Source organism: Gordonia sp. 11cp (genome assembly GCF_057767225.1).
The window spans coordinates 458,762-920,134 of the sequence record NZ_CM173437.1 but is presented as its reverse complement, the minus strand read 5'-3'; the positions used below and the strand labels follow the sequence as shown (position 1 = coordinate 920,134).

The 461,373-nt window shown below is 67.1% G+C and carries 409 protein-coding genes, 4 pseudogenes and 1 riboswitch (2 of these 414 only partly in view); of the genes and pseudogenes, 238 read left to right on the top strand and 175 right to left on the bottom strand.

The features are described 5' to 3' along the window. Positions 1 to 400, bottom strand: partial view of an ABC transporter permease gene (locus AC3B6C_RS03865; RefSeq protein WP_488375039.1) — the 5' portion only. Its footprint begins 359 nt before the window's first position; only the first 400 of its 759 coding nucleotides appear in the window; the start codon lies at positions 398 to 400; the stop codon falls past the left edge of the window. Beyond that, positions 397 to 1,218: an ABC transporter ATP-binding protein gene (locus AC3B6C_RS03860; protein WP_488375037.1), complete on the bottom strand. Its 822-nt coding sequence runs from the start codon at positions 1,216 to 1,218 to the stop codon at positions 397 to 399. The genes AC3B6C_RS03865 and AC3B6C_RS03860 overlap by 4 nt, the downstream gene beginning before the upstream one ends. A 284-nt stretch (positions 1,219 to 1,502) precedes the next feature. Here AC3B6C_RS03860 and AC3B6C_RS03855 point away from each other — a divergent pair, with 284 nt between their 5' ends. From AC3B6C_RS03855 to catC, 4 genes are all read left to right on the top strand, one after another. Beyond that, positions 1,503 to 2,459: a LysR family transcriptional regulator gene (locus AC3B6C_RS03855; protein ID WP_488375034.1), complete on the top strand. Its 957-nt coding sequence runs from the start codon at positions 1,503 to 1,505 to the stop codon at positions 2,457 to 2,459. Continuing rightward, on the top strand, positions 2,456 to 3,559 hold the full coding sequence (locus AC3B6C_RS03850; protein WP_488375033.1) for a mandelate racemase/muconate lactonizing enzyme family protein: 1,104 nt from the start codon (positions 2,456 to 2,458) through the stop codon (positions 3,557 to 3,559). Before AC3B6C_RS03855 ends, AC3B6C_RS03850 begins: the two co-directional genes overlap by 4 nt. 63 nt (positions 3,560 to 3,622) lie before the next feature. Beyond that, positions 3,623 to 4,489: a catechol 1,2-dioxygenase gene (catA, locus tag AC3B6C_RS03845; RefSeq protein WP_488375029.1), complete on the top strand. Its 867-nt coding sequence runs from the start codon at positions 3,623 to 3,625 to the stop codon at positions 4,487 to 4,489. Further along, positions 4,489 to 4,770, top strand: a complete 282-nt coding sequence (gene catC / locus AC3B6C_RS03840; protein WP_488375027.1) for a muconolactone Delta-isomerase — start codon at positions 4,489 to 4,491, stop codon at positions 4,768 to 4,770. Before catA ends, catC begins: the two co-directional genes overlap by 1 nt. A 227-nt stretch (positions 4,771 to 4,997) precedes the next feature. On the opposite strand, the gene AC3B6C_RS03835 is transcribed toward catC, so the two are convergent. Together AC3B6C_RS03835 and AC3B6C_RS03830 are read right to left on the bottom strand one after the other, a co-directional pair. Beyond that, positions 4,998 to 6,074, bottom strand: a complete 1,077-nt coding sequence (locus tag AC3B6C_RS03835) for an IS110 family RNA-guided transposase (protein ID WP_488375024.1) — start codon at positions 6,072 to 6,074, stop codon at positions 4,998 to 5,000. Positions 6,075 to 6,469: 395 nt separating this feature from the next. After that, a complete protein-coding gene (locus tag AC3B6C_RS03830; RefSeq protein WP_488375023.1) occupies positions 6,470 to 7,639 on the bottom strand; it encodes a metallophosphoesterase in 1,170 nt (389 codons plus the stop codon). Between the two features lie 116 nt (positions 7,640 to 7,755). Here AC3B6C_RS03830 and AC3B6C_RS03825 point away from each other — a divergent pair. Continuing rightward, positions 7,756 to 8,595, top strand: a pseudogene (locus AC3B6C_RS03825) (sulfurtransferase); the annotation flags it as partial. Here the strand turns inward: AC3B6C_RS03825 and AC3B6C_RS03820 are convergent. From AC3B6C_RS03820 to AC3B6C_RS03810, 3 genes are all read right to left on the bottom strand, one after another. Further along, complete coding sequence (locus AC3B6C_RS03820) at positions 8,507 to 9,811, bottom strand: fatty acid desaturase family protein (RefSeq protein WP_010842746.1); 1,305 nt, start codon at positions 9,809 to 9,811, stop codon at positions 8,507 to 8,509. The pseudogene AC3B6C_RS03825 and the gene AC3B6C_RS03820 sit on opposite strands and share 89 nt — an antisense overlap. Positions 9,812 to 10,069: 258 nt before the next feature. Next, positions 10,070 to 11,053: a TauD/TfdA dioxygenase family protein gene (locus tag AC3B6C_RS03815; RefSeq protein ID WP_055474468.1), complete on the bottom strand. Its 984-nt coding sequence runs from the start codon at positions 11,051 to 11,053 to the stop codon at positions 10,070 to 10,072. A gap of 99 nt (positions 11,054 to 11,152) precedes the next feature. Next, a complete protein-coding gene (locus AC3B6C_RS03810) occupies positions 11,153 to 13,498 on the bottom strand; it encodes an arylsulfatase (RefSeq protein ID WP_488375021.1) in 2,346 nt (781 codons plus the stop codon). A gap of 232 nt (positions 13,499 to 13,730) precedes the next feature. Here AC3B6C_RS03810 and AC3B6C_RS03805 point away from each other — a divergent pair, with 232 nt between their 5' ends. From AC3B6C_RS03805 to AC3B6C_RS03785, 5 genes are all read left to right on the top strand, one after another. Then, positions 13,731 to 15,326: an ABC transporter substrate-binding protein gene (locus AC3B6C_RS03805; protein ID WP_488375020.1), complete on the top strand. Its 1,596-nt coding sequence runs from the start codon at positions 13,731 to 13,733 to the stop codon at positions 15,324 to 15,326. Between the two features lie 2 nt (positions 15,327 to 15,328). Further along, positions 15,329 to 16,285 carry an ABC transporter permease gene (locus AC3B6C_RS03800; protein WP_014928132.1) on the top strand — a complete coding sequence of 319 codons (957 nt, stop codon included), beginning with the start codon at positions 15,329 to 15,331 and terminating at the stop codon, positions 16,283 to 16,285. 2 nt (positions 16,286 to 16,287) lie between these two features. Further along, entirely contained in the window at positions 16,288 to 17,223 is a 936-nt protein-coding gene (locus AC3B6C_RS03795) for an ABC transporter permease (protein ID WP_488375019.1), read from the top strand. Beyond that, positions 17,220 to 18,920: a dipeptide ABC transporter ATP-binding protein gene (locus tag AC3B6C_RS03790; protein WP_488375018.1), complete on the top strand. Its 1,701-nt coding sequence runs from the start codon at positions 17,220 to 17,222 to the stop codon at positions 18,918 to 18,920. Before AC3B6C_RS03795 ends, AC3B6C_RS03790 begins: the two co-directional genes overlap by 4 nt. 73 nt (positions 18,921 to 18,993) lie before the next feature. Further along, positions 18,994 to 21,150, top strand: a complete 2,157-nt coding sequence (locus AC3B6C_RS03785) for an acyl-CoA dehydrogenase family protein (RefSeq protein ID WP_488375017.1) — start codon at positions 18,994 to 18,996, stop codon at positions 21,148 to 21,150. Between the two features lie 22 nt (positions 21,151 to 21,172). On the opposite strand, the gene AC3B6C_RS03780 is transcribed toward AC3B6C_RS03785, so the two are convergent. Continuing rightward, complete coding sequence (locus AC3B6C_RS03780) at positions 21,173 to 21,490, bottom strand: hypothetical protein (protein ID WP_010842754.1); 318 nt, start codon at positions 21,488 to 21,490, stop codon at positions 21,173 to 21,175. Between the two features lie 38 nt (positions 21,491 to 21,528). Further along, positions 21,529 to 22,212: a winged helix-turn-helix transcriptional regulator gene (locus AC3B6C_RS03775; RefSeq protein ID WP_488375016.1), complete on the bottom strand. Its 684-nt coding sequence runs from the start codon at positions 22,210 to 22,212 to the stop codon at positions 21,529 to 21,531. Positions 22,213 to 22,294: 82 nt separating this feature from the next. On the opposite strand from AC3B6C_RS03775, the gene AC3B6C_RS03770 reads away from it, so the two are divergent. Continuing rightward, positions 22,295 to 23,857: an MFS transporter gene (locus AC3B6C_RS03770; RefSeq protein ID WP_488376215.1), complete on the top strand. Its 1,563-nt coding sequence runs from the start codon at positions 22,295 to 22,297 to the stop codon at positions 23,855 to 23,857. Positions 23,858 to 23,881: 24 nt separating this feature from the next. Here AC3B6C_RS03770 and AC3B6C_RS03765 read toward each other — a convergent pair whose 3' ends face one another. Together AC3B6C_RS03765 and AC3B6C_RS03760 are read right to left on the bottom strand one after the other, a co-directional pair. Continuing rightward, positions 23,882 to 26,344: a bifunctional acetate--CoA ligase family protein/GNAT family N-acetyltransferase gene (locus tag AC3B6C_RS03765; protein ID WP_488375015.1), complete on the bottom strand. Its 2,463-nt coding sequence runs from the start codon at positions 26,342 to 26,344 to the stop codon at positions 23,882 to 23,884. Between the two features lie 63 nt (positions 26,345 to 26,407). Next, a complete protein-coding gene (locus AC3B6C_RS03760) occupies positions 26,408 to 27,034 on the bottom strand; it encodes a TetR/AcrR family transcriptional regulator (RefSeq protein WP_488375013.1) in 627 nt (208 codons plus the stop codon). A 169-nt stretch (positions 27,035 to 27,203) separates the two neighbouring features. Here AC3B6C_RS03760 and AC3B6C_RS03755 point away from each other — a divergent pair, with 169 nt between their 5' ends. The 20 genes from AC3B6C_RS03755 (at position 27,204) to AC3B6C_RS03660 (ending at position 48,102) form a co-directional block, all read left to right on the top strand. Next, complete coding sequence (locus AC3B6C_RS03755) at positions 27,204 to 28,676, top strand: aldehyde dehydrogenase family protein (RefSeq protein WP_488375010.1); 1,473 nt, start codon at positions 27,204 to 27,206, stop codon at positions 28,674 to 28,676. Between the two features lie 21 nt (positions 28,677 to 28,697). After that, entirely contained in the window at positions 28,698 to 29,582 is an 885-nt protein-coding gene (locus AC3B6C_RS03750; protein ID WP_488375009.1) for an SDR family NAD(P)-dependent oxidoreductase, read from the top strand. 89 nt (positions 29,583 to 29,671) lie between these two features. Beyond that, positions 29,672 to 30,859 (top strand): cytochrome P450, encoded by a 1,188-nt coding sequence (locus AC3B6C_RS03745; protein ID WP_488375007.1) that lies wholly within the window; start codon positions 29,672 to 29,674, stop codon positions 30,857 to 30,859. A 30-nt stretch (positions 30,860 to 30,889) separates the two neighbouring features. After that, entirely contained in the window at positions 30,890 to 31,081 is a 192-nt protein-coding gene (locus tag AC3B6C_RS03740; RefSeq protein ID WP_488375005.1) for a ferredoxin, read from the top strand. A gap of 118 nt (positions 31,082 to 31,199) precedes the next feature. Beyond that, complete coding sequence (locus tag AC3B6C_RS03735) at positions 31,200 to 31,961, top strand: MlaE family ABC transporter permease (protein WP_488375004.1); 762 nt, start codon at positions 31,200 to 31,202, stop codon at positions 31,959 to 31,961. 37 nt (positions 31,962 to 31,998) lie between these two features. Continuing rightward, positions 31,999 to 32,856, top strand: coding sequence for an ABC transporter permease (locus AC3B6C_RS03730; protein ID WP_488375003.1), 858 nt, complete (start codon positions 31,999 to 32,001; stop codon positions 32,854 to 32,856). Between the two features lie 5 nt (positions 32,857 to 32,861). Further along, a complete protein-coding gene (locus AC3B6C_RS03725) occupies positions 32,862 to 34,061 on the top strand; it encodes an MCE family protein (RefSeq protein ID WP_488375002.1) in 1,200 nt (399 codons plus the stop codon). Next, the gene (locus AC3B6C_RS03720; protein ID WP_488375001.1) at positions 34,058 to 35,080 is read left to right on the top strand and encodes an MCE family protein; all 1,023 of its coding nucleotides are present in this window, start codon (positions 34,058 to 34,060) and stop codon (positions 35,078 to 35,080) included. Before AC3B6C_RS03725 ends, AC3B6C_RS03720 begins: the two co-directional genes overlap by 4 nt. Positions 35,081 to 35,118: 38 nt before the next feature. Then, complete coding sequence (locus AC3B6C_RS03715; protein WP_488374999.1) at positions 35,119 to 36,213, top strand: MCE family protein; 1,095 nt, start codon at positions 35,119 to 35,121, stop codon at positions 36,211 to 36,213. Between the two features lies 1 nt (position 36,214). Next, positions 36,215 to 37,552, top strand: a complete 1,338-nt coding sequence (locus tag AC3B6C_RS03710) for an MCE family protein (RefSeq protein ID WP_488374998.1) — start codon at positions 36,215 to 36,217, stop codon at positions 37,550 to 37,552. Then, the gene (locus tag AC3B6C_RS03705; protein WP_488374997.1) at positions 37,549 to 38,721 is read left to right on the top strand and encodes an MCE family protein; all 1,173 of its coding nucleotides are present in this window, start codon (positions 37,549 to 37,551) and stop codon (positions 38,719 to 38,721) included. Before AC3B6C_RS03710 ends, AC3B6C_RS03705 begins: the two co-directional genes overlap by 4 nt. Further along, a complete protein-coding gene (locus AC3B6C_RS03700) occupies positions 38,718 to 40,139 on the top strand; it encodes an MCE family protein (protein WP_488374996.1) in 1,422 nt (473 codons plus the stop codon). The genes AC3B6C_RS03705 and AC3B6C_RS03700 overlap by 4 nt, the downstream gene beginning before the upstream one ends. After that, a complete protein-coding gene (locus AC3B6C_RS03695; protein ID WP_488374995.1) occupies positions 40,109 to 41,005 on the top strand; it encodes a hypothetical protein in 897 nt (298 codons plus the stop codon). Before AC3B6C_RS03700 ends, AC3B6C_RS03695 begins: the two co-directional genes overlap by 31 nt. After that, positions 41,002 to 41,664, top strand: coding sequence for a twin-arginine translocation pathway signal (locus AC3B6C_RS03690; RefSeq protein WP_488374993.1), 663 nt, complete (start codon positions 41,002 to 41,004; stop codon positions 41,662 to 41,664). Before AC3B6C_RS03695 ends, AC3B6C_RS03690 begins: the two co-directional genes overlap by 4 nt. 98 nt (positions 41,665 to 41,762) lie before the next feature. Continuing rightward, complete coding sequence (locus tag AC3B6C_RS03685) at positions 41,763 to 42,761, top strand: alpha/beta hydrolase (protein WP_488374992.1); 999 nt, start codon at positions 41,763 to 41,765, stop codon at positions 42,759 to 42,761. Between the two features lie 74 nt (positions 42,762 to 42,835). After that, entirely contained in the window at positions 42,836 to 44,434 is a 1,599-nt protein-coding gene (locus AC3B6C_RS03680; protein WP_488374991.1) for a class I adenylate-forming enzyme family protein, read from the top strand. A gap of 86 nt (positions 44,435 to 44,520) precedes the next feature. Then, positions 44,521 to 45,693 (top strand): thiolase family protein, encoded by a 1,173-nt coding sequence (locus AC3B6C_RS03675; protein WP_488374990.1) that lies wholly within the window; start codon positions 44,521 to 44,523, stop codon positions 45,691 to 45,693. A gap of 49 nt (positions 45,694 to 45,742) precedes the next feature. Further along, complete coding sequence (locus AC3B6C_RS03670; protein ID WP_488374989.1) at positions 45,743 to 46,744, top strand: LLM class flavin-dependent oxidoreductase; 1,002 nt, start codon at positions 45,743 to 45,745, stop codon at positions 46,742 to 46,744. Next, positions 46,737 to 47,486, top strand: a complete 750-nt coding sequence (locus AC3B6C_RS03665; RefSeq protein ID WP_488374987.1) for an SDR family NAD(P)-dependent oxidoreductase — start codon at positions 46,737 to 46,739, stop codon at positions 47,484 to 47,486. The genes AC3B6C_RS03670 and AC3B6C_RS03665 overlap by 8 nt, the downstream gene beginning before the upstream one ends. 1 nt (position 47,487) lies before the next feature. After that, positions 47,488 to 48,102 carry a nuclear transport factor 2 family protein gene (locus tag AC3B6C_RS03660; protein WP_488374986.1) on the top strand — a complete coding sequence of 205 codons (615 nt, stop codon included), beginning with the start codon at positions 47,488 to 47,490 and terminating at the stop codon, positions 48,100 to 48,102. An 83-nt stretch (positions 48,103 to 48,185) separates the two neighbouring features. Here the strand turns inward: AC3B6C_RS03660 and AC3B6C_RS03655 are convergent, their stop codons facing one another. From AC3B6C_RS03655 to AC3B6C_RS03640, 4 genes and pseudogenes are all read right to left on the bottom strand, one after another. After that, a complete protein-coding gene (locus AC3B6C_RS03655) occupies positions 48,186 to 49,736 on the bottom strand; it encodes an AMP-binding protein (protein ID WP_488374985.1) in 1,551 nt (516 codons plus the stop codon). A gap of 1 nt (position 49,737) precedes the next feature. Continuing rightward, on the bottom strand, positions 49,738 to 49,983 hold the full coding sequence (locus AC3B6C_RS03650) for a Zn-ribbon domain-containing OB-fold protein (protein ID WP_488376214.1): 246 nt from the start codon (positions 49,981 to 49,983) through the stop codon (positions 49,738 to 49,740). Positions 49,984 to 50,031: 48 nt separating this feature from the next. After that, positions 50,032 to 50,142: pseudogene (locus AC3B6C_RS03645) on the bottom strand (zinc ribbon domain-containing protein); the annotation flags it as partial. Next, on the bottom strand, positions 50,139 to 51,299 hold the full coding sequence (locus AC3B6C_RS03640) for a thiolase family protein (protein ID WP_488374984.1): 1,161 nt from the start codon (positions 51,297 to 51,299) through the stop codon (positions 50,139 to 50,141). The pseudogene AC3B6C_RS03645 and the gene AC3B6C_RS03640, both read right to left, overlap by 4 nt. A gap of 288 nt (positions 51,300 to 51,587) precedes the next feature. On the opposite strand from AC3B6C_RS03640, the gene AC3B6C_RS03635 reads away from it, so the two are divergent. Then, the gene (locus AC3B6C_RS03635) at positions 51,588 to 52,931 is read left to right on the top strand and encodes a phenylacetate--CoA ligase family protein (protein ID WP_488374982.1); all 1,344 of its coding nucleotides are present in this window, start codon (positions 51,588 to 51,590) and stop codon (positions 52,929 to 52,931) included. After that, complete coding sequence (locus tag AC3B6C_RS03630) at positions 52,928 to 53,617, top strand: hypothetical protein (RefSeq protein WP_488374981.1); 690 nt, start codon at positions 52,928 to 52,930, stop codon at positions 53,615 to 53,617. The genes AC3B6C_RS03635 and AC3B6C_RS03630 overlap by 4 nt, the downstream gene beginning before the upstream one ends. Here the strand turns inward: AC3B6C_RS03630 and AC3B6C_RS03625 are convergent. Together AC3B6C_RS03625 and AC3B6C_RS03620 are read right to left on the bottom strand one after the other, a co-directional pair. After that, entirely contained in the window at positions 53,608 to 54,300 is a 693-nt protein-coding gene (locus AC3B6C_RS03625; protein WP_488374980.1) for a TetR/AcrR family transcriptional regulator C-terminal domain-containing protein, read from the bottom strand. The genes AC3B6C_RS03630 and AC3B6C_RS03625 overlap by 10 nt on opposite strands. A gap of 81 nt (positions 54,301 to 54,381) precedes the next feature. Further along, complete coding sequence (locus tag AC3B6C_RS03620; protein ID WP_488374978.1) at positions 54,382 to 55,728, bottom strand: acyl-CoA dehydrogenase family protein; 1,347 nt, start codon at positions 55,726 to 55,728, stop codon at positions 54,382 to 54,384. Between the two features lie 169 nt (positions 55,729 to 55,897). Here AC3B6C_RS03620 and AC3B6C_RS03615 point away from each other — a divergent pair, with 169 nt between their 5' ends. The 13 genes from AC3B6C_RS03615 (at position 55,898) to AC3B6C_RS03555 (ending at position 70,214) form a co-directional block, all read left to right on the top strand. Next, entirely contained in the window at positions 55,898 to 56,995 is a 1,098-nt protein-coding gene (locus AC3B6C_RS03615) for an amidohydrolase family protein (protein WP_488374977.1), read from the top strand. Positions 56,996 to 57,129: 134 nt separating this feature from the next. Then, on the top strand, positions 57,130 to 57,669 hold the full coding sequence (locus tag AC3B6C_RS03610; protein WP_488374976.1) for a PaaI family thioesterase: 540 nt from the start codon (positions 57,130 to 57,132) through the stop codon (positions 57,667 to 57,669). A gap of 20 nt (positions 57,670 to 57,689) precedes the next feature. Continuing rightward, on the top strand, positions 57,690 to 58,082 hold the full coding sequence (locus AC3B6C_RS03605; RefSeq protein WP_488374975.1) for a Zn-ribbon domain-containing OB-fold protein: 393 nt from the start codon (positions 57,690 to 57,692) through the stop codon (positions 58,080 to 58,082). Next, complete coding sequence (locus tag AC3B6C_RS03600) at positions 58,079 to 59,224, top strand: thiolase family protein (RefSeq protein ID WP_488374974.1); 1,146 nt, start codon at positions 58,079 to 58,081, stop codon at positions 59,222 to 59,224. Before AC3B6C_RS03605 ends, AC3B6C_RS03600 begins: the two co-directional genes overlap by 4 nt. After that, the gene (locus tag AC3B6C_RS03595; protein ID WP_488374973.1) at positions 59,221 to 60,720 is read left to right on the top strand and encodes an AMP-binding protein; all 1,500 of its coding nucleotides are present in this window, start codon (positions 59,221 to 59,223) and stop codon (positions 60,718 to 60,720) included. The genes AC3B6C_RS03600 and AC3B6C_RS03595 overlap by 4 nt, the downstream gene beginning before the upstream one ends. Positions 60,721 to 60,790: 70 nt before the next feature. Beyond that, positions 60,791 to 61,918: an acyl-CoA dehydrogenase family protein gene (locus AC3B6C_RS03590; protein ID WP_488374971.1), complete on the top strand. Its 1,128-nt coding sequence runs from the start codon at positions 60,791 to 60,793 to the stop codon at positions 61,916 to 61,918. 13 nt (positions 61,919 to 61,931) lie between these two features. Then, positions 61,932 to 62,390, top strand: a complete 459-nt coding sequence (locus AC3B6C_RS03585; protein WP_488374970.1) for a MaoC family dehydratase — start codon at positions 61,932 to 61,934, stop codon at positions 62,388 to 62,390. 63 nt (positions 62,391 to 62,453) lie between these two features. Further along, the gene (locus AC3B6C_RS03580) at positions 62,454 to 63,275 is read left to right on the top strand and encodes an SDR family NAD(P)-dependent oxidoreductase (protein WP_488374969.1); all 822 of its coding nucleotides are present in this window, start codon (positions 62,454 to 62,456) and stop codon (positions 63,273 to 63,275) included. An 86-nt stretch (positions 63,276 to 63,361) separates the two neighbouring features. Beyond that, positions 63,362 to 64,132: a FadR/GntR family transcriptional regulator gene (locus tag AC3B6C_RS03575; protein ID WP_488374968.1), complete on the top strand. Its 771-nt coding sequence runs from the start codon at positions 63,362 to 63,364 to the stop codon at positions 64,130 to 64,132. A 174-nt stretch (positions 64,133 to 64,306) separates the two neighbouring features. Further along, on the top strand, positions 64,307 to 67,060 hold the full coding sequence (locus AC3B6C_RS03570) for an ABC transporter permease subunit (RefSeq protein WP_488374967.1): 2,754 nt from the start codon (positions 64,307 to 64,309) through the stop codon (positions 67,058 to 67,060). After that, a complete protein-coding gene (locus AC3B6C_RS03565; protein ID WP_488374966.1) occupies positions 67,053 to 67,808 on the top strand; it encodes an ABC transporter ATP-binding protein in 756 nt (251 codons plus the stop codon). The genes AC3B6C_RS03570 and AC3B6C_RS03565 overlap by 8 nt, the downstream gene beginning before the upstream one ends. Before the next feature lie 91 nt (positions 67,809 to 67,899). Further along, on the top strand, positions 67,900 to 69,168 hold the full coding sequence (locus AC3B6C_RS03560) for an ABC transporter substrate-binding protein (protein ID WP_488374965.1): 1,269 nt from the start codon (positions 67,900 to 67,902) through the stop codon (positions 69,166 to 69,168). A gap of 173 nt (positions 69,169 to 69,341) precedes the next feature. Next, the gene (locus tag AC3B6C_RS03555; RefSeq protein ID WP_488374963.1) at positions 69,342 to 70,214 is read left to right on the top strand and encodes an acyl-CoA thioesterase; all 873 of its coding nucleotides are present in this window, start codon (positions 69,342 to 69,344) and stop codon (positions 70,212 to 70,214) included. Positions 70,215 to 70,295: 81 nt separating this feature from the next. On the opposite strand, the gene AC3B6C_RS03550 is transcribed toward AC3B6C_RS03555, so the two are convergent. After that, positions 70,296 to 72,380: a hypothetical protein gene (locus AC3B6C_RS03550; protein ID WP_488374962.1), complete on the bottom strand. Its 2,085-nt coding sequence runs from the start codon at positions 72,378 to 72,380 to the stop codon at positions 70,296 to 70,298. Between the two features lie 160 nt (positions 72,381 to 72,540). Here AC3B6C_RS03550 and AC3B6C_RS03545 point away from each other — a divergent pair, with 160 nt between their 5' ends. Beyond that, positions 72,541 to 73,113 (top strand): TetR/AcrR family transcriptional regulator, encoded by a 573-nt coding sequence (locus AC3B6C_RS03545; RefSeq protein WP_488374961.1) that lies wholly within the window; start codon positions 72,541 to 72,543, stop codon positions 73,111 to 73,113. Between the two features lie 125 nt (positions 73,114 to 73,238). Here AC3B6C_RS03545 and AC3B6C_RS03540 read toward each other — a convergent pair whose 3' ends face one another. The 4 genes from AC3B6C_RS03540 to AC3B6C_RS03525 all read right to left on the bottom strand — a co-directional run bounded on the left by AC3B6C_RS03540 (position 73,239) and on the right by AC3B6C_RS03525 (position 78,064). Beyond that, a complete protein-coding gene (locus AC3B6C_RS03540) occupies positions 73,239 to 74,387 on the bottom strand; it encodes an acyl-CoA dehydrogenase family protein (protein ID WP_488374960.1) in 1,149 nt (382 codons plus the stop codon). A 52-nt stretch (positions 74,388 to 74,439) separates the two neighbouring features. Further along, entirely contained in the window at positions 74,440 to 75,510 is a 1,071-nt protein-coding gene (locus AC3B6C_RS03535; protein WP_488374959.1) for an acyl-CoA dehydrogenase family protein, read from the bottom strand. Next, the gene (locus AC3B6C_RS03530) at positions 75,507 to 76,673 is read right to left on the bottom strand and encodes an acyl-CoA dehydrogenase family protein (RefSeq protein ID WP_488374958.1); all 1,167 of its coding nucleotides are present in this window, start codon (positions 76,671 to 76,673) and stop codon (positions 75,507 to 75,509) included. Before AC3B6C_RS03530 ends, AC3B6C_RS03535 begins: the two co-directional genes overlap by 4 nt. Before the next feature lie 182 nt (positions 76,674 to 76,855). Beyond that, a complete protein-coding gene (locus AC3B6C_RS03525; protein ID WP_488374957.1) occupies positions 76,856 to 78,064 on the bottom strand; it encodes an amidohydrolase family protein in 1,209 nt (402 codons plus the stop codon). Between the two features lie 201 nt (positions 78,065 to 78,265). Here AC3B6C_RS03525 and AC3B6C_RS03520 point away from each other — a divergent pair, with 201 nt between their 5' ends. Continuing rightward, entirely contained in the window at positions 78,266 to 78,853 is a 588-nt protein-coding gene (locus AC3B6C_RS03520) for a TetR family transcriptional regulator (RefSeq protein ID WP_488374954.1), read from the top strand. Between the two features lie 22 nt (positions 78,854 to 78,875). Here AC3B6C_RS03520 and AC3B6C_RS03515 read toward each other — a convergent pair whose 3' ends face one another. The 6 genes from AC3B6C_RS03515 to AC3B6C_RS03490 are packed head-to-tail and all read right to left on the bottom strand — an operon-like array spanning position 78,876 to position 85,782. Then, positions 78,876 to 79,814: an NmrA/HSCARG family protein gene (locus AC3B6C_RS03515; RefSeq protein WP_488374953.1), complete on the bottom strand. Its 939-nt coding sequence runs from the start codon at positions 79,812 to 79,814 to the stop codon at positions 78,876 to 78,878. 23 nt (positions 79,815 to 79,837) lie between these two features. Beyond that, on the bottom strand, positions 79,838 to 81,310 hold the full coding sequence (locus AC3B6C_RS03510; protein ID WP_488374952.1) for a class I adenylate-forming enzyme family protein: 1,473 nt from the start codon (positions 81,308 to 81,310) through the stop codon (positions 79,838 to 79,840). Continuing rightward, positions 81,307 to 82,200 carry an enoyl-CoA hydratase gene (locus tag AC3B6C_RS03505; protein WP_488374951.1) on the bottom strand — a complete coding sequence of 298 codons (894 nt, stop codon included), beginning with the start codon at positions 82,198 to 82,200 and terminating at the stop codon, positions 81,307 to 81,309. Before AC3B6C_RS03505 ends, AC3B6C_RS03510 begins: the two co-directional genes overlap by 4 nt. A gap of 27 nt (positions 82,201 to 82,227) precedes the next feature. Then, positions 82,228 to 83,262: a hypothetical protein gene (locus AC3B6C_RS03500; protein ID WP_488374950.1), complete on the bottom strand. Its 1,035-nt coding sequence runs from the start codon at positions 83,260 to 83,262 to the stop codon at positions 82,228 to 82,230. A gap of 43 nt (positions 83,263 to 83,305) precedes the next feature. Further along, positions 83,306 to 84,547, bottom strand: coding sequence for a CaiB/BaiF CoA transferase family protein (locus tag AC3B6C_RS03495; RefSeq protein ID WP_488374949.1), 1,242 nt, complete (start codon positions 84,545 to 84,547; stop codon positions 83,306 to 83,308). Continuing rightward, positions 84,544 to 85,782: an acyl-CoA dehydrogenase family protein gene (locus tag AC3B6C_RS03490; RefSeq protein WP_488374948.1), complete on the bottom strand. Its 1,239-nt coding sequence runs from the start codon at positions 85,780 to 85,782 to the stop codon at positions 84,544 to 84,546. The genes AC3B6C_RS03495 and AC3B6C_RS03490 overlap by 4 nt, the downstream gene beginning before the upstream one ends. 92 nt (positions 85,783 to 85,874) lie before the next feature. On the opposite strand from AC3B6C_RS03490, the gene AC3B6C_RS03485 reads away from it, so the two are divergent. From AC3B6C_RS03485 to AC3B6C_RS03465, 5 genes are all read left to right on the top strand, one after another. Then, a complete protein-coding gene (locus AC3B6C_RS03485; protein WP_488374947.1) occupies positions 85,875 to 86,666 on the top strand; it encodes an enoyl-CoA hydratase/isomerase family protein in 792 nt (263 codons plus the stop codon). 21 nt (positions 86,667 to 86,687) lie between these two features. Next, positions 86,688 to 87,572 (top strand): amidohydrolase family protein, encoded by an 885-nt coding sequence (locus AC3B6C_RS03480; protein WP_488374946.1) that lies wholly within the window; start codon positions 86,688 to 86,690, stop codon positions 87,570 to 87,572. A 38-nt stretch (positions 87,573 to 87,610) separates the two neighbouring features. Further along, positions 87,611 to 88,807: an acyl-CoA dehydrogenase family protein gene (locus AC3B6C_RS03475; protein ID WP_488374944.1), complete on the top strand. Its 1,197-nt coding sequence runs from the start codon at positions 87,611 to 87,613 to the stop codon at positions 88,805 to 88,807. 379 nt (positions 88,808 to 89,186) lie between these two features. Then, positions 89,187 to 90,233, top strand: coding sequence for a phosphotransferase family protein (locus AC3B6C_RS03470; protein ID WP_488374943.1), 1,047 nt, complete (start codon positions 89,187 to 89,189; stop codon positions 90,231 to 90,233). A 166-nt stretch (positions 90,234 to 90,399) separates the two neighbouring features. After that, entirely contained in the window at positions 90,400 to 91,530 is a 1,131-nt protein-coding gene (locus tag AC3B6C_RS03465) for an Rv3169 family protein (protein WP_488374942.1), read from the top strand. Between the two features lie 171 nt (positions 91,531 to 91,701). Here AC3B6C_RS03465 and AC3B6C_RS03460 read toward each other — a convergent pair whose 3' ends face one another. Further along, positions 91,702 to 92,469 (bottom strand): crotonase/enoyl-CoA hydratase family protein, encoded by a 768-nt coding sequence (locus AC3B6C_RS03460; protein WP_488374941.1) that lies wholly within the window; start codon positions 92,467 to 92,469, stop codon positions 91,702 to 91,704. A 170-nt stretch (positions 92,470 to 92,639) separates the two neighbouring features. Between AC3B6C_RS03460 and AC3B6C_RS03455 the strand changes: the two genes are divergently transcribed. The 3 genes from AC3B6C_RS03455 to AC3B6C_RS03445 all read left to right on the top strand — a co-directional run bounded on the left by AC3B6C_RS03455 (position 92,640) and on the right by AC3B6C_RS03445 (position 95,570). Then, complete coding sequence (locus tag AC3B6C_RS03455) at positions 92,640 to 93,434, top strand: enoyl-CoA hydratase/isomerase family protein (protein WP_488374940.1); 795 nt, start codon at positions 92,640 to 92,642, stop codon at positions 93,432 to 93,434. A gap of 46 nt (positions 93,435 to 93,480) precedes the next feature. Continuing rightward, positions 93,481 to 94,245, top strand: coding sequence for an SDR family NAD(P)-dependent oxidoreductase (locus tag AC3B6C_RS03450; RefSeq protein ID WP_488374939.1), 765 nt, complete (start codon positions 93,481 to 93,483; stop codon positions 94,243 to 94,245). A 65-nt stretch (positions 94,246 to 94,310) separates the two neighbouring features. Then, the gene (locus tag AC3B6C_RS03445; protein WP_488374938.1) at positions 94,311 to 95,570 is read left to right on the top strand and encodes an acetyl-CoA C-acetyltransferase; all 1,260 of its coding nucleotides are present in this window, start codon (positions 94,311 to 94,313) and stop codon (positions 95,568 to 95,570) included. Between the two features lie 78 nt (positions 95,571 to 95,648). Here the strand turns inward: AC3B6C_RS03445 and AC3B6C_RS03440 are convergent, their stop codons facing one another. Next, the gene (locus tag AC3B6C_RS03440) at positions 95,649 to 96,761 is read right to left on the bottom strand and encodes an acyl-CoA dehydrogenase family protein (RefSeq protein ID WP_488374936.1); all 1,113 of its coding nucleotides are present in this window, start codon (positions 96,759 to 96,761) and stop codon (positions 95,649 to 95,651) included. Between the two features lie 201 nt (positions 96,762 to 96,962). Here AC3B6C_RS03440 and AC3B6C_RS03435 point away from each other — a divergent pair, with 201 nt between their 5' ends. The 5 genes from AC3B6C_RS03435 (at position 96,963) to folE (AC3B6C_RS03415) (ending at position 101,110) form a co-directional block, all read left to right on the top strand. Beyond that, positions 96,963 to 97,712, top strand: a complete 750-nt coding sequence (locus tag AC3B6C_RS03435; protein WP_488374935.1) for a FadR/GntR family transcriptional regulator — start codon at positions 96,963 to 96,965, stop codon at positions 97,710 to 97,712. A gap of 172 nt (positions 97,713 to 97,884) precedes the next feature. Further along, positions 97,885 to 98,784 carry an SDR family oxidoreductase gene (locus AC3B6C_RS03430; protein WP_488374934.1) on the top strand — a complete coding sequence of 300 codons (900 nt, stop codon included), beginning with the start codon at positions 97,885 to 97,887 and terminating at the stop codon, positions 98,782 to 98,784. After that, positions 98,784 to 99,632: an enoyl-CoA hydratase-related protein gene (locus tag AC3B6C_RS03425; RefSeq protein WP_488374933.1), complete on the top strand. Its 849-nt coding sequence runs from the start codon at positions 98,784 to 98,786 to the stop codon at positions 99,630 to 99,632. Before AC3B6C_RS03430 ends, AC3B6C_RS03425 begins: the two co-directional genes overlap by 1 nt. After that, the gene (locus AC3B6C_RS03420) at positions 99,625 to 100,419 is read left to right on the top strand and encodes an enoyl-CoA hydratase-related protein (RefSeq protein WP_488374932.1); all 795 of its coding nucleotides are present in this window, start codon (positions 99,625 to 99,627) and stop codon (positions 100,417 to 100,419) included. Before AC3B6C_RS03425 ends, AC3B6C_RS03420 begins: the two co-directional genes overlap by 8 nt. Positions 100,420 to 100,498: 79 nt before the next feature. After that, entirely contained in the window at positions 100,499 to 101,110 is a 612-nt protein-coding gene (folE, locus tag AC3B6C_RS03415; protein ID WP_488374931.1) for a GTP cyclohydrolase I FolE, read from the top strand. A gap of 133 nt (positions 101,111 to 101,243) precedes the next feature. Here the strand turns inward: folE (AC3B6C_RS03415) and AC3B6C_RS03410 are convergent, their stop codons facing one another. Both AC3B6C_RS03410 and AC3B6C_RS03405 read right to left on the bottom strand, forming a co-directional pair. Then, positions 101,244 to 102,023, bottom strand: a complete 780-nt coding sequence (locus AC3B6C_RS03410; protein WP_488374930.1) for an SDR family oxidoreductase — start codon at positions 102,021 to 102,023, stop codon at positions 101,244 to 101,246. A gap of 124 nt (positions 102,024 to 102,147) precedes the next feature. Continuing rightward, on the bottom strand, positions 102,148 to 103,371 hold the full coding sequence (locus tag AC3B6C_RS03405; protein WP_488374929.1) for a cytochrome P450: 1,224 nt from the start codon (positions 103,369 to 103,371) through the stop codon (positions 102,148 to 102,150). Positions 103,372 to 103,455: 84 nt separating this feature from the next. On the opposite strand from AC3B6C_RS03405, the gene AC3B6C_RS03400 reads away from it, so the two are divergent. Continuing rightward, positions 103,456 to 104,040, top strand: a complete 585-nt coding sequence (locus tag AC3B6C_RS03400) for a TetR/AcrR family transcriptional regulator (protein WP_488374928.1) — start codon at positions 103,456 to 103,458, stop codon at positions 104,038 to 104,040. An 80-nt stretch (positions 104,041 to 104,120) separates the two neighbouring features. On the opposite strand, the gene AC3B6C_RS03395 is transcribed toward AC3B6C_RS03400, so the two are convergent. Then, positions 104,121 to 104,990: a helix-turn-helix transcriptional regulator gene (locus tag AC3B6C_RS03395; RefSeq protein WP_488374927.1), complete on the bottom strand. Its 870-nt coding sequence runs from the start codon at positions 104,988 to 104,990 to the stop codon at positions 104,121 to 104,123. A 258-nt stretch (positions 104,991 to 105,248) separates the two neighbouring features. Between AC3B6C_RS03395 and AC3B6C_RS03390 the strand changes: the two genes are divergently transcribed. The 6 genes from AC3B6C_RS03390 (at position 105,249) to AC3B6C_RS03365 (ending at position 110,381) form a co-directional block, all read left to right on the top strand. Beyond that, positions 105,249 to 106,340, top strand: coding sequence for a phosphotransferase family protein (locus AC3B6C_RS03390; protein ID WP_488374926.1), 1,092 nt, complete (start codon positions 105,249 to 105,251; stop codon positions 106,338 to 106,340). Between the two features lie 61 nt (positions 106,341 to 106,401). Next, complete coding sequence (locus AC3B6C_RS03385) at positions 106,402 to 107,514, top strand: Rv3169 family protein (RefSeq protein WP_488374925.1); 1,113 nt, start codon at positions 106,402 to 106,404, stop codon at positions 107,512 to 107,514. A 216-nt stretch (positions 107,515 to 107,730) separates the two neighbouring features. Beyond that, complete coding sequence (locus tag AC3B6C_RS03380) at positions 107,731 to 108,849, top strand: ADP-ribosylglycohydrolase family protein (RefSeq protein WP_488374924.1); 1,119 nt, start codon at positions 107,731 to 107,733, stop codon at positions 108,847 to 108,849. 229 nt (positions 108,850 to 109,078) lie between these two features. After that, on the top strand, positions 109,079 to 109,690 hold the full coding sequence (locus AC3B6C_RS03375) for an MFS transporter (RefSeq protein WP_488374923.1): 612 nt from the start codon (positions 109,079 to 109,081) through the stop codon (positions 109,688 to 109,690). Positions 109,691 to 109,726: 36 nt separating this feature from the next. After that, the gene (locus AC3B6C_RS03370; protein ID WP_488374922.1) at positions 109,727 to 109,861 is read left to right on the top strand and encodes a hypothetical protein; all 135 of its coding nucleotides are present in this window, start codon (positions 109,727 to 109,729) and stop codon (positions 109,859 to 109,861) included. Positions 109,862 to 109,889: 28 nt separating this feature from the next. After that, positions 109,890 to 110,381, top strand: coding sequence for an NADPH-dependent FMN reductase (locus AC3B6C_RS03365; protein ID WP_014928123.1), 492 nt, complete (start codon positions 109,890 to 109,892; stop codon positions 110,379 to 110,381). On the opposite strand, the gene AC3B6C_RS03360 is transcribed toward AC3B6C_RS03365, so the two are convergent. The 8 genes from AC3B6C_RS03360 to AC3B6C_RS03325 form a co-directional block, all read right to left on the bottom strand. Then, on the bottom strand, positions 110,336 to 111,751 hold the full coding sequence (locus AC3B6C_RS03360) for an amidohydrolase family protein (RefSeq protein ID WP_488374921.1): 1,416 nt from the start codon (positions 111,749 to 111,751) through the stop codon (positions 110,336 to 110,338). The two genes, AC3B6C_RS03365 and AC3B6C_RS03360, sit on opposite strands and share 46 nt — an antisense overlap. Next, positions 111,748 to 112,359, bottom strand: coding sequence for a pyridoxine/pyridoxamine 5'-phosphate oxidase (locus AC3B6C_RS03355; protein WP_488374920.1), 612 nt, complete (start codon positions 112,357 to 112,359; stop codon positions 111,748 to 111,750). The genes AC3B6C_RS03360 and AC3B6C_RS03355 overlap by 4 nt, the downstream gene beginning before the upstream one ends. Beyond that, positions 112,356 to 113,156, bottom strand: a complete 801-nt coding sequence (locus AC3B6C_RS03350; RefSeq protein ID WP_488374919.1) for a creatininase family protein — start codon at positions 113,154 to 113,156, stop codon at positions 112,356 to 112,358. Before AC3B6C_RS03350 ends, AC3B6C_RS03355 begins: the two co-directional genes overlap by 4 nt. Continuing rightward, the gene (locus AC3B6C_RS03345; RefSeq protein WP_488374918.1) at positions 113,153 to 114,484 is read right to left on the bottom strand and encodes an FAD-binding oxidoreductase; all 1,332 of its coding nucleotides are present in this window, start codon (positions 114,482 to 114,484) and stop codon (positions 113,153 to 113,155) included. Before AC3B6C_RS03345 ends, AC3B6C_RS03350 begins: the two co-directional genes overlap by 4 nt. Further along, positions 114,481 to 115,659, bottom strand: a complete 1,179-nt coding sequence (locus AC3B6C_RS03340) for a hypothetical protein (RefSeq protein WP_010842766.1) — start codon at positions 115,657 to 115,659, stop codon at positions 114,481 to 114,483. The genes AC3B6C_RS03345 and AC3B6C_RS03340 overlap by 4 nt, the downstream gene beginning before the upstream one ends. Positions 115,660 to 115,758: 99 nt before the next feature. Further along, positions 115,759 to 116,664, bottom strand: coding sequence for an ABC transporter permease (locus AC3B6C_RS03335; protein WP_488374917.1), 906 nt, complete (start codon positions 116,662 to 116,664; stop codon positions 115,759 to 115,761). Then, complete coding sequence (locus AC3B6C_RS03330; RefSeq protein ID WP_014928117.1) at positions 116,661 to 117,431, bottom strand: ABC transporter ATP-binding protein; 771 nt, start codon at positions 117,429 to 117,431, stop codon at positions 116,661 to 116,663. The genes AC3B6C_RS03335 and AC3B6C_RS03330 overlap by 4 nt, the downstream gene beginning before the upstream one ends. Next, the gene (locus AC3B6C_RS03325) at positions 117,431 to 118,765 is read right to left on the bottom strand and encodes an amidohydrolase family protein (RefSeq protein ID WP_488374916.1); all 1,335 of its coding nucleotides are present in this window, start codon (positions 118,763 to 118,765) and stop codon (positions 117,431 to 117,433) included. The genes AC3B6C_RS03330 and AC3B6C_RS03325 overlap by 1 nt, the downstream gene beginning before the upstream one ends. A 216-nt stretch (positions 118,766 to 118,981) precedes the next feature. Here AC3B6C_RS03325 and AC3B6C_RS03320 point away from each other — a divergent pair, with 216 nt between their 5' ends. From AC3B6C_RS03320 to AC3B6C_RS03310, 3 genes are all read left to right on the top strand, one after another. Continuing rightward, positions 118,982 to 119,587 (top strand): helix-turn-helix domain-containing protein, encoded by a 606-nt coding sequence (locus tag AC3B6C_RS03320; RefSeq protein WP_488374915.1) that lies wholly within the window; start codon positions 118,982 to 118,984, stop codon positions 119,585 to 119,587. Positions 119,588 to 119,657: 70 nt separating this feature from the next. Further along, entirely contained in the window at positions 119,658 to 120,623 is a 966-nt protein-coding gene (locus tag AC3B6C_RS03315) for a PDR/VanB family oxidoreductase (protein WP_488374914.1), read from the top strand. Further along, positions 120,620 to 121,930 carry an amidohydrolase family protein gene (locus AC3B6C_RS03310; protein ID WP_488374913.1) on the top strand — a complete coding sequence of 437 codons (1,311 nt, stop codon included), beginning with the start codon at positions 120,620 to 120,622 and terminating at the stop codon, positions 121,928 to 121,930. Before AC3B6C_RS03315 ends, AC3B6C_RS03310 begins: the two co-directional genes overlap by 4 nt. A gap of 279 nt (positions 121,931 to 122,209) precedes the next feature. Here the strand turns inward: AC3B6C_RS03310 and AC3B6C_RS03305 are convergent, their stop codons facing one another. Next, entirely contained in the window at positions 122,210 to 122,686 is a 477-nt protein-coding gene (locus AC3B6C_RS03305) for a cupin domain-containing protein (RefSeq protein ID WP_488374912.1), read from the bottom strand. A gap of 162 nt (positions 122,687 to 122,848) precedes the next feature. Here AC3B6C_RS03305 and AC3B6C_RS03300 point away from each other — a divergent pair, with 162 nt between their 5' ends. Together AC3B6C_RS03300 and AC3B6C_RS03295 are read left to right on the top strand one after the other, a co-directional pair. Next, positions 122,849 to 123,940 (top strand): alpha/beta hydrolase, encoded by a 1,092-nt coding sequence (locus tag AC3B6C_RS03300; RefSeq protein ID WP_488374911.1) that lies wholly within the window; start codon positions 122,849 to 122,851, stop codon positions 123,938 to 123,940. A 37-nt stretch (positions 123,941 to 123,977) separates the two neighbouring features. Beyond that, positions 123,978 to 128,237, top strand: a complete 4,260-nt coding sequence (locus AC3B6C_RS03295) for a non-ribosomal peptide synthetase (RefSeq protein ID WP_488374910.1) — start codon at positions 123,978 to 123,980, stop codon at positions 128,235 to 128,237. Positions 128,238 to 128,388: 151 nt separating this feature from the next. On the opposite strand, the gene katG is transcribed toward AC3B6C_RS03295, so the two are convergent. The 3 genes from katG to AC3B6C_RS03280 form a co-directional block, all read right to left on the bottom strand. Further along, positions 128,389 to 130,614: a catalase/peroxidase HPI gene (katG, locus tag AC3B6C_RS03290; protein ID WP_488374909.1), complete on the bottom strand. Its 2,226-nt coding sequence runs from the start codon at positions 130,612 to 130,614 to the stop codon at positions 128,389 to 128,391. Between the two features lie 52 nt (positions 130,615 to 130,666). Continuing rightward, a complete protein-coding gene (locus AC3B6C_RS03285) occupies positions 130,667 to 131,110 on the bottom strand; it encodes a Fur family transcriptional regulator (RefSeq protein WP_010844737.1) in 444 nt (147 codons plus the stop codon). A 122-nt stretch (positions 131,111 to 131,232) separates the two neighbouring features. Then, positions 131,233 to 132,249, bottom strand: coding sequence for a ferritin-like domain-containing protein (locus AC3B6C_RS03280; protein WP_488374908.1), 1,017 nt, complete (start codon positions 132,247 to 132,249; stop codon positions 131,233 to 131,235). Positions 132,250 to 132,542: 293 nt separating this feature from the next. On the opposite strand from AC3B6C_RS03280, the gene AC3B6C_RS03275 reads away from it, so the two are divergent. Then, positions 132,543 to 134,060: a UDP-N-acetylmuramoyl-L-alanyl-D-glutamate--2,6-diaminopimelate ligase gene (locus AC3B6C_RS03275; protein WP_488374907.1), complete on the top strand. Its 1,518-nt coding sequence runs from the start codon at positions 132,543 to 132,545 to the stop codon at positions 134,058 to 134,060. An 11-nt stretch (positions 134,061 to 134,071) separates the two neighbouring features. Here AC3B6C_RS03275 and AC3B6C_RS03270 read toward each other — a convergent pair whose 3' ends face one another. The 9 genes from AC3B6C_RS03270 to AC3B6C_RS03230 all read right to left on the bottom strand — a co-directional run bounded on the left by AC3B6C_RS03270 (position 134,072) and on the right by AC3B6C_RS03230 (position 143,608). Then, on the bottom strand, positions 134,072 to 135,526 hold the full coding sequence (locus AC3B6C_RS03270; RefSeq protein ID WP_488374906.1) for a CYTH and CHAD domain-containing protein: 1,455 nt from the start codon (positions 135,524 to 135,526) through the stop codon (positions 134,072 to 134,074). Between the two features lie 91 nt (positions 135,527 to 135,617). After that, a complete protein-coding gene (locus AC3B6C_RS03265) occupies positions 135,618 to 136,514 on the bottom strand; it encodes an MBL fold metallo-hydrolase (RefSeq protein ID WP_488374905.1) in 897 nt (298 codons plus the stop codon). A gap of 31 nt (positions 136,515 to 136,545) precedes the next feature. Further along, positions 136,546 to 137,094 carry a DUF6328 family protein gene (locus AC3B6C_RS03260; protein WP_488374904.1) on the bottom strand — a complete coding sequence of 183 codons (549 nt, stop codon included), beginning with the start codon at positions 137,092 to 137,094 and terminating at the stop codon, positions 136,546 to 136,548. Beyond that, entirely contained in the window at positions 137,091 to 138,398 is a 1,308-nt protein-coding gene (locus tag AC3B6C_RS03255) for an MFS transporter (protein WP_488374903.1), read from the bottom strand. The genes AC3B6C_RS03260 and AC3B6C_RS03255 overlap by 4 nt, the downstream gene beginning before the upstream one ends. Continuing rightward, complete coding sequence (locus AC3B6C_RS03250; protein ID WP_488374902.1) at positions 138,395 to 139,753, bottom strand: LLM class flavin-dependent oxidoreductase; 1,359 nt, start codon at positions 139,751 to 139,753, stop codon at positions 138,395 to 138,397. Before AC3B6C_RS03250 ends, AC3B6C_RS03255 begins: the two co-directional genes overlap by 4 nt. Positions 139,754 to 139,803: 50 nt before the next feature. Then, positions 139,804 to 140,706 carry an ABC transporter permease gene (locus AC3B6C_RS03245; protein WP_488374901.1) on the bottom strand — a complete coding sequence of 301 codons (903 nt, stop codon included), beginning with the start codon at positions 140,704 to 140,706 and terminating at the stop codon, positions 139,804 to 139,806. Continuing rightward, positions 140,699 to 141,616 (bottom strand): ABC transporter ATP-binding protein, encoded by a 918-nt coding sequence (locus AC3B6C_RS03240; protein ID WP_488374900.1) that lies wholly within the window; start codon positions 141,614 to 141,616, stop codon positions 140,699 to 140,701. Before AC3B6C_RS03240 ends, AC3B6C_RS03245 begins: the two co-directional genes overlap by 8 nt. Further along, on the bottom strand, positions 141,613 to 142,692 hold the full coding sequence (locus AC3B6C_RS03235; RefSeq protein WP_488374899.1) for an ABC transporter substrate-binding protein: 1,080 nt from the start codon (positions 142,690 to 142,692) through the stop codon (positions 141,613 to 141,615). The genes AC3B6C_RS03240 and AC3B6C_RS03235 overlap by 4 nt, the downstream gene beginning before the upstream one ends. Positions 142,693 to 142,855: 163 nt before the next feature. Next, positions 142,856 to 143,608: an IclR family transcriptional regulator gene (locus tag AC3B6C_RS03230; RefSeq protein ID WP_488374898.1), complete on the bottom strand. Its 753-nt coding sequence runs from the start codon at positions 143,606 to 143,608 to the stop codon at positions 142,856 to 142,858. Positions 143,609 to 143,875: 267 nt separating this feature from the next. Here AC3B6C_RS03230 and AC3B6C_RS03225 point away from each other — a divergent pair, with 267 nt between their 5' ends. From AC3B6C_RS03225 to AC3B6C_RS03210, 4 genes are all read left to right on the top strand, one after another. Further along, positions 143,876 to 144,820, top strand: coding sequence for a TauD/TfdA dioxygenase family protein (locus AC3B6C_RS03225; protein WP_488374897.1), 945 nt, complete (start codon positions 143,876 to 143,878; stop codon positions 144,818 to 144,820). Between the two features lie 47 nt (positions 144,821 to 144,867). After that, entirely contained in the window at positions 144,868 to 145,809 is a 942-nt protein-coding gene (locus tag AC3B6C_RS03220) for a TauD/TfdA dioxygenase family protein (protein WP_488374896.1), read from the top strand. Between the two features lie 31 nt (positions 145,810 to 145,840). Further along, complete coding sequence (locus AC3B6C_RS03215) at positions 145,841 to 146,905, top strand: ABC transporter substrate-binding protein (protein ID WP_488374895.1); 1,065 nt, start codon at positions 145,841 to 145,843, stop codon at positions 146,903 to 146,905. A gap of 108 nt (positions 146,906 to 147,013) precedes the next feature. Further along, the gene (locus AC3B6C_RS03210; RefSeq protein ID WP_488374894.1) at positions 147,014 to 147,790 is read left to right on the top strand and encodes a DUF427 domain-containing protein; all 777 of its coding nucleotides are present in this window, start codon (positions 147,014 to 147,016) and stop codon (positions 147,788 to 147,790) included. Positions 147,791 to 147,824: 34 nt separating this feature from the next. Here the strand turns inward: AC3B6C_RS03210 and AC3B6C_RS03205 are convergent, their stop codons facing one another. Both AC3B6C_RS03205 and AC3B6C_RS03200 read right to left on the bottom strand, forming a co-directional pair. Beyond that, positions 147,825 to 149,120, bottom strand: a complete 1,296-nt coding sequence (locus AC3B6C_RS03205) for a TerD family protein (RefSeq protein WP_488374893.1) — start codon at positions 149,118 to 149,120, stop codon at positions 147,825 to 147,827. Positions 149,121 to 149,275: 155 nt separating this feature from the next. Further along, positions 149,276 to 150,514, bottom strand: coding sequence for a cytochrome P450 (locus AC3B6C_RS03200; protein ID WP_488376213.1), 1,239 nt, complete (start codon positions 150,512 to 150,514; stop codon positions 149,276 to 149,278). 151 nt (positions 150,515 to 150,665) lie between these two features. On the opposite strand from AC3B6C_RS03200, the gene AC3B6C_RS03195 reads away from it, so the two are divergent. After that, entirely contained in the window at positions 150,666 to 152,561 is a 1,896-nt protein-coding gene (locus AC3B6C_RS03195) for a glycoside hydrolase family 15 protein (RefSeq protein WP_488374892.1), read from the top strand. A gap of 74 nt (positions 152,562 to 152,635) precedes the next feature. Here AC3B6C_RS03195 and AC3B6C_RS03190 read toward each other — a convergent pair whose 3' ends face one another. Continuing rightward, positions 152,636 to 154,078: a glucose-6-phosphate dehydrogenase gene (locus AC3B6C_RS03190; RefSeq protein WP_488374891.1), complete on the bottom strand. Its 1,443-nt coding sequence runs from the start codon at positions 154,076 to 154,078 to the stop codon at positions 152,636 to 152,638. Between the two features lie 157 nt (positions 154,079 to 154,235). Here AC3B6C_RS03190 and clpB point away from each other — a divergent pair, with 157 nt between their 5' ends. Further along, on the top strand, positions 154,236 to 156,788 hold the full coding sequence (gene clpB / locus AC3B6C_RS03185) for an ATP-dependent chaperone ClpB (RefSeq protein WP_010844726.1): 2,553 nt from the start codon (positions 154,236 to 154,238) through the stop codon (positions 156,786 to 156,788). Positions 156,789 to 156,884: 96 nt separating this feature from the next. On the opposite strand, the gene AC3B6C_RS03180 is transcribed toward clpB, so the two are convergent. The 4 genes from AC3B6C_RS03180 to AC3B6C_RS03165 all read right to left on the bottom strand — a co-directional run bounded on the left by AC3B6C_RS03180 (position 156,885) and on the right by AC3B6C_RS03165 (position 161,539). Beyond that, positions 156,885 to 158,522, bottom strand: coding sequence for an HNH endonuclease signature motif containing protein (locus tag AC3B6C_RS03180; protein ID WP_488374890.1), 1,638 nt, complete (start codon positions 158,520 to 158,522; stop codon positions 156,885 to 156,887). A 197-nt stretch (positions 158,523 to 158,719) separates the two neighbouring features. Beyond that, the gene (locus AC3B6C_RS03175; RefSeq protein WP_010840818.1) at positions 158,720 to 159,595 is read right to left on the bottom strand and encodes a vWA domain-containing protein; all 876 of its coding nucleotides are present in this window, start codon (positions 159,593 to 159,595) and stop codon (positions 158,720 to 158,722) included. 105 nt (positions 159,596 to 159,700) lie between these two features. Continuing rightward, a complete protein-coding gene (locus AC3B6C_RS03170; protein WP_055474447.1) occupies positions 159,701 to 160,651 on the bottom strand; it encodes an AAA family ATPase in 951 nt (316 codons plus the stop codon). Between the two features lie 60 nt (positions 160,652 to 160,711). Next, a complete protein-coding gene (locus AC3B6C_RS03165) occupies positions 160,712 to 161,539 on the bottom strand; it encodes a mycofactocin-coupled SDR family oxidoreductase (RefSeq protein WP_488374889.1) in 828 nt (275 codons plus the stop codon). Positions 161,540 to 161,670: 131 nt separating this feature from the next. Here AC3B6C_RS03165 and AC3B6C_RS03160 point away from each other — a divergent pair, with 131 nt between their 5' ends. Beyond that, the gene (locus AC3B6C_RS03160; RefSeq protein ID WP_488374888.1) at positions 161,671 to 162,294 is read left to right on the top strand and encodes an acyl-CoA-like ligand-binding transcription factor; all 624 of its coding nucleotides are present in this window, start codon (positions 161,671 to 161,673) and stop codon (positions 162,292 to 162,294) included. Positions 162,295 to 162,317: 23 nt separating this feature from the next. Here AC3B6C_RS03160 and AC3B6C_RS03155 read toward each other — a convergent pair whose 3' ends face one another. After that, positions 162,318 to 163,067 carry an IclR family transcriptional regulator gene (locus AC3B6C_RS03155; protein WP_035716947.1) on the bottom strand — a complete coding sequence of 250 codons (750 nt, stop codon included), beginning with the start codon at positions 163,065 to 163,067 and terminating at the stop codon, positions 162,318 to 162,320. Positions 163,068 to 163,266: 199 nt separating this feature from the next. Here AC3B6C_RS03155 and AC3B6C_RS03150 point away from each other — a divergent pair, with 199 nt between their 5' ends. From AC3B6C_RS03150 to AC3B6C_RS03110, 9 genes are all read left to right on the top strand, one after another. Further along, positions 163,267 to 167,043, top strand: a complete 3,777-nt coding sequence (locus AC3B6C_RS03150) for an ABC transporter ATP-binding protein (protein WP_488374887.1) — start codon at positions 163,267 to 163,269, stop codon at positions 167,041 to 167,043. A gap of 107 nt (positions 167,044 to 167,150) precedes the next feature. Then, positions 167,151 to 168,194, top strand: a complete 1,044-nt coding sequence (locus AC3B6C_RS03145; protein WP_488374886.1) for an NrtA/SsuA/CpmA family ABC transporter substrate-binding protein — start codon at positions 167,151 to 167,153, stop codon at positions 168,192 to 168,194. Continuing rightward, positions 168,191 to 169,060 carry an ABC transporter permease gene (locus AC3B6C_RS03140; protein ID WP_488374885.1) on the top strand — a complete coding sequence of 290 codons (870 nt, stop codon included), beginning with the start codon at positions 168,191 to 168,193 and terminating at the stop codon, positions 169,058 to 169,060. Before AC3B6C_RS03145 ends, AC3B6C_RS03140 begins: the two co-directional genes overlap by 4 nt. Then, the gene (locus AC3B6C_RS03135; RefSeq protein ID WP_035716946.1) at positions 169,057 to 169,854 is read left to right on the top strand and encodes an ABC transporter ATP-binding protein; all 798 of its coding nucleotides are present in this window, start codon (positions 169,057 to 169,059) and stop codon (positions 169,852 to 169,854) included. Before AC3B6C_RS03140 ends, AC3B6C_RS03135 begins: the two co-directional genes overlap by 4 nt. Positions 169,855 to 169,867: 13 nt before the next feature. Then, the gene (locus AC3B6C_RS03130) at positions 169,868 to 170,968 is read left to right on the top strand and encodes an ABC transporter substrate-binding protein (RefSeq protein WP_488374884.1); all 1,101 of its coding nucleotides are present in this window, start codon (positions 169,868 to 169,870) and stop codon (positions 170,966 to 170,968) included. Beyond that, positions 170,968 to 172,059 carry an LLM class oxidoreductase gene (locus AC3B6C_RS03125; protein ID WP_488374883.1) on the top strand — a complete coding sequence of 364 codons (1,092 nt, stop codon included), beginning with the start codon at positions 170,968 to 170,970 and terminating at the stop codon, positions 172,057 to 172,059. Before AC3B6C_RS03130 ends, AC3B6C_RS03125 begins: the two co-directional genes overlap by 1 nt. A gap of 18 nt (positions 172,060 to 172,077) precedes the next feature. Next, the gene (locus tag AC3B6C_RS03120; RefSeq protein ID WP_488374882.1) at positions 172,078 to 173,250 is read left to right on the top strand and encodes an LLM class flavin-dependent oxidoreductase; all 1,173 of its coding nucleotides are present in this window, start codon (positions 172,078 to 172,080) and stop codon (positions 173,248 to 173,250) included. 89 nt (positions 173,251 to 173,339) lie between these two features. Beyond that, the gene (locus AC3B6C_RS03115) at positions 173,340 to 174,056 is read left to right on the top strand and encodes a class II aldolase/adducin family protein (protein WP_488374881.1); all 717 of its coding nucleotides are present in this window, start codon (positions 173,340 to 173,342) and stop codon (positions 174,054 to 174,056) included. A gap of 38 nt (positions 174,057 to 174,094) precedes the next feature. Beyond that, on the top strand, positions 174,095 to 175,018 hold the full coding sequence (locus tag AC3B6C_RS03110) for an ABC transporter substrate-binding protein (RefSeq protein ID WP_488374880.1): 924 nt from the start codon (positions 174,095 to 174,097) through the stop codon (positions 175,016 to 175,018). Between the two features lie 11 nt (positions 175,019 to 175,029). On the opposite strand, the gene AC3B6C_RS03105 is transcribed toward AC3B6C_RS03110, so the two are convergent. Next, positions 175,030 to 176,586 (bottom strand): MFS transporter, encoded by a 1,557-nt coding sequence (locus AC3B6C_RS03105; protein WP_488376212.1) that lies wholly within the window; start codon positions 176,584 to 176,586, stop codon positions 175,030 to 175,032. After that, positions 176,586 to 177,167: a TetR/AcrR family transcriptional regulator gene (locus AC3B6C_RS03100; RefSeq protein WP_488374879.1), complete on the bottom strand. Its 582-nt coding sequence runs from the start codon at positions 177,165 to 177,167 to the stop codon at positions 176,586 to 176,588. Before AC3B6C_RS03100 ends, AC3B6C_RS03105 begins: the two co-directional genes overlap by 1 nt. A gap of 109 nt (positions 177,168 to 177,276) precedes the next feature. On the opposite strand from AC3B6C_RS03100, the gene AC3B6C_RS03095 reads away from it, so the two are divergent. Beyond that, a complete protein-coding gene (locus tag AC3B6C_RS03095; RefSeq protein WP_035716944.1) occupies positions 177,277 to 178,374 on the top strand; it encodes a GIY-YIG nuclease family protein in 1,098 nt (365 codons plus the stop codon). A gap of 104 nt (positions 178,375 to 178,478) precedes the next feature. Continuing rightward, positions 178,479 to 179,294 carry an SDR family NAD(P)-dependent oxidoreductase gene (locus tag AC3B6C_RS03090; protein WP_010840801.1) on the top strand — a complete coding sequence of 272 codons (816 nt, stop codon included), beginning with the start codon at positions 178,479 to 178,481 and terminating at the stop codon, positions 179,292 to 179,294. 10 nt (positions 179,295 to 179,304) lie between these two features. On the opposite strand, the gene AC3B6C_RS03085 is transcribed toward AC3B6C_RS03090, so the two are convergent. The 3 genes from AC3B6C_RS03085 to sigK form a co-directional block, all read right to left on the bottom strand. Beyond that, positions 179,305 to 180,033: a mycothiol-dependent nitroreductase Rv2466c family protein gene (locus AC3B6C_RS03085; protein ID WP_488374878.1), complete on the bottom strand. Its 729-nt coding sequence runs from the start codon at positions 180,031 to 180,033 to the stop codon at positions 179,305 to 179,307. Positions 180,034 to 180,118: 85 nt separating this feature from the next. Then, positions 180,119 to 182,356: an NADP-dependent isocitrate dehydrogenase gene (locus tag AC3B6C_RS03080; protein ID WP_010840799.1), complete on the bottom strand. Its 2,238-nt coding sequence runs from the start codon at positions 182,354 to 182,356 to the stop codon at positions 180,119 to 180,121. A gap of 317 nt (positions 182,357 to 182,673) precedes the next feature. After that, entirely contained in the window at positions 182,674 to 183,228 is a 555-nt protein-coding gene (sigK, locus tag AC3B6C_RS03075) for an ECF RNA polymerase sigma factor SigK (protein WP_010840798.1), read from the bottom strand. A gap of 254 nt (positions 183,229 to 183,482) precedes the next feature. On the opposite strand from sigK, the gene AC3B6C_RS03070 reads away from it, so the two are divergent. From AC3B6C_RS03070 to AC3B6C_RS03045, 6 genes are all read left to right on the top strand, one after another. Continuing rightward, positions 183,483 to 184,088 (top strand): DNA-3-methyladenine glycosylase I, encoded by a 606-nt coding sequence (locus tag AC3B6C_RS03070; RefSeq protein ID WP_014928085.1) that lies wholly within the window; start codon positions 183,483 to 183,485, stop codon positions 184,086 to 184,088. Between the two features lie 29 nt (positions 184,089 to 184,117). Beyond that, a complete protein-coding gene (locus tag AC3B6C_RS03065) occupies positions 184,118 to 184,864 on the top strand; it encodes a maleate cis-trans isomerase family protein (protein WP_488374877.1) in 747 nt (248 codons plus the stop codon). Beyond that, a complete protein-coding gene (locus tag AC3B6C_RS03060; protein ID WP_488374876.1) occupies positions 184,861 to 185,256 on the top strand; it encodes a PPOX class F420-dependent oxidoreductase in 396 nt (131 codons plus the stop codon). The genes AC3B6C_RS03065 and AC3B6C_RS03060 overlap by 4 nt, the downstream gene beginning before the upstream one ends. A gap of 104 nt (positions 185,257 to 185,360) precedes the next feature. Continuing rightward, positions 185,361 to 185,813 carry a MaoC family dehydratase gene (locus AC3B6C_RS03055; RefSeq protein ID WP_488374875.1) on the top strand — a complete coding sequence of 151 codons (453 nt, stop codon included), beginning with the start codon at positions 185,361 to 185,363 and terminating at the stop codon, positions 185,811 to 185,813. Then, positions 185,810 to 186,697, top strand: coding sequence for an HpcH/HpaI aldolase/citrate lyase family protein (locus AC3B6C_RS03050; protein WP_488374874.1), 888 nt, complete (start codon positions 185,810 to 185,812; stop codon positions 186,695 to 186,697). Before AC3B6C_RS03055 ends, AC3B6C_RS03050 begins: the two co-directional genes overlap by 4 nt. Before the next feature lie 57 nt (positions 186,698 to 186,754). Next, positions 186,755 to 187,732 carry a quinone oxidoreductase family protein gene (locus AC3B6C_RS03045; protein WP_488376211.1) on the top strand — a complete coding sequence of 326 codons (978 nt, stop codon included), beginning with the start codon at positions 186,755 to 186,757 and terminating at the stop codon, positions 187,730 to 187,732. A gap of 24 nt (positions 187,733 to 187,756) precedes the next feature. Here AC3B6C_RS03045 and AC3B6C_RS03040 read toward each other — a convergent pair whose 3' ends face one another. Genes AC3B6C_RS03040 through AC3B6C_RS03015 form a run of 6 tightly spaced genes read right to left on the bottom strand, consistent with a single transcriptional unit; the run spans position 187,757 to position 194,827 of the window. Then, a complete protein-coding gene (locus AC3B6C_RS03040) occupies positions 187,757 to 188,350 on the bottom strand; it encodes a MarR family transcriptional regulator (RefSeq protein ID WP_488374873.1) in 594 nt (197 codons plus the stop codon). 40 nt (positions 188,351 to 188,390) lie between these two features. Beyond that, positions 188,391 to 189,368: a DUF7064 domain-containing protein gene (locus AC3B6C_RS03035; RefSeq protein ID WP_488374872.1), complete on the bottom strand. Its 978-nt coding sequence runs from the start codon at positions 189,366 to 189,368 to the stop codon at positions 188,391 to 188,393. A gap of 58 nt (positions 189,369 to 189,426) precedes the next feature. Next, on the bottom strand, positions 189,427 to 190,509 hold the full coding sequence (locus AC3B6C_RS03030; protein WP_488374871.1) for a Zn-dependent alcohol dehydrogenase: 1,083 nt from the start codon (positions 190,507 to 190,509) through the stop codon (positions 189,427 to 189,429). 24 nt (positions 190,510 to 190,533) lie between these two features. Continuing rightward, the gene (locus AC3B6C_RS03025) at positions 190,534 to 191,967 is read right to left on the bottom strand and encodes an aldehyde dehydrogenase (RefSeq protein ID WP_488374870.1); all 1,434 of its coding nucleotides are present in this window, start codon (positions 191,965 to 191,967) and stop codon (positions 190,534 to 190,536) included. Positions 191,968 to 191,990: 23 nt separating this feature from the next. Then, positions 191,991 to 193,220: an NAD(P)/FAD-dependent oxidoreductase gene (locus tag AC3B6C_RS03020; protein WP_488374869.1), complete on the bottom strand. Its 1,230-nt coding sequence runs from the start codon at positions 193,218 to 193,220 to the stop codon at positions 191,991 to 191,993. Continuing rightward, positions 193,217 to 194,827, bottom strand: a complete 1,611-nt coding sequence (locus tag AC3B6C_RS03015) for a pyruvate, phosphate dikinase (protein WP_488374868.1) — start codon at positions 194,825 to 194,827, stop codon at positions 193,217 to 193,219. The genes AC3B6C_RS03020 and AC3B6C_RS03015 overlap by 4 nt, the downstream gene beginning before the upstream one ends. Positions 194,828 to 195,016: 189 nt before the next feature. Here AC3B6C_RS03015 and AC3B6C_RS03010 point away from each other — a divergent pair, with 189 nt between their 5' ends. From AC3B6C_RS03010 to AC3B6C_RS03000, 3 genes are read left to right on the top strand one after another with little or no spacing between them, the layout of a single operon-like run. Continuing rightward, on the top strand, positions 195,017 to 196,333 hold the full coding sequence (locus AC3B6C_RS03010; protein WP_488374867.1) for a hypothetical protein: 1,317 nt from the start codon (positions 195,017 to 195,019) through the stop codon (positions 196,331 to 196,333). 51 nt (positions 196,334 to 196,384) lie between these two features. Next, complete coding sequence (locus AC3B6C_RS03005) at positions 196,385 to 197,386, top strand: DUF7064 domain-containing protein (protein WP_488374866.1); 1,002 nt, start codon at positions 196,385 to 196,387, stop codon at positions 197,384 to 197,386. A gap of 42 nt (positions 197,387 to 197,428) precedes the next feature. Then, the gene (locus tag AC3B6C_RS03000; protein ID WP_488374865.1) at positions 197,429 to 199,180 is read left to right on the top strand and encodes a PEP-utilizing enzyme; all 1,752 of its coding nucleotides are present in this window, start codon (positions 197,429 to 197,431) and stop codon (positions 199,178 to 199,180) included. Between the two features lie 49 nt (positions 199,181 to 199,229). Here the strand turns inward: AC3B6C_RS03000 and AC3B6C_RS02995 are convergent, their stop codons facing one another. After that, positions 199,230 to 200,228 (bottom strand): helix-turn-helix transcriptional regulator, encoded by a 999-nt coding sequence (locus AC3B6C_RS02995; RefSeq protein WP_488374864.1) that lies wholly within the window; start codon positions 200,226 to 200,228, stop codon positions 199,230 to 199,232. 166 nt (positions 200,229 to 200,394) lie between these two features. On the opposite strand from AC3B6C_RS02995, the gene AC3B6C_RS02990 reads away from it, so the two are divergent. From AC3B6C_RS02990 to AC3B6C_RS02960, 7 genes are all read left to right on the top strand, one after another. After that, entirely contained in the window at positions 200,395 to 200,811 is a 417-nt protein-coding gene (locus AC3B6C_RS02990; RefSeq protein WP_488374863.1) for a PEP-utilizing enzyme, read from the top strand. Between the two features lie 13 nt (positions 200,812 to 200,824). Next, complete coding sequence (locus AC3B6C_RS02985) at positions 200,825 to 202,147, top strand: hypothetical protein (protein WP_488374862.1); 1,323 nt, start codon at positions 200,825 to 200,827, stop codon at positions 202,145 to 202,147. 13 nt (positions 202,148 to 202,160) lie between these two features. Then, positions 202,161 to 203,357, top strand: coding sequence for a cytochrome P450 (locus AC3B6C_RS02980; RefSeq protein WP_488374861.1), 1,197 nt, complete (start codon positions 202,161 to 202,163; stop codon positions 203,355 to 203,357). Positions 203,358 to 203,360: 3 nt separating this feature from the next. After that, a complete protein-coding gene (locus tag AC3B6C_RS02975; protein ID WP_488374860.1) occupies positions 203,361 to 203,552 on the top strand; it encodes a ferredoxin in 192 nt (63 codons plus the stop codon). 89 nt (positions 203,553 to 203,641) lie between these two features. Next, complete coding sequence (locus tag AC3B6C_RS02970; protein WP_488374859.1) at positions 203,642 to 203,896, top strand: hypothetical protein; 255 nt, start codon at positions 203,642 to 203,644, stop codon at positions 203,894 to 203,896. Continuing rightward, on the top strand, positions 203,893 to 204,696 hold the full coding sequence (locus tag AC3B6C_RS02965) for a tyrosine-protein phosphatase (RefSeq protein WP_488374858.1): 804 nt from the start codon (positions 203,893 to 203,895) through the stop codon (positions 204,694 to 204,696). Before AC3B6C_RS02970 ends, AC3B6C_RS02965 begins: the two co-directional genes overlap by 4 nt. Positions 204,697 to 204,737: 41 nt before the next feature. Continuing rightward, positions 204,738 to 206,102 (top strand): PucR family transcriptional regulator, encoded by a 1,365-nt coding sequence (locus AC3B6C_RS02960; protein ID WP_488374857.1) that lies wholly within the window; start codon positions 204,738 to 204,740, stop codon positions 206,100 to 206,102. On the opposite strand, the gene AC3B6C_RS02955 is transcribed toward AC3B6C_RS02960, so the two are convergent. After that, positions 206,055 to 206,603 carry a hypothetical protein gene (locus AC3B6C_RS02955; RefSeq protein ID WP_488374856.1) on the bottom strand — a complete coding sequence of 183 codons (549 nt, stop codon included), beginning with the start codon at positions 206,601 to 206,603 and terminating at the stop codon, positions 206,055 to 206,057. The genes AC3B6C_RS02960 and AC3B6C_RS02955 overlap by 48 nt on opposite strands. Continuing rightward, on the bottom strand, positions 206,600 to 207,811 hold the full coding sequence (locus AC3B6C_RS02950; RefSeq protein ID WP_488374855.1) for a phosphotransferase family protein: 1,212 nt from the start codon (positions 207,809 to 207,811) through the stop codon (positions 206,600 to 206,602). The genes AC3B6C_RS02955 and AC3B6C_RS02950 overlap by 4 nt, the downstream gene beginning before the upstream one ends. 320 nt (positions 207,812 to 208,131) lie before the next feature. Here AC3B6C_RS02950 and AC3B6C_RS02945 point away from each other — a divergent pair, with 320 nt between their 5' ends. The 3 genes from AC3B6C_RS02945 to AC3B6C_RS02935 are packed head-to-tail and all read left to right on the top strand — an operon-like array spanning position 208,132 to position 211,402. Continuing rightward, a complete protein-coding gene (locus tag AC3B6C_RS02945) occupies positions 208,132 to 209,445 on the top strand; it encodes a hypothetical protein (protein WP_488374854.1) in 1,314 nt (437 codons plus the stop codon). 51 nt (positions 209,446 to 209,496) lie between these two features. Further along, positions 209,497 to 210,435: a DUF7064 domain-containing protein gene (locus AC3B6C_RS02940; protein WP_488374853.1), complete on the top strand. Its 939-nt coding sequence runs from the start codon at positions 209,497 to 209,499 to the stop codon at positions 210,433 to 210,435. Next, positions 210,323 to 211,402 carry a DUF7064 domain-containing protein gene (locus AC3B6C_RS02935; RefSeq protein ID WP_488374852.1) on the top strand — a complete coding sequence of 360 codons (1,080 nt, stop codon included), beginning with the start codon at positions 210,323 to 210,325 and terminating at the stop codon, positions 211,400 to 211,402. Before AC3B6C_RS02940 ends, AC3B6C_RS02935 begins: the two co-directional genes overlap by 113 nt. 8 nt (positions 211,403 to 211,410) lie before the next feature. On the opposite strand, the gene AC3B6C_RS02930 is transcribed toward AC3B6C_RS02935, so the two are convergent. Next, positions 211,411 to 212,376, bottom strand: coding sequence for a DUF7064 domain-containing protein (locus AC3B6C_RS02930; protein ID WP_488374851.1), 966 nt, complete (start codon positions 212,374 to 212,376; stop codon positions 211,411 to 211,413). A gap of 144 nt (positions 212,377 to 212,520) precedes the next feature. Here AC3B6C_RS02930 and AC3B6C_RS02925 point away from each other — a divergent pair, with 144 nt between their 5' ends. After that, complete coding sequence (locus tag AC3B6C_RS02925; RefSeq protein WP_488374850.1) at positions 212,521 to 214,245, top strand: PEP-utilizing enzyme; 1,725 nt, start codon at positions 212,521 to 212,523, stop codon at positions 214,243 to 214,245. Positions 214,246 to 214,355: 110 nt separating this feature from the next. On the opposite strand, the gene AC3B6C_RS02920 is transcribed toward AC3B6C_RS02925, so the two are convergent. The 9 genes from AC3B6C_RS02920 to AC3B6C_RS02880 all read right to left on the bottom strand — a co-directional run bounded on the left by AC3B6C_RS02920 (position 214,356) and on the right by AC3B6C_RS02880 (position 224,676). Continuing rightward, positions 214,356 to 214,973 carry a histidine phosphatase family protein gene (locus AC3B6C_RS02920; protein ID WP_488374849.1) on the bottom strand — a complete coding sequence of 206 codons (618 nt, stop codon included), beginning with the start codon at positions 214,971 to 214,973 and terminating at the stop codon, positions 214,356 to 214,358. Between the two features lie 13 nt (positions 214,974 to 214,986). Continuing rightward, the gene (locus tag AC3B6C_RS02915; RefSeq protein ID WP_488374848.1) at positions 214,987 to 216,159 is read right to left on the bottom strand and encodes a LuxR C-terminal-related transcriptional regulator; all 1,173 of its coding nucleotides are present in this window, start codon (positions 216,157 to 216,159) and stop codon (positions 214,987 to 214,989) included. 186 nt (positions 216,160 to 216,345) lie between these two features. Further along, positions 216,346 to 217,251 carry a DUF7064 domain-containing protein gene (locus AC3B6C_RS02910; RefSeq protein ID WP_488374847.1) on the bottom strand — a complete coding sequence of 302 codons (906 nt, stop codon included), beginning with the start codon at positions 217,249 to 217,251 and terminating at the stop codon, positions 216,346 to 216,348. Positions 217,252 to 217,282: 31 nt separating this feature from the next. Continuing rightward, complete coding sequence (locus AC3B6C_RS02905) at positions 217,283 to 218,053, bottom strand: FadR/GntR family transcriptional regulator (RefSeq protein WP_488374846.1); 771 nt, start codon at positions 218,051 to 218,053, stop codon at positions 217,283 to 217,285. 4 nt (positions 218,054 to 218,057) lie between these two features. After that, positions 218,058 to 219,782, bottom strand: coding sequence for a PEP-utilizing enzyme (locus AC3B6C_RS02900; protein ID WP_488374845.1), 1,725 nt, complete (start codon positions 219,780 to 219,782; stop codon positions 218,058 to 218,060). Positions 219,783 to 219,912: 130 nt separating this feature from the next. Further along, positions 219,913 to 220,788, bottom strand: coding sequence for an alpha/beta fold hydrolase (locus AC3B6C_RS02895; RefSeq protein ID WP_488374844.1), 876 nt, complete (start codon positions 220,786 to 220,788; stop codon positions 219,913 to 219,915). Positions 220,789 to 220,965: 177 nt separating this feature from the next. Then, positions 220,966 to 222,075, bottom strand: coding sequence for an NAD(P)-dependent alcohol dehydrogenase (locus AC3B6C_RS02890; RefSeq protein WP_488374843.1), 1,110 nt, complete (start codon positions 222,073 to 222,075; stop codon positions 220,966 to 220,968). 31 nt (positions 222,076 to 222,106) lie between these two features. Continuing rightward, entirely contained in the window at positions 222,107 to 223,348 is a 1,242-nt protein-coding gene (locus tag AC3B6C_RS02885) for an NAD(P)/FAD-dependent oxidoreductase (protein WP_488374842.1), read from the bottom strand. Beyond that, positions 223,345 to 224,676, bottom strand: a complete 1,332-nt coding sequence (locus AC3B6C_RS02880; RefSeq protein WP_488374841.1) for a cytochrome P450 — start codon at positions 224,674 to 224,676, stop codon at positions 223,345 to 223,347. Before AC3B6C_RS02880 ends, AC3B6C_RS02885 begins: the two co-directional genes overlap by 4 nt. 262 nt (positions 224,677 to 224,938) lie before the next feature. Between AC3B6C_RS02880 and AC3B6C_RS02875 the strand changes: the two genes are divergently transcribed. Then, positions 224,939 to 225,256 carry a 2Fe-2S iron-sulfur cluster-binding protein gene (locus tag AC3B6C_RS02875; protein WP_488374840.1) on the top strand — a complete coding sequence of 106 codons (318 nt, stop codon included), beginning with the start codon at positions 224,939 to 224,941 and terminating at the stop codon, positions 225,254 to 225,256. A 6-nt stretch (positions 225,257 to 225,262) separates the two neighbouring features. Here AC3B6C_RS02875 and AC3B6C_RS02870 read toward each other — a convergent pair whose 3' ends face one another. The 3 genes from AC3B6C_RS02870 to AC3B6C_RS02860 form a co-directional block, all read right to left on the bottom strand. Then, the gene (locus tag AC3B6C_RS02870) at positions 225,263 to 225,937 is read right to left on the bottom strand and encodes a response regulator transcription factor (RefSeq protein ID WP_488374839.1); all 675 of its coding nucleotides are present in this window, start codon (positions 225,935 to 225,937) and stop codon (positions 225,263 to 225,265) included. Beyond that, positions 225,934 to 226,806, bottom strand: a complete 873-nt coding sequence (locus tag AC3B6C_RS02865) for a helix-turn-helix transcriptional regulator (RefSeq protein WP_488374838.1) — start codon at positions 226,804 to 226,806, stop codon at positions 225,934 to 225,936. Before AC3B6C_RS02865 ends, AC3B6C_RS02870 begins: the two co-directional genes overlap by 4 nt. Positions 226,807 to 226,887: 81 nt before the next feature. Next, positions 226,888 to 228,342, bottom strand: coding sequence for an aldehyde dehydrogenase (locus AC3B6C_RS02860; protein WP_488374837.1), 1,455 nt, complete (start codon positions 228,340 to 228,342; stop codon positions 226,888 to 226,890). 277 nt (positions 228,343 to 228,619) lie between these two features. Here AC3B6C_RS02860 and AC3B6C_RS02855 point away from each other — a divergent pair, with 277 nt between their 5' ends. Next, complete coding sequence (locus tag AC3B6C_RS02855; protein WP_488374836.1) at positions 228,620 to 230,314, top strand: AMP-binding protein; 1,695 nt, start codon at positions 228,620 to 228,622, stop codon at positions 230,312 to 230,314. 5 nt (positions 230,315 to 230,319) lie between these two features. Then, positions 230,320 to 231,111, top strand: a complete 792-nt coding sequence (locus AC3B6C_RS02850; RefSeq protein ID WP_488374835.1) for a PaaI family thioesterase — start codon at positions 230,320 to 230,322, stop codon at positions 231,109 to 231,111. Positions 231,112 to 231,125: 14 nt separating this feature from the next. Here AC3B6C_RS02850 and AC3B6C_RS02845 read toward each other — a convergent pair whose 3' ends face one another. Continuing rightward, a complete protein-coding gene (locus AC3B6C_RS02845) occupies positions 231,126 to 231,542 on the bottom strand; it encodes a MaoC/PaaZ C-terminal domain-containing protein (RefSeq protein ID WP_488374834.1) in 417 nt (138 codons plus the stop codon). Positions 231,543 to 231,545: 3 nt separating this feature from the next. After that, a complete protein-coding gene (locus AC3B6C_RS02840) occupies positions 231,546 to 231,995 on the bottom strand; it encodes an FAS1-like dehydratase domain-containing protein (protein ID WP_488374833.1) in 450 nt (149 codons plus the stop codon). Positions 231,996 to 232,062: 67 nt separating this feature from the next. Here AC3B6C_RS02840 and AC3B6C_RS02835 point away from each other — a divergent pair, with 67 nt between their 5' ends. The 10 genes from AC3B6C_RS02835 to AC3B6C_RS02790 all read left to right on the top strand — a co-directional run bounded on the left by AC3B6C_RS02835 (position 232,063) and on the right by AC3B6C_RS02790 (position 243,472). Then, positions 232,063 to 233,244 (top strand): acyl-CoA dehydrogenase family protein, encoded by a 1,182-nt coding sequence (locus AC3B6C_RS02835; RefSeq protein ID WP_488374832.1) that lies wholly within the window; start codon positions 232,063 to 232,065, stop codon positions 233,242 to 233,244. Positions 233,245 to 233,257: 13 nt separating this feature from the next. Next, a complete protein-coding gene (locus AC3B6C_RS02830; protein ID WP_488374831.1) occupies positions 233,258 to 235,216 on the top strand; it encodes an AMP-binding protein in 1,959 nt (652 codons plus the stop codon). Between the two features lie 11 nt (positions 235,217 to 235,227). Next, entirely contained in the window at positions 235,228 to 236,289 is a 1,062-nt protein-coding gene (locus AC3B6C_RS02825; RefSeq protein WP_488374830.1) for an acyl-CoA dehydrogenase family protein, read from the top strand. A 67-nt stretch (positions 236,290 to 236,356) separates the two neighbouring features. Continuing rightward, entirely contained in the window at positions 236,357 to 237,523 is a 1,167-nt protein-coding gene (locus AC3B6C_RS02820) for an acyl-CoA dehydrogenase family protein (RefSeq protein ID WP_488374829.1), read from the top strand. After that, positions 237,523 to 238,326: an SDR family NAD(P)-dependent oxidoreductase gene (locus AC3B6C_RS02815; RefSeq protein ID WP_488374828.1), complete on the top strand. Its 804-nt coding sequence runs from the start codon at positions 237,523 to 237,525 to the stop codon at positions 238,324 to 238,326. The genes AC3B6C_RS02820 and AC3B6C_RS02815 overlap by 1 nt, the downstream gene beginning before the upstream one ends. A 1-nt stretch (position 238,327) precedes the next feature. Next, the gene (locus AC3B6C_RS02810) at positions 238,328 to 239,524 is read left to right on the top strand and encodes a thiolase family protein (protein WP_488374827.1); all 1,197 of its coding nucleotides are present in this window, start codon (positions 238,328 to 238,330) and stop codon (positions 239,522 to 239,524) included. Then, positions 239,524 to 240,756, top strand: coding sequence for an acetyl-CoA hydrolase/transferase family protein (locus AC3B6C_RS02805; RefSeq protein ID WP_488374826.1), 1,233 nt, complete (start codon positions 239,524 to 239,526; stop codon positions 240,754 to 240,756). The genes AC3B6C_RS02810 and AC3B6C_RS02805 overlap by 1 nt, the downstream gene beginning before the upstream one ends. A 39-nt stretch (positions 240,757 to 240,795) precedes the next feature. Next, positions 240,796 to 241,554 (top strand): SDR family NAD(P)-dependent oxidoreductase, encoded by a 759-nt coding sequence (locus AC3B6C_RS02800; RefSeq protein WP_488374825.1) that lies wholly within the window; start codon positions 240,796 to 240,798, stop codon positions 241,552 to 241,554. Positions 241,555 to 241,569: 15 nt separating this feature from the next. After that, entirely contained in the window at positions 241,570 to 242,403 is an 834-nt protein-coding gene (gene menB, locus AC3B6C_RS02795) for a 1,4-dihydroxy-2-naphthoyl-CoA synthase (RefSeq protein ID WP_488376209.1), read from the top strand. Between the two features lie 22 nt (positions 242,404 to 242,425). Next, positions 242,426 to 243,472: an LLM class flavin-dependent oxidoreductase gene (locus AC3B6C_RS02790; RefSeq protein ID WP_488374824.1), complete on the top strand. Its 1,047-nt coding sequence runs from the start codon at positions 242,426 to 242,428 to the stop codon at positions 243,470 to 243,472. Positions 243,473 to 243,488: 16 nt separating this feature from the next. Here AC3B6C_RS02790 and AC3B6C_RS02785 read toward each other — a convergent pair whose 3' ends face one another. Next, positions 243,489 to 244,262 (bottom strand): FadR/GntR family transcriptional regulator, encoded by a 774-nt coding sequence (locus AC3B6C_RS02785; protein WP_488374823.1) that lies wholly within the window; start codon positions 244,260 to 244,262, stop codon positions 243,489 to 243,491. A gap of 198 nt (positions 244,263 to 244,460) precedes the next feature. Here AC3B6C_RS02785 and AC3B6C_RS02780 point away from each other — a divergent pair, with 198 nt between their 5' ends. The 5 genes from AC3B6C_RS02780 to AC3B6C_RS02760 all read left to right on the top strand — a co-directional run bounded on the left by AC3B6C_RS02780 (position 244,461) and on the right by AC3B6C_RS02760 (position 249,072). Then, on the top strand, positions 244,461 to 245,243 hold the full coding sequence (locus AC3B6C_RS02780) for an enoyl-CoA hydratase/isomerase family protein (RefSeq protein WP_488374822.1): 783 nt from the start codon (positions 244,461 to 244,463) through the stop codon (positions 245,241 to 245,243). 50 nt (positions 245,244 to 245,293) lie between these two features. Beyond that, entirely contained in the window at positions 245,294 to 246,103 is an 810-nt protein-coding gene (locus tag AC3B6C_RS02775) for an enoyl-CoA hydratase/isomerase family protein (RefSeq protein ID WP_488374821.1), read from the top strand. A 37-nt stretch (positions 246,104 to 246,140) separates the two neighbouring features. Continuing rightward, entirely contained in the window at positions 246,141 to 246,953 is an 813-nt protein-coding gene (locus AC3B6C_RS02770; RefSeq protein WP_488374820.1) for an enoyl-CoA hydratase/isomerase family protein, read from the top strand. A 5-nt stretch (positions 246,954 to 246,958) separates the two neighbouring features. Further along, the gene (locus AC3B6C_RS02765; protein ID WP_488374819.1) at positions 246,959 to 247,981 is read left to right on the top strand and encodes a phosphotransferase family protein; all 1,023 of its coding nucleotides are present in this window, start codon (positions 246,959 to 246,961) and stop codon (positions 247,979 to 247,981) included. A 65-nt stretch (positions 247,982 to 248,046) separates the two neighbouring features. Beyond that, the gene (locus tag AC3B6C_RS02760; protein WP_488374818.1) at positions 248,047 to 249,072 is read left to right on the top strand and encodes an Rv3169 family protein; all 1,026 of its coding nucleotides are present in this window, start codon (positions 248,047 to 248,049) and stop codon (positions 249,070 to 249,072) included. Positions 249,073 to 249,160: 88 nt separating this feature from the next. On the opposite strand, the gene AC3B6C_RS02755 is transcribed toward AC3B6C_RS02760, so the two are convergent. From AC3B6C_RS02755 to AC3B6C_RS02745, 3 genes are read right to left on the bottom strand one after another with little or no spacing between them, the layout of a single operon-like run. Further along, a complete protein-coding gene (locus tag AC3B6C_RS02755; RefSeq protein ID WP_488374817.1) occupies positions 249,161 to 250,063 on the bottom strand; it encodes an SDR family oxidoreductase in 903 nt (300 codons plus the stop codon). A gap of 42 nt (positions 250,064 to 250,105) precedes the next feature. Next, complete coding sequence (locus AC3B6C_RS02750; RefSeq protein ID WP_488374816.1) at positions 250,106 to 251,242, bottom strand: acyl-CoA dehydrogenase family protein; 1,137 nt, start codon at positions 251,240 to 251,242, stop codon at positions 250,106 to 250,108. Beyond that, the gene (locus tag AC3B6C_RS02745; RefSeq protein ID WP_488374815.1) at positions 251,243 to 252,037 is read right to left on the bottom strand and encodes an enoyl-CoA hydratase-related protein; all 795 of its coding nucleotides are present in this window, start codon (positions 252,035 to 252,037) and stop codon (positions 251,243 to 251,245) included. A gap of 220 nt (positions 252,038 to 252,257) precedes the next feature. Here AC3B6C_RS02745 and AC3B6C_RS02740 point away from each other — a divergent pair, with 220 nt between their 5' ends. From AC3B6C_RS02740 to AC3B6C_RS02730, 3 genes are all read left to right on the top strand, one after another. Then, positions 252,258 to 253,586 carry an MFS transporter gene (locus AC3B6C_RS02740; RefSeq protein ID WP_488374814.1) on the top strand — a complete coding sequence of 443 codons (1,329 nt, stop codon included), beginning with the start codon at positions 252,258 to 252,260 and terminating at the stop codon, positions 253,584 to 253,586. Next, on the top strand, positions 253,583 to 253,711 hold the full coding sequence (locus AC3B6C_RS02735) for a hypothetical protein (protein ID WP_488374813.1): 129 nt from the start codon (positions 253,583 to 253,585) through the stop codon (positions 253,709 to 253,711). The genes AC3B6C_RS02740 and AC3B6C_RS02735 overlap by 4 nt, the downstream gene beginning before the upstream one ends. A 194-nt stretch (positions 253,712 to 253,905) precedes the next feature. Then, positions 253,906 to 255,279, top strand: coding sequence for an aminotransferase-like domain-containing protein (locus tag AC3B6C_RS02730; protein ID WP_488374812.1), 1,374 nt, complete (start codon positions 253,906 to 253,908; stop codon positions 255,277 to 255,279). Between the two features lie 16 nt (positions 255,280 to 255,295). Here AC3B6C_RS02730 and AC3B6C_RS02725 read toward each other — a convergent pair whose 3' ends face one another. From AC3B6C_RS02725 to AC3B6C_RS02695, 7 genes are all read right to left on the bottom strand, one after another. Beyond that, positions 255,296 to 255,826 carry a hypothetical protein gene (locus AC3B6C_RS02725; protein ID WP_488374811.1) on the bottom strand — a complete coding sequence of 177 codons (531 nt, stop codon included), beginning with the start codon at positions 255,824 to 255,826 and terminating at the stop codon, positions 255,296 to 255,298. A 2-nt stretch (positions 255,827 to 255,828) separates the two neighbouring features. Continuing rightward, entirely contained in the window at positions 255,829 to 257,034 is a 1,206-nt protein-coding gene (locus tag AC3B6C_RS02720; protein WP_488374810.1) for a phosphotransferase family protein, read from the bottom strand. 23 nt (positions 257,035 to 257,057) lie between these two features. After that, entirely contained in the window at positions 257,058 to 258,071 is a 1,014-nt protein-coding gene (locus tag AC3B6C_RS02715; protein WP_488374809.1) for a DUF7064 domain-containing protein, read from the bottom strand. A gap of 58 nt (positions 258,072 to 258,129) precedes the next feature. Then, positions 258,130 to 259,236, bottom strand: a complete 1,107-nt coding sequence (locus AC3B6C_RS02710; protein WP_488374808.1) for an NAD(P)-dependent alcohol dehydrogenase — start codon at positions 259,234 to 259,236, stop codon at positions 258,130 to 258,132. Positions 259,237 to 259,448: 212 nt separating this feature from the next. Beyond that, positions 259,449 to 260,372, bottom strand: coding sequence for an acyl-CoA dehydratase activase (locus AC3B6C_RS02705; RefSeq protein ID WP_488374807.1), 924 nt, complete (start codon positions 260,370 to 260,372; stop codon positions 259,449 to 259,451). Then, positions 260,350 to 261,675 carry a 2-hydroxyacyl-CoA dehydratase subunit D gene (locus AC3B6C_RS02700; RefSeq protein ID WP_488374806.1) on the bottom strand — a complete coding sequence of 442 codons (1,326 nt, stop codon included), beginning with the start codon at positions 261,673 to 261,675 and terminating at the stop codon, positions 260,350 to 260,352. The genes AC3B6C_RS02705 and AC3B6C_RS02700 overlap by 23 nt, the downstream gene beginning before the upstream one ends. 35 nt (positions 261,676 to 261,710) lie before the next feature. Continuing rightward, on the bottom strand, positions 261,711 to 262,874 hold the full coding sequence (locus AC3B6C_RS02695) for a 2-hydroxyacyl-CoA dehydratase subunit D (protein WP_488374805.1): 1,164 nt from the start codon (positions 262,872 to 262,874) through the stop codon (positions 261,711 to 261,713). Between the two features lie 414 nt (positions 262,875 to 263,288). Between AC3B6C_RS02695 and AC3B6C_RS02690 the strand changes: the two genes are divergently transcribed. From AC3B6C_RS02690 to AC3B6C_RS02675, 4 genes are all read left to right on the top strand, one after another. After that, positions 263,289 to 264,659, top strand: a complete 1,371-nt coding sequence (locus tag AC3B6C_RS02690) for an MFS transporter (protein WP_488374804.1) — start codon at positions 263,289 to 263,291, stop codon at positions 264,657 to 264,659. After that, positions 264,659 to 265,474, top strand: a complete 816-nt coding sequence (locus AC3B6C_RS02685) for an SDR family NAD(P)-dependent oxidoreductase (RefSeq protein ID WP_488374803.1) — start codon at positions 264,659 to 264,661, stop codon at positions 265,472 to 265,474. The genes AC3B6C_RS02690 and AC3B6C_RS02685 overlap by 1 nt, the downstream gene beginning before the upstream one ends. Next, a complete protein-coding gene (locus tag AC3B6C_RS02680) occupies positions 265,467 to 267,362 on the top strand; it encodes an AMP-binding protein (protein ID WP_488374802.1) in 1,896 nt (631 codons plus the stop codon). The genes AC3B6C_RS02685 and AC3B6C_RS02680 overlap by 8 nt, the downstream gene beginning before the upstream one ends. Before the next feature lie 68 nt (positions 267,363 to 267,430). Beyond that, entirely contained in the window at positions 267,431 to 268,219 is a 789-nt protein-coding gene (locus AC3B6C_RS02675) for a PaaX family transcriptional regulator C-terminal domain-containing protein (RefSeq protein WP_488374801.1), read from the top strand. Between the two features lie 23 nt (positions 268,220 to 268,242). Here AC3B6C_RS02675 and AC3B6C_RS02670 read toward each other — a convergent pair whose 3' ends face one another. From AC3B6C_RS02670 to AC3B6C_RS02645, 6 genes are all read right to left on the bottom strand, one after another. Next, positions 268,243 to 268,734: a hypothetical protein gene (locus AC3B6C_RS02670; RefSeq protein WP_488374800.1), complete on the bottom strand. Its 492-nt coding sequence runs from the start codon at positions 268,732 to 268,734 to the stop codon at positions 268,243 to 268,245. Next, positions 268,731 to 269,669, bottom strand: coding sequence for an acyl-CoA dehydratase activase (locus AC3B6C_RS02665; protein ID WP_488374799.1), 939 nt, complete (start codon positions 269,667 to 269,669; stop codon positions 268,731 to 268,733). The genes AC3B6C_RS02670 and AC3B6C_RS02665 overlap by 4 nt, the downstream gene beginning before the upstream one ends. After that, positions 269,669 to 271,009 (bottom strand): 2-hydroxyacyl-CoA dehydratase subunit D, encoded by a 1,341-nt coding sequence (locus tag AC3B6C_RS02660; protein WP_488374798.1) that lies wholly within the window; start codon positions 271,007 to 271,009, stop codon positions 269,669 to 269,671. Before AC3B6C_RS02660 ends, AC3B6C_RS02665 begins: the two co-directional genes overlap by 1 nt. Before the next feature lie 54 nt (positions 271,010 to 271,063). Next, positions 271,064 to 272,230, bottom strand: coding sequence for a 2-hydroxyacyl-CoA dehydratase subunit D (locus AC3B6C_RS02655; protein ID WP_488374797.1), 1,167 nt, complete (start codon positions 272,228 to 272,230; stop codon positions 271,064 to 271,066). A gap of 156 nt (positions 272,231 to 272,386) precedes the next feature. Continuing rightward, entirely contained in the window at positions 272,387 to 273,235 is an 849-nt protein-coding gene (locus tag AC3B6C_RS02650) for a PaaX family transcriptional regulator (RefSeq protein WP_488374796.1), read from the bottom strand. 35 nt (positions 273,236 to 273,270) lie between these two features. After that, entirely contained in the window at positions 273,271 to 274,320 is a 1,050-nt protein-coding gene (locus AC3B6C_RS02645) for an NAD(P)H-dependent flavin oxidoreductase (protein ID WP_488374795.1), read from the bottom strand. Positions 274,321 to 274,508: 188 nt separating this feature from the next. Between AC3B6C_RS02645 and AC3B6C_RS02640 the strand changes: the two genes are divergently transcribed. The 3 genes from AC3B6C_RS02640 to AC3B6C_RS02630 all read left to right on the top strand — a co-directional run bounded on the left by AC3B6C_RS02640 (position 274,509) and on the right by AC3B6C_RS02630 (position 277,589). Further along, entirely contained in the window at positions 274,509 to 275,300 is a 792-nt protein-coding gene (locus AC3B6C_RS02640; protein ID WP_488374794.1) for an SDR family NAD(P)-dependent oxidoreductase, read from the top strand. Positions 275,301 to 275,636: 336 nt separating this feature from the next. Further along, positions 275,637 to 277,277, top strand: a complete 1,641-nt coding sequence (locus AC3B6C_RS02635) for an AMP-binding protein (protein WP_488374793.1) — start codon at positions 275,637 to 275,639, stop codon at positions 277,275 to 277,277. Positions 277,278 to 277,346: 69 nt separating this feature from the next. After that, positions 277,347 to 277,589 (top strand): hypothetical protein, encoded by a 243-nt coding sequence (locus tag AC3B6C_RS02630; protein WP_488374792.1) that lies wholly within the window; start codon positions 277,347 to 277,349, stop codon positions 277,587 to 277,589. A 1,795-nt stretch (positions 277,590 to 279,384) separates the two neighbouring features. On the opposite strand, the gene AC3B6C_RS02625 is transcribed toward AC3B6C_RS02630, so the two are convergent. From AC3B6C_RS02625 to AC3B6C_RS02605, 5 genes are all read right to left on the bottom strand, one after another. Then, positions 279,385 to 281,757, bottom strand: coding sequence for an acetyl-CoA acetyltransferase (locus AC3B6C_RS02625; RefSeq protein WP_488374791.1), 2,373 nt, complete (start codon positions 281,755 to 281,757; stop codon positions 279,385 to 279,387). A gap of 25 nt (positions 281,758 to 281,782) precedes the next feature. Next, complete coding sequence (locus tag AC3B6C_RS02620) at positions 281,783 to 283,897, bottom strand: acetate--CoA ligase family protein (protein ID WP_488374790.1); 2,115 nt, start codon at positions 283,895 to 283,897, stop codon at positions 281,783 to 281,785. A gap of 82 nt (positions 283,898 to 283,979) precedes the next feature. Then, entirely contained in the window at positions 283,980 to 285,068 is a 1,089-nt protein-coding gene (locus tag AC3B6C_RS02615) for an NAD(P)-dependent alcohol dehydrogenase (protein WP_488374789.1), read from the bottom strand. Between the two features lie 65 nt (positions 285,069 to 285,133). Beyond that, positions 285,134 to 286,003 carry a cytochrome c oxidase assembly protein gene (locus AC3B6C_RS02610; RefSeq protein ID WP_488374788.1) on the bottom strand — a complete coding sequence of 290 codons (870 nt, stop codon included), beginning with the start codon at positions 286,001 to 286,003 and terminating at the stop codon, positions 285,134 to 285,136. 203 nt (positions 286,004 to 286,206) lie between these two features. Continuing rightward, a complete protein-coding gene (locus tag AC3B6C_RS02605; protein WP_488374787.1) occupies positions 286,207 to 287,703 on the bottom strand; it encodes an aldehyde dehydrogenase family protein in 1,497 nt (498 codons plus the stop codon). A gap of 207 nt (positions 287,704 to 287,910) precedes the next feature. On the opposite strand from AC3B6C_RS02605, the gene AC3B6C_RS02600 reads away from it, so the two are divergent. Then, positions 287,911 to 288,621 carry a TetR/AcrR family transcriptional regulator gene (locus AC3B6C_RS02600; protein ID WP_488374786.1) on the top strand — a complete coding sequence of 237 codons (711 nt, stop codon included), beginning with the start codon at positions 287,911 to 287,913 and terminating at the stop codon, positions 288,619 to 288,621. A gap of 490 nt (positions 288,622 to 289,111) precedes the next feature. Here the strand turns inward: AC3B6C_RS02600 and AC3B6C_RS02595 are convergent, their stop codons facing one another. The 4 genes and pseudogenes from AC3B6C_RS02595 to AC3B6C_RS02580 all read right to left on the bottom strand — a co-directional run bounded on the left by AC3B6C_RS02595 (position 289,112) and on the right by AC3B6C_RS02580 (position 294,611). Beyond that, positions 289,112 to 289,306, bottom strand: coding sequence for a hypothetical protein (locus AC3B6C_RS02595; RefSeq protein WP_488374785.1), 195 nt, complete (start codon positions 289,304 to 289,306; stop codon positions 289,112 to 289,114). Between the two features lie 32 nt (positions 289,307 to 289,338). Beyond that, positions 289,339 to 291,456, bottom strand: a complete 2,118-nt coding sequence (locus AC3B6C_RS02590) for a linalool dehydratase/isomerase domain-containing protein (RefSeq protein WP_488374784.1) — start codon at positions 291,454 to 291,456, stop codon at positions 289,339 to 289,341. A 780-nt stretch (positions 291,457 to 292,236) separates the two neighbouring features. Next, positions 292,237 to 292,570: pseudogene (locus AC3B6C_RS02585) on the bottom strand (acetyl-coenzyme A synthetase N-terminal domain-containing protein); the annotation flags it as partial. A 430-nt stretch (positions 292,571 to 293,000) separates the two neighbouring features. After that, positions 293,001 to 294,611, bottom strand: coding sequence for a sigma-54-dependent Fis family transcriptional regulator (locus tag AC3B6C_RS02580; RefSeq protein WP_488374783.1), 1,611 nt, complete (start codon positions 294,609 to 294,611; stop codon positions 293,001 to 293,003). Positions 294,612 to 294,796: 185 nt separating this feature from the next. Here AC3B6C_RS02580 and AC3B6C_RS02575 point away from each other — a divergent pair, with 185 nt between their 5' ends. From AC3B6C_RS02575 to AC3B6C_RS02530, 10 genes and pseudogenes are all read left to right on the top strand, one after another. After that, the gene (locus tag AC3B6C_RS02575) at positions 294,797 to 295,930 is read left to right on the top strand and encodes an NAD(P)-dependent alcohol dehydrogenase (protein ID WP_488376208.1); all 1,134 of its coding nucleotides are present in this window, start codon (positions 294,797 to 294,799) and stop codon (positions 295,928 to 295,930) included. Beyond that, positions 295,927 to 297,408, top strand: coding sequence for an aldehyde dehydrogenase family protein (locus tag AC3B6C_RS02570; RefSeq protein ID WP_488374782.1), 1,482 nt, complete (start codon positions 295,927 to 295,929; stop codon positions 297,406 to 297,408). The genes AC3B6C_RS02575 and AC3B6C_RS02570 overlap by 4 nt, the downstream gene beginning before the upstream one ends. Before the next feature lie 295 nt (positions 297,409 to 297,703). Continuing rightward, positions 297,704 to 297,802 carry a potassium-transporting ATPase subunit F gene (locus AC3B6C_RS02565; RefSeq protein WP_488374781.1) on the top strand — a complete coding sequence of 33 codons (99 nt, stop codon included), beginning with the start codon at positions 297,704 to 297,706 and terminating at the stop codon, positions 297,800 to 297,802. Positions 297,803 to 297,805: 3 nt separating this feature from the next. Beyond that, positions 297,806 to 299,638, top strand: coding sequence for a potassium-transporting ATPase subunit KdpA (gene kdpA, locus AC3B6C_RS02560; protein WP_488374780.1), 1,833 nt, complete (start codon positions 297,806 to 297,808; stop codon positions 299,636 to 299,638). 11 nt (positions 299,639 to 299,649) lie between these two features. Further along, entirely contained in the window at positions 299,650 to 301,779 is a 2,130-nt protein-coding gene (gene kdpB, locus AC3B6C_RS02555) for a potassium-transporting ATPase subunit KdpB (protein ID WP_488376207.1), read from the top strand. Between the two features lie 4 nt (positions 301,780 to 301,783). Continuing rightward, the gene (locus tag AC3B6C_RS02550) at positions 301,784 to 302,419 is read left to right on the top strand and encodes a potassium-transporting ATPase subunit C (RefSeq protein ID WP_488374779.1); all 636 of its coding nucleotides are present in this window, start codon (positions 301,784 to 301,786) and stop codon (positions 302,417 to 302,419) included. A 19-nt stretch (positions 302,420 to 302,438) separates the two neighbouring features. Then, the gene (locus AC3B6C_RS02545; protein ID WP_488374778.1) at positions 302,439 to 304,988 is read left to right on the top strand and encodes a DUF4118 domain-containing protein; all 2,550 of its coding nucleotides are present in this window, start codon (positions 302,439 to 302,441) and stop codon (positions 304,986 to 304,988) included. Then, positions 304,985 to 305,689 carry a response regulator gene (locus tag AC3B6C_RS02540; RefSeq protein WP_488374777.1) on the top strand — a complete coding sequence of 235 codons (705 nt, stop codon included), beginning with the start codon at positions 304,985 to 304,987 and terminating at the stop codon, positions 305,687 to 305,689. Before AC3B6C_RS02545 ends, AC3B6C_RS02540 begins: the two co-directional genes overlap by 4 nt. Before the next feature lie 22 nt (positions 305,690 to 305,711). After that, positions 305,712 to 306,641, top strand: a complete 930-nt coding sequence (locus AC3B6C_RS02535; RefSeq protein WP_488374776.1) for an aminoglycoside phosphotransferase family protein — start codon at positions 305,712 to 305,714, stop codon at positions 306,639 to 306,641. Positions 306,642 to 307,018: 377 nt separating this feature from the next. Next, positions 307,019 to 308,670: pseudogene (locus tag AC3B6C_RS02530) on the top strand (HNH endonuclease signature motif containing protein). Positions 308,671 to 308,685: 15 nt separating this feature from the next. On the opposite strand, the gene AC3B6C_RS02525 reads toward AC3B6C_RS02530, so the two are convergent. After that, a complete protein-coding gene (locus AC3B6C_RS02525) occupies positions 308,686 to 309,426 on the bottom strand; it encodes a maleate cis-trans isomerase family protein (protein ID WP_488374774.1) in 741 nt (246 codons plus the stop codon). A gap of 56 nt (positions 309,427 to 309,482) precedes the next feature. Here AC3B6C_RS02525 and AC3B6C_RS02520 point away from each other — a divergent pair, with 56 nt between their 5' ends. The 4 genes from AC3B6C_RS02520 (at position 309,483) to AC3B6C_RS02505 (ending at position 313,725) form a co-directional block, all read left to right on the top strand. Beyond that, positions 309,483 to 310,889, top strand: coding sequence for an amidase (locus tag AC3B6C_RS02520; RefSeq protein WP_488374771.1), 1,407 nt, complete (start codon positions 309,483 to 309,485; stop codon positions 310,887 to 310,889). Beyond that, positions 310,886 to 311,422 carry a DUF3830 family protein gene (locus AC3B6C_RS02515; RefSeq protein ID WP_010840784.1) on the top strand — a complete coding sequence of 179 codons (537 nt, stop codon included), beginning with the start codon at positions 310,886 to 310,888 and terminating at the stop codon, positions 311,420 to 311,422. The genes AC3B6C_RS02520 and AC3B6C_RS02515 overlap by 4 nt, the downstream gene beginning before the upstream one ends. A gap of 10 nt (positions 311,423 to 311,432) precedes the next feature. Continuing rightward, positions 311,433 to 312,221 (top strand): GntR family transcriptional regulator, encoded by a 789-nt coding sequence (locus tag AC3B6C_RS02510; RefSeq protein WP_488374770.1) that lies wholly within the window; start codon positions 311,433 to 311,435, stop codon positions 312,219 to 312,221. Between the two features lie 118 nt (positions 312,222 to 312,339). After that, positions 312,340 to 313,725 carry an MFS transporter gene (locus AC3B6C_RS02505; RefSeq protein ID WP_488374769.1) on the top strand — a complete coding sequence of 462 codons (1,386 nt, stop codon included), beginning with the start codon at positions 312,340 to 312,342 and terminating at the stop codon, positions 313,723 to 313,725. On the opposite strand, the gene AC3B6C_RS02500 is transcribed toward AC3B6C_RS02505, so the two are convergent. From AC3B6C_RS02500 to AC3B6C_RS02450, 11 genes are all read right to left on the bottom strand, one after another. Then, positions 313,722 to 314,930, bottom strand: a complete 1,209-nt coding sequence (locus AC3B6C_RS02500) for a M20 family metallopeptidase (RefSeq protein ID WP_488374768.1) — start codon at positions 314,928 to 314,930, stop codon at positions 313,722 to 313,724. The two genes, AC3B6C_RS02505 and AC3B6C_RS02500, sit on opposite strands and share 4 nt — an antisense overlap. After that, positions 314,927 to 316,165, bottom strand: coding sequence for an aminotransferase-like domain-containing protein (locus tag AC3B6C_RS02495; protein ID WP_014928069.1), 1,239 nt, complete (start codon positions 316,163 to 316,165; stop codon positions 314,927 to 314,929). Before AC3B6C_RS02495 ends, AC3B6C_RS02500 begins: the two co-directional genes overlap by 4 nt. Before the next feature lie 24 nt (positions 316,166 to 316,189). After that, on the bottom strand, positions 316,190 to 317,383 hold the full coding sequence (locus tag AC3B6C_RS02490; protein ID WP_014928068.1) for a M24 family metallopeptidase: 1,194 nt from the start codon (positions 317,381 to 317,383) through the stop codon (positions 316,190 to 316,192). Positions 317,384 to 317,433: 50 nt separating this feature from the next. Next, complete coding sequence (locus AC3B6C_RS02485) at positions 317,434 to 318,951, bottom strand: NAD-dependent succinate-semialdehyde dehydrogenase (RefSeq protein ID WP_488374765.1); 1,518 nt, start codon at positions 318,949 to 318,951, stop codon at positions 317,434 to 317,436. Next, positions 318,948 to 321,953, bottom strand: a complete 3,006-nt coding sequence (locus AC3B6C_RS02480) for an FAD-binding and (Fe-S)-binding domain-containing protein (protein ID WP_488374764.1) — start codon at positions 321,951 to 321,953, stop codon at positions 318,948 to 318,950. Before AC3B6C_RS02480 ends, AC3B6C_RS02485 begins: the two co-directional genes overlap by 4 nt. Positions 321,954 to 321,963: 10 nt before the next feature. Then, the gene (locus AC3B6C_RS02475; protein ID WP_055474437.1) at positions 321,964 to 323,271 is read right to left on the bottom strand and encodes an aspartate aminotransferase family protein; all 1,308 of its coding nucleotides are present in this window, start codon (positions 323,269 to 323,271) and stop codon (positions 321,964 to 321,966) included. Positions 323,272 to 323,316: 45 nt separating this feature from the next. After that, on the bottom strand, positions 323,317 to 323,763 hold the full coding sequence (locus AC3B6C_RS02470) for a MarR family winged helix-turn-helix transcriptional regulator (RefSeq protein WP_010840775.1): 447 nt from the start codon (positions 323,761 to 323,763) through the stop codon (positions 323,317 to 323,319). Further along, the gene (locus AC3B6C_RS02465) at positions 323,760 to 324,365 is read right to left on the bottom strand and encodes a DJ-1/PfpI family protein (protein WP_055474436.1); all 606 of its coding nucleotides are present in this window, start codon (positions 324,363 to 324,365) and stop codon (positions 323,760 to 323,762) included. The genes AC3B6C_RS02470 and AC3B6C_RS02465 overlap by 4 nt, the downstream gene beginning before the upstream one ends. 69 nt (positions 324,366 to 324,434) lie before the next feature. Further along, the gene (locus AC3B6C_RS02460; RefSeq protein ID WP_488374763.1) at positions 324,435 to 325,796 is read right to left on the bottom strand and encodes an MFS transporter; all 1,362 of its coding nucleotides are present in this window, start codon (positions 325,794 to 325,796) and stop codon (positions 324,435 to 324,437) included. A 202-nt stretch (positions 325,797 to 325,998) separates the two neighbouring features. After that, positions 325,999 to 326,988, bottom strand: a complete 990-nt coding sequence (locus AC3B6C_RS02455; RefSeq protein WP_488374762.1) for a 3-hydroxybutyryl-CoA dehydrogenase — start codon at positions 326,986 to 326,988, stop codon at positions 325,999 to 326,001. Next, complete coding sequence (locus tag AC3B6C_RS02450) at positions 326,985 to 328,124, bottom strand: NAD/NADP octopine/nopaline dehydrogenase family protein (RefSeq protein WP_488374761.1); 1,140 nt, start codon at positions 328,122 to 328,124, stop codon at positions 326,985 to 326,987. The genes AC3B6C_RS02455 and AC3B6C_RS02450 overlap by 4 nt, the downstream gene beginning before the upstream one ends. Before the next feature lie 133 nt (positions 328,125 to 328,257). On the opposite strand from AC3B6C_RS02450, the gene AC3B6C_RS02445 reads away from it, so the two are divergent. Continuing rightward, a complete protein-coding gene (locus tag AC3B6C_RS02445; protein WP_055474433.1) occupies positions 328,258 to 329,244 on the top strand; it encodes an Lrp/AsnC family transcriptional regulator in 987 nt (328 codons plus the stop codon). Between the two features lie 7 nt (positions 329,245 to 329,251). On the opposite strand, the gene AC3B6C_RS02440 is transcribed toward AC3B6C_RS02445, so the two are convergent. From AC3B6C_RS02440 to AC3B6C_RS02430, 3 genes are read right to left on the bottom strand one after another with little or no spacing between them, the layout of a single operon-like run. After that, positions 329,252 to 330,010 (bottom strand): SDR family NAD(P)-dependent oxidoreductase, encoded by a 759-nt coding sequence (locus tag AC3B6C_RS02440; protein WP_488374760.1) that lies wholly within the window; start codon positions 330,008 to 330,010, stop codon positions 329,252 to 329,254. Further along, on the bottom strand, positions 330,007 to 330,855 hold the full coding sequence (locus AC3B6C_RS02435) for an enoyl-CoA hydratase/isomerase family protein (protein ID WP_488374759.1): 849 nt from the start codon (positions 330,853 to 330,855) through the stop codon (positions 330,007 to 330,009). Before AC3B6C_RS02435 ends, AC3B6C_RS02440 begins: the two co-directional genes overlap by 4 nt. After that, entirely contained in the window at positions 330,852 to 332,489 is a 1,638-nt protein-coding gene (locus AC3B6C_RS02430; RefSeq protein WP_488374758.1) for an AMP-binding protein, read from the bottom strand. The genes AC3B6C_RS02435 and AC3B6C_RS02430 overlap by 4 nt, the downstream gene beginning before the upstream one ends. 113 nt (positions 332,490 to 332,602) lie before the next feature. On the opposite strand from AC3B6C_RS02430, the gene AC3B6C_RS02425 reads away from it, so the two are divergent. From AC3B6C_RS02425 to AC3B6C_RS02405, 5 genes are all read left to right on the top strand, one after another. Further along, entirely contained in the window at positions 332,603 to 333,226 is a 624-nt protein-coding gene (locus tag AC3B6C_RS02425; RefSeq protein ID WP_488374757.1) for a TetR/AcrR family transcriptional regulator, read from the top strand. 97 nt (positions 333,227 to 333,323) lie between these two features. Beyond that, complete coding sequence (locus AC3B6C_RS02420) at positions 333,324 to 334,325, top strand: D-2-hydroxyacid dehydrogenase (RefSeq protein ID WP_488374756.1); 1,002 nt, start codon at positions 333,324 to 333,326, stop codon at positions 334,323 to 334,325. 37 nt (positions 334,326 to 334,362) lie between these two features. Beyond that, on the top strand, positions 334,363 to 335,295 hold the full coding sequence (locus AC3B6C_RS02415; protein ID WP_488374754.1) for a hypothetical protein: 933 nt from the start codon (positions 334,363 to 334,365) through the stop codon (positions 335,293 to 335,295). A 63-nt stretch (positions 335,296 to 335,358) separates the two neighbouring features. Continuing rightward, entirely contained in the window at positions 335,359 to 335,937 is a 579-nt protein-coding gene (gene pyrE / locus AC3B6C_RS02410; RefSeq protein WP_488374753.1) for an orotate phosphoribosyltransferase, read from the top strand. Between the two features lie 61 nt (positions 335,938 to 335,998). Further along, on the top strand, positions 335,999 to 336,655 hold the full coding sequence (locus AC3B6C_RS02405) for a TrmH family RNA methyltransferase (RefSeq protein WP_488374751.1): 657 nt from the start codon (positions 335,999 to 336,001) through the stop codon (positions 336,653 to 336,655). Positions 336,656 to 336,662: 7 nt separating this feature from the next. Here AC3B6C_RS02405 and AC3B6C_RS02400 read toward each other — a convergent pair whose 3' ends face one another. After that, positions 336,663 to 337,379 (bottom strand): VTT domain-containing protein, encoded by a 717-nt coding sequence (locus tag AC3B6C_RS02400; protein WP_010840760.1) that lies wholly within the window; start codon positions 337,377 to 337,379, stop codon positions 336,663 to 336,665. Positions 337,380 to 337,606: 227 nt separating this feature from the next. Between AC3B6C_RS02400 and fbaA the strand changes: the two genes are divergently transcribed. Further along, complete coding sequence (gene fbaA, locus AC3B6C_RS02395; RefSeq protein ID WP_055474546.1) at positions 337,607 to 338,644, top strand: class II fructose-bisphosphate aldolase; 1,038 nt, start codon at positions 337,607 to 337,609, stop codon at positions 338,642 to 338,644. A 61-nt stretch (positions 338,645 to 338,705) separates the two neighbouring features. On the opposite strand, the gene AC3B6C_RS02390 is transcribed toward fbaA, so the two are convergent. From AC3B6C_RS02390 to AC3B6C_RS02380, 3 genes are all read right to left on the bottom strand, one after another. Next, the gene (locus AC3B6C_RS02390) at positions 338,706 to 338,996 is read right to left on the bottom strand and encodes a hypothetical protein (RefSeq protein ID WP_488374750.1); all 291 of its coding nucleotides are present in this window, start codon (positions 338,994 to 338,996) and stop codon (positions 338,706 to 338,708) included. 148 nt (positions 338,997 to 339,144) lie between these two features. Beyond that, positions 339,145 to 339,441, bottom strand: a complete 297-nt coding sequence (locus tag AC3B6C_RS02385) for a hypothetical protein (RefSeq protein WP_488358217.1) — start codon at positions 339,439 to 339,441, stop codon at positions 339,145 to 339,147. Then, positions 339,438 to 341,171, bottom strand: a complete 1,734-nt coding sequence (locus AC3B6C_RS02380) for an Rv0361 family membrane protein (protein ID WP_488374749.1) — start codon at positions 341,169 to 341,171, stop codon at positions 339,438 to 339,440. The genes AC3B6C_RS02385 and AC3B6C_RS02380 overlap by 4 nt, the downstream gene beginning before the upstream one ends. Before the next feature lie 353 nt (positions 341,172 to 341,524). Here AC3B6C_RS02380 and AC3B6C_RS02375 point away from each other — a divergent pair, with 353 nt between their 5' ends. The 4 genes from AC3B6C_RS02375 (at position 341,525) to AC3B6C_RS02360 (ending at position 345,576) form a co-directional block, all read left to right on the top strand. Next, positions 341,525 to 341,977 carry a DUF3151 domain-containing protein gene (locus tag AC3B6C_RS02375; RefSeq protein ID WP_010840755.1) on the top strand — a complete coding sequence of 151 codons (453 nt, stop codon included), beginning with the start codon at positions 341,525 to 341,527 and terminating at the stop codon, positions 341,975 to 341,977. 33 nt (positions 341,978 to 342,010) lie between these two features. Next, a complete protein-coding gene (locus tag AC3B6C_RS02370; RefSeq protein ID WP_035716911.1) occupies positions 342,011 to 343,135 on the top strand; it encodes an FUSC family protein in 1,125 nt (374 codons plus the stop codon). Between the two features lie 48 nt (positions 343,136 to 343,183). Further along, positions 343,184 to 344,092 carry a cation diffusion facilitator family transporter gene (locus AC3B6C_RS02365; RefSeq protein ID WP_044508171.1) on the top strand — a complete coding sequence of 303 codons (909 nt, stop codon included), beginning with the start codon at positions 343,184 to 343,186 and terminating at the stop codon, positions 344,090 to 344,092. Positions 344,093 to 344,223: 131 nt separating this feature from the next. After that, positions 344,224 to 345,576, top strand: coding sequence for an MFS transporter (locus AC3B6C_RS02360; RefSeq protein WP_488374747.1), 1,353 nt, complete (start codon positions 344,224 to 344,226; stop codon positions 345,574 to 345,576). 60 nt (positions 345,577 to 345,636) lie between these two features. On the opposite strand, the gene AC3B6C_RS02355 is transcribed toward AC3B6C_RS02360, so the two are convergent. Then, on the bottom strand, positions 345,637 to 346,293 hold the full coding sequence (locus AC3B6C_RS02355; protein ID WP_488374746.1) for a hypothetical protein: 657 nt from the start codon (positions 346,291 to 346,293) through the stop codon (positions 345,637 to 345,639). Between the two features lie 81 nt (positions 346,294 to 346,374). Here AC3B6C_RS02355 and AC3B6C_RS02350 point away from each other — a divergent pair, with 81 nt between their 5' ends. Together AC3B6C_RS02350 and AC3B6C_RS02345 are read left to right on the top strand one after the other, a co-directional pair. Continuing rightward, positions 346,375 to 347,661 carry an adenylosuccinate synthase gene (locus tag AC3B6C_RS02350; protein ID WP_010840750.1) on the top strand — a complete coding sequence of 429 codons (1,287 nt, stop codon included), beginning with the start codon at positions 346,375 to 346,377 and terminating at the stop codon, positions 347,659 to 347,661. Positions 347,662 to 347,734: 73 nt separating this feature from the next. Next, positions 347,735 to 349,288 (top strand): adenylate/guanylate cyclase domain-containing protein, encoded by a 1,554-nt coding sequence (locus tag AC3B6C_RS02345; protein WP_488374745.1) that lies wholly within the window; start codon positions 347,735 to 347,737, stop codon positions 349,286 to 349,288. A gap of 9 nt (positions 349,289 to 349,297) precedes the next feature. Here the strand turns inward: AC3B6C_RS02345 and AC3B6C_RS02340 are convergent, their stop codons facing one another. Together AC3B6C_RS02340 and AC3B6C_RS02335 are read right to left on the bottom strand one after the other, a co-directional pair. Further along, positions 349,298 to 349,696, bottom strand: a complete 399-nt coding sequence (locus AC3B6C_RS02340; RefSeq protein ID WP_488374744.1) for a hypothetical protein — start codon at positions 349,694 to 349,696, stop codon at positions 349,298 to 349,300. 114 nt (positions 349,697 to 349,810) lie between these two features. Continuing rightward, positions 349,811 to 351,403, bottom strand: coding sequence for a Na+/H+ antiporter (locus AC3B6C_RS02335; RefSeq protein WP_488374743.1), 1,593 nt, complete (start codon positions 351,401 to 351,403; stop codon positions 349,811 to 349,813). Between the two features lie 44 nt (positions 351,404 to 351,447). Between AC3B6C_RS02335 and AC3B6C_RS02330 the strand changes: the two genes are divergently transcribed. From AC3B6C_RS02330 to AC3B6C_RS02300, 7 genes are all read left to right on the top strand, one after another. Next, positions 351,448 to 351,807, top strand: coding sequence for a UBP-type zinc finger domain-containing protein (locus AC3B6C_RS02330; RefSeq protein ID WP_488374742.1), 360 nt, complete (start codon positions 351,448 to 351,450; stop codon positions 351,805 to 351,807). A gap of 106 nt (positions 351,808 to 351,913) precedes the next feature. Continuing rightward, positions 351,914 to 353,656 (top strand): formate-dependent phosphoribosylglycinamide formyltransferase, encoded by a 1,743-nt coding sequence (gene purT / locus AC3B6C_RS02325; protein ID WP_488374741.1) that lies wholly within the window; start codon positions 351,914 to 351,916, stop codon positions 353,654 to 353,656. Positions 353,657 to 353,670: 14 nt separating this feature from the next. Then, complete coding sequence (locus AC3B6C_RS02320) at positions 353,671 to 354,150, top strand: DUF456 domain-containing protein (protein WP_010840744.1); 480 nt, start codon at positions 353,671 to 353,673, stop codon at positions 354,148 to 354,150. Between the two features lie 144 nt (positions 354,151 to 354,294). Continuing rightward, positions 354,295 to 355,407 (top strand): ferredoxin reductase, encoded by a 1,113-nt coding sequence (locus tag AC3B6C_RS02315; protein ID WP_488374740.1) that lies wholly within the window; start codon positions 354,295 to 354,297, stop codon positions 355,405 to 355,407. 8 nt (positions 355,408 to 355,415) lie between these two features. Then, entirely contained in the window at positions 355,416 to 356,699 is a 1,284-nt protein-coding gene (locus tag AC3B6C_RS02310) for a fatty acid desaturase family protein (RefSeq protein ID WP_014928042.1), read from the top strand. Between the two features lie 88 nt (positions 356,700 to 356,787). Then, positions 356,788 to 357,690, top strand: a complete 903-nt coding sequence (locus AC3B6C_RS02305) for an LLM class flavin-dependent oxidoreductase (protein WP_238556645.1) — start codon at positions 356,788 to 356,790, stop codon at positions 357,688 to 357,690. A gap of 32 nt (positions 357,691 to 357,722) precedes the next feature. Beyond that, complete coding sequence (locus AC3B6C_RS02300) at positions 357,723 to 358,202, top strand: hypothetical protein (protein WP_488374739.1); 480 nt, start codon at positions 357,723 to 357,725, stop codon at positions 358,200 to 358,202. Here the strand turns inward: AC3B6C_RS02300 and AC3B6C_RS02295 are convergent. Next, the gene (locus AC3B6C_RS02295; RefSeq protein WP_488374738.1) at positions 358,176 to 359,765 is read right to left on the bottom strand and encodes an MFS transporter; all 1,590 of its coding nucleotides are present in this window, start codon (positions 359,763 to 359,765) and stop codon (positions 358,176 to 358,178) included. The two genes, AC3B6C_RS02300 and AC3B6C_RS02295, sit on opposite strands and share 27 nt — an antisense overlap. A gap of 146 nt (positions 359,766 to 359,911) precedes the next feature. On the opposite strand from AC3B6C_RS02295, the gene AC3B6C_RS02290 reads away from it, so the two are divergent. Next, positions 359,912 to 360,949 (top strand): Lrp/AsnC family transcriptional regulator, encoded by a 1,038-nt coding sequence (locus tag AC3B6C_RS02290; protein WP_010840734.1) that lies wholly within the window; start codon positions 359,912 to 359,914, stop codon positions 360,947 to 360,949. 76 nt (positions 360,950 to 361,025) lie between these two features. Beyond that, entirely contained in the window at positions 361,026 to 362,363 is a 1,338-nt protein-coding gene (locus tag AC3B6C_RS02285) for a ClC family H(+)/Cl(-) exchange transporter (protein WP_488374737.1), read from the top strand. 79 nt (positions 362,364 to 362,442) lie between these two features. Here the strand turns inward: AC3B6C_RS02285 and AC3B6C_RS02280 are convergent, their stop codons facing one another. Genes AC3B6C_RS02280 through AC3B6C_RS02270 form a run of 3 tightly spaced genes read right to left on the bottom strand, consistent with a single transcriptional unit; the run spans position 362,443 to position 365,455 of the window. Next, positions 362,443 to 363,273: an ABC transporter ATP-binding protein gene (locus tag AC3B6C_RS02280; RefSeq protein WP_010840732.1), complete on the bottom strand. Its 831-nt coding sequence runs from the start codon at positions 363,271 to 363,273 to the stop codon at positions 362,443 to 362,445. Continuing rightward, the gene (locus AC3B6C_RS02275) at positions 363,270 to 364,415 is read right to left on the bottom strand and encodes a FecCD family ABC transporter permease (protein ID WP_488374736.1); all 1,146 of its coding nucleotides are present in this window, start codon (positions 364,413 to 364,415) and stop codon (positions 363,270 to 363,272) included. The genes AC3B6C_RS02280 and AC3B6C_RS02275 overlap by 4 nt, the downstream gene beginning before the upstream one ends. Next, complete coding sequence (locus tag AC3B6C_RS02270; protein ID WP_044507228.1) at positions 364,412 to 365,455, bottom strand: FecCD family ABC transporter permease; 1,044 nt, start codon at positions 365,453 to 365,455, stop codon at positions 364,412 to 364,414. The genes AC3B6C_RS02275 and AC3B6C_RS02270 overlap by 4 nt, the downstream gene beginning before the upstream one ends. A 273-nt stretch (positions 365,456 to 365,728) precedes the next feature. Here AC3B6C_RS02270 and AC3B6C_RS02265 point away from each other — a divergent pair, with 273 nt between their 5' ends. Further along, positions 365,729 to 366,238 (top strand): hypothetical protein, encoded by a 510-nt coding sequence (locus tag AC3B6C_RS02265; protein WP_010840729.1) that lies wholly within the window; start codon positions 365,729 to 365,731, stop codon positions 366,236 to 366,238. A 167-nt stretch (positions 366,239 to 366,405) separates the two neighbouring features. Here the strand turns inward: AC3B6C_RS02265 and AC3B6C_RS02260 are convergent, their stop codons facing one another. Then, the gene (locus AC3B6C_RS02260) at positions 366,406 to 367,803 is read right to left on the bottom strand and encodes an FAD-dependent oxidoreductase (RefSeq protein WP_010840728.1); all 1,398 of its coding nucleotides are present in this window, start codon (positions 367,801 to 367,803) and stop codon (positions 366,406 to 366,408) included. Positions 367,804 to 367,981: 178 nt separating this feature from the next. Beyond that, complete coding sequence (locus AC3B6C_RS02255; RefSeq protein WP_035716936.1) at positions 367,982 to 369,007, bottom strand: ABC transporter substrate-binding protein; 1,026 nt, start codon at positions 369,005 to 369,007, stop codon at positions 367,982 to 367,984. Between the two features lie 170 nt (positions 369,008 to 369,177). Between AC3B6C_RS02255 and AC3B6C_RS02250 the strand changes: the two genes are divergently transcribed. Genes AC3B6C_RS02250 through AC3B6C_RS02240 form a run of 3 tightly spaced genes read left to right on the top strand, consistent with a single transcriptional unit; the run spans position 369,178 to position 371,272 of the window. Further along, positions 369,178 to 369,648: an Rv0361 family membrane protein gene (locus tag AC3B6C_RS02250; RefSeq protein WP_010840726.1), complete on the top strand. Its 471-nt coding sequence runs from the start codon at positions 369,178 to 369,180 to the stop codon at positions 369,646 to 369,648. Continuing rightward, entirely contained in the window at positions 369,645 to 370,058 is a 414-nt protein-coding gene (locus AC3B6C_RS02245) for a rhodanese-like domain-containing protein (protein WP_014928026.1), read from the top strand. Before AC3B6C_RS02250 ends, AC3B6C_RS02245 begins: the two co-directional genes overlap by 4 nt. Further along, positions 370,055 to 371,272 (top strand): O-succinylhomoserine sulfhydrylase, encoded by a 1,218-nt coding sequence (locus tag AC3B6C_RS02240; protein WP_488374735.1) that lies wholly within the window; start codon positions 370,055 to 370,057, stop codon positions 371,270 to 371,272. The genes AC3B6C_RS02245 and AC3B6C_RS02240 overlap by 4 nt, the downstream gene beginning before the upstream one ends. Before the next feature lie 28 nt (positions 371,273 to 371,300). Here AC3B6C_RS02240 and AC3B6C_RS02235 read toward each other — a convergent pair whose 3' ends face one another. Continuing rightward, entirely contained in the window at positions 371,301 to 372,377 is a 1,077-nt protein-coding gene (locus AC3B6C_RS02235) for an isochorismate synthase (protein WP_488376206.1), read from the bottom strand. Between the two features lie 107 nt (positions 372,378 to 372,484). Further along, positions 372,485 to 372,598, top strand: a riboswitch (SAM riboswitch). An 18-nt stretch (positions 372,599 to 372,616) separates the two neighbouring features. Between AC3B6C_RS02235 and AC3B6C_RS02230 the strand changes: the two genes are divergently transcribed. Both AC3B6C_RS02230 and AC3B6C_RS02225 read left to right on the top strand, forming a co-directional pair. Beyond that, entirely contained in the window at positions 372,617 to 373,996 is a 1,380-nt protein-coding gene (locus AC3B6C_RS02230) for an aminotransferase class V-fold PLP-dependent enzyme (protein WP_488374734.1), read from the top strand. 4 nt (positions 373,997 to 374,000) lie between these two features. Beyond that, the gene (locus AC3B6C_RS02225) at positions 374,001 to 374,501 is read left to right on the top strand and encodes a hypothetical protein (protein WP_488374733.1); all 501 of its coding nucleotides are present in this window, start codon (positions 374,001 to 374,003) and stop codon (positions 374,499 to 374,501) included. A 150-nt stretch (positions 374,502 to 374,651) separates the two neighbouring features. Here the strand turns inward: AC3B6C_RS02225 and AC3B6C_RS02220 are convergent, their stop codons facing one another. After that, the gene (locus AC3B6C_RS02220; RefSeq protein ID WP_010840705.1) at positions 374,652 to 375,164 is read right to left on the bottom strand and encodes an inorganic diphosphatase; all 513 of its coding nucleotides are present in this window, start codon (positions 375,162 to 375,164) and stop codon (positions 374,652 to 374,654) included. 163 nt (positions 375,165 to 375,327) lie between these two features. Between AC3B6C_RS02220 and dacB the strand changes: the two genes are divergently transcribed. The 3 genes from dacB to tilS are packed head-to-tail and all read left to right on the top strand — an operon-like array spanning position 375,328 to position 378,814. Beyond that, positions 375,328 to 376,731 (top strand): D-alanyl-D-alanine carboxypeptidase/D-alanyl-D-alanine endopeptidase, encoded by a 1,404-nt coding sequence (dacB, locus tag AC3B6C_RS02215; RefSeq protein WP_488374732.1) that lies wholly within the window; start codon positions 375,328 to 375,330, stop codon positions 376,729 to 376,731. After that, positions 376,728 to 377,882 carry a zinc-dependent metalloprotease gene (locus AC3B6C_RS02210; RefSeq protein WP_014928021.1) on the top strand — a complete coding sequence of 385 codons (1,155 nt, stop codon included), beginning with the start codon at positions 376,728 to 376,730 and terminating at the stop codon, positions 377,880 to 377,882. Before dacB ends, AC3B6C_RS02210 begins: the two co-directional genes overlap by 4 nt. Further along, entirely contained in the window at positions 377,861 to 378,814 is a 954-nt protein-coding gene (tilS, locus tag AC3B6C_RS02205) for a tRNA lysidine(34) synthetase TilS (protein ID WP_488374731.1), read from the top strand. The genes AC3B6C_RS02210 and tilS overlap by 22 nt, the downstream gene beginning before the upstream one ends. A gap of 33 nt (positions 378,815 to 378,847) precedes the next feature. Here tilS and AC3B6C_RS02200 read toward each other — a convergent pair whose 3' ends face one another. Next, a complete protein-coding gene (locus AC3B6C_RS02200; protein WP_010840701.1) occupies positions 378,848 to 379,552 on the bottom strand; it encodes a DUF8020 domain-containing protein in 705 nt (234 codons plus the stop codon). Positions 379,553 to 379,884: 332 nt separating this feature from the next. Between AC3B6C_RS02200 and hpt the strand changes: the two genes are divergently transcribed. The 9 genes from hpt to AC3B6C_RS02155 all read left to right on the top strand — a co-directional run bounded on the left by hpt (position 379,885) and on the right by AC3B6C_RS02155 (position 388,353). Then, positions 379,885 to 380,448, top strand: a complete 564-nt coding sequence (hpt, locus tag AC3B6C_RS02195; protein WP_010840700.1) for a hypoxanthine phosphoribosyltransferase — start codon at positions 379,885 to 379,887, stop codon at positions 380,446 to 380,448. A 159-nt stretch (positions 380,449 to 380,607) separates the two neighbouring features. Further along, on the top strand, positions 380,608 to 383,028 hold the full coding sequence (gene ftsH / locus AC3B6C_RS02190; RefSeq protein ID WP_488374730.1) for an ATP-dependent zinc metalloprotease FtsH: 2,421 nt from the start codon (positions 380,608 to 380,610) through the stop codon (positions 383,026 to 383,028). 9 nt (positions 383,029 to 383,037) lie between these two features. Continuing rightward, complete coding sequence (folE, locus tag AC3B6C_RS02185; protein ID WP_010840698.1) at positions 383,038 to 383,649, top strand: GTP cyclohydrolase I FolE; 612 nt, start codon at positions 383,038 to 383,040, stop codon at positions 383,647 to 383,649. Positions 383,650 to 383,699: 50 nt separating this feature from the next. Next, entirely contained in the window at positions 383,700 to 384,554 is an 855-nt protein-coding gene (folP, locus tag AC3B6C_RS02180) for a dihydropteroate synthase (protein ID WP_488376205.1), read from the top strand. Then, positions 384,547 to 384,918 carry a dihydroneopterin aldolase gene (folB, locus tag AC3B6C_RS02175; protein ID WP_010840696.1) on the top strand — a complete coding sequence of 124 codons (372 nt, stop codon included), beginning with the start codon at positions 384,547 to 384,549 and terminating at the stop codon, positions 384,916 to 384,918. The genes folP and folB overlap by 8 nt, the downstream gene beginning before the upstream one ends. Beyond that, positions 384,915 to 385,433: a 2-amino-4-hydroxy-6-hydroxymethyldihydropteridine diphosphokinase gene (gene folK / locus AC3B6C_RS02170; RefSeq protein ID WP_010840695.1), complete on the top strand. Its 519-nt coding sequence runs from the start codon at positions 384,915 to 384,917 to the stop codon at positions 385,431 to 385,433. Before folB ends, folK begins: the two co-directional genes overlap by 4 nt. Then, positions 385,430 to 385,945, top strand: a complete 516-nt coding sequence (locus AC3B6C_RS02165; RefSeq protein ID WP_014928015.1) for a DUF3180 domain-containing protein — start codon at positions 385,430 to 385,432, stop codon at positions 385,943 to 385,945. Before folK ends, AC3B6C_RS02165 begins: the two co-directional genes overlap by 4 nt. Positions 385,946 to 386,060: 115 nt before the next feature. Further along, positions 386,061 to 387,398: a DUF6779 domain-containing protein gene (locus tag AC3B6C_RS02160; protein ID WP_488374729.1), complete on the top strand. Its 1,338-nt coding sequence runs from the start codon at positions 386,061 to 386,063 to the stop codon at positions 387,396 to 387,398. Between the two features lie 139 nt (positions 387,399 to 387,537). Further along, on the top strand, positions 387,538 to 388,353 hold the full coding sequence (locus AC3B6C_RS02155; RefSeq protein ID WP_488374728.1) for a hypothetical protein: 816 nt from the start codon (positions 387,538 to 387,540) through the stop codon (positions 388,351 to 388,353). 30 nt (positions 388,354 to 388,383) lie between these two features. Here the strand turns inward: AC3B6C_RS02155 and AC3B6C_RS02150 are convergent, their stop codons facing one another. Further along, the gene (locus AC3B6C_RS02150; protein WP_488374727.1) at positions 388,384 to 389,781 is read right to left on the bottom strand and encodes a serine/threonine-protein kinase; all 1,398 of its coding nucleotides are present in this window, start codon (positions 389,779 to 389,781) and stop codon (positions 388,384 to 388,386) included. A gap of 286 nt (positions 389,782 to 390,067) precedes the next feature. Between AC3B6C_RS02150 and AC3B6C_RS02145 the strand changes: the two genes are divergently transcribed. From AC3B6C_RS02145 to AC3B6C_RS02130, 4 genes are read left to right on the top strand one after another with little or no spacing between them, the layout of a single operon-like run. Then, the gene (locus tag AC3B6C_RS02145; RefSeq protein ID WP_488374726.1) at positions 390,068 to 391,132 is read left to right on the top strand and encodes a Rossmann-like and DUF2520 domain-containing protein; all 1,065 of its coding nucleotides are present in this window, start codon (positions 390,068 to 390,070) and stop codon (positions 391,130 to 391,132) included. Positions 391,133 to 391,155: 23 nt separating this feature from the next. Continuing rightward, the gene (gene panC, locus AC3B6C_RS02140; RefSeq protein WP_014928010.1) at positions 391,156 to 392,103 is read left to right on the top strand and encodes a pantoate--beta-alanine ligase; all 948 of its coding nucleotides are present in this window, start codon (positions 391,156 to 391,158) and stop codon (positions 392,101 to 392,103) included. Between the two features lie 2 nt (positions 392,104 to 392,105). Continuing rightward, positions 392,106 to 392,546 carry an aspartate 1-decarboxylase gene (gene panD, locus AC3B6C_RS02135; protein WP_014928009.1) on the top strand — a complete coding sequence of 147 codons (441 nt, stop codon included), beginning with the start codon at positions 392,106 to 392,108 and terminating at the stop codon, positions 392,544 to 392,546. A 17-nt stretch (positions 392,547 to 392,563) separates the two neighbouring features. Beyond that, a complete protein-coding gene (locus AC3B6C_RS02130) occupies positions 392,564 to 393,367 on the top strand; it encodes a type III pantothenate kinase (RefSeq protein WP_014928008.1) in 804 nt (267 codons plus the stop codon). Positions 393,368 to 393,385: 18 nt separating this feature from the next. Here AC3B6C_RS02130 and AC3B6C_RS02125 read toward each other — a convergent pair whose 3' ends face one another. Then, entirely contained in the window at positions 393,386 to 393,973 is a 588-nt protein-coding gene (locus AC3B6C_RS02125; RefSeq protein ID WP_014928007.1) for a TetR/AcrR family transcriptional regulator, read from the bottom strand. A 60-nt stretch (positions 393,974 to 394,033) separates the two neighbouring features. On the opposite strand from AC3B6C_RS02125, the gene AC3B6C_RS02120 reads away from it, so the two are divergent. Then, positions 394,034 to 394,999 (top strand): alpha/beta fold hydrolase, encoded by a 966-nt coding sequence (locus tag AC3B6C_RS02120; RefSeq protein ID WP_488374725.1) that lies wholly within the window; start codon positions 394,034 to 394,036, stop codon positions 394,997 to 394,999. Positions 395,000 to 395,010: 11 nt separating this feature from the next. Here AC3B6C_RS02120 and AC3B6C_RS02115 read toward each other — a convergent pair whose 3' ends face one another. Beyond that, the gene (locus tag AC3B6C_RS02115) at positions 395,011 to 395,481 is read right to left on the bottom strand and encodes a TetR/AcrR family transcriptional regulator (RefSeq protein ID WP_488376203.1); all 471 of its coding nucleotides are present in this window, start codon (positions 395,479 to 395,481) and stop codon (positions 395,011 to 395,013) included. Positions 395,482 to 395,563: 82 nt separating this feature from the next. On the opposite strand from AC3B6C_RS02115, the gene AC3B6C_RS02110 reads away from it, so the two are divergent. The 3 genes from AC3B6C_RS02110 (at position 395,564) to lysS (ending at position 398,959) form a co-directional block, all read left to right on the top strand. Further along, positions 395,564 to 396,706, top strand: coding sequence for an FAD-dependent monooxygenase (locus tag AC3B6C_RS02110; RefSeq protein ID WP_488376202.1), 1,143 nt, complete (start codon positions 395,564 to 395,566; stop codon positions 396,704 to 396,706). Between the two features lie 159 nt (positions 396,707 to 396,865). Further along, positions 396,866 to 397,330, top strand: coding sequence for a rhodanese-like domain-containing protein (locus AC3B6C_RS02105; protein WP_488374724.1), 465 nt, complete (start codon positions 396,866 to 396,868; stop codon positions 397,328 to 397,330). A 60-nt stretch (positions 397,331 to 397,390) separates the two neighbouring features. Further along, on the top strand, positions 397,391 to 398,959 hold the full coding sequence (gene lysS / locus AC3B6C_RS02100) for a lysine--tRNA ligase (protein WP_488374723.1): 1,569 nt from the start codon (positions 397,391 to 397,393) through the stop codon (positions 398,957 to 398,959). A gap of 42 nt (positions 398,960 to 399,001) precedes the next feature. On the opposite strand, the gene AC3B6C_RS02095 is transcribed toward lysS, so the two are convergent. Together AC3B6C_RS02095 and AC3B6C_RS02090 are read right to left on the bottom strand one after the other, a co-directional pair. Then, complete coding sequence (locus AC3B6C_RS02095; RefSeq protein WP_488374722.1) at positions 399,002 to 399,877, bottom strand: DUF559 domain-containing protein; 876 nt, start codon at positions 399,875 to 399,877, stop codon at positions 399,002 to 399,004. A gap of 109 nt (positions 399,878 to 399,986) precedes the next feature. Next, positions 399,987 to 401,570: a FadD3 family acyl-CoA ligase gene (locus tag AC3B6C_RS02090; protein WP_488374721.1), complete on the bottom strand. Its 1,584-nt coding sequence runs from the start codon at positions 401,568 to 401,570 to the stop codon at positions 399,987 to 399,989. Between the two features lie 43 nt (positions 401,571 to 401,613). On the opposite strand from AC3B6C_RS02090, the gene AC3B6C_RS02085 reads away from it, so the two are divergent. From AC3B6C_RS02085 to AC3B6C_RS02055, 7 genes are all read left to right on the top strand, one after another. Beyond that, positions 401,614 to 402,885, top strand: coding sequence for an acyl-CoA dehydrogenase family protein (locus AC3B6C_RS02085; protein ID WP_488374720.1), 1,272 nt, complete (start codon positions 401,614 to 401,616; stop codon positions 402,883 to 402,885). Next, on the top strand, positions 402,885 to 403,724 hold the full coding sequence (locus tag AC3B6C_RS02080) for an SDR family oxidoreductase (protein WP_010840677.1): 840 nt from the start codon (positions 402,885 to 402,887) through the stop codon (positions 403,722 to 403,724). Before AC3B6C_RS02085 ends, AC3B6C_RS02080 begins: the two co-directional genes overlap by 1 nt. 37 nt (positions 403,725 to 403,761) lie before the next feature. Beyond that, positions 403,762 to 404,919, top strand: coding sequence for an acetyl-CoA C-acetyltransferase (locus tag AC3B6C_RS02075; RefSeq protein WP_488374719.1), 1,158 nt, complete (start codon positions 403,762 to 403,764; stop codon positions 404,917 to 404,919). Between the two features lie 163 nt (positions 404,920 to 405,082). After that, entirely contained in the window at positions 405,083 to 406,609 is a 1,527-nt protein-coding gene (locus tag AC3B6C_RS02070) for an aldehyde dehydrogenase family protein (protein ID WP_488374718.1), read from the top strand. 87 nt (positions 406,610 to 406,696) lie between these two features. Next, complete coding sequence (locus AC3B6C_RS02065; RefSeq protein ID WP_083889035.1) at positions 406,697 to 407,380, top strand: TetR/AcrR family transcriptional regulator; 684 nt, start codon at positions 406,697 to 406,699, stop codon at positions 407,378 to 407,380. A gap of 61 nt (positions 407,381 to 407,441) precedes the next feature. Beyond that, positions 407,442 to 409,346 (top strand): ABC transporter ATP-binding protein, encoded by a 1,905-nt coding sequence (locus AC3B6C_RS02060; RefSeq protein ID WP_044507212.1) that lies wholly within the window; start codon positions 407,442 to 407,444, stop codon positions 409,344 to 409,346. Further along, a complete protein-coding gene (locus AC3B6C_RS02055) occupies positions 409,343 to 411,079 on the top strand; it encodes an ABC transporter ATP-binding protein (RefSeq protein ID WP_488374717.1) in 1,737 nt (578 codons plus the stop codon). Before AC3B6C_RS02060 ends, AC3B6C_RS02055 begins: the two co-directional genes overlap by 4 nt. 237 nt (positions 411,080 to 411,316) lie before the next feature. Here AC3B6C_RS02055 and AC3B6C_RS02050 read toward each other — a convergent pair whose 3' ends face one another. The 5 genes from AC3B6C_RS02050 to echA20 all read right to left on the bottom strand — a co-directional run bounded on the left by AC3B6C_RS02050 (position 411,317) and on the right by echA20 (position 415,797). Further along, a complete protein-coding gene (locus AC3B6C_RS02050) occupies positions 411,317 to 412,108 on the bottom strand; it encodes an ABC transporter ATP-binding protein (protein WP_488374716.1) in 792 nt (263 codons plus the stop codon). Between the two features lie 111 nt (positions 412,109 to 412,219). Continuing rightward, positions 412,220 to 413,332: an NAD(P)H-dependent flavin oxidoreductase gene (locus tag AC3B6C_RS02045; RefSeq protein ID WP_010840670.1), complete on the bottom strand. Its 1,113-nt coding sequence runs from the start codon at positions 413,330 to 413,332 to the stop codon at positions 412,220 to 412,222. Continuing rightward, positions 413,329 to 414,120, bottom strand: a complete 792-nt coding sequence (locus tag AC3B6C_RS02040) for a CoA-transferase subunit beta (RefSeq protein ID WP_488374715.1) — start codon at positions 414,118 to 414,120, stop codon at positions 413,329 to 413,331. Before AC3B6C_RS02040 ends, AC3B6C_RS02045 begins: the two co-directional genes overlap by 4 nt. Further along, positions 414,117 to 415,010: a CoA transferase subunit A gene (locus AC3B6C_RS02035; protein ID WP_010840668.1), complete on the bottom strand. Its 894-nt coding sequence runs from the start codon at positions 415,008 to 415,010 to the stop codon at positions 414,117 to 414,119. Before AC3B6C_RS02035 ends, AC3B6C_RS02040 begins: the two co-directional genes overlap by 4 nt. 1 nt (position 415,011) lies before the next feature. After that, entirely contained in the window at positions 415,012 to 415,797 is a 786-nt protein-coding gene (gene echA20, locus AC3B6C_RS02030) for a (7aS)-7a-methyl-1,5-dioxo-2,3,5,6,7,7a-hexahydro-1H-indene-carboxyl-CoA hydrolase (protein WP_488374714.1), read from the bottom strand. Between the two features lie 90 nt (positions 415,798 to 415,887). Here echA20 and AC3B6C_RS02025 point away from each other — a divergent pair, with 90 nt between their 5' ends. From AC3B6C_RS02025 to AC3B6C_RS02015, 3 genes are read left to right on the top strand one after another with little or no spacing between them, the layout of a single operon-like run. Next, positions 415,888 to 416,676: an SDR family oxidoreductase gene (locus tag AC3B6C_RS02025; RefSeq protein ID WP_488374713.1), complete on the top strand. Its 789-nt coding sequence runs from the start codon at positions 415,888 to 415,890 to the stop codon at positions 416,674 to 416,676. A 60-nt stretch (positions 416,677 to 416,736) separates the two neighbouring features. Continuing rightward, entirely contained in the window at positions 416,737 to 417,621 is an 885-nt protein-coding gene (locus AC3B6C_RS02020) for an SDR family oxidoreductase (RefSeq protein ID WP_055474393.1), read from the top strand. Further along, complete coding sequence (locus AC3B6C_RS02015) at positions 417,618 to 417,998, top strand: DUF8021 domain-containing protein (protein WP_488374712.1); 381 nt, start codon at positions 417,618 to 417,620, stop codon at positions 417,996 to 417,998. The genes AC3B6C_RS02020 and AC3B6C_RS02015 overlap by 4 nt, the downstream gene beginning before the upstream one ends. Before the next feature lie 80 nt (positions 417,999 to 418,078). On the opposite strand, the gene AC3B6C_RS02010 is transcribed toward AC3B6C_RS02015, so the two are convergent. Further along, the gene (locus tag AC3B6C_RS02010; protein ID WP_010840663.1) at positions 418,079 to 418,735 is read right to left on the bottom strand and encodes an acetyltransferase; all 657 of its coding nucleotides are present in this window, start codon (positions 418,733 to 418,735) and stop codon (positions 418,079 to 418,081) included. A 170-nt stretch (positions 418,736 to 418,905) separates the two neighbouring features. Between AC3B6C_RS02010 and fadD8 the strand changes: the two genes are divergently transcribed. After that, positions 418,906 to 420,552, top strand: coding sequence for a fatty-acid--CoA ligase FadD8 (gene fadD8 / locus AC3B6C_RS02005; RefSeq protein ID WP_488374711.1), 1,647 nt, complete (start codon positions 418,906 to 418,908; stop codon positions 420,550 to 420,552). A gap of 50 nt (positions 420,553 to 420,602) precedes the next feature. On the opposite strand, the gene AC3B6C_RS02000 is transcribed toward fadD8, so the two are convergent. Together AC3B6C_RS02000 and AC3B6C_RS01995 are read right to left on the bottom strand one after the other, a co-directional pair. Then, positions 420,603 to 421,721 carry a DUF5685 family protein gene (locus AC3B6C_RS02000; protein ID WP_488358175.1) on the bottom strand — a complete coding sequence of 373 codons (1,119 nt, stop codon included), beginning with the start codon at positions 421,719 to 421,721 and terminating at the stop codon, positions 420,603 to 420,605. Between the two features lie 78 nt (positions 421,722 to 421,799). Beyond that, positions 421,800 to 422,750 (bottom strand): helix-turn-helix transcriptional regulator, encoded by a 951-nt coding sequence (locus tag AC3B6C_RS01995; RefSeq protein ID WP_488374710.1) that lies wholly within the window; start codon positions 422,748 to 422,750, stop codon positions 421,800 to 421,802. Between the two features lie 91 nt (positions 422,751 to 422,841). Between AC3B6C_RS01995 and AC3B6C_RS01990 the strand changes: the two genes are divergently transcribed. Beyond that, complete coding sequence (locus tag AC3B6C_RS01990; RefSeq protein WP_488374709.1) at positions 422,842 to 423,477, top strand: TIGR03086 family metal-binding protein; 636 nt, start codon at positions 422,842 to 422,844, stop codon at positions 423,475 to 423,477. Between the two features lie 28 nt (positions 423,478 to 423,505). On the opposite strand, the gene AC3B6C_RS01985 is transcribed toward AC3B6C_RS01990, so the two are convergent. Both AC3B6C_RS01985 and AC3B6C_RS01980 read right to left on the bottom strand, forming a co-directional pair. After that, the gene (locus AC3B6C_RS01985) at positions 423,506 to 423,997 is read right to left on the bottom strand and encodes a nitroreductase family deazaflavin-dependent oxidoreductase (RefSeq protein ID WP_488374708.1); all 492 of its coding nucleotides are present in this window, start codon (positions 423,995 to 423,997) and stop codon (positions 423,506 to 423,508) included. Further along, positions 423,997 to 425,160 (bottom strand): steroid 3-ketoacyl-CoA thiolase, encoded by a 1,164-nt coding sequence (locus AC3B6C_RS01980; protein ID WP_488374707.1) that lies wholly within the window; start codon positions 425,158 to 425,160, stop codon positions 423,997 to 423,999. Before AC3B6C_RS01980 ends, AC3B6C_RS01985 begins: the two co-directional genes overlap by 1 nt. A gap of 341 nt (positions 425,161 to 425,501) precedes the next feature. On the opposite strand from AC3B6C_RS01980, the gene AC3B6C_RS01975 reads away from it, so the two are divergent. The 5 genes from AC3B6C_RS01975 to AC3B6C_RS01955 all read left to right on the top strand — a co-directional run bounded on the left by AC3B6C_RS01975 (position 425,502) and on the right by AC3B6C_RS01955 (position 429,161). Next, positions 425,502 to 426,821, top strand: a complete 1,320-nt coding sequence (locus AC3B6C_RS01975; protein ID WP_035716895.1) for a cytochrome P450 — start codon at positions 425,502 to 425,504, stop codon at positions 426,819 to 426,821. Beyond that, on the top strand, positions 426,818 to 427,282 hold the full coding sequence (locus AC3B6C_RS01970; RefSeq protein WP_010840655.1) for a nuclear transport factor 2 family protein: 465 nt from the start codon (positions 426,818 to 426,820) through the stop codon (positions 427,280 to 427,282). The genes AC3B6C_RS01975 and AC3B6C_RS01970 overlap by 4 nt, the downstream gene beginning before the upstream one ends. A 237-nt stretch (positions 427,283 to 427,519) precedes the next feature. Continuing rightward, on the top strand, positions 427,520 to 427,999 hold the full coding sequence (locus tag AC3B6C_RS01965; protein WP_055474536.1) for an RNA polymerase sigma factor: 480 nt from the start codon (positions 427,520 to 427,522) through the stop codon (positions 427,997 to 427,999). Beyond that, positions 427,996 to 428,616, top strand: coding sequence for a hypothetical protein (locus AC3B6C_RS01960; protein WP_488374706.1), 621 nt, complete (start codon positions 427,996 to 427,998; stop codon positions 428,614 to 428,616). The genes AC3B6C_RS01965 and AC3B6C_RS01960 overlap by 4 nt, the downstream gene beginning before the upstream one ends. Next, complete coding sequence (locus tag AC3B6C_RS01955; protein ID WP_488374705.1) at positions 428,613 to 429,161, top strand: carboxymuconolactone decarboxylase family protein; 549 nt, start codon at positions 428,613 to 428,615, stop codon at positions 429,159 to 429,161. The genes AC3B6C_RS01960 and AC3B6C_RS01955 overlap by 4 nt, the downstream gene beginning before the upstream one ends. Positions 429,162 to 429,204: 43 nt before the next feature. On the opposite strand, the gene AC3B6C_RS01950 is transcribed toward AC3B6C_RS01955, so the two are convergent. Genes AC3B6C_RS01950 through AC3B6C_RS01940 form a run of 3 tightly spaced genes read right to left on the bottom strand, consistent with a single transcriptional unit; the run spans position 429,205 to position 432,495 of the window. After that, complete coding sequence (locus AC3B6C_RS01950) at positions 429,205 to 430,383, bottom strand: thiolase domain-containing protein (protein WP_010840651.1); 1,179 nt, start codon at positions 430,381 to 430,383, stop codon at positions 429,205 to 429,207. Beyond that, positions 430,383 to 431,432 (bottom strand): thiolase domain-containing protein, encoded by a 1,050-nt coding sequence (locus AC3B6C_RS01945; protein ID WP_010840650.1) that lies wholly within the window; start codon positions 431,430 to 431,432, stop codon positions 430,383 to 430,385. The genes AC3B6C_RS01950 and AC3B6C_RS01945 overlap by 1 nt, the downstream gene beginning before the upstream one ends. A gap of 16 nt (positions 431,433 to 431,448) precedes the next feature. Continuing rightward, positions 431,449 to 432,495, bottom strand: a complete 1,047-nt coding sequence (locus AC3B6C_RS01940) for an OB-fold nucleic acid binding domain-containing protein (RefSeq protein ID WP_488374704.1) — start codon at positions 432,493 to 432,495, stop codon at positions 431,449 to 431,451. Between the two features lie 91 nt (positions 432,496 to 432,586). On the opposite strand from AC3B6C_RS01940, the gene AC3B6C_RS01935 reads away from it, so the two are divergent. Together AC3B6C_RS01935 and AC3B6C_RS01930 are read left to right on the top strand one after the other, a co-directional pair. Continuing rightward, complete coding sequence (locus tag AC3B6C_RS01935) at positions 432,587 to 433,624, top strand: LLM class F420-dependent oxidoreductase (RefSeq protein ID WP_010840648.1); 1,038 nt, start codon at positions 432,587 to 432,589, stop codon at positions 433,622 to 433,624. A gap of 69 nt (positions 433,625 to 433,693) precedes the next feature. Further along, the gene (locus AC3B6C_RS01930) at positions 433,694 to 434,428 is read left to right on the top strand and encodes a PAS and ANTAR domain-containing protein (RefSeq protein ID WP_083888994.1); all 735 of its coding nucleotides are present in this window, start codon (positions 433,694 to 433,696) and stop codon (positions 434,426 to 434,428) included. A gap of 48 nt (positions 434,429 to 434,476) precedes the next feature. Here the strand turns inward: AC3B6C_RS01930 and AC3B6C_RS01925 are convergent, their stop codons facing one another. Then, positions 434,477 to 435,298 carry a crotonase/enoyl-CoA hydratase family protein gene (locus AC3B6C_RS01925; RefSeq protein ID WP_488374703.1) on the bottom strand — a complete coding sequence of 274 codons (822 nt, stop codon included), beginning with the start codon at positions 435,296 to 435,298 and terminating at the stop codon, positions 434,477 to 434,479. 110 nt (positions 435,299 to 435,408) lie between these two features. Between AC3B6C_RS01925 and AC3B6C_RS01920 the strand changes: the two genes are divergently transcribed. After that, the gene (locus AC3B6C_RS01920; RefSeq protein WP_488374702.1) at positions 435,409 to 437,034 is read left to right on the top strand and encodes an acyl-CoA synthetase; all 1,626 of its coding nucleotides are present in this window, start codon (positions 435,409 to 435,411) and stop codon (positions 437,032 to 437,034) included. Between the two features lie 23 nt (positions 437,035 to 437,057). Then, positions 437,058 to 438,197 carry an NAD(P)H-dependent flavin oxidoreductase gene (locus tag AC3B6C_RS01915; RefSeq protein ID WP_055474383.1) on the top strand — a complete coding sequence of 380 codons (1,140 nt, stop codon included), beginning with the start codon at positions 437,058 to 437,060 and terminating at the stop codon, positions 438,195 to 438,197. A 21-nt stretch (positions 438,198 to 438,218) separates the two neighbouring features. Here the strand turns inward: AC3B6C_RS01915 and AC3B6C_RS01910 are convergent, their stop codons facing one another. From AC3B6C_RS01910 to AC3B6C_RS01880, 7 genes are all read right to left on the bottom strand, one after another. Further along, positions 438,219 to 438,971, bottom strand: coding sequence for a YoaK family protein (locus AC3B6C_RS01910; RefSeq protein WP_488374701.1), 753 nt, complete (start codon positions 438,969 to 438,971; stop codon positions 438,219 to 438,221). Positions 438,972 to 439,245: 274 nt separating this feature from the next. Next, positions 439,246 to 439,842 carry a hypothetical protein gene (locus tag AC3B6C_RS01905; RefSeq protein ID WP_488374700.1) on the bottom strand — a complete coding sequence of 199 codons (597 nt, stop codon included), beginning with the start codon at positions 439,840 to 439,842 and terminating at the stop codon, positions 439,246 to 439,248. Positions 439,843 to 439,985: 143 nt separating this feature from the next. Beyond that, positions 439,986 to 440,255: a hypothetical protein gene (locus AC3B6C_RS01900; RefSeq protein WP_488374699.1), complete on the bottom strand. Its 270-nt coding sequence runs from the start codon at positions 440,253 to 440,255 to the stop codon at positions 439,986 to 439,988. A gap of 276 nt (positions 440,256 to 440,531) precedes the next feature. Continuing rightward, positions 440,532 to 440,864 carry a hypothetical protein gene (locus AC3B6C_RS01895; RefSeq protein WP_488374698.1) on the bottom strand — a complete coding sequence of 111 codons (333 nt, stop codon included), beginning with the start codon at positions 440,862 to 440,864 and terminating at the stop codon, positions 440,532 to 440,534. Positions 440,865 to 441,310: 446 nt separating this feature from the next. Further along, the gene (locus AC3B6C_RS01890; RefSeq protein WP_488374697.1) at positions 441,311 to 442,840 is read right to left on the bottom strand and encodes a long-chain-fatty-acid--CoA ligase; all 1,530 of its coding nucleotides are present in this window, start codon (positions 442,838 to 442,840) and stop codon (positions 441,311 to 441,313) included. Beyond that, positions 442,837 to 443,961, bottom strand: coding sequence for an acyl-CoA dehydrogenase family protein (locus tag AC3B6C_RS01885; RefSeq protein WP_488374696.1), 1,125 nt, complete (start codon positions 443,959 to 443,961; stop codon positions 442,837 to 442,839). The genes AC3B6C_RS01890 and AC3B6C_RS01885 overlap by 4 nt, the downstream gene beginning before the upstream one ends. A gap of 94 nt (positions 443,962 to 444,055) precedes the next feature. Continuing rightward, positions 444,056 to 445,258 (bottom strand): acyl-CoA dehydrogenase family protein, encoded by a 1,203-nt coding sequence (locus tag AC3B6C_RS01880; RefSeq protein ID WP_010840636.1) that lies wholly within the window; start codon positions 445,256 to 445,258, stop codon positions 444,056 to 444,058. A gap of 147 nt (positions 445,259 to 445,405) precedes the next feature. Here AC3B6C_RS01880 and AC3B6C_RS01875 point away from each other — a divergent pair, with 147 nt between their 5' ends. The 14 genes from AC3B6C_RS01875 (at position 445,406) to AC3B6C_RS01810 (ending at position 460,858) form a co-directional block, all read left to right on the top strand. Continuing rightward, positions 445,406 to 445,600, top strand: coding sequence for a ferredoxin (locus tag AC3B6C_RS01875; protein WP_010840635.1), 195 nt, complete (start codon positions 445,406 to 445,408; stop codon positions 445,598 to 445,600). An 82-nt stretch (positions 445,601 to 445,682) separates the two neighbouring features. Then, positions 445,683 to 446,573: a 3-oxoacyl-ACP reductase gene (locus AC3B6C_RS01870; RefSeq protein ID WP_488374695.1), complete on the top strand. Its 891-nt coding sequence runs from the start codon at positions 445,683 to 445,685 to the stop codon at positions 446,571 to 446,573. Between the two features lie 63 nt (positions 446,574 to 446,636). Then, positions 446,637 to 447,401: an MlaE family ABC transporter permease gene (locus tag AC3B6C_RS01865; RefSeq protein WP_010840633.1), complete on the top strand. Its 765-nt coding sequence runs from the start codon at positions 446,637 to 446,639 to the stop codon at positions 447,399 to 447,401. A gap of 3 nt (positions 447,402 to 447,404) precedes the next feature. After that, positions 447,405 to 448,256 carry an MlaE family ABC transporter permease gene (locus AC3B6C_RS01860; RefSeq protein ID WP_010840632.1) on the top strand — a complete coding sequence of 284 codons (852 nt, stop codon included), beginning with the start codon at positions 447,405 to 447,407 and terminating at the stop codon, positions 448,254 to 448,256. A gap of 57 nt (positions 448,257 to 448,313) precedes the next feature. Continuing rightward, positions 448,314 to 449,435, top strand: coding sequence for an MCE family protein (locus AC3B6C_RS01855; protein ID WP_044507199.1), 1,122 nt, complete (start codon positions 448,314 to 448,316; stop codon positions 449,433 to 449,435). Next, positions 449,428 to 450,486, top strand: a complete 1,059-nt coding sequence (locus tag AC3B6C_RS01850) for an MCE family protein (RefSeq protein WP_488374694.1) — start codon at positions 449,428 to 449,430, stop codon at positions 450,484 to 450,486. Before AC3B6C_RS01855 ends, AC3B6C_RS01850 begins: the two co-directional genes overlap by 8 nt. Continuing rightward, positions 450,483 to 451,703, top strand: coding sequence for an MCE family protein (locus AC3B6C_RS01845; protein WP_010840629.1), 1,221 nt, complete (start codon positions 450,483 to 450,485; stop codon positions 451,701 to 451,703). Before AC3B6C_RS01850 ends, AC3B6C_RS01845 begins: the two co-directional genes overlap by 4 nt. A gap of 1 nt (position 451,704) precedes the next feature. Next, positions 451,705 to 452,979: an MCE family protein gene (locus tag AC3B6C_RS01840; RefSeq protein WP_010840628.1), complete on the top strand. Its 1,275-nt coding sequence runs from the start codon at positions 451,705 to 451,707 to the stop codon at positions 452,977 to 452,979. Continuing rightward, positions 452,976 to 454,253 carry an MCE family protein gene (locus tag AC3B6C_RS01835; protein ID WP_488374693.1) on the top strand — a complete coding sequence of 426 codons (1,278 nt, stop codon included), beginning with the start codon at positions 452,976 to 452,978 and terminating at the stop codon, positions 454,251 to 454,253. The genes AC3B6C_RS01840 and AC3B6C_RS01835 overlap by 4 nt, the downstream gene beginning before the upstream one ends. Further along, positions 454,253 to 455,686 carry an MCE family protein gene (locus AC3B6C_RS01830; RefSeq protein WP_010840626.1) on the top strand — a complete coding sequence of 478 codons (1,434 nt, stop codon included), beginning with the start codon at positions 454,253 to 454,255 and terminating at the stop codon, positions 455,684 to 455,686. The genes AC3B6C_RS01835 and AC3B6C_RS01830 overlap by 1 nt, the downstream gene beginning before the upstream one ends. Continuing rightward, entirely contained in the window at positions 455,683 to 456,609 is a 927-nt protein-coding gene (locus AC3B6C_RS01825; RefSeq protein ID WP_488376200.1) for a hypothetical protein, read from the top strand. Before AC3B6C_RS01830 ends, AC3B6C_RS01825 begins: the two co-directional genes overlap by 4 nt. Continuing rightward, positions 456,609 to 457,295 carry a hypothetical protein gene (locus tag AC3B6C_RS01820; RefSeq protein WP_488374692.1) on the top strand — a complete coding sequence of 229 codons (687 nt, stop codon included), beginning with the start codon at positions 456,609 to 456,611 and terminating at the stop codon, positions 457,293 to 457,295. The genes AC3B6C_RS01825 and AC3B6C_RS01820 overlap by 1 nt, the downstream gene beginning before the upstream one ends. Positions 457,296 to 457,638: 343 nt before the next feature. Beyond that, positions 457,639 to 459,756 carry a heavy metal translocating P-type ATPase gene (locus AC3B6C_RS01815; RefSeq protein ID WP_488374691.1) on the top strand — a complete coding sequence of 706 codons (2,118 nt, stop codon included), beginning with the start codon at positions 457,639 to 457,641 and terminating at the stop codon, positions 459,754 to 459,756. A gap of 136 nt (positions 459,757 to 459,892) precedes the next feature. Continuing rightward, a complete protein-coding gene (locus AC3B6C_RS01810) occupies positions 459,893 to 460,858 on the top strand; it encodes a hypothetical protein (protein ID WP_488374690.1) in 966 nt (321 codons plus the stop codon). On the opposite strand, the gene AC3B6C_RS01805 is transcribed toward AC3B6C_RS01810, so the two are convergent. Further along, on the bottom strand, positions 460,815 to 461,373 hold the 3' portion of the coding sequence (locus tag AC3B6C_RS01805) for a heme-binding beta-barrel domain-containing protein (RefSeq protein ID WP_010840621.1). The gene runs 149 nt beyond the window's last position; 559 of the gene's 708 nt are visible here — the last part of the coding sequence; the start codon falls outside the window, past its right edge; the stop codon is at positions 460,815 to 460,817. The two genes, AC3B6C_RS01810 and AC3B6C_RS01805, sit on opposite strands and share 44 nt — an antisense overlap.

The window sequence follows — 461,373 nt, the reverse complement described above, 5'->3', positions numbered from 1 at the left end:
TCGCAACGAGAGTCATGAAGAACACCGAGATCGCCGCCATGATGATCGCCGCGGCGTCGCCGCTGAACAGTGACGCCATGATGGGCGCGATCGCGACCAGGGGGACACATGCGGAGGCGATCCCGATCTGCATGGCCACGGTCTCCAGCCGCGGGACGGCCACGACCAGGATCGACAACCCCACGGCCGCCAGGTTGCCTGCGGCATAACCCAGTCCGGCCGACTGCAAGGTCGCCCAGATGTGGATTCCGTAGAACTCGAAACCATCGCCGATCATGCGCTCGACGATGTCGGTGGGTGGCGCGATACCCGGACCGAGGACCCCCGTCATCCCGGTGATCTGCCACGCCGCGAGCAGGATCAGGGCACCGATGGTCGGCTTGACGGCGCCGTGGGTCACGACGCCCGCTCCACGACCAGCGGCTGGCCGGTCGCGCGGGTGCTTCGTTCCGACTCGAACACGAGCGCCGTGATGTGGTCGACGTAGTCGTGGAATTCCCTCGTGCGCATGAGTTCCGGAGTGCGGGGCCGAGGGAGATCGATCGACACGACCTCTTGCACCCGCCCGGGGCGAGCGCTCATGACGAAGACGGTGTCGGAGAGGAAGACGGACTCTGCGATCCCGTGAGTGACCATGAGCGTCGTGGCCGGACGCTCGGTCCAGATCCGGAGGAGCTCGATGTTCAGTCGCTGCCTGGTCATGTCGTCCAGAGCCCCGAAGGGCTCGTCGAGCAGCAGAACCCTGGGCCGTACCGACAGCGCACGGGCGATCGCGACCCGTTGCCGCATCCCTCCGCTCAACTGGTGAGGGCGCGAGTCGGCGAAATTGGACAACCCGACCAACTCGATCAGCTCGTCGATCAGCTCGTGATCGGGCTTCTTGCCCGCCACCTCGAACGGCAGGCGGATGTTGGTCCGGACCGACCTCCAGGGCAGCAAGGCGGCTTCCTGAAAGGCGATCCCCAGGTGATGATGCTTGCGCATGTCCGCAGGTGTCTCGCCGTGCACCAGTACCGTGCCTTCGTCCGCGGTCTCCAGGCCGGCGAGAATCCGGAGAATCGTGCTCTTGCCGCATCCGGAAGGTCCGAGGAGGGTCACGAATTCGCCCTCGCGGCTGGTGATGGTCACATCGTCGAGCGCGGTTGTGTGTGAGGTCCGCGTCCTGAACGTCTTGCTCAGGCCGCTGATGTGGATCCCTGGTGCGGTCGGTGCGGGCACGAGCCCTCCTCATGGACGTTGCTTGCTTCGTATCCAAACTTGTGTCCAAGTCTCTGGGGTGTTTGTTGCCGGTGTGTGACGCTGCGCGTCACGCAGGTAAACAGTTCAACCCGGCCGATGGCGGCCTCGCTTGCCGGCCTCGGTCCAGCCGTCGGCGTTGATTGATCGATGTCATCGATCAATCCACCCAATTTGTGTCTTTGTCATGTATGGATCGGCGATCTACCGTGAGACGTGTCCGCGGTCACAGCCGCGGTGGGTCGATCGGCGAGACGAGGCGGGTCATGGAACTACGGCACTTGCGGTATTTCGCCGCGGTGGCGGACACCTGCCATTTCGGCCAGGCGGCGGAGTCATTGCATGTGGCGCAACCCGCGCTGTCGTACGCCATCCGGCAGCTCGAAGCCGAACTCGATGTCACGCTCTTCACACGGACCACTCGGCAGGTGTCGCTGACCCCGGCCGGCCAGTACCTCAGAGTCCAGGCCGAACGGATCCTCGCCGGCGTGGACGAAGCCGTGGACGGCGTGCGTCGGATCGCCGCCGGCCGCAGCGGTCTCGTCCGGGTCGGCATCACCGGTATCGCCGCCTTCTCCCACCTTCCGCGTATCGCACGAGTCGTCAAGCGCGAGTTGCCCGACGTGGATCTCCGTATCCGGTCCGACATGCTCACGCCGGGGCAGTGCGATGCCCTGCGGGCAGGCAGCCTCGACCTCGGGGTGCTCCGCCCGCCGGCGATCGGTGAGGGCATTGCGACGAAGGTGATCGATGTCGAGCCGATGGTGCTCGCGGTGTCGGTCGATCACCGCCTCGCCGTCGAACCCGTGGTCTCGGTCGCCGACCTTCGCAACGAGCCGTTCGTGCTCTACGACAGCCGGGACTCGGCGGTCAACGATGCCGCGGTGCGTGCCTGTCGCGCAGCGGGTTTCGTTCCGCATCGGGCTCACCAGGCGCCGGGTACCGCTGTGCTGCTGGCGCTGGTCGCCGCCGGCCTGGGTGTCTCCCTGCTGCCGGCCTCGGTGCGTTCACTGCCTCTCGACGGCCTCGTGGTGCGCGACCTCGCCGACGCCGACACCGTCGAGGTCGCACTCGCGTGGAGGTCGGGCGCCGACGACCCGGTCGTCGCCGCGGTCGCCGAGGTCATCGCCGGCGCCTTCGCCCCCGATCCCGGCGAGACCCAGCTCGCCGACCATCGTTCCGTGAGCGCCCGTCCGGGTGCGCGATCTGGAGAGACATCGTGAAAATCACTGCTGTGGAGGCGATACCGTTCGCCATCCCCTACGGGAAGCCGCTGCGGTTCGCCTCCGGTGAGGTGCACGCCGCGACCCACGTGCTGGTCCGGGTGCACACCGACGCCGGGGTGGTCGGCGTCGCCGAGGCGCCGCCCCGGCCCTTCACCTACGGGGAGACCCAGGACGGCATCATCGCCGTGATCGAGGGCATCTTCGCGCCTGCCGTCGTCGGCCTCACCCTGCTCGAGCGTGAGGTCGTCGCCGCCCGGATGGCCCGGACGATCGGCAATCCGGCCGCGAAATCGGCTGTGGACATGGCGATCTGGGACGCGCTGGGCAAGGTTCTCGGACTCCCGGTCGGCGACATGCTCGGTGGCTACACCGACCGGATGCGGGTCAGCCACATGCTCGGTTTCGCCGAGCCGGCCGCGATGGTCGCCGAAGCCGAGAAAATGGTCGACACCTACGGGATCCGCACGTTCAAGGTGAAGGTCGGGCGTCACCCCGCCTCCCTCGACACCGCGGTCGTCCGCGCGCTCCGCGAGCGGTTCGGCGGCGACGTCGAACTGTACGTCGACGGCAACCGGGGCTGGTCGGCCGCCGAGTCCGCGCGAGCCATGCGGGAGATGGCCGACCTCGATCTGTTGTTCGCCGAAGAGCTCTGTGACGCAGCAGATGTGCTCGGCCGGCGCTGGCTCGTCGAACAGCTGGCGGTGCCGTTCATCGCCGACGAATCGGTGCCCACCCCCGCCGACGTCACCCGCGAGATCCTCGGCCGGTCGGCGACCGCCATCAGCATCAAGACCGCACGCTCGGGGTTCACCACGTCGCGCCGCATCCACCACCTCGCCGAGGGCCTGGGCGTGCCGGTCGTCATGGGCAACCAGATCGACGGCCAGGTCGGGACGGCCTGTGCGCTCGCGTTCGGCAGCGCCTTCGATCTGACCTCGCGTTACGCCGGTGAGCTGTCGAACTTCCTCGACATGAGTGACGACCTGCTGGCCGAACCGCTGCAGATCCGTGACGGCCACCTGCACCGCTCGGCCGCGCCGGGCATCGGTTTCGAGATCGATCCGGACAAGCTCGAGCAGTACCGCACCGACAACTGAAAGCACCGCCCCCCAACACCTCTCGTGGCAGCCCCACGAACCCGGAGCAACAAGGAGAAGGACATGACCACCACCGAGCATCCCCAGCAAGTCGCCACCGCCGCCGCGTCCGGCGCCTCGGCGACCGAGCGGTTCCACGCGGACAAGTCGCCGTTCGAGGCCGTCAAGGATACTCCGCCCGAGCGTGTCTCCACCCTCATCAACGAGGTCCTCGCCGGCGTGCACGAGACCATCCGCAAGCACAAGGTCACCTACGACGAGTACAACGCCCTGAAGGCGTGGCTCATCAACGTCGGTGAGGACGGGGAGTGGCCGCTGTTCCTCGACGTGTGGGTCGAGCACGTCGTCGAGGACGTGGCCACCGAGCACCGGCAGGGCAACAAGGGCAGCATCGAGGGCCCGTACTACGTCCCGGACGCACCGGAACTCGGCGCCAAGGGCACCCTCCCGATGCGCGACGACGAATCCGGCGATCCACTCCTGTGGACCGGTCAGGTCCGGTCGTGTGATGGCACCGCACTGGCCGGCGCCACGGTCGAACTCTGGCACGCCGACGACGACGGCTTCTACTCCCAGTTCGCCCCGGGGATCCCGGAATGGAACCTCCGCGGCACCTTCACCGTCGACGACGACGGCCGGTTCGAGATCACCACCATTCGGCCCGCGCCGTACATGATCCCGACCGACGGCTCGTGCGGGAAGATGATCTCCGCGGCCGGCTGGCATCCGTGGCGTCCCGCGCACCTGCACCTCAAGGTGTCGGCGCCGGGCCACGAGCAGCTCACCGCGCAGCTGTACTTCCCGGGCGACCCGCACAACGACGACGACGTCGCCAGCGCCGTCAAGCCCGAACTCGTGCTCGATCCGCAGGCCGACGGCAAGGGTGGCTACACGGTCTCCTACGACTTCGTGCTCGACCCGGAGAAGTGATGCTGTTCCACGTACGGATGGACGTCTCCATTCCCGACGATCTCGACCCCGACGTGCGGGCCGACACCGTCGCGAGGGAGAAGGCGTACTCCCAGGATCTGCAGCGGGCGGGCAAGTGGCCGCACATCTGGCGGATCGTCGGCGAGTACTCCAACTTCTCGATCTTCGACGTCGAGTCGAACGACGAACTGCACGCGCTGCTGTCGGGCCTGCCGCTGTTCCCGTACATGCAGATCAAGGTCACCCCGCTGGCGACCCATCCGTCGGACATCAACGGCTGACCCGCCCTGCTCCCTAATCCGAGAGAATCACACACCCACTGGTCCACCCGCTCCCTGAGGAGCGCCCGGAGCTTGCGGAGGGCGCGTCACGAAGGGTTCGGCGACCGAGGCTGCTAAAACCCTTCGTGACGCTCGCAAGCTCGCTCCTCAGGGATCGGGGGTTCTTTTCGTGGTCCACGTCGGCCGCCAGGCCGCAGACCCTGAGGTGCGAGCGAAGCGAGACGGTCCTATAGCTTGTCAAGGGTTCCGAGGTCGGTGGTGAGGTCGCGGAAGACTTCGCGCGCGATGTATCGCTTGAGGCAGCGGATGATGTCTTTCTTCGTTTTGTGTTCCGCGGAGCGACGTTCGACGTAGGCGAGGGTGGGTGGATGGGATTTCATGCGTCCGACCGCGATCATGTGCAACGCGCTGTTGGCTTGACGGTCTCCGCCCCGGTTGAGTCGGTGCCGGCTGGTTTTGCCTGAGGATGCCGGGAGCGGTGCAGCGCCGACGAGCTTGGCGAACCTGGCTTCGCTACCCATCCGCTCGACGTTGTCACCGGCGGTGAGCACCAGGCGGGCGGCGGTGACCGGACCGATCTGCGGGCGCGACAACAGCGTCGGCACCACGGTGGTCAGCAATCGTTGCAGTTCACGGGTCAACGAACGGACCTCGGTCTGGGCGAGTCGGTGACGGTCGAGCAACGACCGCGCCGCGCGCACGAACGCCGCGGCCGGCGTGGACAGATCGGCCTTCTCCGCCGGTACAGGCAGGCCCTTGATGAACGCTGCTCGCTTGGCGGTGGTGCGTGCGTGGCGGGCCTGATCGGCGAACTCGGCGGGTGCGGTGGTGCACAGATCACGGATCTGGTTACCGATCCGGGTGGCCTCGTCGACAGCCGAAGTCCTTGCCACGGTGAGCCTTCGGACCGATTCGACCGCGCCGCGGGTGTCTTTGGCGACCGCGGTGGCGCGGCCGGTGATGACCGCCATCGCCGCCGCGTAGGCATCGAGTTGATCGGTCTTGCCCTGGGCGTAACGGCGCGGCAGGTCTGGGGCGTTGACCTCGATCACCGCCACACCGTGATCGGTGAGCATGCGGGTCAACCCGGCCCCGTAGGAGGCGCTCGATTCCACCGCGGCGGTCTCGATCCGGCCGAAGCCACACGCCCACTGCCACAATTCGGTGCAGCCGGCGGTGGTGGTCGGGAACTCCCGATCAGCCAGCGGTCGGCCGTCAGTGGCGACGATCGCGGCGTGGTGGGTGCGTTGATGGGTGTCGACACCGAGTACGACCACTTGCGTCGTCACTGCTGTCTCGGTCATCGTGGTGATGTCTCCTTCACACTCGTGTGGTGGATGACCTCACCGGGGCGGGTGGACAGGACAGTGAAGAGTCACGGCCCACCAGCCAGACAGGGTCCTAATCAGGTCACACCCGCCCCGGCCCTCACAGGTCACATGGCGCGGGTAGCCGACCGAGGATTCCGGCCGACACATCTCGCTCATGACAGCACCGTCAGCCACGAAGGGTCGAATTCTCGTCCACCTCACCCTGATCGAAGGGCATATTGCCCTTCGACGATGCTCACGTGGACGAGAATTCCCGAATCGCGCGGCACCATGCCGTCATGGCTGGACCGATCGCCGTAGGCGATCCGATTCTCGGGACAGATGGCCTCGACGGACCCTTCGAGGCTCGTCGCTGTCGCTCCTCGCACTCAGGGAGCAGGCGACGCCGATCGCAGGGTGAGCATCGTGATCTCCGGCGGGGCGAGGACCCGTACCGGGGGACCCCACGCCCCGGCGCCGCGGGTGGTGTACACGGCGGTGTCACCGACCTCGTCCAGGCCGGTGACGGTCGGCTGCTGGGCGCGTACCAGATAGCGGATGGGCCACATCTGCCCGCCATGGGTGTGGCCCGACAGCTGCAGGTCGACACCCAGATCGGAGGCCTCGAAGGCCTGCCGCGGCTGGTGGGCGAGCAACAGGACGAAGTCCTCGGCTGACGAACCCGACAGGGCGGCAGGCAGATCCGGTTCATACGGTTCCGGGGCGGTGTAGTCGTGGACCCCGGCCAGCTGGATCGTCGCGCCGTCGACCTCGAGGGGCACCCGGGCGTTGCGCAGCGTCCGCACGCCGAATTCTTCCCAGACGTCGAGCCACCGACCGCCGTCGTCGGCGTAGTACTCGTGGTTTCCGCTGACACCGAAGACGCCCAGCGGAGCCCGGAGATCGGCGAGCGGTTCGAGGGTGTCGCGGACGTACGGGATGGTCCCGTCGGTGAGGTCGCCGACGAGGACGACGAGGTCGGGCTTTTCCGCATTGACCTGATCGACGACGCGTTGCGTGAACGATGCGTCGCGGGCCGGACCCACGTGCAGATCCGACACCACGGCGATGCGCGTGCCATCGAACTGCGCGGGCAGTCCCGGCAGGGTGGCGTCGACGTCGACGACCTGCGGCCGGGATGCCTCGAACACCCCGTAACCGGTGATGGCGAGAGCGAGGACCACCACCGTCGCGGTGGCACCGCGGAGTCGGCCGAGCCGGCGGGCCGCGAGCGCGGGGGTGTCCTGCACACCCGACCGGCGTCGGCGGATCGACCGGACGACGTGCGCCGCGAACGAGACGAGGCCGATCACCGCGAGGCCCAGGAACAGATAGAGGACCGCCGCCATCCACACGAGGCCGACGAAGGCGAACGGCCGTGACCACGACGGGTCCACCGAGCGTCCGGCGGCGAAGCCGACGAGGACGAGTGCCCACAGCATCACCAGCAGTATGTCGGCGATGATCGACCACGGTCGGGGAAGTGCGGTGGCCCGGACGATGCGCCGGTGCAGCCAGAAGGTGATGAGTCCGAAGACGACGGCGGAGAACAGCGCCACGAACGGGACCCCCTGTTGTTGACGATGCTGTCGATGTCGACAGCGTTGACGTGAGTGCCCGGACTCGGGCGGTTCGTCCCATTCTTCCATCGCGGCCCGTTGGTACCCTCGCCGCCATGAGCGACGTCGTCATCGATCCACTCGACCTGGCCGAGATGCTGCTGGCGACGCCGCCGGTGCTGCTGGACGTGCGCTGGCAGTTGGGCGACTTCGACGGCCGGCGTGCGTATCGCGAGGGTCACATCCCCGGCGCGGTCTACGTCGACCTCGACTCCGAACTGGCGGCCCCGCCGTCGGGCCCGGTCGGCGGACGACACCCGCTGCCCGCCGTCGCCGACCTCCAGGACGCGGCCCGGCGATGGGGGATCGACGACGGCGTGCCGGTGGTGGTGTACGACGACTCCGGAAATCTCGCGGCCGCCCGCGCCTGGTGGCTGCTGCGCTGGGCCGGGATCGCCGACGTGCGACTCCTCGACGGCGGTCTGGCGGCATGGCGTGCCGAGGGCCTGCGGACGACGACAGGCGACGGCGGTCGGCCGCGACCCGGCAGAGTGACGCTCGCCGCCGGGCACCTGCCGGTCGCGACGATCGACGACGTGGCGGCCGGGCCGGAACACCTGCTCGACGCCCGCGCCGCCGAACGTTATCGGGGCGAGTCCGAACCGGTCGACCCGCGCGCGGGTCACATCCCCGGGGCCATCAGTGTCCCGACGGCGGACAACGTCGACGCGTCCGGGCGCTTCCGTCCGGCCGATGAGCTGCGGCGGCGATTCGCGGGTGTCGGCCTCCACCCGGAGACCGCGTCCGGCGCGGTGGTCTACTGCGGTTCCGGGATCAACGCGGCGCACCAGATCGCGGCGCTCGCCATCACCGGTATCGACGCAGCGCTGTTCCCGGGCTCGTTCTCGCAGTGGGCGTCGGACCCGCAGCGACACGTTGTCGAGGGTGACCGGCCAGGGCACTCCGGAGACCGGTCCGTCGGCCGACTCCCGGACTGACGCTGTCCACCGTCGGGACCACGGAGCGGAATCGCTGTTCCGAACCGGTCTCCGGGGCGTCGTGTGACGAACGACGGAGGAATCGGTCGGGGAGAGCCAGTTTGTGAACGGTGCGGAGCGCGAGCAGGTACTGATGTGCCAGGGAGCCCGTGGTGTAGGGAAGGTCGTAGCGCTCGCACAGCGCCTGCACGCGACGGGAGATCTGACGATAGCGATTGCTGGGCAGGTCGGGAAACAGGTGGTGCTCGATCTGATAGCACAGGTTGCCGCTCATGAACGCCATGACCGGTCCGGCACGAAAGTTCGCGCTGCCCAGCATTTGTCGTAGATACCAGAGCGGCCGGGTCTCGGATGCGAAGTCGCTCATGGTGAACTTCTCGGCGCCGTCGGGAAAATGTCCGCAGAAGATCACCACGTACGCCCACAGGTTGCGGAGCACGTTCGCGGTGAGGTTCGCGGTCATGGTCGAACGGAACGCGGGTCCGGTCAACGCGGGGAAGACTACGAAGTCCTTGAGGAGTTGCCTGCCGATCTTGCGGGAGAACTCGCGGCGGCTTCGCGCCCGTGGGGCCGGCAGTCTCGCGGGTGCCGCTTCCGCCGCCGCGGCCTCTCTGGCCTTCTCCGCGTCGAGGTCGTGCCTGGCGATGCCCCACTCGAATGTCAGTGCCAGCACGATGTTGGCGAGCGGTTGCAGCGCGTTGATCGGTCGCCATGGGACGTCGCGGGTCATGCGGATGACGCCGAATCCGATGTCGTCGTCCATTCCGACGATGTTGGTGTAGACGTGATGGGAGTAGTTGTGTGCCTGCTTCCACTGGGCGGACGGCCCGACCTGGTCCCATTCCCACTTGGCGCTGTGCAGTTCGGGATCGTTCATCCAATCCCACTGCCCGTGCATGATGTTGTGGCCCAGTTCCATGTTCTCGATGATCTTCGCGCATGCGAGCAGGCCCGTTCCGACGATCCATGCCGGCCGGCGTCTGGAGAAGACCAACACCGCCCGTCCGGCGACCTCCAGCGATCGCTGCAGCGCGACGGCGCGGTGGATGTAGCGCGCATCGCTCGCGCCCCGATCGGCTTCGACGTCGGACCGTATCGAGTCCAGTTCGCAAGCGAGCGAATCGATGTCGGCGTCAGAGAGGTGTGCGTACCCCGCGATGTCGGTGATGGCCATGTCTGCTCCAGTCTGCACCCGGCACACTCATCACCCCGGCTGCTCGCCCCAGGGTGCCTGAGCGGTGTGCAGGTGGCGGGTTCTCCCCATCACCAGTGCGTAGCGGTGGGGTACCCAGCCGACGGGCGGATGAACCCGGATCACGACGGATCGTCGGGAGTTCTCCGTCACAATGCGGTCTCGCCGGTCTCGGGGTACCCGGCGGTCGGGCCGAGATCTGTGACCGCCGGGTACCCGGCCGGTGGTGGCCGGGGAGGTTCAGGCCGCGAACACCGACAGACGTGCGGGTTCCTCGACGACCGAGTAGTGCGTCGCGTCGCCCTGGAGAATCTGGCTGGACTGACCGTGGACGTCCACCGGTACATCGCCGGCCAGCGTGATGCGGTGCAGTTCGCGCTTCTGGTTGCCGAAGTCGGCGATGCCGTAGTGCTGCGTGGCGCGGTTGTCCCAGATCGCCACGTCGCCGAGCTTCCAATTCCACCGGAAGGTGTTCTCCAGCTTCACGATGCGAGCCTGGAGGAGTTGGTAGAGGTCGGCGAACTCCGAACTCTTGAGGCCGCGGAACTCCTTGGCGAAGTGCCCGAGCAGCAGGCTGCGTTCGCCGGTCTCGGGATGGACTCGGACGACGGGGTGCAGCGTCTGGTACTCCGAGCTGGTGAACTCCTTGTAGTGATCGGCCTTGCGGCTGACGTCGATTCCCCCCGAAGGTTCCGACTGGCTGACGTAGTCGTACAGGTTGGTGTGGGTGGCCCACAGTTCCTCCGCCAGTGCGCGCAGCGGTTTCGGCAGCTGTTCGTAGGCCGCCACCGTCGACGCCCAGGTGGTCGCGCCGCCGTAGGCGGGCAGCGTCACGGCGCGGAGAATGGACGCCTTCGGGATGCGATCGACGAACGTCACGTCCGAGTGCCAGCTGTTCGCCGCACCCTCGATGGTCAGCAACTGCTCACCGCGTGAGGTCACCGTGGGATGAGGTGCGGTGGGATCGCCCAGGAGCTCGGCGAAGGCGTACTGGCTGGCGTCGTCGAGCTGATCCTGGCCTTCGAAGACGATCGTCTTGTTGATCGCGAGCGCCAGCCGGATCGCCTCCACCTGTTCCGGGGCGATGTCCCCGCCGAGCCGCACCTGTCCGACGCGGGCCCCGATGTGCTCGCCGAGCTTGTCGACGGTGATCCCCGCGTCGCGGTAGATCCGATGAGCCGCCTGCTCGCGCTCGGTCCGGTCCTCGATCTGCGCCAAGGTCATCTCGTGTCCTCTTCTCGATGTCGTTTCGTGGCAATCGGATTCATGAGATCACCACGATGGCGATGCGATCGAGGTAATCGCTCACGGTGATCGGAAGCGTCAGTCCGCCGAGGACTCGGCGGCCTGGTCGATCTCGCGCCGGACATCGGCGGGGACCCGCACCGTTCCGGGGCGGTAGGTCACCGCGCGAAGCGCTGGGCCGAACCGGAACACGCCCCGGCGCCTCCGGAGATCGGGATCCACCGGCCCGCGGGCGTCCACGCCCACCGAGATGCCCGTCCACGGCGCCATGCCGACCAGCTGCACCTGATCGTCGAGCTTCGCGATGACCGACGAATGTTCGCCGGCCGCCGCCTCGATCGTGAATCCCCAGCGCACCGAGGGCGTCGCGACGGCATGGACGACGAGCCGGGTGGTACCCGACGGCATCGGACCCGACACCCGGTGCCGGCGACCGTAGGCGTTGAACACGAAATGCGCCGAGCCCGACTCGACATACAGCAGGTACCCGCCCTGGGGGTCTCCATGCGCGACCACGACGCCCTCGGCGTCGGGAGTCCATCCGTCGAGTTCGGCCTCGATGTCGAAGTCGCGGTAGGCGATCAATCGACTCGAGCGGTACCGCTCCAGGGCCGGCGTGCCGGCGAGGATCCGCACCGGGTCGCTCAGGCGCTCCTCCGCGGGCCGGCGGCGGGACTGTGCCGCGGGCGAGTCGAACAGCGGGAACACCGTGTTGTGCCACGCCGCCTCGTCCCAGGCACGGGCCAGCTCGGTGACCTTGTCGGGATGCGTCGCAGCCAGATCGCGGGTCTCGGCGGGATCGTTCGTGACGTCGTACAGTTCCCAGACCGGATCGTCCACCGCCGCCGGATCCTGATGCAAGGACACCAGTTTCCAGCCGTCGCGATAGAACCCGCGATGTCCGCCGAACTCGGCGTACTGCTCGATGTGGGGAGACTCCGCAGACGGATTCCGGAGGAAATCCACGACACTCACGCCGTCCCGCTCCTGGGCGGGCCGTCCGTGCCGGTGAGTGGGGGTGTCCACCCCGGCGAGTTCGAGGAGCGTCGGGACGACGTCGGTCACGTACGAGAACTGCCGTCGCACGCCATTGTCCCGGGGGTCTCGCGACAGGCCGGCGGGCCACGAGATGACGAACGGCACCCGGACGCCGCCGGCGAAGGTCTGGCCCTTGTAGAAGCGGAACGGTGTGTTCGACGCCTGGCCCCAGCCACGCGGATAGTGCACCCCCAGCTCGGGTGACCCGATGAGATCCTCGTCGTGCGGTACGTCGCGCTCCCAGTCCGGCGGCACCGATCCGTGGACGAATTGACTGAAATACGAACGGGTCCCGGACGGGCCGCCTTCGGCGGTCCCGCCGTTGTCCGAGGTGAAGACGACGATGGTGTTGTCGAGCTCGCCGAGTTCGTCCAGCGTGTCCAGGACCCGGCCGACGCTCTGGTCGACGCTGTCGACCATGGCGGCGTAGACCTCCTGGTAGCGCTGGAAACGTCGCTTCTCCTCGACCGTGAGGTCCGCCCACGGCGGGGCGTCGTATCCCGGTTCGGTGTTGCGCTCGGCCATGCGGGTACCGGCGTCGAACAACCCCTCCGCTTTCTGGCGCTCGAAGCGTTGTTGTCGCACGACATCCCAGCCGTCGGCATACCGGCCGCGGTATCTGGCGAGATCGGACTCCTTCACCTGGTGCGGACCGTGCATCGCGATGTGGGCGAAGTACAGGAAGAACGGCTTGGTGGGGTCCTGTGCGCGCAGACTCTTGATCTGCCCGATGGCGCGATCGGTGAGGTCGTCGGTGACGTAGTAGTCCTCGGGATACGTCTCGACGTCGACGACCGAGTTGTCGGCGATGAGCTGATTGGGGTAGAAGAACGAGTTGAGGCCCTCGAGCGAACCGTAGTAACTGTCGAAACCGCGCTGCAGCGGCCATGATCCCCGGTCGCGTCCCGGACCCATGTTCGCGTCGCGGACCAGATGCCATTTCCCGACGGCGTAGGTCGCATAACCGGATTCACGGAGGATCTCCGGCAGCGCCAGCACGTCGTCGGCCAATTCGAGACGGAGGCCGGGAAAACCCGGGTCCGAGTTCGCGACGCTCCCGTAGCCCGCGCGATGCGGGTTGAGGCCGGTGAGCAGAGCGGCTCGTGCCGGTGAACACACCGGGGTGGTGTGGTAGTTGCTCAACCGGATTCCGTTGCGCGCCAGCCGATCGAGATTGGGTGTGTCGATCTCGGCGCCGAACGGCCCGATGTCCGAGTAACCCATGTCGTCGATGAGGACGACCACGATGTTGGGCGCACCGGGCGGCGCGGACTTCTCCTCGGGCCACCAGGGTTCCGACTGCGAGGTGGTCCGCCCGACCACACCGCCGAAACCCTGGTAACCGCGGGCATTCTCGGGAATCGTGGGCGGGTTGCGGTCGGCCACGTGGCGGTCCTCCTGTCGTCGCGTCCGGGTCGTCGGGACACCGGGCACGACGCACGGTGCCGTACGGCCCCACGGGTGTCAAGGGTTCCATCCCGGTGAAATCGAAGGACGCATCTCCGAGTGGCCGACGGCCAGAATGGGCGTCGAACATTCGCTCGTGGATGTCGACGCCCCACATCCCGGTCCGCGCTGCGGCGCACTTGCGCAGCCATCACAGAAACGCCGAAACCATATGCTCCGACGTCGAAGCGTCCGTGTGTGCTGCACACTGGTCGTGGTCATCGCGACTCTGTTCGCGGTGGCCGGTTGCCAGTCCGCCGTGTCCCGGCAACAGAACTCCACGGTCCGATCGCTGCAGCCGGGTGAACCCGTACCGCGCGGCGGCGAGCTGCGGGTCGGCGTGCTCAACGACCTGAGTCCGAAAGCCTTTCTGCAGATCGGAACCGGTGCGCTCAACGGTCATGTCGTGGCGAACACCTACGACACACTGATCCGCTACGCACGGGACTCGCTCACCGTCGAGCCCTCGCTGGCGACCGGCTGGCAGCTGTCCCCGGACGGACGGTCGCTGGCCCTGGATCTGCGCCGGGACGTGACGTTCCACGACGGCCGGCCGTTCGTGGCCACGGACGTGGAGCATTCGATCAGGGCATACGTCGGTGGGCCGTGGACCCCGCAGTTCAAACGAACGGCCGCGGCCATCACCGGCTTCGACACCACCGACCCGCACCGCATCGTGCTCGAATTCGCCCATCCGCTGAGCAACATCTTCGACCTGCTCGACTCGGCTCCCGTCATCGACGGGAACACGTTGGCAGACCTCAAGGCGGGCAAGCGGTTCAACGGCACCGGCCCGTTCCGGTTCGAGTCATGGCAACCGAATTCCGCGGTCCGCCTGGTGCGTAACGAACGGTATTGGGGCGGCGCGCCTCCTCTGGACGCCGTCCGGTTCGTGGTGGTCAAGGACCAGCAATCGTTGTCCACCCGCCTGCGGACGGGGCAGCTCGACGTGGCGGAGGGACTCAGCCACCACGACCAGCAACTGGTCACCTCGCGGTACGGCTTCGAGGAGATCACCCTGACCGGTGCCGAGTCTCAGCAGTATGTCGGCATCAATGTCACCAATCCGGTGCTGTCCGACGTCCGGGTCCGCCGCGCCATCGCGTACGCGATCGACCGGGAACGGATCATCTCGGATGTCTATCGGGGGAGTGGATACCCGGTGAACCTGCCGTGGCCGGAATGGTCGCCCGCCTTCCGGCCCGACGACAACGCGACCTACACCCGCGATCTCCCTCGGGCACGGGCCCTGCTCGCCGAAGTCGGTCCCATTCCTCCGCTGTCGCTGGACTTCTCGACCCAGGGCGTCGACCGGATCATCGCCGAGATCGTCCAGTCCAACCTCAAGGACATCGGGATCACCGTGGAGCTGGTACCCAACGACCGGACCCGGCAGGCGTCGAAGCTCATCGGCGGCGAGTTCGCCGGATTGTGGTTGCTGCAACACGGTTTCGCTCAGTTCACGCCGTCGACACTCGCGGTGTCGGCGTATCCGTTCAATGCGGCCAAGAACTCGTCGAACTATGTGAACGCGGCGTACGCGGCCGCGGCCGAGGCGGCGTGGACCGTTCCGGACGGCTCATCGCCGGAAGCCCTCGCCGCCTACCGGCAACTCGACGACATCTGGCTGCGTGACCTGTTCCTCGTCGAGGTGGGTGTCGTGCTGATGAAGGTGGCGACCGCGGCCTCCGTGGGCAACGTCGACTGGGACCGGCGCAACCAACTCCATCTCGCCAACGCATTTCTCACCTCGGCAGGGAAGCAGTAGACATGTTCGGATACCTGGCCCGTCGGCTGCCGACCGCCATCATCGTGCTCGCGGTCGCGTCGTTGCTCATCTTCTCCATCGTCCGACTCATCCCGGGTGGCCCCGAGGCGGCTCTCGCCGGGCCCGACGCGTCGCCGGAGGCACTCGAGGCCATCCGGCACGACCTCGGTCTGGACCGCGGCTTCATCGCGCAGTACGCCACCTGGATCGGCAGTCTCCTGACCCTCGACTTCGGCCAGAGCTATCAGGTCGGCGGCAGCATCGGCGACCTCATCGCCTACGGCCTGACGAACACACTGATCCTCACCGGTGCCGCGCTCGTCGTCGCGCTGGTGTTGGCCTTCGGGCTGAGCCTGGCGGCGACGCTGTGGGACAACAGGATCGTCAACGCCGTGCTCACGAGCGTGAACGCGGCCGCGATCGCATTGCCGACGTTCGTCGTCGGGACCGTGCTGATCCTGGTGTTCGGGGTCCGCCTCCGATGGCTGCCGGCCGGCGGAACACCACCCGACGGATTCACCGACAGTCTGCAGATCAGCGCGCAGTATCTGCTGCTGCCCGCACTCACGCTCGGCCTCCCGGCGGGCGCCATGCTGGCACGGTTCCTCACCGAGTCGATCCGCACCGAGTTGCGGCAGCCCTACGTGCTGACCGCCCGCGCGCTGGGGGTGTCGCATTCCGACATCGTCGTGAGACACGCTCTGCGCAATGCTCTTCCACCCACTCTCACCGCTCTCGGACTGACGGTCGGTGCGCTGCTCGGCGGCGCTGTGCTGGTCGAGTCGATTTTCGGGTGGCCCGGCCTCGGTCTCCTCACCGAGGAGGGGATCTTCTCGCGCGACTACCCCCTCGTCCAGGTGCTCGTCCTGCTCTCGGTGGCCGTTTTCGTGATCATCCAGTTGCTGGCCGACATCGCGCATGCCTGGCTCGACCCCCGTATCCGTCTGGCAGGTGAATAGACATGTCCCACAGCCTCACCGGGTTCTCCGGTGCGTCGACGACCGGCGCCACGCCGGACCCCGACCTCGCGCCCGGGCTGCTGCCCGAGAGTCCGGATGACCGCGAGGCCCACGGTTCCCGATCCCCGTTGTGGCGCAGCCTGTTCCGTGGCACCGGACTGGTCGGCAGTGTGCTCGTCGGTGTCGTAGTGCTGCTGGCGGTGTTCGGCCCCTTCGTCACCTCTTTCGGACCCGATCAGCAGATCGACGGCGCGTATCTGTTGTCGCCGAACGCAGAACACTGGCTGGGTACCGACGAGGTCAACCGCGACCTGCTGACGCGCGTGATCCACGGGATCCGGATCGACCTGCTGATCATCTTCACCGCCGTCCCGGTGGGTGCCGCGATCGGCATCCTCGCCGGGCTGATCACCGTCTCGAGTCCCGTCAGCGATGTCGTCGCTCAGCGGGTGTTCGACGTGATCCTGGCGTTCCCCGCCCTGATCCTCGGCATCACGCTCACCGCGATCCTCGGCCCCGGTGCGTTGACGGTGGGGATCGTCATCGCCGTCGCCGAGATCCCGATCTTCGGTCGGCTCACCCGCACCTCGGTGTTGCGAATCCGGGAGATGCCCTACGTCGAGGCGGCGCGGGTCAGCGGCGCGTCGACTCCCCGGGTGCTTCTGCGACATGTCCTGCCCAACTCGGTCGAGTCGCTCGCGGTCCAGTTCGCGCTGTCGCTGTCGCTGGCGGTGTTCATCGAAGGCGCACTGAGCTACCTCGGGGTCGGCGTGGTCGCGCCGACACCCTCGCTGGGATCGATCCTGGCGACCGGGAACGGATACCTGGAGACCAATCCGTGGTTCTCGCTGGGCCCCTTGCTGGTCGTGTCCGTCCTCGTCCTGGGGTTCTACCTGATCGCCCAATCCATTTCGCACGATCGGAGGGTAGGACGATGACCGTCACCAGCTCGAACACGACGTCCCGGGACGGCGGGTCCCCGGAGACCGGATCCGCGGCCCTCGTCGTCGACGATCTGCACGTCGACTTCTCGTATCCACGGCCGGCCGTCGCGGGCATCGACCTGAGGGTCGATCGGGGCGAGATCGTGGCGCTGGTGGGAGAGTCCGGGTCCGGCAAGAGCATCACCGCCCGTGCCGCCATCGGGCTGCTCCCCGACACCGCCCGCGCCACGGGATCGGTGCGGGTCGACGGCGTGGAGGTCCTCAACCGGCCCGACCGCGTGCTCGACGGCATCCGCGGCGCCCGGGTGGCGATGGTCTTCCAGGAACCGCAGACGGCGCTCAATCCGTCGCAGACCATCGGATGGCAACTGCGCCAGGCCCTGCGCGCGCACGGACGTGTCCCCCGGCAGCGGGCACGCGCCCGCGCCGTGGAACTCCTTGCGCTCGTCGACATCCCCGATCCCCAGACGCGGGTCGACCACTATCCGCACCAGTTGTCCGGCGGACAGAAGCAGCGAGTGGTGATCGCACTCGCGCTCGCGAACGATCCCGTCCTCCTGCTCGCCGACGAACCCACCACCGCCCTCGACGTCTCGGTCCAGCGCGAGATCCTCGACCTGCTCGTCCGCCTACGCGATCGCACCGGGGCCGGAATCCTGCTGATCACCCACAACCTCGGCGTCGTGGCGGACATCGCGGACCGTGTCGTCGTCGTCCAGCTCGGCGAGGTCGTGGAGACCGGGGATGTGTACGAGATCTTCGCGAATCCGCGGGAGCCGTACACCCGGCAGCTGCTGGCCGCCGTCCCGCGATTACCCGACGCCGAGGTCGGAGGGGAGGTCGGCGGCGACGGAAACGGGGCCGACGACGAGTCGAGAACCGGCGAGACGGTCGTCGCGGTCGAGGGGATCACCGTGCGTCACACCGGCCGGTTCGGGGCCCGGCCGCACACCGCACTGGCGGACGTGTCGCTGACCGTGCGGCGTGGCGAAGTGCTCGGCGTGGTCGGTGAATCCGGTTCGGGCAAGACCACACTCGGGCGTGCCATCGGGGGACTGGTACCCGTGCAGGCGGGCCGCATCCTCGTCGAAGGCGACGACATCGCGACGGTGTCGAAGTCCCGGCTGCGGGCGCTCCGGCGCCGGGTCGCCTTCGTCCCGCAGGACCCGACGGCGTCGCTGGATCCCCGGTTCAGCGTCGCCGAATCCATCCGGGAGCCATTGGACATCCAGGGCATCGGATCGCGCGCCGACCGGGCGGCGCGCGTGGCCGAACTCCTCTCGGCGGTCCAGCTGCCCACGTCGTTCGCGCAGCGCCTGCCGCACGAGCTGTCCGGTGGACAGCGGCAACGGGTCGCGCTCGCACGGGCACTGTCGGCGGACCCTCATCTGCTGATCGCGGACGAGCCGACGAGTGCCCTGGACGTCTCCGTGCAGGCTCGGGTACTCGACCTCTTCCTGCATCTGCAAAGCGAATTCGGGTTCGCGGCGATCTTCATCAGCCACGACCTGGCCGTCGTCGAGCAGGTCGCGGATCGCGTCGTCGTCCTGCGCAACGGCGGGGTCGTCGAGAGCGGGACGGCGCGGGATGTGCTCACCAGGCCCGAGGACCGGTACACGAGGGACCTGGTCGATGCCGTGCCGTTCCCCGACCCGATCGTGCAGCGGGCGCGGCGGGAACGGATTCGATGATTTTGTCTCAAGCGTCCACAACGGAACGGGTGGAGATGGTGTGATCGGGTGACCGACGATCCCGGGAGCCGTCATGAGCATCGCCCTGACCGAAGACCACGTCGAACTCGCATCGGTGGTGCGCGAATTCACCGTCGACCGCAAGGTGCGGGCGCAGGCGCGAGACCGTCTCGACGCAGCCGAGGAGGCCAGACCCACATTCTGGCCGGAGATCGCCGATCTGGGCTGGCTGGGGCTGCACGTCGCCGAGGAATACGGCGGCTCCGGTTTCGGTGTGGCCGAGTTGGTGGTCGTGACAGAGGAATTCGGCCGCGCGGTGGCGCCGGGCCCGTTCCTGCCGACCGTGATCGCCTCGGCGATCCTGAACCATGCCGATGACGACACGCGAGCCCGCTGGCTGAGGTCACTCGTCGACGGCACGATCACGGCGGGTGTCGCACTCGCGCCGGGACTGATCGAGTCCGGTGGTGTGATCTCCGGTGACGTCGACGCGGTGCTCGGCGCCCCACTGGCGGATCTGCTGGTGCTCATCGCCGACGACGACGTGCTGGTGGTGGAGTCGTCGGACTCCGGTGTCGAGGTGGGCGCGCACGCCGACCTCGACCCGACCCGACTGTCGGCGAGGGCGTCGCTGTCGGACGCCGCCGTCGTCCGTCTGCCGAGACTCGCCGCCACCGCGCTGGCCCTCGCCCGGACGCTGGTCGCGGCCGAAGCCGTGGGAGGGGCGCGTGATGCGCTGGACACCGCGGTGGCCTACGCGAAGGTCCGCGAGCAGTTCGGCCGGACGATCGGCTCGTTCCAGGCGGTCAAACACCACTGCGCGAACATGCTGGTCGGCGCCGAGGCCGCGACCGCGGTGGTGTGGGACGCCGCACGGGCAGCCGACGAGGGAGCCGACGCCTTCGGGCTGGTGGCGGCGTCGGCCGCAGCGCTGGCGATGCCCACGTACACGAGGAACGCGGAGCTGAACATCCAGGTGCACGGCGGCATCGGATTCACCTGGGAGCACGACGCGCACCTGCACCTGCGCCGCGCCACCGTGGTCGAGGCGCTGTTCGGCGGGCAGCGACCCGCCCGGGACGTGTACGAGTACTCCGCCTCCGGGATCGTCCGTGCCAACAGCCTCGACCTTCCGCCGGAAGCCGAGGAACTGCGGACCCGTGTACGCGCCGACATCGCCGAGATCGCGGCGCTCGACGATCCCGCCGCGCAACGGGAGAGGCTGATCGACACCGGGTATGTGATGCCGCACTGGCCCACCCCGTGGGGACGTGCCGCGGACTCCGTCGAACAACTCGTCATCGAGGAGGAGATGGCCGCGGCGGGCGTGCAGCGGCCCGACTACAGCATCACCGGGTGGGTCATCCTCACCCTCATCCAGCAGGGCACGCCGGACCAGATCGACCGGTTCGTGCGGCCGGCGCTGCTCGGGGACGAGGTGTGGTGTCAGTTGTTCTCCGAGCCGGGCGCGGGATCGGACGCGGCGGCGGTCAGCACGCGGGCCACGCGCGTCGACGGGGGCTGGCGCATCAACGGCCAGAAGGTCTGGACCAGCGGCGCACACCTGTGCCGACGGGGTCTGGCGACGGTTCGGACCGACCCGGAGGCCCCCAAACACAAGGGCATCACCGCCGTTGTGATCGACATGTCGGCACCCGGGGTCGAGGTGCGTCCGCTGCGTCAGATCACCGGCGGATCCGAGTTCAACGAAGTGTTCTTCACCGACGTCTTCGTCCCCGACGCCGACGTCGTGGGCACGCCGAACGACGGCTGGGCCGTCGCCCGCGCGACCCTCGGCAACGAGCGGGTCAGCATCGGCGGCGGTGCACCGGGCAGCGACGGGGCGGTGCGGCAGATGGTGGCGCTCGTCGCGGGCTACGGGGACCGGGTCGACGGGGCGGCGACGAAGGTCGGTGAGTTCTTCGCCGTCGAGGATGCGCTGCGACTGTTGAACCTGCGTCGTGCGGCCCGATCGGTCGTCGGCGCGGCCCCCGGACCCGAGGGCAATGTCACGAAACTGCTTCTCGCCGAACACCTCGGTGATCGCGCCCATCTCGCCGCGGAACTGCTCGGACCCGACGTCGCGTTCTCGGCGGGCCCCGGCAAGCTGGCCGGTCTGCTGATACTCGGCGCACGCGGGATGTCGATCGCGGGTGGGACCTCGGAGATCACCCGCAACCAGATCGCCGAACGCATCCTCGGGCTGCCACGGGACCCGCTGATCCGGTGAGGGTCGCGCTGATCCCTGGCGTTCACCGTCGCCCGGGCGGGCGGTCACCGGCCGGGCGCAACGCCCACGACGGCACCCAGTGGGTGACCTTCTCCTGCCGGTCCTTGGAGGTGATCGTGTAGGTGACCTTCCCGTACCAGGCACCCCATTCGTCCCGCCCCCACTCGGTGAGAACCCCGAGGTGCACGGACCGGATCTGCAGCCCGTCGGGGTGATACTCGCCGCTGAAATGCGGTGCGTTGGGATACAGCGCACCCAGATCGATCAGCACCGCCTTGTGGCCGACGCGGACAAAGGCCGGTCGGTGTGGCTGGCCGTTGTCACCGCCGATCCACTTCATGCCCACACGTCCAGTTTCGCACGTGTGTTCGAGCGGTGTCACTCGTGGTCGGCGGGCGTCCGTGTCTGAGTGGCGGGTAGGGCCATCGAGGTCAGGCTGCGGACGCGTCGGAGGGCGTCCTCGTTGCCGGTGATCGACACTGCGGTCGGTGCGGTGTGCTGTCCGGCCAGGAGGGCGAAGACGGCTTCCGAATCACCGCTGATCACTGCGTCGACCTCGGGATCGTCCGTGGCCGGCGATGTGTGCACGCCCGAGTCGCCCGCGACCAGGAGCAGGGAGTCGCCGTCGGTGTCGATCCGGAGTCGCACTGCCGGGAAAGCGGCGTCGTCGGGCAGTTCCCGCGGCTCGGGATACAGGGCCATGATCGCGAAGACGAGCCACCGGCCGCGGGTGTGGTCATCGCCGGAGCCGTCCATCATCAGGGGTGCCCCCCAGCGCGCCATCTCGATCAGTGGGCCGCGTAGTGCGTGGCCCCAGGCGGTCAGCGAGTACACCTTCGCCGAGACCGGCGCGGATTCGGCGCGACTGGTGATCACTCCGTCGTCCTCGAGCGTGCGCAACCGCTGAGCCAGGAGATTCGACGCGATTCCCGGCAGGGCGCGTTGCAGGTCCGAGTATCTGCTGGGGCTGATGAGGAGCTCGCGGACGATCAGCAGGCTCCATCGGTCGCCGATCACGTCCAGTGCGCGGGACAACGCGCAGAACTGGCGGTAGGACTTCACGCCCACATCCTACACTTGACTTTATCTACTGAGTACTTGAAATAATAAAGCAGTGACTCTTCCATTCCTGTCCCGCCGGCAGATGCCGCCGGCCCTGGTGCTGCTGGTGCTGTGTACTGCGACCCTCGCCATCAGTCTGGCCACCACCGCGATCAACGTCGCCCTGCCGTCGCTCGCGGTGGAACTGGGCGCCGACAACCGGCAACTCCAGTGGATCGTCGACGCCTACAACCTGCTCTTCGCGACGTTCGTGCTCGCTTTCGGCAGCCTCAGTGACCGCTTCGGGCGCAAAGGGGCGTTGATCGGAGGGCTGGCCATCTTCGGTGGCGGCGCGGTGGGAGCGTCCTTCGCCGACAGCTCCGGCCAGCTGATCTTCTGGCAGGCGGTGATGGGCCTGGGTGCCGCATTCGTCTACCCCACCACGCTGTCGATCCTGTCGAACGTCTTCACCGAACGAGCCGAGAAGGCCAAGGCGATCGGTATCTGGGGCGCGACAACCGGTTTGGGGGTCGCCTGCGGGCCGATCCTCGGCGGATGGCTGCTCGAGTCGTTCTGGTGGGGGAGTGTGTTCCTCGCGCTCGCCGGGGCCGCGCTGATCTCCATCGTCGCCACGGTCGGGGTGGTCACCACGTCTCGGGATCCGGCCACGCCGCGTATCGACTACGGCGGGCTCGTGCTCTCGGTCCTGGCGGTCGGCACGCTGGTGTTCACCATCATCGAAGCCCCCGAACACGGATGGACCAGCCCGGCGTCACTGGTCGGCTTCGCCGTCACCGCGGCAGCGTTCATCGCTCTCGTGTTCTGGGAGCGCTCCCGGGCCGAGCCGATGATCGACGTCCGGCTGTTCACGAACATGAGGTTCACCGCTGCGAGCGCATCGGTCACCTTCGCCTACTTCGCACTGTTCGGCTTCATCTTCCTCATCACCCAGTACTTCCAGCTGGTGCGGGACTTCCCGCCGCTCGAGACCGGCCTGAAGTTCATCCCGGTCGCCGCGTCGATCGCCGTCGGTTCCGTGCTCGGCACGGCTCTGGCCGTCCGATACGGCAACAAAGTGGTGGTCAGCACCGGGCTGGTCTTGTTCACGGTGGCATTTCTGTGGATCTCGACGCTCAGTGCGTCGACCGGCTACCTCGAGATCGCCCTGCAGATGGTTCCGCTCGGACTCGGTCTGGGCCTCACGTCGGCCCCGGCGACGGAAGCCATCATGGGTGCGGTCCCGCGCGACAAGGCAGGCATCGGTTCGGCGATGAACGACGCGACGCGCGAAGTCGGCGGCACACTCGGCGTCGCCGTCATCGGCAGCGTGTACGCCTCCCTGTACGCATCGTCATTCGCCGAGTCCGACGTGGCCCGCGAGTTGCCGGCTCCGGTCGTCTCCGTCGCCGAGGAATCGGTGGGCTCGGCCACGGTCGCGGCCGACCGGCTCGCCGGCGCCGGTGCACCCGACCTCGGCCGATCCCTCTCCGCGGCCGCCGATTCCGCATTCCTGGATGGACTCACCGCCGGTTCCTATGTGGCCGCGGGCGTCACGTTGCTGGGCGCCGTCGTGGCAGCGCTGTTCCTTCCATCGAGGCCGAAAGACGAAGTGCGTCAACAGCATCCTGGAGCCGACGCGCTCACGCACCCCGCCCGGCCCCGGTGATTCCGGCCACCGGACGGACGCGCGTCACATCGGCTCGACAGTCGCTTCCCGTGCCAGACGGCCCGCGGAGGGAGACGCCAGGGTGATCTCGACATCGGACGCCGCCACTCCGGTTCCCGGGGCATACGCGCATGTCAGGCCGACGGACAGGCTGACCAACTCGGGTATGGAGTCGACCATCGCCGACACCCTCAGCAGAGCATCCACGAGTGCGTCGATGTCGATCGACGGCCGGTCGCCCATCCCCGCGAGAATCGCGTACCCGCGGAGGGAATGAACCATGTCCTCCGCGTCGCGATCGGTCAGCGGGGTGATCCGATACGAGATGTCGCCGTAGACCTGTGCGTAGCGGTCCGCCGGACCCAGCGCCATCACCGGACCGAAGATCGGGTCGTCGAGGACGCGCAACGTCATGTCCTGCCCCGACTCGAGTGTTCCGGTCTCGATCCCGAACGAAGCAAGCAGCGCGACCGCCTCCTCCTGTCGGACCTCGCCCGGACCCGAGGCCTCGACGTATTCGCGGGCCCTGTCCGGGAAGATGTCGGCGGGAACCCGGGACACGCCGCCGGGAAGCCGGAGCCAGTTGCCGTACCCGGCAGCGTTGCCCAGAGCCACCGCGGCGGCTTCGGGAAACCGGTAGGAGGGGATCGCCCGGTCGTTGCTCAGGCGCAGATCGTCGATGACTCCCTCGCGTGACAGGTAGCTCGCCAACACGGGCTTGTTCGGGAACGCCTGTGCGGCGTCGACGATTGCCCGAGCGATCTGGCGGGACTCCAGCACCAGCGGCGGTATGTACAGGACGATCACCGAATCGACGCCCGGGTCGCCCAGCAACGCAGTCAGAGCGGTGCGGTAGTCCTCTGCCGTCGCGTTGGGTGTCAGGTCGAGAGGATTGGTCATCGCGTCGCCACCGGCGCGCCCGACCGCATCGATCGTCGCGTCGCCGAGATCGGCGAGGACGAGACCGACGGCGCGACAGGCCCCGGCGGTCAGCGCGCCGGGACCTTCGGCGTTGGTGAGAATGGCGACCCGCGGACCAGGCGGCACCGGCTGATGAGCGACGGCCAGTGCGGTGTCGAACATCTCCTGCATCGAGCGTGTCCGGATGACACCGGTCTGCGCGAAGAGCGCGTTGAGCGTGGCGTCTGACGCCGTGGGACCTGCGTACGGCAGGGTGCCGACCGGTAGCGTGCGCAGACTTCCGGGGTGGACCGCGATCACCGGCTTGCGCACCGCCAGACGCCGTGCCACGCGTGCGAATCGACGAGGGTTGCCGAACGCGTCGAGGTGCAGGAGGACGACTCCGGTGGACCGGTCTGTCTCCCACCACTGCAGGAGATCGTTGGGCGAGACGTCCAGTGAGTCGCCGAGCGAGACGAAACCGCAGAAGCCCAGGCCGAGCTGGCGGGCGTGATCGAGAATCGCAAGACCCAGCGGACCGGACTGCGTGGCCATCGACACCCGCCCGGCTGCCGGGATGGCCGGAGAGAAGGTCGCCACGAGGTCGGTCTTGCCGCGTTTGCTGATGACGCCCATGCAGTTCGGCCCCACCATTCGCATCCCGTGCCCCCTGACCATGCGCAGGATCTCGTTGCGGTTCAGGGTTCCGCCAGATGTCATCTCCGTGCTCACGATGACCACTGCACCGACGTTCCGCTCGCCGCAGTCCCGCAGGACCTCGGGCACCGCCGCCGCCGGAACCGCGATGATGGCGAGGTCGAGTTCGGTCAGATCGCGCACCGATCCGACGGTCGCGACCCCGTCGATCTCGTCGGTGTGGGGATTGACCGCGTGGAGGACGCCGGTGAAACCCCCGTGGTGCAGATTCCGCAGGATCGAGTTCCCGACGTTCCGTTCCTCACGGCTCGCGCCGACGACCGCCACGGACCGCGGGGCGAAGATGGGATGCAGGGACGACTGAACCGCGGAACGCTCGCGCCGGTCGGACCGAGCGAGGACCTGGCGGCGGGGGTCGACCGCGAGTTCGATGTGCTGGGTGGAACCGGGCTCGCCGAATTCGACTCGGTATCCCGAACTCTGGAACGTCCGGATCATCGCCAGGTTCTCGTCGAGGACCTCGGCCTCGAACACCTCCACACCGCGTGCCCTCGCGGCGGCGGCCAGATGCTCGAGGAGCAGTCCGCCCAGGCCGAGCCCCTGGTAGGCGTCCTCGACGGTGAACGCGATCTCGGCCCGATCGGGTTCGGCCGCGGACCTCGCGTAGTCGGCGAGTCCGATCACGCTCTCGTCGAGGGTGGCCAAGAGGACCAGGCGGTCGTCGAAGTCGGTGTCGACGTACCGTTCGGCGGCCTCGCGCGTCATCGTGATGGTCGGGCCGAGTGACCGCATCGCCACGGTGCGGCGCGACAGCCGCCCGTTGAAGGCGAGGACGACTTCCGCGTCCTCCGTTGTCGCCGGGCGGATGTAGATCGATCGACCGTCGCGGAGCAGTCCGGGCCGCTCCAACTCCTCGGGATACTCGCCCATTCGGGAGACCCTACCGACCACGGTTGACCCCGACCAGTCGCCACGCTCTGCCGTTCAGACGAGTCACGCCGGCTGATCGGGTGATATGTACCCGGCACCGAGGAGGACGAAGTCCGCCAGCATGTGCTTGATGGTGTCGGGGTCGGTGTCCCGGGGAAAGAGATCGTTCCCGCTGAGGGTCGCGCCGAGGACCAGTGAGAGTGCCATCCGCACCGAGTCGGTGATCGCCCTGCTCGCCCGGGAGGTGCTGACCCCGATGTACTTGTTGACCCCGCGCACCAATGCGTTCAGACATTCCTCGAATGCCGGCTCGGTCCCCGCGGGTGATGAGCCGGCCGAGTGGACCGCCAGCGACAGCAGAATCCTGCGATTGTCCATGCACAGGTCGTAGAGCCCCGAGATGAACCGGAAGGTGACCGCCTCGGGTTGCTCATCAGCCCTGGTCGCCACGTTCGCCGCGAACTCGTACATGAACTGCACCAGAGGGCCGGCGGCGGTCGCCTGGAACAGCTCGTTCTTCGACGAGAAGTGCCGGAAGACCATCGATTCGGTGACGCCCGCACGTTCGGCCACGGAACGGATACTCGTCCCTTCCAGACCTGTCAGAGCGAACTCTTCGTAGGCCGCCGCGGTGATCAGCGCTCGGACCTGGGTCGACGAGCGGCGTTTGCGCGGCGGACTGGCGGTCATGCGCACATCGTCGCACAACCCGCACGACAAGGGAGCAACACTCCCTTGACGTGTGAGCCGCAGTACAGTTAACTGATTAATGAGATTCACTTCGCACCGGGGGCGGGGTCGCACCTGACGCCCCACAGCGGAGTCGCGATTCGCTCACAAACACATCCGAGGAGATCCCATGGCATTCGCACGGCCCGAGGGGCGGCTGTTCATCAACGGCGAATTCAGAGACGCCCGGTCCGGCAGGCGCTACCCGGTCATCAATCCCGCAGACGAGACGGTGATCGCCGAAGCCGCCGATGCCGGTGTCGAGGACGTCGACGATGCCATCGGCGCGGCGCGCGCCTTCGCCGACGAATCCGACTGGGCGGTCGATCACGAATTCCGCAAGCGCTGCATGATTCAGCTGCAGGACGGATTACGTTCTCGTATCGGCGATTTCGAGGACATACTGGTTGCGGAGGCCGGCGTGGCCCGAGCGAACATGACCACCCACGTCGGCTTCATGATCGAGGGGATGGACTTCTTCAACGACCTGATCACGTCGTTCACATGGGAAGAGGACCTCGGACCGTATGTGGTGTTGGGGAACAGCAGTGAGCGCCGCGTCCGTTACGAGCCGTACGGGGTCGTCGGCGCCATCACGCCGTGGAACGCGCCGTTCATGACCGCGCTCTGGAAGGTCCACCACGGTCTGGCGACCGGCAATGCGGTGGTGTTGAAGAGTGCTCCGGACACCCCGCTGACGGCTGCACTGTTGGCCGAGGTCGTCCGCGACGCGACCGACATCCCCGCCGGTGCGTTCCACACGCTGAGCGCCGCGGACAAGGCGATCGTGGGCGATGCCATGACCGCGGACCAGCGAATCGACCTCTACCACTTCACCGGATCGCCTGGTGTCGGCCAGCGGATCGCGGAACGGGCGGCGAACGGTATCCGGCACACCGTCCTCGAACTCGGCGGCAAGTCGGCGAACATCATCCTGCCCGACGCCGACCTCGACCTGGCGTGCGGTCTCGGGGTGGCGATGTGCATGTCCAACAGTGGTCAGGGGTGTGCTCTGGCGACCCGCATGGTGGTCCACGCCGACGTCTACGACGAGGTGCTCGCGCGGCTCGAGACCTATGTGGGGAACCTGCCGTGGGGTGACCCGAACGATCCGGGCAATCTGGTCGGGCCGATCATCCGCGAGGACCAACTCAAGCGGATGGAAGGTCTCGTCGAACGCGCTCGGACCGAGGGTGCCCGGGTGCTCGTCGGAGGCGAGCGCGCCAGCATCGACGGTCGCGGATTCTGGTATCTGCCAACGGTGGTCGCCGATGTCGACGAGAACTCGGAGATCGCACAAACGGAGGTCTTCGGGCCGGTGTTGTCGGTGATCCGGTACGACGGCGACGACGACGAGGCGGTACGGATCGCCAACAACTCGCGTTACGGACTCTCCGCATATGTCCAGTCCAGGGACGAGGAACGGGCCTGGGCGGTCGCCCGTCGCCTGCGTGCCGGGACGGTGAACATCAGCAACTCCTTCTACCTCTCACCGGACGCCCCCTTCGGCGGTTACGGCATCAGCGGTGACGGCGTCGAACACGGGGTTGCCGGATTCCGCGAATATCTCCGCATCAAATCCATCGCCAGCCCCTCGCACTGAAAGGCGAACTCGCACATGCGAATGAAGGACAAAGTAGTTGCCATCACCGGTAGTGGGTCCGGGCTCGGGCGAGAGGGCGCGCTCCTCTTCGCGTCCGAGGGCGCGACGGTCGTCGTCAGCGATCTCGTCCCCGGTCGCGCTCAGGCGGTGGCCACACAGATCGCCGACGCCGGCGGAACCGCGATCGGCATCGATGCCGATGTACGCGAGGCGAGCGACATGGAACGCCTCGTGGCGACCGCCGTCGACACCTACGGGCGAATCGACGTGATGTGGGGGAACGCCGGTATCCCCGAGCCCGGGTTCGGGATGCAGCCGCTGGCCCAATCGTCGCTCGACGACTGGAACAACATCTTCGCGGTCAACACGACGGGCGTCTACCTCGCGTGGAAGGCGGCCGCCGACTGGATGATCACCAACAAGCGACCGGGAGCCCTCCTCGCGACGTCGTCGGCGGCATCGTTCACGGCCTACCCGGGGTTCCCGATGTACACCGCATCCAAGGCCGCGGTCAACGGACTCGTCCGTGCGGCCGCGCTGGAATTCGGGAAGTTCGGGATCCGGGCGAATGCGCTGTGCCCGACCCACGGCATGTCGGTGAACTTCGCGCTTCCGTCCGAGGCGGAGGTGTTGGGCAAGTCGTACGAACAGATGCAGGAGTGGGACCCCGACAATCGGGCGATGCCGTTGCGTCTGGACGAACCACCGATCCTCCGGGACAACGCGAACCTCGCACTGTTCCTTGCATCCGACGAATCCCGCTACATGTCGGGGCAGTCGATAGCCTCCGGTGACGGCGGACAGTTCGCCCGCACCTCGATCATCTTCCCGACCGACCTCGGGGAGAGTGAGGACATCACCTCGGGCTCGATCCCGGACGATCTGCGCGACCAGATCGACCGCTGAATCCCCCAACTCCCCGGTCCACAATCCGATCCCACACCCCAAGGTGCGCAGAAGTTTTCGCGCGTTGACCTTGTCACTGGAAGGTGTCCATGAACTCCGTAACCCGATTCGACCCGCGGATCTCGGGCCTGTCACAACAGGTCAAGGATCTCGCCGAACCGCAGAGTGTCTACTCGGCGAAAGCCCGGGACGTCCGTGCCGAACGGATCGACGGGGCTCTGCACCTCTACCGCCACGAGGACATCCTCGCCATCAACAAACACCCCCAGGTGCTGGGCAACGGCGGCCGGGGCGGCAGTTTCGGGCATGACGGCAGACTGATCCCGCTCGAGATCGACGGCCCCGACCACAAGAAGTGGCGTCGACTCCTCGACCCGATGTTCGCGCCGAAGCGGATGGCGCGACTCGAAGACCAGATCCGTGCGCAGGCCCGCGGGATTCTGTTGCAGGCCAGTGCGGATGGTGGCTCCGAACTGTTCGGCAGCCTGTGCACTCCGTTGCCCTGCCAGACGTTTCTGGGTCTGGTCGGAGCGCCGGTCGAGGACCTCGAGTTCTTCCTCGAGTTCAAGGAGGGGGTCATCCATCCTCGTGGCGACACGACCGAGGAGATCGACGCCAACATGGCGATGGCCGGTGCGAAGTTGCTCGAGTACTTCGACGGATTCCTGAAGGAGAAGCGACATCGAGCCGATGACTCCGACGACGTCATCGCCCAGCTGATCCGCGCCGACGTCGACGGGGAACCGGTCGGCGAGTTCGACCTGATCAACGTCCTGTTCCTGCTCATGTTCGCCGGACTCGACACCGTGACCGCGTCGTTGTCCTGTCTGATCGCATGGCTGGGCAAGCATCCCGAAGCACGCGCCGAGCTGGCGGCGGACCCGGACGGACTCCGTTCGGCGATCGAAGAGCTTCTTCGTTTCGAGTCGCCGGTGCCGTCCGGGATGCGATACCCCGACGTCGACGTCGACCTCGGCGAGGGACTGGTCGTCTCCGCCGGCGAACAGGTGAACGCCTTCTGGGCCGCGGCGAACGTCGACCCCACGTACCACGACGACCCGCTGCGCGTGGATTTCAACCGCGACAAGGTCGCGCACATGACCTTCGCGAGTGGAATCCACCGTTGTCTGGGTTCGCATCTGGCCCGGCTCGAACTCCGGATCGTCCTCGAAGAGTTGCTGAGCATCGTGCCCGACTTCGTGATCGACCCGGACGCGCTTCGTTACGACAACGTGGCGGTCCGGACGGTCACCACGATTCCGGTGACTGTCCGCTGATCCGGGGACGAGCGCAGAGGGAGACACGTCATGAGGCTTCGGCTGGAGAAGGACCGATGTGTCGGTCACGCACAGTGTTTCAGCGTCGACGAAGAGCTGTTTCCCATCGACGATGACGGCTATTCGCTGGTCGAGGAGACCGAGGTGCCTGGTGCGCAGGCGGCGCGGGTGCGCAGGGGAGTGGGTGCGTGTCCCGAACAGGCACTGGTCATCGACGAGTAGCGCAAGGGCATGCAGGTGGTCGGGGGAGAGGAAGTGAATCGATGGTGATCGATCTGGTGGAGCCGATCGAGTACCTCGTCAGGGTGATCGCCTATGTCCTTCTGAGGCAACGACTGCCATGAAGGTCAAGATGATCTCCGTGGTCAGCGGGGTCGGGAACTTCTTCGAGTTGTGTTTCGAGACCTTCCGCGCCTGCGGACGGGCTCCGTTCCACTGGCGGGAGGCGCTGCGTCAGGCCTGGTTCATCGTGACGGTCGCGTTCGTCCCGACCGTACTCGTCGCCCTGCCGTTCACGGTGCTCGTGATCTTCACGCTCAACATCCTGCTCGTCGAGTTCGGCGCCGCCGATCTGGCCGGAGCAGGTGCCGCACTCGGCGCGGTCACGCAGATCGGACCGTTGGTGACGGTGCTGATCGTGGCCGGTGCGGGAGCCACGGCCATCTGTGCGGACCTGGGAGCCAGGACGATTCGGGAGGAGATCGACGCCATGCGGGTACTCGGCATCGATCCGATCCATCGTCTGGTGGTGCCCCGCGTGGTCGCGTCCTGCGTCGTCGCCCTTCTCCTGAACGGGATGGTCGTCGCCATCGGACTGGTCGGCGGGTTCTTCTTCTCGGTGTACGTCCAGAACGTGACGCCCGGATCGTACGTATCGAGCCTGACCCTGGTGACGGGGCTGTCGGAGGTCGTGCTCTCCGAGATCAAGGCGGGGGTCTTCGGACTCATCGCCGCCCTGGTCGCCTCGTATCGGGGTCTCACGGTCAGCGGAGGTCCGAAGGGAGTCGGCACGGCGGTGAACGAGACGGTCGTCTATGCCTTTGTCGCACTGTTCGCCGTCAACGTCGTACTCACCGCGGTCGGTGTGCGTGCGACCGGATGACCACATTCGCGGCGTCGAGAGGATTGGGGGTGATGGCATGACAACCATGAGTGTGTTGTCCGCGCGGTATCCGCGGGCCGTCGGCATGATCAGGCAACCGGTCGTCGGTTTGCGCACCGTGGGGCACCAGGCCGTCTTCTACCGGGATGTGCTGACGCAGATCCCGCATGCGGTGGTCCACTATCGACGGGACGCCCTCCGACTCATCGCCGAGATCGGCATGGGCACAGGCGCTCTGGCGGTTGTGGGTGGAACTGTCGTGATCGTCGGTTTCATGACGTTCTCGGCCGGGACCCTGTTGGCGATCCAGGGCTTCGCGTCCCTCGGAGACATCGGGGTCGAGGCCCTGACCGGATTCTTCGCCGCCTACATCAACGTTCGCATCGCCGCACCGGTCACCGCGGGAATCGCGCTCGCGGCGACGATCGGTGCGGGGTCCACCGCTCAACTGGGCGCCATGCGCATCGCCGAGGAGGTCGACGCGCTGGAGGTCATGGCGATCCGGTCCATGTCCTATCTGGTCTCCACCCGAGTGGTCGCCGGGATGATCGCGATCATCCCGCTCTACACCGTCGCGGTTCTCATGTCGTTCTTGGCGTCTCGCTTCTACACGATCGCCATCAACGGACAGTCCGCCGGCGTCTACGACCACTACTTCGCGACGTTCCTGCGTCCCACCGACCTCGTCTGGTCGTTCTTGCAGGCGATCGCCATGGGAATCGTGGTGATGGGTATTCACTGCTATCACGGCTATCACGCCTCCGGCGGACCTGCGGGTGTGGGTGAGGCGGTGGGCAAGGCGGTCCGGTCGTCGCTGATCGCTGTCGTGATGGTCTGCCTCCTCGTCTCGCTCGCGGTGTACGGGACGTCCGGCAACTTCAATCTGGCGGGTTGACGGAGATGACCCAGGTGCGATCCGGTCGTCGCGAACCCCACTACGCTCTTGCCGGAGCGGTACTGCTGACGGTGATCCTGGTGCTCGTGATCGTCGCGCTCGCTTCCTTCCGCGGCAGTTTCGACACCGCGCGCTCGCTGCGTGTCGTGTCGGATCGCGCGGGCCTTGTGATGCAATCGGGCGCGAAGGTGAAGATGAACGGCGTCACCATCGGGTCGGTCTCGACCGTCACGACGGACGGGCACCTGACCGCGCTGGACCTGCGCGTCGACCCGGCCGACTTCTCCCGGATTCCCGAGGGAACCGTTGCCGAGATCAGGTCGTCGACCGCGTTCGGCGCGAAGTACGTGGCACTCGTCGTCCCGGACGATCCCGGCGGACGGACCGTCGTCGACGGACAGACGATCGCGGCGACGAACGTGCCGACCGAGGTCAACACACTGTTCGAGAATCTCCAGGGCGTCATGGAGACCGTGGACCCCGCCAAGCTCAACGCCGCCCTGAGCGCCGTGGCGGGCGGGCTGCGGCAGCGAGGCGCGGTGCTCGCCGAGACCATCGACGACTCGGACGCGGTCCTGCGCGGAATCAATCCGATGTGGCCGCAGATCAGCCGGGACACACGACTGGCCGGCGCGGTGGCCGACACGTACGGAGACGCGGCGCAGTCGATCCTCGCCCTGCTCGACAACGCGACCGTCACAGCCGGGACAGTGGTGGACCGACAAGACGGTCTGGACGGGTTGCTCGCGTCCGCCGTGGGTCTGGGGAACACGGGCGCTCATGTTCTGCGCGTGAACGGTCCGGCGTTCGTGAACGCTTCGCGGTTGCTGGTACCGACCACGGCTTTGCTCGCCGAATACTCGCCGGAATACAAGTGCATCGCCGATCAGGCGACATACAACCTCAAATACGGGATGGGTCGCTTCGGGGGGAACACAACCGGGTACTCGATGGATCTGGATGTCGCATTGCTGCTCGGCGACAATGCTTATCGCTACCCTGACAATCTTCCCGAGATCGGCGCCGAGGGCGGCCCACGCGGTGCGCCGGGCTGTTATTCGCAGATCACCCGCACGAACTACCCCGCTCCGTATCTGGTCATGGACACCGGTGCGAGCAACGCCGACGCGACGTCGCTCGCACCCGGCACCCCGATCTTCATGCAGTACCTCGTCGCACAGATCACCGGGGGAGGTTCTCGATGAGCATCCGATCGGTCGGAGTCCGTTTCGGTGTCTTCGCCACGGTGATGGTGGTGGTCCTGGCGGCGATCGTGATCGTCTTCGGTCAGTTCCGATTCGGGGAATCCACCACCTACCGGGCGGAATTCACCTCCGCGTCGGGACTGGCCGTGGGGGACAAGGTACGTATCGCCGGAGTGGATGTCGGACGCGTCGCCGACGTCGCGGTGACGAACGACGAGTACGCGACCGTGTCCTTCTCGGTCGAGGCCTCGGTGGGGCTCACCGGTGGGACCCGGGCGTTGATCCGGTATCAGAACCTCATCGGAGACCGCTACCTCGAACTGGCGCAGGGCCCCGGCGACCCGCGGGAGATCACCGCGGGCACTGTGATCCCCCGCTCGCGCACGACGCCCGCGCTCGATCTCGATGCCCTCGTCGGTGGGTTCCGTCCGCTGCTGAAAGCGTTGGATCCCGAACAGGTGAACGGGATCTCGACGGCGTTGGTGAAGGTGTTCCAGGGTGAGGGCGGCACCGTGGCCGACATCCTGGAGCAGACCGGTGAGGCGACTGACGCACTTGCCGACCAAGACGCGCTCATCGGTGCGGTCATCGACAACCTGAACGGCGTCCTCGCGTCGGTGCAACGGCACAACGCGCAGTTCGATCTCGGAATCGACAAGCTGCAGCAGTTGGTCAGCGGTCTGGCGACCCGGTCGACCCAGATCGCCGACTCGGTCGCCGGCATGTCGAGGGCAAGTCGGTCCGTGGCGAGTCTCCTCGACCAGACGCGGCCGGACATCGCCGCGGATGTCGCCTTGACCAGAGAACTCGCCGCCAACATCAACGCCGACGAAGAGTACGTCGACAGACTGCTCGGCGAGCTACCCGAGAGCTATCGCACCCTGAGCAGGCTGGGGCTCTACGGGGCGTTCTTCACCTTCTACCTGTGCGACGCGACTCTCAAACTCAATGGGCCGAAGGGAGATCCGGTGTACATCGACATCATCGGACAACGAGCGGGCAGGTGCACGCCGCCATGAGGCGCCGCGGAGGGGGTTCCACGGCTTTTCGTACCGGTGTGATCGGAGTCGTGGTCATCACGATGGGGGTACTCACCGCTCAGTACTTCCAGCAGGTGCCACTGCTGGGCGCGCACCGAAGCTACGCGGGACTGTTCGCCGATACGGGTGGCCTGGCCGCCGGTGACGAGGTCCAGCTCGCCGGCGTGGGTGTCGGTGAGGTCGAGACCATCTCGATCGACGGTGACCGGGTCCGGATCTCGTTCTCCGCGGAGGGGGTCACGCTCGGGGACCGGACCGAGCTGGCGATCAAGACCAAGACCGCCCTGGGCACCAAATACCTCGACGTCAGGTCCCGCGGTCACACCTCGCTCGGATCCGCGGACGTGATCCCGCTGGAGAGGACCAGCACTCCCTACCTCCTGACCGATGCGCTCGGTGATCTCACGGAGACGTCGGCGGGACTCGAGAAACAGGATCTGACGGCAGCCATGGACACTCTGGCGCAGACGCTCGACAGGGCCGCACCCGATCTGGGCGTCGCGCTCGACGGCCTGAGCCGCTTCTCGGCGACGATCGGTTCCCGCGACGAACTCGTGCACGAGTTGTTGGGAAACGCCGAGGACGTGACGTCGGTGCTCGCCGACCGGAGCGCTCAGATCAACCAGATGATGTTGGACGGCGGCGCACTGTTCGCCGCGTTGTCGAGCCGGTCGCGTGCGGTGGACGAACTGCTGGTCGGCATCCGGACGGTGACCAATCAGGTCGGTGCCCTCGTCGACGAGAACCGGCAGCAGCTCCGTCCCGCCCTCGACGAGCTCAATCGTGTCGCGGCGATGCTGGACAGGCACCGTGATGACCTGCAGGCCTCGTTGAAGCCGTTGCAGCAGTACGCGACCTCGCTCGGGGAGTCCGTGGCCTCGGGCCCGTTCTTCAATGCCTACGTGATGAACATCCTTCCGGGACAGTTCCTCCAACCGTTCATCGACGCGGCCTTCGAGGATCAGGGCATCGACATCAGCAAGCTCGGCCAGACGACGTACCCGGTTCCGTGCGGTGCCAACACGCCGCCTGGAACGACACCGCCCGGCGGAGGGCCGCCCGCGGACACCGGCCGCTGTCCACAAGGGCTACCGGGAATCGGAGGTGGGTGACATGAGCGGTGTATTGCGCGGGTATCGCGACGACCTGGCCGCCGCCAGATCGTCGATGACACCGAAGCGAACGGTCGTCGCGGTCCTGACTCTCGTCGTGCTGGCGATGTCGATCGCCGGGTGGCAGGTGTACGAGAAGGTGACCACGGTCGCGGTCACCGCGCACTTCGCCAACACCAACGGTCTCTATCCCGGCGACGCGGTGAAGGTCATGGGTGTCACGATCGGGGAGATCAGCTCCATCGAGCCAGATGACCAGAGCATGCGTGTCCGCTTGGTCATCGACAGCCGCCACCAGGTCCCGGCGGGCGCCCAGGCGGTGATCATGTCCCCGACGCTCGTGTCCGCCAGGTTCGTTCAGCTGGCACCCGGATACACCGGTGGCCCGACTCTCGCCGACGGGTCGACGATTCCGATCGAACGGACGGCGGTTCCCGTTGAGTGGGATGACTTCCGCGACCAGCTCGAAGACCTCAGCAGCTCGTTGGGTAGTACGAAAGACGGGGAGCGAGGACCGATGTCGAAGTTCATATCGTCCGCTGCCGAGGCGATCGATGGTAAGGGCCGGGACATCAATCAGACACTCGAGCAGTTGTCCCGGGCGGCGACGACCCTCGGAGACGGACGGTCTGATCTGTTCGCGACGATCCGCAACCTCCAGGTGTTCTCCTCGGCGCTCAAGGGAAGCGGCGAGCAGATGGCACAGTTCAACCGTGACCTCGCAGAGGTCACGTCGGTCCTGACCGACACCGATGATGAACTGGCGCAGGCGATCGACGGCGTGGACGGGGTGCTCGAGCAGCTGACGACCTTTGTCGCCGACAACCGGGACGGAATCGCGACCGCGGTGTCCACACTCGCCCGCGTGACCTCGAGTCTCCGCGAGAGTGAACCCGACATCGAGCAACTCCTCCATGTCGGCCCGAACGCTTTCGCGAACTTCTACAACATCTATCAACCGGCGCAGGGAACCCTGACCGGTGCGCTGTCGGTCACGCAGTTCCAGAACCCCATCCAGTTCATCTGCGGAGCGATACAGGCGGCGTCGCAGGAGGGAGCGCAGGAGTCGGCGCGTAGATGCGCTCAGTATCTCGGGCCGGTCCTCAAGAACATCGCGTTCAACTACCCGCCGGTGGGCACCAACCCGATTCGGAGTGTGCAGATGCGGCCAGAGCAGATCGATTACAGCGAGACCGGACTTCGCCCGCCCGCGGGTATGACGAACACCTCTGTGCCAGGGGTCTTCTCGCCGAAGTCCGACTCGGGCAGGACAATGATCCGACAAGGCTCCGGCTTGTCCGGTCTGATGTCCGTTCCGGATGGAAGAGGGCGTCGATGACTCGCAGGATCAGCAGCGACCGGTGGCGGCAGTCGGTTGCCGAAACCTTCCGATCGTGTCGTGCCGTGCTCGTCGGTGCCGTGGTGATGGTCGTGCTGGCGTCGTGTTCGTCCTGGACCGGACCGAACTCGCTCCCACTTCCCGGCACACCGGGCAGGCAGGACGATGCGATCGTCGTGACCATCCAGATGGCCAATGTCAACGGCGTCGAGCAGAACTCAGAGGTTCTCGTCGACGACGTGAGCGTCGGCACGGTGACCGGGATCGCCCGGCAGGGGTGGCACGCACTGGTGACGGTGAGTCTCCTACCGTCGGTGGATCTTCCCGCCAATGCAACCGCCACCGTCGGTCAGACGAGCCTGCTGGGGACTCTCCACATCGCCCTGTCGGCGCCGGCCGGCGAAGAGCCGGCCGGCCGATTGACCAGCGGCGCGGTGATCCCGCTGGCGAGGTCCGGCGGGTACCCGACCACCGAACAGACCCTGGCGTCGGTGTCGACTGTGCTCAACGGAGGAGGCCTGGCCCAGCTCCAGGACATCAATCGGCAGGTCAACTCCGCCCTGGGTGGGCACGAGGAGCAAGCGCGATCGCTGATCAGGCAACTCGCGATCTTCACGCGGAACCTCAACGAACAGAAGTCGGCGATCATCGCGGCGACGCGCTCGACCAACGAACTCGCCGAGCAGATCAGCGCACGATCGGGAACCGTCGACCGAGCGCTGGAGACGATACCGGGGGCATTGGACGTGCTGGCCCGCGACCGGGAGAACCTCCGGAATGCGATCACCGCGATCGGTGAGTTCGCCGGCCTCGCCGATCAGGTCGTGCGGGCGAGTTCGTCATCGGTGACCGACAACCTGCGCGCCCTGCAGCCCACACTGCGTGAACTCGCCGCCGCCGGACCGAATCTGACCCGGTCCCTGGGTTTGCTGTCGACCTTTCCGTGGCCGCAGGACGGCATCCGCAAGTTCATCCGCGGAGACGCTGGAAACCTGAGCGCAACAATCGATCTCACTATTGGACGGGCGGACAACTCGTACTTGCAGATGACGGGGGCCGACGGCCGGCTGACGGCGTTCGAGACGCTTCTCGGCCGTACGATCGGGCGTCAACCCATGCCATCGACCAAGAACCCGTTGTCGGCCCCGATTCTGCGGGGTGGATCATGACACGGCTCGTGCGGTGGCAGCTACTCGTGTTCGCGACGGTCACCGTTCTGGGCGTGAGTGTCATGGCCGTCGGTTACATGCGGATCCCGGATGCGGTGGGCCTGGGGCGTTACAACGTGAAGGTCGAGCTGGCCGATACCGGCGGGCTGTATGCGACGTCCAACGTGACCTTCCGGGGCTCGACCGTCGGACGGGTGACGTCGGTCGAGGTGACCGGCACCGGGGCACGGGCGGTACTCGATCTCGATTCATCGATTCGTGTCCCGGCGGACAGCCGTGCGGATGTGCACAGCAGGTCGGCCATCGGCGAGCAGTATCTCGACCTGGTTCCCGGGTCCTCCAGCTCTCCGTATCTCGCTGACGGGGACACCATTCCGGTGGAACGCACGACCGTCCCCCAAGACATCGGCCCTCTGCTCGACACCGTCAACCGAAGCCTGCGAGACATTCCGCGCGATCAACTGGCGACGGTGATCGACACGGCGTACGAGGCGTTCGACGGGCAGGACCCGGCCCTTCGGCGGCTGTTGGACTCGGTTCACGCGCTGATGCGCGACGGTGAGGAGAACCTCGGCCAGACGACGGCGCTGCTGCGCGACATCGAACCCGTTCTGCGCTCGCAGGCCGACAGCAGCGAGTCCATTCGACGGTGGGCGAGCAGCCTGCAGGTGTTGTCGGACCAGGCCGCGGGACGAGACGCTGCGGTGCGTCGTGTCATCGACCGGTCGCCCGCGGCGCTTGGCCAGGTCAACGCGCTGTTTCAACAAGTGCGGCCAACCCTTCCGATCCTGCTCGCCAACGCGGTGAGTCTCGGACAGGTTGCGGTCACCTACAATCCGAGCCTCGAGCAGATTCTGGTCGTCATGCCACAGGGCATTTCCGCGCTGGCGACCATCGCGGTGCCCAACATGGACGGAACCGAGCGCGGATTCTTGTCGTTCAACACGACGACGCTGAACTCCAGCCCACCGTGCACGACCGGATTCTTGCCCGCCTCTGCGCGTCGGGACGGCTCGGCGGTCGACTCGCCGCCGCGGCCGGATCAAGCGCTGTACTGCGCCATCCCGCAGGATTCGCAGATCGCGGTCCGAGGGTCTCGCAACCTGCCCTGTATGGGTCGGCCGGGCAGACGCGCACCCACCGTCGAGATCTGCAAACGCGACGAGCCCTATCGGCCACTCGGCGACAACCCCTGGTTCGGTGAACCGGCCGCAGTCGAGGGCGATCCGACGCCCGGGGCGCCGATCTCACCGTCCTCGCACTCCGGCGGCGACGCCCCGGTTGCGGTGGCACCCTACGACCCCCGGACCGGAGTTGTGTCCACGCCTGGCGGAACCACCTTCGTGCGTGACGATCTCGGTTCGACATCCGGTGGAAGGAACGTGACATGGAAGCAGATGTTGACCCCGGCGCGATGATCGACGAATCGGCCGTCCGCACGGCGCGCGACCGCGCCGAGCGGGCGCGACGAGCGGCTCTGGCGGCGTCTGCGGCTGCCGCAGCCGCGGAAGAAGCCGTACGGGCTGCGGAAGTGGCTCTGGCGGAGTCCAACTCGGTGACCGACGACTCGGCGACAACCGATCCGGCGACAACCGGGCCGGCACCGACGTCGCCGGTCGTCGAGGACGACCCGGTCGTCGAAGCTGACGACGACACGGCCGTCGACGATGACGACGACACGGCCGTCGACGATGACGAACCGGACGGTGCGACGCCCGCGGACGCAGCGCCGGCGGTGGGCCTTCGGGCTCGGGGGCACGGCCTCCTGCATTGGCTGCGTTCGCATTTCGCCGCTGGGGCGCGGCGGCGCACGATCGGCGCGCTCGTCGTCCTCGCGCTCATCGCGGGCGGCGTCGGGGCGAGCCTGTGGATGTACTCGACCCATCGGGATCATGTCGCGGCGGAGAACCGTCGGGCCGCCTACGTCCAGGCAGCATCGCAAGCGGTGGTGAACATGACGTCGATCGACTTCGAGCATGCCGAGGCAGACGTCCAACGCGTTCTGGACGCGGCGACCGGCGAGTTCCGTGACGACTTCGACAAACGCGGGCCGGCGTTCGTGGAGGTCATCCGGAAATCGCGGGTGGCCACCGACGGGAAGATCGGTCTCGCCGGCGTGGAGCGGGTCGGTCCCGATGGCTCGATGGTGGTTCTCGTGGCCAGCAATTCCACCGTGAGCAACGCGGCCGGTGCGCAGAACGAGGATCGCGCATGGCGATTGCGGGTGACAGTGGTCCCGGTCGACGGCGACCTGAAGATCTCGAAGGTGGAGTTCGTCCCATGAGCAGCAAGGTCACAGAACACGACGTCTCAGAACAGGACGTCACAGAACAGAACGTCACAGAACAGAACGTCACAGAACAGGAGGTCACACAACAGGACGCCCCTGGACAGGACACCGACCACGGTGGGAAGGCGCCGGAGACGCCGCGGGCGCGCGGGATCGGGCGCTTCCGGGTCCGGAGCACTCGCCTGAAATGGATCGGAGCCGCGGTGGTCGTGGCCGCCCTGGTGAGTTGCCTCGCGTTTCAGTACTGGCAGTACGCGGAGCCGGAACGCGCAGCCGAGAGAGCGCGCCAGGAGGTCGGCGAGGTGGCCGCCGCCGGTGCCGTGGCGATCCTGTCGTACGAACACGCCAGCGTCGACCGTGATGTCGCCGCCGCTCGCGACCGGTTGACCGGCGAGTTCCTCGAGTACTACCGGGACTTCACCTCGAAGGTCGTGGTTCCCGCAGCCAAGGAGAAGTCGGTCGACACCAAGGCGTCCGTGGTGGGGACCGCGATCGCGTCCGCCTCCGCGGACCGGGCGGTGGTCCTGGCTTTCGTCAACCAGTCGACGGTGACCGCTGACAACGCTTCACCCACGCTGACGGCGAGCAGTGTGCGGGTCGAGCTGACCAAGGTGGACGGCGAGTGGTTGATCGAGCGATTCGATCCGGTGTGAAACCCCGCAGGGTGCCGCGTCACCCGATCTCTCAGTGGTGAAGGTTTCGGCCTTCGCCTACAACAGCCGAGATTCGCCACGAACAGGAGAACATCATCATGTCCGAGAAGTTCGATCTCACGGTGACCACGCCGGGCGGAAGGATCGCCGCCACCACGTTCCTGCCGGACCCGAGTGAACTCACCGATCATCCGGTCGCAGTGTTCGCGCTGCCGGGCGGCGGGTACTCGCGCGGCTATTTCGACATACACACGGATGGCGGTGGCGATTACAGCCAAGCCGAGTTCCACGCCGCGCGAGGTCGAATCTTCATCGCTCTCGACCACCTGGGCGTCGGGGACAGCTCCACTCAGGGTCTTGACTCGATGCGGATCGAGGACATCGCCGACACCAATGCGGATGCGGTGGGTCAGATAGCCGACATGTTGCGCTCGGGTGGCCTGCCCGTGGACTATCCGCCCCTGCCGAACGTGCGTCTGGTCGGGATCGGTCAGTCGATGGGTGGGGGAGTGACCGTACTGATGCAGGCGAGGCGATCGAGTTTCGACGCGATCGGCGTCCTCGGTTACAGCGCGCGCCACACGGTGCTCCCACAGCGGACCGAAGCCGAGCGTCAGAAAGGAATCACCGACCGTGGTCGACAGTCCGGACGTGACGCCGACGTGCAGACGCTGTCTCTCGCCGAGTCGGCGGCATCCACCGAGGACTACGTGTATCCGTTCCACTGGGAAGACGTCGACGCTGACCTGATCGCCGCAGACATGGGGAACGGGTATCCGATCCGGGAGGTGACGCCTCCATGGGGGAGCGCAACACTTCCCAACTGTGTCATCTCGATGTTGTCGCCCGGATTCATCGAAGACGAGGCAAACGCCATCACCGTGCCCGTCTTCATCGGTGTGGGTGAGCGCGACGTCGTTCCGGACCCGCGGCAAGAACCGAGTGCCTATGGCGCGGCATCCGACCTCACGCTCGCGCTCGTCCCGCGGATGGCGCACATGCACAACTTCGCGTCGACCCGACGGCAGCTGTGGGATCGAATCGAAAGGTGGATGACGGCCCTCGACCTGGAGGAGGCGCGACAGCCCATAAGGTAGATTATTAGTCTGATTGGTTCTGCGAGGCCGGCCGGTCGGACAGACTGCACCGAACAGCACAGCGGGTGAATGCAATGACGAGTCGTGCCATCTCTGATCTCCCCCTGCCCGGGGCTGCGCCGGTTGCCGGCCGAGCGTACGTCCGGGCGGGTGGAACCGATGTACCCCGGGAGGGGTCGTACGGGGCCACGATCGCAGGGAGGCTGTCGCTCGTCGCTGCCAGTCATCCCCGCCGAGACGCGATTCGGTGGGTCGACGGCGATGTACTGAAGTCGACGTCGTGGGAGGAACTGCACCGGCTTTCGGTGACGGTGGGTGCGGCGTTGCGCGGACTGCACCCGGCCGGCCGTCGGGTCGGCATCCTCGGCAACACTCGCACCGAGTGGATATACGCGATGTACGGCGCCGCCCGGGCCGGGCTCGGTGTGGTCGCGCTGCCGAATGACACGGACGGCACGATCGAGGAACTGTGTGACCGTCTGGGCCTCACGGTCGTGGTGATCACCTCCGACGTGGATCTGACGGTCGAGCCGACCCCGGGCGTCGAGTTCGTGCGGATCCGCGATCTCATCGAATCGCCTTTTCCCCCGGACGGTTTGAGTGCCGGCCCGGTCGACTCGAGAGATCCGTTCCTGTACCAGTTCACCTCCGGGACAACCGGCCGGCCGAAGGTCGCGGTGCTGTCACACCGTGCGGTCCTCGGATCGGCGGAGGCCTACATCCGCGGCGCGGGCGCCCAGGACGGATCGGTGGTGTTCAATCCGCTCCCGCTGCAGCACGTGGGCGGGTCCGTCGCCGGCGTGATCGCCGCGCTGACGATCAGCGGTTCCTACGTCTCGGTGGACCGGTTCGATGCAGCGACCGCGGGGGCCCTGATCCGGCGCACCGAGCCGACGGTGGTCGGTCTGGTGCCGACGATGATCATCGACATGCTGGACAGAGGTGCGGTCACCGCCGCTGATTTCGCCTCGGTGGTCTCGGTCGTCGGGGGCGCGACGAGTGTGGACCCGGCACTGATCGACAAGGTCGAACATGATCTCGGCATCCGTTTCCTCGTCGGGTACGGACAGAGCGAGGCCCCGTGCCTGACGCTGAGTGGGCGTGAGGACCCGACACTCCTCCGGACGCGAACGATAGGTCGCCCGCTGCGCGGCCGGGACTATCTCATCCTGGGCCGCGACGGCGTGCAAGCGGACGGCGAGGTCGGTGAGCTCTGCGTGAGGGGGCCGCTGATCATGACCGGCTATCTCGACGACGACACCGGGCAGGTCACCCCGGTGACCGACGAGCACGGTTGGCTGCGGACCGGGGACCTGTGTTCGATGGCAGGAGGCATCGTGACCTTCCATTCGCGGATCCGCGATGTCGTCGTGCGGGGCGGTGAGAATCTCTACCCGGCCGAGATCGAGCCGGTCATCGCCGGACATCAAGCGGTACAGGAGGTGTCGGTGTTCGGCTTGCCCGACGATCGCCTCGGGGAGCGGTTGGTCGCGGCGGTGCGAGCGGTACCCGGTGCCGAGCTCACGGAGGGACAGCTGGCCGCCTACTCCGCCGAGCACCTGCCGAGGCGCAAACAGCCCACCCAGTGGTTCCTCGTCGACGACTTCCCCCGGACCTCGACCGGGAAGGTGCGCAAACCCGACCTGGTCCGGCGGTTCGCCCACGGTGCTTGACGACGACGTGAGGCGGCCTGTTATATAGTTAACTAATTGGACTTTTTCGTCGGCGCTGGCCCGACGAGCCGAAGTGAGGAGAAGGTATGCGTGACGCGGTTGTGGTGGCAGTGGCCCGGACACCGATCGGCAAGCGGAACGGAGGGCTTGCGGGCGTGCATGCTGTCGACGCCTCGGCCCAGGTCCTGACGGCTCTGGCCGAGCGCGCCGGTATCGATCCGTCGATCGTCGACGACGTGCACTGGGGCAACGTGATCAGTGTCGGCCAGCAGTCCGGGAACATCGGTCGGATGGCCGTCCTGGGGGCCGGCTGGCCGGAGAGCGTGCCCGGATTTACCATCGATCGCCAGTGCGGGTCCTCGCAGCAGGCGATCTCCACCGCTGCCGCGACCGTGATCGCGGGACATGCCGACGTGGTCGTGGCCGGCGGCGTCGAGATGATGTCCGGCGTCCCGATGGGTGCGGCGACGGTCGAGGGCACCGGCGAAATGGGCGGCCCCGCGGTGACCCGATACGAGGACGAGCTCACCGCACCGGGTTTCGGTGGTCGATTCAACCAGGGTGCCGGTGCCGAACTGATCGCCCGCGAGTGGAAGCTCTCGCGGACGCAGCTCGACGAGTACTCCGTGCGTTCACATGAGCGGGCCGCCCAGGCGCAGGACGACGGCGCGTTCGTCGACGAGATCGTGCCCACCAAGGTCGGTGACCAGGTGCTCTCGGTCGACGAAGGAATCCGTCGCGGATCGACGGTCGAGAAGCTGTCGAACCTGAAGACGCCCTTCCTCGAGGACGGCGTCATCACGGCCGGCAACGCCTCGCAGATCTCCGACGGAGCCGCAGCTCTGCTCATCACCACGTCGGAGCGAGCCGCAGCGCTCGGCCTGACTCCGCTCGCGCGGATCCACACCGCAGTCGTCACCGGAGACGATCCGGTCAAGATGCTGACGGGTCCTATCCCGGCGACGGCGCTCGCGCTGAAGCGATCGGGCCTGTCGATCGCCGACATCGCTGCCTTCGAGGTCAACGAGGCGTTCGCGCCGGTGCCGCTGGCCTGGCAGGCCGAGACGGGTGCGCCGGACGAAGCGCTCAACCCCCTGGGCGGAGCGATCGCCCTGGGGCACCCGCTCGGCGGTTCGGGCGCACGGATCGCGGCGACCCTCATCTCGCACCTCGGACGTACGGGCGGCCGGTATGGCCTCCAGACGATGTGTGAGGGCGGCGGTACCGCCAACGCGACGATCTACGAGAACCTGCGTTGATCGGCCTCGGGGTCGCTCCGGCGCCCTCGGGCCGGACGGAGGGCCGTCGATGAAGGTCGGGCTGTACTTCGACATGCGCAACCCGTCCGGATGGCACACGGATCCGGCGAGGCTCTATTCCTTCACGCTGGAACTCTGTGAGGAAGCCGATCGGGCGGGGATCGACTCGCTCTGGTTCACCGAACATCACCTGTTCGACGACGGCTACCTGTCACAGCCGTTGACGATGGCGGCCGCTGCCGCCGCGCGTACGCGTGACTGTCGGATCGGGACCGGGATCGTCGTCGCCCCCTTGCACAACCCGGTCGAACTCGCCGAACAGGCCGCGATCGTGGATCTGGTGTCCGGCGGCCGCCTCGATCTCGGACTCGGTGCGGGCTATCGGATTCCCGAATTCGAGTTGTACGGCGCGTCGACGTCCCGGCGCTACGCCGAGACCGACCGCCGCGTCACCGAGATCAGGGAACTGTGGGGAGCCGGCGGTGTCACGCCTGCTCCGATCCAACAGCCGGTTCCGATCTGGCTCGGCTACCTCGGGCCGCAGGGCGCCGCGCGGGCGGGGCGGCTCGGCGCCAACCTGCTCACTCCCAATGCCGATATGTGGCCGGCGTACCGCGACGCGCTCGTCGAATCAGGACACGATCCGAACTCGGCGGCAATGGGCGGAGGCATTCAGGGCTGGGTGTCGGAGGATCCCGAGGCCGACTGGCCATTCGTCTCCGAACACCTTGCCTACCAACTCAACTCGTATCGTCGTCACATGGTCGAGGGCACCGAACACCCGGTGCCGCGGCTCGTGGATCCGGACGCGGTCGCCTCGCGCAGTCCTCGCGGAAGCCTGGACTACTTCTTCTACGGCACGCCGGAGGACGTCGCGGTGCGCGTTCGGGAACACACGGCAGGCGCACCGGTGGACACCGTGTACTTCTGGGCGTCGCTGGGCGGGATGCCCGAGGACCGGGTTCGCGACAACGTGTCGGTGATCTGCAATCGGTTGCGCCCCTTGCTTTCCGGAACCGGGGTCGACGAGGAAGGAAAATCGCGTGGGTGACAGATTGGCCGGGGAGGTCGCGCTCGTCACCGGGGCCGGACAGGGCATCGGGCGAGGCGTGGCCCGTGCCCTGGCGGGTGAGGGCGCGCTGGTCGCGCTCGCCGGGCGGACAGAGGCGAAATGCGTGGCCGTGGCCGATGAGATCGTCGCCGACGGCGGTCGCGCCATAGCCTTGAGATGCGATGTCGCCATCCCGGAGCAGATCGAGGAGACCGTGCGTCGGACGGTGGACTCGTTCGGGGGATTGAGCATCCTGGTCAACAACGCGCAGTCCACGATTCAGGGACCGCTCGAGAATCTCACCGCCGATGACGTTGCCCTCAGCTGGGAGACCGGGGCGATGGCGACGTTCAACGCCATGCAGGCGGCCTTGCCTCATCTGAAGGCCGCCGGCGGTGGCTCGATCGTCAACTTCGGCTCGAGTACGGCCATCGACGGCGCGGCCGGTTTCGGCGCGTATGCGATGGCGAAGGAGGCGATCCGCGGTCTGTCGCGCGTGGCAGCCCGCGAGTGGGGCCGGTACGGGGTGCGGGTCAACGTCGTGGTCCCCAATGCTCTGTCACCGTCGGCGGTCGAGTTCCGCGACGCCCAGCCGGAACGGTTCGAGAGGATGCGCAGGGGTATCCCATTGGGACGTGTCGGCGACCCGGAGGACGACATCGGGCGAGCCGTGGTGGCTCTGGTGAGCCCGGATCTCGACTACATGACGGGCGAGACCTTGATGCTGACAGGTGGTGCGTGAGATGGCCGGGGACCGCGACAGTGGAAGCGGCGACGACTCGGGGATCGGCACCGACACGACGGCCGGCAGCATCGAGGACAGGATCGAGCGGATCGAAGCCCGCCAGGACATCGGGCAGCTCCCTATCCGGTACGCCATGGCGGTGGATCAGCGCGACATGGATACCTGGGTCGGGCTCTTCGTCCCGGACGTCCGTGCCGGGAGATTCGGGAACGGCCGTGAAGCGCTGAAGCAGTTCATCAGCCCGCAGGTGGAACAGTTCTACCGGTCGATCCACTTCATCATGGGTCACCGGATAGTCCTCGACGATCGGGACTCCGCCCACGGACACGTCTACTGTCGTGCCGAGCACGAGGTCGGCGGCCGCTGGGTGGTCATGGCGATTCGCTACGACGACACATACCGTCGCGTCGACGGGGAATGGTTGTTCGCCACCCGGCGCGAAAGGCACTGGTACGCGGTCGACGCCGTCGACACCCCGCAGTCTGTCCAGTTCGACAGCTGGAAGACCTCCCCGCACCCACCGACGGTGCCCAGGGTGGATCCGACCACGTGGAGCGGATTCTGGACGGGCGTCGACACCTCGGAGATCACGTCGGCGCCGATCGTCGACTGAAGCGTCGTCCATCTCGATACACACCACAAACAGTCGAGCCCCGGTCCGATGGACCGGGGCTCGACTGTTTGTGTGGTTGTATGTCAGACGGTCGTCTTCGAGATGTCGGCCTTGCCGGGGTAACCGCCGCCGCCGAACGCCGCGTCGAGTGCGTCGTAGTCGGTCTGTCCACCCACGGTGGGGATGGAGTCGACGAACTCCACGTACTTCGGCTTCTTGTACGACGCGATGCGCTCCTTGCAGTACGCCCGGAGCTCCTCCTCGGTGACGGACTGCCCTTCTTCGAGGACCACGATCGCCTTGACCGATTGCACGAATGCGGGATCGGGTACACCGATGATCGCTGCCGACTTCACCGCGGGATGACTCCGCAGGCATCCCTCGACCTCGGGCGGATAGATGTTCTCCGCCGCCGACTTCACCATGCGTGTCATCGTGCCGAGGAACGACACGGTACCGTCGGCCTCCCGTCGGCCCGCATCGGTCGTGCGCCACCATCCCCCGTCGAGGAAGCGTGCGGCATTGATCTCCGGACGGTTCCAGTAACCGAGGTGGACCGTGTCACCGCGGATGACGATCTCGCCGATCTCACCGTCGGCGACCTCGACGCCCTCCGGATCGACGATCTTGACCTGGTCCACGGGCGAGGGGCGCCCGCCGTTGCCGGCGCCCGCGGGACCGAACGCCCGGAGGAGGGCCAGGCCGGTGACCTCGGTCTGACCGAACCCGCCCGGACGCTGTCCCCAGCCGGTGTTGTCGACCGGGAGGGTGTCACCCCAGACCGGGGCGAAGGCCCCGGCACGCAGGTGGGAGAGATCGAACTCGCCGTTCGCGTTGAGGGCCTTGATCTCCATGATCGTCGGCGGCATCAGGAAAGCGGAGGTCACCTTCTCCTCGGCGAGCACCCGGATGACGGTGGCGGCGTCCACGCGGCGGATGTAGACGTTGGTTCCACCCCGGACGAAGACCGGGAGTGAATCGAACTGGAAGTTACCGATGTGGAACAAGGGGCCCGAGTTGAGGAACACCGACTGATGGTCGGCTCCGGTCGCCTCGCCGGTCGCCAGTGCCATCGAGATCAGGTTGCGGTTGGTGAGCATCGATCCACCGGGACGGTCGACGATGGCAGCTGTGTAGATGACGAGCAGGGCGTCGTCGGCGGTCGCCTGTGATGTCCGCTCCTCGGACGAGGCCGACTGCAGCCGTGCGTCATAGCCGTCCGGGCCGTCACCGTCCGCCTGAATCCAGACAGCGCGCGACTGTGCCTTCGTACGTGCCGCGGTCACGACCTCGCCGATCTCCTCGGCCTGCCAGACGATGACGGTGGGATCGAAGTCTTCGATGACGAAGGCCATCTCGTCCGCCGACTGGCGCCAGTTCACCGGGCAGATCATCGCCCCCACGCGACTGGCGGCGACGAGGAGTTCGAGGAATCGGTACGACGACTGGGCCAGCCACATGACGCGATCGCCTCGGGAGACCCCGAGATCGGTCAGCAGGTTGGCGGACCTCGTGACCCGCGCCTCGAACTGTTTCCAGGTGAATCGGGTGTCGCCGTCGACGACCGCGGTGCGATCCGGGAAACGTCGACTGTTCTCGTGCGCTATGTCGGACAGAGTCACTTGGGTGGGCATGTCATTCTCCAGATCTGTTGGTAGGCGTGAAGACTGGCAGGGAGGCGTCTTCGACATCGAGGAAGGTCACGGAGACGGGCATGCCGATCGTGACCTCCGCCGGGTCGCAGCCGACGATGTTGGTCAGATAGGTCCATCCTTCGTCGAGTCGAACGACGGCAAGGACGTAAGGCGCTTCGATGTCGGGCGACGGTGACCGGTGCACGACGCTGAAGGTGAGGATCGTGCCAGTCCCGCCACTGGGCACATACGACCAGTCCGTCGACGCAGTTCCGGGGACGCATCGCTCCGGAGGAAAGAAGTATGTGCCGGTCCGGTTGCAGCGCGGCACCACGAAGCGATGCTCGCGTGCAGCCGTCCAGAACGGTTCCGACAGTGTTGACGGTTGCGCGGCCAGTCTTCTCACCGCTGCCCCTTCCCGAAGAGTGCGATTTCGTAATGGCTGGCCGCAGAACCGGCATTGGCTGCGAGCGTCACCTGGGCATCGGCCACTTGATGAACGGCGTCTGCGCGGAGTTGACGTACGCACTCGATCACTTTGAGCGTCATCTGTTGCGTCCCGTTCCAGGCGTACGAGAGGCAGCCGCCGTCGGTGTTCACCGGGTGCCGGCCGTCGAGCCCGATCGATTCGTCGGTGATGTACGCGCCGCCCTCGCCCTCGGCGCAGTACCCGAGGGTCTCGAGCTGACGGATGATCTCGAACGAGTTGGGGTCGTAGAGACTCAGGACGTCGACGTCTGCCGGGCCCAGCCCGGCCATCCGGAACGCTCGGGCAGCGGCGTCGGCGCCGAGGCGGCCGACCTCGGAGTACGACGGCGGCATCACGTAAGCCCCGCCCACGGACTCCATCGCGCCGCCGAGCACGGTCACCGGTACATGAGGCAGGTCGCGGGCTCTGTCCTTGCGCGCCAGGACGACTGCTGCGCCGCCCTCGCCGGCCAGGCACACGTCCAGTCGGTGCAGTGGCGTCGCGAGCATCGGCGAGTTGAGGACATCCTCGACCGTGTACGGCCCACGTCCGTACATGATCGCCTCGGGATTGGTGTGACCGTTGTTCCGGACTGTCGCGGCAACCGTGGCCAGGTGTTCCGAGGTGGTGCCGAAGCGGTGCATGTGTTCGGCGGCCACGAGGGCGAACAGGGGCACGACATACCCGCCCCAGACGTCGGTGAACTCCGCGGGCTCGGTCCCCGCTCCGATGCTGGCGCCCGCGCCGAAGACGCCGGCCATCCCGCCGCCGACGACCGCGACGTCACACAGTCCCGCATCGATGGCGGCGGCCGCCTTCAGCACGCCGCGCGCGCCCGACGTGTCGAGCAGGGAATCGGCGACCCATCGGACGGGACCGCCCAGGGCTCGCGCCCAGGAGAACCCCTCGGGTGGATGACCGCCCGGGCCCGGCCAGTCGGCGGCCACTCCATCGACATCCGACGGGGACAGGCCCGCGTCTGCAATGGCGCCGAACACCGCTTCCTGGGCGAGGTCGAGTGACGTGCGATGAGGGAGTTGTCGACCTTGCTCGGTCGCGTGTATCCCTACGATTGCGACGTCACTCAGACTCACGGTCGATCTCCTTCGATGTGGCGCGAGCTCTGGTCGACGTGACAGCCGCAGGCGATGGTGAGCATGTCAGAGCTTCCTTAATCCGCTTAATTGATTGGATGTTTCCGAATTGTGCCTCAGAGGGGTGTGCGTGTAAAGCGAGCGGAGGGGGCTGCGCGATGTCCGTTTCACCCGAACTCTAAAAAGTTCAATCAGTTTACTGTATGGTGTGCGTTGGGTCACGTTGACGGCGACAGTTGGCATCCAGGTGTGCGTCTGCGCGGTCACCAACATGATGGAGGAAGATTGATGACTCAAAGCGGACTCGAAGAGGCGAGTCGCACAAAGAACGACGGGGATCACGAATTGCTGGAGCCGGCGATCGAGCTGGCCTCGCGGGAGGAGATAGCGGCCGGCCAGGAGGCGGCGGTCGTCGAACTCGTCCGCTACGCCTGGGACCACTCGCCCCTCTACCGTTCGCTGTGGGGCGATGCCGGTGTGACCCCGGACGACATCAAGACGCTCGAGGATTTCACCACCAAGATCCCGACCCTGTCGAAGTCGGACATCCAGGCGTATCGCGAACGAACCGGCGACCCCTTCGGCGGACTGCTCTGCGTCGAGCCGAGCGAGCTGGTGTCGGTGACCACGACGTCGGGTACCACGTCCGAGCCCGAGCCGATTCCCGAGATCTGGACCCAGGCACCCCCGTTGTCGACGGCGTCGGCGCGCGATCTCTATGCGCACGGGTTGCGGCCGGGTGATCGAGTCGTCGTGCCGGTCGGTAGTTTCCGCAACTATTGGGACGACTTCTACCACTCGCTGGGCCTGACTCCGGTCTTCGCCGACAGCTGGCTCGGCCAGGGCGAAGGGCTCATCCGGGCGATCAAGGAGCACCAGGTCGCCTACATGCAGGTCCACCTCCCGGCCATCATGGAGTTCGAGAAGCTCGAGTCGAAGTACGACCTTCGTGAGGTCTTCTCGTCGGTCAAGTTCTTCTCCTTCGCCGGACAACCGATGGGCGCCGCGCTCAAGCGCAAGGTGACCGAGGACTGGGGCGTCAAGATCGTCACCTACACGAGCGCGGGTGATACCGGAACAGCTTGGGAGGGGCCGGGTTTCGACGGGTTCCAGCTCTGGGAGGACACCATTCTCCCCGAGGTCTTGGACACCGTGACGGGTCAGGCGGTGGGGGACAACGAGGTCGGTGAGCTCGTCGCGACCGACCTGGACAACCGGGCGGCACCCTACATCCGATTCCGGTCGGGCGATCTCGTCCGCCTGACGCGTGGGCCGTCCTCGATCGGCCGGCAGCACGCCCGTTTCTGGGTGGCCGGTCGCAAGGGTGACGAGACGGTCATCGACGGAAAGGCGATCGTCGTCAGCGATGTGTGGCGGTTGGTCGAGACGCTGCCCGAACTCAGCGACGGAATGTTCCAGATCATCAGGACAGACGGCCCGATGAAGCGTCTGCGTCTGCGCGTCGGTTACGCACCCGAACGGACCGACGACGTCGGTGATGTCGAACAACGGGTGGTCGAGATCTTGGAAGCGGAACTGGGCGTCGGTGTGGATGTCGCCATGCTGACCCTGGAAGAGATCTTGCAGTACAGCTCAAGTGTGGCCAAGTTTCCCAGGACGGTGAAGGAATGACACGACAGACCATGTTGGCGGCGGCGAGTGAACTGCCGCGTTCTCCGATCTACGGAATCGGGGTACTCCGTTCCGGCGACGACATCGTCGACTACGAGATCGGGTGGGACGACTTCGAACGCGACACCGACTGGGCTCTCGCCCAGCTGACCGAGGCCGGGGTCACCGCCACCGATCACGTGCTCGTCACCACGCCCAATCACGAAGCCCCCTGGCTGAGTCCGCTGGTCCACGCGCTGCGCCGGATCGGTGCCACGTACACCCCCGCCGAGACATACGGGTGGGACGCAGCTCGATTCGTCTCGGTGCTCGGCAGGATGCCGATCACCGTGGTCATCGGACTCGGCTCCGAGACCCTGACGACGGTCGCCTCCCAGCATGACGATCTGCGGGCGTTCTTCTCCGGGGTCCGGTTGATCTGGGCGCGTGACGACGCGTACGGCGAGCTGTCCGAAGCCGGGGTCGAGGGTGCCGCCGCGCTCGCACTCATCGGGCCCGCGCTGGGTCTCGCGCAGCCGGGCACTCCCGACCTCGTGCGGGTCAACGGTGCGGAGTGGGCGCTACGCGATGAGAACGGCAGTGTCGTCGTGTCGAGCGTCGGACCACGGCGTGCCCCGCTGACCGACATCGTCGCCGACATCGACGGCGTCACGGTGGGAGCGGACGCCGTCCGTCTTCACTCCTGACGAGTCGGACCGTGCGGGTCCGCGTGGAGGAGATTCTCCTCGACGCGGACCCGCAGTCCGTCGATGAGGGTGGCCACACCGAAGTCGTAGTAATCGGCGCCGTGCAGGGAACCCAGATGCGTGACCATTCGCGACAGGGTCGGGGGGAGCGGCGTCCCGGTCGTGGGATCAGCCGCTACGCCGACCTGATAGCGGCCGAACAGATAGGTGTGGATCATCGCGTAGGCGAGAAGCACCTGTTCCTCCGCCAGCCCGGCGGACACCATGATGGCCATGAGTGCGTCGACCAGCCTCAGGTCCGAGGACAGCATGCGCTGCAGCAGCACGCCGGCAAGACCGGGGTGCTGCCGCAACCGGGCGTCGATGCCGTCGATCAGCAGCCGTAGGCGGACGTCCCAGGGCCCGGCATCCGGACCGGGGATCTCGATCTCGGCGAGGGTACGTCGCGCGACCAGGTCCAGCAGCTCCTGCTTGTCGGCGACGTAGGAGTAGGCCGCCATCTGCGAGCGGCCCAGTTCCCGGGACAGGCGGCGCATCGACAGCGCGTCGATGCCGTCGGTTCGTACGATCTTGAGTGCCGCGTCCACGATCTGCGCCTCGGTGAGTGTGGAGGGACGCCCTCTGGTGCGTTTCGGTGCGGGGGCGTCCGACTCGACGCTCACAACCTCGGGGTTCGCTGCCACAGCGGCAGTGTACTCACCGGCCGGAGCACCTGAGCTCGTCGCGATGAGTGCACTGCCGCCGGGGGCGTCGGTGGGCAACCGTCAGATCCCGAGGCGTTCGAGCAACCGCTCGTGGGCGAGTGCCGGGCCCCCCAGGAGGAGGTCGGTGTAACGGGCGCCGTGCTGGATCCGCTCGCTGGTCTCGGCATCGATCTCGGTGGTGGCGGAGCTGAGATGCAGGGCCACCCGACGGGCGGCGTTCGAACAACCGATGTGGGCCATCGCAGCAGCTGTGCCCGCGGCGTCGATGTCGTCTTCGCCCTGGGAGCGGACCGCGCGGTACCACAATGCGGTCGCGCCGGCCCGTCGCACCTCGAGCTCGGCAACCTGCCGGGTGTAGCGCAACCACGACGCGTCGTCGGCACACGACGGCGGGACTGTGGACAGGTCCTTGAGTGCGCGATCGACGATGCCCATCTGCTCGCCGGCAAGTGTGGTGGTCGCCTTGTCGACGGTTCGGTTCATGGTGCGGCCGGCTGCTCCCTCACGGCCGATGAGACGGGCCGGCGCATCGGAGAACGTGATGCGGAACAGGGGTCGTTCCGGGTCGAGCGAGTCGAGTGCCTCGACGGTGACCCCGGGAGCATTGCGGTCGACGAGGTACAACGACGGTCCACCGGTAGTGCGAGCGATCACCAGCAGGATCTCGGCGCGGTCGGCACCGGGTACGTACCACTTCTCGCCGGTGATCTGCCATCCGTCGCCATCCGGAGTGGCCCGCGTCTTGACCAGGGCCGGGTCCCACGACCCGGTCTTCTCCGCCGCGGCGAGCGTGGACCGTTCCAGTTCGATGGACTCGGTGGGCGAAGCGGCGATCCGGAACGCTTGTGCCGCCAGGCCCGCCGAGGCGAAGTAGTCGGTGGTCGACAGGCTGTATCCGGCCGAGTACGAGACCTTCGCCAGGCCGAACGGCGACGCGTCGAATGCTCGCTCGGCCCATTTGTCCTCCGGCAGATTCGTCGCCAGGGATTCGTTCCGCTCGATCACCCGTCCGGTCACATCGGTCGCAACGGTGTCCAGAGCACGCTCCGCGGCCGACCACAGCGAACTCGTGGCCGAGACGAGCGGCAGCAGTGCCTCGCGGAACGGGTTGCCCGTGTCGGCGAGCAGCCGCGGTCCGAGGACTTCGGCGACGAATTCGCCGGCGGCGGCGAGAACACGCGATTCTGCTGTCTCCAGAACGGCCGCAGCGCATTCCACGTCTCCCACCCGCAGTTCGCGGACCGCGGCCAGATCGACCAGGAGCTCACTGAGCGCGCGGCGCAAGGCGCGGTCGTCCCATGTCCAGGTCGATCGCATCAGTGCGGACAGGTTCTCCGGCGTCAGCAACGCGAGCAGGTCCTCGCGTTGTGTGGCCGAGAGCTGGGTGACGTCGGTCATCGGGTCCATCGGGGGCCTCCTCGGGGCGTGTGATCAGCGTTCTGTCGAAGTTCTGCTACGCAGTACCGCTTATTTACGTTACAGTGTAAAGTATGTCGAGGAGAGAGGCCAGTGGCCTCCGTCGGCACAGTCGCTCAGCCGAATCACATAGCAGCCGCAATCACATAGAGGAGGACTCATGACCACTGTGATGCCCGCACCGGCGGGAGAAGCCACCGAGGAAAAGATCTTGGCCCACTCGGGTGACTCCCACCTGATGGAGCCCGAAGATCTGTGGACCTCGCGCCTGCCCAAGGCGCTGGCAGATCGGGCACCTCGATCCGAACGCGGTGAGAAGTACGAGATCGTCTACATCGACGGCACCCAGATCGACCGCCAGCTCAACGACTTCATGGACGCGATGCGTCCTCCGGGCTTCCTGGATCTGAAGATCCGGTTGCAGGACCTGGACCAGGAGGGCGTGCAGTCCCAGTTGGCCTTCCCGTCGATGGGATTCTGGGTCTGCAACATCCGGGACCCCGAGCTCGAGAACGCGGTCGCCAGGGCGTGGAACGACTGGGCGGTCGAAGAAGTGATGTCGGTCCAGGATCGCATCTTCGCCCCGGCGATCGTCCCGCTGATGGACGTCAAGAACGCGGTCGCGGAGGCCGAGCGTGCAGCGGAACTGGGATTCAAGGCGCTCTACTTCCCCTGCGGCATCTCCGACGATCGCGCGTGGGGACTGGACATCTGGGAGCCGCTGTGGGCCAAGGCCGAGGAACTCGCCCTGCCCCTGACCTTCCATATCGGGACCGGTGCCCAGAACGTGGTCTACCGGGGTCCCGGCGGCGCGGTGGTCAACTACATGGAGACCACGTACCCGGGCATGCGGGTCGTCACCCACCTCGTCGCGGGCGGCGCCCTCGATCGCCATCCGGATCTGAAGGTGCTGGTCGCCGAAGGTGGTGCGGGTTGGGTGCCGGCGATCGGCGACCGAATGGACGAGGCCTACCGTCAGCACGGGATGTTCGTGCGCCCGAGACTGTCCCGGTTGCCCAGTGAGATCGTGCGGCAGCAGGTCTTCGCCTCGTTCCAGCACGACATCAGTGCGGTCCAGGTCATCAAGGACACGAACTACGACAACGTGCTGTGGGGCGACGACTACCCCCACCTCGAAGGCACCTACGGGCACACCCAGCAGACTCTGCGGACGGTGTTCGACGGTGTCGAGGACAACATCCGTGATCGGGTCCTCCGCGGCTCGTTCGAGGAGCTGTTCCCCTCCGTCGTGAAGTAGTCCTCAGCCGGTACGGCCGCGGAGTCCTTTCTCCGCGGCCGTACCCACCTGGCAGTCGGTGACGAGGAGTTGCCGTCGTCTCGCAGGCAGCCGCCCGTCATCCAGTCGCCCGTCATCCAAAGGGGAAACACACGGTGTCCGAACGAATCGACCACATCAACGGCGCCGACGGTGCGATCGCCAACAGGCTCGACCCCTCATCGCCCTTCTACGCGCCACAGTCGCCCGGTGGTGTGAGTCTGTGCCATGGCTGCCACGCCCTCGGAGAATGTCGGTTCGGTATCCACTCGGAGGTCCTCGGTGACGACGGCACGATCGTCAGCGAGGTCGTGTGTCCCCCCGAAGAGGAAGGTGGGCCCCAGGTCGCGCACGGCGGTTGGACCGCGGGCGTGATGGACGAGTTGGTCGGGCACGCCCTCCTCGTCAGAGATGAGCTGGCGGTGACCGGCACCCTCACCGTGAAGTTCGTCAAGCCGGTCCCGGTCGAGTGGGACTTGATCGGCCGGAGTTGGATCGTCGAACGCGACGGAAGGAAGGTCTCGGTTCGCGCGACCCTTGAGCTCGCTGAATCCAAAGCCATTGTCGCAGAAGCTGATGCGATCATGATCAAACGGCCGGCGAACCACTTCGATGCGCACTACGAGTGGCTGAAGAGCCTTCCGTCAAATAGTTAAACAATGTTACTCTTTAGACCATGGCAGACTTCGTTTCACCGTCAGACCTGTACCGAGTGGACGACGACGGCGTCCATCTGCTGGCCTCCACGTCGTCGATTTCCGACTACCTGGTGTTCCCGGCCGAACCCGGACAGGAAATCCACGAACTGAGCCCCGAGGGGCCGCTGTTCACCTGGACCAGCCAGGAGTTCCCCCCGCCGTCCCCGCCCGCGGTCCGCGACGGCGAGTTCCGTTCCTACGGTGTCGGATACGTCGAGTTCCCGGAGGGCCTGCTGGTCGAGGGCCGGCTCACGACCTGCGATCCGGAGACCCTCGCGATCGGCACCCACATGAAGGTCGTGACGATCCCGTTCGCGGGTGGCGAGACCTTCGCCTTCGCGCCCGCCGACCTCATCGAGGAGAAGTCATGACAGATGCGGCAATCATCGGCGTCGGGATGCACCCGTTCGGCCGCTTCCCCGGGAAGTCGGCTCTGGACATGGGTGCGCATGCACTCAAGACGGCTCTCGACGACGCCGGGATCGCGTGGTCGGACGTCCAGATCGGCTTCGCCGGAAGCCTGGAGGTCTCGAACCCCGACTCGGTGATCGCGAAGGTGGGGCTTTCGGGCATTCCGGTGTACGGGGTGTTCAACGGGTGCGCCACGGCGAACACCGCGCTGTCGATGGCGGTCAAGGCGGTCGAGCACGGAGATGCCGACATCGCTGTCGCCGTCGGATTCGACAAGCATCCGAAGGGGGCGTTCGCCGCGGATCCCTCCGTTCTCGGTCTGCCCGACTGGTACGCCCAGACCGGGCTGTTCCTCACCACCCACTTCTTCGGGATGAAGATCAACCGGTACATGCACGACCACGGCATCTCCGCGCAGACGCTCGCGCGCGTGGCCGCGAAGAACCTCCGCAACGGTGCGCGAAACGAGCTGGCCTGGCGCCGGAAGCCGTTGACCGAGGACGAGATCCTGGCCGCGCCGTACCTCAATTACCCTCTGACGCAGTACATGTACTGTGCGCCGGATGAGGGCGCCGCGGCCATCGTCGTGTGCCGTGCGGATCGAGCAGCCCAGTATCAGAAGACGCCGATCCGGGTGGCGGCGTCGGTGCTGCGCACGCGTCGGGAGGGTGCTTTCGAGATGCAGGCACCGTCGCTGCCGATCACCGGGGCCCCGAGTCCGTCCGTGGACGCGTCGCGAGCCGCGTACGAAGCGGCCGGAGTCGCGCCGGCGGACGTGGGTGTGGCGCAGCTGCAGGACACCGACGCCGGCTCCGAGATCATGCACATGGCCGAGAACGGGTTCTGCGCGGACGGAGATCAGGAGAAGTTGATCGCCGACGGGCACACCGAGATCGGCGGCGCCCTGCCGGTGAACACCGACGGCGGGCTGATCGCGAACGGGGAACCCATCGGGGCGTCGGGGCTCCGACAGATCCACGAGGTGGTCCTCCAGATGCGCGGGCAGGCCGGTGACCGGCAGGTGCCCGAGATCCCGAAGGTCGGCTACACCCATCTGTACGGGTCGCCGGGAACCGGGGCAGTCACGATCCTGGTCCGATGACATCCACGACGGACATCTTCTCTCCCGAATGGTCTGATCGGACCGCGCTCGTCCTCGAGCCGGGCGGCGAGACGATCACCTTCGGAGAGTTGGAGGCTCTGTCGCATCGGGGCGCCCATTTTCTGCGGTCACAGGGCCTGCGGATCGGGGACACCGTGGCTCTGGTGCTGGAGAACCGGCTCGAACTACTCGTTCTCGCGTTCGCGGCACAGCGCAGCGGCCTGTACTACGCCGCTGTCAACACACACCTGACCGCGCCGGAGGCGAGCTACATCGTCGAGGACTGCGGATCAACGGTCGTCATCTCGTCGGCGCAATGCCTCGATCTGGTCGCCGGGACGAATGCCCGGAAGTTCAGCGTCGACGCGGTCGACGTCGACGGCTGGGCCCGTCTCGATCTCGAGTCGTATCCGGCGTCGCCGATCGACGATCAGGCCGAGGGTGACTTCCTGCTGTATTCGTCGGGGACCACCGGGCGGCCGAAGGGAATCGAGCGGAAGCTGGCCGGCGGTGACTTCGGGACCTACCCGGATCTGCCGGGCAAGTGGTTGTCCGGCTTGCTCGGGCTCGTTCCCGGAGATGTGTATCTGTGCCCGGCACCGCTGTACCACGCAGCCCCGCTGGCCTGGTCGATGGGCGCATTGCGCCACGGCGCGAGCGTGATCGTGATGCGCGGGTTCGACGCCGCCGAGGCGTTGGCACTCATCGAACGTCATCGCGTCACCCACAGTCAGTGGGTGCCCACGATGTTCGTCCGGATGCTCAAACTCGACCCCCGGGTGCGCGACCGGTACGACCTCTCGAGTCATCGCGTGGCGGTGCATGCCGCCGCGGCCTGTCCGATAGAGGTGAAGAAGCAGATGATCGCGTGGTGGGGTCCGATCCTCTTCGAGTTCTACTCGTCGACTGAGGGTGCCGGAGCGACCAGCATCTTCTCGCAGGAGTGGCTCGAGAGGCCGGGGTCGGTCGGTCGTCCACTGCTGGGGACGCCCGAGATACTCGACGACGACCACAATCCGCTGCCGGCCGGTGAGATCGGGGTCATCTGGTTCAGCGGTGGCACAGAGTTCCGCTATCACGGGGACGAGGCCAAGACCGCCGAAGCCTTCGATTCGAGGGGTAGGGCATCGGTCGGTGACATGGGTTGGCTCGACGACGACGGCTACCTCTACATCGCGGACCGACGCACCGACCTGATCATCACCGGCGGCGTCAATGTGTACCCGCGCGAGATCGAGGACACGCTGATCACTCATCCCGACGTGCTCGACGTCGCAGTCGTCGGGCTCGAGGATGCGGAGATGGGACGACGGGTCGTGGCCTTCGTCGAGCTCCGGCCGGGCACGGCGGCCGCCGAGGTACCCGCCCGGCTGACGGAGTTCTGTCGGAAGACGTTGGCGGGGTTCAAGATCCCGCGGGAGATCCGCGTCGTCGACTCGTTGCCGCGGACGCCGACGGGCAAACTGCGCAAGCATCGACTGGTGGGTTCGGCATGACCGGATGTTGCGCGGGCGGCATGTCTTTCCAGGGTCCGACAGCGCAACGAGGTGCGACCGGAGGCACACTGTGGCATTGACACCGACAGAAGAGCAGGGCGCGCTCCGCGACGTCATGCGGGCGTTCGTCGGGAAGTACTCGGCGGAAGCGCAGGTCCGGAGGCTGATCGACAGCGGTGAAAGCCACGATCACGATGCGTGGCTGGCGCTCTCGGGACAGATCGGTGCCCCGGCGCTGGCCGTTCCGGAGGAGTACGGCGGTGTCGGTTTCGGACTCGGGGAACTCGCGGTGATCCTCGAAGAAGCCGGGCGCGTGCTGTTCCCGTCGCCGTTTCTCGCGTCGAGCGTGCTCGCCACGTACGCGATCGTCGGCGCCGACGATCCGGTTCTGAGCCCAGAGCTGTTGCCGCAGATGGCCTCCGGCGATGTGCTGGCGACCGTTGCGGTCTCGGACACCGGCCTCGACCTGGTGGACGGTGGCGGGACCCGTGCCGACAGTCGCAACGGTCGATGGACGGTCACCGGGGTGAAGGAGTTCGTGCTCGCTGCCCCCGCTGCCGACTTCGCGGTCGTGTCGGCGACCGCGCCGTCAGGACTCTCGCTCTTCGTCGTCGATCTCCGCGACTCCGCTGCCGTCGTGCACCCGCGTGCCGGCGTCGATCCGACCCGTTCGTTCGGGCGACTCGTCCTGGACGACGCGCCCGCCAGGCTGCTGGGCGTCGAGGGGGCCGCGATCCCTGCCCTGTCCCGGCTCTCCGACATCGCCTCGGTCGCCCTCGCGTGCGAACAGGTGGGCGCAGCGTCGGCGGTCCTGGACGGCATCGTGGAGTACTTGAAGATGCGGCACCAGTTCGGCCGTCCGATCGGCTCATTCCAGGCGTTGAAACATCGCTGTGCCGATCTCCTGGTCGAACTCGAACAGTCGCGGTCGGCCGTGGTCTACGCCGTGACCGCCGTCGAGCGCGACGCCGACGACCTCTCCCTCGCCGCATCCATCGCCAACGTCACCTGTTCGGAAGCGCTGTACCACGTCGCGGCGGAGAGCATCCAGATGTACGGCGGGATCGGGTTCACCTGGGAGCACCCGGCTCACCTCTATTTCAAACGGGCCGAGCTCGACCGGGCGTTGTTCGGATCGCCCGATCAGCACCGGGCCCGCATCGCGCAACTGGTCGGCCTCGCGCCGTCGAACACCTAAGGAGAGCAATCGAATGCGTACATTCACCTCGACCGAGGACATCCTCGGCGCCGTCGGTACCGAGCTGGGCACCTCTGACTGGGTCGAGATCACCCAGGAGCGGATCAACACCTTTGCCGAGGCGACCGGCGATCACCAGTGGATCCATGTCGACGTCGAGCGGGCGACCGCCGAGAGCCCGTTCGGCGGACCCATCGCCCACGGGTACCTGTCGCTCTCCCTCCTCCCGATGCTCGGCTGGCAGATCTACACGATCCAGGGGGCTGCCATAGGAATCAACTACGGATCGAACAAGGTTCGGTTCATCAACCCGGTGCCCGCCGGGTCGCGGGTCCGCCTGCACGCCACGCTGAAAGAGGCGGAGTCGCTGCCGAACGGATCGCTGCAGATGATCGTCGCCCAGACCCTCGAGATCGACGGCATCACGAAGCCCGCTCTGGTGGCCGAGACCATCAGCCGGGTGACCTTCTGAGCCGGGTGGGAACCCGCACCGGACCGGCCGCACTGCGGTGCATGAGACAAGGAGCCCGAACAGGTGGATGAGCTGAAGGACAAGGTCGCGATCGTCACGGGTGGTGGCAGCGGGATCGGTGCGCGTACTGCCCGGATGTTCGCGCTGGAGGGGGCCACGGTGGTGGTCGCCGATCTGAATCAGCAAGCGGCGCAGGAAGTCGCGGACGGGATCACGGAGGCGGGCGGTCGAGCGGGTGCCGTCGCTTTCGATCTCGGCGACGAGGACTCGATCGCCGACATGATCGCGTCGGCGGTCTCCTTCGGCGGAGGCCTCGACGTCGTGTTCAACAACGCCGCGGCCACCCACCTCGCCGGTCAGCGAGACCAGCCGATCGCCGATGCCGATCCGTCGGTGTGGGACGACACCTTCCGGATCAACGTCCGGGGCACCATGCTGTGCACGAAACTCGCTGCACCCCATATCATTGCGCGCGGTGGTGGCTCCATCATCAACACGTCGTCGGACGCGGGGATGACGGGTGACATCGGGCACCCGGCGTACGGTGCCAGCAAGTCCGCCATCGTGCGGATGACGACCTACGTCGCGCTGGAGTACGGGAAGCAGGGCCTCCGCTGCAACGCGATCTCACCGGGCTTGATCGTCACCCCGGCGACCGAGTCGACGTGGGCGGCGGGACCGATGCGGGATCTGATGCTGCGGCAGCATCTGACACCTCGGTTGGGGTCGCCGGACGACGTCGCCAACGCGGCGGTCTTTCTCGCCTCGGACCGCTCCGGGTTCATCACCGGCCAGGTGATCGCCGTCGACGGCGGCCTGCTCTCGCATGCGCCCTACGCGGCTGACCTCACCGACTTGATGGCCGGCGCCCGGCAGTCCGGCTGATCCTGCCGGCTACCGCACGGGGATGCCCGGGTCGACAGGCGACCACGCACCCCCGCTGCGGGCATCCGCCCGGTTACTGTGAACGCGTGACGCCTTTCGAGCATGCGCCGTCGACGCGGCGGCGTGCGGACCGGGCCTCCGACCAGGTGGCCGCGGAGCTGAGGCGGCGGATCATCCTCGGCGAGGTGGGCGACGGTGACGCACTCACCCCGGAGCGCGATCTCCTCGACGAGTTCGGGGTCTCCCGCCCGACTCTGCGCGAAGCGATGCGCGTGCTCGAGGCCGAGTCGCTGATCGACATCCCCCGGGGCTCCCGCCGCGGCGCCCGCGCCCGGACCCCCAAGGTCGAGACCTCCGCGCGCTACCTGGCCATGGTCCTGGAATTCCGTTCGGTGACCGTCGCCGATGTGTTCGCCGCCGCCTGCGCTCTCGAGGCGCCGTGTGCGGCGGCGCTCGCCGACAACCGGGACCCCGACGACGTCGCCCGGTTACGGGAGACCGTGGCCGCGGAGAAGCAGGCCACCGGCGAGCCGGAGCGGCTCCTCGAGTTGCAGAACCTGTTCCATCGCCAGGTCGTCGAGCTGGCGGGTAACGAGACGCTCCTGGTCGTGATCGACATACTCCGCACGGTCATCGAGAGCGCCACCCACAGGTATCTCGTCGGTGCCGCCGAGTCCCCGCAGGAGCGAAACCGTGCTTCGCTGCGCGGAATTCGTGCCCATGACCGGTTGGTGGAGCTGATCGAGGCCGGTGACGCCGCGAACGCCGCGGCGCTGTGGCGCAGGCAGATACTCGCGACCGGCGAACACCTCCGCCGGTCCGGCGTCAACGTGTCGATCGCCGACCTGATGTTGTGACCCGGCACCCCGATTCCGTGCCGTAGATAGTGAGCTTGAGTAACGAACCTTGCCTTTCGTGAGCTGAGTCACTATACATATGAATCAGTTATCTGATTCATATGTATACGGAGACTTCATGACACTCGTTCGTCCTACCCGGACGGCCCATCCCGCACCGGCGAGGTGTACGCGATGACCGAACAGCTCACGTTCCTGTTGCTCGGGCTGGGCAGCGGGGCGGTCTACGGCGCGCTGGCGCTGGGCATCGTGCTGACCTACCGGAGTTCCGGAGTCGTGAACTTCGCCACCGGCTCGATCGCGCTGTTCGGTGCATACGTGTACGCGTACCTGCGCATGGGGCAGCTGATCATCCCGGTGCCAGGGCTCCCGGCGACGGTCGACATCGGCTACCGGCTGGACTTCGTGCCGGCTGCCCTCGTCGCCGTGGGGGCGTGTGCAGTGCTCGGCCTCCTGTTGTACGTCGTCGTCTTCCGTCCGCTCCGTACCGCGCCCGCGGTTGCCAAGGCCGTTGCCGCGCTGGGTGTTTCGTTGTTCATCGCCGCTCTGTTCGTGGTCCGTTTCGGTACCTCCGCGGTGACCGCGACCGGCATCTTCCCGGATGGGCTCTGGCGACTCGGCGACGCTGCCATCCCGCTGGACCGCATCTACTTCGCCGGCACGATCCTGGCGGTCTCGGTCCTGCTCTGGCTGGCCTTCAGGTACAGCCGCTTCGGACTCGCGACGCGCGCGGCGGCCGAGACCGAGCGCGGCGCCTATGTCAGCGGACTGTCCCCGGACCGCCTCGCGGCGCTCAACTGGGTGATCAGTTCGGCGGTGGCCGGGCTCGCGGGCATCCTGATCACGCCGATCGTCCCGGTCGTGCCGATCGCATACACGCTCTTCATCGTGCCCGCGCTGGCCGCGGCGGTTCTCGCGCGATTCGACATGGTGATCGTCGCGGTCGCTGCGGGACTGGCGATCGGGATGCTGCAGTCCTGGGTCCAGAACCTGGCCAGCTCGTATGACTTCCTACCGGGGTCGGGTCTGCCCGAGTTGGTCCCCCTGGTCCTCATCATGGCGGTCTTGTTCCTCCGGTCGAAACCACTCCCCGAGCGCGGGGCGATCGTCTTGCAGAACCTGGGCAAGGCTCCCCGGCCGAACCACATCACCGTCCCGGCGATCGTGCTCGGCATCGCCACCGTCGTCGCTCTGCTGCTCTTGAGTGAACGTCTGCGGGCCGGCCTCATCCTGTCGCTGATCATGGCGGTGATCGCATTGTCGATCGTGGTCGTCACCGGTTACGCGGGCCAGGTGTCGTTGGCGCAGTTGACGATTGCGGGCGTGGCCGGATTCCTGGTCGGCCCGATCACGCAGCACTGGCACCTGGGCTTTCCGTGGTCGCCGCTGCTGGCGGCCACCGTGGCCGCGGCGATAGGTCTCCTCATCGGACTACCGGCCCTGCGGATCAGAGGACTCGCGGTCGCCGTGGTGACGCTGGCGATGGCGTTCGCCGTCGAGGCGATCTGGTTCCGCAACGCCGACGTGGTCGGGTCCTCGGGCGTCGTGGTGCCGTCCCCGCAGCTGTTCGGTCTCGACCTCGGCATCGGAGTGGGCCAGGAGTATCCGCGGGTGACCTTCGGATTGCTGTGTCTGGTCGTCCTCGTCGCCGCCGGCGTGGGGGTCGCGCTGTTGCGGCGGAGCCGACTCGGCTCGCAGATGCTCGCGGTCCGGGCGAACGAGAAATCCGCCGCCGCCGCCGGCGTGCACGTCGTGCGGGTGAAGGTCCTCGCGTTCACCATCGGGGCCTTCCTCGCGGGACTCGGCGGATCGCTCCTCGCCTACCAGCAACAGACGGTCACCTTCGAGGCGTTCTCGGCGATGGCGTCCGTGGCATTCTTCGCGACGGTCTATCTGGCCGGTGCGACGTCGACCTCGGGTGGTCTGCTGGCCGGCTTCATCGCTGCGAACGGTGTGCTGTACATCGCCATCGACGAGGCCGTGGGAATCGGCGACTGGTACCCGGCGATCATGAGCCTTCTGCTCATCCTGACGGTGGTCCTCAACCCGGAGGGGATCGTCGGGCCGCCACAAGCCTGGTGGAGCAGGTATCGAGCATCTCGGGCCGCGGCTCATCCGCAGGACACCGATGATGCGGATCGTCCGGCCGAACCGGAGAACGCGCCGGCACCGGTGCCGACGGCGACGGCCCTGGAAGAGCGGACTGTTCTCGAATTACGGGATCTCTCCGTCCATTACGGTGGCGTCACCGCCGTCGACAAGGTCTCACTGAGTGTCGGGGCGGGCCAGCTGGTCGGACTGATCGGCCCCAACGGTGCGGGCAAGACCAGCGTCATCGACGCGATCAGCGGGTTCGCGAAGTGCGACGGCGAGGTGTTGCTCGACGGCGCCGACATCACTGCGAAGCCTCCGCACCGGCGTGTGCACGACGGTCTGTGCCGCACGTTCCAGGCGATCGAGCTGTACGAGGACATGTCCGTCCTGGAGAACGTGACGGTCGGGCTACAGACCTCGGACGGTGAGAAGCACGCGGACGCCCAGCGGCGGCTGGCCGATCTGCTCTCACGGCTCGGGCTGTGGGGTGACCGGGATCGACCCGCAGGTGAATTGTCGCAAGGACAGCGGCAATTGGTCTCCATCGCGCGCGCCATGGCGGGTGACCCCGCGGTCCTGCTCCTGGACGAGCCGGGCGGCGGCCTCGACACCACCGAGAGCCGTTGGCTGGGCGAGCGGTTGCGCGCCATCCGCGATGGCGGGGTGGGCATCCTCATGGTCGACCACGACATGGATCTCGTCTTCGGCGCGTGCGACCTCGTGTATGTCGTCGACTTCGGCAGCGTGATCGCCTGTGGCACACCGAGTGAGGTGTCGGCTCATCCGGCCGTCGCCGAAGCCTATCTGGGACGAAAGGCGGCCACCCATGGCTGAGGTCATCGCATCCGGACAGGATGCCGGGGCGCGGACGTCGTCCGTTCCGGTCCTCGAATGTCGTTCGCTCGGAGTCGGTTACGGCACTGTGCATGTCGCCCGCGACATCGACGTGTCGCTGGGCCGGGGGCAGATCCTCGCACTCCTGGGCCCGAACGGTGCGGGCAAGACCACGCTTCTCTCCTCGCTGGCCGGGCTCCTGCCCACGCTGGACGGCGAGATACTGCTCAACGGAACCCGTCTGCCATCCGGGCGTGCCCGGCTGGCGAACAAGCGCGGCGTGGTCCTGGTGCCCGACGACAGGGCGCTCTTCACCCGGCTGACGGTCCGCGAGAACCTCCGGGTGGCTCATTCGTCGGACAGGTTGACCTTCGACGACATCGTCGACCTGTTCCCCGGCCTGGGCCGCCGTGAGCATGTTCCCGCAGGCGCGCTGTCCGGTGGCGAGCAACAGATGCTCGCGGTCGCGAGGGCACTTGTACAGGACCCCGAGGTTCTGCTCATCGACGAGATGAGCATGGGTCTGGCGCCGGTGATCGTGGAGGACCTGTTGCCGGTGGTCCGCCGGATCGCCGACGAACTCGGCGCTGTGGTCGTTCTCGTCGAGCAACACGTCCATCTCGCCCTCGAGGTGGCCGACGAGGTCCTCGTCCTCGTCCACGGGGAGGTCCGGGATCGAGGGCGCGCGTCCGACTTCGTGACCGATCCCGATCGCCTGGAACGTGTCTACCTGGGCAGCACTTTCTGAATCGACACCCGCCCGAGGCCGACCGGCCGACGGGCACTCACACCACTGCGCAACCCACGACGGGAATCGTAGGGAAATCAAGGAGGATGGAATGAGAACTCGCTCGCTACAACGGAGATTGGTTGCTGTCGCGTCGTTGTCTGCGGTCGCGGTCCTCGGGATCGCCGGTTGCACATCGACCGACGAGCCGGCAGGGGGGTCGTCGGCGACAGTCGACGAATCGGTTCTGGGTACGCCGAACAAGGCCACCGGGACCCCGGTCACGATCGGTTTCATCAGCGAGGGCAAGGCCGCCGCGTACGACAACACCGAGGAGATCCGGTCCGCTCAAGTGGCGGCGAGCTACATCAACGACTATCTGGGTGGGATCAACGGCCATCCGGTGAACCTGAAGGTGTGTGAGGCGCAGGGCAATCCGGCGACGGCGACCGATTGCGCCAACCAGATGGTCAGCGCAGGCGTGCCGGCCGTGATCGAGGGCGCCCTGGGTACGGTCGATCAGACCGTCGACGTGCTGACCAAAGCGAACGTGCCGATGGTCCTGCACTTCACCTCATCGCCCAAGACGCTGCAGACGCCCGGTGTCTTCGGGCTCATGAACGGAACGGCCTCGATCTTCGGAACCCCCGCGGCGCTGGCGAAGGAGAACAACATCACGCAGGCCGCGATCGTGTCCATCGACGTGCCGGCGGCCGTCGCGGGTGCCAACCAACTGGGGAAGCTGACCTTCGGGAACGCGGGTGCGAAGGCGGAGGTCGTCGCGATCCCGCCGGGCACCCCGGACCCCACCCCGCAGATCACAGCGGCCAACAAGAACAAGCCCGGCCTGTATTCGGTGTTGGGTACGCCGGACTTCTGCACGCCGGTGTTCAAGTCCATTCGCTCCGTCGCGCCGGATGCTGAGATCGTGGCGATCGACCGTTGTGTCCAGCCAGGAGCGGGTGAGTCGATCCCGGGCGGTTACGAGGGCATCAAGGTCGGCACCACGTCGAACCTCGATCCGTCCACCGAGGACGTCAAACTGCTGACAGCCGCACTGGCCAAGTACTCCGACAGCACCGAGGTGACTTCCAACACCGGATATGGCTGGGCCCCGGTTCTGGCATTCGCGCGTGCGATGAACGCGGCGAAGGTCACCGATCTCACCCCTCAGACGGTGGCCGCGGGGATGAAGTCCGCACCCGCGCAGGAGTACCCGCTCACCAACGGGATCATGTTCCAGTGCAACGGCAAGGCCTTCCCGCTGTCGCCGAACGTCTGCAGTTCCGCGGGCATCGTGGCGACCGCCGACGAGAACGGGGACCTCTCGGACTACCAGATCGTCGATGATCCCAGTCTGTTCGTCCCGCCGAGTCGCTGACGAATTCGAGTGACTGACGGATTCGAGTGAGGGGACGTCGGGCCCGGGGGACGCTTCGGTGTCACCCGGGCCCGACCTCGGTTTCGACCGCCCGGGCAGGCGGATGGCCGTGCAGCGCCTAATCAGATAAACAATTAGGTTATATTGTGGGGGATCGAGCCGAGGAGTGGACATTGACGCAAACCCTGACCGACCTCACGGATCTGCTTCGAGCCGACCAGATCGACGAGTCGACGTTCGAGGCATGGCCCATGCGGTACGAGTTGCCGCGCGTGTTCGGGGGACAGGTCGCGGGGCTCGCGGTGGCCATCGCCTCGAGGACCGTGGACCGGGGTGCCGAGGTGCATTCTCTCCAGTGCCAGTTCCTCCGCGCGGGGCGCGCCGACGAGTCGATCAGATTCGTCGTCCGGCGAACCCGTGACGGCCGCTCGTTCGCCAATCGCGACGTGGACGCGTATCAGTCGGACAAGCTGATCTTCAGCGCCCGATTGTCGTTCCATCGCCCGGAGGACGGGTATGAGCACCAGATGCCCGCGCCGGTTGCTCCCGGGCCGGAGGGCTTGCCCTCCGTTGTCGACCTCTACCACGCCGAACCGGGGAACTGGCCGCCGTTCTACCTCGAGTGGGGGCCGTTGGACATCCGCGTGGTGCCACAGGATCAGGTGACCGCCACCGCGACGACGAGTGGACTCGGCTCTCGTGTGCAGACGTGGATGCGGGCCATGGGGGATCTCGGTCCCGAACAGTCCACGCACAGCGCGCTACTCGCCTGTGTGGCCGACCTTTTCATCCTCTCCGCCTCGGTGCTGCCGCATGGGATCCCCTCGTCCCACGCCGGCATCCAGATGGCCTCGCTGGACCACTGCGTATGGTTCCATCGGCCGGTCCGTCTGGATGACTGGCTGCTCTACGATCATCTGTCGCCGACTGCAAGCGGTGGGCGCGGTAGCTGTCGGGGCGAGTTCTACGACAGGCAGGGCCGGCACGTCGCCTCGGTGGTACAGGAAGGGCTCATCCGTCGGGTGGGGCCGACACCCACCGCCTGACGATCGACGCGGCACATGAGCGCGACAAGGCCGGAGCCCTGTCGCGCTCATGTCAGAGACGCCGATCCCGCACTGGTCCGCTCAGTGCTCGCGGTCCAGGTTGATCATGGGGTTGGCGGGTGCGGGCTGGTTGCGTCGGAGTAGCCAACCTCCGACTGTGAGCGCCACGCCGACTGCCAGCCACGCGAACACCACCCACAGATTCGACCAGACGGCCGCGCCGTCGAAGTACGCCAAGCGCTTGAGACCTTCGAACCCGTTCGACGTCGGCAGCACGGGATGCACTGCACGATAGAACGCCGGGGCCATGTCCATCCCCACCGCGATCCCGGATGCTGACACCCCGAGGAATATGAGGACGAGCAGGCTGACGAGCAGCATTCCGGGGCCGATCAGATACGAGCCGCCCAGCTGGATCAGCCCGCAGGTCACCGCGATCAGGAACAGTACTCCGGCGACCTGCCACTCGTTGGCGTGCAGAATGCCCAGCCACTGGTAGCTGATGAGCACCTGGGTGATCGCTGTGATCGCGGAGATCGTGAACACGGCGGCGACATGCCATCTGCGTCGCAGCGCACCCCCGAGCAGGAATGCCACCACGGCGCTGAGGAATCCGCCGAGTATCGCCCCGAGTCCGATGAACAGGACGCCGGAACCGAGCGCATCGCTGTGCGGCAACGGTGCGATGTCATCGATCTTCAGTTGCCGCCCGTTCTGCGCTGCCACCTCCGTGAAAGTGCGTGTCACCACCTGGGTGCTCTGGGCGTTGCCGGCGGATGCGACCGTGAGCTCTCCGGACTCGGGATCGTAGATGCCGCGAATGTCGAGCCGGCGCAGTTCGTCCTGGGCCGCCTCGGCATCCGGTACGTAACTGAACTCGAAGGAGTCGCCGGAGACCGCTTGGATGCCGGCCACCGACTTCTCGCCCGCGGCCGCGTCTTCGGCCACCACGGCCACTCGCATGTCGTGCGGGGTGGGGTTGTGGAACAGGCCGATGAACAGCAGCGGTAACGCGGTGACGAGGAACAGGGGCAGGACGCCGCCGCCGATGAGCTGTTTGCGGCGTGCCATCTGGGCAGGCGACGCGGTGTGGTTGTCGCCGAAGTAGTGACGGAGTCCCCGCTGATGGCGAGTGCCCGCGTCCGGATCGTCCGTGTGGCGAAGCGCGGCCAGACCGATCATCGCCGCGCCGACCAGCACCCAGAGCGCGAGTGTCGACACCGTCGCCCCGAGTCCGGAGTCGGGGAAGTAGACGACCCTACGCATACCGTCGAGTAGGGCGGGAGTCGGGAGAATGCGGCTGAGGGTGCCGAAGAAGCCGGGCACCATCTCGGCGGGAACGGCAGCTCCCGACGCCGGGATTCCCAACAGCACCATGATGGCGATCGTCGGTACCACGGCCGCGGGGCCGATGAGCCTGAGTGCGCCCAGATGGAAACAACCCACCGTCAGAACCCCTGCGTACAGCAGCAATCCGACCTTGACGAAGCCCTGATCGAATGTCCCGTAGAACGAGTACGCGATGAACAGTGGGATCACCGCCAGCGCGACCCCGATCGTTGCGAGAAGGAGCAATTCGACGCGCAGGCTGAGCGTCCCGACGGCCATCCTGAGCACTGTGGTCAGCGTGAACCCGCCTAGGATCGCGGCGATGCCGACGAACAGCACGGTATTGGCCAACCGATCGTCGCTCGTCGGCGGTACGACGTCGATGACGTTGGGCGGTGCGCCCGGATTCTGGGATGTGGCAACCTCTTTCAGGAATCCCTCTGCGGCGGTGCTCGCGATGAGCCCGCCGGCCGAGGCGACGTAGACGTTGTTGGTCGCGGGGTCCCATGCGCCCCGGATCTCCAGCCGGTCGATGGCGTCATGGGCCGCGGCGGGGTCGCGCACCGTCGACACCGCGAACGCTCCGTCGGACCGGGCGCTGAGTGCGCCGGCCATCTGCTGTGACTGGGCGGACTCGCCGATCACGGCGACCTTCATGTCGTTCGGGGACGGCGAGTGCAGGCCCCAGCTGTAGAGCAATGGCATCAACAGCATCATGAACAGCGGGAACACCATCGCGCCGAGAAAGAGCTTCTTCGATCCGGAAGAGGAGGCGGGCGGGTCGGTTGTCGGCGGCGCGTCGTCACCTGACCGCACGGCTTCGGTCGTATTCGTCATTGCAACCTCGAATGAGTTCGTCAGAGCTGTCGAAAAGGATTCAGGGACAGACCCGTCCGGTGGACCGACGTCGCCCTGCCAACCCGCGGATCGCAGGCTGTCTGATGACCGACGATAACAGGATTTCGTAGACAGGTGTAATCGAACTAGAGTGACGTGTATGACAAGCCGATCCAAGAGTTCCGATCCGCGGGCCGAGCGCGTGAGGCAGCTCATGAAGACCGCCGCATGGGAGCTGGTGCAGGAGCGTTCCATCGACACCATCTCGGTGAGCGACATCGTTCGGCGTGCGGAAACCAGCCGCCAGGCGTTCTATCAGCACTTCGCCGATCGTGACGACGCGGTCGTCGCGGCGATCGTCGACGACCTCGATGCCCGGGTGCTTCCCGGTGATCCTCCTCGACAACAGATCGAAAGCCTCATGCGCTTTGTGGGCGAGAACACCGTGGGTTACCGAAACATCCACCCCAGCATCGCATCTCAGCGATGCGGAACCGAGCTCAGGCAGCGTATGCGCCGTCCTTCCGAAGCGGTGGTCGACGAGCTCGCCGGGACGAACGAGGGGCTGACGGACACCGATCGGGCAGCGCTGACGACATTCCTGCTCGGGGGCTTCATGGAGATCGCGCTGGAGTGGCTGACGTCGACGACCGGGCCGTCCCCGGAGGCCAGTGCTGCCGACCTGCTGACCGCTCTGGGGCGGTTGCTGGCCCCTCCACCGAGTCCGAAGTGATTCGTGGGTCCGGGTCGACGGCCGCGGCGCGCAAACGCCGGTGAAAACGAGTCAGCCCTCGCGTGGGTACGCGAGGGCTGACGTCGACACCGGTTCACGGCCGGCGAGCCGGTGTCACACGATGCTCAGAATCCGAGCTTGCGGCCGATGAGGTCGAGCATGATCTCGTTGGTGCCGCCGTAGATGCGCTGGACGCGCGCATCGCGCCAGAGGCGCGCGATCTCGTACTCGTTCATGTAGCCGTATCCGCCGTGCAGCTGCAGGCAGCGATCCATGATCTTCCACTGTGTCTCGGTGGCCCACCACTTGGCGCCGGCGGCCTCTTCGGCGGTGAGTTCTCCCGAGTTGACGCCGAGGATGCACTGGTCGATGTAGGTCTGCATGACATCGATCTCGACGGTCATCTGGGCCAGAGCGTGCCGGTTCACCTGGAACGAACCGATCTCCTGGCCGAATGCCTTGCGCTCGTGGGCATAAGTGCTCGACAGCTCGACCGCGCGCCGTGCCTGAGCGGCCGCGTGGATGGCGATCCCCAGGCGTTCGGCGGGCAGGTTGCCCATCAGGTGGTAGAAGCCGCGGTTCTCCTCACCCAACAGGTTCTCGACCGGTACCCGGACACTGTCGAAGAACAGCTCCGCCGTGTCGGCGGCCTTCTGCCCGATCTTGTCGAGTTTGCGACCCCGGGTGAAACCCTCCATGCCGGTCTCGACGACGATGAGGCTGATTCCCTTGTGTGGCTTGTCGGCGTCCGGGTTGGTCCGGCAGACGACGACGACGAGGTCGGCGAGGAGCCCGTTCGAGATGAACGTCTTGGCGCCGTCGATGATGAAGTGGTCACCGTCGCGCCGTGCCGTGGTCTTGACGTTCGCCAGGTCCGACCCTGCGCCGGGCTCCGACATGGCGATCGCCGTGATGTATTCGCCCGTGACGTATTTGGGCAGCCACCGCTTCTTCTGCTCCTCGGTGGTGAGGTCGCGGAAGTATCCGGAGAGGATGTCGTTCTGCACGCCGAGGCCGATGCCCACCGAGCCGGTGGCGTGGTACTCCTCGTTCAGGATGGCGTTGAACCGGAAATCCTGGATGTCGGCGCCACCGTACTCCTCGGGCATCTCCCACCCGATCAGACCCAGTTTGCCTGCCTCGAGCCAGACATCTCGGTCGACGTGACCCTGCTCTTCCCACCTCTCGGTGTGCGGCACACACGCGGTCTGGAAGAACGAGCGTGCGGTCGCCCGGAACTCGTCGTGCTCCGGTTCGAAGATCTTTCTTTTCATCTGTGTACTCCTTCTGACGTGCTGACGATCCGAGGTAGCGGGTGTGGGCGGGTCATCGTCGAACGACGAACTCCCACAGCGTGTCCCCCGATTCGAGTGCGCGGCGACCCAGCTCCTTCTCCCAGAAGAGGGGCAGACCGAAGTCCCGGTTCCAGGCCAGGGCCCGGGACGTGAAATGGCGGAGCTGGTGGTCGAGGGTGAACCCGATCGCTCCATGGGCTTGGTGGACGTCTCGGCTCACCGACGCCGCGGCATGGCCGGCCTGGATCTTGGCGACTGCCACCGCATCTCGCGCGATCGGCGAGTCGAAACCATGGGCCTCGACGACCGCGGTGGCATGGGCGGAAGCCGCTTTGGCGGTGGTCAACGCACCTGCCGACCGCGCGATGAGCTCCTGTACCGCCTGGAACTTCCCGATGGGGCGACCGAACTGTTGCCGCTGCGTCACGTGGGCGATCGCGAGGTCGAGGGAGCGCTCGAGTGCTCCGCAGATCTGTGCCGACCGTGCCCAGGCACCGCGGACGATGAACTCGTCCCGGACATCCGCCGAGTCGTCGAGGACGTTCACGGCGTCGGGCTGGAGAAGTAGTCGTCCCCCGTGCTGTCCCGCGAGATCGCCCGCCGGGATCACCGAGTCCTTGTCGACGGCGGCCAGTGCGATCATTCCCGGACCGGCGACGACCACGTGGTCGGCGATCCGCAACCAGGGAGTCGGATCGAGCGTGGCCGCGTCTGAGCTCGACGTCGAGACGATCGCCGCCGTCATCGGTCCCGTCGGTATGTCGGCGTCACACCGGGCCAGGAGCCAGGAGGCGAGCAGGTCGGTCTCCGCCAGGGGAGCAGGTAGCGCGTGGTATCCCGAGCGCTCCAGGACGACGGCGGAATCGGTGACGCGAGCCCCGCTGCCACCGGCCGATTCGGGTGTCGTGAGGAGCGTCAGTCCCGACTCGGACAGAAGGCGCCAGGTGTCGGATGAGTACGGCAGCACGAGGTCCGGGACATTGAGCAGGGGATCGGCGATGGAGCCGAACAGATCGTCCGCGAGTTCGCGGAGGGCCGCGAGCTCGTCGCTGCCGGACGGCGATGTCGTGGCGCCCGTCATGGTGGTCCCAGAGGAAGTCATCGAAGTCCCAATCCCCGCGCGATCACGCCGCGCAGAATCTCACTTGTTCCGCCCCGCAGCGTGAATCCGGGTGCGTGGAGCAGGCCCTCGGCCAGGAGCCGGGGCAACAGATCCGGTGACTCTGGATCCGGGAAGACATCGGGGAGCAGCTGGGCGCATTCGGTGACGACCCGCTGCTCATAGGCGGTGCCGATCTCTTTCACCACCGCCGCGCTGAGGTCGGCCTTCTCGTCGTTGGAGAGTGCGCGGGCCACGGACCCGGAGAGCAGGCGGAGCGACGTCAGGTCGGCCACGATCCGGCCGAGGGCCGCCAGCGCGACGTCGTCGACCTCGACCTCGGGACGGGCGAGGTGTTCGGCGGTGGCATCGACCAGCGGCTGTGGCGACAGGATGCGCTCGGGACCGCTGCGCTCGAATCCGAGTTCGGCACCGACCTGCCGCCATCCTGCACCGGCTTCACCGACGACCATCTCGTCCGGGACGAAGACGCGATCGAGCACGACCTCGTTGAAATGGTGCTGGCCGGTGAGGAGTTTGATCGGCCGGATCTCGATTCCCGGGGAATCGAGAGGAATGAGGAACTGACTCAGACCCTCGTGCCGGTGCGCCGTGTCGAGGTCGGCCGTGCGGGCGAGGACGAAGAATGCCTCGCTGTGATGCGCGCCCGACGTCCACACCTTGGTACCGGTGACGACCCACCCGCCATCGGCGCGCACGCCACGGGTCCGCACCGCGGCCAGGTCCGAGCCGGCCTCCGGTTCACTCATCCCGATGGCGAAATAGCACTCGCCGGCGACGATTCTCGACAGGTATCGGTCGCGCTGCGTCGCGTTTCCGTGGCGGACCAGTGCGGGCGCGACCTGACGGTCGGACACCCAGTGTGCGGCCACCGGGGCCCCGTGGGCGAGCAGCTCCTCGGTGACGACGAAGCGCTCGATGTGCGAGCGGCCGTGCCCACCGAATTCCTCGGGGACGGTCATCCCCAGCCAACCGCGCTCGGCGAGCCGGCGGCTGAAACCCGGGTCCCACGACGAGATCCAGGAGTCGACGCGTGGTTCCCATCCGTGGGTCGCGCGGTCCGACCGGACGAAGTCCCGTACCGCGGCACGGAGTTCCTCGGTGTCCGACGGGAGCGGTGTGACTTCGGGGACGAGTCCGATCATGGCCGTGCGACCTCTCGATGATTGCTGTAACTCTGACGACGGGATTCGCCATCCATTAAATCATATAACTATATAGCCCAAGCTGGGCGAGAACGATCTCCGAGAGCCAGGAGATACGACGCCGGCGGCGCCCGACGGTGATCTCACCGACGAGCGCCGCTGGGTGGGTGTGCTCGCCGGGTCTAGGTGCCGTTGATGAGGTTCAACCCGTTCTCACGCAGGAAGAGCCGGCGCTTCTCGTCGCCGAGCCCCTCGACGCGGGTGAAGAAGTCGGCGGGCTCGCGCAGACCCTCGGCATGTGGCCAGTCCGAGCCCATGACCAGGCACTCGGTGGTGCCGAGCTTCTCGACCATGCCGATGGTGTCGTCCTCGGGGTAGGGCACCACGCGGATGTGCTTCTTGAACACGGCGCTCGGACGCTCGCTGAGCTGGCCGCCGAGCCAGCGGCCGTTTCGGGCCATGCCGCGGCTCTTGTCCATGTGACGGATGAAGTGAGGCACCCACTCGGCACCGAACTCGCTGACCAGGATCTTGATGTTCGGGAAGCGGCCGAACAGATTGTCGAAGATCAGGGCCGACAACGTGTCGGTGATGGGGCGTTCACCGTAGGTGTTCTGCCACTGCCACGCGGAGAACTGGAACGGCGGCACCAGGCCCCAGCCCCAGTGCGAGGCGACGTTGGCCTGGTAGTGGAACTCCGAGATGTGGTACGTGACAACGGCCTTGGCCTCGTTGATACGAGCCCAGAACGGGTCGAAGTACGGGTCACCGGGGGAGCGTCCGTATGCGGGTCCGGCCGGCAGCATGATGAAGCGGGCGCCGGCGTCGAGGACGCGGTCGAGCTCGGCGCAGGCGCGGTCGAGGTCGCGCAGGGACAGCATGGCCGGAGCGTAGATGGTGTCCTTGTACGCGAAGCCCCAGTCCTCGTCGATCCAGCGATTGAACGATTCGAGGTTGTCGTACAGCGGATCGATGCCGTCGAGGTAGGCCTCGGCGAGCAGGCCCCATCCACCGGGGTACATGATCGCCTTCTCGATCTGCTGTTCCCGGAGCTGGACGAGCCGCTTGTCCTTGTTCAGGTATTCCGGCTGGATCGGCTCGTAGAACCGCTCGGCGTCGGTGGCGTTGCCCGAGGCGCGCTGCTTGAGCATCTCGACGAGAGATCCCGGCACGTATGCCTGGTCGAGGTCGGCCTCGAGTGCGGTGACGATCCGGTCGTTGGCCAGCAGGACCTTGCGGTCGTAACCGGGTGCCTCGATCGGCCGGACGGCGGTGTGCAGCTTGTTCTTCGGCATGAAACGCGTGAACGCGTCGGGCGCTTCGTAGGAATGTTGGTCGAAGTCGGTCATCAGGTACGGGAGAGTTCCCACTGAGTTCTCGATGAGCGCCATGATTCACCTCCGGGTGCTGGGCTGGATGGGCGGCCGAGCTGACGACTCGGCCGTACGTGAGTTAGAGTATCAAACTGAGACTGAGTCGCACAATGTTTGGTTTGACGGCGCCGACCGGCGCTACCCTCGGGAGCATCGTTGCTATCGTCGGCGCGGCAAGAACGCAGCGGCTCTGCGGCCGGCGGAACAGGAGACAAGAACATGGCGTCGTTGCGTGAGCGAAATCGGACCAGGACTCGGCGCGACATCGAGACGGCCGCCCTCGAGCTCTTCGAGCGACAGGGTTACGACAACACCAACGTCGACGAGATCGCGGCGCAGGCGGGTATCTCGCGGGCCACGTTCTTCCGCTATTACCCCTCCAAAGAAGAGGTGTTGTTTACCAACGAGTCCGACGCGGTGCAGGAGCTGGTCTCGCATGTCGCCGGCCGCGATGATCGAGCGCGGTCCCTCGCTGCGCTCGCCGCGCCGATAGCGCTGTTCGGCTCCGGGCTGCTCGACGACGACTCCTCGGAGGGGCAACGCCTGACTCGGCTCGTGATGACCACGCGGGAGCTCGAGTCCCGCAGCATGCGGATGCGTCGTCGCTGGGAGCGTGCTCTCGCCCGGCAGCTCGCCGGCGAACGAGAACGGACCGCTCCCGAGCGCTCCGATGTGTTGCTGGGAAACCTCGCGGTCGGATGTCTCGCGGCAGCACTCTGGGAGTGGCAGGCGACCGCGGTTGCAGCCGACATCGGGCAGATCATCCACGCCGCCTTCGACGACGCCATCGCACTGTCGCGTCCGTGAGTCGCTGCGGAGTCCGGCCCTTTCAGTTGGTCGGAACCGCGAACCGCAGCGCGTGATCGCGCGCCCAGTCCTCGAAGCGCTGCAGGTCCGGCCCGAGTTCCCGTGCCTGCGTGAGGTCGACCCGATAACCCTCGACCGATGCCCACAGTTGGCTCTCGGCAACGCCGCGGTGTGTGCCCGCGGCCATCGTGTCCTCGAGCGAGAGGTGCTGGGCGGTGATGGTCGAACCGGTGACTCCGGAGATGGTTGCCGCGACCTCGGACATGGTGAGCGACTCCGCGGCGAGGTCCAGTTCACGACGGTCATAGCGGCCCGACGTGTCGTCGAAGGCGGCGGCGGCGACCCGCCCGATGTCGGCGGCGGCGATGAGGTCCAGGCGGGTGCCCGGGTCGAGTGCCGTGGTGATGAGGCCCGAGCGCATCCGGGGAAACATCGAGTCGACCTTCGGCGGAATGAAGTTGTCCATCATGAACGCGGGCTTGAGAATCGTCCAGCGTTCGACTGAACTCGACCGGACCGCATCGTTCGCCGCGGCCTTGCCCAACCAGTAACCCGGCCACCACCGCTCCTCCGCCCAGCCGACGAAGCTCTCGTGGTCGCCGGCCCGCGCGACCGAGGAATGCACGATCGTCCGGACGCCGGAGTCGACCGAGGTGCGGACCAGTAGGTCGGCGGCGCGACGTTCGCTGTCCAGATCTGTGGGACGCGGGGGCATCTGCATGGAGAAGACGCCCTCGGCGCCCGTCACCGCGGCTCGGATCGACGCCTGATCATCGAAGGTGCCTGGTCGCAGGTCGACGCCTCGGGCGGCCAAGGCGGTCGCGGACGGCGAGGCCGGGTCACGGACCAGAGCTCGCACGGTATGGCCGGCCCGAAGCAGCGCGTCGACGACCGCTCCGCCCTGAGCGCCGGTGGCGCCGACGACCAAGATCGCCTGGGAGCGCACTGTGTCGATATCCAAAGTCGTCCTTCTTGCCGGCGGCGTCACCGCGTGGGACGCAGGGCGGATCTGCGGACCTTTCCGCCGGTGGTTCGCGGGATGGCGTCCACCACGACGAGCTCTCGTGGCAGCTTGTATGTTGCGAGGCGCCCGGCCAATTCGCGCCGAACGAGGTCGAGGGTGACCGTCTGCCGCGCGGCGTCGGGTGACGCCGCGACCACGAAGGCAACCGGGATCTCACCGTATCGGTCGTCGCGCCTGCCGATGACCGCAACGTCCACGATGCCGGGAAGGCGAAGGAGTTCCTCCTCGACCTCGGTGGGTGCGACCTGGAACCCGGAGACCTTGATCATGTCTTTCAACCGGTCGGTGATCCAGAGGCGTCCGCGCGCGTCGATTCGGCCCGCGTCGCCGGTACGGAACCAGCCGTCGGCGGTGAAGGACTCGTCGTGTGCAGCCGGGTCCGCGCCGGCGTATCCGCGTGCGACGCTCACACCGCGGACCTCGATCTCGTCGTCGGTGCCGAGGCGTACCTCGGTGCCCGCGGCGGGGAACCCCGGCGAATCGGTCCGCCAGTCCTGCGGCTGGTCAACAGGATTGAAGGCGACGCCCATCGCCTCGGTCATGCCGTACGAGCACAGGAAGCGTTTCCCGGTCTTCGCGGTGATGGTGGATGCGAGGTCGGCCGGCAGTGCGCTGCCGCCCCAGATGAAGTACCGCAGTGCGGGGAAGTCGGCGGCCCCGATGTCCGGCAACGCGGCGAGATGATGCGCCACCGCGCCGGCAAGCGGCCAGATCGTGACGCCGTCGGAGCGGACGTGATCCAGGCACGTGGCGAGGTCGAAGCGTTCGAACAGGGTCACCTCGGCACCGGCGGCCACCGCCGCACCCATCATCGTGGTACCGAAGATGTGACAGAGCGGGAGGCTGAGTTGCAACCGGTCCTCGGCGGTCACGCCCAGGTGGGTGACCATCTGCGCCACCCCGCCGGAGAGGCTGCCGCGTGTGTGGACGACGCCTTTGGGCCGGCCGGTCGTCCCCGACGAGAAGGGTATGAAGGCCTCGGCGTCTGACGGGAAGGGGCCTGTGTCGCCGGCGATCTGTGATCGGTGCTCCAGTGTCCCTGTGCCCCGGCCGATCTCGTCGAAGGTCAGTTCGGTCGGCAGCATTCGCGCGGATGTCCCATGACGGTCACTACGGATGGCGGCTGTCGCCTGGACCGCGTCGAAGGCGGCATCCAGTTCGGGCGCGGTCCAGTACGGGTTCGGCGTGGCGAACACCGCGCCGACCCGTGCCAGTGCGAACTGGGCGACGACGTACTCCGGACTGTTCTCACCGAGGAGAGCGGTACGCGTGCCCGGGGTGACGCCCGCCGCCCGTAGGTGGTCCGCCGCACTCTGCACCGCCGCATCGAGCTCGCGATACGTCCACACCCGGTCGGCGAAGCGCAGCGCCACCCGCTCGGGCCACAACGCGGCGGCACGAGCGGGAAGCAAGGCGTACGGAAGGACCCTCACGGTCGGTGTGGGTTGGCGGTACGCAGTGGACCTGCGTTTCGCCAGTCCTCGATGTCCGGCCCGGGTTTGGCCGCGGGGAACTTGTCGTCGTGCAGCGCCGTCCAGTGCGCGTGTCCCAACTGGTGCAGCGCAAAGCTCTTCTGGAGTGACTCGGTGAATCCCATCGCATCCACTGCCCCGTTGACCGAGTCCTTGATCAGCAACCGGGCCATCGCCGGACGGTCGGCGATCCGTGCGGCGAACTCCACGGTCTTCTCGGCGAGCTCATCGCCGGAGAAGATCTTGGACACCATGCCCAGCCGAACGCCTTCCTCGGCATCGATCGCATCGCCGGTGAGAAGTAGTTCTTTCGCCTTGCGCGGACCGAATTCGAAGGGATGCGCGAAGTACTCGACACCCGGCATGCCCAGGCGCGTCGCCACCACATCGGCGAACAGGGTGTCCTCGGCAGCGACGATCAGATCGCACGACCACATGAGCATCAGGCCTGCCGAGATGACCTTCCCGTGGACCTGCGCGATGGTGATCTTCCGCAGTTCGCGCCACCGGCGTGTGCAGTCGTAGTAGTAGTGCCACTCCTGCAACATCCGGCGTTCGACATGTGAACTCGCGGTTCCACCGTTGATCCGGAAGGTCGGATGCTGATCGGGCCCCGGCAGTTCCTCGCGCGCCGCCACTTCCGAGCCCATGTCGTGGCCGGCGGAGAAGCTCGGTCCGTTGCCGGCGAGGATGATCACACTGACCGAATCATCGGCCTCGGCCTCGCGGAATGCGGCATCGAGTTCGACGAGCATGCCGCGGTTCTGCGCGTTCCTGGCCTCTGGCCGGTTCAGACTGATGCGGGCGATGTCACCGCGGCCAACCTTCTCGTAGGTGACGAAGTCACTCACCGCGTGCCCTCTCGGCGTTGCGCAGGGTCACCATGTGCGACGCTCACCGTTTCCGGGAACGGTCTCGCCCCAGGCCATCCAGACATCGGGCTTGCGCGTGTCGGACACACGGTGGATGAACCCCTCCTGCTGAGGATTCGGCACCTTGCCCAGGCCCTCCATGCGGCCGCGCGGGTCCGCCTCGCACACCCACTCCTCGCCGTCGATCACATAGTCGATGCGATCGTGCCAGTAGCCGTCCGGGTTTCGCTGGATCACCGCGTCCATGGTCGTCGCGCTGGTCACCGTGCCGTCGCTGTGGGCGACGACGCCGACGTGGAAGTCGCCGTTGCCGTACAGGAAGTGGCCGACCTCGCAGGTGCCGTCCTCGAAGTGGTTGGCCCACGAGTACCAGGTCGTGTACGCCGCATCGTGGAGCGGGTCCTTCTCGATGTAGAGCCGGGCGCCCTCGGGCATCCACGCTTCTTCCCAGAACAAGAAGCCGCGCACCCGTTTGCCCGTGATCTCACCTTCCACGAGCCAGGTCTGGGTGAGGTACAGCAACGAGGACTCGGGTCCGGGCAGGAACCATTGCAGAGGCGGTGTGACGATTGTCCCGGTCACGTCGATGACCTCGGACTCGGTGTAGCTCATGGTGTCCCGGGTGAGCGTCAGGGACATGGCACGACCGTGTTCGTTCGTCTCGGTGCTCAGTTCGACCGAGTCGGTGCCACTGACACGCCTGACGATGTCGTTGCTCTCCGGTGCGAAGCGCGGTTCCCGGCGCAACTGCAGCTGGGTGCCCTCGCCGTGGCTGGACACCAGGATCAATTTGCCGCCCAGGGAACGGATGTCGCCCGTGGCCTGCTGAGTGTCGCGGACGGCCGGGATACGACGCATGATCGAGTACAGACCGCCCTCGTCGTCGCGCAGGGTGCCCCAGATGTAACCGGCCTCGGCCTTGAGTCCATGGATGCGGGCCTCTTCGTCGAGAACCGCGGCGGGCTCGAATCGCCGCCCACTGGCCAGGGCCGCGTGGTTGAACGATCCGGTCGGAGAGAGGTTGGTGGTCGCTGTTGTCATCTGGTGCCTTTCGATTATCGAAGCCGAACTTGAGGGTGCATGGTCAGATCGCCTTGCTACGAACCAATTCCGCGATCTCGTCGGGGTCCTTGCCCAGGACGTCGCGCAGGACGTCGGCGGTGTCCGCGCCCAGCCCGGGCGGGGTGCGGTACTCGCTGACCGGCGTATCGGACAACCGAATCGGGTTGCGCAGGAGTGACAGTCCCTCGACGTCGGTGCGCAACTCGAGACCGCGATGGACCACCTGCGGATTCTCGAAGACGGCGGGGAGTGAGTTCACCGGACTACACGGTACGTCCGCGGATTCGAGCTGCTTGACCCAGTACTCGGCCGGCTGGGTGAGGAAGATTCCCGACAGTACTTCCAGAACGTGGTCTCGGTTGGCGATTCGCGACGACACGGTGGCGAAACGCGGATCGGACTCGAGTTCGGGCCGCCCCAGCGCATCGGCGAGTGCGGCGAATTGCTTCGGGGTGCTCGCCACCACGAAGATGTCCTCGCCGTCCGAGCAGCGAAACGCCTGTGACGGGATGCCTCCGAACCCGCCGTTGCCCCGGCGGGGAGCGGGCACCCCGGAGACGAGGTAGTTCTGGACGAAGTGGGACAGGGACGCGACCCCGCAGTCGAGCAGCGAGATGTCGATGAACTGCCCCAGCCCGTCGTGACTGTCCCGGTGGTGGAGCGCGGCGAGGATCGCGGTCGAGGTGTACAGACCGGTGAGGATGTCGACCATGGACACGCCGACCTTCATCGGTCCGGCCCCGGGTTCGCCGTCGGGAATGCCCGAGACACTCATCATGCCGCTCATCGCCTGGAACACGCCGTCGTATCCGGCTCGGTTCGCGTAGGGGCCGTCTTGCCCGAAACCGGTCACCGAGCAGTAGACGAGGCGTGGGTTGATCGCCCGGAGGCTGTCGTAGTCGAGGCCGTACCTGGCGAGGACCCCCGTGCGGAAGTTCTCGACGAGGACGTCGGATTCGCGTGCGAGTTGCCGGATGATCTCCGCGCCCTCCGGCCGCGAATGATCGACCGTGATGGAGCGCTTGTTGCGGTTCGCACTCAGGTAGAAGCCGGAGTTCTGGTCTGCGGGATCGCCGTGGAACGGCGGGCCGTACTGTCGGGCGTCGTCCCCGACGCCCGGCCGCTCGACCTTGATGACCTCCGCGCCGAGGTCGCCCAGCAGCTGGGTCGCGAACGGTGCGGCCAGGATGCGGCTCAGGTCCAGGATCCGCACACCCTCCAGCGCGCGAGTCGCGTGCTGTTCGGTGGATTCGTCGTGCGTCACCGGCGGGGCTCCTTCGGCAGCTTCAGAACTCGTTCGCTGATGATGTTCTTCTGGATCTCGCTGGCTCCGGCGTAGATGGTCTCGGCGCGTCCGCGGATGAACGCCCGCCGCAACGCGGTCTCGGCGTCGATCGCGGGTGCACCATCCTCGGAGAGGCCGGTGGACCAGTCCGTTCCCAGGAGAGCGTCGTCGCCCATGACGTCCATCGCGATCTCGGTGAACTGCTGGTGCCAGCGCGACCAGTAGTACTTGCCGATGGAAGCCTCCGGACCGAACTCGCCGTCACGCAGTGCGGTCGAGAGTGTGCGCAGGTTGTTGTACGCCATGATCTGCAATCCGATGTAGGAATTCACCAGGCGGTGTTTCAGGCTCGGATCGTCCAACGGCGCCCGACGCCGCGCGAGGGTCTTGAGGTGTTCCATCTCGCGGACGAACGAGAACTGGTAATTGAGAACCGATGTCGCCCGCTCGTGACCGAGTGTGGTCATCGCGGCGGTCCAGCCGGCGCCGGTCGGTCCGAGGACGTTGTCCACCGAGGTGCGTGCGTTGTCGAAGAAGACCTCGTTGAAGCCGCTGTCGCCGAGCATCGTCCGGATCGGTCGGACCGTGACCCCGGGTTGATCGAGCGGGATCAGCATGTAGGACAGACCCGCGTGCTTGCGGGACTCCGGATCGGTGCGGACGATGGCGAAGATCCAGTCCGCGTGGTGGGCGAAGGTGGTCCAGATCTTCTGTCCGTTGATCACCCACTCACCGTCGTCGAGCCGCGCACGCGTCGAGACGTTGGCCAGGTCGGAACCCGCGCCGGGTTCGGAGTAGCCCTGGCACCAGACGACCTCTGCCCGGGACATCGGCGGCAGCAGTCGCTGTTTCTGCTCCTCGGTTCCGTACGCGAGTGCGGTCGGCGCCATGAGGGTCTCGCCGTGGAAGGCGGCACGCGGCGGCGCCCCGGCGCGCGCGTACTCCATCGCGAAGACGATCTCCTGGGTCATCGATGCGCCGCGCCCGCCGTACTCGACCGGCCACGACATCCCCAGCCAGTTACCGGCGCCGAGCTCCTTCTCCCATGCTCGCCGGAGCTCCCAGTTGTCGTCGTCGTCCGGACCGCCGCGGTCGGCCTGGCCGGCGAATTCGCCGGTCAGGTGCTCGTCGAGCCACGTGCGAACCTCGTCCCGGAACTCCACGTCGGCGGCGGAGAGAGGTAGACCGGCAAAACCGTCCTCTGATGTAGCCATGCTCGTTATAGTACAATCAGTTATCGAATTAGACCATCATGTTCGAGAGTTCGCTGCTTCTCGGAATGCCCGCAAGATGTGAGGAGTGGCTCATGGACGAGATCCAATGGTCGGTCGACCGGGGCGTGGGCACGATCACGCTGAATCGCCCCGCGGCACGAAACGCGTTCACCTTCCCGATGATCCGGGAGTGGGAGCGCATGCTTCTCGACGCGGCCCGGGACGACGAGGTGAAGGTCGTGGTCTTGACCGGCGCCGGGGACAAGGCCTTCTGCTCGGGGGTCGACCTGGGGTCGATCTCGAACGCGAACCGAGACCTGACGCCGTTGGAACGCAAGCAGCAGCTGCACGTGGAGATCCACCGCGTGGCCCGTGCGATGGACGCGTTGGACAAGCCGGTGATAGCCGCCATCAACGGGGTCGCGGTCGGAGCCGGTCTGGACATGGCGCTCATGTGCGACATGCGGATCATGTCCTCCACCGCGAAGGTCTCCGAGGGCTACATCAAGGTCGGCCTGACGCCCGGCGACGGAGGCGCCTACTACCTGCCGCGCATCGTGGGGACCTCCAAGGCCCTGGAAATGCTGCTCACCGGCGACGCCGTCGACGCCGACGAGGCGCTGCGGATCGGGCTGGCCAACCGGGTGGCGCCGGCTGATCGATTCGCCGAGGAGGTGGACCGCTTCGCGCAGTCCATCGCCCAGCATGCGCCGGTGACGGTGCGGATGGTCAAGCGGGTCACCTACCAATCCGCCGATGCCGATCTGCGCACCGCTCTTGACCTGGCGTCGTCGCACTTCGCGGTCGTCGCGGCAACCGAGGACTCGGCGGAAGCGCTGGAAGCCATGAAACAGAAACGGACGCCGTCCTACCGCGGCCGATGACGGACCATCCAAGGAGTGAAGATGACCGAAGACACCCCCGCACACGAGCCCGATGTGTTCGACGCGTGGATCAACCTGCCGTACCTGCCGGGTGAAGTGACCCCGGACCCGTCCGTGGTCGCGCGGTTCAAGCGAGGCAACAGCGCCTACGAGGGCGGGGAGACGATCGAGGACGTCGTTGCCGAGATGGACAAGTTCGGTATCGCGGCCGGCGTGCTGACGAAGGTGCCGCGCGACATCACGCCGGCGTTCGTCCACGGCACCAAGTCGGGTGAACAGGTGCTGCGCGAGACCTGCGAGCGACTGGCCGGGATCCAGCGAGACCATCCCGGACGGTTCGTCACGTCCGTGGGCATCGATCCGCGTCTCGGGTACGAAGCCGCCAAGCACGTCCGGATCGCGGTCCGCGAGTACGGCATCAAGTGCATCCGCATCATCCCGATGTTCACCGGGATCGCGATCGACGACAAGCTCGCGTACCCGGCGTACACCGCGGCCTGCGATGAAGGTGCGGTCGTGTCGATCAACGTCGGGGTGCCCGGTCCGATGAAACCCGCCAAGTTGCAGCGGACGATCCTGATCGACGAGGTCGCCCTGGCGTTTCCCGAACTCAAGCTCGTCATGAGTCACCTCGGCGATCCCTGGATCAGTGAGACGATCGCCATGCTCATCAAGCACCCCAACGTCTTTGCGATGACCGCAGGCTGGGCGCCGAAGTACGTGCCCGCGGAGGTGCTGAACTTCGCGCAGAAGCGGAATCCCGGCAAGCTCATGTGGGCCTCGGACTATCCCATCCTGCCCATCGAGCGGACCATCGTCGAAGGTCGCGCGCTGCCGCTCACCGGAGCATCCCGTGAGGGCTACCTCGGCGCCAACGCGCTGAAGGTCTTCGGCGCACCGAACTGATCCAGATCCACACCCGTTCTCACGCAAGGAATCACCTTATGGACCTCGATCTCGCTCCCGGAGTGGCCGATTTCCGCGAAGAAGTGCGAACATGGCTCGCCGAGCACCTGGTGGGCGAATTCGCCGCGCACAAGGGGGTCGGGAGCCCGACCGACGACACCGCCTGGGACGTACGCGTCGAGTGGGAGCGCGAGTTGTCGGCAGGGGGTTGGCTGGGCCTGACCTGGCCGACCCGCTACGGCGGCCGCGGGCTCGGTCTTGCCGAGGAAATCGTGTTCGAGTACGAATACGCCCGTGCCGCGGCGCCGGCCCGGGTGAACACCCAGGCACTCGAACTCCTCGGGCCGACCCTGCTCGCCTGCGGCACCCAGGAGCAGTGCGATCGCTTTCTGCCCAGGATCCTCGCCGTCGAGGACATGTGGGGTCAGGGCTTCTCCGAACCCGGTGCGGGGTCCGACCTCGCGGACGTGCGCACCCGCGCCGTGCTCGGCGAGGATGGTCTCTGGCACGTCGACGGCCAGAAGATCTGGACCACCTTCGGGCATCACGCGGATTGGCTGTACGTCCTGTGCCGGACGCAACCGGACACCTCGCTGCGCCACCGGGGGCTGTCGCTCCTCCTGCTCGAGGTCGACCAGGACGGCGTCGAGATCCGCCCGATCGAGAACATCACCAGGTCCACCGAGTTCTCCGAGTGCTTCTTCAGTGACGCCCGCACCGCGGCCGATCTGGTTGTCGGCGAGGTCGACGGCGGGTGGAAGGTGGTCATGACGACGCTGGGTCTCGAACGCGGAAGCGCGCTGATGCCCATGCAACTCGGAATGCAGCGGGAACTCGACGACATGATCAGAATGGCGAAAGCCAATGGTGCAGTCGATGATCCGGCGATCCGAAACCGGCTTGTCGACGCCTACATCGACATCCGGCTGATGCGCGCGACCAACCTGCGCGTGGTCGCCGATCTGCTGGACGAGGAATGCCCGGACCCGGGCGCGGCGACCATGGCGGCGTCGATGACCACCAAACTCTTCGCCTCGACTCGTCACCAGCGGATGGGGGAGCTCGCGATGGACATCGTGGGTCCGCAGGCGCTGTTCACCACCGACGACGGCTTCGACGAGGTGACCGCCGTGCAGAAGTTGTTCCTGTTGTCGCGTGCCGAGACGATCTACGGCGGCACCTCCGAGATCCAGCGCAACATCGCCGCCGAGAGGATTCTCGGTCTGCCGCGATAGCGGCATCTGTCCTCACTCGAAACCCGATGCCCATGGCGGCATCGGGTTTCGTCGTCTCATGGGCCGGCTCCATCGCTGCCTTCCGAACGAGCGGGGATGCGGGTCGTCGCCGTGAGGGTTCGTCGGCCTGATGTTCCGCGGAGTACTCGGGCATGCCGCATGAGTTTCAGCCTGCGATCCAGGCGGATTCTCTGCCGGCCCGGGTCGGCCACTGACGGAATACGCGGTCTTGCAGCGACTTCGAGATGCCATCTTCGCCGCACTCCTTGACACGAAGATCATTGAATTATTAGGCTGATTGTGGGAAACGCCACAATTCGGGATAGGTGTGCGACAGCGCACTGAGGGTACCCGCCCGTGGCCATCAAAGGAGTAGTGCGTGGACAACGACAATGACGGCCTCAGGCGCTGGTTTCAGGCGAACTACAGTTCAGGGGCCGAGGTCCTCGAGTGTGACAAGAACTCGTCGGGGTTCTCCAACGAGACCTGGCTCCTGCGCGTTCGCGACGGGAGCGACGTCCGGCACCTCGTGTTGCGAAAGCCCAGTGAGCGTACGGAAATAGCATTCATGCCCGAATACGATCTCCGCTTCCAATACGACATGCTCAAGGCTCTTGCCGAAACACCGGTCCCAGCGCCCACTGCTCTGGAGTTCGAGACCGATGCCGGCTACATCGGGACGCCGTTCTACTTGATGGACAACATGGCGCCGGGGTACGGCATCGTCCCCGATGACGGTCCCCCGAGCGGTATCCACGGCGCGGGACTGTTCTTCGATGCCTCTGAGGAACGCCGAACCCGACTGTGGCACAACACTCTCGATACCGTTGCCGACATCCATGCGGTGGACATAGACACGGTTGGTCTCCCGTTCGAACGTCGGCCGCGCAACTTACGCGACGTGGTCGAGCAACAGCTCGAGCAGATCGACAAGTGGCACCGCCATGGACGCGCCGAACCGATTCCACTGCTGACCGAAGCGAGCTCCCTGCTGCGAGAAACTGTGCCCGATCAGGACAACATCGTGTTGTGCTGGGGTGACGTCAAACTGGGGAACCTCGTGTTCGTGGCCGACGCGGTCGCGGGGGTTCTGGACTGGGAGATGTCGTACCTGGGAACGCCGGAGATGGATCTGATGTATTTCGTCATCACCGACGAATCCAGTGCGTCGGCCTTCGGCCTCCCCCGACTACCAGGGTGCCTGTCGGAAGCGGAAACGCTGGACTACTACGAGCAACGAACCGGCCGCGAGCTACAGAATCTGGAATACCACCGTCTTTTTCAGACACTGCGCCTGGCTACCCTGCTGGTTCTCGCGGAGCGCGCGTTCGACCAGCTGGGCATGAGCAGCTTCTTTCCGGAGAACTTTGCGACCAACAACGACACGTACAGGACACTCGAAAGCCTCGTTCGTCAAGCCGTTTAGCTCCCGTCGATCGCCGCTACGGCGACTCTTGAGCCCCTGAGGCCGCCATCCAGCATTCTGCAAGTGTGGCGTCGACCGCGAGTCGCCTCGCGGATCGTGCTGTGCTGCAGCCGATGTACAACCAGTAAGCACCTTTCATTCGACATCGACAGGAAGTCGCAACATCATGGCAGTGAGTCCATACGACGAGTTTCTCATCCATCAGACCACCGCCACATTGGATCAACTGGCCAACTCTGATCCTCAGTGGACCGAGCGTGTATGGTTTTCGGCGTTCGAGAAGTCGGGTGCGTACCAGCTGCTTTTCGGACTGGGCAAGTATCACAACCGTAATGTGATGGACTGCTCGATTGCGCTCGTGGCCGACGGCGAGGTGCAGTACAACGTGCGAGCCTCTCGTAGGCTGTGGCCGGATCTCGACCGGTACGCTGTGGGGCCGATCGAATACAGCATCCCTGAGCCACTGCACTCCGTCCGAATCGTGACAGACAGAAACGAATCGGGCTTCAGCTGCGACGTCCGATTCATCGGCGAAACCGAGATATACCTACAAGATCCGCCGATGTTCCGACGTCGCGCCGGTCGCACGGTCAACGAGATGAATCGATATTTTCAGACTGGTGCCCTCGAAGGCTGGATCGAAATCGAGGGGCGCCGCATCGAGGTGAGCCGCGCCGACTGGTGGGCCTCGCGCGATCGTTCGTGGGGGCTGCGGTCCAACACGACGGAGCGGACCGACCCTGACGGCCGCAGCGAGAGCTCGGTGAACCTGACGGAACCGCCCGGGGATGGAATGCCCTATCGCTGGAGCTTCTTCACCATGCAGTTCGAGGACTGGAGCGCGTCCTTCGAGTTCGCGCAGACGCCAAGTGGCCAACGCCTCGGCCCGGCGCTCGGTCATCTGCAACACGCCCCGCACACGCAGCGAGCGCCCCAGAAGATCGTTCACGTCGACCATGTCTGGGACCACGCGTCGGACGGTCTTCGCCTGTTGGGCATCAAGAGCACACTGCACCTGGACGACGGGACCACGAAAGCGGTTTCCATGGAACCGATTTCAATCGGGTTCCGGCGACCCGGTGGTGGTCACTACGGCGGATACGGCGATTGGGTGCAGGGTGCGTGGCTCGGTGACCTGCGGGTCGAAGGCGACAAGATCGAGCTGACTGACGAGACAGCACGTGAGCTGCACATGGTGGAAGATTACGCGCTGAAGTTGAATCACGACGGGCACGTCGGTTGGGGCGTCGCGGAGCCTTTGATCCCGGGAGTCAGTGAGCTGTTGACCACGGGCTGACCACATCTGCTGCTCCCGGGCCCCGGGGTGGAATCTCTGCTTCACTTCGGATTCACTTCGGAGAGCGTCGCCTCACTGCGCCACGCGGCTGTCGGACACTCGACAACCGGTGGCGCAGTGTGGTCTGTTCGATGCGTCACACCAACCGCGGTGAACAGTGCGTTGCTGGTGTTACCGCCCCGTCCACACCGGTGATCGCTTCTCGGCGAACGCGATCGCCCCTTCTTTCGCGTCGTTCGACGCAAACACCGGGGCGATCAGGTCGCGCTGGCGGTCGAAGGCGCTCGAGGTCGGCCAATCCCTCGACTCGGTGATGACCTGCTTGCTGACCCGGATGGCCAGCGGGCCGTTCTTGGTGATCGCGGCGGCCAGCTCCAGTGCGGTCTCGAGTGCACGGCCCGGCTCGGCGAGACGGTTGACCAGCCCGAGTTCGCTTGCACGTGCTGCGCTGAGATTGTCGCCGGTGAGTGCGAGCTCCATGGCCAGCTGGTAGGGGATGCGTTGGGGCAGGCGGAGGAGACCTCCGCCCCCGGCGACGAGGCCACGCTTCACTTCCGGGATGCCGAAGGCAGCGTCCTTCGACGCGACGATGAGATCGGCCGCGAGCGCCAGTTCGGTGCCTCCCGCGAGCGCGAAACCCTCCACCGCGGCGATGACCGGTTTGGCCGGCGGACGTTCGGTGAATCCGAGACCCCGTCCCGGGACCGCGATGTCCTCGCCACGGGCGAACGCCTTCAGATCCATGCCGGCACAGAAGTTTCCTCCCGCACCGGTCAGGATCGCGATCGACAGCGACGGGTCGGAGTCCAGCTGATCCATCGCTTCGGCGAGGCCATAGCTGACCTCGCGATCGATGGCGTTGCGGGCGGAGGGCCGGTTGATGGTGATGAGAAGGGTGCGGTCCCGTCGTTCGAGGATGATCGACTGTTCGTTGGGCAAGGGGGTCTCCAATTGTCGTTGAGGAGTCGTCGGGGCGAGCTGTCGAGCCGATGCCCGGCTCGTCGTGGCCGGCACGCGGGCCCGGATGTACCGAGACTGCTGTTCAGGCTCGATTGAAAGTGTAATAATTAAGCTATAACTAGTAAATGCGCACGGCAGAAGGAGGACCGGTGACCGACTGGCAAGAACGTTTCGCCACTCTCGAGGTGCGATCGGTGGGTGCGGTGCGTGTTGTCACGATGAACCGGCCAGAGGCTCACAACGCCGCCGACGCGGTCATGCACCGTGAACTGGCAGAGATCTGGGAGCTGCTCTCCGCCGATGCCGAGTGCCGGGTGGTGGTGCTCACCGGCGCCGGCCGGTCGTTCAGCGCAGGTGGGGATTTCCCGCGAATGGTGGAGACGCAGGAAGACCAGGCCGTCCAGGACGAGGTCTTCGACGAGGCCCGCCGCACGGTGCTCGGCATGGTCGCGCTGCGCCAACCGCTGATCGCGGCCGTCAACGGCGCGGCGGTCGGTCTCGGCGCCAGCCTGGTGTCCCTCTGCGACATCGCGATCGCATCCGATCGGGCATTCCTCGCCGACCCTCATCTCGGAGTGGGACTGGTGCCCGCGGACGGGGCCGCGCTGCTGTGGCCACTCATCATGGGTGCCATGCGTGCCAAGGAGTACGTCTTCACCGGTGACCGGATTCCCGCGGCGACCGCCGTGGAGCTCGGCCTGGTCAACCGTGTCGTCCCGGGCGAGGAGCTGATGCCGACGGTGATGGCGCTGGCCGAGCGACTGGCGGCGGTGGCCCCGACTGCGTTGCAGGACACCAAGCGGCTCATGAACACTCATGTCTCACGAGCGATCTCCGGGTTGCTCGACGACGCGCTGCAGGCCGAACGGGCAAGTGTGAACTCGGCCGAACACCGCGACCTGTCGCGAGCCCTGATCGCGGCCGCGGCCCAGCGGGCGAAGTGATGACGGTCCCGCGATCGACGGGACATCGATACGGCGGAGGATGCTCATGACGGAACTTCACGGCAGAGTCGCGCTGGTCACCGGTGCAGCGGGCGCGGGGATCGGCAAGGCGATCGCCACCCGCCTCGCGGCCGACGGTGCCACGGTCATCGTGACCGATTCGCACGAGCGCCGGCTCGGTGAGGCGGTCGAGGAGATCCGCCGCGACACCGGCGGTGACGTGGCCGGCTACGTCCTCGACGTCGGTGTGCGAGAGCAGATCGTCGAGGTCACCGATGCGGTTCTCGGCGCGCACGGTCCGATCTCGATCTTGGTGAACAACGCGGCCGTCAACGTGCTCGGGCCGATCTTCACCTACGATCCCGAGACCTGGGACCGGGTCCTCAGCGTGAACCTCAGCGGCCCGTGGATGTTGTCCCGCCAGGCGATGTGCCAGATGAGAGATGCATCTGTGCCCGGCGTGATCCTGAACATCTCGACGTACGCCCCGGACGTGGGCGGGGCGGGAATCGAGGCGCCCTACGCGGTCAGCAAGGGCGGTCTGAACGTCCTGTCGCGGAGCTGCGCTCATGAGGGCGGCCCCTTCGGAATCCGTGCCAACACCCTGTCCATGGGCATGGTGACCGGAACGCGGTTCACCGATGCTCTCCATTCCGACATGCAGGACGCGGAACGGGCCAAGTCGCCACTCGGGCGGCTGTCGCACGTCGACGACATCGTCGAGGCGGCCGCGTTCCTCATCTCGGACCGCGCCAAGAACATCACCGGCGAGACCATCAACATCGCCGCCGGTACCCACATGCGCTACTGACCGACCCCACTGAAGATCCCGACAACAGTGGCCCCGGTCCCGGAGACCGGGGTCCGGAGGAAAACATGCCCGAAGCAGTCATCGTCGCCGCCGCACGTACGCCCATCGGCAGGGCGTACAAGGGGGCCCTGAAAGACGTCCGTCCCGACGACCTCGCCGTTCACGCGATCCGTGCCGCCGTCGAACAGGTGCCCGGACTCGATCCCGCGGACATCCGTGACCTGATGCTGGGATGCGGCGCCCCCGGTGGCGAGCAGGGCTTCAACATGGCCCGCGTCGTATCGGTGCTCCTGGGCTGGGATTCCGTGCCCGGCACCACGGTCACCCGCTACTGCGCCTCGAGCGTGCAGACGACCCGGATGGCTCTGCACGCGATCCGCGCGGGCGAAGGTGAGGTGTTCGTCGCGGCCGGCGTCGAGGCGATCAGTCGCGGCCGACGCGGGCATGCGGACACCCCGCCGGTAGCGCCCGACGCGGACCCGCGCGACCGGTCGAAGAACCCCTGGACGAATCCGCGTTTCGGATCCGCGCAGGAACGGACGGCAGCACGGAGCGGAGCCGGGACCTCGACGTGGACCGATCCCCGTGACGCGGGCGAGCTCCCCGACGTCTACATCGCGATGGGCCAGACGGCCGAGAACGTCGCGCAGATCCACGGGGTCTCGCGTCAGGAGCAGGACGAGTTCGCTCTGCGCTCGCAGCAGCTGTACCAGGAGGCGGCACAGGCAGGCTTCTGGCAGCGGGAGATCACACCGGTCGCGCTACCCGATGGTGGTGTCCTGGACCGGGACGAGAGCCCACGCGCGGGTACGACACTGGAGAAGCTCGCTTCGCTCGCACCGGTGTTCCGTCCCGACGGCACCGTGACCGCGGGCAACGCGTGTCCGCTCAACGACGGCGCGGCGGCACTGGTCGTCATGTCCGACCGCAAGGCCGCCGAACTCGGGCTCACCCCGCTGGCACGGATCGTGTCGACCGGTGTGTCCGGACTGTCGCCGGAGATCATGGGCCTGGGACCGGTCGCCGCGTCGAGGGATGCCTTGGCCAATGCCGGACTGTCCATCGACGACATCGATCTGGTCGAGATCAACGAGGCCTTCGCGGCGCAGGTGATCCCCTCCTACAAGGAGCTCGGGATCCCGCTGGACAAGCTCAACGTCAACGGCGGCGGGATCGCGGCAGGTCACCCCTTCGGGATGACCGGGGCGAGGATCGCCACCACTCTCATCAACTCGCTGCGTACCCACGACAAGCAGTTCGGTCTGGAGACCATGTGTGTCGGCGGTGGTCAGGGCATGGCCATGATCATCGAACGCCTCAGCTGAGGGGCTGCGGCTCCGCGGACGTGTAGCGGACCGGATGCTCGCACGCGGTGCCCCTGGGCACCGCGTGCGAGCATGTGATCACAGACCGGCGAGGACCGCGACGCGCTCGCGGTGGACGCCGGGCGAGCCCAGAAGGGTCTGCGATCCGCGGGCGCGCTTGAAGTACAGGTGGGCGGGATGCTCCCACGTGAAGCCGATGCCTCCGTGGATCTGAATGCTCTCGGCGGCAATGTGATAGAACGCCTCGGAGCAGTAGGCCTTCGCGATCGACGCCGCCAGTGACAGGTCATCTGCGTCGGCGTCGACGGCGCCGGCAGCGTAGTACGCCGCCGACCGGGCCGACTCCAACTCGACCAGCATGTCGGCGAGCTTGTGTTTGATCGCCTGGAACGATCCGATCGGGCGTCCGAACTGCTCGCGGATCTTCGCGTACTCCACGGTGGATTCCAGCACCTGTGCGGCACCGCCCACCTGCTCCATGGCCAGCGCGGAAGCCGCGACATCGGTGATCTTCGCGATGTACCCGGCGGCCTTGCCCGGGGTGCCGAGTGGCTCGGCCGGCGCGGCATCGAAGGTCAGGGTCGCCAGGTTTCTCGTCTGGTCGAGCGTCGGCAGCGGTTGCGCGGCGACGCCGGCGTCGGTCGCCGAGACCGTGAACAGCGACAGTCCGTGCTCGGTGTGTGCCGGGACGATGATCAGGTCGGCATCGGCACCGTCCAGAACGAACTCGGCGGTTCCGGTCAGAGTGGTCGTCTCGCCGGACACCGTGGCACGGACGCTGACCGCTTCGTCCACGGCCGGGCCGTTCTGCGTGGGTAGGGCGGTGGTGGCCACCGTCGTGCCCGCGGCGATACCCGGCAGGTGTCGACGCGCGGCAGCGTCATCGTCGGCGAGGAGCAGCGCCGAGGTCGCGAGCACGCACGTCGAGAGCAGCGGTGCACAGACCAGGGCGCGGCCGCTCTCCTCGATCACGACGGCGAGTTCGGCGAAACCGAAACCGGCGCCGCCATACTCTTCGGGAATGGCGAGTGACTGGACACCGACCTGCTCGGCCAGCATCTTCCACGTCGCGGTGTCGTAACCGGAGTCGGTGGTGAGGAACGATCGCACCCGGGACTCAGAGGAGTGTGTGGCGAACAGCTGTCGCATCACGGCGCGCAGCTCCTCGCGTTCGGCTGTCGGTGTCAGCATGAGGGCCCCTGTCGAGTGGTGTAAAGCGGTTAATTAGCTAACTGATTGTACATCAGGATGTCGTTGTTCCGCTTCCGCCCGGCGGATGGCAATGCGTCAGAGCCTTGAGTCGATTGAGCGGCTGCCGAGAGCTGAGGCCGACGTGTTGTTATATTGAGGCATTCGCCCGTGTCTGGGCCATATCGCGTGAACGGAGGGGTTGTGGCACGAGGTGTCGAGTACTCGGTTGTCAGGGTCCCCAAGGCGGGCGAGCTGGTGGCCGCGCAGTTGCGGCGCCAGATCGTCACCGGTGAGCTGAAGGCGGGCGACCCGTTGCCGAGCGAGACCACCTTGATGGAGCGCTACGGAGTGTCCCGTCCGACGATGCGCGAGGCATTCCGGATCCTGGAGTCCGAATCGATCATCGTGGTGCTCCGTGGTGCGCACGGGGGTGCCCGCGTGCTCGCCCCGAACGAGTCCGTGGCGGCTCGGCACATGGGTCTGCTCTTGCAGTACAAGGGAGTTCCGCTCGCCGACGTCTACAAGGCGCGGACTGAGATCGAGGTGGCGGCGTTGCGTGCCTGGGGCGGGAGCGTCGACGATCTCGACGTGCTGTCGGGGTTGGTCGCCGAGGCGGCCGAGCACATCGACGACGCCCCGCAATTCGCCAAGGTCGACACCCGCATCCACCAGGCAATCGTGGATCTGTCCGGCACGCAGACCCTGTCGGTGCTGGCCGGGATGATCCTGAACATCATGGATGCGCACAACACCCTGTTCATGTCGGTGCACGGCGACGATCACGAGCGCGCTGCGGACGAACTGGCTCTTCGCGCATACCGGCGATTGCTGAAACTGCTGACGGCGGGCGACGTCGACGGTGCGGTCGCCCACTGGCGCCGCCACCTGCGCAAGGTCGAGTCGTACATGGTCGGCGATTCCGACACCACGCTCGTCGAGATCCTCTCCTGACGCCGGTCCCTGTTCGGCCCGTTTTCCGGCTGCGTCCTTGGCGCACGTCTCCGGTTAGAGTATAAATAACTAACTGATTGAGTCGTATCGAGACGCTGGCGGCTGCCGTCGCGGCGACACCAGGTCGGCGATGCCGGAATCTGTGGTTCACGAACAAGGGACGAGGAAGCTGATGGGTTTGCATGACGACCGCGTGGTGATCGTGACCGGCGCTGCCGGCGGGATCGGGCGGGAGCACGCGCTGGAGTTCGCCCGCCAAGGTGCGAAGGTCGTCGTGAACGACCTCGGTCCGGCCGAGGACACGGTCGCCGAGATCCGGGCGCTGGGCGGCCAGGCCGTGGCGAACAAGGATGACATCTCCGATTGGGACGGTGCCGGGCGACTCATCCAGACCGCTCTCGACGAGTTCGGCGACCTCCACGTGCTCGTCAACAACGCCGGAATCCTGCGCGACAAGATGTTCGTGAACATGGATGTCGCGATGTGGGACGACGTGATCCGCGTGCACCTACGCGGCACGTTCTGTCCGACCCGCCACGCGGTGAACTACTGGCGGGCGAAGGACAAAGCGGGAGAACCGGTCTCGCATCCTCGCATCATCAACACCTCCTCACCCTCCGGGCTGTACGGCAATGTCGGGCAGTCCAATTACGGTGCGGCCAAAGCGGCCATCGCCGGTCTGACGGTCATCCTCGCCGACGAACTCTCTCGGCTCGGCGTCACGGTCAACGCCATCGCACCCAGTGCTCTCACCGGCATGACCGCCGGACTGGACGCCTATGTCGCGCAGCTGGAGAAGATCAAGGAAGAAACCGGGTTCGACTACGGGTCGCCGGCCAACATCGCGCCGCCAGTGGTGTGGCTCGCGTCGCCGGAAGCGGTTCACATCACCGGGCGTGTGTTCAACGTCAAGGGTGGTCGCATCGGCGTCGCCGAGACGTGGGTCGCGGGCCCGTCGGAAGAGAAGTTCGCGAAGTGGGACCCGGCCGAGCTGGGTGAAGTGATCCCGCGGCTCGTCGCCGAGGCACGACCGAATTCGGATGGTTCGGGCAAGCCTCGCCAGGAGTCCTGATGTCCCCGGTGAACGGGATCAGTGTCGAACGCCACGACCGCGTCGCGGTGGTGTGGCTCGACCGCCCGGACCGCGGGAACGGATTCATCTCCGACATGCAGGTCGAGCTGCACGAGCGTCTGAGCGAGCTCGACGGAGACGATGACGTCCGAGCGATCGTCGTCACCGGGCGCGGGCGGTTCTTCTCGACCGGGGCGGACATGGAACCGGGCGGTTCGAACTTCGCGTTCGATGCCGAGCAGACGCAGCGGGCACGGGTGATGATGCGGGATCGTCCGCGGCCGTGGAAGATGCGTACACCGGTGATCGCGGCGATGAACGGGGCGGCGGTCGGTCTCGGCCTGACCTTCGCTCTGCAGTGGGACATCCGGATCATGAACTCCTCGGCCAAGTACGGTTTCGTCTTCACCCGCCGCGGTCTGATCCCTGAGCAGAACTCGCTCTGGCTGTTGCCGAAGCTCGTCGGATTGGCAACGGCCACTGAACTTCTCCTCACCGGACGGTTGTTCACCGGTGACGAGGCGGTGCGGCTCGGCCTGGGCACGCATGCCGTTCCCGGTGACGAGGTCCTCGAGCGAGCCCTCGGGATCGCGAACGAGATCGCGGAGAACACGAGTCCGGCAGCGGTGGCGTTGACCAAGCAGCTGATCTACGAGTTCCTCGAGGAGCCCGATCGCGAACGCGCATTCCACCGCGAGTGGGAGCTGTTCCGGGACACCGGACGTCAGCCCGACGCAGCCGAGGGAGTCGCGTCGTTCATCGAGAAACGCGCACCCGAGTTCTCGCCCGACAAGGGACGACCGAGCACGGTGGCCGGGTCATCGTCCTGGGAGCGTGCCGATGTCTGACGACAGCGAAGTCCTCTACGAGGTCGACGACCACGGTGTCCTCGTCCTGACGCTCAATCGTCCTGATCGCCGGAACATGTGGTCCCTGGGAATGGAGACCGCGTTCTACGGAGGTCTGACCCGCGCCGTGACCGATGAGCGCGTGCGCGTCATCGTCGTCACCGGGGCGGGCAAGACATTCTGCCCCGGCCTGGATCCGCAGGTGCTCGACGACATCAAGGGTGGATCGCGCTACGCGACCAACAGGTTGCCCCAGACGTATGCGACGTCGATCCCGAAGATGGTGATCGGGGCCATCAACGGATCGTGCGCGGGGATCGGACTCGCCCAGGCACTGTGCCTGGACTACCGCTTCGCCTCGCGCGGTGCGAAGTTCACGACCGCGTTCTCCAAGCGCGGGTTGCCCGCCGAAGACGCTTCCGCGTGGATGCTCAGCCGGCTGGTGGGTCCCGCCCATGCGATGGACCTCATCGTCTCCGGCAGGGTGTTCCTCGCCGAGGAGGCCGCCGAACTCGGTGTCGTGCAACGACTCAGCGAACCGGGCGAGGTGCTCGCGGATGCCGTGGCCTATGCCCGCGGTATCGCCGAAGGGGTCTCGCCCACCTCGATGGCGATGATGAAGTCCCAGATCTGGCGTGATTCCGAGGCGACGATGGAGCAGGCGCGTATCCGTGCGCAGTACCTGCTCACACTCGCCAAGGGCCTGCCGGACTTCCGGGAGGGGGTCGACTCGCTGGTGCAGAAGCGCGCGGCGGCGTTCGAGCCCTACCGTGAGATCACCTTCTGAGACGTCGCCGAGCAGACCGGAGTCGACGGGTGACGACTAGCCGACCGGCCAGGTACCAACCGACCAGAGAGGACTCCCGATGACCATGAGCGACAGCCGCGGTGATGCGCCGGAGGAACCGCGGTCGGTGTTCGACCAGGCGCGTGCCGAGGCCGCGGTGCGGGAATTACTGCTGGCCGTCGGCGAGGACCCGGACCGGGAAGGTCTCCTCCGGACCCCGACGCGGGTGGCCAAGGCGTATCGGGAGATGTTCGCCGGTCTGTACAGCGACCCGGACGAGGTTCTCGCGACGACGTTCGACGAGGATCACGACGAGATGGTGCTGGTCAAGGACATCCCGATGTACTCGACCTGCGAGCACCATCTGGTGTCGTTCCACGGGGTCGCCCACGTCGGCTACATCCCTGGCGCGTCGGGTCGGGTCACCGGCCTGTCGAAGCTGGCCCGGCTCGTCGACCTGTACGCGAAGCGCCCGCAGGTGCAGGAGAGACTGACCAGCCAGGTCGCCGATGCCGTGATGCGCAGGCTCGAGCCGCGCGGAGTCATCGTGGTCGTCGAGGCGGAGCATCTGTGCATGGCGATGCGGGGGATCCGCAAGCCGGGCGCGACGACGACGACGTCGGCGGTGCGCGGCATCTTCAAGACCAGTGCGGTCTCCCGCGGCGAAGCCCTCGACCTGATCACCCGGTGACCGCGGCGGGCGTGATGTCCGCAGGAGTCGGCACGGGTCGTACGTATCCGACTTGGGGTCGAGGCCGGGGATCGGTCTGATTCTCGGCGGGCGAGTGGCCGGCTCCGACGGGGCGCCGGCCACTCGGCACCTCTCAGCGCGGTGCGAACCGCTGCGCGCCGTCGAGTCGGACGACCTCGCCGTTGATGTACCCGTTGGTCAGCAGCACGAGGGCCAGATCGGCGAACTCGTCGGGTTTGCCGAGCCGCTTCGGGAAGGGGACGTTCGAGCAGAACTTCTCGAGTGCCTCTTCGCCGACGGATTCCATCATCGCGGTGTGCATGGTGCCCGGCGCAATGGTGTTGAGGCGGACTCCGACCGAACTGAGGTCGCGGGCGCCGGCAAGCGTGAGGCCGATGACGCCGGCCTTGGCGGCCGCGTAAGCACTCTGGCCGATCTGCCCTTCGTAGCCGGCGATGGACGCGGTCTGGACCACCGCGCCACGTTCGCCGTCCTCGTTGGGCTCGTTCTTGGCCACCGCGGCACTCACGAGACGCAGGACGTTGTAAGTGCCTGTCAGATAGAGCTCCAGCGTCTTGGTGAAGCCTTCCAGGCTCGCCGGCTCACCCTTGCGGCTGACCACCCTCTCCGCGACGCCCCAGCCGCCGTGGGAGATGACCGCATACCGAAGGGTGCCGAGCTCCTGAGCGCGGGCGATCGTCGTGTTCACGCTGTCCGAGTCGGTGACATCGGTCCTCGAGTAGACCACGGAATCCCCGAGCTCCGCAGCGAGCGCATTGGCCTTCTCGTCGGCGAGATCGGCGATGACGACCGCCGCACCGGCTGAGTGCAGGCGCCGGACGACTGCCTCCCCGAGGCCTCCGGCGCCACCGGTCACGATCGCCGACGTTCCGGTCAAGTCTGTTGATGTCATACCAGTTCACTCCTGTTGTTCTTGCTGCGACGGCGCGAGACGAGCCCTCGAGCACAGCCTCCAAACAGATTAACTATCTATCTAATTGTCGAGCCAGTCAACGTCTGTTCGCGGCGATGTCCCCTCACCACGCCAGCGGCAGCCGGCGCCGTCCCCAGAAGTTGAAGGGTGTGATGCGTTCGGACTCGCCGTCGAGGCGGAGGTCGGGGAATCTGTCGAGCAGCTTCTCCATGGCGACGGTTGCCTCCAGGCGTGTCAACGGTGCGCCGGGACATGCATGTGTGCCTTTGCCGAATGCCAAGTGGCGCAGGACCTCCCCTCGAGTCCGGTCGAGCCGGAACTCGTCGGGGTCCTCGAACCGGTCGGGGTCGTGGTTGGCGGATCCGTAGGCCGCCATGATCTTGGTCTTGGGCGGGATGGTCACGTCGCCGACGGTCGTCTCCTCGACGCTGGTGCGGAACATTCCGAGTACGGGGGCGTCGAGCCGCAGACTCTCTTCGATGGCGATGGTGAGCAGCGACCGGTCCTCGAGCAACGCCTCCCATCGCGTTCGGTCCTCCAGGAGGCGCCAGACAAGGTTGGTCAACAGCGATGTGGTCGTCTCGTTGCCTGCGAGAAGCAGGTTCATCAGCGTGTTGTTGATCTCGAACTCCGACAGAGGCTGACCGTCGTCGTTGCGGAACAACAACAGCCGCGACATCATGTCGTCGGGCACGGTCGTGCCGAGGTGTTCCGGGGATGGTTCGTCGATGCCGGCCAGGGCATCTCGCCGCGGTGCCATCTGCTCGTTCCAGTAGGCGTCGAGCTCGTCGAGCACACGCAGGAACGCCGTCCCGTCGGAGTCGGCGTTGTTCATCCCCTCTTCCATCAAGGCATCGGACAGCTTCTTGAAGCGGCTGAGTTCGCCCGTGAGTCCCATCATCCGGGCGATGACGGCGATGGGGAGAGGCGAGGCGAACATGTCGTGGAAATCGCCGGATCTCACCGCGGCCATGTCATCGAGAAGGTCGTCGACGAGGTCGTTGACGGCCGGCGTGATGGCCTTCAGGTTGCGTGGCGTCATGCTCTCGACGACTGCCTTGCGGAACTTGCGGTGTTCGGGTCCGTCGGTGTTGAAACCGACTCCGCGCTGGAAGCTGGGGGAGATGCCGTACCTGGCCGTCCACACATCCGGTCGGCTGACGATCGACACGACGTCGTCGTACCGGAGTGCTGTGTAGAAGGGCGGGTCGAACTCCTCGAATCGGGGGACCGGGCACCGATCCCGTGCCTCGCGATAGGCGGGAAACGGGTCGGCGAGCACGTCGGAGTCGAATGGGTTGTAAGGGCATGTGGGCGAATCCGGCATGAGCTCACTTCCAATTAAGGTGCCAGTGTGGTCCTTAAAAGTATGTGGCGGTGCTCGGCTCCGTGTCAATGACAGACTGGGGACATGACACAGCCGAGTTCCGCGCGCGGGCGGCCCGTGGACGAGTCGTTGCGGCCACGAATTCTGACGGCCGCTCGTGCGGAGCTCGCCGATGCCGGTATCGACGGGTTCAGCATCCGTCGGGTCGCGGCCAGGGCCGGTGTGTCCAGGAACGCGATCACCGCGCGATGGTCCACCGCTGAATCGCTGCTGCAGGATTCGTTGGGCGAGATCGCGGCCATGGAGTTCGAATCGTCCGGCGATCTCCGCTCTGACCTGTTGACATTGGGTACGCGGTTCGTCGACGGCCTCGCGTCCGGCGCGCTCGACATCCAGTTGCGGGTGGCCGCTGATGCGCCACGACACCCGGAGCTGTATCAACGACTGCAAAGTCGTGTGCTGCAACCGATGTCAGATGCCGTCGTGAGTGCGTTCACGTCCGCTCAGAAGGCGGGGCAGATCCGGCAGGGCGATGTGACGTGGCTGGTTCGGGCTTTTGTCGGTGCCATCCTGGCGCGCACGTTTCAGCGGCCCGGTAGAGCCGCGCCGTCGGACAGGGACTTGCGAGAGCTCGTCGACGAGGTGGTTCGGTGGGCGAACGCGGGATGACCCGGTATTCGCGCAGTTGACCGGTCGCCGCCTGACTCGGTGTCGGGGGGCAGGGCCGGCGGGTGCCGGGCATGGCTCGGCTATGGCGCGATCATCGCACGCCACCGTGCTGATCCGCGCAGTTGATCGAGCTTGCGTTCGTCCTCGTCGGTCGATGGTTGATGCACGACGACCTTCACCGATGGACGATCGACAAGTCGGAACTGAAGGAGATCGGTGCACAGCAAGCCGACCGCGTGATGCCGGAAGGACTGCTGCCCCGTCGCCGACAACACGACTTCATGCGTCGCCCACCAGCGGCCGAATTCGTCACTCGCAGTTTCGAGTTCGGTGGCCATCGCCGCGTATTGCGGATCGTCGGGATGCGTTGCGGCCTCAGCTCGAAACTGACCGACCACCAGCCGCGCATGATTGTCCCAATCGACAAGTGATCGTCGTACGCCGGGAACCATGAACGTCGCCCACAACACGTTCCTTCGGTCCGGCGGTAGGTCGGTGATGTCGCAGAACACCGCCGACAACGCATCGTTCCATGCAAGGTATTCCGATCGGGGCCCCACCGCATAGGCCGGGGCCGGGAGCAGCTGCTCCAGCATTTTCCGAATCGGTTCGTCCACTCCGTGTCCGTCATCGACGCGATTGCCCAGGGACAGGCCGGACAACCGTCGCATATGACGATGTTCGGCCTCACTGAGGCGTAGTGCATACGCGATGCTGTCGATCACTTCGGCAGTGGCGCGGACATCGTGCCCTTGCTCCAGCCGCGTGTACCAGCTGTAGCTCACACCAGACAGATGGGCCACCTCTTCGCGGCGTAGACCCTGCACTCGCCGACGCCGACCCTCCGAACTCAGACCAACTTGTTCAGGGTGCACCTGGGCTCGGCGCGACCGAAGAAAAGCCGCGAGTTCGGTTCGTCGTTGGTTCGAGTCGGATGACGTCTTTGCCATCAAGCATTACTACCACTACGAGTGGTACCAGTGGCTCGGTCCTTGTCGGCGAACCGCCACACCGCAACACTGGGTGTCGTGACCTCACCTGTGCCGACATCCATTGCCGCTGCGCGGTATTCCGCGGGAATGTACGGCCCGCAGATGTTCTCGACGTGATGTTCCGACCCGATCTCGCCTGTTCACATTTCTTCTCAAGGTCATCGGAGGCACTTTGACGCAGACGACAGCCGGCCCTGCTGCGTGCGGGAGTGGGCGGTGACGACTCAGGGCAAGCGGGCCAAGGGAGAACGTGGAGTCCGCCGGGAACAGCACCTCGCCGCCTTGTCCGAGCGGCTCGCCACGTGGCTGCGTACCAAGTTGCCCGACGTGGCAGACCTGCAGATGACCGAACTGCGCGGCAGCGGTGAAGGGTTCTCCAACGAGACATATTTCTTCGAGCTGGCCTATCGCGAGGACGGCACACCCAGGCATGAGCGCCTGGTCATCCGGTGGCTTCCGAGTAGCGGGTCACTGTTCCCGGACAAGGAGCTGTACACCCAGTACTGCGTGATGAATGCGCTGCGAAACACGGCTGTGCCGGTGCCGAAGTTGAGGTGGTACGAGCATGATCCGGTGCATCTCGGCATGCCGTTCTTCGTCATGGAGCGGGTTGACGGTGAGGTCCCGGCGGGGCGGTTACGGTCCGAAGGTCTGTTCTTCGATGCCGACCCCGTGGCACGGCAACGTCTGTGGCACCGGGCCGTCGAGACGGTGGCCGACATTCACCGCCTGCCGTGGTCCGAGCTCGAGCTCCCGTGCCTCGACGTGCCCGGTCCAGGCAGCGACGCGCTCGATCGTCAGATCTCCGAATGCGAGAAGGTGCTGGCGTGGGCCAGCCCCGACCGCCGTTTCCCCGTGTATGAGCGTGCCCTGACTTGGCTGAAGGCCAACACCTTCACACCGCCCCGTGTTGCGCTGTGCTGGGGCGATGCCCGGCCCGGCAATCTGATCTACCGGGATGAGCAGGTCGTGGCCGTTCTGGACTGGGAGATGGCCTATCTGGGTGACCCAATTGCTGATCTGGCGTGGTTCATCGTGCTGGAACCCACCTATGCGTGGCCGTTCGGAGCGCCCGAGCTCGAGGGCATTCCTGGCGAGGACGAGACCGTGGCGCACTACGAGCTGGTCACGGGAAATCGGGTCGAGAACCTGTTCTTCCACAAAGTGCTCGAGACGCTTCGGCTGGGAGTGCTTCTGATTCCGCACGCGCGCAACATCGTCCGCGCCGGGATACGGGGCTATCCGTCGGATTTCGAGACCAACAACGTTGCGACCCAGGGTCTCGACAAGCTGCTGTCGCAGGCCTAGCGCGACCAGAACCTGACAAACCTGCGGCGTCCACAGGCGCCGATGACAATCCGGAGGATCGATGCCCATTCCCAGCGACGAGCTGCTCAACCACCAGGTCGTCTCCACCTTCGACCACGTCGACACCAGCGATCTGCAGTGGTGCGAACGCGTGTGGTTCAGTGCTTTTGACACCAGCGGTCGGTTCTTCATCGGCGCCGGTCTGGGGAAGTACACCAACCGCAACGTCATCGACGCCTACGTCTCGGTGGTCGAGGGCAGCGCCCAGCACAACGTGCGCGCGTCGCGGGAACTCCGGCCCGACGTCGACGGGCTCATCGTCGGCCCGATTGCTTATCGTATCTCCGCTGATTACTCGCAGGTCGGATTCCATCTCGGCAAGAACGAATACGGCATCAGCCTCGACGTGATGGCCGAGGGGATCGTGCCGGTCGTCGAGCAGCGGCCGCAGATGTTTCGGCGCAGTCGGGGACGGGTCGTGAACCACATGATCCGGTTCTTTCAGTACGGCCGCGCCCACGGCTGGCTGGAGATAGGCGGGACACGCTACGAGATAGATCCGGAGTCGTGGGTCACCCAGCGCGACCGCTCCTGGGGTATCCGGCGGTCGGCGGCCGAGTACCTCCCCCCGCCGGAGGGTGTGAATGTGGGGTTCGGGCTGCAGCCGCCGAAGCGTGAGCGCATCACCTACTACTGGCACTCGGCGACGCTGCAGTTCGACGACTTCGCGCTGCAGTACGAGGGTGCGGAGAGCCCGGAAGGAGAGCGTCTGGGCACCCACCACGGCGAGATGTGGTTCCCCCACGGCGACACGCGTAGGCCGCTCCGCGTCGTGGACGTCAAGCACGACTGGGATCTCGTCCCGCACACCACAACCAACGAGGTCGCCGGTGGCCGCGATCTGATCACACTGGAAGACGGCTCTACATTGGAGCTCGAATTCCGCGCGATGACACGCTACTCCCGTAAGACCGGCGGCTACTTCGGCTTCCGCGGATGGGCAAGTGGTGCCTGGATGGGCCCGCAATGGGTCGACGGGGAGACCCTTGATCTGTCTGATCCGGGCGTGCAGGCGGAACTCAAAGGCGGCGTGTGGGATTACGCCGTCGAATGCCGGTACGGCGATCAGGTGGGGTACGGCAACATCGAACCGTTCATCGAGGGGATCGGCTGACGGTCGGTCATCTTCTCTCGGCTGTCGGGGCCGTGCGAGCATGCATGGCCATTACGTCGACTTGACTGGACTCGAGCATGCGCTGCCGATCTGGACGGAGGCCAGATCGGGTGCCGGGTTCTGGGCCGGGGCGTGTACGGACGAACCTCCGGCCTGCGAAGCTCGCCGACCCATGTGACCATGGTGGGAACACTGGGGAAAGTGCAGGTGACGCCGATGTTGGATCAGTTCGTAGGCTGCCTGGTCGGTGGCGCGGCGGGGGACGCCCTCGGGGGATCGGTCGCGCTCATGTCCCGCGCGACGATCATCGAACGCTTCGGGCCCACGGGGATCACCTCGTACGCGGAGGCGTACGGCGGCGTCGGCACCATCACCGACGACACGCAGATGACGCTGTTCACCGCCGAGGGCCTGCTGCGCGCCTGGGCGCACGACTGCGCGGGCGGGATCTCCTGTTACGCGGCCACCACGGCGCGCGCCTACCTCCGCTGGTTCATCACCCAGGGCGGCCATCCGCGGCACGGTGTGCTGGCGACGACCGAACGGTCGAGCTGGCTGGCGGGACACCGGCAGCTGCACAGCCGGCGTGCACCCGGAACCACCTGCCTCGAGGCACTCCGGGTGACCACTCGTCCCGGCGAGCCCGCCGACAACGACAGCAAGGGGTGCGGCGGCGTCATGAGAGTGGCGCCCGTGGGGTTGTTCGCGGCCCGAGCCGAGTGGTCGGCCGGCGGGACCTTCGATCTCGCCGCCACGCTCGCGTCGCTCACGCACGGACACCCCTCCGGGTCGTTGCCCGCCGGTGTTCTCGCGGTCGTGATCCGCGATCTGATCGCCGGGGCGAGCCTGCCGGAGGCGGTGGCGGTGGCCAAGGACATTCTCCGGATGCGTGCCGGTCACGAGGAGACCCTTGTCGCGCTCGAAACCGCTGAGGGACTGGCCGGTTCGGGCCTGTCCCACGAGTCGGCGATCGAGCTGCTCGGTGGGGGTTGGGTCGGCGAGGAGGCGCTCGCGATCGCCGTCTATTCCGCGCTCGTGGCCGACGACCTCGAAGACGCGGTGATCATCGCGGTCAACCATGATGGCGACTCGGACTCCACGGGCGCCATCGCCGGCAATCTGCTGGGTGCCCGCGACGGTGTGGCAGCGATCCCGCAGCGCTGGCTGGAACCCCTCGAACTCCGCGACGTCATCGTCGAGATGGCAGGCGACCTCTACGACTTCGTGGACTGGGACATCGCCGAGACCGATGCGGACGCCGGGTCGCCCCGTTGGGTCGAGAAATACCGGGGATCGCGTCCGGGTTCGACCTCGGACCTCCGCCCGGTGGGTTGACCCCCCCGGCGCGATCGGCGTCGGGGACGTGTGTGGCAGCTGGTGCTCGCCGGCATCACCAGATGTGGTGTGCCGCCGGTAGCGTTGACGGCAACGGATTCGTGTACACCGGTGAGCATCGTGGCCGGCGTCGAATCCCCGGGACCCGTGGCCGGCCTTGACGCGGTCTCCAGCGCAGCTCAAGGGGAGTTGCGGCGTGAAACGGACACTTGCGCCTACGTTGGGACACATGACACCCACGCGTCTCTCCGGTCCGATCACCTGGCTCGCCGTGTTCCTCGCCGTGGCTCAGGTGCTCGCGCCCGTCGTCCCGTTCTCCGGATTCGGCGCCTCGCCCAACGAGTCGACGACCGATCTCCTGATCACCCCGGCGGGTTACACGTTCTCGATCTGGAGCCTCATCTACCTGCTGTCGATCGTGTTCGCCGTCGCGGTGGTCTGGAAGGGGTCCACCGGGACCGATGATCCGCGGCGCCTGCTCATCGACCTCGAAGTCGCGTTCGCAGGCGCGGCGGTGTGGATCCTGGTGTCGGCCGCCGAGTGGACGTGGGTGACCCCGCTCGTGCTGACGGTCATGACGGTGGCCCTGCTCGACGCGGCCCGGATCGCCGCGAGACCGGCCGACGGCTCGGCGCCGCGATGGCTCACGGCAGTGACCCGCATCCTCGTCGGAGTCTATGCGGCGTGGGCGACCGCAGCGGTCTTCCAGAACTGGGCCGCCGCGATCGGAGCCGACCTCGCCGACCCGCGATCCCTGGGCTGGCAGCTGGCCGTTCTGCTCGCGTGCGCCGTGGTCGGGCTGGCCGTCACGGCAGTCGTCGGGTCGGTGCTCGTCGCCTAACCGCTCACCCTGATCTGGGCGTTCGTCGGGATCATCGTGAACGCACAGGGCGAGACGACGGCCGTCGTCGGAGTGGCGGCCGGGACGATCGTGGCGCTGATCGTGACGACGGCAGCGATCACGGTGCTGCGGCGCCGGGCCGGTACGCCGGCGTCGGCTGAGGCACGATAGGCGGGACCGATACTGCGAAAGGCGGACCATGACCACCACCGTTGTCGCCGGGAACCCCAAACCCGGTTCGCGCACCCTCGATGCCGCCCGGCAGCTGGCGAAGGCGCTGACCGGAACCGAACCCGACCACGTCATCGACGTGATCGACTTCGGGGCAGGTCTGCTCGGGTGGGGCGACGCCGCAGTCCGGGGCGCCGTGGAGACCGTCGCCTCCTCGGATCTCGTCGTGGTCGCCAGCCCGACCTTCAAGGCGACCTACACCGGAGTCCTGAAGCTCTTTCTCGACCAGTTCGCCACGGGCGAGGGTCTACGAGATGTGACCGCCGTCCCGCTGATGCTCGGGGCGGGCCCCGCGCATGCCATGGCGCCCGACCTGCTGCTCAAACCGGTCCTGGTGGAACTCGGCGCCGTGTGCCCGGCACCGGGCCTCTACCTGATCGACTCGACCTACAGCACCGATTCGCGGATCGCCGACTACACCGAGCGGTGGTCGTCGACGCTCGTGCGACCCTCACCGTGACGCGCTGCGACGACCGGGTGTATCCCCGAGTGCGCGGCAGAGGCGATCATCCGCTCGGTGAGTTCGGAATCGGCCTGCGCGCGTACGGGATCGGCCACGTCGCGATGCCACACCGGCCGGCCGCCCACGATGACCTCGCGCAGGTTTCGCAGCCCGCATCCGAGAACATACGTGGCGACGGGGTCCCAGATCGGTCCGAGGTGGGGCGACCGTGGGTCGACGACGAGGAGGTCCGCGAACTTGCCCACCTCCAGCGAACCGACCTTGTCGGCCACCCCGATCGCCGATGCTGACCCGAGCGTGTGCAGCATCAGTACATCGAGCGGGGTCAGAATCGCGGCGTCGCTGTGCTTTCCGCGCTGGAGGAACAATCCGGTCCGCATGTTCTCGAACGGGTCCGACACGTCGGTGCACGACTGATCGTCGACACCCATGCCGACGGTGATCGAATCCCGAAGCAGGCGTGGCACATCGGCGATCCCCGAACCGAGCCGGCCGTTGGACATCGGTTGCCACACCACTGCCGACCCGGTCTCGCGCACCCTCGTGACCATGTTCTCGGTCGGATGCACGAAGTGCCCGAAGGCGAAGCCGGGCCCCAAGACGCCCGCGGCGTCGTACCAGTCGAACTTCGACTGCTGGATCTCGATCTGTTCGGCCGTCTCGACGAAGTGTGCCTGATTGGTGATCCCGTACCGGTCCATCAGGGCCCGTTCGCGCTCGGCGGTCGCCTGCGACGACGACCACTGCACCGACCCGTACACCGAGCCGCCCAGATCGAGTGCCGGGTCGACGGTGCTCAGGTGGGTCATGACCGCGTCGAAGCCCGCGAAGGCCGCGTCCTCGCCGAGCTGTTCGTCGTCGAGCCGCACGCTGGTGACGAAGCGGATGCCGGCGGCCGCCAGACCGTCCACCTGCGCGGTGACGAATTCGGGCGGGTGCACGCGCGCCGCCTTGAGGACGGACTCCTCGTAGTCGAACAGCGCGAGGACACGCGACTGGGTGAAGTTGTACACGGACGTGATGCCGGAGGACAGGTGGTCGAGCCCGCCCGCCAGCGTCATCCAGTACAGGTCCTCCGCCTCGGCGCCGAGCAGCATCGTGCTGTTGAGCGTGACCCATTCGTAGAGCGGACTGTTCGCGGCGACGCCTCGCATCCCGCCGGTGTAGATGTGGCTGTGGGCCGAGACGAAACCGGGTGCGAGGAAGGCTCCCTCGAGGTCATGGCGGGGGAGAGGTGCGTCGGCGGGTGGGGAACCCTCGCCGATCCCGGAGATCCGGCCGTCGGTCCCGACCGACAGCCATCCCCAGAACCACGGTTTCTCGCCGCTGACCGGCAGGATCAGCGCGTTGTGGTAAGTGCCGGTCATCCCGGTAGTACCTCCGATGTCCATTGATTGTCGTTGTGGGTGAACCGTACTCGTTGCGACGGACCGTCCGGGTCGCCCCGCCAGAAGGTGATCTCCCGCAGGTCGACGGCGTATCCGGTCCAGGTCGGCGGCGCCGAGAGTCGCGGGTGCGCCGTGTCGAAGTCGGCCCAGCGCCGCCGCCGCTCCTCGGGAGACAGCGCCGCGAGGTCGCCGTCGTTCATCCACGCCAGCAGCTGCAGGTAGCGAGAACGGCGTGAGAACGCCTGGTGCAGTTCGTCCTCCGGGGCGCGTCGGACGTCGCCGTGCGCGACGACCTGACGGCCCACCGCAGGCCAGGCGATCGCGACCGAGGCACGGGGGTTCTCGGTGAGTTCGGCGACCTTCGCCGATCTGGTGTCGGTATGGAAGTACACCGCCGTGTCGTCGGCTTCGGTGATGAGAACGTGTCGAACCCGGGGATAGCCGTCGCGGCCGCACGTCGCCAGTGCCATCAACGGACGGGGTTCTTCCGGTGCGGGCAGCCAATCTCGCAGTAGTGTCATCGGTTGGACCGTGAGCTGATCGGCGTTCGCGCAATCGGTTCCGAAGCCGGTCCCGCTGGTGATCAACGTCCGACCCGGCCCGGGTCGAACGTGGCGATCTCCGGAAGTGCGGCGACGAGGGCGTCGACCCGCTCGTCGAAGAGCTTCGCGCCGGTCGACGCGTCGGCGCCGGTGGGATCGCCGATGACGCCCGACTCGGCGAAATCGGTGGAGAGCCAGCCGAATCGGACCGTCCCGGCGAACCCGACGTGTGTCGCGTCGGCGACCGCGTCCGCGACCGTCGCGACCGCCTTGTCCATGTGCACCAGATCCGGTCGGAGGTGCAGCATCATCGAGGTCTCGGCCCACCCGGCGTGGATGCCGAGTCCGCGCTCGGTGGGACCGGGATGGCCCGGGCCGGAGGAGAAGAACGTCTGCAGGTCGAACCGTCGTCGGAGCTCGCGCGCCGCAACCTCGATCAGGGCGGAGTTGCCGCCGTGCGCGTTCAGGAAGAGCACACGTCGCGCGGGGGTCTGCGCCAGCGAGGCACCGATGTCGACGATCGTCTCGAACAGGGTCGTCGCCCGCAGCCAGATCGTGCCCGGCAGACGAGAGTGCTCGTCGGACTTGGTGTATCCCAGTGCGGGCAACAACCAGACGTCGTACCCCGCAGCGGTACCGCGTTCGACGACCGCCTCGGCGACGGCTTCGGCGACGATGAGGTCGGTGGCGAGCGGGAGGTGCGGTCCGTGCGGTTCGATTGCGCCCGTGGGCAGGACGAGAATGGAATCGCGCGACAGGGCGTCACCGACCTGTTCGGTGGTCAGCTCGGCGTAACGCCGATTCCCGGCCCGGTTCACGCTCGTCGTGTCCACGGCGTTCACATCCACCTTCCCGGGTTGAGCAGCCCCTTCGGATCGGTCCGCTGGGCCAGCGCGCGGACCCGTTCGGCGTCGAGGTCGACGTACCACTGATGCGGGGAGTGGACCCCGACCCCGAGTTCTTCGAGTGCGGCGACCCCGTCGATGACCTGCTGCGGACTGCGGTAGATGCCGTTGAGCATGCCGAACATCATCTCGTGGCCGACCTCGAGATGCAGCATGCCGCCCTCGTAGACCTGCTCGACCTCGTCGAGGCGGCTGACGAGTGCGTCGCCACGTACCTCCATGTGGAACCACTTGTCCGGCTGCGACTTCTGCAGCCACCACGTCGGGTGGTTGTAGGACAGCGTGGACAGTTTGACCGTCTCGGCGATGCCCTCACGGACCGCTTCGATGCGGCCGCCGGCGGCCGCGATGAGATCGGTGGTCTCCACCAGGGCCCGGGCGTCGATGATCCCGCGCACGCTGGCGCGTCCCCGGACGAGGGCGGGGTCGTCGGGCAGGGCCGCGGTGATGATCGGACCGTCCGCGGACAGCAGCCGCGGCTTCGGTTCGATCGCCGCCAACCGGAAGGCCGCGTCGAACGCCTCCCGGCCGGACTCGAAACTCGCATAGACACAACGCCATTGCTGCAGCGGCTCCACCCGGACCGTGGCCGCGACGATGATGCCGGCGACCCCGTAGGTGTGCACGAAGGGCGTCGCGTCGTCGCCGTCGAGGTGGACCACCTCGGCATCGCCGGTGGCGTGGACGACATCGAGCGCCTCGACGAAACCCTGGTGGTTGCGGCCGTGCACGATAGTGCCGGTACCGGCCGAGCCTCCCGCGAGGAAGCCGCCGAGGGTCGACTGGACCGTGGACGGGTACATCCACAGCTGGCTGTCATGAGCCCAGGCCGTCTGTTCCAGGTTGATCATCCGCGCGCCCGCCTGCGCGGTGACCGAACGTCCGGTGACGTCCCGTATCTCGGTCAGCGACGTCATGTCCAGGACGAGTCCGCCGAAGCGCGGGATGACCTGGCCGTAGTTACCGGTGCCCTTGCCGCGCGTGGTGATCGGCACCCCGCGGGCGACGGCCGCACGCACGATCTCGGGCACCGCGTCCGCTGTGCGCGGGTAGCACACGAGGTCCGGTTCGCCGAGGTCCTGCGCGGAGAGGATCGGGCTCATCCCGGAACCGTCGCGGGCCGCCCGTGCGAGTGCGCGGGGCAGCGAGCTGATGCCGCGCGGGCCGACGATCGCGAGTAGATCGTCGGCCAGCGCGTCGACGTCGTCGGGTCCGAAGTCGGGGCGTCCCTCATCCGTTCCGACGGCCACCACGGGCGCGGTCACTGGGGCAGGCCTATCGAGGTGTCGATGAAGCGGTTGGTCGCGATCGCCTCGGGGGTCAGGCCGTCGGCGGCCGGGGTGCCCTGTTCGGTGAAGATCGGTCCGGTCACCTCCATCACGCGGGCGACGCGGGCGGTGTCGAAGTTGCCGATGGTCGCGTCGGGGCCGTTGCTCACCAGGTTGAGCTCGGCCATCGTCTTACGGGCGTAGTCGGCGTTGCGCTGGGAGTACACCCAGCCCGTGTCGTACTGTTCGACGGCGTCGAGGATGACCTCGTCCGCCGCCTGGGGCGACGCCAGGTAGTCGACGGACCCGCGCTGCAACACGGGGACCAGCTGTTCGAGGCAGGCGGCGTTCTCCTCCAGTGCTGCCGAGCGCACCGCGACCGACGACTTGTAGGTGGGGAAGCCGACGTCGTGGATCAGCTGGTACTTCACCGGCTTCTGCCACCCCTCGACCTCCTCCTGATAGACCTGGGGCTCAGAGCTGGCGAATCCCTGCTGGGCGGTCTTGCCGCCGTCGGAGACGAAGTTGGCCGGCGATCCGTCGTAACTGCCGTCGACCTGACCGGGGGAGAGGACACCCGACCCGGTCAGGTAGTCCATGTACGTCGACCCCTCGAAGTAGAGCACGCGCGCGTTCGCGGGCTTGAGGTCGGCGATCTTCTGTACCTGCGGGTAGGTGGCGGGATCCCACATGATCATCTGCGGGCTGATGTCGAGCGGCGCCATGACCGCGGTCGTCGGATTGTCCTTCGAGTTCTGGATCGCCTGGTCGGTGTCCACGTACCCGAGGAGGATCTCCGGATCGGAGTACATCTGCGAGGTCACCGACTGGAAACCGATGGCGGGTCCGCCGGAACGGATCTCGATGTCGACGCCGGTGTACTCGCCGCGGTCGAACAGCGGACCGACGACGCGCTTGTTGCCGGCGTTGATCGTCGGGTCCGGGCCGAGGAGGTGGTAGAGGTGCCCGTGCTCGGCCTCCGGATTCCAGTCGGTCTGGACCACGATCTTGTCCGGGCAGTTGGCGCTCAAGTCGACCGGGCCGATAGCCCCGGTGTATCCGGAGGACTCGGTGCTCTCACCGGAACCGCATGCGGCGGTGAACGCGAGGGCGGCGGCCACGGCCGCGACACCGGTGGTCTTGGACAGGCGGCGCCAGACATGTGTGTTCATGGGTTCCTCTTTCGTGCAGGGAGATTCGGGCAGGACTGAAGGGACGAGAAGATCGGGTAAGGCGGGTACGACGACCGGGTCGGATCGGTGGGGGTCGGGTCAGTGCTGATACCAGCGTCCGACGATGCGGTTGCCGAGCCACCCGAACAACCAGAAGACGGCCACGCCGAGAAGTGAGGCGAGCACGATCGAGGCGAACAGTTCCTCGGCCTGCAGTCGCGAACGATAGTTGTCGATCAGGATGCCGATGCCGGGATTGCCCTGCTTGAAGAAGAAGTCGCCGACGATCGCACCGACCACCGACAAGCCCGCCGAGATCCGCAGGCCGGCGAAGATCGCCGGCATGGCGGCGGGGAACTCCAGCTTGCGCAGGACCGTGACGCGGCTCGGATGGTGCAGAGCGAACAGGTCACGCATCTGCCGGTCCACGGACCGCAGGCCGAACAGGGTGTTGGACACGATGGGGAACAACGAGATCAGCACGCAGACGAAGACGCGTGCGCTGAAGCCGAATCCGAACCAGAACCCGACCAGCGGAACGAGTGCGAGAATCGGGACACACTGCAGGACAACGGCGTAAGGGAACAGCGCGTTCTCCATCAGTCGCGACTGCGACATGATCACCGCCCAGGTGATGCCGATCACAGCGGCGATGGCCAAGCCCGTCAGCGCCACGGTTGCCGTGCGGCTCAGGGCCTCCCACATCTCCTGCGCGGCGTCGCCGAGCAGGCCGTCGGTGACGACCTGATGCGGTGGCGGCATGAGGAATCGGCGTCCGGGGTCGAGCACCGCGTAGCTCACGAGATACCACGCGCCGATGACCAGTGCCAGGACGACGAGCGGTGCGGCGATCCCGACCGCCTTCGAGCGAGCTCGGCCGCGTCGGCTCGTGCGCGTGGCCACGGCGAGTTCGGTGGTGGATCCCGGGTCCGGCGCACCGGCCTTGCCGGGCTTCGGGGTTCTCACGCTCGGTGTGGTGTCGGTGCCGGTATCGGGGGCGCTCATGAATGTGCCTCTCGGAGTGCGCGTGAGATCCTGCCCGCGATCGCGCCGAACTCCGGCTCGAAACGCAGGTCGGGTGCCCGGGGATAGTCGAACGGGACCTCGATCTCGTCGACGATGGTCCCCGGTCGCCCAGACATCACCAGGACCCGGGTGGACAGGAACGCGGCCTCGGCGACCGAGTGCGTGATGAACAGGCCGGCAAAGCGTTTGACGGCGAACAACTCTGTCAGATCGGTTCCGAGCCGCTCACGGGTGAGTTCGTCGAGGGCGGCGAAGGGCTCGTCGAACAGGAACAGGTCGGGGTCGAGGGTCAGTGACCGGGCCAGCGACACCCGCATCCGCATGCCGCCGGACAGCATGTGCGGCAGGTGCTTGTCGAAACCGGTCAGCCCGACCGTTTCGAGAGCGGCGCGAACTCGCTCGCGCCGTTCGGCTTTCGGCGCGCCATCCAGTTCGCCGAGCAAAGCGACGTTGTCGGCCACCGACCTCCACGGGAGCAGGGTCGCATCCTGGAACACGTACCCGATACGCGCGGCACCGCTCTGCAGGTAGCCGTCGGTGATCGTCTCCAGTCCCGATGACAAGCGCAGCAGGGTCGACTTGCCGCACCCCGATGGCCCGACGACGCTGACGAATTCGCCCTCACGCACGGTGAGGTTCACATCCCGGAGGGCATGGGTGCCGTCCGGGTAGGTGAGCTCCACGTGTTCGAAGCCGACGAGTGGGTGACCGAGTGCCGGCCTGGGGGTCGTTGCTGGTGAACTCATCATCTCTCCAAACCGACGGGGGATCTGCCCGGCGCGGACATCCCGGCTGGGTGTACTCCTGCTGGGGACAGTTCTGCTGGGGACGAAACGGGCGGCACCGGGAAACTGGTCCAGCTGGTGGTCTCGGTGCGCGCGACCGGGGCGCCGTTCACGATGACGACCCGGTCGGCCGGAGCGGTCGCGATGACCTCGGTGAGGTCGTTCCCGCGGATCGCGACGAGGTCGCCGCGCGCGCCGACAACCGGTCCAGCGGGCTCGAGTCCCAGCACGGCACGCGCCTCGGAGGTGACCATTTCCATTGCCGTGTGGGGATTCTGATGCGCCGCGGTGATCAGCAGGGCAGCTGTCTCCAGGTGGTCGGCCCGCCCGACGGGATTGAACGGGTCACGGATGTTGTCCGCGCCCCCGACGACACGGACGCCGTGGTCGCGCAGGACGTCGATCGGGGTGATTCCCCGGCGGCCGGCCGAAGGACCGTGGCGGCCTTGGAGATACAGGTTCGTCACCGGCAGTGCGACGACCGAGACGCGGGCGCGCGCGAGAGCCCGGGCGATCCGTTGCAGGTCGTCGGTGGCCAGGGTGTCGAGGCGGCAACAGTGGCCGGCCGTGCGAACACGGTCTTCCGGCCAGTCCGCCACCCGATCCGCGAAGGCCTCGATGGTCAGGTGGTCGCCGTCGAGGAACTCGTCGACGTGCAGGTCGGCGCCGATGCCGCGCGCCTCGGCCAGATCGAGCAGCCTCGTGAGTTCGAGGAGCGGATCGTCGGCGATGTGTGGGGCGCCGCCGACCAGATCGACGCCTGCGTCGAGCGCGGCCTCGATGTGCGCGGTGGGCGCCAGTGGGCTCGCCAGTACCGCGACCTGGATGTCCATCAGCCCGCGCAGGTGATCCCGGATCTCGGTGAGGACACGGACGGCGCGAAGTGGGTCCTCGTGCGGGAGCACGTCGGCGTGGGTGCGCACCGCGGTGATCCCGTTCCGCAGCATGGACGAGGTCGCCTGCAGCGCACGGGTCCGGAAGGAGTGCTCGTCCAGGGCGACACTGCCGGCCCGCCAGGAAGTGATCGCGTCGGCGAGATCGCCGCTCGGGGGCGACAATTCCGACCAGGACAGGGCCTTGTCGAGGTGGGCGTGGGGTTCCGCCGCGGGTGGCAGGAGTAGGTGCCCACGCAGATCGAGCCAGCCGGGACCGCGCAGTGTGTCGGGAGAGAACGGCGTGACGGCCCGGACCCGACGGATGCCGTCGGCATCGGCCGACAATTCGACGTCGACCACCGAGCCGTCGGGCAATGACCCGGTGATGCCCGGGACGGGCGCGGTCTGCGGAGCCTGCATACGGAAACTTCCTCGAGGACTTCGGTGGCGTGCAACGGTGCACGTGAGGTCGGTGGTCCCGCTGTGGCTGGGGTCGGCGGGGGTGGGGCGGTTCGTGATACTTGTTGATCACGTCAACACGACCGAATATAGGAACGCGCTGTTGCCGCGACGTTAACCAGCGCTGCGGGCGTGTAACCATCGATCCGACTTTCGCCGGAGGAAGGGTGTGGGCACATGGCGCTCGACGAGCCGGATCTCGCGCAGGCGTCGCTGGGTGCGGAGATTCGCAGACGACGCAAGCAACACGGTCTCACGCTGGCGAATCTGGCTGCGCAGGCCGGTATCTCGCACCCGTTCCTCTCGCAGCTCGAACGCGGTTACGCGCGTCCCAGCATGACGACCCTGGAACGGATCGCGCGGGCCCTGGACACGACCCAGGTGAGTCTCATGCTGGCCGCCGACCCCGCGCATGTGGCGGGTGTCCCGTCGTCGGCGCCCGTGGGTGCGCAGCTGGTGCGTGCGGGAGAAGGTGCGATCCTGCCGCAGGCCGGCGACAACGCCGGATATGCGCGCCTGCTCGTCCGGGGGGACGCCGCGTTCTTCCCCCAGGAGCAGTCGTTGAACAGACGGGACTACGGCGAGTACTTCCAGCACGAGCAGGACGAATGGCTGCACGTCGTCGACGGCGAGATCGAGGTCGATCTCGGTGACGGCAGTGTCCTCGAATTGCGAAGAGGCGACAGCCTTTACTACGCTGGCGGAATTCCCCACCGATGGCGGCTCATAGGTCGCGAGGCCGCTCGCCTGGTCGTCGTCCAGGCGTCGGCGAAGGTGTCCTGACCCGGGTCGGTGGGGGTGGTTCCCGTGGCTGGGAATCCCGGCGGAGATCATCGTATCGAGGAGATCTCCGATGTCTTTGTCAGCAACCGACTTCCAGGACACCGTGCGTGTATGCGTGGTGTCCCGGCGCCGACTCACCAGTCGGGTGGACGAATTCGTCCTCGCGCCGGTGGGGGGCGCGGCGCTCCCGCCGTGGACCGCCGGATCGCACGTCGATCTGCACACGCCCGCCGGGCCGGTGCGGCAGTACTCCCTGTGCTCGTCGCCCGACGACACGAGCACCTACCGAATCGCCGTCGAACGTCGCCTCGACAGCCGCGGCGGGTCGATCTCCGCGCACGACGACATCGAGGTGGGCGCCGAGGTGACGATCGGTCTGCCGCGCAACCACTTCGCGCTGACGCGCGCACTCGGCTACGTGTTCGTGGCCGGTGGTATCGGCATCACTCCGGTCCTCGCCCTCATGGAGCAGGCGCATCGATCCGGCCGGCCGTCGCGGCTCGTCTACGTCGGGCGGTCGCGGGCGGAGATGGCATTCGTCGACGAGATCGAGTCCGGGTACCCAGGGCTGGTCACCGTTCACGAGTCCGGTCGCTCGGGCCGCCTGGATCTCGGTGATGTGCTGGGCGGGTTGCCACGCGGTACCGCCGTGTACACATGTGGTCCGCCGTCGATGCTGGATGCGGTGGCGCGCGTGTGCGAACCGCAACCGGCGGTGGATTCGTTCGCCGAGACGTTCACCGCGACGACAACGGAATCCGCGGCGAACACCGACTTCGAACTCTCGCTGGCCTTCTCCGGCGTGACCGTGACGGTGCCGCACGACCGCACCATCCTCGACGTCCTGGACGGACGCGGGGTCGTGGCACCCTCGTCGTGTCGCGAGGGAATCTGCGGAACATGTGAGACGGGGGTGGTCAGCGGCGAGGTGGACCACCGGGACTCGATCCTGTCCCCGGAGGAGCGGTCCGAGAACGAATCCATGATGATCTGCGTGTCTCGTTGCACGAGTGGTCGTCTGGTGCTCGAACTGTGACCACCACCGTGCTCACCGGGGCGGCCGCGGTGATGCGCGACGCCTCGATGGTCACCCGCGACCCGGTCGTCGTCGAGGACGGACGGATCGGGGACGCGGCCGGCGAGCAGGCCCGAGCGGATGAGGTCGTCGACGTCTCGGGGTGCGTCGTCACACCCGGTCTCGTGAATGCCCATCACCATCTGTTGCAGACCGCCTTCCGGTCGCGCCCGGAGAGCCGGTCCGTCCCGATGCCGCAGTGGCTCGGCCTGATGGCGCAACGCTATTCGTCGGTCGGTGTCGATCCCGAGCTCACCGCCGCGGCAGCGGCAGTCGGACTCGCCGAATCACTGCTGTGCGGGGTGACCACGGTGGCCGATCACCATCTGACCTGGCCGCGCGATCAGGACCCGGTCGCGGTGGCCGGCGGGACGATCGGCGCCGCGGCGCGAGTCGGCGCGCGGTTGGTGTTCGTCCGGGGCACCGCCCGTGACGACCCGGATCTCGCTGCCGCGTCGGTCGAGGACATCCACGGCACGTACCTGGGCGCGGCGACCACGGGCACCGGCGCCGACGGCATGCTCCAGCTGGCCGTCGGCCCGTCCGGCGTACATGCCGACGGGCCGGAGACCTTCGCGGCACTCGCCGAGGTCGCGTCGAGCCTGGGTCTACGTCGCCGTACGCAGGCCAACGAGCAGGTCGACGTGCAGATCGCCGCGGAACGATACGGGCGCCGTCCCCTCGCACTGCTCGACGAGTGGGGTTGGCTCGACGACGACGTCACCGTGGCACACCTGTGCGACATCACCGACGACGAAGTGGCCCTCCTCGCGAGATCGGGAGTGTCGGCGACCCATGCTCCGGGATGCGACGTACCGATGGGATGGGGTGTCGCGCGGGTTGCCGCACTCATGTCCGCGGGCGTGCGGGTGGGTCTCGGCACCAGCGGCGGCGGTAGCAACGACGCCGGACACCTGATCGCCGATGCCCGTCTGGCCGTGCAGGTCTCGGGTTTGATCGGCGAACCCGTCACGGCCCGTGCGGTTCTCGCGATGGCCTCCGAGGGCTCGGCCATGGGCCTCGGCCGCAGCGAGCTGGGGCACCTGCGACCCGGCGCCGCCGCCGACCTCTGTGTGTGGGACTGCTCGGACGTCTTCGACGCCGGGGTTCCCGACCCACTCGACGGCCTCCTCTGGGCGGCCCCGGGACGGCGACCCCGCGACGTCATGGTCGGCGGGCGGTGGGTGGTGCGCGACGGTCGACTTGTCACCGCGGAATCCCGGACGCTCGCAACCGAACTCGGCGCCCTGCTCAGCCGGCGGCAGTGACCTGCTCACTGATCCGTGAGGTGCGCGAACCTGCTCCCTGAGGTGCGACGCGCCCCCTGCTCCCTGAGGTGCGAGCGACGCGGCCCCCTGCTCCCTGAGGTGCGAGCGACGCGGCCCCCTGCTCCCTGAGGTGCGAGCGAAGCGAGCCTCGAAGGGTCTTCGCGAGGCGGGTTGCGAGCCCCTTCGTGGCTCGTCGCTTGCGCTCCTCGCACCTCAGGGAGCGGAGGGGCGTCGCTTGCGCTCCTCGCACCTCAGGGAGCGGAGGGGCGTCGCTTGCCGTCAGGGAGTGGCCGTCGCGCACGGCGGCGCCGGCGCGTCCTCGGAGAGCGGCTTGTTCAGTGGCATCAGGTACAGGACGTCGAGGATGACCGGCGTGGTCCCGAGGTTGGTCCCCTCGTGGGTGTTTGCCTTGCCCCCGGGCTCCTGGATGATCTCCCCGGTCCGGTAGACGACCGGTTTGCAGTCGGAACCGGGATGGGTGAGCGTGCCCTGGCGAACCAGGCCGATGAGGGTGCCGTCGTGGTAGTGCCAGCCGGTGGTGCCACCGGGCGCGATGGTGATCTCGCGGACCTCGACGTGCACGCCGTCGGGTACGAAGGGCAGGAGGTCTGCCGGGATGTCCGCCTTCGCCAGGCTGACCGCCGAGATTCCGGACGAGGGCGTGGCATTCGCCGTCGTCGACGACATCGCGAGGGGTGTCAGGAGAGCGGCCGCGGCGGCGAGCGTCGCGACGGCGGTGCGCAGGAGAGGTGTCATCGTCCGACCGTACGTGGGCAGGGCGGAGGGCATAACCGATTCGTCCGATTCCGCTGTGGGACAGCTCTGGACGATTGACCAGAACTGTCCGGAGTACGCCGGTGATGTGCATACGATGACGGAGTCGGCTGGATGACCCGGCCCGAACCCAGGGAGCCATGGATGTCTCGCTTGTCCAACGCCGTGATCGCGGGTGGTGCCGCCGTTCTGTGCCTCCTGCTCGGCGTTGGGGGGCTGCTCGTGCCGTCGGCCGGTACCGCGGCCGCCGACACCCTCGCCGGGGTCGGCTACGCCAAGGCGACCGCGGGTGCGCCGTACCGGGAGACCTGGGTGTCGCCGCGGAACCTGGTGGTGTCGGTGTGGTCGCGGTCCATGCAGACCCAGGTCCCGTCGCTGGTGCAGACGCCTGCGAACCGCAACCAGGCCGCGCCGGTGATGTACCTGCTCAGTGGATCGTCGGGCGGCGAGGACGACGACGACTGGACGCACGCCACCGACGCCAACGCGTTCTATGCCAACAAGAACGTGTGGACCGTCACCCCGATCGGCGGTGCCGCGAGCTACTACGCCGACTGGCGCCGCGTCGACCCCGCCGCGAACTTCCGCTTCGGCGTGAAGACGTCCCGTCCCCTGCGGTGGGAGACCTTTCTGACCTCGGAGTTGCCGGCGGCCTTCGAGAACGCGCACGGGGGACGATCCGGGCCGTCACGCTCGCGCGGCGTCGCGGGTATCTCGATGGCGGGTACGGCGGTTCTCCGTATCGCCGAGAACCACCCGGGGTTCTATCGAGCGGTCGGCTCCTACTCGGGATGCGCCGACACCGCATCACCCACCGGACAGCTGCTGCTGCGCAACGTGGCGTTCGTCCCCGGACTCGCCGACGCCAGCAACATGTACGGTCCGCCCGGCGACCCGCAGTGGACGGCGCAGGACCCGGTGATCAACGCCTACAAGCTCGCTCGTCGCACCCCCGCCCTGTGGATCAGCGCGGCGACGGGCTTGCCCGGCGCACATGACAACCTGTCGGACCGGCGCGTTGCGGGCAACGTGGGGGAACTCGCCGAACAGGTCGCCGCCGGTGGTTTCGCCGAGGCCACTGCGCGTTCGTGCACGGTGGCGATGGCGAATCGCCTCGCCGCACTTCGCATCCCGGCCGTCGTCAGGCTCCCGGCGACCGGCACGCATTCCTGGGGGTACTGGGAGGACCAGATGCATGAGTCGTGGCCGATGTTCGCCCGCGCGCTCGGAGCGTGACACGGCCGACCGGACGACGTCCGGGGGACGATCCGCGATGACCGTGACGCGCCGCGGCCTGTGGCTCTCGCAACTGCTGCACCCTGAGGTCTCGCACGTCGTCGCATTCGGCCTGACCTTGCGCGGCCGGCTCGACGCCGATCGACTGCACCACGCTGCCGGCGCAGTGCTCGACCACGTCGGCTGGTGCGACGTGCGTCTGCACCCGGAACGCTCACCGGGCGAGGGTCATCCGCAGCCGCTGTGTCCCGCCGGTTCCGGGCTGGACCCGGTGGAGCGCGTGGACCTGTCCGCGTGTGCCGACCCGGCGGCCGCGAGCGAGTCGCGTGCGCAGCATTTTCTCGACGACCCCGCAGGTGCCGACCTCGGACTGCCGCTGTTCCGCAGCGAACTGCACGTTCTCGGTCCCGACTCCCACCGCTGGATCGTGCGCGTTCATCACGTGCTCACCGACGGCGCCGGAGCCCTGCGGGTGATGGCGCACATCGCCGGTGTCTACGCGGGAACCGCGCGGCCCGACGAACTGTTGCTCGCCGACGATCTCGAACTCGAAGCCGATGAGAAGGCATACCGCGACTCGCGACGACGAGTGACCGACGAGGAACACTGGGCGCGAGAACTCGACTGCCTCGAACCGTCCCTGCTGGCCGGCCCCGTCGCGCATCTCACGTCGTCGATCGCGCGGGTCACCGAGACCCTGAGCAGTCCGCGCGTCGCATCGGCGGCGGAGTTCGTCGCGGCCTTCGCAGGTCTGTGCGCCCGGCTCCTCGACACCCCGGACGTGGGGCTGAGTCTTCCGGTGGCCGTCCGAACGTCGGCGGCACGATCACGGGCGGTGCAGCCCGTCTCGAACGTCGTGCCGTTGCGCCTCGACGGAATCGGGGACCGTGACGCCGCGCAGGCGGTCGCCGATGTGTCGTCGGCCCTGATCGACGCACTCCGCCGTCAGCGTTACCCCCGCGAGAACATGCTGCGAAACCGGCAGGGGCTCAATGGTTTCGGTGCAGTGGTCAACCTCCTGCCGGGTTTCGAGTCGCCCGCTGTCGACGGCCTGCACTGGGGGCTCGAGCTGATGCGGACCGGACCGATCTCCGACGTCGCGGTGACCCTGCACCCCGCGGACCAGGACGGGCGTCAGGCGGTGACCTGGGAAGCCCCGGCGGCAGTCGTCGACGCCGACGCGCTGGCCACCCTTGCTCGGCGCTTCGACCGCCACCTCACCGCGACCCTGCACGAACTGGACGGCGGCGCCCGGGTTCCCGACGACTCGGTGTTCGTCGACGGGGAATGGGAGCGGTTCCGGTACCGGAGCGGACCGCCGGCGCCGCCGTTCGTGCCGACCGTGAGCCACCTCGAGGACTATCGGTCGTCGAATCCGGAGGCAGTCGCGATCATCGACGGCGAGGTGTCGGTGTCCCGGCGCGAGTTCGCCCTCCGGGTGGATCGGGGGACTCGGCTGCTCATGTCGGCCGGGGTCGGTGCGGGCGACCGCGTGGCGGTGTCGATCGACAGGTCGGTGGCCTCGATCGTTGCGTTCTGGTCGGTGCTGTGCGCGGGCGGCGTGTGGGTGCCCGTCGGCGACCCGTTCGCACCGGAGGCGAGGACGCGGGATCTCGTCGAACGCTCCGGCGCCGAAGTCGGGTTGTGCACGCCGGGCACCGCACGCCCGGGCTCGGTCCGGTGGCTCGACCTCGAGCACGACGACCCCGGCTCACCGATGGCAGGCCGGCCGCGCGGCCTGGAATGCGGGCCCGACGACGCCGCCTACCTGCTGTTCACCTCAGGATCCACGGGCACACCGAAAGGCGTGGTGATGCCGCACCGCGGCATTCCCGCCCTGGTCGCGGAGATCCGACAGACCTATGCGCTCGCACCCGGGTCGCGCATCCTGCACGCGTCGTCCCCGACCTTCGACACCGGCGTCGTGGAGATGCTGTGCGGGGTCGTCTGTGGGGCGACCGTCGTCGTCGCGCCGAACTCGGCGTCCGGTGGTGAGGCGCTCGCCCACCTGATCCGACGACACCGCGTCAGTCACCTCATCGTCACGCCGTCGGTCCTGGACACGCTGCCCGTCGACCTCGCCGACGACCTCGTGCAGGTGATCATCGGCGGTGAAGCCCCCTCGCGGCGCCTGGTCGACACGTGGTCGGGTCGTGTTCGACTGAGGAATGCCTACGGACCCACCGAAACCCGATGCAGCATCAACATCTCCGGACCGTTGGCCCCGGGCAGGGCGATCACCGTGGGTCCGCCGATGGTCGGGGTGAGCGAGGCGGTCCTGGACCGGCTGGGGCGGTCGCAGCCTCCGGGCGCGCTGGGCACACTCCACTGCGCGGGACCGCAGCTGGCCGACGGGTATCTCGACGACCCGGTGTCCACCGCGGAAGCTTTTGTCGCGTGCACGTTCTCGACCGGGGAGACGATGTACCGGACGGGAGACCTGGCGCAGTGGTCCGGCGCGGGTGAGATCCGCCTGCTGGGACGGCGTGACAATCAGGTCACCCTGCGCGGGCTGCGCATCGAACTCGCCGAGATCGACGCCGCGCTCGGGCGGTGCGCCGGCGTACGGAGCTCCGCGACGATTCTGCGGGAATTGCCCTCGGGCCGAACCGCATTGGTGTCGTTCGTCGTGCCGCGTGATTCCGGAACGGACCCCGACACACCCGGTCTACGCCGCGCGGTCGCCCGTGTGCTGCCGTCGTACATGGTCCCGGCCCTCGTCGTGCGCATCGACGCGCTGCCCCCCACCGGCAACGGCAAGCTCGACGTGCGAAAGCTGGCGGAGTACCCGCTCCCCCGCAGCCGGTCCGCGCGGGGACCGGTGGGGTCGCACGAGACCCTGCTGGTGCGGGTCGTGGGGGAGACCCTGGGCACAGATGCGGTGGATCTGTTCGCCGGCTTCCTCGAGCAGGGCGGCGACTCCCTGGCGGTCATGCGGGTCGTCGGCTTGCTCACGGCGGCAGGGCATTCCGAGATCGGCCCCGACGACGTGCTCACCGCGCCCGACCTGGAGACGCTGGCGCAGCGGATGGTCGAGCCGGTGGGCCCGGACGTCGACACACGTCGACCGGTCGCGCTCGACGAGGACCGTCCTCTCACGTCCGCGGAACGGACGGTCGAACGCGCGCCGGGACATCCGCACGGGCAGCTGATCCGCCTCGGCTGGGTTCCACCCGAGGCCGGGCGGCCCACTGCCGTCGAACTGCGAGAGTTGCTCCGGACGTTGGCCGATCGGCACCCCGCCCTGCGATCGATCTATCCGGACACCCCCGCCGGGCCGGTGCAGCGGGCGATGGCGGGCGGCGCCGACGCGGCCGTCGATGCCGCCGTGCAGATCGTTCCACTCGCCGAAGCCGGCCCGGACCCAGGGCGGGACGACCTGCGTGCGCTCGCCGAACAGATGTCGGCGTCGCTGGATGTGCGGGTGGCTCCACCGTTCTGCATGCGGATTCTGGCGGATGCCGACGGCGGTGTGACGGCTGCGGTCGCGGTGTTCCATCACATTGCCGTGGACGGGCACTCGCTCGGAGTGCTCGCCACTGAGGCCGACCTCATCGCTCGCGGAGTGAACATGCCCGCTGCGCAGTCGATCTCGTCGCCGACACGGACCGTCGACGACGCGGTCGACGGGCGGTGGTGGAAGGAACTGCTGGGTGCGCCGGCCGACCGGACCTTCACCCTGGACGGTCTGGACCCCGTCTCGTGCGAACAGTCCGCGGCCCTACGCCGTCGGGCTCTCGTCGACGCCGACACCTACGCGCAGTTCCGCACTGGTGCGTCCGAGCGCGGTATGACCCCGTTCGAAGCGTTCGGGAGCGCGGTGTCCGTGGCGCTGGCACGGCTCACCGGGCAACACCGGGTGATGGCCGCCACCGCGGCGTCGAAACGGCCGGCGGGTGCCGACGGCATCGTGGGCGATTTCGTCATATCCGCGATGACGCCGCTCGACGCCCGAGAGGATGTGCGCGACTCGGTGGAACGCACCCGCCGGTGTATCGCCGCGGCGACCGCGCCGATGGAAGACGTGCTGGACGTACTGGGAAAGCCGGTCGTCGACGGGCGGCTCTTCCCGGTTCCGGTCCTGCTCGGCTGGACCCCGACGATCACCCCGCCCCGTTCGGGCGGTGACCTGTACGTGTTCCCGCCGCCGACCTCGCGGTGGATGCTGCAGATCGAGGGCTCGCCGACCGCGCGAGGTGAGCTGCAGGTCATGGTGACCGGCGCGGCCGCCGCACTCGATGGCTCGCGGGTCGAGCAGGTGCTCGCCGAGGTCGTCGCCTGCGTTCGACAGGCATGACGCCAGCCGCGCCCAGAGTGCGGGATCGGTACCGGAAATCGGCACCCATACCGCGCTGTGGGCAATGACCGCCGGGTCGACGGAGTGCTGAACGCAGAACACCCCGCGGACAACGCGCCCGCGGGGTGTTCTGGGTTGCGACGGTGAGAGATCAGGCCAGATCGAACCGATCGTTGTTCGAGACCTTCACCCAGGCCTTGACGAAGTCGTCGACGAACCGCTCCGCCGAGTCGTCCTGGGCGTAGACCTCGGACAGTGCACGGAGCTGCGAGTGCGATCCGAACACGAGATCGGCCGCGGTCGCGGTCCACTTCTTCTCGCCGGTGGCGCGATCGGTTCCCTCGTAGACGTTTTCGTCGGAGCCGGTCTTCCACTCGATGTTCATGTCGACGATGGTGCGGAAGAAGTCCGTCGACAGAACCCCGGGTCGGTCGGTGAACACACCGTGCTTGGCGCCACCGTAGTTGGCATCGAGCACCCGGAGGCCGCCGATCAGGACGGTCAGCTCCGGCGCGGTGAGATCCAGCATGTACGCGCGGTCGAGCAACAGCGACTCCAGCGGTGTCTTCTCGCCACCCTTGCTGTAGTTGCGGAAGCCGTCGGCCCGGGGCTCGAGGACCTCGAACGAGTCGACGTCGGTGCTCTCCTGCGACGCGTCGGTGCGGCCGGGGGTGAAGGGCACGGTGACCGGGAATCCGGCTGCCTCGGCGGCCTTTTCGACCGCGGCCGCGCCGCCGAGGACGATGATGTCGGCGAGCGACACCTTCTTGCCTCCCGACGCCGAGTCGTTGAAGTCCTTCTGGACCTGCTCGAGGACCGGCAACACCTTGGCCAGTTCGCCGGGTTCGTTGATCTCCCAGTTCTTCTGCGGCTCCAGGCGGATGCGTGCGCCGTTGGCGCCGCCGCGCTTGTCGGTGCTGCGGAAGCTGGCGGCCGACGCCCACGCGGTCTTGAGGAGCTGCGTCGGCGAGAGCACCTCGAGCAGCTTTCCCTTCAGGGAGGCGATGTCGTCGGCGTCGATCAGCGGGTGGTCCACCTCCGGAACCGGGTCCTGCCAGATCTGCGGCTCGGGAACCCACGGGCCGAGGTATCGGCTGACGGGACCCATGTCGCGGTGGAGGAGCTTGTACCAGGCCTTGGCGAACGCCTCGGCGAGTTCCTCGGGATGGTCGAGCCAGCGACGGGTGATGTCGGCGTAGATCGGCGACTCACGCAGTGCGACATCGGTGACCAGCATCGTCGGGGCGCGCCCGGGACCGCCGAACGGATCGGGGATGGTGCCCGCTCCCGCACCGTCCTTGGCGACGTACTGCCACGCACCCGCGGGACTCTTGGTGAGTTCCCATTCGTAACCGTAGAGGTTCTGGAGGAACCCGTTGCCCCACTGGGTGGGGGTGGACGTCCAGACGACCTCGAGGCCGCTGGTGATGGTGTCCTCGGCCTTGCCCTTGCCGAAGGACGACTTCCAGCCCAGGCCCTGCTGCTCGATCGGAGCGCCCTCGGGCTCGGGGCCGACCAGATCGCCGTTGCCCGCGCCGTGGGTCTTGCCGAAGCTGTGACCGCCGATGATGAGCGCCGCGGTCTCCTCGTCGTTCATGGCCATCCGGCTGAAGGTCTCGCGGATGTCCTCGGCGGCGGCCAGCGGATCCGGCTTGCCCTCGGGTCCCTCGGGATTCACGTAGATGAGGCCCATGGTCGTCGCGCCGAGCGGCTTGGCCAGTTCGCGCTCACCGGAGTAGCGCTTGTCGGTGCCCAGCCACGCATCCTCCGGACCCCAGAACACCTCCTCGGGCTCCCAGATGTCCTCGCGGCCGAAGCCGAAGCCGAAGGTCTTGAAGCCCATGGACTCCAGGGCGACATTGCCCGCGTACACCAGCAGGTCGGCCCAAGACAGTTTGGTGCCGTACTTCTGCTTGATGGGCCAGAGCAGACGACGCGCCTTGTCCAGGTTGGCGTTGTCCGGCCAGCTGTTCAGCGGGGCGAATCGCTGTGCACCCTGACCACCGCCGCCGCGGCCGTCGTAGATGCGGTAGGTGCCGGCGGCGTGCCAGCTCATGCGGATGAAGAGGCCGCCGTAGTGACCGTAGTCGGCGGGCCACCAGTCCTGCGACGTGGTCATCAGCGAGATGAGGTCTGCCTTCAGTGCCTCGACATCGAGCTTGGCGAATTCCGTTGCGTAATCGAAGTCTTCGCCGAGCGGGTTGGAGAGCGAGGAATGCGCGTGCAGGATCGAGAGGTCGATCTGCTCGGGCCACCAGTCCTTGTTGGTCAGCGGCGCATGCGCTTTGGGCTCCGGCGACGAGATGACCGGGTTCTCGCTCTCGCTGTTGCTTCGCGTCTTGTCGTCGGGATTGGGTGGACGGCTGTCGGAGGTCACGACATTCCTTTCGAGGGGGAACAACTGACGGGCTGTGATCACACGGGTGTGATCAGGTCGGGGCTGTACTGAGGCACTCGGGGCATCGTCCCCAGAAGATGACCTCGGCCTCGTCGAGGACGAACCCGTGGTCATCGGATGGGGTCAGGCATGGGGCTTCCCCGATTGCGCAATCCACGTCGGCGATTGCGCCACAGGCGCGGCAGACGACGTGATGGTGATTGTCTCCGGTGCGAAACTCGTAGCGCGACAACGAACCCGACGGCTGGATCCGGCGGATGAGACCGCGCTCGGTCAGGGCGTGCAGCACATCGTAGACGGCCTGACGAGAGACCTTGGGGAGGGTTTCGCGTACCGCATGGTAGATCGTGTCCGTGTCGGCGTGTGGGTGATCGTCGACGGCGTGCATCACCGTCACCCGCGGCTGGGTGACACGAAGATCTGCGGCCCGGAGTTGCTGGGCGTAGTCCGATGTGGATGCCACGCCATTCACCATAGGGGCGTCGGCGCGGTCTCGCACGGTTTTTCTGGATCTGATCCAAACTTCTTTTTCAGTCCCGACACGACGACGGCCGCCATCAGGTGGATGGCGGCCGTCGGGTCGGTCGGTCCGGCAGATCAGCTGTCGATGCCGACCAGGTCCTTCGCGAGTTCGGCGAATCGGATCTCGATCGCCGAGACCACACGCTGGCGGTTCTTGTGCGCCTCTTCGTAGGCGAGGGTGACGCGCAGGTCGGCAGGCTTGGTCAGCTCCTTGACCGCGGCCACGGCGTCGGTGACGTTCAGGCCGACATAGCCGTCGATCGGGAGATCTTCGGCCTCAACGGTTCCGGTGATCTCGCGCAACTGGTGGAGCGCGTCGGCGGCACCCTGGGCACCGTTGTCGCGAGCGCTTTCCTCGACGGCTTCGAGTGCCGCGTCACGACCGGCGGCGACTGTCTTGGACACGGCTGCGCCGGCGTTGCCGACCGCGTCACCCGCTCGCGACGCGGTCTCGGTCGCGTCGTCGACCGCACGTCCGAAGCGGCTGCGGATCGAGTCCACGGGATCGGGCAACTGGCGGGCGAACTCGGCGGTGCGGTCGATGGCCCACGATGCTCCGAGTGCCGGTGCGGTGAGGGCGCGTGCCGCCAGCCCGCTGGCCCACTGCGAGGGTCCGCGACGCAGCGCAGCCGGACCGCCGAGCGCCTCCTCGGCGAGAACCGTGGTGAGCCAGTGAACTGTGGCCGTGTGCGCATCGATGAGCTGATCGGCCAGGTTGACGAGCGTCTGGTCTTCCTGACCGGTGGCCAGCGCCTTGAGGTAGGTGGCGCGTGCGACGAGTCGCTGCTCCAGGGCGAGGTCGTCGAGCAGGGCCTCGTCGAGCGGCTGGGTCTGTTCGGCCAGCGTCTTGGCGACGGCTCCGAAGCGGCCCAGCACGGGACGGACCACGTCGGCGAGGCCGCCGCGGTCACGCAGCGCCGTCTCGATGGTGAGCGCGCGCTCGCGCGCATGTTCGGCGTTCTGGGCGAGTTCCTTGCGGATCGCGTCGGTGCGGGCCTGGGCCTGCCGGGTCTCGGCGATCTGGATCTCGGTGTGCGTCAGCGCGAGGATCGCGCGAAGTTGCTGGTGGACGGTCGTGGTGGAGACGGTCATCGGTTCTTGCTCCCCTCTGGTGCGGTTCGTGATCGGGCTACAACCCGAGTGTTGCCACGACGAGGGCATATGTAACACCCCACTCGAAATCGGTTGCGGCTCGCGAGGCAAAGGTCAAGTGCCGCAACGCTTGCTATGCAATGTGATGCGGGTCACACTTTCCCGCGGGTTGACGAACCGTGTCCGATTACGGTGATTCGCGCGTTATCGCAGGCTGACCGACCGGATGCGCGCCCGGGTCGGCGCCATACGTCGAGGTTTGGTGGTGTCCGCACCACGGGTACCACGGCGCGATGAGCCCGGAGCGGAGTGTTCGCAGCGCGGACCTCGACCTGGGTGGACAGGTCACCGTCGCGCGTATCGCCGACCATCTCGGGGTGCCGGTCGTCGGCGCCGCCGACGCCGGTTCGGCGGTGGTCCGCGACGTCGAGGACGATTCCCGGACGATTCGTCGCGGGGACGCCTACCTGGCGATTCCGGGCAGCCGGTGGCACGGACTCGACTTCGAGCGGGAGGTGGCGGCGGCCGGAGCCGTACTGGTGATCAGCGATCGCCCGTCGTCCCTCCTGCCCACGCTGGTCGTCGACGATCCGCGACGAGTCATGGGACCGCTGGCGTCGTGGTTCCACGGGGAGCCGTCGCGAGACCTGCGTGTCTTCGGCGTCACCGGCACGAACGGAAAGACCAGTACCACCCACTTCGTCGATGCCGCCCTCGCCGCGGCGGGCGAGGCCGGCGGGCTCATCTCCGGCGCGCGTATCCGGGGTCCCGGATGCGACACCGTCCCGGTGCGCACGACGCCGGAGGCGCCGATGCTGCAACGGACACTGGCGACGTTCCGGCGCCACGGCGTCACCTGCTGCGCCATGGAGGTTTCCTCGCACGCGATCGACCAGGGGCGGGTCGACGGCACCGTGTTCCGGGTGATGGCGTTGACCAACCTCTCCGACGACCACCTGGACTACCACGAATCGATGGAGAACTATTTCGCCACCAAGGCGGCGATGTTCACCGCGGAGCGGACGCAGATCGCCGTGATCGACATCGACGACGACTGGGGTGCGCGACTGGCCGGCGACACGACGACCGAGACCTGGACCTGTTCGACCACCCGCAAGGACGCCGATGTCGTCGCCACCGGGATTCGGACCGGACGTCTCGGGACCGAGTTCACCGTGCACACGCCGAACGGGCGAACCCGGATCGGGCTCCAGGTGCTGGGTCCTCATCAGGTCGGCAATGCCCTGGTCGCGCTCACCTCCGTGGTGGCCGACGGCGTCGACCTCGCCGCGGCGGCCGAGGGGATCTCCTCGGTGACCGGGATCCCGGGCCGATGCGAACCCGTTCACGCCGGGCAGCCCTATCGGGCGATCGTGGACTACATGCACAACACCGCGGGACAGCACGCGATGCTCCCGTACCTGAGGTCGCTGACGCAGGGCGGGCGACTGATCGTGGTCATCGGCGCGACCGGCGGGCGTGACCCCGGAAAACGGGAACCCCTGGGAGAGGTCGCAGCACAGCACGCCGACGTCGTGATCGTCACCGACGAGAGTCCCGAGGACGAGGACCCGGCCGCGATCCGGGCCGCCGTGCTCAGGGGTGCGCGTCGCGCGGCATCCGCGGTGGTCATCGAGGAGGCGGACCGGCAGACGGCATTCTCGCTCGCCACCGCCATGGCCGGTGACCGCGACGTGGTCGTGGTCACCGGCCGGGGGAGCGACACCTTCCGGCGGTATGGACCGGACACGACGTTCTTCGACGACCACACCGAGCTGCGGCGTGCGATCCTCGAGACGCCGCGCGGGTGACGCGGCAGGCGTCAGTTCGTCCCGGACAGCACGGCGTCACGGGCGGCCGCGGCGGCGGCGAGTTCGCGCTGGTACAGGATTCCGTAGGTGAATCCGTTTTCTCCCTTGCGAGTTCCGGCTCCGGCCCCCAGCTCGCGTAGCGTGCGGGCCGCCACGGCGGCGTCTTGGTGTTCGCCCAGTACGGTCTGGATTCGCTTGTACCGCTTGGCCTGGCCCCGCCCGGTCGACCGGTCGACTACCGGCGCGGCCAGCTCACCGGCGTACCGGGCCCGTTTCGCCGCCTTGCGCGCCCGGTGGAGATCCTCCTCGTGGCCGGTCGCAAGCGCGTGCGCGAGGCGCTTGTCGGCCTTGCGCGCGGCCCGGGTGGCGATGCGCCGCAACTCTTTCTTCGTGATCTGGTCGTCGGCGAGCGGGATCGAGTCGTTCCAGGTCGCGAGTGTCGACAACAGCACGAGGTACCGGTCCGACCGCATCTCGTCGGTGACGCTCTGCCGATGGTGGTGCTGCTGCGCGGAGAGCTCTTCCTCGATCCGCGCCGCGACCGGTCCGAGAACCAGCTCGTCGGGGAGTTCTGCCACCGCGGAGGCGAATCGCGCACGCAGGACCTCACGGTCACGCACCTCGCCGAGTACACCGGCGAACCATCGGAGTTCGTCGTCGAGACCCGCGAGACCGTCCGGTTCGAAGAGCGGAGCGGCTGTTCGGAGGGTGCTGCGCAGCCGTCGGATGGCCACTCGAACGGCGTGCACCGGGTTCGCGCCCCGACGCAGGGCGACATCACCGGCGAAGATCGTCGAGATCTGCTCCCGGACGTAGTCCGCCACGGCGACGGCGGCCGGCGAGACCGACGCGGCACGGCGGGGCGCTTCGTGCCCGACCGCGCGTTCGAACGTCGACGATGCCGACGCCGGACGGGCGCCTGCCCCGACCAGCCGTTTGCGCACGCTCTTCGGGATGGTCGTCGAGCCGGACCCCGCTCGCACCCCGACCTCGCGCCACGACGTGGCGGTGGCGACCGGGCCGGTGGCGGTGGCCGAGACGGTGTCGTCGACCACGTCGTACGCGACCTCGCCGTTCGCGTCGAGGTGCCGGTGGCGGGTTCGGTGCGTGTGGACGATCGCCGCGACGCGTAACGGCTTTCCGCCGCTCAGACCCCACAGGGCGTCGGCGATCGCCGACGGCACGGCGGTGGAGGGTGCGTCGATCTGCTCGGTGATGTCCTCGCCGGCGGACGGGGTCGTGACCCGCCAGCCGGCGTGCCGATCCTCATCCCCGCCGTCGGAGTCCCCGCCGTCGGAGTGGACGACGATGGTGCCGTGGGCGAGCAGGTCCCGGTCCTCGGTGTCGTAGTAGGTGTCGCTGAAATCGATCGACGAGATCTCGACGTCGCCGGAGTCGCCGAGGTCGGGGATCGCGCTGTCCAGACCGAAGTCCCAGCTGTTCTCGCGCGTCGTGTCGGTGCCCATTCCTCGCTCCTCACTCTCGCTGATGTCGATGAACCTGCAGAGGGTGTCCGATCCGGACATCCGATAAACCTCCCCGGCCGGTGCGATCACCTCACGCGCGGTGGTAGACGCCGTCACCGGAGCGGGCGACCTGCCCGTGGCGCAGGAGCCGCTCGAGATGGAGTTCGGCGGTGCGCTTCTCCACCGCGTCGACGAAGGGCAGCTGCACATGCGGGCGGTAGACGAGCCGTTCGACGACGATCTCGTCGACGGTGCGCGGCCGCTGCAGCAGTTCCAGCAGCCGCTCGTCGCGCCGGTGGATGACGCCCTCGTAGTCCGCGAGGCGCGAGCGGAAGTCGTCGGCGCCGGTGACCACCCCCTTCTGATGGAAGGTGCCGTACCAGCGGGCGTCGATCTCCCGCACCCGCGCGATCGACGCCAGGTAATCGTCGACGCTGCTCCCCAGGTCGCCGTACATCGGTCCGAACGAGGTGAGGTCGATGTCGGCGAGGTAGAGGAAGCCGGTCGGCTCGACCAGCACACCGGAATGTCCCGCGGTGTGACCGGGCAGGTGGACGACCGTTGCCGTGACGTCGCCGAGTTCGAAGACGTGCCCGTCGTCGACTCCGGCGGCGTCGGGAAAGCCGGGCGTCAGGTCGAAGGTGTCGCCGATCTGGGCGTCGAGGCCGGCTCGCTGTTCGTCGGTCAAACCGTAGTTGTCGAGGAGGACCTGGAGGGATCGCACGCCGTCGACATCGGCGTGGTGGGCGAACTTGTCCGCGGCGAAGTGCCGGAGGCCGGCGATGTGGTCCTCGTGGGCGTGACTGATCATCACCGCGTCGGGGTGCGCGGGATCGTGGTCGACCTCGAGGGAGGGATCGATCACCATGGTCGCAGCGGAGCCGCGGACGACGACGGTGTTGCCGTAGGGAAACGCGCCGCCGTGTGACGACGCGAGCACGGTCACCTCGTCGTAGCGGTTCTCGATGAAACTCGGTGCGAGGGTCACTTCGTCTGGGTACCCCGGCGGGTGAACGCTGTCAACGCCGCGGGTCGTCGGCGGACTCCTGCGGCGAGCCGGTCGTCGCGCGCAGCCACAGCGGGACGATCAGCCAGGCGAGGGAGAACACGACGAGCGTGACGACTCCGGCGATCGCCGACGGGACCGGCCCGGCGGTCGCGCCGAAGACGACCGTGACCGCACCGGACAACGCCAGTCCCAGCAGTGTCAGACCGGCGAACGAGAGGTAGTGCGCATAGGAGACGATCAGCGCGAGCTGGTGCTGACGGAACAGCGCCCGGTGCAGGGCCACCGGCGCGGCGAGCAGGATCGCCGCACCGACGGCGCACGACACGGTGATCAGGTAGATGGTCCGCAGCACCCCGCCGAGTTCCTCGAACCCGTCGTGAAACGGCAGGGTGAGCAGGAACCCGGTCAGGATCTGCACGCCCGTCTGCACGACGCGGAGCTCCTGCAGGAGCGAGTTCCAGTTGCGGTCCAGCCGTTGGGTTTCCGTTTCGTCGCGCTGGGAGCGGTTCCACTCGGCGTCGTCGGAGCCGGTGCGGTCGGTGTCCGTGGGCCTGGTCACCTGCCCATCGTCGCACCGGTGGGTCTCGTCGGGGCGTCAACTCGAGTCTCGAAGCGGTCACTCGTTCGTGGCCGGTCAGGTGTGTACCGAGGCACGAAACGTGCCAGGAGTACAGCACCCGCCGCCGACAGACCGGACGCCGCGAACACCGCGACCGACAACGGTGCGACGGCGGCCAGCCCCGCGATGCTCAGCGGTCCCGCGAGGAATCCCGCATCGTGCGACAACCGCCAGACGGCGAGGAACTCCGCCCGACCGTCCGCCGGCGCCGCATCGGCCCCGATCGTCATGATCACCCCGTTGCCGAACCCATTGCCGATGCCGAGAACCAGCGCCACGATCGCAAACCACGTCAGCGACGTGGTGAACGGGATGAGGAAGTAGGACAGCGCCAGTAGAAGGATCGACGGAATGGCGACGAACGTCCGCCCGAACCGGTCCATCAGATGTCCGGCTGGATAAGCACACAGCACGTCGACGGCCGCTCCCGCGGCGAACACGAGACTCGCGGTCGCCGGTGAGAGTCCGAGGTGATCCGACCAGAGCGGCAGCACCGAGTCCCGTGCGGCCCGGGCCACGCCCAGCAGCAACGACCCCATCCCGAGGGTGGCGAGGAGCCGGCGATGCCTGCGCAACGTGGCCCCGAGACTCATCGCCTGCGCCGACCCTCCTGCACCCTCTGGGTCGGGGAGCCGCACCATGAGTGCGCCGGCGATCACCACGGCGACCAGCTGGACGACGAAGCCGCCGCGCACGCCGACGAGAGCGATGGCACCGGCCCCGATCAGCGGACCGACGAAGAATCCGAACCGCATCGCACCGCCGAACAGCGACATCGCCCGGGCACGCCATGCGAACGGCACTGCGAGCGAGAGATAGTTCTGACGTGCGAGGCCCCACACCGCGTTGGCCAGGCCGACCGCGAGGATGCCGCCGAGCAGCACGCCGATCGAGCCTGCGACCAGGCAGGTGATGACACCCGCAATGGCGATGGAACTCGCCAGGACGATCGACCACCGCTCGCCGAGCCGTGCGACGACCTGCCCCGACACCAGGTCGCCGAGCACCTGGCCGAGTCCGACGACCGCCACGGTGAGACCGGCCAGCGCGAACCCGGCCCCCATGTCGATGGCCGTCAGCACCATGACCGGCGCCGCGGCGCCCTGTCCGATTCCGTAGGCCGCGGCTGGGATGTAGACGGTCCATGCGAGCGACCGCAGTGGCCGGGACCCGATCTCTTCGGTATGTGGCCCGGAATCTGTCTCGGACAGTGCCTCTCGGCTCCGGTTGCCGACCGGGGTCATCCGCGCGCCGTGGTGACCACGTCCCCTTCGACTCCGTGGCGGGAACCTGGCACGCGCGAGTCCGACGCGGGTCGATAGTGGCCCGACAGAGTCGTCTCGGCGTAGTCGTCACGGAACACCCCGCGGCGCTGCAGGATCGGGACCACATGATCGACGAAGTCCTCGAGCCCGCCGGGCAGATACGGCGGCATGATGTTGAACCCGTCGGCTGCCCCGGCATCGAACCAGGAGATCAGGTCGTCGGCTATCTGTTCCGGCGTCCCGGCGATCGACCGGTGTCCGCGACCACCGCCGAGGCGTGCGACCAGCTCACGGATGGTCAGATCCGATTCCGCTGCCAGCTTGCGCACAAGTGTCGATCGGCTCTTCTGGCCCTCGATCTCCGACTCCGGCGGCAGTTCGGGCAATCTGGCGTCCAGCGAGATGCCGGACAGGTCGCGACCGAAGATCGACGACAGTTGTGCGAGCGCGTAGTCCGGAGATATCAGGTCGGTGAACTCCTGCTCGAGTTCGAGTGCGCGGGCCTCGGTGTCGGCGATGTACGGGACCAGACCCGGCAGGATTCGCACGTCACCCGGGTCCCGGCCGTGCCGGACCGCTCGGGCCTTCAGATCGTCGTAGAACTCCCGTCCCTCGCCGATCGTCCGTTGGGCGGTGAACACCACCTCGGCCACACGCGCGGCGAGTTCTTTCCCTGCCTCCGACGATCCGGCCTGCACCAGTACCGGTCTTCCCTGCGGTGAGCGCGGCGAGTTCAACGGCCCACGAACACCGAAGAACTCGCCCTGGTGATCGATGGTGTGCACGCGGGTCGGATCGGCGAAGATCGCGGCATCGGGATCAAGCACCACCGCATCGACGTCCCAGCTCTCCCACAGCTTCACCACGACGTCGACGAACTCTTCGGCCCGGGCGTACCGGTCGGCATGGGCCGGTGTGTCGGTGCCACCGAAGTTGCGGGCCTCGTCGAGTTGAGCGGATGTGACGATGTTCCAGCCGACCCGTCCACCACTGATGTGATCCAGCGAATTGAAGGCTCGCGCCAGCGAATACGGACTGTTGTAACTCGTCGACGCCGTGGCGATCAGACCGATGTTCCGAGTGTGGGACGCGACCGCGCTCAGCAGCGTCAGCGGTTCGAAGATCGACTGGGTGTTCCGGGCGACGTTGGGGCCGACGGCCAGTGTGTCCGCCAGGAAGATCGAGTCCAAGCGTCCCCGCTCGGCGATCTGTCCGAGCTCGACGAAATGGTTGACATCGTGCAACCGGTGCTGATCGGTCCGAGGGTGACGCCACGCGGCTTCATGGTGGCCGACGCCCATGACGAACGCGTTGAGGTGCAGTTGACGAGGCATGTGGGAGAAGTCCACCTTTCAGGCGGGTCGGAGGTGACGGGTGTGACGTGTCAGGCGGTGGGATCGACGCGCCACGTCGAGAGTCGACGCTCGATCTGGACCAGTACCACGTTGAAGACGACGCCGACGAGCGCGATGGTGAGGATTCCGGCGTACATCTCCGGGATCTGGAAGTTGAGTTGCGAAGCCATGATGAGAAAACCGAGACCTGCGTTCGCGCCGACCATCTCGGCGGCGATGAGAACGAGGATCGAGGCCGCGGCGGACAGCCGGAGGCCGGTGAACACGGTCGGCAACGCGGCGGGCAGCACCACCTTCTGGAACAGCCGGAAGGGCGACAGACCCAGACTGCGTGCCGATTTGATCAGCAGCGGATCGACATTGCGCACCCCGGAGATCGTGTTCAGCAGAATCGGGAAGACGCACGCATAGATCACCAGCGCTACCTTGGACGTCTCGCCGATGCCCAGGATGAGGACGAAGACGGGGAGCAGCGCGAGCGGTGCGGTGTTGCGGAAGAGTTCGAGCGCCGGATTGAGCCACTGCGCGACCGTGCGGTACCAACCGATGAGCAATCCGAGCGGGACGGCGATGATCACCGCCACGACGAACCCCTGGATCGCGCGACTCAGACTGGCCGAAACATGCTCCCACAGCTGGCCGTTGGCGGTCAGCTCGGCGAGTGTCTGGAGAACCGTCGAGAGCGGGGGAAGGAAGGTGGAGTCCACCACGCCGATCCTGGGTGCGACCTCCCAGATGATCGCCAGCACGACCAGTACGGCCGAGGACTGGACGACGACCCGGCCGATCGACAACCCGGTGCCACTCGCGGACCGGACGGTTCGGCCCCTTCGTGCGGAGGGCGCGGGTTCGGCGATCGCCGGCGATTCGACAGGCCCGGGTTCGTCGGCAGCGGTGACGGTCTCGTGCTCGATCGCGGTGGAACTAGACATGGGTGGCTCCGATCCGGTTGTGCTGCAGTGACTTGTCCACTTCGCCTGATGCGTCGGTCCGCTGTTCGGGACGCAACGAGAGCCAGATCCGGTGACGGTAGTCGCGGAACTGCTCCGTCGACCGGAGGTCCTCGACGTCGTCGCGATCCAGCTCGATCTGGAGGACCTCTTTGATGCGTCCCGGACGTTCGGTGAGCACCGCGACGCGGTTGCCGAGGTAGATCGCCTCGTCGATCCCGTGGGTGATGAACAGAATCGTCTTGCCGGTTGCGGTCCAGATCCGGCGCAGTTCGTCCTGCAGCGACTCCCGGGTCTGCGCGTCGAGGGCCGCGAACGGCTCGTCCATCAGCAGGACCTCGGGGTCGTAGGCGAGGCTCCGGGCGATTGCGACCCGCTGCTTCATGCCGCCGGACAATTCGTGCGGATGGTGGTCGCCGAAGCCCGAGAGTCCGACAAGTGCGAGGTACTCGTCGGCGATCGCCCTGCGCTCCCGGCGTCCCACGCCCTTCGCCTCGAGTCCGAACTCGATGTTGCCGCGAGCGGTCCGCCACGGCAGCAACGCATACTGCTGGAAGACGATGCCCCGGTCGAGGCCGGGTCCGACGATCCGCCTGCCGTCGAGGAGGATCTCGCCGGAGGTGGGTTGCGTGAGACCGCCGACCAGGTCCAGCAGCGTGGACTTGCCACTGCCACTGGGTCCGACCAGCACGAGGAACTCGCCCTCGGGCGCAGCGATGGACACGTCGTCGAGCGCCACGAATTCTTCACGGTCGGCCGAACGGAATGTCTTTCGCACCCCGCGGAGTTCGAGTTTCGCCGTCGGGGTGGGAGCCGCGAGCGGGTCCGGCAGGGCGCCGGTGGTGGCGGTCTGGGTTGTTCTCCCGGCTCGGGGTGTGGTCGTTGTGGTCATGGTGCGTCTGCCGCCTTCACAGGTTGTCCGTCGGGCCCCGACTCGGGCGGGTAGGTGCCGTTCGCGTAAGGGTTGTCGTCGTTGGTGTAGAGGTCCGATGCGGAGAGCTTGTCCTTCTCGAGTTCGCCGTTGCGGACCAGCCAGTCGATCCAGAGCTGGATCTCCTTGTCGGCGATCACGCCGCCGGCCGCGGGGATCGACGAGCTCTTCCAGTACTCGGCGAGCTCCGGGTCCTCACCCTTGCCTCGGCCGGCGATGATCTTCTTGAAACGCGCGACCACCTCCGACCGCGGGGTGACCTGGGTCCACCGGATCGCGCGCGCGGTGCCCTGGACGAAGTCCTTCACCGCGTCGGCGTTCTGTTGTTTGAAATCGTCGCGGACCACATAGGTGCCGTAGCTGAAGTCGCCGAAGATCTTGTCCGTGAACAACACCCGTAACCCCCCGCGGTCGAGCGCCCGGTCGCGGAAGATGCCGCTGAAGTTGCCCGCGTCGATCTGGCCCTGCCGCAGCGCCTCCTCGGTGTTGAGGGGTGGGACGACGACCAGCTCGACGGAGTCGATCTCGCTCTTGGACAGGCCCTCACGCGCCAACCATTCACGGATCACGAACTCCGAGTGCGCACCCAGCGTGTTGACACCCACCTTCTTTCCGATGAGGTCGCGGGCGCTGCGGACGGGACCGCCGTCGAGGACATAGAACCCGTTGAAGGTCTCGGCGTCCGCACCATACGAGTCGACCACCGAGGTGATCTTGGACCCGCCGGCCGCGAGCTTGACGATGGCCCCGTTGAACGCCGATCCGAACTCGGTCTCACCGGTGGCGACCGCCTGGATCGCCTGAGGGCCGCTTGTGCTGTCGCCCACCGACTCCAGCGCGACTTTCTGGAAGTAGCCGAGGTCGGCGGCGAGTTCGGGGTACTGCACCGAGGCTGGGGACGTCAGGAAACGGAGCACCGTTTTGCCGTCGGCGGTGGTGGCGGGTTCGCTACCGGAGCTGCCGCAGGCGGTCGCGATCACCGCCACCACGAGCAGACCGATCAGCGTCCGCAGACGTGCGGGCAGGCGGACGGGCATGGTTCTCTCCTCTGTTCGGTGTCGGGCTCGTGACGAGCCACGACTGCGCCGGCGGGACTGCCGGCGTCGGGGCGGGCCCGGCACCTCGGTCGGTGTTCCGGTGCGGCCCGCACATACGCTGTCACGCCCGATCGGGAATCGGGCGACTAATGTCCGGGCTGGTTCAAATGATCTGCGGTGAAGCCGTTCTCGCCGGCCTGCCGAGGACATGTCGAAGTCGCTCCGCGGTCGACCGCATGATCGGGTGGATCTGGGTGATGAGGTCGTCGCGCAAGCGTAAACTGTTGGCCTGCACGCCGATCGACGCCCGTACGCGTCCTTGGCCGTCGAACACCGGCACCGCGATCGCGGTGACACCCTGTGACGGAGCGGAGATCACGTAACCGCGGCGTCGGGCCTGGGCGGCACCCCTGGTCGACGTACCCGGTTCTCGGACAACGGTTGTGGCACGAGATCGACCGAACGCGACGATGGCCTGTCCCATCGCGCTGAGGTCGAGAGCGGTGCGGTCGTCGGGAATCTGCATCGTGCACCATCGAACGGGCGGGCGAGCCGAGTACAGGGTCACCGCCTCCGGCCCGTCGGTGATCCCGAGGCTCGCAGTGATCCCGATGGTGGCCGACAGAGCATGGAGATGTGGAGCGGCGGAATCGATGTCGAGGCCGGGTCCGCGGCGTTTGGCAAGGGTGGAGATCGTCTCTCCGACGGTGTACGTCCCGTGATCGGCGCGCTCGAGCATGCCGCCCCGGACGAGGGCGGTGACGATCCGGTGCGTGGTGCTCGCGGGTAACCCGCAACGTTCGGCGATCTCGGAAACGGTGAGCTGACCGCTGTCACAGTCGAACGCGTGCAACACCGCGACGGCGCGTTCCACCGCCTGTGCGCCGGACCGGCGCTGCTGCTCGAGATCGGCCATGTCGGCTCCTCGTCACCACATGACCGGTCGGGCGACTCGGCCGCTCCCAATCGTGGCGGGCGGTGCCTGGTCGCGGAAACCGTTGAGCCCAGGATGAACTTATCCGTGCGACTTTTCGGCCGTGCGCGGGTCGTGTTCCACATTGTGGGGCGAGGTCTTGCCGCGGGCCGTGGCGCCCGGTAATCCCCGATGGTGTCACCCCGTCCGACCCGGTCCGGCCGGCGGAGGCGAGTTCTGGTGACACTCAAGTAGACCAGGAGTTCTCACATGACCTCAGTCCTCGACCGTTCGCGGCCGTCATCTCAGCTCACCGTCGAACCCATCGCCGGTTACATCGGTGCGGAGGTCTCCGGCACGAATGTCTCGGAGCCGATCTCTGACGTCACCGCGGAGGCGTTACGCTCTGCCCTCTTCGAGTACAAGGTGCTCTTCTTCCGCGACCAACCGATCAGCCATGCCCAGCAGATCGAGTTCACGAGGGTCTTCGGTCCGGTCACCGACGCCCACCCACTCGGCTACACCGACAAGTCACCGGACGGGCATCCCGAGATCCTCGAGGTCGACTCCAGGACCTACGCACGACGTGGCGGTGCCCGGAAATACAGTTACGCGAGTTTTTGGCATCAGGATGTGACCGCGCTGGTCAATCCGCCGGCTGTCACGGTGCTGCGCGCCGAACTGGTGCCCGACTTCGGCGGCGACACCACGTGGGCCGATCTCGGTGCCGCTTACGACAACCTGCCGGCATCGTTACAGCGATTCCTCGAGGGGTTGTACGCCGAGAATCGCTTCGGCGGACGGACACCGAAGTGGACGTCCGACTCGGAAGCACAGTCGCTCACCGCGGAGGCCAACATCGTCAGCGAGCACCCGGTTGTCCGTGTCCACCCGGTCACCGGCCGTAAACTGCTCTACGTCAACCCTGGCTTCACCAGCCGCATCCTGGGAGTCAGTGCGAGCCAGAGCGACCGCCTGCTCGATCTGTTGTTCGCAGAGATCACCGATCCGGCCTACACCGTCCGGATCGGCTGGACCCCGAACAGCATCGGTGTCTGGGACAACCGCGCGACCATCCATCAGGCCCCGACCGATCTCGATCACCTCGACGTCGTCCGCGTGCTGCACAGGACCACGGTGGAAGGTGACATCCCGGTCGGCGTCGACGGCCGTCAGTCGCGATCGGTCTCCGGCGAACCCTTCCTGGCGCGCTGACCGCTCCCAGAACCATTGACCCCCAAACTCTTTCGAGAGGAACGAGCATGACCATCATCGACACCACCGACGCCGTCCGTACGGCCCCCTTCCACGTCCATCCGGCGGCCGGCCACATCGGCGCCTACATCGACGGCCTCGACCTGGCCGCACCGCTCGAGGGCGAGACCGCCGAAGCCCTCGTCGACGCGCTGCACCGCAACAAGGTGCTGTTCTTCCGCGACCAGCGACTCGGACACGCCGAGCACATCGCCTTCTCGCGGACCTTCGGTCGCGTCACCGCTTCACATCCCTATGACGATGACGCACCGACGGAGTTCCCGGAGATCCTGAAGGTCGACAATCGGGACTACGAGCGAAAGTTCGGCGTCAAGGCCGCCGGTTACACCAACGAGTGGCACACCGATGTCACCGCCCTCGTGAATCCGCCGGCGGTCACGATCCTGCGTGCCGACACCGCGCCGGACCGGGGCGGCGACACGAGTTGGACCAACCTGGCCGCTGCTTATGCCGGACTGCCGAAGTCGCTGCAGGAGTTGGCCGACGGGTTGCGTGCCGAGCACCGATTCGGGGGCCGGCACCCGATCTTCGCCGCCGACAGTTCCTACGGCCAAAAGGTGCAGAAGACCCCGCTGGTCACTGAACACCCCGTCGTACGGGTACACCCCGTCACCGGGGAGAAGCTCCTGTTCGTACAGCCCGGTTTCACAAGTCGCATCGTCGGATACAGCCGCAAACAGAGCGACGCGCTCCTGGACCTGCTTTTCGAGGAGGTCACCAATCCCGCGTACACGGTCCGGTTCCGTTGGCGCGACGGCAGTGTGGCGGTCTGGGACAACCGCGCCACCGCGCACCTGGCTCCCGGTGACATCAACCATCTGGACATCCACCGCACTCTCTACCGCACGACGGTCGAGGGCGACATTCCGGTCGGTCCCGACGGCTCACCGTCGGTGTCGGTCTCCGGCGGCCAGTTCGTCGGATCGTGACGTTTCACCCCACCTGAGAGGACAGCCCGACATGACCTTGCCGAGAAGACGATCGCCACTCACGGGTCTGACCATCGTCGTCGCCACCCTGGCGATCATCCTGACCGGTTGTGGTGGCGGTGGTGCCGTCACCGAGGACGGCAAGGTCGTCCTGCGATACCAGGGCACCCCCTCACAGGTGCGGTGGTACGAACTCGCAGAGTCGCTTGGGTATTTCGACGAGGTGTCACTCAAGTGGGTCGGTGACACGACCAGCGGACCGCAGGACATCCAGTCCGTCGCGACCGGGGAGATCGAGATCGGCGGGGCCTTCAACGGATCCGTCGCCAAATTGCAGGACGCCGGAGCTCCGATCGTATCGGTGATCTCCGACGTCGGCTCGGATGGCGACACCTTCCATGGTTACTACTCCCTGGAGGGCAGTGGGATCAGGACGGCCCGGGATCTGATAGGCAAGAAGGTCGGAATCAACACGCTCGGTGCGTACCACGAGTATGCGATCGTCGAGTGGCTGCACCGAGAAGGACTGACAGACAAAGAGATCAAATCGGTCCAGCTGACGGTGGTCCCGCCGATCAACACCGAGCAGGCCCTGCGATCCGGCCAGATCGATGCAGGCAACCTGGGCACCATCTTCAAGGACGTGGCCCTACATTCCGGTGGACTCCACGAGATCTTCCGAGACACCAGCCTGATCGGCGATCTCGCGATCTCCAGCACGGTCTTGCGGCGCGACTTCGTCGAGAAGAACAAGGCGGCCGTCGCCGATTTCGTCCAGGGGTACGCCCGGGCACTGCGGTGGGCCCAGTTGCATCCGCGCGAGGAGGTCGTGGCCGAGTTCGTCGAGATCATCGAGGGGCGTGGACGGAACGAGAACACCGACTTCGTGAAACAGTGGAAGAGCGCGGGCGTGCCGACCCCGGGCGGGGTGATCGATCCCAACGAGTTCACGGTCTGGATCGACGAGGCCGTCCGGCTGGGCGAACTGAAACCGGGCATCGACGCCAAGACGCTGTTCACGAACGAGTACAACCCCTACTCGAACGGGACCTATGCGCCCGACGCCGACGAGAACGGCAACAAGTCCGGGACCTGACACCATCGAGGCGCCCTCCCTTCAATCCGAAAGCACCGAAAGATCACGCCGTGCGCCGACGCCACAGGAGCGCTGGCGCGCGCGGCGTGATCGGAGGACGATCGGACCATGGCCACGTCGATGGACGAACTCACGATGTCCCAGCTCGGTTCGCTGCGCTGGGCGGACATGCGCCGGCGGGTGCGCGCTATGGTCGACGGGCAGGTCGTCGTCGACTCGGCGACGGCCCTCCAGGTCTGGGAGCCACATCGAGTGGTCGGGTGCTACGCCGTACCCGCTTCCGATGTTGTTGCGCGACTCGACAATCCACAGCAGACCGACGCTGCCGCCGAACATGCGTCGATCCTGACGCCCGACGATCCGTTCGCGCTCCACACCACGACCGGCACGGTCTACGACCTCCAGGCCGGCGGACGGACACTGCGCGGCGCCGGGTTTCGGCCGCAGGACCCGGACCTCGCCGATCACGTCCTGCTGGACTGGTCGGCTTTCGACGAGTGGCGGGAGGAGGACCAGACGGCGATCGGTCATCCACACGATCCGTTCCAGCGCATCGACTGTCTCGACACCAACCGGCATGTTGTGGTGACGGTGGGCGACACGGTCCTGGCGGAGAGTCGACGCCCGACGCTGTTACTCGAAACCCATCTGCCGCCCCGTCATTACCTTCCGCGCGAGGATGTCCGGATGGACCTGCTCGTCCCGTCGGACACCGTCACGGTGTGCGCGTACAAGGGTGAGGCGAGCTACTTCTCGGCGATCGTCGGCGACGACGTCGTGCCCGACGTGGCGTGGACCTACACCGATCCGCTGATCGACGCCGAGCCAGTGCGGGACCTCATCTGCTTCTACGACGAGCGGGTGGAACTGACCGTCGAGAACTGAAACCGTTCTGCTGTCCGGGGTTTCCCGAGTGCCGTCACAGCTCTCCGTGGTAGCGGTCCAGCCCCGAGCCGTTCGCCTTCTTGCTGCGTCCGGTCGGTGCCTCCTTGGCACTGCGCACCCACTTCCCGGTGCGGTCGAGAGTGGGCATCCGCTCGGAGAAGAATTTGCTGTAGCGGGTCGTCCCGTCGACCTTCAGCACACCGTCCTGCACATCGATGTGTGCAACCGTTGCCCAGAACGAGTTCTTGCTGTTGCCGACATGGACGAGGATCTCGTCGCTGTCCGGCTCGGGTAGGCCGTTCTTGCCCGGTCGTCCGTATCGGATCGCCACCCGCGGCCTGCCGAACTTGTCGATCGCACCGGCCCCGTTGTCGACGGATTGGTACACATTGACGAGGAGATCGCCGTTCTCCTTCGGTAGCACCGTGACCTGCTCGACGGCGGGCTTGTTCCCTCGTCCTGGACCGCGGCTGTCCCCGTGGTGCTCGATGAAGGGCCAACTGCGTAGGTCGCCACGGTGGCCCTGCTCGCCGCTGATGACCACATACTTGTGCGCGACCTCGTCGCGGCAGAAGAAGTACACGTCGAGGTCTCCCTGGCCGTACTGCTTGACCCGACCGTCGGCCTCGTACACGGCGCCGCGCCCGTCCCACTCGAGGCCGACGGTGAGAACCCAATCCGAGGATCCTTTGCGAAGGTCGATGGACGCGGTCTTTTCCGTCGAGTCCTTCGTGATCGAGACCTTGACCTTGGACATGTTGATCGGTGATCGTGCTTCCGGCGCCGGTTGGGCGGCAGGTGTCGGAGGGGCCGGCGTCGCGATCTGTGCAGTCTGCTGGTTCGGCGCGTCGTCGACCACGATTCCGAAGTCGGTGGCGAAGGCGGCCAACCCCTCGCGGTAACCCTGTCCGATCGCGTCCAGCTTCCAATCTCCGTCCCGGCGATAGAACGCCACCAACTGGAGAACTGTCTCGGGGCCCGGGTCCGGTGGGGTGAACGCCCATGTGCCCGAACCCGAGATGGTCACCGTCAGCGGGCCGATCTGTTCGACAGTCTTCCGCTGTGCCTCGGTACTTGCCGCAACGACTATCCGGTCGACGTCCGGGGGCGCCGACGGCAAGTCGACGACACAAGAACTCGAGCCCTGCAACCGGACTCCGGAGGAGCTGGGATTGTTGAAGAAGATCAGGTCGTCGTCCGTGCGGACCTTGTGCCCCGCGGTCAGGAGCACTGCGATGAGGTCGACGTCGTCGGGCGAACCGCTGTGCACCTCGACGAGGTGCGCGGTCGTGCTCAGGGCGGTCTTGGAGCCCTTGGTGAGCTCGTCCACAGGTACTCCTCGAAAGGTGGCGATGGGGCGGGCCAATGATATGCGGGGGCGCTGTCGGGGACCACGCAGCCAGCCGACGGACATCCGACCCCGTCGGTTCACGAAATGACAGCTGCCACTAGGATTGTCAGCCAACCGAATGACATTCGGCTCGATCAGCGCAGCGAGTAACGGACCGGCAGGTGCTTGAGTCCACCCACGAAGACGGTTGCGGCCAGCTCGGGCTTTCCAGCCGGTTCGATGGTGTCGAGCCGCGGGATCAACTCGGCGAAGAAGCTCCTCATCTCCATTCGAGCCAGTGCGGCGCCGAGGCAGAAGTGGACGCCGTAACCGAACGACAGGTGTTTGTTGGGGAAGCGGCCGACGTCGAAGGTGTGCGGATCGTCGAAGACCTCTTCGTCCCGGTTGCCCGATGTGTAGGCGAGATAGACGGATTCACCCTTGGCGATGGGGACACCCCGCACCGAGGTGTCCTCGGCCGCGGTGCGCATGAATTCCTTGACCGGCGTGGTCCATCGGATCATCTCCTCGACCGCGGTGCCGATGAGTTCGGGTCCGCGTCGGAGACGTTCGAGTTCACCGGGATTCTCGATCAGCGCCCGTAGCCCACCGGAGATCGCGTCCTTGGTGGTGTCGTGCCCGGCGCTCGCCACGATCACGTAGTACGACGCGGTGTCCACGTCGGAGAGGGGCTCGCCGTCGACGAGGCCGTTGGCGATGGCCGACGCGAGGTCCTCGGTCGGGTGAGCGCGCCGGGAGTCGGTCAGCTTGCCGAAGTAGGCGAAGAAGTCCAGGAGTGTCGCCATTCGCTCCTCGAGGGTTGCCCCTCGCCGGTACTCGGCGTCGTCGGCACCGAACATCTCCTGTGTGAGCTGGTGCATCCGCGGAAAGTCCGCTTCGGGGAGACCCAGCAGCGAGAGGATGACGTACAGCGGGAAACCGACCGCGATCTCCTCGACGAAGTCGCACTCCGGGCCGATGTCGCGCATCCGGTCGACGTAGCGCTCGGCGAGTTCGTCGACGCGCGACTGCAGATCCCGCAGGGCCTTCGGTCGGAACCAGTCGGCGCCGATCGCGCGGACCTTGCGGTGATGAGGGTCGTCCATGTGGATCAAGGTGCGCAGTCCCGCACCGGATTCGAGCTGCGCTCGTGCGGCGTCCTCGGCGGCCGCGGTGGTCAGCACCGGTCGCGGTTCACTGAGCCACAGGTTGTTGGCGCGCTCGATGTCCATGATGTCGGCGTGCCTGGTGATGGCGTAGAACGGCCGGTACGGACCGTGGTCGACGCGCGGCACCGGATCGTGCGCACGCAGGTACGCCATCGCGGCATGCAGTCGCGGCTCGTCGGTGTAGGCCTTGGCGTCGGCGAAGACGCTGGCGGCGTCGTCGGTCATGCTCGTGCCCGCACTGCTTGTCGCCACCGATGCTTCCTTCCGTCGAGAGGTGCTCCTCGCACCGAGTGTCCGATATCGGCGTGTTCGGGGTCGGCGGATTGGCGAACATGATCGCTTCACGCCGGCCCATCCGGGACGGGTCACGCGCCGAATGGCGGCCATGAGCACCGCGACCGAATCCGGCGAGGACGCCACCCCGACTTCCCGCTGCGACGGCGCGACGACTGCCGACTCCACCGGCGACTATCTGCCGATCGCCGACCACGGTGTCATCGGTGACCTCCGCACCGCGGCCGTCGTGGGAGTCGACGGGCGGATCGACTGGTTCTGCTGTCCGCGGTTCGACTCGCCGAGCGTGTTCGGCTCGTTGCTCGATGCGCACCGGGGCGGCGCCTGGATGGTGGAACCGGTCGACGGTGATGTCACCACCCGGCAGTTCTACCTTCCGGACTCCAACGTGCTCGTCACCCGCTTCCTGAGCGAGGACGGAGTCGCCGAGGTGCAGGACCTGATGCCGATCGCCAGACCACACGATCCCGACCACCGAACGCGGATCATCCGTCGGATCTCCTGTGTGCGGGGTTCCGTCCGGTTCCGCGTGACGGTCGCGCCGCGGTTCGACTACGGCCGTGCGGAGCATTCCCTCGTCGTCGAGGACGAATCCCGGGTTCGCTTCGAGACCGACGACCTGGTGCTGCATCTCGTCTCGACCGTCAGCGTCGACACGGTCGACGACCGGGATGCGCTGGCCGACTTCACCGTCGAGACCGGCGAATGCGTCACGTTCGTCCTCGCTCCCGACCCCATCGGGCCGGAACTACTCGACCACGACAGTTCTCCCGCGGTCGTCGCCGCGACCGTCGCGTTCTGGCAGGACTGGGTCTCTCGGTCCTCCTACACCGGCCGATGGCGGGAGATGGTGCATCGGTCGGCGCTCACACTCAAACTGCTGACGCATGAACCATCCGGGGCGGTGGTGTCCGCGGTCACCGCCGCACTTCCCGAAGAGATCGGTGGCGAACGGAACTGGGACTACCGCTATGTGTGGATCCGCGACGCGGCGTTCACGCTCTACGCGTTGCTCAGGCTGGGGTTCACCGACGAAGCGAGTGCGTTCATGGACTGGCTGACCTGCCGATTCGACGACGGCGCTGACGTGTCGGGAGATCTGGGGCCGCTGCGATTGATGTACACGCTCGACGGCGATCCACCACCGGCCGAGACCGAGCTCGATCATTGGGAGGGTTACCGGCAGACCTCGCCGGTGCTGATCGGGAACGCCGCCGCTGATCAACTCCAGCTCGACATCTACGGCGAACTCATCGACTCGGTGTACCTGTACAACAAGTACGGACCGGGCATCTCCTATGGATCGTGGACACATCTGTGCACGGTGGCCGGCTGGCTCGTCGACAACTGGGATCGCCCGGACCAGAGCATCTGGGAGGTGCGCAGCAAGCCGCAGGACTACGTCTACTCGCGCGTGATGTCGTGGGTGGCGCTGGAGCGGATGATCCGGATGAGCCGTCAGCGCGGACTGCCCGGTGACGTCGCCGGTTGGATGAAGGCCCGCGACGACATCTTCGTACAGATCATGGAGCGGGGTTGGAACGCCGAGGTGGGAGCGTTCGTCCAGACCCTCGATTCCGACCGCCTGGACGCGGCACTGTTGCTGATCCCCGCCGTGAAGTTGTTGTCGCCCACCGACGATCGGTTCCTCAGCACTCTCCAGCGGATCGAGGAAGAACTGGTGAGCGACTCCCTGGTGTTCCGGTACGACACCGACGGCGGGCACGACGGCATCGACGGATCCGAGGGCACTTTCTCGCTGTGCTCGTTCTGGTACGTCGAGGCGCTCACCCGGACCGGCCGTCTGGGCGACGCGCGTCTCGCGCTCGAGAAGATGTTCACCCACGCCAACCACCTCGGCCTGTACGCCGAGCAGGTGGGTCTGACCGGAGAACAACTGGGCAACATGCCGCAGGCGTTCACCCACCTAGCGCTGATCAGCGCGGCCATCAACCTCGATCGGCAGCTTGGTGATTGATGCAGGTGCCGCGGATCCGGTTGCGGTTTATCCCGGCAACCGGGAAAAACCGCAACCGGATCTGACTCTCGTCCTCAGATCCAGCCGGACCCGCCGCACAGGTCGCCGGCGGCCGCGGGGCCGGTCGACCCTGCCGGATATGGTTGCGGTGCAGGCGGATTCGTCAGTACCGGTGCCGCGACCTCCCAGACATGTGCGAGGCCGTCGGGCCGGGTGAACAGCGACCGGTCACCGCGCAGCACATCGACGATCAGTCGTGCATAAGGCGACAATCCGTCGGCCACCTCGTCGAGCTTCTCGGTCATGTGCGCGACGGACAGGTCGGTCCCCGAACCCGGTTCCTTGATCGTGACGGCGAGATCGATGGCACCGTCGCCGGCCAGGTCGAAGGTCAGCACGGTGCCGTCGGTCGGAGTGTCGGTCAGCGGACCGTCGGCGGGGGCGCGGAAGACCAGGCTGAGGCGTTGCGCGCTGTGGTCGAGCATCTTGCCGGTACGGAGCAGGAACGGGACACCGTGCCAGCGGTCGGTGTCGACCCACAGGCGTACCGCCGCGAACGTCTCGGTGGTGGAGTCGTCGGGGATGCCCTCGGTGTCGCGGTAGCCCTCGTATTGACCGAAGACCACCTCGGCGGGGTCGAGCGGCCGGAAGGCGGCGATGACCGACTCCCGGGCGCCGAGCAGGTCCTCGGCGCCGAGCGAGACCGGAGGTTCCATCGCGACTTCGGCCGCCACCTGGAACAGGTGCGTGACGATCATGTCCAGGAATGCCCCGGTGGCGTCGTAGAACGCGGCGCGGTCGGCGATGTCGAGGGTTTCCGGGACGTCGATCTGGACCTCCTCCACGTGCTCGCGGTTCCACACCCCGGCGAACAGGCCGTTGGCGAAACGCAGCACGTGCAGGTTCTGGGTGCTCTCCTTCCCCAGGAAATGGTCGATCCGGTAGATCTGGTCCTCGTCGAGGGATTCGTGGACCGCCTCGTCGAGGGTCCGGAATCCGTCGGGTGACGTACCGAACGGCTTCTCGTAGACGACGCGCGAGTTCTTCGCGAGACCGTGCGCGGCGATCGCTTCCGTGTAGTCGACGAAGGTGGTCGGCGGGAGGGCGAGATAGTGGACCAGCTGGGCCGTGCCGCCGATGGCGTCTCGGCCGGCGTCGATCACCTCCAGCAGGCGGCCGGGGTCGTCGGCGGTGAACCCGCCGCCGGCAAATCGAATGGTCTCGGCGAACGAGGCCCATTCGTCCGAGGACACCGACGCGTCCGAACCGAATTCCTCGATCGCGTCCTTCACGTGCTGCCGGAACTCGTCGTCAGTGCGGTCGCCCCGGCCGTTGCCGACGAGCTGCCACCCGTCCGGGAGCAGGCCGCGACGGTGGAGTTCGAACAGCGAGGGCAGGACCATCCGCTTGGCGAGGTCGCCGGTCGACCCGAAGAGAACGAAGATCACTGCCGCGTCCGTGGCGGCAGGGGCGTCGGACTGTGTCGCGTTCTCCCGGGCGGAGCTGTCTGCGGTCATGCATTCAATACTGCCGGTCGACGACGCGGCGGCACGGATAGTGTTCTAGATCACAAATCTAGTAGACCTGAGCGGAATGCACTCAACTCTAGTGGCGTTACAGACCTCGTAGGGCTCATACTTGAGCCTGTTGGACTAAAGAGAAAGGTGCACGCGAGTGGACAGCTTCACCCCCACCACCAAGACGCAGCAAGCATTGAGCTCTGCTGTGCAGGCGGCGGCCAGTGCTGGCAACCCCGACGTGCGACCGGCCCACATCCTCGTGGCACTGCTCGATCAGTCCGACGGCATCGCGTCGCCGCTGCTCAAGGCAGTGGGCGTGGACCCGTCGAGCGTTCGTGCGCAGGCCCAGGCTCTGGTCGATCGCATGCCGACGGTATCCGGCGCCAGCTCGACGCCTCAACTATCCCGCGAATCGATCGCGGCCGTCACCGCTGCCCAGCAACTGGCCGGCGAGCTCGACGACGAGTACGTCTCGACCGAGCACGTCGTCGTCGGTCTGGCGACCGGTGACTCCGATGTCGCCAAACTGCTGCACAACCTCGGTGCGACTCCGCAGGCCCTGCGCGAGGCGTTCGTCGCCGTGCGAGGCAGTGCGCGGGTCACCTCTGAGGACCCCGAATCGACCTACCAGGCTCTCGAGAAGTACTCGACCGACCTGACCGCGGCCGCCCGCGAGGGCAAGCTCGACCCGGTCATCGGCCGCGACACCGAGATCCGGCGCGTCGTGCAGGTCCTCAGCCGTCGGACCAAGAACAACCCGGTTCTCATCGGTGAACCCGGTGTCGGCAAGACCGCCATCGTCGAAGGACTCGCCCAGCGCATCGTCGCCGGCGACGTGCCGGAGTCGTTGCGCGGCAAGACAGTCATCTCCCTCGACATGGGTTCGATGGTCGCCGGTGCCAAGTACCGCGGTGAGTTCGAGGAACGCCTCAAGGCCGTGCTCGATGAGATCAAGGGATCGGCCGGCCAGGTCATCACCTTCATCGACGAGCTGCACACGATCGTCGGCGCCGGTGCGACAGGCGATTCCGCGATGGACGCGGGCAACATGATCAAGCCGATGCTCGCCCGTGGTGAGCTGCGGCTGGTCGGTGCCACGACCCTCGAGGAGTACCGCAAGTACATCGAGAAGGATGCCGCACTCGAGCGTCGGTTCCAGCAGGTGTACGTCGGCGAGCCGTCGGTCGAAGATGCCATCGGCATCCTCCGCGGCCTCAAGGACCGGTACGAGGTGCACCATGGTGTGCGCATCACCGACTCCGCATTGGTCGCCGCTGCAACGCTTTCCGATCGCTACATCACGTCGCGGTTCCTGCCCGACAAGGCCATCGACCTCGTCGACGAGGCCGCGTCGCGGTTGCGGATGGAGATCGACTCGCGCCCCGTCGAGATCGACGAGGTCGAGCGGATCGTCCGTCGGCTCGAGGTCGAGGAGGTCGCCTTGCAGAAGGAGACCGACGCGGCGTCGAAGGACCGGCTCGAGAAGCTGCGCGCCGAACTGGCCGACCAGAAGGAGAAGCTCAATGAGCTCTCCGCCCGGTGGCAGTCGGAGAAGACCGCGATCGACGCGGTTCGCGACCTCAAGGAGGAGCTGGAACGGCTTCGCGGCGAGGCCGATCGGGCCGAGCGTGACGGTGATCTCGGGCGCGCAGCCGAACTGCGGTACGGCAAGATCCCCGGCCTGGAGAAGGAACTCGAGGCCGCGATCGAGAAGACCGGCACCGATCCCTCGCAGGACGTGATGCTACAGGAGGAGGTCGGCCCCGACGACGTGGCGCAGGTCGTGTCGGCGTGGACCGGAATCCCGGCCGGACGCATGCTCGAGGGCGAGACCGCCAAGCTGCTGCGTATGGAAGAGGAACTGGGACACCGGGTCATCGGCCAGAAGGACGCGGTGCAGGCGGTGTCCGACGCGGTGCGTCGTGCACGCGCAGGCGTCGCCGACCCGAACAGGCCGCTGGGCTCGTTCATGTTCCTCGGCCCCACCGGCGTCGGCAAGACCGAGCTCGCCAAGGCGCTCGCCGAGTTCCTGTTCGACGACGAGCGGGCCATGGTCCGCATCGATATGAGCGAGTACGGCGAGAAGCACAGCGTGGCAAGGCTCGTCGGCGCTCCGCCCGGCTATGTCGGGTACGAGGCCGGTGGTCAGCTGACCGAGGCGGTGCGGCGTCGTCCGTACACGGTGGTCCTGTTTGACGAGATCGAGAAGGCCCATCCGGACGTCTTCGACGTGCTGCTGCAGGTGCTGGACGAGGGCCGCCTGACCGACGGACAGGGCCGGACGGTGGACTTCCGCAACACCATCCTGATCCTGACCTCCAACCTCGGCGCGGGCGGCGACAAGGACCACGTCATGATGGCCGTGCGCTCGGCGTTCAAGCCCGAGTTCATCAACCGTCTCGACGACGTCGTGATCTTCGACGCCCTGAGCCCGGAGGAGCTGGTGTCGATCGTCGACATCCAGCTCGGCCAGCTCAAGAAGCGGCTCGCGCAGCGCCGCCTCGACCTCGAGGTGTCGACCAAGGCCAAGGAATGGCTGGGCGCACGGGGATTCGACCCGCTGTACGGCGCCCGTCCGCTGCGCCGCCTGGTGCAGCAGGCCATCGGTGACCAGCTCGCGAGGCAACTGCTCGCCGGAGACATCCGCGACGGTGACGTGGTGCCGGTCAACGTCAGTGCCGATGGCGAGTCGTTGGTACTCGGCTGAGTTCAGCTCGACAGAGTTCATCGCAAGACAGGGGACCCATCCTTCGGGATGGGTCCCTTTGTCGTCGGTGGGTGATCGTCGATGTGGGGGCGCGGTTCAGTGGGTGGCCAGGAGCGTCATCAGGTGCGCTTCGACGAGGGAGGGTCGGGGTGGGGGTGGTCCGGGTCGGGGTGGTCGGACGTCGATGACGTGGCTGGTTGTCAACCATGAGCGGCGCGGGTCTTGGTGGTGTGGCTTCTCCGAGCGTGCTTGATCGCCGGGCCGGGTTGGTGGTCCGTGGATCTCGTCGCGCACGGTGTTCAGATGTTCTGCGAATCGCCGGGGTATGTCGGGTCGGCGGTTGATGTGTTCGGGGTTGGGTGGTGCGCCGGGTTCGGCGTTGAGTTTCCAGGCGCAGCGGCCTTCGTCGGGTCCGTCGCGCACGACCCGGGTGGTGTACTGGCCGGGGTTCTTGCCGACCATGCGGTTGTGTCGTGGGCATGCGGGTGCGAGGTCGTCGATGTCGGTGAGACCGCCCTTGGCCCAGTCCTTGTGGGCGTGATGGAGTTCGACGTGGGTGGCGGGTTGATCGCACCCGGGAGCGGAACAGACTTCGCCGTCGGGGCGGGCGAAGGAGACGAGGCGTTGTTCGCGTGTGGCGAGCCGTTTGCCCCTACCGAAGTGCAAAGGCACCGCGGTGTGATCTTTGAAGATCGCCAACCACGGCTGAATGTCGCCGGCCATTGCGATCAGGTCGCGGATGGGCAGCAGGGTTCCGGTGGCGGTCGTGGCGAGCCCGGCTTCGCGGACGAGGTCGCCGAGGTCGGCTTTGATGATCAACTGCACGGGCAGGCCGCGGTGCGAGGTGCCGAGCGTGCCGTCGGCAAAGCCCGCGGCGAGTGCGGCATCGAGAGCGTCGTGATTCGTCTGGGCCAGGGTGCGCCCGTCACGATCGGCTGCGGCTGCCACCGCATCGGGGTCGGCAGCTCCGGCCGGCCCGCGGGGCGAATCCGGGTCGTCGAGGTTGTTGAGTCCGGGTTTGCCCCAGACCGCGAACATCATCGTCATACGGGCGACGAGTTCGGGGGTGAGGGTGCCAGAGATCTTGGCGGTACCGTCGGCGCGCTGCCGGCCGATCCACAGGTTGCGGCGTCGTTTCTGGTCGGTGTCGTCGGCCAGGGTGCCGTCGGGGTCGAGGTGGGCGAGGAGCCGCGCGCCGAGTTGGGTGATGTCGGCGGGGGTGTGGGCTTCGGCGATCTCGGCCATCTGTCGTTCGGCGGCGACCCTCACGTCGTGGTCGACGGCCGTCGGGATGCGGTCGAGGACATCCAGTGCGGCCTGCAGGTGCGCGGTGCCGACCGTGCCTTGAGTGAAAGCCTCAGCCAGGCAGGGGTGTTCGGGTGGCAGGACGTCGCCGCCGAGGCTGGTCCGGTTGGTGGTGGCGTCCATCTGCTTACGGCGACGCATCGGATTCGACACTCGCAGCCGGTGGGTCATGAACTGCATGAGGGTTCGGCAGCCGGTCTTGCGGGGGAGGTCGCGGGCCTCGGCCTGGTCGATCTGCCGGTCACCGGCGACGGTCAGTCGTGCGATGGCGCGTTCGGTATCGACTGCGACGTCGATGAGTTCGGCATCGGTGCACGGCGACAGATCCACCGACTGCAGCTCGTCGAGCACGCGGTGGAGATCGGCGAGCAACGCGACCGCACGAGGCGACGGCACGTCGGTGCCGACGTCTCGTTGGGAATCGAACATGACCGTCACCCCCCGTGTGCGGTTCGAATATCGTTCAAGTGTACCTCAATGTCGACGCATGGCAATCCCAAACACCATGTTGTGCAACGCTATTCGGCGACCTCAACTTGTCGCTGCCGTGTGGTAGAGGGCTCGGGCGGGAGTGTTCTCTCGCGACTCACGGTGATCTGACCGACAGGCGGCCACCGCTCCACCGCTCAGGCGAAGATCGCCTGCAGGGCGCGTACGACGCCGTGGTGGTCCCGTATCGGCCGGCATCGCCCGTGGCCGATGAGCGCGAGGTCCTGGGCGAGTTCGGTGTCGTGTTCACCCGAGGTGTCGAGCAGCACGTCGAGGCGGGGGAGCCGTCCGGCCACGTCCCGGGGATCGGGTCCGGCGTTGTGGACGCAGTCGCTCAACAGGATCACGCGGGCATCGGCGGACGGTACACCGGCAAGCTGTTCGAGGGCGGTCTGAAGTGGGAAGGCCACATTGGTCAGGCCCTGCGCGGGCAGGGCGAGGAGTTCGTCGACGAGACGCTCGGTGGTCACCGGCCGGCCGAGGGGGACGATGAGCGCGGCGTCGGACCAGAAGGCGATAACGGCGAGATCGTCACGCCCGAGTTCACCGGCGAGAGCGCCGGCAGTCGCTGCCGCGGTGCGCACCTGTTCGCCACGGGTCGAGCCGGACACGTCGACCGCTAGCACGATCGAGCGCCGGCGCCGGACCCGCTCGCGCACGCGGATGTCGTCGTCCTCGGGGATCGGGTTGCCGATGAGTGCCTCGAGTGTCGCGTCGAGGTCGAGTTCGTCGGAGCCGCCACGCCACCGCTGGGTGGTGAGGGTTCCGTTGGCGCCGCGACGTGCCTTCTGTGTGTCCACCGGACGCGCGAGACGGAGCCGCCTCGCGAGCTGGACGGCTCGCTCGCGCGCGATCGGGTCCGGTTGTGTCGCGGCGGATTCGTCGTCACGGGCACCTGCGTCGTCGGTGACCGTGCCGATTCCTCGCGTCGAACCCGACGGTGCGTCTCGCGTCCTTCGGCGACGCCCCACCTCGGAGAGGGCTCCGCCACCACCGGAGGATTCGAGCAGCACGGGGTTCTCCGACAGCTGTTTGGGTCTGCGTCGCAGGGGTTTCCGGCGACGGGCCCGTGCGGTGACCGAATCACGCCGGAGCGGTGAGTCGGCCTCGACCTCTCTTCAACCCGGCTCAGCCGCCGCCGGCGCCAGCAGGAAGTGGTTCTGCCAGATCTCGGCGAGCACCTGCTCGGCAGTCGTGAACACGGTGTCGTCGAGGTGGATTCGGCCGGACAGGGCGACCTGCATGGCGTCGAGGAAGGTCGCGGTGTAGTCGGACGGCAGGTCGCGCGGCGGTGCGATATCGTCGTCGGCCGGAATGGTGATGCCGCGCATCTCGCACAGCTGATGCGCGAGCAGCGCGGTGTCGATGGCTCCGCGTACGCTGCTGCCCTGTCGGACGGCGTCGTGCCGGCGGGTATCCCGGGTGACACCCACGGCGTCCGCGACCACCCGCGTCGACGTCAAACCCGTCCTGCGCGAGACGATCTCCCGTTCGGCCGCATCGTCCTGGTAGTCGACGACCAGCCGGCACATCCGGTCGTAGACCGAGGTCGACAGGCGTGTCGTCCCGACGTTGTCGAAGGGGTTCATCGACGCAACGATGCGGAAACTCGGCTGTGCGGTGATGGTACCGACGCGTGGGACGGTGATGGTGCGCTCGGCCATCGCGGTGAGCAAGGTGTCGATGGTGTCCTCGGGTGCCCGATTGAATTCCTCGACGTAGAGGAACCCGCCGGCGCGCATGGCCTCGATCAGTGGGCCGTCGACGAAGTTGTCGGGCGAATAGTCCTCCCGCAGAACACGTGCCGGGTTGTGGTGACCCACGAGGCGACCAGGGGTCAGGTCGGCATTGCCCTCCACCAGTACAAGCGGAATGCCCCAGTCGGCGGTGATCGATCGCAGCAACGTGCTCTTGGACGTGCCCGGCGGGCCTTCCAGGATCAGGTCCCGACCGGCGGCGACCGCGGCCAGGACCAGATCGAGCTCGCGATCGCGGCCGACGACCTCGGCGGCGATCCGGGCCCGGATCGCCGCGAGGCCGTGGGTCTCCAGCGGCCGAAGTGAGGTCATCTGAACACGTCCTCCTTGAGTGCTGTGATGCCGTCGAGAAGTTCCACGCCCAGGGTTCTTCTAAAGTCGTCCGCCGGCGTCGACGACATGGGTGGTCCCGGTGACGTAGCGGCCGTCGTCGGAGACGAGGTAGAGGATCGCATTGGAGATGTCGACCGGCTCGACCATCGCGATCGGCAGCCGGTTCAGCTCGCGGGCGGCCTCTTCGAAGTCGGCACGCGACGGGTTCTCGAGGTCGGGACGGAAGAGCCGATAGGTGGCGTCGTTCAGGATCATCTCGGTCGCCACGGTGGTCGGGTGAATTGTGTTGACACGGATGCTCTGCGGCGCGAGCTCTTTGGCGAGGACCTGCATCATGCCGATGAGCCCGGCCTTGGCCGCGGAGTAGTGGGCGATGTTCTCGTTCGCCCACATCGCGGCGAGCGAACTGGTCAGGACGATCGAGCCGCCGCGCCCGCCCGCGACGATGTGTGGTGCCGCGGCGCGCACGGTCTTCCACACGCCGGTGAGGTTGATGTCGATCATGGTCTGCCACATCGTCTCGTCCATCTCGAGGGTGGGCGCCATGGTGTTGATGCCGGCGTTGGCGAGGACGATGTCGATACGTCCCAGTTGTGCCATCCCGTCGTCGGCGGCCTTCTGCAGGGCCGACAGGTCGCGAACATCGGCTTCGGCGGCGACGATCCGCCGGTCGAGTGCCTCCACTTGACGCACGGTCTCCTCGAGGTCGCCCGGCCGGGCGGTGTCATAGGGGACGGTGTCGACCTGCTGCGAGATGTCGACCGCGATGATGTCGGCCCCCTCCTGTGCCAGCCGAACCGCATGACTGCGTCCCTGACCGCGCGCTGCTCCGGTGATGAAGGCGACTTTGCCCTCCAGCTTGCCCATGGTGATCCCTTCGACATGACGCGCGACCAGTGATGCACGTCTCCCCGATGACGATATGTCACGGCGTGCCATAACGGTGGCGAAACAATCTTTTCGATGTCGGGTGGGTGCGGTCGGGGAGGGGTGACACGATGGCGGGCATGGAAACCGCACGGTCCTCGGAGGCGCGCCCCGACCGGGGTGGCCGTCCAGCGACGACCAGCGCACATGAACTCGCCGCCCGCGCTCAGGAACTGTTCCTCGAGCGGGGCTTCGAGAAGACGAGTGTGGGCGACATCGCCGACGCGGCGGGGGTCAGCCGCCGGACCTTCTTTCGCTACTTTCCGACCAAAGCCGACGTCGTGTGGGTCGAGTCGGCGGCCGAACTCGATCACTTCCGCCAACTCGTCGCCGCGGCGGCCACCGACACCCCTCCCCACTTGATCGTGACCGAGGCGTTCATCGCGGCAGTCGATCACGGCCGGGCCGAAGCGCGATGGGCGCGCCATCGGGCTCAGCTCATCCTCACGGTCCCCGCGGTGCAGGCGCAGGCGAACGTCGTATATCGGCAGTGGCGGACGGTCATCGCCGATCTCGTCCGGACTCACTCGGCCGGCCGTGGCGACGACGCGTACCCGACCGCGGTCGCATACGCGGTCATCGCGGGATCATCTGCCGCACACGAGATGTGGCTCGAGCGTGACGATCTGGAGCTCGGTGACTGTCTCCGACGCATGTTCGAGCTGATGGTGCCGGAGCCTCCGTCCGACCGGTGACCCGGTCGTGCGGATGTCCTCGGTCACCCCGACAGCGCCACGCTGATGTCGCGTGCCGTCGCCTGTCCGAGGTCGACGAGGAACGGAATGCGTTCGGGGCTCATGAGTTCGGTCGTACCGCGGATACCGAGCGCGAAACGTACGTCGCCATCGCCGGACGCCGGGAAGATCGGCAGGCCGATCGTGCGATACCCCGGAGCCAACTCCTCGTCGTTGAAGCCGTATCCCCGTTCCCGGGTCAAGGTGAGTTCTTTCGCCAGCTCGTCGGCGGTTCGGATGGCGCGGTCGGTGCCGTCGTCGTACGGCAGCCGTTCGAGTTCGTCTTGTCCGGTGTGGGAGAAGGCCAGTAGCGCCTTGCCCAGTGCGGACGCGTGCAGTGGCAACAGGACGCCTTGGAGCGCATGACCTTCGGCCTCGCGCCAGCGGCTCGTCCCGAGGAGTACGACCTCGTTGCCGTATCTCATGGCCACCGATGCCGACGCCCCGGTGGTCGCGGCGAGACGTTCCAGGTGCGGCTCGGTGAGGTAGATCCGGTGCTGGCGATAGGCGATCTGGCCGTACTGCGCCAGCGCGCCGCCGAGGCGATAACGGCTGCCCTCCGCGGTCTTCTCGAGAAATCCCGCGTCGACCAGCGCGGTCAGCAGACGGTGAGTCGTGCTGAGCGCGAGGCCCTGCGCGCGCGCCACGTCGGTGACCCCCAGCTCGTCCCCGCCGCGAAAGCAACCGAGAACGGCAAGCGCCCTCGACACGGTCTGCACACCAGCGCCCGCCATCTCCTCCGCCGCCTCCTCGCCTTCGGGGTGAACCCGGATTCGACAGTCCTGTTCCCGGCTGGGTCCGAGTAGGAATCGGCCTGATTCAGGAACTGGCCACTTTCCACTATTCGGAAGATACTCCTCGCCGAGAGGGCCGTCGACTTCAGGATCAGCGCGGTTCGAGACCGTGCAGTCGAACGATCGGGCGAGGAGACGCGTGACCGACGAGAATGAACCGGGTTGGCTTCGACGGCTCTGGACGTGGGTTCGCCCCTACCGCGGCCGGGTGTCCGTGGCGCTCGTGCTGGCGGTGGTCGGGCAGGGGTTGCTGGCCCTGGTCCCGCTGATCCAGCAGATCATCGTCGACGATGTGCTGCTCGACCCGACGCAATCCCTCGCCTTCTGGATCGCCGTCCTGTGCTCGATCGGTGTGCTGAGCTTCGTCTCCCACGCGCTGCGCCGATACATCGGCAGCCGGTGCGCGGTCGACGTGCAGCACGACCTCCGGGTCGCGGTTCATCGTCACCTGCATGCGCTCGACGCGCGGCGGCGGGCCGAACTCGCGGCGGGCGATGTCATCTCACGAGGGACGTCGGATCTGAACCTGATCCAGATGTTCATCTCCCAGGTGCCGCTGTTCGTCGCCAACCTGACGCTGCTCGCGGTCGGTCTGGTCGTGATGTTCTTCCTGTCCCCGCCGCTGTTCGTGGTCGTGGCGGTGAGCGTCCCGGTACTCTTCTGGGTCACCCGCCGACTCCGCCGCGAACTGTATCCCGCCTCGTTCGGCGACCAGGTGCTGCTCGGTCAGGTCGCCGCCGCGGTCGACGAGGAGATCGCCGGGGCCGAACTGATCCGGGCGTTCGGGCAGGAGGACGCGCGTCTGGACCGGTTCCGCGCCCGTGGGACCCGCCTGTTCGCGTCGCGGTTGCGCAGTGCGCGGATCTCGGCCCGCTGGAGCGCGGCGATGGTCGCGATACCGGTTTTCACCCAGCTCGGCGTGCTCGTCGTCGGGGGCTGGCTGGCCATGAACGAGCACGTGTCGGTGGGTGTCTTCCTCGCGTTCGCCTCGTACGTCCTGCAGTTCGCGCCACCGGCGAGGCTGCTCGCGGCGATGGTGACGACGATGCAGCTCGCGCGTTCGGGGGCGCGCCGGGTGTTCGCGCTGCTGGACACCGTGCCGGCGATGGACCCCACGGGTCCGGATCTCCCGTCGCCGCGCGGGACGATCGAGGTGGCCGCCGTCGACCTCGCACTCGGCGGCAGCCCCGTCCTGCGCGATGTGACCACGACGATCACCCCCGGCAGCCGGGTCGCGATCATCGGTCCGTCCGGCGCGGGCAAGACGACACTCGGGTCGCTCATCGCGCGCCAGTTCGACCCCGACCGGGGATCGGTGCGGATCGGCGGCACCGACCTGCGCGCCGTGTCGCCGAGGTCGGTGCGATCGGCGGTGATGATGGTGTTCGACGAGAGCCTGCTGTTCTCCGGCACCCTTCGCGAGAACATCGCGATGGGGTCTCCGGCCGACTACGCCGGAATCGCTGCCGCGGCCCGCGCCGCCGCGGCCGCCGAGTTCATCGAGCAGCTGCCCGCGGGCTACGACACCGTGATCGGGCCGGGCGGGATCTCGTTGTCGGGCGGCCAGCGCCAGCGGATCGCACTGGCCCGCGCCTTCTTCGCCGACCCGGCGGTGCTGATCCTCGACGACACGACATCGGCGCTCGACCCGACGACCGAGCGGGCGGTCCTGGCGAGCCTGGAGGAGCTGATGGTCGGCCGGACCACGATTCTGATCGCCCGGCGGCCCGCTACGACCGAGCTCGCCGACCAGGTCATCGTGCTCGAGGCGGGTCGCGTCACGCACGACGGTCCGCCGTCGGAGGTGCTGGCCGACCCGCGCGTCGCGGCGCTCCTGGTCGGTGGCGACGTTCGGGGAGTTCCCGGGAACGTGGCATCCGACGCTGCGCGTCCGGTGGCGTCGGACAGCTCGATCCCGAGTCCGGAGAGCTGGCCCGAAGTCGACGAGGCAGGTGCCGATCCCGTGGTCCGGGCCCGGTTGGGGCTCGACGCCGACGAGAGCGGCAAACAGGTCCAGCAGGTCGACTCGCAGCTCCGTGAGGCGCTGCTCGCACTCCCGCCGCTGACCGAGGCGCCCGCGCCGGGCGACGACCGTCCGCCACCGCGGTCGACGCGCACCAGGGTTTTCGGTTGGTCCGGGACCCTGCGGCCGTTGTGGCGGCCCGTCGTGCTGTGCGTCGCGCTCGTCCTCGTCGACGCGGCGACGACGCTGGCCATCCCGGCCCTCTTCCGCCACGGCATCGACAACGGTGTCGGTGCGGACGCGGCGACCGTGTTCTGGATGACCTGCGCGACCGTGCTGGTGATCGCGCTGGTGTCCTGGCTGAACTCGTGGGTGCTGGCCCTGCGGGCGGCGAGGGTCTTCGAGCGAGTGCTCTTCGCCCTGCGGCTCAGGCTGTTCAGGCACCTGCAGCGACTGCGCATCGACTATTTCGACGGACGTCAGTCGGGCCGCATCGTCACCCGGCTCACCAGCGACGTGGACGCGGTCGGACAACTGATGACGCAGGGGATGGTCAACGCGATCGTGAACGTGTGCACCTGTGCCGGGATCCTGGTGGTGATGGCCCTGCTCGACATCCGGCTGGCCGCCGCGATGCTCGTCACCATCCCGCTTCTCGCACTGGGGTCGTGGATCTTCGTCCGGGGTTCGAATCGCGCATACCTGCAGGCGCGTTCACGCATCGCGACCGTCACCGCGATGCTCTCCGAGCACCTGGGGCGGGTCCGGATCACCCAGGCGCACAACGCTGAGGAGTGGACGACCGATGCCTTTGCCGGCTCCTCGCGGGGCTACCGCGATGCGCGTCGCCGTTCGATGCTCTACATCTCGGTGTTCTTTCCGTTCCTGAATCTGCTTGCGGTCGTGGCGAAAGCGCTCATCCTGATCGTCGGAGCGCACCTCATGGACGCGGGCACGCTCACCACCGGTGTGCTGGTCGCCGCGCTCCTGTACGTGGATCTGTTCTTCACCCCGCTCCAGCAGTTGTCGATCGTGCTCGACCTGTGGATCCAGGCCCGGGTCGGTACCCAGCGGATGCGGGGGTTCCTCGACACCCCGGTCGACACCCCCGTCGACGAGGACTCCCGGCCGCGGCCGCCGGTGGCCACGAGGTCCGCCGGCGCGCGGACCCTCGGCACCACAGTCGAATTCGACAGCGTCGTGTTCGGCTACTCGTCGGCGACGCGGCCGCGTGGACGTCCCGCCCTCAACGGATTGGACCTTCTCATCCGCGACGGCGAGACCGCCGCCGTCGTCGGCACGACCGGCGCGGGCAAGAGCACCGTGATGAAACTGCTCCTGCGGTTCTACTCACCCGATTCCGGCGTCGTACGGGTCGGCGGCGTCGATCTGCGCGACGTCGACTCACACGACGGCCGCCCGGTGACCGCCTACGTGCCACAGGACCCCTACCTGTTCGGCGGAACGGTGGCGTCCAACATCGCGTTCGGACGTCCCGACGCCGGGCAGACCGAGATCGAGCGGGCGGCCAGGTCGGTCGGTGCACACGAGATCATCGCGGCGCTACCGCTCGGCTACCAGACGCCGGTGGGGCCGGGCCGGGCCACGTTGTCGGCGGGACAGCAGCAACTGATCTGTCTCGCCCGCGCCGAACTCGTCGAGCCGGATCTGCTGATCCTCGACGAGGCGACGTCGGACATCGATCCGGGTACCGAAGCCGCGGTCCTCGCGGCCTTGCAGGCGGTCGCACGCAGGCGCACAACGGTTCTCGTGGCGCATCGGCTCACCACAGCCGCCTGGGCGGATCGGGTCGTCGTGATGCGGGACGGCTGGGCCGTCCAGTCCGGTCGACATGCGGATCTGGTGTCGACACCGGGGCCGTACCGCGACCTGTGGCAGAGCTACGCGCCGACTGATCCAGCCCTGAACGAAGTTGTCAAGCTTTCCAACTGATGGAAACGCAGAGGTGTGCGGGGCGTCCACGTCCACATAACGTCTGCGGTAATCCAGTCCTCGTGTTCGTCCGAACACGGTCTCCACCTGTCGAACAGGAGCCCTTCATGCCCGGATCCCCACGATTTCGTCTCGCCGCCGCCGCGGTCGCAGCGGCAGCGCTGCTCACCGTCGCCACCGGGTGTGCGTCGGGCGACTCGGGCGGCGACGCCGCCACCGGCGGCGGCGGCGAACAGTACGTGCTCAAGGTGACCGACCCGGGCAACGCCGGACCGCTGGCCGTCGGCAAACGCGACGGGACCTTCGACGAGGCGCTGGCGCCGTTGGGCGCGAAGATCGAGTGGGTCAACTCCACACCGGGCTTCTCGTCGAACCTCAAGTTGTTCAACACCGGTCAGCTCGATGTGTCCGGCGGCGCCTACAGCCCCGTGGTGGGCGCGTTGTCGAAGAACGTCGGCGTCAAGATCATCGCCGTGGCCGATCCGGCCGGCAAGGACCAGAACGGCATCCTGGTCACCAAGGACTCCGGAGTCACCGATGTCGCAGGCCTCGTCGGCAAACGGATCGCGGTGAATCCGGCGGGCAAGGGTGAGTACATCACGCTGAAGGCGTTGAAGCAGGCCGGGATTCCGTTCGACAAGGTGGAGCGCGTGCCCCTGCAGCAGGCGGAGGCCGGTTCGGCGTTCTCCACCGGTCAGGTGGACGCCTGGGCGTCCTTCAACCAGCCGTACCAGGAGGCGAAGGCAGCCGGTGGGGTCGAGATCGCCACCGAGGAGAGCGTCGGTTCGGTCGACAACACCATCGTCGCCTTCCGGACCGAGGTGCTCGAAGAGCGGCCCGACGTCGCCGACGTGTACCTGAAGACGTTGCAGCAGCTGACCGATCAGCAGCGCGAGAATCCCGACGACTACGAGAACGTCTTCGAGAAGGCGGGTCCCCGGGCGCTCAGCGGAGACCGGCTCACCCGTGCCCTCGCACTCGGCGCCGACGCCTCGACGCCGCGTTACCCCACGGCGAAGGATGCCGAGGATCTCGAGTCGGTGTCGGCGCTGTTCGTCGAGGCCGGCGTGATCCAGAAGCCGATCACCGCCGAGGACGTGTTCTTCGACCTGCCCGCACAGTTGCAGAAGTACCAGAGCGGACAGAAATGACCTCGGCAACGGTCGCCAAGTCCACCACCGGAGACAATGCGTCGCAGCCGTTCTCACGGATCGGTCTGGAGACACCCCGTACTCGCAGGCAGCGCAACCGGCCCGTGTGGCTCTCGCTGCCGCTGCGGTTCCTGGTGCCCGGGGTCATCGTGGCGGTCTGGTGGATCGGCTCCGCCACCGGCGCGATCTCGCCGGCGGTACTGGCCTCGCCCGGCGCGGTCTTCGACGCGTTCGTCGAGCTCTACCGCACCGGTCAGCTCGTCGACTTCGCGCTGGCATCGCTGGAACGCGCGGCGCTCGGGGTGGGCCTCGGCGTCGGTGTCGGGCTGGTCCTCGGTGTGCTCGCCGGCCTGTACACGCTGGGCGAGGAACTCATCGACTCGACGATGCAGATCAACCGGGCCATCCCCTTTCTCGCGCTGGTGCCGTTGTTCATCGCCTGGTTCGGCATCGACAACACCTTCAAGGTGCTGCTGATCGCCATCGCCACGGTGTCGCCGATGTATGCCTACAGCTACCTCGGGGTCCGCAACGTCGACCGCAAGATGATCGAGGCCGCACAGGGTTTCGGGCTCACGGGGGGCCGTCTGATCCTCGGCGTGATCATTCCGGCGGCGCTGCCGGGAATCCTGATGGCACTGCGGATCTGCCTGTCGATCTCGATCACCGGTCTGATCGCCGCCGAGCAGGTCGGCACCCGTGAGGGCATCGGCTACCTGGTGAGTCTGGCGCAGGAGTACAACCGCACGGACTACATGATCCTGTGTGTCGTGCTGTACGCGATCCTGGGTCTGTTCTTCGACCTGATCGTCCGCATCCTCGAGAAGTACTCGATGCCGTGGCGGGCGGGGGTGACCGTCCGATGAGCCCGGAGGCCCCCTTGCCCCCTCTCCTGGACCGGCAGCCGACGCAGGCCACGGCGCGCGAACGTCGTGCGGGCCAACCGGTCGCGGTCTCGCTGACCGGCGTGACCAAGAGCTTCGGCCCGAAAACGGTTCTGGAGTCGGTGGACCTGACCATCAGGCGCGGCGAGTTCGTGGTGCTGCTGGGCCCGTCGGGCACCGGGAAGACGACCCTGCTCCGGTTGCTTACCGGCCTCGAAGAACCCGACTCCGGTGAGATCCTCGTTCCGGCGGCGCGTACGACCGTGTACCAGGAGCCGCGGCTGGTGCCCTCGAAGCGGGCGCTGGCCAATGTGACCATCGGCCAGCGAGGTGGCAAGGCCACGAAGGACCGCGGCCGGGCCGCGCTGGCGGAGGTCAACCTCGCGGACAAGGCGGAGGCCTGGCCGGCGACCTTGTCGGGCGGTGAGGCGCAACGAGTCGCCCTGGCCCGGGCCCTCGTCCGCGAACCGGAACTGCTGCTGCTCGACGAGCCGTTCGCCGCGCTCGACGCCCTGACCCGGCTCCAGATGCAGGATCTGGTCGGCGATCTCGTGGCCCGGCACCAGCCCGCGGTGCTCCTCGTGACCCACGACGTCGACGAGGCGGTGCGGCTCGCGGACCGGGTGATCATCCTGTCGGACGGCACCTTCGGCGTCGACGAGGACATCGACCTGCCGCGCCCGCGTGACCGCTCCGACCCCGAATCGCTTCGCTACCGAGCCGAGTTCCTCCGCGAACTCGGCGTCGGCCGCATACATCCCGACACCGAGAGCTGAGGACGAAACCCCGATGACCATCGACAGCGCGACCACCGACCACACCCCTACCACCCCGGTGATCTCACCGGATTCCGACACCGTCTGGTACACCCGGTGCCCGGTCCCCACCGCGAGCGGTCTGGCCAACAGCCTGGGCTGGCTCGGCGAGCCGGCATCGGCTGCGGGGCTGGGCTTCTCGATCCTGCAAGATGCCGGCGCCGAGCTCGCCCCCCGCCACTTCGACCACCAGCTCTCGGGACTCATCCGTGAAGGCGGCAACGTGCCGGCGATCGTCGCCCGCGCGTCCGGATCGCCGACCCGGCTGATCGGACTCACCTGGATCGACGAGTCGCAGTCGATTCTCGTGGGACCCGACTCCGACATCGACGATGCCGCCGGGCTTCGCGGCAGACGGGTCGGGATTCCGGCGTGGGCGGTCGACCAGGCACGCAGCTTTCCCCGCGCGATGTCGTTGCACGGCTTCGCCTCCGCGCTGGCACTCAGTGGGCTGTCGTTCGCCGACGTCATCGTGGTCGAGACGGCGGGCAATTGGGAACCACGCGTACGCACCGCGGAGGCCGACCGGTTGCGATCGGTGCCGTCGGGATTTCCCGAACTCCTCAACGGCGACGTCGACGCCATCTACGTGAAGGGTGCGCGCGCTGCCGAGGCCGCCGCCGAGCACGGCCTGCGTGTCCTCGTCGATCTCGACTCGACCGAGTCGAGGCGGTCGCGGGTGAACAACGGCACCCCGCGGCCGATCACCGTGCACGAGTCCCTGCTGCAGGAGCATCCCGAGGTCGTCGTCGGCTTCCTCGCCGCGAGCCTCCGTGCGGCGGACTGGGCCGCCGGAAACCTGGGTAGGGTCCGCGAAGTGCTGGCGCGGGAGACCTTCTCGGGACCCGATGGTGTCGTGGCGGCATACGGGGACGACTTCCACACCTCGTTGCACCCGTCGCTGTCCGAGGAGCGGCTGGACCTGCTGGGAATCCAGAAGCGCTTCCTCTACACATACGGATTCCTCCCCGCCGACTTCGACATCGAGAGCTGGGTCGATCCGGAGCCGCTGCGTCGCGCGCTGGACGAGATCGGCTCCGCCACGGCGGCTGCGGCCGACTCCGGGGGAGAGTGATGGTCGCCTTCGAATGGGAGGTGCCCACCCGCGGAGACAGCCGGCACGTCGGCCCGGCCGCGCGTCACCGCGGTGGCTGGGCACCCGCGCCCGGGTCGCCGGTGGCCACCGACCTCCGTACGGGCGGCCGGTGGGATCCGTTCGACCCGACCGAGCAGGTCATCACCGCGATCGACACCGCCGGTTACGACACCGTGGTCGCCCCGTATGACCCCGCGGGCGAGGAATCGTGGATTCTCGCGGGAATCGCGTTGCGACGCACGCGGCATGCGCGCGTCGCCGTCGAGTTCCATCCCGGATTCGGGACGCCCGTCTACGCGGCCAAGGTGTCGGCGACCCTGCAGCGGAACTCGGGTGACCGGCTGCAGTGGCAGCTGCGTGTGCTGACCGACGCCGCGGACAATCGCGCTCGCGGAGATCGACTGACCGACGCGCAGCGATATCGTCGGGCGGCGGAGTTCCTGACCGTTGCCAAAGGCGTATGGGACGGCGCCGGAGCCCGCCAGGGCGGTTTCGACGGTGGCGAATTCAACCACGTGGGGGAGTTCTACGAGGTCACCGACGGCGGGTTGGACCGGTCGGTGCACGGCCACCGTTTCCCGACGGTCCGCCTGACCGGGGAGAGTGACGAGGCGCTAGCACTGTCGGCCGAACACGGCGACATCCATCTGTTCGAGTTGTCCTCGACGGGTGCGGCACCGCCGATCGGGCCGCTCGCCGACCGGGCATCAGCCCTCGGGCGGACAGTGGAGGCCGGCCTGTATCTACCGGTGATCGCGCGGGCGACGAAAGACGAGGCAGTGCAACGCCTCCGCCGCCAATGGCGGGACGCCTACGGCGACGACGCCGACACCCGCGCGGAGGATCTCTGGGTCGACGACCTCGCCTTCGCCGGGTTCGACCGGATCGGCCATCGGCACCCGATCGGTCTGGTCGGCTCGTATGACGATGTCGCGCAACGGATCGTCGACCTCACCGGACAGGGTTTCGTACGATTCGTCCTGTCCGGCATCCCGAATATCGAGGAACTCAACCGGAACACCGAGCACCTGCTCTTCCGGGCCGACGAACGCAATCGCGTCCTGTCCTGATCGACGAGCGGAGATCTCATGAGCATCGACTTCTACTGGCGGATAGGCATGGGTGGCGATCATGCCACCCTGCGGACGCCACGCCGGCTCAACCGTGGCGACTGGCGCGGAGTCCAGCCGGGCAACCTGACGCCGGCGATCCGTGCGGGAGAACGCGACTCCTACAGCTACATCGACCATATGGCGGCCGTGGCCAAGGCATCGGAGAGCGCGGGCTTCGTCGGCGGTCTGCTGCCGTCGTTCCCCGGGACCGACGATCCGTGGGCGGCAGCAGCGGCACTGGCACGGGAGACCAGCACCTATCGGTTCATGGTCGCGTTCCAGCCGGGTTTCCTGCATCCGCTGCAGGCCGCCCGGATGTCGGCCAGTCTGCAGCGCGCGACCGGGGGACGCCTCGTCTACAACATCATCAGCGGGGGCGGCGGCCCGGCTCAACTGTGGTGGGGTGACAAGGTCGCCCACGACGACCGTTACCGCCGGACCAGTGAGTTCCTCGACGTCCTCAAGGGCGTGTGGGGGAGTGAACCGTTCGACTACGACGGTGACTTCTTCTCCACCGAGGGCGCGCTCCTCCCACCGCAACTCGCACAGACGCCGTTCCCGGAGATCTATTTCTCCGGTTCGTCCGGCGCCGCGGTCAACGCCGCAGGCAGTCACGCCGACTACTACTTGTCCTGGCTCGAACCCTTCGCCGACCTGCGTGCCAAGTTCGACGGGGTGCGTGAGCACGCGGCGCGGCTGGGTCGCCGTCCACGCTTCGCGGTGCGCATCGACATCCTCGCCCGGCACACCGCCGAGGCGGCGTGGGCCGAGATCGCCGAAGGCTGGCAGCACGTCGACCGTGCCGCGGCAAACCGCCAGGCGCAGGGAGACTCCGTCGGCGCGGGCCGGATCAAGGGCTGGGTGCCCGAGAACATCACCGACTACACCGATCTCGAGGTCCAGCCCAACGTGTGGTGTGGTTTCAGCCTGATGCGCGGCGGGCCGGCGTTCGGACTGGTCGGCAGCTACGAACAGGTCGCCGAACGGCTCGACGAACTGATCGACCTCGGTGTCGACGCCTTCATCCTGGCGGGTAACCCGCACCTCGAGGAGGCCTATCGCGTGGGCGAAGAAGTCCTTCCGCTCCTTGGGCGGTCGCGGCTCGGCCGTGCCGAGAGCACGACCGATTCCGCCCTGGGCGTGGCCTGAAGCCCCTGCCACAGAACCCGCTGCCACACAACCCCTGCCGCACGACCCAACTCGAAGCCAGACAACCTATTTCATCGCAAGGAGAGATCATGACCACCGTAGAGACCGGACTCGACCGTGAGGTCGCCGAATTCGTCGCCGAGGCGACCGAGCACGCGCAGAAGGCGTTCGACGTGTTCCGTACCACCGGAACCGTGTCGGCGAACGGGACCGCGAACTTCGTCGAGCGTGTCCCCGGGCGCGAGATCGCCGTCGCGCTGAACGATCCGGGTCCCTGGGCCGACGACCTGACCGTGCACCCCGTGGTGGCGACCTTCGATGGCGAGATCCTGTCCGGTTCGGGCGCAGCGGGTTTCGTCACGTCCTATGCGCCGGTGTTCCGCGCCCACGAGGACATCACGACCGTCGTGCACATCCACACGCCGTGGCTGGGTGCCTGGGCGCAGACCCACCGGACGCTGCCGATCCGGTACGCGGCCTCCCAGCGGCTCACGCTGTCCCGGGCGATCCCGCCGCACATCAACCGTCACCAGCCGGCGTCGGAGTTCATCCTCGAGCGCCTACAGGAGGATCCGCATCTCGCCGCGATCTTCGAGGCCAATGGCGGCTCGAACGTCATCGGGCGAAAGGGTCTGCTCGACACCGCGAAGTTCATCGTCCTGCTGGAGGAGGGTGCCCAGTTCCAGGCGATCGCCGAAGGACTCGGTGGGTCGGCGGAGTTCCATCCCACCAACCTCGAGGTGCAGTGGAAGCGCAGCGGCCTGCTCCCCGAGGCGCGCGAGCGCGGTCTGATCCCCGAACTCTGAGCCGCGCCAGCCACCCCGAACACTCCCGAGGAGAGACAATGACCATACGAGTCGGGTACTTCCCGCACAACAACTCCCTGTTCGTACTCCGGCACCGGGGCATCCTCGAACAGCGCATCGACGTCGAGTGGGTCGACCTGCGCGGTCTGCCTGCGAGCCCGGAGCCGGACCCGACCACCGGCCTGCCCACCCTGCATTCGGACTGGCTGTTCACCGAGGGCGGCTATGACTTCATCGGCACGGGTTTCACGCCACCGATCACCGGCCTGGCGCAGGGGCGCGACCTCGTCTACGTCGGGGTGTCCGGACCGCGCACCGAGAACGGGCGTCTCGTGGTGAAGGCCGACTCCGACATCGACTCGGTGGCCGCACTGAAGGGCAAGCGGGTGGGCATCGCCCACGGTTCGTGGCAGACGACCCTGCTGCTGTTCGCGCTCGACTCGGTGGGGTTGGCGTGGCGCGACATCGTGCCCGTCAACACCTCGGTGACCGATGGTGCCGACCTCTTCCGCGACGGCACGATCGACGCCTGGGTCGGCGCCTACCCCGGTCTGGCCGCCGTCGAACGCGACCTCGAACTCCGGACATTGATCGACACCGAGGGACTGTTCAGTCACCCGTCGCTGTGGTTCACGCGGCGCGACTTCGCCGAACAGCGTCCCGAGGAACTGGCCGCGATCGTCGACGCGCTGCGTGAATCGGATCAATGGATCGTCGATCACCCACGCGAGGCGGCCGAGTATTTCGTCCGTGACGTGGTCGACCGCGGCGGGGACGCCAGTCTCGATGCCTGGGAGGCCGCGATCCGAAACCGGCCGTTCGGAATCGGGCCGGTCACGGAGGACTTCCTCGACGAGCAGCAGCGTGCCGCCGACCTCCTCCACGCGAACGGTCTGCTCCCGCAACAGGTCCGGGTGCGTGATGCCGTTCTGCCGTCCGTCGGGGCGGTCGTGGCGGGCTGAGGGCGTCCGACTCAGTGCTTCGCGGCCGTGACATCCGTGCCGCGAGGCACGAGCGCGAAAACGGCCACGGCGACGACGATGAGTGTGAGTCCGCCGATCAGGCTCGTCTCCTGCATGGCGTCGGTGAACGCCGTCGCCGCCCGCTCGGCGAGAGCAGGGGCGCCGGTCGACTCGGCCAGACCCATGGCAGCGCCGAGGGATTCGGCGGCCGCCTCGGTCGCCTCGGTGGGAACTCCGGGGATCGGGTCGGTCGTCAGCGTGGACCGGTACAGGATCGAGGCGACGCTGCCGAGGATGGCGACGCCGAGCACGTTGCCGAGGTCGTACGCGGTCTCCTCCAGCGCGGCGGCATTGCCCGCCTTGGCATCCGGGGTGCCGGCCATGATCATCGCCGACGCGATCGCCAGCGAGCCGATGCCGAATCCGACGAGCACCTGGGCGACGGCGACCGTGCCGTAGCCGAGGCCGTCTGAACCGACCGACATCAGCGCCATGCCGACACCGGCGATGCCGATGCCGCCGGCCACGACGGCGCGCGCGCCGACCATGCGGGACAGCGGGGCGGCGATCATCGAGGAGACCATCGCCGCCCCCGCCACCGGCAGCAAGCGGACACCGGCCGCGATCGGGGAGTGTCCCTCGACCAGCTGGAGCCATTGGGCCAGCAGCAGCAGTGCCGCGGCGAGTCCGAACATCGAACCGAGCGCGGCGAGGACGCCCGCGCTGAACGGGCGGCTGCGGAACAGGGAGATGTCGAGCAGTGGTTCCGTGCGACGCAGGCAGCGTCGCACGAACAGGGTCAGGATGAGGACCGCGCCGAGGAGGGCCGTCCAGGCGGCCGGCGCGAGGAGGCTCTCTTCTTTGGCGAACCGCTTGATCGCCCAGACCAGTGCGACCATGCCGGCGATCGACATCAGGGCACCGACGGCGTCCCACCGGCCGGGTTGCGGGTGCTTGGACTCGGGCAGGATCACCAGGGCGGCGACGATCGCGATGACCATCAGCGGGACGTTGACCAGGAACGCGGCTCGCCACGAGAAGTACTCGAGGAGAACACCGCCGACGATCGGGCCGACTGCGGCGCCGAGACCTGACACCGCGGCCCACAGCCCGAGGGCGGTGGCGCGCTCGGCGGGGTCGGTGAAGATGCTGCGCAGCAACGACAACGTGGTCGGCATGATCATCGCGCCGCCCACGCCCAGCAGCACCCGCACCGCGATCACCGCGCCGGGCGAATCAGCCAGCAGGACCAGTGCCGAGGCGCCGCCGAACACTGCGAAGCCGGTGACCAGCATCCGCTTTCGGCCCCACCGGTCGGCCAGCGAGCTCATAGAGAGCAGCAGGCCGGCCAGGACAAGAGAGTAGGCGTCGATGATCCACAGCTGCTGATCGGCGGTCGGGCGCAGGTCGGCGGCCAGATCGGGCAGCGCGACGTTGAGGATCGTCAGGTCGACCGTGATCACCAGCAGGCTGGCCGACAGCACAGCGGCCGACGCCCATCGGCGCCGGAAGGACAGGCCCGGTGCGGTGCCTTTCGACGAACTGGTCGTCGACGGGGGTTGCGTCATCATCGGCTCCGGTTCTCGTCGGTCGGAGAAATCAGCCCGGTGAGCGCTGTCAGGGCGGCGGTCAGGTCGTCGATGGACAGCGGTGTCCCGTAGAGGAGTGCGTGCATCGCCACCCCGTCGGTGTAGGCGGCGATCGCGCGGGCGGCCGTGTGACCGACGCGCGGCGCCAGCATCTCGACCAGTCCGTCGGGCCAGCGGACCGCGAGCGGACGCAGCGAGGGGTCGATCACCGCAGCCGACACGAGTGCGAGGTCGGCGCGGATCAGCCGTTCGTCGGACATGTACTCGTGGAGCGCCTCGGCGAAGACCGCGGCCGAGGGCCCGTGTTCGTCGAGTGTCTCCGCGACCTCGGCAAGTCCGGAGTCGATGTCATCGGCCAGGCGGGCGAGCGCTGCCTCGCGCAGATCGTCGAGCGTGGCGAAGTACTGCGTCGTCGAACCGAGTGGCACGCCGGCACGTCGGGCGACGAGTCGGTGTGTGAGACCGTCCGAGCCGACCTCGGTGATCAGGGTGGCGGCTGCCTCGATGATCGTCCGACGGCGTTCCTCGGGATCTCGGCGGCGGGCCGTGGCCTCCGTCATGACTGTCCTCTCGAGAATAATGTACGTATGTACATGTACAAAAGTACATTAATGCTTGTCGGTGTTCGTGGTCAAGTGCTGGCATCATGCGACCATGGCGGTACGCAGGATGGATGCGGTCGAGCTGCCCCGGACGGCCCTCGAGGCCTTCCTCTCGTCGTCGGCCTTCGCGGAGATGCTCGATCCGGACGACGAGCGGACGGCGTCGCGCGGTGCGGCGGCGCGACGTGCCGAGGTCGCCGACGTCGTGCGCGCCGTCGACCGTTTCGCCGGCCGGCGGTTCGTCGACCGGGAGCGAGCCGGTGAGGTCGTCTTCGGCGGGGTCACCGGCGGCGGGCTGGGCGTCCGGCCGTCGGTCGTCGACGAGGTGCTCGCCCTGTTGCGGCCGGTCGCGGTCCCGCCGCCCGGTCCGCCGAAGCCGGTTCCGCACGAGGCCCAGTCGGCTCTCGGGGTGTACGTGTACGCCCTCGTCGATCCGCGCGACGCCTCCTTGTTCCACGTCGGCGCGGGCCGCGGTGACCGCGTGCACCGCTACTCGGCTGCCGCGCTGGCGGGGGTCGTTCCCGATCCGGCCGACGTCGTCGGTGATGACGACCCGGCCGATATCGCGGACGCGATCTCCGAACGCATCCGCGACATCGATGCCGATGGGTTCGGCGTCGAGCACTGGATACTGCGATACGGCATCGGCAGCGCCGATTCGGCTGAACTGCATGCTCTTTCGCTGAGACGCTCCGGGCTCGACGTCGCCGCCCTGGCCGCATCGGACCTACCGGCCGCGCCGGATGCGCCCGGGCCCTGGCGCATCGAGGAGCTCGTCCTGCGATACGCGGCGCCGGTGTCGCCGCCGCTGCCGGACCCGTGCGTGCTGGTGAAGGTCGACGCATCGGCTCGTAGCGACGCGACCGCCGACGTCATCTACGAACATTCCCGCAGCGCCTGGCGCGCCGGGCCGCACCGGACCGTGCCCGACCTGCCCGTGCTGGTCTTCGCCGATGATCTCGTCCGCGCGGTCCACCGCGTCGACTACTGGGAGTCCTATCGCGACGCCGAGGGCAATCTCGACCCGAAGCGATGGGTGTACACCGGCAAACCCGACGCGGAGCTCGAAGCCCGATACGTGGGCACGAGTCTCCGGGAGGTGCGGCAGGAGCGCGGCGGGAAGTGGAACCCGTCCGGGTGGCACCCCTACGGACACGTTCCCTGAACCCCGGCCTCACCCCCGATGGAACAAATCCGCTTCGTCGTCCAGAGCCGGGGCGTGCGGCCTGGTAGAACTCGCGGCATCGTCCGTCGACAGAAGGCCACCCCATGTCACCAGATCGCCGCGCGACACCAGACCGCCGCACCGCCCTGATCACCGGCGCCTCCGCGGGTATCGGCAAGACGTTCGCAGCGCACCTCGCCGCGGAGGGATACGACCTCATGCTGGTTGCGCGTCGGGCGGACCGGCTCGACGAGTTGTCCGAGCGACTGGGTCGAGAACACGGTGTCCGATGCGAGGTCTTCGCCGGGGACCTGTCCGACCCCGCGACACCGGGCGCGATCATCGAGCACGCCGAGGAGGCCGGGCTGGGCATCGATGTGCTGATCAACAACGCCGGGATGTCCCTCAGCACCAAGTTCGCCGAGACGCCGTGGGAGGAGGTGGGAGGCCAGCTGCAGTTGATGCTGACCTCACTGACCGAACTGTCCCATCGAGTGCTTCCGGGGATGAAGGAGCGGCAGTGGGGGCGGATCGTGAACCTGTCCTCCATCACGGCGATGTTGCCTCCCGCGGAGGGCCTGCTCTACAGCGCCATCAAGTCCTATGTACTGCTGATGTCCCAATCCCTGGACATGGAACTGAAGCCGCACGGTATCCACGTGACGGCGCTCTGTCCCGGATTCACCAGGAGCGAGTTCCACGATGCGATGGGCGCGGAGACCCGTCAGACCGCCGATCGATTGCCGGGTGTGCTGTGGCAAGACCCCGAAGACGTCGTGGCCGAAGGGTGGAACGCGGTGATGAAAGGCGACGCGGTGTGCGTGACGGGGATGGTGAACAAGCTGGCCACTGCGGCCGTGCGGCCCATTCCGCCGGGTATCCAGTACTTCCTCGGCCGGACGCTCAACCCGTTCAAGTAGAACCAGCTCGCTACTTCTCGAGGCGTCGGCTCCCGCCGTGCCAGTCCTCCTCGGCGCCCGTCTCGTCATCGGTCACGCCGAAGGCACGCAACTGTGGCTTCTCCCGCAGGCTGCGCTTGAGCTCGGCGAAGCCGGGGAAACTCGCCAGTCCGATCACGTGATCCCACAACGTGATCGCCTCGTCGTCGCCGGGTAGGCGGCTGATCACGGGCCCGAAGAACGCAACTCCGTCCGGTGGCCGGAAGTGGATGATCGGCGTACCCACGTCGCGCCCGGTCAAGGTCAGGGCCTGATCGGTCTCGGCCTGGATCTCGGCGTCGAAGCCGGTGTCGTCGAGTGCGTTCAGGTGATGCGCGGGCAACTCGAGCTCGTCGAGGACCGGTCCGAGGAAGTCCGCGGTACCGCGGAAGTCGGTGTCGTCGACCGTGTAAGAACCGGTGTGTGCGTCGAAGATCCGCGTGCCCAGCGCCTCGTAGAGCGGGCCGATGGCAGCTCGCCCGTGGTCGCCGCGGATGCTCGCCGCGGCCCGCAGCAGTCGTAACCCGGCCGTGTGTCCGGCCTCGTACTCCGGTGGGAACTGAGCGTCGTAGTCGACGTGCGCATTCAGCAGGCGTAACGAGATGAACCGCCAGTCGACCGTGTAGTCGCGCTGGGACTGCACCTTTCGCACCCATTTGCTCGTCATCCACGCGAACGGGCAGACGGGGTCGAAGTAGAAGTTGACGTCGGCGTCGGTCATGCGTCCCGACGGTAGCCGACGAAGAAAGCCGACGCGGGCGGGAGAGGTGTCGTGACAACCTCTCCCGCCCGCGGCGGTACGACGATCAGCGCTGGGCGCTCGCGAGTGCCTCGTTGAACGTCGTGCTCGGACGCATGACGGCGGCGGTCTTGTCCCAGTCGGGGTAGTAGTAACCACCGATGTCGACCTGCTCACCCTGCACCGAGTTGAGCTCCTCGACGATCTTGTCCTCGTTGGCGGCGAGGGTCTCGGCCAGCGAGGCGAAGTGCTTCGCGAGGTCGGAATCCTCGGTCTGCGCGGCGAGTTCCTGTGCCCAGTAGAGCGCCAGGTAGAACTGGCTGCCGCGGTTGTCGAGTTCGCCGGTCTTGCGCGACGGTCCCTTGTCGTTCTCGAGCAGCTTGCCGGTGGCGGTGTCGAGGGCCTTCGCGAGGATGACGGCGCGCTTGTCGTCGAACTTCTTGCCCACGTCCTCCAGGCTCACCGCGAGCGCGAGGAACTCTCCGAGCGAGTCCCACCGGAGGTGGTTCTCCTCGATGAGCTGCTTGACGTGCTTGGGTGCCGAGCCGCCCGCGCCGGTCTCGTAGAGTCCGCCACCGGCCATCAGCGGGACGATGGACAGCATCTTGGCGCTGGTGCCCAGCTCCAGGATCGGGAACAGGTCGGTGAGGTAGTCGCGCAGGATGTTGCCCGTGGCCGAGATCGTGTCCAGGCCACGGACGACGCGCTCGAGGGTGTACCGCATCGCGCGGACCTGCGACATGATCTGGATGTCGAGGCCCTCGGTGTCGTGGTCGGGCAGGTACTTGTGAACCTTCTTGATCAGCTCGTTCTCGTGCGGGCGGTACGGGTCGAGCCAGAAGAGGACCGGCATCCCGGAATCGCGGCACCGGTTGACGGCCAGCTTGATCCAGTCCTGGATCGGGGCGTCCTTGACGATGCACAGACGCCAGATGTCACCCTCCTCGACGGTCTGGGTCAGCAGCACCTCGCCGGTCTCGAGATCGGTGATGTTGGCGGTGCCGCCCGCGGGGACCTCGAAGGTCTTGTCGTGTGAGCCGTACTCCTCGGCCTTCTGCGCCATCAGGCCGACGTTGGGGACAGTGCCCATCGTGGTGGGGTCGAACTGCCCGTTGGTCTTACAGAAGTTGATCATCTCCTGGTAGATGCGGGAGAAGGTCGACTCCGGGTTGACGGCCTTGGTGTCCTTGAGCCGTCCGTCGGCGCCGTACATCTTGCCGCCGGCGCGGATCATGGCCGGCATCGAGGCGTCGACGATGACGTCGCTGGGGGAGTGGAAGTTGGTGATGCCGCGGGCCGAGTCGACCATCGCCAGCTCGGGGCGATGCTCGTGGCACTTGTGCAGGTCGTCGATGATCTCCTCGCGCTGCGCGCTGGGCAGCGACTCGATCTTGCTGTAGAGATCCGACAGACCGTTGTTGACGTTGACGCCGAGCTCGTCGAAGAGTTCGCCGTGCTTCTCGAACGCCTCGCGGTAGAAGACCTTCACCGCATGCCCGAAGACGATGGGGTGCGAGACCCGCATCATGGTGGCCTTGACGTGCAGCGAGAACATCACGCCGGTCTTGTAGGCGTCCTCGATCTGCTCCTCGTAGAACGCGATCAGGGCCTTCTTGCTCATGAACATGCTGTCGATGACGTCACCGTCGGTCAGCGACACCTCGGGCTTGAGGACGAGGGTCTCGCCGGAGTCGGTGAGCAGCTCCATCTTGACCTTGCGGTCTCCGGAGACGGTCATCGACTTCTCGCCGTGGTAGAAATCGCCTTCACGCATGTGGGCGACGTGGGTGCGCGACGCCATCGACCACTCGCCCATGCTGTGCGGGTGCTTCCGGGCGTACTCCTTGACCGCCTTGGGTGCGCGGCGATCGGAATTACCCTCGCGCAGAACGGGATTGACCGCGCTGCCCAGGCACTTGGTGTACCGGTCGCGGATCGCGCGTTCTTCGTCGGTCTTCGGGTTGCCGGGGAAGTCGGGGAGGTCGTATCCCTTCTCCTGCAGTTCCTTGATGGCGGCGAGGAGCTGCGGAACCGACGCGCTGATGTTCGGGAGCTTGATGATGTTCGTGTCGGGAGCCTGTGTCAGTTTGCCGAGCTCACCGAGATTGTCGGTGACCTTCTGGTCGTCGGGCAGGAGGTCGGAGAACTCGGCGAGGATGCGAGCCGCGACCGAGATGTCACTCGTCTCGATGGCGATCCCAGCCGCTCCGGCGAACGTACGCACCACCGGCAGAAACGCGTGAGTGGCGAGCATGGGTGCCTCGTCGGTCAGCGTATAGATGATGGTCGGCTGTTCGGCACTCATGCGATGTGTTCTCGATTCTGTCTTGGTTGACGCTGCAGTGTGCGGCCTTGTGGGTCCGGCTTTACCGATATCACGACGGGGATGGACTCGTGTGACATCCACCCATGATTTTGCCTGTCCTCACCGGGCGACGGGAGACGTGGTGGGTGGAATCGGACAGAACGCGTGGTGCTAACGGCTGTGACCTGGCCTGAGTCCCAAATTTTGTGTGGCCGACGACACAGCGGTTTCTGTCCTGGTCTGGACATGAGTCGACCCCACTCGGGTGGCGTGGTCGCCGGCGAGCGGGGTCGGTCGGAACGGTGGAACGGGAGGTGTCAGGCGGCGCGGCCGGGGACGGTCTGCCGGAGCCGGATCAGGCCGTCGCGGATCCGGGACTTGACGGTCGGCAGGGCCACCTCGAGGTGTTCGGCGACCTCCCGGTAGGTGAGTCCGTGGAAGTAGGCGAGTTCGATCGCCTGTCGCTGCAGCGGGGTGAGTGTCTCCAGGCCGGTGTGGATGAGACGGGCGATCTCGCGCCGCTCCACCGACTCGCTGACCTCGTCGATCTCGCGGCCGGTGTCGGCGATGCCGTAGGCGACGGTGCGGCGGGTCGCGGCGGACTCCGACCGGACGCGGTCGACGGCGCGGCGGTGCGCGAGCGTCAGAATCCAGGAGAGTGCCGAACCGGAGGCGGCGTCGTAGGCATCGGCGTTGCGCCAGACCGCGAGGAAGGTTTCCTGCGTTGCCTCTTCGCTGTACCCCGGGTCGCGGAGCACGCGCAGCGTCATGCCGTAGACGCGGTCACAGGTTGCGTCGTAGAACTGCGCGAACGCGTCCATGTCGCCGGTCGCCACCCGGGCGAGGAGGGCGCTCAGATCGGTGTCTTTCATCACGAAGCTCCTTGCCGCAGATGTTGGTGACGCTCTCGGAGTCCGCTCCGGCGATCACTGCCCGGGGTGTCCTGCGATGCGATGTGTCCAACGCTAGGCGGGCCACCGTCGGAAGTGATCATCGCGAGACACAACGGGATGGATTCGCAATGCTTGGTAACGGTGAGATAACGGTGGCGATCGAGGCCTCATACCGGCGATGAGCAGGGATGTCGGCGTCGCGGAGTAGCCTCCTCGCGACGAGAGGGACATGCATGCCTGACGACACGATAACGATCGCCGACGGCCGGGCGCGCTGCTCGTGGGCGGCGCGCGAGCCGGAGACCACCTACCACGACACGGAGTGGGGTTTCCCGGTCGCGGGCGACACGGCGTTGTTCGAACGCGTCTGCCTCGAAGGTTTCCAGTCAGGGCTGAGCTGGCGGACCATCCTGATGAAGCGGGACAACTTCCGTGCGGCGTTCGCCGGATTCGACATCGAGCAGGTGGCACGGTTCACCGATGCCGACGTCACCCGGCTGCTCGGCGACGCCGGCATCATCCGGCACCGCGGCAAGATCGAGGCGTCGATCAACAATGCACGACGCGCCGTCGAACTCATCGATGAGCACGGGTCGTTGGAGTCGTACTTCTGGGGTCACGCGCCGAGCGGGGACCATGTGCCGGGCTCGATGACGACCTCACCCGAGTCGGTCGCGTTGTCGAAGGACTTGAAGAAACGCGGCTGGCGGTTCGTCGGTCCGACGACGATGTTCGCCCTCATGCAGGCGACGGGGATGGTGAACGACCACGCATACGGCTGCGTGATCCGTGCGGAGGTGGACGCGGCGCTGCGGGACGCGCACCCACAGAAATTGTAGACAATCCGACAATGTGTCATCATCCCTGCATGACGGCCCAGATCGGCATCGGGATGGTGTGTCCGTTCGACATGGCTCTCGATCGTGAGCTGTGGCGATGGATGCCGGATTCGGTGTCGTTGTATTTCACCCGCACCGGCTTCATCGACGCGCCGGTCGACGTCGAACTGTGTCGCGACCTGAACAATCACGCCGAGATCGCCGCTGCGGTGCGAGCCGTGTCGTCGGTTCGACCGCGTGCGTTCGGCTACGCCTGTGCGTCGGGCAGCTTCGTCTACGGGATGGCCGGTGCGCTCGAGATCTCGAACTGCATGGTCGCGGCCGGTGCCGACCGGGCGGTGACGACCTCCGAGGCATTGATCCGCGCACTCGACGCGCTGGACATCGGCACGCTCTCCGTCGCCACCCCGTACACCGCGGCTCTCACCGGATTGCTGTGTGACTTCCTCGCCGAGTCCGGCCGGAGCGTCGTGGCGCAGGCCGGACTCGGTCGAGACCACGAGATCTGGACGATCCCGTACCACGTGACCGCCGATCTCATCCGGGCCGCGGACCATCCCGACGCCGATGCCATCTTCGTGTCCTGCACCAACCTGTGGACCTACGACATCCTCGCCGGCCTCGAAGACGAGCTCGGCAAGCCGGTCCTGTCGGCGAATCAGGTCACCGCCTGGGCGACCCTCCGCGACGCCGGGGTTCTCGGAGAATTCACCGGGCCCGCAGGCTCGTCGAGCGGCCATGCGCAGGCACTGTTTGCCCGTAGCATTGCCGCATGACCTCGAGCGCGGCGACATTCGGCGAAGCAGGCACCGCCAAGTACGTGAACCTGACGACCTACCGCAAGGACGGAACCCCGGTGACCTCACCGTTGTGGGCGGCGCTCGACGGCGACCGCCTGGTCATGTGGACCGTCGCGGACTCCTGGAAGGTCAAGCGTCTGCGGCGCGACGCCCGTGTGGTCGTGCAGGCCTGTGATGTGCGGGGAAACAAGACCTTCGGCGCACCCGTCAGCGGTACCGCCGAGGTGCTCGACGAGGCCGGCAGCGACCGCGTGAAGCAGGCGATCGCTCGCAAGTACGGACTCCTCGGCAAGATCAGCATCTTCGGCAGCAAGATCCGCCGCGGCAAGCACGGCAGCGTCGGGATCGTGATCACGCCGGTTGCGTAGCCCCCGGACCCGGATCATTCGGCGCGGCAGCGAGAACCCGGGCGATTGACGTCTGAATTTTAAGGTCCTACCATAATACCGTTCAACGACGGAGGGACTGAGACGTGGCTGGTGTGTGGTTCGACGAGTTGGTCGTGGGGCAGACGTTCGAGCATCCGATCCGACGAACGGTGACCGAGACCGACAATGTCCTGTTCACCGCGATGACCCACAACCCCGCGCTGCTCCATCTCGACGAGGAGTACATGAAGGGGACCGAATTCGGTCAACGAGTCGTCAACAGCGCCTTCACTCTGGGTCTGATGGTCGGGATCTCGGTCGGCGACACCACCCTCGGTACCGCCGTGGCGAACCTGGGGTGGGATGAGGTCCGTTTCCCCAAGCCGCTGTTCCACGGTGACACCATCCACGTCGTGACCGAGGTACTCGAACTGCGCGAATCCAAGTCTCGGCCCGACCAGGGGATCGTCGTGTTCTTGCACAAGGCCTTCAATCAGCACGGCGATGTCGTGGCCTCGTGCAAGCGAAGTGGTCTGCAGCGAAAGCGTCCGGCATGACCAGGCCTCTTCGCTCGTTCCTGTTCGTACCCGGTGACAGCGAGAAAAAGCTCGCGAAGATCGAACAGTCGACCGCCGATGCGGTGATCCTCGACCTGGAGGACGCGGTCAGCGGAAGCCGGAAAGACGTTGCGCGCGAACTGGTCGCGGAGTTCATCCGGTCTCACCGGTCGGATGGCGGATCCCCCCAGCTGTGGGTGCGGATCAACCCGCTCGATTCCGGATTCGCGCTGGCGGACATCGCCGCGGTCGTGCCCTCGGCGCCGGCCGGACTGGTGATCCCCAAGATCGACGGGCCGGCCGACGTCGTGCGAATCCATCACTACCTGGAAGCCCTCGAATCAGCGAATTCCATTGCAAATGGCGCGATTCGGGTACTTCCGGTAGCGACCGAGACTGCCATCGCGCCGTTCCGGCTGGGGGACTTCGCGGCTGCCGGGCTGTCCCGCCTCTATGGACTCACCTGGGGCGCCGAGGACCTGAGTGCGGCCCTCGGCGCGTCGACGAACCTGGCGCCGAATGGTCAGTGGGAGAACACCTACCAACTCGTCCGGTCCCTGACGCTGATGGGTGCGCGGGCCGCCGACGTCGAGGCGGTCGAGACGTTGTATGTCGACATCCGTGACGATGAGGGCCTCGCCGAGACCTCGCGCCGCGCTCGTGCGGAAGGGTTCAGCGGCCGGATCGCGATCCATCCGGCGCAGGTGGACACCATCAACGCGGCCTTCACCCCGACCGCCGCCGAAGTGGAGTACGCGACACGCGTTGTCGAAGCCTTCGCCGCCGACGTCGGCACGGTGGCACTGGATGGGCGGATGCTCGATCTCCCTCATCTGAGGCAAGCGCAGCGTGTTCTGGCGCTACGTGCCGCGACCGACGCGTAGGAGAACCCGTGCCCCTCTGACGTGGTGGGCCGAATCGACAATGTGCGGGAGGTCGCGATGCGTGCGGTGATGATGACCCGGTTCGGCGGACCGGAGTCCTTGGTGTACGGGAACATCGACGCGCCCGCCGCGCGACCGGGCTGGGTCGACGTGGACCTGCGAGCCAGCGCGTTGAACTGGCACGACGTGCTCGTCCGACGGGGCCGTTACAACTCGCCGCTGCCCCATGTCCCGGGTGCCGACGGCGCGGGTGTCCGCGCCGACACCGGCGAAGAAGTTCTCGTTCTGCCATCCCTGTTCTGGGGCAATCGATCCCAGGCGCCTGGTGCGGAGTGGGAGATCCTCGGCGACACGACGAGAGGGACCTACGCCGAGCGTGTCAGTGTCCCCGAAGAATGTCTGGCACCCAAACCCGACTCCTATTCCTGGGAGCAGTCGGCCGCCCTGCCGCTGGTGGGGGTGACGTGTTTTCGAGCGCTGATCACGCGTGCGGGTCTCACGGCGGGAGAGTCGCTCCTCATCGTCGGCGCCGGCGGCGGGGTTGCGACGATGGCCGTGCACATAGCGGTGGCCGTGGGTGCGCACGTGATCGTGGCCGGCTCCACCGCGTCCAAGATCGAGCAGGCGCAGCACGCGGGCGCCGCCTCCGGCGTGCTGCACGGCGCCGACGACTGGCCGGCGCAGGCAAAGCGACTGTCGCCCGGGGGCGAGGGATTCGACGTGGTGCTTGATCCCGTCGGACTCTGGGATCGATCGGTCGACGCCCTTCGCCCCGGCGGGCGGTTGGTCGTGCTCGGCGCGAACGTCGCCGAAGAGGTGCGAATGGACGTGCGCGGCTTCTATTTCGGTCAGTACAGCCTGCTGGGCACGACCATGGGCGGTCCCCAGGATTTCCGCGGATTGCTCGATCTGGTCGCGGAGGGCGGGGTGCAACCGCCCCCCATCGCGCGCACATTCCCGCTCGCGGATGCGGCGGAAGCACATCGGGCGATGGAGGCCGGGTGGTCGTACGGGAAGATCATCCTGGTCCCGTGACCGGCAGGCCGACGCGCAGGGCGGTCACTCGTCGGCGTCAGTGCGCTCGCGCCCGAGGATCTGGATCAGATCCTCGTGCAACTCCATCCAGACATCGTGGTACGACCCCGACATCGGACGAGCCAGCGCGGCGGTGTCACCGGTCTCGAATGCTCCCAGGGCACGTTCGAACCGGGCCTTGTAGGTCGCCATTCGGGGAATCGCCTTCGCCGCCAGGTCGAGAACCTCATCGACGTTGGCGTTCAAAGCCTTCAAGTCGGGCAGCACGACCGTGATGTCCCCGTCCGCCTCGGTCTGCCACTTGGTGGTCAGTGCCTTGAAACCACGGTTCGGTCCGAGAAACGCCTCGTAGGTGGCACTGAGCTCGGTGAGATCGTCGGGAACATTGTCCGTTCGCAGGGACTGATGACGCTCACGGCCGGCGGCGGTGAGCATATAACCCTGCACCCTTCCACCGGTTCGGTGGCGGGCGCGCTCGTTCTCGACTGCCGCGCCGAGGATGTCGGTGACCAGATCGACCTCGAGGCCGGTCGACTCGGCGATCTCCTCGGGTTGGGTCATGCCCTTGATGCGGAGCGCGTGCAGGACCTCGAACTCGTCGTTCTCGTTGTAACTCATGAAGATTCCTCTCCGGTATTCCGGGTCGATGCTCGGTCGGTCAGTCGCGGTCGAGGGTGAGCGCGTTGCGCTCGCCGACACCGACCCCGTCGGTGCGGTGGTGTGCGATGTACTCCGGCGGCCATGCACATTCGATGTATCCGACGCCGTCCACGCCGTCGACCGTGGTGTACATCGCCGCCTCGTGGATCCAGAGCCGAGGACTGACCGGCCACTGCAGATCTGCGCCCTGACGGCAGGTGACCTCCGTGGTGCGGCCCTCGTCATCGTGGATCGTGGCGCGGACTTCGGTGTGCACGAACCGCTCGTCGAAGGTCATGTCCGCGTCCATGTCGGTGATCGTGGCGATCACCCCGTCCTTCTGGACGTAGCCATGCAGAGTGGTCTTGCCGAAGTACTGGAGTTCCATGGCGTGGATGGCGGTGTCGCCGTCGGTGAGGATGTTCCACCACTTCCAGTGCGTCGCGCCGCCCCAGTCGCGCATACCCCAGGAATGATCGCGGTGTGCGTTTCCGGCCAGCTTGTGCTCGACCCCGTCGATGGTGAGCGTGCCCACGACGTGGCCACCCTGTTCGGTGCGGTCCCAGGCCAGCCACTGCGGACAACCGTTGCGGTTGGCCGCGAAACCAAAGGACGGGTTGAGCCCTGTCCATTCGTAGTCGACCGCCACACGTTCGCCCCGGAACGCGATCGTCGACTTCATCATGTCGTCGGACAGGGTCAGACGTCCCGGGCCGACCTGCCAGTCGTCGAAGGTCATCGAGTCCGGCACACCGATGTTGTCGTGGACTTCGAAGATCGGATCGCCCACTCCGGGACCGAAGACGATCAATGCCGACCCCGCGCGGCCCTGGCCGTCGGGCCCGTTCGCGTGCACCCACGTGTAGAAGATGACGCCCAGTTGAGCGGACGGGATCGGGACGAGGTACGCGAGCGACTCGCGGACATCGGGGTGGGCGTCGGCGTCGAAGAAGATGTGTCGGCGCTCGGCGCCGTTGTCGAGCAGGTTGATTCCCATGTGATTCCTCTCGTCTACCGGCGGACGTTCGTCAAGGCTGTGTTCATCGGGGCTGCGTTCATCGCGGTTGGGGCGTGAGCACGACCCGTAGTGCCCGGCCACTCTGTTGTGCCTCGACCACCTCATTGATCTCGGACAGGTCTGCGGTTGCGGTGATCAGTTTCTCCACCGGTAGACGACCGGTGCGCCACAGCCCCACGAGCATCGGCAGGTCCCGGTGCATGCTGATGCCGCCGTGAAAACTACCGGTGAGCTTCTTGTCGTCGTGGAAGAGTTCGTAGGCATTGATCTCCACGACCTGATTCGGGCGCCCGGCACCGACCACGGTCACGGTGCCTCCTCGGCGGACAGCCTTCCACGCGCTGCTCACCGTCGCCGGGGACCCGACGGCGTCGATGACCACGTCGAGGCCGCTGAGCTCGTCGAGCCGGTCGGGGTCGATCCCCTCGGTGGCCCCGACCTCCTTCGCCAGAGCCTGCCGCTCCGGCATCGGGTCGATGGCGATCACACGCGCCGCGCCGGCGACCACCGCTCCCATGACCGCGTTGAGTCCGACTGCGCCACAACCGACCACGGCAACGTTGTCGCCCGGTTGGACGCGGGCGCTCCGGAGCGCCGCGCCGACGCCGGTCGGAACGGCACAACCCATCATCGCGGCGACGGGGAACGGAACGTCATCGTCGATGCGGACAACGGCGTTTGCCGGTACGACGGTCCGCTGGGCGAAGGTCGAGGTGGCCATGCCCTGATGGATCTCGGTTCCGCCGACGCTGAGCGGAGACGCCCAGGCCGCACCCTTGCCCGCACGCTTGTCCGCCGACGAGCGCCGGTTGGCGCACAAGTAGTCGTCGCCGCGGCGGCACGGCGCACACTTGCCGCACGGTGGAACCCACACCAGCACAACATGAGTGCCCACCTCGACGGAGTCGACGCCCGCACCCACGGCCGTCACGATCCCGGCGCCCTCGTGCCCGAGTACGACGGGGGTGGGCTGCCCGAACGCAGTCGTCAAGGAGAGGTCCGACGCACACACCCCGCAGCTGTGGAGGTCGACCGCAACCTGGCCCGGGGCGGGATCGGCGATCTCGATCTCCTGGACCTCGAACGGCTTGCCGGGGCCCCACATGACCGCTGCTCTCATTGCGTCTCTCTTTTCTCGAGAAGTTCAGGATTGGTAGTGGATCGAGGTGAACTGCAGGTAGGCGGCCAGGCCCTCGGCGGCGAACTCGGTACCCAACCCGCTGTCCTTGTGACCACCGAAGGGCGCTGCCGCATTCGAGCCGTAGTGGTTGATACCGACGTTCCCCGTCGCGAGTCGTTCGGCCACGGCGGTCGCACGTGTTTCGTCGGTGCCGAACACGGTGGCGGCCAGTCCATATGGCGAATCGTTGGCGATCGCCACGGCGTCGTCGATGTCACGGTAGGGAATCACCGACAGAACCGGTCCGAAGATCTCTTCACGCGCGATCGTCATCTGCGGGGTGACATGGGAGAAGACGGTGGGTTCGATGTAGAAGCCCCGGTCGAAGCGGGTGGACACGTCGCCACCGGTCACCGCCTTGGCGCCCTCGGCGTGACCGGCGCTCAGATAGCCCGCGACCCGATCGCGCTGTCGAGCCGAGACAACCGGACCGAAGAACGTGGCCGGATCGAACGGGTCACCCATCGGCGCCGCTGACACGATCTCGCCGGCCAGAGCGGCGATCTCGTCGTGCCGGTCCGCGGGAACCAGCAGGCGCGTGCACGCCTTACAGGTCTGACCGGTGTTGCGCATGGACACCCGCAACAGGTTGCGGGTGAACACATCGCGGTCGAAGTCGTCGAGGACGATCGCCGGCGACTTGCCGCCGAGTTCGAGGGTCACCGGTCGTAGGCGCTCGCCGCACGTACGGGCGATGACACGCCCCACATCGGTCGACCCCGTGAACGAGATCTTGTCCACGTCGGGATGCCCGACCAGCGCGGTACCTGCCGCCGTGGAACCGGTCACAAGATTGACGACGCCCTCAGGAAGGCCGGCTGCCGCAACAGCTTCCATCAGCGCGCGCATGGCCATCGGTGTCTCGGGGGCCGGTTTGATCACCACGGTGCAACCCGCCAGCAGTGCCGGACCGAGTTTGATGATGATCAGGCCGAGCGGGAAGTTCCACGGTGTGATCAGTCCGGCCACGCCCACCGGGACACGACGCACGACGGTATGACCGGGGGCCATCGGGTTCGGCCGGTCATCCACGGCGTCGAGCGTGGCGGCGAGTTCGGCGGTCAGCCGGAGATGCGCCGCGCTGTGCGACGGCGCTGCTCCGCTCTCCGCGATCGGGGTGCCGTTCTCGGTGGTGATGATCTGCGAGATCGCCACTGCGCGGGCGTCGAGCTCGTCTGCCAGCCGGCGCAGGACCGCAGCCCGGTCCGCCGGGCTGGTGGCAGACCAGGCGGGGAACGCACTCCGGGCGGCCCGGACGGCTCGATCCACGTCGTGCTCGTCACCGTCAGGGACCGAGGCCCACACTTCTTCGGTCGCCGGGTTGACCACCTCGGTGCGCGCGGCCGAGTTCGACCGAACCCATCGGCCACCGATGAAGACGTCGTCGTGAACATCCATGTTCTCGCTCTTCCGTAGACTGTTCAGGCGCTCGCCGCGGCCGCTGCATTGCGCTTGGCGGCGAAAGCCATGGCCGCATCCCAGCTTCCACGGCGGGAGATCTGCACGCGGTACTTCATGATGTCGCCGCGACGGTTGACGGCGAGGGCCCCGATCAGTCGATCGCCGTCGCGATACAGGGCGACGAGGTCGTCGGAATCCCAATCACCGCTGACGATGTGGGGTTCGCCGACAGGGAGTCCCGCGAACTGGATTCGGTGTCCGTACCAATCCGACCAGAAGTACGGCACGTGCTGATAGGCGGAGGCGTCCGCCGGGGCCAGCAGGTTCTCCATGGCGTGGACGGCCTGTTCGCCGGCGTTCGTCCAGTGCTCGAGCCGCATCGGCGCGTCGAACAGCGGATTGGTCCAGCGTGCCACATCGCCTGCAGCCCACACGTGTTCGTGTGCACGCAATGTCTCGTCGCAGACCACTCCGTTGTCGATCCGCAACCCGGAGCTGGCCAGCCAGTCCGTCGCCGGGTCGGCACCGATACCGACGACCACGAGGTCGGCCGGGATCTGCGTGCCGTCGGCCAGGCGAACGGCCTCCACGCGCTGGTCTCCGACGAGTTCGGCGACCGCGACTCCGCAGCGGAGATCCACCCCGTGACGCGCGTGCATTCTCGCCAGTCCGCTGCCGCCGGCCTCGCCGACCGCACGGACCAGCGGTGTCGGCGCTGCCTCGAGGATGATCGGCTCGAGCCCGCGTTTCACCGCGGCCGAGGCGACCTCGGCGCCGATGAAGCCGGCGCCGATGACGACGACTCTGGCGCCGGAGTCGAATCCGTCCCGGATGGCGCGCGCGTCGTCGAGGTCGCGCAGAACGTGCACCCCTGCCAGATGCTCGGTTCCGGGAAGTCGCCGGGCGCGGACACCGGTGGCGATCAGCAGGGCATCGAAACCGATGGGGCCGTCGCTCGTGTGGACTTCGCGGCCGTCTGGGTCGAGACCGGTTGCACGAGTGCCGATCCTGAGATCGAGTGCCAGCGTCTCGGCGAGGTCCTCGGTATCGGGGAACTCGTGCGCGGTGGTCAGTGGACCCGCCTCGAGATAATCCTTCGACAGCGGGGGACGGTCGTAGGGCAGGTGGATCTCGTCGCCGATCAGAGTGAGCTCGCCGGTGAACCCGACTTCACGGGCCGTCTGAACGGCCCGGAGCCCGGCAAGGGAGGCGCCGACGACGACGACGTGTTCGGGCTGTCCACCGGTCATGCGGGGGTCACCTCCTGTTCCCGCGCCCAGTCCTCTATGCGGAGAAGCTGCGGCAGACGTTCGGCGACAGCGCTTTCGGCTTCCTGCAGTGATCCCGAGACGGCGCCGATCCATACGCATCCGGCCGCGCCGTCGATGGTGATGACGTCGCCGGCACGGACGCTGAGGCCGTCGTCCGATCGGATCTCGTCGCCGGTGATCGTGAGGCTGTCCGCTCCGACGACGGCCGGGACACCCCAGCCGCGGGCGACGACCGCGGCGTGGCTGACGAGTCCACCGCGCGTGGTGAGAATCCCCACCGACGCCGACATGCCCGCGACGTCCTCGGGACTCGTGCTGGTGCGGACGAGGATGACGTCGTCGTCGGCACACATCGCGTCGTCCGCGGTGAGCACGACCCGTCCGGAGACCCGTCCGGGAGATGCGCCGAGTCCCGCGGTCAGCAGCGTGACGCCCTCCTCGGGTCGGTGAGCCTCGGCGGCCACCTCGGCGCGTGCACGGGCTCGAAGCGATTCGGGCACCCGGGCGAGAACCTCGGACGGACTGAGAGCGATCTCCGGATCATCAGCCAGATCGACGGCGATCCGCACGGCGGCTACCGCTCCGCGCTTGCCGATGCGGGTCTGCAGAAGCCAGAGTTTGCCGTTCTCCACGGTGAACTCCACGTCGCACACGTCGCGATAGTGCACTTCGAGCCTCCGGAGCGCCGTCAGCAGATCGTCGTACGCGTCGGGCTGGTGCTCGGCCAGGAAGACCAGGGGCTTGGTGCGAGAATTGCCCGCGACCACGTCCTCGCCCTGCGCGCAGGGAAGGTAGTCCCCGAACGGGGTGGCCTCACCGGTGGAGGGGTCACGGGTGAAGACGACCCCGGTGCCCGAATCGGTGCCGCGGTTGCCGAACACCATCGCCTGCACGTTGCACCCGGTGCCGATGTTCTCGTCGATGCCCTCGTGCCTGCGGTAGGCACGAGCCCGGTCGGAGCCCCACGAACGGAACACCGCCTCGATGGCCTCGCGAAGCTGCTGGACCGGGTCGCTCGGGACCGGACGTCCCGTCGCGGCGAGGATCTCCTCTTTCAGGCGCGCGACGTGCGCCTTCAGCTGGTCGGTGGTCGCCCCCGCGGGGGCCTCCGTCAGCGAGCCGTGACCCACCCCCATGACCGTGCCGGCGAACATCTCCAGGAAACGCCGGTAACTGTCCCAGGCGAAGTGATCGTCCCCCGAGCATCGCGCCAGGCCGACCACGGTCTCGTCGTTCATCCCCAGGTCGAGGACGGTGTCGAGCATGCCCGGCATCGAGACGGGGGCGCCGCTTCGCACCGCCACCAGCAGTGGGTCGACCGGATCGCCCAGGCGTCGTCCCATCAACCCGCCGAGCCGCTCGACGTGCGCGTTCAGCTCCGCGTCCAGGTCGGCGGGCCAGCCGTTGTCGAGGTACTCGCGGCATACCGGGACAGCGATGGTGAATCCCGGCGGCACGTTGAATCCCAGCGCGGCGGTCATCTCTGCCAGGCCGGCCCCCTTCCCCCCGAGTAGGTGGCCGAGGTCGCGGGCAGGCACATCATGGGCATGGTCGAAGGGGTAGACACCAGTCACCGTCGCCTCCATCTGGTTTGGTCAGACCGTTTGCACGTTGACCTGAACCTAGCGCGGGATGTCGCTCACCGGAAGCCGCAAGAGTGACCACGAGCACACTTCCCCCTTTCGAGGGATGTGCTCCACAATGCCGTCGGCGCACTCTGTGATCACGCGAATGGTCATTCACAGCGAACGATCAGACCTTTCAGAAGGAGCGAGATGACCGAGACGACCGACGAAGCAATCGACTTCGCCGCTTTCATCGAGAAGTTCATGGCCGAGATCCCGGGCGGTCCGGAAGGAGACGCGATCCTCCGGCAGCGGGATCCACACCCGTTCGTCGACACCACTGCCGCCGACATCCGGCCGGACAAGCTCGACGACGACCAGATCGACAGCTGGTTCGACTACATGGCCTGGAACCTGTGGGAACTCATCGCGTCGCGATCCACGGAGGGGGAGTCGGGACTGATCCCCCGCCAGGAATACGAAAGCCTGTCGTTCGTCCAGCAGTGGGACATCTATCCCGACGCGATGCGCGCGATCACCGAGAAGATCGGCGTCGACGGACTCGTCGAGCTCGGCACGGTGTCGAAGCGAGAGGTCGGCACCAAGGTCAACCATCTCCGCAACTACGCGTGCGCCCTGATGGCGATTCTCGGCCGCGGGGTCGGGGTGACCCTGGACCTCGTCGATCCGGCTGCACATCGCGAGGACATCGAGACCTGTATCCAGTTCGGACGACGCCTGTGGCACGGGACCTGGGGAGACGGACCGGGTCTCTCGTCCGGGCGAGGATTCAAGCTGCCGCACCTGGATCGCGATGTCCTCGATCCGCTTCTCGCGCAGGCGGTGTCGCTCGAAGATCCCGACCATCGCGCCGCCTTCCGTCGCTTCAACGCCACGACCGAGCTGTTCGGCTTCATGCTGCACTACGACAACCGGCTCGGCATGGGCGACACGGGTCCCTACCCACTTCCCGGGGGCGGATTCGCGCTTGTGCGTGTCCATTTCCTGCACGAGTCGAACTATGCGTGGGCGACGGTCGCCGAGGGGATGCCCTACGCGGTCACCGAGGTGATGATCTTCCGCGACGACTCGATCGACGTGACGATCAACGACATCGGCACGACCTTCACGACGCCGTCGACCTATCTCGACAGCCTTGAGAGCGTCGTCGTGTTCGCTCGCGACACCGCCGAGACGCCTATGTCACAGCTGCGGGTGCTCGATCGCGCGGAGATGAGTTCGATTGCCAGGCAAGCGGAGCGGGGCGTCCTGGATCTCTATCGGATGTACTCCAGGAAGAGCGTCGACGAGAAGATCTGGGACGGTATCACCGTCTACTCCCACGACTTCATCCGTCCCATCGCGCAACGCGCAGGACTGTGGGAGGACATCCGCCAAGGCGGCTTCGACGCGCCGACCGAACTGACCAAGAAGGCGTGGCCGCACCTGATCGACGGCAAGGCCGCAGCCGTGTTGGGGCCGGTGTTCATCACCGGCGCAGGCTTTCCCAGCATTCGTCCCGCCTGACGACATCGACGGTGCGCGGTGAGTGCGCGCACGCCCAGACAAAGGAGAACCATGCCGAACGACTACACATTGACCGACCGCGACGACCGGCGGCACACCCTGCAGAACACACCGCTCGAGCGCGAGAGTCTGATCTTCATCCTGTTCCTGCCCGATGAGGACATCGGGGTGATCGCTTACACGTGGGTCGACGGCGAGAGCACTGCCGGCTCGATGGGGCTCGTCTTCGGGCGGGACAACGAGCGTATCGCCCAGTTCCACACCGAGGGAGTCCCGATGCCGTGGGACACAGACTTCGACAACTGGACGGTGGGGCCGCTGACCGTGCGTCACGGCGACCATCACAAGGCTGCGCTGGTGACCTTCGAGCACGACGGGGTGGCCCTGCGCTACTCCTTCGAGGCGACGACTCTCCCGTTCACCTACCACGACAACGCGGACGGGTGCCCGTCGTGGCTGGCCGACAACCGGCTGGAGCAGAGCGGGCTCGCGAAAGGGACGCTGACCATCGGGGACCGGACGATCGAGTTCGACACCACCGGCCACCGCGACCACTCGTGGGGCCGCCGCGACTGGACCGCAATCCACCAGTACCGGTGGGTGAACGTGCAGGCCGGATCAGACATCGCCATCAACTTCCTCGAAGGCGCTGCGCTGGACCGGCATTATCAACTCGGGTACGTGGACCGCGACGGTGAACAGTCGCCGGTCAAGTCGGTCACCGTCGACATCGATCGCGACCCGGGGCACTACTCGTACACGGCTGCGCGCTTCGTGCTGGTCGACGAGTTGGACCGGACCACCGAGATCGTCGCCGACCACCGTGACGCCCTGGCGGTATGGCCCGCGGGTGGTCTGCAGTCGCACGACGCCGGCGGGCCGTGCGTGGTGGCGGGCCGGCCGGGTCGGATGCACATCGAAGAGGGGTGGCGCCCGGACTTCGTCGCGCAACAGAAGGCGATGTTGGCCGAATCGTTCGACTCAGATGAGGCGCGCGCGGTTCTGGCCACCAACAGGGGTGTCGGTGTCCTCGACGACTCCCTGACGAGATGACGGAAGACCCAGGATGACTCTGTATTCGAAGGAGAAGCTGCAATGACGACTGCCAAGGATTCGCTGACGTTCGTCCCGGTCGGGGTGGGCACGGCGGTCATCGAGGATTCCGCCCTCATCGAGGGACCCACCGTCTGGCTCGATTCGCCGGAAGCAGTTCTGGATTTCGTCGAGCGGGACGACGTCGACGAATGTGTCGTGATCGCCCGAGGCGGAACGACGACGTTCCTGACCCCTGCCCTGGTCGCCGGGCCCAAGGGCATCCTGACCCTTCAGGGCGCACCGTCGAGTCACCTGGGAATCGTGTCCCGGGAGTACGGCATCCCGTGCATCATGTCGGTGCAGTTCACGAGCGGCGAGACGAACGACCGCGGTGAGGTCGTACCGGTCGACGGCACGGTCGTACGCCTGGACATCGCCGATCCGCCCCGTGGCGTCGTGCTTGCCCTCGGAGAGGAGTCCGCGGCCGCCGAGACGAGCGGTCCGACCGACGCCGAGGTCGCCGACGAGAGCGCCTCGATCCCGACCAACGGCAACGGGGTGCCGGGTGGCAACGCCGGGCACGAGATCATGGCGGGGCAACTCACCACCGATGTGCTCACCCTCACCGACGAGTCCCTCGTGCGCGACCTCACCACCGCCGAGGCGAACGATCTGCTGGACTACTACGGCTGGAACCTGTGGGACATCCTGGCCGCTCGGATCAGTGAGGGCGAATCCGGCCTCATCCCCCGGCAGGAATACGAGGTGATGGGCACCTTCATGCAGTGGCAGCGGCATCCACGCTTTCACCGCATGATCACCGAAGCGGTCGGTGTCGACGGTCTGCGGGAGATCGGGGCGAAGGCCCGACACGAGATCGGGACCAAGGTCAACCCGCTGCACATCTGGGCGGCCGGGGTCCCGTCGGCATTGGGACGGGCGATCGCGGTCGAACTCGGGCTCCAGTCCCCGGGGGACCGCGCTGACGATCTGACCGGCGCGATGCAGTTCACCCGCCGTCTCTACCGCGGGATGTGGGACGACAACGGGCCGATGTTCACCTCGGCACGCAACTACCACGCCCCGCTCCTGGACGACGAGTGGGTCACCCGGTTCATCGACGAGAAGACGGTGCTGCCCGATGACCCGCAGGCACGTCGTGCGTTTCAGCGTTTCAACGGCAGCACACAGTTGGCGTCGTTCCTGCTCCACTTCGACTGCCGCAACGGGGTGGCCGACACGGGGCCTTACCCGCTGCCGAATGGCGGGTGGGCGCTGGTGCGCGATCACGTCCTGAACGATCCGGGTTATCCGTGGGCCGACGCGGTGGGCGACCTGCCGTGGTCGGTGACGCTCGTGATGTTCTTCGAGGGCGACCAGGCGATCGACAGCAGGGTCGTCGACATCGGCACGATGTTCACCGAACCGGCCAATTACCTGCGGCACCTGACGGGCTACGCGGTCTATGTCCGGGAGCGTGAGGACACACCGGTGAGTGAGATCCGGTTGCTGGGTGAGCAGGAACTCGAGCCGATCGCGATCCGTGCCGAAAAAGGCGCGGCGGCGCTGTATCCGCGTATCGCCGGCATGTCGAAACGAGAGAAGGTGCTCGCTGGAAGTCACGTCTACTACACGGACTTCGTCGGCACGATCGGCAAGGCGGCCGGTATCTGGGACCAGATGCTCGCGGAGGGTTTCTACGACCTGGACGAGACGATTGCGCAGGGTTACGGCCCGATCGTGGAAGAGGGCCGGGCGCTCGAACTGCTGGGCCGCTTCTGGGCCAGCAACGAAGGCATGATCCACCTCTAGACGCATCAACCGCTGCCCGAGGCCGACCCCGGTCTCGGGCAGCCCGGTGTCAGACGGCCTCGTCGGCGAGGTGGTGGAGCATCGCTCCCGCCTGCGATCGGTTCGAGACGCCCATCTTGCGCATCAGCTTCTTGACGTGGGTCTTCGTCGTCTCCTCGCTGATGTACAGCCGTGCCCCGATCTGGGCGTTGGTGAGCCCGGAGGCGAGAAGCCGGAGTACTTCGCGTTCACGATTGGTGAGCGAATCGAGCCAGTCCGAACGTAGTCCCCTCGGCAACTCGCCGGGGGTCGACGACGCGGCATCGATCAAGCGGTCGAGCGTCACCCCGACGTTCTCGCAGAACAGCGCGATCAGGTCTCGATCGAATTCGTCGTTGAGCCCCGTGTCGATGTTGCGATCCGCGTGCACCATCGCGGCGACCCGGTCGCGCGCGACCACCGGAGCGGCGACGTAGGTGACCGATTGCGAGATGGGCATGATCTTGGGGTGTGTGCGCGGGTTGGACAACGCGTCGAGGACAAGGATCGGGCGTCGATTCCGAACGACCGCGACCTCCATCAGCTCCCGGACCGGTTGATAGGGCGGTCCGCCTGCGGACAGCATCGCCCGGGATTCGCGTGGCCCGCTCATCGTGTGTGAGCTCCGCGGCACCCAGCGTTCGTCCTCGACCCAGGAGAACATGACACGTTCGTAGCCGAGTCCGGACGCTTCGAAGGGGACGCTGTCGGCGAGGTCGTCGATCGTGCGCGCCGACCGTATCCGGGCGATCTGACGGGTCATCTGCGACATGACCGATCGTTGACGTGCGGCCTGCATCGCCAGGATCTCGGTCCTGGCCGCGCGCAGGTCCAGCCTCACGGTGCGGTCGCGCGCGTCAGTCGACGAACCCGACAACACCTCCTCGAGCGCGGTGATGACCTCCATCGCCGATTCGGCAGTCGTGACACCGCGGGTGGCACCGACCGAGCTGACCGACAGGTGTCGTGCCGCCTGGTCGATCGCTTCGATGGCTCGTTGCACGGACAGATCGAGTTCGTCCCACTGCATGATGTCTCCTCCGGCCTGGCGGTTCCGACACCGGCGCCTACCCCGAAAGGGGGAATTCCGCGGTGAGTCGTACCGAACAGGTTGACGTCATTGTGACATCCGCTACATCATTTCCTCAATTGGTCCAACAGTTGGCCCCGGGGCCTGACTAGCAGGAGGAACAGAAATGACCAGCAGCAACACCGTGACCGGCAAGCAGATCGGCACCGGCATCAAGGCGTTCACCTCCGCCTCCGGAGCAACGGGCAAGATCCGGTTCCTCGATTCGCCGGAAGAGGTTCTGGACTTCATCGACGGACCGGACGTGGAGTCGACAGTGGTGATCTCCCGCGGCGGGACCACGACGTTCATGTCGCCGGCGCTCATGGCCGGGGTCGCCGGGCTCATCACCCTGCAGGGCGCGCCGGAGAGCCACCTCGGGATTCTCTCGCGCGAGTTCGGTATCCCGTGCGTGATGTCCACCGAATTCACCGAGGGCATCAAGACCTCGCGCGACGAGACGATCCCGGCCGACGGAACCACGGTCCGGCTGGACACGTCCGGAGACAGCGGGCTGGTCTTCCTGGTCGACGAAACGGCGTGAGGCGGTAACCGAGATGTCGACGACCGAGCCCGCAGAGGCGGCTTTCGACCCGACCCCGTTCCTCCAGGCGTTCAAGGCCGAGGTTCCACAGGGGATCGAGGGTGACCGGCAGATGCGCAAGCGTGTCGAGCTCCCGTTCATGGACACGACCTCGAGCGACGTCCGCCTCACGACCCTCGAGGATGAGCAGATCAACAGCTGGCTGGACTACGCGGCCTGGAATCTCTGGGATTTCATCCTCGGCCGGGCGTCCGAGGGCGAGTCCGGCCTGATCCCGCGCCAGGAGTACGAGACCGTCTCGTTCGTCCAGCAATGGAACAACTATCCGAAGTTCATCAGGATGCTCACCGAGGAGATCGGTGTGGACGGCATCCTGGACCTCGCGAAGACCTCGAGCCGTGAGATCGGCACGAAGATCAACGTCACGCGCAACTGGGCGGCCTCGGTGTGCCCGATCCTCGGCCGGGGTATCGGTATCGAACTCGAACAGGACACGCCAGGCGGTCGCCGAGAAGACGTCGAGACACTGATCCAGTTCGGACGCCGACTCCAGCACGGAACCTGGGGCGACGGACCGGGGTTCATCTCGGGCCGGGAGTACAGGGTGCCGGTTCTCGCGGCCGATGTCCTGCAGTCGCTCGTCGATCAGGTCCGACCCCTCGATGATCCGGCGGCGCTTCAGGCATTCCGGCAGTTCAATGCCCGGACCGAGCTGTTCGGCTTCATGCTGCATTACGACTGCCGTGCCGGGATGGCTGATACGGGTCCGTACCCGTTGCCGGGCAACAAGTTCGCGATCGTGCGTGACCACTTCTTGAACGAGACGGCCTATCCGTGGGCCGGAGTCGCCGAAGGGCTGCCGTACTGCGTGACCCAGGTGATGGTGTTCTCCGCCGACAAGGTCTCGGCCACCGTGAACGAGATCCAGACGACGTTCAGCGAGCCGTCGAACTATCTCGAGTACCTCGAGAGCGGCGTGGTCTTCGCCCGCGACACGATGACGACTCCGATGGCAGAACTCCGAGTGCTCGACGCCGCCGAGATGGGTCGGATCTCCCAGCAGTGCCAGAAGGGCACTCTCGAGATGTACAAGACCCTCGCCAAGAAGTCGACGGAGGAGAAGATCCGCGACGGCGTGATGGTGTACACGCGCGAGTTCCTGCTACCGCACGCGTCGCGTGTCGGCCTCTGGGACAAGTTCGTCGCCGAGGGTTTCGACGAGATGCATCCGAACGCGCAGGCGGCATGGCCGACCCTGACGAGTGCGCGTGCGGCCGAGATCCTCACTCCGGTACTGCTTTTCGGTAACGGCTTCCCCCATGTCTCCTCGAACTGACGGTGAGGACTGAATGACTGTCGAACAGCAGTCCATCGACCTGATGGACCTCGGACCGTTCATCGACGGCACCGAGAACGCCATGCTCGCTCGACTTCGCGAGCACGAACCGCTGCACTGGAACGACGAGGCCGACGGCCCCGGATTCTGGTCGGTCACCCGGTACGAGGACGTCATCCGTGTCGTCACCGATCCGGCGACCTTCATCAACGGCGACGGGACCCAGATCCTGAGCCGGAAGGTCGAGGGCGGTACCAGCACCGTCCACAACACCGATCCGCCGCGACACGGCAAGTTGCGCAAGCTGGCGGCCCCGCACCTGCGTGCGGTGAAGATCAAGGAGTGGCAGGACGTCATCGACCGTGCTGTCGACGCCATTCTCGACGACATCGAGGCACGGGGAGAGGTCGAGTTCGTCCACTCGGCCTCGGCTCTGCTTCCCATCCAAGCCCTCGGCCAGGTCCTGGGAGTTCCTTTGGAGGAGTGCGGACTGCTCCTCGACTGGACCAACCGGGTGGTGTCCGATGACCCCGAATACATGGTGCGTCCTGATGAGAAGGAACGCGCTCGTGCCGAGATGTTCGCCTACTTCAAGGAGTTGAGCGAGCAACGGCGGCGCGATCCGCGCAACGACATCGTGTCCAAGCTGGTGCAGGCCGAGCTGGATGGGGAGCCACTTCCCTGGGATGACCTGGCCGCGTACTACTTCGTCCTCGTGGGCGCCGGCAATGAGACCACCCGCAACCTGCTGACCGGAATGGTGCTGGCATTCGACGAGTTCCCCGACCAGTGGGACAAACTCGTCGACGATCGCTCGCTGCTGCGTCCCGCCATCGAGGAGATGCTGCGCTACATCACGCCGATCCGTGCCATGCGGCGGACCGCGACGACCGACGTGGAGTGGGGGGACAAGACGATCAAGGCCGGCGACAAGGTCGTCTGCTGGTTTCAGGCGGCCAACCGCGACCCGGCGGTGTTCGACGATCCCGACGTCGTGAAGATCGATCGCGAGGACAACGAGCACGTCGGCTTCGGCTGGGGAATTCACGCGTGCATGGGTTCGCACCTGGCGCGCGCGGAAGCGATCGCCTTCCTGACCAAGCTCCTGGATCGCGGCCTGCGGATTCGCCCGCTGTCGCCACCGGATCGGCTGCACACCAATCAGTTCCACGCGTTCAAGCGACTGAACGTGCGTGTCGAAAAGGAGTAGACGATGAAGGTTCTCGTTGACTGGGATCTGTGTGAGGGCCACGGACAATGCGAGTACGCCGCGCCCGATGTGTTCACCATCGACGACGACGGTGACCTCGAGGTCCTCGACGAGACGCCTGGTGAAGACCAGCGCAAGGCGGTCGAACAAGCCGTCCGCCGCTGTCCCGTGCGGGCACTGAAGATCGAAGGTTGACACGGACGGCATTCGGTTATTTGGTCTGGCCAAATAACGGAACGCTGGTTACAATGGTCTGGACACCGCATCGTCTTAGTGGGGATGACATGACAAAAGCACTGCACGACAACAGGAATGACGTCGCACGGGAGATGGCGGCGTTCCTCGAGCGCTGGGCGCCCTTCGGCGGCGGAGACGACGAGATCTTTCCTACTTTCGGCGTCAACCCGTCGGTGTTCTACTCGCGACTCGCCCACAGTCTGCGTGCCGACCCGACTCTCGCCGTCACCCACGATGTCGACCGACTGATCGCCTACTGCGTTCGCAAGGCCGGATTCTCCGCGGATGCTCACCCGCGATGACGGACACCGACCGCCGCGTGCGGGTCCCGGGGACATCGAACCTGCGTGACATCGGCGGGTACCGAACCCGAGACGGCCGGTTCGTCGCTAGGCGACGCGTCCTGCGTTCGGAGGCCCTGGTCATGCCGGGAGGCAGCACCTCGTACGCCATCTACGACGAGACCGCCGCCGACCACTACCGAAGTCTCGACCTGCGCACCGTGATAGACCTGCGCGCCGACAGCGAGATCCGACGGGCCCCCAGCGCCTGGGCCGGCGTGTGCGGGGCGGAGTTGGTGGAGATCCCGATCGCCGAAGGCGGCGAAGGTGCCGACACCAACTACATGCGGATGCTTCTCACGGGCGATATGGAGCGCTTCGGGATCGACGACATGACGCGGTTCTACATCGGACTCGTCGAGAGACGCGGTGATGTTCTGGGACAGGCGATCCGGGTTCTCTCCGATCCGGCCCGCCTGCCGGCCCTGGTCCATTGCGCGGCCGGCAAGGATCGGACCGGAGTTCTGATCGCGCTCCTGCTGTGCGCTCTCGACGTCCCGGAGGACGATGTGGTCGCCGACTTCGCGCTGACCGGCATCCTGCGTCCCAACCGGATCGACACCTACGCGCATCTGTTCGTCGCGGAGGACCGCGATCCGGAGATCGCGCGGGTGCTGTTCGAGTCACCACCCGAGTCCATGCGGGCTCTGTTGGCCCACCTGGACGACGAATATGGCTCAGTACGAGGCTATCTGGCGGAGCGGGCCGGCGTCGACGACGCGGTGGTCCACGATCTGAGACGAGCGCTGCTCACCGATTGAGGACGATCCTCGGTCGCCGCACCGGGCGAGCCGGGCAGAAGATGGAGCCAGTCACGATGGCGGGACTCGGGCACGAGGTCGACGGGGACAAGGTGGTGTCCCTCGCCGATCGCCATGCCCGCCTCCAGCGCCTCTACGACATCGAGATCAGACTTGCGGACAGCCTCGGGTCGGGCTGCGAGTTCGCCGAACTCTTCGGAGTGATCGCGGCACTGACCGACCGACCCCTGTGGTTGTTCGATCCCACCGGGCAACCGGTGATGTGGTCGGCTGAGCTGCCGGACCGTGAGACCCTCGACATCCGGTCGTCCTGTGCGGATCTCGCCGACCACGGGCAGGCAGTCCACCTGGTGATCGCTCGTACACGCGGAGGAGTCGCACGGAGGTGTCTTCTGACTCCGGTGCGCGACGCCGATTCCGGGGAGGTCACCGATTGGCTGATGCTGGAGGAGGGATCGCGACACTTCGGCGGATACGACCGGTGCCTTCTCGACCGGGGTGGCACGTATCTGGCGCGGCACCGCAATCTCCACCGCGCGATCCGCAGGTCCGCGTCCGAGCTCACACGTGGCATGGTCGAGCGTCTGCTGCGTCGGGCCCAGACAGATCCCGGCTCGGTGGACTATGCCGCGCAGATCGGAATACGTTCGGACAGCACCTGCGTGGTGGTCGCGATGGACGACTCCGCGCTCTCGACGGGTATTGGTGACATCGACGCGTTGATCGCTGACCTCGGCCACCTTGTCGAAGGTCGAATCCTCGGTGCCAGAACGGCGCGCGGCCCCGCGTTCATCGTCGACGCGGGTGTGTCTGAGCGCGTCGACGATTCTCGTCTGATCGAGGACGTCTGTCGCGCACTCAGTGTGTCGCTGCCTCCCGAGGGAGTCCAGTGTGGAGTGTCCGGTGCGGTCGCGGTCGCAGCGATCAGCGACGGTTACGAGGAGGCCCTCGAGGTGGTCGCGTGCCTCGACAGATTCACCGCCGAGCACACGCGCATCCTCAGCGTGCGTGACCTCGGACCCGCCCGAATCCTGGTGGCGAACGGGAACATCGCAGCGATCCGTCGGTACGTCGAGCACGTCTTCGGTCCGTTGTGGACCGAGAAGTCCGACAGCGACATGGAGACGCTGATGGCGACTCTCGCCCAGTTCTCGCGCGACGGACACAACGTGCGACGAACCGCCGCGGCGCTCTCGGTCCACGAGAACACCGTGCGGCAGCGTCTCGCCCGCGTGCGCAAGCAGACCGGTCTCGATGTTCTCAACGATCCGTTCGCGCAGTTGTCCGTCCATACCGCACTCGCGATCATCGCCCTCCGCAACCGGGCCCATCCGCTGTGGGATCCGCGTGCCCGCGGACTACAGCGCCTGGCGCGGATTCCCGACCACCGAGGCGATGTCGGTTAGCCCGTCGCCCGGCTCCCAGCCCATGCCGAGAAACATCGACCGATTGGCGTCGACCCGTTGCCGCTCGGAGCGCAGCAGTGCCGTCATCGCCGCGGATCGCAGGTCCTCGTCTCCGTCCTCGGCAGACGCCGCGACCATCGTCTCGATCGCCCGGCCCAACTCGTCGGTGCGTGCGCGCACGCCCGCCGCATCGAGAGGAGGTTCCCTCTGGAGAACCCCCGCCAGCGCTCGGCAGGCGGTCTCGACGTCCCGCTCACCGGCCGGACCTGCCTGTCGGCCACCGGCGGTATCGACCAGTGTTGTCGCGAGGCGCTCGTAGTTCGCGAGTTCGAACCGCTCGAATTGCGATGCCGTGTCGATCTGGGTGCGGATCACGCCCAGGTGCGCGATCGCCATCCGGAGTTGATCGGCGGCCCGCTCGTCGGCTCCGACGACGGGGAGGATCACCTCCTCGAGTGCACGGATGACGGAATCGATTCGGAGGTGAACGGACGGGTTCATCGGGGGCCTCTTTCGATCATGTCGATGATGTCTGCCGCGAACAGATAGCCGCACGAGGCGAGCCAGGCGAGCAGCACGTCCTGATGGCTCTGGCGATCCTGTGCGGCACGCACGGATGACGCGAGTGTCGCGACCAAACTCTTGTACGCGCACAGCACCTCGTAGAAGTGCAGGGTCTCGGGGTCGAGGAGATGGCCGGACAGCTGCTCATATCGAGTGAGCAGATCTTCACGGGGCATCAGGCCGGTCACGAGCCGGTCGCCGTTGGCGGCAACGGTGCTGTACATGCGCTGCACGCACCAGGCGAGGTCCTCGTGAGGATCTCCGACGTGTGCCAACTCCCAGTCGAGCACCGAGGTCACCTGATGAGTGCTCTCGTCGAAGAGGTAGTTGCCGGTCCGGTAGTCGCCGTGTACGACGACCAGACGCTCCTGTCGCGGGAGGTGCGAGCGCAGCCATGCCTGTATCCCCGCCACCAGTGGGAATGGCGCCCTCGAGTCGTCCCGCCAGACTCGCGACCACCAGTTCACCTGCCAGCGCGCGGCCTGCCGGGGATCGGCGTCGGGTACCCCGAGTGTCCCGAGTTCCGCTCGGTCGAGCGGAATGCTGTGTAGCAGGGCGAGATTCCGGACGAACTGATCGGCGAGGGCGTCCCGCAACCCGCCGGACAATGTCGTCTGCATTCCCGAGACACTCTCGCCGGCGCCCTGCGTCGGCGCGGTGACGCCGTCGACGAAACTCGTTGCGAGAAAGGGGCGGCCGAGGAACTCGCCACGTGGTTCGACCCAACGTGGTGTGGGGACGGGAAAGCGTGAAGCGAGGAAGGACAGCACATCGAATTCGCGCTGTCGGTCTGACTCCATGACGCCCGCCACCGCGTCTATCCGGAGAACCACTCGCTCCCGAGCGGGCCCGGTGTGTGCGGCGCCGGGAGCGAAGCGAGCGGGCCCGATGTGTGCGGGGTGCTCGAGTTCGACGATGTACTGCTCGTTCGATGCGCCGCCGCCGAGGGGCCGAACCAGGTGGACGCCGGCGGCCGTGCCTTCGCGAGCCAAGAAGCGCTCGAGTCCGGTGCGGACCTGGTCGACACCCACCGGGTGATAGTCGCCCCAGGTCCGGGTGGTCGCCTGTTTGCGATCGAGCATCGCGGTGATGGACGGTTCCATGTCTTCGGTCGTCGTGGTGACCGCGCTCGTCCGAGTTGTCATGATGTGCTCCTTGAGTTCGGCGGCAGAGGTCTGCGTGGACCGTGCCCCGCTGTACGGGCTGCTCAGACCATGCGTGGGCGCTGCGGTGGCCGCAACGATCGGCTCCTCACCACGATGGAGAAATCCACTGCCGAATGTGCTGCGTGTCACATCGTGGCGGCGATAGCTCGCGATTCCGCGACTGCGTGGTGCCGGTGAATGTAGATCTCTCCATCGCGACGTCTCGCGTTCGCGCCCACATCCCGCCGCCGGTGATTCCATCGGTCGGAGTAGCGCAGTCGGACCGTTCGGGCCCCGATGCACACAGATGGGAGAGCGACATGGCGGACATCGATTTCGAACTGATGCTGCAGAAGTACCGAGGGGTTCACCCGCTCGGCGGCGACGGCGACAAGAGCATCCTGGCGACCCTGACATCCAGCATCGTCGACACGACGGATGCGAACGTGAAACCGAACCGACTCACGGTCGCCGAGATCGACGACTACCTCACCTACTCGGGCTGGAATCTGTGGGACCTGCTCGCGCGCCGGTCCACCGAGGGGGAGTCGGGACTGATCCCGCGCCAGGAATACGAGACGGTGGCCTTCGTCCAGCAGTGGCTGAAGTTCCCGCATCTGTACGACCTCATCACCGAGGCGGCGGGCGGGGTCGACGGACTGGTCGAACTGGCCCGGACGCATTCCTCGCGCCCCGCGGACAAGCTGAACAACACGCGCGCCTGGGTGAACATCTGCACGCTCATGGGCCGCGGTCTGCTGACCTCGCTCGGGCTGTCGCGGCCGCACGACAGATTGCACGAACTCAACTCGGCCATCCAGTTCCAGCGCCGAATCCAGCACGGGGTTTATGGCCCCGGACGCGGTTTCATCTCGGGCCGCGACTACAAGCCCCGCGTCCTCGACCAGGAGTGGATCGACCGATTCTACGAGGAGCGACAAGCCGTGCCGGACGTCGAGGCGCGCGACTTCTGTCGCAAGTTCAACGCGGCGACGGAGGTGTTCGGGTTCCTGCTCATGTTCGACACGCGGTCGGCGACCAACACCAGCGGTCCGTATGAACTACCCGACGGAAGTGTGATGCTCGTCCGCGACCACTTCCTGCGCGAGCCGCTCTACCCGTGGATCGACGACGCCGCCGGCGAACTCCCGTACTGCGTGACCCAGGCGATGATCTTCGATTCGTCGGCACCCGAGTTCAACATCAACGACATCGGGACCACCTTCACCGTCGACCACGCGGACTACTGGAAGGCGCTCACGCACTTCTCGGTCTATCGCAAGGATCGGTGGGACAGTACGGAGTTGACGCCGATCGATGTCGACGAGCAACGCGAGATCACCAACAGTTCCCGTCGCGGCGTCGCCCGTCTGTACCGGCGTATCGCGGGTATGAGCCGCCGCGACCGCATCATGGCCGGCGTCCTGGTGTACACCCGCGAGATGATGGCGCCGTTTGCGCGCCCGGTGGGGCTGTGGGATCAGTTCGTGAACGAGGAGCAGTTCGACGAGCTCGATCCGCTGACCGCACAGGCGTACTTCCCGCTCACCAACGGCCAGGCCCAGGATCTCTTGCCGCCCGCCTTCGTGATGGGAGAGGCCTTCATGCCCGTCGGGCACAGCGCCACCTGGTGATCCGGCGTCCCGGAATCTGAACTTCTCGATCGAACAGCGAACGGAGACACAATGCCTTTGACACCTGCGGACCACCTTCGGCACGAGATCAGCGGGCAGTTCGCCCGTGAGAGTGTGGCCTACTGCCTGATCCTGCCCGAGCACGGGCTGATGGGCCACTGGTACACCTGGGTCAACGAGGCCGGTAAGGGCGGACGCGCGTTCGTGCTCCACGGCGCAGGACCCGATCCGGTCTTCTTCGACCACCGCGACGGGGTGGATGTCGGAACGCAGGACTTCGACGATTGGCACCTCGACGGGGCCTCGCTACGGGTGGGGGAACCATTGCAGACGGCTCGGGCCCGGTTCGAGTCCGAGGACCTGTCGGTCGAGTTCTCGTTCGAGGGTATCCACCCCGCGTTCGACTACGGGTCGAACGCAGACGGCACTCCTCGCTACCTCGCACGGAACCGGTATGAGCAGACCGGCCGGATCGTCGGCGAGTTGCGTTGGCGGGGAGAGACCTACGCATTCGACGGCCCCGGCCACCGGGACCATTCGTGGGGCACCCGGGACTGGGATGCGATCCATCACTACAAGTGGATCGCCGCGTCCGGAGTCGATTGTTCCACCAACCTCATGTGGACGATGGCCGAAGGGGAGGTCGACGTCAACGGGTACCTGTATGTCGACGGCGTCCAGTCGCCGGTAGTCAGCGCATCGATCGCGACCGACTACGGTCCCGGATTCGTTCAGGATGTCGTCCGAGCGGAGATCGTCGACGAGGCCGGTCGCACGGCGACGCTCGACCTCGATGAGCGACACACCCTCGCACGGTGGGACGTGAGCCCCACCTTCAACTTCTCCGACACCATGTTCACCGGCCGTCTCGACGGTCATGAGGTCCGCGCCTATGTCGAGTACACCTGGCCGCGTGCGTATCTGGACCATCTCCTGGCCCGTGACGGGGACGCCGGGGTCGACGTCGGGCGGGTGGCCCATGTCGGGTGACGTCGAGCCGGGTGACGTCGGGTCGGTTGGCGTCGAGCCGGGCCGGTCGCCGGCATTCACCGAAACTCGACACGCCCTGGACCCCGCGAGGCCACGACACCGTGAGTCGATCGTCTGGGTAATACCGCGAGTTGCCGACGGCGTGACTGCCTTCGTCTATACATGGGTCAACTCGAGCGGGGACGCCGGCGCGGCTCTCAGCGTGTTCGGGAACGCGTTCGGCGAGCAGATATTCGAGAAGGTCGACGGCATCCCGGTCCCCGCCTCCGCAGCGTTCGACGACTACCGCGTCGGCCCGTTGTCCTTGTCGTTGGACGACACCGGTATGTCGTCGACAGTGCGGTTCGACGGCGATCGGGTGTCGATGTCCGTCGACTTCGAAGGACTCCATCGTCCGTTCCGTTACGGCGAGCACCAAGACGGCTGTCCCGGCTTCTTCGCCGATGACCGGTTGGAACAGACGGGCATCGCGCGTGGGGTCCTGCGTGTCGACGAGAGGGTGTTCGCGTTCGACGAGATGTGCCAGCGCGATCACTCATGGGGTGAACGCGACTGGGAAGCAATGCATCACATGAAGTGGGTGAATGCGCTGAACCGGACGACCGCGGTGCACGCTGTCGAATTGCTCGCTTACGGCCAGCGGTTCCTTCGCGGCTATCTCTATCGCGACGGCCGATGCGTGCCCCTGCGTGATCTCGCCCTGCGGTACGAACTGGACTCCGAGCTCCTGCACACTCGGATGCATGCCACGTGGACAGACGAATCGGGTCGCGCCGCAGACGTCGACTTCACCGACGGCGGCCCGCATTTCGTGTGGGATGTGAGCGCCAACTTCACTCTCCGCGACACCGCGATGAGCGCGTCGATCGATGGGGAGGAGGCGGTCGCATATGTCGACATGTCCTGGGACCCCTCGTACATGAGCCGAACAACGGCGAAGTCGGGCCCCGTGTCGGTCTCATCGTGACGTGGTGATCAGTTGTAGAGCCTGGTGAAGTGCTGCAGATCGAGGAAATCGGTGCTGGTGCCGTACGCCGTCTTGTCTCCCATGGTCCACTTCGGGAGCACCATGAACGCCATCGAGCCCGGCCAGAACTGACAGGGGAACTGCGTCTGCGCCTCGCCGGACAGTTCCCACACGCGGTCGTCGGCATCCGTCAGGTGGAGATCGATTGTCTCCGCGTACATCCCGCGGCGCTGAATCGTCGCCCTGCCGTCCTTGAGACCGATGCCCCGTCCCTTGTTCATGATGTAACCGTGGGTGATGTCGGCGATCACCTCGGCATCGGGGCCGATGGTCGGATCGAAGGCGAACATCGAGTGGATCGCGAGATCGTGGTCGAAATGTGCCTGTAGCCAGGTCATGGTGCCCAGCTGCTTCTCCGTGCGTACGCCCCAGCTGTGGTCCATCGTCGACATCGAGTCGATCCGATGGGTCACGCCGTTCAGTGTCATCTCGCCCGTGATCTTGCCCGTCATGTCGAAGTGTCCGGCGTAGGCGGCGCTGCCGGAGAGATCGCCGGCCGAGTTCTTCGCACGGGGGTCCATCGCGGGGTCGTGGATGTCGAAACCGTCCATCAGGGCTTCGAATCGGACGCCGATAGTCAGCGACTCGCCGTTGTCATACGACAGGTCCCACACCTTGTTCGGTTCGAGACAGGTGACCGACAGGCCGTTGTCGAGCCGGTAGTCCAGCAGGCTCCCGGACTCGGGCAACGGAAGGTAGGCGCGGCTGTCCCAGTAGTCGATCTCCCACGCTGAGGTGACACGGCGGGAGTTGACGAAGATCGCCGAATTGACGACCCCGAGGTTGGGCCGGAACAGCGCATACAACCCGACGTGCAACGGGACTTCGGGAACTTCGAACCCGAAATAGTTGGTCTCCGTCCACATCCGATCGTCGGCGGCAGCGTGGAATTCGGCATCGACAGGTGTGATCATGACCTCAGTGTGTTCGCGCGCGGTCGTGTTCGGCTCCGGTTCGTGAACCCTTACCTCTTACGGGGTATTCGGACGTCGATCGCGAATCGTCATCGCGGTTCGTACCTACGCTCTCAGTCACCATCGATTGACAGAGGAGCACAGATGACCATCACGTGGCCTTGCGATGACACACCGAGCGAGAGATTCCCGATCTTCACACGCGCCAACACGGGAGAGGTGTTCAGTGATGCCGCGACGCCACTCACCTGGAGCACGTTCGGGCGTGGGGTCTACGACGCGGGCTACCGAGACGGCTTGTACCGCATCGGTGTGTTCACACCTGACGATTTCCGGCCCGAAGGCGAGTGCGAGGTCGTCGGTTGCTTCGGCGGATATGTGTACATCAATGTCTCCATTTCCCGGGTGCTGGCGGTCCGAACCCCCGGGATGACGGCCGAGGCGATCGACCGGTCCCTGTTCGGCGAGCACCCCGACGTCAGGCCGTACGCGCCGCATCCAGGTGACGAGAACGAGCACTGCACCGAGAACATGGTCGCCTGGATGGGTTCGCTGTTCAGCGCAACCGAGGTACCGGAACTCGCCGAGCACCGCGTCCGGATCGACACGGTCATCGCGGAGCGGCCGGATCTGACCGGACTGACCGACAAGGAATTGGTCCAGCGCTACCGGTCACTCGTTCCGGAGATGCGTCCGGTGTTCGCGACCCACATCGTTCACCTGTATGCCAGCAACATCATCACGGGCTTGCTCGCCCAGGTCGGTGAAGCGGTGGGGGAGGGCGAGCTGGTGGCGAAGACGACTTCCGGTCTGGGTGAGGTGGATTCAGCGCAACAGTCGTTCGACCTCTGGCGGTTGTCACGGGTGATCCGCGGTTCTGACCGGTTGTCGTCGACCTTCGACGCCGGTGTCGACGGTGTTCTCGACAGGGTCCGAGCCCTCGACGACGAGGACTCGGCCGCGTTCCTCGAGGGGTGGGAGAACTTCCTCGACGCCTGGGGATTCCTCGGACCCAGTGTGTGGGAGGGCCGCTCACCGACGTACCGGTCGCACCCCGCCATTCCCCTCCGGATGCTCGACCATGCACGCCGGGTGCCGGATGAGGGTTCGCCGTCGGTTCGCACCGCCGACGCCGAGGCCGATCGGGAGGCGGCCGTCGAGACGATCGCGGCCGAGCTGGATGAGGACACGAAGGCGCAGTTCCTGGCGGCCGCACATGCCGCGACCATCTTCTTGCCCGCCCGGGAGGCAACGAAGGTGCAGTGCACCCGTCTCTGCGAAGAAGCGCGTATGACCATGCGGGAACTCGGCGGGCGGTACGTCGATCGCGGAGTCCTGGTCCGGTGGGAGGACGTCCTGCTGCTCATGGACGACGAGGTCGATTCCTTTCTCGCGGACGCGGCTCCGTTCGCGGCGACCATTGCCGAGCGGAAGGCCACGCTGGAGGTGCTGGAGAGGAAATGGCCCCCGTTCATCCTGGAGGGCCGGCCGCCGGCCATCGAGGAGTTCGCCGATCGGGACGAGACCGTCGTCAATGCGGTCACCAGTGGCGAGATCCTCGGGGGTCTGGGTGTCGCTCCCGGGGTGCACACCGGCCCGGCTCGCGTCGTTCGGTCTCTGGTCGACGACGTCGAGATCGAACCCGGGGACGTTCTCGTCGCGATGACCACGGATTCCTCGTGGGGGCCGCTGTTCCTGGCCGCCGGTGCGGTGGTCTGCCAGACCGGTGCGGCGATCTCGCACGCAGCGATCGTCGCTCGCGAGCTGGGGATTCCCGCCGCGGTGTCGGTGCAGGACTGCACAACCCGGATCGAGAACGGCACCATCGTCACGGTCGACGGCAGCAGTGGCAAGGTGACCGTCAACTGACGCGGGGCGCTGTGTGCGGGCGGCGGCCCGTACACAGCGCATCCGATCCGGTGTCACGTGCCGACCGATTGTCGAGTCACGCAGGCATGCAACGGTTCAGTCTGTCTATGTCACGAGCTGAGCATCCGCTCGACATGGTTCGTCTCGTTCACGGACACGAGCTCGCGGTAGTCGTCCTCGCCGGTGACGATCCGTGTGACCGACGTGTAGGCGACGTCGACGAAGAACGACTTCGTCGTGCCCAGCACGTGCGAGAGATATGTACTGATGACACCTCCGTGACAGACCACAGCCACCCGGGTGCCCGGCTCGGAGGAGTTGATGATGCCGTCGAAGCCGGCGATCACCCGTGCGCGGAATGCGCTGAGGTCGAAGACGTTTCCGCCGAACGAGCCGGAATTCAGATCCTCCCAGCCGGCTCGCCGACTCGGGTAGTTGCCGATCGCGGTGCCGTAGTTCTTCCATCCGGAATCGACTTCGACGATGCGATCCTCGACTTCGAGCGGAAGGCCGAGAGAGCGCGAAAGGGGCTGCGCTGTCTCACGTGCGCGACGCATGGAACTACTCACGAGTCGATCGATCTCGCCGTACGGTTTCAGTGCCAGGTGGTCGGCGAGAACTCGCGCCTGCGCCTCGCCGTCGGCGGTCAGTCCGGGATCGGCGCCCGCGGGGTCATGGGCGATGGTGTGGGGCTGCGCGTGCCTGATCATCAACAACTCGACAGTCATGGACGCCAGCCTCTCATACCGGCATGCGAGGCTTCGTGTTGAGCCAATTCGCCACTGCCTCTGCGCGGTTCGCCGAACCCGTCTTCTTCAGTATTCGCTTGACATGAGACTTGACGGTGCCCTCGGTGATCGTCAGACGCCGACCGATCTGCAGGTTCGTCAATCCCTCGGCCAGGAGAGTGACAACTTCGATCTCCCTCAGCGACAGAACAGATCCCGGCTCGGACCGTGCGCTGTCGACGACGCGGAGGTACGGCGCGGGCGAAGACTCACCGGCAGCGACTCGCGGAAGGACGGCCGCCGGTACCGACGTGCCGGCTTTCCCGCGGGCGACAAGGGGAGACACCTGATGGCAGAACTCCTGCAGTGCGGCGATCTCGGCTTGGGTGGGGAGGCGGTCGGACAGGTGGCAATCTGCGTGGATCATTCCCACTATCCGCTGACGATCGATGAGCGGCATCATCCAGAAGCTCTTGGACTTGGACTGCTTCCAGAGCACGTACCCGAACTCGCGCTCCGGGTGTTCGAGCATGGTGCCGGCGTCGACCCGGACGGTGTGGCGATGTGTGGCGGCGGGCGGGAGGCGGTAGGTCGCCGCTCGGTCGGTGAGATACTTTGTCGCCCAGTCCGACCCGTCCCGGTTGTACACCGCGTACGGGTGCCAGGTGCCGGATGAGACCGTCGAGAACAGAACTCTGTCGAATCCGAGTTTCGACGCCTGGACCGGCAGGGAACGGAAGAGCTCATCCGTCGATGAGCTGCGCGAGACCGCGAACAACGCGTCCACACTCCGTTGATGCAGCGACGCTGCACTCGTTCGGCGATGCGAGATGGTGGCCGTCTCCAGGTCGCGCAGTCTGTTGAGGATGGTCACGAGATCGGTGACCTCGGCTGGTGTCAGGTCGCGCACGGAATTGAGTACTCGCGTCGTCTCGAGCCAGGATCGTGCGACGAAGCGATCGACTCCGGCGACATCATGCAGACGCTGGGAACTCAGCCATGCGTCGACGCGCCCCGGGGCCACGTGGCTCGCGACCCGGGTACGAACCATCCGCAAGGTGTCGAGTGCTTGGACGATGACGTCATCGGTGAGCCGTTCGGAGCCGTACAGGGGACGGGTGGCCTTCGTCTGAATCGGCCATACCGGTGAGCCTGCGACGGAGGTTGTTTCGGCGAGTTGCAGCATGGAGGGTTCCGATCGGCTGACGCCTTGCAGGCTGAGGGCGGTGTGAGGTGGTGTGGTCCGCGTGGAGTGGTCTACATCACTCTAAATATCAACCATAGAATGGTGTGACCAAATACGCAAGCGTGCGACGAAGCGAGGCGGATCACGTGCCGCTGGTGACAGGTGATCCGCCTCGAGGCGAGGATGTCAGGCTTCGGCGTACGGTTCCCGGGTCAGCAGATGATCCAGATACGAGCGCGGCCAGGTGTACTGGATGTACGCGCTGACCGGCCCGCCGGCCATCGTGCCCGTCATCCCGGTGTCGGTGAAGTTGAAGGTCGGGGAGATGTCCCAGCGTGCTGTGGCGTAATGATCGGGGAATTCGATGGGGGTCTTGCGGCCGGCCTCGTCGAGTACCTCCGCGATGATCGACTTCTGGAAGTACTGGTCGTCATAGGTGGTGCGGACATCGGCGGAGACGACCGGAGACAGCTTGTCGTCGACGAAGACGTACCCGTTGTAGATGGTCTCGCCTTCGACCAGCGCGACCATGATGTTCGCGGCTCGGTCCTCGCCGACGATGGACAGCCACTTGTAGTGGTGGATCGCGTCCCAGTCACGCCGGCCCCATGAGTGGTCGCGGTGGCCCGGAACCGAGAACTTCTCGGTCTCTCCCGATCGGGTGAGCTCGCCGCGGATCACTCCCGATTGCTCGTACCGGTTGGTGGCCTGATATCGCGGGCACCCGCCGAGGTTCGAGTCGTAGTCGAACGGGTCGTGGAAGGCCTCGAACTCGATCGAGATCGCGACCTCGTCGTCGTGGTAGGACGCTGTCGCGGTACGAAAATCGTTCCCCACGTGTACTTCGAGGTTGCCGACGCGGAAATCGTCGAAGTCCTGGCCGGCGACCGAAAGCCCCTCCTGCCGAGCGAAATAGGCGGGTTCGGGCCCATCGCCATAGATGGCGAACGCGTATCCGGCCACATCGTCGCTGTTGACCCACGTGTACAGCAGGTAGACGCCTTCTCCCGGCACTATCGCGCAGTAGGCCAGGCTCTCACGGGCGAAGCCGCCGGAGATGTCATGACGGAGACGGTCGTTGAGCTCGAGCATGGGGACCTTTCGAGAGGGTGTGGGATGTCGGTCATGCCGGGCGCTGGGGCCTCGGCGAGCAGTAGTCGACGGTCGTGGCGTCGTTGTCACCGCTGTGTTCGATGTGCGGCGGCGTGTTGGAGTGCTGGGTCATCAGCCGGTAGGCCGCGGCGGTGTCACGATTCTCGACCGCGCGGGTGACATCGAGATGGGCGCTCAGCGAGCGCTGCATGGCGGCCGGGTCCCGGTGGGCGGCGTGGTCGGTCTGGCGCAGGATCGCACGGGACACCGCCTCCATGAACGTGGAGAGGAGGTCGTTGTGACCCGCTGTGGCGATCGCAGTGTGCCATCGGATCTTGCAGTCGATGAAGCGGGACAGGTCAGAGGTGCTCGCCGCCGCCTCGTCGTTGATCAGGTGGAGGCGCCGCAGGTCGTCGCTGGTCCGTCGTTCGGCAGCGAAGTAGGCACACCAGGGCTCGATCACCTGCCGGGACTCGTACAGCATCTGGGTTCCCGGTGCCCACCCCTGCAGCTGTAGATCCACCGAACTCATGAACGCGGAGGGTGTCGGGCGGGACACGACCGAACCGCCCCCGCGTCCCGGCGTGGTGATGACGAGGCCTTGCCGTTGGAGGCGTGCCAGCGCCTCGCGGACGACCGATCGCGTGAGGCCGCTCTCCTGGACCAGGATGCGTTCGGGCGGTAGCTGTGTCCCGACAGCCAACTCTCCGCTGAGGATCTTGTCCCTGATGAGGTCCGCGTATACATCGGCGGGTCGAGGGATCTCGACGGCGCCGATGTTGAGTCGCGCTCGCTGTTCCATGAACTCAGTGAACCAGGACGGTCCCGTCGTCACCGTTCACCGTGACGACAGTGCCGTCGGCGATGAGTGACGTCGCGTTCGCGACCGACACAGCCGAGGGTAGGCCGAGTTCTCTGGAGACGATCGCCGCGTGGGAGATGGCGGCGCCGGTCTCACACACGATCGCCCCGGCCGTGAGGAACAGCGGCCCCCACGACGAATCCGTGGTCTTCGCGATCAGTACGTCCCCGGCCTCGAAGTCGCCTTCGTCGTCGAGGGAGGTGAGGATCCGTGCCGGGCCGGTGTAGGTGCCCGGGGACGCGCCGATGCCCGTGAGGACGGTTCCGTCTGCGGCTGCAGCCTTGTTCTCCCGGTGTCGAGGCGTGAAGTCCTCGAGAGACGGCGGCGTGCCCGCGAAGACGAACGGCGGTGACAGTGATTCGAGGAGGGTGAGCTTCTCCTTGCGTTCTGCGACGGTGTCCTTCCACCGTGACGGGTCGCGCAGGAAATCGTCGATCTCGTCGTTCATGAGCAGGAGGACGTCTTGCCAGCGGTCGAGAACTCCGTCGGCGGTGAGTCGCCCACCCAGTTCTCGCATCGTCTTGCGCGCCTCTTCGATCATCCGTGTGCACTGGACCTTGATCGCCTCCCGCGCCGGCATGAAGACCGGAACGACCTGCGCCGCGGCCACGAATGCGTCGTGGAGTTCGGTTCCGACGAGCCGTTCGGTGACCACCTCGACGGCTCGGTTCCGCTCGGCCTCGAGTTCGCGAGCGCGTGATTCGGGCGACTTGTCGTCGGCGACCTTGCGTGCGCGGTCGATCATCCGGAGTGGGATCTCGGGGTTCTGCTCATGAGTCGGTGAGCGCAGTTCCCAGATACTGGGACCGAGGTATCCCCATTCGTCGAGGAACCGACGCCACGCGGTGAGGAACGCAGCGGCATCCGGGTCGGACGAGGTCTCGAGGCGGAGGAGCACATCCTCGATGCCCTGGTCGAATTCTGCTGCCACCGCGGGCTTCCCGGCGAGTCGGGACAGTTTCCAGATGTCGATGGACTGGACGACCGAATCGACGTTGCCGACTCCGGCGGTCAGGCTCGAGATCAGCTCGGGTGTGCCTGCGGCGATTGCCGATTGGGCGATCGTGCCGGTGACGATGTTGGACGCGTATGTCTGGGTCATGTGGGTGGCGAAGATGTCTCGCATCGTGGGGACGAGCCCGCGGAAGCGGGCGAGGAGATCTTCTGCGGACGACGAGGCGAGGTCGGGACGCTCGGCGATGATCCGGTCGATCTGTCGGCGGTGTTCGTCGATCTCGGGCACCGACGTCGCCGTGAACAGGGAGTTCATCCACGCGCCCATGCGCTCGGTGCACTCGGCGTTCTCGTCCAACGGGTGCGGTTGGTACGGCGGCACGTCGGGCTGATCGCCGAAGAACGACTGATCGATGGCCTCCCACGTCATACCGGGAGCGCGCACGGCGAGTACCCGAGAGGCGGAGACGTTGATGTAGACGTAGCCGCCGAAGCAGCCGACCATCTCGCCTTCCCACTCCGGCCGGAAGTCGTCGGGTGTGAAGACACCGATGCGGCACAACGCGTCTCGATATCCGTTCTCGTACACCCCGCGTCCGTACAGGCTCCACGTCAGTGGGGTGGCTGCATCCACGAAGACCTCGCCGGTGTTCGCGCGAGTGAAGATGGGGAACCGGTCGCCGGCTTCGTCGTCGCAGGGCCAGATCTTGTCCATGTGGGTCTCCTATGTCCCGATGTTCTCCCACCGTAAGTCCGTGGCGTAGACGATTTGTCGTCGTCGAGCGGGTTACCTCTTTCGGGGTACTTCTCGACTTGCGCTTCGGTTCGGGCGGCGCACGACTGTTTCAGACCCTGCTCCCCAGGCTCGTGGTCAGCCAGGTGATCAGGTCGTCGATTACGCCGGCCCGGTTGGTCTCGTTGAAGATCTCGTGCCGCGCCTCGGGGTAGATCTTGACGGTGACGTCGGTGAGGCCGGCAGAGCGGAGGCGTTCGACAAGGGGTTCGAACAGTGCCAGCCCGGCATTGACGGGATCCCGGTCGCCGACGGCGAGGTAGATGGGCAGGTCCTTGCGCAAATGGCCCAGAGCGCCCTGCGTTGCCACACCGCGTGCGCCGACGAACATCGCCCGTGCCGCCTCGGGATCGAGTCCGAACCCGCACAGCGGGTCCGCGATGTAGGCGTCGACGACGTCATCGTCGCGGCTGAGCCAGTCGAAGTCGGTGCGTGCCGGCTGGAATGGTGCATTGAACATTGCCAGGTCGAGCGGCGCGTCGAGGTCGAGTGCCGGTTCGAGGAGGTCGAGTGACGCCGTGCCGCTGAGAGCGACCGCGTCGAACGGTGGATTCTCGGACAGGAGTGCCTGTTGCGATGCGAACGAGCCCATGCTGTGTGCGACCAGTCCGACTGGCAGGCCGGGTTCGCGTTCGGTGATGTGACGGGCGAACTCGTCGATGTCGCGGACCAGGGCGGGCCACCCGTCGGTGCCGAGATGGCCGGGCTCACCGTCTCCGGTGGTGGCTCCATGCCCTCGCTGGTCGTAGCCGTACACCACGAAACCGGCATCCGTGAGCGCCTCGGCGAGGTGGCGGTAGCGGAGGAGATGTTCGCCCATCCCGTGGATGAGTTCGACGGCGGCGCGGGGAGTGGCTGACGGTCGCCACCGGTGGGCCGACAAGGTGACGCCGGTGCTGTCGGTGAAGTCGAACCTGTCGTGGACCATGGTGACTCCTCGTCGCTGCGGCGGGCAGATATCCGCAGGATAATCTCGGGGTCCGGTGGATCCATCAGATTGCGCAAATGGCCATACCGATTGATCGAACTGCGTGCCACCGCTGTGGTGGGTACCCGACCCCGCGGAATCGGAGGCGTCGCGGGGCCGGGTACCGGTGTGGCGAGCTCAGTGATCGTCGAAGACGAGAACAGGTTTGACGACATCGCCGTCGTGCTGTGCGGTCACGGCCCGGTTGATGTCGGCGAACGGGAAGGTGGTGACGAGTTTGTCCAAGGGAAGACGGCCGTCGCGATGGAGAGCGACGAGTTCCGGGATGAACTCGTCCGGCACACTGTCACCCTCGATGATGCCGATGACGGTCAGGCCCAGAGTCAGCGCGGTGATGATGTTCAGATCGACACCGGCCGCCGGATCCGACGGAACTCCGATGAGACCGATGGTGCCACGGACGGCCACGGCGCCGACGAGAGCCTGGATCACGGCGGGAATGCCGGTGGTGTCGATGACATAGTCCACACCCCTGCCCACGATGTCGCGGATCTGTTCGGCGACATCGCCGTTGGCAGGGTCCACGGCATGAGTTGCTCCGAGTTCGAGCGCGAGCTCCCGCCGCTTCTGGTTGGGTTCGACGACGATGACGGTCGCGCACTCGGCGACGACGGCCCCGAGTACGGCCGACAAGCCGACCGACCCACCACCGGTGACGGCGATGGCCGAGCCCTTCTCGGCTTTCAGCGATCGGGTCACCGCCCCGAACCCGGTCTGAACCCCGCATCCGAGCGGTGCGAGCAATGCGAACGGAATGTCGGCATCGACCTTCACCACATTGCGTTCGTTGGCCAATGCGACTCGGGCAAAGGATGATTGGCCGAAGAACAGACCACCGACCGGTGCGCCGTCTCTGCTGAGCGGCTTGCTGCCGTCGGAGCGGACGCCGCTGTAGTTCATCTCGTTGAACCGCTCGCAGTACGACTGCCGCCCCGTGGTGCAGGTGACGCATACGCCGCAGCTGTTGAACGTGATCCCGACCTTGTCGCCGACCTTCACCTTGGTGACGCCGTCTCCGACCTCGACGACGACCCCTGCTCCCTCGTGTCCGACGACCCCGGGGAACTCGATCGGCAGTACCCCGTCACGCGCCGCCAGATCGGTGTGGCAGATGCCGACGGCCTCGACCTGGACCAGGACTTCTCCGGCACGCGGGCCCTCGATGTCGATCTCGTCGACGGTGAAGTCGCTGCCCTGACCGGTAAGCAGTGCCGCTTGTGTTTTCATCGATTTCTCCTGTGGTGTGGTGTGGCGGGTGTCAGGAACTGGCCGGCGCCGGCGCGGTGACCTCGTGCAGCGACACCGATGGGTCGCCCAGTGCTGCCGGTGACACCGGAATCCGTTGCGAGATGAACTTCTTCCCCGCGATGAAGTCGGCCGGAGCGTTCGCGGCCTCCACTGCGCGGACGGTGTCGTCGGCATCGAGGTGGTACAGGGCGAACGAGCCGTCCTTCTTGCCGGGTCGGTGCACGACTCGGGCACGGGGCGTGACCAGTCCGGCGATCTTCAGTTTGATGTCGAACTGATCCGACCAGAACCAGGGAACCTCGGGCTCCGGTGGCGGTTGTCCCGTCAGGGCGGCGACGACCTGTTTGGCCTGCTCGGTCACATTCGGAATCGACTCGAGCCGCACGAGGGCCTCGGTACCGTCGATCGGCCTGCGAGCGACGTCACCGATCGCGAACACCGATGGATCGCTCGTCCGTCCGGACGCGTCGACCATCACGCCGTTCTCGCACGCGAGGCCCGCTGCGTGGGCGAGAGCGTCGTCGGGGACCGCGCCTATCCCCACCAGGACCGTGCCGGCAGATATCGTCGAACCGTCCGCGAGCTCGACTCCGGTTGCGCGGCCGCGGTGTTCACCGATGGCGGTCACCTGGGCGCCGGCCCGGACGTCGGTTCCGCGTTCGCGGTGACGATCGGTCATCATCTGTGACAGTTCAGGACTCGCCACTCTCGCCAAGATGCGGTTCTCGCGCTCGATGACGGTGACGGGTACGTCGTGGGACCGGGCGACCGCGGCCACCTCCATCCCGACGTACCCACCCCCGATGATGGCGAGGCCGTCACGGTTGTCGAGTGCCCGGCCGAGCTCGGTGGCGTCGTCGATCGTCCGCAAGGTCAGGACACCGGAGGCATCCGAGCCGGGTACCGCCAGTCGTCGCGGTGACGATCCGGTGGCCAGCACGAGGTGTGCGTACTCGATCCGTTCTCCGGTCGACAGATCCACTGTCTGCGCGACCCTGTCGATCGCGGTCACGGTGGTCGCGGTCCGCAGCTCGATGTCGTTGGCCGCGTAGAAATCACGAGGTCGGATGAACTGCTGCAACCCGGGTCCGCCGAACTTCTTCGACAGCGGCGGACGGTGGTACGGGGCGTGGGCCTCGGAGCCGATCAGCACGATGGGTTCGTCGTGACCGGACTGACGGAGCAACGCCGCGAGCGTGGAGCCGCCGTGGCCGGCCCCGACGATCACGACCGGACGTGCGACCGGACTCATCGGCCGGTGAACGTGAGTTCGACGGGCATGTTCTTCAGTCCGCCGACGAAGTTCGTCTGGATGAACTTGGTGTCGCCGGTGAGACGAACGGCGTCCAGGTGGGGCAGAAGCGTCTCGAACATGATGCGCAACTCGATCTTGGCCAGGTGCTGGCCGATGCACATGTGCGGTCCGTAGCCGAAGGCGATGTGCCTGTTGGGGCGACGGTCGATGTCGAAGACGTCCGGTTCGTCGAAGACCTCCGCGTCGCGGTTTCCCGACTGGTACAGCAGCATGAAGCGGTCGCCGGGCTGGATCGAACGTCCGCGCAACTCATAGGGTTCCAGCGCGGTCCGCATGAAGTGTTTGACCGGGGACGCCCACCGTAGAGCTTCGTTGACGAGGTTGGGCACCAGTGACAAGTCGTCCTTGATCCGCGCCAGGAGTTCGGGGCGCTGCGACAGGGCGTGGATGGCGCCGGCCATCGTCGATGACGTCGTGTCGTGTCCCGCAGTCGCGATGGCGATGAAGTAGCCGTAAGCGACCTCCTTCGGGAAGTACTCTCCCTGAGCTGTCTTCGCCACCGCGATGATCGACGCGAGATCGTCGGTCGGATTGCTGCGGCGGTCCATGAGGAGGGCGTCGAAGTAGGCGTAGAAGTCCTGGATCGTCGCGACCCACTGCTTGGCCGCCGCATCGGGCGTCAGCGGTTCGACATCAGCGCGAGCGGCGTCCGGGTCGGCGGTGCCGAAGAATTCCTGGGTGAGTGCCATCATCCGCGGCTCGTCGGATTCGGGCACTCCGAAAAGGCTCATGATCACATGCAGCGGGTACTGCAGCGCGAAGTCCTTGACGAAGTCGATCTTTCCGTCGCCGGAGAGGAGCCGCTCCACCGACTCCGCGGCGAGTTGACGGATGGTGTCCTCCCACTGCTTGAGGTTCGCGGGGCGGAACCAGTCGGCGGCGATGTCCTTGACGACGGTGTGCTCCGGCGGATCGAGGTAGGTCAGGGTCTCCAGGATGCGCAGGCTCCCGTTGTTGATGGACCTGGTGAACTCGTCGCCCGCCTGGTTCGCGAGAATGGGATTGAACCTGCCCTTGTCCTCGCCGCCGGCGCTGGAGAAGATGTGCGGTTGCCGCTCGATCTCCATGATGTCTGCGTGCTTGCTCACGAGGTTGATCGGGTCGTAGCCCTCGACGTGTGCGACCCCGAGCGGATTGTTCTCCCGCAGCCAGCGATACGCCTCGAACAGTCGGGCGTCATCGCGGTGGCCCTCGGGCAGGACGATCTGCTCTGCGATGTGCTGCGGGACGGTGTCGGTCGCCGATGGCTGCGTGGTGGAGGTCATGGGGCTCCTCGATGGAAGTGGGCTGGACCAACCCAGTCTGTTGTCCGCATCACACCGCGCGCATCCCCCTCGAAGGGTATTTCGGTGGTTCGAAGGGTGATCGGCGTGAGTTCTGTCGGTGACGTGTACCTCTGTCGGACAGCGGATTACACCCATGAGGGGGATGTGGTGGCGCAGCGATGGACCACACCATGGAGATCGGGCCGGTGGCCCGGTCAGCTCGATGGCACAACAGCTCGATGGCACAACAGGAGGTTCTTCGATGGCGCGAGTCGTTTATCACCTGCCCGACGGCACCGAACAGTCCGTCGAGGTCCCGGCGGGCCAGAGCGTGATGGATGGTTCCGTTCGCAACAACCTGCCGGGAATCGTGGCCGAGTGCGGCGGAAGCTGCTCGTGCGCAACGTGTCACGTGTTCCTCGAGGGGCCGGGAGCGGACCTGTTCGAACCACCGTCGGACGAGGAGACCGAACTCGTCGAATTCCTGGACGGCGCCCGCCCGAGTTCGCGGCTGTCATGCCAGCTCATCATCTCCGACCAGGACGAGGTGCACGTCGAGGTCGCCGACTCGTCTGCATGACCGCGCTCACATCGAGCGAGCGATCAACTCTGCCCGGTTCGTCGCTCCCATCTTGCGCAGGATGTGTTTGACGTGCGTCTTGACCGTCTCGATCGACAAGGTGTACTTCTCGGCGATGGCCGCGTTCGACGCGCCGGCCACGATCTGTTCGAGAACCTCGCGTTCACGCTGAGTGAGCAACGATGCCGAGATCGCCAGATCTGATGCGCCGACGTCATCGAAAACCTCGGACGCCGAGTCGAATCCGACGATTCTGAGCTTGTCGCCGAGTCGGCGAATCCGCTCCCGGTGTTCGACGACGAGATCTCGGCTCTCCAACCGGTCCAGTGCGGCGGTGGTGAGGTCGATCAGGAAACGACAGATCTGCTGTTCCTCCTCGCCGAGCACCTGATGCACGACCAAGATGATCTCCGGTGGTCCGGCGTGCACCGTGAACGTGGTGGTCGTCACTGCTGCCGATGCGCGTTCCGGGACGGTCCCGGCCGATCCTGCCCCCACGGAATCGGTTCCGTGGCTTGCGATCTCGGTACCGTCGGGGTCGAGCAGAACCACTTTCGGTGCGGCGACGGTCGTGGCCACGCTCTCGCACAGCGCGCGTGCCAGTTCGGCTCGGTCGGACGCCCCGAGCACCGCGGCGACGGCCAGGTCGAAGGTCGGACCAGCAGGCGAGTCCGGGTTCATCGGGCCGAAGCTGCCGCGACTCTGACTTCGCGGTGATAGGCCGCTGCCTCGGCGCGGGAACTGACACCGATCTTGCGGAATATCCGGCGCACATGGCATTTGACGGTGCCATCGGAGATGAACAGCCGATCGGCGATCTGTTGGTTGCTCGCACCGGTGGCGAGCAGCCGGAGTACTTCGTCTTCCCGATCGGTGAACTCGATCGCAGGGTGGTCGGATTGCTCGTCCGCGCGGGGAGGTGCCTCATCGACGAAGTGCGTCGCGTGCCGAGACGTCGACGCCGGCTGCGTCAGATCGTCGACGAGCGCGGTCAACTCCTGGACTTCTCGACGGACACGCCGACGGTTGTTCCGCGTGGCGATGACGGTCCCGGAGATGTGCGCCGCGAGAAGCAGGAGACGTACGTCCTCCTCACTGATCCCGTCACGGTTTCGATCGACGTGCAGTGTCGCCACGGTGCGACCATCGGCCACGACCGGTGCGGCGGCATACGCGGCGGGGTCGGAGAGGTCGATGAGTGGGCGGTAGGCCTCCCGGTGGAAGGCGTTGCGCGCGAGTACGTACGGACGACGGTGCCGGATGAGATCGGCCTCGCGCGGTGCACGGAGGAGCGGTACCGCCGTGCCGTCGACCGCATGACGGAGCTCCTCGTATTCGTCGCGGACGCTGTCGGCGACATGTACGTACTCCGGCGCCCATGACGCGCCACGGACCCACGAGAACATCGCTTTGGAGAACCCCAGGGACGTGCACGCCTCCCGGCACACGACGGCACCGGTCGCGGCGTCTTCGGCGCTCTGCAACTCGACCAGGAATCGACGTAGTCGTGTCGCCGTGGCAGCTGCGGTCTTCGATTCGGCCGATGTCATGTGGTCAGTTCTTTCGGATACTCCCTGATGAGGTGTGACGCGGAGCACACTCTATCAGGGTGCTCCGCGTCGACGTCACGGTCAGCCGGCCGGCGGTAGGTAGACGGTGTGCAGGTGCTGGAAGGCGTACAACCCCTCGGGTCCGAGTTCTCGTCCCATCCCGCTGCTCTTGATCCCCCCGAACGGGGCCACCGGATCATTCGTGTAGTGATTCACGCCCACCGTGCCGGACTTGACCCGGCCGGCGAGATCGGCGGCGCGTTCGACGTCGGAGGACCACACCGAGCCCCCGAGCCCGTACTCGCTGTCGTTCGCGATCGCCAGGGCCTCGGCTTCGTCGCTGAACGGGATGACGCTGAGGACGGGGCCGAAGATCTCCTCCCGCGCGATGGTCGCGGTGTTGTCCAGATCGGCGAACACGGTCGGTTGGACGAAATAGCCGCTGTCGAGTCCGGTTGGACGTCCGCCGCCGGTCGTCAGCCGTGCGCCCTCGCTCTTGCCCCTGGCGATGTATCCCTCGACGCGCTCACGCTGCCGCGCCGACACGAGCGGCCCCACCTTGGTCTCCGGGTCGAGAGGGTCGCCGACCTTCAGTGATTCGGCGAGACCGGTCAGTGCATCGACGACCTCGGAGTACCGGGACCTGGGTGCCAGTACGCGGGTGTTGAGCCAGCAGATCTGGCCGTTGTTCAGGAAGGTGACGCCGAACAGGGACTCCATCGATGCGTTCAGGTCGATGTCGTCGAGCAGGATCGCCGCCGACTTGCCGCCCAGCTCGAGCGTCACCGGGCGCAGCAGCCGCCCGCAGGTCTCGGCGATCGAACGGCCTGCTGCGGTCGAGCCGGTGAACGAGACCTTGTCGACGCCGGGATGTTCGACGAGGTAGGCGCCGATCTCGCGGCCACCGGGCACCACGTTGAGAACGCCGGGCGGCAAGCCCGCGGCGGCGGCTGCCTCGGCCATCAGAAAGGCGTCCAGCACGGTTTCCTCGGCGGGCTTGAGCACGACCGTACAACCGGCGGCCAGGGCCGGTGCGAGTTTCAGGAAGGTGATGGCCTGTGGGACGTTCCACGGAACGATCGCGGCGACGACGCCGATGGGTTGCCGCGTCACACGTGCGGTGCCGCCGAGCATGCCCGGGCGCTCGTCCACCTCGGGGGAATCGACCATCATCTGGCTGAAGTAGCGAACGAGGACGGCGGGGAAACCGCCTTCGAACTGTTCGGCCAGCCAGATCGGCATCCCGTTCTGGATCGACACCCGTCGGGACGTCTCGGCGGCCCGCGACTCCAGCTCGACCGCGAACCGTTCGAGGATCTCCGCGCGCTGCTTCGGGTGCAGCGTCGCCCAACCGTCCGGGGCGTCGAACGCTGTTCGGGCGGCGGCGACCGCGCGGTCGATGTCGGCAGTGGACGCCGACGGCACGCTTCCGATCGCAGCTTCGGTCGTCGGCGAGTGTACGTCGATCACGTCGGTCCCGGCCGGCTTCTGCCAGCCGCCGTCGATGTAGAACTCGCGGTAGTCGATGGTGGTCATCTCGCTCCTAGATCTGTGCCGTGGCGACATACGTCCGATGTGAACGGCGTCACTACAGAATCGTGGATTCAGCCCGATAAGGCAATGGTTTGTTTGGTAGGACCAAAAATGTCCCTCTACAGATATCTGCTGTTACCCCTTTCGGGTGATCTCGGGCGAAGTCGGGGCCCTCGCCCCTTCCGACCTGCTTCGATCGGTGGCGCAGGGGCTTGCAGATAAGGTCTAACCATTCTAGCCTTTTGCTGAAGTGCATGACCGATCAACGGAGGGCGGCGTCATGACGAGCGAACACAACCTCGGCCGATACACCACGGAGCAGGTCGAGCAGTTCTATGCGACCGGGCAGTGGACCAGCGAGAACTTCACGGAGTTGCTGAGGTCTCGTGTCGAGGCCAATCCGGACAAGGTGTTCGTCACCGACGGGGTCCACGCCCTGACGTACGCAGACCTGTACGACACCTCCCAGCGACTTGCGCTCGGACTCCACCGACGCGGGCTCGGGTCCGGAGACCGGGTGGCAGTGCAGCTCCCCAACTGGGCCGCATTCGTGGTCATCGCCGCGGCGTTGTCAAGGATCGGCGCGGTGATGGTCCCGATCATGCCGATCTACCGCAAAGACGAAGTCGCCCACGTTGTTTCGGACGCCTCGGTCAAGATGGCCATTGCCCCGACCGAGTTCAAGGGATTCGACTACATCTCCATGTTCGACGAGATCCGTCGGGACTCGGACACCCTGAGCTCCATCGTGGCCGTGCGCGCCCCCGACTCCCTCCACGATGCACTCGCCGAGCGCGATGTCCTGGTCTTGGAAGATCTTCTCGTGCCTGAGGTCTCGGTGGCGGACGTCGACGCCGAGCTGGACGTGCGTGTACATCCCGACGAGCCGTTCGTCATCGTCTACACGTCGGGAACGACGTCACGACCCAAGGGGTGCCTGCACACCTTCAACACCTACGCCTCCGGCGCTCGGGCACTGACCGTGGCGTTCGGGCACACCGAGGCCGATGTGCAGTTCGGGCCGTCACCCATCACACACACCACCGGACTGGTGACCAGCGTGTTGATCCCGCTGCTCGCGGGCGCGTCCACGCACGTCATGGCGGAGTGGAACCCGGTTCAGGGCCTCGCGGAGATCGAGAAGTTCGGCTGCACCGCCGCGGTGACCGCGACGACGTTCCTGCAGACGCTGCTGGCTGCGTCCGACGAGCATCCCGAAGCGGACCTCTCGTCGTTGCGCGTGTGGACCTGTGCAGGTTCGCCGATCCCGTCGTCGGTCGTGGAGAACGCGAGTTCGAAGCTTCCGGGGACCCGCATCCTGTCTCTGTACGGGCGCAGCGAGAACCTGTCGACCACCACCTGCACCGTCGACGACGACCCGCAGCGCGCCGTCACATCGGACGGCGCGGCGCTCCCGGGTGCGGAGGTCAGGGTCGTCGGCGAGGACGGTTACGAGGTGCCGCGCGGCAGCGAGGGAGACATCGCCTATCGCGGACCGTCGCACATGATCGAGTACATCAACCGGCCCGACGAGACCACCGAGCTGTTCACCCCGGAGGGGTTCTCTCGCTCCGGTGATGTCGGTGTGATGAATGACGACGGGTTCGTGCGGGTCACCGGACGGACCAAGGACATCGTCATCCGGGGCGGCATGAACATCAGCGTTCGCGAGGTCGAGGACAAGCTGGCCGATCACCCGGATCTGCTGGCGCTGGCCGTGGTCGGGATGCCCGACGAGAAGCTCGGCGAGAAGGTCTGTTGCTTTGTCGTCGCCAAGCCCGGACACGCCGCGCCGACCGTCGAGGAGCTTCGCGAGTATCTCACCAGTCGTGGTGTCGCGGTTCAGAAGACGCCGGAGCGGGTCATCGCGATCGACGAGTTGCCCATGACGGCGACGGGGAAGATCCAGAAGCATGTGCTTCGCAAGCGGGTTGCCGAGCAGCTCGGCCAGCCGTCCGCGGCGGGTGCACGCTGAGCTCGGTGCAGATCCCCACCGACGACTTCGTCGTCAGTGGGCCGGAGGTCCTCCTCGGGGTCACACCCGTGATCCTCACCTCGCAACGTGCCTCGTTGTTGATCGAGGCAGGGCCGAGGTTGGCCGACGAACGCGCCGGCAGCGTACGGAGTGCGCTGGCGGTACCTCTCGACGACGTGACGGGGTACATCGTCGCGGCCGGCGCGCCGGAGGGACGATGGCCCGTCAGTCTGGGAATCCGAGTCGATTTCCTGGGTGACCCGCCGTCGCAGGGGAGTCCGATGACCGTCAATGGCGAGCTGATCGCCAGGGACGACCGCGGCGGTACCACCAGGGGTGACGTGGTCGGTCCCGATGGCACGCGGATCGCGATCGTGGTGCAGCGGTCCCACCTCGTCTCTGTTCCGGCGCGTCCGACGAGTCGGGCGAACCTGCCCGCTCGTCCGCCCGAAGCGGTGACCATCCGGAACGCGCTGGGAATCCGCGAGTCGGCACCTGGTGTCGTGACCATGCCTCCGGCCCCTCTCGCGGCCAACGGGATGGACAACGTGCACGGCGGAATCCTGCTCTGCGGGGCAGAGTTCGCCGCGATGTCGGCGGTCGATGCCCGTGGCGAGTGGCGAGTCACCAGCGCGGACATCAACTACATCCGCCCCGCGTCGGCCGAGCACACCACTGCCTTCGCGGCCGACGTCGTGCATCGGGGCCGATCAACCGCGGTGGTTCACGTGATCGCGTCGGCGTCGTCCGGAAAGCCCTGTGCCACCGCCACGGTCACGCTTGCGCTGTTTGGCTGACCCGCCCCGCGCGGTCAGCTCGACGCCACCCGCGCCCGTGCGTGCGCAGAGACGACGACGCGCTCGCCGACGGCGGCTCGCAGGGACAATTCGGCGACCGGACTGTCGCCGAGGGTGCTGATCGACTCGACTTCGCCGGTGAGCGTGAGTGTCTCACCGATCTGGAGCGGCGACGCGAACCGAACCGAGAACCCGAGGAGGTGCTCGACGTGAACGAGATCGGCCACCCACGCGGCGAGCATCCCCGCCTGCATCTGACCCATCGAGATGACACCGGGCAGTCCCGCGCGGACCGCATACTCGGCATCGTGGTGCAGCGGGTTGAAATCTCCACCGGCGCCGGCGAACCTGACGATGTCGGTCTGCGTGATCGGGCCGATGGTCCGGGGTCCGAGGTCGTGGCCTTCGGTGAGAACGGCGGGTTCGCGCATTGTTCAGGCTCCCCTCTCGATCAGGACCTCGCGTTGTACGACGGCGGTGTCACCGGATGAGTCGACCCATGTGGTCTCCAGGGTCACCAGGCGCATGGTCCCGCCCCGCTTTCCCTCACGGGTGGTGTCGTCGACCACCCGCCGGGTGCCGGTCACCTGATCACCCGCGAGCAGCGGGCGGATGAACTCCCACTCCACCGATCCGACGACCACCCTCTCGATGGCAAGGCCAAGTGCGGCAACGAATTCGGCCTGGTTGCGATGGTGGCCGGCAACGACGACGTGTGTCGGGGTCGCGGGTACGCGATCGAACCCGGCCGCGCCGGCGGCTGCGGCGTCGACATACACCGGGTCGTCGGCGCGTGTTGCGCGGACGAACTCCCTGATCTTTCCCGACTCGACCTCGAACGAGACGACGTCGAGGACGCCGTCCTCCGACACTGCGCGTGGCATCGAAACCTCCCTTGGTTTTTTGGTCTGACCTATTGTAGCGTTGGTCCGTAACGATGTGGAGGTTCGAATGAATCTGAGCGATTCGCCCGAGGAAGCCCGCTTCCGGACCCGCGTCCGCGACTGGCTGACCGATGTGTTGCCGACGCTGGCCTGGCCGGAGCCGACCCGGCTCGAGGACAAGCGCGGGTTCTGGTCCGCATGGCAGCGACAGTTGTTCGACGCGGGGTTCGCCGGACTGTCGTGGCCCGAGGAGTTCGGCGGCGCAGGCGCCGATGCCAAGATCAAGGCGATCTTCAACGAAGAGATGGATCGCGCCGGCGCGCCCGAGCGACTCAACATCATCGGTGAGGACTTCGCCGGGCCGACGATCGTGACCTTCGGGAACAGCGAACAGAAGCAGCGCTACCTCGCTCCGATTCTGAAGGGCGAGGAGATCTGGTGCCAGCTCTTCTCCGAGCCCGAGTCCGGTTCAGACCTGGCCTCGCTGCGGACGAAGGCGACCAAGGTCGAGGGCGGCTGGAGCATTCAGGGTCAGAAGATCTGGACGTCGCGCGCGCAGATCGCGGACAACGCCATCCTGCTCGCCCGCACCGGGGGTGGCGACCGGCACAAGGGGATCACGTATTTCCTGCTGCCCATGGATGCGGCAGGTGTGACAGTGCGGCCACTGGAACACATGCTGGGGGAGGCGGAGTTCAACGAGGTGTTCCTCGACGATGTCTTCGTCCCCGATTCGGCTGTGGTCGGTGAGGTCGACGGGGGCTGGAAGGTGGCGATGGGCACGCTCGCCTTCGAGCGGGTGGGGATCGCCACGGGCCGGGTGAACACGACCCGCGCGGTCAAGGACCTCGTGGCGCAGGTGTCCTCGACAACCGACGAGAACGGTGCGCCGCTCTCCTCGGATCCGACAGTCCGGCAGACGATCGCCGATCTGTACGGTCGCGCGCTGACCCACTACCTGATCGGGCAGCGGGTCATTTCCGGCGCCGCATCCGGCGAACCACCCGGCCCGGTGGCGTCGATCGGGAAATTGTACTTCTGCCCGCTCGTGGAGGACATCGCCGATTTCGGGCTGTCGATTCGGGAGATGGGTGGTCAGTTGGGCCTGTCCGACGACTCGGCGGACCCCGTGCAGCAGAGATGGCTCCGCCTGGCGTATCAGGCGCGCGGCACCGCGATCGCCGGCGGTTCGACATTCATCCAACGCAACATCGCGTCCGAGCGTGTGCTCGGCATGCCCCGAAGCTGAGAGAGGTCGCGACATGAGTTCCTACGTGTGGAATCCGACCCCTGAGCACCTCGAGAGTGCCAATGTCATGCGGCTGGCGCGGCGTCACGGCGTCGAGTCGATCGACGAGTTGCGCAGCCGATCGACGCAGGACGTGTCCTGGTACTGGGATGCGGCGGTCGAGGATCTCGGCATCCCCTTTGCGGCTCCGTACGATGCTGTGCTCGACACCTCCCAGGGGATCCAATTCCCCGACTGGTTCGTCGGCGGCACGTTCAACGCCGTGGACGCCTGCATCGGGCGTTGGCTCACCGACGGCGCACAGCGCCCTGCCATCGTTCACGAACGTGAGGACGGGGCGGTCACGACCCTGACGTATGCCGAACTGGCAGAACGCGTGGGCCGGGTGGCCGCGGGCTTCGTCGGCCTCGGCATCGGCGAGGGCGACGCAGTCGCGATCTACATGCCGATGGTTCCGGAGGCGGTCATCGCGTGCTACGCAGCGGTCGGGATCGGGGCGATCATCGTTCCGTTGTTCTCCGGGTTCGCCGCGCCGGCCATCGCTTCCCGGCTGAACGACGCGGAGGTCTCCGCGGTGGTCGTGGCCGACGGTACGGTTCGTCGTGGTCGGACGGTCGCGATGTCCGGCGAGTTGACCAAGGCGCTCGCCCAGGCCCCGTCGGTGCGGTCGGTCATCTCTGTCGAGAATGTCGGTGTCGCAGATGATCTCGATGTCGACGGCGTTGCGGTCACCGTCACCGAGTGGGCGTCTCTCGTCGCCGACGGCAAGCCGGGACATGAATTCCGGGCTTTCCCGGCCATGCAGACGATGATGCTCGGTTACACCTCCGGTACCACCGGCAAACCGAAGGGCGCGGTTCACACGCACGCGGGCTTCACCATCAAGGTGGCCACCGAGGTCGCATACTCCTTCGACATCTCGCCTGGGGATTCGTTCTGCTGGATCACCGACATGGGATGGGTGATGGGCCCGCTCGCGGCCTTCGGCACGCATGCCAACGGCGCCACCCTCGTGTTGTACGAGGGCTCCCCGGATGTGCCTGACACGACCCGGCTGTGGGATCTCGTCGCACGCCACCGTGTGTCGATGCTCGGTGTGTCACCGACCTTGATCCGAGCTCTGAAATCCACTCCGCTCGAACAGATCTCCCAGCACGACCTAAGCTCCGTCCGAGTGCTCGGTTCCACCGGCGAACCCTGGGACCCGGATTCTTACGACTGGCTCGCGGCCGAGGTGTTCGGCGGTCGGGTTCCCGTGATCAACTTCTCCGGCGGTACCGAGGTGGGCGGGTCTTTCCTGGCCCCTTATCCCGTGGAGCCGATTCCGAGTTGTTCGCTGGGCGGTCCCTCGCTGGGGATGGACGTCGATGTCGTCTCCGACGACGGCTCGCCGTTGCGCGGAGCGATCGGTGAACTCGTGTGTCGCCAGCCCTGGCCGGCGATGACCCGCGGGGTCTGGCGGGACCGGGAACGGTATCTGGAGTCCTACTGGTCGACCTTCGAGGGTATGTGGTGCCACGGCGATTTCGCCTTGGTGGACGAGGACGGCAGGTGGTACATCCTCGGCCGTTCCGACGACGTCATGAACGTGGCGGGTAAGCGACTCGCACCCGCGGAGGTCGAGTCGGTGCTCACGACGCATCCGGCGGTCGCCGAAGCGGCGGCGGTGGGCATCCCCGACCCGAAGAAGGGTGAGACGGTGTGGGCCTTCTGGGTCCCCCGCCCGGGGGCCGACACCGAGCACGTGTCCGACGAGTTGCGTCGGCTGGTCGCCGACGGCTTGGGCAAACCCTTTGCGCCGTCTCTGGTCTGGATGGTCGATGCGCTGCCGAAGACGCGGTCGGCCAAGATCTTGCGCCGGGCGATCCGAGCGGCCGCCACGGACACCGAACCCGGCGACCTGTCCAGTGCCGAGAACCCCGGCGCGGTGGACGCAATTCGAGACGTCGTGCACGGCACGTCGGTGAGCTGAGGAGAAGCAGCATGCACTGGGAGTTGTCTGACGAGCAGGAGATGTTCGCCTCATCCCTGCGCGAATGGATCGGCGCGAAGTTCCCGACCGAGACCGTGCGTGAGCTGCAGTCCGGCGGCGACGCGGGGAGGTTCGGTTCCGCGCTCGTCGGCGAGGGGTGGTGGGGCGTCGGATATCCCGAAGAGGCCGGCGGCGAAGGCGGCGGCGTCCTGGAGCTCGCTCTGGCCGCACGCGAATTCGGCCGCGCGGCTGTGCCGAACTCCCGATGGCTGGCCGCGGCGCTGACCGTGCCCCTGCTGACCGAGACGGAGCTGGCCGCCCAGGTGTCCGGCGAGCGCAGGTACACGGTGGCGATCCCCGCCGACCGCGTGCCCGGCTGGAGTCCGCTGGCGACGGACGGTGCCGCCCTGAGCGGATCTGTCGCGCACGTCTTGGGCGCCGCGGACACCGACGTGTTCCTCGTCGGAGTCGACGGACCCGAAGGACCCGGGTACGCCCGTGTCGAGTCCTCGGAGGTGTCGGTGTCGGCGGACGATCTACTGGATCGTTCGCGCGCGACGGCAACCGTCGATTTCTCCGGCGCGCCGGTGACCGACGTCGTCGCCGGTGTCGAGGGCGTCGCGGTGACCGCGAACCTCGCTGCGGTGCTGGTGGCCGCCGACGCGCTCGGCAGCGCGGAGCGAATGCTCGAACTGGCCGTGGACTACAGCAAGCAGCGCAAGCAGTTCGGACAGTTCATCGGTTCCTTCCAGGCCGTGAAGCACGCCGCGGCGCAGATGCTGGTGACCGTGGAGTCCTCGTTCTCGATCGCCCTCTACGCCGCGGCCGCGGTCGACGCCGGCCTGGACGACGCCGCAACCGTTTCGGCGGTGGCCAAGGCGCAGGTGACCAAGTCGGTGGCGGACCTCGCGGACACCTCACTCACCGTGCACGGCGCGATCGGATACACGTGGGAGCACGATCTCCATCTGTTCTACAAGCGGGCGAAGCTCGACCGGACACTCTTCGGCGCGCCGAAGGTCTGGAACGAACGAATCGCCGCCGCGCTGCTGGACGGAGAGCAGTCGGCGTGACCGCCACACTTGTTTTTGGTCAGTCCATTGATATAGTTGCGAAAAATGTGAGAGACGGAGGACCGACGTGGATTTCGAGCTGACAGAAGATCAGGCCACGATCCGGGACGCGGTTGCCGAGCTGGCCGCCAAGTTCGACGACCAGTACTGGGCCGCCAAGGACGAGGCGCACGAGTTCCCCCGCGAGTTCTACGACGCCTTTGCCGAGGGGGGCTGGCTGGGTATCACCACTCCTGAGGAGTACGGCGGACACGGCTACGGCATCACCGAGGCGTCGATCCTGCTGGAGCAGGTCGCGGCGTCGGGTGCCGGGATGAACGGTGCGAGCTCGATGCACCTGTCCATCTTCGGCATGCACCCGGTGATCGTGCACGGCAGCGAGGAGCTGAAGAAGCGGACGCTGCCGCGCATCGTCAACGGCGATCTCCACGTGTGCTTCGGGGTGACAGAACCCGGCGCCGGACTCGACACCACCAAGATCACGACATTCGCCAAGCGCGACGGCGACAAGTACATCGTGAACGGCCGAAAGGTGTGGATCTCGAAGGCTGTCGAGTCGGAGAAGATCCTCCTGCTCACCCGGACTCAGAAACTGGACGAGTCGCCCCGGAAGACCGACGGGATGACGCTGTTCCTCACCGACCTCGACCGGGACAAGGTCGACATCCGGCCGATCAAGAAGATGGGCCGCAATGCGGTCACGTCCAACGAGCTGTTCATCGACGGGCTGGAGATCCCGGTCGAGGACCGCGTCGGCGAGGAGGGCGAGGGCTTCAAGTACATCCTCGACGGTCTGAACCCGGAGCGGATGCTGGTCGCCGCCGAGGCGCTCGGGATCGGCCGGGCCGCGATGCGCGCCGCGGTGCGGTACGGCAACGACCGCGAGGTCTTCGGCCGCCCGATCGGGAAGAACCAGGGCATCCAGTTCCCGCTCGCGGACTCGCTCGCCCGCCTCGACGCCGCCGAACTCGTGTTGCGCAAGGCGACGTGGCTCTACGACAACGGCAAACCCTGTGCCCGCGAGGCGAACACGGCCAAGTACCTGTGTGCTGACGCCGGCTTCGACGCCGCCGATCGGGCGCTTCAGACCCACGGCGGTATGGGTTACTCCGAGGAGTACAACGTGTCCCGCTACTTCCGCGAAGCGCGCCTGACGCGTATCGCCCCGATCAGCCAGGAGATGGTCTTGAACTACCTCGGTTCCCACGTCCTCGGCCTTCCCAGGAGCTACTGATGACCGCAGTCGACAAGGACGACCTGAACTCCGCGTACCCCACCTCGGCCGGCGTGTTCGGACTCGCGGGCCGAACAGCCCTGATCACCGGGGCCGGTGGCGGGGTGGGCGCGGCGGTGGCCGAGGCCTACGCCGCCGCGGGTGCCGCGGTCCTGGTGACCGACATCGACAAGGACGCCGCCGCCCAGGTCAGCCAGCGGATCACCGCCCGTGGCGGTGTGGCCGAGCCGTTCGCGCTGGACGTCTGCGACGGCGACAGCGCTCGTGATGCCGCGGCGGCCGCCGCGCAGCTCGGCGGTGGGACCCTGAACATCGTCGTGAACAATGCCGGTGTCATCGCTCCCGCCATGTTCCCGAAGATGGACGAGGCGCGTTTTCGCAAGGTCCTCGACACGCATCTGATGGGCAGCTACCACTGCAGTCATGCGGCACTGGACCACCTGCCCGACGACGGCACCGGCCGGATCATCAACGTGACGTCGGCCGCGGGACTCACCGGCACCATCGGCCAGGCCAACTACGGTGCGGCCAAGGCGGCGATCGTCGGGCTGACCAAGTCGCTCGCCCGGGAGCTCGCGAAGCAGTCGGTGACGGTCAACGCGGTTGCACCGCTGGCGGCCACCGCCATGACCGAGAACATCCGGTCCAACGAGAAGCTCGCAGCCAAGACCCTCGCCCGGATTCCACTTGCGCGCTGGGCCTTTCCCGAAGAGATCGCCCCGACGTTCGTCTTCCTGGCCTCGGACGCGGCAGGCTACATCACCGGCCAGATCCTGCCGGTCGACGGCGGGACGGTGATCTGAGATGGCACGTGTGACAGGACCTTTCGTGTCATCCGGCCGGGAGGTGGTGATCGCCGAGGCGGTGCGGACACCGATCGGCAGATCCCATCCGGAGAAGGGCTGGTTCCGCGACATCCACCCCAACGCGATGCTCGCCGCCTGCTACCAGGATCTGATCGGACGGTCAGGCCTCGATCCGAGCGTCGTCGAGGATCTGGTGATCGGGTGCACCGCACCGTTCGGAGAGCAGTCCCGCAACATCGGGCGTAATGCGTGGCTGCAGGCCGGGTATCCACCCGAGGTGCCCGCCACCACTCTCGACCGGCGGTGCGGATCCGCGCAGACGGCCGTCAATTTCGCGGCGTCCCTGGTGGCCTCGGGGGTCCACGACATCGTCATCGCGGGCGGTGTCGAACACATGGGACACGTGCCGATGAACTCGCCGGCGAAGATCAGCGAGCTCTACGGCGAGCCGTGGCCCGAAGAGTTGCGCGCACGCTACGACTTCGTGACGCAGGGTGAGAGCGCCGAACTCATCGCCGAGCGATGGGATCTCTCACGTGAGGAGATGGATCGTTTCGCCGTCCGCTCCCACGAACTGGCGGTCGCCGCGATCGCGGCGGGACGATTCGTCGACGAGATGGTCCCCATGGAGCTCGACGGGGAGGTACGGACCGGCGACCAGACAGTTCGCCCGGGCACCTCGATGGAGTCGCTGGCCGGGCTGAAGACCGTGTTCCGCGCCGAGAACGGACGGATCACCGCGGGGACGTCGAGTCCCATCTGCGACAGCGCGGCCGCGGTCCTGCTGTGCACGAGGGAAGCGGCCGAGCGTCACGGACTTCGGATCCGCGCGCGCATCGCCGACCAGACGACGGTCGGGGTGGACCCGATCATCATGCTGACGGGTCCCATCCCGGCGACGCGAAAACTGCTCGAGCGCAACGAACTCACGGTCGATGACATCGATCTGTTCGAGGTCAACGAGGCGTTCTCGTCGGTGGTGCTGGCATGGCAGCGCGAACTCAAGCCCGACGAGGACCGGGTCAACGTGAACGGCGGCGCAATCGCACTCGGCCACGCCGTGGGTGCGACCGGCGCGCGACTCATCGCATCTCTCCTCCACGAGATGGAGCGGCGCGACAGCCGGCTCGGACTGGTGACGATGTGCTGCGGCGGTGGTCTCGGTACCGGAACCCTCATCGAACGAGTCGATTGATGATCGACTTCGCGGCGTGGCTCCGGCCGGGGATGGGGGTGTGGTGGAGCCAGGCGGCCGCCGAACCCCGGCCTCTGGTCGACCAGCTGCTGGAACAGGCGCCGGATCTCGGACCACTCCGATTGTTCACCGGCCTGAGTTGGAACGACCAACTCGCGCACTCGCTCTCGCCTGCCGACATGATGGTGTCCTACGGCGGTCTCGGGGCGCTCCGGGACCTCGGTGCCACCGACCAGCTCGATGTCGTGCCCTGTCACTACTCGGCGCTGCCCCGGATGTTCGCCGAGCACCGGCTGCCGTGTGACGCCGGCCTGCTGCAGGTCTCCCCGCCCGATCGCGACGGGATGTGCTCGCTCGGGATCGGGGTGGACTACATGGCCGATGCCATCGAACACACGTCGCTGCTGTTCGCGGAGATCAACCGCCAGATGCCGGCCGTCGCCGGGTCGCCGCGGGTGCCGTTGAGCCGGTTCACCGCCACCATCGAGACCGACCGTCCGCTACAGGAAGAGGATCGCCGACCCGCCGGCGATCTCGACCGCGCCATCGCAGGCCATATCGCACACCTCATCGACGACGGTGACACCATCCAGGTGGGCATCGGGTCCACCGGTGCCGCCGTGTTCGATGCGCTGTCCGGACACAAGGATCTCGGTGTCCACACGGGTATGATCACCGATGGTGTGCTCCGTCTGATCGAGAAGGGCGTGCTCACCGGCGCCCGCAAGCAGATCGATGTCGGGATGGCCGTCGCGGGCACCGCGCTGGGTTCGGCGGAACTCTACGAACGGATCACCGATCTGCCGGTGTTGTTCCGGCCGACCAGCTACACGCACACTCCGCCGGTTCTCTCCCGCCTGTCCTCGCTCGTCGCGGTCAACTTCGCCATCGAGGTCGATCTCACCGGTCAGGTCGGCGCCGAGATGAGTCGCGGAACCTATCTGGGCGCCGTCGGTGGGCAGGTCGACTTCGCGCGTGCCGCGGCACTCACGGGCAAACGATCCATCGTCGCACTCCGATCGACGATGCGCGGCCGGTCCTCGATCAAGTTCTCCCTCGACGAGGGCGTGGTCACGACCGCTCGCGCCGACGTCGACTGCGTGGTCACCGAGCACGGTGTCGCACACCTGCGGGGTCAACCCCTCGCCGAGCGACGGCGACGCCTGATCGACGTCGCCGCACCCGAATTCCGTGATGAGCTCACCCGAGCGGTTCAGTCCGCAACCGGCTAGCTCGCACCGATCACCACATCAACCCCGAAAGGACACACCATGAGCAACCGAGTAGCACTCGTCACCGGCGGCGCACAGGGCATCGGCGAAGGGATCTCGCGCAGACTCGGCGCCGAGGGATTCCGCGTCGCGATCGCCGATCTCAACCTCGAGGTCGCGCAACAGACCGCCAAGGAGATCGTCGCCGCCGGTGGCGAGGCGATCGCCGTGCCGATCGACGTCACCGACACCGCCTCGGTGAAAGCGGCTGTCGAGCAGGTGACCGCAGAACTCGGTCCCGTCGAGATCGCGGTGAACAACGCCGGGTGGGATGACTTCATGAAGTTCGTCGACACCGACGAGGACTTCTGGGACAAGATCCTCGAGATCAACTTCAAGGGCTCGCTGCGGGTGAACCACACGGTGGTTCCGGGGATGGTCGAACGCGGATTCGGCCGGATCATCAACATCGGCTCCGACGCCGGTCGTGTCGGCTCGTCCCTCGAGGCGGTGTACTCGGGAGCCAAGGGCGGCACCATCGCCTTCACGAAGACCCTCGCGCGCGAGGTCGCCACCAAGGGTGTCACCGCGAACAGCGTGTGCCCGGGCCCCACCGACACGCCCGCGCTCCGCAAGTTCGCCGACAACTCCGGCCAGGACGCCGACAAGGTTCTCGGCGGGATGACCAAGGCCGTGCCGATGAAGCGCCTCGCAACGCCCGCGGACATCGCTGCCGCGGTGGCCTTCTTCGCATCCGACGATGCCGGATACATCACCGGGCAGACGCTGTCGGTCAGCGGCGGCCTGACGATGGCGTAGTCGATCGTGACCGACGTGTCCGTGGGGTGGTCGACGGTCCAGCGGTACGAGGACGTCGACTACTCCCGTACGGAGGACGGGATCGCCAAGATCACCATCTGCCGGCCCGAGGTGCACAATGCGTTCCGCCCGCAGACCCTGATCGAGATCTCCGACGCACTCACGCACGCGCGTGAGGACCCGTCCATCGGAGTCATCGTGCTGACCGGCGAGGGCGACAAGGCGTTCTGTTCGGGTGGCGATCAGCGGGTGCGCGGTGACACCGGTTATCTGACCGAACCGGACCGCCCGGGAGCGGTCGGGCGGTTCCATGTCACCGACCTCCAGGTGCAGATCCGACGCCTCCCGAAGCCGGTCGTGGCCATGGTCGCCGGTTACGCAATCGGCGGGGGGCATGTGCTGCAGATCGTCTGCGACCTCACGATCGCCGCCGACAACGCCCGGCTCGGACAGGTCGGCCCCCAGGTGGGCTCGTTCGACGGCGGTTTCGGCGCGGGACTGCTGGCGAACATCGTCGGCGCCCGTAAGGCCAAGGAGATCTGGTTCCTGTGCCGGCAGTACGACGCCGCGCAGGCGCTCGAGATGAACCTGGTCAACACCGTTGTGCCGCTGAAGGATCTGGAGTCGGAAACCGTCGCGTGGTGTCGCCGGATGCTGGAACTGTCACCGTTGGCGCTGCGGCTGATGAAGGCGAGTTTTCACGCTGCCGAGGACGGACTCGCCGGAATCCAGCAGCTCGCACACGACACCAATCTGCTCTTCTACTCGACCGACGAGGCCAAAGAGGGCCGCGAGGCCTTCAAGGCGAAGCGGACCCCGGACTTCGGTCGGTTTCCCCGGCGCTCCTGACCCCACGCGAAAGGCCCCACTCATGACGACGTTCGGCGTCAACGCTTTCGGTACCGGCACAGGTCCCGCGCGCTTCTCCTCGATGGTCGACCTCGCTCGCGAAGCCGAGGCGGCCGGGTGCGCGGCGATCTGGACCAGCGAACTCTACAGCCGGTCGGCAACCATCCCGATGGCCGCACTCGCCGCCGGCACCAGCACCATTGCGATCGGCTCGAACATCGCCTACGGCGTGGGTCGGAGCCCGCTGATGTGGGCGGCGGAGGCACGCGATCTGGATGAGATGTCAGGTGGGCGAATCATTCTCGGGCTGGGCAACGGAACACCCAAGATGATGGAGGCCTGGCACGGCGTGAGCGGCGAGGCGCCCGCGGCGAGGATGGCCGAACTCCTCTCCGTGCTGAAGGCGCTGTGGCGTCTCCACGAAGGTCCGGTGCACCATGACGGACGGTTCTACTCGATCCACATCACCCCGACCGCGGATGTGCCCGTACCGATACGGCCCGAGATCCCGATCTGGATCGCGGGAGTCAACAAGCACATGCTGCGCACCGCGGGGCGCCACGCCGACGGGCTCGTGGGTCACCCGATGTTCACCGCCGAGTACGTCCGGGGTCCGGTGCAGGACGAGATCTCGGTGGGAGCGCGGAGCGTCGACCGTGATCCGGCGGACGTGACGATCATGGGGATCCGGATGTGCGCGATCAACGACGACGTCGACCTGGCGCGTCGTCAGGCGGCGTTCGCCATCGGGCAATACGCCGCGTCCCGTGTCTACGATCGGTTGTTCGAGCTACACGGTTGGAGCAAGGACCAAGAGGTGATCCGACAGGCTGCACGCGACCGTGACGAGGAAGCCCTCGTGCGGGCGGTGACCGACGACATGATCGACACCATCACCATCGCCTGTGCTCCCTCGGAGTTCGCCGACGCGATCGCTCGTATCCCCGACGGGTTCGATCATCTCGACCTCATCGCGCCGCCATGGGGCCTGTCCGATGAACAGACCCGCGCCACCACGTCGGCGATCCTCGAGGGACTGCGCAAGCATCTGGCGACTCGACCGGTCTGAGGTCACGTTCCGACGGTCAGGCGTCGGACAGGTCGATCTCGGTTCGCTGCTCGACCTGCACGACGGCTTCGGCATAGCCGTGGACGTGCTTGGTCATCCGCCGCATCGCTGCCGCGGAATCGCCTGCCCGGATGGCGTCTGTGATGTTCTTGTGCGCACGGTGCGTGGTCTTTCGGACGTCGTCGTCGACGAATGCGGTGTTCTCGGTGGAGCTGTAGATCGCGGTCGACAGTGCCGTCATGAACCCGGTCAGCAATTCGTTGTGGCTGGCGATGGCGACGGCGAGGTGCCAGTCGACGTTCGCCTGCAGGAATGATTCGAGAGGCAGAGAAGTGTCCCCCAGCGTGGTGTTCGCGGAGTCGAGAGCTGCCAGGTCGTCGTCGGTCCGGTACTTCGCTGCCAAACTCGCACACGCGGGCTCGATGGCCTCTCGGGTCTCCAGGAGGGCCGTCAGCCGCAGTTGCTGACCGCGGATGAGGAGGCTGACCGAGGTGGCCACCGAGTCGCCGCCGGGCTGCTGGACGAAGGCGCCACCGGATCGGCCGGTTTTGATCGCGACCAGGCCCTGTACCTCGAGAATCCGCAGCGCCTCACGTACGGTCGTGCGACTCATCTTGGTCTGGGTGACCAGCTCCCGCTCCGGCGGCAATGCGGTTCCGGAGGGAAAATCACCCCGGAGGATTCGTTCGCGAAGGTCGTTGGCGAGAACATCGGATGCCTTGGGCACCTGCATCGGCTGGAGTTGAACGGGATGACGTGCAACCGTGCTCGACGAGGACGACTCGGGCATGAGACCTACTTCCTGTGCATTTGGTCGTACCTAATCTAACAGCAGAGCGAGTCCATATGCGACTCCTAGCTGCACAAGTGTGTCCATGGTATTTTGGTCATACCAAAGTAATGGTTGACTTGGAATGTGATGGATGGCTACGTTGCAGGAGAACCGCGGTCGAACGACGACTGCCGCGATGGATGCGAGGGACTGCCGATGACCGAGCGAGCCGACGACATTGTCACCTGGACGACGGTGAAGCCGGGCATCACCTCGGTCGTGCTGAACCGGCCACCCGCCAACGCGCTGGGGATTCGATTGCTGGAGGGACTGCACCTCGCCATCGACGCCGCGGAGAAGGCCGGCGATGTCAAGGTCATGGTGATCTCGTCCGCGCTGCCGAAGTTCTTCGCCGCCGGGGCCGACATCAAGCATCTGTCCTCGATCGACGCCGAGTCGTTCACCGCGTATGGCGACGAGATGCGGAAGGTGAACGACCGCCTGGCCGCAGCGAAATGGATCTCCATCGCCGCTGTGGACGGCGTCGCGCTCGGCGGCGGCCTCGAACTGGCGATGGCCTGCACGCTCCGCGTGTCCGGCAGCGGTGGAAGATTCGGCTTGCCGGAGGTGAAGTTGGGCCTGATCCCCGGCGCCGGCGGTACCCAGCGACTACCGCGTCTCGTGGGCCGCGGCCGCGCGCTCGACATCATGCTCACCGCCCGTCAGGTCGGAGCCGAGGAGGCCTACCGGATCGGATTGGTCGACCGCGTGACCGACGGGGATGTTCTCGAGGCGGGGCTGTCGTTCGCCGACGAGCTGGTCGGCCCGTCGCTACCGGCCCAGTTGTCCGTCGTCCGCACCGTCGACGCCGCCTTCGACCTCCCCATCGAGGAGGGCGCACGATTCGAGGTGTCCGAGATCCAGTCACTGTTCGAGCACGGCGAGGCGGCCGAGGGCATTACGGCATTCGTCGCCAAGCGCGCACCGCAGTTCCGCTGACACCCCACAGACCGACGTTCGACATTGCATCGATGACTAGGAGCCGGGCGATGAAAACTCTGGACGAGACCTTTGAGACCTTCCTCGCGGAGGAGGTGAAGCCGGGGATCGTGCTGGTCACGCTCAACCGTCCGGATCGCTACAACGCGATGACCAACACGATGTTCCTGGAACTCGAGCGTCTTGCCTGGGGTCTGGAGACCGAGGACAGCTGCCGAGTGGTCATCCTGACCGGCGCGGGCAAGGCGTTCTGTTCGGGTTACGATCTCGCCGATGCCGACGACCTGCCCAACCTGGGTGCTCTGGGCATGCTCGACCAGCAGGAACGCGCCGCCCGGGCGTTGTCCGCGATCCGGTCGCTGAGGGTGCCGGTCATCGCGGCGGTCAACGGCCCCGCCGCCGGCGGTGGACTCGCGTTGGCGCTCGCCGCCGACATCCGGCTCGCCGGTGCCGCTGCGAAATTCAATGCCGCGTTCGTCCGGATCGGGCTGTCCGCGGGAGATCTGGGGACTTCCTGGCTCCTGACCCGCCTGATCGGCCCGGCGAAGACCAGCGAGATCTGTTTCACCGGACGCATCGTCGAGGCCGAGGAAGCCGCGCAACTCGGCCTCGCCAATTCGGTGAGCGCCGATGACGTGGTCGCCGACGCCATCGGCCTGGCCGAGACGATCGTCACGAATTCGCCTGGCGGGGTGCAGTTGTCCAAGCGCGCCCTGCAGGCCAACCTCGAAGTCGGCTCGTACGCGGCAGCCCTCGAACTCGAGAACCGCGGGCAGGCTCTGCTGACGAGGAGTCCGGACATGGCCGAGGCGCTCAACGCCTTCAAGGAGAAGCGTGCGCCCGTCTTCCAGGGCCGATGAGCATCCGGTGTCCCCACAAGAGGCGAGGCAGGCGATCATGACATTCGAGTTCCCCGAACTGGAGACACTGACCTTCGACGAGCCGGAGCCCGGTGTCGGGGTGCTCCGGATCAACCGTCCTGATCGGATGAACTCGCAGACGGTGACGATGTTCCACGAGTACCTCGCCGCCGGACGCGCGCTGCGCGACAGCGGATTGCGCGCGCTCATCCTGACCGGAACGGGGGAGCGGGCCTTCTGTGCCGGATTCGATCTGGACGAGATCCACGTCATCACCGAGATGGGCGTCCGGGAGTTCCTGAAGTTCCAGGAGACCGCGACCGGCGGTATCCAGTCCCTCAGACACCTTCCCTTCCCGGTGATCGCCGCCATCCATGGCCCCGCCACCGGCGGTGGTCTGGCGCTCGCACTGGCCGCCGACATCCGACTGGCAGCCCCGACACTGAAGATGAGCGCGGCATTCGTCAAGGTCGGACTCTCGTGCGGCGAACTGGGCACCTCGTACAACCTCTCTCGATTGGTCAACCCGGCGCGGGCGGCCGAGATCGGTTACACGGCACGGATCGTCGAAGCCGACGAAGCGCTTGCCATCGGTCTGGTCAATCATGTCCATCCCACGGAGTCGTTGTTCGACGAGGCGTTGGCGATGGCCCGGCAGATCGCACAGAACTCCCCGGGGGGCGTGCGGATGTCGAAGCGGGCCATCCAGCGGAACACCGAGATCGGTTCGTACGAGGCCGCTCTGGAACTGGAGAACCGTGGACAGGCGCTCCTGACCCGTTCCGAGGACATGCCCGAAGCGCTGGCCGCCTTCAAGGAGAAGCGGACTCCCGAATTCACCGGGCGGTGACCGCGATGGCCTGGGACTGGACCGCCGAGACCCTGGCGTCGTTGCGCCGGTTTCTCGAGTCGCGCGGGATATTGACCGGTGACATCACGACGAAACCCATCGGCGACGGTCACTCGAACCTGACCTTTCTCGTCAGTGACGCGACGAGCAGCGTGGTGGTCCGGCGTCCCCCGCCTCCGCCCATTCCGCCCGGCGCTCACGACATGCTCAGGGAGGCGAAGCTGCTGTCGGCATTGGCTCCCAGTGCCGTACCGGTCCCCGAGGTGCTCGCCGTCGCACAGGCCGGCGAGGTGCTCGACGTCCCGTTCTACGTCATGAGCTTCGCCGACGGCCATGTGGTGACGACCACGACGCCGTCCCCCCTCGACACCGCGGAATGCCGTCGCGCGATCGGGCACAGCATGATCGACACTCTCGCGGAACTCCACGCAGTGGACTGGCGCGCAGCCGGACTCGAGAAGATGGGCCGCCCAGAGGGTTTCAACAGTCGTCACCTCCAGCGGATGCGTCGTCTGGTGGTCGACGACAACGACCGCGTGCCGGAACAGTTCGCCGATGTCGATCAGTGGTTGCAGGAGAACGCACCGTCGGAATCCGGTGCCACGCTGATCCACTGCGACTTCCGGATCGGCAACGTCGTCGTCGCACCGGAAGCGCCGGGGCGCATCGCCGCGGTCCTCGACTGGGAACTCGCCACCATCGGCGACCCGCTGCTCGACGTGGGTTATCTGCTCGCGACGGTCCCGACGGCGGGCCTCCCGATGAATCCGACCGCGGAACTCAGTGCCGCGCTGCTCGAGGACGGTTATCCGTCGACAGACGAACTGGCGCAGCGGTACAGCGACCGGACGGGCCGGGACCTCAGCGGCCTCGCGTGGTACACGACGTTGTCGCTGTGGAAGCTCGCCGTGCTGTACGAATACAGCCGCCGCCGGGTCGTGGAGGGCATCGGGGATCCGTACTACACCGACCCGGCGCTCGTGGAGCGGTTCCTCGACGATGCGCGCCGGTCGTCAGGTCTCACCTGAGCCGGCTCAGGCCGGAGACGTGCGGCCGTCCCACGCGGCCGCCGCAACGTTGGAAAGGAACGCAGATGGCCGCAGACACGGATACGGCAAGCTTTCACGACCGCCTCGTCGGCCCGGAGGCAGTGGACCTGCCACGGGGATTCTTCGACCGACTGATGTTCAACATGCATCCGGTAGACGAGCGTTCGCCGTCGGTGATCATGGGGTACGGCATCTACCCGCCCCGGGGGACGAGTGACGGCTTCGTCGTCGTCACCGACGACGCCGAACAGCGTAATCTGCGCTTCTCCAGCGAGATCGAGGCCAGCGGACGACAGGGAGCCGGCCCGTTCTCCTTCGAGGTCGTCGAGCCGAACCAGGAATGGCGACTCACGCTGGCTCCCAACGACATCGCTGTCGAGTTCGATCTCACCTGGCGGGCGAGGACACCGGCCTGGTTCGGCGAGGTCGCGGTCGAGAACTCCTCGGCCACGCGCACCGCGTTCGATCATCTCTTCCAGTCCGGGCGCTACGAGGGATCGCTCCGGATCGACGGTCGCGAGACCTCGGTGGACGGTTGGTACGGACAGCGGGACAGGTCGCGCGGAGTCCGGACGATGTCCGGTGGTCAGGGACTCCACATCTGGTACCAGGCCCAGTTCCCGGATTTCGCGGTCGGTTTCCTGCTCGTCGAGACCCGCGACCACGACCGGTTGCTTCTCGAGGGTGCGGTGATGCACGAGGACGGAAGGCTCGACCCGATCGTCGACGTCCGGCATTCACTGGAGTTCACCGAGACCGGCGATCTCGTCGAGGGTGACGTTCAGGTCGCCACCGGTTCTGGTGAGAAGTACGTCGTGCACGCGGATGCCCGTGCGGGCGGCGGATACATGGCCGGCGCCGGATACGGTGGCCACCACGGTGAGTCCCACGGCATCGACCACATCGAGCACGACCGGTATCCGCTCGACGGTTCGGTGTCGCCGCGTTCCCTCGACTCCGCCCTCACCGATCGGTTGTGCTCGTTCAGCCTCGACGGTCTTCGCGGCAGCGGCGTCTTCGAGTTCGCTCTCACCCGCAGTTCGAAGTACACGTACCGACCCACCCTCTGAGGGTCTCGCTCGCCGACGTTCCACCCCATACAGAAGGGGCGCATCCGATGGATGCGCCCCTTCTGTTCTCTTCTGGGTCGGTGCGGTGTCACACGCTCCGCTGGGCCTTGCTCGATTCCGAGGCGGCCTTGCTCGTCTCCTTGATCTGCGCCCAGTCGGCGTCGGTCAGACTCGTCAGTCCGGCGAATGTCCCGGGGCCGGCCAGCATCTGGCCGCCGTCCATGGCGATCGTCTGTCCGGTGAGGTAGTCACAGGCGTCGGACAACAAGAACATGGTGAGGTTCGCGAGCTCCTCCATGGTTCCGGTGCGGCCCGCCGGGATCTGGTCGGCCTGCGTTGCGCCGACCGCGCTCTTGTCAGTGGGGTTGAGCATCTCCCACGCATAGTCGGTCGGGATGGGACCGGGGGCAAGGGCATTGACCCGGATGTTGTACTTCGCCCACTCGACGGCCAGTGACATCGTCATCGAATGGACCGCGGCCTTCGCCATCGCCGACGGGACCACGAATGCCGAACCGGTCCACACCCAGGTGGTGAGTGTCGACAGGACGGAACCGGGCAATCCGTCTGCGATCCAGCGTTTCCCGGCGGCATGGGTGGTGTGGAACGACCCGTTCATGACCGTGCTGGTGATGGCGGAGAATGCGCGCGGACTGAGATCCTTCGTCTGCGCGATGAAGTTGGCGGCCGCGTTGTTGACCACACCGGTCAGCGGTCCGTGGTCCGCCCAGATACGGCCCATCGTCTCGTCGACGTTGTCGTAGTCGCGGACATCCACCGTGTGATAGTGCACAGAGTCGGGTCGAGACGCCGATGCCTCGTCCGCAGCTTCGGCGAGGACTGCATCGCGGCGACCCCACAGATGGACGTCGGCGCCGTGCTCGACGAGGTGGCGGGCGACGCCGCGTCCCAGGCCGGTGCCGCCGCCGGTGATCAGGATCCGCTTACCCGACAGGAGTTGCGGCGAGAATGTGGGTTGTTGCTCGGTCATCGTGTTTCTCCATCTCTTGCACGGTCGTCGCCGGGGTGCGAATCACAATCCGACGTGGTTGGCGATGATCTCGCGCTGGATCTCGTTGGTACCGCCGTAGATCGGTGGGGCGAGTGCGCGTCGGACCTGCGCCTCCATGCCGTATTCGCGCGCATACCCGTAGCCACCCATCAACTGCATCGCTTCCAGACTGGTGTTCTTGGCGACTTCGGTGCACCGCATCTTCGCCATCGCGCTCTCGCGGGCCAGGTCATCTTCGAGGCCGGCGTCGATTTTCGCTGCCACGTCGTACACGAACACCCGCGCGAGCTCGACATCGGTTGCGAGATCCGCGATTCGATGGCGCAATGCCTGGAACGACGAGATCGGGACGCCGAACTGCTCGCGGCCGCGCGCGTAGGCGATGACGTCATCCAATGCACGACGAGCCGCGCCGACACTCATGGCGGCGATGATCAGTCGTTCGATGCTCAACCCGCGCATGAGCTGTTTCCACGCCTCGCGCGGTGTCCCGACCACGGCGTCTCGAGGGACTTCCACGTCGGTGAAGAACACGTCGTTGCAGGTGTGGGCTTCCATCGTCTCGATGGGGCGGATCTCCACGCCCGCGGCGGACGTCGGCACCATCAGCAGGGTCATGCCCTGGTGTTTCGTACCGGACGAATCCTCGCGCGCGAGCACCAGGATGTGTTCGGCGACGTGGGCGGCGGAGATCCACGTCTTCTGACCGTTGACGACATACCTGTCGCCGTCGCGCCGCGCACTCACCCGGAGGCCGGCGAGGTCCGAGCCGGCGCCCGGCTCGCTGAGCGCGATCGCCTCCAGCCTCCCGGACGTCAGGTTGGCGACCACGGTCTTCTTCTGATCGTCGGTGCCCCACCGCAGGTAGGTCTGGGCTGCGGTCAATCCCGTCGCGTACCCGGTGATGGGTGCGAGACCCCGGGCGGATTCCTCGAGGAAGATACACTCGTCGACGAATCCTGCTCCGCCGCCGCCGAAATCCTCCGGCAGGGACACGCCCAGCCATCCGTTGCGCGCCATGTCGGCGAGCACCGAGGGGCTGTTCGACAGCGTGCCCCCGTCGGTCACGGAGTCGCGCTGGGCGACAGTTGCCAGTTCGCGGCGACAGTACTCCTGCACTGCCGCCGCGAACTCACGTTGTTCGGGGGAGAACCGCACTCACTTGCCCCGGTACTTGGAGAAGTCGGGCTTGCGCTTCTCGTTGAAGGCGGTGATGCCTTCCTGGGCCTCGGGTGTGTCGCCGAAGATCTCGAGCGTGGAGTACGCCATGGTTCCGATGCTGACGAAGTGCTCGGTGTCGGTGTTCATCGACTGCTTGAGGACCTTGAGCGCGGTGGGCGAGAAGTCCAGCATCTGGTCGGCCCAGGCGCGCACCTCGTTGCGGAGCTCGGCTGCCGGGACGACCTTGTTGACCAGGCCCCAGTCCAGGGCCTCCTCGGCCGACAGGCGACGCAGCATGAACCAGATCTCCCGGGCCCGCTTCTCGCCGACGACGCGTGCGAGGTAGCCCGACCCGAGACCGGCGTCGAACGAGCCCACCCGCGGTCCGTTCTGACCGAACTGCGCGGTGTCGGCGGCGATGGTGAGGTCGCACAGCACGTGCAGCACGTGGCCGCCGCCGATGGCGAGTCCGTTCACCGCCGCGATGACCGGCTTCGGGGCGTCGCGGATGACGCGGTGCAGCGCCTCGACCTCGAAGAGGCCGCTGTTCGACGGCCCATAGTCACCGGTCTCCATCCGCTGCTTCTGATCGCCGCCGGCACAGAACGCCTTGTCGCCGGCGCCGGTGAGCGCGATGACTCCCACGTCACTGCTTGCCCACGCCCTCTTGAAAGCGAGGACGAGTTCGTCCACGGTCTGCGCGCGGAAGGCGTTGTAGCGCTCCGGACGGTTGATGGTGATCCATGCCAAACCGTTGTCGACTTCGTAGGTGATGTCACTGAACTCGGTCATCAGACTTCGGTGTCCTCTCGTGTCGTGGGCGCACCGCCCGCTCCTGGTCATTGGACTGACCATTTGCAAGAACCATAGACGTCTCGCCGGAAGTCGGCAACAGGCTCGTCGCCGAGGCAGTGGTCCGATCTTTACAATTGGACAGGCCATATGTTCAGATCATGTGACTCTCGGCACAGTGCCGACGAGGCGACTGGAGACGAACAAGGAGAAGCGGCCGATGACCGAGACCGCGAGCGACGCCGGCGCGTCCCCCACACGTCAGCTCAACCGGTGGTGGTTCGCCGTCACCGGGTTCCTCACCTTGCTGTTCGGAAGCAGCACGGTCAACGTGCTGTTCAATGTCCTGGGTAAGGAGATGGCCGACGATTTCGGCTGGAATCGGAGCGTCATCACCAACGGATTTTCCGTCGAGACGATCCTCACCGGCGTCAGCATCGTCGTCCTCGGAGTGCTGGTCGACCGCTACGGTCCCCGGGTTCCGGCCATTCCCATGACCCTCGGTTTCGGTGTCGGCTTGATGTCGATGGCTGCGCTGCCGAACAGTCAGGCCGTTTTCTACCTGCTGTGCATCATCATCGGCGCGTGCGCGGGCGCCTTGAACCCCGTGGCCCACGCGACGGTGGTGAGCGCCTGGTTCGCCGACCGCCGAGGCCTCGCGCTCGGTGTGCTCATGGCCGGGATGGGCGCGTGCGGCGTGCTGATCCCGTATCTGGCGAACTTCGTGTTCGGCCTGGTGGGCTGGCGGGGGACCTTCCTCGTCATCGGGGCCCTCTGCACGATCATCCCGACGGCTGTCTACCTTTTCGTGACGCGCATGCCTCCTCGCTTCGAGGAAGAGCGGGAACAGGCGCGAGCGGCCGGCCGGACCGCCGGCGAGTCGCTGTGGTCGATCGCGCGCCGGTCTCGCCAGTTCTGGCTGCTCAGCGCCGCGATCTTCCTCGTGTCGACGGCTACCTTCGGTCTGATGTCGCAGGTTGTCCCGATGACCACCGACAAGGGGATCGACCGGTCTGTCGCCGTTGCGGTGCTGTCGGTGTTGAGTCTGTCCTCGGTGTTCGCCCGGCTCCTCGTGGGTTACCTGCTGGATCGGGTGTTCGCCCCGGCGATCGGTTCGGTGATCTTCGCTCTCTGCGGTGTCGGCGTGGCAATACTCATCTCGTCGAACAGTCCGGCGCCGATGTTCCTCGGTGCCGTCCTGGTGGGGCTCGCGCTGGGTGCGGAGGGGGACATAGCCGCGTACATGATCAGCCGGTACTTCCCCAAGCATTCGTATGGCCGCGTGCTGGGATTCGTGTACTTCCTCTTCGCCATGGGCTCTGCCACCGGCGTGTTCATCCTCGGGCAGGTGTACGGATTCACCGGTTCGTATGGCGCCGGGATCGTCCCCATCGTCGCGATGGTGGTCGTCGCGATCGTGTGCCTGCTCGGCATGGGTAGGTACCGGTACTCGCTGGATCATCGTGAACTGGCCGACGACCAGTCAGGCCCCGGCCCGGGAGCCGACGCCGAATCCGTGCGCGACGACGCCTCCGAGGCCCGACGATGAGCGCGCGATCCGTTGTGTCCGTCGGTATGACGGCAATCGAGGTCGTCATCACCGCTCTGATCCTGATGGCCGGGCTCGTCGTGCTGGTCGTGGCCGAACTGGTCGGCTGGGTGTTCCGCTCGTGAGCGGGGCGCACCATGGTTCCACGTGCGCGTCTGAGTCAGCTCGGGGCCTCCACCACAGTCGCGAGTCAGAAGTGCAAACTGACTGACGCCGTGAGGAATTGGTCTCCGTCGCCGCTGACCCCGGGTGGATATCCGCGGACCGGCCGGTGTGCGGGTTGCGTCGTCGAGTCGTCGCGCTGTGGAAGGATCGCAGCATGTCGGAAATGGCCCCGGAGTTGTCGGCGCGTGAGTTGTCGGACCTGCTCGGGCCATGGCGGACGTCCGGGGGCACCCTCAGCATCGGACTGGCCACCGCCATCGCGCATCTCATCGACGCGGAGAGGTTGAGCACGGGGACACGGCTCCCGGCCCAGCGTGCTCTGGCCACCGAGCTGAACGTGTCCCGCGGAACCGTGACCACCGCTTACGAAATCCTCTCGGGCGGGGGATATGTCACCGCGGAGGTCGGGCGCGGCTCGACGGTGTCGATGAACCGCCGACGGCTGCGACAGCACCGCTCTGCGCAGGCCGGTGGCACCACACCGATCTCGATCGACCTGTCGACCCAATCTCTCCCGGCCGCACCGTCGTTGACGAAGATCCTGGACCTGGTGACGCCCAGCGCCCTGCGCCCGTACCTGGAGACCGACGGCCACACCGCCTATGGTCTGCCGGTCACCCGCGCCGCGATCGCACGGCATCTCACCGCAGCCGGATCACCGACCACGATGGACGAGATACTGGTCACCGCCGGCGCTCAGCAGGCTCTGTGGCTCACGGTGTTCGCCATGACCGAGCCCGGAGACACAGTCGTGGTCGAAGAGCCCACGTATCGAGGCATTCTCGCAGTTCTCGGTGGTGTCCAGCGTGGGCTGCGCGTCGAGGGTTACCCCGCAGGACCGGCAAACCTCGACGCCGGTTCGGTGTCACGTGCGCAGGTTGTGTACGTCCAGTCCTCGGTGCACAGCCCGACCGGGCAGGTGTGGACGTCGGAGATGCTCCGACATTTCGCCACCGTCGTGAACTCCGAAGGCGTGCTGGTGATCGACGACCGCAGTGCTGCCGATCTGGTGTACGACCCGGACATGCAGAACACCGGGTTGACGGGACTCATTCCGCCGGAACGCCTCGTGACTGTCGGGACCATGTCCAAGCTGTTCTGGGGTGGACTCCGTATCGGGTGGATCCGGGGCCACCCGCACACGATCGCGCGGATGGCCGACCTGAAACAGACGATGGACGTCACGACGTCGATCGTCGATCAATTCCTCACCGTCGAAGCGCTCGACACCGCGAACATCGCGGCGTCCCAGCGGCGTCAGCTCCTCGTCGAACACGTGGAGTCGACGATCCGGGTCGTGCGGGAAGTGTGCCCCGGATGGGAGCCGGCCACCCCCAGTGGGGGGAGTGGGCTGTGGGTCGATACCGGCTCCGACGCAATCGAATACGCCATGCGCGCGCAAGCCAGAGGCGTCCGGATAGCCGATGGCCCCTCCTTCTCGGCGTCGCACGGCTTCGAGACACACGTCCGGTTACCGGTGTGGAACGCCACCGACGATCTGCGCCGTGCGCTCGAAGCCATGACCTGAGCTCCTGCGCCTCGGCTCAACCGGCGCGGAGCAGTGTCCGGAGGTCACGCACCCCGGCCGGTTCAGGGTCGAATCCCATGGGCAGCAACCACGAACGGTCGAGCTCGAGGCGGCGCAGCGCGTGCTCGAGGATCAGTCGCTCGACCTCGGAACGCGTCTGGCCGTCTGTACTGTCGACCTGCTCGAGCACGATGGTGAGCTCCTCACCGAGGTGACGGATCAGGTCGGCGAGCTCTTCCGCCGTCGTGCCCGCGTCGTGCAGTCGCTTCAGCGACAAACGGTGGGTGTGCTCGAGAGCGGCGTGTACGCGAAGCCCGCGTACCGAATCCAGCTGCACGAGCGTTCCCACCAGTGCACTCAGGTCCGTGGCTTCGGTGCGTCGGCGGTCAGCGATGAGGTCGACCCGGTCGCGACAGAAGGTGATGGCATCCCAGACGAGATGTGCCTGTTCCAACGCCTGCCGTTGCCCGGCGTCCGCGAGCGCGGGGAGGACTGTGTCCTCCATGGCCTTTGCTGCCGCGGTGAGCGTGATGGCGGTGAAATCCATGGTCAGATCACTTCCTTCAACTGACGCCCGAGCTGTCCGAGCAAGATCGGGACGGTGCCTTCCAGGCGTGCCAGCAGCACGTCCTGGTGAGATCGACCCAGTTGCGCGATGCGCATCGAAGTGGCCAGGGTCTTGACCGTGGCCGAGTAACCGCAGAAGATCGAGTACCAGCGCATCCGTTCGGGGTCGACGGTGAGGCCGGATGCCTCTTCATATCGCTGGAAGAACTCGTCACGAGGCACGAGACCGGAGACCAGGAAGTTTTCGCCGGTCTCGTCGTAGTGACCGAAGAGGTCCTGCGAACAGTAGGCGAGGTCGTAGTGACGATCGCCGAGATGGGCTGACTCCCAGTCGAGCCAGGCGGTGATGTTCGTGGTCGACTCGTCGAACAAGAAGTTGCCGCTGCGAAAATCGCCGTGAACCACACTGACGCGATCCAGCACCGGCAGGTTCCGCGCGAGCCAGTTACCCGCCAGTTCCATGATCGGCGAGGCGTCGAGCTTGTCCAGCGCCCAGATCTGGCGATCGAAGTTGAGCCGGCGAGCGGCACTCTGGGTCGTGCCGGGCGCCGGAACCGGCAATGCCGGGGATGTCCACGACGACGGGTCGACCGTGTGGAGTGCCGCGAGGTGTTCGATGAGCTGGGTGCCCAATGGATCTCTCAGTGCCGGACCGAAATTCGTACCCAGTCCGCTGACCTGTCCGGACGAGGTCGCCGTTGGCTTGGTGACGCCCGGGGCGAAACCGCAGATGAGTCCGGGCTCGGGCAGGTGTCGGGCCTCGTCGTCGACCCACAGCACCTCCGGGGTCGGCAGCACGTCGGCGACCCGACGCAGCACCTCGAACTCGCTTGCCTTGATCGTGGCGTTCAAGGACTCCGGTGGGTCCATGCGAAGGAGGAGATGTCGGGGTTCGCTGTCTGGATCGGTGATCAGATCGAACGCCATCTGGATTTTCGACGCTCCGCCGGTGAGCCATCTGGAGTTGATGACCTCGAACTCCGTACCCTCGCCCAGTTCGGCGGTGATCAGCGCCTGCACGGCCGTGGTGAGCTGTTCGAGTGCGACGGGGGACCACCCTGCACCGCGCCGCCGCTCGTATTTCCGGTCGATGGCCAATTGGCCGGCGCCGTCCGTCGGGTAGCGATCCCTAACTGTCGCGACGGCGTCCGGACTGGGCGTGCCGGCGGGATCGATGGTGTGGATCATGGTTCATTCCTTGCTGATTCGTGTCAGAGACCGGGACCGGAAGATTGCGCGGTGAGACTTCCGTGGCGAGAAGTGCGGTCTGCGAGGAACTCGATCCCGTACGTGTCGGCCATCAGTCCATAGGCGTGTTTCCCGTCGAGCTCGTAGTGCATGAGGGACTGGAAGGTGACGTAAGAGGGGCTGAACGTGTACCACGGCGCCCCGGCGATCGCGGAGCCACGAACGGTGATCGTCCTCCCCGTCGAATCGGTGACGGTGATCTCGTTGTGAAACGGCCGCAGATCCTGCTGCACCCCGGTGAGGGTCGCGGCGGTGATCCCGTAGACGTTTCGCCCTTCCTGTACGTATCCGAAACGCAACGGACCGTAGACGGCCTCTCCATCGACGAGGTCGACACCGGTCACGAGGTGGATGCCGAAATCCTCGTCGAAGGGGACGTGGATGTAGGAGATCGCAGCCTGACCGAGTTCTGTTCGCGTACCCCAGCTTCGGTCCATGCCGCCCATGGCGTCGATGGCGTAGGTGCGCCCACGCAGGGTGAGTGTGCCGCGCACACGCCCGACGAAATCGAGATGGCCGCCGGCCCAGGCATCTCCGAGTCCTAGGTCCTTGGGGTCGTCCGGGGCTGCGAGGAGCGGATTCTCCTCGGGGTCGTTGGGGTCCCAGGCCGGCATGGCGCCGGTGAGCTGCATGTCGAAGGAGCAGGTGCCGGCCAGGTTCTCGTAGCGGAACCGGTAGTCGGTCGGCGGGCCCGTGACGTCCACGTCCAGGCCGTTGTGAAGCGAGAACTTCAACATCGAGTCCGGGCAGGGGCAGTGCATGTGCGGGTCGGTCATGTCGACGGTGAAGGGGTACCGGTTGATCCCCTGGACGACGTTGATCGAGGAGATCGCAGCGCCGACATTCGGCCGCGCGAGGACGTAGATGTTTCCGTAGATCTTCTCTTCGGGTATCGCGAACCAGAACCCGATCGTCTCGGTCCAGGTGGACACGGAGGGGTCGACGGGGTGCAGGTCGGCATCTTCTGGGCGGATCATGGTGCCTTTCGGTCAGGGTGGTCGGTCAGAGGGTGTCGGTCGGAAGTGGAAGACCGGCTCATGCATCGGGTACCAGGACGAGCTTGGTGACCTCGCCGCGTTCTTGTGCGGCCAGCGCCTCGTTGATCTTCGAGAACGGGTAGGTGGTGATCAGCCGTTCGAACGGAAAGCGCCCCGCGGCATGGTGTTCGAGCAGCTCGGGAATGAACGTCGACGGGTCGCTGTCGCCTTCGACGATCCCGCGGACGGTCAGTCCGCGTTGCATTGCGCCGACGATGTTGACGGGGAGGTCCACCGAGAAGTCGGACGGAACGCCGACGAGTCCCAGCGTGGCGTTCTGCGCCGCGGAGGCGAGGGCCGCGTTGATGACGTCGACCCGTCCGGTGGTGTCGAAGATGTAATCCACGCCGACGGTGGTCAGTGTCTCGAGCCGCTCGGTGATGTTCTCGTCGATTGGGTCGATCACGTGGGTGGCCCCGAGTTCGAGTGCGAGATCTCGGCGTGCCTCGATCGGTTCGACGACCACGATGGTGGAGCATTCGCGCAGGACCGCACCCATCACCGCCGCGAGGCCGACCGGCCCGCCGCCCAGGATCACCAGCGAACTGCCGGCCTCACATGCCATCGACAGCATCACCGCCCCGGCACCCGTCTGGATTCCGCACCCGAGTGGGCCGACCTGGGAGATGTCCAACGCGGTGTCGACCTTCACCGCGTTGCGTTCACGGACCAGGGCGTGCGACGCGAACGACGACTGGCCGAAGAAGTGAGCATGGACGACGGTGTCCGAGGCGGTCACGGTCGGCGACCCGTCGGGACGACTCCCGATGTAGTTCTCGGCGGTGAACTCCGCACAATATGCTGGGCGGCCGTTCGAACAGGGCCGGCACCGGCCGCAGCTGCTGAAGGAGACCGTGACCTCGTCGCCAGGCGCCAATGAGGTCACCGCCGATCCGATCTCGACCACGACGCCACTGCCCTCGTGTCCGAGGATGAGCGGATACGGCAGTCCGTACACCCCGTCTCGCGCGGCGATGTCCGTGTGGCACAACCCAACCCCACGAATCTCGACGATCACTTCGTCCTCGCGAGGGGGTGCCAGTTCGACCGTCTCGAGTGAGAAGTTCTCGTGTGGACCGTGAGCGACTGCCGCGGAGATCTGCATGGGAAACCTTCTTTCGAATTGGCTGGGCCAATCTAACCGGAGGAAGTCCTTTGTAAGGACGAATGGTTGGGCCAAATGTAGCCGATAGTGGCGTGCGACACAATAGGCCCTACGCGATCAACCATCAGCTGACCCGGATCCGGCGTCCAGAGTCAGCTCAGACCGGACAGACTGGCTGACCAACCCGCGGTGTGACACCGCAGGAGCGGCGATCATCGACTCCGGATCACCGGCATGCTGAGTTCGATCGCCGGGCCGCAGTCAGCGCACGAGTGAGCCGGGCCGGCCACGGGCTCGATCTCCACGTCGTCGAGATCCGTACTGGCCTCGCAGGTCTCCAGCGCCAGGAGTGCGGCACCGTAGGCGCCGGTGGTCTGGGGGTCCGACGGAACCGTGATCGGACCGCCGAGTGCGGTGCTCAGATAGTGGACCGCCGCGGCGTTCTTGGCCACGCCACCGGTCATGACGACGGGGGTGCGTTTACCCACCTGGGCGATGAGACCGAGTGTCCGGGCAGACACGGCCCGGTGGACCGACGCAGCAATGTCGGTGCGTTCGCAACCGCGCGCGAGGAGCGAGACGATCTCGGTCTCGGCGAACGTCGCGCACATGCTGCTGACCTCGAGATTGTTGTCACCGGACATGGCCAGGTCGGCCAGCTCGTGCACCTCGCACTCGATGGCGCGCGCCAGCACCTCGAAGAATCGTCCGGTGCCACTGGCACACCGGTCGTTCATCGCGAAGTCCTCGACGAGACCGTCGTCGTCGACCGCGATGACCTTGCTGTCCTGTCCGCCGATGTCGATGATCAGCGCCACCCCGGGGCACAGGGCTGCGACGCCCCGGGCGTGGCAGGTGATCTCGGTGAACGTGCGACCGGTGTCCGGTACGAGCCGGCGTCCGTACCCGGTGCTGACAGTTGCCGTGATCTCGTCCCGGCCGAGTGATGCCTGGGCCAATGCAGAGTCGATCGCACGATGCAGCCCGGCCCTGCTGACGGCTCCCATCTGTATCGCGCTGCGGGCGCACAGCCGTCCTGTGTCATCGAGGATGACCGCTTTCGCCGATGTCGAACCGAGGTCGACACCCATGAAGTGCTCCACCACGGTGGGTTCAGACCCTGCTTCGGCGGACATCGATACCTTCGAGCATCGCGGCGAGGCGGCTCTCGAGGATCTCGTCCTTGTAGAAGGATGCGTCGGCCACATCACCTTCGAAGAACATCGACGGGATGCCGAGCTCCTTCTGTGCGGACTTCGCCAACAGGTGCTGAGGGTTGGTGAACGCGCGGCAGGTCCGGGATGCATGGAAGACGATCCCGTCGATGCCGTAGTCGACACAGTCACGGTTGGTCAGGTGCTTGAGTGTCTTCACGCCATGATTCGTCGGGCAGAGCAGGTAGTGCTGAGCCATTCCCCGGATCGGATCGTCGGTGTCGATCAGATGCGGCTCCTGCCAGAACGCATTGTGGGTGTAGCGCCCGCACACCACGGCGACGCCGGCGTCGGCGAACTTCCGCGACAGCCATCCGAGCTTGTTCCAGTTCATGATTCCGTCGAAGTACAGGCGGTAGCGTTCGTCGCGTACCCCGGAGATGCCCTCGTCGAGGCGACGCTGTACCTCGGTCCGCACGTCGGTGAAGTACTGGACGAGTTCTGGGCCGGCGGGCATGAAGTTGATGTGGGCGATGCTGGCGATCCAGTCCCAGTACGTCGCCGGCGTCGGCGCGGCCTGGCACAGTGCCATCGCCTCACGCCGGAGCTCGGATGCTCGCTTGATGTAGAACATGTTCTGCCGCAGAGCATCCCAGTCAAACGGGCGTCCGGTCATCGATTCCAGGAACTCGATCAGCTTGTAGAGCTGGTCGGTGACATAGTTCGAGGCCTGCTCCCATTCCTCGCCTCGCAGGTAGCCGGCATCGGGCTTGTTGCCGGGGAGGAACGGGAGTGAGACGTTGAAGATGGGAACCTCTTTGCCGAACACACGGTACGAGATCTCGTCCCACTGCTGGCCGGTGCTGCATCCGGCGTAGGCGTTGACGAAGAAGTCGGGCGCCGGCAGGCGTGCGGCGAGTTCCTGTTGATCGACGAGTCCGACGATACCCGTCTCGTCCTCCGCCCTCGCCTGCTTGGTGAGCACCGCGCAGCCGAGGTGGGTTCTTGCGTACGAACACAATTCACCGATGTATCCGTACTCCTCGCCGGCCAGCTGGGCCGGCTTCTCGAGTTGCTGTGCGGCCAGGCGCGCCGAGAACGCCTCGCCGTGACACCATTCCAGGCCGGCTGCTTGGAAGATCGGGTTGACCGCCGACCCGTTGTACCAGACGACCTGCTTACCGCGTTCTTTCGCGGTGAAGAGGTTGTCCCAGTAGTCGCCGACCATGTTGGTGGCGGTGGGGATGACGATCTTGTTCGTGTTGGGGACAGTGGGTGCTGACACAGTTGTGGTCCTGACGTGTGGTGGGGAGGGGGGCGTCAAACGACGGTGAGCTGGTTGCGCCGGATTCGTTCGACGAGCGCTTCGATCCTCGTGCGAACCGACTCCATCGGGATTCCTTCGTGTTCGGTCTCGATGAGCAGCAAGGGGATCGAGTTGGCAGCCAGAGTTCTCCGGAGTTCGGGGTAGAACAGCATGTGTGGTTCGCAGAACTTCGCCATCAGCACGATGACGCCCTGCGCACCGCTGGCGTGCACCGAATCGACCAGAAAGCGATCCCAGTCGACATCGTGCTGCACCCGCGTCGGGCACGGCACGGTGGTGTTGCGGCGCAAGTAGGCCGACGCCAGGGCGGCCATCGGATCGTCGGTGCGCCCGATGTCGGTGGAGACGTACCGCGTTCCGTGGAACAGATCGTCGTCGACGACGATGGCGCCACTGTCCTCGATGATCTCCAGCAACTCCGGCCGCGGCGCATGACAGAAATGACCGGACAGGTGGATGCGAATCCGGTTGTCCCGGGGCGCCGGACCGAGGCCGGCCATCACTTCGCGCAGCAGGGCGGTGTGCTCCTGCTTGTCCATGACCATGCTGGACTTCACGAGGACCTGGATCTGATCCGGCGTGAGTGCCGCATCGCCGTGACGCCGCTGCTCGAACACGGATCGCAGCAGACGGCGGTTCTCGTCGAAGATCTCGATGCTGCGTGCGATGTCCGCGTCCGAGACCGTTCTGCCGGCGAACAGCTCTATCTCCGAACGAATCTCGTTCATCGTCTCTCGTACCTGGGGAAGGGTCCACTCGTCGCTCATCGAGGACATCAGCTGGCCGAAGTGCACCGGCTTGTCCGACTCGTACTCGCGTACGACGTCGACCGCGCCCAGCAGCTGGATGCAGTGGTCGGCGTGGAAGAACCCGTCGTACACCTCGAGCCGCCCGAGGGCCGCTTGGTCGGCGAGGTTGCGGGTGTATCCACAATTGAACTCGCTCAACAGATTCCGGCCCGCTGTGATGGGTTCACGGTCCTCCTGGATGAGCACCGGCAAGACCCCGGCGGCGTGGGCCAGCTCGGCCGGGAAGTTCATGGGGAGTATTCCCATCGCTTTGCGTCCGGTTCGCGTTTTCCACTGGGAGACATACTCGTTCGGTCTGTCAGCGACGGCGCGGAGGCTGAGCATGGCTTCGGTTGATGTCGACGGCATGATTGTGCTCGTCCTTCTGTCGGGAGGCGATGCGGTGTCGGACGCAGGCGGATCGGGCTGTGACCCACCTGACAGTGGCCATCATGCGCCGACGTTGGACAATTTGCAACCGATCGAGCGAAGTTGTGTACAACGTTGCAGCTGAAAGCTATGCTCGACGTGTCTGAGAAGCGTGGCATCGTGCCGCGCACGGGCTCTGTGTCATCGCCCGGTCGGCGTGGATGCGTTCTGGCGTCCACGCCCTCCGGTTGTGCAGCCACCGCTAAAGCATTGGTGCGCAGCGTATTACGGCACAGTCCGGGTGTTGACGAGATCCAGATCACACCCTATGGTCGTACCATTCGTGGCCGCTGACGAAGCTCCCGCGAAGCGCTCGAAATCAGCCTCCCGCCCCCCGTCACCCCCAGGAGCAACATGTCCACCTCCCTACCCGGCGCCCAGGCGCCGGCGCCCTCGAGAGCGGTCTCTCGCCGTGCGTCACTTGCCGCGTTCTCCGGCTCGGCGATCGAGTACTACGACCTCGTGGCCTACGGCACCGCTGCGGCGCTCGTGTTCGGCGACCTGTTCTTCCGCGACGTCAGCACCCACGTCGCCTTGCTGCTCTCCTTCGCGACCTTTGCGGCGGGTTATCTGGCCCGTCCCATCGGAGGTCTGCTGTTCGGTTACATCGGCGACAAACACGGCCGCCGGAAGGCGGTGTTGCTCACCATCGTGGTGATGGGCGTCGCGACCGTCGGTATCGGTCTCCTGCCGACGTACGACACCATCGGCGCTTTCGCGCCGATCCTCCTGGTGGTGCTCCGAGTGCTGCAGGGTCTGGCCGTCGGCGGTGAACTCGGCGGGGCGGTCCTCATCTCGGTGGAACACGCGCCACGTGACAAGCGCGGGTTCTACGGCAGTTTCTCGACCGCGGGTGCCCAGGGTGGCACGCTGTTGGCCACGATCGTCTTCGCGGTCGTCACCCTGATGCCCGACGATCAGTTCGATGCGTGGGGTTGGCGAGTGCCCTTCCTTCTCAGCATCGTCATCGTCGCCGTGGGGATGGTCATCCGGCGCGGACTCGACGAGACCCCCGACTTCAAGCAGAGTCAGGAAGACCGGGCGTCCGCGCCCGCCGATGTGGCGCACCGCCCCATCCGGGACGCTCTGATGAAGTACCCGATGACCATCGCGGGGATCACGTTCATCATGGCCGGCATGATGTCGATCTGGTACGTGATCACCGTCTACAGCCTCAGCTATGCGACCGACAACGCGGGTATCCCACGTACCAGCATGCTGTGGGTGGTCTCGGCAGCCACCCTCGTCGTCGTCCTGATGAATCCCGTGTGGGGTGCGTTGTCCGACCGGGTCAGCCGCAGCCGGCTCATCGTGTTCGGGTTGTTCGCGGAGGCGCTGCTGCTCTTCTTCTACTTCGCCATGCTCGGCGTCGGAAACCTGTTCCTCGTGTTCGTCTCGCTGATACTGGTCGCCGGGCTGGGCCACGCCGTCGTCAACGGGATCTTCCCCGCCTTCGTCGTCGAGAGTCTGCCTGCCGCGGTGCGATATACCGCCGGCTCGTTCGGCATGCAGCTGGCCGCGCTGGTCGCCGGCTTCGCCCCGCTCGTCGCCACGGCGCTCGAACCCACGACGGGAGGCGTGTGGACCACCTGCGCGCTGTGCCTCGCGATGTGCGCACTGGGTGCAGTGAGTGCCACTTACATCGTGAAAGTCCATAGCGGACAACGTGAATCCGATACCGTGGCGGTGTCGTCCGCCCACGCGACAGAAACGAGCAACGTCTGATGACCAACGCATCCCAGACCACCGCGACCTCACCACAGAGCGGGTATGACTTCAGCCGCACCGGCATCCTGATCGCCGGGGGCACCTCCGGGGTCGGCCTCTCCACGGCCCGATATTTCGCCGACTGCGGAGCGAAACGGCAGGTACTCGTCGGACGCAACGAGGCCCGGGGCAAGGACGCGGTGAGCGCCTTGGCGTCATCGCACCCCGACTGCGACGTGCTGTTCGTCGCGGCCGACGTCAACGAGACGGGTGCAGCGGAGGACGTCGTCCGGCAGGCACAGCAGCACCTCGGTGGCGTGGATGTCCTCGTCAACTCCACCGTCGCGCAGTATCAGCCGACGCTGCTGCACAACATCGCGGCGAAGGACCTGGCCGACATCCTGGTCCAGCAGTCGTTCGGACCGATTCTCATGAGCCGCGCGGTCGTCGAGATCATGCGCGAGCAAGGACACGGGTCCATCGTCACGATCGCCTCGGATGCCGCGAAGGTGCCGACCCCGGGTGAGACCGGGATCGGCGCGGCCATGGCGGCGCTCGTCACCTTCTCGCAGACCCTCGCCGTGGAAGCCAAGCGCTACGGGGTGCGGGTCAACGTGCTCACCCCATCACTGATCGTCAACACCGGCTCCTACGACCGCGCCATGAACGCCGAGTTCAGCAAGAAGATCTTCGACAAGATCGTGTCGCAGGCACAACTCGGGCTGACCGAGCCCGAGGACCTCGCCAACGCCATCATGTTCCTCGCCTCGCCGCTGTCGCGGCGTATCACCGGTCAGGTGATCAGTGTGAACGGTGGTATCTCCGTTGCCTGAGACGACAGCACGCCGTGTCGTGGAGCGGAGGCGGGTTCGCTCCGGGGCCGACATCCTCGACGTCGAGCGTCATGATCCCGCGGAACTGCTACCCGCGTCCACGGTGTTCGGGTGTCTGCTCGAGTCCGCCCGCAGGTTTCCGGACAAGGCGGCGATCATCCATCTCGAAGCTCCTGATTTCACGACCCCCAGTCGGAAGGTGACCTATCGTCAGCTCGCCGAGTCGGTGGAACAGGCGGCGTCGCTGTTCCTCGATCGGGCGGCGGGCGCCCCGAGCGTTGTCGCGGTGATGTTGCCGATGCTGCCCGAAGGACTCGTCGCGACATGGGGTGCACAGCGGGCCGGCATCGCGGTTCCGCTCAACCCGTTCCTCGAGATCAACTCGCTCGTGAACATCCTCAAGCGCACCGCGGCAACGCTTCTGGTGACGACCGAGCAGGTCCTGGCCGAGCGTGCCTCCGACGTCGCCTCGCTGCTCGCGGCGGTGCCGTCCCTCGTAGACGTCCTGGTGGTCGGCGGCGACGACACCTTCGGCAAGGCGCTGGAAAGCCATCGTGGACGGACCGTGACGGTCGACGACGATCCCCGACGCGACTGCATGGTGATGCCCACCGGAGGCACCACGGGTGCGCCGAAGCTGGTGCGGATGTCGCAGTACGGGCAGCTGGTCATCGCCTGGAACGTGGGTGCGCTCATGGGCTCGGAAGAGGACACCGTGATCGGCCACGGTATGCCGAACTTCCACTGTGGCGGCAGCATCGCGCTCGCGCTGCGCTCGGTGGTCTACGGGCAGACGTTGTTGACGCTGACCTCGGGCGGGTTCCGGTCACGTGAGGTCGTCGACAACTTCTGGGACATCGTCGAGCGATACCGCATGACCTCCACGATGGCCACTCCCACCACGGCGTTCGCCCTTCTGCACGCACGATCGGCGCCGAACGGACCCACCACGTTGACCGACTTCAACGTCGGTGGAAGCACCGTGTCGCCGGCGCTCATCAACGGCTTTCACGACCGGTTCGGCGTGTGGTTGCGAGAATGCTGGGGCGGCACGGAGTTTCACGGCACCATCACCGGCCACCCGAACGACGGACAACAACCCCGCGTGGGATCGGCCGGGCGGCCGCTGCCCCACTCGCGGGTACGCGCCGCGATCCTCGACAACGACGGGCGTTGGGTACGTGACTGCGCCGCAGGCGAACCGGGGGAGTTGCTGATCGGCGGTCCGACAGTCACCGAGGGCTACCTCGACGCCACTCTCGACGCGCAGTTCTTCGCCACGGGAGTGCCCGACGGGGGCATGTGGGGCCGCACCGGGGATCTCGGTGCGGTGGACGACGGCGGGTACATCTGGGTCTCCGGACGAAGCAAGGACCTGATCATCCGTGGCGGTCACAACATCGATCCGCGTGACATCGAAGAGGCGCTCGCCGCGCACCCAGCCGTGGAGATGGTCGCCGCCGTCGGCAGGCCCGACCGGATGAAAGGGGAGATGCCGGTCGCGTATGTCCAGCTCGAGGACGGCGCGGCCGTCGATTCGTCCGATCTGCTCGCGTTCTGCGGGAACGCGGTTCAGGAGAAGGCTGCCGTGCCGGTCCACGTGACGGTCCTGGACCGGCTACCGCTGACACCGGTCGGGAAGATCTCGAAACCGGTGCTCCGGACGCTAGCGCTGAAAGCCGAGATCGCCCAGGTGGTCGCCGATTGCAGTCGCGCGCAAGTCGACTGTGAGATCGATGTCGACGAGTCCGGGCTCAGACGAAAGGTGACCGTGTGGCTGGATCCGGCGGGCGCATCTCACGTCGACGTCGAGTCGCTGGAGGACAGGTTGAGTGCGTACGAGTTCCTCTCCCACGTCGAAGTGGGTAACTTGGTCAGCGAACCCTAGGAGGATCTCCGATGGTGGCCTATCACCGTTTTGCCCGACCTCCTCTTCCGCCGCCGAGCGCCCGCTCGATGCTGCTGACGGTCATCGGCGAGTTCCTGTTCGACTCCGACGAAGGGGCGTGGACCGCGGCGCTGATGAGAGTCCTCGGCGGCATGGGCATCGAGGAACACGCTGCGCGGCAACTGCTCGCGCGCGCCGCATCCGCCAAGTGGGTCGAGCGTGAACGCGTGGGGCGCGCAGTACGGTGGCACCTCGCCGATCACGGCCGGGCGCTGTCCGCTGACGGCATCAAACGATCGAATGCGTACCTCGACGGGCCGCTGCCCTGGGACAACGAATGGCTCGTGCTCACTGTGACGACGGCGCAGCGCAACGGCACTCTGCGTAACAGGCTCAACGGTGGTCTCACCTGGCTCGGAATGGGAAATGCGGCCCAGGGGGTGTGGCTCACCCCGCACATCGACCGTGAGCAGGAACTCGCGGAACTCCTCGGAACGCTCGGCTTGACCGATGCCGCACTCATTCTTCGCGGCGCGATCGCGCCGGGCGGTCTCGACAACTCCGAAATCGTATCGCGGGCATGGGATCTCACCGATCTCGCGGCGAGCTACCGGCTGCTGCTGGACCAAGACGGCGCGACCGAACCCGCCGATGACGACGAGGTCCTGTTCGCATTCGTCGAATTGGTGTCTCTCCAGCAACAGTTCATGCGCCTCGACCCCCAGTTACCCAAGGAGCTGCTGCCGGAGTGGATCGGCCTGGAGGGCGCGGCGCTCTTCCGCCGACGGAGGGAGCAGTGGTCCCAGCGGGCCCACGCCCGCTGGGAGACGCTCCTCGAGGAGTCCGCGTTTCGCTAGCGAGTACCCGGCACCGGGCGGTCTCACCGGTCCCGAGGCGCCTGCGCGTTCAAGGCGGCCGTCACGACGCAGTCGGCCAGTTCTGCGGGTGACCCGGGCGTCGCGACGACGGTGCACATGGTGACGCCGTCGAGGGATTCGCGCCCCGCGCGGGAACCGACCTCGACCACGACGCCCTCCCCGCGGGTGAGCATCTCCTCCCGCACGATGCGGCCCGCCTCGGTGCCGCCGGGTAGGTCGACGACGATGTCGGCGTCCCCGATCGCGCCGGACAGTTCCGCGACCATACGTCGCGCGTCGGAGGGCGAGGCGAGGTCGCCGGCGGCCGATATCGCCCAGATACCCGAGGCGGCGTTGAAGACCTCCTGCGCCAGTTCCTGTCCGCGCGTCTCGTCGGCGCTGATGATGCCGATCCGCTGTGATCCGGCCCTGACGAAGTGCAGTGCCACCATCCGTCCCAGGTCGCCGTCGTCGATGACGACGACGCCGGAGTCGGCGAGGTCGTCGGTGCTCACGATCCGGTGCGCAGTGTCAGCGGGACCGGGCCGTGGTCGTGATGCCCGTCGAGTTCACCGTTGCAACCCGCGCACTGCGGAACGATCCCGGCGGCCCGTTCGGCCAGCTGCGACCTCGCCGCGGAGTCACGGTTTACGGCGCGGCCGAGGTTGCCGCGGTGTTCATCGCGGGCGAGCAACCCCGCGCCGTACGCGCCGGCGATCTGCGGTTGGTCGAGCAGTTCCACCGGGTTACGAAGCGCCTTCTCGATGTGGTGGCGGGCCGCTTCGTTACGCGCGACCCCGCCGGTCATCACCGTCGGCGTGGCCTTGCCGACCTGTGCGACGAGACCGAGCGTCCGGGCGGCGACGGCCTTGTGGACCGACGCGGCGATGTCGGCCTTGTCCTGACCCTGTGCCAGCATCGAGATGACCTCGGTCTCGGCGAAGGTGGCGCACATACTGCTCACCTCGAGACCGTCGGTGCCCGACATCGCCAGCGGTCCCACCTCACTCACGTCGACCTCGAGTGCACGGGCGAGGACATCGAAGAATCGTCCGGTGCCACTTGCGCACCGATCGTTCATCGCGAACCGCTCGACGAGTCCCTCCTCGTCGACCGCGATCGCCTTGCTGTCCTGTCCGCCGATGTCGATGACCAGTCGAACGCCCGGGTGCATCGCGGCGGCGCCGCGTGCGTGGCAGGTGATCTCGGTGAACGACCGGTCCGCGCCCGGTACGAGTTTGCGGCCGTAGCCGGTGCTGATGGTACGAGCGATGTCCCCAGAATCCACTCCGGCATCGGACAGGGCCCGGTCCATCGCGACGACGACGGCGTCGCGGCTGACCGCGCCCATCTGGACGACACTCGATCCGACGAGCCGGCCGTCCTGGTCGACGACGGCCGCTTTCGCCGTCGTCGAGCCGAGGTCGACCCCCATCACATGCCAGGACATCAGATCAGGGACTTGGCGCGCTGCACGTCGATCGTCTCGAGCATCGCCTCGAGACGACTGTCGAAGAGCTCGTCGTTGTAGAAGGATGCGTCGGCCACGTCGCCCTCGAAGAAGAACGACTTCACGCCCCGCTCGCGTTCCGCGGTCTTGGCCAGCATGGTCTGCGGGTTCGTCATGGCCCGGCAGGTCCTGGTGGAATGGAAGGCGATGCCGTCGATCGAGTACTCGTCGAGGCGGCGGATCAACAACTCCTGCAGATTCTTCAAGCCGTGGTTCAGTGGGCACAGCAGGTAGTGCTGAGCCATACCGCGCAGTGGATTGTCGACGTCGATCAGTTGTGGTTCCTGCCAGAAGGATTCGTGGGTGTAGCGCCCGGCCACGACCGCCACGTCGTACTCGGCGAACTTTCTCGTGAGGAAGCCCAGCTTGTTCCAGTTCATGATCCCGTCGAAGTAGACGCGATAACGTTCGTTGGCCACTGCCGACTCACCGTCGACGATCCGTTGTTCGATCTCGGCCTTGACCCCGGCGAAGTAGTCGACGAGCGCCTGGTTCCCCGGCAGGAAGTTGATCGGGGCGATGCTCGCCACCCAGTCCCAGTAGGTCGCCGGAGTCGGCGCCATGGTGCACAGCTGCATCGCCTCCAGCCGCAGCTCCGAAGCCCGCTTGATATAGGACATGCTCTCGCTCAACGTATCCCAGTCGAATGGTCGCCCGGTCTGCTGTTCGAGGAAGCCGATCAGCTCGCGAAGCTGCCCCTCGGCATAGGTGCTGACGTCTTCCCATTCCTCGCCCCGCATGTAGCCCGCATCGGGCTTGTTGCCCCACAGCATCGGCAACGAGACGTTGAAGACCGGGAGTTCGCGGTTGAACACCCGGTAGGTCATGGCATCCCACTGCTGCCCGGTGCTGCATCCGGCGTATCCGTTGACGAAGAAGTCCGGAGCCGGCAGTTTGGCCGCCAGTTCCTGCTGGTCGAGCATACCCACGACACCGGATTCGCGTTCGGTCTGATTCTGTTGGGTCAACACCGCGCACCCGAGGTGGGTGCGGGCGTACGAACACAGTTCTCCGATGTAGCCGTATTCGGCTCCGGCTGCCTGTGCGGGTTCCTCGAGATGCTGGGCGGCCAGTCGGGCCGCGAACGCCTCGCCGTGGCACCATTCGAGACCCGCTGCCTGGAACAGCGGGTTCAAGGCGGCGCCGTTGTACCAGACGACGTGCTTGCCGCGTTCCTTGGCGGTGAAGATGTTCTCCCAGTAGTCGGCGGTCATCTTGCCGCCCACCCGGGTACTCCTCAGCTTGTTGGTCTTGTCCTTCTGGAATAGTTCGGTGCTCACGCCACGCTCCTCGTGTCGGCTGGGCTGGATCGGCTGTGATCGGTCGGGGGTTGGTCAGACCGTCACGGGCTGGCGACGGATGCGCTCGACGAAGGTCTCCATCTGGGTGCGCAGCTTCTCGATCGGGATGCCCTCGTGCTCGGTCTCGATGAGAAGTGAGGGAATGCCTCTGTTCTCGAGTGCTTTTCGTAACTCGGGGTAGTACAGCATGTGCGGTTCGCAGAACTTCGCCATCAGGATCAGCACCCCGGTGGCGCCGCTCCGGGCCACGGAATCCAGGAGATAGGTGTCCCAGTCGACCTCGCTCGTCACCCGAGTCGGGCACGGGGCATTCAGGTTTCGCTCGAGATACCAGGTGGAGAGTGCGTGCAGGGGATCCCCGGTCTCCGGGACGTCGGTGGAGATGTAGCGGAACCCGGTGTACAGGTCGTCGTCGACCACGATCGCCCCCGGTTCCTCGATCACGTCGAGGATCTCGGGGCGGGGGGCGTGACAGAAGTGTCCGGAGATGTGCAGGCGTACAACGTCATCGGGGTCCACTTCGCGAACGGGGAGTTCGGCGACGATGGATCGGAGGAGGGCGGTGTGCTCCTCGACATCCATCACCATGCTGGACTTCACCAGCACCTGCATGTCGCTGGGGGTGATACGTGCGCGCCCGGATCTCCGGAGCTCATAGAGATGGCGCAGCAATCGGCGATTGGTGTTGAAAGTCTTGATGCTCGCCAGGAGTTCGTCGTCGGTCACGACGTGACCCGTGACGAGTTCGACCTGCGACTTCAGCTCGGTCAATCGGCCGTCGACCCGCGGCTGGGTCCACGCGTCATCCATCGCGCTGGTGAACTGGGCGAAGTGGACGGGCTTCTCCGGTCGGGTGTATCGAATGGCGTCGACCGCCCCCAGGAGCTGGACGCAGTGGTCTGCGGTGACGAAGGCGTCGAACACATCCAACTCGCCGACGGCCGCCTGGTCCGCGACGCTCCTGGTGTACCCGCAATAGAACTCGGCGAGCAGGCTGCGGCCTTCGGTGATCGGTGTCCGGCTCTCCTGCACGATCACGGGCAGCGCACCGGACGCATGGATGAGTTCGGCGGGGAAGTTCATCGGGAACGACCCGATCACCGGTCGCTGATGAGTCTTCTTCCAGTCGTCGGCGTAGGTCACCGGATCGTCGGCGATCGTGCGGAGCAAGGCCATCGACTGTGCGTGCAGTTCGCTCACGGTAATCCTTTGGCTGAAGAGGAACGCCGCGAATCGTAGATGAGGGGCTGACTCATCAGCGGCGCGTAGATCAAATACTACAGATCACGCGTGTACGTGTCTAGAAATGTAAAACATCAAGGCCCGTCGCTGCTGTCGCGGGAGGGTGCGGACGGTTCAGTCCAGCCGGGCGACGGACAGCCAGTGCGCGTGTGCCGCCGGGGACCGCTCGGCCCGAAGGGCCTGGAGGCGGCCGATGACTTTGAGGCCCGGCCAGTCGGGCAGGAGCTCACTGGGGAGCTGCGGGTCCATGTAGGGGGTGTGGCGCAGGGCATCGACCAGCTCGATGTGTGCGACGAGCGCCTCTTTCCCGGTGAGATGCTCGTCGGTGTCGAACCGTTCCCGCAGCTCGTCGTATGCGACAGCGACCTTGCGGAGATCCCATGCACGGTGCACGAGTTCTGATTCGGGTATCCCGATTGCCGCGGGCGAGCCCACGAACGACAACGTGTTCTCGGACAACCCGAGCGACTCGATGACGGCCTGCGCCTCGGGGAGGCGTTCGACGTGCGGGGTCACCCAGACGCCCGCGCTGGGGTTGCCGAATCCCGCCCAGCGCAGGGCGGCATAGAGCTTCTTGCGGGTTGCGCGCTGGGACTCCGGGACGGGCACGATCAGGATGAGCCAGTTCCCGTCCCAGTGCCGACCGGCGGCATCGGGGAAGACCCGGTCGGCACCCTCGCGGAAGAGTTCGTAAGTGCGTTCGGTGACGGCCCATTTGGTCTCTCGGCCATCTCGTTCCGCGGAGATGAGCCCGGAGGCCCCTGCCCGGGCGATCGCCTGCCGGCTCGCTGATTCGCCGAAACCCACTCCGGTCAGGCCATACAGGAGCGCCGACGTCCGCACCGGGCGGCGGTACGGCGCGACCAGTTCGCCGAGGATCGAGATCAGGGCAGAGCGGGCGCTGCTGATCGAAGTCGTCGACCGCGCGGCCGTGTCGACGGCGGGATCGGTCATGGGCGTCATCGTAGCCATCGGCTACCGGGTTCTCGTCGACGTGGTCACGCGACGACGGGAGCGGGCAACGACTCGGCGAGCCGGCGGAGAATGGTGGCCGCGTCGGCAGCGGTCCTCGGAACGAAATCGGCGATGTCGATGATGTCATCGATCGCCGAGGCCACCTGACCGGCCAGGACCAGGCCGTTCTCGACGTCACCCGTGGTCTGCGCACTCTGCATCGACTCGATCTTCCAGCGGGTCAGCTCGACGGCGTCGACGACACCGCCGGATTCGGTCCCGCTGTGCTCGACCAGCTTCCGTGACGCCGCGTTTCGCAGTCCTCGGCAGGGTCCATACACGCCGTCGAAGGCGACGTCGTCACCTTCCTGGGCGTCGATGATGGCCTGGATGTAGGCCGGGTGCCAGTCGGTGTTGGCGGTGCTGGCGATGAATCGAGTGCCCATCGCCACGCCGTCGGCGCCCATGGCCAGAGCCGATGCGAGTCCCCGGCCGTCCCTCGCGCCGCCGGTGAGCAGCACCGGGACGTCGACCGCCTGGGTCACGCTCGGAGCGAGCACATAGGAATGGACCGCCTTGCTCGGTGCGTGGCCGCCCATCTCGAAGCCCGCGGCGATGACGACGTCGACCCCGGCCTCGGCCGCTTTGACGGCTTGTCGCGTGGAACCGACCTTGTGCTGGTGGATCATGCCCGCGTCCTTGATCGCGGCGATGTAGTCACCGGGAAAGCCCGCCGAGGTCGTGAGCACCGTGAGTTGCCGCGACAACGCCGCATCGGTCTTCCGTGCCTCGAGGACCATGCGGATGTAGACGTCGGTGAACGGGAGTACGTCCCCGTTGCTGTCGACACCGACCGGGATGTTCACCGCGAAGGGGCGGTCGGTCAGCGACAGGCATTCGTCGATGTGCGCGCGAAACGTGCGTGCACCTGCCTCGAGGTCGACGGGCATCCCGGGCATGGACACGGTGCCCAGACCGCCCGCATTCGACACGGCCGCGGCGAGTTTCGGCGTCCGAAACGGTCCGAGTCCCTCTTGCACGATCGGGTGGTCGATGCCGATGAGCCTGGTGTACCGATTCGCGATGGGGTGCATGTCATCTCCAGAGTTGAGAGGGGGTCTGGTGCGGCAGGGAACGGGAGGTGGTGCCCGCGCATTCAGACAATACAATTTTAGACATGACCGCGTCTATGGTGTAAAACGTTCTGTGTGAGTACCGGTGAGTGCCGGTAGCATCTGCCGACCCGTGATGGTTCGTGGTCGCGTCCACGAGAGGTGAGTCGATGTCAGAAACTCCGCTGGTTCGAACCTACGAGGAATCCGGGGCCATCATCGTCGGCGGTACGTCGGGGATCGGCCTCGCGACCGCACTCGGGTTCGCCGACGCCGGCGTGAAGCGCATGGTCCTCGTCGGGCGTGATCACACCCGCGGGGAGGACGCGCGACGTACGGTTCTCGACCGTCATCGCGATGTGGACGTCCAGTTCGTCTCGGCCGATTCGTCGAACATCGACGAGGTCGAGAGGTGTGTGTCCACGGCCCACTCGACGATGGGCACGGTGGACATCTGCGTCAATTCCACGACGACGGCCTACCGCCCCGAGTTGTTGCACCGCACACCGATGGGGGAACTTCCCGACATCCTCATGGGACAGGCGGTGCCGCCGATGCTGATGACTCGGGCCGTGTTGCCACTGATGCAGGCGCAGGGCGGCGGAAGCATCATCAACATCGCATCAGACGCGGCGAAGGTGCCGACGCCAGGCGAGAGTGCGCTGGGTGCGGCGATGGCCGCGATCGTGATGTTCTCGCGCGTCGCAGCGGTGGAGGCCAAGCGCAACGGGGTACGCGTCAACGCCGTCACCCCGTCGTTGGTGAAGGGCACGCGTACCGCGAACAATGTCCTCAGTGACGGGTTCAGTCGTTCACTCTTCGAAAAGGCTTCGCAGCAGGCACATCTCGGAGTCGCCGAGCCGGACGATCTGGCCTCACTGATCGTGTTTCTCGGAGGTCCGGCGGCAGCGCGTCTGACGGGGCAGACCATCAGCGTCAACGGCGGGATCTCTGCTTTCTGAGATTCTCTGCGGCCACCGCCGACCGATTCGCCGGGTGGGGCGTACTCCACTGTCCGTCAACTGATCCAGCGTCAGAAAAAACCTTCGACTGTGGGTCGCGAGTGCGCAGAGCCGAATCTCGTTCACTGACAATCGTATGCCGGGCGGGTGAGCCCGGCATTTGGTCGTTGTCGAAATTACTTTCAAGGCAACGTTTTTGGTGCCCGGGCGTGATGGCTGCGATCGAAAACGCAGGGTTGCGGACTAATGGTAAGACCGATAATATGTGATGCACAGCACGCAGATCGGTGGGTTGGCCGCCCCGCGCGACATCGCTCACATGCCCAAGGAGACACCATGCACCTCAACACTTCTCACTGGCCCGCGGTTCCGAGCGCGGGCGTGCGGGACATCACCTTGCCGGCACTTCTGGAGGAGTGCGCCTCTGTCGTACCCGACCGGGTGGCACTGGTCGATGCGGTACCCGAGAAGGACAAGCGGCGCACGTGGACCTACGCCGAGCTGCTCGACGACACGCGGCGATTCGCTCGCGCACTCCTCGGAGATTTCGCGCCCGGGGACCGGGTTGCGATCTTCGCTGCCAACAGTGCGGATTGGGTGATCATGCAGCAGGCGATCGCCATGGCGGGGATGGTCGTGGTCGCGGCCAACCCGGCCTACCGGCGAGATGAGCTCGCCTACGTCCTGCGGCAATCCGGAGCGGTTGGCGTCTTCTATCAACAGTCGTATCGCGGGGCGGATCTCGGCGCCATCGTGTCGGCCGCCGTGTCGGACGTCGACACCGTTCGAGTGACCGTGCCGGACCGCGACTGGGCCGCCTACGCGGAACGCGGGAACGCCGACGTGGCGCTGCCCCACGTCGCTCCCACGGACCCCGTGCAGATTCAGTACACGTCGGGAACGACCGGTTTTCCCAAAGGGGCCCTGCTGCATCACAAGGGCATAGTGAATGAGGCGTCGTTCGTCTTCGAGCGTGCCGGCATGGACGACGGCGGAGTGTGCATCAATGCGATGCCGATGTACCACATCGGCGGAGGTGCGGTCACCGAACTCGGCACGATGTCGGCGCGCGGCACCTACGTGGTGCTGCCCGGGTTCGACCCGGCCGGCGTTCTCGAGGCCTTCGAGACCTACCGGGGTACTCATGGACTTCTCGTTCCGACGATGCTGATCGCACTCCTGGATCACCCCGACAGTGCGACCCGTGATCTCACGAGCCTGCGGACCATCCTGTCGGGTGCGGCCACCGTGCCCGAGGCGCTCGTGCGCCGTGTCATGGACACCTGGGGCTGCAGCTTCTCGATCCTCTTCGGCCAGACAGAGATGCATGGCGTGATCAGCCAGACCAAGGTCACCGACTCGACGGAGGACCAGGCAACCACCGTCGGGCAGCCCCTTCCCGAACTCGAGGTCCGTCTTGTCGACCCGATCGACGGCAAGGTGGTGGCGATCGGTGAACAAGGCGAGATCTGCTGTCGCGGATACCAGAACATGCTCGGATACTTCGACATGCCGGAGGCGACGGCCGCGACCATCGACGCCGACGGGTGGCTGCACATGGGCGATCTCGCCAGCATGGACGAACGGGGCTTCCTGAAGATCACCGGCCGACTGAAGGAGATGATCATCCGCGGCGGGGTCAACATCTCCCCGCGCGAGATCGAAGACCTGCTGTTCGAGCACCCCGATGTCCACGATGTGACCGTCATCGGAGTTCCCGACGACTACTGGGGTGAGCAGATCGGAGCCGTCATCTGTGCCACGGATCAGGCCGCCCGCCCGGACCCGGACGCCCTCAAGGAATGGTGTCGTGAACGAATCTCGGCGCACAAGGTGCCGTCGATGTGGTTCTTCGCCGATTCGTTCCCCATGACGCCGACGGGAAAGATCCAGAAGTTCAAGATCCGTGACCAGATCGTCAAGGGAGAAATGACACCGGATGCGGTGACCGGAAGAAGCCCGTCGGTCACCGGTTAGCTCGACGGCTGAGTGGGTTCGGCATTCATCATCCCCGGGGGCGACTCCGGGGATGTTTGCGTCGGAGGGGTGCAGTCAATCGCCATTCCGTTAATCGAGTTTCTGCTGTCGGGGAAATTCATTGTGGGTAATGTTTATGGTCGCTGCACTCGAGGCGATATCGCCCGGCTGCTGAACCCGGTGCGTTCGAGAGATCTCGATATCTCCGCGATGATCACTCGCGAGTACTCGCTTGCCGAGATCAACCACGGTATCGGGATGTGCGCGCCGGCAGAAATGCTTGCGGCGTCATCCGGTTCTGAAAGTACGTAAGTCGGCGCCCGTTACCGTTTTTCGTGGGCCCGGGCGCCGTGCCTGAGGGTCGCCAGGCACGGTATGACTTCTTGCCCCTGTCTTTCTCATGATCCTGGAGGTGGTGTCGCCCGGGGGGCTGGTGGCGTCGACGGACCGCTGATGGGGACAGAGCCGCTGGTAGGTCGCTTCGTCACGTGGGTGCCGGGCTTCTGCGCCAGGATCGATCCGGTGACCGCCCGACCGAGCGCTTCGAGGCAGTTGAGGACCAAGCACGGTGACAAACCTCACGCAGTGTTCTGCGATGCTGGCCGTGCATGCATCGCAGTACCGGCGCGTGAACGCCGACGTGATCAAGGACGCACTTGCCGACGACGCGGAGGACCGAGGGCTCTACACGGATCTGCTGGACAAGAAGCCGGCCGATGGGAAGACCGCGTGGCGCCGCGTAAGCCCGCAACCCTGGTGCATGTCGAGTCGACCCAGATCTCAGATCCGCTGCGCCGCCATGTCCTCACGAGCGGTGAGCGGAGATCCCACCGGAGCACCCTGCCTGCCCGAGCATGGAAAGAGTTTGCTCACCGATCTCCAGGACACTGGCTACACGAAGTCCTGGGCCGGAAGGCTTAGCGGGGCAGGTGGTCGGGTTGGGGTGCAGCAACAGCGTCCAGGCGGCTGCGGTGGCTGAGGTGAGCCACAGCAGGGCGCGATGTCGTCGGTGGCGAACGTGGTTCCGCCGCGCAGGGCGTGGGCGGTTGGCGGGGGGGGGGGGCGGCAGGTGGCGTAACAGGTGGGCGAGGTCGTCGACGTCGGCCAGTTCACCCTCGGTGGTGTCGTAGATGTCGGTGTGCAGGGCGCGTAGCGCGGTGCGCAGGATATCGTTGCGCGCCCACACTGTTCGCCTAGGACTGTCCAGAACTCGTCTTTGGGTGCGCGCAGCGGCAGATAGGCGAGCAGGCGGCCGAGTTGGTAGACCGCGGCGTCGGGGTCGCTGCGCAGGTGGCCCTGGTGCACGGTGGCAGCGTCGACGTCGATCGACACCGTACTGAGTGAGGCTGCGATCAGGCTGGCGGCGGTGGCCGATTGTTGTTGGGTCAGTCCGGCGTCGCTGCGGGCGTGCTCGAAGGTAGGTGATCACTGGCCGTTGTACTCGCCGTCGCTGCCCTCACGGGGCTCGGGCGCCGGCAGTGGGGAGACGTCGATGGTCCAGCCGGTGCCGTCCGGGCCGCGCAGCACCATGCCTCGGGGTAGGTGTCGAGAACGTATTGGCGGCGGCGATCGCGGTGTCGGTGACGTCGCGTTTGCCGTCGAGGAAGGCGGTGCCGGCGCTGAGCGTGCCTGGCGTAGATCCTGCGCGAGAACGGGGTTTCTCGAACGGCCATGGTCGATGAGGATGCGGGTCTAGGTTGAACAGTGGAAGAACCACTGCCTGTTTGAACGACAAGTCTCTATTGATTCCAGACGGGGACGCACAGCCGTGGTCGCTGGCGGTCCTTGAAGCATGCTGGGCCGGTCGCATTCGCGACCGGCCCAGCCTTTTCGCATCCGCTTTGAGCGGCGCGAAGATCTCCAGCTATCTGATGTGTTTTCTGACTGCGGCCCCGAGCTGGAGGATAGGCAGGAGGGCGAGCCATCCGGCTATGACGACGAAAGTTGTCAGGGCACGTGCTCCCGCCAGCGATGCATCGAGAACGGTGCGGGTGGTCGACCTGTAATTCATTGGCAGATCCCGCAAGCCGGAGTGCTCCGCAACGGTGCGGCGCGGTGAGGGGGCGATGACATGGTGCAGGCTTTCATTCTGAAATGAGGCACGGACTTATCGGTTGCGCCATTGCGGGGGGCGTTTCTCGCCGAAAGCTGTCAGTCCCTCGATCATATCTTCGCTGACCATCAATTCGTCTATTGCGTCGGAGTGGTGGGAGACGGCGTCGACGATATCTGTGATCGGGGCGGTCTCGTTCATGATTGCCATCGACACCCGTACGGAGGTCGGTGATCCGGTCATGACTTCCTGTGCGAGTTCGCGTGCTTCGTCGAGTACCGCTCCGGGAGCTGAGATGCGGTTGACCAAACCCAAGCCGTGGGCTGTGTCTGCAGTGATCTGTTTGCCGGTGAGGATCATCTCGGTGGCGAGCTTCTCGGGCACCATCCTTGGCAGCCGAACGAGTCCACCGGCGCCGGCTACGAGCCCGACATTGACTTCCGACAGGGCGAAACGTGCCGAGGGGTCGGCAACCACCAGGTGGCATGCGAGGGCGATCTCACATCCGCCGCCCATGGCGAAACCGTTGACGGCAGCGATGACCGGTTTCGTCATGTTGCGACGGGACGTGAGGCCGGCGAAACCGTTCTTGGGCACCCACATCGGCTTCCCGCTCGCCGAGTACCGCAAGTCGTTGCCGGCGCTGAACGCTTTGTCACCCGCCCCGGTGAGGATTGCCACCCACAGGTCCGGATCATCGAAGAACGCGGTGAAGACCTCGTCGAGTTCGTCGTTTGCGTGCGGCGTCAACGCATTACGCGCTTCTGGCCGGTTGATGGTGACTTCGAGTAAGTGGCCGTCGCGGCGGAGGGACACGAACTCGTAGTCCGACCGTAGTCGGGGTGACCGTCGGGGAAGCAGTTTGTTTGCGCTGGAACGATCGGTGGTGATCCGGTTGCCCTGCGCGATCGACGTGACGTAGGCGGATTTCCCGATCGCATCTCCGGACTCGAGTAGTGCGAGGAACTCGTCGTCGCCGTCGATGGTGTTGGCGAGGAAGCGAAGCCCGTTGCCCAGGCGCCCTACGACGACCCCCAGCTTGCCCTGGCGGGTGTGTTTGATTGTGTAGGTTTCGATGGTGGCCTTGCCGTCGGCGACGACAGCGACCCCGACGCCGGGCTCCTCGTCGAGCTCGGCTTGGATGTGCGCGCTGCTGTCGTGCCGCCACTCGGTCGGGTTGGTGGAGTACACAGCTGCCGAATACTTGCTGAGCAAGCCGCCGTTGGCGCCGACGAAGCCGTAGGTTCCTGGCGCGCTACGCAGTCGGGACACTGTTTCGGCCAGCGCGTGCATCGAGTAGTTGTTGCCGGCGCCACCGAAGAACGGCAATCCGCCGGTGAGGGTGAGTCCCCGAGAGTCGCCGGGTTTGATTCCGAGTCCGTCGATGATGTTGAAGACCGCTATGGGAAAACAGCTGTAGAGGTCTATGGTGGCGAGCTCATCGGGGTCGAGACCGGCGAGTGCCAGTGCGTGTTCGGCGGCCCGCACCGAGGCGGGACTTCGACCGAGGTCGGGCCGCTCCAGGAGTGGCTTTTCGACGAGGTCGGCGTGCCCATGGACGAACACCCAGTTCTCGGTGGGGATGTTCAGCTCGCGTGCTGCCTGCACTGTGGTGATGAGCACGGCGGCTGCCTGATTGACCTGGTCACGAGCAACGACGAACCGCTGGTACGGGTCGGCGATCATACGATTGCGATCGGTGATCGTCGCCAGCTCTTCGGCGGTCCGCTCGACGGGCGCCGCCGAGAACGGGTTTTTCGCGGCCACCTGTGTAAACGGGGCGAACAGCTCGCCCATTGCCCGGGCGTATTCCTGGCTGGACATACCGAGGCGGGCTCGACGGGCATTCTCGAACAGGGCGTACTGACTGGGGGCATCGGTGAGTCCGTGCGCGGTGGGGTATCGCTGCACGAGCCCGTTCAAGCCGTAGCCCCGGTCTTCGAGTTGCCCTCCGCGGTGTTCGGTGAAGTCGGGCTTGTTCTCGGTAGAGGCGAGATGGCGAACCGTGGAAATGGCCTCTGATCCGACGACCAAGGCGAGATCAGAGACCTCTCCCGCGGCCATACGACGGCACAACTCGGTCACCAGGTGTTGGGGTGATTGGCCTCCGGCGACCTCCAGGATCGCGTGGGCCGGATCGGCCCCCACTCGGTCGGCGACGGACCGTGGGTAGTTGTCGGATCGTCCGAGTGGCGCCAGAGCGCCCGGGTTCGAGTTCTCGAACTGTCGAATGCCGGCGACCGTGCCGATCCGTTTCACCAGGGCACTATGATTACCCCCGGCATCGTCGATGGCGCGTGCGGCCGCTGCGGCGGCGAGATCGACGGCCGACAGCCCCTTGTAGTCATCGTCGTCGATCTTTTCCGCATACTGCCCGACGCCGACGATCACCGGTGTGCGGGGATCGAGTGACTCCAATGCGTGCATTGTGAAGCTCCTTAGCGAGTATGTGTCAGGACCGCCAGGTGATGACGGCGTCGAGTGCTTCGATGGTGTCGCCGTCGACCCGCAGCGGATTGATCTCGAGCGACTCGAGATCGTCGCCGAGCGCGTAGGCAAGGTTGCCGATGTCGGCCACGACTTTGGCCAGGGCGTCGAGATCTGCGGGGGCGGTGCCTCGCACACCGTCGAGGATCGCCGACCCGCGCAAGCTGGTCAGTAGGTTGCGAGCGCGGTCAGTGGTGATCGGGAGGGTGGCCAGCGCCGAGTCGGCGAGGACCTCAACGAAGATGCCGCCGATGGCCACAGCCAGGATGGGTCCCCACTGCGGATCCCGGACGACGCCGACGAGCAGCTCGGTCGCGGGGGCGCGCATGGGGGAGATCAGCACGCCTTCGATCGTGGCGTCCGGGGCCTTGTGCGCGGCTGCATCGCTGACAGCGGTGAACGCTTCTGCCACGTTGTGGTCGCCGCTGACGGCGAGGCGAACGCCACCGATGTCGCTCTTGTGCAGGATGTCAGGGGACGCGATCTTGATCGCGACGGGAGCGCCGAAGTCTTGCGCGATTGTGACTGCTTCGTCGGCGCTGGTGGCGAGCCGTGCCGGGACGACGGGAATTCCGGCGTCAGCCAGGACAGTGCGGGCTGCAGCTTCGGACAGGGAGCCGACGCGCTGGCCGGGCACCTCGACCTCAGGAATTGCGATGGGTTCGGCGGTTGTCTGGGTGGTGGCCTGCGACCACCACGCAATCTTGGCCAGCGCGACCACTGCCTGGCGGAGACCACCGATCACTGTGGTGATTCCGGTGTCCGCCATGACGGTGCGTGTGACATCGGTGATCGGTTGCATGACCTGGTTGACCAGGATCACGGGCGTCTGAGCCTGCGCGGAACCGATCGCCTTGAGGATCGGGGTGCCGGAGAAATTCTCACCGGTGCCTTCCCAGGGAAGTCCCATGATGACCGCGACCGCACCCACACCCGGATCTGCAGATATTGCTTCGATACCTCGGGTGAAGATGGTCGGATCGAACATCGCGGCGCCGGTGACATCAAGCGGATTCTGCACGGTGCCGTACTCGGGCATGATCTGGCGTAGCGCGGTCTCGGTCTCGTCGGTGAGAGCGGGCACCTGCGCGCCGATATCTTGTGCCCGGTCGGCCACGATGTCGCAGGCTCCGCCGGAGATCGACACGACGCCGAGCCCGGGGGTCTTGAGCCGGCCGGTCTTTGCCGCGGTGCCTGCCACGATCATCATGTCCTCGATGGAATCGACTCTGATGACACCGAGTTCGCGGAACACCGCGTCAATGGTGCGGTCGTCCCCGACCAGCGCACCGGTGTGGGCGGCCGCGGTGCGGGCCGAGAGTTCGCTGCTACCGGCCTTCAGCACGACGACAGGCTTACCCTTGGTGGCTGCACGGCGCGCGGCGTCTGCGAAGACGTCGGGGTCGCGGATGGTTTCCATGAAGATCGCGATGGCCTTGGTGTCCTCGTCATCGACCAGGAAGTCCAGGGCGTGACCGGCGGTGATCATGGCTTCGTTGCCCAGCGTGACCAGGTAGGACAGATCGGCGTCGGCTTGGTGCGCGAAGTCGACCATGGCGCTGGCGCTGGCGCCCGACTGCGACAGCAGACCGACATGGCCCGCTGAGCGCGGAAGACCGGGAATGGGCGTGACCGGCACCTGATCGATCAGGTTGGCGAAGCCGAGGTGATTGGGGCCAAGTACGACCATGTCCAGCTCTTCGGCGTGCTTGACCAGCGCGGCTTCGGCCTCACGGCCCGCGGGGCCTGCCTCGCCGTAGCCCGAGCTCAGAATCACTGCGTTGCGGATCCCCGCCTCGGCCGCCTCGGTCATCGCGTCCAGGGTCCCTGCCTGGGGCACCATCAGGAACGCCACGTCAACGTCGGCGTCGATGTCTTTGCAACTGGTGACGGTCTGTTGGCCATGGACCTCGACACCGCGTCGATTGACGAGATAGGTGTTCGCACCGTGTCCGAACTCGACGAGGTTGCGGTAGGCGGTCGTGGAGAATCCGGACTTGTCGGATGCGCCGACGAGCGCTACGGCGCGAGGTCGAAACAACGAGCCAAGCCGGTCGGCGGTGATCGGAGACTGAGACATCAGGGCAAGTTCCTCCTGCCGGACGTCGCGTTGCGGACGTCCGGCCTGCAGTGAAGACGGGTTGTGGACTGGTTGGGGTGGCTCAGGAGAATGTGAGGACGGGCTTGATGACCGTGTCGTGCATACCGGCGACCGCGTCGTTGATTTTTTCGAACGGGTAGACGTCGATGAGCTTTTCGACCGGGAACTTCCCGTCGGTGTGCCACTGAAGCAGCTGCGGGATCAGCTGATGTGGATCGGCGTCGCCTTCGATCGAACCGCGAATCGACTTGCCGTTGCCGATGAGGTCCATGATGTTGATGCTGATCTCGGGCATGCCGATCCCGACGGTGACGAGAGTGCCCAGGGCGCCCAACGCGGCCACGGCGTTCGTGATCACCGCAGGAACTGCGGTGGTGTCCAGTGCGTGCGTCGCACCGCCACTGGTGATCTCAACGATGCGGTCGACGAGAGCTGTGTCAGCTCCGTCGAGGGCGTGTGTTGCACCGACTTCGAGGGCGACTTCGCGGCGCCGCGGCGACAGGTCGACGGCGATGACCGTCGGCGCGCCCAGAGCCCGCGCTGCCATGATCGCCGCCATTCCAACGCCGCCGACACCGAAAACAACCACAGCAGAAGAGGAATCGGGACGCAGAACATTGGCAATCGCACCGGCGCCGGTCTGGAATCCGCACCCCATCGGTGCCGCGACCGTCAAATCCACATCGTCGGCAACGACGATGACGTTTTCGCGCGTCGCGATGGCGTGCTTGGCGAAGCTCGATTGCCCGAAGAACGACGAGTAGACAGGTGCGCCGTCGACGGTGACCGTTGTCGAACCGTCGGCCCGTGCGCCGGAGGCGTTGAGGACTGCGAAGTTCTCACAGTATGCGCGGTGGCCCGCGACGCAGCGGGCGCACGACCCGCAGCTGTTGTAGCTGATCAGAACCTTGTTGCCGACGGCGATGTCGGTCACCGCAGCCCCGACGGCCTCGACGATGCCGGCACCCTCGTGGCCGAACAGGGCAGGAGACCCGGGCGGGGAGAACTGCTTGGAGGACAGATCGGTATGGCAGATGCCGACCGCCTCGATACGAACCAGCACCTCGGTGTCCTGGAGTGGAGCCAGATCGACCTCGGTGAGTGCGAACGGGGTCTCCGGGCCGTTGGACAGTGCGGCTGTTGTGTGCATGTGTACTTCCTTTGATAGCCGATGCTTATTGTGCGAGTGGGCAATTCGTGGCGCCCTGGTGCGGTTCAGGTGGATGCGGTGGAGGTCGCAAGTGGGCGGACAGTGCCGGTCCGCAAGAGAATGGGGATCAGAAATATCGCCTCGATGAGCATCATGACGATGCCACCCAGCCGCTGGTCGAGCACCGGGTTCAAAGACGAGTCGTGATGGGCGTGCGCGGTGAGAATCGGCTCGGTGGCGATGATCAGCGCCAAACCGATCAACCCCGCGGGAAACCCGGCTACATAGATGGCGATGCGCTTGATGCGTGCATCCTCGGCGCGATCATCACTGAGAATCCCTGCCCAGAACAGCACGCCGACAGCCAGTGCCGCCACAGCCAGCAAGGATGCGGCGGCCCCCGACATCGACCACGGCGGTAGATGCCAGAGGACCATCACGGCTGCGTAGCCGAGAGCTACCGGCACAGCCGTCAGACGAATAAGGGCAGTTGACACCGAACCCGCCCACGAACCGATCGTGGGGGCCATCAGTGCCGGCGCGATGATGAGCAGCATCATCAGCTGCATCATCATCGCGACGTGCGAGCTCTCCGCGGCGGTGCGCACAACCGGCAGCATGGCGATGACGAGGACACCCACCCCACAGCTGAACGGCAGCGGCGAATCGGTACGAGACAACCGGGTTCGCTGCACGAACAGCCACACCGCGATACCCGCGAGACACCCGACCGCCAGGAACGCCCACGCCGCCGGTGTCGGCTGCTGGGCCAAGGCTGTGTCGACGGACGTGGCCGGAACAGACGGACCGTGAGTATGGGCGCCGTGCCCGCCATGGGATGTCACCGGATGTTCCACGGGTGCGGAAACATCAGTGTCGCGTTGCGACAGCGCCTTGCTCGCCCAGATGAAGCCCTGCACCACGAACCACGCCAACACCAACTCGGCGATCGCCGTGACACCCAAGACGACCAATCTGTACGTCGACGGCGCTTGCTGCTGACGGCCGAGAGGCTGATGGACCATGACACTTCCTAGCTTTGTGGTGGGCGGCGATGGACGAATATCGACGCCCTTCTCACTCCCCGGCGTTCCTGCGGACGGAGCGCGCGATCCCCGCGAAGGGGTCCGATGAACGATTAGGCGGAGGCGATGCGACCGTCGATCTCGGCTTTCGCCTGGGCGATCATGCCGGCGATCGCGTCAGCCTCGACCTCACCGGCGGGGGGCATCGCGAATTCTCCTGCGCCGTTTGGCCGTTCGCTTGCCGCAATGGTCCGCAGGTGACTGAAGGTGACGAATCCGGTGTACCCGGTGTACGCGCCCATTCCGCTGCGTCCGATGCCGCCCGACGGGGCGCCCTCGACACTCCAGTGCAGACCGATGTCGTTGCGCGATACACCGCCGGAAGTGGTCCGAGCAATGAAAGTGCGGTAGTCGGCGTCGTCGGGGCCAAACCAGTACGCCGCGAGGGGGCTGGGCCGCTGAATGATGTAACTGATCGCCTCGTCGAGATCGTCGTAAGGGAAGACGACGGTGACCGGGCCGAAGATCTCTTCCTCGGCGATTGCCATATCGTCGGTGACGTCGAGCAGCACGGTCGGGGCGATTCGCCGGGTGTTGCGATCGGGCAGGAGGTCGGCCTCGGAGGGGTTGGCGATGGTGACCGCAGTCGCACCCTTGGCCACCGCATCATCGATGAGTCCCTGCACGCGATCGAAGTTGCGCTCGTTGATCAGCGACGTCAGCGCGGGGTTGTCGGCGATGGTGGGAAAGAGTCCCTTGACTGCGCCGGTGTAGGCCTCGATGAAGGTGTCAACCTGTGGTCGCGGCACGAAGATGTAGTCGGGGCACAGACAGATCTGTCCGCCGTTGAAGAGTCGGAAGGCGGCGATACGCTTCGCCGATTCTTCCAAGTCGGCGTCGGGGGAGATGACGACGGGATTCTTGCCTCCGAGTTCGAGAGTCACCGGAACCAGATTGCGCCCGGCCGCCTCAGCCACGTGTGCGCCGACCCCGGGTGAGCCGGTGAAAAGGACGTGGTCGAAGTGCAGATTTGAGAACGCCTGAGCGGTTTCGAGTCCTCCGGTGACGACGGTGACTTCGGTCGGATCCATGGCCCCCGCGACGGCCCGCGCGAACACCTCGGCGGTGCGTTCGGGAATGTCGGAGAACTTGATCATCACTCGGTTACCGGCAGCCAATGCCTCGATCGTGGGTGCGGTCACCAGGCCGACCGGGAAGTTCCACGGACCAATGACACCCACGACGCCTTTGGGGCGAGTTTGCACGAACGCCGGTGTACCAGCGCTTGCCGACCCGTCTACCGCGCGGTCCTTCATCCAGTCGGCGAGGTTGGCGCGCATCGTGGCGGCGGTGCCGATGGCGCCCACCACGTCGCTCGCGAGGTTGGCGAGACGGGAGCGGTTGCCGAAGTCGGTATCGAGGGCTTCCGACAGTTCGTCGGCAGCGCCAAGTACTGCGGCGACGAACCGGTCGATGCGGTTGAGCCGGGTTTCCAGTGATGGAACCCCCTCAGCGAGGAACGCGGTCCGCGCCGCAGAAAGACCGTCGGCAAGTGCCTCCGGGGAGGGATTGTGCATCCGGGTGTCGTAGGTCGTCTCGACAACAGTCATGAGTGTTCATCCTTCTAATAATCGAAGTCAGCGTCCGTTGAGGCGCGGTGAGCAGTGCGTAGCCGACCGGGACCCGGGTGTGTGTCACCGGTGTCGAGTGAGCGGCGCTGTGACGTGAGTCTCGACCAGCTTAATACCGGCATCGTGTGTTGGCAATAGTCGGTTGGTTGGCGGTGGACACCGGTCCTTGTTAAGTAACCTCGTGATGTGCCCAACAGCCGTGCAGAAACACCCACCGACGTCGGCGGTGCCGGTCACCACGCGTCGGAATCCCGACCTGTCCGCAAGCGACGTCCGGGGGGCGGCCGAAAACGTAACCCCGCAATCGATGTCAGAATCCTCGCGGCGGGGCGCGAGGTCTACCTTCGTGATGGCTGGGCGGGATTCACTGTCGACGCGGTTGCGAAGCGGGCCCAGGTCAGTCGCGATGCGGTCAACCGGCGCTACGCGGACCTCTCAGAACTTCTGCACGCGGTCTGTCTGAGCGGGCAGCCGCCGATGCTCAACCCCGATGCTGAGGGCGACCTCGTCGACGTCATCTACGAGCACGTTGTCGCGCTCTATGACTACTTCGCAATCGGCGACGGTCCAATAGCGTTCAGGTTGCATCTCGAAGCCGGACGATTCCCAGATGTTTTCCGCACCTATCGCGACCGCGTCGTCGACCCTGGCAGACACCAATTCGAGGCGGCACTCAGCGGCTGCTTAAGTCGACGTGGCGTGGCCGTCGGCGATGACGAGGTCGCTATTCTCGCGGAATCTCTATCCGGAGCGGCAATGATGCATGCCCTGATCAATCAGGCCACCGAGGGAGATGACGATCGAACGAGATCAGCACGGGGGACACTCAGATTGCATGTGGCTCAGGCTCTGTCAGCAATCGGATTCAGTCGTCCCAGCCGCCCGTCGAGCGCGTAGCCGCCACGACGATGGTGTCACACCGGGGTTGTGAGGACAGCGGCGCATCCCGCCGTCTCGCTCGGCGTAGCAGATTGATTGCTGGTCTGTGACCCGCGATTTCGGCGACGGTTCGACGGCGGAGATCATCTCGGTTCAGTGTGTTCACGTCGTAATCGGCCACCTCCAGCAGTATCTCTGCGGCACGGGGCCGGGAGATCCCGAACTCGGCGAACCACTGCTCCGGCGACGGCCCACCAAACGGGCACCAGGCGAGGAAGAAATCTGCCAGTTCCGTTTCGAATCGTCCGATTTTCACAAGCACCTCGCTGGTTCAATTAGGCGGCAGAGCTATTCAGCCGCGGCTGGTGGCACGACATCGACACCGTCGATAGGGAAGGTTGTCAGATCTGCTGCCCCGTGCAATGGAAACGTTCCCTCCACACAATGTGGGGCCGTCGATGTTCATGACGGCCCCACACTGCAATCCAGGAACACTTGGCAACTGAATCTATCTGCTGGCGTTGAATTCTCGGACCGCGAGTCGGTTGAGCGGCTTGCCTGGCGTTAGGCCGATGGCCTTGATCAGGACGTACCATGCGGGCACGCTGATCCAGTTGTCGACGATCGCCCCCGCGGTGGAGTCGACTTTCTGTAGGGCCGCTCGAAGACGAGCGCCGGTGCTGGGCTTGGTTGGTTCCGACATGGGGTTTCCTTTTCCGTCAGAGGTGGGTGCGGTCATGAGGTCGTCACCGACGTGGTCGGCACCGGAGTGGCCTTGGCGGTACTCGTCGGGGACTTGCCGTTCTTCGAGCCCGTGATGACGGGCGTGACCCGCACCGGGGTTCGTCCCGCGAGAGTGATGGCGAAGGAGGCGGTTCCATCGTCGTCGGCAGATCCGGTGACTGTCGTCCCGCCGAGCTCGGCCACGTACTCCACGCCCGGGGTCAGTCGTGCGACCCGAACGGTGGTCGATGGTGAGTCGGCAACCGGGTAGAGCACGAAATCGAGATTGGTGCCGTCAGTTTCGGCGCGAGCCACCATCGCTTCGTCGAACTCGACGTGCTCGAGCAACGGACCGGTACGCCAGGCGTCCGGTAGGCCTTTCTCGATGAGATCGAGCCAACCGCTCTTGCGTGTGAAAAGGCCGCGCGCAAGGAATCCGTGGGACTCGAGCGAGGTACCAGGGAAGTACAACCGGTCGCCGTCCTGGGTGGGAGGCTCGGTCTCGAGGAGTTCCTCCCACGCCGCGCGGACGAGTTCCTCGTCACCGACTTCGCGCGCGGCGTCGATGATGCCGCCGTACTGCATGACTTTGCCTTCGCCGGCGTTCCCGACGTCGAAACCGCGTGGCATGTCTTTGAAAATGGTGCCGGTGGGCTTACCCGATTCGTCGTAACTCCAGATTCCGGCCTTCGTCAGCGCCCATCCGCGGTCGGCCAACTCCGGTGTGAGCGGACGCATTTCGACACTGGAGAACGGCATCGCCCCATTGCCGTATCCGGTTCTCGTGGACTTGAACGCGAGCGAGGTCCCGTCTGCGCGGTGGAACTCTTCGTCCAGAGTCTTGGTGAACCCATACTTGATCTGATCCCAGTAGTCGGTACCAAGCATCCGATCGTGAATCCGGAAGGTGTTCGCACCCGTCCCGTTACAGAACGGATAGAGCCAGTTGGGTTCACACACGATCATCGACCACGGTGATGCGTTGATGTCGGCGGCAATGGCATCGCACATCGTGGTAAGCGAGTAGTTGTACTGCTTGTCGTCGCTCCACCGGAATCGGAGGGACTCGGGCTCGGTGTATCGCAGGTCCCCGGTCGCCGACTGGTAGGTGGCGATCTGCAGTCCGTAGAACCCGGTGAGCATGATGTTCTGTCGACGGACGGGGTCAGGATTGTTTTCGAGGTTGCCCCAGAGATTCTCGAGCCACCAGTAACTCCAGACCTTGCGCTGGGTGTACTTAGCGATGAGTTTGCGCTGAGCCTCGCTCAGATATCCATGGAAAGCGGGCATCCGACCGTACTGCAGCAACGATAATGCCCAACCGATCTGGTTGATCTGATATCGCACGGCGCTCGGCTGGAACTGGTCGACGATATCGTAGTTCGACCAGTCATCATCGTCTTGTAGGGCAACGCTCAGGATGTGCCGGGCCAAAAGGAGTTCGTCGTGGGTGAGTTCTTCCCCCACGAACGGTTCCGGTCGATCATCGCCGCGAAGCGGCGGTGTGAAGTGTTCGAGGTACTTGTTTGTCTCGGCCGCCGCGCTCTGTTGCTTGCGCAGATCCTCGCGGGCTCGTTTGGTCATCCACGCCGTGGCGCCGGCAACGATCAGTGGGATGGCCACTCGGGCTGCATTGAGGGAGCGGCTCGACTCCTCGGCGCCCTTCGCCGACAGTGCCGCGCTACCGAGCCAAGTCAGCGGGGTCATCAGCATGTTGCCGTTGCCGATCCAGACAACGAGTCCGGCGGCACTCGTCACGCTGGACAGCAACGCACGTCCTGGCTTGCCGGAGTATGCGTAACCTCCGCCGGGCAGCATGAGACCCAGTCCCGCAGCGCGCGACTTCTTTCCCCGTCCGAAGGCGTTGAGTGCAAGGCCGGCGAGCTCGACTCCGCCCAGTATCAGAAAGGTGCGCTTCTGGCGAGAGCGTGTCAACGGGCCGTTTCGATAGGACCGCTCTGGAATAACGATGGTCGATGGGTAGATCGTGCCACTGCTGATTGGGGCGTCCTCGTCGGTTTTCCGCGCGTCGCGGGCCGGTGCGAGGGTGGCGGCCATGGCCATCGCGGTGCCTGCACCCAACGTCAGGGCCTTGCCAACGCTGAGTCGGCGGCGGGATTTTCTGTTCATGAGTCAACTCCAGTTGGGGAAGTAGGGATGAGGGAGAAGCGCCGAGTGGGAATCCGCTGTGTCACGTACCTGACATCGCACGGCGGCGCTCCGCGTCGATGACGAGATCGGTGAACGAGGGCCGGCCCCTGCGCGAGACCCGCGCACGCATCGTTGTAAACAACCCGGCCAGAAATAGACAGCACGCCATGATTTTTCCTCTCATCGGGCTAGCGCCCTATGTATCCGCCAGGAACATTGGTCCCATGCGGCAGGTGGCCTCTCGGGTCTTGAGAACCAGAGCAGTGGAACGAAAAAGAACCGTCCAGCGCCGGTAGGCGCAGGCGCCGAGGGGTGCCATCATCTAGCGGCCGTGGCGGTACTTGGTCATGGGTGCTCCTCGAGTGCAATGTGGTGGGTTGGCGGGAACTTGCTGCGGCGCGAGCCCTGTCCAGCACGCCATCTGGATGAGCTGGGGGACTGACGACCTTTCATGCCTGGCGTCACACCTTGCTGGTTGTGAGCGGCACGTCACTTCATACTATTGCCAACACGACGTGCTGGCAATAGTAGAGTCCATCCTTCCTCGCCTGGCGAACGGGTAGTCAGCATGAATGCCCCACGAGGCCAGCGCTCATGGTGCTTGCATAGCGATCACAAGCGAACGCCGTCGCCTCGCGACTTTCTCGTCGCCGCCCGGGTTCGGATTGCTTCCGAGTGGCATCGGGAGCGGAAGCATCAGTCCGCGGGATACGGTAGCCAGGATTCTGGAGAGTTGACGACGCGGTCGACGTCTATCTGGCTGGAACGGACAACGGCCTCAGTCACCTGGCTGTACGTGAGGTCCCTCGTGTCGCCGGGTTCCCCGACCCCGTCGATGGCGACGCGATGGCCCTTGCCCGCGGCGACGTGGCGGTCAACGCAGTTGTCCGAGACGCTGAGCTTGTCACCGTCGAACTACTTCGCGAACGGGGCGTCCGACCAGTCGAGGGTGTCGGTGAGAATCGGGGGCCCAGGTCCAGGCGGCGCGTCTATTCGGCCCAGAACTCGAGGCGATCACGGCACCCGCATGGTCGTACTTCTCGGCGGTCCCGTTGACCTGGGCGGCGACCTTCTTCCATGGCCGATAGGCCATCACATCTCGTGATCGCTCGACAATGCCGTTGCTCTTGATTTGATTACGCCAATTGAAGCGGTACCGGCCGCGGGACTTTTCAGAATCGGATGACGCCGCGAATGTTCTTGCCGGCGTGCAATCGGTGATCTTGAAGAGCTCCGGGCCCAGAATCGGCGCGTTGGTGTAGTCGCCGATGGGGTCGCTGGGGTCGGCGAACTCGATATGCGCGACTTCGTCACCGCCGTGGGGCGCCTCAACTAACCAGGGATCGTTGTCGTACCAAGAACATTCATTCCACCCCATTTCCTCATACTCGACGTCGAAGTCGAAGGGCGGCGCCCAGGACTGGTCCGCGTTCCCGCGACGTAGGTCTCTCAAAGTCATTGCCACGAGTCGCTTCTTGTTCGTACGAATATGCGAGTACAGCGCGTATGTAGGCGACGGGCAGTCAACGGTCGATGCCCAGTGAGCGCATTCGGTTGTAGAGCGTCGAGCGGCTGATCTCCAACAGCGTGGCGGCCCTGCTGCGATTGTTGTCAGAAGCCTTGAGTGCGTTCACGATGGCGAGTCGTTCGGCATCCTCGCGAGGGGAGAGTGGCCGATCGGCCTGGCGGTAGGCCTCGGGTAGGTCGTCGGCAGTCAGCACTCCTGCTCGCGTGCGGCCTGACGCGTACTCGACCACGCGTCTCAATTCGGCGAGATTGCCCGGCCATTGCTGACTCGCCAAGGCTCGCAGGGCCGCGGGGTCGAACCGGCGTGAATCGCCTCGCGACGACTCCTGCAGCATGTGCGCAGCGATCTGTGGAATGTCGGCTCGCCGTGCTCGCAGCGCGGGCACAGGCTCAAAGCGTCCGATCGTCGAGAAGATCGCCCCCTTGGTCTGCTCCCATCGCGGACCGGGCACACACGTCATCACAACCTGATGTGTACCGCGTTTGAGGTTCTGAGCCAACCGGATCACTTGAGGCTCCTCGAGGAGGTGCACATTCTCGACGAGAATCGCTCTGGTGTGCGGCTGCCGGAACGCCGCATCGAGCCTGCTGTCGAAGAGGTCGGTTCGGCCTGAATCGATGCCGTCCAGGACAAGGTGGTCGTTGTGGCGCAGGATCTCCAACGCGCGTCTGGTACGGCCCGATCCGTGTTCTCCCTGAACGAGAACCGGCCACGTTTCGAGTTCTGCTGTCTCACCGCTCGACGAGTCGACATGCTCCGCGTCGAGCGGAGCCAGCGTTGCGACCACTCCTGCTCGCTCGATCACCGTCCACTGCACTTCGACTGACGCGCCGGACGCCAACGTGATCACCCTCGTGCCGGTCATGCCCCGAAGGACGTCGTCGGCAAGTGCCCGTAGGCCCACATGATCGGAACTGTCGAGCAGATCCAGCGCCGCAGGCGTCGCGAGGACCGAGTTCTCGCCCAACGCGATACGGGCTGGGGCGGAACGAAAGCGTTGACCGGCGAACGCCGCGGCCAATGCCTGCTCCTTGCGAGGGCTGTACACGGCGAGTTCGGTCATGATGTCGTGCGCGACACGTCGAGCCAGCGATCGGAACAGAGGGTTGTCGGTCTCACGGTGGAAGCAGACGTTCAGGACGCCGATGGTGCGTTGCGTCGACGGATGAAGAATCGGCTCGCCGTGGCAACTGAAATCCTTGAACGTCTCGTGGAAGTGTTCTTCACCGAGAACCGAGATGCACCTGCGTATCTCGAGCGGCGTCCCGATCGCGTTGGTTCCTGCGTTGTCCTCCCCGAACCGCGCTCCGCGGACGGCGCCGAGGTCTTCCAGCCATGTCTGTACTGATCGGTTTCCCGCTTGTGTGGTGAAGATCCGGGCATCTCCGTCGGCGAGCACGAGTGCCGCCCCCGTGTCGGACAAGTCGTCGGCCAGAGAGTGCAGAACTCTCTCTGCGGCTGCAGCCAATCTCCCAGGGTGGATTTCGTCGGGACAGGCCACTTTGGGGGGCGACGTCGGACTGACCCCACTCAGCCGTGACCGAAGCCAGGACGACGCGATCTCTGGCCTCAGGGAGTCCGCGGAGGCGCCGCGGCGGACGGTCATAGCGGCCGACTACCCCAGGAGAACACAGGCACGAGTCTACCGTCTGAACGCAAATGGTCGGGCCGATTGAACGAGATGTCCAAGAACTTGGACAGTTCAGGCCATTGCTCCCCGCCTAGCGTGAATGAGGCCCATGTCACACGACCGTGACGGGCAGTATCACCGCATTCAGTACGAGGAGAGTCATGCGTGTTGACGCAGCAGTAGTTCGACAGCCAGGAGAACCTTTCCAGATCGAGCAGCTCGAACTAGAGGGCCCCGGCCCGACCGAGGTGCGCATCCGAGTGCACTCGGTGGGGATCTGCCACACAGACATCGGGGTGCAACGACAATGGTTGCCCGTTCCGCTGCCCCTCGTGCTCGGACACGAAGGCGCCGGAGTGATAGACGCAGTGGGCAGCGCGGTGGTGGGTCTCGCAGTGGGTGATCGAGTCGTCGCCACCTTCGACTCGTGCGGCGCATGCGTGACCTGCCGTAAGGGACTGCCGTCCTATTGCGTCGAGTTCACGACGAGAAACGTCAGTGGCGGGCGTGTGGATGGGACGAGTGCTCTGTCGACGGCCGGCGGGGAAAGGGTCAACGGCAACTTCTTCGCCCAGTCGACATTCGCGACCTTTGCCATCGCCTCCCAGAACAACGTGATCAAGGTGCCCGGCGACGTCGACCCGTCGCTCCTCGCGCCGCTGGGCTGCGGAATCCAGACAGGCGCGGGCACCGTGATGAACAGACTGCGGCCGCGCGCGGGCTCGAGTCTGGTCGTGTTCGGCGTCGGGGCTGTGGGGCTTTCCGCTGTGATGGCAGGTCGTGCCGTGGGTTGTGGCACGATAATCGCCGTCGATCTCGTCGATGCGCGCCTGCAGAAGGCGCGGGAAGTGGGAGCGACGCACGTCCTGCGTGGCGATGCTGACGAGTTGTCCGATGCCATTCGCGAAATCACCGGATTGGGTGCGGATTTCGCGGTTGACACGACTGCGTCCACCTCCGTGGTGCGAACCGCTGTCAGCTCTCTCGCTCCCGCCGGCACGTGTGCAGTTCTGGGCTTCGGACAGGCGGGCACCGAGGTCAGGGTGGACATGCTCGAGCTGCTGATGGCGGGTAGGTCCATCGTGGGGGTCACGGAGGGCGACTCGACGCCGCACGAGTTCATCCCCCGCCTGGTGGAGCTGTACCGACAGGGTCGTTTCCCGATAGACCAGCTGGTGTCCCGCTACTCGTTCGATGACATCAATCAGGCAGTTGCCGACCTCGAGTCAGGGGTCGCGATCAAGCCGGTCCTCGTGATCGAGGAATCCACCACCTCCGAAAAGGACGCAGAATGAGCTCATCCACCATTGCCGACTCCGCAGTCACCCCCGAAGAGCTGGACGCTCTCGTCGCTCGTCAACGGGCGGAATTCCGTCGCGAAGGCCATGTTTCGGCAGAAGTTCGCATCAGCAGGATCGACAGGTTGCTGCTTGCAGTCGTCGAGCACATCGACGAGATAGCGGAAAGCCTGGACCGTGAGTATGGGGGCCGACCACCTGCGCTGACCAAGGCATTGGACACGCTTCCGGTCGTGGGTAGCGCCCAAGAACTACGTGACGGCATCAGGGAATGGATGGAACCCGAGACCGTCCCCGGTGGGTATGTCGTGAAACAGCCGCTGGGCGTGGTCGGCGTCATCGGGGCTTGGAACTTCCCTCTCGAGTTGACCATCCACCCGGCCATCGATGCGCTCGCGGCCGGGAACAGGGTGATCATCAAGTTCCCCGACCTCCACCCGCGTACGGGCGCCATCCTGGCGCGCGCGGTTGCGAAGTACCTCTCACCCGACGAGGTTGCCGTGGTTGTCGGCGATGTGCGCACTGCCCAGGCTTTCTCGGAGTTGCCGTTGGACCACATCGTGTTCACCGGATCGCCGGCCATCGGGCGGAAGGTCGCCGAGGCCGCTGCTCGCAACCTCGTCCCCACCACCTTGGAACTGGGAGGCAAGAACCCCGCTGTGGTGTCGCGGTCTGCGGACATGGACCTGGCAGCCCACCGGATCGCGACCACCCGACTGCTCAACGGAGGTCAGGTGTGTCTGTGCCCGGACTATGTCTTCGTCCACGAGCAGGACGAAGAATTGTTCCTCGAGAAACTGGCAAGGGAAGTGGAGGCGTTGTTCCCGCCGGATGCAGGTGCCTCCGGAGCCGTGTCAATCGTCAACGACCGCAACTACAAACGTGTCAATGCGCTGATCGATGATGCGGTTGCCAGAGGGGCAGTGCGCGTTTCGTCCGGTGGGCGGGTCGACTCGGGGTCGGAGCCTGCGTCGGGCAACGGTGGTCGTGTCATTCCACCGACCATCTTGAAGGCGGTTCCCTCCGATGCTGCCATCTCCGACGAAGAGGTCTTCGGGCCGGTCATCGCTGTCTACACCTACGAGGCGATCGACGAAGTGATCGATTACGTGGCGTCGCGACCGTCGCCGCTCGGCGCCTATTGGTATGGCGATCGAGACGACGACTTCACCGAGTTCATGGAGTTCACCCGAAGTGGAGGCGTGACGATCAACGACGGCATCGCGCACGCTTTTCTGCCCGGGACCCCGTTCGGTGGAATAGGTGTGTCCGGCAATGGTGCTTACCACGGAAAGGCGGGTTTCGATCGACTGTCGCACAGCCGAACGGTGGCGGTCGCCGAGGGTGAACTCGGGCTGACGGACGGTCTCGTGGGAGCGTCGATCGGTTCGCCGGAAGTGGTGTCCGGCATCGACGCCAACCTTGCCGGCGCACTCCAGGATCTGCGGGCTCGGATCGCACGTTCCACGGGATAGAACCTCCTCGAGGTCCGTCCGCGCTGGTCCGGCTCCGCCTCGGCTGTCGGACCTGGGCTCCTGACGAACAACGACAACGCGGCGTCAATAATCCTGCGCATGGCGTATGGAATGCGTTAAGGACTCTCCCGCGGACCCTGGGGCTGCGTGATCCTTCGATGAGGCCACCGAACGGGTGGATGTCGAAGTGATCGGAGAGTGACTGCGTGGCGGACCTCGTCTACGTGCTGCTGGCGATCGCGGGGTTCGCCCTGTGTGTGCTGGCCGTGCGTGCTCTCGATGTCAGGACCAAGTCGTGACCGCCGACGGGGTGATCAACGTCGTGCTGCTGGCGCTCGCGGCCGCGACGGTCCTGTTCCTCCTCGGTGCGCTCGTGTTCCCGGAGAGGTACTGATCGGTGAACACAACTGTTGCGGGGCTGCTCCAGGTGGTCGCGCTCGTGACGATCCTTGCCGTGGCATACGTCCCGTTGGGCGACTACATGGCACGCGTGTACGCCGGTGGGAAGGACCTACGTGTCGAGCGCGTCCTCTACCGGATGGCGCGCGTGGACCCCAGCCGAGAACAGACTTCGACGGGATACGCCCTGGCGGTACTGGGCTTCTCGTTGATCTCGTTCCTCGTCGTCTACCTTCTGCAGCGACTCCAGGGGGTCCTGCCGTGGTCCGACGGCAAACCGGGCGTGTCCCCGTCGATGGCGTTCAACACCGCGATCTCCTTTGTCAGCAACACCAATTGGCAGTCCTTCTCGCCCGAAGTGGTGATGAGCAACCTGACGCAGATGATCGGGTTCGCCGTCCAGAACTTCGTCTCTGCGGCGGTGGGCATGGCGGTCGCGATGGCGGTCATCCGCGGCATCATGAGCCGACGCGGAACCGGTGAGATCGGGAACTTCTGGGTGGATCTCGTGCGTGGGTCGATCCGAATTCTGTTGCCGCTCAGTCTCGTCCTGGCGACACTGCTGGTCACCCAGGGTCTGGTGCAGTCCTGGCACTCCGGATTCGGCTGGACCACCCTCGACGGAGCCGATGCGCGGAGCGTGGTCGGTCCGTTCGCCTCCCAGGAGGCCATCAAGGAACTCGGCACCAACGGTGGCGGCACCCTGTCGGCGAACTCGGCGCACCCGTTCTCGAACCCCACGCCGCTGTCGAACCTCCTGGAGATCGTCGCACTCCTGCTGATCCCGGTCTGCCTGACGCGCACGTACGGGACGCTGGTCGGCGACCGGCGGCAGGGCCTGACGTTGCTCGCCGTGATGGCCGCAATCTGGTCGCTGATGCTCACGCTCGTGTGGGTCTTCGAGACCCGCACCGCCGGAAGCGCTTCCGCGGCCGCCGGGGCCATGATGGAAGGCAAGGAGGTCCGATTCGGGATTCCCGGATCGGCACTGTTCGCGGTCTCGACCACCGGCACGTCGACCGGCGCGGTGAACTCCGCGCACGACAGCTTCTCCGCGGTAGGCGGCGGCGCCGTCCTGTGGAACATGCTTCTCGGCGAGGTCGCGCCCGGCGGGGTGGGATCGGGTCTGTACGGCATCCTCGTGATGGCGATGATCACCGTCTTCGTCGGCGGTCTGCTCGTCGGGCGCTCGCCGGCCTTCCTCGGCAAGCGCATCGGGCAGCACGAGATCACGATGGCCGCGCTGTACGTGCTGGTGATGCCGGCACTGGTGCTGACCGGGGCCGGGATCTCCATGATCCTGGGTTCGACGACCGACGCGCAGGGCAACAGTGGGGATCCGGGCAGCCCGGGTTCGATCCACGGGTTCAGCGAAGTCCTCTACGCGTATGCCTCGGCAGCCAACAACAACGGCAGCGCCTTCGGCGGCCTCACGGCGACCGGTGACTGGTTCCAGGCCTCCCTCGGCATCGCGATGCTCCTGGGCCGATTCCTGCCCATCGTGCTCGTGCTCGCGCTTGCCGGCCTCCTGGCACGCCAGACCCCACGCGGCGGTGGCACGAGCACCGGTACCGCCTCGCCCGTTGCCGTTTCGCCCGTTGCTGTTTCGCCCGTTGCCGGTGCCGTGAACAGCGACGACCCAACGACAACCGCAGTCCTGCCTGCCCCCGCCGGCACCGCCCCGAATGCCGTGGAGCCGGACACGCGTTCGACGCTGCCCACCTCCGGGTTCCTGTTCGGATTCCTTCTGGCCGCGACCATCGTGCTCGTCGCCGGACTCACCTTCTTCCCGGCCATGGCGCTGGGACCGATCGCCGAGGCACTGCTGTGACCACTCAACTCATCTCGACCGGCGAACCCGCGAAGCGGCGCGTCGAGGACTCCGACGAACCGGGATCGGCGCTGGTGTCGCGAGGAGCCTTCGACGTCCGCTCCCTGGTGACGTCGATGCCGCTCGCCATACGGAAGCTCGACCCGCGAGATCAGGCCCGGAATCCGGTGATGTTCGTCGTGTTCCTCGGAGCCGTCGTCACCACCGTGCTCGCGGTGGTGCGTCCGTCCTGGTTCAGCTGGACCGTTGCCGCCTGGCTGTGGTTCACCGTCCTGTTCGCCAACCTCGCCGAGGCCGTCGCCGAGGGGCGTGGACGGGCGCAGGCCGACAGTCTGCGGAAGGTCAAGCGCGACACGGTCGCTCGTCGGCTGTGTGCCGACGACGACCTCGCCGGTACCGGGACGACCGAGGAGGTCGCCGGCAGCGACCTGCGGATCGGCGACCTCGTCGTGGTCGAGGCCGGCGAGATCATCGCCGGTGACGGTGACGTCGTGGACGGGATCGCCACCGTGGACGAGTCGGCGATCACCGGCGAGTCGGCGCCGGTCGTCCGCGAGTCCGGTGGGGACCGATCGGCGGTCACCGGTGGAACCGTGGTGCTCTCCGACCGCATCGTCGTCCGGATCACCACCACCCCGGGAGAGACCTTTGTCGACCGGATGATCGCGCTCGTCGAGGGGGCGGCCCGCAAGAAGACCCCCAACGAGATCGCTCTCGACATCCTGTTGACGAGCCTGACGGTGATCTTCCTGCTCGCGGTGGTGGCCGTCGCGCCGATGCAGGAGTACGCCGGACAGTCGCCCGACCCGGTGAAGCTGATCGCGTTGCTCGTGTGCCTCATACCGACGACCATCGGCGCCCTGCTCAGCTCGATCGGCATCGCCGGCATGGATCGTCTGGTGCAGCGCAACGTACTGGCCATGTCGGGGCGCGCGGTGGAGGCCGCCGGCGACATCGACACCCTGCTGATGGACAAGACCGGGACGATCACCTACGGCAACCGTCGAGCCACCGACCTGTACCCGGCGCCGGGAGTCCCCGTCGACGAACTGGCGCGGGTCGCCCACCGATGCAGCCTCGCCGACGACACACCCGAGGGACGCAGCATCGTCGACCTCTGCCGGTCGGCGTACGGGATCGCGCCGGACGGGGGAGTGAGCTCGGACCGAGCACACGACACGATCGTCCCGTTCACCGCCCAGACCCGGATGAGCGGGGTGGACTCGCCGACCGACGGCATCCTCGTCGAGTACCGCAAAGGCGCCGCCGATGCGGTCACCCGATGGGTCACGGCCGGGGAGGGGACGGTCGACGACACCGTCGCCGCCGACGTGGAACGGGTGTCGTCGGCGGGTGGGACACCGCTGGTGGTCGGCGTTCGCGCCGCCGGGGAACCGGCCCAGGTCATGGGTGTGATCGCCCTGTCCGATGTGGTGAAGCCGGGAATGACAACACGTTTCGCGCAGCTGCGCGCGATGGGCATCCGCACCGTGATGGTCACCGGCGACAATCCGCTCACCGCCCGGGCCATCGCGACCGAGGCCGGCGTCGACGATTTCGTCGCCGAGGCCACGCCCGAGCAGAAGCTCGACCTCATCCGCTCCGAGCAGGCCGCCGGGCGCCTGGTCGCGATGACCGGTGACGGCACCAACGACGCGCCCGCACTCGCGCAGGCCGATGTGGGGCTGGCGATGAACACGGGGACGTCGGCGGCCAAGGAAGCCGGCAACATGGTGGACCTCGACTCCGATCCGACGAAACTCATCGAGGTCGTCGGCATCGGCAAGCAGTTGCTCATCACCCGGGGTGCCTTGACGACGTTCTCCCTGGCCAACGATCTCGCGAAGTACTTCGCGATCCTCCCCGCGATGTTCACCGCCGTCTATCCGCAGCTCGACGCCCTCAACATCATGGGCCTGCATTCGGCGCAGTCGGCCATCGTCTCGGCGGTGATCTTCAATGCGCTGATCATCGTGGCACTGATCCCGCTGTCGTTGCGCGGGGTGCGCTACCGGCCGGACTCGGCGTCGAAGTTGTTGGGCCGCAACCTACTCCTGTACGGGGTCGGCGGGGTCATCACCCCGTTCGTCGGCATCTGGCTGATCGATCTCGTCGTTCGACTACTTCCGGGAATGGGATGACTCCATGAACACGATCTGGTCCGGCTTCGTCCGGCAATGTGTCGCCGCCGCAGGCATGATCCTGGGTCTCACGCTGATCCTGGGGGTCGCCTATCCCGCTGCGGTGTGGGCGATCTCGCGCGTGAACACCGACGGCGCGGAGGGCTCGCAGGTCTCCGACGCCGCGGGTTGTCGCGTCGGGTCCACGCTGATCGGTGTCGATCCCCGGGTCGAACCGGGTGCGCCCGACCCGTACCTGCATGCCCGGGTCCTGGGTGCTCCGGGCGAGCCGATGGCGACCGGCGACCCGTCGGCGTCGGCGGCGTCCAACCAGGGGCCCAACAGCGAGGTCCTGCTGACGAACGTCACCGCGCGTCGAGCGCTGATCGCAGAGCGGGAGAAGGTGGCGCCGTCGGCGGTGCCCGCCGACGCGGTGACCGGGTCGGGATCGGGACTCGACCCGCACATCAGTCCCGAATACGCCGAGCTACAGGTTGCCCGGCTGGCCCGCGAGAACGGTCGTACGCCGGCCGACATCCGGGAGATCATCGACGCCTCCACGCAGGGCAGGCAGTGGGGGTTCCTCGGTCAGCCCCGCGTGAACGTCCTCGAGGTGAACCTGGCGCTGGGGCACGCACCGGCCGAATGTCGGGCCCCGTGACCGAGGCTAGAATCGATCGATGAGCTCTGCGGCCGGACACCCCGAGGGACGGGGCAAGCTGCGAGTGTTCCTCGGTTGCGCGCCCGGCGTGGGGAAGACCTACGAGATGCTCGCGCAAGCCCGAACCCTCGTCGACGAGGGAACGGATGTCGTGATCGGTGTCGTCGAATCCCACGGCCGGGTGGCAACCGCCGCTCTCGTCGAGGGTTTGGAGACGATCCCGCGCATCAGCCGGTCGTACCGCGGGACGCCACTGGAGGACATGGACCTCGACGCGGTGCTGGCGCGCCGGCCGGCTGTGGCGCTCGTCGACGAACTCGCCCACACCAACATCCCCGGGTCTCGAAATCGCAAGCGGTGGGAGGACATCGAGGAACTGCTCGGCGCCGGCATCGACGTCTACTCGACGATCAACATCCAGCACCTGGCGAGCCTGAACGACGTCGTCGCGCAGATCACCGGCGTGGTGCAACGGGAGACCGTGCCCGACGACATCGTGCGCGGTGCCGACGAGATCGAACTCGTCGACATCGATCCACAAGCATTGCGGCAGCGACTGTCCGCGGGCAAGGTCTACCCGGGCGGACGCGTGGACGGCGCCCTGGCCAACTACTTCCGGCAGGGCAACCTCACCGCGCTACGCGAGCTCGCGCTGCTGTGGCTGGCCGACCAGGTCGACGACAAGCTCGCGGATTACCGTGCGGCACATTCCATCACCGAGACATGGGAAGCGCGTGAGCGGGTCGTCGTCGCCGTCACCGGTGGCGCCGAATCGCCGACGCTGCTCCGACGCGCGAGCCGGATCGCATCGCGTTCGAGCGCGGAACTGTTGGCCGTCCACGTGGTCCGGGGCGACGGGTTGACCGGTGTGGGGGTCGACCTCGCCGCGCTCAAAGAGCTCGCCGCGGGATTCGGGGCGCGGATCCACACCGTCGTCGGCGACGACATCCCGGACACGTTGTTGGAGTTCGCACGCGGGGTCAACGCCACCCAGCTCGTCCTCGGCACCTCACGGCGGCCGAGGTGGCAGCGGATCTTCGACGAGGGGGTCGGGGCGGCGGTGGTCAGCGACAGCGGCCGCATCGACGTGCACATGGTGACCCACGACGAGACGTCACGACGGTCGCGCCTGGACATCCGGGACACCCGTTTCCACCGGCCGTTGAGCTGGCTCTTCGCCGTGCTGGTGCCCGCGGGCGTCACCGGGGTGCTGCAGCTGCTCGACCCGTGGCTCGGGTTCGCCAGCCAGTCGGCATTGTACTTCGTTGCGGTGCTGGCGGTGTCGATGCTGGGCGGCATCCTGCCGGCAGCCCTGTCGGCGGTGATCTCCGGTCTGCTGCTGAACTTCTTCTTCACCGATCCGAGGTTCACGTTCACGATCAGCCAGCCTGACAACCTGATCACCATCCTGGTCATGCTGATGATCGCGATCGCGGTTGCCGCGCTGGTCGATTCGGCGACGGTACGGCGGGCGCAGGCGCAGGACGCCGCACGCGAGGCCGAACTGCTGGCGCTGTTCTCCAGCGTCGTACTCGGCGGCGCCGACGTCCCGGTTCTGCTCGAGCGGTTCCGGGAGACCTACGATCAGTCCGCGGTGTCGGTCGTGCGGCGGACCTCACGCGCCGGCCGCGTGGTCGAGGCCGCCGTCGGCGAGTCGCCTCCGGTGTCGCCGGAAGACGCCGACACCGTCTGTGTCGTGCCGGGTGAGAAGTTCGAACTGCTCTTGCGCGGACCGAAGCTCGGCGCGCGGGACCGGCGCGTCCTGGCAGCCGTGGCCGGGCAGGCCGCGGGCGCGGTACAACGCCACGCGCTGGAAGCAGAGGCGGCGACGGCCGAAGCCCTCGCGCGCACCGACGAGCTTCGGCGGGCACTGTTGTCAGCGGTCGGCCACGACCTCCGGACACCACTGGCCGCGGCGAAGGCCGCGGTGTCGAGTCTGCGCAGTGACGATGTCACGTTCAGTCCCGAGGACACCGCGGAACTGCTGGCGACCGTCGACGAGTCGGTCGACCACCTCACCTCGCTGGTGGGTAACCTGCTGGATTCATCGCGGCTCGCCGCAGGTGCGGTTCGGCCGCACCGGCAGCGGACCTTTCTTCCCGAGGTCGTCCACCGCGCCGCCGCGGCCGTGGCCCGAACCGACCGGGAGCCGGCCCTGACCTTCGATCTCGGTCACGCCTGGGCGTACACCGATCCCGGGTTGCTCGAGCGTGCCCTGGCGAACCTCATCGACAACGCGCGCCGTCACGGCGGTGGGCATGTGGAGGTCACCGCTCGGTTGACCCCCGCCGACCCGCCACGATGCGAGATCCGGGTCATCGACCACGGACCAGGGCTCCCGGTCGTGGACCGCGACCAGATCTTCGCGGCGTTCCACCAGGGCGGCGACACCAGCGGTGCGTCGTCGGGGGTGGGGCTGGGGCTGTCGGTGGCACAGGGGTTCGTCACGGCCATCGGGGGAGTGCTCGGCGTCGAGGACACGCCGGGCGGCGGCGCCACGATGGTCGTCGACCTGCCCGCGACCGACGACCTCGACGTCCCCGCCGAGACGGCAGGACCGGTCCGATGAGCACGGACAAGACACGCGTCCTGGTCGTCGACGACGAACCGCAGTTGTTGCGGGCCCTGCGCATCAACCTCAACGCGCGTGGCTTCGCGGTGACGACTGCCGCCACCGGTGCGGCCGCGCTGGCGGCAGCGGCTCGGGAGAACCCGCATGTGGTCGTGCTCGATCTGGGACTGCCCGACATCGACGGTCTGACGGTTCTCGAGGGACTGCGCGGATGGACGACGGTTCCGGTCATCGTCCTGTCGGCGCGGACCGATGCCGCCGAAAAGGTGGTGGCCCTGGATTCCGGGGCCGACGACTATGTCACCAAACCCTTCGGTATGGAGGAGTTCCTGGCCCGGCTGCGAGCCGCGCTCCGGCGCGGTGCCGCGTCGCACGCGACGTCGGAGTCGCCGGTGGTGGACGCGGGTGCGTTCGTCGTCGACCTCGCCGCCAAACAGGTGACGCGCGGGCAGGCGTCGGTCCATCTCACGCCGACCGAATGGGGCATCCTGGAGCTGCTGGTACGCAACGAGGGAAAGCTGGTGTCGCAGAGCGACATCCTGAGCGCGGTCTGGGGTCCGGGATATCTCGGGCAGAGCAACTACCTGCGCGTCTATCTGGCGAGTCTGCGGCGCAAGCTCGAAGAGGATCCGGCGCATCCCCGCCATCTCATCACCGAGGCGGGAATGGGTTACCGGTTCGTTCGCGGGGCGCCGTGATCGGCGCTGCCGGAGTGTCCCGATGATCACCGCGTCGGAGATCCCGGACGGACTGTCGGAGCAGGCCGCGCTCGGTCCGCTCTGGGCGGACTGGCTGCGGCGACTTCCGGGTGCCGTCTCGGCGCTCCTGGACGAGTGGGGTCTGCGCCGTGACGGCGAGGAGTTGTGGCACGGTTTCGAGTCGCTCGTGGTTCCGGTGATCGATCGGCACGGCACTCCCGCGGTCCTCAAGGTGGCGTTCGACGGTGACGACGAAGGCGCACAAGAAGCACTGGGACTGCACCATTGGCAGGGTCATGGGGCGGTACGCATGCTCCGCGCCGATCCCCGTCGCCGCGCACTGCTCCTCGAACGTCTCTCGCGGCGTGACCTGACGACCGTCGACGACGACGAGGCCTGCCTGGTGGTGGCTGATCTGTACGGCCGGCTGCACATTCCGGCACCGGGCCGGCTCACTCCGCTCACCGCGCATCTGGAGCGATGGCTGGGCGATCTGGCCAGTATCCCGCGCGACGCGCCGGTGCCGAGGCGCTTCGTCGAACAAGCGCTGTCTCTCGGACGAGACCTGCTGGCCGACAACGCGACCGTCGGTGTCATCGTGCACGGCGACCTGCACCACGAGAACGTCCTCGCCGATGCCGACGGGCAATGGGTAGCCATCGACCCCAGCCCGATGTCGGGTGACGCACACTACGAACTCGCCCCGATGCTGTGGAATCGTCTGGGCTCGCGCGCGTCCGACGTGCGCTACGACATCCGTCGGCGGTTCTACACCATCACCGACGCGGCCGACCTCGATCAGGATCGTGCACGCGACTGGGTCATCGTACGGATGATCCTCAACGCGTACTGGGCCATCGAGGATGCCGAACGCGCATCGCGCCCCCTTCGCCCGACCGACCGCGAGTGGATCACCACCTGCGTCACCGTTGCCAAAGCGGTGATCGACTGACCTGCGCCCGATGTCATTGACTGTGCGTCCAATTTTGTTGGCTGTGCGTCGGATCGCGTCGACTGTGCGTCGTGTGGCGAGCCTCCCGCTGGTTCGAGTGGGTGCCCTTCTCCGCTGGTTGAGCCGGCACCGAGCGAAGCGAGGGGCCGAGTCGAAACCACCTGGCGACCCGAGAAACTCAACTACCGAGAATCAGGCCGTCCCCGCCCCAACTACGTCGACCCGTGAATCCGCATGCGTCGCAACCCGTCACGACAATGATGCGATCTACTGTGGAGACTCATCCGGAATTGTCGGTGGTCGGGTCTAGATTGGTCGTAACAGATCACCCAGCTCGGGGTGGGTGATCGGTACAGCCGTCGGGGGGCGTGGTGAAGGTGTGGACCGATCTGCCAGGCGAGTTCGTCGCGGGGCCGATCCTGCCCACGCGACCGAGACCGACATGGTCACGTTGATGGGCGGCCTCGACGCCACCCGGCGCGGAGAGTCCTACCTGGCGTGGCATCGATATCAGACGATCGCGGCGATGGCCGACCGGCTGATCACCACCAGCGCATCGGGATTCGTCATGGACGGTCATGCTGACTGCGCCGCCCGCATCGCCCGCCGGGCCGGGGTGTCGCGTCGACAGGCAGAGATCCTGATCGATGAGGCGATCGCGCTCCGTGACCGCTTGCCCGAGGTTGCCGACACCCTGCGTGACGGGATCTTGTCGTTGTGGCAGGTCCGGTTGGTCATCTCCCGGACCGAGTTGATCCCTGCCGATGACCCGATCACCCCCGCGCTGGATGCCGAGATCGCCGATACTTTTCGCCGCCGCACAGGTGTGTGGGACCGGGCCCGACTACGGGACATGGTCGACCGCCTCGTCTTCCGCCACGACCCGGATGCGGTGCGGCAACGTCGCCGCGACGCTATGGACCAGCGTGGGGTGTGGACTCACGAACTGCCCGACGGCACCGCCGAACTCACCGCCGTGATGTCGGCGGAGAATGCACGGATCTCGGCGAAAGCCGTCGCCATCCTGGCCGACGCGGTGTGCAAGCGTGACGGCCGCACCAAAGGGATACGGCAGTCCGATGCGATGTTCGCCCTGTTGACCCGCACCAGCTTCGACTGCCAGTGTGACGACGAACAGGAGTGCACCGCCGTCATTCCGGACCCGCAAGATGTGCTCGACGCGGTGCGCACCGAGATCGTGATCCACGTGGTGACCGATGCCGCGACCCTGGCTGGGGCGCCGGGGGTGGGGTTCCTCGACGAGCACGGCATCATCTCCGATGAACATGTGCGGGACCTCGCCGCCCGCCCGGACGCCACCCTCACCACCGTCACTCCCGCCCGCACCCCACCCACTTATGTGGCCAGTAGTAGCGACGACGATGCGCAGCGGCGGAGCGCCCAGCGCCCGGCACCAGCCGAGTACACCCGAGCCGACAGCGAAGACGACCCCGCCACAACGCACTCTCACGACACCACCGCATCAGTGGCGGTGGTCTATCCGGCGACTCACCCCGGTAATGGGTATCGGCCGACCGCGTCGTGTGCCGATTTCGTGCGGGTCCGGGACGGGTATTGCACCGAACCTGGCTGCACCCGTTCAGCCTTCGCCTGCGATCTGGACCACGTCACCGAGTACGACCACACCGACCCTTCCCGGGGTGGTGCGACGTCGAGTGAGAACCTCAACGCCAAATGCCGGGCCGGTCACCTACTCAAGACCCATGGGGATTGGGTGGATGTGCAGTACCGCGACGGGGAGGGTCGCCTGGTCACCGAGTACGAGACCCCCGAAGGTGTCATCCTGCCCGGGGATGCCGAAACGCTGGAAGACACTTTCCCCAACCTGCGGCGTATCCGGTTCGAACAGGCCGCCCAAGCCCCACCCGCCCCGCGGGTGATCACCTCCGACAACCCGGAGCGCACCCACAGCCGACTGGACGCCAAGCTCGCCCGCCGGCGGAACGAACGCGCCCGCAACAAGAAAGCCCGCGAAGAACTCGACCGCCTCGACCCACCACCGTTTTGAGCGAGTGGGGGTCGCTCAACCGGCAGCGGGGGTGAACAGGCTCCCGAGTCGGGGAACGTCGACCGTGAGCCCGGTGAGTCGGAGCCCCTCCCACGCGGTGACCTGGTTCGCGGTCAGCACGGGTTTGCCGAACCTGGCCTCGAGGTCGGCGATCCACATCGCGGTGTGCAGCGCGGTGTCGGGAACCAGAATCGCCTGTGCTGATTCACAATCGGCGCGCGCCAGCATCTCGAACAGGCCGTCGCCGTCGAACGTCCCCGCCTCGGTCGCCGTCCCGATGTCGTTGGCGCGCAATGCCACCACCTCGACACCGGCGTCGGCGAGGAATCCGGTGAAGCGGGTCGCCAGCGGCTCCGGGTAAGTCGCGGCGATCGCGATCCGCGACAGGCCGAGATGCCGGCACGCCTCGGCGAACGCCAGTGACGTCGACGACGCCGGGCGACCCGCCCGTCGGGCGACGTCGGCCGCCTGGCGTCGGGCACCGTCGAAGCCGTAGACGAAACTGCCGGAGGTGCACGCCCACATCACGGCAGACGGGTGGAGATCATGCGCCCGCCGGACGCCGTCGGCGAGGCGGTCCTGCTCGCCGACCGCGGCCATGGCCTCGATGGTGTGGTCGTCGGAGTCCACCGCGGTGATGAGGACCGGCAGCCGGACATCGAGTACGGGTTCGGCGGCGCCGATGGCCGCCTCGATGAGTTCATAGTCGTCCTCGGCGGCGTGGCCGGGATAGAGCATCGCGACGGCAGTTGTCACGCCCACACCTCCGAGGTAGATTGTCAACAATCTACCAACTGTCTCCGAGGGGGCGCATGTCGGACGCCACGCGATGGCTCAGCGCCACGGAACTTGCCGAGGCCTACCGTACCGGTGCGCTCACACCGGAAACGGTGGCCACGGAACTGCTCGACGCCATCGAGGATGTCGATCCGTCGATCAATGCGTTCTGCCTGGTCGACCCCGACCGCACGATCGCCGAGGCCCGGGAATCCACTGTGAGGTTCGCTGCCGGGACACCCTTCGGCCCACTCGACGGCGTACCGGTCTCGATCAAGGATCTCCTCCTGACGGCGGGATGGCCGACACTGCGCGGCTCGTTGATGACCGAACCCGACCAGATGGTGTGGGACACCGACGCGCCCGCGGTGGCACGCCTGCGCGAAGCCGGCGCGGTGCTGCTCGGAAAGGTCACGACGCCGGAGTTCGGCTGGAAGGGTGTGACCGACAGCCCCCGTACCGGAATCACCCGCAATCCGTGGGACACCTCGTGCACGTCGGGTGGATCGAGTGGTGGCAGCGCCGCCGCGCTCGCCGCCGGCCTGGGACCGCTGTCGGTCGGCACCGACGGCGGCGGTTCCATCCGGATACCGGCCGCCTATTGCGGCGTCGTCGGATTCAAACCGACGCTGGGGCGGGTGCCGATGTATCCGCCGAGTCCGTTCGCGCCGGTCGCCCACGTCGGGCCGATGACGCGGACGGTATCGGATTGTGCTGCGCTGCTTGATGTCCTGAGTGGATTCGATGCCCGCGACTGGTCGGCTCTGCCTCCGCCGACGACAGGTGCGGTCGCAGCGATCGCCGATGTCCGCGACCTCGCGGACCTGCGTGTCGGTTACAGCGCCGATCTCGGGTTCGGCTCCAATGATCCTGGCGTGCAGGCCAACACCGATCGGGTGGCGTCGGTTCTCGAGCAGCTCGGCGCGACCGTGGAGAAGGTGGACCTCGGGTGGGATGACCCGGCCTGGGCGTACCACGTCATCTGGTACGCCGGGGCCGATGTCGTCGTCCGCGGGCTCGGGCCGCGTGCGGCCGAGAGCGTGGATCCACTGCTGATGGAGGCTCTGGAGCGACACCGCGATCTCAGGGCATCCGATGTCGTCGGCGCGACCGCCCTGCGGATGGAGATGGGTACCCAGATGAGCCTTCTCCACGAGGAATTCGATGTCCTGCTGACGCCGTCGATGCCCACCGTGGCATTCGGGGCCGGTCGCACCGTTCCGGATGGGTCGCCATCCCCCGAATGGACCTCGTGGACTCCGTACACCTACCCGTTCAATCTCACCGGACAGCCGGCGATCACCGTGCCGAGCGGATTCGCCGACGGCCTGCCGACCGGGGCGCAGTTCGTCGGCGCACGGCACCACGACGCCACGGTGCTGCGTGTCGCGGCGGCATACGAGGCCGCTGCCGGGTTCACCATGTTGGGGGACCGGGCGTGACCGATGAACAGCGGGGCGGCGTGCGGTCCCGGGATGACCGATTCATCACCGTGACACTGGAGAGGCGAGGCGTCCGCGCCGTGGCGCGGATGCTGGACACCGAGGCGCCGCGCACCGCCGCCGCGGTCTGGGACGCTCTGCCGCTGGGCGGGCAGGTCTTTCACGGGAAGTTCGCGCGCAATGAGATCTACACGTTGCTGCCGGCCTTCGCCCCGGCGGAACCGGGCATGGAGAACACCACCATCACCCCGATACCCGGTGACCTGTGCTACTTCACATTCGACGGGGTGCTCGAGAATCCGGCGTACGGCTACGAGCTCGGATCGGCGCCCGCCGAGCATCGGCTCCTCATCGACCTCGCCGTCTTCTACGGTCGCAACAACCTGCTGGTCAACGGCGACGTGGGCTGGGTTCCGGGCAACGTGTTCGCGACGATCGTCGAAGGACTCGACGAGTTCGCCGCTGCCTGCAACGACGTCTGGATGGGCGGCGCGCGCGGGGAAACACTGACTTATGCGCGCCATTCACGGTAAGAAAGAGGGGATGACGGTGACGATGAAGGTGGGGGCCGAGGCTCCGGGTCCGGAGGACCCGGGGACGGACAGAACCGTTGTCCACCAGCCCAAACAGGGTAAATCGCCACGTCGCCGGGTGTTGTCGCCGTTGGTTCAGGAATCGACACCGGCGATCATCGCGCGTAAGTTGCACGATGCGATCGCAAATGGGGACTTCGCACCCGGCTCGCAATTGACGGAGTCGGGCCTGGCGGCCGACCTGGGCGTCAGTCGTGGTCCCCTCCGCGAGGCCATGCAGCGTCTCACCGCTGAGGGGCTGCTGGTCAGCCACCGCAACCGCGGCCTGTTCGTGGTCTCGATGGAGGACGACGACATCCGGGACATGTACGTCGCGCGGACTGCCGTGGAACGCGCTGCCGTGCAGCAGGTGATCGCGCACGGCGAGCAGGAGACGGTACAGGCGCTGGCCGAGGCGGTCGACGCGATGCGTGACCACATCGAGGAGCCGAACGGCGCCGGGATGGCGGAGGCGGACATGGCCTTTCACCAGACCCTGGTGGAATATGCCGGAAGTCAGAGGCTTTCGCGTCTGCACGAGACGATTCTCGTGGAGACACGGATGTGCCTGCGAGCCATGCGAGGAACGTATTCCTCGGGAAAGGACCGGATCGACGAACACCAGGCGTTGGTGGACGCCATCGCCGCGGGAGATGCCGCGGCGGCGGATGCTCTGATGATCGAGCACATGGCTGACGGGTTGCGTCGCCTGATCGGTGACGGCGAGGACGCCGCCGGCCTTCAGGTGGCCAGGGGCTGATCGCCCGCGGCCGGAGGAAGCACGCAGCCGAGAACTCGCTGCCAGTGCACCTCGTGGGTCCACCGAGCGCTGCAAGACGAGCTCGACCCTCAGCGGCCCCACGAATCAGGAAGCGCAGATGAGCGATACGACGACAGCAGACACCTACGAGCAGCTCGCACCGGACCCGAACTCTCCCGAGGGCAGGAGACTCCTCCGCAAGGCCATCGGTGCCTCGGCGATCGGCAACGCCACCGAGTGGTACGACTACGGCGTCTACGCCGCGGCCTCGGTCTACCTGACACAGGCATTCTTCCCCGGCGAATTCGGAACCGTCGGCACCATGCTGGGTTTTGCGATCTCGTTTGTCCTGAGGCCGCTCGGCGGCATGGTCTGGGGTCCGATCGGGGATCGCATCGGACGCAAATCTGTTCTCGCGATGACGATCCTGCTCATCTCCGGGGCGACCGCGCTGATCGGTCTGCTGCCCACACACGCGTCGATCGGTTTCTGGGCGCCGGTACTGCTGATCCTGCTCCGCGTGATCCAGGGTTTCTCCACCGGCGGTGAATACGGCGGTGCCGCAACGTTCATGGCCGAGTACGCGCCCGACAACAAGCGCGGCAAGTACGGGTCGTTCCTCGAATTCGGAACCCTCGCCGGCTTCTGCGGCGGCACACTGTTCGTCCTGTTGCTACAGCTGGCGTTGACCGACAGCCAGATGGATCAGTGGGGTTGGCGTATCCCGTTCCTGCTCGCGCTGCCGATGGGCCTGATCGGCCTGTACCTGCGGTCGCAGATGGAAGACACACCCGTGTTCCAGGAACTGGAGCAGGACAACGAGATCAAGGGATCGGCCTACAGCCGATTCAAGGATCTGCTGGTCAACTACCGGCGTCCGATCATCACCATGTTCGGTCTCGTGATCGCGCTCAACGTCGCGAACTACACGCTGCTGGCGTACCAGCCGACCTACTTGCAGAACACGATCGATCTGTCCGAGACCTCGGCCAGCGTCGTCAACCTCATCGGCCAGCTCGTGATGATGTTGCTGATCCCGTTCTTCGGGTGGTGGTCGGATTCGACGGGCCGCAAACCCATGTGGTGGGGTTCGCTGATCGGCCTGTTCGTCCTCGCGCTACCGTTCTATTGGCTGATGGGACAGGGATTCGCCTGGGCCATCGTCGCATTCGTCATCCTGGGCGTGCTCTACATACCCCAGTTGGCGACCATCTCGGCGACGTTCCCGGCGATGTTCCCGACCCAGGTCCGCTATGCGGGTTTCGCGATCTCCTACAACGTCGCGACCGCCGCATTCGGCGGGACGGCGCCGCTGGTCAACGACGCTGTCGTGGAAAGCACCGACTGGAACCTGTTCCCCGCCGTCTACATGATGGGTGCGTGTGCCATCGGCATGGTCGCCCTGTGTTTCCTCAAGGAGACCGCGGGTGCTTCCCTCCGCGGCACCGAGATCCCGAGCCTCGAGGACGATTTCACGGCGCTGCAGAAGCAGGAGGCGAACTAGGACCCGAGCAGGCGCATCGCGGCGAGGGTGTAAGCCCGCGCCGCGGTGACCAGATCGGCGATGGCGACCGACTCGTCGGGCTGGTGGGCGTCGGTGTTGATATTGCCCGGTCCGAGCACGATCGACGGGACACCGAGGTCCCGGCTGACGAAACCGCCGTCGCAGGCAGCGGTCCACCCGCCGACGGAGGTGACGGCGCCGGCGTCGACGACCGAACCGACAGCCGTGGTGACGAGCGGATGCGCGGCGTCGGTCGCGAAACCGGGCATCTCCATGGTCACCTGGACGTCGACAGTGATGCCGTCGGTGTCGATCCCGCTGTCGCGGATGGCCGTTCGCAGGTCCTCGGCGATCCGATGCGGGTCCTCGTCGGGCATCAATCGCCGGTCGATGCCGAGTGAACAACCGGGTGCGACCACCGAGATGCCCTGTCCGCCCGCGATGGTCCCGACATTCCAGGTGCCGTGGCCGAGCAGATCGTCGGCGGACTCGGCCAGCCGCTCGCCGTCGGCCCGGATGATCTCGACGATGGCCGCCGCGGCGTCGATGGCACTGCGTCCGTCCGAGGGGCGCCCGGAGTGTGCGGCGCGTCCGGTCACCTCGATCTCGATGTACGACGCGCCCCGGCAGCCCCGGACCACCTGCATGTCGGTGGGTTCGGCCACCACGCAACCGAGGAACTCGTGGTCGGCGGGACGGCCCACGAAGTCCCGCACGCCGGTTCCGTGTTCCTCCTCGTCGACCGTGCACACCAGGCGGACCGGTCCGGAGAGTTCGATGCCGGCCTCGCCGGCCCGGCAGAGGGCGCTCATCGCCGCGACGACGGCGGCGAGTCCGCCCTTCATGTCGGTGGCACCGCGGCCGTAGATACGGCCGTCGCGGATACGGACCGTGTACGGATCGGCCGACCAATTCGGGCCCGCCGGGACCACATCCGAATGTCCGAGGAACATCAGCCCCGGTGCTGTCCCGGCGCGCACGGTGGCGACGAGATTGGGTCGCCCCGGGGACACTTCGTGCGTCGTGACGTCGAAACCGAGCGTGCGGCAGGCATTCTCGAGGACCGCGACGGCGGCCGACTCGGTGCCGCCGGGGTTCTCGCTGGGCGCCTCGACCAGGGCCGAGGTGAGCGAGGTGATGGCGGCCTCGTCGATGGAGCCGAGCACTGCGGACTCGGCTGCGGTCAGGTCTGGTTCACCACTCACCCGACCATCTTCTCAAGACTGGCCGTGAGACGCCGGACACCCTCGTCGATCCGCTCCGGGGTGCTCGATGCGAAGCAGAGGCGCATCGAGTTCCGGAAGCGTCCGCCCGGCGACAGCGCGGGGCCGGGGATGAACGCCACACCGTCGGCGAGCGCGATCTCGAAGAGCTCCCGGGTGTCGATCTCGGCGAATTCCTCGCGCAACGTGACCCACAGGAAGAACCCGCCCTCGGGGTTCGTGGTCACCACGCGATCGCCCAGATGACGCGCGATTGCGTCGAGCATGGCGTTCTTGCGCTCTCGGTACAGTACGCGGATCCCGGCGAGGTGGTCCTCGAGACCGCCGCGGGCGATGTACTCGGCGACGATGTGCTGATTGGGCACGTTGGTGCACGTGTCCATCGCCTGCTTGCCGTTGATCAACAGCTGGCGCAGCGACGGATCCGCATCGACCCAGCCGACCCGCCAGCCCGGGGCGAGGATCTTGGAGAAGGTGCGCACGGAGAAGATCAGCGGATCGCCGGGGCTCAGGGTCTGGAAGGTCGGGATGTCGGTGCCGGCGAACCGCAACAGCCCGTACGGATCGTCGTCGATGACGACCGAACCCCAGGTGTGCGCCAGCCGTAGCAGTTCGCGGCGTCGTTCCTCGGACATGGTGACGCCGGACGGATTCTGGAACGTGGGGATGGTGTAGATCGCCTTGGGCGTTTGACGGGTGCGCGCGACGAGCGCCTCCAGCTGGTCGACCTGCATACCGTCGTCGTCGACGGGGACCTCGAGCAGCTGCGCGCCATACGACAGCGCGGTGGCGCTGCCGTTGGTGTACGTGGGGGACTCCACGACGACCAGATCACCGGGGTCGACGAACAGCTTGCAGGCGAGGTCGAGTCCCTGCATCCCGCCGGTGGTGATGACCAGCCGATCCAGGGTGGATGGGTCGGGAGTCGTGGCGAGATAGTCCACGAGGAGTTGCAGCAGCCGTGGTTCGCCCTCGGTGGCCCCGTAGGTGAACGACGAGTTGTCCAGGATCTCACCGGCGATCTGACGGAACTCGTCGGCCGGCACCGCCTCGTCCGCCGGGGACCCCATCGCGAAGCGCACGATGTCGTGCGACTGCGCGGCCAGCAGCGAGGTCGACGAATCGATCATCGAACCGACCAGGTCCTTGGCACGGCCCGCCAACGGTAGTGTTGGTGCCGAATGCCGGGTCTGATAGGCGGTTTCGGTTGTGGTCACTTTCTTCACCTCGTCTCTCTGTGGCTACTTCTGGATCAGTTCGCGGGGGAAGTCGGTGAAGGTCTCGACGCCGGTCGGGCTGACGCGGACCGACTCGGACAGCTCGAAACCATAGTTGTCCATCCACATTCCGCAGACGATGTGAAACGTCATGTTGGTCTCGAGCACCGACTCGTCCTCGCTGCGGATGCTGATGGTCCGCTCGCCCCAGTCGGGCGGATACCCGATGCCGATCGAGTAGCCCAGCCGCGAGGGCTTCTCGAGGCCGTACTTCGCGAGCGTCCAGTTCCACGTGGACGCGAGTTCGCGCGTGGCCACGCCCGGTTTGATGGCCTCGAGCACATTGTTCAGTCCCTCGGCGGTGGCCTTGGCGACGTAGTCGAGGTCCTTGCTCGGAGTGCCGAGCGACACGGTTCGGGCTAGCGGGCAGTGATAGCGGTTGTGTGCACCGGTCAACTCGATGACGACTGCCTCGTTCTCCACGAAAGTGCCCTGGTGCCAGGTGAGGTGCGGGGTGTCGGCCGCCGCGCCGGTGGGCATCATCGGGACGATCGCCGGATAGTCGCCGCCGTACTCCGGGGTGCCGGTGATCTGCGCTTGCGAGATGGCCGCGGCCGCATCGCATTGCCGGACACCGATGTCGATGGTGTCGATGGCGGCGCGCATCGCCTTCGAGCACACCATTCCGGCCTGGCGCATCAGCTGCACCTCGGCGTCGGATTTGACCGAGCGTACCCAGTTGACGAGCTCGAAGCTGTCGACGAGCTTCCACTCCGGGATCGCGTTGAACAGAGCGCGGTAGGCCTTGGGGGAGAAGAAGTGTGAGTCCATCTCCAGACCCACCGACCCGGTGTTGGACGCCGGTGCGATGAGGTGTCGCTGGCGCAGTGACCAGGCGACCCAGTCGAACGGGTGCAGGTGCGGACGGTGCACGTAGCTCTCCGGATAGCCGACGATCTGATCGGCCGGCAACCACGTCGTCCGGTGTGCGCCATGCGCATCCATCTCGCGAGCGTAGAAGACCATCTCGCCGTCGATCGGCACGAACAGCATCTGCGGGGTGTAGAACGACCAGGCGTTGTAGCCGATCAGGTAGAAGATGTTGGCCGGATCGGTGACGATGATCGCCGACAGACCCTGACGGTCCATGAGCTCACGGACACGGGTCAGGCGCTGCTCGTACTCGCTGTCGGTGAACAGCTGAGCACCCAGGTACATGGTTTTCTCGCTCCTGCCTGTCTGAACCCAGACCGGTTCCGGAAATGTTGTCAGCGAAGGGGAATCGGCGTGGCCGTGTACTTCATGTCGAGAAACTCCTCGATGCCCACGCGTCCACCTTCGCGTCCGAGTCCCGATTCCTTGACCCCGCCGAACGGGGCCGCCGGATTGGACACGGCGCCGGTGTTGACCCCGACCATACCGGTTTCCAGCGCGGCCGACAGTCTGGCGCAACGGTCGACGTCCTGGCTGAACAGATAGCCGACCAGCCCCCACGGTGTGTCGTTGGCCAGCGCGATGACCTCGTCGTCGGCCGCGGGATCGTCCGGTTCGTCGGCATTGCCGAACGGGACGATCGCGGCCACCGGCCCGAAGATCTCGGTGCGCATGAGATCCGCGTCGAGTCCGACGCCGGTCAAGACGGTCGGTGGATAGAAAAAGCCTGGGCCCTCCGGGTTCTCACCTCCACAGACCACCGTTGCACCCTTGGCCACGGCGTCGGAGACCAGCGTCGAGACCTTCTCGACGGCCGCGCGTTCGACGAGCGGGCCGACCTGGACGTTGTCGGCCGCACCGTCGCCGACCCGCAGCCCGGCCATCTTCGCGGCGAAAGCGGCGGTGAACTCGTCGATCACGCTGCGGTGCACGAAGACCCGGTTGGCGGCGGTGCAGGCCTGACCGATGTTTCGCATCTTGGCGAACATCAGACCGTCGACGGCTCGTGGGATGTCAGCGTCGGCGCACACGATGAACGGCGCGTTGCCGCCCAGCTCCATCGATGTGCGCATGACCGTGCCTGCCGCCTGTCGCAGCAACAGTTTCCCGACCTCGGTCGACCCGGTGAAGCTGATCTTGCGGGCGAGGCCGCTCTCCATCCACTCGGTGACGACCGTCGACGGGTCGCTGGTGGTCACGACGTTCAGCACACTCGGTGGGAGGCCCGCCTCGACGAGGATGTCGGCCAGCAGCAGAGTGGTGAGCGGGGTGAGTTCGGCGGGTTTGATGACCATGGTGCATCCCGCCGCGATCGCCGGCCCGATCTTGCGGGTTCCCATGGCCAACGGAAAATTCCACGGCGTGATCAGGATGCACGGGCCCACGGGTTGCCTGGTCACCACGATCCGATGCGATCCGTCGCCGGTGGTGGTGGAATCGCCGCCGATGCGGACGGCCTCCTCGGCGAACCATCGGAAGAACTCGGCGCCGTAGGCGACCTCGCCCTTGGCCTCGGCGAGAGGCTTACCCATCTCGGCGGTCATCACCGCGGCGATCTCGTCGACCCGGTCCATGATGAGCCGATGTGCGCGATAGAGGATCTCGCTGCGGCTGCGCGGTGAGGTGGCCGCCCACCCGGCCTGATGCGCGGCCGCGGTCTCGAGCGCATGCCTGGCGTCGACGGCGTCGGCGTCGGCGACGCGGGCGAGCACGTCGCCCGTGGCCGGATTCACGACGTCGAAGCGCTCGCCGGAAGCGGCGGGAGTCCATGTGCCACCGATGAACAGGTCGGTGTGGACGCGGGACACGGCTTCGGGAGCGTTGTGCAGGGTCACGGGGGCGGGGGCCGTCATGGTCGTACTCCTCGGATGTCGGTGGCTGTATCGGGGGACGTGGCGAGCAGCTCGGCGAGATGGACTCCGCGTGGCCGCCCGTGGGAGAGGGCGTCGTCGACGGTCGCGAGGTGTTCGACGGCCATCGCGCAGCTGAAACCGTCGGTGACGACGGGCCGATGCGGGTCGTTGCGCAGTGCAGGCGCCAGGCCGTTTTCCGCGACGGCCATGCTGACCTCGTAGTGCCCCTTCTCGAAACCGAAGTTGCCGGCGACACCGCAACACCCGTCTGCAGTGTGCACGGTGACCCCGAGGGCCTCGAGAGCGGCGACGCCGACCCGCGCGCCGAAGACCGCGTACTCGTGGCAGTGGGTCTGCAGCGTCACCTCGTCGGGCAGGGCCGGTGGTCGCCAGCCCGCATCGAGCAGAGCGGGGAGGTGGGCGGCGAAACTCCGCACGCGTGCGGCCACGCGCCGCGCGGCCTCGGTCGGGATGAGTTCGGGAAGATCCTTCGCCAGCGCCGCTGCACAACTGGGTTCGACAACCACGATCGGCCTGTCCGTGCCGTCGTCGAGGTCGGCGACAGTGCGGCGCAGCACCTTTCGGGCGTGGCCCAGCTGCCCCGTCGAGATCCACGTGAGGCCGCAACAGTTGTCGGACGCACAGCCGACGGGATCGGACGCACGGTCGACGGGATCGGACGCACGGTCGACGGAGTGGGCAGCGCGGAGGACCTCGGCCACGGCGGTGGCCACATGCGGGCGGAATGCTCGGGTGAAGGAGTCGACGAACAACACGACCGAGGAACTCGCATCGACGGGGGCGAGAGGTCCGAGGTGGGTGCGCCGGGCCCGATGCGACGCGAACGCGGGCATGGTGCGTCGGGGATCGAGGCCGCCGGCGCGTGCGGCGAGACCGCTGAGCCGGGACCGCAGTGCGCGGTTGAGAACCGGTGCCGCGAGCCCCGCCGCCGACAACCACGCGGGCATCCACCCGAGGGAGTAGTGCGACAGCGGCCGGAGCCGCCGCCGATAGTGGTGGTCCAGGAACTCCGATTTGTAGGTGGCCATGTCGACCCCGGTCGGGCAGTCGGTGGAACACGCCTTGCACGACAGGCACAGTTCCAGGGCCTCGGCGACATCGGTGGACCGCCACCCGTCGTCGACGGTGGGAGCGGTGCGGACCATGTCCTGCAGCACGCGGGCTCGACCGCGAGTGGAGTCCTTCTCGTCGCGGGTGGCCTTGTAGCTCGGGCACATCACCCCGCCGGCATCCGCACGACACCGTCCGACACCGATGCACCCCTGCACCGCGTGGACGAACGGGTCGATGAGTGGGAGCTCCGCGGGATCCGGTCCGGCGGTGTCATGTCCGAGGGTGAAGCTGGTGGGCCAGCTCCGACGCGGCACGTCGGCGAGGGCGAGGTCGGTGGTGATGGGTGGCGGGTCGACGATGCTGCCCGGGTTGAGGATTCCGTGTGGATCCCAGATCGCCTTGAACCGGGCGAACGCCGACATCATCGCCGGGCTGTACATGATCGGCAGGAGTGCCGACCGGGCGCGTCCGTCACCGTGCTCGCCGGACAGCGAACCTCCGTGCCGCACCACGAGTTCCGCGGCCTCGGTACAGAAGCGCGCCATCACCGTGCGTCCCTCGGCGGAACGGAGGTCGAAGGTGATGCGGACGTGCATGCAGCCGGCGCCGAAGTGTCCGTACATGACGCCGGTGAGGCCGTGGTGGTCGAGCAGGCCGGCGAAGTCGTCGAGGTAGTCGGCGAGCCGCTCGGGCGCGACGGCTGCGTCTTCCCAGCCCGGCCAGGATTCGTAACCGTCACCGATGCTCTCGTCGTCGGGATCGGCCAGTCGTGACGAGAGACCCGCGCCGTCCTCGCGGACACGCCAGAGCGCCTTGCGGTGGACGGGGTCGTCGACCACGGCGGCGCCGATCATCCGCCCCTGCGCACGCAGGTGGTCCAGGAGCCGCTTGGCGGTGGCCGGCACATCGGATTCGGATTGTGCCGCGGCGCTGTGTTCGTCGAGGTCGACGAAGAGCCAGGCCGATCCCGCGGGCAGGCCCGCGACGGACTCGCGGCCACGCCGTGCCGCCATCGTGGCGACGATCTTGCGGTCGATGCCCTCGATGGCCGACGGCGCGAACGGCAGGATCGCCGGTACGTCCCGAGCGGCGTCGGCGGGGGAGCGGTAGCCGATGCACAGCAGGAGCTGCGATGTCGCGACCGGCACCAGCGCGACGCTCGCCGACACGACGATCGCGCAGGTTCCCTCACTGCCGACGAGGGCGCGCGCTACGTCGAAACCGTTCTCCGGCAGCAACTTGGCAAGGTGGTAGCCGGAGACCTGCCGCGGAATGGTCTCGAGCTGGGTCCGCAGGATGGCCAGGTTCGCAGCGGTCAGCTCCCGCAGCGATCCGGTGATCTCGGCTGCTCGCGTCACCGCCGCACCGTCGGCGGGATCGGCGGCCCGCAGTCCGTCGCGGGTTGCGGTGAGCAGCAACCCCTCCGCCGTCACGAGATGCAGTTCGACGATGTGATCGCTCGTGCGACCGTGGCGGACCGAGTGATTGCCGCAGGCGTCGTTGCCGATCGCACCGCCGAGGGTCGCACGCGACGCCGACGACGGATCCGGCGCGAACGTGAGTGTGCCGTCGGTCGCGGCCCGTGCCTCCGCGGCGAGGGAGGTCAGCACGATCCCCGCGCCCGCGACCGCGGTCGCGGATTCGGCGTCGACGGACAGGACCCGATCCAGATGCCGGGACAGGTCGATCACCACTCCGGGGCCGATCGCGTTGCCGCCCATCGAGGTGCCGCCACCGCGAGGGACGACGGGTACCCGGTGTTCGTGACACCATCCGACCACCGTCGCGACCTCCCGGGCGGTGCGCGGGAAGGTGACGGCCAGCGGTGGAACCCGGTAATTGGAAGCGTCGTAGGAGTATTCGGCGAGGCGACGCGTCGAGGAGTCTGCGTCGACGCCGAGTCTGGTGAGTTCGGCCGCGATGTCCACCGGAACCGGGCTAACCGAGCGCGGTGGCGAGTGCGGCCGCGAACCGGGCGACGCCGAGGTCGATCTCCTCGGCCGTGACCACCAGAGCGGGGATGAGACGCACGACGTTGGCAGAGGGCCCGCAGGTGAGGGACAGCAGCCCCTGGGCCGTGGTGGCCTGCTGGACGGCGAGCGCCGCCGCCGCGTCGGGCGTGGTGTTCCCGGCGGCATCCGTGGTGACGAACTCGATCCCGGCCATCAGTCCCAGGCCGCGCACGTCCCCGACCCCGGGGAACGCCGCACACACCTCTCGCAGGCCGGCGAGCAGCTGCTCACCGCGTACGCGCGCGTTCTCGACGAGACCCTCGGACTCGATCACGTCGAGGGTCGCGATCGCGGCGGCGGCCGCGACGGCGTTCCCGCCGTACGTGCCGCCCTGCGACCCCGGCCACGCCTTGCTCATCAGAGCCGTCGGCGCCGCGATCGCCGAGATCGGGAAGCCGGATGCCAGACCCTTGGCGGTGATGAGGATGTCGGGGATCAGTCCGTCGGCGTGCTGGTGACCCCAGAACCTGCCGGTGCGACCGAATCCCGCCTGCACCTCGTCGAGGACGAGGAGGATGCCGTGGCGGTCGGCTCGTTCCCGCAGACCCTGCAGGAACCGCGGCGGGGTGGGCAGGTATCCGCCGTCGCCGAGGACAGGTTCGATGAGGAACGCGGCGGTGTCGTTGGGTGCGACGCGCGACTGGAGCAGATAGTCGAGCTCGCGAAGCGCGAAGTCGACGGCGGTGTCGGTGTCCCAGCCGTATCGGTAGGCGTAGGGGAACGGCGCCATGTGCACGCCGCTCATCAGGGGGGAGAAGCCCGCCGAGAAGCGGGTCCCCGCGGTTGTCAGGCTGGCGGCCGCGACCGTCCGGCCGTGAAATCCGCCCTGGAAGACGATGATGTTGGGTTTCGCGGTGGCCATCCGTGCGAGGCGGATGGCGGCCTCGACGGCTTCGGAACCGGAGTTGGCGTAGAAGACGGAGTCGAGTCCGGCGGGCAGTACCGCCCCGAGACGAGCGGTGAGCTCCAGGAGCGGCGTGTGCATGACGGTGGTGTACTGCGCGTGGATGACCTTGGCGCACTGCGCCTGTGCGGCGGCGACGACGTGCGGGTGGCAGTGTCCGGTGCTGGTCACACCGATACCGGTCGTGAAGTCGAGGTAGTCGCGACCGTCGGTACCCCGGATCCACGAACCCGCCGCGGTGTCGACGACGACGGGCGTCGCCTGCTTCAGCGCCGGGCTCAGCGACGCGGTCTGGCTGTTGCGGATCGGGGAGTCAACGCTGGCGGTCATGCGTACACGGTGACGCCAGATCGTACGATTGTCAACAATTGGACATCAGCGCTGGCCGTCGAGTGTGTCGAGTGCGGCGCTGAGGTCCTGGAGTGCGTGCAATGCCTGTTCCCATCGGACGGGGTCGAGGACTGTCGCCAGTCGGTCGGCTGCTTCGCGGTGCCCGGGGTCGATGGCCCGCACGGCCGCGAGACCCGCCGCCGTGGGGGCGACGAGCTTGGCCCGCCGGTGGGCCGGATTGTCCCGGTATTCGGCCAGTCCGTCGGCGACGAGCAGGTCGGCGGTGCGCTGGACGCTCTGCCGCGTGATCCCCATCGCCCGCGCGACACCCGCGACCGGCAACGGTTCGTCGAGGACCGCGCCGAGTACCTGCCAGCGCGTGGCGGTCAGGGCGGCGGGTTCGGCGAGACGTTCGGCGAGCGCGAGGAACTGGCCGTTGAGGCGGAAGGCGGTCAGTGCCGAGGCCGACAGCAGATCTTGGTGGTCGCTCACTGCTCGCCGGCCAGGGCGTAGAAGCCGCTGGGGTCCTGGTGGCCGTAGAGCTGGTACCAGGCGTCGAGAACCGGCGGAGAGTAGATGCCGAGCAGTGCGAAGACCTCGCGTGCGAAATCGACGGGTGCGATGGCCGCGGCGGTGATGACTCCGCGATCGGTGACGGCAGGGGCGTCGACGTAGTGTGCGGCTCCGTCATAACCCGTAGGTGTCAGCTGCTCGGGCGCGTTGCTGGTGTGGCGTCGGTCGTCGAGCAGCCCCGCGCGTGCGAGGCCCATTGTGGCTCCGCAGATCCCGGCGACCGGAGTTCCGGCATCCGCCCAGCGCCGGGCGGCGTCGACGAAGGCGTCGTTGGACTCCCAGATCTGGGCGCCGGGCAGGACCAGCATCGCGCTGTCCTCGGGCTGGACGTCGTCGAGTGTGGTGTCGGGCACCATCGTGACCCCGCCGATGGTGCGGACCGGCTCCCGCGAGGCGCCGACGGTCACGATGCGGAACGACCCCGGCTCGGCCTGGTACTCGGGATTGTTGACACCCGATGCCACGTAGCCGAACTCCCAGTCCGCGAGGGTCGGGTACAGGGCGAGATGGACGGTTTTCATGATGCCTCCTCGAAACGACGATGACAGCATCCTGTCATTAAGACAGGATGCTGTCAATAGCGCCTCGGCTCAGCTCCGCGGACGCTGTCGTCGTGGCGGTCGTCCGGCGAGGGCCGGCGCGGTCTCCCGGATGACCATCAGGCAGCAGAGGCTGATCGCCATCAGTGCTGCCGCGTAGATCCCCACGGGGATCACACTGCCGGTGGCACTGACGATCCGGTTCGCGATCATCGGGGCCAGGCCGCCGCCCAGCACCGCGCCGACCTGGAAGCCGATCCCGATGCCGCTGTAGCGCTGCGTGATCGGGAACAGCTCCGCGAAGGTCGTCAGCATCGGACCGTAGACGAAGCCGGTGAGCGCGAACCCGATCGAGATGACCGTGATGCAGGCCGCCAGGGACCCGGACGCGGTGACCCAGAACAGGATCGGTGCGAACAGCAGTGACGTGATCATCCCGAATCCGATCACCGGTTTGCGGCCGAATCGGTCGGACAGGTGACTGCCGAGCACGACGGTCGCTGCGTGACAGGCGAGCGCCAGCGTACTGCCCAGGACCACCGGCGACCGCTCGAAGCCGCGTCCCGGATCGGTCTCGGTCAGGAAGGAGAGCATGAACGTGAACAACAGGAAGGCGTAACAGTTCTGACCGACGTTGATCCCGGCCGCCAGGGCGACACGACGCCAGTTCTGCCGGAGAACCGCGAAGGCCGGCGGCGAGTTCTCCTCTGCCCGCTTGGACTCGACGAAGTCCGGTGTCTCGCTGACCCGGGATCGCGTCCACACCCCGATCGCCAGTACGACGCCGCCGATGAGGAACGGGATGCGCCAGCCCCACGCCAGGACCTGCTCCATGGGCATCAGCAGCACGAGCGCGAACGACAGATTGGCCAGGATGCCGCCGACCGGCGAACCGAGGGTGACGAAACACCCGTACAGACCACGCCGGTGCGCCGGCGCGTGTTCGGCGGCGAGCAGGGCCGCGCCGCCGATCTCACCGCCTCGTGAGATGCCGTGCACCATGCGGAGGAAGATCAGGATGATCGGCGCCACGATCCCGATGGCCTGATAGTCGGGGAGGACGCCCATCGCCAGGGTCGACCCGCCCATGAGGAGGAAGGCCGCGGTCAGCGCCTTGCGCCGACCGAATCTGTCCCCGAAATGTCCGAAGATCAGGGCACCGATCGGCGCCATCACGAAACCGACCGCGAAGGTCGCGAATCCGAGGAAGGTGCCGAACCAGGGATCGTCGACGTTGAAGAAGATCTTGTTGAAGACCAGTGCCGTCGCGGTGCCGTAGATCGCGAAGTCGTAGAACTCCATGATCGTGCCGACGCCGGACGCGACGGCGACGCGCGTGGTGCGCTCCCGCCGGGGCGGGGCGGCACTCGGTGCCGACGGGTCGGGTGGTGCAGAGTTGTCGAGAGTTACCACGGATCACTCCTCATCGGTGGTCGAACGGGCCGTGGAGGCCGGCGTTCGTTGGCTGTACTCGTGGATGAATCGATTGTGTCGGACCCGCGGCTCGCGGGGAATCGGGAAAAGCTTTACCGCGCCGACTCATTGGACGCGACCGGGCGTGCTTCACCGCGCCGCCGGGGACTCCGGTGGCGGGACGTGGGCGTGTCTGGTCGGGTCAGTCGGCCTTGCTGAACTCCTCGTGGCGGGCGAGGCGTCCGACGGCGTCGAGCACTCGCGCGAAGTCGGCGATCCGCTGTGCCCGGTAGTCGGCGACGGTCGCCGGGTCGAACTCGTAAAAGCCTGCGCCGTCGGATATCCCACGGCGGCCGGACGTCATGTTCGTCTCGACCAGCGCTGCTGGTGCGAACCTCTCGCCGAGCTCTCGACGCAGGTAGTTCGACGCGTGGAAGAGGGTGTCGCAGCCGCCCCAGTCGATGAACTCGAGCAACCCGAGAACCGCGAAGCGCGAACCGAATCCGATGCGGACAGCGGTGTCGATGTCCGCGGCGCTCGCCACCCCCTCGGCCACCATGCGCGCGGCCTCGTTCATCACCAGCGCCTGGAGCCGGGGGACGATGTACCCGGGCGACGGGGCGCACACCACGGGGACCTTCCCGACCGCGACCAGCAGGTCGCGGGTGGCCTCGACGGCCCCGGGACTCGTCGCCGTGCCGGGCGCCACCTCGACGAGCGGCATGAGATCGGCCGGGTTGAGCCAGTGCGCGTTGAGGAATCGGGCCGGCGCCGCCAGCGAGCCGGCGAGTTCGTCGACGAGGAAACTCGACGTGGTCGACGCGATGGGGACGGTGTCGCCGACCATGGCCTCGATCCAGGTGAGCGTGTCGCGCTTGACCTCCGCGACCTCGGGCACGGCTTCGAAGACGAGATCCGCCCCGGCCATCGGGGCGAGGGCGTCGACCTCTCCGACGACCGTCACCAGAGCCGCGACGTTTTCGAGGTCCTCGACCGCCAGCAGGCCGAGCGTGACCTTGTGCGCGAGTGCCTGCCGAACCGATGCGCGGACCCCGTCGAGATAGGCCGATGCGCCGGCGCCGCGGTCGCGGAGGTCGACGACCGTCACCGCGACATTCCCGAAGGCCAGCGCAGCGGCGATGCCCTGGCCCATCCGGCCGGCGCCGACAACGGCGACGTGGCGGCCCGTCACTGCGCCGGCCCGTCGTGGAGAAATGCCCGCATGCCGGACGGGTCGAGGTCGGCCAGCCCCAGGTTCGCCAAGGTGCGCCCGCGGGTCGCGGCCGGGCGTCCGGTGACCGCCCCGGCGAGGGCGAGCAGGCCGTCGGCCACCGGAGACGGCACGTCCGCCCACGTCGCCACGGAACTCAGCAGCGCGAGGCCGATCTCGACGTCCTCGGTCATGTAGCGGTGGGTCCGCAGGTCGATGTTCTCGCGCCAGTCGCCGCTGTCGGTGAGCTTCTCGTGGGCGGCGTTGCCGTACATCCACTCGTCGCCGTCGGCGGTGTAGTGGTCGGCGAGCGGGAAGTGCGGCGCACCGTAGCCGAGTGCCTCCCGGACCGCGATGCGCTCGGCGTCGAGCGCGGAGGTGACCCGCCGGATGGAGTCCTGGGTACCCTCGTTGTGGATGTCCCATGACGGAAAGTGTTCCAGTGGACCGGCATTCATCAGGATGAGCGGCGGGTGGATGATGGGCCCGGCGTTCATCAGCGCGCCGCTGAGAGCGTCCTCGACGCGCTCGACGGCGGAGTAGACCTCGCCGAGAACCGCGAGCACCCGGTCGGTGTGCCGCGCCGGGAAGACCCCCGTGGGCAGGCGCGTGGCGTATCCGCTGACCACGACGCGGGTGTCACCGTGTTTGCGCGCGAGGTAGGGCAGGGTGCCGGTCTCGGCGAACGCGACGTCGGCGGGGTTGCCCGCCGCGCGCACCGCTTGCGCGAACACGATCGACCCGAAGCTGCCCGGCGGCAGGTAGACGATCTGACCGTCGCGCAGGTGCGGCGCGAGTTGCCGGGCGAGCGATTCGTGGGCGAAGGCGGGAACCGGCGCGACGACGACCTCGGCGTTGGACACCGCCTCGGCGAGATCGGCGACGATCGAGATTCCACCGCCGGTTCCACCGCCCGTGTCGCCGTCGCCGAGGTGCAGACCGTCGACACCGATCTGCCGCCGGCCGAGGTGATCGTCGATGTCGAGCGTCCCGCGCTCGACCAGCGACGAGAACGCCGCGGAGTCCCGTCGCCACCAGGTGACATGGTGGTCCTTCTCGCTGAGTTCCGCCGCAGCCGCGTAAGAGCCGTGACCTCCGCCGATGACGCAGACCTTCACTGATCGTCCTCCTCGTTTCCGGACCGCCCGTGCGGCCACTGGGTGTTGGGAGGAAACGTAGGAGCGCTGCCGCGGGCTGTCCCGGCGACTGCCGATACCGAAAAAAGTTCACCGCGTGATGCAGGATTGTTGCGTGCCGGACGACCTCGATTATCAGATCGTTCACGCTCTGCAGGTCGCGCCGCGGGCGCCCTGGGGCGTGGTCGGCGACGTCGTGGGCGTGAGCGCGGCGACCGCGGCCCGTCGCTGGGAGCGGCTCGTCGACAGTGGGCTCGCCTGGATCGTGACCTATCCCGGTGCCGCGTACCTCAACACCCGCTGCAGCGCCTTCGTCGAGGTCCAGGCGTCGTCGCGGCGAGAGGAGCTCGTCGAGCATCTCGCCGCCGACCGGCATGTGGCCACGATCCAGCGCACCGCGGGCGACGGCGACCTCCTGCTGACCGTGATGGTCCCGGACCTCGGTTTCCTCGGCGACTGGGTGCAGCGCCTCGCCGAGACCGAGGGCGTCGCCAGGACCCGGACGAGGGTGGTGATGCGGGTCTTCGGCGAGAGCGAACGCTGGCGGGTGCACACGCTCTCCGACGCCGACGAGTCGGTGCTCGGCGAGTACCGGCCCGAGCATCGTCCGCTGGTGCACGGACCCGACGAGATGGATCTGCGGCTCATCGCCGCGCTGGCCGAGGACGGTCGACGCTCGGCGGTCGACCTGGCTGCCGCGAGCGGACTGAGTGCTCCGACCGTCCGGCGTCGGCTGACCGCCCTCGTCGCCGAACGCGTTCTGTCGATCAGATGCGAAGTGGCCCATGTCATCAGCGGCTGGCCGGTCACGGCGAACGTGTGGGCGCGGGCGTCGTCGCGGTCGATCTCGGCGCTCGTAGACGCGCTCGACGACCTGCCCCAGGTGCGGGTGTGTTGCGAGGTGACCGGCACCGCGAACATCGTGATGGGCGTGTGGTTGCACACCATCGGCGAGCTGTCGGAGTTCGAGCAGCAACTCGAGAGCCGCGTACCGGGGCTCGTCGTCGCAGACCGTTCGGTCACGCTGGAGACCCCCAAGCGACTGGGCTCGCTGCTCGACCGGTCGGGCTGCCGCACGGGGTCGGTTCCCGTCGTCCTGTGAGGGTCCGTCAGCGGATGGATGATCCGATGCTGATGCCGCCGTCGACGTCGAGGACGATGCCGGTGATGTAGCGGGCGGCGGGGGAGCACAGGAATGCGGCGGCTTCGGCGATGTCCGCGGGGTCGCCGGTAGTGCGTTGGGGCACTTTGGAAACCAGCTTGTCGCGGGCTGAGGCGTCCATCGAGGCGAGCATCGGGGTTTCGATGAGTCCTGGTGCGATGGCGTTGGCGGTGATGCCCTCGCGTGCGGTTTCCAGTGCGAGGGTGCGGGTGAGTCCGACGATGCCGGCCTTGGCCGCGACGTAGTTGGACTGACCGAAGTTCCCGCGCCAGCTCATCGAGGAGAACGACAGTATCCGCCCGTACCGGTTGGCACGCATGTGGGGGAGCGCGGCGCGGGCGCAGAAGAAGGTGCCGGACAGGGAGACGTCGATCACCGCGTGCCAGTCGGCGTCGGAGATGTTCTCGGCACGGTTGTCGCGGATGATGCCGGCTGCGTTGACCAGGACGTCGATGCGGCCGTGCCTTTCGGCGATCGAGTCGATCCACTCGGTCACCCGAGTGGAGTCGGTGACATCGATGGCGTCGGCGTGGCATTCCCGGCCGACGGCGGTGGCGATCGTGTCGGCGGTGGCCCGGGCTGTGTCGGCATTGACGTCACCGATGACGACAGTGGCTCCCTCGGCGGCGAACTGCTGGGCCATGGCTGCTCCGAGTCCTTGGGCGCCGCCGGTGATGACGACCACCTGTGAGTCGAAACGGTTCATCGTCGTGCTCCTGTCTGAGATACCGCGGTCTGGGGTACTGCGGGTGCCGATGTTGTTTGGCGAGTGAGGAATTTCTTCAGTGCAGCGGGGACGTCGTGTGCGCGCCAGTGTGCGTCGAACGTGTCGAGCTCGAGGGCGAGGCCGGTGTGCGGGTCGACGGTGTCGAGGTCGAACAGCAGTCGTTTGTAGCGTGCCTGGGCGGGACCGTGCTGATCGGTGAGGATGCGTGCGGCCTCCGTGGCGGCGTCGACGAGGGTGTCCTCGGGTACCACGCTGTGCAACCAGCCCGTGGGCATGAGTTGTTGTGCGGCAACGAGTTCACCGGTCAAGGCCAGCCATCGGGCCATCGAGACGCCGAGTTTGCGCGGGAGTCGGACGCTGGCACCGCCGGCGGGAAGCAGGTTGTTGCGGACATGGCCGTCGCCGATGAGTGCGGTGTCGGCGGCGATCACCACGTCGCAGGCCAATGCCAGCTCCATGCCTCCGGCGACCGCGTGCCCGTGGATCGCGGCGATCACGGGTAGCCTGCTGGTCTCCAGTCGGGTGCACAGGGCGGAGACGTCGCGGAGGAACTCGATGGGTGACTCTCCGTGTTCGTCGAGCTCGAGGAAGTACTTCAGGTCCGCGCCTGCACAGAACGACGGGCCGGCCCCGGTGAGCACGATCGCGCCTGCGTCGGGATCGGCTTCGGCGTCGCTCAGTGCGCGGTCGAGATCGGCGATGAGTTCGGCGTTGAGCGCGTTACGACGACGCGGCCGGTTGAGGGTGAGGATCCGGATCGGTCCATCGGCGGCGACGAGAACGGTCGGGGTGTCTCCGGTGCCCAGGGGGTCTCCGGCGCTCACGACGGCGAGCCTTCGGTGGTCTGTTCGCGGCGCTGCTTGCGCAGTTCGGCGCGCTGGATCTTTCCGCTCGGGGTCTTGGGCAGGGCCGGGACCAGGTGTACTTGTCGCGGGTAGGCGTGGGCGGCGTAGTGGGTCTTGACCCATTGCTGCAGTTCGCTTTCCGTGGTCGCCCCGTCGACGGTCCAGTTCGATGCGAGCACGACGAAGGCCTCGACCACTTCCCCGCGGACGCGGTCGGGTGCGGCGATGACGGCGCATTCGGCGACGGCGGGATGGGTGAGCAGCACCGACTCGACGTCGAAGGGCCCGATCCGGTAGCCGGCCATCAGGATGACGTCGTCGTCGCGGGAGGAGAACCGGATGACGCCGTCGGAGTCGATCGTGGCGATGTCGCCGGTCAGGAAGTAGCGTCCGTCACCGCGGAAGCGCTTCGCGGTCGCCTCGGCGTTCCCGGCGTAAGCGGTGAAGGTCATGAAGTCGCTGGCGGTGACGTCGACGGCCAGCTGTCCCACCTCACCGAAGTCCGCCGCGACATCGGTGTCGGTCCGCAGGACGGTCATCTGCCAACCCGGTAGGGACACCCCCATGGCGCCGGCGACGATGGGCCGTTCGAGGAGCCGATGGTGGGGATAGCCGATCGGCATGCCCAGTTCGGTCTGCCCGTAATGGTCGTGGACCTGCAACCCGAGGACCTGTTGCGCCCACTCGTTGACCTCGGGTGTCAGTGGCTCGCCGGCGCTGGACAACCGCTTGAGGGACAACCCCTCCGGCGGGGCGTCCGACGAGGTCAACAGACCGCGATACACCGTCGGCGCGGCGGCGTAGTCGGTCACGCGCAGCTCGTCGAGCACTGCCCAGGTCGCCTGCGGGGAGAAACCTCCGCGGGTCAGCGTGGTGGTGATCCCAGCGGCCATCGGTGCCACGATCGCGGTGTAGAGCCCGTAGGCCCATCCCGGGTCCGCGCCGCACCAGAACACGCTCTCGGCGTCCACCCCGAGGCCGAACTCGAGGTAACTCTGCCACCCGGCGGCGTAGCGCACCGGGTGCACGACGCCCTTCGGCTTGCCGGTGGTTCCCGAGGTGAACATGTGGACCAGGGGTCCGTCGCCGCCGACGGCCACCGAGGTCTGCCCGGCCACGTCACCGGCGGACACCGCCTGCGTCAGCGCGGCCAAGGATCCGTCGGAGGCCTCGGCGGTGTTGACGACCAGTTCCCATGTGCCGTCGGGCACTTTGTGGGCCTGGCCCTCGTCGGCGATCACCACCGTCACGTCGGCATCGACCAGCCGTGAGGACACCGCGGCCTCCGCGAACGCGGTGAACAGCGGCGCGTACACCGCGCCCAGGCGCCAGATGCCCAGGACCACGGCCAGCAATTCCGGGCTCTTGCCCATCAGGGTCGCCACCCGGGACCCCTGACCGACCCCGCGCGCGGCGAGGACGGCGGCCACCCGCTTCGACGACTCGGCCAATTCGCCGAAGGTGACCTGCCGGATCGAACGGTCCGCGTCGACGAACGTGAGTGCCACGGCGTCTGCGGGGTGCCGGTCGCAGAGCAGGTGGGCGACATCGACGTCGTCGCCGGTGTAGGTGGCGAGGATCTCGCGCACGCGGGTGTCAACAGGGGATGCCATGGCCAACTCCAATGGTGAACTCGTGGGTACTTAAAGATATCACGTAGTACCCAACTTGGTACCACACGATTGTCATCCGGCATGGAGTTCGACTCGTGTGCCAGACTCGCGGCATGGCAGACGTGGCGAATCGTGGGCGTGCGCAGGTGAAGACGCCGCGCCGTCGACGGGTGGACACCGCGCGACGCGCGGATCTGCTCGACAGGATCGAAGCAATCTTCCTCGCCGAAGGATTCACCACTGTCACCGTCGGTGAGTTGACGGAACGTCTGCACTGCTCCCGGGCGACGCTCTACAGTGTGGCGCCGACCAAGGAACAGATGGTCGTGCTGGCAACCAAACGATTCTTCGGAACGTCGGCAGAGGTCATAGAGCAGCGTGTGTCCGAACACGACGAACCTCGCACGCGCATCCTGACCTATCTCGACGGTGTGGCCGAGGCGATGCGCCGCAACTCTCAAGCGTTCTACGACGACATGGTCGCTTTCGCTCCGACCGCCGAGATCTACGCGCGTAACACAGCACGCGCCGCCGAACGCGTGCGCGAGCTGATTGAAGAAGGCATCGAGTCCGGGGACTTCCGTTCGACCGACGGGAACTTCGCCGCCCAGCTGGTGGCGCTGGCCATTGAAGGTGTCCAGTCCGGAGTTCTTCTCGAGCGCACGGGGATGAGTGCCGCCGACGCTTTCGGCGAACTGGGAACCCTACTTCTCAACGGACTGCTGGCCGATCGGTGAAGGCGCCCTCGCGTTTTCGGAGCTGACTCCGCCGCCCAGGGTTCGCGCCCTACGCTGCTGGGTCGCCTGACGCCGAGGTCACGCTTACGGTGGGGGCATGCACCCGCATCCACCTGTCGTCGCACTGCTGACCTCGCCGGACACCCTCCCCCCGGGAAACCTGGCCGAGATCGAAGAACTCGCGACGGTACGACTCTGCACGGCAGACGATCTCGGCGCCGCCCTCCCGGGCGCGGACGTTCTCGTGCTGTGGGACTTCTTCTCCCGCGGGCTCGCCGAGCACTGGGGTGCGGCGACGACATCCCTGCGCTGGGTGCATGTGTGCGCCGCGGGGGTGGATTCGCTGCTCTTCGACGAACTGCGGTCCTCGGATGTCGTCGTCACCAATGCCCACGGCGTCTTCGACCGTCCCATCGCGGAATTCGTCCTCGCCGCGATCCTCGCCCATCACAAGGGTTTACACGAGTCGATGGCCTTGCAACGCGACCACGAGTGGCGACACCGCGAGACGGTGGCCACCCACCGCACCTCCGCGCTCGTGATCGGTACCGGCGGGATCGGTCGAGCGACCGCGAAACTGCTTCGCGCCGTGGGCATCCGGGTGGTGGGAGCGGGCCGGACCGCGCGCGCGTCGGATCCCGACTTCGGACACGTCGTCGCCACCGACGACCTCGCCGCGCACGTGGGCGGTTTCGACACCGTCGTCGCGATCGCTCCGCTGACCGAGCAGACCGCCGGGATGATCGACGCGGCGGTACTGGCGGCGATGAAACCCGGCGCGCACCTCGTCAACGTCGGACGCGGCGAACTGGTCGACGAGGCGGCCCTCGTCGCGTCGCTCCGGTCGGGGCATCTGGGGGCGGCCACGCTCGACGTCTTCGTCACCGAGCCGCTGCCCGCCGACAGCGAACTGTGGGACCTGCCCGGGGTCGCGATCTCGGCCCACATGAGCGGAGACGCCGTCGGATGGCGCGAGGCGCTGGCCGAGCAGGTCCTCGACAACCTCCGGCGCTACGTCGCGGCGGGCACCGAGGAGCCGGCCGACGTGCTGGTCAACGTCGTCGACAAGGAACGCGGGTACATCCGGGTAGGCGGATGACCTCACCGCGGGCCTGCCGATAGTAGGCTGTAGCGCGATGACCACCGTCTATTTCCTGATCGCCGCCGTGGCCCTACTGGGTGCGGGTGTCCTGTTGTGGCTCGACCGCCAGCGGTCGAGCGTTGCACGGCACCAGCGTGCGGTCTGGGGCGACGAGCACGAGTTCAAGTTCCGCGAGTCGGACACCAAGCTGCGCAAGGTCTTCCGTCGCGCCACCATGAATGTGGGCGACCACATCCCGGTGCAGGACGTCGCCTACGGACACTACGCCGGGGTGGAGGCCGTGGTCTTCGACCTCGCCGAGACCGCGACCGTGATCGCCGTCCGACGGTCCTCGCCGTCGCATGTCGTCGTCGACCTGCGGCACGAAGACGTCCTCGCCCCCGCGGAGGAAGACGTGGAACTGCTGGGCGCGATGGGTCCGCGTGTCATGTTCTCCAACAATCTCGACGTCGCCCGCCGCGTGTGCGACCGCCGGATGGTCGCGCTCGCCAACAAGGCGCCCGCGTTCGTCGAGGTCCTGTGGAACGAGGGCAACTGGGCGCTCGGTTCGATGCCGGTGACCAACGACCCGGCCAAGCTGAACACCGGCCTGGAGGTCGTCCGCCGGTTCGCCGACCTCCTCCGGGTGCTGCCGCCGACGCGGGAACCCGAGGACTCGCCGGATCCGCGCGACCCGCACGGACCCACCCGGGCCGAGCTCGCCGACGAGAAGACCGAGTCACTGCGGGACAAGCGCAGGCGACAGGCCGCGGGCGCGCCGACCGGCGGTGGGTCGCCGGCCGGGGAGTCCGAGAACCAGGCCGCGACGCGAAAGCCTCCCACTCCGTCCCCGGCGTCGCCGACGACCGGAGGCCGGCGGATGACCCCGATGCCCGTGCGTGGGTCCGGGACCCGCGGGTCGGCCGGAACGGCTGACGAGACACCTCGCCGGGACACCGGCGAACGGCCCAACCGCCACCGCAACTGATCGCGCCACCACCCCACGCAGCCGGAGATCGAATCCCGGCACGTCGATCGAGAGGGAAGTCGCATGTCCTCGTCCGCCCCGGTTCCCGCCGAGACCCCGCGGGTCGACCCGGCCGCGAAGGCACGGCTCGCCGAGCTCGTCCGCGAGCTCGCCGTCGTCCACGCCCGGGTGACGCTGTCGTCCGGTAAAGAGGCCGACTACTACGTCGACCTGCGCCGGGCGACCCTGCATCACGAGGCCTCGCGGCTCATCGGGCGGCTGATGCGCGAACTGACCGCGGACTGGGACTACGTCGCCGTCGGCGGCCTGACATTGGGTGCGGACCCCGTGGCGACGTCGATCATGCACGCCGACGGGAAGCCGGTCGATGCCTTCGTCGTCCGGAAAGCGGCCAAGACGCACGGCATGCAACGCCAGATCGAGGGGCCCGACATCGAAGGCCGAGACGTCCTCGTCGTCGAGGACACCAGCACTACCGGCGCCTCGCCGTCCGCGGCTGTCGAGGCCGTGCGCGGCGTCGGCGGCAACGTCGTCGGCGTGGCCACCGTCGTCGACCGCGCGACCGGCGCCGATGCGGTCATCACCGCGCTCGGCGTGCCGTACCGCTCCCTCCTGGATCTCGGCGATCTCGGGCTTGCCTGACGCCGGGTCGGGGGACCCCGACGATCTCCCAGCCCCGGATCCCGCCGAGGATCCCGAGGTCGTGCCCGGTCCCACCGAGTGGCAGACCGGGCCGACCGTCGGCGTGGGGCCGTGGGCCGACGAGCACCCCGGCCGTCCCGTTCCCGACGATCCGCGCCTCGACGCTGAGCTGCTCGCGCACGGTGACACGCGCAACGTCGTCGACGCCTATCGGTACTGGTCGCGGGAGGCGATCGTCGCCGACATCGACGCGCGCAGGCACCCGCTGCACGTCGCCATCGAGAACTTCGCACACGACGCGAACATCGGCACGGTGGTGCGCACCGCCAACGCCTTCGCGGTGGCCGCCGTCCACATCGTCGGACGACGCCGCTGGAACCGTCGCGGAGCGATGGTGACCGACCGCTATCAGCACCTGATGCACCACGAGACGGTGTCCGATCTCATCTCCTGGGCTCGCGACGAGGGGCTGACCGTGGTGGCGGTGGACAACACTCCCGGTGCTCGTCCGCTCGAGACAGCCGATCTACCGCGCGACTGCGTGCTGCTGTTCGGTCAGGAGGGCCCCGGGGTCAGCGACGATGCGCAACGCGAGGCCGATCTCACGGTGTCGATCGCCCAGTTCGGTTCGACGCGCAGCATCAACGCGGGCGTGGCCGCCGGAATCGCCATGCACGCATGGGTCCGGCAGCACGCCGACCTCGACGCCGCGTGGTGAGGGAAGCTCAGTTCTTGGCGTCGTCGGACGCGGGGAGGGGCTCCTCCTCGACGACCTTCTTGCGCGAGCGCAGGATGCGCTTGACGATCTCGGTGATGATCGGCAGAACCGAGATGAAGACGATGAACAGGAAGATGTAGTCGATGTTGTCGCGGATGAACTCGATCTGGCCCAGGAAATAGCCGAGCAGCGTGACTCCCGCACCCCAGGCGACCGCGCCGATGATGTTGTACGTGAGGAAGATCGGGTACCGCATCTTCGCGGCACCGGCGACCAGCGGGGCGTAGGTCCGCACGATGGGGACGAAGCGCGCGAGGATGATCGTCACCGGACCGTGCTTCTCGAAGAACTCGTGCGCTTCCTCGATGTAGACCTGCTTCAGGATCTTCGCGTCCGGCCGGAACAGCGAATACCCCGCCTTCTTGCCGATCCAGTACCCGACCTGGTCGCCGAGGAAGGCCGCGATGGGGATCAGGACGAGGAGCACCCACAGCGGGGCGAAGGGCTCGATCTCCGCCGACTTCGCCGCCACGATGAGCCCGGCGGTGAAGAGCAGCGAGTCGCCGGGGAGCAGCGGGAACAGCAGACCCGACTCGATGAACACGACCAACAGCAGACCGGCCAGCATCCACGTGCCGAACGAGTTGAGCAGGTTCACCGGATCCAGGAATCCCGGCAGGAGCGCCAGGTTGGTGGTCGTGGTGGCAAGCGCGGAGTCGATCACGGGGACCCAGAGTACCTGCGCGTGGGGCGAGGACAGAATCTCACGGGTCCGCCACCGCCGGTTTCCAGCAGGTCCGGGCATGAATGGTGCCCGCGCCGGGTGATGTGGCACCTGCCATACTGAGTGAAGTCCGGCCGCGGGAAGTCCGGCTGCTCGCCACCGAAGCATCAATCGACGGCGAGAGAACCCGAACACCAGAGCACATCAACACCCTGGAGGATCCGTCGATGCCCATTGCAACCCCGGAGCAGTACGCCGAGATGTTCGACAAGGCGAAGAAGGGCGGTTACGCATTCCCCGCGATCAACTGCACCTCGTCGTCGACGATCAACGCCGCCATCAAGGGTTTTGCCGACGCAGGCAGTGACGGGATCATCCAGTTCTCGACCGGTGGCGCCGAGTTCGGGTCCGGCCTGGGTGTCAAGGACATGGTGACCGGTGCGGTCGCGCTCGCCGAGTTCGCGCACGTCGTCGCCGAGAAGTACGACGTCCTCATCGGCCTGCACACCGACCACTGCCCCAAGGACAAGCTCGACACCTACGTCCGCCCCCTGCTGCAGGTGTCGCAGGAGCGCGTCGACGCCGGCCGCAACCCGCTCTTCCAGTCGCACATGTGGGACGGCAGCGCCGTGCCGCTCGACGAGAACCTGGAGATCGCCAAGGAGCTGCTGGCGAAGGCCGGCGCAGCCAACATCATCCTGGAGATCGAGATCGGCGTGGTCGGCGGCGAGGAGGACGGCGTCGAGAACGAGATCAACGACAAGCTGTTCACCACCCCCGAAGACTTCGAGAAGACCATCGAGGCCCTCGGTGCCAGCGACTCGGGCAACCGCTACCTGCTCGCCGCGACCTTCGGCAACGTGCACGGCGTCTACAAGCCGGGCAACGTGAAGCTGCGCCCCGATGTCCTCAACACCGGCCAGGAAGTCGCCGCGAAGAAGCTGGGCCTCGGTGACGGAGCCAAGCCCTTCGACTTCGTCTTCCACGGCGGATCGGGCTCGCTCAAGAGCGAGATCGACGAGGCCCTGAGCTACGGCGTCGTCAAGATGAACGTCGACACCGACACGCAGTACGCCTACACCCGTCCGGTCGCCGGCCACATGTTCAGCAACTACGACGGTGTGCTGAAGGTCGACGGCGACGTCGGCAACAAGAAGGTCTACGACCCGCGCAGCTGGTCGAAGAAGGCCGAGACCAACATGAGCGAGCGCGTCGTCGAGGCGTGTAACGACCTCAAGTCCAACGGCAAGTCCCTGACTGCCTGACGGAGAGTCCCACGATCGCTGCCCGCACCCCGAAAGAGGTGCGGGCAGTTGTCTTTTCGGTTTACCAGCCTGTCGGTGAATCCGGCGTCGGATCGCGTTCTGGCCACCACGTGCTCAGACGCCATACGGTCGCGCCGACGATCGGAACGATCCAGACGATGCTCAGCCAGGCCACACTGCGTTGCAGGCCGAGACGATGACCGACGACGTCGACCGTTGCAAACATCGACAGCGTGATCCATACGGAGAACAGGACGAGGGATGCGAAAGCTAAATAGACCAGACGGTTGAGATCCGCGCTGCACGCAGCGTCTGGAGCGCATTCTGAAAGTCCGGCCTCGGCAAGCAGCACAGGTGCAATCTACCCATCGCCGGTGGTTGAACACTGTCGCACAGGATGAAATTGCCGCGGTCCCTCGATGCTCGCAGCGTCGCGACATCTGTGTGTTCATCGATGAGGCCAAGCAGGCGAACCACCTACGTGTCCGTGCTGGAGCGCCTCAGGTGAGGGCGAGCCCGACGACGACCGCGGCGGCGAGCGCGACCATCACCAGCGCCGCGATGACGACGGCCGGGTCGACGCGCGACCGGGACCGTTGCGGCGAACCCACGTCGTAGGGACGGATTCGATTGCTTCGGACCCGGTTGTCCGGCACGGGACGGATGTCCGTCGAGAGACCCCGGCGTGGCGTCGTGCCCGCAGGTGGTGCCGGTCGGGACGGGGGCGTGAAGTAGCCCGGCGCAGAACGGTCACCCGGGCCGGCCGGCGGTGGGCCGGACCGATGTCCGCTCGTCACGTGGGGTTGCAGACCTTCCAGTCGTCGCCGTCGCGCTGCAGGTTCAGCGTGACGGTTTCGGGCTGATCGGGTGAATTGGTGTGTACCGCGACCACTTCGACGACGGCCTGGTCACCGCCTTCGACGACGCGGACCGCGTTGATCGCCTGCGTCTGCACGAGTTCGTTGCGGGCCCGCTGCGCCTCGTAGGTCCGCTGGTACGCGGCGTCGTCGAAATCGCTGTAGAAAGCGTTGAGCTCGCCGCAGGTGACCGACCGCAGGGTCGAGAGGTCACCCTCGTACAGTGCGGTCGTGTAATCCATGGCCACGGTCGCGGCCTCGTCGGCGGGCGCCGGTGCGCGCAGGCTGTTGTAGGCGAAGATGCCGCCGACGACGGCCACGATCACCACCACGACCGCTGCCGCCGCGATCAGCAGACCCTTGCCGCGCTTCTTCTTCGGTGACGTGGGGCCGCTACCCGGGATGACCTGCGGTTCGCGGTCGGTGGTCGTCCATCCCTCGGTCGATGCCGAAACGGCCGGCTCCGGTGTGGTCCGGGCCTCCTCCTCGGCCTGCGCGGACGTCTCGCTCCGCGCAGAGGCGGCGGCAGCGGCTGCCGCGGGGATCACGGTCGTCGCCGCGTCCGATCCGGAGTCCTCGGCGGCAGCCTCGGTCTCCGTGTCGGAGGTTTCCGTCTCGGTCGTGTCGGTGCTCCCACCGGCGGGGACGGCGATCGCCTCGGTCGGCGAGTCGGCCTCTGTCTCCGCCGTCTCGTCCGCCGCTGTCTCGTCCGCTGCTGCGTCGGGTGCCTCGTCCTCGAGAACCGCCGGCTCGGTCGTGTCGGTCGCGTCGGCCGGTTCGTCGTCCACCGGTTCCGCCTCGGCGTCCGGGTCGACGACGGGGTCCTGGTCTGCTTGTGATGCGACAACGGACTCGTCCGGTGCAGTCTCGTCCGGCGCGGATTCGTCCGTCGCCGTGTCGTCGTCCACCGGCTCGGCTTCGGCTTCGGCCTCCGCGTCGGCATCGGTCTCGTCGACGGTGTCGGTCTCGGCGTCGGAATCGGTCTCGTCGTCGGAATCGCCGGGCGTCGATCCGGCTGCCACCGCGGCCGCACCTGCCGCTGCCACACCGGCGCTGACCGCGGTACCCGTCGACGGGTCCGTGTCGTCGGGAAGGGTCGGTTCGGCGGTCGCCTCGGCATCCGAATCCGAATCCGAATCCGGCTCGGGCTCAGTGGATTCGGACTCGGGAGCCTCGGCGTCGGGCGGCCCGGACTCGGTGTCCGAGGCTGCTGTCTCAGAGTCGGCGAGCTCGGCTTCGGGGGATGCTGCGTCGGCCTCCGGGGCGGTCGGGTCGATGTCGTCGAGGTCCTCGAGCTCGGCGGCGTCGGGGAGATCCGACCGTTGGATGACGGTGGTCGCCGAGTCGCTCGGGCCGAGGCGCTTCGGTGCAGGAGTGGCGTCGTCGGGGGCGCTGTCGTCGGCAGCGGTCTCGCCGGTTTCCGCGGACTCGGGTTCCGCACTCAGCGGGTCGATGTCGTCCAGGTCCTCGAGGTCCTCGGCCGACGGCAGGCTGTCGCGGTTGATCACCTGGGTGGCGCCGTCGATCCCGCGCCCACCCTTCGGTTTCGGTGCTGCGGGCTTCTTCGCGGCACCGTCCGCCGTGGACGCGTCTGCCGTGGACTCCGCGGCGGTCGCCTCGGTCGTCGCGGCCTTGTCCTCGGCGGTCTCGTTCTTGGTGGAATCGTCCACAGCTGGCTCGCGGCCCTCTCTGCTGGTGCTGGGTGGAGTGGCGTCGGTGCCGGTCGGAGTGGTGCCGGGCACCGGTCGTGCACCCGTCCGGCGAGCGCGACGATCATCCCGAACCTGTTTCAGGGTCGACAATGCCCTGGTGACAGCAGCTCTCGGCCTCTCGGATCGCGCCATCGACTGTTTCACCCCGTATTCGCCATCGCACGACTTCGGTCCGGCCGCCCGACGACGCCGATCACCGGGGGCAGCAGGACCGATTGCGTCATTCACCCTAGCGAACGGCCCGACATTCCAGCACTAGGGCGTTTGATCGAACGGACGGCCCCGGGCGGCGCGATGCTTGAATAGAGGACATGACGTCTTTCGGAGATCTTCTCGGCCCGCAACCGGTTCTGCTCACCGGGGACGACGACGCCGAATCAGACCTGCTCAACGGTGCCGCCGCGGCGGAGGTCGCGGCCGCGCATCCGACCGCCTCGATCGCCTGGGCCTACCTTGCCGAGGCGGCTCTCGAGTCGTCGAAGACCGCCGCGGCCGGTGACGACATCGACTCTGCCGCGGTGATCGCGGCGTACGCCTATGCGCGCACCGGTTACCACCGCGGCCTCGATCAGCTGCGACGACACGGCTGGAAGGGTTTCGGGCCGGTGCCGTGGAGCCACGAACCCAATCGCGGCTTCCTACGGTGCGTCGGGGCGCTCGCCCGGGCCGCCGAACTGATCGGCGAGGAAGACGAACACCTGCGCTGCCTCGACCTGCTCAACGACAGCGATCCACGCGCGGCCGCCGAACTCGGCCTCGTGTGATCCGACCGGTCACCCGCGGATGACGTCCGCCTGATGGCAGCAAGAGCCGCGAACCCGTCGTATCCGCGCCGGGTGTTCAACGCGATGCCCGCGCCGCTGAAGAACCGGCTGCGCCGGCTACGCGTGTCGTTGGTGCCGATCGTCCAGTGTGCGCTGGCCGCCGGGGTGTCATGGTGGATCGCGGTGGAGGTCTTCGTCCATCCCGATCCGTTCTTCGCGCCCATCGCCGCGGTGATCTCCCTCGGCCTGTCCCTCGGGCAGCGGTGGCGCCGGGCCGCCGAACTCGTCGGCGGCGTCGCGATCGGCATCCTCGTCGGCGACCTGTTCATCAGCCTGGTCGGCGAGGGGGCCTGGCAGATCATGGTCGTCGTCGCCCTGGCGATGACGGTGGCGGTCTTCCTCGACGACGGCCCGCTCGTCCCCATGCAGGCGGCCTCGTCGGCCGCGCTGGTCGCGACGCTCCTCCCGCCCGGCGGCGTGGCGGGTTTCCATCGCGCGCTCGATGCGCTCATCGGCGGGCTGGTCGGCATCCTCGTGGGGGCGCTCCTGCCGGTGAATCCGGCGAGCCGGGCGCGCCGGGACGCGGCCGGCGTCCTCGCGACGGTCCGCGACGCCGCCCGCCAGCTGGCCACCGGACTGCGCGAGCGCGACGAGGAACTCATTGCCGCCGCACTCGAGTCCGGGCGCGGGACGCAGGCCGCGATCAACAAGATGCGGTCGGACATGACCGGCGGGCGCGAGGTCACGCGCATCTCACCGCTCTACTGGGGCTCCCGGATGCGGCTGGACCGGATCTCGGCGACCGCCGACCCCATCGACAACGCGGTCCGCAACTTCCGCATCATCGCGCGGCGTTCGCTCGGCATGACCCAGCGGGGTGTGCCGGTGCTCCCCGAGCTGATCGAGATCATCGACGATCTCGCCGGGGCCTTCGAGGTGCTGCGCGCGATGATGATGGCCGATCCCGGTGAGGAACCCGATCAGGCCGACGCGGCCCGGGTGATCCGCAGCATCGTGCGCAAGGCCCGCGTCGACCTGGTCACCAACAGCGAGTTGTCGGAGGCCGCGTTGCTCGCCGAGATCCGCTCGCTGCTCGTGGACCTGCTGATGACGGCGGGTCTGCGCAGGTCCTCCGCACTGGCGACCCTCCGGAGCTGACCAACCTGTTGCGACATATGCGAACTTCTGCATATATTGACCGGCATCATGGGGCACTCACATTCGCACTCGCACGCTCCCACGGCCGGGGGCCGGCGCCGCCTCTGGCCGATGGTGCTGGCCGTCGCGCTCATCGGCGGCTACTTCGTCGTCGAACTCGTCACCGGCATCCTGGTGAACTCGCTGGCGCTGATCGCCGACGCCGGACACATGCTGACCGACGTCGTCGCACTCGTCATGGGCCTGATCGCACTGCTGCTCGGCCGGCACGGGCGGACCACCGACACCCGTAGTTTCGGTTGGCACCGCGCGGAGGTGTTCACCGCGGTCGCCAACGCCGTACTGCTGATGGGCGTCGCCGTCTTCGTGCTCTACGAGGCGGTCGAGCGGATCGGCAGCGATCCGCAGGTCCCGGGCCTCACCCTGATCGTCGTGGCCCTGGTGGGCCTGCTGGTGAACCTCGGGGTCATGCTGCTGCTGCGGGCCGACGCGAAGGAATCGATCGCGGTCCGCGGCGCATATCTGGAGGTGCTGGCCGACGCCGTCGGCAGCGTCGGCGTACTGGTGGCCGGCATCGTCGCGATGACGACCGGATGGGGTTACGCCGACATCGTCGTCGCGGTACTGATCGCGCTGTGGGTGGTTCCGCGGGCGGTGCGACTGGCACTCGACGCGCTGCGCATCCTGAACCAGCAGGCGCCGGCCCACGTCGACGTCGAGGCATTACGGGCCGATCTGGCCGACATCCCGGTGGTCGACGACGTGCACGACCTCCATGTCTGGACGCTCACGACCGGGATGGATGTGGCCACCGTGCATCTCGGCAGCAGTCGGCCCAATGCCGAGGTGTTGCCTGCCGCGCAGGCCGTCCTGGCGCGCCACGGTCTCGAGCACGCGACGGTGCAGATCGATCCCGACGATCACCAGCGACGGTGCCGGGAGGAGATGACCTGGTGACCGCGCGCCGTCGAGCCGCGGACAGGCCCCACATCGCGGCCGGCTGACGCCCGAGCAGCGGTCGCAACTTTTCGTTCACGCTGATTCGTAGTCGCCGGATCGGGCGGCCGCGTCGTTACCGTGTGTCGGTCATGGCTACCTCCACACTCGCAGCTGCGCCGGTCGTCGAGACCGATGCCGAGCGTCGCAAGCGCCTCCGCACCGTCGTCGCGGCAAGTCTTCTCGGCACGACCGTCGAGTGGTACGACTTCTTCCTCTACGCGACCGCGGCGAGCCTCGTGTTCAACCAGCTGTTCTTCCCCGACCAGAGTTCGTTCGTCGGCACGCTGCTGTCCTTCGCCACGTTCGCGGTGGGCTTCGTGGTGCGTCCGATCGGCGGAATCGTGTTCGGGCACATCGGCGATCGCATCGGCCGCAAGCGCACACTCGCGATCACGATGGTGATGATGGGCGTCGCGACCGCCCTGATGGGCGTGCTGCCGACCGCGGCGTCGGTCGGTGTGCTCGCCCCGATCCTGCTGCTGCTCCTGCGGGTGGTGCAGGGGTTCGCGCTGGGCGGGGAGTGGGCGGGTGCGGTCCTGCTTTCGGTCGAGCACAGTCCGGACGGCAAACGCGGTCTGTTCGGGAGCATCCCCCAGATCGGTCTGGCGCTCGGACTCGCACTGGGTACCGGTGTGTTCGCCCTGCTGCAGGTGGTCCTCGACGAGCAGGCGTTCCTGACCTACGGCTGGCGCATCGCGTTCCTGGTGAGCATCGTCCTCGTGGTCATCGGCTTCGTCGTGCGCCTGAAGGTGGACGAGACGCCGGCGTTCGCCGAGGTCGCCGAACTCGCGAAGAAGTCCACGGCACCGCTGCGCGACGTCGTGGTCCCGCCGAACACGCGCAACACCGTCCTCGGTCTCCTCGCCCGGTGGGGTGAGGGCTCCGCCTTCAACACCTGGGGCGTCTTCGCGATCGCCTACGCCACCAGCGAACTCGACATGGAGAAGGTCCCGGTCCTGGTGGCCGTGACTATCGCCTCGCTGGTGATGGCGGCCCTGCTGCCGTTCTCCGGCCTGCTCACCGACCGCTATGGCGCCAAGACGATCTACCTCATCGGGATCACCGCCTACGGCGTGGCGGTCTATCCGGTGTTCGCCCTGTTCGGGACGGCGAACCTGCTGTGGTTCACCGTCGGGCTGGTGATCGTCTTCGGCGTGATCCATGCGCTCTTCTACGGCGCGCAGGGAACGTTGTTCGCGAGCCTGTACCCGACCCCGGTGCGCTACACGGGCCTGTCGGTGGTCTATCAGTTCTCCGGCATCTACGCCTCGGGACTGACGCCGCTGATCCTCACCGCACTGATCGGCGCGGCGAGCGGGTCGCCGTGGCTGGCCGCCGGATATCTCGTACTCACCGCGATCATCAGCGTCGTGGCGACCGCGCTCATCCGGCGCGACGACCTTCACCTCACGACAGGTTCGGAGGCACGGCCGGTCGCCTGACCCGCCGGGAATCGGTAGCGACAATGCGCGTCATATCCGCACTGACGCTACGGATTGCGGTCAGGGGCGAACGAGCAACAGATCGGTGACATGACGGTAGAACGTCGACCGCTTGAGGACGCGCGGGTTCACCACACCCTCACGTTCGACGACGACATTCGTGCCGCCGGTCTGGCAGGCACGTCCGGCGAACCACTTGCCCGGCAGCAACATCCGCTCGACCTGCGCGCGCAGCCCGGGCGCGGCGAGGGTCGGTTCGATGAGGATCGAGCGCACCTCGCCGTCGAACAGGCGCTCGTTGTCGACATAGGTCTCACCGTGCAGTTTCGCGCCCTCGGCGCCCAGGTGACGGGCGCTGCCGACCACGACCGTCGCGGCGTCGTCACGGATGAGCGGCACCGCGACCGCGGTGCCGTGCTCGGCCAGTTCGCGCGCGGGGCGTCCGTGCGGCAAGCCGTAGCGGCGCGTCGCCGGGGTGGCCTCGGCGGAGACGTACGCGACCTCGACGTCGAGTCGTTCGGTGACCATCAGTGCGGCGAGCACCTGGGACAGGAAGATGTCGTTCTCGTGGGGCACTGTGGGCGCGAACCGCTCGGCGACGCGCGGTTCGACGACGAGGCGAGAGACCGCGGGATCGGTCAGGGCATCGGCGACCGCGGCACGGACGGCCTTCCTGTCGTCGGCGCGGCTGGTCTGGCTGAGAAGGGCAAACGGCACGCGGATAGCGTATCGAGCGCGCGGACCCAGTAGTGTTGGTCGGGTTTGGTCCCAAGCGCGCCACACAAAGGAGTACCGGACATGGCCGCGATCGTGCTTATCGGAGCCCAGTGGGGTGACGAGGGCAAAGGCAAAGCGACCGACCTCCTCGGAGGCCGGATCAACTGGGTTGTCCGCTACCAGGGTGGCAACAACGCCGGGCACACCGTCGTACTGCCGAGCGGGGAATCCTTCGCGCTGCACCTCATCCCGTCCGGCATCCTGACGCCCGGCGTGCAGAACGTGATCGGCAACGGCGTGGTCGTCGACCCCGGCGTGCTCCTCACCGAGCTCGGTGGACTCGAGGACCGCGATGTCGACACCTCGGGCCTGCTGATCTCCGCCGACGCGCACCTGCTGATGCCGTACCACGTCGCGATCGACAAGGTCACCGAGCGCTTCCTGGGCAACAAGAAGATCGGCACCACGGGCCGCGGCATCGGCCCCTGCTATCAGGACAAGATCGCCCGCGTGGGGGTACGCGTCGCCGACGTCCTCGACGAGAAGATCCTGGCCCAGAAGGTCGAGGCCGCGCTCGAACTCAAGAACCAGATCCTGGTCAAGATCTACAACCGCAAGGCCCTCGACCCGGCGCAGGTCGTCGACGAGGTCCTCGGCCAGGCCGAGGGGTTCAAACACCGCATCGCCGACACCCGGCTGCTGCTCAACCAGGCACTCGAAAACGGCGAGACAGTGCTGCTCGAGGGTTCCCAAGGAACCCTGCTCGACGTCGACCACGGCACCTATCCGTATGTGACGTCGTCGAACCCGACGGCCGGCGGCGCGGCGGTGGGTGCCGGTATCGGCCCCAACAAGATCACCACCGTCCTGGGCATCCTGAAGGCCTACACCACACGGGTGGGCTCGGGGCCGTTCCCGACCGAGCTCTTCGACGAGTGGGGCGCCTACCTGGCCAAGACCGGCGGCGAGGTGGGTGTGACCACCGGACGTGCCCGTCGCTGCGGCTGGTTCGACGCCGTGATCGCCCGCTACGCCACCCGCGTCAACGGGATCACCGACTACTTCCTCACCAAACTCGACGTCCTCTCCAGCCTCGACACCGTGCCGATCTGCGTGGCCTACGAGGTCGACGGCGAACGGGTCGAGGAGATGCCGATGACCCAGACCGGTTTCCACCACGCGAAGCCGATCTACGAGGAGATGCCGGGCTGGTGGGAGGACATCTCCCAGTGCAAGACCTTCGAGGAACTGCCGCAGAACGCGCAGAACTACATCCTGCGGCTCGAGGAGCTCTCGGGTGCGCACATCTCGTGCGTGGGCGTGGGTCCCGGTCGCGACCAGACCATCGTGCGGCGCGAGATCGTCTGAGGGCCGACGCTCCGGCGGTGGCTCCGCGAAGCTCGTCGCGGATCCGGGCACGGCTCGTGATTAGCTAGTGCCCATGCGTGCCAAGCGGGGGAGTCGCGACTACGGTTCCATCCTGCTCGGATCCGTCGGCGAGAGCAGCATCAAGCAGCGGGTCCGGATTCAGACCCTGCTGACCGCGTCGATCGTGGTGGCCAACATGTTCGGCGCGATCGTCGCGGTCGCGCTCACCGCGGTAGGCATCCCGCAGCCGACCGTCTTCACCGCCGAACTCTGGTGGGTCAACTTCATCGTGGTGCCCGTCTACATCACCGTGGCCTTCGTGGTCGGGATCGGGTGGGGTACCTACGTCGGCGTCCGCGACCTGCGCTGGGCCATCCGCGACGTCCCGCCGACGAAACGTGACGCCCGGCGGACGATGCGGCTGCCGTGGCGGCTGTCGCTGGTCCAGGGTTTCCTGTGGGGTGTCGCCACCGTCATGCTCACGATCATGTACGGGATCGTCGACCCGCAGCTGATCCCGAAGACGCTGTTCGTGGTGAGCCTCAGTGGCGTCGTGGTGGTGGCGATCTCGTATCTCTTCATCGACTTCACGCTGCGTCCCGTTGCGGCGGACCTGATCTCGGCCGGGCATCGTAGGCGTAAGCGCACCGGTGTGAAGGCGCGCTCGGTCGTCTCGTGGATGGTGGGTTCGGCGATCCCGATCATCGGCATCCTGCTGGTGCTGGCCTTCGGGCTCGCACGGGACGAGACCTCCAAGCTCGACTTGTTCGTCGGTGCCACGGTCCTCGGGGTCACCGCCCTGTTCACCGGTCTGCTCCTGACGCTGCTGTCGAGCATGAGTGTGACCGGACCCATCCGCAGCGTGCGTGCCGGGATGAACCGCGTGAGCGACGGCGACCTCGAGAACGCCGACCTCGTCGTCTACGACGGCACCGAACTCGGCGACCTACAGGTCGGTTTCAACGCGATGGTCACCGGACTCCGTGAGCGAGAACGGATACGGGACCTCTTCGGCCGTCACGTGGGCCATGAGGTCGCCGAGGCGGCGATGTCGTCGAGTCCCGAACTCGGTGGCACCGAACGTCTGGCCGCCACGCTGTTCGTCGACGTCATCGGTTCGACGACGCTTGCCTCGCAACGACGACCGACCGAGGTCGTCGAGATCCTCAACAAGTTCTTCGCCGTCATCGTGCGGTCGGTCGAGGAACACGACGGCCTGGTGAACAAGTTCGAGGGCGACGCGGTGCTCGCCATCTTCGGCGCACCGATCGACCTCGACGACGCCGCCGGCAGCGCACTCGCCGCCGCCCGCGACATCGCCTCCGGTCTGGCCGAGGAGGTACCGGAGCTGTCGGCCGGGATCGGGGTCAGCCACGGGGCCGTGGTCGCCGGGAACGTCGGTGCCATCGAGAGATTCGAGTACACCGTCATCGGCGACCCGGTCAACGAGAGTGCCCGGCTGTCGGAACTGGCCAAGCGGGATCCGCGGCGCCCGTTGGCCTCCGGGCGTGCGGTCAAGGCCGCGCAACCGAGTGAGGCGGCGCGCTGGGAGGAACAGGAGACCACCTCGCTGCGCGGCCGTACGGAAGAGACCGCCGTGTTCGCCGCGTTCGTCGACGACGAATGACGTTCTCGCTCAGCCGATCGCGTCCTCGGAGCTGATCAGCAAGCCGTCGGGGCCGACGATGCTCAGGCCCAGTCCGTCGAAGACGGAGTACTTGTATCCGTTGTTGTAGGCGACGTAGTAGTAACGGCCACTGCCGTTCTCCTGCCGGTGCACTTCGGACACCGGGATGCACAGGGTGTTCCCGCTGGAGCGGGCGACACCCCGGTATTCGAGCGTGCCGTCGGTGCGCCACTGGCAGATCGACGCCGCCGACTGCGCGGTGACGACAGAGGTGACGGTCCGTTGCCCGGCATCGCAGGACGGTGCGGACGGAGCGGCGGCAGCGGTGGAGGTGCCGACGGCGAGAGCGCCGGCGGCGAGGACGAGGGAGGCGCCGGCGGTGGCCAGGCGGGTCATGGTCATGGTCATGGGAACCGAAGGTAGGGCAGGACTTCCGAACGCGGAATGGGCAGAACTCCCCGGGTTCGTTCGGGTGGGGGACCCTTCGAGACGCCCTCCGCAGGCTCCGGGCTCCTCAGGGGGCTACACGTCGCGGTCGCCTTGTCCCTCGGCGAAGTCGAGGCGGCGCAACGCGATCCGCAGTACTTCGTCGTCGATGCGGCCGGCGTCGCGTTCGGCGATGAACACCGCGCGCTGGATCTGCAGGATCTCCGTCCGCAGACGGGCCCCGGCCGACGTCGGACTCTCGCCGAGGTCCTCGGGTCCGCGGCCCAGCTCCTCCCACGCAACGTTGCGCTGCGTCGTGATCCACTTGCGCAGCATCGCCACCTGGAGGCGGCGCGGATCGTCGTCGGTCAGCTCGGTGGCGTATTCGTCGAGCCGGCGTTCGGCTTCGCGGGACGCCCGGTCTTGCGCGGACGCATAGGCCAGCCGGTCCTGGGCCCGCTCGTCGCCGCTGACGCCCAGGAACCGGATGACCCAGGGCAGCGTCGTGCCCTGGATCAACAGCGTGCCCACCACGACGACGAAGGTGAGGAACAGGATCTCCGCACGGGCGGGGAAGGGCTCGTTCGCCTCGGTGTACACGGGGATGGCGAACGCGGCGGCCAGCGACACCACGCCGCGCATGCCGGCCCAGGAGACGACGAAGACCGACGCCGGGGTGGGTGACGGTTCGCGGTCGCGGATCCGACGCGACAGCAGGCGGGGCAGATACGTCGCGGGGAAGACCCAGACGATCCGCACGAGGATCGTCGCCGCCAGGACCGCCGCGGCGTCGATGGCGATCTGCGTCCACGACTCGTTCTCGACGCCCTCGATGAGCATGGGCAGCTGCAGACCGATCAGCAGGAAGACGAACGACTCGAGGATGGTGTCGATCGACTTGCGCACCGCGTCGTCCTGCAGTCGCGTCGCGTAACCCAGCCGCACCGACCGGTGCCCGAGGTAGAGACCGGCGGTGACCACCGCGATGACACCCGAGCCGTGCAGTTCCTCCGCGGCGTAGTACGTGGCGAACGGGACGATGATGCCGATGGCGGTCTCCATCGGCGGGTCGGTCAGCCAGACGCGCACCCAGGACACCACCATCCCCACGACGAGCCCCGCGATCAGGCCGCCGAGGGCCGCCACCGCGAACGTCAGGACCCCTTCGCCGACCGTCGCGGTGGCGCCGACCGCCGCGGCAAGCGCTATCCGGAACGCGGTCAGGGCCGTAGCGTCGTTGAGCAGGCTCTCGCCGCCGAGCAGCGTCATCATCCGGCGCGGCAGACCCAGCCGCCGACCGATGGCCTGCGCCGAGACCGCGTCGGGCGGTGCGACGACGGCGCCGAGGACCAGCGCCGCGGCGAACGGGAGGTTGGGGACCACGAGATAGGCGACGTACCCCACCACCAGCGTCGTCACCAGCGGGAGTCCGACCGCCAGGAACCCGATCGCGCGCCAGTTGGCGCGGAACGCCTGGTACGAACTCTCCTGCGCGGCCGAGTACAGCAGCGGCGGCAGGATCAGGAACAGCACCAGCTCCGGCTCCAGGGCCACCGACGGCAGCTCGGGGATCCACCCGATCCCCAGGCCGACGGTGACCAGCACGAGCGGCGACGACAGTTCGTAGCGACGACACAGCGCGGCGACCGCCACGGCGATGACCGCGACCAGCAGTAGCGATGCGCCCATTCGAGCGACTCTAGTGGCGCCCTCCGCGGTGGATAATGTCGAGCATGCAAATCTTTCGCCGGAAGTCCTCGTCCCCGGTCGCGTCCGATCCACCGGAGGCCGGTTCCGACAGTTCGACGGCTGCCGCGCGCTGCGCTGAGCTGGAGGCGTTCGACGCCGCACCGGCCGGCGATCCGGCACCCGCGGGGGGCGACGCCCGCAGCTGCCAGGATTGCGTCGCGATCGGTGAGACCCACTGGGCCCACCTCCGGAAGTGCTTGACGTGCGGGCACATCGGGTGCTGCGATTCCAGTCCGCGCCGGCACGCGACGGGTCACTTCCACGACACAGGGCACCCGGTCATGCGTTCGGCCGAGCCGGGTGAGGTGTGGCGATGGTGCTTCGTCCACGAGGTGACGGGATGACCGCACGAGGTCGGCGGGTGTGTCGCATGTCTTGGGTGAGTGACATCAAGCCCGCTCCCGGCGCGACCGCGTCGGGATCTGTGCTGACGGCAAGTAGGATTTGAGGATGACGTCGAACAGCGAGAGCGCGACCAGCGCAGCCCAGCCGGCGCCGACGACCGGGCCTCCGGACGTCATCGGCACGCCGCTGAGTCCGACCGCGACCAAGGTGATGGTCCTCGGAGCCGGTGAACTCGGCAAAGAGGTCGTGATCGCGTTCCAGCGCCTCGGGGTCGAGGTCGTCGCCGTGGATCGGTACGCCGACGCACCCGGCCACCAGGTCGCCCATCACGCCGAGGTCATCGACATGACCGATGCCGATGCGCTGCACGCCGTCGTCGACAAGCATCGTCCCGCGTACGTGGTGCCCGAGATCGAGGCGATCGCCACCGAGGCCCTGGTCGACATCGCCGAACGCGGTATCGCCGAGGTCATCCCGACGGCGAGCGCGGTCGTCGCCACGATGAACCGCGAAGGGATCCGGCGCCTCGCCGACGAGGAGCTCGGCCTGCCGACGTCGCCGTATCTCTTCGCCGACACACTCGAGGAAGTCACCGTCGCAGCCCGCCAGATCGGGTTCCCGTGCGTGATCAAGCCGGTCATGTCCTCGTCGGGCAAGGGCCAGTCGGTCGTGCGCGGTCCCGAGGACCTGGCGTCGGCGTGGGAGACCGCGAACACCGGCGGTCGGGTGCGGGGCAGTCGGGTGATCGTCGAGGGCTTCGTCGAATTCGATTACGAGATCACCCTTCTCACCGTTCGGGCGATCGATCCGGCCACCGGCAGGCTCACGTCCCACTTCTGCGCGCCGATCGGTCACCGCCAGATCAACGGCGACTACGTTGAGAGTTGGCAGCCACACGAGATGAGCCCCGACGCGCACGCGTCGGCGACATCGATCGCAGCGCGCATCGCCACCGCCCTCGGCGACGGAAAGCTGGCCGGGCGAGGCGTTTTCGGCGTCGAGCTGTTCGTCAAGGGAGATGACGTCTACTTCTCCGAGGTCAGTCCCCGGCCACACGACACCGGTCTCGTCACGATGGCGACCCAGCGCTTGTCGGAGTTCGAGATGCACGCTCGGGCCATCCTCGGCCTCCCGGTCGATGTCACGCTCGCGTCCCCGGGGGCGTCGGCGGTCATCTACGGGCAGCTCGACCAGCCCGCCATCGGGTTCGAGAACGTGGCCGCGGCGCTCGCCGTGCCGGAGACCGACATCCGCCTGTTCGGCAAGCCCGAGAGCTTTCACCGCCGGCGGATGGGCGTGATCACGGCGACCGCCGACGACGTCCCGGCCGCCCGTGAGCGCGCCGTCCGCGCCGCGTCGCTGGTCACCCCGGTGCCCGGCCGCGCCGCCGTCCGCACGGTCTCCCCGCTCCCACCCGCCCCGGCCCCGGCGCCTCCGCGACGTCCCGGACCTCCGCCTGGACAGGCCGGTCCGCCGCGTGGACCCGCGGGGCCACCGCCCGGCGTGCCGAAGCCGGTGGGCGCGCCGCCGGGCCCGCCTCTCGGTCGTCCGGGTCCGCCGCCCGCACCCCGGCCCCCGGTCCCGCGGCCGGCAGGCGGTCCGCGCCCGATGCCCCCGGCCCCGAAGCCCCCGCTCCCGAAGTCCCCGTCCCCGATACCCCCATCAGGGCCCCCTCCGCGACCTGCTGGCCCGCCGCCACGGCCGGCGCCCACCACACACGCCCCGAACACCCAGGCTCCGAACCCGCACGGCCCGGACGATCAGGCCGACGCGATGACCTCGATGGTCAAGACCGGTGGCCGGTCCTCCTCCGATGCGCGCCCCGGCGCGTCGGGTTCCGGCGAGTGACCGGGCGACACTAGGTGCCACTCTGGGGTGAGCTGCTCGTCGCAGCCGTGATCGTGGTCGGTCTCGTGGGCATCGTCGTGCCGATCCTGCCCGGGACCCTGCTCATCGTGGGCGCCCTGTTCGTGTGGGCGCTGGTCGTCGGCGGCTGGGCCTGGTCGGTGTTCGCACTGGCGCTCCTGGTCATCGCCGCCGGCGAGGTGATCAAGTACCTGGTCGCCGGGCGTTCCCTGCGGTCGGACGCGATCCCCAACCGGACCATCGTGGTCGGCGGACTCGTCGGCATCGTCGGGTTCTTCGTCGTCCCGGTCGTCGGGCTGCTGCTCGGGTTCATCGTCGGCGCCCTCGTGTCGGAGCTGATCCGCACGCGGAGCATCGAACGTGCGTGGCGAGGCGCGTGGGCGGCGCTGAAGGCCGCCGCGAAGACCATCGGCATCGAATTGCTGTTCGCTCTGATCGCCACTGGCATCTGGACCGGCGGCGCGTTCGCGTGGTAACTGCCGGAGCGTCGCGCCACCGGCGATGACCTGGCATTATCGATTCTTGTGACCGCGGTCACCGATGAATGTGTACAGTCGTGCACCGAAGGGTAAATACCCGCCAGTAACTCCAGCCAAGGGGATTCCAGGGGAGGAGTCTGCGTGAACCTATTGAAGTGGAGCAAGCGGCCGGCCGCGGGTGTCGAGGCCCGCAAGCCGGAGGTCAACATCCTCCGGGGGCTGGTGGCCCGGGCCACCACGCCGCTGCTGCCGGACGACTATCTACATCTGATCAACCCACTGTGGAGCGCACGCGAACTGCGCGGCAAGGTGCTCGACGTCACCAAGGAGACCGACGACACCGCGACCGTCACGATCCGGACGGGCTGGGGTTTTCCCGACTCGTACAAACCGGGGCAGTACGTCGGCATCGGTCTGCAGATCGAGGGCAAGTGGCACTGGCGGTCGTACTCGCTGACGTCCATCGGAGCCGGCGAGAACAAGACCATCGCGATCACGGTGAAGGCCAACCCCGACGGGTTCCTGTCGTCGCATCTGGTCGACGGCGTCAGCCCCGGGACGATCATCCGGCTGCAGTCACCGAAGGGCGACTTCCACCTGCCCGAACCGGTTCCGGGCAAGATCTTGTTCGTCACCGCCGGCAGCGGGATAACGCCCGTGATGGCGATGCTGCGACAGCTGAGTGCGCACGGCCAGACCCCCGACATCGTGCACATCCACTCCGCGCCCACCCGCGACGACGTGATCTTCCTCGACGAGATGGAGAAGCTCGCCGACGAGGCCGACGACTACGACCTCAACCTCCAGCTGACCAAGGAGATGGGCAAGTTCGACGTCTCGCGGATGGACGAGTGGGCGCCGGACTGGCGTGAACGAGAATGCTGGGCCTGCGGGCCGGTGGCGCTGCTCGACGCGATGGAGGCCCATTACGAGGACGGCGGTCTGCGCGAGCGGCTGCACGTCGAACGTTTCGCCATCGCGCGTACCGACCACGGTGGCGAAGGTGGCACCGTGAAGTTCGCGATCTCGGACAAGGAAGCCGAGATCGACGGCGCCACAACGCTTCTGGAAGCAGGTGAGAACCTGGGAATCCAGATGGCGTTCGGATGCCGGATGGGCATCTGTCAGACCTGCGTCGTGCCGCTCGCCGGAGGTTACGTCCGTGACCTGCGCACCGGCGAGGAGCGTCGCGAAGGAGAACGAATCCAGACATGCATCAGCGCCGTGTCTGGTGAATGCACCCTCGATCTGTAGGAGGCTTCATGGCCATCACCGACATCGATCAGTACGCACATCTCACCGACAGCGACGTCGAGACCCTCGGCGCCGAACTCGACGCCATCCGGCGTGACATCGAGGAGTCTCGCGGCGAGGCCGACGCCAAGTACATCCGGCGGGCGATCACCATCCAGCGAAGTCTCGCGGCCGGCGGCCGCCTCGCCCTGATGTTCAGCAACAAGAAGGTCGCCTGGGCGGCCGGTACCGCGATGCTCTCGCTGGCCAAGATCATCGAGAACATGGAACTGGGCCACAACGTGATGCACGGACAGTGGGACTGGATGAACGATCCGGAGGTCCACTCGGCGTCGTGGGAGTGGGACACCACCTGTCCGAGCGTGCAGTGGAAGCACTCGCACAACTTCGTCCATCACAAGTACACGAACGTCGTCGGGATGGACGACGACGTGGGCTACGGAATCCTCCGCGTCACCCGGGACCAGCCCTGGGAGTGGTGGAACGTCGGTAACCCGATCTACAACCTGACGCTGGGCACCTTCTTCGAATACGGTGTCGCGCTGCATCATCTGGAGACGGAGAAGCTGCGCAGCAAGGAGAAGACCTACCGCCAGGCGGCCAAGGATCTGCGGGTGATCGGTACCAAGGTCGGCAAGCAGGCCGCCAAGGACTACCTGATCTACCCCGTCCTGGCGGGTCCGAACTGGAAGACGACCCTGACGGCGAACTTCACGTCGAACATCATCCGCAACTACTGGGCGTACATGGTGATCTTCTGTGGTCACTTCCCCGACGGTGCCGAGAAGTTCACGGTCGAGGAGTTCGAGAACGAGGACCAGCCGCGCTGGTACCTGCGGCAGATGCTGGGATCGGCCAACTTCAAGGCGGGTCCCCTGATGCGGTTCATGAGCGGCAACCTCAGCCATCAGATCGAGCACCACCTGTTCCCCGACCTGCCCAGCAGCCGGTACGAGGAGATCGGGGTGCGCGTCCGCGAGCTCTGCGACAAGTACGACCTGCCGTACACGACGGGGACCCTCTTGGGTCAGTATGCGCAGTCGTTCCGGACGATCGCCAAACTGGCACTGCCGAATTCACTGTTGAAGGCGACATCCGACGATGCGCCGGAGACGGCGTCGGAGCTGCGGTTCGCGATCCGCGAGGGTATGACCGACCACTTCGGGGTCGACCCGGAGACCGGCAAGCGCCGCGGGTTGCGGACCGCGTTGCGCGAACTGAAGAACTCGCCGGTGCGGTCGGCGCATGTGGGACGGGCCGCGTCCGGTAGTCCGGGACGGAACCAGAACTGACACAACAGATGTCGCGCATCGTTGCGTTTCCCGCAACGATGCGCGACATCTGCGAAACCACGTCCGGGCGCCGGGCGTCCGTGCCAGAATGGCGCTCGTGCGCATCGGGATGACGATGCCCGTGATGGAGCCCGATCTCGACGCGGAGACGCTCCACTCGTGGGCCACCACCATCGACGACGGTCCGTTCAGCTCGCTGTGCTGGGGTGAACGCATCGCGTTCGACAACCCGGAATGTCTGACCTTCCTCGGGGCCCTGGCGGCGTGGACGCGCCGGGTGCCGCTGGTGATGACGGTCGTCGTGCCGCAGCTGCACGACCCGGTGCTGCTCGCCAAGTCGCTGGCGACCGGCGACATGCTGTCGGCCGGACGCCTCACCGTGGCGCTCGGAGTCGGTGGGCGACACGAGGACTACCGGGCGGTCGGCGCCGACCCGTCGACGCAGACGATGCGTCAACTGGCCGACCGGGCCGCGACGATGAAACGGGTGTGGGCCGGGGACAAGCTCACCGAGTCGGTCCTGCCGGTCGGTCCGCCGCCGCACCGGAAGGGCGGGCCGCAGTTGCATGTCGGCACCACCGGACCGAAGACCATCCGCAGCGCGGTCGACTGGGCCGACGGGATCGCCGGGGTCACCCTCGATCTCGACACCCGCAAGCAGAACGAACTCTTCGACGTCGCCCGGTCGGCGTGGGCAGACGCCGGCCGCGCGGCGCCGCACCTCGCGACCTCCTTCTGGTTCGCGATCGGTGACGGTGACGGACCCCGTGCCCAGGTGACCCGGCACCTGCACCACTACATGAACTGGATCCCGACGGAGTTCGTCGACGCGATCGCACCCACCACGGGGTGGGCGGGCACCGAAGCAGAGCTCACCGAGGTCCTCCGGCGCTTCGCCGACATCGGCACCGACGAGGTGCAACTCATCCCGACCAGTTCGGACCCCGAGCAGCTGAGACGCGCGGCAGACGTGGTCGCGGCATTCGCCTGACGAAACGGCGCCACCGGCTCTAGGGTGTGGCCGTGGCCTCCCTGCGCCGGATGCTCGGCATCGGCAAACTCCCCGACGACCTGCGCGGCGAAGTCGTCGCCGAGCACGCCCATCACATCGTCGAATTCGTGCCCGTGACATTGCGATTCAGCGGCCGGGTCCCGGGCCGGAAGGCGCAGGGCAACGTCCGTCCCTTCACCGGTGCCCTGGCGCTGACCCAGCGCCGCGTGCTGGCGACCATGTCGACCGTGCCCGGCCGGGCGGGTCGATCCGTCGACTGCGAGTGGACGGCCGTGCCGGGTTCGATGGTCTGCGCGCGTCTCGACACCGACGGACTCGTCATCGAGATCCGCGCGCTCGATCGTGTCGACCCCGACTTCTCCGGCACACTCAGCCTGACCTACACGACCGAGCTGCCGTCCTCGGTGCTGCAGTTGACACCGGCCCGCGAGGTCTGGTTCGACGTACCCGCGCGCTATGTCACCTCACTGGTCGGGGGGCGTCGGGGTTGACCCGACCGGCTGCTCCTCGACGGCCCGACCGGGACGCAGCATCACGAGGGCGAGGATCGCGGCACCCGCGGTGAGGACGCCGGAGAAGGTCAGGCACAGCTGCATGCCGTCGAGGAAGGCGTCGCCGACGGCGCCCATCACGGCGGGGGTGTCGGCGCCGAGATTCAGGCCGCTCGCGGCGGCAAGGCCGTCGGTGTCGACCGCGCCGACCACGCGGTCGCGCACAGGCTCGTCGACGCCGGCGTCGATGAGCTTCTGCGGCAACGAGTTCACCGCCCCGGCGGTCAGCAGGGCGCCGAGCACGGCCGGACCGAGCGCGCCGCCGACCTGACGGAAGGCGTTGTTGCCGGCCGCCGCCATACCCGACAGGTGATAGGGCACCGCCGACACCGCGGTCGCGGTCATCGGTGCCATCACCAGCCCCATTCCGAGTCCGAGCACGACCAGACGCCACGAGATGGCCGCGAACGAGGTGTCGGCATCGATGGTCAACAGTGCGAACTGCGCAACGGCGACCATGAGCAGGCCGCCGCCGATCAGGAACCGTGCGTGGACTCGATGCATCATCCTGCCGGCGAGGGCACCGACCAGCATCGAGGCGCCGTTCATGAGGGCCAACCGCCAACCCGCCTCGATGGTGCCCAGTTGCTGCACCAGGCCGAAGTACATGCTCAGCACGAAGATGAACCCGATCAGCGCCAGGAAGGTGATCATCGCCACCAGCGTGGTGGCGGTGAAGGCGCGACTGCGGAAGAGGTCGAGGTCGAGCATCGGACTCGCCGAACGCTTTTCGGTGATGACGAAGACGACTGCGGCGACGACGGCGATCAGCAGTGCGAGAACGACCCGGGTGTCGCCGAAACCGTAGACGCCGGCCTCGATGACGCCGAACACGAGCGCGGTGACCGAGACCGCGGCCGAGATCTGACCGGGCCAGTCGAGGCGGCGGGCTCGGGGCGCGCGGGATTCCGGCAGCGTCGCCACCGCCACCGCGAACGCGATCAGCGCCACCGGGATCGGCAGCAGGTAGATCCAGCGCCAGCCCGCGGACTCGGCGACCGGGCCCGCCACCAACGGCCCGACCGTCAGCGAGAGCATCAGCGCCGACGCCCAGATGCTGATGAACTTGCCGCGTTCGCGGACGTCGGGGACCGCGTGGCTGATCAGCGCCAGGGTGGTCGGCAACAGTGCGGCCGCGCCGGTGCCGGCGAGCGCCTGTCCGATCCACACCATGCTGATCGACTGCGCGGACAACGCCACCAGTGCGCCCAGTGCGGTGAGGCACAGACCGACCAGATACACCTTGCGTCGGCCGTGCACGTCACCGAAGACCCCCGCAGTGAGGATGAAAGCGGCCATCGGCAGCACGAAAGCGTCTTGGACCCAGGACAATTGAGCAGTCGTCGCGCCGAACGCAGTGCCGATCGCCGGTAGGGTCACGGCGACGCTGGTGATGGGCAGGTAGGCGACGAAGACGCCGAGGCAGGCCATCACGATGGTGGCCGTCCGGCGTTCCGGAGGTGCGGACACGTCGGTGATGACGGGAGAGGTGGTCGCGGTCACGCGCTCGCTTTCGCTGTCGGGGAAGGGAGGTCGCCGGTCGGCGCAGGAATCAATTGTCTGCACCACGTCCGCGAAACCGCGGACGGATTCGCTGAGGCGGATCGAATATCGCACCACGCCCTTACCGGCGGTAAGATTCCTCCACCATGGATGACATCGACGGCACGATCCTCCGCGCACTCCAGGTGTCACCCCGGGCGACGTTCCGACAACTAGGCGAGGTGGCGGGGGTCTCGGAACAGACGGCGGCGCGCCGCTACCAGGCGCTACGGCGAGCCGGGGTGATGAAGGTCGTCGGGATCATCAAGCCCTCCGTGCGCGGGCAGTCGGAGTGGGTGGCGCGAGTGCGATGCCGTCCGGACCGGATGGAACCGCTTGCGTCCTCGCTCGCCCGCCGCCGCGATGTCGCCTTCGCCTACGTCGCGTCCGGTGGTGCGGAGATCATATGCCTCATCCGGGCGCCGCTCGGCGCATCGGGCGAGGACGCGATCGCGAAGACGTTCCCGGCCCGCGCCTCGGTGACCGACGTCAGCATCGATCTCATCCTGCACGCCTTCGACCCCGGGCACCCGGCGTCGAGATGGACCGGATTCGGCGGACACCTCGACGGCCGGGACCGAGATCTACTCGCCTCCGCCGCGGCCGGTGCGGGCGACGACACGCCGGAGGACGCGGAGCAGGACGACTCGGCGTCGGATGCCCCGGCCGGCGGTGGGCGCCTCACGGCCGACGACGCGACCCTCATCGAGGCGCTGGTCCAGGACGGTCGGCGACCGCACCGCGAGCTGGCGCGTATCTGCGGATGGACGGTCGGACGGGTCCGTCGCCGGCTCCGCGCACTCGAACGCGCCGGGGCGCTGTTCTACGACGTCGAGATCCTGCCCGATCGCCTCGGCTTCGACCTGAGCGCCACCCTGTGGCTGACGGTGACGCCGTCGGCTCTCGATCAGGTGGGAACCGAGCTGGCGGCTCACGACGAGGTGGCGTTCGCGGCCGCGATCAGCGGCGAGCGAAACCTCATGGTGTCGGTGATCTGCCGGGACACCGCGCATTTCTACGACTACCTGCGTACCCGGGTCGCCGCCATCGACGGTCTCACCGGGTATTCGGTCAGCATCCGGATGCGCCGGCTGAAGCAGAATGCCTCGCTTGTGGTGCAGGGGCGGCTGATTCAGCCGGTGTGAGGCCTCGACGAGGGTCCGGCGGCGGACGGTCGGCAGTCGGCTCTCGGGAGCGGGCCCGGCGGGGTAGCGTCCACGTGTGACCTCGCCACATCGAGCCGACCGGGGCCTGGTGCGACTGTGTGTGCTGGCCGTCGTCGCCGGGCTTGCGACCGGGCTGCTGGGCGGCGCGTTCCGCTGGTGCCTCGGACACCTGGATCGCTGGCGCGTCGAGATGCTCGACTGGTCGGCGGGATTCGGTGTGCCCGGGTGGCTCGTCCCCATCGCGGTGACCGCGGCCGGCGCTGCGGTCGGCGCGCTCGCCGTCCGCCTGGTGCCGACCGCGGCGGGCAGCGGAATCCAACACGTGGAGGCGGTCGAGCGCGGCGAGGCGGTCCCGGCCCCGCTGCGGCTCATCCCGGCCAAATTCGTCGGTGCGCTCGCCGCGATCGGTTCGGGGCTCGTGCTCGGTCGCGAAGGGCCGACCGTGCACATGGGAGCCGTCGTCGGCTCGGAGACCGGCCGGCGCGGAGGACTCGACGACGTCGACGTCCGGGTGATGCAGACGTCGCTGAGCGGCGCGGGGCTGGCGGTGGCGTTCACCGCCCCGATCGGCGGCGCTCTGTTCGCGCTCGAGGAAGTGGGACGTTCGTTCCGGCTGCGCCTCGTGCTGCCGACGGTCTTCGCCGTGGTTGCCGCGGTCGCCGTCGGACGGGTCATCCTCGGCGACCGCCCGGAATTCGACGTACCGTCCCTCGACGTGCCGTCGGTGACGACGCTGCCCGTCTTCGTCGTGTTCGGGCTCGTGTCCGGACTCATCGGGATCGCCTACAGCCGAACGGTTCTCGGCACGCTGGGCTGGGTCGGCCGGTTCTCGCGGGTGCCCCCGATCACTCGCGCAGCCCTCATCGGCGCGGCGATCGGCGCGTTGCTGGCCATCGATGCACGCACCGCGGGCGGCGGCGACGGGCTCACCCAGGCGGTCGTCGACGGCGGTGTCGTGCTCCCGGCGCTCGTCGCGCTCTTCCTCGTCCGTTTCATCGCCGGCCCGCTGTCCTACGCCGCGGGCACGCCGGGTGGTCTGTTCGCGCCGCTGCTCGCACTGGGCGCGCTGTGGGGTGCGACCTTCGCCGAGGTCGCCGACATCGTTGTCCAGCAATCGGACCCCGGTGGATCGGGATTTCGGGGCGCGATGATCCTGGCGGGGATGGCGGCGCTGTTCGGCGCGGTCGTCCGGGCGCCGCTCACCGGGATGGTCGTGGTGATGGAGATGACCGCGACGACCACGGTCGCCCTCCCCATGCTGGCCGCGACGGCCGCCGCGGTCCTCGTCGCACATCTGTCCGGGTCGCCGCCGGTCTACGACTCGCTCCGCGAGCGGATGCTCTCGAATTCGGTTCGGCGGGAGGACGAACCGGGTCCGGACCCCGCTTCCTGAGGGGTGAGCTCGCGAGCGTCACGATGCTCAGGGAGCAGGAAGCAGGTCGTTCTCTCGGATCAGGGGGCGGGGGCTCGACTCACGACTTGGCGTGGGTCCGCGAGTCCAGCGGCACGATGAGCGGGCCGCCGGTGACCGGATCGGTCATGACGTGCGCCCGGAGGCCGAAGGCCGCGTCGAGGGTCTCGGCGTCGATGACCTCGCTGGGTGAGCCGGTGGTGACGATCGCGCCGTTGCGCATGACGAACAGCGAATCACTGTACCGCGCAGCCAGATTGAGATCGTGCAGCACCATGACGACGGTCTTGCCGTGCTCGTCGCGGAGCTTGCGGACCAGGTCGAGGACGTCGATGGAGTGCGCGAGGTCCAGGTAGGTCGTCGGCTCGTCGAGCAGGATGAGATCGGTGTCCTGGGCCAGGGTCAGCGCGATCCAGACCCGTTGCCGCTGCCCGCCCGACAGGGCGTCGAGGGTGCGGTCGGCGAGGTCGAGGGTGTCGGTCATCTCCATCGCCTGCGCGACCGCGGCCTCGTCGGCCGCGCTGGCCTGCGCGAACCAGCGCTGGTGCGGATGACGTCCGCGCCCGACCAGGTCGGCGACGGTGAGTCCTTCGGGCGCGATGGGATTCTGGGGCAGGATCGCGAGGGTGCGGGCGACCTGTTTGGGACGAACCGACGAGATGTCGTCACCGTCGAGGTAGACCGCGCCCGCCCGGGGCGGCAGCAGACGCGCGAGACACCGCAGCAGCGTCGACTTGCCGCATCCGTTCGACCCGATGATCGTGGTGACCTGCCCGTCGGGGATGTCGATGTCCAGGCCGTCGATGACGATCCGTTCGTCGTAGCCGACGGTGAGGCCGACGCCGCGCAGTCGCGCGGTGGTAGCCGAGGTTTCGAGGGAGGACGCGGTCATACGCTCGCCTTTCGGGACATGACGACCATCAGGTAGATCAGGAACGGCCCGCCGATCGCGGCGGTCACGATACCGACCGGCAGACCACCCGGCAGCACCGTGCGGCACAGCAGGTCGCCGCCCAGGACCAGCGACGAACCGATCACGCCCGACACCAGTGGCGTCGGCACAGCGGTACCGGCCAGCCGCAGGGCGATCTGCGGGGCGAGCAGTGCGACGAAGGCGATCGGGCCGGCCGCGGACACGCTCAGTGCGGCGACCAGGACCGCGGTCAGGAGCAGGGTCGTCGACACCGCGCCGGTGCGGACCCCGAGACCGCGGGCGAGATCGGGTCCGAGGCTGAGCATCCCGATCTGGCGGGCCAGCACAATCACGACGACGATGCTCGCGCAGACACCGGCGACGACCGGCCACACATTGGACCAGCCGACATTCGCCACCGATCCGACGATCCACACCTGTGCGCGGCCGACATCGCGGATGTCGGCGCGGGAGAGCAGGAACTGGGTCAGCGCCTGCAGCAACCACGTCATGCCGACGCCGATCAGCACGAGCCGGAACGGGTTGATGCCGCTGTTGGCCTTGCGCCCCGGCCACGCCAGGACGTACATCGCGACGGCGGTCGCCAACCCGCCGATCATCGCCGCCGCCGGGACACCGAGATCGCCGAGCCAGGCGCCCCAGCTGGTGGTCGAGAACGCGATCGCGGTCACCGCGGCCACGCTCGCGCCGGCTGTGATACCGAGCATGTCCGGTGTGGCCAGCGGGTTCTGGGCGATCAGCTGGGTCAGCGAACCGGCGAGGCCCAGACCGAATCCCACGAGCAGCGCGACCAGCGCGCGGGGGAGCGCGACGTCGAAGACGACGACGTTCTCGACCCGGGTCCCGCCTCCGAGCAGGATGCGCGCGACGTCGATCGGAGTCAGGGGGAAGTCGCTGACGCCGACGCTGGTGAGGAACAGGACGATCGTGATGGCCGTGGCCACCAGCGCCACGGCGAGCATGCGCGGCCGCACCACCATCGACATCGGCTCGATCGCGATCCGGTATCCGCCCGGATGAGGTGCGATCCGGGTCTTGGCCCTGATCCCGCTCTTCTCGGCGGTGTCGGTCTCGGTCTTGATGGAGGTCGGCGGGTTCACACGGTCCCCAATCTCTGTCGGCGGACCATGACGATGAGGAACGGGGCGCCGACCAGCGCCAGCATCACACCGACCTGCACTTCGCCGGGTCGGGCGACGATGCGGCCGAGGATGTCGCATCCGACGAGGAGGATGCCGCCCAGCAGAGCCGAGTACGGGATGATCCACCGGTAGTCGGCGCCCACGAACGCGCGCGCGATGTGCGGCACGACCAGACCGAGGAACACGATCGGCCCGCAGGCCGCGGTGGCGGCGCCGATGAGCAGCGTGATCGTCAGCACGCCGAGGGCGCGGATAAGCACGACCCGGGAACCGAGTGCCTTGGTCATGTCGTCGCCCAGGCTCAACACGTTGAGGAAGAACCCGCTCGCCAGGGCGAGGACGAGTCCCACCCCGATGAACGGCAGGCTGGCCCAGAACACGTCGATGCCCCGGCCCGCGGTGGAGCCGACGCTCCAGAAGCGCCACTGGTCCAGCGAATTGGTGTCGACGAGCACGATCGCGGATGTGATGGCGGTCAGCATCGCGGTCAGGCCGGTACCCGCGAGCACCAGGGTCAGCGGACTCGAGCCGCTCAGCGACGACAACCCGAACACGACGGTGGCCGCGATGATCGCGCCGATGAGTCCGAAGAACATGAAGGCGATCGGGCTGGTGATCCCGAGCAGGTAGATGCCGCCCACGACAGCACATGCGGCTCCGGCGTTGACGCCGAGCATTCCGGGGTCGGCGATCGGGTTGCGGGTGTGGCCCTGGGTGATGGCACCGGCCGCGCCGATCGCGAGCCCGGCGGTCAGGCCGAGCAGCGTGCGTGGGACCCGCAGATCCCACACGATCCCGTCGACGTCGGTGTCCTTCGGCACCTGCGGCATCCGCAGGTTGATCAGGGCGTTCCAGATCTCCTGGGCGCCGGCGGTGAAGCTGGGCCAGATCTCGTCGAGAGGGACCGGTCGGGTGCCGAAGAGCACGGACGCGACGACCAGCGCTGCAAGGGTCGCGAGCAGCAGCGGGATTCCGAGAACTCGGAGAGATCGACGCACAAAGGTAAACCTTACCAACCTTGGATTCGGCTCTTGCCCACCGTGTACCGATCGCGCGGAATGGGTGTCGTTCGGATAACGAATTGCTGACGAATCCTGAGGGAAGGCTGTGCGCGCGGTAACACTTCGCTCAGGCTGGGTCGATAATCCCGGTGTCGGTGAGCATCTCGGGCCGACAGCAGCAAGACCGGTTGCCGGTGGGACGGCATGAGCCGCTCCCACGATGGCGACGTCGGGAAACACAGCAGTGTCGCCTACGAACGAGGAGGATCGATGAAATCGCTGAAACGGGCTCTCACGGGGGTTCTGGTCGCCGCAGGAATCGCGGGTGGATCGCTGGTGGGTGCCGCGCCTGCGCACGCCGCCGTTCCCAACCTCCAGATGACGGGCGGGGTCTACTGCCAGTTCGGAGCACCGGGCACGCCGTGGAATCAGGCGTGGAGCATGACCCGGTTCATGCGGGTCACCGCGCGTGACGGCGACTTCCGAAACGTCACACTGCAGGAGATCAACGGCGCGACGAAGTTCAAGTCGCAGCTGAAGAAGAACGAGTCGCTCACGATCAAGACCGTCTGGTTCGGCTGCTTCCCGTCGTCCATCGCCGGATACGCGATCTCTGATTACGCCGAGAACCTGACCGACAATGCCGGTTTCTGGTGGAACGTCCGGCGCATCGACAACCCACTGGACAGGTTCGGAACGGGCTCGTCCGCGTCGTCTGCGGTTGCGCTGACCGGTGGCGGCACCGACGTCGAGGGCGTCCCCGCGATCCCGGGCCGCTGACCGTAATCCGCCACGACTGAGCGTCCACGACAAGACATTTCGCGTCGAGCGGGTGCGGGGAGGACGCCTCCGCACATCGCCCGGCGCATGCGAAAGAGCGGCGACCGAGAAAACTCGGCCGCCGCTCTTGTGGCTTCGACAGGCTCAGCCGGCAGGAGAGCCCGGTGTCACGCGGAGGGGCGTGACACCTTGTTCGGCTCGGAAGCGGCGAGCATGTCCTCGCGTTCGACGACCTTGACGCGTTCGCGGCCTTCGGCGGCGCCGAGCGCACGCTCGTGCTCGTCGAGCCGGTACCAGCCGTCCCAGGTGGTGAACGGGATGTTCTTGGACTCGAGGAGTTCGACGATGGCGTCCTCACCGGGGTGGGCGGGCTCGAGCAGCGCGCCCGCTTCCATGTCCTTGAGGATGCAGTCGACGGTCTCGTTGGCGTCGCCCTTGGTGTGGCCGATGAGGCCCACGGGTCCGCGCTTGACCCAGCCGGTCGTGTAGATGCCGGTCAGCTGCTGGCCCTCGTCGAAGACGCGTCCGGCCTCGTTCGGGATGACCCCGGCCTGCGAGTCGAACGGGATCTGCGGCAGGTTGTCCGAGAGGTAACCGACCGCGCGGTAGACCGCGCCGACCTCCCAGTCGGTGGTCTTGCCGGTGGGCTTGACGTTGCCGGTGCCGTCGAGCTGGGTGCGCTCGGTGCGCAGTCCGACGACCTTGCCGTCCTCACCGAGGATCTCGGTGGGGCTCTCGAAGAAGTGCAGGAACAGCTTGTGGATCGCGCCCTGCTTGGGTTCGCGGATCGCGTAGTTCTCGATGATCGTGGCGACCTGGTCGGTGATCTTCGACCCGCGGCGCGCGACGGCCGAACCCTCGTCGTAGTCGATGTCCTCGGGATTGACGATGACCTCGATGTTCGGCGAGTGGTCGAGCTCCTTGAGCTCGAGCGGGGTGAACTTGGCCTGCGCGGGTCCGCGACGGCCGAAGACGTGGACCTCGATCGCCTTGTTGGCCTTGAGGCCTTCGTAGACGTTCGCCGGGATCTCGGTGGGGAGCAGTTCGTCACCGGTCTTGGCGAGCACGCGCGCGACGTCGAGGGCGACGTTGCCGACGCCGATCACGGCGACCTTCTCCGCCTCGAGGGGCCACGTGCGGGGGAAGTCCGGGTGTCCGTCGTACCAGGCGACGAACTGGGCGGCGCCGTAGCTGCCGTCGAGGTCGACACCGGGGATGTCGAGCGCGCGGTCGTCGGTGGCGCCGGTGGAGAAGATCACCGCGTCGTAGTGGGCGCGCAACTCGTCGATGGTGATGTCGGTGCCGTAGTCGACGTTGCCGAGCAGGCGCACCTGTGGTTTGTCGAGGACCTTGTGCAGGGCGGTGATGATGCCCTTGATCCGCGGGTGGTCGGGTGCGACGCCGTAGCGGATCAGCCCGAACGGAGCGGGCATGCGCTCATACAGATCGATGCTGACGCCGCGGTCCTTGGCGGTGTCGGACTTCATCAACGCGTCGGCGGCGTAGATACCGGCGGGACCGGCACCGACGATCGCAACCCGCAGCGGGCGGCTGTTGTCGCTCATGGAGTAGGTGTCTTCCGTTGCTCAGCACGCGCGGACCAGTAATCTCGGCGACCCCCGGGTCCGCGCGTATGGATAAGGTCTATCCCTTCTACGGTAGGCGCTTGCTGTCCACGACCAAAATCCGTCTGTGAGGTAACCCTCACCTGGACGAGGGATGGACGGTCGAGGTCGCGGCGGCTCAGGCCTTGCCGGCGGCGGCCGCGATCGGTTCGACGGCCTGGTCGGCGACCCACGGGATCGTCAGGACCGTCGGCACCGACATCGCGCTGCCCACCTCCTGGGGGAGGTAGACGACGCGGCCCGACTGCGCCACGGCCAGGCGGTTGAATGCCGCGTTCGCCTTCAGCCGATCGTTGGAGCCCTCCCAGTCGACGGCGACGACGACGTCGGCGGAGTCGAGCAGATTGAGGCTCTCGGCCGGCAGTTCACCGTAGAAACCGCTGGTCACCGACGGTTGCAGCGCAGGCGGGAAGGTGAGTCCGTAACCGGCGACCGTCTGCCCGCGGCCATCGCCGGGGCCGTAGATCGACACGCCGCCGGTGGGGCTGGCGGTCACGACGACAGCGGTCTTGCCCGCCAGTTGCGGGTTCTGCTCGCGAACGCCCGCGAGGAACTGTTCGGTCTCGGCCACCTTGCGGTCGGCGAGCTCGGGAAGCCCCACGGCGGTGCCGATCTGGCGGGTCTGCGCCTCCCACGGCACCTGCCACGGCTGGAACTGGGCGGGCCGCAGGATCGTCGGTGCGGTCTTGCTCAACAGGTCGAACTGATCGCGGGTGGGATCCGCGCCGACCGCGGTGATGAGGTCGGGTTCGGTGGCGAGGGCCTTGGGGATCTCGTCGCCGAAGGCGCCCGAGACGTTGGGGAGGACCACCGGCGTCGAGTCCGCGAGCAGCTCGGCGTTCCACGGCGCCGAGGCCTGATCGGGGTCGGCGAAGGGTGCGATGGTCGTGGGCGTGACCCCCAGGGCGAGGAGGGTGTCGCCGTCGCCCACACCCATCGCCGCGATGCGCTTCGGCGCCTGTGCGACCGTCGCCGGTGCGTAGGCCTGCTGCACGGTCACCGGGATCGCGCCGGCCTCGGGTGCGGGTACCTGCGCCGTGCCGGAGTCGACCGTCTCGTCCGGCGGCGAACACGAGGTCGCCAGGAGAGCTGCTGTCAGCAGCCCGACGAGAAGGGTGAGTGTGCGGTGGGTGGTAGAGCGCATCCGGGGTCCTCGCTGGTCGTTGCGTTCGGCGTCGTTGTTCTCCGCGGTACTTAGGGCCACCTTACTCACGGCCCTCCGATCGTCGACCACGCGCCGGTCCGTCGTCCGGCAGGTCACGCGCGTCGACGCCGGTCTCAGCTGCCTCCGGGACGCTCGATAGACTCCCCGCCATGGCCGAAGCTGCAGGTGAGGGTGACCAGAGGCCCCCGTCGTGGAAGAACGCGTGGCCGTTCTTCGTCGCGGCGGGCGTCGTGGGCCTCGTCGTGCTCGGCGTCGTGCTGTCGAACGTGATCCGTCCTGCCGAGGATCGGGCCGGTGACTCGGCCCAGGTCCAGTACGCGATCAACGACGTCTACACCGCCCGCAACGGCCCGAACTACGCCGAGTACCGCGCCAACACCTGCGCGGCCGACGTCGAGGCGGCCGACTTCGTCTCCGAGGAACAATTCCTCGCCGACAACCGGGAGTCGCTGGTCGCCAACGGTCACATCGAGATCCCGGAGATCACCGAGCTGGTGGTCGACGGTGACCGCGCGACCGCGAAGGTTCATTGGCACTATGACAAGACCCCCGACGACGTGAATGTCGTCGACACGATCGTGGTGCGCGAGAACGGCGAATGGAAGGTGTGTTCCTCATGACCTATGCCGGAGATCTGACCCCCCGTGAGGCGTGGGAAAAGCTCGAGAACAACCCGGACGCGGTTCTGGTGGACTGTCGGACGCAGGCCGAATGGTCGTTCGTCGGCGTACCCGACCTCGAAGTCCTGGGGAAGCGCACGATCTTCGCCGAGTGGACCACCTTCCCCGAAGGTCGACGCAACGACGACTTCATCACGCAGCTGCGGGATTCGGGCGTCAGCGACGACCACGAGGTCATCTTCCTGTGCCGGTCCGGGCACCGTTCGATCGGCGCCGCGGAGGCTGCGACGGCGGACGGTATCGCCAAGGCCTACAACGTCGTCGACGGATTCGAGGGTGCCCTCGACGAGAACGACCATCGCGGGACGTCGGGCTGGCGTGCCGAGAACCTGCCGTGGAGGCAATCGTGACTTCTGATCTACCCGTGGGTCGTAAACTGCCCGAGGGGCTCTCGGCCGACACCATCGCGGTGCGCGGCGGGCTGGCCCGCTCGGGTTTCCACGAGACGGCCGAGGCGATGTACCTCACGAGCGGTTATGTCTACGACTCCGCCGAGGCCGCCGAACGCGCCTTCACCGGGGAGGACGAGCGATTCGTCTACTCGCGCTACGGCAATCCGACCGTCGAGATGTTCCAGGAACGTCTGCGTCGACTCGAGGGTGCCGAAGCGTGTTTCGCGACGGCCAGCGGGATGGCCGCGGTCTTCGTCGCGCTCGGTGCGCTGCTGAAGGCCGGCGATCGCCTGGTCGCCGCCCGCAGCCTGTTTGGTTCCTGCTTCGTGGTCTGCAACGAGATCCTGCCGCGCTGGGGGATCGAGACCGAGTTCGTCGACGGCGAGGACCTGGAACAGTGGGAGCGGGCGCTCTCCAAGCCCACCGACGCGGTGTTCTTCGAGACCCCGTCGAATCCGATGCAGAGCCTCGTCGACGTCGTCAAGGTGTCGGAGCTGGCGCACGCGGCGGGCGCACAGGTGGTGCTGGACAACGTCTTCGCCACCCCGCTCCTGCAGCGCGGTCTCGAACTCGGTGCCGACGTCATCGTGTACTCGGGCACCAAGCACATCGACGGCCAGGGACGTGTGATGGGCGGTGCGGTACTCGGAACCAAGGAGTACGTGGACGGACCGGTGCAGCAACTCATGCGGCACACCGGCCCGGCGTTGAGCCCGTTCAACGCCTGGACGCTGGTGAAGGGTCTGGAGACGCTGCGCCTGCGCGTCGACGCCTCGGTGTCCTCCGCGCTCCGGATCGCCGAGTTCCTCGAAGCCGATCCGCGGGTGCGATGGGTGAAATACCCGTTCCTGCAGTCCCATCCGCAGTACGAGCTGGCGCGGGCGCAGATGTCCGGCGGCGGCACCGTGGTGACCTTCGAGCTGAACGACCACGACGGCATCGACGGCAAGAAGCGGGCCTTCGAGGTCCTCAACGGCTTGCGGATCGTCGACATCTCCAACAATCTCGGTGATTCGAAGTCGCTGATCACGCACCCGGCGACCACCACGCACCGTGCGATGGGGCCCGACGGACGCGCGGCGATCGGTCTCAGCGACTCGGTCGTGCGGCTGTCGGTCGGTCTCGAAGGGGTCGACGACCTGCTCGGCGATCTGGATCAGGCGCTGGGCTGACCCGGTCGCGGTGATTCCCGCCGCGGTCTCAGTCGAGGCCGTCGATGCCCAGCGCGTTCAGGACCGTACGGAGTTTGAACGCGGTCTCCTCGAGCTCGCCCTGAGGGTCGGAGTGTTCGACGATGCCGCCACCCGCCCACGTTCGCAGACTGCGGCGATCGGCTTCGAGCTGGAGGCACCGGATGGTGACCATCCATTCGCCGTCGCCGGCGGCGTCGCACCAGCCGACGGCGCCCGCATAGAAGCCGCGTTCTCCCTCGACTTCCCGGATGATCTGCGCGGCAACATCACTGGGTGTACCGCAGACCGCGGGGGTCGGACCCAGCAGGAGGGCGAGATCCAGCGCGGTGGTCGACGGATCGCGAAGTGTCGCGCGGATGGGGGTGGCGAGATGCCACACCTCTCCGGTCGACTGCAATTGCGGGGTCGACGGCGCGTCGACGTCGTCGCACAGGTGCGCCAGCCGGTCTCGCAGGTGATCCACGACGAATGCGTGTTCGGCGAGATCCTTTGCCGAGGAAAACAATCCGTCGGCGACGGCGCGGTCGGCGACCGGATCCGGTGACCGCGGAGCTGAACCCGCGTACGGGTGGCAGGTGACGACCGACCCCGACTTGCGCAGCAGCACTTCGGGACTCGCGCCCAGCAGCCACGCGCCCGAGCCAGTGGCGGCACCGAGGTCGACGCCGAACGCGTTGTGCCCGGCGTTGCCGCCCGCCAGGGCGTCGAGGAGTTCGTGGGGCGCGACCTCGGCGTCGAGCACGATGTCGACGCTACGGGCGAGGACGACCTTGCCGACGTCGCCGGCGATGATCCGCTTGACCGCGTGCGCCACACGCTCGCGGTGCTCGTCGGCGGTCGGGTGCAGGGTCGTCGAGACCGGGGTGCGCGACAGCGGTGGCCCGCCCGTCAGCGGTGCGTCGTCGAAGTGCAGGACCTCGGGTACCACCAGCGCGGCCGGGTCGGAGAGGTCGAACGGGATCGCGCCGGTCAGCCCGTCGATCGTCCCGGAACGCAGCGCGGCCGAGGCCGCGTCGACATCGGTGAACCCACGGACGGCGCCCCGGCCCCGCACGGTGCCGTGCGGGCGGGACAACACGAACACATCAGTCGCTGACACCCCTGACACGCTACAGGTAAGTGTGCCCTAACTTTGGATCACGATGAGTGAAAATTGACACGCCCGCGCGGCTTCGGCGAGGCTTGCACATAGGTCATGAGTGCCAGTGACAAGCCCCGGCTCGCTGGTCGGCAACCCTCCTCCGCGGTGGGGTGCTCCGGGTGACGACCTGGCCGCGTACCGACCGGACGCGGCAAGCGCGGAATTTCAGAGGAGCTCCTGCCATGACTGCTGTCCTGTCAGCACCCGACACGACCGGCCACGAGACTGTCGACACCCCCGTCATCGATGCGACCCACCATGGGTATCCGGCCATCCCCGGGCTGGCCCCGGTCGTCGGCGCCGATGTGTCCGTACCGCTGGCCAACGGCGGCACAACGCGGTACGTCAACCTCGACTACGCGGCGAGCGCGCCGGCTCTGAGCTCGGTGGGCGCCGCGGTCGCCGTTGGACTCGGCGAATACGCGAGCGTCCATCGCGGCGCCGGTCATCTGTCGCAGGTGACCACCGCCCGGTACGAGGCCGCCCGGGACACCGTGCGCCGGTTCGTCCGCGGACGGGTCGACGACACCGTCGTCTTCACCCGCAACACCACCGATGCCATCAACCTCGCCGCTCACATCACCCCCGGGGACGTCGTCGTGCTCGACATCGAGCATCACGCCAACCTGCTGCCGTGGTGCGCGCCGCGCGACGGCCGCAACCGGGCCCGGATCGTCCGCACCTGCGACACGATCGAGGACACCCTGGTCGCGCTCGAGGCGGAGCTCGCGTCGGCGCCGGCAGCGCTGCTCGCGGTCACCGCGGCGTCGAACGTCACCGGCGAGGTGCTGCCGATCAGCCGGCTCGCCTCGATCGCGCACCGGCACGGGGCCCGGATCCTGGTCGACGCCGCGCAACTCGTCGCGCACCGGCCCGTCTCCGTCGTCAGTCACGGCATCGACTACCTGGCCTTCTCCGGGCACAAGGCATATGCGCCGTTCGGTGCCGGGGTCCTGATCGGCCGGACCGACTGGTTCGACGCCGCCGACCCCTATCTGGCCGGCGGTGGTGCGACCGCCGACGTCGACCTGAGTCCGCGCGCCGGCGGCGTGACCTGGCACACCGGAGCCGCGCGTCACGAGGCCGGTTCGCCGAACGTGCTCGGCGCGGTGTCGATCGCGGCGGCCTGCGAGGCGCTGGCCGACCTCGGGCCCGAGGCCATCGGCCTGCACGAACTGCGCCTGGCGCAACGCCTGGACTCCGGCCTGGCCGCCATCCCCGGGGTCGTGCCCCTGCGGATCTTCGCCGATTCCACCGACCGGGTGGGAATCGCGGGGTTCACCGTCGACGGGATCGCGCCGCGGGTCGTCGCCGAGTATCTCAGTGCGCAACACGGAATCGGCGTGCGCGACGGCCGGTTCTGCGCTCACCCGCTGCTCGAGCGCCTCGGACATCCGGCCGGCGCGGTCCGCGCGAGCTTCGGGGCGGGTACCACCTCCGACGACATCGACCGCCTCCTCGAGGCACTGCGCGCGCTGACCGAGCACGCACTGACCGAGCACGCACCGATCGACCATGCACTGACCGAACAGACCATCCGACCGAACTCGAATGAGGGGTGATGAGATGACCATCGAACTCGACGCACCGGCCGATCGCGCAACCGTGATCGCCGCACCGACTTCCGCTCCGACGGCCCCGATCAGCATCGGACGACCGGGGTTCCAGATCGCCATCGCCGGAGACGAACTGGCGCAGACGTTTCCGATCGTCGTGCGGCGTGAGACCCTCCGCGATGCGCAGCGTGCCCGCTCTCTGCTCCGGGCCGGCACCCACGATCAGGCGAAGTTCGTGGTCGCCCTCGAGGTGGAGGTGACCGTCGCGGCGGATGCCGCGTCGGCGCGTGCCGCGGCCGCTGCCGCGGTGGACGCATCGTCGGAGACAGGCTCCGGGACCATCCGCTACATCGGCACGACACACGGACTGATCACGCTGGTCCGGGACATCTACGCGGCCGAGGTCGCCGACGCCGTGATCCTCGTCCCGATCGACGGCGCAGCCACCGAACGCCGAATCCGCGAACAGATCCTGCCGGTTCTCGCCGAGCAGCGGCACCGCGTGGCCTGACGGGGCGGCCCGTCACAGAAGCGCGACTTCGGAACATGCGCGCTATCTGCAACTGCCGCAGTTGAACCTAAGTAGCGCATCTACGCCGTAGACACCCCCGCCGGCACCATCTCACGATGGTGCCGGCGGGGGTGTCTCGACGGTGATCCGTCAGCCGCGCGAGGGCTCGTTGGCAGCCTCGGGGTGCGATGCGAGGCGGTCGATCGCATCCTGCGCGATCTTCTCGGCCTGCTCGCGGCCGACCCAGCCGCCCGGCTGGACCTCCTTGCCGGGCTCGAGGTCCTTGTAGTGCTCGAAGAAGTGGGCGATCGGGCCCAACTCGTACTCGGACACGTCGGAGATGTCCTTGATGTGGTCCCACCGCACGTCCTTGGCCGGGACGCACAGCAGCTTGTCGTCGCCGCCGGCCTCGTCGGTCATGGTGTACATGCCGACGACCCGTGCGCGCACGATGATGCCGGGGAACACCGACTCGGGGAGCAGGACCAGCGCGTCGAGCGGGTCGCCGTCCTCACCGAGGGTGCCGTCGATGTACCCGTAGTCGGCCGGGTAGCCCATCGAGGTGTACAGGTAGCGGTCGAGGTAGACCTTGCCGGTCTCGTGGTCGACCTCGTACTTGTTGCGGCCACCTTTGGGGATCTCGATGGTCACATCGAATTCCACAGTTCCTCCTGGCAGTCTTGATCGGGGATGCCGCGTCGGGCCGAAACGCCCGCACGCTGCCCCAACGATACTGTTGGTCCGGCGACCTCGATGTTCGTACCCCTCATTGTGCGTACATCCGGCCGTTCCATCGACCGTGAACCGCGAGAGACCCGGAGGTTTTGTGGGCGCATCCACCCGAAACGGCGGTCGCCGCGGTCGGAGACTCCTGTGGTGGACGGTCACCGCGGTGGTGATCCTGGCCCTGGTCGCCGCGGCCTCGGTCGTGATCGCACTCCGCCTCGATCGGGAACCGGAGCTCCCGCCGGGAGTGCCACCGCAACCCGCCGCGGTCGCCGTCGATCCGCGGATCGACCCGGTGGCCGCCTCCGCGCCCGAGCCGACGCCGCAGGGTGTGTCACGCGCGATCGCTCCGGCACTGCGCAACCCCGCCCTCGGCGAACTCACCGGCATGATCAGCGACTCGCTCACCGGCGCGGTCCTGTGGACCAGCGACCCGGAGCGTCCGCGGATCCCCGCGTCGAACGCCAAGATCCTGACCGCCGCCGCCGTCCTCGACGCCGTGCCCCACGATCAGCGACTGACGACGACGGTGGTGGCCGGCAGCAACGGGCAGGTCATCCTCCGCGGTGCCGGTGATCCCACCCTGTCGGCCCAGCCCGCCGGGACCGACACCTTCTACACCGATCCGGGTCGCATCGCCGACCTCGCGCGCCAGATCGAGGAGACCGAGATCCCGGTGACCTCGGTGGCCGTCGACCTGAGCGCCTTCTCGGGACCCACGATGGACACCACCTGGGATCGCCGGGACATCCAGGGCGGCGACATCGCCCCGATCGAATCGCTGATGGCCGACGGTGCCCGGCTGGAACCGCTGGACGAATACTCGCCGCGTACCGCGACCCCGGGCCTCATGGCGGGGGAGGCGCTGGCCGCCGCCCTCGACGTCGAAGCGCCCGTCACCGAGGTGACCGGTACCGCGCCGACCGGGTCCGGGGACGAACGCGTGATCGCGAAGGTCCAGTCGGCCCCGCTGGTGACGCGGGTCAACGACATGCTGCGCTACAGCGACAACGTGCTCGCCGAGACGCTCGCCGTCGAACTCTCGGTGCACCGCGGCGGGCCGCCCACGCACGCCGGCGGCGTCGACGCGATCGAACAGGTGCTGTCGTCGATGTTCCCGGACCAGTGGGCCGGTACGACGCTGCACGACGCGTCGGGGATCTCCTACGCCAACCGGACCACGCCGGAGTTGCTCGACACGGTGATGACCGCGGCGAGCGGGCCGAGCAGGCCGGCGCTGCGCCCTATGCTCGACGGTCTGCCGATCGCCGGCGGTACCGGCACCCTCGCGGACCGGTTCGACGCCGCCGACAATCCCGGTGCGGGCTGGGCGCGGGCGAAGACCGGAACACTCACCGGGGTGAGTTCGTTGACCGGCATAGTGCAGACAGTCGACGGCCGCGTGCTGTCGTTCGCCCTGATGTCCGGCGGCACCTCGCCGGCGGACGCGCGACCCGCCCTCGATGCCGTGGTGGGCCAACTGAGAGAGTGCGGGTGCCGATGACCACGTCAGGAATCGCCGGGTCGGAGACCACGGACGCCGGGAACGCCGGAGCCGAGACCGGGACCGCTCCGGAATCGGGCGTCGAGGAATCCGCCGACCGGGAACGCCACCCGGGTATCGGCTCGCAGATCGACTGGTCGCTGGCGGCCTCGACGGCGAAACGACTCGCCCGGCCCGGCCCGAAGACGACGTCGTACACCTACGAGGCGGCCCGCGCGGAACTGGCCGATGCCGCCACCCGCGCCGAGGCCCCGGTGCGAGAGGTCACGGGCCTGGCCGACGGCCTGCGCGTACCGACCACCCGAGTCCTCGACCGGGCCGGCTGGATCGACGCGGCGTCCCTGTCGATGCGATCGATGCTCGGTTCGGACGACGAGTCCACCGACGCGGGATCGCCGGGGCTCGCGGCACGATTCGGCGGACTGCAGGCCGGTGGTCTGCTCGCGTTCCTCTCCACCGCGATCCTCGGTCAGTACGATCCGTTCACGCCCGATCCGGAGACCGGCGAGCCCGGTGTGCTGATGGTGGTGACGCCGAACATCATCAACGTCGAACGCCAGCTCAAGGTGATCCCGTCGGACTTCCGGCTGTGGGTGTGCCTCCACGAGGTCACCCACCGTGTGCAGTTCTCGGCCAACCCGTGGCTGCGGGACTACATGCAGGACAACGTCGCGGTGCTCACCTCCGACGCCGGCGAGTCGACGACCGAGATCGTCACTCGGATGACGAAGGCCCTCAAGGGTTCCGATGGTCCGCGCGAGAAGGGCGTGATCGGCGCGATGCAGCTGCTGCAGAGCCCCGAACAGCACGCCGCTTTCCAGCGCATGATGGTTCTCGGCACCTTGCTCGAGGGGCACGCCGACCACGTCATGGATGCGGTGGGCCCGGTGCATGTGCCGTCGGTGGCGCGCATCCGCACCGCCTTCGACAAACGACGCACCGCACCGCAGAATCCGGTGCAGCGGATCATCCGGGCCCTCATCGGGATGGACGCCAAGCTCGCGCAGTACATCCGGGGAAAGGCCTTCGTCGACGCGGTGGTCGAGGCAGTCGGGATGGAGCGGTTCAACACGGTCTGGACCTCGCCGGACACGATGCCGCTGCCGAACGAGATCGACGACCCGCAGGCATGGATTCAGCGGGTCTTGTGAGGCGGGCGGTCGCGGAATTCGCGGCCGCTCATCGGGTCGGGCCGGAGGTCTGCGTCGGACTCTCCGGCGGGCCGGACTCGCTCGCGCTGACCGCGGCCGCCGTCGGTGCCGGTCTCGACGTCACCGCGCTGATCGTCGATCACGGACTCCAGCCGGACTCCGCGCGGGTGGCAGTGGCCGCGGCCGACGCGGCGCGTGTCCTGGGCGCCCGAGTCCATGTCCTGCCGGTGCGCGTCGGACGTAGTGGAGGTCTCGAGGCCGCCGCTCGCGATGCTCGGTACGCAGCCCTCGACGAGGCCCGCGGTGGTCGGCCGGTTCTGCTCGGCCATACCGCCGACGACCAGGCCGAGACCGTGCTGCTCGGGCTGGCGCGCGGATCCGGCTCACGATCGATCGCCGGCATGCGTGCCTGGAACGACCCGTGGGCCAGACCGTTCCTCGGGGTCCGGAGGCAGCAGACGCTGGCGGCCTGTACCGAACTCGGTCTCGCACCCCATCACGACCCGCACAACCGCGATCCGCGGTTCACCCGCGTCCGTCTGCGATCCGAGGTCCTGCCGTTGCTGGAGGACGTGCTCCACGGCGGGGTCGTCGACGCGCTGGGTCGCACCGCCGAGGGGCTGCAGGCCGACAACGATGCACTCGACGAGTGGGCGGCCCGCGTCCTCGCCGAGGCCGCACGCGGCGACGTCCTGGCCGTCGGCCCGCTTCGCGACGCGCCACTCGCGGTTCGGACGCGAGCCCTGCGTGCCTGGCTGCTCGACATCGGGGCGACCGAGCCGACCCATCGGGTCGTCACGGCCGTGGCGGGCCTCCTGGACTCGGCCGCCGTCGCCGACCGGACCCAGATCGCCGTCGGCGGCGACCCCGACGTCCGCCGTGTCGTCGTCCGTACGGGCGAAACACTGACGGTCCGCCTCACCGCGAGGTGAGACGGACCGTCGTCGTGGAAGTACTACGTTCCCTCAGCGCCGAGGCGGCACGAAGGGCGAGTTGATCGTCTGGAAGTACTGGATCCCGGCACCGATCAGGGTGCCGCCGCCGCCGAGGGCGAGACCGGCGATGCCGCCGATCGCGGCGGCCGGCGCGACGCCCACCAGGCAGCCCACCACCGCGGCGGCCAGGCCGATGACGCACCCGATCACGCCGCCGACGATTCCGCCGACGACAGTACCGACCAATGTGCCGATCGAGGTTCCGGCCCGGAGTTGTGATTGGAATCGTTCGAGAGCCTGGTCGTCGCGTTCTTGTCGCGTCTGCGGCGCCGCGACATTGTGCCGGGCGATGCCGCGCAAACTCTCGACCTCGGTCGGATTGACCGCCGACGAACGCGAGACCTCACGGGACGGAATGAGGGTCACGGCGTTCCCCGCGATTCGCGCGTCGATGGGAAACTGTCGGAATTCGCTGCGGTAGTTCAGCGGCATGCGGAAGAGTTCTGCGCCGGCGGTATCCCGAACCGTCACATTCCCGTTCTCCGTGCTCACGGATGCGTTGTGCACCGTGAGGGTGAGCGCCGAGGCATTCCAGGACGCGTCATAAGTGGCCGCCGGGGCCTTCTGAGGTGCAGCTTCGGCGGTCGCGGCGAACACCGTGACGACTGCGGTGGCCAGACACAGAATCACGCTGAGGCGTTTTTTGCGCAGGGGGATACGCGAAGTGGGGAACACGAGTGCTCCTTCTTGTCCACACAGGACAGGGCGTGAGAAGGGAGGGGATATCAGAGGTCTGGTGCTCAGCTCTCTGTTTTCGAGAATGTCAGACGCTTGATCCGCATCGAAACGCAACCTCGAGGAATGGTGCCCGTGTGATGAGTTGTTATGTGACCGTTATCCGCATAGCAATTCCGCGAAATGTCGCCGTGAATGGCCATAAATGGTTTGAACTGGCAATTCAGCGAAAAACCGCAGGTAGGCCGCGGCCATTCCCGGCGTGCGTCCGCGGAGCCCCGGAGAGGTACCCCGTTCGCCGCGGCACCGCGAAAACATGACAAGCTGGGAGCGTGCAGTCTGCCGACCCGTACGCCGCTGACATCGACGCTGTGCTGATCACCGAAGAGGAGATCAAACAGCGAACCGCCGAACTCGCCCAGTCCGTGGCATCGCGCTACGCCGACATCGAAGAGGATCTGGTCCTCATCGGTGTCCTGAAGGGCGCCATCATGTTCATGACGGACTTCGCGCGGTCCCTGCCGATCCCGTCGCAGATGGAGTTCATGGCGGTGTCGAGCTACGGGTCGTCGACATCGTCGTCGGGCGTGGTCCGCATCCTCAAAGACCTCGACCGCGACATCGAGGGCCGGGACGTCCTGATCGTCGAGGACATCATCGACTCGGGCCTGACGCTGTCCTGGCTGATGAAGAACCTCGCGACGCGTTCGCCGCGCAGCCTCGAGGTGTGCGCCCTGCTGCGCAAACCCGACGCCGTTCGCTCCACGATCCGGGTCGCCGACGTCGGTTTCGACATCCCGAACGAGTTCGTCGTCGGCTACGGCCTCGACTATGCCGAGCGCTACCGCGACCTGCCGTACATCGGCCGACTGAAGCCGTCGGTGTACACGCACTGATGCTCCGGGGCGCCACACGTGCCCGACCTGCGAGGGAACGGTTTCACCAGCGCGATCGTTGACCGGTAGCCTCAATGTGTACGTCGACGGGAAGGACATGGGAACGGCGTCGGCACCGGGACTCGATCCCGCGAGCCCGCTCGACCCCCACCAACTGGCATGAACCGTAAGACAGTCTTCCGCAACCTCGCCATCCTGGCGCTCATCCTGCTCGCCCTGTGGGGCTGGAGCGTGATGAGCGACTCCGGCCGGGAGTACCGCGGCGTCGACACCTCCGTCGCACTGCAGCAACTCAACGACAAGAACACCAAGTTCGTCAGCATCGACGATCGCGAGCAGCAGCTCCGGATCGAGCTAAAGTCCCCGATCAAGGTCAACGACGCCGATGCCGGCAAGATCAGTGCCAAGTACCCGGCGCAGGCGGGTGACCAGGTCTTCGAGGCCGTCCAGGGCACGGGCGCGCCGTACACGACCAACGTCAACGAGCAGTCCGTCCTGTGGCAGATCCTCATCTTCGTGCTCCCGATGATCCTGCTGTTCGGCTTGTTCTTCTTCGTGATGAGCCGCATGCAGGGCGGTGGTCGCGGCGGCGTCATGGGCTTCGGCAAGTCGAAGGCCAAGCAGCTCAGCAAGGACATGCCGAAGACGACGTTCGCCGATGTCGCGGGCGCCGACGAGGCCGTCGAGGAGCTCTACGAGATCAAGGACTTCCTGCAGAATCCGGCGCGCTATCAGGCGCTGGGCGCGAAGATCCCCCGGGGTGTGCTGCTCTTCGGCCCACCCGGAACGGGCAAGACGCTGCTGGCCCGGGCGGTCGCCGGTGAGGCCGGGGTCCCGTTCTTCACGATCTCCGGTTCGGACTTCGTCGAGATGTTCGTCGGTGTGGGTGCATCCCGCGTGCGCGATCTGTTCGAGCAGGCCAAGAACAACAGTCCGTGCATCATCTTCGTCGACGAGATCGACGCCGTCGGACGCCAGCGCGGCGCGGGCCTCGGCGGTGGTCACGACGAACGCGAGCAGACCCTCAACCAGCTGCTCGTCGAGATGGACGGCTTCGGTGACCGCTCGGGCGTCATCCTGATCGCGGCGACGAACCGCCCCGACATCCTCGATCCGGCGCTCCTGCGCCCCGGCCGATTCGATCGCCAGATCCCGGTCGGCAATCCCGACATGGCCGGTCGCCGGGCGATCCTGAAAGTCCACGCCAAGGGCAAGCCGATCGATCCCGACGCCGACCTCGACGGTCTGGCCAAGCGCACGCCCGGGATGTCGGGCGCCGATCTGGCCAACGTCGTCAACGAGGCGGCGCTGCTCACCGCGCGCGAGAACAAGCAGACGATCACTGCCGAGGCCCTCGAGGAGGCGGTCGACCGGGTCATCGGCGGACCGCGCCGCAAGTCCCGGATCATCAGTGAGCACGAGCGCAAGGTGGTGGCCTACCACGAGGGCGGACACACCCTCGCCGCGTGGGCGATGCCCGATCTCGATCCGATCTACAAGGTCACGATCCTGGCGCGCGGGCGGACCGGCGGTCATGCGCTGGCCGTCCCCGAGCAGGACAAGGACCTGATGACCCGCTCGGAGATGATCGCGCGGCTGGTGATGGCCATGGGCGGTCGTGCGGCCGAGGAACTCGTGTTCCACGAACCGACGACCGGTGCGTCGTCGGACATCGACCAGGCGACGAAGATCGCGCGGGCGATGGTCACCGAGTACGGCATGAGTTCCAAGCTGGGTGCCGTCCGTTACGGCCAGGATCAGGGCGACCCGTTCCTCGGCCGGTCGATGGGCTCGCACACCGATTACTCCGCGGAGATCGCGAGCGAGATCGACGACGAGGTACGCCGGCTGATCGAGGCCGCGCACACCGAGGCGTGGGCCATCCTGACCGAGTACCGGGACACCCTCGACGTGCTCGCCACCCAGCTCCTCGAGAAGGAGACGCTGACCCGCAAGGATCTGGAGAAGATCTTCTCCGATGTGGACAAGCGTCCGCGGATCACCGCCTTCAACGACTTCGGCGAGCGCACTCCCAGCGACAAGCCGCCGGTGAAGACGCCGGGCGAGCTGGCCATCGAACGCGGTGAGCCGTGGCCGCCGCCGGAGCCGGCCAAGATCCCCGAACCGGTGGGAGCCGGTTATCCAGGTGCACCGCAGGTCCCGGGCCAGGTGCCGAACTATCCGCCGATGTACCCCGAACCGGGGACGTCGGGCGGACCGACACCACCGGTTCAGGGCAATCCGGAACCCCGGTACCCCGATCCCGGGTATCCGGATCAGCACCATCCCCCGCAGTATCCGAACCCCGGTTATCCGAACCCGAACTATCCGAACCCGGGTTACCCGAACCCCGGTAACCCGCAGTACCCGGATCCGGGATACCGCGACTCGGGCTCCGGTCGGACGCCGCCGGAGCCGGGCGGACCGTACGGCGGACGAACGCGTCCGGACTACGGCGCGCCACGAGACTGGTCCGCCCCCGGCTGGCCGCCCGAGTCGGCGCCGCGCCCGGGCCGTAACGGCGAGGCCAACGGGTGGGGACACCGCGCCGATGACGACGACTCCCGGCCGACTTCGTAAAGTGGCTGGATGAGCATCAACGAGCGGCAGGACGCCGAACTCGCCGGACCTCGAGGGGACTTCGACCAGGCGCGCGCCGAGGCCGCGGTCCGCGAATTGCTGCTGGCCGTCGGCGAGGACCCCGACCGGGAAGGTCTCCTCCGGACCCCGACGCGGGTGGCGAACGCATACCGGGAGATGTTCGCCGGTCTCTACACCGAGCCCGACGAAGTCCTCGCGACGACGTTCGACGAAGACCATGACGAGATGGTGCTGGTCAAGGACATCCCGATGTACTCGACCTGCGAGCACCATCTGGTCTCGTTCCACGGGGTCGCCCACGTCGGCTACATCCCCGGCGCCTCGGGTCGGGTCACCGGCCTGTCGAAGCTGGCCCGGCTCGTCGACCTGTACGCGAAGCGCCCGCAGGTCCAGGAACGGCTCACCAGTCAGATCGCCGACGCCATGATGCGCAGGCTCGAGCCCCGCGGGGTGATCGTGGTGATCGAGGCCGAGCATCTGTGCATGGCGATGCGGGGGATCCGCAAGCCGGGCGCGACGACGACGACGTCGGCGGTGCGCGGCATCTTCAAGACCAGTGCGGTCTCCCGCGGCGAAGCCCTCGACCTGATCACCCGGTGACGACGCCGCACGCGGTTCCCGCCCGCGGCGGAGTGCACCGGACCCTGGTGATGGGTGTCCTCAACGTCACCGCCGACTCGTTCTCCGACGGCGGTCGCTACCTCGACGCCGATGCGGCGATCGCGCACGGTCTCGAACTAATCGACCAGGGTGCCGACCTCATCGACGTCGGCGGCGAATCCACCCGCCCCGGCGCGGTCCGGGTCGACCCCGAACTCGAGACGGCTCGCGTCGTGCCGGTGATCAGCGAACTCGCCGCGCGCGGGGTGGCCGTGTCGGTCGACACGATGCGGGCGCCGGTGGCCGCCGCAGCGGTGGAAGCCGGTGCGGCCATCGTCAACGACGTCTCGGGCGGGCGGGCCGACGCCGACATGGCACGGGTCGTCGCGGACGCGGGGGTGCCGTGGATTCTCATGCACTGGCGCCCGGCCGGCGACACCGCCGACCGTCGGTTCACCCACCGCAGCGGAGATGTCGGGGGTTACCGGGATGTGGTCGCCGAGGTCAGTGGTGAACTGCTCGCCCAGGTCGACGCCGCGGTGTCGGCCGGGGTCGACGCCGACCGCCTCATCCTCGACCCGGGACTGGGCTTCGCCAAGACCGCCGAACACAACTGGGCCCTGCTGCACGCCTTGCCCACCTTCACCGGGCTGGGCTTCCCGATTCTGGTCGGGGCCTCCCGCAAACGTTTCCTCGGCACGCTGCTCAGCCGTGACGGCGCGGACCGCCCGCCCGCGGGGCGCGATGTCGCGACCGCGTCCGTCTCGGCACTCGCCGCCGCCGCGGGCGCGTGGGGCGTGCGCGTGCACGACGTGGCGAGCAGTCGCGACGCGGTCGCGGTCGCCGCGGCGTGGCGCGCAGGCGGTTCCCGAACCTCATCACCGGTAGGAGAGACGAATGGCTGATCGGATCGAACTGCGCGGGCTGAAGGTCCGGGGCAATCACGGTGTCTTCGACCACGAGCGCGCCGACGGCCAGGACTTCTTCATCGACGTCGTGCTCTGGCTGGATCTGCAGGCCGCAGGGGAGTCCGACGATCTCGCCGACACCGTCGACTACGGTGCGCTCGCGCAGCAGGTCGCCGGCATCGTCGGGGGCGAACCGCGCAACCTCATCGAGAAGGTGGGCGCCGAGGTGGCCGACTCGATCATGACCGACGAGCGCATCAGTGCGTGCGAGGTGACCGTGCACAAGCCCTCGGCGCCGATCCCGCTGACCTTCGACGACGTCGCGGTGGTGACCCGACGTTCCCGCAAGGGGACGCGATGAGCCGCGCGGTGCTCTCGGCGGGGTCCAACGTCGGTGACCCGACCGCGCACCTGCGTTCGGTCGTCGAGGGCTTCGCCGACGAGCTGGTCGCGGTGTCCGCGGTGTACTCGACGCCCCCATGGGGTGGGGTCGAGCAGGACGACTTCCGCAACATCACGCTCGTCGTCGACGGACCGTACGATGCCCGACAGTGGCTCGAGCGTGGTTTCGAACTAGAGCGGGCGGCCGAGCGGACGCGGGAGATCCGCTGGGGACCAAGAACTCTCGACGTCGACGTGATCAGTGTGTCTGATTCTGACGGAGTTGTCGTGACCGACGGACCGGACCTGACGCTGCCCCATCCCCGTGCGGCGCAACGGGCTTTCGTCCTCGTCCCGTGGCTGGAGATCGAGCCCGACGCCACCCTGTGGACGCCGGCCGGCGAACGCGCGGTCGCCGATCTCGTCGCCGGGCTCGACGCCGCCGAGCGGGATGCGGTGCAGCCGGTCGGCCGCCTGACCGGGGGCGAGCCGTGAGTGCACCGGATCCGCGCCGGCCGGAGCAGGACGACGAGGAGGCCGGCCTCGGCCCCACCCGGGTCCGTGATCTGGCCGCGATCGCGGCGGTCACCGCGATCGTCGCGTGGATCCTGGTGCGGTACAACTACTCCGATCTCCCGCCGTTACCGCTGCTCGCCGGTGTCGTGCTGTATGTGCTTGCGGCACTAGAGATCGTCATCGCCTTCGTCGTCCGCTCCCGGGTCGAATCCCGCGATGTGGGTCGCGCCCGGGGACAACTCCATCCGCTCACGGCCGCGCGAGTGCTGGCCCTGGCCAAGGCTTCTGCGATCCTCGGTGCGATCGCGGTCGGGGTCTGGCTGGGATTGCTCGCGTTCCTGCTCGGTCAACACGATCTGGCCGCGGCCGACCACGATCGGCCGGGTGCCATCGTCGGGCTGATCGGCGGGGCGGTCCTCGTCGGTGCCGCGCTGTGGCTCGAATACTGCTGCCGGGCCCCCGACGACCCGTCCGCGGTGGGCGATTCGTGACGGTTGCCGCGAGCGGCGGTCGTCCCGTCGACGCATCGCCTAACATGCGGACTATCTGAGAAACTCCGCACCCGCCTGACGTCCGAATGTACTCACAGCCTGTAAATTCACGATCATGACGACCTCGAACGGCCGTGCCGCCGACTCGCGCCGCTCGAGTCGGTCGCCGGCTCAGTGGTTGCTCGGCCTGTTGATCGTGCTCGCGCTGGTGGCCAGCATCCTCATGGTCTTCACCGACCGTTTGTCGATCACCGGCTCGCTGGCGGTCATCGCAGCGCTCTGGGCAGCCGTCATCGGCGCGATCCTGGTGACCAAGTTCCGGCGACAGGCCGAGAGTGCGGAGGCGAAGAGCCGGGACCTGCGACTCGTCTACGAATTGCAGCTGGAACGTGAGATCGCGGCACGACGTCAGTACGAGCTCGACGTCGAGACGACCATCCGCAAGGAGGTCACCGCAGAGTCGAACGAGGAACTCTCCGAACTGAAGGCCCAGGTCCTGGCGTTGCGGTCCAGCCTGGAGATGCTCCTCGGCGAACCGCTCCCGGACCAGCGGGCCGCGCTGTCCAGCGAGAAGATGCGCGAACTGGCCTCGGGCCTGAACGACGAATCCCGCACCGGCCGCCGATCCGGGACATTCGGCGGCGACTTCGGCGGCGTGTCCTCCTATGGCGCCACCTACGCCGACGACGGGGCGCTCGCCGCCCGCGACTTCGCGGCCACCGCACCCACCGCGGACGACGGTAGACACACGGGTTCGGTCGACCCCAACGAGATGACCGAGGTGATCCCGATCGTCACCGACGATCCGATCTCCGGCCGTATCGCGACCGAGGTCTCGCCCGACGAGGTGGCCGAGACGAACGCGTCGGCCGGTTCCACGGCCGGCGACCGGGCGTCAGGCGGCGAGGCCTCCCAGGCCGATGTGTCCGACGCCGATGTGTCCGACGCCGAGATCGTCGACACCGAACATTCCGACTCGACCACCGGGGACTCGGGTGCGGGTAAGGCGGAGTCCACGTCGCTGCCGTTCTCCGGCGGCTTCTACCTCGGAAACGAGGCCGAGGAGCCGACACCCCCATCCGCCGAGACCCGGGCGCGGGTCGACCCCGCGGACCAGCCGCTCTACACCGACGACACCCCGACCGACGAGTGGTCGACCGGGGCGCAGCCTGTCGTCACTCCGGAGACCGATGCCCCGCCCGTCACCGACGCCCCGCCCGTCACCGACGCCGACGAGGTGGAGCCCCCCGCGTTCCTCGGTGCCGCGGGGCGCCATGAGAACCAGCCCGGTGGCCGGGCCGTGGAGTCCTACGGCGGTGGCCGCCGACGCCGTGCGGCCGACGACGACGCGGAGTCCGCGCACTCGGCGGGGCTCCCGGTCTCCGAACTCCTGAACCAGTTGCGTTCGCAGACGGAGACGTCCGGGGGCGGGCGCCGGCGCCGGAACGGCTGAGGCCCGACACTCCGGGCGTTCTGGCGTGCGAGGACGCTCGCGGTCGATCCCTGTACGTTCTGTCATCCGTTCGGGTCACATCTGTGACGTCGCCACGGATTAGCCCGTGCGAGTTGGACGATCGCCCTAGTATTCCCGTATGAGCGAGACGCTCGCTGGTGGGGAGTTCGGTTTCGGGCCTGGGTCCGGTCCGTCCTTCGCCGCGATCCGCCACACCGACCGCGGGAACGCGGTCAAGCAGTCACTGGTGAGCGCCGCCCTGTTCCTGCCGGTGATCGCCTGGTGGCCGACTGTACTGTGGCTCTTCGCCTTCGACCCGCTCGACGGCACTCCGTTCCCCGAGTACTACGCGAACCTACAGGCCAACGGCCCCGAGGCCAGTCTGCTGCTCATCTGGTCGCTGACGGCGCTGATGCCGCTGTACATGGTTCTCGTGCTGGGGATCTGGGCGCGGAGCCCCCTTCGATCGGGTATTGCAGTGGTGATCGGTGCGGTCGGTGCACTCGGATTCTGGGGCGGGCAGGTGCCTGTCCTGGTGCGGTCGGGGGAGTACCCGATCCTCACCTTCTGTTCGGAGAACATGCCCGCCTTCGTCGTGATGCTGATCGTGGCGTGGTCGGTCGCGCGGCGGCGCGGATTCTGGTGGTTGCTCGCGATACCGGTCATCGCGCTGTTGGCGATCAACGCCTACGAGGGCTGGGCGTCGAATCCGGTCGATGCGATCGTCGACGGCACGGGGAGACTGCTCGACGTTCCGGCCTCGCAGGTACTGGATCCGTTCTCGCCGAGGTTCCGTTCACCGTTCGACGATGTGGTCGACGTCGTGGCGGGGATCGTGACCCTCTGGGTGGTGGATTCGGTGTTCGGTGCCCTGTCCCGGCAGGGGCGCGATCCGCAGCAGTCCCGGCCGGATCGCGACCCGCAGCAGACCCGTGTCGCCGATCATCGACGCTGACGAAAGCGCTGCTGTGACAACGAATCCTGGTCAGAACTGCATCGTGACGGCACGTCCGACGGTGAACACGATGAACCCCAGACTCAGGACGATGCCCAGCGCACACAGCGCCCGCGCGAGCCGTCCGGCCGAACTCGGCTGACCGCGACCGGCCAGATACCAACCGGCCACACCGACCGGCAGACCCATCCCGCCGACGACGCTCAACGGAACCGCCACCACACCGCAGGCGAGCGACGCGGTGGTCCGCCGGGACGCGCCGGCGCCGGCCGCAGGCGGGTCCAGTACCGGGAGATCGCGCGAGGCCCGCACCGTCGACGGAGTCGGATCATACTGTGGCACAGTGTGTCCCGGCAACTCGGAGTACGCCGTCGCGCGCAGGTGGGACGACGGCGGAGCGGGACCCGCCGGGTTGCTTCCCGGCGGGGTCGCGGCGGCCGTGGGAATCGCGGCGGTGGACGCGTGGACGGTCGGGGGAAGCGGAGCCGGGGTCGGTGCGGATGTCGGTGCGAGGGGGGCTCGGGCGCGCATCGTGCGGTCGGAGCGGGGGACGAACGTCGTGGTGTCGATCGCCGAACGGAGTTCGGCGGCAAACGCTCCGGCCGACGGTGGCCGGTCCGCGCGGTTCTTGGCGAGGCCGGAACGCACGACGTCGGACACCGCCCGGGGGACGTCGGGCCGGAGTGCGGACACCTCCGGGGGTGGCGTGCTGAGGTGGTGGTGGATCATCATCGCGGGCGTGCGTGCGCTGAAGGGTACTGTGCCGGTGAGTAATTCGAAGATGCTGCAGGACAGTGAGTACACGTCGCTGCGGGCATCGAGGGTCTGGGCGGAGAGTTGTTCGGGTGACGAATAGGGGAAGGACCCGATCACCAGATCCGTCGAGGTGAGTGAGGTCACGCCGCCGTCGGTCGACCGGGCGATACCGAAGTCGGCCAGACGGATTCGTCGTTGCACGGATCCACCCGGGAATCGCGGGCCGGGCTCTTCGGCGCTGATCAGGATGTTGGCCGGCTTGACGTCGCGATGGAGCAGGCCGGAACGGTGAGCGTGATCGAGGGCGGCACCGATGGCGTCGCCCACCGCCGCCACATCGGCGAGTGGAAGGCCGCCGGGAACGGTGGAGAGCAGCGCCGCCGCGTCGGTGCCGCGCACGTACTGCATCGAGATCCAGAGGCGTCCGTCCACCTCGCCACGGTCGTAGACGCTGACGATGCAGGGATGGTCGAGCTGGGCGGCGAGGTCGGCCTCGCGCGTGAACCGGGCGCGGAAGGTCGGATCGTTCGACACGTGCTCGGCCAGCACCTTGATGACGTCGTGGCGGGGCAGCCGAGGATGGCGGACGAGGTACACCTCGCCCATGCCGCCGGCACCGATCTTGCGCACGACCGTGTATCCGGCGAACTCTGTGCCCGGTTCCAAGCTCATGGCGGACCTTCGTGTGTGGGCGTGTCGGGGTGAACGGCGGCCGCCTCAGACTACGCCGCTTCGGCCCAGGTCACCGGGGGTTCGGTCGTTGGATCGACATGTCCGGGGTGCAGCTCGGGCCCACCACGGGGTGACACCTGTCACAGACATTGGCACCGTCCGCGGTGTCGGACCTACTCTTGCTCTGCAACGTCTGGTACCCGTGCCGACGCCGCCGCGATGAGTCCGCTCACGTGACGGTCGATCCGGCAGAGGCGGGACTGGAACGACACTCTGGAGGACAGCGGTGACCTCACCGAGCGGTGATGCCGGTATGCCGTCTGCGCGGCGGACCGGTGGCGATGACGCCTTCGGCGATGATCTGCACGCCCATCACCCGTTCGCGGACGACGCGTATCCCCGGTCCGCTTCCACCGATCCGTTTGCCGGCATGACGAACCTGCCGGCCCCCGCCCGACTCACCGTCGGTCTCGTGTCTGCCGGCCGCGTCGGAACGGCGTTGGGTGAGGCGCTGGAGAAGGCCGGGCACGTGGTCGGCGCCGTCGTCGCCCGCTCGCCCGAGTCCCGTGGCCGCGCTGCGCGCCGGCTCCCCGATTCCGAGATCCTCGATCTCGACGAGGTCGTCGCACGGTCCGAGCTGTTACTGGTCAGCGTGCCCGACGCGACCCTGGGTGCCGTCGTCGACGAGATCGCCGCGTCCGATTCGCTCCGGCCCGGGACGATCGTCGCGCACACCGCGGGCGCGCACGGAGTGGCCGTGCTGCAACCGCTGACCGATCGCGGGGCCCTCGCGATCGCCCTGCATCCCGCGATGACGTTCGTCGGCTCCGAGGACGACACGGCTCGCCTCACCAATGCGTGCTTCGCGATCACCGCCGCCGACGCGGTGGGTGAGGCGATCGCATCGTCGCTGGTCCTGGAGATGGGCGGTGACCCGGTTCGGATCGCCGAAGCCGATCGCACGCTCTACCACGCCGCCCTCGCGCACGGCGCCAACCATCTGATCGCCCTGATCTCCGACGCGGTCGTCGCGCTCAACGCCGCGATCGACCACTCCGGCCGTGACACCGCGACCGTCGACGGACACGGCAACCGCCTTGCCGAACGCATCCTCGGCCCGCTGGTCGCGGCGTCGCTGCGCAATGTGCTGGAACTGGGGCCGTCGGCACTGACCGGGCCGGTCGCACGTGGTGACGCGCCCGCGGTCACCCGGCACCTGGCAGCGCTGCGCACCGTTCCCGGCGGGACGGGACCGCACGGTATCGCCGACGCGTACCGCACACTCGCCCGACGCGCCGCGGACCACACCCATGCGCCGCAGGCGTTGATCGACGCACTGGAGGACCGATGACATCACCAAGCGGAGGAGGCGGCGTGAGCGGCCCGCTCGAGCAACAGCCCACCTACTCGGCCGGACGGATGACCGTGCATCGTGAGCCGGCGTCCCTGACCCGCGTCACCCGCGCGCTCCGCGCGTCGGGCAAGCGCGTCGTGCTCGTTCCGACCATGGGCGCCCTGCACGCCGGCCATCTCGAGCTCGTCCGGGCCGCCAAGGCGAAGGGCAACACGGTCGTCGTGGTGTCCATCTTCGTCAACCCCCTGCAATTCGGCGCCGGCGAGGACCTCGACGCGTATCCGCGCACTCTCGACGCCGACCTCGCGCTGCTCGAGCCGCTGGGCGTCGAGTTGGTGTTCGCGCCGTCCGCGTCGTCGATGTACCCGAACGGCCCGCGTACGACGGTCCACCCGGGAGAGGCGGGCGGAATCCTGGACGGGGTCTCGCGTCCGACGCACTTCTCGGGGATGCTGACCGTGGTCCTCAAGCTGCTCAACATCGTCGGACCGAACGCGGCGTTCTTCGGCGAGAAGGACTATCAGCAGCTGGTGCTCATCAAGCAGATGGTGACCGATCTGAACCTCGACGTCGACATCGTGGGGGTTCCGACCGTGCGCGAATCCGACGGGCTGGCCATGTCGTCGCGCAACCGCTACCTCACCCCGGAGCAGCGCGAGCTGGCGACGGCCATCTCGGCGTCGCTCGTCGCGGGCGCCCATGCGGCCGAGGGCGGCCGGGACGCCATTCTGGCTGCCGCGCAGTCGGTGCTGGCCACGGTGCCCGAGATCGAGGTCGACTATCTCGCCCTGCGCGGACGCCAGCTCGACGAACCGCCGGAGAAGGGACCGGGACGATTGCTCGTCGCGGCGCGGCTCGGCAACGCGCGCCTGATCGACAACGTCGGCGTGACGGTCGGCGGAGTCGCCGCGCTCGAAGAAGAACTTGCCTGGACCAATGCCACCACAACCACGACAGAGGGACGATGACCATGTTGCGCACCATGATGACCTCGAAGATCCACCGCGCCACCGTGACCCAGGCCGATCTGCACTATGTCGGTTCGGTCACCATCGACTCCGACCTGCTCGATGCCGCGGGCCTGCTCGAGGGCGAGCAGGTCACCATCGTCGACATCGACAACGGTGCCCGGTTGGTGACGTACGCGATCGCCGGTGAGCGTGGCAGCGGTGTCATCGGGATCAACGGCGCGGCAGCGCATCTCGTCCACCCGGGCGATCTCGTCATCATCATCGCCTACAGCATGCTCGACGCGGCCGAACTGCGTGAGTACTCGCCGAACGTCGTGTTCGTCGACGCGCAGAACCGCATCGTGACAACGGGCGACGACCCGGCCGACGTGCCCGAGGGGTCGGGTCTGCTGGACCCGCGTCACCTCGACAGTCCGATCTTCGCCGACGCCTCGCTCTGACGCGGCAACAACTTTCGATGCTGCTCACCGTCGACGTCGGGAACACCAACATCCATCTCGGCGTGTACGCGGGGGTGGGGGATCACGCACGTCTGGTGCGTGACTGGCGAATCCACACCGACCCGCACTACACCGCCGACGAACTGGCGTGGGCGTTCCGCGGCATGCTCGGCGACGACATCGACCAGGTCACCGGTGTGAGCGCGTTGTCGACGGTGCCGTCGCTCCTGCGCGAGCTCCGCGTCATGGTGCCGCGCTACTTCGGCAACGGTCCGCACGTGCTGCTCGAACCAGGCGTGCGCACCGGCGTTCCGCTCCTGGTCGACAATCCCAAGGAGGTCGGCACCGACCGGGTCTCCAATTGTCTGGCCGCACATCATGAATTCGGCGGGCCCTGCATCGTGGTCGCGTTCGGCACGGCAACGGTCGTCGACGCGGTGTCCGCGTCGGGCGAGTTCCTCGGCGGGGCGATCGCGCCCGGGGTGAATCTCGCTGTCGAGGCCCTCTCCGAGCACACGGTGACCGTTCGCAAGGTCGAGCTCATGCCGCCGCGCGGCGTGCTCGGCAAGAACACGGTCGAGGCGCTGCAGTCGGGCATCCTCTACGGCTTCGCCGGTCAGGTGGACGGCCTGGTCGACCGTGTCTGCGACACCGTCCCCGGATTCGACGGCGACGATGTGACCGTCGTCGCGACCGGCTACCTCGCACCGCTCATGTTCGACGAATGCCGTTCGCTCACCGATCATCACCCGCATCTGACCCTGGAGGGTCTGCGCCTGGTCCACGAACGGGCCAAGGCCAATCCGCGTCGCGGAAAGTGATCTCACGAACCGCGGTGATCACCGGTCCCCGCGGAGTGCGGCCTCGGTGTAGGCCGTGATGCGGTCGGTCAGTTCGCCGCCGGCCAGGTCGGTGCCGGCCAGCTGATGGACCTGGGCGTCGACCGCCGCGAACGCGAGCCGTAGGTCGGTGACCGCGGAGTCCGCCGTCCAGCCGTCGGCGACGAGATGAGCGCTCAGCCGCTCGATCAGGCTGTCCACGAGGGCGGTGTACCCGGCGGCGAGGCGTGCCGGGTCGGCCAGTTCACGCAGGCGTCCGTGGGCACGGCCGTGGGTCGAGTTCTCGTGCACCGCCACCTCGATCACCGCGCGCATCACCTCCGGCCACGGACGCGAACCGGCGGGGTGGGCGTCGAGAATCGCGGTGATCGCCTGGCCGGCGGCGTCCAGATGGCGGAGTGCGAGTTCGTCGAAGATCGCCTGCTTGTCGCCGAAGTACTGGTAGACCGAGCCGACCGACACCCCGGCCTTCTCGGCGATGCGGTTGGTCGTCAGTTCCGCGCCCTCGGTGTCGAGAAGTTGAGTGGTCGCCTCGAGGATCAGGTCGACGGTGAACGAGGAGCGTTGCTGCCGTGGCCTTTTGCGCATCTGCTCGATCCTGGTGAAATGCGAGTTGTCCCATGCCGCCACCGGTTCGACGATGGATGCATGAGCTGCGAATCCGGAACCCCCGAATCCTACCTTCGCTTCCTGCCCGAACCGTGGCGATCCGAAGCCGCCGGGGTCGCGGCCGAATCCACCTGGTGGGCGTGGCCGTCGAGCTCCGGGCGGCCGTGCGGGGACGTGGACGTGCACGTCCTGCGGGCGCGCCGAAGTGCCGCACCGCTGCGCGTGCTGCTGCTGCACGGAGGTGGCGGCCACAGCGCCCTGGTCTGGCCGCTGGGCGCGATCCTCGCGAACGAGGGGTTCGAGGTCCTCGCCCCCGATCTGCCGCAGTACGGGCGCACCCGGGTGAGCGATACCGGGCGGGTCCGCTATCAGGACTGGGTCGACCTGGTCGCCGACCTCGTGGCGGCGGAGACCGAGGACGACCCGCGTCCGCTCGTCGTGCTGGGCGCGAGCCTCGGCGGCATGCTCGCCTACGAGGTCGCCGACCGAACGGGGCGTGTCGCCGCGGTCGTCGCGACGTGCCTGCTGTATCTGGCCGGTGACCCGGCTGCGCGTCGAGCAGTTGCGCGCACGCCGGTGCTCGCCCGACTGGTCCCGCTGATGCCGGTGCTCGCACGGGTCGGGGCTCTCGCGCGCGTGCGGTTCCCGATCCGCTGGGTGGCGCCGATGTCGGCGATGAGTCTCGACCCGGAGCTGTCCCGGGCGTGCCTCGACGACCGGCTGGGTGCCGGATCGTCGGTGTCGCTGGGGTTCCTGTCGGACCTGATGACGCACGACGTGCCGGACCCAGAGGGGTACCGGGGTCCGCGCGTGCTGCTGGTCCACCCGGCGGCGGACTCCTGGACGCCGCCGGAGATCAGTGTGCGTTTCGCGCGACGGATGGCGGCGCGCACCGACATCCACCTGCTGACCGGGTGCGGGCACTTCCCGGTCGAACAGCCCGGCGTCGACGAGCTGGCCGAACACCTCCGCGCGCTGGCCGCCGATCTCGTCGGGACGGCCTGAATCCCCGTCGGTCAGCGGAACGCGCGGAGCAGGGGAGTGGGATCGTGGTCGGCGTCGGTGCCGTCGGAGTTGCGCAGCAGTGCGTCGAGGACCAGGCCGTCGAGCGCAGCCACCAGCTGCCGCGCCTCGCCGCGGGACAGTCCGCCGTTGACGAGCCCGTCGACGTAGCGGTCGCGGTGTCCGACCATGGCCCGTCGCAGCTCCTCGTCACGAGTCGACAGGAGCATGAGCTCGTAGCGGGCCCTGGTCCGGACTCGGTCGGCGCCCAGCCAACGGACGATCACCTCCTGCGTCGACTCGCCGTCGGCGGCCCGGTCGCCGAGAAAGACGTGTTCGACGAGCGCCGCGAGAAAGCCGCTCTGACCGCCGAAATGGTGACGAACGCTCCCGTGCGGCACGCCCGACGCGTCCTCGACGGCGCGCGCGGACGCCTGGCGGATCCCCACCGTGCCGATGAGGGTGATGCCGGCGTCGAGCAGCACGTCGCGCGTCGAGGCACCAGATGATTTCTCCACATGGAGAAGTCTATCTGCTATGGTTCTTCTCCATGTGGAGAAGAGACTCGTGAAGGTCGTGGTGGTGGGTGCGGGGATCGCCGGGCTGTGCACGACGGCCGGTCTGGCGTCGACGGGGGCGCGTGTCACGGTCGTCGAGCGGGCGCCGGAGGTTCGGGGCGGGGGCGCGGGATTGAGCATCTTCGCCAACGGGATCCGCGCGCTCGACTCGCTCGGGCTGCGATCGGTGATCGGTGAGGCCCCGGTGCCGACCCCGCCGGCAAGCGGAACGCGGACACCGGACGGACGCTGGCTCAGTCGCTTCGATCCGGCGTCGCTCACCGACATGCGCGTGGTCCGCCGTGCCGACCTCCACGCGGCCCTGCTCGGCGCCGTCGCAGGTGTCGCGGACATCCGGACGGGTTCCGGGGTCGAGGAGATCGCCCCCGGGAACAGTGTCGTACGCCTGGCCGACGGAACAGAGATCGACGGGTGCGACCTGATCGTCGGCGCGGACGGGTTGCGCAGTCGGGTGCGTGGCGCGATCGTCGCGGACCCGGGCGTCCGCAGGTGTGGATACGCCGCGTGGCGGGCGGTCACGTCGTCCCCGGTGGCGGTCGACGCGGCCGGCGAGACGACCGGTCGCGGAGCGCGCTTCGGGATCGCGCCGCTGGCTGACGGTCACGTCTACTGGTTCGCCTCGGTGTCGGTCGCCGGGGACCGCTCCGAAGGTGGTCTCGATGAAGTGCGGCAACGGTTTTCGGGTTGGCACCGGCCGATCGGCGAGCTTCTCGACGCCACCGACCCGGCGACCGTCGGGTACCTCCCGATCGAGGAGCTCGCCTCGCCGCTGCCGACCTTCGTGGGAGCGAGCGGACCATGTGGGAGCGTTCTCGTCGGCGACGCCGCGCATGCGATGACCCCGAATCTGGGCCAGGGGGCCAACCAGGCGATGGAGGACGCGGCCACCCTGGTGGCCTTGCTCCGACGGTCGGGACACAGCGGCCTCGACGACGCCCTGCGGGCCTACGACCGCCTGCGGCGCCCGCGGACCCAGCGCATCGCACGGCAGGCGTCGATGATCGGGCGGGTCGGGCAGATGCGTGCCGCGCCCGCCGTCTGGGCCCGTGACCTCGCATTGCGGATGACGCCCGACGCCGTCCTGAATGCGCAGATGCGACGCGTGCAGCGGTGGCAGCCACCTGAGGTGTGACGGTGTCGGTCAAGTCGGGGTCTGGCCGGTGGGGCCGGGCTGTGGCATACTCGTCGCCGTGATCATGAGCTGTCAGGAGTGTTGTCGGGGCTAGTACCGCGTCTGCGGCTGCCCTACTTCGCGCTCCCCGCTCGATCTCGATCACTTTCAGGACTTCACATGACCGCTTCGGTTGTTTCTTCTGCTCTTGCCCCGTCGGCCACGTCGGTGTTCGCCGTCGCGCCGCCGACTGTCGCCCCGGCCCCGTCGGCGCCGCTGTCCCTGCGCGTCGAGGACTACGCGTCCGCGGTCGCCGCCGGCGCCACCCCCGTCGATGTCCGCTCCCACCGGCGCCGTCAGCTCGACGGCGCCCTGTTCGGCGCGCTGGCCATCGACGCCGTCGAGGTTCTCGACCGGCTCACGCCGGACACCCCGGATTCGCTGCGCACCGCGCGACCCGACTCCCGGTGGGTTCTCGTCAGCGAGGACGGGCACGAGGCGGAATGGCTCGCCTGGCACCTGCAGGCGCGTGGCGTGCACGGTGCGGTGTTCGTCGTCGGCGGGCACCGCCGGATGCGGTCGGCACGGGTCAACGGCCGGATTCGTCCCGACGACCTCGCCGTCATCTCAGCGCACGAGAGCTGAACCCGCCCAGCGCGACCCGATTGTGGCCGCGATCACGCCGAGGCGGTGAGTTGGGAGTCGATGACCGGCCCCGATAGGGTGCGTGGGGTGAGTGACAGCCCGACCAGCACCGCCACCCCCGAAGCGACCGACGAGCAGACTCCCGAGCAGTTGCGCATCCGCCGCGAGAAGCGTGAGCGGATCCTGGCCGAGGGCCGTGAGGCATACCCGGTCTCCATCCCGCGCACCCATAGTCTCGGCGAGATCCGCGCGGCCTATCCCGACCTCGAGGCCGGTACCGAGACCGGTCAGCACGTCGGCGTCACCGGGCGCGTGATCTTCCTGCGCAACAAGGGCAAGCTGTGCTTCGCGACGCTGCAGGAGGGCGACGGCACCCAGCTGCAGGCGATGGTCAGCTTCAACGGTGTCGGCGAGGAAGCGCTGGCGCGGTGGAAGTCCGAGGTGGACCTGGGTGACATCGTGTTCATCTCCGGCGAGGTCATCAGTTCGCGCACCGGTGAACTGTCGGTGATGGCCGACGGCTGGCAGATGGCATCGAAGTCGTTGCGTCCGTTGCCCATCGCCCACAAGGACATGAACGAGGAGACCCGGGTCCGGCAGCGTTACGTCGACCTCATCATGCGTCCGGAGGCGCGCAGCATCGCCCGCACCCGGATCTCGGTGATCGCCGAACTCCGTGCGGCTCTGGGGCGTCGGGGATTCCTCGAGGTCGAGACCCCGATGCTGCAGACCCTGCACGGCGGGGCGGCGGCACGGCCGTTCGTGACGCACTCCAACGCCTTCGACATCGATCTGTTCCTGCGCATCGCGCCGGAGCTGTTCCTGAAACGCTGCGTGGTCGGCGGCATCGAGCGCGTCTTCGAGATCAACCGCAACTTCCGCAACGAGGGTGCCGACTCCACCCATTCGCCGGAGTTCGCGATGCTCGAGACCTATCAGGCCTACGGCACCTACGACGACTCCGCGGTCATGATCCGCGAACTGGTGCAAGAGGTGTCGCAGGCCGCGCTCGGCACCCAGACGCCGACCATGCCGGACGGTTCCACCTATGACCTGTCCGGCGAGTGGACCGCGCTGGAGATGTACCCGTCGCTGTCCGAGGCGCTCGGCGAGCAGATCGTCCCCGCGGGCGCCGACGGTGAGACCACCGTCGAGGAGTTGCTCGCCATCGCGGCACGCGTCGGACTCGAGATCCCGAAGGACAAGGGTTACGGGCACGGCAAGCTCGTCGAGGAACTATGGGAACACATGGTCGGCGAGAAGCTGGACCGGCCGGTCTTCGTCCGTGACTTCCCGGTCGAGACCTCGCCGCTGGTCCGCGCGCACCGGTCGGTGACCGGCGTCGTCGAGAAGTGGGACCTGTACGTGCGCGGCTTCGAGCTGGCGACCGGATACTCCGAACTCGTCGACCCCGTCATCCAGCGCGAGCGCTTCGCCGACCAGGCCCGCCTGGCCGCCGCCGGCGATGACGAGGCGATGGTCCTCGACGAGGAGTTCCTCGCCGCGATGGAGTACGGCATGCCGCCGACCACCGGCACCGGTATGGGCATCGACCGCCTGCTGATGGCCCTCACCGGCCTCGGTATCCGCGACACCATCCTGTTCCCGCTGGTGAAGCCCCGCACCTAACCTCCCGGGATTTCGTAGCAACAACGCGCGCTATGGCCGTATTCACGCTACGGATTTCCGACGAAGGGCCGTCCGGACCTGTGCCAGCACCCAGGCCGGGCGGGCGGTCACGTCCTGCCAGGTGAAGCGCAGGACGGTCCAACCGTTCGCGACGAGGTCGTTCTGGCGGGTCCGGTCCCGTTGGAAGGCGACGGCGTCGCTGTGGAAGGCCATGCCGTCGATCTCGATGGCGATCTTCGACGCCATGAAGGCGAAGTCCAGGACATAACCGCAGGCGGGCGTGTTCGCCGACCATCCCGTCAGTCTGGAACCGCGCAGCAGTGTGGCGGTGATTCGTTCCGCCTCGGACCTTGCGCCCGAGGACATCGCCTCGAGCATCGCGCGCGCTCTCGGAGAGCCTCGACGCCCGGCGTTCCGACGCTGGACAACGTCGAGCGCGGCGACGGTGACCTTCTTGTTCAGCAGCGCGGAGTCCATCACTTTCACCCCCGATTCCACCGATGCGTCGAGAACCGTCAGCTCGAGCGCGGTCACGGCCAATCCGTCGACCTCTGTGAGGTCCCGGCGGTCGACGTTGCGATGCCAGATCCGCGCGCCGTCGACCGGTGACCCGTGCCGACCGTGCGGTGCGACCACCACGGGGGGCGCGGGGACCTGGGGGACGATGCCGTGCCACCACGCCGCGGCCGAGCTCGCAAGAGCGGCGTCCGGCCCGGCACGCAGCACGGCGAGCCGCATCCGCATCCTGTCATCGACCGTCCGGTCGCCGACTCGGAAGACACCCCTGGCGACCCGGACCCACTCGCCGGTGGCGACGCGATGTCGGATCCTGTCGGCGGACACGCCTACGTCGAGCAACTGCCGGGTCGTGAACACGCCGTCGTGGGCCGCGATCATCGCGCGTGGGTCCTCGGTCACAGAACTTCGACGCACCGCGGCCCCCACCGGTTCCCGCCGCGAGTCACGGGTCGATTCGGTAGCAAGAATGCGCTTATAGCGCGCGTTGTTGCTACGAAACGCCGCGGGGCTAGGTGAGGTTGCGCTTGAGGATCTTGCCCGACGCGTTGCGGGGGAACTCGTCGACGAAGACGACCGACCGGGGGATCTTGAAGTTGGCGAGGTGCTCTCTGGCGTATGCGATGACCTGCGCTTCGTCGAGGTCGGTGCCGGAGCGGACCGTCAGATAGGCGCGGCCCACCTCGCCGAGGCGATCGTCGGGTACGCCGACGACCGCCGATTCGGTGACGCCGTCGATCCGGGCGAGGGTCTGCTCGATCTCCGCGGGATAGACGTTGAACCCGCCGCAGATGTACATGTCCTTGAGTCGATCGGTGATCTTCAGATTGCCGCGCTCGTCGATGGTCCCGATGTCGCCGGTGTGGAGCCACCCGTCGGCGTCGATCGTCGCCGCGGTGGCGTCCGGGTCGTCGAGGTATCCGACCATCACCATGTCTCCGCGGGCCAGCACCTCACCGTCGTCGGAGAGCCTGATCTGCATGCCGGGGAACGCGCGTCCGCAGGTGTTGGCCACCGTCGTGTCGTCGTCGTCGGGCGTGCAGGTCGACACGAAGCCGCTCGCCTCGGTCAGGCCGTAGGCGGTGATGACGGTGTCGACACCCAGGTCGTGCTGCAGGCGTTCGACGAGGACGACGGGCACGATGGCGGCGCCGGTGATGACGATGCGCAGGCTCGAGAGGTCGTGGTCGGCGCGCTTCGGGTCGTCGAGGATGGTCTGGAAGATCGTGGGAGCGCCCGGGAAGACCGTCGCGCGTTCGTCGGACACGAGCTTCATCGCCTGCTCCGGCGAGTAGACGGCGAGCGGCAGCATGGTCACGCCGAACAGGACGCTCGGCAGGATGCCGGCCTTGTATCCGAACGTGTGGAAGTACGGGTTGACCATCAGATAGCGGTCATCGGGGTTCAGCCCCGCGTTCGCACCCCACCCGTGTGACCCGGTCAGGGTCTGCCGGTGTGTTGCCAGCACGCCCTTGGACTTCCCGGTCGTGCCGGAGGTGAAGAGGATGTCGGAGATGTCCTCCGGGGAGACGGCGTCGGCGCGACGGTCGGCATCTGCCCACGCGTCGTCGGTCGCGCGTTCGAGGAAATCGTGCCAGTCGACCGCACCGTCGGGTGCTGTCGCGCCGGGGGAGAGCGGCACCCGCACGACCACCGCGGGCATCGAGGCGCGGTGATCGCGTAGGAGTTCCGACGCGTGGTCGGCGCCGAGGAACTCGCCGGACACGACGACCGCCCGGGCCCCCGAACGTTCGATGATCTCGACTGCCTCGCCGGTGGTGTAGCGGGTGTTGAGCGGGACGAGTGTGGCGCCGGCGTAGTGGACTCCCAGCGCCGCGATCGGCCAGTGGAAGCTGTTCGGCGACCAGATGGCGACCCGGTCCCCGGCCTCGATGCCCGATGCCACGAGTGAACCGGCGAAGGCGCGGACCGCGCTGTGCAACTGGGCCCAGGTCAACTCGAGTCGCGGATGTGACGAAGGGTCCCACTGGCCGTCGACGAGAGCGATACGGTCGGGCCAGGTGCGCGCAGCGCGACGCAGTGCGGCCGGTGTGGTGGGAGAGGGGAGAGTCTCGTGCAGAGAGGTCTGCGCCATGCGCCCCAACCTAGCACTTGCTTGGTGCGTTATGCTAGCGCTCATGACCACGACGAATCTCGCCGATCGTGCCGTCGACCTGGGTGAATGGGCGAAATCGACACCGAACGCCGGCACCGAGTTCGCGGCCGCGGTGCGGGCGTGGCTCGACGAGAATCTGACTGGCGACTTCGCCGATCTGAAGGGCCGTGGCGGCCCGGGTAGCGAACACGAGTTCTTCGCCGAACGGCTCGAATGGGACCGCCATCTCGCCCGCGCCGGATGGACCTGCATCGGCTGGCCGGTCGAGTACGGCGGTCGTGGCGCGACACTCGAGCAGCGGATCATCTTCCACCGCGAGTACGCCCGCGCGAATGCGCCCGCCCGGGTCAACCACCTGGGCGAGGAACTGCTGGGCCCCACACTCATCGCCTACGGCACCGACGAGCAGAAGCGGCGTCTGCTGCCCGGGATCGTCGACGTCACCGAGTTGTGGTCGCAGGGTTACTCGGAACCGGGCGCCGGCTCCGACCTCGCGGGGGTCTCCACGACCGCGCGGCTCGACGAGTCGAGCGGATCGGCCAAGTGGATCATCAACGGCCAGAAGATCTGGACCTCGCTCGCGCATGTCGCGCAGTGGGTGTTCGTCATCGCGCGTACCGAGAAGGGATCGTCGCGGCACGCCGGGCTGAGTTTCCTGCTGGTCCCGCTCGATCAACCGGGAATCACCGTCCGGCCGATCCAACAGCTCACCGGCACATCGGAATTCAACGAGGTGTTCTTCGACGACGCAGAGACCGAAGCCGACCTGATCGTCGGCGACCCCGGCGACGGCTGGAAGGTCGCGATGGGGCTGTTGCAGTTCGAGCGCGGTGTCTCGACGCTGGGCCAGCAGGTCGGATTCGCGCGCGAGCTGGGCAATCTCACCGACCTCGCGCGAGCCAACGGGGCGGTCGACGATCCGGAGATCGCGTCACGACTCGCGCGCGCCGACATCGGGCTGAAGGTCATGCGGGCCCACGCCCAGCGGACGCTCGACGGTGACGTCACCTCCCAAGCGGGCGCGGCGTCGGTGTCGAAGTTGTTGTGGGCCAACTGGCATCGCGATCTCGGTGAACTCGCGATGGATGTCGTCGGTGCGCCGGCACTGATCGGTCCGGCCGCGACCGCCGAAGGCAAGGCCAACGACATCGCCGATCCGGAGAACGTCGAACTCGACGAATGGCAACGGCTCTACCTGTTCACCCGCGCCGACACGATCTACGGCGGATCGAACGAGGTGCAGCGCAACATCATCGCCGAGCGGGTGCTCGGCCTACCCCGAGAGGCACGCTGATGACCGGAGTCGACGTCAACGGGGCCCGCGCCACGGACCGAGCGGCCTCCCCGCTCGCCACTCCTCCCGCCGAGGTCGCCGGACACGACCTGTTGCTGGGCAAGAAGGTCGTGGTGACCGCCGCTGCCGGAACGGGTATCGGCTTCGCGTCGGCCCGCCGCGCGCTTCTCGAAGGCGCGGACGTGCTCATCAGCGACTGGCACGAACGGCGCCTCGGCGAGGCCGCCGAGAAGCTGGCCGCCGAGTTCCCCGGCCGCACGGTCACCCAGCGCACCTGCAATGTGCAGGTCACCGCGGAGGTCGACGCGCTGATCGACGACGCCGCAACGCAACTCGGACGCATTGATGTGCTGGTCAACAACGCCGGACTCGGCGGGGAGACCCCGGTCGCCGAGATGACCGACGAGGAATGGGACCGCGTCCTCGACATCACGCTCACCGGCACCTTCCGCGCCACCCGCGCGGCCCTGAGGTACTTCGGCTCGGTCGAGCACAACGGGGTCATCGTCAACAACGCCTCGGTGCTCGGCTGGCGGGCCCAGCGGGGACAGGCACACTACGCCGCGGCGAAGGCCGGGGTGATGGCGCTGACCCGGTGTTCGGCACTCGAAGCCGCCGACGTCGGGGTGCGCATCAACGCCATCGCGCCGTCGATAGCCAAACACCCGTTCCTCGCGAAGGTGACCAGCGACGACCTCCTCGACGAACTCGCCGCCCGGGAGGCCTACGGGCGCGCCGCCGAGGTCTGGGAGGTCGCCGCGACCGTCGCGATGCTCGCCAGCGACTACACCACCTACCTCACCGGCGAGGTCGTCTCGATCTCCAGTCAGCGCGCCTGACCGCCAACGACGTCCACCGATTCAAGGAGCACCGACCATGACCACCCCCCAGGCCTACATCGTCGACGCCGTCCGCACCCCGGTCGGCAAGCGCAACGGCTCACTGGCCAAGACCCACCCCGCCGACCTCGGCGCCCACATCATCTCCGCCCTCGTCGACCGCACCGGAATCGACCCGGCTGCCGTCGACGACGTGGTGTTCGGCTGCCTCGACACCATCGGTGGCCAGGCCGGCAACGTCGCCCGGACCGCTTGGCTCGCAGCCGGTCTCCCGCTGGAGGTGCCCGGCACCACCGTCGACCGGCAGTGCGGCTCCAGCCAGCAGGCGATTCACTTCGCCGCGCAGGGCGTCATGAGCGGCACCCAGGACATCGTCGTCGCCGGCGGGCTGCAGAACATGAGCGCCATCCCGATCTCGCAGGCGATGATCTCCGGCAAGGAGTTCGGATTCACCACGCCCACAGCCGAATCCGCGGGCTGGCAGGAGCGCTTCGGGGATGCGCAGATCTCCCAGTTCCTCGGCGCCGACATGATGGCCAAGAGGTGGGACATCAGTCGTGAGGACATGGAGCGCTGGGCGCTGCAGTCACATGAGCGTGCCCGGGCGGCGATCGCCGACGGCAGGTTCGACGCCGAGAACATCGCGCTCGGCGACTGCGTCGTCGACGAATGCCCGCGCGAGACCTCGATGGAGAAGATGGCCGGTCTGCAGGTGCTCGCCGAGGGGTCGCGGCTGACGGCGGCCGTCGCCTCGCAGATCGCCGACGGCTCCTCGGCGACACTCGTCGTCTCCGAACGCGCGCTGAAGGAGCACAACCTGACACCGCGCGCCCGCATCCATCACATGTCCGTGCGCGGCGACGACCCCGTGATGATGCTCTCCGCGCCCATCCCGGCCACCAAGTACGCGCTCGACAAGACCGGACTGTCGATCGACGACATCGACGTCGTCGAGATCAACGAGGCATTCGCGCCGGTCGTGCTCGCCTGGCTCAAGGAGACCGGCGCCGACCCCGCCAAGGTCAACCCCAACGGCGGCGCCATCGCACTCGGCCACCCCCTCGGCGCCACCGGCGCCAAGCTGTTCGCCACCCTGCTCAACGAACTCGAGCGCACCGGCGGCCGCTACGGCCTGCAGACCATGTGTGAAGGCGGCGGGACCGCCAACGTCACCATCATCGAGCGGCTCGGCTGAGAGTTCACCCCCTCGACGTTTCGGTCCCGGGGTCGTACCATTCTGACAACAGGCGTGCCCACATCACGGTGTGACCTGGCGCATACTATTGTGTGGGACAGGCGGACTGTTTTGTTCCAACGCCGCACGTCAGGTGCAGCACGACCTAGCTGAGGGGATCTCGATGACCAAGCCTGCTGAACACACCAGCACCGACACGATTTCGACGCGGGGTGTCTCGTCGGAGGCACACACGCTGACCGAACTGGTCGACATCCAGCGCGCGGCGTTCCTGCGCGACGGGATCCCCGACGCCGACACCCGCATCGACCGCATCACGCGGCTGGCGGCGCTGCTGCTCGACAACGCCGACGAGATCGCCGCCGCGTTGGCCGAGGATTTCGGTGCCCGTCCGCGTGAGCTGTCGCTGGCCGCCGATGTGGCCGGCTGCATGATCGACCTCGCTCACCAGCGCCGGGGCGTCAAGGACTGGATGGCCGAGTCCAAGGTCGCCAAGGTCCAGGGCCTGCTCGGATACAAGCAGAGCATCCGGCACGACCCGCTGGGTGTCGTCGGGATCATGGGGCCGTGGAACTTCCCGCTGCAGCTCACGATCGTGCCCGCGGGTTCGGCTTTCGCGGCCGGTAACCGGGTCATCCTGCGCCCGTCGTCGGTGACGGCGAAGACCACAGACGTGATCGCCAAGCACGCGCCGGACTACTTCTCGATCGAGGAGCTGGCGGTCGCCACGTCGAAGCACGGTTCGGGTTCGGACTTCGCCAAGCTCAAGGTCGATCACATGTTCTTCACCGGCTCGCCCGGCGTCGGTGCCTCGGTGGCTCAGGAGGCCGCGAAGAACCTCATCCCGGTCACTCTCGAACTCGGCGGGAAGAACCCGGCTGTCGTCGACATCGACGCCGACATCGACAAGGCCGCGACGATGCTCGCCGACGCCCGCATGGTCAACGGCGGCCAGGTGTGCCTGTGCCCGGACTACGTCTTCGTCCCCGAGGCCAAGCTCGGTGAGTTCACCGACAAGGTCGTCGCGCGGTGGACCAAGAACTTCCCGACGATCATCGACAACGACCAGTACACCTCGACGATCAACCAGAAGAACTACGAGCGCATCCTCGGGCTCATCGACGACGCCGAGCAGCTGGGCGCCACCAAGCGTCAGGTGATCCCCGGCGGCGAACCGCTGCCGGACGCCGCGCGCCGCAAGATCCCGCCGACGCTGCTGACCGGCGTGAAGGCGGGCATGAAGATCGAGGAGGACGAGGTCTTCGGTCCGGTGCTGACCGTGTACCCCTACCGCGACCTGTCCGAGGTCATCAGTCAGATCAGCTCGCACCCGCATCCGCTGACCATGTACTGGTGCGGCGACCAGAACGAGCGGTTCCAGAAGCTCGCCGACAACACGCGCAGCGGCTCGATCAACGGCAACGACTTCGCCATCCACCTGTTCAGCGGCGAGCTGCCGTTCGCGGGTGTCGGCAACAGCGGGATGGGCGGATACCACGGCCGCACCGGCTTCGAGACGTTCAGCCACGCGCGGGCCGTCGCGTTCTCGACGCTGCCGGTGAGTGTTGCCGAGATGATGTCGCCGCCGTTCCTGCCCAAGGACACGAAGCTGACGAACAATCAGCTCAAACTGTGGAAGTTCTTCAACAACCGCGCGATGAAGAAGGTGCGCAAGCGCCTCGGCGCATAAGATCGGTCGTCGTGGCCGGGATCGTCGACCGACGGTCCCGGCCAAGCGCTTGCTAGGGTGTGCGCAGACTCTCTCAGGAGGATGCGCTTGTCACCACGAGGCCAGACCAGGATCGATGCGAAAGGCAGATCCGACGCGACCGCGGCCGCCGCGGACGTCAAGCCGGCCGGCGGACAGCGGACCGATACGCCGGCCCGCTCGTCGCGCCGAGACGAGCTGCTGGCGACGGCCGGGCGGATGTTCGCCGAGCAGGGTCTGCGGTCGACGACGGTCCGGGACATCGCCGACGCCGCCGGCATCCTGTCCGGCAGCCTCTATCACCACTTCGACTCCAAGGAGTCGATGGTCGACGAGATCCTGCGGGGCTTCCTCGACGACCTGTTCGCCCGATACCGGCAGATCGCGGCGTCGAGCACGTCGGCGACCGAGACCCTGCGCGGACTCGTCATCGCGTCGTTCGAGTCCATCGATGCCGAACGCAACGCGGTCGCGATCTACCAGGACGAGGCGAAGCGTCTCTCCGGCCAGGAACGCTTCACCTACATCTCCGAACTGAACGTCGAGTTCCGGCAGCTGTGGCAGTCGGTGCTGCAACGCGGGGTCGAGAACGGGGAGTTCCGGGCAGATCTCGACGTCGAGCTCGTCTACCGGTTCATGCGCGACACCGTGTGGGTCGCCGTGCGGTGGTACCGGCCCGGCGGCACGATGTCGGTCGATTCGATCGCGGACCAGTATCTGTCGGTGGTCCTCGACGGCATCCTGCCGCGCTGACCACCGACGTCGAAGTTAGGGTAGCTTTCCTTTCCCAGCGTCCGGCCGTTATTGTGCGCATATGACAATTGGCGGAACCGATGTGTCCGCGCCGGCAGCAGTCTCCGACGTCGACGCCGAACCCGACGATCCGAAAGCCGCGCGCGCCCAGGCCAGATCCGAGTCCAAGGCGAAAGCCGCCGCACTCGCCGACGTCCTGGCCCCGGTGAAGACGCGCACGATGCTCGCCCAGTTCGTGCAGATCTTCGCCTCCGCCGCAACGGTGGTGCCGTTCATCGGGATCGTCGAACTCGGGCGCATCCTGCTCGAGCCGGGACCGATCGACTCGGGACGCGTGTGGCTGGTCGTGTGGCTGGTCGTCGCCGGTCTCGGTGCTCGCGCCGCCTTCAGTTTCCTCGCACTGGCGATCACCCACTTCGCCGATCTCGATCTACAGGCGCAACTCCGAATCCGCATCGCGGACAAGCTCGGTCGGTTGCCGCTGGGCTGGTTCAGCCGCACCAGCTCCGGTGCCGTCCGCAAGTCCGTGCAGAACGACGTCGCCGACCTGCACTACCTCGTCGCGCACGCGACGGTCGAGGCGACGGCGGCGATGCTGTCGCCGATCTTCGCATTGATCTACTGCTTCTACCTGGATTGGCGTCTCGGACTCCTCGCCGTCGCCACGGTGCCGCTGTACGCGTTGACCTACTCCTACATGGCCCGTGACCTCACGACCGAGATGGAGAAGATGGACAAGGGTGTGGCGCGGATCAGCGCCACCATCGTCGAGTTCATCTCGGGTGTCGCCGTCGTGAAGACGTTCGGCCAGACCGGTAAGGCGCACCGGCGGTTCGTCGACGCCGCCGACGAGTTCAACGACGACTTCGCCGGTTACATGGGCCCGATGCTGCGCGTCCAGGCGGTCACCACCGTCCTGATCAGCGCGCCGCTGATCCTGCTGGTCAACCTCGGGGTCGGGTACTGGCTCGTCGACAACGGCTGGGTGCAGCCCATCGAACTCGTCGGCTCGACGCTGATCGCGATGGTGCTGCCGACCGCGCTGCTCACCGTGTCCACCGCGGTGCACACCCGTCAGCAGGCCTCCGCCGCGGCGCTGCGCATCGCCGCGCTGCTCGCCGAACCGGAGCTGGTCGTCCCGGAGAATCCGCAGGTGCCTGCCGGTCACGACGTGCGTATCGAGAACGTGCACTTCACCTACCCGCCCCGTCTCGGGGTGCCGTCCGGGGTGAAGGCGCTCGACGACGTCAGTGTGGAGCTGGCCGAGGGCACCGTGACCGCGCTCGTCGGGCCGTCGGGAAGCGGGAAGTCGACGCTCGCGACGCTGCTCCCGCGTTTCGGTGATCCCGACTCCGGTGCGGTGCGTATCGGCGGGGTCGACGTGCGCGACATCGCACCCTCCGAGCTCTACCGCCACGTCGGTTTCGTGCTGCAGGACGTGCAGCTGCTGACGATGTCGGTGCGTGACAACATCCGCCTCGGCCGTCCGGACGCGAGCGACGAGCAGGTCCACGACGCCGCCCGGGCCGCGCAGATCCACGAGCGCATCCTGGAGCTGCCCGACGGCTACGACACCGTGGTCGGCGATGGTGCCCACTTCTCCGGCGGTGAGGCACAACGTGTCTCGATCGCGCGGGCACTGCTCGCCGACACGCCGATCCTCGTCCTCGACGAGGCCACCGCCTTCGCCGACCCCGAGTCCGAGGCCCAGATCCAGCAGGCCATCGGCGCGCTGATGACCGGGCGGACCGTACTCGTCATCGCCCACCGTCTCGGCTCGATCACGCACGCGGACAACATCGTCGTCCTCGACCGGGGCCGGGTCGTCGAACAGGGCCGCCAGGACGAACTGGTCGCCCGCGGCGGGCTGTACGCGTCGATGTGGGCCGCCTACGAGGCCGGGACCACCAGACAGGACGAGGAGATCGCGCGCGGCGCGGTCGCGAACAGCGAGGTGGCACGATGATCCGCGGTTTCTACACGATCCTGGGTTCCGAACGTGCACGCATGGTCGTCTTCCTGTCCTGGGTGGTCGTCTACGGCGTCGCGCAGGGGCTGGCGATGCTCACCCTGGTCCCGATCGTCGAGCATCTGCTGACCGGTGATCTGTCCGCCGCCGCGAACTGGTTGTGGCCGTTGGCCGTCCTCGTCGTCATCTGCGCGGTGAGCGCCTACGTGCAGTCACTCAAGGGCATGACGATGGCGCTCTACGCCATGCGCATGCTGCACCACCGGCTCGGCGATCACATGGTCACGCTGCCGCTCGGATGGTTCACCCGTGACCGGGTCGGCGACGTCTCCCAGATCGCGGTCAAGGGAACGATGTTCGTGGGCAGCACCGGGGCGCACTACATCACCCCGGTCGTGGTCAACACGGTCAGCTCCGTCGTGGTCGTCATCGGCATCTGCTTCTTCGACTGGCGCATCGGCCTTCTCATGGTCGCCGGCACGTTGCTCCTCATGTATGTCGGTAAGCTGTCGAGCTCGTTCCTCGCAAAGTCCGAGGGACGCAAGCGCGCCGAGGCCGTCAAGGTCAACAACCGCGTCCTGGAATTCGCCCGCTGCCAGGCGGTGCTGCGAGCCTTCGGCGATTCGGACTCCGCGCACAAGCCGCTCGCCGACGCCCTCGGACAGCAAGCACGCGTGGGCAAGTCGATGCTGTGGCGCTCGATCCTCGGCATCCTGCTGAACGGGTTGTCGGTGCAGGTCGTCTTCAGCGCCGTGCTCGCGCTCGGTGCGTGGCTGGCCGTGGCGGGACACATCGAGCCCGCCCTGCTGATCGCGGTCTTCGGTCTCGCGGCGCGCTTCTTCGGTCCCATCGGCGAACTCGCGGAACTGGGTTCGACGCTGCGCATGTCCACCGACGAGATCAACCGCATCACCGGCGTGCTCGACACCGACCGGATGCCCGCGCCCGATCAACCGGCGGAGATCACCGAACCGGGTGCCGTCGAACTCGACGGTGTCGCATTTGGATACGAGACCGGTGCGCAGGTCCTGCGCGACGTGTCGCTGCGGGCACGCCCGGGCACGATGACCGCTCTCGTCGGCCCGTCGGGCTCGGGTAAGTCGACGATCTTCCGCCTCATCGCCCGGTTCTACGACGTCGACGGCGGCGTCGTGAAGGTCGGCGGCGTCGACGTGCGCGAGCAGGAGACCGGTGCACTCATGGGCCAGTTGTCCCAGGTGTTCCAGGACGTCTACCTCTTCGACGACACGCTGTGGGAGAACATCAAACTCGGTCGCCCCGAGGCGACCGACGACGAGATCCGCGCGGCCGCCGAGACCGCCGGGGTCACCTCGATCGTCGACCGGTTGCCCGACGGCTGGCACACGGTCGTCGGCGAGGGCGGTTCGGCCCTGTCCGGCGGTGAGCGGCAACGTGTCTCGATCGCCCGCGCTCTGCTGAAGGGCGCGCCGATCGTGCTCTTCGACGAGGCGACCAGCGCTCTCGATCCCGAGAACGAGACCCACGTCGCCGAATCCATCCGCAGGCTCGCCGACCAGAGCACGGTGCTCGTCATCGCACACAAGCTGTCGACCGTGATCGCCGCCGACCAGATCGTCGTGCTCGACGACCACGGTGGCGTCGACGACATCGGCACCCACGACGAACTGCTCACCCGCGGTGGGCGTTACCGGGAGTTCTGGGACCAGCGGACCGCCGCGGCCGGATGGACGCTGACGCCATCGGCGTAGGCGGCGTCACCCTCCTCAGGGCGGTTTTCCTACTGCTGCCTGAGGTGTGAGCGTCCCCCCTGCTCCCTGAGGTGTGAGGAGCGATAGCGACGAGCCACGAAGGGCGCGTCGAGGTGCGTCACCATGCCCTTCGTGGCTCGCTGCGCTCGCACCTCAGGGAGCAGAGGGGTGGTCCTGAGGGCCGTCACCCCTGCTCCCTGAGGAGGTCCGGAGCTTGCGGAGGGCCGTCACGAAGGGTCAGTCGCGGGCGCCTCGCGCCGACCATCGCCCGTCGCGGTGGGTGATCTCGATGGGGTGGTCGAAGCACTCGGTCACCAGCGCGGTGGTCAGGACGTCGTGGACCGGGCCCGCGGCGAGGACCCGGCCGCCGGTCACCAGGACGGCGTGCGTCGTCGTCTCGGGCAGTTCCTCGAGGTGATGGGTGACGAGCACCGTCGCGAGGTCGTGGTGGGTCCGGTGGAGTCGGTCGACGGTCTGCAGGAGTCGCTCGCGGGCGGCGACGTCGAGACCGGTCGACGGCTCGTCGAGCAGCAGGAGGCGTGGATCGGGCAGCAGCGCGCGGGCGATCAGCGTCCGGCCGCGTTCGCCCTGCGACAGGTTCGTCCACGGCGCCGACGCGAGGGCGCTCAGGCCGAGCGTCTCGATCAACTCGTCGGCCCGGGCGAGAGTCTCCGGGGTCGGTTGCCTGCGATCCATCAGCTCGGTGGTTCCGGTAGCGCCGGTGAGCACGACCTCGCGGATCGTCAGCGGCGACCGCAGCGGATGCCTGGGATTGACGTGGCCGATGGACTCACGGAGCTTCCGGGTCTCGACCCGCCCCAGCTGGTGTCCGAGGACGTGAACGCTGCCGCGCGTCGGATGTTCCTGAGCGCCGCAGAGGCTCAGGATCGTCGACTTGCCCGCACCGTTCGGACCGATGAGCGCCCACCGCTCGCCGGCCCGGATGGTGAGGTCGATGTCGGTGAGGATCGCGCGGGACTGCCGCACGAAGTCGACCGAATCCAGGCGGAGGACATCGGGGTTCGTCACGATGCGAACCTACCGGCGGCACGCTCCGGGCCTCCTCAGGGGGCGCCTTCCGCTGCCTGAGGTGCGAGGAGCGATAGCGACGAGCCTCGAAGGCCTCGAAAGCCACCGGCCCTAACCCAGCGCCCCGAGGCCCTTCAGCCGTTCGTGCGCCTGGGTCATGATCGACTGGATCAGCTCGTCACAGCTCGGCAGGTCCTCGATCATCCCGACCACCTGGCCGGAGGCGAGCACCCCGGCGCGGGTGTCGCCCTCGACGAGGCCGGCCTTGAGCAACATGGGGGTGTTGCCGGCCATGATCACCTGCTGCCACGTGCGTTCGCCCGACTTCTTCATCGTGCGTCCGTCTTTGAGCATCGTCGTCCAGCGCATCCCGGTCATCTGCTTGAACTCGTTGGCGTTTCGGGCCGCGGCGACGAGTGCCTTGACCGGGCTCCCGTTCTCCAGCGCCTCCACCAACGGTGTACGCAACACCCGGTGCGGCATGCCGTCGACCTTCACCGAGACGACGGTGTCGTTGAGACCACGTGCGAGGTACTCCTGCTTGACCGAGTCGGGCACCGCGCTGTCCGACGTCAGCAGGAACCGGGTGCCCATCGCGACGCCTTGAGCGCCGTAGGCGAGCGCGGCGGCGAGTCCGCGACCGTCGAAGAACCCGCCTGCCGCCACCACCGGCATGTCGATACCCTTGGCGGCCAACGCATCCAGCACTGACGGCAGGAGCAGCGTGGTGGCGACCGGCCCGGTGTGGCCGCCGCCCTCGCCGCCCTGCACGATCACCGCGTCGGCACCCCAGGATGCGACCTTGACGGCGTGTTTGGCAGCACCGATCGACGGGATCACGACGATGCCGTGGTCCTTGAGTTTGGCGATGAGTTCGGGTTTGGGTGCGAGCGCGAAGGATGCGACCTTGACGCCCTCGCGGATCAGCAGGTCGATCCGAGCCGGGGCATCGGTGGCGTCGGCGCGCATGTTCACGCCGAACGGCTTGTCGGTCAACGACTTCGTCTTCCCGATGGCCGTTTCGAGTTCGGCGAAGGTCATCGTGGCCGACGCCAGGATTCCCAGCCCGCCCGCGTTCGAGGTGGCCGACGTCAGCGACGGGCCGGACACCCAGCCCATCCCGGTCTGGACGATCGGGTACTCGATCCCGACGAGCCGGGTGAACGGGGTCGACAGTCCCGCCGCGCGTGCCGGGCTCGGCTGCGCGGCGGTGGGGCCGCTCATCGGACCTCCTTGTTGCGGACGCCCTTCGGGTCGAGGACGTCCCGGATCAGGCCGAGCTCCTCCGCCGTCGGCCGGCGCGTTGCCGGTGCGTCGGCAAGACCCGCGATCTCGAAGCCGGTGTTCTCGGCCACCTCGTCGGCAACGACCCCGGGATGCAGCGACAGCGCGCGCATGGTGTGGCCCGGCCCGCCGAAGTCGAAGACGCCGAGATTGGTGACGACGCGGTGGATGTTCAGGTCGTCGAAGGCTGGGTTCTCCGGATCGACCTTGTCGAAGCCGACGCCCGACACGATGTCGACGGACTCGCCGAAGACGCGCGCCGTGTGGCGGGGCACCCAGTAGCTGGTGGGGTGGTTGATGGTGTTCCCGGGCGCGCCGCGCACACCGAACATCTGGCGGGTGGGACGTTGCAACGGGCCGAAGGCCGACAGATTCTGGTTTCCGTACCGGTCGATCTGGTTGGCGCCCATCACCACATGACGACGGCCCGACGCCACGACGTCGAAGACCTTCCGGAAGGGCATCCAGCCCTCGATCGGCCCGGTCTTGCCGATCGGCGGGGTGTCGGCGAGGATCAGCGCCTCGCCATCGGTGATCAGCAGGTCGGGTTCGGTGGTGAGGCGCGCCAGCCGGGCGCCGAGCAGGGGAGTGGGTGCCATCGGCGATGCCATGATCTCGCCGGCGCCGGCGAAGATGTCGGCACACGAGATGACGCAGTACTCGGCGCGTGTGGGTTCCTCCGGCGCGGGGGAATCGCCGGGCGTGGTCGCGGTTTCGGCGGTGCTCACTGTCCGGTCTCCTTCTGCTCGTCCTGCCACGCGGCCACTTCTCGCTGGTACGTCTGCTCGTCGACGTCGAGGAATCGGCGCGAGAACGCCTCCCACGTCTCGGGTTCCTTCGCGGACGCGACGTAGAACTGCTGGAATTTCTCGTCCCGCCCGTACTCCCCGGCGAACGTGAAGTGGGCCCCGTTGGGCGCTTGGACAACCCGGTCGACGGCCATGCGGTTGAGCAGGAGACGCTGATGCGGAACGGTCTTGACGAGCACCTCGGTCGAGACGATCTGATCGGCCTCGAGGTAGCGACGCTGAGCCGCGGCGCAGTAGAGATCGTCGAAGTACGGGTCGACACCGGTGTAGGCGGCGTTGCCGTGGACGTCGGCCAGATCCAGGTGCACGAAGGCGGCGTCGAGCGTCAGCGCCGGCATGGCGACCAGCGTCTGAGTACGACCGTCGGCGTCGGGATAGGGCGAGGTGACGGTCTTCAGCTCGCCTTCCCAGAAGTTGAGGACGTCGGAGCCGAGGCCGGCGCGGATGGGCAGGAACGGCACGCGCGCGGCGGCTGCCTCCAGGCCGCATTTCACCATTCCCTCGTCCATCTCGCGGACCTCGATCTCGCCGTTCGTGCGCGCCTTGGCGAACCACGGATCGTAGAACGGGGCCGAGTCGAGTGAGACGAAGCCGTAGTACGCGCGGCGCACCTTGCCTGCGGCGCAGAGCAATCCGAGGTCGGGTCCGCCGTAGGTGACCACGGTGAGGTCCTTGACGTCGGACCGGGCGAGTGCGCGCACGAGCGCCATCGGCTTACGGCGCGAACCCCATCCGCCGATGCCGATGGTCATGCCGTCGCGCAGCTCGGCGATGACGTCGTCGAAAGTGCTTGTCTTGTCGGTGGGCATCTCAGGCACGTCCTCCATCCGAAGCGGAATTCGCGGCGAGCGGCTTGCCGGTCGACACGAAGGCATCGCGGTGTTCGTCGGCGACACCGGCCAGGTTCAGCTCGAAGGTGTATCCCTGTTCGAGGCGGTAACTCGCCTTGACGTCGACGGGATCGATCTTGTTGATCGCCTCCTTGGCGGCGCGGATCACCCGGGTGTCCTTGGCGGCGATGGCCTCCGCGATCTCGAGTGCGGCGTCGAGCAGCTCCTCGCGGGGCACGACCCGATACACCGACCCGAAGTGCTCGAGTTGCTGGGCGGTGACGTTCTTGGCGGTGAAGTAGAGGGTTCGCATCATGTGCTGTGGCACGAGACGCGCGAGATGTGTTGCCGCGCCGAGCGCTCCGCGATCGACCTCGGGCAGACCGAAGACGGCGTCGTCGGACGCCACGATGACGTCGGCGTTCCCGACGAGTCCGATGCCCCCGCCCACGCAGAACCCGTTCACGGCGACGACGACGGGTACGGCGCAGTCGTAGACCGCACCGAACGCGGCGGCGCATCCGCGGTTGGCGCCGATCAACGCGTCGAATCCGTCGGTCGCCTGCATCTCCTTGATGTCGACGCCCGCGTTGAAGCCGCGACCCTCGGCACGCAGCACCACCACGTGGGTGGTCGGGTCCGATCCCGCGGCGGTGATGGCGTCGCCGAGTTCGAACCACGCGGCCGATGGCAGCGCGTTGACCGGCGGGTAGTCGACGGTGACCGTCACGATCCCGGTATCGGAACGTGTCGTGGTGATCGGCACGCGGGCTCCTCTCATGGGGCGGTTCGGACAGCCCAGAGGACTGCGGAAGCGCACCAAGCAAGTGCTTGGTTGTTTGGTAGGGTAGCACCCATGCAGACGCAGTCACAGGTCGAGCTGGGCCTGGTCGGAAAGGTCGTGTTGGTCACCGGCGGGGGTCGCGGGGTGGGTGCGGGGATCACCCGTGTCCTGGGCTCGCTCGGCGCCCGACCGGTGATCTGTGGCCGCAACGCCGACAACCTCGCCGACGACCTCCGCGACGTCGACTTCGTGTCCTGCGACGTTCGCGACGCGGATGCGGTCGAGGCGATGGTGGACGAGGTCATCCGGCGCGCCGGACGTCTCGATGGTGTCGTGAACAATGCCGGCGGCTCGCCCTTCGCGCTGGCCGCCGACGCATCGGTTCGATTCGCGAGCAAGATCGTCGACCTCAACCTGCTGGCCCCGCTGGCAGTGGCCCGCGCGGCCAACGCCGTGATGCAGACGCAGCCCGACGGCGGTGCCATCGTGAACATCTCGAGTGTCAGTGGCCACCGAGCGTCACCCGGGACATCGGCCTACGGGGCGGCGAAGGCCGGACTCGACAATCTGATGAGTTCACTCGCCGTCGAGTGGGCGCCACGGGTGCGGGTGAACTCGGTCGTGGCCGGCCCGGTCGTCACCGAGCAGTCGCATCTGCACTACGGGGATGACGCCGGAGTCGCGGCGGTCGGCGAGACCATCCCGATGGGCCGCATGGCCACGCCCGTCGATGTCGGCAACGCGGTGGCGTTCCTGTTGTCGCCGCTCGCCTGCTACATCAGCGGATCGACGCTGACCGTGCACGGGGGTGGCGAGAAACCGGCATTCCTCGACGCCGCGACCGCCGGCAATACAGTCTGAGACCCGGCGCGCGGATCGGGTCCGAGAGAAGTTCGGAAAGGAAAGAGTGTGACCAGCACAATGAATGAGGGTCGTGTCGTCATCGTGACCGGTGCCGGCCAGGGCATCGGCCGTGCCCATGCCCTCGCGTTCGCCGCCGACGGCGCGAAGGTCGTGGTCAACGACTACGCCGAGGATCCGGCGACCGAGGTGGTCGACGAGATCGTGGCCGCGGGCGGGCACGCTGTCGCGTCGGTGGGTGATGTCGCGGACTGGGACTCGGGTGCGGCCATGGTCGAGACCGCTCTCTCGGAGTTCGGCCGCCTCGACATCCTGGTCAACAACGCGGGTTTCGTGCGCGACCGGATGCTGGTCTCGCTGTCGGAGGAGGAATGGGATGCGGTCGTCCGCGTGCATCTCAAGGGACACTTCGTCGGCCTGCGCCACGCGGCGGCGCACTGGCGTGCCCAGGCCAAGGCCGGCGACGTCCCGCAGGCACGCATCATCAACACCAGTTCCGGTGCGGGCCTCTACGGTTCGGTGGGTCAGGGGAACTACGTCGCGGCCAAGGCCGGCATCGCGGCCCTCACGATCCAGGCGGCGGCGGAGCTGGGGTCCTATGGTGTCACCGTGAATGCGATCGCCCCGGCCGCCCGCACCCAGATGACGATGGGTGCCGGTGACGCGATGGCCGCTCAGATGGCCGCGCCCGCCGACGGTTCCTTCGACACGATGGATCCCGCGAACGTGTCGCCACTCGTGGTCTGGCTGGGTTCGCCCGAAGCGGGTTCGGTGAGCGGCCGGGTGTTCGAGGTCGAGGGCGGCAAGATCTCGGTCACCGACGGCTGGCAGCGAAGCATCGAGCGGGACAAGGGGTCTCGCTGGGAAGCTGCCGAGCTCGGCCCGGTGATCGAGGAGATCCTGGCGAAGGCGCCGGTTCCGATGCCGGTCTACGGCGCGCGATGACGCCACACGCCGACTTCTCGGCCGAACGGATCGCGGCGGCGCGGGCCTACGTCGACGCCCTGGTGAGTCACGATCCATCGGCGGTCGCGCTGCACCCCGACTGCACACGAGTGGAGTTCGGCGTCCGAACCGGTCGCAACGGCGCCCACATCGCCCGAAGCCTCGCCCGCGGTCCGCAATTCCGTCTCATCCATCGGATCTCGGACTTCACCGCGACGGTCGACGGCCACAGCGTGACCACGCGCTACGTCGTCCACGTCCGACCCAAGAGGCTACGGCTGGGTGCGACGGTGTCGGAGACCTTCGTCGTCGACGAGGACAATCGGATTCGCGCGATCGTCGCGCACTACGGGCTTCCACGGCCCCAGCGGGCCTGATCGCCGAGCGCACTCACCACGGATGGCCGTGTCCACCACCCGGGGGGGCGGTGGACATGCCCTCCGGGTGGAGGTGCGGGTCAGGCGCCCGGCGCGCGGACGACCATCGGTACGCCGGGGAAGTAGGCGGCCATCTCCGAACGGGATTTGCGCAGGGCAGCGGTGCCATACCCGGCCTTGCGGAACTGCGGATGAATCCAGATGCGCAGGTCGATCTCGCCGTCCTTCAGTTCGCCGAAGACGAAGCCGACCTTCGAGTCGCCCTCGACGGCGACCAGCCAGACCGCCTCTTCGGCGTCGACCCGGGCGGTGGCCGCGCTGATCTCGGCCGCGACATCCCCGGCGGGAGCCCCGGAACCGTCTCCGGCGGTGCCGATCTCGTTGGTGCGCGCCGAGAACAGCTCCGCGTCGGCGGACGGGTCGAACGGACGGAGGTCGAGGGTGTCACCGCTGCTCGCCGGCCGTTCGGCCAGCGTGAAGGTGAGCGCGCTGTTGAGGTCGTCGAGTTCGGCCTGGTTCTTTCGACGGTCGTCTTTGGTGAGCTGATCGAGCTTCATGTCCAGGATGGCCTCGGCACCGAGCCGGGACTTCCCGAGCAGCCCCACGATCGCGGTCACGGCCTCGTCGTGATTCTCGGCGTCGACGATGGCATCGAGGACCTCGTGCCGACGTTCGAGGGCGGTCAGCAGGGCGTCGGCGATGTCGCGACGGGTGGTGGCGAGGTCGAGGTCAGTCATGCTTCGATCCTAGGTCACCGGTCGTCACCATGTGGTGGACATCATGTCCGCCGGCGGCGGGCTCCGCCGGCCGATGCGGCCCGGGAATCTAGAACAGGTTCTACCGGTGTGTACGGCTGTTTTCGTGGAGATTCTTCCCTCTTGCTGTAACACGTCCTAGTCTGGTGGACATGACGAACGAGGGTACGACGACAGCAGCGGCCGACTTCGATCACCTGCGCGGGGGCACGCACATGGGCGACCTGATGGTCGCGGCGCTGCGGCGGCACGCCGACCGCACCGTCCTGTCCCTCGGCGACACCGAGATGACCGGCGGTGAGATGGCCGCGTCGATCAGCCGGTACATCCAGGCCTTCGAGGGATTGGGAGCCGGTACCGGGACCGCGGTGGGCCTGCTCGCGCTGAATCGTCCCGAGGTGCTGTTCGTGATCGGCGCCGGCCAGACCCAGGGGTGGCGCCGCACCGCACTGCATCCCCTCGGCTCGCTAGACGACCACGCATACGTGCTCTCCGATGCCGGCGTGTCGACCCTCATCATCGATCCGGTGCCCATGTTCGTCGAACGGGCCGCGGCCCTCCTCGAACGGGTGCCCGGCCTCAAGCAGGTGCTGACGCTCGGGCCGGTGCCCGAGCAGCTGGCCGCACATGCACGTGACGTGATCGCCGAGGCAGACGGCTTCGAGTCGAAGCCCCTTGTCGCGGCGCACCTCTCACCCGACCACGTCGTCTCCATCACCTACACGGGCGGGACCACCGGCAAGCCGAAGGGGGTCATCGGAACGGCGCGTGCGATGTCGACGATGACGCAGATCCAGCTCGCCGAATGGGAGTGGCCCGAGCATCCGCGATTCCTGCTCTGCACGCCCCTCTCGCATGCGGGTGCCGCGTTCTTCGTCCCGACCCTGATGAAGGGCGGATCGATGGTGGTCCTGTCCAAGTTCGACCCGGCCGAGGTGCTGCGCACCATCGAGGAGCAGAAGATCACCGCGACGATGCTGGTGCCGTCGATGCTGTACGCGCTGATGGACCACCCGGACTCGAAGACGCGTGACCTGTCGTCGCTGGAGACCGTGTATTACGGTGCGTCACCGATCAATCCGGTCCGCCTCGCCGAGGCCATCGAGCGCTTCGGGCCGATCTTCGCCCAGTACTACGGCCAGTCCGAGGCGCCGATGGTCATCAGCTACCTGGCCAAGGGAGACCATCCGGGTCCCGGTGAGGACCAGCGTCGGCTGAGCAGTTGCGGACGGCCGTCGGCCTTCCTGCGCACCGCCCTGCTCGGGCCCGACGACAAGCCCGTGCCCCAGGGTGAGCCCGGCGAGATCTGTGTCGCCGGCCCACTTCTCGCCGGTGGGTACCTGGGTCTCCCCGAGCAGACGGCGGACACCTTCCGCGACGGCTGGCTCCGCACCGGCGACGTCGCGCGCGAGGACGAGGACGGGTTCTGGTTCATCGTCGACCGCACCAAGGACATGATCGTCACCGGTGGGTTCAACGTGTTCCCGCGCGAGGTCGAGGATGTCGTCGCCGAACATCCGGCGGTCGGTCAGGTCGGTGTGATCGGTGTCCCGGACGAGAAGTGGGGTGAGGCGGTCACCGCGATCGTCGTCCTCCGCGGCGATGCCCCCGCCGACGACGCGGCGAAGGACCGCATCGTCACCGAGATTCAGCAGTCCGTGAAGGACCGCAAGGGGGCGGTGCAGTCACCCAAGCGCGTGATCTTCGCCGACGCATTGCCGTTGACCGCCCTCGGCAAGCCGGACAAGAAGGCGCTGCGGTCTCAGTACTGGGCCGACTCCGACCGCGGCGTCGGGTAGGTCCCGATTCGCATGGCCCCCGCCCCGTACGGACGGTCGGAGAACGCGGGTCACAGGTCGCAGCAGTCGCAACAATCGCAGCAGTCGCAGTCGTCGCAGACTGCGTCCTTGTACTTGTCGGTGAAGTGATTCCAGTGGTCCGTGCAGCAGGCCTTGCCGAAGCAGGAGACGCCGATGAACGGCAGAATCCGCTCGCCGAATGAACGATTGGGTTTGAACGGCGGCGGATAGGGCCACTCGGAGGGATATCCGAAGGGCCGGTGCGGAGGCCACTGGGTGCGCGAGTCGGCGGTGACGGAGATGGCGTCGGCGTGCGGATGCATGCGCTTGTGAATGGCATGCCGCAGGCCGTCGAGCAGAACCACGCGCAGCAAGCGGTCGTCGGCGAGGGAGAGGTCGGCATAGCGCGCCCGGATCGCGGCAGCGAGTCGTCGACACTGCTCGAGCGCGGTCTCCGGAGACGTGCCGGTCGCCCGGAGCGGATTGAATCGCCCCTCGGCGGCGTCGGAGTCGTAGTCGTCGACCGCGTCCAGCAGATGCGCGATCCGGCCGAAGTCGGCACCGATGTCGCGGAGCGGCTCCTGGTTGCCCGGGACCTCGGCCAGGACCGCCGAAGTGGCGAAGACCTGTGCGGCGGCGGCACCCGAAGGTTGCGTGAGGTCGTCGAGCACGACGCTCGTCGACTCGATCTCCGCCTGCCGGGACAGGGTCGTCATCATGGCGTCGATGTCGAGGCGGCCGGCGACCGTGGTGTCGGCCGCGGCGTGCCGACGCAGGTGGCCCCCGGCGTACTCCGCGAGCTTGGCGCGGACCGGACGCCGGGGTGCGAGCGCGTGATGTTGTTCGCTGCCGACATCGGCGGCCTTCGCGGCGGCCAGGGTGAGCGAGGCGGTCGTGGCGAGACGCACGCCCGGCTCGTCGGCGGACACGACCGTCGCCGTGCGCATTCCGCGCAGAGGGCAGCGTCCGGCCTCGGTGGACGCGCACTCCTTCGTCGACTGGGCGGCGGTGAGAATCGAGACCATCACCGCGTCGGTGTTGACCGTCAGCCTGCTCGACTGACCGTGGTTGTCTCGCAGCGAGAGGCAGACCCCACACAGGTGAGAGCGCCACTGGTCCATCAGGTCGTCGTCGAGTGCGTGCCGACATGGAGTGAGAACCCCGAACATCCGTGAATCAGACCACACGGCCCGAGGTGTCGCCAGGCGATTCATTCGTTCGGTGCAGGTGACGCCTCGTGCACGCCGTCACCCGCCGGTCGCCGCGCGGGCACGGGCCGTCAGCGCGGTCCGTAGCCAGTCCGGCTCGCGCACCACGAAGTCGTGATCGAACATCGTCGACCAGAGCGCGCGCACCGCGTGCCGGCGGTCGGCGAACCGGAGATCGAGACGGCACCGGCCGTCCGCGGATTCACCGAGATGTGTTGCCGAGGCGATCGATCCGATTCGTTCGGCGTCGTCGGCCGAGCAGTCGATCACGACGTCGACCGGTTCGAAGGAGCGCCGAAAGGCGTCACGGTGCCGCTCCCAGATCTCGGCCAGGTCGACCTCGTCGGAGCGATGAGCCGGCTCGTCGAGGATGTCCACATCGCTCATCCGGGAGAGCCGGAACATTCGTTCGGAAGGCGTCGCGGTCGCTTCTCGGCGTCGGGACCCCGCGACGAGGTACCAGGTGTCGCCCGCCACGATCAGGCCGATCGGATCGAGTACGTGCTCGCGCGCAGCGTCGGCTCCCCGGCTTCGGTAGCGGACACGGATCCGCCGGCCCTCGAAGACGGCGATCTGCACGGCCTGGAGGTTGTCGAGGACTTCGGGGGCCCGGACGAAACCCTCCGGACGGACCAGGATCCGCTGCGCGGCCCGCACGGCCTGGCTCCGGTGCGCTTCGGGTAGTGCCGCGGTGACCTTACGCATGGCGCTGGCGAACGCGGGGGAGTCGACCCGTCCGGTGCCGGCGAGGAGAGACGTCGCCTCGTCGACGGTCAGCCCCGTGAGGTCGGTGCGGTACCCCGGTAACAGCGCGAACCCGCCGTGTCGTCCGCGCTCGGCGTACACCGGCACGCCGGACAGCGACAGCGCATCGATGTCGCGGAGCACGGTTCGCTCGGAGACCCCGAGCTCGGCGGCCAGCTCGGCAGCCGTCACCCGCTCGTGCTTCTTCAGCAGCATCAGCAGGGCGATGAGACGTTCGGCGCGCACGGTTGAGATTCTTCCGGAAAAACATGACAGAAGGTGTCGTGTATTGAGACTTCACTGGTCCTCGTACCCGAAAGACACGAGAGGACATGCCATGAACGCACCGACCACGAACTCCGGACCGGCTCCTGAGACGACACCCGCCCTCGGCGATCCCCGGCCGGCGTTCCGCGCCGCCACCGCCTGGGTCGTGGAGTTGCTCGAGGGAGTGTCCGACGACCAGCTCGACTCGCCGACGCCCTGCGACGACTTCGACGTCCGGACCCTGTCGGCGCACCTCGTCGCCGTCGCGCATCGCGCCGCAGCGCTCGCCGAGGGTGCCGACATCCGCACGATGGCGTCGATCGCCGAGCAGTACGATGCCCAGACGTACGCGGCCCTCATCGACCAGGCGCTCGACTCGTGGTCGGATGACACCAAGCTCTCCGTGATGGTCCAGATGCCCTGGGGTGAGGTCCCGGGCGCCGGGGCCCTGTGGGGTTATGTCAGCGAAACCCTCGTCCACGCTTGGGATCTGGCGGTCGCCACCGGCCGGCCGGCCGAGGCCGACGCCGAACTCGCCGAGACGACCCTGGGGGTGGCCCGACAGTTCATCCCGGCCGCGATCCGCACCGACCCCGCCGTGCCCTTCGGGCCCGTCGTCGAACCCCGCCCCGAGGCCGGACCCACCGAGCGGCTCGCGAACTGGACCGGCCGCGACTCCGTCACCTGGGTGCGGCGGCAACCCTGACGATCGGGCCCCCGGCGGTCCTGTTGCCTCAGCGGGCCGGCTCGCAGATGACCACCGGGATCGTCCGTTCCGTCCAGGCGGCGTAGGTGTCGTAGTCGGCATAGGTGTCGACCAGATCGGGCCACAGGTCGGCGCGTTCGGAATCGGTGGCGGTGCGCGCCACGAGGTCGTACTTCTTCTTGCCGAGCTGGATGGTGACCTGCGGGTTGTCGCGGAGATTCAGATACCAGGCCGGATTCTTGGCCGAGCCGCCCTGCGACGCCACCACCACGAACGACTCACCCCGTCGCAGATAGATCAGCGGTGCGGTCCGCGGCTGGCCCGACTTGCGGCCGATCGTGGTGAGCAGGCACACCGGGGCGGGCTTGCGCAGGCCCGCCCCGACTCGCCAGGTTCCCCCGATCCGACCTCCGGTGGCCTTGTACAGCGCGGTGTTCGCCTTCGATCCCAGCTTGATGAACTTGCTGACGACGGGCGAATCCAGTCGTGCCGGCTTGTTGTCCGGATCGAAGGCCGGCATCAGATCCGCTCGATGATGGTGCCGGTGGCCATCGCGCCACCAGCGCACATCGTGACGAGCGCGGTCTGACCGTCCCGGCGCTCCAGCTCGTGCAGGGCCGTGGTGATCAGCCGAGAGCCGGTGCTGCCCACGGGATGTCCCAGCGCGATGGCCCCGCCGTTGACATTCACCTTGTCCAGGTCGGCGCCGTGGACCTGAGCCCAGCTGAGGACCACGGAGGCGAACGCCTCGTTGATCTCGACGATGTCGATGTCGGACAACGACATACCCGACTTCGCCAGGACGCGCCCGGTCGCCTGGACCGGACCGTCGAGATGGAAGTGCGGTTCCGAGCCGACCAGGGCCTGCGCCCTGATGCGCGCGCGGGGCGTCAGGCCCAGCTCGCGCGCCTTCGACTCGTCCATGATGAGCACGGCGGCCGCGCCGTCGGAGATCTGCGACGACGTCCCCGCGGTGTGGATGCCGCCCTCGAGAACGGGTTTGAGCGCGGACAGGGATTCGAGCGTGGTGTCGCGCAGGCCCTGATCGCGGCTCACGTCGAGGATGTTCCCGGTGAACTCGCCCTCTTTGGTGCGCTCGGGCGCCTTGAGGCTCAGGACCTCGCGATCGAAACGGCCCTCGTCCCACGCCTGGCGGGCATTGCGCTGACTACGCTCGCCGAGCGCGTCGATGTCGGCGCGCGTGATGCCCCGGCGCTTGGCGATGCGCTCGGCGGCCTCGAACTGGTTGGGCATGTCGATGTCCCACGAATCCGCGTGGTACGGGCCGGCATTCGTACCCACATTCGCGCCGAGCGGGACGACGGACATCGTCTCCACCCCGCAGGCGACGCCGATGTCGATCGCGTCGGAGGCGATCAGTCCGGCGATCAGGTGATTGGCCTGTTGTGCCGAGCCGCACTGGGCGTCGATGGTGGTGGCTCCGGTCGCCTCCGGGAGGCCCGCGGACAACCACGCCTTGCGCGTGATGTTGCCGGCCTGGGCGCCCGCCTGGGTCACGCAGCCGCCGATCGCCTGTTCGACGAGCGCGGGGTCGATGCCCGCCTTCTCGAGGAGACCTCGCTGGGTGAGGCCGAGCAATTCCTCGGCGTGCAACCCCGACAGCCATCCGCCGCGCTTGCCGATCGGCGTACGCGCCGCCTCCACGATGACCGGAACGCCCATGGCCACTCCTTCGTTAGTCCCAGTGAACTCCGTTGCCCACGGAGCATGGCCTGTCGACGGGACGTCGAGGCCGCTGAGATCCAAGCTAGAACACGTTCTATGTTTGCGTCTATGGTGGGGGCTCAACGTGTTCTGTAACCATCGCCCGACGGCTGTCGCGGAGGTCGTGTCCCTGCTGCACGCGGACAGATGTCTCGCGGTTCACGAGTCAACGTCGCAGGTGGGGACCATGGGGCGACCAGAGAACTAGAACAAGTTCTCATCCGGGGGTGTCGAATGGGTCACAGTGTGCTTGAATGTGATTGAAACAGGTTCTAAATCTCACAGCGAGGTGGTGTGACGTGACCCAGGCCCAGAGCGCCCCGATCGGCAGCGAGCCGACCCCGGCGGATTCTGCGCGCACGAGCCCTTCCGACGTAGTCGCGAAGTGCCCGTTCATGGAGCAGGAGGGGTGGGATTTCACCAACCCCGACCTGCTCGAGCAGGGAATTCCCGTGCAGGAGTTCGCGCAACTGCGCAAGACCGCGCCGGTCTGGTGGAATGCCCAGGCGCCCGGCAAGGGCGGTGGTTTCCACGACGGCGGCTACTGGGTGATCTCCAAGCACGCCCATGTCCGTGAGATCTCGAAGAACAACGAGGACTGGGAAACCAACGCCAACGGCGTCATCATGCGTTTCGACGACGAGATGACCGCCGATCAGATCGAGATCACCAAGGCCCTGCTGATCAACCATGATCCGCCGGAGCACACGCGTCTGCGCAAGCTGGTCTCCAAGCTGTTCACGCCCCGCGCGGTGCACTCGCTCGAGGAGAAGCTCGACGACGCCGCCCGTGAGATCGTCACCCGGGCCGCGGAAAAGGGCAGCGGCGACTTCGTCAAGGACGTCGCCGTCGACCTGCCGCTCCTGGCCATCGCCGACCTGCTCGGTGTGCCGGAGTCGGATCGGGAGAAGCTGTTCGACTGGTCGAACTCGATGATGAACGCCGACGATCCGGACTACACCACGGATCCCCAGCAGGCCAACGCCGAGATCCTCGGCTACGGCTACACGATGGCCGAGGAGAAGCGCAAGAACCCCGGCGAGGACATCGTCACCACGCTGGTGAACGCCGACATCGACGGGCAGTCGCTCGACGAGACCGAGTTCGGGTTCTTCTTCATCCTCCTGACCGTCGCGGGCAACGAGACCACCCGTAACGCCATCAGTCACGGGATGAATGCGTTCCTGGACAATCCCGACCAGTGGGAGCTGTTCAAGAAGCATCGTCCGGCGACGGCGGTCGACGAGATCGTCCGGTGGGCCACCCCGGTGAACTGCTTCCAGCGGACGGCCAAGCGGGACACGCAGATCGGCGGCGTCGACATCGCCAAGGGCGAGCGCGTCGGTATGTTCTACGGTTCGGCCAACTACGACGAGGACGTCTTCGACGATCCGTTCTCGTTCAACATCATGCGCGATCCCAACCCGCACGTCGGGTTCGGCGGCAACGGTGCGCATTTCTGCGTCGGCGCCAATCTCGCACGGATGGAGATCAACCTGATGTTCAACGCGCTGGCCGACACGGTGCCCGACATCACCAAGCTCGACGCCCCTCGCCGCCTGCGGCACGGCTGGATCAACGGGGTCAAGGAACTCCGCGTCGACTACGGCACCAAGTGACCGCGGCAGAAGACACCGCACCACGGGAGACGCCGGCGTACCTCGGCATCGACCGGGAGAACCATCCCGCAGTCGTGGCGGGACGTCGTTCGCGTGAGTTCGTGGCATCGCGGGACAAGCAGGCCTGGATCGACAACTTCGCGGCCGACGCGACGGTCGAGGACCCGGTCGGGCCGTCGATGTTCGATCCGGACGGCGTCGGATTCCGTGGGCACGAGCAGATCTCCGAGTTCTGGGACAAGTCGATCGGCACGACCGAGAGCATCGACTTCCGCTTCGACGAGGAGATCATCTGTGGGAACGAGGTCGCCTACATCGGCAGCATCGTCACCCACATCGCGGGTCACGTCTCCGAGGCGCGAGGGGTGTTCACCTACCGCGCCGACGCGGACGGGAAGCTGTCGGCATTGCGTGCCTTCTGGGAGGTCGAGAAGACGATCAACTCGGTGCGCAAGGCCTGAGGGTCGCACCACGGTCCGCCGCGGGCGGGACAGGTTCCTCACCTGTCCCGCCCGCCGTCGTCTGTGCGCCCAGCCGAGGAGGGCGCCCGAGTTCGCGCATCTGCCGTTACAGCCGGCCGCCCGTGCCGGAAGATGTATCGCAGGGTCCATGACGCCCGGGGCGTCGCCGACGGCCCACGGTGTCGATGGCGAAGGGGGGACGACTCGAAGTCGGGCGCGGTCGATCAGTTCGACGCGGTGTACCGCGAACACGTGGCGGGGGTCTGGCGCTACGTGCGAACCCGCGTGCCCGCGAATGTCGATGCCGACGACGTGACCGCGGAGGTCTTCGTGAAGGCGATGCGCTCCTGGGACCGATTCGACGATCGGCGCGGCACCGTCGGCGCCTGGCTGATAGGCATAGCCCGGCACGTCGTCGCGGACTGGTGGGCGCGGCAGTCCCGGGAGGTGCCGGTCGCCGAGGTCGACGTGGACGCCGCGGTGATGTCCGCTCCCGACGGCGACCCCGAGACCTCGATGTTGCGCGCCGCGGCGGCTGACGACGTGCGCAGCCGGCTGTGGGTGCTCACCGCGCGCGAACGCGAGGCCGTGGCCCTGCGGTTCGGCACCGAACTCAGCTCTGAGGAGATCGGGGTCGCGATGGGGATCTCGGCAACCGCCGCCCGGATGCTCGTCTATCGCGGGGTGGCGAAGTTGAGGGAGGTGATGCCGAGGTGACGCCAGAGGATCCGGCTGCGTCCGAGCAGTACGACCCTGCCGAGGTCGCGGCGGCCGAACTGCTCGACGCCAGGATCGCGGCCGTCCTCGACGGGCGCGAGATGCCGGGTGCCCGGACACCCGAACTCGAACTGCTCGCCGACGGCTTACGCCGTGATCCGCCCCCGTCGACCTACGCCGCGGTCGATCGGGGCCTGGAGTCCCGGCGTTCGGCCCGTCCGAGACGACGATGGTCGGCGTCGCAGGTGGCCGCGGCCGTGCTCGGCGCGGTCCTGGTCATCCATGGCATGGGGAACTTGGTTGCCGGGGAATGGATCTCGGCGTCGCTGGGCGAGCCGTACAACCAGCACGCGATGATCGACGGGGGACTGGCGTTCATCGCCCTGGGTGCGGCGATCGCGGTCGCCTCGACGCGCCGGCGGTGGTTGCCCGTCGCCGTCATCGTGGGCGTGCCGCTCGGACTCGTCATGGGTGGACGCGGCGTGCACGAGATCGGCGTGTTCGCCTGGGGTGCGGTCGCGCACGGTGCGGTCGGTGTGGCCGCGCTGGTGTTGCTGGTCACTTTCGTCCTGGGCGGGCGTTACAGCCGAGGGCGGGATGAGGAAGGACGGGTATGAGAGCACTGCATCGAATCCGGAATTACGTACGCGCCATGCGACGGGCACGACGCCACCGCACCGAGCTCGTCGGCCATCTGGCACGGCGGCCGCTGCTGGCCGGCGGGGTCGCCGGGATGGAGAGCGCGATGCTGCTGTCCAACCGGATGGACCCGAAGCTCAAGGAACTCGCCGAACTCAAGGCGGCAGGCATGGTCAGTTGCGAGTTCTGCCTCGACATCGGGTCGGCGCTCGCCTCCGGCGCGGGCATCACCGAGCAGCAGCTCCGCGACCTCCCGCGTTATCGGGAGTCGACGGCCTACACCGACCTGGAGAAGCTCGTCATCGGTTACGCCGAGGCGATGACGCGCACACCGGCCGTCGGGGAGGACCTCGCCGAGCTGCGTCGTGAGCTGGGCGAGCACCTGTCGGAGACCCAGATCGTCGAACTCGCCATGACCGTCGCCTGGGAGAACCAGCGGGCGCGCCTCAACCAGTCTCTGGGTGTCCGGCCCACCGGAATGTCCGACGGCCTCGCCTGCGCTGTGCCCGAACGAATTTCGTAGCATTCATGCGCATATGGCGCGCATGGATGCTACGAAATCCGCGTCAGTGCAAGGGTTTGTCGGCGCCGACGAGCCACATGGAGAAGTACTGGGAACCGCCGCCGTAGGCGTGGCCCAGGGCCTTGCGGGCGTCCGCGACCTGGTGGTCGCCGGCCTTGCCCATGACCTGGATCGCCGCCTCGGCGAACCGGATCATTCCCGACGCCCCGATCGGGTTCGACGACAGGACACCGCCGGACGCATTGAGCGGCAGGCGGCCGCCGATCTCGGTGTCACCGGATTCGGTGAGCTTCCAGCCCTCGCCCTCGGCCACGAAGCCGAGGTTCTCCAGCCACATCGGCTCGAACCACGAGAAGGGCACGTAGATCTCGGCGGCGTCGATCTCCTCGAGGGGATTGCTGATGCCGCCTGCCTTCCACAGGGCGGCGGCGGCGTCGCGACCGGCCTGCGGGCTGACGACGTTGCGGTGCGCGTACGACAGCGGCTCGGTGCGCATCGCCGTGGCATGAATCCACGCCACCGGATCGCCCGCGGCGATCGCCGCGTCGGCGACGTCTTCGCTGCCGATGACCACCGCGCACGCCCCGTCCGACGACGGGCAGGTCTCGTCGTAGCGGATCGGATCCCACAGCATCTGCGAGCTCATGACCTTCTCGACGGTCTGATCCGGCTGGTGCAGGTGCGCAAGCGGATTCAGCGCGCCGTTGCGACGGTCCTTGGCCGCGACCATCGCGCCGATGTGTTCGGGGGCTCCGGACTGCCGGATGTAGGCGCGCACGTGCGGGGCGAAGAAGCCGCCCGCGCCGGCGCCCACCGGTTTGGTGAACGGCACCGGGATCGACAGGGCCCACATCGCGTTGGACTCCGACTGCTTCTCCCAGGCGACGGCCAGGACCCGTTTGTGCACTCCGGCGAAGACGAGCGACGCCGCCACGTTGGCCGTCGAGCCGCCGACCGAACCCGCGGTGTGCACGCGGATGAGTCGTTTGCCGACCGCGCCGATGGCCTCGGCCATCGCGAGCTCGGGCATCATCGACCCCTCGAAGAGGTCCGGTGCCTTGCCGATGACGATCGCGTCGATGTCGTCGAGAGAGACGTTGGAGTCGAGGAGCGCGGCGTCGATGGCCTCGCGGACCATGCCGGCCATCGTGACATCGGACCGCTTGGCGACGTACCGCGTCTGTCCGGTTCCCAGCACCGCGGCTCGATTGTTGTGTCCCATCAGTTCTCGCCTCCCGAGTTCGTTTGGGCACTCAGGGTGACCACCATGTTCTGCTGCAGCAGCGGCCCGCTCGACGCGTGGGCGAGTGCGGTGCCCGCGTTCCCGCTGAGGATCTCGTGCGCCGCGTACCCGATGCGCTGGAGACCGGCGGAGAACAGCGAGTTGCCGGCCAGCGAGCCGCCGGACGGGTTGATCCGCACCGAGTCTGGCAACCCGAGCGCGTTGCGGACGATGATCTCCTGATGTGTGTACGACGCGTTGATCTCGGCGACGTCGACCGCTCGGCTCCGGTCGCCGAACGCGGTGTCGCCGGCGACCTTCGTGGAGGGCGACAGCGTGAGATCGCGTGCCCCGAAGTTGGGCGTGTCGATGCGGTGGTCCCACCCGGTGACGAACGCGGGATTGGCCACCAGCTCACGGGCCTTGCGCTCGCTCGCGATCACGACCGCGGCGGCGGCATCGGTGTAGGGCGCGATGTCGTGCTGCCGCAACGGGTTCGCGACGTACTCGCGGCCGAGCAGCTCGTCGACCGAACCGCCGAAGGTGCGTGCGCCGATCTCGGCCATGTCGGCCTCGGTCCACACGCCGGCGTCGATGCCGGCACGTGCCTGGAGGGCGCCGAGCGACCGCGCGTCCGGATGGAGCGGGGCGACGGTGTACGGGTCGGTCTGCAGGGTGAGGGTCTGGTCGGCGTTGCCCGCGGTGGCCTTGCCGAATCCGTAGGCGAGGGCGAGGTCGACCTCGCCGGTCGCGATCTTCACCCACGCCTCGTACAGAGCCCACGCGCCGTCCATCTCGACATGTGACTCGTTGATGGGCGGCATGGCGCCGATCGAGTCGATCGCGGAGATGAAGGAGAACGCGCGCCCGGCAAGGTAATCCGACGATCCGCTGCACCAGAACTCGATGTCGGTGCGGGCGATGCCGAGTTCGGCGTAGAGCTTGTCGAAACAGGGGATCAGCATCTCGACACCGTTGGTGGTGCCGTGGGTACCGGCGACATTCGGGCTGTGTGCGAAGCCGATGATCGCGATCGGTGGCAGTGTCATCAGAGGTGGTCCTTCATCACAGGTGGGCGCGGTAGGTGTCGTACTCGGCGTCGGGCTCTCCGGTGGGTGCGAAGTGACTGATGTTGCCGATCGAATACTCCCACTCGTCTTCGGGAAGCCAGACGGCCTTGACGCGCATACCCATTCGGACCTCGGAGGCCTCACAGTCCAGGATCAGGTGCAGGAACGGGATGTCAGCGCCGTCGAGGAGTACGTACGCCGCCACGTAGGGTGGCTTGATCCGCTGGCCCTGGAAGGGCACGTTGACGATGCAGAACGTGGTGACGATGCCGGTGTGGCCCAGCTCGACACGTTCGGACGCGGGCGAGCCGTCGGCGGGACTGACCCCGCGAGGTGGGAAGTAGACGCGTCCGGCGTCGACTCCCGAACCGATGCGCGTGCCGATCAGCTTGCCCGCCTTCAGTCCTTCGAGATAGACGGATTCTTCTTCGTTGGCCGAGTGCGTGATCTCGGTGCTGACCGGGGTGGGGATGACGACGAGCCCAGTCTCGGCGCCCTGGGGGGCCTCCGCGGTGTTGGCCGGAGCGGTGGCGGGCTCCTCGCCGGGCGCGAAGTACGCGATGTCGTCGATCCGGCCGATGCGTGCCGCGCCGAACACGGCGTGAACCCGCAGGCCGGTCGCCAACGCGTCGGGTGAGTCGGCCGAAACCGCGTGCAGCAGTGTGGTGTCCGCGCCGTCGAGACGGATCAGCGCCCACGCGAACGGCGTGTCCAGCGGCTGGCCCGGCGTCGGCTCGGGGTTCCACGTCCAGGTGGTCACCGTGCCGACCGTCGACACCTCGACGAACTCGGCGGACTGCGCGCCGGTGACGGGATCGAACTCGACCGGGGGCACCGACACCTTGCCGTCGCTGCCCTTGGACCCGATGATCCGGCCGTCGCGCAGCGCGAGCGCGAACTGACTCAGAACCGGGCCCAGCGACCGTGTGTAGTCGAAGGAGTTGGTCAGGGGAGCGGTCAGGATGGGGGACTTCGGCTCGGGCACCTCGGCGACGGGATGTGGCGTGTCGGGATTCGGGGCGGCCGGAGACGTTACGCTCATGCTCACATCTCGAGTAGAACACGTTCTAGTATTGGACACAAGGTGCATGTCAGGCCGTGGGAACGCGCGGCCGGGTGAGGAGGGAGTGCCGGTGAAGCTCGGTCTGCAACTGGGGTACTGGGGTGCCGATCCGATTCCGGGCGCGCCCGCGTTGATCGCGGCCGCAGAGGAGTGCGGGTTCGACGCGGTGTTCACCGCGGAGTCGTGGGGCTCCGACGCCTACACCCCGCTCGCGTGGTGGGGCGCGGCGACCTCGCGTGTCCGGCTGGGTACCGCGGTGGCCCAATTGTCGGCGCGTCCGCCGACCTCGCTCGCCATGCACGCGCTCACCCTCGACCACCTCTCCGGTGGCCGGCACATCATCGGACTCGGGGTGTCGGGTCCCCAGGTGGTGGAGGGCTGGTACGGCGAACCATTCGCAAAACCGCTGGCGCGCACGCGCGAATACGTGCGTGTCGTGCGGGATGTGCTGGCCCGGCAGGACAAGGTGACCAGCGCGGGTCCGCACTATCCGCTGCCGTACCCGGCCGACGCACCCGGGGCGACCGGACTCGGCAAACCGCTCAAACCGATCACCCACCCGCTGCGCGCCGACGTGCCGATCTGGCTCGGCGCCGAAGGGCCGAAGAACGTCGCGCAGACCGCGGAGATCGCCGACGGGTGGCTGGCCATCTTCTTCAGTCTCGGTCTCGCCGACCAGTACAACTCGTGGCTCGACGAGGGTTTCGCACGGCCGGGTGCGCGTCGCTCGCGGGAGGACTTCGAGGTGGCCGCGACCGTGCAGGTGGTGATCACCGACGACGTGGCCGCCGCCATCGACCGATACCGGCCGTCGACCGCGTTGTACGTCGGCGGAATGGGCGCGAAGGAGAAGAACTTCCACGCGGAGCTGTACAAGCGGATGGGCTACTCGGACGCGGTCGACGAGATCGTGAGCCTGTTCCTCGGCGGCAAGAAGGCCGAGGCGGTGGCCGCCGTGCCCGACGAGATGGTCCGCGAGACGATGCTGGTCGGCACGGCCGACGAGGTACGCGCCCAGATCAAGGAGTGGGAGGCGGCCGGCGTCACGATGCTGATGGTGACCGCTCGCGACGCCGAGACGATCCGCGAACTGGCGACGCTGGTCTGATCCCCCTCCCGAACGCGGGTGCCCGCCGAAATCCATCCTCGAGGCCTCGCCGGTCATAGAATTCTCCGCGTGCAGCACGATGACCACGACCCTCGTTGCGAGGACGCCGACCACGAACGGGGCGCCCTCCCGGCGAGGCGTCCGGACAAGACGTCCGACCGCATGCCGTCGGGAATCCGACGCATCGGCGACTTCCGCTTCTTCTACGAGGGTGAGAAGTGGGAGTGGTCCGATGAGGTCGCCGCGCTGCACGGCTACGGACCAGGTGAGGTGGAGCCGACCACCGAACTCATGCGCCGCCACAAGCACCCCGAGGATCGTGCCCACTTCGACGCGATGCTGGCCGAGATGCTCACCGATCACGCACCGTTCTCGAGTCGCCACCGCATCGTCGACACGTCGGGGCGGGTCCGCCCGGTCGCGGTCATCGCCCACTCCATCACCGACGCGACCGGGGAGACGATCGGCACGGAGGGCTTCTATCTCGATCTGACCGACGCCGAACTGGCCGTGGTACAACGGCGCGTCGACGACCAGGTGCGGGCCTTCCGCGACAGCAGCGGGGTGATAGAGCAGGCGAAGGGCATGCTCATGCTGGTCTACGGAGTCAACGCCGACCGCGCATTCGATGTGCTCCGGTGGCGGTCTCAGCAGGAGAACGTCAAGATCCGGGACGTCGCCGCGGCCCTCATTGTCGAGATCCAGGCGAGCCTGCCCCTGGAGAATCACCACCGTCGGCGCCTCGACGAGATCGTGCTGCGCGCCCGTAGGTCGTCGGGGAGTTCATCGGACGTCGTCCACTGAGCACCGACGCGCACCGGGCATGCTGCTCGACCGGACTGCCCGGTGGCGCTACTCCCCGGTGAACTCCGGCGCGCGCTTCTCGGCGAACGCGCGGGGTCCGACCTTGGCGTCTTTCGACTTGAAGACCGAGATGCCGATCTTCGCGTCGATCTCGAAGGCGTCGAGTTCGTGCAGGCCCTCGGTGTCGCGGATGGTCTTGAGGATGCCCTGCACCGCGAGAGGGCCGTTGGCCGCGATCTTCCCGGCGAGTTCGAGCGCCTTGTCCAGGGCGGTTCCGTCGTCGACGACGTGGCCGATGAGGCCGTACTCGAGCGCCTCGCGCGCGGTGATGTGGCGGCCGGTCAGCAGGATGTCGCAGGCCACGGTGTACGGGATCTGCCGGACGAGACGAACCGCGCTCCCGCCCATCGGGTAGAGGCCCCAACGAGCCTCGGAGACACCGAATTTGGCGCTCTCGCCGGCCACCCGGATGTCGGTGCCCTGCAGGATCTCGGTGCCGCCGGCGATCGCCGGCCCCTCCACCGCGGCGATGAGCGGCTTGGTGAGCCGGCGACCCTTCAGCAGAGCCGGCAACGAGGCCGGATTCCAGGCGCCGGAATCGACCGTGTCGCCGGGGGCGTTCTTGTTCATGCTCTTGAGGTCGGCGCCCGCGCAGAAGTATCCGCCCGCGCCGGTGAGGATGGCCACGCGGATGTCGGGGTCGGCATCGACCTGATCCCACGCCTCGGTCATGATCCGCATCATCTCGGTCGAGAGCGCGTTACGCGCCTCCGGGCGGTTCATCGTCACGATCAGGATGTGCCCGCGCTTCTCGACGAGGCACTCGGGCGCCTTCTCGGTGACGGACTCGGCGGGGGTTGCTGTGGTCATCGCTGCACTCCGGTGTCGCTGGGCTCGGGTGGTGTCACCGTGCTCAGGTGATCGCGGCGGCCGTGTTTTGCCGCTTGCCCAGAACGATAACACGTTCTAATTTTGAAGCCATGGCCTACACGATCGCCGACCTCATCGAGCATGCCGTCGACCTGGTTCCCGAGCGCATCGCGCTCGAGTCCGGTGACCGCACGCGCTCCTACGCCGAACTGGAGGCGCGGTCGAACGCCCTCGCCCACAAACTGCGGGAACTGGGCGTGCAGCCGGGCGACCGGGTGGGCCTGTACAGCAGGAACACCATCGAGTCGGTCGAGGCGATGGTCGCCATCTTCAAGGCGCGCGCGGTGATGGTCAACGTCAACTACCGCTACGTCGAAGCCGAGCTCGAACACATCTTCACCGACTCGGGGATGAAGGTGCTGATCCACGAACGCAGCTTCGCCACACGCGTCTGCAACACGTTGCCGAAATCGCCCGATCTCGAATACCGCATCGTCATCGAGGACGGGTCCGCCGAAGAGCTGTGCTGTGCGGGCCACAGCGATGCGGTCCGTTTCGAGGAGGCGATCGCGGCGTCGTCGGCCGAACGCGACTTCGACGAACGCAGCGACGATGACCTGTACATGCTCTACACCGGGGGTACCACCGGGAAGCCGAAGGGCGTGGTGTGGCGGCAGGTGGACGTGTGGCGCGTCCTCGGTGGCGGAATCGACTGGTACACCAGCGAACCCGTGCCCGACGAATGGCATCTCGCCAAGACCGGCGCCGAGGGCGGGCAGCTCGTCCGCTATCCGATCCCGCCGTTCATCCACGGCGGGTCACAGTGGGCGATCTTCCAGTCCCTGTTCGCCGGCGGAAAAGCGGTGGTGTACCCCGAGTTCAGCGGTTCCGCCGCGTGGGACATCGTCGAACGGCACAAGGTCAACGTCGTGTTCATCACCGGAGATGCGATGGGGCGACCCATGATCGAGGCCCTCGAGAACGGCGGCGAGCGCGATCTGTCGAGCGTGCTGTCGATCGCGTCGTCGGCCTGTCTCTTCTCGCCGAGTGTCAAAGAGCAGTTCCTCGACCGTTTCCCGAACTCGATCATCATCGACGCGATCGGGTCGTCGGAGACCGGTTTCGGCGGGATGGGCGTGGTCGCCAAGGGCACACCGCACACCGGGGGACCGCGGGTGAAGGCCGACAGCGAGACCCACGTCCTGCGGGAGGACGGCACACCGGTCGAGCCCGGCAGTGGTGAGGTCGGCGTCCTCGCCCGTTCCGGACATGTACCGCTGCGCTACCACAACGATCCGGAGAAGTCGGCCAAGACGTTCAGGATCTTCGACGGGGTGCGGTACTCGTTGCCCGGCGACAACGCCGTCCTCGAGGCCGACGGGACGATCACCATGCTCGGCCGAGGCTCGGTGTCGATCAACACCGGTGGCGAGAAGGTGTTCCCCGAGGAGGTGGAGGGGGCGCTCAAGGCCCACCCGGACGTGTTCGACACCGTCGTGGTCGGTGTGGCCGATGATCGGTGGGGCCAGCGCGTGGCTGCGGTCATCGCCACCCGGGACGGCGCGCGACCGTCACTCGCGAGTCTCAACGACGTCGTCCGAAAAGAACTCGCGGGCTACAAATGTCCGCGCAGCGTGTGGTTCGTGGACGAGATCAAGCGTTCTCCCGCAGGCAAACCCGACTATCGATGGGGAGCGTCGGTCACCACCGGGCGTCCCGCCGACGAGGCGCAGTAGAGCGCCGGAAGCGAGCTGACATCATGCGTACTGAACTGGCCGAGAAGTTCGGCATCGAGTACCCGATCTTCGGATTCACCCCCAGCCAGGATGTGGCGGCGGCGATCAGTCGCGCCGGTGGGCTCGGGGTGCTGGGTTGTGTCCGCTTCAACGAGGCCGACGAGCTCGACGAGGTCCTGGAGTGGATGCACGAGAACACCGACGGCAAGCCGTTCGGCGTCGACGTGGTGATGCCCGCCAAGATCCCCACCGAGGGTTCCAAGGTCGACCTCGATTCCATGATCCCGCCGGAGCACCGCGCATTCGTCGAACGCACGCTGGACGATCTGGGTGTGCCGCCCCTTCCCGGTGGTGATCGGGTCGACGCCGGTGTGCTCGGCTGGCTGCACTCGGTCGCGCGGTCCCACGTCGACATCTCGATGGAGCATCGTCGTAAGTACGGGCAGATCAAGCTGATCGCCAACGCGCTGGGGTCCCCGCCGCCCGACGTCATTCAGACCGCGCACGACAACGGTGTGCTGGTGGCCGCACTGGCCGGCGCGAAAGACCATGCGCTGCACCACGTCGAGGCCGGCGTGGACATCGTCATCGCGCAGGGTTACGAAGGTGGCGGGCACACCGGCGAGGTCACCTCGATGATCCTGTGGCCCGAGCTCGTCGACGCGGTCGGCGACACCGCACCGGTTCTCGCGGCCGGTGGCGTCGGTAGTGGCCGCCAGATCGCCGCGGCCATCGCGCTCGGCGCCCAGGGGGTGTGGATGGGGACGTACTGGCTGACGGCCGCGGAGTACAAGCTCGGCGTGCCCGAGGGCTCCGACAAGCCGTCCACCGTCCAGCAGGCACTGCTCAAGGCGACGTCGCGCGACACCGTGCGCCGGCGAATCTACTCGGGAAAGCCTGCGCGACTGTTGAAGACGGCCTGGACCGATGCGTGGGACGCCGACAACGCGCCCGAACCCCTGCCGATGCCGCTGCAGAATCTCCTCGTCGCCGAGGCGCATGCGCGTATCTCGGCGGCCGACAATCCCGATGTCGTCGCGATGCCGGCCGGTCAGATCGTCGGGCGGTGCAACGCGATCACACCGGTCGCCGACCTCATCGCCGACCTCGTGAGCGAGTACGACGAGGCCGTCGGACGGATGAACAAGACGCTGGGCGGCTGAGGGGCTGAGCGCAACGTCATGTCAGCGGACATCGGCACGCAAGAATTTCGGATGATCCAGGCGCCACGTGATCGCCGCCGCGACAACCGCGACCACGGCCAAGGTCAGCAGCGAGTTCCGTTCGTCGAAGGCGTTGAACAGGAGGCCGCCGAATCCTGCGCCGGCCAGGAATCCCGCGTAGGTACTCAGGTGAGCGACCCATCCCCATCGTTTGACGCCGGCCACGTGTAACCCGGCACCCTGGCCGATTTTCACCAACGTGCCGGTCACATAAGACAAGGGCATGACGACCTCGCCCTTGCGGCTGATCGAGGTGTTGAGTGCGCCGAGACCGAAGGCCAAGCAGAGGACAGGGCCGGCGCCGAATTCGCGATTGCCGTTCTCCAGGCCGATGTCGATGAGCCATGCCGCGATCGTCGAACCCGCGGTCAGCATCGTCGCCCCGTGCCGGGCCTTGCGCCATATATACATCCGCGCCAAGGTGGCCACGAACACGCCGAGAACGAAGACGATCACGGTGACCAGAGCTGTGAAACCGAGACGATGCGCCCCCTTGATGTGCTCGAGCACCAGCCGTTCGCTGTTGCCCGTCATGAAGGTCACGTACCAGCCGGAGGAGTACAGCCACGCCGCGGCGCCGGTGGCGCCCGCCAACGCGGCGAGGACGGCTGCGAGAACCATCTCCCGCCCGTCGTAGAACGGGCCCAGCAGCTGTTTTCGGGTTGATTCGCCGCGGGAGTCGGCAGTGGATGCGGTGCGTTCGACAACGGTCATCGGTTGGGCTCCAGTCCTGCCAGTAGGGCTGTGGTCGCGATAGGCCTTCGAACGGGAATGTGTAACTCGGCAGCACCGGCGGTCGGTCCCGTCGGGGAAGCCCGAATTGGGCAGTTCCCAACTCCCAGAGCACCCTAAGTCGGCCGTCAGCGCCACGTGAGTCCAACCACATGCCGGTCCAACCGGGCAATACGTCACCAATCGAGGTGTCGGCGGAACCCCCGCATCGGAACGACCGTTGCGGCGAACGATGGTGACCGGTGCGACGGTCGAACTATGGCGAGGTGTACTCGCCCCACAGGTCGTCGACGATGTCAGCGACGTCGGGCGGGAGGCAGCTCGCATCGGGGCACGGCCCCGGCGGCATGGGGGTCGGTGCGACCAGGGTGCCGACTTCGGCGGGAAGTGTCAGCCGCGCGGTTCGCGCGGTCGACGGCTTTCCGGTCGGGCCCAGCGTGCCCCACTGTTCGACGCCGTCCACCCCCGGCACGGTCGTGCATCCCCAGTAGAGGTCGTAGGCGCCATCGGGAAGGGCGGTGGACCCGCTCGGGCCCTCGTCGGTGAACACCTCCAGTGCCACGGTCCGCGTGCCGCCCGGCGCGATCAGCGCGCGCGGGTCGACCGGGTTGACGTAGCCGAAGGGTGGCCGGGACTCGCTGTCGGCTACGGACCCGGCGGGCAGCCCGAACATCTTGCACCCGATCACCGCCGCGGACCTGTTCGTGATGGTCACGGTGGCGGAGTTCCCCGACGCCGACGGCGTGATCGTCACATCGCCGGGTGCGGCGTTCGCGGCTGTCGGAAGCAGCGCGATGGTGGCTGCGCATGCGAATGCGGCTCCCAGCGTGCGGAGCAGGTGTCGACCTTGCATGGAATCGGGGCCTCCCGTCGAGCGTGCTGGTGCCAGTGTCGCCACCGGGAGCGCAAGCCCGCCACCAATGGACACATTCCCCATCGTCTGACGGGCACAGGTGTCGAACCGTGGTGGGTGTGCGAGGCGGCGGTGTCGCTTCCTCAGACGCCGGCATACACGAGCAAACCCGCGAGAACCAGCACGTAAGTTAGGCTGCCGGCCACGAGGCCGGTGCCGATCTGGCGAGATGTGCCGGTGGCGACCATAATCGCCGCGCCTAGGACAAAGAGAAACAGAAACAGCAAGACGTTGGCAACCCACACGAACAGAAACGTGCACGGTGCCGCCACCAACGTCAGGATTGTTGTGAGCGGCGTTGTCGGCCCGAAGAATCGTGTATCGGGTGGCTCGTCACACGGCTTCACGTCCATCCCCCGTAGGGGATGACGGCCACACTCATGGTCACGGTAGCTGTGGCGATCGCGACCACCCAGCTGCGCGCAGCGGGACGTTTCGTGAGGGCTAGGACGCACGCGGTGGCTAGCGAAGTCGTCACGAGAACGGGGAGAACGCCTGGAGTGTAGGAATTGAGCGCGGCGAGAAAGATCGCGACGGCCAGAAGCAACGACACGAGTGTCTGTGCCGCGTAGCTCAATTGGGTTGTCCTGGGAGAGCCTTCAGACACGGAGGCGGCGTCGTCATTCACTTCAATGTGACGTCTTTGAGTTGGGCGGAGCCGACAAAGACGACGTCGTGGACGGGCCGTCGTCTGTCTTGAGATGTTCGACGAAGATCAAAATGCCAAGTGCGGCAACGAAGGTGAGGTACGCGACAGTGATCCCGGTGCCGACTTGCCGAGCCACCCCTCGATTCGCCATGAGCGCAATGCCGACGAATACGAACACGATATTGAGCAATATTCCGATCACCCACAGGTAATTCACCGCGATCAAAGCGAAAGCAATCGCGGCGACGGAGATGTAGGGCGTCACCGGTCCAAAGAACCTGCTGTCCAAGTGACGGTCGTCGGCATCTGTCACATCACACCTGCTATCAGGAACACGGGAACTGCGGCCGCGACGACTACGCCTCCCCATGACCGGGTGCGATGAGGTAGGGCAAGGGCGCATCCGATCAGTAAGGTCGCCGTTGCCAGCACCAACGCTACGGCCACTCGGTCATCGGCGAATAGGAACGGGATGCCGAAATTCGAACACAGAAGAGCGACCACGGTTGCCGTTTGGGCGGCGAACACGCGTTGACCAGCCTGGTCGATGGGTGTTGGGTCCGCGGTCGAATCTGCCATCGTCTCCCCCCGAGAGTGTGCGTAGAAGCTAGCACGGTCGGCGCGTACCGGACTGCGCGCTGTCAACGTAGTGCGTGACGATCGAGAATGGGGAACAGCATCCACAAGTACGCCGGAATCCGTATGACGTTGTGCCCGGAATCCGGGCACAACATCATACGGATCGCGGGGGTCGAGGCTCTACGTGCCGGCGCGGTAGGTCCCGCCGTCGCGCCGCCACGTGGGCGGGGTCGTGTCGGAGGCCAGCAGGCGCTTGACGGTCTTGAAGGTCGCCGTCTCAGGGAGTTCGGCGACGATCCGCACCCGGTGCGGCCACTGTTTCGGCCCGAGATCGTCCTGGGCGGAGAGGAACTCGGAGAGATCGTCGGCGGTGAGTCCGTCGGCGACGAGGACCGCCTCGATCTCGTCGCCGATCTCCACGGGCACGCCGTGCACGGCGGCCTGCCGGATGTCCGGATGCCGCAGCAGGATTCGCTCGATGGGTCCGGTGCCGATGTTCTCGCCGTCGACGCGCAACCAGTCGCCGAGGCGTCCGGCGAAGTGCAGGTACCCGTCGTCGTCGGCCCAGGCGAGGTCGCCGGTGTGATAGATCCCGTCGCGCAGGCGTTCGGCGGTGGCGCCGGGGTCGTTGTGGTAGCCGGCGAAGAGTCCGGGCCCCGAGAGGTTCACGATCTCACCGACCACGCCGGCCGGAACGGGCTCACCGGTCTCGACGTCGACGACCGCCGTCGGTGCACGCAGCGGGCCCAGGGCATCGTCGGGTGTGTCGGGGGTCCGGGTGATGGCCACCCCGCCCTCCGTGGACCCGAAACCGTCGACGACGCGGCAGCCGAAGCGCTCGGCGAACCGGCGCCGGTCGCGGGCCGACGCCTCGTTGCCGTACATGACCCGCAGTGAACTCGTGGCGTCGTCGGGGTGGGGCTCGGTCGCGAGGATGTAGTTCAACGGTTTGCCGACGTAGTTGGCATACGTCACGCCATACCGGTGGACGTCCGCGACGAACCCGCGCGCGGAGAAGCTGCGCCGCAACGCGATCGAGGCGCCGCCGGACACCGCGACGCACCACCCGGCGATCATCGCGTTGGAGTGGAACATCGGCATCGAGAGGTAGGCGACGTCATCCGGGCCGAGACCGAAACGTTCGGCGAGCATCGGGCCGCTGGTGGCGAAGGTCCGGTGCGTACATCGCACCGCCTTGGGATCGCCGGTGGTCCCTGAGGTGAAGATCAGCATCATGAGGTCGTCCGGTGCCGGTTCGGCGAGGGGCGCCGGGTCGCTCGCGGTCACCGCGGCCGTCCATTCGGGTGAATCGACGTCGACGACGCGAGCTTCGCCGAGCTCTAGGCCGTCGAGCAGATGCCGGGTGTCCCCGTCGCACAGCACGATCTGGCAGTCGGCGCGGGCGATGTCGGCGGCTAGGGCGTTGCCGCGGCGTGTGGTGTTGAGACCGACCAGCACGAATCCGTGGCGTGCCGCCGCGGCGAACAGCGCGCTGAACTCCGGGGTGTTGGCGAGCAGGACGCCCACGTGGCGTGGGCGATCATCCGACAACCGGCTGCGCAACACCCCGGCTCGCCGTGCCGCGCCGACGAGATGGTCTGCCCACGAACAGAACCCGCTCTCGAACCAGACCCCGCGATCCTCGACCGCGGCCAGTGGCGCGAGTAGGTCGGCGACCGTGCGGGCCCGCACCGCGACCGGCTGGTTCACGCCGGCGCGGCGGCCAGTTCGGCTCCGATGACCCGCACCGACGCGGTGGCCGAGCCGAACGCGAACTCGTTGTGCTTGGCGCGCAGGAAGTATCGGTGCACCGGGTGGCTGGTGTCGAGGCCGACGCCACCGTGCACGTGCACGGCCGTGTGCGCCACCCGGTGGCCGGCCTCGGCGGCCCAGAACTTGGCCGTCGCGACCGCGTTCTGCAGCTCCGGCGTGTGGCCGGTCGAGTGGTCGAGCAGCCAGGCCGCCTGCGTCGTCGTGAGTGCCAGCCCCTGCGCATCGATGTACCCGTCGGCGAGCCGCTGGGCCACCGCCTGGAACGACCCGATGGCGCGACCGAATTGCTCGCGCTCGCGGGCATACTCGGCGGTGAGTTCGAGTCCGCGTTCGACGATGCCGGTCTGTTCGGCGCAACACGCCAGGGTTGCGCGGGCCACGAGTGTCGCGGCCGTGTCGGCGCCGCCGGCGAGGACGGCGTCACCGGACACCGGCGTGCTGTCGAACTCGACCTGAGCCGAGGGGATCAGCCCGGTGGACGGGGTGGGGGTGACGACGACCCCCGGGGCATCGGCGGTCACGACCACCGCGACGACGCCGTCGGGTCCGGATACGGTGACCACGAACATGTCCGCGGCCTCGGCATAGGGAACGTCGACCTTGACCCCGGTGAGTGTTCCCTCCGTCGACAACGTGGCGGTGGGGGAGCGCAGGTCGGTGGCCAGGTCTTCCTCCACGGCTACCGTGAGCACCGCGTCACCGGTGGCTCCGGCGGCGAGGACCCGGTCGCGGAGCTGCGCCGAACCCTGGGCGGAGATCACCGGCAGGGCGGCGATCGCGTGGGGACCGAACGGCACGCGGGCCAGTGCCCGGCCGAGTTCGGTGGCCACGAGCGCGTTCTCGACGACGCCGAGATCGCCACCGGCATCACCGACGGCTTCGGACGACAGCTCGAGGCCGAGGAGTCCGGCACCGCCGAGTTCGCGCCACAGGTCCGCGTCGAGCGCGGCACGCGTGGCCTCCAGGTCGGCGACCCGTTCGGGGGTGCTGATCGACGTCGCGATGTCGCGCGCGAGGCCGCGGACGTCGGCGCCGGATTCGGGAAGCGAGAAATCCATGGTGTGTCTCCATGTTCGGGGTGCGGGGTGGTTTCGATACGCCGCGTGCTCGCTGCGCTCGCTCGTGGCTACTCAACCAGCGGGGCGGGCTCTGTCAGCGACGCTGGTGCGGCAGGCCGAGTGCGAGCATGGCGATGATGTCGCGCTGGATCTCGTTGGTGCCGCCTCCGAAAGTGAGGATGAGTGAGGTGCGCTGGAACCGTTCCAGGCGTCCGTTGAGGTGGGCGCCCGTGCTGCCGGTACGCAGCGTCGCGGCGGGTCCGACGACCTCCATCAGCAGTCGATAGGCCTCGGTGGCGAACTCGGTGCCGTAGACCTTCGTCGCCGAGGCATCGGCCGGACTCGGCGATCCGCCGGAGCTGGCGACCGAGGCGATCTTCCAGTTGATCAGCTTGAGGAACTCGACCTTGGCATGCACTCGGGCCAGATTCTGCTGCACCCAGGGGGCGTCGATGACCCGATGACCGTCGCCGGTCTTGGTCTGCTGTGCCCACGCGACCGTCTCGCGCAGCGCGGTCTGGATCGGTGCCGCGCTGCACAGCGCGACCCGCTCGTGATTGAGCTGGTTGGTGACCAGCGGCCACCCGCCACCCTCTTCGCCGACGATCGACGACGTGGGCACGCGGACGTCCTGGTAGTAGGTCGCGCTGGTGTCGACCCCCGACATGGTGTGGACCGGCGTGTAACTGAAGCCCTCGGCGGTGGTGGGCACGATGAGCATGGAGATGCCCTTGTGCTTCTTGCCGCCGGGTTCCAGCGTCGACGGATCGGTGCGGCAGGCGAGCCAGATGTAGTCGGCGTAGGCGACCAGGCTCGTCCACATCTTCTGACCGTTGATGACGTAGTCGTCGCCATCGCGCACCGCGGTGGTCCGCAGGGCGGCGAGATCGGTGCCGGCGCCCGGTTCGGAGTACCCGATCGAGAAGTGCAGCTTGCCGGCCGCGATCCGCGGCAGGAAGTACGCCTTCTGTTCGGCGGAGCCGTAGTTCATGATCGTCGGCGCCACCGAGTTGATGGTGAGGAACGGAACGGGCGCACCCGCGATCGCTGCCTCGTCGGTGAAGATCAGCTGGTCCATCATCGACCGGTTCTGACCGCCGAACTCGGTGGGCCAGCCCAGGGCGAGCCAGCCGTCGGCACCCATCTGGGCGACGACGTCGCGGTAGGCGTCGCCCTCGCCGAGTTCGCCGTCGCCGCCGGACAGGGCGGCCCGACGATCCTCGGTCATGAGGCCGGAGAAGTAGTCGCGGAGTTCCCTACGGAGCTCGGCTTGTTGGTCGGTATAGGCGATGCGCATCGACACTCCAAGGGGTGGATCGGCTAGCGTCCGGTCCCGGCTTATGGTCAAGTTGACAGTCGAAGTACTCGTGCACTTCTGAAACACGTTCTAACCTGTTCTCACAGCCCAGTCAACAGGCGACCCATCGACGAGGAGACGGTTCCGATGCGTATCAAGGCAGATTTCGACCTGTGTGAGTCCAACGCCATCTGTGTCGGGATGGCGCCGGACTTCTTCGACCTGGATGACAACGACTACCTGGTCATTCTTCAAGAGGACATCCCCGCCGACCGCGTCGAGGAACTGCGTCAGGTCGCCGCCAACTGTCCGAAGTCGGCGCTGGCCGTCGTGGAGGACTGATCCGGGCGAAAATGCGGTTCGGTTCCATCCGTTCGTGAATCATGCTAGAACAGGTTCTAGTTTTAGCTCAGGAGGATGTCGGGTGGGTTACTCGTTGGACGGTCGCGTCGCGGTCGTCACCGGTGCAGGTGCAGGACTCGGTCGCGCGGAGGCCATCGGATTGGCCGCCGAGGGGGCCGCGGTCGTCGTGAACGACCTCCCCGCGGCGCTCGAGCAGAGCGACGTGATCGACACGATCACCGCCGCGGGTGGCCGCGCGGTCGCGGTGGCCGGCGACATCGGCGAATCGGCCACGGCCACCGCGATCCTCGCGACGGCGACCGAACAACTCGGCTCGCTCGACATCGTCCTCAACAACGCGGGCGTCGTGCGCGACAAGATGCTGTTCAACATGACCGACGACGAGTGGGACCTGGTGATCCGCGTCCATCTGCGCGGTCACTTCCTGCTCACCCGAAACGCCGCGTCGCACTGGCGCGCGGAGTCGAAGAAGGCGGGCGGTCCGGTCTACGGCCGGATCATCAACACCGCGTCGGAGGCCGGCCTGCTCGGTCCCGAGGGGCAGGCCAACTACGGTGCGGCGAAGGCGGGTATCACCGCGCTCACGCTGTCGGCGTCGCGTGCCCTCAAGCGATACGGCGTGCGCGCCAACGCGATCTGCCCGCGGGCACGGACGGCGATGACCGCCTCGGTGTTCGGCGACGCCCCCACCGAGGGCGTGGATCCCCTCGACCCCGAGCACGTCGTGCGGCTGGTGTCCTACCTCGCCGGCCCCGACTCCGACGCGGTCACCGGCCAGGTGTTCGTCGTCTATGGCCCCAAGGTCACCCTGATGGCCGCGCCAACGGTCGACGAGGTCTTCGTCGCCGAGGGCGACGCGTGGTCTGCGGAGGACCTCGCGAAGACCCTGACGGGTCACTTCGCCGACCGCGATCCGGGACGCACATTCTCGGCAAGCGCTCTGGTCAACTGACCAATTCGGGTCAATTGTGCGTGATAGGTTTCGCGATGGTGCGAGGGTGAAGGGGGGCCGGAGGTGCTGAGCAAACTGGCCACACCCTTGAGCGGAATCGGGGATTTCGTCGCGCTCGGGGTCGAGTCGGCGCGCGAGTTGTTCCACCGACCGTTCCAGTGGCGGGAGACCGTCGAACAGTCCTGGGCGATCGCCCGCGTGTCGATGGTGCCCACGCTCCTGGTCGCCATCCCGTTCACGGTTCTCGTCAGCTTCACGCTGAACATCCTGTTGCGCGAGATCGGCGCTCAGGACCTCTCGGGTGCGGGTGCCGCGCTCGGCACGATCACCCAGATCGGTCCGATCGTCACCGTCCTGATCGTCGCCGGAGCGGGCGCGACCGCGATCTGCGCCGACCTCGGCGCCCGGACCATCCGCGAAGAGATCGACGCCATGAAGGTGCTCGGCATCAACCCGATCCACCGTCTGGTCGTGCCCCGCATCGTGGCCTCCACCGGGGTGGCGCTCCTGCTCAACAGTCTGGTCTGCACGATCGGCATCGGTGGCGGCTTCATCTTCTCCGTCTACCTCCAGGACGTGAATCCCGGTGCCTTCGTGGCCAATCTGACCCTGCTCACCGGCTTCGGCGAGTTGATGATCTCGATGGTCAAGGCCGCGCTGTTCGGCTTGTTCGCCGGGATGGTCGGCTGTTATCAGGGGCTCAACGTCAAGGGTGGCGCGAAGGGCGTCGGCGATGCCGTGAACGAGACCGTCGTGTACTCGTTCATGGCGCTGTTCGTCGTCAACGTCGTCGTCACCGCGGTCGGTCTCAAGGCAACGGCGGGCTGAGCGATGGTACTTCCGTTCACCACCCGGTTCCGGACCGCGCGCGTCGCGGTCAAGAGGGCCGGCGAGGACTGGGATCAGATCGGCGACCAGGCGCTGTTCTACTGGGACAGCGTCGTGTCGATACCCCGCGCGATCCAGCACTACAAGAAGGAGACGCTGCGGCTCATCGCCGAGATCTCCATGGGCACCGGCGCGCTGGCGATGATCGGCGGCACCGTCGTGGTCGTCGGATTCCTGACGCTGTTCACCGGCGGCACGATCGCGGTCCAGGGCTACAGCTCGCTGGCGAACATCGGCGTCGAGGCACTCACCGGCTTCTTCTCGGCGTTCATCAACGTGCGCATCGCCGTCCCGGTGATCTCCGGCATCGCGCTCGCCGCGACCATCGGTGCCGGTGCGACCGCACAGCTCGGTGCCATGCGGGTCTCGGAAGAGATCGACGCACTGGAGACGATGGCGATCTCCTCCATTCCCTATCTGGTGTCCACGCGCATCATCGCCGGCCTGATCGCGATCATCCCTCTTTACGCGCTGGCATCGCTGGCATCGTTCCTCGCGAGCCGGTCGGCGACGGTCTTCCTGTACGGACAGTCGCCCGGCGTCTACGACCACTACTTCGACACGTTCCTCATACCGTCGGACATCCTCTGGTCGTTCGTGCAGGCGATCTGCATGGCGGTCGCGGTCATGCTGATCCACACCTACTACGGCTACAACGCCTCGGGCGGGCCGGTCGGCGTCGGCGTCGCCGTCGGGAACGCGGTCCGCGCATCGCTCGTTGTTGTGGTCGTGATCACACTCTTGACCTCCCTCGCCATCTATGGCGCCGATGGCAAGTTCAACCTGGCGGGCTGAGTCATGAGCAGGAGACAAGAGCGTTCACGGGTCACCCGCCGAGCGGCGGCAGTCGCCATGGTCGCGGTGCTGCTGGCCCTGATCATCGGGGCGAGCGCGTCGTTCCTCGGTGCCTTCAAGGGCACCCAGCAGGTGACCCTCGTCGCGCCCCGAGCCGGGCTGGTGATGAACCCCGACGCCAAGGTGAAACTGCGTGGCGTCGAGGTGGGTCGGGTCGCCGAGATCTCCGAGCGCGGCGGCGACGCGATCCTGACCCTCGACATCGCCGACGGCGACATGGCGAAGATCCCCGCGAACGTGGCGGCCGACATCAAGTCGAACACGATCTTCGGCGCCAAGGCGGTCAACTTCGTGGTCCCCGGAGAACCCGAGGGCACGCTGACCGCGGGAGCCGAGATCCCCGCCGACCGGGTGGTCGTCGAACTGAACACCGTCTACCAGCAGCTCGTCTCGGTGCTCGCCCAACTCCAGCCGGAGAAGCTCAACGCAACCCTCGGCGCGATCAACACGGCTCTGCAGGGGCAGGGCGACGAGATCGGCGACGCCCTCGAGCAACTCACCGCGCTGCTCGGCAAGACCAACCCGCATCTGCCCGCCCTCAACCGGCTGTTCCGGGAAGGCGCGACCGTCACCAATGTGTACGCGGACTCGATGCCCGACCTGCTGCGGACCGTCGACAATTTCACCGTCGTCGGGAACACGTTGGTGGACAACACGTCCAACCTCGACGCGCTGCTCATCAACGCCACCGGGATGGCGAACACCATCGACGGGGTCATCGCGCCGTCGAAGAAGACACTCATCGGTGCGCTGTCGGACCTCGACCCCATCGCCGCGCTGCTGGGTTACAACGCCCCGGGGATCAAGTGCTTCCTCACCGCCAGCGCGATCGCCTCCGAGGTGGCGGCGCCGTTCCTCGGTGAGCGCAACGGCATGCTGATGCTCGACGCCGGCCTGCTGCCGGGCAAGGATCCCTACGCCTACCCCTACGACCTGCCGCGGGTCGGCGTCGAAGGGCCGCCGACGTGCCAGGGCGGGCTCAGCGATCCCTCCTCCGCGGTGCCGGCACCGTTCTACGTCGGCGACAACGCGCCGCAGCCCTATCAGCCCAGGACCAAGCCGAAGGCGAACTCGCAGAAGCTGTTCCAGATCCTGTTCGGAGAACCGCCCCGTGGATAACCGCGCTCGCGCGTTCCGCGCGACCCTGATCAAACTGGGTGCCTTCACCGTGGTGATGGTCCTGGTGTTCGTCGCGCTGGTCGTCGTCTTCAGCCGCTATCGTTCCGGCGCGTCGAACGAGTACAGTGCCGTCTTCACCAGCGCGTCGGCGATGAAGTCGGGCAGCAAGGTCAAGATCGCCGGCGTCGAGGTCGGATCGGTCGGTGACGTCGAACTGAACCGCGACAACGATGCCGTGATCACGTTCAGCGTCGACCAGAAGTATCCGCTCCCGGAGTCGGCCCGCGCGCTGATCCGGTACGAGAACCTCACCGGCGACCGGTATCTCGAGTTGCAGCAGGGGACGGGCAACACGTCGACCTTCCTCGCCGACGGTGCGCAGATCCCGGTCGGCCAGACCGAGCCCGCGCTCGACCTCGACAAGCTCGTCGGCGGCTTCAAACCGCTGTTCCGGACCTTGGACGCCGACGACGCCAACGCGCTCACCAGTTCGCTGATCGCGGTCTTCCAGGGGCAGGGCGGTGCGTTGAACACTTTGCTGGGCAACACCGCGTCGTTCACCGACTCGCTGGCCGACCGCGACCAGTTGATCGGCGACGTGATCAACAACCTCAACACGACCCTCGCCACGCTCGACGGCGACCGGGAAGGCCTGGACACCAGCGTCGACCTCCTGCAGCAACTGGTCACCGGGCTCGCCGAACAGAAGGCCACGGTCGGCAACGCACTGACGCAGACCTCGCGCGTCACCAACGGTCTCGCCGATCTGCTGGCCACCACCCGGCCGACCCTGCAGTCGATGGTGACCAACACCGGACGGGTCTCGGAGGAGTTGCTGGCCTCGGAACCCTTCATCCGCAACCTGATCTCGCGACTTCCCGAGGACTACAAGACGTTGTCGAACCTGGGCTCCTACGGTGCGTGGCTGCAGATCTACTTCTGTCGCATCCGCCTGATGCTCCCGGCGCCCGGGGGGCAGACGATCCTCTACACCTCGAACAACGTGATGGGCAACACCACGACGGCCGGCGGAAGGTGTGACGGCTCATGAGTCTTCCGTTCGGAGGTATGTTCTCGAGCCGCAGAGCCGAATCCGACGAGGCCGACGTCGCCCGCGAGGTGAAGCGCGGGCAGCGAAGCCGCGCGCAGGTCGGCGTCATCGGCATCGTCGTGATCGGTCTGGTGGTGATCACCGCGATGCAGATGGACAAGCTGCCCTACATCTCGCCGATCAGCACCTACACCGCCTATTTCGACGACGCGGGCGGACTCACCAAGGGCGACATCGTCACCGTCTCCGGTGTCCAGGTCGGCACGGTCGAGTCGATCGCACTGGCCGGCACCGACGCCGGGACCAAGGTCGAGGTCGGATTCCGCATGGACGACACCGTCCAGATGGGGGCGGACTCCCAGGCCGCGATCCGGACCGAGACCGTGCTCGGCCGACGCAATCTCACCGTCATCCCGCACGGCGGGGACCGGATCAAGCCCGGTGGCTCGATCCCGGTCGGCAACACGATCTCGCCGTATTCGCTGCAAGACGCGCTCGAGGGCGCGACGGACACCGTGGCCGAGACCGACACCGAGCAGCTCAACGAAGCGCTGAACACGCTGACCATCACCTTCTCCGAGACCCCGGATCAGGTGCAGGGAGCGGTCAACGGTGTGGCGCGACTGTCGAAGGCGGTCGCCGACCGCGACAACGAGTTACGGGCGCTGCTGGCCAAGGCCAACCAGGTCAGCAAGATCGTCGGCGACCGCAACGAGCAGATCAACCGCCTGCTCGTCGACGCCAACGCCCTCGTCGGCGAGATCGAGATGCGGCGCTACGCGCTCAACCAGTTGATCAAGGGAATCGGCGACGTCACCGCTCAACTGCGGGGTTTCATCGCCGAGAACAATGCGCAGCTGACGCCGGTCCTGCAGAAGTTCGACCGCGTCGCGACGATCCTCACCGATCAGGAGAAGGAACTGAAGGAGACGATCGACCGGCTGGGGCCGTTCGCCAACACGCTCGGCGAGGCGGTGGCGTCGGGTCCGAACTTCGATTCGCTGGTCGGACTCAACACCTTCGGCGACTACACCGCGGTCTTCCTCAACGCATTGCGCGGCCGGTACCCGCAGCTGTGGCAATCGTTCATGTACACCGCCTTCCCCCTCCTGCCGGATGGCTGGCAGCAGGGACCGCCGGTGGGCAGCGATCCGCCGCGCGGACCCCTGCCGAGGCCGACCTATCCCACGCCCGCGCCGACCACGAGGGGGAGGTGACATGACCGTCGGAAGTATGACCATCGGGCGCAAGGTGCTCTTCGGTGTGCTCGCCGTGGTTCTCGCGATCGCCCTGATCCTCGTGGGCTGGAAGGTGTTCACCAAATCCACGACGAACACCTTCACCGCCTATTTCGGCGGTGTCGCCAGTCTCTACAAGGGCGACCCGGTCCGGGTGCTCGGTGTGAACGTCGGCAGTGTCTCGGCGATCACCCCGCGCGAGAACGACGTGAAAGTCGAACTGCGCGTGGACAAGAGCGTCGACATCCCGCAGGACGCGAAAGCCGTCATCGTCGCACAGAGTCTGGTCTCGGGCCGGTTCGTGCAGCTGACGCCGGTCTACTCGGGCGGGCCGCAGATGTCCGACGGCGCCGACATCCCGATGGATCGCACCGCGGTGCCGATGGAGTGGGACGACATCAAGGCCCAGCTCACCCGGCTCACCGAGGCCATCGGGCCGGAGGGGGCCGATCCGGGGTCGGCGGCCAAGGCGGTCAACGTCTTCGACGAGAACCTCGAGGGCAACGGGGAGGCGATCAACGCCTCGATCCGCGAGGTGTCCGACGTGATCGGCACCCTCGCGGCCGGCAGCGGCGATCTGTTCGCCACCATCCAGAGCCTGCAGAAGCTCACCGACGCACTGTCGGGCAGCCACGAACAGCTGGTGCAGTTCAACGGCCGGATCGCCTCGGTCAGTTCGGTTCTCGCGGACAACACGACCGAACTCGATGAGGCGCTGAAAGGCCTCGACGCGGCGATGACCGACGTGCAGACCTTCATCGACACCAACCAGACGGCGCTGTCGTCGTCGGTGGAGCGCCTGGCGGCGAGTACGAAGATCGTGGCGGACAAGGACCAACAGGTGCGCGGCGTGTTGCATTCGGCGCCCAACCAGCTCGCGAACTTCTACAACATCTACAACCCGCTGTCGGGTTCGCTCTCGGGTGTGTTCGGTCTGGGCAACGGCACCAACCTGATCACGCTGCTGTGCGGGTCGATGGAATCGACCAAGCGACCCGGCACCACGATGGCCGACGTCGACAAGTGCGTGGAGATCCTCGCGCCCGTCCTGTCGTCGATCTCGATGAACTACCCACCGTTCCTGACCAATCCGGTGCAGGGCCGCAACGCGACACCGAGCCAGCTCCAATATCAGAACGCGAGCGTTCGCGCGCGTGCGAACGCCGGTGTCACCCGGTTGGACAACGAGACCCGGCGTGACAATCGGGGCAGTCCGCTCGAGGATCTGCTGGTCCCGTTCGGAGGTGACCGATGAGGCCGGCACGCCTGCGCGGCGGGCTGGTCACGGGCGCGGCATCCCTCGCGCTGATCCTGGCCGGATGTTCGTTCGACGGCCCCAACTCGCTGCCGGTCCCGGGCGCCGAGGGCACCGGTGGTGGTTCCTACGAGATCACCGCCCTGATCCCGTCGGCTGCCGGACTGGTCAACAACGCGCCGGTCCTCATCGACGACGCGACGGTCGGGAGCATCGGCGACATCGAGGTGGAGGACTGGAACGCGCTGGTCACCATCCGACTCAACGACGGTGTGATCGTCCCGCGCGGGTCGCACGTCATGGTGGGGCTGACGAGTGTGCTGGGTTCGACGCACCTGGAGATCGTGCAACCGGCCGAACCCGAGGGTGGCCGGCTCGAACCGGGCGACCAGATCCCCCTCACCAAGTGCCCGGAGCAATCCAACATCGTGCCGGACCCGTCAGTGCCCACGGTCCCCGACATCAATGCGGCACAACAGGTGTCGGCATGCACCTATCCCAGTACCGAACAGGTGCTGAGCTCACTGTCGGTGGTGCTCAACGGTGGTGGACTGTCGCAGATCGGCGACATCGTGCACGAGATGAGTGAGGTCTTCGGCGGACGCGAGGACCAGATCAAGGAACTCATCCCGCGGCTGAACACACTCGTCGCCGATCTGGATGCGCAGAAGGGCAACATCATCCGGGCCACCGAAGGACTCGACCGGTTGTCGCGCACCATGAACGAGCAGGCCGGCACCATCGAACGCGCGCTCGCCGACAGTCCCCAGATACTGCAGCTGCTCGTCGACCAGCGTCAGCAGTTCCTTGACACGCTCGGCTCGGTCGCGACACTGTCGAAGACCGCCAACGACATCCTCGATGCCAACTCCGAGAACATCGTGACGATCGTGGAGGGCATCGAACCGGCCCTCGATCAGCTCCAGGCCGCCGGTCCCGCGATGACGCAATCGCTGAACATCCTGCTGACCTTCCCGTTCTACGAACCGACGATCCGGACGATCGTCAAGGGTGACTACGTGAACTCGGACCTCGTCCTCGATCTGACCCTCGAACGCCTGAACAAGACGATGTTCGCCAGTCTCGGCGTCACCGGTCCCGAGGGCGTCTTCGGTCGTCCGGCCGGCGCCGCCGCGCGCGGGCTCGACCCGTTCATCGCGCCGCTGCAACCGGGTGGTGAGCGGTTGCCCGACTCGACCGAACCGGTTCCGGCGAACATGATCCCGCGGAGTCCGGCGGTCACGCCGGTCCCGGCGGCGGGAGGTGGCCGCTGATGAAGATCACGCGATTCGTCCGGATGCAGCTGATGCTCTTCGCCATCGTGACCGTGGTCGCGATGGTGGTGATGGCGCTGTTCTACATCCGCATCCCGTCGATGTTCGGGGTCGGTAGCTATCAGGTGCAGCTGCTGCTGCCCACCAGCGGTGGCCTGTACCAGAACGCGAACGTCAGCTATCGCGGCGTCTACGTCGGCAAGGTCGACTCGGTGCAGCTGACCGACACCGGTGTCGAGGCGATGCTCACCATCGAGAACGGTGCGGAGATCCCGGCGTCGTCGACCGCGTCGGTGCGCAGCGTCTCCGCGATCGGCGAGCAGTTCGTGGAGTTCACGCCGGACCCCGAGGCCGGTGAGTCCGGAGAATTGCTGCAGGACGGTGCCACGGTCTCGACCGACAAGGTGCCGGTGGAGATCTCCGCGATGCTCGATCAGGCCGACCGGTTGCTCGCCGAGATCGGTGACACTCGGCTGCGCTCGCTCATGGACGAGGCCTTCGTCGCGTTCAACGGCACGGGGGAAGCGCTCCAGCGGCTGCTCGACTCGATGGTCCTCTTCGTCGACGAGGCGAACAAGAACACCGACACGACGATCCAGCTGGTCGAACAGGGTGCGCCGCTGCTGGCCACCCAGTCGCGCACCGCCGACGCCATCCGATCCTGGACGCGGGACGTCACGGCGTTCACCGACCAGCTCCGCGCGAACCGGCCCGAGATCGGCGACATCCTGCGGAAGGGGCCGGCCACCGCGTCGAAGAGCCAGGAACTCTTCGAGTCCCTCGGTGCGTCGTACCCGCTGCTGGTCTCGAATCTGGGGACCATCGCCAAGACCCAGGTGGTGTACCTGCCGAACTGGAAGCAGGTGCTGGTTCTCTATCCGCGACTGGTCAGTTCGCTGATCACGGCGCTGAACACCGGAACCACGCGGTTCGGTCCCAACGTCAACTTCTCGCTGGCCTTCCAGGACCGGCCGCCGTGCAACATCGGCTTCCTGCCGAAGGAGGACTGGCGCTGGCCCTCGGAGCAGACCGCCCGTGAGTTGCCGCCGGGCATGCTGTGCCGGGTGCCGCAGAACTCTAACATCGCCGTCCGCGGCGCCCGCAATTACCCGTGCGCGGAGTTCCCGGGACGACGGGCGCCCACCCCGGCTGAGTGCGAAACCGGCTATGTACCCAAGCCGGGCTCGGTCGACCCGTTCCAGAGCGGACTGCCGTTCGGGCTGAAATGGCAGCCGGCCTCCTCCGGTACCGTGACACCGGGCACACCGAAGGACTTCGACGCGGAGCCCGCGGTGTACGCCACGACATACGACCCGGACTCGGGCAACTTCATCGGACCCGACGGGAAGACCTACAACGCCGGGGCCGGCAGCGATGAGCAGGGACAGAGCAGTACATGGCAGACGATGATCAGCGGGACGGTCGCCCCGTGACCCCGGACGGGCCCGGTACGGCATCCCCAGATCGCACCGGCACGGATCGCACCGGCACGGGTGACAGTCGGAATACGAAGCGGCCCGTGCGGTCGGCTCCGATCAGGCGTGGTCGTCCCGCCGGCAAGAAGCCGTCGAAGTCGTCGACGCCGACCGCGCCGGCTCCCGCACCCGACGACCCCGCAGCCACAGATGGGGACGCCGACAAGCCGTCGCCGGCCACCGGCGATTCCGCGCAGGACACGACGTCGACGGTGTCCCCGCCGGAGTCGAGCCAGCGGACCGACGCCGAACCACCGATCGCGCCCGACCCGTCCGAGGTCGAGAAGACCGTCAGCTACCGAGAGCGCCGACGAGCCCGGACGGCTGCGGCGTCGTCGAACGCCCGGGCACCGAAGGGCAAGCGCCGCATCCGTTATCGCGGTTCCGGCCGTCGCTCGCCGCGGACGATCGTGGGTGTCGTGGTGGCGCTCGTGGTCATCGTGGTGTGTGCCATCGCGTCGGTGGTGTTCGCGCTCGGTATCGCGCGACAGGACCGGACCGACGACCTGCGTGCCGAGTATTCGGCGTTCGCGTCGCAGGTGCTCGTGAACCTCACCAGCATGAACCCCGACACCGTCGACCAGACGCTGACCTCGGTGCAGGAGGACACCAGCGGCAAGGTCAAGCAGGAGGTGGAGACCAACATCCAGCAGGTCGCGGCACTCGTCCGGGACGGCAAGCTGGAAACACGGTCGCTCATCCTCAGCTCCGCGGTCACCAAGGCCGAACCCGACGAGGGCTCGGTCATCATGGTGTTCGGCTGGCACCAGCGGTCCCTCGACGGCGAGGTGCCGTCGCAGGAGAAGGTCTTCCGCTGGCGGGTCGACATGACACGGATCAACGGCGACCTCAAGATGACCGACTTCGAGTGGGTGGCGTGATGGCGTCGAAGTCGAAGTCGAAGTCGAAGTCGAAGTCGCGATTCACGGTGGGGAAGGGGCGTCTCGGGCTGATCGCGCTCGGTGTCGTGCTGGTCGCCGCGGTCGTGGCGACAGCGTTCCTCGGGTTCCGTTTCACCCAGGGCCGCGCCGTCGAGGATGCGCGTGCATCGTCACTCGTGGCGGCTCGTGAGTATGCGACGACGATGTTCGGCTACAACGCCGAGAACGTCACCGAGCACATCGATCAGTCGATGAGTGTGCTCACCGGGCCGGCCAAGCCGGAGTACACGAAACTGATCACCGACAACAACCTCGCCGCCGAGGTGCGCAAACAGTCGGTGGTGTCCGAGGTGACGATCCAGGACGCGGGCGTGGTGACCAACACGGCCGACACCTCGCAGGTCCTGATCTTCATGAACCAGTCGGTGACCCGCGGCAACAAGGAACTCGTCAGCATCAATCCGTCGCGGCTGACCTTCGACATGAAGCGCGAGGGCGACCGCTGGCTCATCAACGCCATCGAGGTCATCACCGACGACACGTTCCGATCGAAGATCGAGGTCGTCGAGTCGCTGCCCCCCGACGCGAAGCCGGTACCCGCCCCGAGTTCCGCGCCCACAGCGACGCCGTCGGGGACGCCATCGGTGGCCCCCGGCCCCGCCGGAGCGCCGGTGCCCACCCCCTGACCGCGTTAATCCGTTGCGGCGCGCCGCAATCGGGCGTACTTTCGCGGGTACACAAGGAAGGAGGTGGTCTGATAGTGATTTCTCATCGGACATGTGAGGTGACCATCCGCTAGCAGTTGACCGTGTGGCATACGTGTCGCACCGAGACGGGATCCATCCGTCGGTCGGCGCAAGCGAATACCAGGTGGTCACCCGGCCCCCGCATCCCGACCCGGTCCGGTCGGCGCAGGCCCCTCGTGGGCGATGCGGGGGCCGTTCCATGTCCGGCCGCGTTCGGTAAATACCCGTACGGGGTAGAAGTAGACCTGGCGCAGGTACCCCTGGGGGGTATATTCTCACCCGTATGGACACGCACCACGACCATCCACGCGCAGCGGCCTCGCCGACGACCGGCCACGCGGCGAGCCCCCACACCCCAGCCGGGCACGGCAACCACGGGGAGCACGACGGGCATGCCGACCACGGTGGGCATGCCGATCACAGCGGGCACGTCGACCGATTCCGGCGACTGTTCTGGATCATGCTCGTCCTGGCCATCCCGACCGTCGCCTTCAATGACATGTTCGCCGACATCCTCGGTTACGAGCTGCCCGACGCGGAGTGGGTGCGATGGGTGTCGCCGCTGTTCGGCACCGTTGTCTACCTGTGGGGCGGACGTCCGTTCCTCGTCGGTGCGGCAGAGGAGATCCGTACCCGTCGTCCGGGGATGATGCTCCTGATCTCGCTGGCCATCACCGTCGCGTTCGTCGCCTCCTGGGGTTCGACGCTGCACCTGTTCGACCATGAGCTGAACTTCTGGTGGGAGCTGGCCCTGCTCGTGGTGATCATGCTGCTCGGTCACTGGATCGAGATGCGTTCCCTGGCGCGGACGACGTCGGCGCTCGACTCACTCGCCGCACTCCTTCCGGACGAGGCCGAGAAGGTCGTGGGGGACGACATCGTCTCGGTGCCGCCCGACTCCCTGGTCGTCGGCGACGTGGTCGTCGTCCGGCCCGGAGCCTCCGTACCCGCCGACGGCACCATCGTCGACGGCTCCGCGAACATGGACGAATCGATGGTCACCGGGGAGTCGGCCCCCGTCCGGCGTGGGCTCGGCGACCTCGTCGTCGCCGGCACCGTCGCGACCGACTCCGGAGTGCGGGTCAGTGTGACCGCGACCGGCGACGACACCGCCCTGGCCGGCATCGGACGCCTCGTCGCCGATGCGCAGGCCTCCTCGTCGCGGGCTCAGCGGCTCGCCGACACTGCGGCCGGGTGGCTGTTCTGGTTCGCTCTCGGTGCCGCCGTGCTCACCGCGATCGTCTGGACCGCCGTCGGGTCGCCCGACGACGCCGTCGTCCGCGCCATCACGGTGCTGGTCATCGCGTGCCCGCATGCGCTGGGACTGGCGATCCCGCTCGTCGTCGCCATCGCGACCGAGCGAGCGGCCCGCGCCGGGGTCCTGGTCACGGACCGGCTCGCACTCGAGTCCATGCGCAACGTCGACGCCGTGTTGTTCGACAAGACCGGCACCCTGACCAAGGGGGAGCCGACCGTCGTCGAGATCGAACCCGCTCCGGGACACGACCGGCGTCGGGTGCTGAGCCTCGCGGCCGCCGCGGAGGCGGCCAGTGAGCACCCGTTGGCGTCGGCGATCACGCGTGCCGCCCGGGCCGACGGGGTCGACACGCTCGCCGCCCAGGACTTCTCCTCCTCGCCCGCGGTGGGGGTGTCCGCGTCCGTCGACGGGCACGAGGTCCGGGTGGGTGGTCCCAATCTGCTCAACGAACGGGGCCTCGACGAGCTGTCCGTCTCGGCGGCGTGGCGTGAGCAAGGTGCGATCATCCTCCACGTGCTCGTCGACGACCGCGTCGCCGGAGCGATCCGGCTCGCCGACGAGGTCCGGCCGGAGTCGCGCGAGGCCGTGGACGAACTCCACGCGCTCGGTGTCCAGGTCGTGATGATCACCGGAGACGCTCAGGCCGTCGCCGACGACGTCGCCGGTCGACTGGGCATCGATCGGGTGTACGCCGGGGTCCGGCCCGAGGACAAAGCTGCCATCGTCGGCGAGCTGCAGCGTGAGGGACATCGCGTCGCCATGGTCGGCGACGGGGTCAACGACGCCCCCGCCCTCGCGCAGGCCGACGTCGGAATCGCCATCGGCGCCGGTACCGACGTGGCGATCGGCTCGGCCGGCGTCGTCCTGGCCTCCTCCGATCCGCGATCGGTCCTGTCGGTCATCGAGCTGTCGCGCGCCGGCTACCGGAAGATGCGGCAGAACCTCTGGTGGGCAGCGGGATACAACCTCGTCTCGGTGCCCTTGGCGGCCGGAATCCTGGCGCCGGTCGGCTTCGTCCTGCCGATGAGCGTCGGTGCCATCCTGATGTCCGCGTCGACGGTGGTGGTGGCGCTGAACGCCCAGTTGCTGCGACGGCTCGACCTGCGTCCCGGTTCCGTCGGAACCCGCTCCGGGCGCAGGTAGGCCAGGCCGGCGCACCGGCGACGGACGTGGTGATCCGCGTAGCGCAGTACTCGCGAGATTTCGGCACCGAACAGCTGGAATGGTCACACACCAGAGTCCACGGCGCCCGTCGAGGCGTCGAGAGGGAGAAGGAGCGATGGTGGCCACATCTGTCGCCGCGGAGGTCGGAGAGTCGAACCGCAACCGGGATGAACCCGGCGTGGGCGAACGCTATTGGACCCCGGGCGATCCGGACTTCGGGACGGCGTCGCCACCCCGTTTCGAGTTCGCCGATCCCCGCGCCGCCGGGTTGTTCCACGCGGGGTCGTTCCACGCCGAAGGCACGTCCCACGACATCGGTGACCGCATCACCATCCACAACCGCGGCGTGCGCGATGCCGCCGCGGTGGTTCTGCTCGCCGACGGCACGTCGTATCTCGAACCGTTGACTCCCGGCTCGGATATCGTTCTGCCGGAATGTGATTCACTCACCTATGTGCAGGCGCCGCGCACCACCGGCGGGCGGCCGGTTCTGTACGGCGCGGTGTGGGTGCGGTCCGGACGGGTGATGCCGGTGACGCTGCCGATTCCCACTCGGCGCGAGTTTCTCGATGCCCGGTATCTCACCCCGTGGAGCGCGGAGTGGAACGGCGGTGTCTCCGGCAGGCAGATCCTCGACGCCGCTGCGGCGGGCATCTCGTATCAGTACCGGACGGGCGGCTCGACGTTCGTCGTGCGCAACTCGGGCCGCGACTGGATCGGCGTGGTGCATCGATCCGGGGCCGACATCACCTTCGTCGAGTGTCCACCGGGAGAACGCGTCTGCTTCGAACTGTCCCCACATGCCGCGCGGGCCGAGGTGTTCTCGGTCGTCGGGCGGCGTGTCGGTGGTACGGCCGGGCACGGACCGTACATGTCGCCGTCGGGGACGGTGCATCCCGGCTGGGCGGGACGTCCGGGCGAGGCCACCGCCTACGGGTCGGTCGTCGTCATGCTCGGGGCGCCGGTGTACAGCGCGCTACCGAAGCGGAATCTGTACATGGCGTTCTCGGATCGGCGACGCGGGGGTTCCGGCCCGATCAGCCGACGTGGCGGCGCAGCTTGGCGGACAGTCGCGGGGTGAGGTCCCCGTCGGCGTCGACGCGTTCCTCGACGTAGGCGAGGTCGCCATCGGCGACGAGGCCGTACAGGCGTTTGGCGCCGCCGGTGCGTCGGCCGGATTCGGCCTTGATGACGACGTCGGTGGCGAGTTCCCAGGTGGTCTGGTTCAGCGGGGTGCCGTAGAAGAGCTCGATCGATCCCTCGGCGTGCGCGAGGAGCAACTCGATGGAGTCGTCCTCACCGATCCGCCAGAATCCGGATTCGCGGAGATCGGGCTGTTGATAGGAGGCGTCCTCGTCGATCACCCACGAGCGGGACTCCCAGGCGAGGAAGTTCTGACCGTCGTGCGAGACGACGATCTGCTGTGCGAAGTGGTAATCGGTGTCCGTCTCGGGATCATGCCCTTCACCCTCTCCGCGCCACACACCCACGAGGGGGAGCAGGGCGAGGAGGCCGGGGTGGAGATCGGCACCCAGGCGGAGGTTGGCGGTGTCGGCGGGGAGCGGCAGATCATCCCAGGTGGGGATGTTGCGTTCC

Bases quoted from the DNA above. Each gene is read 5' to 3' on its own strand.
- AC3B6C_RS03855 (WP_488375034.1), top strand. From the start codon at position 1,503: ATGGAACTACGGCACTTGCGGTATTTCGCCGCGGTGGCGGACACCTGC.
- catA (WP_488375029.1), top strand. From the start codon at position 3,623: ATGACCACCACCGAGCATCCCCAGCAAGTCGCCACCGCCGCCGCGTCC.
- catC (WP_488375027.1), top strand. From the start codon at position 4,489: ATGCTGTTCCACGTACGGATGGACGTCTCCATTCCCGACGATCTCGAC.
- AC3B6C_RS03835 (WP_488375024.1), bottom strand. From the start codon at position 6,074: ATGACCGAGACAGCAGTGACGACGCAAGTGGTCGTACTCGGTGTCGAC.
- AC3B6C_RS03820 (WP_010842746.1), bottom strand. From the start codon at position 9,811: ATGGCCATCACCGACATCGCGGGGTACGCACACCTCTCTGACGCCGAC.
- AC3B6C_RS03815 (WP_055474468.1), bottom strand. From the start codon at position 11,053: ATGACCTTGGCGCAGATCGAGGACCGGACCGAGCGCGAGCAGGCGGCT.
- AC3B6C_RS03805 (WP_488375020.1), top strand. From the start codon at position 13,731: ATGCTCCGACGTCGAAGCGTCCGTGTGTGCTGCACACTGGTCGTGGTC.
- AC3B6C_RS03800 (WP_014928132.1), top strand. From the start codon at position 15,329: ATGTTCGGATACCTGGCCCGTCGGCTGCCGACCGCCATCATCGTGCTC.
- AC3B6C_RS03795 (WP_488375019.1), top strand. From the start codon at position 16,288: ATGTCCCACAGCCTCACCGGGTTCTCCGGTGCGTCGACGACCGGCGCC.
- AC3B6C_RS03790 (WP_488375018.1), top strand. From the start codon at position 17,220: ATGACCGTCACCAGCTCGAACACGACGTCCCGGGACGGCGGGTCCCCG.
- AC3B6C_RS03785 (WP_488375017.1), top strand. From the start codon at position 18,994: ATGAGCATCGCCCTGACCGAAGACCACGTCGAACTCGCATCGGTGGTG.
- AC3B6C_RS03780 (WP_010842754.1), bottom strand. From the start codon at position 21,490: ATGAAGTGGATCGGCGGTGACAACGGCCAGCCACACCGACCGGCCTTT.
- AC3B6C_RS03770 (WP_488376215.1), top strand. From the start codon at position 22,295: ATGCCGCCGGCCCTGGTGCTGCTGGTGCTGTGTACTGCGACCCTCGCC.
- AC3B6C_RS03765 (WP_488375015.1), bottom strand. From the start codon at position 26,344: ATGGGCGAGTATCCCGAGGAGTTGGAGCGGCCCGGACTGCTCCGCGAC.
- AC3B6C_RS03760 (WP_488375013.1), bottom strand. From the start codon at position 27,034: ATGACCGCCAGTCCGCCGCGCAAACGCCGCTCGTCGACCCAGGTCCGA.
- AC3B6C_RS03755 (WP_488375010.1), top strand. From the start codon at position 27,204: ATGGCATTCGCACGGCCCGAGGGGCGGCTGTTCATCAACGGCGAATTC.
- AC3B6C_RS03750 (WP_488375009.1), top strand. From the start codon at position 28,698: ATGAAGGACAAAGTAGTTGCCATCACCGGTAGTGGGTCCGGGCTCGGG.
- AC3B6C_RS03745 (WP_488375007.1), top strand. From the start codon at position 29,672: ATGAACTCCGTAACCCGATTCGACCCGCGGATCTCGGGCCTGTCACAA.
- AC3B6C_RS03740 (WP_488375005.1), top strand. From the start codon at position 30,890: ATGAGGCTTCGGCTGGAGAAGGACCGATGTGTCGGTCACGCACAGTGT.
- AC3B6C_RS03735 (WP_488375004.1), top strand. From the start codon at position 31,200: ATGAAGGTCAAGATGATCTCCGTGGTCAGCGGGGTCGGGAACTTCTTC.
- AC3B6C_RS03730 (WP_488375003.1), top strand. From the start codon at position 31,999: ATGACAACCATGAGTGTGTTGTCCGCGCGGTATCCGCGGGCCGTCGGC.
- AC3B6C_RS03725 (WP_488375002.1), top strand. From the start codon at position 32,862: ATGACCCAGGTGCGATCCGGTCGTCGCGAACCCCACTACGCTCTTGCC.
- AC3B6C_RS03720 (WP_488375001.1), top strand. From the start codon at position 34,058: ATGAGCATCCGATCGGTCGGAGTCCGTTTCGGTGTCTTCGCCACGGTG.
- AC3B6C_RS03710 (WP_488374998.1), top strand. From the start codon at position 36,215: ATGAGCGGTGTATTGCGCGGGTATCGCGACGACCTGGCCGCCGCCAGA.
- AC3B6C_RS03705 (WP_488374997.1), top strand. From the start codon at position 37,549: ATGACTCGCAGGATCAGCAGCGACCGGTGGCGGCAGTCGGTTGCCGAA.
- AC3B6C_RS03700 (WP_488374996.1), top strand. From the start codon at position 38,718: ATGACACGGCTCGTGCGGTGGCAGCTACTCGTGTTCGCGACGGTCACC.
- AC3B6C_RS03695 (WP_488374995.1), top strand. From the start codon at position 40,109: ATGGAAGCAGATGTTGACCCCGGCGCGATGATCGACGAATCGGCCGTC.
- AC3B6C_RS03690 (WP_488374993.1), top strand. From the start codon at position 41,002: ATGAGCAGCAAGGTCACAGAACACGACGTCTCAGAACAGGACGTCACA.
- AC3B6C_RS03685 (WP_488374992.1), top strand. From the start codon at position 41,763: ATGTCCGAGAAGTTCGATCTCACGGTGACCACGCCGGGCGGAAGGATC.
- AC3B6C_RS03680 (WP_488374991.1), top strand. From the start codon at position 42,836: ATGACGAGTCGTGCCATCTCTGATCTCCCCCTGCCCGGGGCTGCGCCG.
- AC3B6C_RS03675 (WP_488374990.1), top strand. From the start codon at position 44,521: ATGCGTGACGCGGTTGTGGTGGCAGTGGCCCGGACACCGATCGGCAAG.
- AC3B6C_RS03670 (WP_488374989.1), top strand. From the start codon at position 45,743: ATGAAGGTCGGGCTGTACTTCGACATGCGCAACCCGTCCGGATGGCAC.
- AC3B6C_RS03660 (WP_488374986.1), top strand. From the start codon at position 47,488: ATGGCCGGGGACCGCGACAGTGGAAGCGGCGACGACTCGGGGATCGGC.
- AC3B6C_RS03655 (WP_488374985.1), bottom strand. From the start codon at position 49,736: ATGCCCACCCAAGTGACTCTGTCCGACATAGCGCACGAGAACAGTCGA.
- AC3B6C_RS03635 (WP_488374982.1), top strand. From the start codon at position 51,588: ATGACTCAAAGCGGACTCGAAGAGGCGAGTCGCACAAAGAACGACGGG.
- AC3B6C_RS03630 (WP_488374981.1), top strand. From the start codon at position 52,928: ATGACACGACAGACCATGTTGGCGGCGGCGAGTGAACTGCCGCGTTCT.
- AC3B6C_RS03620 (WP_488374978.1), bottom strand. From the start codon at position 55,728: ATGGACCCGATGACCGACGTCACCCAGCTCTCGGCCACACAACGCGAG.
- AC3B6C_RS03615 (WP_488374977.1), top strand. From the start codon at position 55,898: ATGACCACTGTGATGCCCGCACCGGCGGGAGAAGCCACCGAGGAAAAG.
- AC3B6C_RS03605 (WP_488374975.1), top strand. From the start codon at position 57,690: ATGGCAGACTTCGTTTCACCGTCAGACCTGTACCGAGTGGACGACGAC.
- AC3B6C_RS03600 (WP_488374974.1), top strand. From the start codon at position 58,079: ATGACAGATGCGGCAATCATCGGCGTCGGGATGCACCCGTTCGGCCGC.
- AC3B6C_RS03595 (WP_488374973.1), top strand. From the start codon at position 59,221: ATGACATCCACGACGGACATCTTCTCTCCCGAATGGTCTGATCGGACC.
- AC3B6C_RS03585 (WP_488374970.1), top strand. From the start codon at position 61,932: ATGCGTACATTCACCTCGACCGAGGACATCCTCGGCGCCGTCGGTACC.
- AC3B6C_RS03570 (WP_488374967.1), top strand. From the start codon at position 64,307: ATGACCGAACAGCTCACGTTCCTGTTGCTCGGGCTGGGCAGCGGGGCG.
- AC3B6C_RS03565 (WP_488374966.1), top strand. From the start codon at position 67,053: ATGGCTGAGGTCATCGCATCCGGACAGGATGCCGGGGCGCGGACGTCG.
- AC3B6C_RS03560 (WP_488374965.1), top strand. From the start codon at position 67,900: ATGAGAACTCGCTCGCTACAACGGAGATTGGTTGCTGTCGCGTCGTTG.
- AC3B6C_RS03550 (WP_488374962.1), bottom strand. From the start codon at position 72,380: ATGACGAATACGACCGAAGCCGTGCGGTCAGGTGACGACGCGCCGCCG.
- AC3B6C_RS03545 (WP_488374961.1), top strand. From the start codon at position 72,541: ATGACAAGCCGATCCAAGAGTTCCGATCCGCGGGCCGAGCGCGTGAGG.
- AC3B6C_RS03540 (WP_488374960.1), bottom strand. From the start codon at position 74,387: ATGAAAAGAAAGATCTTCGAACCGGAGCACGACGAGTTCCGGGCGACC.
- AC3B6C_RS03535 (WP_488374959.1), bottom strand. From the start codon at position 75,510: ATGACTTCCTCTGGGACCACCATGACGGGCGCCACGACATCGCCGTCC.
- AC3B6C_RS03530 (WP_488374958.1), bottom strand. From the start codon at position 76,673: ATGATCGGACTCGTCCCCGAAGTCACACCGCTCCCGTCGGACACCGAG.
- AC3B6C_RS03525 (WP_488374957.1), bottom strand. From the start codon at position 78,064: ATGGCGCTCATCGAGAACTCAGTGGGAACTCTCCCGTACCTGATGACC.
- AC3B6C_RS03520 (WP_488374954.1), top strand. From the start codon at position 78,266: ATGGCGTCGTTGCGTGAGCGAAATCGGACCAGGACTCGGCGCGACATC.
- AC3B6C_RS03500 (WP_488374950.1), bottom strand. From the start codon at position 83,262: ATGACAACAGCGACCACCAACCTCTCTCCGACCGGATCGTTCAACCAC.
- AC3B6C_RS03490 (WP_488374948.1), bottom strand. From the start codon at position 85,782: ATGGCTACATCAGAGGACGGTTTTGCCGGTCTACCTCTCTCCGCCGCC.
- AC3B6C_RS03485 (WP_488374947.1), top strand. From the start codon at position 85,875: ATGGACGAGATCCAATGGTCGGTCGACCGGGGCGTGGGCACGATCACG.
- AC3B6C_RS03480 (WP_488374946.1), top strand. From the start codon at position 86,688: ATGACCGAAGACACCCCCGCACACGAGCCCGATGTGTTCGACGCGTGG.
- AC3B6C_RS03475 (WP_488374944.1), top strand. From the start codon at position 87,611: ATGGACCTCGATCTCGCTCCCGGAGTGGCCGATTTCCGCGAAGAAGTG.
- AC3B6C_RS03465 (WP_488374942.1), top strand. From the start codon at position 90,400: ATGGCAGTGAGTCCATACGACGAGTTTCTCATCCATCAGACCACCGCC.
- AC3B6C_RS03450 (WP_488374939.1), top strand. From the start codon at position 93,481: ATGACGGAACTTCACGGCAGAGTCGCGCTGGTCACCGGTGCAGCGGGC.
- AC3B6C_RS03445 (WP_488374938.1), top strand. From the start codon at position 94,311: ATGCCCGAAGCAGTCATCGTCGCCGCCGCACGTACGCCCATCGGCAGG.
- AC3B6C_RS03440 (WP_488374936.1), bottom strand. From the start codon at position 96,761: ATGCTGACACCGACAGCCGAACGCGAGGAGCTGCGCGCCGTGATGCGA.
- AC3B6C_RS03430 (WP_488374934.1), top strand. From the start codon at position 97,885: ATGGGTTTGCATGACGACCGCGTGGTGATCGTGACCGGCGCTGCCGGC.
- AC3B6C_RS03425 (WP_488374933.1), top strand. From the start codon at position 98,784: ATGTCCCCGGTGAACGGGATCAGTGTCGAACGCCACGACCGCGTCGCG.
- AC3B6C_RS03420 (WP_488374932.1), top strand. From the start codon at position 99,625: ATGTCTGACGACAGCGAAGTCCTCTACGAGGTCGACGACCACGGTGTC.
- folE (WP_488374931.1), top strand. From the start codon at position 100,499: ATGACCATGAGCGACAGCCGCGGTGATGCGCCGGAGGAACCGCGGTCG.
- AC3B6C_RS03410 (WP_488374930.1), bottom strand. From the start codon at position 102,023: ATGACATCAACAGACTTGACCGGAACGTCGGCGATCGTGACCGGTGGC.
- AC3B6C_RS03405 (WP_488374929.1), bottom strand. From the start codon at position 103,371: ATGCCGGATTCGCCCACATGCCCTTACAACCCATTCGACTCCGACGTG.
- AC3B6C_RS03400 (WP_488374928.1), top strand. From the start codon at position 103,456: ATGACACAGCCGAGTTCCGCGCGCGGGCGGCCCGTGGACGAGTCGTTG.
- AC3B6C_RS03395 (WP_488374927.1), bottom strand. From the start codon at position 104,990: ATGGCAAAGACGTCATCCGACTCGAACCAACGACGAACCGAACTCGCG.
- AC3B6C_RS03385 (WP_488374925.1), top strand. From the start codon at position 106,402: ATGCCCATTCCCAGCGACGAGCTGCTCAACCACCAGGTCGTCTCCACC.
- AC3B6C_RS03380 (WP_488374924.1), top strand. From the start codon at position 107,731: ATGTTGGATCAGTTCGTAGGCTGCCTGGTCGGTGGCGCGGCGGGGGAC.
- AC3B6C_RS03375 (WP_488374923.1), top strand. From the start codon at position 109,079: ATGACACCCACGCGTCTCTCCGGTCCGATCACCTGGCTCGCCGTGTTC.
- AC3B6C_RS03365 (WP_014928123.1), top strand. From the start codon at position 109,890: ATGACCACCACCGTTGTCGCCGGGAACCCCAAACCCGGTTCGCGCACC.
- AC3B6C_RS03360 (WP_488374921.1), bottom strand. From the start codon at position 111,751: ATGACCGGCACTTACCACAACGCGCTGATCCTGCCGGTCAGCGGCGAG.
- AC3B6C_RS03340 (WP_010842766.1), bottom strand. From the start codon at position 115,659: ATGAACACACATGTCTGGCGCCGCCTGTCCAAGACCACCGGTGTCGCG.
- AC3B6C_RS03335 (WP_488374917.1), bottom strand. From the start codon at position 116,664: ATGAGCGCCCCCGATACCGGCACCGACACCACACCGAGCGTGAGAACC.
- AC3B6C_RS03330 (WP_014928117.1), bottom strand. From the start codon at position 117,431: ATGAGTTCACCAGCAACGACCCCCAGGCCGGCACTCGGTCACCCACTC.
- AC3B6C_RS03325 (WP_488374916.1), bottom strand. From the start codon at position 118,765: ATGCAGGCTCCGCAGACCGCGCCCGTCCCGGGCATCACCGGGTCATTG.
- AC3B6C_RS03320 (WP_488374915.1), top strand. From the start codon at position 118,982: ATGGCGCTCGACGAGCCGGATCTCGCGCAGGCGTCGCTGGGTGCGGAG.
- AC3B6C_RS03315 (WP_488374914.1), top strand. From the start codon at position 119,658: ATGTCTTTGTCAGCAACCGACTTCCAGGACACCGTGCGTGTATGCGTG.
- AC3B6C_RS03305 (WP_488374912.1), bottom strand. From the start codon at position 122,686: ATGACACCTCTCCTGCGCACCGCCGTCGCGACGCTCGCCGCCGCGGCC.
- AC3B6C_RS03300 (WP_488374911.1), top strand. From the start codon at position 122,849: ATGTCTCGCTTGTCCAACGCCGTGATCGCGGGTGGTGCCGCCGTTCTG.
- AC3B6C_RS03295 (WP_488374910.1), top strand. From the start codon at position 123,978: ATGACCGTGACGCGCCGCGGCCTGTGGCTCTCGCAACTGCTGCACCCT.
- AC3B6C_RS03285 (WP_010844737.1), bottom strand. From the start codon at position 131,110: ATGGTGAATGGCGTGGCATCCACATCGGACTACGCCCAGCAACTCCGG.
- AC3B6C_RS03280 (WP_488374908.1), bottom strand. From the start codon at position 132,249: ATGACCGTCTCCACCACGACCGTCCACCAGCAACTTCGCGCGATCCTC.
- AC3B6C_RS03275 (WP_488374907.1), top strand. From the start codon at position 132,543: ATGAGCCCGGAGCGGAGTGTTCGCAGCGCGGACCTCGACCTGGGTGGA.
- AC3B6C_RS03270 (WP_488374906.1), bottom strand. From the start codon at position 135,526: ATGGGCACCGACACGACGCGCGAGAACAGCTGGGACTTCGGTCTGGAC.
- AC3B6C_RS03255 (WP_488374903.1), bottom strand. From the start codon at position 138,398: ATGACCCCGGTCGGCAACCGGAGCCGAGAGGCACTGTCCGAGACAGAT.
- AC3B6C_RS03250 (WP_488374902.1), bottom strand. From the start codon at position 139,753: ATGCCTCGTCAACTGCACCTCAACGCGTTCGTCATGGGCGTCGGCCAC.
- AC3B6C_RS03245 (WP_488374901.1), bottom strand. From the start codon at position 140,706: ATGTCTAGTTCCACCGCGATCGAGCACGAGACCGTCACCGCTGCCGAC.
- AC3B6C_RS03240 (WP_488374900.1), bottom strand. From the start codon at position 141,616: ATGACCACAACGACCACACCCCGAGCCGGGAGAACAACCCAGACCGCC.
- AC3B6C_RS03235 (WP_488374899.1), bottom strand. From the start codon at position 142,692: ATGCCCGTCCGCCTGCCCGCACGTCTGCGGACGCTGATCGGTCTGCTC.
- AC3B6C_RS03230 (WP_488374898.1), bottom strand. From the start codon at position 143,608: ATGGCCGATCTCGAGCAGCAGCGCCGGTCCGGCGCACAGGCGGTGGAA.
- AC3B6C_RS03225 (WP_488374897.1), top strand. From the start codon at position 143,876: ATGACCTCAGTCCTCGACCGTTCGCGGCCGTCATCTCAGCTCACCGTC.
- AC3B6C_RS03220 (WP_488374896.1), top strand. From the start codon at position 144,868: ATGACCATCATCGACACCACCGACGCCGTCCGTACGGCCCCCTTCCAC.
- AC3B6C_RS03215 (WP_488374895.1), top strand. From the start codon at position 145,841: ATGACCTTGCCGAGAAGACGATCGCCACTCACGGGTCTGACCATCGTC.
- AC3B6C_RS03210 (WP_488374894.1), top strand. From the start codon at position 147,014: ATGGCCACGTCGATGGACGAACTCACGATGTCCCAGCTCGGTTCGCTG.
- AC3B6C_RS03200 (WP_488376213.1), bottom strand. From the start codon at position 150,514: ATGACCGACGACGCCGCCAGCGTCTTCGCCGACGCCAAGGCCTACACC.
- AC3B6C_RS03195 (WP_488374892.1), top strand. From the start codon at position 150,666: ATGGCGGCCATGAGCACCGCGACCGAATCCGGCGAGGACGCCACCCCG.
- AC3B6C_RS03190 (WP_488374891.1), bottom strand. From the start codon at position 154,078: ATGACCGCAGACAGCTCCGCCCGGGAGAACGCGACACAGTCCGACGCC.
- AC3B6C_RS03180 (WP_488374890.1), bottom strand. From the start codon at position 158,522: ATGTTCGATTCCCAACGAGACGTCGGCACCGACGTGCCGTCGCCTCGT.
- AC3B6C_RS03170 (WP_055474447.1), bottom strand. From the start codon at position 160,651: ATGACCTCACTTCGGCCGCTGGAGACCCACGGCCTCGCGGCGATCCGG.
- AC3B6C_RS03165 (WP_488374889.1), bottom strand. From the start codon at position 161,539: ATGGGCAAGCTGGAGGGCAAAGTCGCCTTCATCACCGGAGCAGCGCGC.
- AC3B6C_RS03160 (WP_488374888.1), top strand. From the start codon at position 161,671: ATGGCGGGCATGGAAACCGCACGGTCCTCGGAGGCGCGCCCCGACCGG.
- AC3B6C_RS03155 (WP_035716947.1), bottom strand. From the start codon at position 163,067: ATGGCGGGCGCTGGTGTGCAGACCGTGTCGAGGGCGCTTGCCGTTCTC.
- AC3B6C_RS03145 (WP_488374886.1), top strand. From the start codon at position 167,151: ATGCCCGGATCCCCACGATTTCGTCTCGCCGCCGCCGCGGTCGCAGCG.
- AC3B6C_RS03140 (WP_488374885.1), top strand. From the start codon at position 168,191: ATGACCTCGGCAACGGTCGCCAAGTCCACCACCGGAGACAATGCGTCG.
- AC3B6C_RS03135 (WP_035716946.1), top strand. From the start codon at position 169,057: ATGAGCCCGGAGGCCCCCTTGCCCCCTCTCCTGGACCGGCAGCCGACG.
- AC3B6C_RS03130 (WP_488374884.1), top strand. From the start codon at position 169,868: ATGACCATCGACAGCGCGACCACCGACCACACCCCTACCACCCCGGTG.
- AC3B6C_RS03125 (WP_488374883.1), top strand. From the start codon at position 170,968: ATGGTCGCCTTCGAATGGGAGGTGCCCACCCGCGGAGACAGCCGGCAC.
- AC3B6C_RS03120 (WP_488374882.1), top strand. From the start codon at position 172,078: ATGAGCATCGACTTCTACTGGCGGATAGGCATGGGTGGCGATCATGCC.
- AC3B6C_RS03115 (WP_488374881.1), top strand. From the start codon at position 173,340: ATGACCACCGTAGAGACCGGACTCGACCGTGAGGTCGCCGAATTCGTC.
- AC3B6C_RS03110 (WP_488374880.1), top strand. From the start codon at position 174,095: ATGACCATACGAGTCGGGTACTTCCCGCACAACAACTCCCTGTTCGTA.
- AC3B6C_RS03105 (WP_488376212.1), bottom strand. From the start codon at position 176,586: ATGACGCAACCCCCGTCGACGACCAGTTCGTCGAAAGGCACCGCACCG.
- AC3B6C_RS03100 (WP_488374879.1), bottom strand. From the start codon at position 177,167: ATGACGGAGGCCACGGCCCGCCGCCGAGATCCCGAGGAACGCCGTCGG.
- AC3B6C_RS03095 (WP_035716944.1), top strand. From the start codon at position 177,277: ATGGATGCGGTCGAGCTGCCCCGGACGGCCCTCGAGGCCTTCCTCTCG.
- AC3B6C_RS03090 (WP_010840801.1), top strand. From the start codon at position 178,479: ATGTCACCAGATCGCCGCGCGACACCAGACCGCCGCACCGCCCTGATC.
- AC3B6C_RS03085 (WP_488374878.1), bottom strand. From the start codon at position 180,033: ATGACCGACGCCGACGTCAACTTCTACTTCGACCCCGTCTGCCCGTTC.
- AC3B6C_RS03080 (WP_010840799.1), bottom strand. From the start codon at position 182,356: ATGAGTGCCGAACAGCCGACCATCATCTATACGCTGACCGACGAGGCA.
- sigK (WP_010840798.1), bottom strand. From the start codon at position 183,228: ATGAAAGACACCGATCTGAGCGCCCTCCTCGCCCGGGTGGCGACCGGC.
- AC3B6C_RS03070 (WP_014928085.1), top strand. From the start codon at position 183,483: ATGCCTGACGACACGATAACGATCGCCGACGGCCGGGCGCGCTGCTCG.
- AC3B6C_RS03065 (WP_488374877.1), top strand. From the start codon at position 184,118: ATGACGGCCCAGATCGGCATCGGGATGGTGTGTCCGTTCGACATGGCT.
- AC3B6C_RS03060 (WP_488374876.1), top strand. From the start codon at position 184,861: ATGACCTCGAGCGCGGCGACATTCGGCGAAGCAGGCACCGCCAAGTAC.
- AC3B6C_RS03050 (WP_488374874.1), top strand. From the start codon at position 185,810: ATGACCAGGCCTCTTCGCTCGTTCCTGTTCGTACCCGGTGACAGCGAG.
- AC3B6C_RS03045 (WP_488376211.1), top strand. From the start codon at position 186,755: ATGCGTGCGGTGATGATGACCCGGTTCGGCGGACCGGAGTCCTTGGTG.
- AC3B6C_RS03040 (WP_488374873.1), bottom strand. From the start codon at position 188,350: ATGAGTTACAACGAGAACGACGAGTTCGAGGTCCTGCACGCGCTCCGC.
- AC3B6C_RS03035 (WP_488374872.1), bottom strand. From the start codon at position 189,368: ATGGGAATCAACCTGCTCGACAACGGCGCCGAGCGCCGACACATCTTC.
- AC3B6C_RS03030 (WP_488374871.1), bottom strand. From the start codon at position 190,509: ATGAGAGCAGCGGTCATGTGGGGCCCCGGCAAGCCGTTCGAGGTCCAG.
- AC3B6C_RS03025 (WP_488374870.1), bottom strand. From the start codon at position 191,967: ATGGATGTTCACGACGACGTCTTCATCGGTGGCCGATGGGTTCGGTCG.
- AC3B6C_RS03020 (WP_488374869.1), bottom strand. From the start codon at position 193,220: ATGACCGGTGGACAGCCCGAACACGTCGTCGTCGTCGGCGCCTCCCTT.
- AC3B6C_RS03015 (WP_488374868.1), bottom strand. From the start codon at position 194,827: ATGGAGGCGACGGTGACTGGTGTCTACCCCTTCGACCATGCCCATGAT.
- AC3B6C_RS03010 (WP_488374867.1), top strand. From the start codon at position 195,017: ATGACCGAGACGACCGACGAAGCAATCGACTTCGCCGCTTTCATCGAG.
- AC3B6C_RS03005 (WP_488374866.1), top strand. From the start codon at position 196,385: ATGCCGAACGACTACACATTGACCGACCGCGACGACCGGCGGCACACC.
- AC3B6C_RS03000 (WP_488374865.1), top strand. From the start codon at position 197,429: ATGACGACTGCCAAGGATTCGCTGACGTTCGTCCCGGTCGGGGTGGGC.
- AC3B6C_RS02995 (WP_488374864.1), bottom strand. From the start codon at position 200,228: ATGCAGTGGGACGAACTCGATCTGTCCGTGCAACGAGCCATCGAAGCG.
- AC3B6C_RS02990 (WP_488374863.1), top strand. From the start codon at position 200,395: ATGACCAGCAGCAACACCGTGACCGGCAAGCAGATCGGCACCGGCATC.
- AC3B6C_RS02985 (WP_488374862.1), top strand. From the start codon at position 200,825: ATGTCGACGACCGAGCCCGCAGAGGCGGCTTTCGACCCGACCCCGTTC.
- AC3B6C_RS02980 (WP_488374861.1), top strand. From the start codon at position 202,161: ATGACTGTCGAACAGCAGTCCATCGACCTGATGGACCTCGGACCGTTC.
- AC3B6C_RS02975 (WP_488374860.1), top strand. From the start codon at position 203,361: ATGAAGGTTCTCGTTGACTGGGATCTGTGTGAGGGCCACGGACAATGC.
- AC3B6C_RS02970 (WP_488374859.1), top strand. From the start codon at position 203,642: ATGACAAAAGCACTGCACGACAACAGGAATGACGTCGCACGGGAGATG.
- AC3B6C_RS02965 (WP_488374858.1), top strand. From the start codon at position 203,893: ATGACGGACACCGACCGCCGCGTGCGGGTCCCGGGGACATCGAACCTG.
- AC3B6C_RS02960 (WP_488374857.1), top strand. From the start codon at position 204,738: ATGGAGCCAGTCACGATGGCGGGACTCGGGCACGAGGTCGACGGGGAC.
- AC3B6C_RS02955 (WP_488374856.1), bottom strand. From the start codon at position 206,603: ATGAACCCGTCCGTTCACCTCCGAATCGATTCCGTCATCCGTGCACTC.
- AC3B6C_RS02950 (WP_488374855.1), bottom strand. From the start codon at position 207,811: ATGACAACTCGGACGAGCGCGGTCACCACGACGACCGAAGACATGGAA.
- AC3B6C_RS02945 (WP_488374854.1), top strand. From the start codon at position 208,132: ATGGCGGACATCGATTTCGAACTGATGCTGCAGAAGTACCGAGGGGTT.
- AC3B6C_RS02940 (WP_488374853.1), top strand. From the start codon at position 209,497: ATGCCTTTGACACCTGCGGACCACCTTCGGCACGAGATCAGCGGGCAG.
- AC3B6C_RS02935 (WP_488374852.1), top strand. From the start codon at position 210,323: ATGAGGTCCGCGCCTATGTCGAGTACACCTGGCCGCGTGCGTATCTGG.
- AC3B6C_RS02930 (WP_488374851.1), bottom strand. From the start codon at position 212,376: ATGATCACACCTGTCGATGCCGAATTCCACGCTGCCGCCGACGATCGG.
- AC3B6C_RS02925 (WP_488374850.1), top strand. From the start codon at position 212,521: ATGACCATCACGTGGCCTTGCGATGACACACCGAGCGAGAGATTCCCG.
- AC3B6C_RS02920 (WP_488374849.1), bottom strand. From the start codon at position 214,973: ATGACTGTCGAGTTGTTGATGATCAGGCACGCGCAGCCCCACACCATC.
- AC3B6C_RS02915 (WP_488374848.1), bottom strand. From the start codon at position 216,159: ATGCTGCAACTCGCCGAAACAACCTCCGTCGCAGGCTCACCGGTATGG.
- AC3B6C_RS02910 (WP_488374847.1), bottom strand. From the start codon at position 217,251: ATGCTCGAGCTCAACGACCGTCTCCGTCATGACATCTCCGGCGGCTTC.
- AC3B6C_RS02905 (WP_488374846.1), bottom strand. From the start codon at position 218,053: ATGGAACAGCGAGCGCGACTCAACATCGGCGCCGTCGAGATCCCTCGA.
- AC3B6C_RS02900 (WP_488374845.1), bottom strand. From the start codon at position 219,782: ATGGACAAGATCTGGCCCTGCGACGACGAAGCCGGCGACCGGTTCCCC.
- AC3B6C_RS02895 (WP_488374844.1), bottom strand. From the start codon at position 220,788: ATGGTCCACGACAGGTTCGACTTCACCGACAGCACCGGCGTCACCTTG.
- AC3B6C_RS02890 (WP_488374843.1), bottom strand. From the start codon at position 222,075: ATGAAAACACAAGCGGCACTGCTTACCGGTCAGGGCAGCGACTTCACC.
- AC3B6C_RS02885 (WP_488374842.1), bottom strand. From the start codon at position 223,348: ATGAGTCCGGTCGCACGTCCGGTCGTGATCGTCGGGGCCGGCCACGGC.
- AC3B6C_RS02880 (WP_488374841.1), bottom strand. From the start codon at position 224,676: ATGACCTCCACCACGCAGCCATCGGCGACCGACACCGTCCCGCAGCAC.
- AC3B6C_RS02875 (WP_488374840.1), top strand. From the start codon at position 224,939: ATGGCGCGAGTCGTTTATCACCTGCCCGACGGCACCGAACAGTCCGTC.
- AC3B6C_RS02870 (WP_488374839.1), bottom strand. From the start codon at position 225,937: ATGAACCCGGACTCGCCTGCTGGTCCGACCTTCGACCTGGCCGTCGCC.
- AC3B6C_RS02865 (WP_488374838.1), bottom strand. From the start codon at position 226,806: ATGACATCGGCCGAATCGAAGACCGCAGCTGCCACGGCGACACGACTA.
- AC3B6C_RS02860 (WP_488374837.1), bottom strand. From the start codon at position 228,342: ATGACCACCATCGACTACCGCGAGTTCTACATCGACGGCGGCTGGCAG.
- AC3B6C_RS02855 (WP_488374836.1), top strand. From the start codon at position 228,620: ATGACGAGCGAACACAACCTCGGCCGATACACCACGGAGCAGGTCGAG.
- AC3B6C_RS02845 (WP_488374834.1), bottom strand. From the start codon at position 231,542: ATGCGCGAACCCGCCGTTCTCACCGAAGGCCACGACCTCGGACCCCGG.
- AC3B6C_RS02840 (WP_488374833.1), bottom strand. From the start codon at position 231,995: ATGCCACGCGCAGTGTCGGAGGACGGCGTCCTCGACGTCGTCTCGTTC.
- AC3B6C_RS02835 (WP_488374832.1), top strand. From the start codon at position 232,063: ATGAATCTGAGCGATTCGCCCGAGGAAGCCCGCTTCCGGACCCGCGTC.
- AC3B6C_RS02830 (WP_488374831.1), top strand. From the start codon at position 233,258: ATGAGTTCCTACGTGTGGAATCCGACCCCTGAGCACCTCGAGAGTGCC.
- AC3B6C_RS02825 (WP_488374830.1), top strand. From the start codon at position 235,228: ATGCACTGGGAGTTGTCTGACGAGCAGGAGATGTTCGCCTCATCCCTG.
- AC3B6C_RS02815 (WP_488374828.1), top strand. From the start codon at position 237,523: ATGACCGCAGTCGACAAGGACGACCTGAACTCCGCGTACCCCACCTCG.
- AC3B6C_RS02810 (WP_488374827.1), top strand. From the start codon at position 238,328: ATGGCACGTGTGACAGGACCTTTCGTGTCATCCGGCCGGGAGGTGGTG.
- AC3B6C_RS02805 (WP_488374826.1), top strand. From the start codon at position 239,524: ATGATCGACTTCGCGGCGTGGCTCCGGCCGGGGATGGGGGTGTGGTGG.
- AC3B6C_RS02800 (WP_488374825.1), top strand. From the start codon at position 240,796: ATGAGCAACCGAGTAGCACTCGTCACCGGCGGCGCACAGGGCATCGGC.
- AC3B6C_RS02790 (WP_488374824.1), top strand. From the start codon at position 242,426: ATGACGACGTTCGGCGTCAACGCTTTCGGTACCGGCACAGGTCCCGCG.
- AC3B6C_RS02785 (WP_488374823.1), bottom strand. From the start codon at position 244,262: ATGCCCGAGTCGTCCTCGTCGAGCACGGTTGCACGTCATCCCGTTCAA.
- AC3B6C_RS02780 (WP_488374822.1), top strand. From the start codon at position 244,461: ATGACCGAGCGAGCCGACGACATTGTCACCTGGACGACGGTGAAGCCG.
- AC3B6C_RS02775 (WP_488374821.1), top strand. From the start codon at position 245,294: ATGAAAACTCTGGACGAGACCTTTGAGACCTTCCTCGCGGAGGAGGTG.
- AC3B6C_RS02770 (WP_488374820.1), top strand. From the start codon at position 246,141: ATGACATTCGAGTTCCCCGAACTGGAGACACTGACCTTCGACGAGCCG.
- AC3B6C_RS02765 (WP_488374819.1), top strand. From the start codon at position 246,959: ATGGCCTGGGACTGGACCGCCGAGACCCTGGCGTCGTTGCGCCGGTTT.
- AC3B6C_RS02760 (WP_488374818.1), top strand. From the start codon at position 248,047: ATGGCCGCAGACACGGATACGGCAAGCTTTCACGACCGCCTCGTCGGC.
- AC3B6C_RS02755 (WP_488374817.1), bottom strand. From the start codon at position 250,063: ATGACCGAGCAACAACCCACATTCTCGCCGCAACTCCTGTCGGGTAAG.
- AC3B6C_RS02745 (WP_488374815.1), bottom strand. From the start codon at position 252,037: ATGACCGAGTTCAGTGACATCACCTACGAAGTCGACAACGGTTTGGCA.
- AC3B6C_RS02740 (WP_488374814.1), top strand. From the start codon at position 252,258: ATGACCGAGACCGCGAGCGACGCCGGCGCGTCCCCCACACGTCAGCTC.
- AC3B6C_RS02735 (WP_488374813.1), top strand. From the start codon at position 253,583: ATGAGCGCGCGATCCGTTGTGTCCGTCGGTATGACGGCAATCGAGGTC.
- AC3B6C_RS02730 (WP_488374812.1), top strand. From the start codon at position 253,906: ATGTCGGAAATGGCCCCGGAGTTGTCGGCGCGTGAGTTGTCGGACCTG.
- AC3B6C_RS02725 (WP_488374811.1), bottom strand. From the start codon at position 255,826: ATGGATTTCACCGCCATCACGCTCACCGCGGCAGCAAAGGCCATGGAG.
- AC3B6C_RS02720 (WP_488374810.1), bottom strand. From the start codon at position 257,034: ATGATCCACACCATCGATCCCGCCGGCACGCCCAGTCCGGACGCCGTC.
- AC3B6C_RS02715 (WP_488374809.1), bottom strand. From the start codon at position 258,071: ATGATCCGCCCAGAAGATGCCGACCTGCACCCCGTCGACCCCTCCGTG.
- AC3B6C_RS02710 (WP_488374808.1), bottom strand. From the start codon at position 259,236: ATGCAGATCTCCGCGGCAGTCGCTCACGGTCCACACGAGAACTTCTCA.
- AC3B6C_RS02705 (WP_488374807.1), bottom strand. From the start codon at position 260,372: ATGTCCGCCGAAGCAGGGTCTGAACCCACCGTGGTGGAGCACTTCATG.
- AC3B6C_RS02695 (WP_488374805.1), bottom strand. From the start codon at position 262,874: ATGCCGTCGACATCAACCGAAGCCATGCTCAGCCTCCGCGCCGTCGCT.
- AC3B6C_RS02690 (WP_488374804.1), top strand. From the start codon at position 263,289: ATGTCCACCTCCCTACCCGGCGCCCAGGCGCCGGCGCCCTCGAGAGCG.
- AC3B6C_RS02685 (WP_488374803.1), top strand. From the start codon at position 264,659: ATGACCAACGCATCCCAGACCACCGCGACCTCACCACAGAGCGGGTAT.
- AC3B6C_RS02675 (WP_488374801.1), top strand. From the start codon at position 267,431: ATGCTGCTGACGGTCATCGGCGAGTTCCTGTTCGACTCCGACGAAGGG.
- AC3B6C_RS02665 (WP_488374799.1), bottom strand. From the start codon at position 269,669: ATGTCCTGGCATGTGATGGGGGTCGACCTCGGCTCGACGACGGCGAAA.
- AC3B6C_RS02650 (WP_488374796.1), bottom strand. From the start codon at position 273,235: ATGACGCCCATGACCGATCCCGCCGTCGACACGGCCGCGCGGTCGACG.
- AC3B6C_RS02645 (WP_488374795.1), bottom strand. From the start codon at position 274,320: ATGCACCCCATCGCGAATCGGTACACCAGGCTCATCGGCATCGACCAC.
- AC3B6C_RS02640 (WP_488374794.1), top strand. From the start codon at position 274,509: ATGTCAGAAACTCCGCTGGTTCGAACCTACGAGGAATCCGGGGCCATC.
- AC3B6C_RS02635 (WP_488374793.1), top strand. From the start codon at position 275,637: ATGCACCTCAACACTTCTCACTGGCCCGCGGTTCCGAGCGCGGGCGTG.
- AC3B6C_RS02625 (WP_488374791.1), bottom strand. From the start codon at position 281,757: ATGCACGCATTGGAGTCACTCGATCCCCGCACACCGGTGATCGTCGGC.
- AC3B6C_RS02620 (WP_488374790.1), bottom strand. From the start codon at position 283,897: ATGTCTCAGTCTCCGATCACCGCCGACCGGCTTGGCTCGTTGTTTCGA.
- AC3B6C_RS02615 (WP_488374789.1), bottom strand. From the start codon at position 285,068: ATGCACACAACAGCCGCACTGTCCAACGGCCCGGAGACCCCGTTCGCA.
- AC3B6C_RS02605 (WP_488374787.1), bottom strand. From the start codon at position 287,703: ATGACTGTTGTCGAGACGACCTACGACACCCGGATGCACAATCCCTCC.
- AC3B6C_RS02595 (WP_488374785.1), bottom strand. From the start codon at position 289,306: ATGTCGGAACCAACCAAGCCCAGCACCGGCGCTCGTCTTCGAGCGGCC.
- AC3B6C_RS02590 (WP_488374784.1), bottom strand. From the start codon at position 291,456: ATGAACAGAAAATCCCGCCGCCGACTCAGCGTTGGCAAGGCCCTGACG.
- AC3B6C_RS02580 (WP_488374783.1), bottom strand. From the start codon at position 294,611: ATGACCGTCCGCCGCGGCGCCTCCGCGGACTCCCTGAGGCCAGAGATC.
- AC3B6C_RS02575 (WP_488376208.1), top strand. From the start codon at position 294,797: ATGCGTGTTGACGCAGCAGTAGTTCGACAGCCAGGAGAACCTTTCCAG.
- AC3B6C_RS02570 (WP_488374782.1), top strand. From the start codon at position 295,927: ATGAGCTCATCCACCATTGCCGACTCCGCAGTCACCCCCGAAGAGCTG.
- AC3B6C_RS02550 (WP_488374779.1), top strand. From the start codon at position 301,784: ATGAACACGATCTGGTCCGGCTTCGTCCGGCAATGTGTCGCCGCCGCA.
- AC3B6C_RS02545 (WP_488374778.1), top strand. From the start codon at position 302,439: ATGAGCTCTGCGGCCGGACACCCCGAGGGACGGGGCAAGCTGCGAGTG.
- AC3B6C_RS02540 (WP_488374777.1), top strand. From the start codon at position 304,985: ATGAGCACGGACAAGACACGCGTCCTGGTCGTCGACGACGAACCGCAG.
- AC3B6C_RS02535 (WP_488374776.1), top strand. From the start codon at position 305,712: ATGATCACCGCGTCGGAGATCCCGGACGGACTGTCGGAGCAGGCCGCG.
- AC3B6C_RS02520 (WP_488374771.1), top strand. From the start codon at position 309,483: ATGTCGGACGCCACGCGATGGCTCAGCGCCACGGAACTTGCCGAGGCC.
- AC3B6C_RS02510 (WP_488374770.1), top strand. From the start codon at position 311,433: ATGACGGTGACGATGAAGGTGGGGGCCGAGGCTCCGGGTCCGGAGGAC.
- AC3B6C_RS02505 (WP_488374769.1), top strand. From the start codon at position 312,340: ATGAGCGATACGACGACAGCAGACACCTACGAGCAGCTCGCACCGGAC.
- AC3B6C_RS02490 (WP_014928068.1), bottom strand. From the start codon at position 317,383: ATGTACCTGGGTGCTCAGCTGTTCACCGACAGCGAGTACGAGCAGCGC.
- AC3B6C_RS02485 (WP_488374765.1), bottom strand. From the start codon at position 318,951: ATGACGGCCCCCGCCCCCGTGACCCTGCACAACGCTCCCGAAGCCGTG.
- AC3B6C_RS02475 (WP_055474437.1), bottom strand. From the start codon at position 323,271: ATGACCGCCAGCGTTGACTCCCCGATCCGCAACAGCCAGACCGCGTCG.
- AC3B6C_RS02465 (WP_055474436.1), bottom strand. From the start codon at position 324,365: ATGAAAACCGTCCATCTCGCCCTGTACCCGACCCTCGCGGACTGGGAG.
- AC3B6C_RS02440 (WP_488374760.1), bottom strand. From the start codon at position 330,010: ATGAACCGTTTCGACTCACAGGTGGTCGTCATCACCGGCGGCGCCCAA.
- AC3B6C_RS02430 (WP_488374758.1), bottom strand. From the start codon at position 332,489: ATGGCATCCCCTGTTGACACCCGCGTGCGCGAGATCCTCGCCACCTAC.
- AC3B6C_RS02425 (WP_488374757.1), top strand. From the start codon at position 332,603: ATGGCAGACGTGGCGAATCGTGGGCGTGCGCAGGTGAAGACGCCGCGC.
- AC3B6C_RS02420 (WP_488374756.1), top strand. From the start codon at position 333,324: ATGCACCCGCATCCACCTGTCGTCGCACTGCTGACCTCGCCGGACACC.
- AC3B6C_RS02415 (WP_488374754.1), top strand. From the start codon at position 334,363: ATGACCACCGTCTATTTCCTGATCGCCGCCGTGGCCCTACTGGGTGCG.
- pyrE (WP_488374753.1), top strand. From the start codon at position 335,359: ATGTCCTCGTCCGCCCCGGTTCCCGCCGAGACCCCGCGGGTCGACCCG.
- fbaA (WP_055474546.1), top strand. From the start codon at position 337,607: ATGCCCATTGCAACCCCGGAGCAGTACGCCGAGATGTTCGACAAGGCG.
- AC3B6C_RS02375 (WP_010840755.1), top strand. From the start codon at position 341,525: ATGACGTCTTTCGGAGATCTTCTCGGCCCGCAACCGGTTCTGCTCACC.
- AC3B6C_RS02370 (WP_035716911.1), top strand. From the start codon at position 342,011: ATGGCAGCAAGAGCCGCGAACCCGTCGTATCCGCGCCGGGTGTTCAAC.
- AC3B6C_RS02365 (WP_044508171.1), top strand. From the start codon at position 343,184: ATGGGGCACTCACATTCGCACTCGCACGCTCCCACGGCCGGGGGCCGG.
- AC3B6C_RS02360 (WP_488374747.1), top strand. From the start codon at position 344,224: ATGGCTACCTCCACACTCGCAGCTGCGCCGGTCGTCGAGACCGATGCC.
- AC3B6C_RS02350 (WP_010840750.1), top strand. From the start codon at position 346,375: ATGGCCGCGATCGTGCTTATCGGAGCCCAGTGGGGTGACGAGGGCAAA.
- AC3B6C_RS02345 (WP_488374745.1), top strand. From the start codon at position 347,735: ATGCGTGCCAAGCGGGGGAGTCGCGACTACGGTTCCATCCTGCTCGGA.
- AC3B6C_RS02340 (WP_488374744.1), bottom strand. From the start codon at position 349,696: ATGACCATGACCATGACCCGCCTGGCCACCGCCGGCGCCTCCCTCGTC.
- AC3B6C_RS02335 (WP_488374743.1), bottom strand. From the start codon at position 351,403: ATGGGCGCATCGCTACTGCTGGTCGCGGTCATCGCCGTGGCGGTCGCC.
- AC3B6C_RS02330 (WP_488374742.1), top strand. From the start codon at position 351,448: ATGCAAATCTTTCGCCGGAAGTCCTCGTCCCCGGTCGCGTCCGATCCA.
- purT (WP_488374741.1), top strand. From the start codon at position 351,914: ATGACGTCGAACAGCGAGAGCGCGACCAGCGCAGCCCAGCCGGCGCCG.
- AC3B6C_RS02310 (WP_014928042.1), top strand. From the start codon at position 355,416: ATGGCCATCACCGACATCGATCAGTACGCACATCTCACCGACAGCGAC.
- AC3B6C_RS02305 (WP_238556645.1), top strand. From the start codon at position 356,788: ATGGCGCTCGTGCGCATCGGGATGACGATGCCCGTGATGGAGCCCGAT.
- AC3B6C_RS02290 (WP_010840734.1), top strand. From the start codon at position 359,912: ATGGATGACATCGACGGCACGATCCTCCGCGCACTCCAGGTGTCACCC.
- AC3B6C_RS02280 (WP_010840732.1), bottom strand. From the start codon at position 363,273: ATGACCGCGTCCTCCCTCGAAACCTCGGCTACCACCGCGCGACTGCGC.
- AC3B6C_RS02265 (WP_010840729.1), top strand. From the start codon at position 365,729: ATGAAATCGCTGAAACGGGCTCTCACGGGGGTTCTGGTCGCCGCAGGA.
- AC3B6C_RS02260 (WP_010840728.1), bottom strand. From the start codon at position 367,803: ATGAGCGACAACAGCCGCCCGCTGCGGGTTGCGATCGTCGGTGCCGGT.
- AC3B6C_RS02255 (WP_035716936.1), bottom strand. From the start codon at position 369,007: ATGCGCTCTACCACCCACCGCACACTCACCCTTCTCGTCGGGCTGCTG.
- AC3B6C_RS02250 (WP_010840726.1), top strand. From the start codon at position 369,178: ATGGCCGAAGCTGCAGGTGAGGGTGACCAGAGGCCCCCGTCGTGGAAG.
- AC3B6C_RS02245 (WP_014928026.1), top strand. From the start codon at position 369,645: ATGACCTATGCCGGAGATCTGACCCCCCGTGAGGCGTGGGAAAAGCTC.
- AC3B6C_RS02230 (WP_488374734.1), top strand. From the start codon at position 372,617: ATGACTGCTGTCCTGTCAGCACCCGACACGACCGGCCACGAGACTGTC.
- AC3B6C_RS02225 (WP_488374733.1), top strand. From the start codon at position 374,001: ATGACCATCGAACTCGACGCACCGGCCGATCGCGCAACCGTGATCGCC.
- AC3B6C_RS02210 (WP_014928021.1), top strand. From the start codon at position 376,728: ATGACCACGTCAGGAATCGCCGGGTCGGAGACCACGGACGCCGGGAAC.
- tilS (WP_488374731.1), top strand. From the start codon at position 377,861: ATGGATTCAGCGGGTCTTGTGAGGCGGGCGGTCGCGGAATTCGCGGCC.
- ftsH (WP_488374730.1), top strand. From the start codon at position 380,608: ATGAACCGTAAGACAGTCTTCCGCAACCTCGCCATCCTGGCGCTCATC.
- folE (WP_010840698.1), top strand. From the start codon at position 383,038: ATGAGCATCAACGAGCGGCAGGACGCCGAACTCGCCGGACCTCGAGGG.
- folP (WP_488376205.1), top strand. From the start codon at position 383,700: ATGGGTGTCCTCAACGTCACCGCCGACTCGTTCTCCGACGGCGGTCGC.
- folB (WP_010840696.1), top strand. From the start codon at position 384,547: ATGGCTGATCGGATCGAACTGCGCGGGCTGAAGGTCCGGGGCAATCAC.
- folK (WP_010840695.1), top strand. From the start codon at position 384,915: ATGAGCCGCGCGGTGCTCTCGGCGGGGTCCAACGTCGGTGACCCGACC.
- AC3B6C_RS02160 (WP_488374729.1), top strand. From the start codon at position 386,061: ATGACGACCTCGAACGGCCGTGCCGCCGACTCGCGCCGCTCGAGTCGG.
- AC3B6C_RS02155 (WP_488374728.1), top strand. From the start codon at position 387,538: ATGAGCGAGACGCTCGCTGGTGGGGAGTTCGGTTTCGGGCCTGGGTCC.
- AC3B6C_RS02150 (WP_488374727.1), bottom strand. From the start codon at position 389,781: ATGAGCTTGGAACCGGGCACAGAGTTCGCCGGATACACGGTCGTGCGC.
- panD (WP_014928009.1), top strand. From the start codon at position 392,106: ATGTTGCGCACCATGATGACCTCGAAGATCCACCGCGCCACCGTGACC.
- AC3B6C_RS02130 (WP_014928008.1), top strand. From the start codon at position 392,564: ATGCTGCTCACCGTCGACGTCGGGAACACCAACATCCATCTCGGCGTG.
- AC3B6C_RS02125 (WP_014928007.1), bottom strand. From the start codon at position 393,973: ATGCGCAAAAGGCCACGGCAGCAACGCTCCTCGTTCACCGTCGACCTG.
- AC3B6C_RS02120 (WP_488374725.1), top strand. From the start codon at position 394,034: ATGAGCTGCGAATCCGGAACCCCCGAATCCTACCTTCGCTTCCTGCCC.
- AC3B6C_RS02105 (WP_488374724.1), top strand. From the start codon at position 396,866: ATGACCGCTTCGGTTGTTTCTTCTGCTCTTGCCCCGTCGGCCACGTCG.
- lysS (WP_488374723.1), top strand. From the start codon at position 397,391: ATGACCGGCCCCGATAGGGTGCGTGGGGTGAGTGACAGCCCGACCAGC.
- AC3B6C_RS02090 (WP_488374721.1), bottom strand. From the start codon at position 401,570: ATGGCGCAGACCTCTCTGCACGAGACTCTCCCCTCTCCCACCACACCG.
- AC3B6C_RS02085 (WP_488374720.1), top strand. From the start codon at position 401,614: ATGACCACGACGAATCTCGCCGATCGTGCCGTCGACCTGGGTGAATGG.
- AC3B6C_RS02080 (WP_010840677.1), top strand. From the start codon at position 402,885: ATGACCGGAGTCGACGTCAACGGGGCCCGCGCCACGGACCGAGCGGCC.
- AC3B6C_RS02075 (WP_488374719.1), top strand. From the start codon at position 403,762: ATGACCACCCCCCAGGCCTACATCGTCGACGCCGTCCGCACCCCGGTC.
- AC3B6C_RS02070 (WP_488374718.1), top strand. From the start codon at position 405,083: ATGACCAAGCCTGCTGAACACACCAGCACCGACACGATTTCGACGCGG.
- AC3B6C_RS02060 (WP_044507212.1), top strand. From the start codon at position 407,442: ATGACAATTGGCGGAACCGATGTGTCCGCGCCGGCAGCAGTCTCCGAC.
- AC3B6C_RS02055 (WP_488374717.1), top strand. From the start codon at position 409,343: ATGATCCGCGGTTTCTACACGATCCTGGGTTCCGAACGTGCACGCATG.
- AC3B6C_RS02045 (WP_010840670.1), bottom strand. From the start codon at position 413,332: ATGAGCGGCCCCACCGCCGCGCAGCCGAGCCCGGCACGCGCGGCGGGA.
- AC3B6C_RS02035 (WP_010840668.1), bottom strand. From the start codon at position 415,010: ATGCCCACCGACAAGACAAGCACTTTCGACGACGTCATCGCCGAGCTG.
- AC3B6C_RS02025 (WP_488374713.1), top strand. From the start codon at position 415,888: ATGCAGACGCAGTCACAGGTCGAGCTGGGCCTGGTCGGAAAGGTCGTG.
- AC3B6C_RS02020 (WP_055474393.1), top strand. From the start codon at position 416,737: ATGAATGAGGGTCGTGTCGTCATCGTGACCGGTGCCGGCCAGGGCATC.
- AC3B6C_RS02015 (WP_488374712.1), top strand. From the start codon at position 417,618: ATGACGCCACACGCCGACTTCTCGGCCGAACGGATCGCGGCGGCGCGG.
- AC3B6C_RS02010 (WP_010840663.1), bottom strand. From the start codon at position 418,735: ATGACTGACCTCGACCTCGCCACCACCCGTCGCGACATCGCCGACGCC.
- fadD8 (WP_488374711.1), top strand. From the start codon at position 418,906: ATGACGAACGAGGGTACGACGACAGCAGCGGCCGACTTCGATCACCTG.
- AC3B6C_RS02000 (WP_488358175.1), bottom strand. From the start codon at position 421,721: ATGTTCGGGGTTCTCACTCCATGTCGGCACGCACTCGACGACGACCTG.
- AC3B6C_RS01990 (WP_488374709.1), top strand. From the start codon at position 422,842: ATGAACGCACCGACCACGAACTCCGGACCGGCTCCTGAGACGACACCC.
- AC3B6C_RS01985 (WP_488374708.1), bottom strand. From the start codon at position 423,997: ATGCCGGCCTTCGATCCGGACAACAAGCCGGCACGACTGGATTCGCCC.
- AC3B6C_RS01980 (WP_488374707.1), bottom strand. From the start codon at position 425,160: ATGGGCGTTCCGGTCATCGTGGAGGCGGCGCGTACGCCGATCGGCAAG.
- AC3B6C_RS01955 (WP_488374705.1), top strand. From the start codon at position 428,613: ATGAGAGCACTGCATCGAATCCGGAATTACGTACGCGCCATGCGACGG.
- AC3B6C_RS01950 (WP_010840651.1), bottom strand. From the start codon at position 430,383: ATGGGACACAACAATCGAGCCGCGGTGCTGGGAACCGGACAGACGCGG.
- AC3B6C_RS01945 (WP_010840650.1), bottom strand. From the start codon at position 431,432: ATGACACTGCCACCGATCGCGATCATCGGCTTCGCACACAGCCCGAAT.
- AC3B6C_RS01940 (WP_488374704.1), bottom strand. From the start codon at position 432,495: ATGAGCGTAACGTCTCCGGCCGCCCCGAATCCCGACACGCCACATCCC.
- AC3B6C_RS01925 (WP_488374703.1), bottom strand. From the start codon at position 435,298: ATGACCACAGCAACCCCCGCCGAGTCCGTCACCGAGAAGGCGCCCGAG.
- AC3B6C_RS01920 (WP_488374702.1), top strand. From the start codon at position 435,409: ATGGCCTACACGATCGCCGACCTCATCGAGCATGCCGTCGACCTGGTT.
- AC3B6C_RS01915 (WP_055474383.1), top strand. From the start codon at position 437,058: ATGCGTACTGAACTGGCCGAGAAGTTCGGCATCGAGTACCCGATCTTC.
- AC3B6C_RS01910 (WP_488374701.1), bottom strand. From the start codon at position 438,971: ATGACCGTTGTCGAACGCACCGCATCCACTGCCGACTCCCGCGGCGAA.
- AC3B6C_RS01905 (WP_488374700.1), bottom strand. From the start codon at position 439,842: ATGCAAGGTCGACACCTGCTCCGCACGCTGGGAGCCGCATTCGCATGC.
- AC3B6C_RS01900 (WP_488374699.1), bottom strand. From the start codon at position 440,255: ATGGACGTGAAGCCGTGTGACGAGCCACCCGATACACGATTCTTCGGG.
- AC3B6C_RS01885 (WP_488374696.1), bottom strand. From the start codon at position 443,961: ATGGATTTCTCGCTTCCCGAATCCGGCGCCGACGTCCGCGGCCTCGCG.
- AC3B6C_RS01880 (WP_010840636.1), bottom strand. From the start codon at position 445,258: ATGCGCATCGCCTATACCGACCAACAAGCCGAGCTCCGTAGGGAACTC.
- AC3B6C_RS01875 (WP_010840635.1), top strand. From the start codon at position 445,406: ATGCGTATCAAGGCAGATTTCGACCTGTGTGAGTCCAACGCCATCTGT.
- AC3B6C_RS01860 (WP_010840632.1), top strand. From the start codon at position 447,405: ATGGTACTTCCGTTCACCACCCGGTTCCGGACCGCGCGCGTCGCGGTC.
- AC3B6C_RS01855 (WP_044507199.1), top strand. From the start codon at position 448,314: ATGGTCGCGGTGCTGCTGGCCCTGATCATCGGGGCGAGCGCGTCGTTC.
- AC3B6C_RS01845 (WP_010840629.1), top strand. From the start codon at position 450,483: ATGAGTCTTCCGTTCGGAGGTATGTTCTCGAGCCGCAGAGCCGAATCC.
- AC3B6C_RS01840 (WP_010840628.1), top strand. From the start codon at position 451,705: ATGACCGTCGGAAGTATGACCATCGGGCGCAAGGTGCTCTTCGGTGTG.
- AC3B6C_RS01835 (WP_488374693.1), top strand. From the start codon at position 452,976: ATGAGGCCGGCACGCCTGCGCGGCGGGCTGGTCACGGGCGCGGCATCC.
- AC3B6C_RS01830 (WP_010840626.1), top strand. From the start codon at position 454,253: ATGAAGATCACGCGATTCGTCCGGATGCAGCTGATGCTCTTCGCCATC.
- AC3B6C_RS01820 (WP_488374692.1), top strand. From the start codon at position 456,609: ATGGCGTCGAAGTCGAAGTCGAAGTCGAAGTCGAAGTCGCGATTCACG.
- AC3B6C_RS01815 (WP_488374691.1), top strand. From the start codon at position 457,639: ATGGACACGCACCACGACCATCCACGCGCAGCGGCCTCGCCGACGACC.
- AC3B6C_RS01810 (WP_488374690.1), top strand. From the start codon at position 459,893: ATGGTGGCCACATCTGTCGCCGCGGAGGTCGGAGAGTCGAACCGCAAC.